This is a genomic window from Paraglaciecola sp. L3A3, assembly GCF_009796765.1.
Classification (GTDB): Bacteria; Pseudomonadota; Gammaproteobacteria; order Enterobacterales; family Alteromonadaceae; genus Paraglaciecola.
The window spans coordinates 4,821,760-5,283,132 of record NZ_CP047023.1 but is presented as its reverse complement, the minus strand read 5'-3'; the positions used below and the strand labels follow the sequence as shown (position 1 = coordinate 5,283,132).

Annotated in this window: 388 protein-coding genes, 2 tRNA genes and 5 pseudogenes (2 of these 395 cut by a window edge); 191 read left to right on the top strand and 204 right to left on the bottom strand. The window is 38.8% G+C overall.

Annotation, left to right across the window (positions count from 1 at the left end; all coding sequences use genetic code 11):
* The 3 genes in view from GQR87_RS21975 to GQR87_RS21965 are tightly spaced (at most 54 nt apart) and all read left to right on the top strand, a layout consistent with a single transcriptional unit that may run on beyond the window.
* On the top strand, window positions 1–406 hold the 3' portion of the coding sequence (locus GQR87_RS21975) for a tyrosine-type recombinase/integrase (RefSeq protein ID WP_158972803.1). It extends 1,568 nt beyond the left edge of the window; the window shows 406 of its 1,974 coding nt (coding positions 1,569–1,974); its start codon lies off the left edge, out of view; the stop codon is at window positions 404–406.
* Between the two features lies 1 nt (window position 407).
* Complete coding sequence (locus GQR87_RS21970) at window positions 408–752, top strand: MGMT family protein (RefSeq protein ID WP_158972802.1); 345 nt, start codon at window positions 408–410, stop codon at window positions 750–752.
* Between the two features lie 54 nt (window positions 753–806).
* The gene (locus GQR87_RS21965; protein ID WP_158972801.1) at window positions 807–1,982 is read left to right on the top strand and encodes an HD-GYP domain-containing protein; all 1,176 of its coding nucleotides are present in this window, start codon (window positions 807–809) and stop codon (window positions 1,980–1,982) included.
* Window position 1,983: 1 nt separating this feature from the next.
* Here the strand turns inward: GQR87_RS21965 and GQR87_RS21960 are convergent, their stop codons facing one another.
* Together GQR87_RS21960 and GQR87_RS21955 are read right to left on the bottom strand one after the other, a co-directional pair.
* Window positions 1,984–2,166, bottom strand: a complete 183-nt coding sequence (locus tag GQR87_RS21960) for a hypothetical protein (RefSeq protein ID WP_158972800.1) — start codon at window positions 2,164–2,166, stop codon at window positions 1,984–1,986.
* Between the two features lie 215 nt (window positions 2,167–2,381).
* On the bottom strand, window positions 2,382–5,051 hold the full coding sequence (locus GQR87_RS21955) for a response regulator (protein WP_158972799.1): 2,670 nt from the start codon (window positions 5,049–5,051) through the stop codon (window positions 2,382–2,384).
* Window positions 5,052–5,691: 640 nt separating this feature from the next.
* Between GQR87_RS21955 and GQR87_RS21950 the strand changes: the two genes are divergently transcribed.
* From GQR87_RS21950 to GQR87_RS21935, 4 genes are all read left to right on the top strand, one after another.
* Window positions 5,692–6,477 (top strand): hypothetical protein, encoded by a 786-nt coding sequence (locus tag GQR87_RS21950; protein WP_158972798.1) that lies wholly within the window; start codon window positions 5,692–5,694, stop codon window positions 6,475–6,477.
* A gap of 110 nt (window positions 6,478–6,587) precedes the next feature.
* Window positions 6,588–6,818 carry an AlpA family transcriptional regulator gene (locus GQR87_RS21945; RefSeq protein ID WP_158972797.1) on the top strand — a complete coding sequence of 77 codons (231 nt, stop codon included), beginning with the start codon at window positions 6,588–6,590 and terminating at the stop codon, window positions 6,816–6,818.
* 104 nt (window positions 6,819–6,922) lie between these two features.
* Window positions 6,923–7,915: a hypothetical protein gene (locus GQR87_RS21940; protein WP_158972796.1), complete on the top strand. Its 993-nt coding sequence runs from the start codon at window positions 6,923–6,925 to the stop codon at window positions 7,913–7,915.
* A 187-nt stretch (window positions 7,916–8,102) separates the two neighbouring features.
* Window positions 8,103–9,584: a GIY-YIG nuclease family protein gene (locus tag GQR87_RS21935; RefSeq protein ID WP_158972795.1), complete on the top strand. Its 1,482-nt coding sequence runs from the start codon at window positions 8,103–8,105 to the stop codon at window positions 9,582–9,584.
* Between the two features lie 63 nt (window positions 9,585–9,647).
* On the opposite strand, the gene GQR87_RS21930 is transcribed toward GQR87_RS21935, so the two are convergent.
* From GQR87_RS21930 to GQR87_RS21900, 7 genes are all read right to left on the bottom strand, one after another.
* A complete protein-coding gene (locus tag GQR87_RS21930; RefSeq protein WP_158972794.1) occupies window positions 9,648–9,809 on the bottom strand; it encodes a hypothetical protein in 162 nt (53 codons plus the stop codon).
* On the bottom strand, window positions 9,810–11,339 hold the full coding sequence (locus GQR87_RS21925) for an anti-phage dCTP deaminase (RefSeq protein ID WP_158972793.1): 1,530 nt from the start codon (window positions 11,337–11,339) through the stop codon (window positions 9,810–9,812).
* Between the two features lie 164 nt (window positions 11,340–11,503).
* Window positions 11,504–12,211 carry a M48 family metallopeptidase gene (locus tag GQR87_RS21920; protein WP_158972792.1) on the bottom strand — a complete coding sequence of 236 codons (708 nt, stop codon included), beginning with the start codon at window positions 12,209–12,211 and terminating at the stop codon, window positions 11,504–11,506.
* Window positions 12,212–12,213: 2 nt separating this feature from the next.
* Window positions 12,214–15,231: a type I restriction endonuclease subunit R gene (locus GQR87_RS21915; RefSeq protein WP_158972791.1), complete on the bottom strand. Its 3,018-nt coding sequence runs from the start codon at window positions 15,229–15,231 to the stop codon at window positions 12,214–12,216.
* A gap of 22 nt (window positions 15,232–15,253) precedes the next feature.
* Window positions 15,254–16,543 (bottom strand): restriction endonuclease subunit S, encoded by a 1,290-nt coding sequence (locus GQR87_RS21910; RefSeq protein WP_158972790.1) that lies wholly within the window; start codon window positions 16,541–16,543, stop codon window positions 15,254–15,256.
* Entirely contained in the window at window positions 16,536–18,278 is a 1,743-nt protein-coding gene (locus GQR87_RS21905; protein ID WP_158972789.1) for a type I restriction-modification system subunit M, read from the bottom strand. The genes GQR87_RS21910 and GQR87_RS21905 overlap by 8 nt, the downstream gene beginning before the upstream one ends.
* A gap of 287 nt (window positions 18,279–18,565) precedes the next feature.
* The gene (locus tag GQR87_RS21900; RefSeq protein ID WP_158972788.1) at window positions 18,566–18,754 is read right to left on the bottom strand and encodes a hypothetical protein; all 189 of its coding nucleotides are present in this window, start codon (window positions 18,752–18,754) and stop codon (window positions 18,566–18,568) included.
* A 259-nt stretch (window positions 18,755–19,013) separates the two neighbouring features.
* On the opposite strand from GQR87_RS21900, the gene GQR87_RS21895 reads away from it, so the two are divergent.
* Window positions 19,014–19,580 carry a hypothetical protein gene (locus tag GQR87_RS21895; protein ID WP_158972787.1) on the top strand — a complete coding sequence of 189 codons (567 nt, stop codon included), beginning with the start codon at window positions 19,014–19,016 and terminating at the stop codon, window positions 19,578–19,580.
* 10 nt (window positions 19,581–19,590) lie between these two features.
* Entirely contained in the window at window positions 19,591–19,821 is a 231-nt protein-coding gene (locus GQR87_RS21890) for a hypothetical protein (RefSeq protein WP_158972786.1), read from the top strand.
* 272 nt (window positions 19,822–20,093) lie between these two features.
* On the opposite strand, the gene GQR87_RS21885 is transcribed toward GQR87_RS21890, so the two are convergent.
* Window positions 20,094–20,768, bottom strand: coding sequence for a recombinase family protein (locus GQR87_RS21885; protein WP_158972785.1), 675 nt, complete (start codon window positions 20,766–20,768; stop codon window positions 20,094–20,096).
* Between the two features lie 1,291 nt (window positions 20,769–22,059).
* Between GQR87_RS21885 and GQR87_RS22680 the strand changes: the two are divergent.
* Window positions 22,060–22,173 (top strand): annotated as a pseudogene (locus GQR87_RS22680) (transposase); the annotation flags it as partial.
* Between the two features lie 128 nt (window positions 22,174–22,301).
* On the opposite strand, the gene GQR87_RS21875 reads toward GQR87_RS22680, so the two are convergent.
* Both GQR87_RS21875 and GQR87_RS21870 read right to left on the bottom strand, forming a co-directional pair.
* Window positions 22,302–23,489, bottom strand: coding sequence for a site-specific integrase (locus GQR87_RS21875; RefSeq protein WP_158972784.1), 1,188 nt, complete (start codon window positions 23,487–23,489; stop codon window positions 22,302–22,304).
* Window positions 23,490–23,674: 185 nt separating this feature from the next.
* Window positions 23,675–24,538: a YicC/YloC family endoribonuclease gene (locus GQR87_RS21870; RefSeq protein WP_158973162.1), complete on the bottom strand. Its 864-nt coding sequence runs from the start codon at window positions 24,536–24,538 to the stop codon at window positions 23,675–23,677.
* Between the two features lie 178 nt (window positions 24,539–24,716).
* On the opposite strand from GQR87_RS21870, the gene rph reads away from it, so the two are divergent.
* Genes rph through tusA form a run of 3 tightly spaced genes read left to right on the top strand, consistent with a single transcriptional unit; the run spans window position 24,717 to window position 26,350 of the window.
* Window positions 24,717–25,430 (top strand): ribonuclease PH, encoded by a 714-nt coding sequence (gene rph, locus GQR87_RS21865; RefSeq protein WP_158972783.1) that lies wholly within the window; start codon window positions 24,717–24,719, stop codon window positions 25,428–25,430.
* 22 nt (window positions 25,431–25,452) lie between these two features.
* Window positions 25,453–26,094, top strand: coding sequence for an orotate phosphoribosyltransferase (gene pyrE / locus GQR87_RS21860; RefSeq protein WP_158972782.1), 642 nt, complete (start codon window positions 25,453–25,455; stop codon window positions 26,092–26,094).
* Between the two features lie 4 nt (window positions 26,095–26,098).
* Entirely contained in the window at window positions 26,099–26,350 is a 252-nt protein-coding gene (tusA, locus tag GQR87_RS21855; RefSeq protein ID WP_158972781.1) for a sulfurtransferase TusA, read from the top strand.
* A gap of 4 nt (window positions 26,351–26,354) precedes the next feature.
* Here tusA and GQR87_RS21850 read toward each other — a convergent pair whose 3' ends face one another.
* The 4 genes from GQR87_RS21850 to GQR87_RS21835 form a co-directional block, all read right to left on the bottom strand.
* Window positions 26,355–26,924, bottom strand: coding sequence for a hypothetical protein (locus GQR87_RS21850; RefSeq protein ID WP_158972780.1), 570 nt, complete (start codon window positions 26,922–26,924; stop codon window positions 26,355–26,357).
* Window positions 26,925–26,927: 3 nt separating this feature from the next.
* On the bottom strand, window positions 26,928–27,623 hold the full coding sequence (locus GQR87_RS21845; protein ID WP_158972779.1) for an amidase: 696 nt from the start codon (window positions 27,621–27,623) through the stop codon (window positions 26,928–26,930).
* A 54-nt stretch (window positions 27,624–27,677) separates the two neighbouring features.
* A complete protein-coding gene (locus GQR87_RS21840) occupies window positions 27,678–28,256 on the bottom strand; it encodes a DUF2589 domain-containing protein (protein ID WP_158972778.1) in 579 nt (192 codons plus the stop codon).
* Between the two features lie 580 nt (window positions 28,257–28,836).
* Window positions 28,837–29,667 (bottom strand): DUF3014 domain-containing protein, encoded by an 831-nt coding sequence (locus GQR87_RS21835; RefSeq protein ID WP_158972777.1) that lies wholly within the window; start codon window positions 29,665–29,667, stop codon window positions 28,837–28,839.
* 202 nt (window positions 29,668–29,869) lie between these two features.
* Between GQR87_RS21835 and GQR87_RS21830 the strand changes: the two genes are divergently transcribed.
* Window positions 29,870–30,457 carry an HAD family phosphatase gene (locus GQR87_RS21830; protein WP_158972776.1) on the top strand — a complete coding sequence of 196 codons (588 nt, stop codon included), beginning with the start codon at window positions 29,870–29,872 and terminating at the stop codon, window positions 30,455–30,457.
* A 77-nt stretch (window positions 30,458–30,534) separates the two neighbouring features.
* Here GQR87_RS21830 and GQR87_RS21825 read toward each other — a convergent pair whose 3' ends face one another.
* Window positions 30,535–33,273 (bottom strand): TonB-dependent receptor, encoded by a 2,739-nt coding sequence (locus tag GQR87_RS21825; RefSeq protein WP_158972775.1) that lies wholly within the window; start codon window positions 33,271–33,273, stop codon window positions 30,535–30,537.
* A gap of 336 nt (window positions 33,274–33,609) precedes the next feature.
* Window positions 33,610–34,950 carry a S9 family peptidase gene (locus tag GQR87_RS21820; RefSeq protein ID WP_158972774.1) on the bottom strand — a complete coding sequence of 447 codons (1,341 nt, stop codon included), beginning with the start codon at window positions 34,948–34,950 and terminating at the stop codon, window positions 33,610–33,612.
* A gap of 292 nt (window positions 34,951–35,242) precedes the next feature.
* Between GQR87_RS21820 and GQR87_RS21815 the strand changes: the two genes are divergently transcribed.
* Complete coding sequence (locus GQR87_RS21815; RefSeq protein WP_158972773.1) at window positions 35,243–36,019, top strand: IclR family transcriptional regulator; 777 nt, start codon at window positions 35,243–35,245, stop codon at window positions 36,017–36,019.
* A 52-nt stretch (window positions 36,020–36,071) separates the two neighbouring features.
* Here the strand turns inward: GQR87_RS21815 and GQR87_RS21810 are convergent, their stop codons facing one another.
* The 4 genes from GQR87_RS21810 to GQR87_RS21795 form a co-directional block, all read right to left on the bottom strand.
* Window positions 36,072–37,943 carry an alpha-L-fucosidase gene (locus tag GQR87_RS21810; RefSeq protein WP_158972772.1) on the bottom strand — a complete coding sequence of 624 codons (1,872 nt, stop codon included), beginning with the start codon at window positions 37,941–37,943 and terminating at the stop codon, window positions 36,072–36,074.
* A 73-nt stretch (window positions 37,944–38,016) separates the two neighbouring features.
* Window positions 38,017–39,537, bottom strand: a complete 1,521-nt coding sequence (locus GQR87_RS21805) for a sulfatase-like hydrolase/transferase (protein ID WP_199271662.1) — start codon at window positions 39,535–39,537, stop codon at window positions 38,017–38,019.
* Window positions 39,538–39,541: 4 nt separating this feature from the next.
* Window positions 39,542–42,004, bottom strand: a complete 2,463-nt coding sequence (locus tag GQR87_RS21800) for a hypothetical protein (protein ID WP_158972770.1) — start codon at window positions 42,002–42,004, stop codon at window positions 39,542–39,544.
* Window positions 42,005–42,525: 521 nt separating this feature from the next.
* The gene (locus GQR87_RS21795) at window positions 42,526–44,964 is read right to left on the bottom strand and encodes a hypothetical protein (RefSeq protein WP_158972769.1); all 2,439 of its coding nucleotides are present in this window, start codon (window positions 44,962–44,964) and stop codon (window positions 42,526–42,528) included.
* A gap of 452 nt (window positions 44,965–45,416) precedes the next feature.
* Between GQR87_RS21795 and GQR87_RS21790 the strand changes: the two genes are divergently transcribed.
* The 4 genes from GQR87_RS21790 to GQR87_RS21775 all read left to right on the top strand — a co-directional run bounded on the left by GQR87_RS21790 (window position 45,417) and on the right by GQR87_RS21775 (window position 56,510).
* Window positions 45,417–48,611 (top strand): TonB-dependent receptor, encoded by a 3,195-nt coding sequence (locus tag GQR87_RS21790; protein WP_158972768.1) that lies wholly within the window; start codon window positions 45,417–45,419, stop codon window positions 48,609–48,611.
* A 97-nt stretch (window positions 48,612–48,708) separates the two neighbouring features.
* Window positions 48,709–51,912 (top strand): hypothetical protein, encoded by a 3,204-nt coding sequence (locus tag GQR87_RS21785; RefSeq protein WP_158972767.1) that lies wholly within the window; start codon window positions 48,709–48,711, stop codon window positions 51,910–51,912.
* Window positions 51,912–52,568, top strand: coding sequence for an outer membrane beta-barrel protein (locus GQR87_RS21780; protein ID WP_158972766.1), 657 nt, complete (start codon window positions 51,912–51,914; stop codon window positions 52,566–52,568). The genes GQR87_RS21785 and GQR87_RS21780 overlap by 1 nt, the downstream gene beginning before the upstream one ends.
* A gap of 105 nt (window positions 52,569–52,673) precedes the next feature.
* Window positions 52,674–56,510, top strand: a complete 3,837-nt coding sequence (locus tag GQR87_RS21775) for a hypothetical protein (RefSeq protein ID WP_158972765.1) — start codon at window positions 52,674–52,676, stop codon at window positions 56,508–56,510.
* A 659-nt stretch (window positions 56,511–57,169) separates the two neighbouring features.
* Here GQR87_RS21775 and GQR87_RS21770 read toward each other — a convergent pair.
* The 15 genes from GQR87_RS21770 to GQR87_RS21700 all read right to left on the bottom strand — a co-directional run bounded on the left by GQR87_RS21770 (window position 57,170) and on the right by GQR87_RS21700 (window position 80,791).
* The gene (locus GQR87_RS21770) at window positions 57,170–57,448 is read right to left on the bottom strand and encodes an RICIN domain-containing protein (RefSeq protein WP_233267359.1); all 279 of its coding nucleotides are present in this window, start codon (window positions 57,446–57,448) and stop codon (window positions 57,170–57,172) included.
* A gap of 44 nt (window positions 57,449–57,492) precedes the next feature.
* Window positions 57,493–59,937, bottom strand: coding sequence for an RICIN domain-containing protein (locus tag GQR87_RS21765; RefSeq protein ID WP_158972764.1), 2,445 nt, complete (start codon window positions 59,935–59,937; stop codon window positions 57,493–57,495).
* A gap of 220 nt (window positions 59,938–60,157) precedes the next feature.
* A complete protein-coding gene (locus tag GQR87_RS21760; protein ID WP_158972763.1) occupies window positions 60,158–61,204 on the bottom strand; it encodes a TolC family protein in 1,047 nt (348 codons plus the stop codon).
* A gap of 214 nt (window positions 61,205–61,418) precedes the next feature.
* On the bottom strand, window positions 61,419–62,270 hold the full coding sequence (locus tag GQR87_RS21755) for a DUF1080 domain-containing protein (RefSeq protein WP_158972762.1): 852 nt from the start codon (window positions 62,268–62,270) through the stop codon (window positions 61,419–61,421).
* A gap of 319 nt (window positions 62,271–62,589) precedes the next feature.
* The gene (locus GQR87_RS21750) at window positions 62,590–64,518 is read right to left on the bottom strand and encodes a sulfatase (protein ID WP_199271661.1); all 1,929 of its coding nucleotides are present in this window, start codon (window positions 64,516–64,518) and stop codon (window positions 62,590–62,592) included.
* Window positions 64,519–64,715: 197 nt separating this feature from the next.
* Window positions 64,716–66,212 carry a sulfatase-like hydrolase/transferase gene (locus GQR87_RS21745; protein ID WP_158972761.1) on the bottom strand — a complete coding sequence of 499 codons (1,497 nt, stop codon included), beginning with the start codon at window positions 66,210–66,212 and terminating at the stop codon, window positions 64,716–64,718.
* Between the two features lie 38 nt (window positions 66,213–66,250).
* Window positions 66,251–68,065, bottom strand: a complete 1,815-nt coding sequence (locus GQR87_RS21740) for a sulfatase (protein ID WP_199271660.1) — start codon at window positions 68,063–68,065, stop codon at window positions 66,251–66,253.
* Between the two features lie 130 nt (window positions 68,066–68,195).
* On the bottom strand, window positions 68,196–69,749 hold the full coding sequence (locus GQR87_RS21735) for an arylsulfatase (RefSeq protein ID WP_158972760.1): 1,554 nt from the start codon (window positions 69,747–69,749) through the stop codon (window positions 68,196–68,198).
* Between the two features lie 7 nt (window positions 69,750–69,756).
* Window positions 69,757–71,658, bottom strand: a complete 1,902-nt coding sequence (locus GQR87_RS21730) for an alpha-L-fucosidase (RefSeq protein WP_158972759.1) — start codon at window positions 71,656–71,658, stop codon at window positions 69,757–69,759.
* Window positions 71,659–71,781: 123 nt separating this feature from the next.
* Window positions 71,782–73,191 (bottom strand): sulfatase-like hydrolase/transferase, encoded by a 1,410-nt coding sequence (locus tag GQR87_RS21725; RefSeq protein ID WP_158972758.1) that lies wholly within the window; start codon window positions 73,189–73,191, stop codon window positions 71,782–71,784.
* A gap of 84 nt (window positions 73,192–73,275) precedes the next feature.
* Complete coding sequence (locus tag GQR87_RS21720) at window positions 73,276–74,847, bottom strand: alpha-L-fucosidase (protein ID WP_158972757.1); 1,572 nt, start codon at window positions 74,845–74,847, stop codon at window positions 73,276–73,278.
* Between the two features lie 16 nt (window positions 74,848–74,863).
* Window positions 74,864–76,780, bottom strand: a complete 1,917-nt coding sequence (locus GQR87_RS21715; protein ID WP_158972756.1) for an arylsulfatase — start codon at window positions 76,778–76,780, stop codon at window positions 74,864–74,866.
* A 387-nt stretch (window positions 76,781–77,167) separates the two neighbouring features.
* Window positions 77,168–78,445, bottom strand: a complete 1,278-nt coding sequence (locus tag GQR87_RS21710; protein ID WP_158972755.1) for an ectonucleotide pyrophosphatase/phosphodiesterase — start codon at window positions 78,443–78,445, stop codon at window positions 77,168–77,170.
* A 31-nt stretch (window positions 78,446–78,476) separates the two neighbouring features.
* On the bottom strand, window positions 78,477–79,685 hold the full coding sequence (locus tag GQR87_RS21705; protein WP_158972754.1) for a putative glycoside hydrolase: 1,209 nt from the start codon (window positions 79,683–79,685) through the stop codon (window positions 78,477–78,479).
* 74 nt (window positions 79,686–79,759) lie between these two features.
* Window positions 79,760–80,791: a glycoside hydrolase family protein gene (locus GQR87_RS21700; protein WP_158972753.1), complete on the bottom strand. Its 1,032-nt coding sequence runs from the start codon at window positions 80,789–80,791 to the stop codon at window positions 79,760–79,762.
* Window positions 80,792–81,172: 381 nt separating this feature from the next.
* Between GQR87_RS21700 and GQR87_RS21695 the strand changes: the two genes are divergently transcribed.
* The 3 genes from GQR87_RS21695 to GQR87_RS21685 all read left to right on the top strand — a co-directional run bounded on the left by GQR87_RS21695 (window position 81,173) and on the right by GQR87_RS21685 (window position 86,783).
* Entirely contained in the window at window positions 81,173–82,720 is a 1,548-nt protein-coding gene (locus GQR87_RS21695; protein ID WP_199271659.1) for a sialate O-acetylesterase, read from the top strand.
* A 54-nt stretch (window positions 82,721–82,774) separates the two neighbouring features.
* Entirely contained in the window at window positions 82,775–85,036 is a 2,262-nt protein-coding gene (locus tag GQR87_RS21690; protein WP_158972752.1) for a right-handed parallel beta-helix repeat-containing protein, read from the top strand.
* Between the two features lie 88 nt (window positions 85,037–85,124).
* Window positions 85,125–86,783 (top strand): arylsulfatase, encoded by a 1,659-nt coding sequence (locus GQR87_RS21685; protein WP_158972751.1) that lies wholly within the window; start codon window positions 85,125–85,127, stop codon window positions 86,781–86,783.
* Between the two features lie 148 nt (window positions 86,784–86,931).
* Here GQR87_RS21685 and GQR87_RS21680 read toward each other — a convergent pair whose 3' ends face one another.
* The 6 genes and pseudogenes from GQR87_RS21680 to GQR87_RS21650 all read right to left on the bottom strand — a co-directional run bounded on the left by GQR87_RS21680 (window position 86,932) and on the right by GQR87_RS21650 (window position 97,538).
* On the bottom strand, window positions 86,932–88,425 hold the full coding sequence (locus GQR87_RS21680) for an arylsulfatase (RefSeq protein WP_158972750.1): 1,494 nt from the start codon (window positions 88,423–88,425) through the stop codon (window positions 86,932–86,934).
* A 56-nt stretch (window positions 88,426–88,481) separates the two neighbouring features.
* Window positions 88,482–90,542 (bottom strand): Sip1-related alpha-galactosidase, encoded by a 2,061-nt coding sequence (locus GQR87_RS21675; protein WP_158972749.1) that lies wholly within the window; start codon window positions 90,540–90,542, stop codon window positions 88,482–88,484.
* A gap of 47 nt (window positions 90,543–90,589) precedes the next feature.
* Entirely contained in the window at window positions 90,590–91,981 is a 1,392-nt protein-coding gene (locus GQR87_RS21670) for a sulfatase (RefSeq protein WP_158972748.1), read from the bottom strand.
* Window positions 91,982–92,172: 191 nt separating this feature from the next.
* On the bottom strand, window positions 92,173–94,185 hold the full coding sequence (locus tag GQR87_RS21665) for a glycoside hydrolase family 97 protein (protein WP_233267358.1): 2,013 nt from the start codon (window positions 94,183–94,185) through the stop codon (window positions 92,173–92,175).
* A 384-nt stretch (window positions 94,186–94,569) separates the two neighbouring features.
* A pseudogene (locus GQR87_RS22675) lies at window positions 94,570–96,072 on the bottom strand (arylsulfatase).
* Window positions 96,073–96,164: 92 nt separating this feature from the next.
* Entirely contained in the window at window positions 96,165–97,538 is a 1,374-nt protein-coding gene (locus tag GQR87_RS21650) for a sulfatase (RefSeq protein WP_199271658.1), read from the bottom strand.
* A 378-nt stretch (window positions 97,539–97,916) separates the two neighbouring features.
* Between GQR87_RS21650 and GQR87_RS21645 the strand changes: the two genes are divergently transcribed.
* Window positions 97,917–99,632 carry a PQQ-binding-like beta-propeller repeat protein gene (locus GQR87_RS21645; protein ID WP_158972744.1) on the top strand — a complete coding sequence of 572 codons (1,716 nt, stop codon included), beginning with the start codon at window positions 97,917–97,919 and terminating at the stop codon, window positions 99,630–99,632.
* An 87-nt stretch (window positions 99,633–99,719) separates the two neighbouring features.
* Here GQR87_RS21645 and GQR87_RS21640 read toward each other — a convergent pair whose 3' ends face one another.
* The 4 genes from GQR87_RS21640 to hslR all read right to left on the bottom strand — a co-directional run bounded on the left by GQR87_RS21640 (window position 99,720) and on the right by hslR (window position 105,998).
* Window positions 99,720–103,235, bottom strand: coding sequence for an ATP-binding protein (locus GQR87_RS21640; protein WP_158972743.1), 3,516 nt, complete (start codon window positions 103,233–103,235; stop codon window positions 99,720–99,722).
* 75 nt (window positions 103,236–103,310) lie between these two features.
* Window positions 103,311–104,240: a diguanylate cyclase gene (locus tag GQR87_RS21635; protein WP_158972742.1), complete on the bottom strand. Its 930-nt coding sequence runs from the start codon at window positions 104,238–104,240 to the stop codon at window positions 103,311–103,313.
* Window positions 104,241–104,691: 451 nt separating this feature from the next.
* Window positions 104,692–105,582 carry an Hsp33 family molecular chaperone HslO gene (hslO, locus tag GQR87_RS21630; protein ID WP_158972741.1) on the bottom strand — a complete coding sequence of 297 codons (891 nt, stop codon included), beginning with the start codon at window positions 105,580–105,582 and terminating at the stop codon, window positions 104,692–104,694.
* A 17-nt stretch (window positions 105,583–105,599) separates the two neighbouring features.
* Window positions 105,600–105,998 (bottom strand): ribosome-associated heat shock protein Hsp15, encoded by a 399-nt coding sequence (gene hslR / locus GQR87_RS21625; protein ID WP_158972740.1) that lies wholly within the window; start codon window positions 105,996–105,998, stop codon window positions 105,600–105,602.
* 131 nt (window positions 105,999–106,129) lie between these two features.
* On the opposite strand from hslR, the gene gspC reads away from it, so the two are divergent.
* From gspC to GQR87_RS21565, 12 genes are read left to right on the top strand one after another with little or no spacing between them, the layout of a single operon-like run.
* A complete protein-coding gene (gene gspC, locus GQR87_RS21620; protein ID WP_158972739.1) occupies window positions 106,130–107,062 on the top strand; it encodes a type II secretion system protein GspC in 933 nt (310 codons plus the stop codon).
* A gap of 2 nt (window positions 107,063–107,064) precedes the next feature.
* Window positions 107,065–109,128, top strand: a complete 2,064-nt coding sequence (gspD, locus tag GQR87_RS21615; RefSeq protein WP_158972738.1) for a type II secretion system secretin GspD — start codon at window positions 107,065–107,067, stop codon at window positions 109,126–109,128.
* A 3-nt stretch (window positions 109,129–109,131) separates the two neighbouring features.
* On the top strand, window positions 109,132–110,694 hold the full coding sequence (gspE, locus tag GQR87_RS21610) for a type II secretion system ATPase GspE (RefSeq protein WP_158972737.1): 1,563 nt from the start codon (window positions 109,132–109,134) through the stop codon (window positions 110,692–110,694).
* On the top strand, window positions 110,694–111,914 hold the full coding sequence (gene gspF / locus GQR87_RS21605) for a type II secretion system inner membrane protein GspF (protein ID WP_158972736.1): 1,221 nt from the start codon (window positions 110,694–110,696) through the stop codon (window positions 111,912–111,914). Before gspE ends, gspF begins: the two co-directional genes overlap by 1 nt.
* A complete protein-coding gene (gene gspG, locus GQR87_RS21600) occupies window positions 111,914–112,369 on the top strand; it encodes a type II secretion system major pseudopilin GspG (RefSeq protein WP_199271657.1) in 456 nt (151 codons plus the stop codon). Before gspF ends, gspG begins: the two co-directional genes overlap by 1 nt.
* A 21-nt stretch (window positions 112,370–112,390) precedes the next feature.
* Window positions 112,391–113,017 (top strand): type II secretion system minor pseudopilin GspH, encoded by a 627-nt coding sequence (gene gspH / locus GQR87_RS21595; protein WP_255456456.1) that lies wholly within the window; start codon window positions 112,391–112,393, stop codon window positions 113,015–113,017.
* Window positions 113,007–113,405, top strand: a complete 399-nt coding sequence (gspI, locus tag GQR87_RS21590; protein WP_158972735.1) for a type II secretion system minor pseudopilin GspI — start codon at window positions 113,007–113,009, stop codon at window positions 113,403–113,405. The genes gspH and gspI overlap by 11 nt, the downstream gene beginning before the upstream one ends.
* A gap of 2 nt (window positions 113,406–113,407) precedes the next feature.
* The gene (gene gspJ / locus GQR87_RS21585; protein WP_158972734.1) at window positions 113,408–114,037 is read left to right on the top strand and encodes a type II secretion system minor pseudopilin GspJ; all 630 of its coding nucleotides are present in this window, start codon (window positions 113,408–113,410) and stop codon (window positions 114,035–114,037) included.
* Complete coding sequence (gspK, locus tag GQR87_RS21580) at window positions 114,034–115,074, top strand: type II secretion system minor pseudopilin GspK (protein WP_158972733.1); 1,041 nt, start codon at window positions 114,034–114,036, stop codon at window positions 115,072–115,074. Before gspJ ends, gspK begins: the two co-directional genes overlap by 4 nt.
* 49 nt (window positions 115,075–115,123) lie before the next feature.
* Window positions 115,124–116,329 carry a type II secretion system protein GspL gene (gspL, locus tag GQR87_RS21575; RefSeq protein ID WP_158972732.1) on the top strand — a complete coding sequence of 402 codons (1,206 nt, stop codon included), beginning with the start codon at window positions 115,124–115,126 and terminating at the stop codon, window positions 116,327–116,329.
* 1 nt (window position 116,330) lies between these two features.
* The gene (gene gspM, locus GQR87_RS21570; RefSeq protein ID WP_158972731.1) at window positions 116,331–116,810 is read left to right on the top strand and encodes a type II secretion system protein GspM; all 480 of its coding nucleotides are present in this window, start codon (window positions 116,331–116,333) and stop codon (window positions 116,808–116,810) included.
* A complete protein-coding gene (locus tag GQR87_RS21565; RefSeq protein ID WP_158972730.1) occupies window positions 116,807–117,556 on the top strand; it encodes a type II secretion system protein N in 750 nt (249 codons plus the stop codon). The genes gspM and GQR87_RS21565 overlap by 4 nt, the downstream gene beginning before the upstream one ends.
* Before the next feature lie 19 nt (window positions 117,557–117,575).
* Here GQR87_RS21565 and yrfG read toward each other — a convergent pair whose 3' ends face one another.
* Window positions 117,576–118,259 carry a GMP/IMP nucleotidase gene (gene yrfG / locus GQR87_RS21560; RefSeq protein WP_158972729.1) on the bottom strand — a complete coding sequence of 228 codons (684 nt, stop codon included), beginning with the start codon at window positions 118,257–118,259 and terminating at the stop codon, window positions 117,576–117,578.
* A 169-nt stretch (window positions 118,260–118,428) separates the two neighbouring features.
* Here yrfG and nudE point away from each other — a divergent pair, with 169 nt between their 5' ends.
* Genes nudE through GQR87_RS21545 form a run of 3 tightly spaced genes read left to right on the top strand, consistent with a single transcriptional unit; the run spans window position 118,429 to window position 120,413 of the window.
* A complete protein-coding gene (nudE, locus tag GQR87_RS21555; protein WP_158972728.1) occupies window positions 118,429–119,001 on the top strand; it encodes an ADP compounds hydrolase NudE in 573 nt (190 codons plus the stop codon).
* The gene (gene cysQ, locus GQR87_RS21550; RefSeq protein WP_158972727.1) at window positions 118,991–119,824 is read left to right on the top strand and encodes a 3'(2'),5'-bisphosphate nucleotidase CysQ; all 834 of its coding nucleotides are present in this window, start codon (window positions 118,991–118,993) and stop codon (window positions 119,822–119,824) included. Before nudE ends, cysQ begins: the two co-directional genes overlap by 11 nt.
* A 1-nt stretch (window position 119,825) precedes the next feature.
* The gene (locus tag GQR87_RS21545; protein WP_233267357.1) at window positions 119,826–120,413 is read left to right on the top strand and encodes a YceI family protein; all 588 of its coding nucleotides are present in this window, start codon (window positions 119,826–119,828) and stop codon (window positions 120,411–120,413) included.
* Here GQR87_RS21545 and GQR87_RS21540 read toward each other — a convergent pair.
* The 4 genes from GQR87_RS21540 to GQR87_RS21525 all read right to left on the bottom strand — a co-directional run bounded on the left by GQR87_RS21540 (window position 120,410) and on the right by GQR87_RS21525 (window position 124,118).
* Window positions 120,410–120,643 carry a YheU family protein gene (locus GQR87_RS21540; protein ID WP_158972726.1) on the bottom strand — a complete coding sequence of 78 codons (234 nt, stop codon included), beginning with the start codon at window positions 120,641–120,643 and terminating at the stop codon, window positions 120,410–120,412. The two genes, GQR87_RS21545 and GQR87_RS21540, sit on opposite strands and share 4 nt — an antisense overlap.
* Window positions 120,640–121,695, bottom strand: a complete 1,056-nt coding sequence (locus tag GQR87_RS21535) for a hydrolase (RefSeq protein ID WP_158972725.1) — start codon at window positions 121,693–121,695, stop codon at window positions 120,640–120,642. Before GQR87_RS21535 ends, GQR87_RS21540 begins: the two co-directional genes overlap by 4 nt.
* Before the next feature lie 77 nt (window positions 121,696–121,772).
* Entirely contained in the window at window positions 121,773–121,976 is a 204-nt protein-coding gene (locus GQR87_RS21530) for a DUF3565 domain-containing protein (protein ID WP_158972724.1), read from the bottom strand.
* Between the two features lie 237 nt (window positions 121,977–122,213).
* Window positions 122,214–124,118 (bottom strand): ATP-binding cassette domain-containing protein, encoded by a 1,905-nt coding sequence (locus GQR87_RS21525; protein WP_158972723.1) that lies wholly within the window; start codon window positions 124,116–124,118, stop codon window positions 122,214–122,216.
* 149 nt (window positions 124,119–124,267) lie between these two features.
* Between GQR87_RS21525 and GQR87_RS21520 the strand changes: the two genes are divergently transcribed.
* A complete protein-coding gene (locus tag GQR87_RS21520) occupies window positions 124,268–124,474 on the top strand; it encodes a YheV family putative zinc ribbon protein (RefSeq protein WP_158972722.1) in 207 nt (68 codons plus the stop codon).
* Window positions 124,475–124,522: 48 nt separating this feature from the next.
* Here the strand turns inward: GQR87_RS21520 and GQR87_RS21515 are convergent, their stop codons facing one another.
* The 8 genes from GQR87_RS21515 to GQR87_RS21480 all read right to left on the bottom strand — a co-directional run bounded on the left by GQR87_RS21515 (window position 124,523) and on the right by GQR87_RS21480 (window position 134,419).
* On the bottom strand, window positions 124,523–126,169 hold the full coding sequence (locus GQR87_RS21515; RefSeq protein ID WP_158972721.1) for a DUF3466 family protein: 1,647 nt from the start codon (window positions 126,167–126,169) through the stop codon (window positions 124,523–124,525).
* 141 nt (window positions 126,170–126,310) lie between these two features.
* Window positions 126,311–127,816 (bottom strand): DUF4397 domain-containing protein, encoded by a 1,506-nt coding sequence (locus GQR87_RS21510; protein ID WP_158972720.1) that lies wholly within the window; start codon window positions 127,814–127,816, stop codon window positions 126,311–126,313.
* Between the two features lie 294 nt (window positions 127,817–128,110).
* A complete protein-coding gene (locus GQR87_RS21505) occupies window positions 128,111–128,323 on the bottom strand; it encodes a SlyX family protein (RefSeq protein ID WP_158972719.1) in 213 nt (70 codons plus the stop codon).
* Window positions 128,320–129,303 carry a WD40 repeat domain-containing protein gene (locus tag GQR87_RS21500; protein ID WP_233267511.1) on the bottom strand — a complete coding sequence of 328 codons (984 nt, stop codon included), beginning with the start codon at window positions 129,301–129,303 and terminating at the stop codon, window positions 128,320–128,322. Before GQR87_RS21500 ends, GQR87_RS21505 begins: the two co-directional genes overlap by 4 nt.
* Before the next feature lie 644 nt (window positions 129,304–129,947).
* Complete coding sequence (locus GQR87_RS21495) at window positions 129,948–131,078, bottom strand: DUF4238 domain-containing protein (RefSeq protein WP_158972717.1); 1,131 nt, start codon at window positions 131,076–131,078, stop codon at window positions 129,948–129,950.
* Between the two features lie 91 nt (window positions 131,079–131,169).
* Window positions 131,170–131,532 carry a DUF2513 domain-containing protein gene (locus GQR87_RS21490; protein WP_158972716.1) on the bottom strand — a complete coding sequence of 121 codons (363 nt, stop codon included), beginning with the start codon at window positions 131,530–131,532 and terminating at the stop codon, window positions 131,170–131,172.
* A gap of 446 nt (window positions 131,533–131,978) precedes the next feature.
* Window positions 131,979–133,157, bottom strand: coding sequence for a Fic family protein (locus GQR87_RS21485; RefSeq protein WP_158972715.1), 1,179 nt, complete (start codon window positions 133,155–133,157; stop codon window positions 131,979–131,981).
* A gap of 578 nt (window positions 133,158–133,735) precedes the next feature.
* A complete protein-coding gene (locus GQR87_RS21480; protein WP_158972714.1) occupies window positions 133,736–134,419 on the bottom strand; it encodes a YafY family protein in 684 nt (227 codons plus the stop codon).
* A gap of 123 nt (window positions 134,420–134,542) precedes the next feature.
* Here GQR87_RS21480 and GQR87_RS21475 point away from each other — a divergent pair, with 123 nt between their 5' ends.
* Together GQR87_RS21475 and GQR87_RS21470 are read left to right on the top strand one after the other, a co-directional pair.
* Window positions 134,543–134,941: a VOC family protein gene (locus GQR87_RS21475; protein WP_158972713.1), complete on the top strand. Its 399-nt coding sequence runs from the start codon at window positions 134,543–134,545 to the stop codon at window positions 134,939–134,941.
* A gap of 65 nt (window positions 134,942–135,006) precedes the next feature.
* Complete coding sequence (locus GQR87_RS21470) at window positions 135,007–135,417, top strand: GFA family protein (RefSeq protein ID WP_158972712.1); 411 nt, start codon at window positions 135,007–135,009, stop codon at window positions 135,415–135,417.
* Between the two features lie 472 nt (window positions 135,418–135,889).
* Here GQR87_RS21470 and GQR87_RS21465 read toward each other — a convergent pair whose 3' ends face one another.
* The 7 genes from GQR87_RS21465 to GQR87_RS21435 all read right to left on the bottom strand — a co-directional run bounded on the left by GQR87_RS21465 (window position 135,890) and on the right by GQR87_RS21435 (window position 143,900).
* Window positions 135,890–136,555 carry a hypothetical protein gene (locus GQR87_RS21465; protein ID WP_158972711.1) on the bottom strand — a complete coding sequence of 222 codons (666 nt, stop codon included), beginning with the start codon at window positions 136,553–136,555 and terminating at the stop codon, window positions 135,890–135,892.
* Window positions 136,556–136,646: 91 nt separating this feature from the next.
* The gene (locus GQR87_RS21460; protein WP_158972710.1) at window positions 136,647–137,462 is read right to left on the bottom strand and encodes a hypothetical protein; all 816 of its coding nucleotides are present in this window, start codon (window positions 137,460–137,462) and stop codon (window positions 136,647–136,649) included.
* A gap of 354 nt (window positions 137,463–137,816) precedes the next feature.
* On the bottom strand, window positions 137,817–137,996 hold the full coding sequence (locus tag GQR87_RS21455; RefSeq protein ID WP_158972709.1) for an SEC-C metal-binding domain-containing protein: 180 nt from the start codon (window positions 137,994–137,996) through the stop codon (window positions 137,817–137,819).
* A gap of 266 nt (window positions 137,997–138,262) precedes the next feature.
* The gene (locus tag GQR87_RS21450) at window positions 138,263–140,383 is read right to left on the bottom strand and encodes a TonB-dependent siderophore receptor (protein WP_158972708.1); all 2,121 of its coding nucleotides are present in this window, start codon (window positions 140,381–140,383) and stop codon (window positions 138,263–138,265) included.
* Window positions 140,384–140,410: 27 nt separating this feature from the next.
* Window positions 140,411–141,703 carry a DUF3526 domain-containing protein gene (locus tag GQR87_RS21445; RefSeq protein ID WP_158972707.1) on the bottom strand — a complete coding sequence of 431 codons (1,293 nt, stop codon included), beginning with the start codon at window positions 141,701–141,703 and terminating at the stop codon, window positions 140,411–140,413.
* Entirely contained in the window at window positions 141,700–143,148 is a 1,449-nt protein-coding gene (locus GQR87_RS21440) for a DUF3526 domain-containing protein (RefSeq protein ID WP_158972706.1), read from the bottom strand. Before GQR87_RS21440 ends, GQR87_RS21445 begins: the two co-directional genes overlap by 4 nt.
* Window positions 143,145–143,900, bottom strand: a complete 756-nt coding sequence (locus GQR87_RS21435) for an ABC transporter ATP-binding protein (RefSeq protein ID WP_370459649.1) — start codon at window positions 143,898–143,900, stop codon at window positions 143,145–143,147. Before GQR87_RS21435 ends, GQR87_RS21440 begins: the two co-directional genes overlap by 4 nt.
* Before the next feature lie 937 nt (window positions 143,901–144,837).
* Here GQR87_RS21435 and GQR87_RS21430 point away from each other — a divergent pair.
* The 3 genes from GQR87_RS21430 (at window position 144,838) to GQR87_RS21420 (ending at window position 151,453) form a co-directional block, all read left to right on the top strand.
* A complete protein-coding gene (locus tag GQR87_RS21430) occupies window positions 144,838–145,497 on the top strand; it encodes an ABC transporter ATP-binding protein (protein ID WP_158973149.1) in 660 nt (219 codons plus the stop codon).
* Window positions 145,498–145,579: 82 nt separating this feature from the next.
* Window positions 145,580–148,015, top strand: coding sequence for an ABC transporter permease (locus tag GQR87_RS21425; RefSeq protein WP_233267355.1), 2,436 nt, complete (start codon window positions 145,580–145,582; stop codon window positions 148,013–148,015).
* Between the two features lie 633 nt (window positions 148,016–148,648).
* Entirely contained in the window at window positions 148,649–151,453 is a 2,805-nt protein-coding gene (locus GQR87_RS21420; protein ID WP_158972703.1) for a TonB-dependent receptor, read from the top strand.
* Window positions 151,454–151,981: 528 nt separating this feature from the next.
* Here the strand turns inward: GQR87_RS21420 and GQR87_RS21415 are convergent.
* Window positions 151,982–153,496 carry a YifB family Mg chelatase-like AAA ATPase gene (locus GQR87_RS21415; RefSeq protein ID WP_158972702.1) on the bottom strand — a complete coding sequence of 505 codons (1,515 nt, stop codon included), beginning with the start codon at window positions 153,494–153,496 and terminating at the stop codon, window positions 151,982–151,984.
* A gap of 152 nt (window positions 153,497–153,648) precedes the next feature.
* Window positions 153,649–154,278, bottom strand: a complete 630-nt coding sequence (locus GQR87_RS21410; protein ID WP_158972701.1) for a trimeric intracellular cation channel family protein — start codon at window positions 154,276–154,278, stop codon at window positions 153,649–153,651.
* A 399-nt stretch (window positions 154,279–154,677) separates the two neighbouring features.
* Between GQR87_RS21410 and ilvD the strand changes: the two genes are divergently transcribed.
* The gene (gene ilvD / locus GQR87_RS21405) at window positions 154,678–156,525 is read left to right on the top strand and encodes a dihydroxy-acid dehydratase (protein ID WP_158972700.1); all 1,848 of its coding nucleotides are present in this window, start codon (window positions 154,678–154,680) and stop codon (window positions 156,523–156,525) included.
* Entirely contained in the window at window positions 156,526–158,079 is a 1,554-nt protein-coding gene (gene ilvA, locus GQR87_RS21400) for a threonine ammonia-lyase, biosynthetic (RefSeq protein WP_158972699.1), read from the top strand. It begins immediately after the preceding gene.
* Between the two features lie 380 nt (window positions 158,080–158,459).
* Here ilvA and GQR87_RS21395 read toward each other — a convergent pair whose 3' ends face one another.
* From GQR87_RS21395 to GQR87_RS21365, 7 genes are all read right to left on the bottom strand, one after another.
* Window positions 158,460–159,755 (bottom strand): MSMEG_0569 family flavin-dependent oxidoreductase, encoded by a 1,296-nt coding sequence (locus tag GQR87_RS21395; RefSeq protein ID WP_158972698.1) that lies wholly within the window; start codon window positions 159,753–159,755, stop codon window positions 158,460–158,462.
* A gap of 11 nt (window positions 159,756–159,766) precedes the next feature.
* Window positions 159,767–160,057 (bottom strand): MSMEG_0570 family nitrogen starvation response protein, encoded by a 291-nt coding sequence (locus GQR87_RS21390; RefSeq protein WP_158972697.1) that lies wholly within the window; start codon window positions 160,055–160,057, stop codon window positions 159,767–159,769.
* Window positions 160,045–161,148, bottom strand: coding sequence for a sll0787 family AIR synthase-like protein (locus GQR87_RS21385; RefSeq protein ID WP_158972696.1), 1,104 nt, complete (start codon window positions 161,146–161,148; stop codon window positions 160,045–160,047). The genes GQR87_RS21390 and GQR87_RS21385 overlap by 13 nt, the downstream gene beginning before the upstream one ends.
* Window positions 161,145–161,693 (bottom strand): MSMEG_0567/Sll0786 family nitrogen starvation N-acetyltransferase, encoded by a 549-nt coding sequence (locus GQR87_RS21380; protein WP_158972695.1) that lies wholly within the window; start codon window positions 161,691–161,693, stop codon window positions 161,145–161,147. Before GQR87_RS21380 ends, GQR87_RS21385 begins: the two co-directional genes overlap by 4 nt.
* Before the next feature lie 24 nt (window positions 161,694–161,717).
* Window positions 161,718–162,806, bottom strand: a complete 1,089-nt coding sequence (locus GQR87_RS21375; RefSeq protein ID WP_158972694.1) for an MSMEG_0568 family radical SAM protein — start codon at window positions 162,804–162,806, stop codon at window positions 161,718–161,720.
* Window positions 162,807–162,808: 2 nt separating this feature from the next.
* Complete coding sequence (locus GQR87_RS21370; RefSeq protein WP_158972693.1) at window positions 162,809–163,810, bottom strand: Nit6803 family nitrilase; 1,002 nt, start codon at window positions 163,808–163,810, stop codon at window positions 162,809–162,811.
* Window positions 163,811–163,891: 81 nt separating this feature from the next.
* Entirely contained in the window at window positions 163,892–164,374 is a 483-nt protein-coding gene (locus GQR87_RS21365) for an MSMEG_0572/Sll0783 family nitrogen starvation response protein (RefSeq protein ID WP_158972692.1), read from the bottom strand.
* Between the two features lie 427 nt (window positions 164,375–164,801).
* Between GQR87_RS21365 and GQR87_RS21360 the strand changes: the two genes are divergently transcribed.
* On the top strand, window positions 164,802–166,709 hold the full coding sequence (locus tag GQR87_RS21360) for a sigma 54-interacting transcriptional regulator (RefSeq protein ID WP_158972691.1): 1,908 nt from the start codon (window positions 164,802–164,804) through the stop codon (window positions 166,707–166,709).
* Between the two features lie 111 nt (window positions 166,710–166,820).
* Window positions 166,821–167,262: pseudogene (locus GQR87_RS22500) on the top strand (2OG-Fe(II) oxygenase); the annotation flags it as partial.
* A gap of 143 nt (window positions 167,263–167,405) precedes the next feature.
* Here the strand turns inward: GQR87_RS22500 and GQR87_RS21350 are convergent.
* Genes GQR87_RS21350 through GQR87_RS21335 form a run of 4 tightly spaced genes read right to left on the bottom strand, consistent with a single transcriptional unit; the run spans window position 167,406 to window position 172,359 of the window.
* The gene (locus GQR87_RS21350; RefSeq protein ID WP_158972690.1) at window positions 167,406–168,368 is read right to left on the bottom strand and encodes a nucleoside hydrolase; all 963 of its coding nucleotides are present in this window, start codon (window positions 168,366–168,368) and stop codon (window positions 167,406–167,408) included.
* A 15-nt stretch (window positions 168,369–168,383) separates the two neighbouring features.
* A complete protein-coding gene (tsgA, locus tag GQR87_RS21345) occupies window positions 168,384–169,589 on the bottom strand; it encodes an MFS transporter TsgA (protein WP_158972689.1) in 1,206 nt (401 codons plus the stop codon).
* A 32-nt stretch (window positions 169,590–169,621) separates the two neighbouring features.
* Window positions 169,622–170,995: an amidohydrolase family protein gene (locus GQR87_RS21340; RefSeq protein ID WP_158972688.1), complete on the bottom strand. Its 1,374-nt coding sequence runs from the start codon at window positions 170,993–170,995 to the stop codon at window positions 169,622–169,624.
* On the bottom strand, window positions 170,992–172,359 hold the full coding sequence (locus GQR87_RS21335; RefSeq protein ID WP_158972687.1) for a nucleobase:cation symporter-2 family protein: 1,368 nt from the start codon (window positions 172,357–172,359) through the stop codon (window positions 170,992–170,994). Before GQR87_RS21335 ends, GQR87_RS21340 begins: the two co-directional genes overlap by 4 nt.
* A gap of 99 nt (window positions 172,360–172,458) precedes the next feature.
* Between GQR87_RS21335 and GQR87_RS21330 the strand changes: the two genes are divergently transcribed.
* From GQR87_RS21330 to GQR87_RS21320, 3 genes are all read left to right on the top strand, one after another.
* Window positions 172,459–173,343 (top strand): LysR family transcriptional regulator, encoded by an 885-nt coding sequence (locus GQR87_RS21330; RefSeq protein ID WP_158972686.1) that lies wholly within the window; start codon window positions 172,459–172,461, stop codon window positions 173,341–173,343.
* A gap of 209 nt (window positions 173,344–173,552) precedes the next feature.
* On the top strand, window positions 173,553–175,241 hold the full coding sequence (locus GQR87_RS21325) for a cation:proton antiporter (protein WP_158972685.1): 1,689 nt from the start codon (window positions 173,553–173,555) through the stop codon (window positions 175,239–175,241).
* Window positions 175,242–175,260: 19 nt separating this feature from the next.
* On the top strand, window positions 175,261–176,223 hold the full coding sequence (locus GQR87_RS21320) for a universal stress protein (RefSeq protein WP_158972684.1): 963 nt from the start codon (window positions 175,261–175,263) through the stop codon (window positions 176,221–176,223).
* Between the two features lie 120 nt (window positions 176,224–176,343).
* On the opposite strand, the gene GQR87_RS21315 is transcribed toward GQR87_RS21320, so the two are convergent.
* Window positions 176,344–177,363, bottom strand: coding sequence for a patatin-like phospholipase family protein (locus GQR87_RS21315; protein ID WP_158972683.1), 1,020 nt, complete (start codon window positions 177,361–177,363; stop codon window positions 176,344–176,346).
* Between the two features lie 200 nt (window positions 177,364–177,563).
* A complete protein-coding gene (gene plsB, locus GQR87_RS21310; RefSeq protein ID WP_158972682.1) occupies window positions 177,564–179,999 on the bottom strand; it encodes a glycerol-3-phosphate 1-O-acyltransferase PlsB in 2,436 nt (811 codons plus the stop codon).
* A 322-nt stretch (window positions 180,000–180,321) separates the two neighbouring features.
* Here plsB and GQR87_RS21305 point away from each other — a divergent pair, with 322 nt between their 5' ends.
* The 6 genes from GQR87_RS21305 to GQR87_RS21280 all read left to right on the top strand — a co-directional run bounded on the left by GQR87_RS21305 (window position 180,322) and on the right by GQR87_RS21280 (window position 186,869).
* Window positions 180,322–181,422 (top strand): sorbosone dehydrogenase family protein, encoded by a 1,101-nt coding sequence (locus tag GQR87_RS21305; protein ID WP_158972681.1) that lies wholly within the window; start codon window positions 180,322–180,324, stop codon window positions 181,420–181,422.
* A 203-nt stretch (window positions 181,423–181,625) separates the two neighbouring features.
* Window positions 181,626–182,249, top strand: coding sequence for a transcriptional repressor LexA (gene lexA, locus GQR87_RS21300; RefSeq protein WP_158972680.1), 624 nt, complete (start codon window positions 181,626–181,628; stop codon window positions 182,247–182,249).
* A 400-nt stretch (window positions 182,250–182,649) separates the two neighbouring features.
* A complete protein-coding gene (gene coxB, locus GQR87_RS21295; RefSeq protein WP_158973147.1) occupies window positions 182,650–183,774 on the top strand; it encodes a cytochrome c oxidase subunit II in 1,125 nt (374 codons plus the stop codon).
* Between the two features lie 12 nt (window positions 183,775–183,786).
* Window positions 183,787–185,394 (top strand): cytochrome c oxidase subunit I, encoded by a 1,608-nt coding sequence (ctaD, locus tag GQR87_RS21290; RefSeq protein ID WP_158972679.1) that lies wholly within the window; start codon window positions 183,787–183,789, stop codon window positions 185,392–185,394.
* 18 nt (window positions 185,395–185,412) lie between these two features.
* Window positions 185,413–185,976, top strand: coding sequence for a cytochrome c oxidase assembly protein (locus GQR87_RS21285; RefSeq protein ID WP_158972678.1), 564 nt, complete (start codon window positions 185,413–185,415; stop codon window positions 185,974–185,976).
* Between the two features lie 11 nt (window positions 185,977–185,987).
* Window positions 185,988–186,869, top strand: a complete 882-nt coding sequence (locus GQR87_RS21280) for a cytochrome c oxidase subunit 3 (protein WP_158972677.1) — start codon at window positions 185,988–185,990, stop codon at window positions 186,867–186,869.
* 85 nt (window positions 186,870–186,954) lie between these two features.
* On the opposite strand, the gene GQR87_RS21275 is transcribed toward GQR87_RS21280, so the two are convergent.
* The gene (locus GQR87_RS21275) at window positions 186,955–187,164 is read right to left on the bottom strand and encodes a DUF2909 domain-containing protein (protein WP_158972676.1); all 210 of its coding nucleotides are present in this window, start codon (window positions 187,162–187,164) and stop codon (window positions 186,955–186,957) included.
* A 41-nt stretch (window positions 187,165–187,205) separates the two neighbouring features.
* Between GQR87_RS21275 and GQR87_RS21270 the strand changes: the two genes are divergently transcribed.
* From GQR87_RS21270 to GQR87_RS21245, 6 genes are read left to right on the top strand one after another with little or no spacing between them, the layout of a single operon-like run.
* Window positions 187,206–187,922, top strand: coding sequence for an SURF1 family protein (locus GQR87_RS21270; protein ID WP_233267354.1), 717 nt, complete (start codon window positions 187,206–187,208; stop codon window positions 187,920–187,922).
* Window positions 187,923–187,941: 19 nt separating this feature from the next.
* Window positions 187,942–188,478: a hypothetical protein gene (locus tag GQR87_RS21265; protein ID WP_199271770.1), complete on the top strand. Its 537-nt coding sequence runs from the start codon at window positions 187,942–187,944 to the stop codon at window positions 188,476–188,478.
* Between the two features lie 11 nt (window positions 188,479–188,489).
* A complete protein-coding gene (locus GQR87_RS21260) occupies window positions 188,490–189,467 on the top strand; it encodes a heme A synthase (RefSeq protein ID WP_158972674.1) in 978 nt (325 codons plus the stop codon).
* A 21-nt stretch (window positions 189,468–189,488) separates the two neighbouring features.
* Window positions 189,489–190,385 carry a heme o synthase gene (gene cyoE / locus GQR87_RS21255; RefSeq protein ID WP_158973144.1) on the top strand — a complete coding sequence of 299 codons (897 nt, stop codon included), beginning with the start codon at window positions 189,489–189,491 and terminating at the stop codon, window positions 190,383–190,385.
* Window positions 190,386–190,406: 21 nt separating this feature from the next.
* Window positions 190,407–191,042 (top strand): SCO family protein, encoded by a 636-nt coding sequence (locus tag GQR87_RS21250; RefSeq protein ID WP_158972673.1) that lies wholly within the window; start codon window positions 190,407–190,409, stop codon window positions 191,040–191,042.
* An 8-nt stretch (window positions 191,043–191,050) separates the two neighbouring features.
* The gene (locus GQR87_RS21245; RefSeq protein WP_158972672.1) at window positions 191,051–191,668 is read left to right on the top strand and encodes a GNAT family N-acetyltransferase; all 618 of its coding nucleotides are present in this window, start codon (window positions 191,051–191,053) and stop codon (window positions 191,666–191,668) included.
* On the opposite strand, the gene GQR87_RS21240 is transcribed toward GQR87_RS21245, so the two are convergent.
* Window positions 191,665–192,696: a polysaccharide deacetylase family protein gene (locus GQR87_RS21240; protein ID WP_233267353.1), complete on the bottom strand. Its 1,032-nt coding sequence runs from the start codon at window positions 192,694–192,696 to the stop codon at window positions 191,665–191,667. The genes GQR87_RS21245 and GQR87_RS21240 overlap by 4 nt on opposite strands.
* A 49-nt stretch (window positions 192,697–192,745) precedes the next feature.
* Here GQR87_RS21240 and GQR87_RS21235 point away from each other — a divergent pair, with 49 nt between their 5' ends.
* Complete coding sequence (locus GQR87_RS21235; protein ID WP_158972670.1) at window positions 192,746–194,083, top strand: MATE family efflux transporter; 1,338 nt, start codon at window positions 192,746–192,748, stop codon at window positions 194,081–194,083.
* Here GQR87_RS21235 and GQR87_RS21230 read toward each other — a convergent pair.
* From GQR87_RS21230 to GQR87_RS21220, 3 genes are all read right to left on the bottom strand, one after another.
* A complete protein-coding gene (locus tag GQR87_RS21230; RefSeq protein ID WP_158972669.1) occupies window positions 194,046–194,309 on the bottom strand; it encodes a hypothetical protein in 264 nt (87 codons plus the stop codon). The genes GQR87_RS21235 and GQR87_RS21230 overlap by 38 nt on opposite strands.
* Before the next feature lie 23 nt (window positions 194,310–194,332).
* Window positions 194,333–194,911 carry a Fe-S biogenesis protein NfuA gene (gene nfuA / locus GQR87_RS21225; protein ID WP_158972668.1) on the bottom strand — a complete coding sequence of 193 codons (579 nt, stop codon included), beginning with the start codon at window positions 194,909–194,911 and terminating at the stop codon, window positions 194,333–194,335.
* 117 nt (window positions 194,912–195,028) lie between these two features.
* Entirely contained in the window at window positions 195,029–195,553 is a 525-nt protein-coding gene (locus tag GQR87_RS21220; protein WP_233267352.1) for a ComF family protein, read from the bottom strand.
* A gap of 228 nt (window positions 195,554–195,781) precedes the next feature.
* Here GQR87_RS21220 and bioH point away from each other — a divergent pair, with 228 nt between their 5' ends.
* From bioH to GQR87_RS21205, 3 genes are all read left to right on the top strand, one after another.
* Entirely contained in the window at window positions 195,782–196,558 is a 777-nt protein-coding gene (bioH, locus tag GQR87_RS21215; protein WP_158972666.1) for a pimeloyl-ACP methyl ester esterase BioH, read from the top strand.
* Between the two features lie 111 nt (window positions 196,559–196,669).
* Window positions 196,670–196,993 carry a hypothetical protein gene (locus tag GQR87_RS21210; RefSeq protein WP_158972665.1) on the top strand — a complete coding sequence of 108 codons (324 nt, stop codon included), beginning with the start codon at window positions 196,670–196,672 and terminating at the stop codon, window positions 196,991–196,993.
* A 5-nt stretch (window positions 196,994–196,998) separates the two neighbouring features.
* Window positions 196,999–197,961: a putative metalloprotease CJM1_0395 family protein gene (locus tag GQR87_RS21205; RefSeq protein ID WP_158972664.1), complete on the top strand. Its 963-nt coding sequence runs from the start codon at window positions 196,999–197,001 to the stop codon at window positions 197,959–197,961.
* Window positions 197,962–198,085: 124 nt separating this feature from the next.
* On the opposite strand, the gene GQR87_RS21200 is transcribed toward GQR87_RS21205, so the two are convergent.
* From GQR87_RS21200 to ilvY, 3 genes are all read right to left on the bottom strand, one after another.
* Complete coding sequence (locus GQR87_RS21200; protein ID WP_158972663.1) at window positions 198,086–200,407, bottom strand: Tex family protein; 2,322 nt, start codon at window positions 200,405–200,407, stop codon at window positions 198,086–198,088.
* A gap of 127 nt (window positions 200,408–200,534) precedes the next feature.
* Window positions 200,535–201,023 carry a transcription elongation factor GreB gene (gene greB / locus GQR87_RS21195; RefSeq protein WP_158972662.1) on the bottom strand — a complete coding sequence of 163 codons (489 nt, stop codon included), beginning with the start codon at window positions 201,021–201,023 and terminating at the stop codon, window positions 200,535–200,537.
* Between the two features lie 653 nt (window positions 201,024–201,676).
* Window positions 201,677–202,531, bottom strand: coding sequence for an HTH-type transcriptional activator IlvY (gene ilvY / locus GQR87_RS21190; protein WP_158972661.1), 855 nt, complete (start codon window positions 202,529–202,531; stop codon window positions 201,677–201,679).
* 144 nt (window positions 202,532–202,675) lie between these two features.
* Between ilvY and ilvC the strand changes: the two genes are divergently transcribed.
* Together ilvC and GQR87_RS21180 are read left to right on the top strand one after the other, a co-directional pair.
* Entirely contained in the window at window positions 202,676–204,160 is a 1,485-nt protein-coding gene (ilvC, locus tag GQR87_RS21185) for a ketol-acid reductoisomerase (RefSeq protein ID WP_158972660.1), read from the top strand.
* A 320-nt stretch (window positions 204,161–204,480) separates the two neighbouring features.
* Window positions 204,481–204,804, top strand: a complete 324-nt coding sequence (locus GQR87_RS21180; RefSeq protein ID WP_158972659.1) for a hypothetical protein — start codon at window positions 204,481–204,483, stop codon at window positions 204,802–204,804.
* Between the two features lie 112 nt (window positions 204,805–204,916).
* Here the strand turns inward: GQR87_RS21180 and GQR87_RS21175 are convergent, their stop codons facing one another.
* Together GQR87_RS21175 and can are read right to left on the bottom strand one after the other, a co-directional pair.
* Complete coding sequence (locus tag GQR87_RS21175) at window positions 204,917–206,134, bottom strand: multidrug effflux MFS transporter (protein ID WP_158972658.1); 1,218 nt, start codon at window positions 206,132–206,134, stop codon at window positions 204,917–204,919.
* 212 nt (window positions 206,135–206,346) lie between these two features.
* On the bottom strand, window positions 206,347–206,952 hold the full coding sequence (gene can, locus GQR87_RS21170; RefSeq protein ID WP_158972657.1) for a carbonate dehydratase: 606 nt from the start codon (window positions 206,950–206,952) through the stop codon (window positions 206,347–206,349).
* 295 nt (window positions 206,953–207,247) lie between these two features.
* Between can and GQR87_RS21165 the strand changes: the two genes are divergently transcribed.
* Window positions 207,248–208,717 (top strand): M20 family peptidase, encoded by a 1,470-nt coding sequence (locus tag GQR87_RS21165; protein WP_158972656.1) that lies wholly within the window; start codon window positions 207,248–207,250, stop codon window positions 208,715–208,717.
* A 4-nt stretch (window positions 208,718–208,721) separates the two neighbouring features.
* On the opposite strand, the gene GQR87_RS21160 is transcribed toward GQR87_RS21165, so the two are convergent.
* Complete coding sequence (locus GQR87_RS21160; RefSeq protein ID WP_158972655.1) at window positions 208,722–209,093, bottom strand: hypothetical protein; 372 nt, start codon at window positions 209,091–209,093, stop codon at window positions 208,722–208,724.
* Between the two features lie 284 nt (window positions 209,094–209,377).
* Entirely contained in the window at window positions 209,378–210,097 is a 720-nt protein-coding gene (locus GQR87_RS21155; protein ID WP_158972654.1) for a glycoside hydrolase family protein, read from the bottom strand.
* 273 nt (window positions 210,098–210,370) lie between these two features.
* On the opposite strand from GQR87_RS21155, the gene GQR87_RS21150 reads away from it, so the two are divergent.
* Window positions 210,371–210,817 carry a hypothetical protein gene (locus tag GQR87_RS21150; protein WP_158972653.1) on the top strand — a complete coding sequence of 149 codons (447 nt, stop codon included), beginning with the start codon at window positions 210,371–210,373 and terminating at the stop codon, window positions 210,815–210,817.
* A gap of 148 nt (window positions 210,818–210,965) precedes the next feature.
* Here the strand turns inward: GQR87_RS21150 and GQR87_RS21145 are convergent, their stop codons facing one another.
* Both GQR87_RS21145 and proB read right to left on the bottom strand, forming a co-directional pair.
* Window positions 210,966–212,216 (bottom strand): glutamate-5-semialdehyde dehydrogenase, encoded by a 1,251-nt coding sequence (locus GQR87_RS21145; protein ID WP_158972652.1) that lies wholly within the window; start codon window positions 212,214–212,216, stop codon window positions 210,966–210,968.
* A 57-nt stretch (window positions 212,217–212,273) separates the two neighbouring features.
* Window positions 212,274–213,371, bottom strand: a complete 1,098-nt coding sequence (proB, locus tag GQR87_RS21140; protein WP_158972651.1) for a glutamate 5-kinase — start codon at window positions 213,369–213,371, stop codon at window positions 212,274–212,276.
* Window positions 213,372–214,054: 683 nt separating this feature from the next.
* Here proB and GQR87_RS21135 point away from each other — a divergent pair.
* The 8 genes from GQR87_RS21135 (at window position 214,055) to GQR87_RS21100 (ending at window position 223,025) form a co-directional block, all read left to right on the top strand.
* A complete protein-coding gene (locus GQR87_RS21135; RefSeq protein ID WP_158972650.1) occupies window positions 214,055–215,302 on the top strand; it encodes an HlyD family efflux transporter periplasmic adaptor subunit in 1,248 nt (415 codons plus the stop codon).
* The gene (locus GQR87_RS21130; protein WP_158972649.1) at window positions 215,302–217,467 is read left to right on the top strand and encodes a peptidase domain-containing ABC transporter; all 2,166 of its coding nucleotides are present in this window, start codon (window positions 215,302–215,304) and stop codon (window positions 217,465–217,467) included. The genes GQR87_RS21135 and GQR87_RS21130 overlap by 1 nt, the downstream gene beginning before the upstream one ends.
* A 197-nt stretch (window positions 217,468–217,664) precedes the next feature.
* A complete protein-coding gene (locus tag GQR87_RS21125) occupies window positions 217,665–217,943 on the top strand; it encodes a hypothetical protein (protein ID WP_158972648.1) in 279 nt (92 codons plus the stop codon).
* 59 nt (window positions 217,944–218,002) lie between these two features.
* Window positions 218,003–219,112, top strand: coding sequence for a rhomboid family intramembrane serine protease (locus GQR87_RS21120; protein ID WP_158972647.1), 1,110 nt, complete (start codon window positions 218,003–218,005; stop codon window positions 219,110–219,112).
* Window positions 219,113–219,248: 136 nt separating this feature from the next.
* The gene (locus tag GQR87_RS21115) at window positions 219,249–220,484 is read left to right on the top strand and encodes a hypothetical protein (protein ID WP_158972646.1); all 1,236 of its coding nucleotides are present in this window, start codon (window positions 219,249–219,251) and stop codon (window positions 220,482–220,484) included.
* Window positions 220,485–220,492: 8 nt separating this feature from the next.
* The gene (locus tag GQR87_RS21110) at window positions 220,493–222,217 is read left to right on the top strand and encodes a hypothetical protein (RefSeq protein ID WP_158972645.1); all 1,725 of its coding nucleotides are present in this window, start codon (window positions 220,493–220,495) and stop codon (window positions 222,215–222,217) included.
* Window positions 222,204–222,638, top strand: a complete 435-nt coding sequence (locus tag GQR87_RS21105) for a hypothetical protein (RefSeq protein ID WP_158972644.1) — start codon at window positions 222,204–222,206, stop codon at window positions 222,636–222,638. Before GQR87_RS21110 ends, GQR87_RS21105 begins: the two co-directional genes overlap by 14 nt.
* A gap of 78 nt (window positions 222,639–222,716) precedes the next feature.
* Window positions 222,717–223,025 (top strand): hypothetical protein, encoded by a 309-nt coding sequence (locus GQR87_RS21100; protein WP_158972643.1) that lies wholly within the window; start codon window positions 222,717–222,719, stop codon window positions 223,023–223,025.
* Window positions 223,026–223,526: 501 nt separating this feature from the next.
* On the opposite strand, the gene GQR87_RS21095 is transcribed toward GQR87_RS21100, so the two are convergent.
* The 6 genes from GQR87_RS21095 to GQR87_RS21070 all read right to left on the bottom strand — a co-directional run bounded on the left by GQR87_RS21095 (window position 223,527) and on the right by GQR87_RS21070 (window position 228,673).
* A complete protein-coding gene (locus GQR87_RS21095; RefSeq protein WP_158972642.1) occupies window positions 223,527–224,441 on the bottom strand; it encodes a hypothetical protein in 915 nt (304 codons plus the stop codon).
* 9 nt (window positions 224,442–224,450) lie between these two features.
* Window positions 224,451–225,098: a hypothetical protein gene (locus GQR87_RS21090; RefSeq protein ID WP_158972641.1), complete on the bottom strand. Its 648-nt coding sequence runs from the start codon at window positions 225,096–225,098 to the stop codon at window positions 224,451–224,453.
* Between the two features lie 27 nt (window positions 225,099–225,125).
* Window positions 225,126–225,590, bottom strand: a complete 465-nt coding sequence (locus GQR87_RS21085; protein WP_158972640.1) for a hypothetical protein — start codon at window positions 225,588–225,590, stop codon at window positions 225,126–225,128.
* A gap of 11 nt (window positions 225,591–225,601) precedes the next feature.
* Window positions 225,602–225,862, bottom strand: coding sequence for a DnaJ domain-containing protein (locus GQR87_RS21080; RefSeq protein ID WP_158972639.1), 261 nt, complete (start codon window positions 225,860–225,862; stop codon window positions 225,602–225,604).
* Window positions 225,863–226,067: 205 nt separating this feature from the next.
* The gene (locus tag GQR87_RS21075; RefSeq protein ID WP_158972638.1) at window positions 226,068–227,534 is read right to left on the bottom strand and encodes a phosphoesterase; all 1,467 of its coding nucleotides are present in this window, start codon (window positions 227,532–227,534) and stop codon (window positions 226,068–226,070) included.
* A 65-nt stretch (window positions 227,535–227,599) separates the two neighbouring features.
* Window positions 227,600–228,673: a ThuA domain-containing protein gene (locus tag GQR87_RS21070; protein WP_158972637.1), complete on the bottom strand. Its 1,074-nt coding sequence runs from the start codon at window positions 228,671–228,673 to the stop codon at window positions 227,600–227,602.
* A gap of 1,145 nt (window positions 228,674–229,818) precedes the next feature.
* Here GQR87_RS21070 and GQR87_RS21065 point away from each other — a divergent pair.
* Window positions 229,819–231,054 carry a tyrosine-type recombinase/integrase gene (locus tag GQR87_RS21065; protein WP_158972636.1) on the top strand — a complete coding sequence of 412 codons (1,236 nt, stop codon included), beginning with the start codon at window positions 229,819–229,821 and terminating at the stop codon, window positions 231,052–231,054.
* Window positions 231,055–231,066: 12 nt separating this feature from the next.
* On the opposite strand, the gene GQR87_RS21060 is transcribed toward GQR87_RS21065, so the two are convergent.
* From GQR87_RS21060 to GQR87_RS21050, 3 genes are all read right to left on the bottom strand, one after another.
* Complete coding sequence (locus tag GQR87_RS21060) at window positions 231,067–231,708, bottom strand: hypothetical protein (protein ID WP_158972635.1); 642 nt, start codon at window positions 231,706–231,708, stop codon at window positions 231,067–231,069.
* 45 nt (window positions 231,709–231,753) lie between these two features.
* A complete protein-coding gene (locus GQR87_RS21055; protein WP_158972634.1) occupies window positions 231,754–232,332 on the bottom strand; it encodes a hypothetical protein in 579 nt (192 codons plus the stop codon).
* Between the two features lie 282 nt (window positions 232,333–232,614).
* Window positions 232,615–233,190, bottom strand: a complete 576-nt coding sequence (locus GQR87_RS21050; protein WP_158972633.1) for a hypothetical protein — start codon at window positions 233,188–233,190, stop codon at window positions 232,615–232,617.
* A 520-nt stretch (window positions 233,191–233,710) separates the two neighbouring features.
* On the opposite strand from GQR87_RS21050, the gene GQR87_RS21045 reads away from it, so the two are divergent.
* The 6 genes from GQR87_RS21045 to GQR87_RS21020 all read left to right on the top strand — a co-directional run bounded on the left by GQR87_RS21045 (window position 233,711) and on the right by GQR87_RS21020 (window position 238,242).
* The gene (locus tag GQR87_RS21045; RefSeq protein WP_158972632.1) at window positions 233,711–234,610 is read left to right on the top strand and encodes a hypothetical protein; all 900 of its coding nucleotides are present in this window, start codon (window positions 233,711–233,713) and stop codon (window positions 234,608–234,610) included.
* Window positions 234,611–234,700: 90 nt separating this feature from the next.
* Window positions 234,701–234,937 carry an AlpA family transcriptional regulator gene (locus GQR87_RS21040; RefSeq protein WP_158972631.1) on the top strand — a complete coding sequence of 79 codons (237 nt, stop codon included), beginning with the start codon at window positions 234,701–234,703 and terminating at the stop codon, window positions 234,935–234,937.
* Complete coding sequence (locus GQR87_RS21035; protein WP_158972630.1) at window positions 234,937–235,218, top strand: hypothetical protein; 282 nt, start codon at window positions 234,937–234,939, stop codon at window positions 235,216–235,218. The genes GQR87_RS21040 and GQR87_RS21035 overlap by 1 nt, the downstream gene beginning before the upstream one ends.
* Window positions 235,205–236,866: a replication endonuclease gene (locus tag GQR87_RS21030; protein ID WP_158972629.1), complete on the top strand. Its 1,662-nt coding sequence runs from the start codon at window positions 235,205–235,207 to the stop codon at window positions 236,864–236,866. The genes GQR87_RS21035 and GQR87_RS21030 overlap by 14 nt, the downstream gene beginning before the upstream one ends.
* An 87-nt stretch (window positions 236,867–236,953) precedes the next feature.
* Window positions 236,954–237,913, top strand: a complete 960-nt coding sequence (locus tag GQR87_RS21025) for a hypothetical protein (RefSeq protein WP_158972628.1) — start codon at window positions 236,954–236,956, stop codon at window positions 237,911–237,913.
* Window positions 237,910–238,242 (top strand): STAS-like domain-containing protein, encoded by a 333-nt coding sequence (locus GQR87_RS21020; RefSeq protein ID WP_158972627.1) that lies wholly within the window; start codon window positions 237,910–237,912, stop codon window positions 238,240–238,242. The genes GQR87_RS21025 and GQR87_RS21020 overlap by 4 nt, the downstream gene beginning before the upstream one ends.
* Window positions 238,243–238,503: 261 nt before the next feature.
* Here the strand turns inward: GQR87_RS21020 and GQR87_RS21015 are convergent.
* Window positions 238,504–238,580: transfer RNA gene (locus tag GQR87_RS21015), tRNA-Arg, on the bottom strand.
* A 389-nt stretch (window positions 238,581–238,969) separates the two neighbouring features.
* Here GQR87_RS21015 and GQR87_RS21010 point away from each other — a divergent pair.
* The gene (locus GQR87_RS21010; protein ID WP_158973143.1) at window positions 238,970–240,337 is read left to right on the top strand and encodes an alkaline phosphatase PhoX; all 1,368 of its coding nucleotides are present in this window, start codon (window positions 238,970–238,972) and stop codon (window positions 240,335–240,337) included.
* Window positions 240,338–240,385: 48 nt separating this feature from the next.
* On the opposite strand, the gene GQR87_RS21005 is transcribed toward GQR87_RS21010, so the two are convergent.
* The 6 genes from GQR87_RS21005 to prmA form a co-directional block, all read right to left on the bottom strand.
* On the bottom strand, window positions 240,386–241,384 hold the full coding sequence (locus tag GQR87_RS21005) for a 3',5'-cyclic-nucleotide phosphodiesterase (protein ID WP_158972626.1): 999 nt from the start codon (window positions 241,382–241,384) through the stop codon (window positions 240,386–240,388).
* Window positions 241,385–241,392: 8 nt separating this feature from the next.
* On the bottom strand, window positions 241,393–242,559 hold the full coding sequence (locus GQR87_RS21000) for a heme biosynthesis HemY N-terminal domain-containing protein (RefSeq protein WP_158972625.1): 1,167 nt from the start codon (window positions 242,557–242,559) through the stop codon (window positions 241,393–241,395).
* Window positions 242,556–243,845, bottom strand: a complete 1,290-nt coding sequence (locus GQR87_RS20995; protein ID WP_158972624.1) for a uroporphyrinogen-III C-methyltransferase — start codon at window positions 243,843–243,845, stop codon at window positions 242,556–242,558. The genes GQR87_RS21000 and GQR87_RS20995 overlap by 4 nt, the downstream gene beginning before the upstream one ends.
* A gap of 19 nt (window positions 243,846–243,864) precedes the next feature.
* Complete coding sequence (locus tag GQR87_RS20990; protein WP_158972623.1) at window positions 243,865–244,596, bottom strand: uroporphyrinogen-III synthase; 732 nt, start codon at window positions 244,594–244,596, stop codon at window positions 243,865–243,867.
* Window positions 244,597–244,632: 36 nt separating this feature from the next.
* Entirely contained in the window at window positions 244,633–245,571 is a 939-nt protein-coding gene (gene hemC, locus GQR87_RS20985; RefSeq protein ID WP_158972622.1) for a hydroxymethylbilane synthase, read from the bottom strand.
* Window positions 245,572–245,693: 122 nt separating this feature from the next.
* On the bottom strand, window positions 245,694–246,572 hold the full coding sequence (gene prmA / locus GQR87_RS20980; RefSeq protein WP_158972621.1) for a 50S ribosomal protein L11 methyltransferase: 879 nt from the start codon (window positions 246,570–246,572) through the stop codon (window positions 245,694–245,696).
* Between the two features lie 125 nt (window positions 246,573–246,697).
* Here prmA and GQR87_RS22600 point away from each other — a divergent pair, with 125 nt between their 5' ends.
* On the top strand, window positions 246,698–248,098 hold the full coding sequence (locus GQR87_RS22600; protein WP_158972620.1) for a PAS domain-containing methyl-accepting chemotaxis protein: 1,401 nt from the start codon (window positions 246,698–246,700) through the stop codon (window positions 248,096–248,098).
* 54 nt (window positions 248,099–248,152) lie between these two features.
* On the opposite strand, the gene accC is transcribed toward GQR87_RS22600, so the two are convergent.
* Genes accC through aroQ form a run of 3 tightly spaced genes read right to left on the bottom strand, consistent with a single transcriptional unit; the run spans window position 248,153 to window position 250,448 of the window.
* Complete coding sequence (accC, locus tag GQR87_RS20970; RefSeq protein WP_158972619.1) at window positions 248,153–249,502, bottom strand: acetyl-CoA carboxylase biotin carboxylase subunit; 1,350 nt, start codon at window positions 249,500–249,502, stop codon at window positions 248,153–248,155.
* Between the two features lie 13 nt (window positions 249,503–249,515).
* Window positions 249,516–249,968 (bottom strand): acetyl-CoA carboxylase biotin carboxyl carrier protein, encoded by a 453-nt coding sequence (accB, locus tag GQR87_RS20965; RefSeq protein ID WP_158972618.1) that lies wholly within the window; start codon window positions 249,966–249,968, stop codon window positions 249,516–249,518.
* Window positions 249,969–250,013: 45 nt separating this feature from the next.
* The gene (gene aroQ / locus GQR87_RS20960) at window positions 250,014–250,448 is read right to left on the bottom strand and encodes a type II 3-dehydroquinate dehydratase (protein WP_158972617.1); all 435 of its coding nucleotides are present in this window, start codon (window positions 250,446–250,448) and stop codon (window positions 250,014–250,016) included.
* A 292-nt stretch (window positions 250,449–250,740) separates the two neighbouring features.
* Between aroQ and upp the strand changes: the two genes are divergently transcribed.
* On the top strand, window positions 250,741–251,370 hold the full coding sequence (gene upp / locus GQR87_RS20955) for a uracil phosphoribosyltransferase (protein ID WP_158972616.1): 630 nt from the start codon (window positions 250,741–250,743) through the stop codon (window positions 251,368–251,370).
* Between the two features lie 67 nt (window positions 251,371–251,437).
* Here upp and GQR87_RS20950 read toward each other — a convergent pair whose 3' ends face one another.
* Window positions 251,438–253,240 (bottom strand): protein-disulfide reductase DsbD, encoded by a 1,803-nt coding sequence (locus GQR87_RS20950; protein WP_158972615.1) that lies wholly within the window; start codon window positions 253,238–253,240, stop codon window positions 251,438–251,440.
* A 313-nt stretch (window positions 253,241–253,553) separates the two neighbouring features.
* On the opposite strand from GQR87_RS20950, the gene GQR87_RS20945 reads away from it, so the two are divergent.
* The 7 genes from GQR87_RS20945 to GQR87_RS20915 are packed head-to-tail and all read left to right on the top strand — an operon-like array spanning window position 253,554 to window position 258,228.
* Window positions 253,554–254,075 carry an FxsA family protein gene (locus GQR87_RS20945; RefSeq protein ID WP_158972614.1) on the top strand — a complete coding sequence of 174 codons (522 nt, stop codon included), beginning with the start codon at window positions 253,554–253,556 and terminating at the stop codon, window positions 254,073–254,075.
* A 44-nt stretch (window positions 254,076–254,119) separates the two neighbouring features.
* Window positions 254,120–254,782 carry a response regulator gene (locus GQR87_RS20940; RefSeq protein WP_158972613.1) on the top strand — a complete coding sequence of 221 codons (663 nt, stop codon included), beginning with the start codon at window positions 254,120–254,122 and terminating at the stop codon, window positions 254,780–254,782.
* A gap of 3 nt (window positions 254,783–254,785) precedes the next feature.
* Window positions 254,786–256,126 carry an ATP-binding protein gene (locus GQR87_RS20935; RefSeq protein ID WP_158972612.1) on the top strand — a complete coding sequence of 447 codons (1,341 nt, stop codon included), beginning with the start codon at window positions 254,786–254,788 and terminating at the stop codon, window positions 256,124–256,126.
* Window positions 256,119–256,478 (top strand): cupredoxin domain-containing protein, encoded by a 360-nt coding sequence (locus tag GQR87_RS20930; protein WP_158972611.1) that lies wholly within the window; start codon window positions 256,119–256,121, stop codon window positions 256,476–256,478. The genes GQR87_RS20935 and GQR87_RS20930 overlap by 8 nt, the downstream gene beginning before the upstream one ends.
* Window positions 256,468–257,229 carry a hypothetical protein gene (locus GQR87_RS20925; RefSeq protein ID WP_158972610.1) on the top strand — a complete coding sequence of 254 codons (762 nt, stop codon included), beginning with the start codon at window positions 256,468–256,470 and terminating at the stop codon, window positions 257,227–257,229. The genes GQR87_RS20930 and GQR87_RS20925 overlap by 11 nt, the downstream gene beginning before the upstream one ends.
* Window positions 257,226–257,933 carry a hypothetical protein gene (locus tag GQR87_RS20920; RefSeq protein ID WP_158972609.1) on the top strand — a complete coding sequence of 236 codons (708 nt, stop codon included), beginning with the start codon at window positions 257,226–257,228 and terminating at the stop codon, window positions 257,931–257,933. The genes GQR87_RS20925 and GQR87_RS20920 overlap by 4 nt, the downstream gene beginning before the upstream one ends.
* Before the next feature lie 19 nt (window positions 257,934–257,952).
* The gene (locus tag GQR87_RS20915) at window positions 257,953–258,228 is read left to right on the top strand and encodes a peptidylprolyl isomerase (protein ID WP_158972608.1); all 276 of its coding nucleotides are present in this window, start codon (window positions 257,953–257,955) and stop codon (window positions 258,226–258,228) included.
* A gap of 239 nt (window positions 258,229–258,467) precedes the next feature.
* On the opposite strand, the gene GQR87_RS20910 is transcribed toward GQR87_RS20915, so the two are convergent.
* The 11 genes from GQR87_RS20910 to GQR87_RS20860 all read right to left on the bottom strand — a co-directional run bounded on the left by GQR87_RS20910 (window position 258,468) and on the right by GQR87_RS20860 (window position 268,463).
* Window positions 258,468–259,301 carry an FAD:protein FMN transferase gene (locus tag GQR87_RS20910; RefSeq protein WP_158972607.1) on the bottom strand — a complete coding sequence of 278 codons (834 nt, stop codon included), beginning with the start codon at window positions 259,299–259,301 and terminating at the stop codon, window positions 258,468–258,470.
* A gap of 123 nt (window positions 259,302–259,424) precedes the next feature.
* Window positions 259,425–260,717, bottom strand: coding sequence for a DUF3570 domain-containing protein (locus GQR87_RS20905; RefSeq protein ID WP_158972606.1), 1,293 nt, complete (start codon window positions 260,715–260,717; stop codon window positions 259,425–259,427).
* A complete protein-coding gene (locus GQR87_RS20900) occupies window positions 260,708–260,932 on the bottom strand; it encodes a DUF4266 domain-containing protein (RefSeq protein ID WP_158972605.1) in 225 nt (74 codons plus the stop codon). The genes GQR87_RS20905 and GQR87_RS20900 overlap by 10 nt, the downstream gene beginning before the upstream one ends.
* Window positions 260,933–260,938: 6 nt before the next feature.
* On the bottom strand, window positions 260,939–261,436 hold the full coding sequence (locus tag GQR87_RS20895) for a TlpA disulfide reductase family protein (RefSeq protein ID WP_370459615.1): 498 nt from the start codon (window positions 261,434–261,436) through the stop codon (window positions 260,939–260,941).
* 129 nt (window positions 261,437–261,565) lie between these two features.
* Complete coding sequence (gene arcA / locus GQR87_RS20890) at window positions 261,566–262,273, bottom strand: two-component system response regulator ArcA (protein ID WP_158972604.1); 708 nt, start codon at window positions 262,271–262,273, stop codon at window positions 261,566–261,568.
* A gap of 135 nt (window positions 262,274–262,408) precedes the next feature.
* Window positions 262,409–264,058 carry a sensor histidine kinase gene (locus tag GQR87_RS20885; RefSeq protein ID WP_158972603.1) on the bottom strand — a complete coding sequence of 550 codons (1,650 nt, stop codon included), beginning with the start codon at window positions 264,056–264,058 and terminating at the stop codon, window positions 262,409–262,411.
* Between the two features lie 54 nt (window positions 264,059–264,112).
* On the bottom strand, window positions 264,113–264,403 hold the full coding sequence (locus GQR87_RS20880; RefSeq protein WP_233267350.1) for a hypothetical protein: 291 nt from the start codon (window positions 264,401–264,403) through the stop codon (window positions 264,113–264,115).
* 38 nt (window positions 264,404–264,441) lie between these two features.
* Window positions 264,442–265,866, bottom strand: a complete 1,425-nt coding sequence (gene glgA, locus GQR87_RS20875) for a glycogen synthase GlgA (RefSeq protein ID WP_158972602.1) — start codon at window positions 265,864–265,866, stop codon at window positions 264,442–264,444.
* Between the two features lie 8 nt (window positions 265,867–265,874).
* Window positions 265,875–266,900, bottom strand: a complete 1,026-nt coding sequence (locus GQR87_RS20870; RefSeq protein ID WP_158972601.1) for a class I SAM-dependent methyltransferase — start codon at window positions 266,898–266,900, stop codon at window positions 265,875–265,877.
* Window positions 266,900–267,619, bottom strand: a complete 720-nt coding sequence (gene trmB / locus GQR87_RS20865) for a tRNA (guanosine(46)-N7)-methyltransferase TrmB (protein ID WP_158972600.1) — start codon at window positions 267,617–267,619, stop codon at window positions 266,900–266,902. The genes GQR87_RS20870 and trmB overlap by 1 nt, the downstream gene beginning before the upstream one ends.
* A 103-nt stretch (window positions 267,620–267,722) precedes the next feature.
* Complete coding sequence (locus GQR87_RS20860) at window positions 267,723–268,463, bottom strand: alpha/beta fold hydrolase (protein WP_233267349.1); 741 nt, start codon at window positions 268,461–268,463, stop codon at window positions 267,723–267,725.
* Between the two features lie 138 nt (window positions 268,464–268,601).
* Between GQR87_RS20860 and mutY the strand changes: the two genes are divergently transcribed.
* The 3 genes from mutY to GQR87_RS20845 all read left to right on the top strand — a co-directional run bounded on the left by mutY (window position 268,602) and on the right by GQR87_RS20845 (window position 270,195).
* Window positions 268,602–269,663, top strand: a complete 1,062-nt coding sequence (mutY, locus tag GQR87_RS20855) for an A/G-specific adenine glycosylase (RefSeq protein ID WP_158973137.1) — start codon at window positions 268,602–268,604, stop codon at window positions 269,661–269,663.
* 22 nt (window positions 269,664–269,685) lie between these two features.
* Window positions 269,686–269,958, top strand: a complete 273-nt coding sequence (locus GQR87_RS20850) for an oxidative damage protection protein (protein ID WP_158972599.1) — start codon at window positions 269,686–269,688, stop codon at window positions 269,956–269,958.
* A gap of 161 nt (window positions 269,959–270,119) precedes the next feature.
* Window positions 270,120–270,195 (top strand) — tRNA-Phe (locus GQR87_RS20845).
* A 197-nt stretch (window positions 270,196–270,392) separates the two neighbouring features.
* Here the strand turns inward: GQR87_RS20845 and GQR87_RS22670 are convergent.
* From GQR87_RS22670 to GQR87_RS20830, 3 genes and pseudogenes are all read right to left on the bottom strand, one after another.
* Window positions 270,393–271,016, bottom strand: a pseudogene (locus GQR87_RS22670) (site-specific integrase); the annotation flags it as partial.
* A 397-nt stretch (window positions 271,017–271,413) separates the two neighbouring features.
* Window positions 271,414–273,036 (bottom strand): tyrosine-type recombinase/integrase, encoded by a 1,623-nt coding sequence (locus GQR87_RS20835; protein ID WP_158972598.1) that lies wholly within the window; start codon window positions 273,034–273,036, stop codon window positions 271,414–271,416.
* A gap of 288 nt (window positions 273,037–273,324) precedes the next feature.
* The gene (locus GQR87_RS20830) at window positions 273,325–273,666 is read right to left on the bottom strand and encodes a hypothetical protein (protein WP_158972597.1); all 342 of its coding nucleotides are present in this window, start codon (window positions 273,664–273,666) and stop codon (window positions 273,325–273,327) included.
* A 132-nt stretch (window positions 273,667–273,798) separates the two neighbouring features.
* Between GQR87_RS20830 and GQR87_RS20825 the strand changes: the two genes are divergently transcribed.
* Window positions 273,799–274,053, top strand: a complete 255-nt coding sequence (locus tag GQR87_RS20825; protein ID WP_158972596.1) for a hypothetical protein — start codon at window positions 273,799–273,801, stop codon at window positions 274,051–274,053.
* 33 nt (window positions 274,054–274,086) lie between these two features.
* Window positions 274,087–274,488, top strand: a complete 402-nt coding sequence (locus tag GQR87_RS20820) for a hypothetical protein (RefSeq protein WP_158972595.1) — start codon at window positions 274,087–274,089, stop codon at window positions 274,486–274,488.
* A gap of 311 nt (window positions 274,489–274,799) precedes the next feature.
* On the opposite strand, the gene GQR87_RS20815 is transcribed toward GQR87_RS20820, so the two are convergent.
* From GQR87_RS20815 to GQR87_RS20795, 5 genes are all read right to left on the bottom strand, one after another.
* The gene (locus tag GQR87_RS20815; protein ID WP_158972594.1) at window positions 274,800–276,557 is read right to left on the bottom strand and encodes a hypothetical protein; all 1,758 of its coding nucleotides are present in this window, start codon (window positions 276,555–276,557) and stop codon (window positions 274,800–274,802) included.
* Between the two features lie 327 nt (window positions 276,558–276,884).
* Window positions 276,885–277,508, bottom strand: a complete 624-nt coding sequence (locus tag GQR87_RS20810; RefSeq protein ID WP_158972593.1) for a tyrosine-type recombinase/integrase — start codon at window positions 277,506–277,508, stop codon at window positions 276,885–276,887.
* A gap of 154 nt (window positions 277,509–277,662) precedes the next feature.
* Complete coding sequence (locus GQR87_RS20805) at window positions 277,663–277,863, bottom strand: hypothetical protein (protein ID WP_158972592.1); 201 nt, start codon at window positions 277,861–277,863, stop codon at window positions 277,663–277,665.
* A gap of 214 nt (window positions 277,864–278,077) precedes the next feature.
* Entirely contained in the window at window positions 278,078–279,343 is a 1,266-nt protein-coding gene (locus tag GQR87_RS20800) for a Y-family DNA polymerase (RefSeq protein WP_158972591.1), read from the bottom strand.
* On the bottom strand, window positions 279,343–279,747 hold the full coding sequence (locus tag GQR87_RS20795; RefSeq protein WP_158972590.1) for a LexA family transcriptional regulator: 405 nt from the start codon (window positions 279,745–279,747) through the stop codon (window positions 279,343–279,345). The genes GQR87_RS20800 and GQR87_RS20795 overlap by 1 nt, the downstream gene beginning before the upstream one ends.
* Window positions 279,748–279,922: 175 nt before the next feature.
* Here GQR87_RS20795 and GQR87_RS20790 point away from each other — a divergent pair, with 175 nt between their 5' ends.
* The 7 genes from GQR87_RS20790 (at window position 279,923) to GQR87_RS20760 (ending at window position 287,144) form a co-directional block, all read left to right on the top strand.
* Window positions 279,923–280,105 (top strand): hypothetical protein, encoded by a 183-nt coding sequence (locus GQR87_RS20790; RefSeq protein WP_158972589.1) that lies wholly within the window; start codon window positions 279,923–279,925, stop codon window positions 280,103–280,105.
* 411 nt (window positions 280,106–280,516) lie between these two features.
* Window positions 280,517–281,302, top strand: a complete 786-nt coding sequence (locus GQR87_RS20785; protein ID WP_158972588.1) for an endonuclease — start codon at window positions 280,517–280,519, stop codon at window positions 281,300–281,302.
* A 180-nt stretch (window positions 281,303–281,482) separates the two neighbouring features.
* Window positions 281,483–282,406, top strand: coding sequence for a hypothetical protein (locus GQR87_RS20780; RefSeq protein WP_158972587.1), 924 nt, complete (start codon window positions 281,483–281,485; stop codon window positions 282,404–282,406).
* Between the two features lie 318 nt (window positions 282,407–282,724).
* Window positions 282,725–282,889: a hypothetical protein gene (locus tag GQR87_RS20775; RefSeq protein ID WP_158972586.1), complete on the top strand. Its 165-nt coding sequence runs from the start codon at window positions 282,725–282,727 to the stop codon at window positions 282,887–282,889.
* Window positions 282,890–283,460: 571 nt separating this feature from the next.
* Window positions 283,461–284,942 carry a hypothetical protein gene (locus GQR87_RS20770; protein WP_158972585.1) on the top strand — a complete coding sequence of 494 codons (1,482 nt, stop codon included), beginning with the start codon at window positions 283,461–283,463 and terminating at the stop codon, window positions 284,940–284,942.
* Between the two features lie 559 nt (window positions 284,943–285,501).
* Window positions 285,502–286,593 (top strand): hypothetical protein, encoded by a 1,092-nt coding sequence (locus GQR87_RS20765; RefSeq protein WP_158972584.1) that lies wholly within the window; start codon window positions 285,502–285,504, stop codon window positions 286,591–286,593.
* A complete protein-coding gene (locus GQR87_RS20760) occupies window positions 286,590–287,144 on the top strand; it encodes a hypothetical protein (protein ID WP_158972583.1) in 555 nt (184 codons plus the stop codon). Before GQR87_RS20765 ends, GQR87_RS20760 begins: the two co-directional genes overlap by 4 nt.
* 91 nt (window positions 287,145–287,235) lie before the next feature.
* On the opposite strand, the gene GQR87_RS20755 is transcribed toward GQR87_RS20760, so the two are convergent.
* From GQR87_RS20755 to GQR87_RS20745, 3 genes are all read right to left on the bottom strand, one after another.
* Complete coding sequence (locus tag GQR87_RS20755) at window positions 287,236–287,859, bottom strand: tyrosine-type recombinase/integrase (protein WP_158972582.1); 624 nt, start codon at window positions 287,857–287,859, stop codon at window positions 287,236–287,238.
* Window positions 287,860–287,996: 137 nt separating this feature from the next.
* Complete coding sequence (locus tag GQR87_RS20750; protein ID WP_233267347.1) at window positions 287,997–289,100, bottom strand: hypothetical protein; 1,104 nt, start codon at window positions 289,098–289,100, stop codon at window positions 287,997–287,999.
* The gene (locus GQR87_RS20745; RefSeq protein ID WP_158972581.1) at window positions 289,093–290,046 is read right to left on the bottom strand and encodes a hypothetical protein; all 954 of its coding nucleotides are present in this window, start codon (window positions 290,044–290,046) and stop codon (window positions 289,093–289,095) included. Before GQR87_RS20745 ends, GQR87_RS20750 begins: the two co-directional genes overlap by 8 nt.
* A 776-nt stretch (window positions 290,047–290,822) precedes the next feature.
* On the opposite strand from GQR87_RS20745, the gene GQR87_RS20740 reads away from it, so the two are divergent.
* Both GQR87_RS20740 and GQR87_RS20735 read left to right on the top strand, forming a co-directional pair.
* Window positions 290,823–292,010, top strand: coding sequence for a hypothetical protein (locus tag GQR87_RS20740; RefSeq protein WP_158972580.1), 1,188 nt, complete (start codon window positions 290,823–290,825; stop codon window positions 292,008–292,010).
* 613 nt (window positions 292,011–292,623) lie between these two features.
* The gene (locus GQR87_RS20735; protein WP_158972579.1) at window positions 292,624–292,845 is read left to right on the top strand and encodes a hypothetical protein; all 222 of its coding nucleotides are present in this window, start codon (window positions 292,624–292,626) and stop codon (window positions 292,843–292,845) included.
* Between the two features lie 39 nt (window positions 292,846–292,884).
* Here the strand turns inward: GQR87_RS20735 and GQR87_RS20730 are convergent, their stop codons facing one another.
* Window positions 292,885–293,754 carry a hypothetical protein gene (locus GQR87_RS20730; RefSeq protein ID WP_158972578.1) on the bottom strand — a complete coding sequence of 290 codons (870 nt, stop codon included), beginning with the start codon at window positions 293,752–293,754 and terminating at the stop codon, window positions 292,885–292,887.
* 693 nt (window positions 293,755–294,447) lie between these two features.
* Here GQR87_RS20730 and GQR87_RS20725 point away from each other — a divergent pair.
* From GQR87_RS20725 to GQR87_RS20715, 3 genes are all read left to right on the top strand, one after another.
* Complete coding sequence (locus GQR87_RS20725) at window positions 294,448–294,819, top strand: hypothetical protein (protein WP_158972577.1); 372 nt, start codon at window positions 294,448–294,450, stop codon at window positions 294,817–294,819.
* Complete coding sequence (locus GQR87_RS20720; protein WP_158972576.1) at window positions 294,816–295,037, top strand: hypothetical protein; 222 nt, start codon at window positions 294,816–294,818, stop codon at window positions 295,035–295,037. The genes GQR87_RS20725 and GQR87_RS20720 overlap by 4 nt, the downstream gene beginning before the upstream one ends.
* 1,756 nt (window positions 295,038–296,793) lie before the next feature.
* Window positions 296,794–297,375 carry an MltR family transcriptional regulator gene (locus GQR87_RS20715; protein ID WP_158972575.1) on the top strand — a complete coding sequence of 194 codons (582 nt, stop codon included), beginning with the start codon at window positions 296,794–296,796 and terminating at the stop codon, window positions 297,373–297,375.
* A gap of 233 nt (window positions 297,376–297,608) precedes the next feature.
* Here the strand turns inward: GQR87_RS20715 and GQR87_RS20710 are convergent, their stop codons facing one another.
* Window positions 297,609–299,177 (bottom strand): Fic family protein, encoded by a 1,569-nt coding sequence (locus tag GQR87_RS20710; RefSeq protein ID WP_158972574.1) that lies wholly within the window; start codon window positions 299,175–299,177, stop codon window positions 297,609–297,611.
* Between the two features lie 757 nt (window positions 299,178–299,934).
* Window positions 299,935–301,338 carry a PLP-dependent aminotransferase family protein gene (locus GQR87_RS20705; RefSeq protein WP_233267346.1) on the bottom strand — a complete coding sequence of 468 codons (1,404 nt, stop codon included), beginning with the start codon at window positions 301,336–301,338 and terminating at the stop codon, window positions 299,935–299,937.
* A gap of 164 nt (window positions 301,339–301,502) precedes the next feature.
* On the opposite strand from GQR87_RS20705, the gene cysI reads away from it, so the two are divergent.
* Window positions 301,503–303,221: an assimilatory sulfite reductase (NADPH) hemoprotein subunit gene (gene cysI, locus GQR87_RS20700; protein ID WP_158972573.1), complete on the top strand. Its 1,719-nt coding sequence runs from the start codon at window positions 301,503–301,505 to the stop codon at window positions 303,219–303,221.
* A 121-nt stretch (window positions 303,222–303,342) separates the two neighbouring features.
* Window positions 303,343–304,782, top strand: a complete 1,440-nt coding sequence (gene ccoG / locus GQR87_RS20695; protein WP_233267345.1) for a cytochrome c oxidase accessory protein CcoG — start codon at window positions 303,343–303,345, stop codon at window positions 304,780–304,782.
* Window positions 304,783–305,104: 322 nt separating this feature from the next.
* On the opposite strand, the gene GQR87_RS20690 is transcribed toward ccoG, so the two are convergent.
* The 4 genes from GQR87_RS20690 to GQR87_RS20675 are packed head-to-tail and all read right to left on the bottom strand — an operon-like array spanning window position 305,105 to window position 309,238.
* Entirely contained in the window at window positions 305,105–305,407 is a 303-nt protein-coding gene (locus GQR87_RS20690) for a hypothetical protein (RefSeq protein ID WP_158972572.1), read from the bottom strand.
* Between the two features lie 2 nt (window positions 305,408–305,409).
* Window positions 305,410–305,595, bottom strand: coding sequence for a hypothetical protein (locus GQR87_RS20685; protein ID WP_158972571.1), 186 nt, complete (start codon window positions 305,593–305,595; stop codon window positions 305,410–305,412).
* Window positions 305,592–308,153: a hypothetical protein gene (locus GQR87_RS20680; RefSeq protein ID WP_158972570.1), complete on the bottom strand. Its 2,562-nt coding sequence runs from the start codon at window positions 308,151–308,153 to the stop codon at window positions 305,592–305,594. The genes GQR87_RS20685 and GQR87_RS20680 overlap by 4 nt, the downstream gene beginning before the upstream one ends.
* On the bottom strand, window positions 308,153–309,238 hold the full coding sequence (locus tag GQR87_RS20675) for a hypothetical protein (protein WP_233267344.1): 1,086 nt from the start codon (window positions 309,236–309,238) through the stop codon (window positions 308,153–308,155). Before GQR87_RS20675 ends, GQR87_RS20680 begins: the two co-directional genes overlap by 1 nt.
* A gap of 246 nt (window positions 309,239–309,484) precedes the next feature.
* Here GQR87_RS20675 and GQR87_RS20670 point away from each other — a divergent pair, with 246 nt between their 5' ends.
* Both GQR87_RS20670 and grxB read left to right on the top strand, forming a co-directional pair.
* On the top strand, window positions 309,485–309,823 hold the full coding sequence (locus GQR87_RS20670) for an FKBP-type peptidyl-prolyl cis-trans isomerase (RefSeq protein ID WP_158972569.1): 339 nt from the start codon (window positions 309,485–309,487) through the stop codon (window positions 309,821–309,823).
* Between the two features lie 20 nt (window positions 309,824–309,843).
* Complete coding sequence (gene grxB, locus GQR87_RS20665) at window positions 309,844–310,485, top strand: glutaredoxin 2 (protein WP_158972568.1); 642 nt, start codon at window positions 309,844–309,846, stop codon at window positions 310,483–310,485.
* Window positions 310,486–310,549: 64 nt separating this feature from the next.
* Here grxB and GQR87_RS20660 read toward each other — a convergent pair whose 3' ends face one another.
* Window positions 310,550–313,591 carry an efflux RND transporter permease subunit gene (locus GQR87_RS20660; RefSeq protein WP_158972567.1) on the bottom strand — a complete coding sequence of 1,014 codons (3,042 nt, stop codon included), beginning with the start codon at window positions 313,589–313,591 and terminating at the stop codon, window positions 310,550–310,552.
* On the bottom strand, window positions 313,591–314,637 hold the full coding sequence (locus tag GQR87_RS20655) for an efflux RND transporter periplasmic adaptor subunit (RefSeq protein ID WP_158972566.1): 1,047 nt from the start codon (window positions 314,635–314,637) through the stop codon (window positions 313,591–313,593). Before GQR87_RS20655 ends, GQR87_RS20660 begins: the two co-directional genes overlap by 1 nt.
* A 141-nt stretch (window positions 314,638–314,778) precedes the next feature.
* On the opposite strand from GQR87_RS20655, the gene GQR87_RS20650 reads away from it, so the two are divergent.
* The 3 genes from GQR87_RS20650 to GQR87_RS20640 all read left to right on the top strand — a co-directional run bounded on the left by GQR87_RS20650 (window position 314,779) and on the right by GQR87_RS20640 (window position 318,024).
* Window positions 314,779–315,351 (top strand): TetR/AcrR family transcriptional regulator, encoded by a 573-nt coding sequence (locus GQR87_RS20650; protein ID WP_158972565.1) that lies wholly within the window; start codon window positions 314,779–314,781, stop codon window positions 315,349–315,351.
* A 109-nt stretch (window positions 315,352–315,460) separates the two neighbouring features.
* Entirely contained in the window at window positions 315,461–316,951 is a 1,491-nt protein-coding gene (locus GQR87_RS20645) for a sulfatase-like hydrolase/transferase (protein ID WP_158972564.1), read from the top strand.
* The gene (locus tag GQR87_RS20640) at window positions 316,948–318,024 is read left to right on the top strand and encodes a glycoside hydrolase family protein (protein WP_158972563.1); all 1,077 of its coding nucleotides are present in this window, start codon (window positions 316,948–316,950) and stop codon (window positions 318,022–318,024) included. Before GQR87_RS20645 ends, GQR87_RS20640 begins: the two co-directional genes overlap by 4 nt.
* Before the next feature lie 101 nt (window positions 318,025–318,125).
* Here the strand turns inward: GQR87_RS20640 and GQR87_RS20635 are convergent, their stop codons facing one another.
* From GQR87_RS20635 to GQR87_RS20625, 3 genes are all read right to left on the bottom strand, one after another.
* Window positions 318,126–318,683 carry a GNAT family N-acetyltransferase gene (locus GQR87_RS20635; RefSeq protein WP_158972562.1) on the bottom strand — a complete coding sequence of 186 codons (558 nt, stop codon included), beginning with the start codon at window positions 318,681–318,683 and terminating at the stop codon, window positions 318,126–318,128.
* Window positions 318,684–318,807: 124 nt separating this feature from the next.
* Complete coding sequence (locus GQR87_RS20630) at window positions 318,808–320,199, bottom strand: aldehyde dehydrogenase family protein (RefSeq protein ID WP_233267343.1); 1,392 nt, start codon at window positions 320,197–320,199, stop codon at window positions 318,808–318,810.
* Between the two features lie 77 nt (window positions 320,200–320,276).
* Window positions 320,277–320,951, bottom strand: coding sequence for a helix-turn-helix domain-containing protein (locus GQR87_RS20625; RefSeq protein WP_370459648.1), 675 nt, complete (start codon window positions 320,949–320,951; stop codon window positions 320,277–320,279).
* A 360-nt stretch (window positions 320,952–321,311) separates the two neighbouring features.
* Between GQR87_RS20625 and GQR87_RS20620 the strand changes: the two genes are divergently transcribed.
* From GQR87_RS20620 to GQR87_RS20605, 4 genes are all read left to right on the top strand, one after another.
* Window positions 321,312–322,175 carry a sugar phosphate isomerase/epimerase gene (locus tag GQR87_RS20620; RefSeq protein WP_158972560.1) on the top strand — a complete coding sequence of 288 codons (864 nt, stop codon included), beginning with the start codon at window positions 321,312–321,314 and terminating at the stop codon, window positions 322,173–322,175.
* A 207-nt stretch (window positions 322,176–322,382) separates the two neighbouring features.
* Window positions 322,383–322,919 (top strand): inorganic diphosphatase, encoded by a 537-nt coding sequence (ppa, locus tag GQR87_RS20615; protein ID WP_158972559.1) that lies wholly within the window; start codon window positions 322,383–322,385, stop codon window positions 322,917–322,919.
* Between the two features lie 147 nt (window positions 322,920–323,066).
* Window positions 323,067–324,272, top strand: a complete 1,206-nt coding sequence (locus GQR87_RS20610; protein WP_158973127.1) for an MFS transporter — start codon at window positions 323,067–323,069, stop codon at window positions 324,270–324,272.
* Window positions 324,253–324,738: a DUF3299 domain-containing protein gene (locus GQR87_RS20605; RefSeq protein ID WP_158972558.1), complete on the top strand. Its 486-nt coding sequence runs from the start codon at window positions 324,253–324,255 to the stop codon at window positions 324,736–324,738. Before GQR87_RS20610 ends, GQR87_RS20605 begins: the two co-directional genes overlap by 20 nt.
* 151 nt (window positions 324,739–324,889) lie before the next feature.
* On the opposite strand, the gene uvrA is transcribed toward GQR87_RS20605, so the two are convergent.
* A complete protein-coding gene (gene uvrA, locus GQR87_RS20600) occupies window positions 324,890–327,730 on the bottom strand; it encodes an excinuclease ABC subunit UvrA (protein WP_158972557.1) in 2,841 nt (946 codons plus the stop codon).
* Between the two features lie 200 nt (window positions 327,731–327,930).
* On the opposite strand from uvrA, the gene GQR87_RS20595 reads away from it, so the two are divergent.
* The 7 genes from GQR87_RS20595 to GQR87_RS20565 all read left to right on the top strand — a co-directional run bounded on the left by GQR87_RS20595 (window position 327,931) and on the right by GQR87_RS20565 (window position 338,378).
* A complete protein-coding gene (locus GQR87_RS20595) occupies window positions 327,931–329,271 on the top strand; it encodes an MFS transporter (RefSeq protein WP_158972556.1) in 1,341 nt (446 codons plus the stop codon).
* Window positions 329,272–329,283: 12 nt separating this feature from the next.
* On the top strand, window positions 329,284–329,904 hold the full coding sequence (gene ssb / locus GQR87_RS20590; RefSeq protein WP_158972555.1) for a single-stranded DNA-binding protein: 621 nt from the start codon (window positions 329,284–329,286) through the stop codon (window positions 329,902–329,904).
* A gap of 380 nt (window positions 329,905–330,284) precedes the next feature.
* On the top strand, window positions 330,285–332,396 hold the full coding sequence (locus GQR87_RS20585; RefSeq protein WP_158972554.1) for a TonB-dependent receptor domain-containing protein: 2,112 nt from the start codon (window positions 330,285–330,287) through the stop codon (window positions 332,394–332,396).
* 55 nt (window positions 332,397–332,451) lie between these two features.
* Complete coding sequence (locus GQR87_RS20580) at window positions 332,452–333,846, top strand: PepSY domain-containing protein (protein WP_158972553.1); 1,395 nt, start codon at window positions 332,452–332,454, stop codon at window positions 333,844–333,846.
* 320 nt (window positions 333,847–334,166) lie between these two features.
* A complete protein-coding gene (locus GQR87_RS20575) occupies window positions 334,167–335,708 on the top strand; it encodes a glucan biosynthesis protein G (protein ID WP_158972552.1) in 1,542 nt (513 codons plus the stop codon).
* Entirely contained in the window at window positions 335,696–337,786 is a 2,091-nt protein-coding gene (gene mdoH / locus GQR87_RS20570; RefSeq protein ID WP_158972551.1) for a glucans biosynthesis glucosyltransferase MdoH, read from the top strand. Before GQR87_RS20575 ends, mdoH begins: the two co-directional genes overlap by 13 nt.
* Window positions 337,787–337,910: 124 nt before the next feature.
* Window positions 337,911–338,378 (top strand): EVE domain-containing protein, encoded by a 468-nt coding sequence (locus GQR87_RS20565; RefSeq protein ID WP_158972550.1) that lies wholly within the window; start codon window positions 337,911–337,913, stop codon window positions 338,376–338,378.
* Window positions 338,379–338,661: 283 nt separating this feature from the next.
* On the opposite strand, the gene GQR87_RS20560 is transcribed toward GQR87_RS20565, so the two are convergent.
* Together GQR87_RS20560 and GQR87_RS20555 are read right to left on the bottom strand one after the other, a co-directional pair.
* A complete protein-coding gene (locus GQR87_RS20560) occupies window positions 338,662–338,982 on the bottom strand; it encodes a DUF1820 family protein (protein WP_158972549.1) in 321 nt (106 codons plus the stop codon).
* A gap of 136 nt (window positions 338,983–339,118) precedes the next feature.
* Window positions 339,119–339,694, bottom strand: a complete 576-nt coding sequence (locus GQR87_RS20555; RefSeq protein ID WP_158972548.1) for a TetR/AcrR family transcriptional regulator — start codon at window positions 339,692–339,694, stop codon at window positions 339,119–339,121.
* A gap of 142 nt (window positions 339,695–339,836) precedes the next feature.
* Here GQR87_RS20555 and GQR87_RS20550 point away from each other — a divergent pair, with 142 nt between their 5' ends.
* Window positions 339,837–341,459 (top strand): M28 family metallopeptidase, encoded by a 1,623-nt coding sequence (locus tag GQR87_RS20550; RefSeq protein ID WP_158973126.1) that lies wholly within the window; start codon window positions 339,837–339,839, stop codon window positions 341,457–341,459.
* 59 nt (window positions 341,460–341,518) lie between these two features.
* Here GQR87_RS20550 and slmA read toward each other — a convergent pair whose 3' ends face one another.
* Complete coding sequence (slmA, locus tag GQR87_RS20545; RefSeq protein ID WP_158972547.1) at window positions 341,519–342,109, bottom strand: nucleoid occlusion factor SlmA; 591 nt, start codon at window positions 342,107–342,109, stop codon at window positions 341,519–341,521.
* Between the two features lie 29 nt (window positions 342,110–342,138).
* A complete protein-coding gene (coaBC, locus tag GQR87_RS20540; protein WP_158972546.1) occupies window positions 342,139–343,338 on the bottom strand; it encodes a bifunctional phosphopantothenoylcysteine decarboxylase/phosphopantothenate--cysteine ligase CoaBC in 1,200 nt (399 codons plus the stop codon).
* A gap of 132 nt (window positions 343,339–343,470) precedes the next feature.
* Between coaBC and radC the strand changes: the two genes are divergently transcribed.
* From radC to mutM, 5 genes are all read left to right on the top strand, one after another.
* Window positions 343,471–344,145, top strand: coding sequence for a DNA repair protein RadC (gene radC / locus GQR87_RS20535; protein ID WP_158972545.1), 675 nt, complete (start codon window positions 343,471–343,473; stop codon window positions 344,143–344,145).
* Window positions 344,146–344,344: 199 nt separating this feature from the next.
* On the top strand, window positions 344,345–344,581 hold the full coding sequence (rpmB, locus tag GQR87_RS20530; RefSeq protein ID WP_158972544.1) for a 50S ribosomal protein L28: 237 nt from the start codon (window positions 344,345–344,347) through the stop codon (window positions 344,579–344,581).
* A gap of 11 nt (window positions 344,582–344,592) precedes the next feature.
* Window positions 344,593–344,748, top strand: a complete 156-nt coding sequence (gene rpmG, locus GQR87_RS20525) for a 50S ribosomal protein L33 (protein ID WP_158972543.1) — start codon at window positions 344,593–344,595, stop codon at window positions 344,746–344,748.
* A gap of 103 nt (window positions 344,749–344,851) precedes the next feature.
* Window positions 344,852–345,313 carry a hypothetical protein gene (locus tag GQR87_RS20520; RefSeq protein ID WP_158972542.1) on the top strand — a complete coding sequence of 154 codons (462 nt, stop codon included), beginning with the start codon at window positions 344,852–344,854 and terminating at the stop codon, window positions 345,311–345,313.
* Between the two features lie 3 nt (window positions 345,314–345,316).
* Window positions 345,317–346,129: a bifunctional DNA-formamidopyrimidine glycosylase/DNA-(apurinic or apyrimidinic site) lyase gene (gene mutM, locus GQR87_RS20515; RefSeq protein WP_158972541.1), complete on the top strand. Its 813-nt coding sequence runs from the start codon at window positions 345,317–345,319 to the stop codon at window positions 346,127–346,129.
* Between the two features lie 12 nt (window positions 346,130–346,141).
* Here the strand turns inward: mutM and coaD are convergent, their stop codons facing one another.
* The 3 genes from coaD to glf form a co-directional block, all read right to left on the bottom strand.
* On the bottom strand, window positions 346,142–346,630 hold the full coding sequence (gene coaD / locus GQR87_RS20510; RefSeq protein WP_158972540.1) for a pantetheine-phosphate adenylyltransferase: 489 nt from the start codon (window positions 346,628–346,630) through the stop codon (window positions 346,142–346,144).
* A gap of 101 nt (window positions 346,631–346,731) precedes the next feature.
* Entirely contained in the window at window positions 346,732–347,802 is a 1,071-nt protein-coding gene (locus tag GQR87_RS20505) for a beta-1,6-galactofuranosyltransferase (RefSeq protein WP_158972539.1), read from the bottom strand.
* Between the two features lies 1 nt (window position 347,803).
* Window positions 347,804–348,928 carry a UDP-galactopyranose mutase gene (glf, locus tag GQR87_RS20500; protein ID WP_158972538.1) on the bottom strand — a complete coding sequence of 375 codons (1,125 nt, stop codon included), beginning with the start codon at window positions 348,926–348,928 and terminating at the stop codon, window positions 347,804–347,806.
* Between the two features lie 378 nt (window positions 348,929–349,306).
* Here glf and GQR87_RS20495 point away from each other — a divergent pair, with 378 nt between their 5' ends.
* Window positions 349,307–350,635 carry a capsule assembly Wzi family protein gene (locus GQR87_RS20495; RefSeq protein ID WP_233267342.1) on the top strand — a complete coding sequence of 443 codons (1,329 nt, stop codon included), beginning with the start codon at window positions 349,307–349,309 and terminating at the stop codon, window positions 350,633–350,635.
* A gap of 65 nt (window positions 350,636–350,700) precedes the next feature.
* Here GQR87_RS20495 and GQR87_RS20490 read toward each other — a convergent pair whose 3' ends face one another.
* Window positions 350,701–351,414: a 3-deoxy-D-manno-octulosonic acid kinase gene (locus GQR87_RS20490; RefSeq protein ID WP_158972537.1), complete on the bottom strand. Its 714-nt coding sequence runs from the start codon at window positions 351,412–351,414 to the stop codon at window positions 350,701–350,703.
* A gap of 119 nt (window positions 351,415–351,533) precedes the next feature.
* Here GQR87_RS20490 and GQR87_RS20485 point away from each other — a divergent pair, with 119 nt between their 5' ends.
* Window positions 351,534–352,610 (top strand): glycosyltransferase family 4 protein, encoded by a 1,077-nt coding sequence (locus GQR87_RS20485; protein WP_158972536.1) that lies wholly within the window; start codon window positions 351,534–351,536, stop codon window positions 352,608–352,610.
* Window positions 352,611–352,718: 108 nt separating this feature from the next.
* Here GQR87_RS20485 and GQR87_RS20480 read toward each other — a convergent pair whose 3' ends face one another.
* Entirely contained in the window at window positions 352,719–354,035 is a 1,317-nt protein-coding gene (locus GQR87_RS20480) for a 3-deoxy-D-manno-octulosonic acid transferase (RefSeq protein ID WP_158972535.1), read from the bottom strand.
* 280 nt (window positions 354,036–354,315) lie between these two features.
* On the opposite strand from GQR87_RS20480, the gene GQR87_RS20475 reads away from it, so the two are divergent.
* The 5 genes from GQR87_RS20475 (at window position 354,316) to glpG (ending at window position 359,665) form a co-directional block, all read left to right on the top strand.
* A complete protein-coding gene (locus GQR87_RS20475; protein ID WP_233267341.1) occupies window positions 354,316–354,723 on the top strand; it encodes a hypothetical protein in 408 nt (135 codons plus the stop codon).
* A 6-nt stretch (window positions 354,724–354,729) separates the two neighbouring features.
* A complete protein-coding gene (locus GQR87_RS20470; RefSeq protein WP_158972534.1) occupies window positions 354,730–355,911 on the top strand; it encodes a TonB-dependent receptor in 1,182 nt (393 codons plus the stop codon).
* Between the two features lie 3 nt (window positions 355,912–355,914).
* Entirely contained in the window at window positions 355,915–358,389 is a 2,475-nt protein-coding gene (locus GQR87_RS20465) for a bifunctional diguanylate cyclase/phosphodiesterase (RefSeq protein ID WP_233267340.1), read from the top strand.
* A 98-nt stretch (window positions 358,390–358,487) separates the two neighbouring features.
* Complete coding sequence (glpE, locus tag GQR87_RS20460) at window positions 358,488–358,817, top strand: thiosulfate sulfurtransferase GlpE (RefSeq protein WP_158972533.1); 330 nt, start codon at window positions 358,488–358,490, stop codon at window positions 358,815–358,817.
* A 2-nt stretch (window positions 358,818–358,819) separates the two neighbouring features.
* On the top strand, window positions 358,820–359,665 hold the full coding sequence (gene glpG / locus GQR87_RS20455; protein ID WP_158972532.1) for a rhomboid family intramembrane serine protease GlpG: 846 nt from the start codon (window positions 358,820–358,822) through the stop codon (window positions 359,663–359,665).
* Between the two features lie 189 nt (window positions 359,666–359,854).
* Here the strand turns inward: glpG and GQR87_RS20450 are convergent, their stop codons facing one another.
* Window positions 359,855–360,283: a flagellar basal body-associated protein FliL gene (locus tag GQR87_RS20450; protein ID WP_158972531.1), complete on the bottom strand. Its 429-nt coding sequence runs from the start codon at window positions 360,281–360,283 to the stop codon at window positions 359,855–359,857.
* Window positions 360,284–360,408: 125 nt separating this feature from the next.
* Here GQR87_RS20450 and GQR87_RS20445 point away from each other — a divergent pair, with 125 nt between their 5' ends.
* Both GQR87_RS20445 and ubiA read left to right on the top strand, forming a co-directional pair.
* Entirely contained in the window at window positions 360,409–360,993 is a 585-nt protein-coding gene (locus GQR87_RS20445; protein WP_233267339.1) for a chorismate lyase, read from the top strand.
* The gene (ubiA, locus tag GQR87_RS20440; RefSeq protein WP_158972530.1) at window positions 360,983–361,858 is read left to right on the top strand and encodes a 4-hydroxybenzoate octaprenyltransferase; all 876 of its coding nucleotides are present in this window, start codon (window positions 360,983–360,985) and stop codon (window positions 361,856–361,858) included. The genes GQR87_RS20445 and ubiA overlap by 11 nt, the downstream gene beginning before the upstream one ends.
* A gap of 41 nt (window positions 361,859–361,899) precedes the next feature.
* Here ubiA and GQR87_RS20435 read toward each other — a convergent pair whose 3' ends face one another.
* Entirely contained in the window at window positions 361,900–362,142 is a 243-nt protein-coding gene (locus GQR87_RS20435; protein WP_158972529.1) for an accessory factor UbiK family protein, read from the bottom strand.
* Between the two features lie 86 nt (window positions 362,143–362,228).
* Here GQR87_RS20435 and rep point away from each other — a divergent pair, with 86 nt between their 5' ends.
* Window positions 362,229–364,244, top strand: coding sequence for a DNA helicase Rep (gene rep, locus GQR87_RS20430; RefSeq protein WP_158972528.1), 2,016 nt, complete (start codon window positions 362,229–362,231; stop codon window positions 364,242–364,244).
* Between the two features lie 71 nt (window positions 364,245–364,315).
* Here rep and GQR87_RS20425 read toward each other — a convergent pair whose 3' ends face one another.
* The 8 genes from GQR87_RS20425 to GQR87_RS20390 all read right to left on the bottom strand — a co-directional run bounded on the left by GQR87_RS20425 (window position 364,316) and on the right by GQR87_RS20390 (window position 374,157).
* Window positions 364,316–366,937 (bottom strand): EAL domain-containing protein, encoded by a 2,622-nt coding sequence (locus GQR87_RS20425; protein WP_158972527.1) that lies wholly within the window; start codon window positions 366,935–366,937, stop codon window positions 364,316–364,318.
* 120 nt (window positions 366,938–367,057) lie between these two features.
* Entirely contained in the window at window positions 367,058–367,453 is a 396-nt protein-coding gene (locus tag GQR87_RS20420) for a cytochrome c5 family protein (RefSeq protein WP_304611198.1), read from the bottom strand.
* Between the two features lie 143 nt (window positions 367,454–367,596).
* On the bottom strand, window positions 367,597–368,475 hold the full coding sequence (locus GQR87_RS20415) for a BadF/BadG/BcrA/BcrD ATPase family protein (RefSeq protein WP_158972526.1): 879 nt from the start codon (window positions 368,473–368,475) through the stop codon (window positions 367,597–367,599).
* A 93-nt stretch (window positions 368,476–368,568) separates the two neighbouring features.
* Window positions 368,569–369,426 (bottom strand): hypothetical protein, encoded by an 858-nt coding sequence (locus GQR87_RS20410; protein ID WP_158972525.1) that lies wholly within the window; start codon window positions 369,424–369,426, stop codon window positions 368,569–368,571.
* Between the two features lie 114 nt (window positions 369,427–369,540).
* Complete coding sequence (locus tag GQR87_RS20405; RefSeq protein WP_158972524.1) at window positions 369,541–370,254, bottom strand: class I SAM-dependent methyltransferase; 714 nt, start codon at window positions 370,252–370,254, stop codon at window positions 369,541–369,543.
* A 210-nt stretch (window positions 370,255–370,464) separates the two neighbouring features.
* Window positions 370,465–371,817, bottom strand: a complete 1,353-nt coding sequence (gene gdhA / locus GQR87_RS20400; RefSeq protein WP_158972523.1) for an NADP-specific glutamate dehydrogenase — start codon at window positions 371,815–371,817, stop codon at window positions 370,465–370,467.
* Between the two features lie 111 nt (window positions 371,818–371,928).
* Entirely contained in the window at window positions 371,929–372,315 is a 387-nt protein-coding gene (locus GQR87_RS20395) for a GreA/GreB family elongation factor (protein ID WP_158972522.1), read from the bottom strand.
* Window positions 372,316–372,915: 600 nt separating this feature from the next.
* Entirely contained in the window at window positions 372,916–374,157 is a 1,242-nt protein-coding gene (locus GQR87_RS20390; protein WP_158972521.1) for a malic enzyme-like NAD(P)-binding protein, read from the bottom strand.
* Window positions 374,158–374,432: 275 nt separating this feature from the next.
* Between GQR87_RS20390 and GQR87_RS20385 the strand changes: the two genes are divergently transcribed.
* The 7 genes from GQR87_RS20385 to GQR87_RS20355 all read left to right on the top strand — a co-directional run bounded on the left by GQR87_RS20385 (window position 374,433) and on the right by GQR87_RS20355 (window position 380,786).
* Window positions 374,433–375,599, top strand: coding sequence for a porin (locus GQR87_RS20385; RefSeq protein ID WP_370459647.1), 1,167 nt, complete (start codon window positions 374,433–374,435; stop codon window positions 375,597–375,599).
* Window positions 375,599–376,018: a hypothetical protein gene (locus tag GQR87_RS20380; protein ID WP_158972519.1), complete on the top strand. Its 420-nt coding sequence runs from the start codon at window positions 375,599–375,601 to the stop codon at window positions 376,016–376,018. Before GQR87_RS20385 ends, GQR87_RS20380 begins: the two co-directional genes overlap by 1 nt.
* A gap of 48 nt (window positions 376,019–376,066) precedes the next feature.
* On the top strand, window positions 376,067–377,302 hold the full coding sequence (locus GQR87_RS20375) for a hypothetical protein (protein WP_233267338.1): 1,236 nt from the start codon (window positions 376,067–376,069) through the stop codon (window positions 377,300–377,302).
* An 81-nt stretch (window positions 377,303–377,383) separates the two neighbouring features.
* Window positions 377,384–378,586 carry a hypothetical protein gene (locus tag GQR87_RS20370; RefSeq protein ID WP_158972518.1) on the top strand — a complete coding sequence of 401 codons (1,203 nt, stop codon included), beginning with the start codon at window positions 377,384–377,386 and terminating at the stop codon, window positions 378,584–378,586.
* Window positions 378,586–379,002 carry a hypothetical protein gene (locus GQR87_RS20365; RefSeq protein WP_158972517.1) on the top strand — a complete coding sequence of 139 codons (417 nt, stop codon included), beginning with the start codon at window positions 378,586–378,588 and terminating at the stop codon, window positions 379,000–379,002. The genes GQR87_RS20370 and GQR87_RS20365 overlap by 1 nt, the downstream gene beginning before the upstream one ends.
* A 171-nt stretch (window positions 379,003–379,173) precedes the next feature.
* Window positions 379,174–380,376: a hypothetical protein gene (locus GQR87_RS20360; RefSeq protein WP_233267337.1), complete on the top strand. Its 1,203-nt coding sequence runs from the start codon at window positions 379,174–379,176 to the stop codon at window positions 380,374–380,376.
* Window positions 380,376–380,786, top strand: coding sequence for a hypothetical protein (locus tag GQR87_RS20355; RefSeq protein ID WP_158972516.1), 411 nt, complete (start codon window positions 380,376–380,378; stop codon window positions 380,784–380,786). Before GQR87_RS20360 ends, GQR87_RS20355 begins: the two co-directional genes overlap by 1 nt.
* A gap of 5 nt (window positions 380,787–380,791) precedes the next feature.
* Here the strand turns inward: GQR87_RS20355 and GQR87_RS20350 are convergent, their stop codons facing one another.
* Entirely contained in the window at window positions 380,792–382,849 is a 2,058-nt protein-coding gene (locus GQR87_RS20350; protein ID WP_158972515.1) for an EAL domain-containing protein, read from the bottom strand.
* Window positions 382,850–383,096: 247 nt separating this feature from the next.
* The gene (gene rpmE / locus GQR87_RS20345) at window positions 383,097–383,309 is read right to left on the bottom strand and encodes a 50S ribosomal protein L31 (RefSeq protein ID WP_158972514.1); all 213 of its coding nucleotides are present in this window, start codon (window positions 383,307–383,309) and stop codon (window positions 383,097–383,099) included.
* Between the two features lie 198 nt (window positions 383,310–383,507).
* On the opposite strand from rpmE, the gene priA reads away from it, so the two are divergent.
* Together priA and GQR87_RS20335 are read left to right on the top strand one after the other, a co-directional pair.
* The gene (priA, locus tag GQR87_RS20340; protein WP_158972513.1) at window positions 383,508–385,688 is read left to right on the top strand and encodes a primosomal protein N'; all 2,181 of its coding nucleotides are present in this window, start codon (window positions 383,508–383,510) and stop codon (window positions 385,686–385,688) included.
* 87 nt (window positions 385,689–385,775) lie between these two features.
* Complete coding sequence (locus GQR87_RS20335) at window positions 385,776–386,312, top strand: SPOR domain-containing protein (protein WP_158972512.1); 537 nt, start codon at window positions 385,776–385,778, stop codon at window positions 386,310–386,312.
* Between the two features lie 252 nt (window positions 386,313–386,564).
* On the opposite strand, the gene GQR87_RS20330 is transcribed toward GQR87_RS20335, so the two are convergent.
* The 7 genes from GQR87_RS20330 to rutA all read right to left on the bottom strand — a co-directional run bounded on the left by GQR87_RS20330 (window position 386,565) and on the right by rutA (window position 392,487).
* Window positions 386,565–388,058, bottom strand: coding sequence for a CoA-acylating methylmalonate-semialdehyde dehydrogenase (locus GQR87_RS20330; protein ID WP_158972511.1), 1,494 nt, complete (start codon window positions 388,056–388,058; stop codon window positions 386,565–386,567).
* A gap of 148 nt (window positions 388,059–388,206) precedes the next feature.
* Entirely contained in the window at window positions 388,207–388,743 is a 537-nt protein-coding gene (locus tag GQR87_RS20325; protein ID WP_158972510.1) for a flavin reductase, read from the bottom strand.
* A gap of 38 nt (window positions 388,744–388,781) precedes the next feature.
* Complete coding sequence (locus GQR87_RS20320) at window positions 388,782–389,372, bottom strand: malonic semialdehyde reductase (RefSeq protein ID WP_158972509.1); 591 nt, start codon at window positions 389,370–389,372, stop codon at window positions 388,782–388,784.
* A 45-nt stretch (window positions 389,373–389,417) separates the two neighbouring features.
* The gene (gene rutD, locus GQR87_RS20315) at window positions 389,418–390,191 is read right to left on the bottom strand and encodes a pyrimidine utilization protein D (RefSeq protein WP_158972508.1); all 774 of its coding nucleotides are present in this window, start codon (window positions 390,189–390,191) and stop codon (window positions 389,418–389,420) included.
* A gap of 47 nt (window positions 390,192–390,238) precedes the next feature.
* Window positions 390,239–390,622, bottom strand: coding sequence for a pyrimidine utilization protein C (gene rutC, locus GQR87_RS20310; protein ID WP_158972507.1), 384 nt, complete (start codon window positions 390,620–390,622; stop codon window positions 390,239–390,241).
* Window positions 390,623–390,676: 54 nt separating this feature from the next.
* Window positions 390,677–391,402, bottom strand: coding sequence for a pyrimidine utilization protein B (gene rutB / locus GQR87_RS20305; protein WP_158972506.1), 726 nt, complete (start codon window positions 391,400–391,402; stop codon window positions 390,677–390,679).
* Window positions 391,402–392,487 (bottom strand): pyrimidine utilization protein A, encoded by a 1,086-nt coding sequence (rutA, locus tag GQR87_RS20300; RefSeq protein ID WP_158972505.1) that lies wholly within the window; start codon window positions 392,485–392,487, stop codon window positions 391,402–391,404. Before rutA ends, rutB begins: the two co-directional genes overlap by 1 nt.
* 507 nt (window positions 392,488–392,994) lie before the next feature.
* Between rutA and rutR the strand changes: the two genes are divergently transcribed.
* The 4 genes from rutR (at window position 392,995) to GQR87_RS20280 (ending at window position 397,100) form a co-directional block, all read left to right on the top strand.
* A complete protein-coding gene (gene rutR, locus GQR87_RS20295) occupies window positions 392,995–393,663 on the top strand; it encodes an HTH-type transcriptional regulator RutR (RefSeq protein WP_233267336.1) in 669 nt (222 codons plus the stop codon).
* Between the two features lie 266 nt (window positions 393,664–393,929).
* On the top strand, window positions 393,930–394,454 hold the full coding sequence (hslV, locus tag GQR87_RS20290; RefSeq protein ID WP_158972503.1) for an ATP-dependent protease subunit HslV: 525 nt from the start codon (window positions 393,930–393,932) through the stop codon (window positions 394,452–394,454).
* Between the two features lie 70 nt (window positions 394,455–394,524).
* A complete protein-coding gene (gene hslU, locus GQR87_RS20285; protein WP_158972502.1) occupies window positions 394,525–395,856 on the top strand; it encodes an HslU--HslV peptidase ATPase subunit in 1,332 nt (443 codons plus the stop codon).
* 272 nt (window positions 395,857–396,128) lie between these two features.
* Window positions 396,129–397,100, top strand: a complete 972-nt coding sequence (locus GQR87_RS20280; protein ID WP_233267508.1) for an NAD-dependent epimerase/dehydratase family protein — start codon at window positions 396,129–396,131, stop codon at window positions 397,098–397,100.
* Between the two features lie 21 nt (window positions 397,101–397,121).
* Here GQR87_RS20280 and GQR87_RS20275 read toward each other — a convergent pair whose 3' ends face one another.
* Window positions 397,122–398,030, bottom strand: coding sequence for a LysR family transcriptional regulator (locus GQR87_RS20275; RefSeq protein WP_158972500.1), 909 nt, complete (start codon window positions 398,028–398,030; stop codon window positions 397,122–397,124).
* Between the two features lie 146 nt (window positions 398,031–398,176).
* Between GQR87_RS20275 and GQR87_RS20270 the strand changes: the two genes are divergently transcribed.
* From GQR87_RS20270 to GQR87_RS20225, 10 genes are read left to right on the top strand one after another with little or no spacing between them, the layout of a single operon-like run.
* Window positions 398,177–398,644 carry a Rap1a/Tai family immunity protein gene (locus GQR87_RS20270; RefSeq protein WP_158972499.1) on the top strand — a complete coding sequence of 156 codons (468 nt, stop codon included), beginning with the start codon at window positions 398,177–398,179 and terminating at the stop codon, window positions 398,642–398,644.
* Entirely contained in the window at window positions 398,641–399,162 is a 522-nt protein-coding gene (locus GQR87_RS20265) for a Na+/H+ antiporter subunit E (protein ID WP_233267335.1), read from the top strand. The genes GQR87_RS20270 and GQR87_RS20265 overlap by 4 nt, the downstream gene beginning before the upstream one ends.
* Before the next feature lie 2 nt (window positions 399,163–399,164).
* Window positions 399,165–399,440, top strand: coding sequence for a monovalent cation/H+ antiporter complex subunit F (locus tag GQR87_RS20260; RefSeq protein ID WP_233267334.1), 276 nt, complete (start codon window positions 399,165–399,167; stop codon window positions 399,438–399,440).
* On the top strand, window positions 399,433–399,774 hold the full coding sequence (gene mnhG / locus GQR87_RS20255) for a monovalent cation/H(+) antiporter subunit G (protein WP_158972498.1): 342 nt from the start codon (window positions 399,433–399,435) through the stop codon (window positions 399,772–399,774). Before GQR87_RS20260 ends, mnhG begins: the two co-directional genes overlap by 8 nt.
* On the top strand, window positions 399,771–400,751 hold the full coding sequence (locus GQR87_RS20250) for a DUF4040 domain-containing protein (RefSeq protein ID WP_158972497.1): 981 nt from the start codon (window positions 399,771–399,773) through the stop codon (window positions 400,749–400,751). The genes mnhG and GQR87_RS20250 overlap by 4 nt, the downstream gene beginning before the upstream one ends.
* Window positions 400,748–401,107, top strand: coding sequence for a cation:proton antiporter subunit C (locus GQR87_RS20245; RefSeq protein WP_158972496.1), 360 nt, complete (start codon window positions 400,748–400,750; stop codon window positions 401,105–401,107). Before GQR87_RS20250 ends, GQR87_RS20245 begins: the two co-directional genes overlap by 4 nt.
* A 5-nt stretch (window positions 401,108–401,112) precedes the next feature.
* Window positions 401,113–402,603: a monovalent cation/H+ antiporter subunit D family protein gene (locus GQR87_RS20240; RefSeq protein WP_158972495.1), complete on the top strand. Its 1,491-nt coding sequence runs from the start codon at window positions 401,113–401,115 to the stop codon at window positions 402,601–402,603.
* Window positions 402,600–404,066 (top strand): monovalent cation/H+ antiporter subunit D family protein, encoded by a 1,467-nt coding sequence (locus tag GQR87_RS20235; protein WP_158972494.1) that lies wholly within the window; start codon window positions 402,600–402,602, stop codon window positions 404,064–404,066. Before GQR87_RS20240 ends, GQR87_RS20235 begins: the two co-directional genes overlap by 4 nt.
* Window positions 404,067–404,068: 2 nt before the next feature.
* The gene (locus tag GQR87_RS20230; RefSeq protein ID WP_199271655.1) at window positions 404,069–404,413 is read left to right on the top strand and encodes a hypothetical protein; all 345 of its coding nucleotides are present in this window, start codon (window positions 404,069–404,071) and stop codon (window positions 404,411–404,413) included.
* Complete coding sequence (locus GQR87_RS20225) at window positions 404,403–406,112, top strand: Na(+)/H(+) antiporter subunit D (protein WP_158972493.1); 1,710 nt, start codon at window positions 404,403–404,405, stop codon at window positions 406,110–406,112. The genes GQR87_RS20230 and GQR87_RS20225 overlap by 11 nt, the downstream gene beginning before the upstream one ends.
* Window positions 406,113–406,258: 146 nt before the next feature.
* Here GQR87_RS20225 and GQR87_RS20220 read toward each other — a convergent pair whose 3' ends face one another.
* Window positions 406,259–407,044, bottom strand: coding sequence for an ABC transporter substrate-binding protein (locus GQR87_RS20220; RefSeq protein ID WP_158972492.1), 786 nt, complete (start codon window positions 407,042–407,044; stop codon window positions 406,259–406,261).
* A gap of 82 nt (window positions 407,045–407,126) precedes the next feature.
* Window positions 407,127–409,307 (bottom strand): penicillin acylase family protein, encoded by a 2,181-nt coding sequence (locus GQR87_RS20215; protein WP_158972491.1) that lies wholly within the window; start codon window positions 409,305–409,307, stop codon window positions 407,127–407,129.
* Window positions 409,308–409,530: 223 nt separating this feature from the next.
* Between GQR87_RS20215 and GQR87_RS20210 the strand changes: the two genes are divergently transcribed.
* From GQR87_RS20210 to GQR87_RS20170, 9 genes are all read left to right on the top strand, one after another.
* Window positions 409,531–411,135 (top strand): ABC-F family ATPase, encoded by a 1,605-nt coding sequence (locus GQR87_RS20210; protein ID WP_158973111.1) that lies wholly within the window; start codon window positions 409,531–409,533, stop codon window positions 411,133–411,135.
* 68 nt (window positions 411,136–411,203) lie between these two features.
* On the top strand, window positions 411,204–411,878 hold the full coding sequence (locus tag GQR87_RS20205) for a nitroreductase family protein (RefSeq protein ID WP_158972490.1): 675 nt from the start codon (window positions 411,204–411,206) through the stop codon (window positions 411,876–411,878).
* Window positions 411,879–412,021: 143 nt separating this feature from the next.
* Window positions 412,022–412,720 carry a heparin lyase I family protein gene (locus tag GQR87_RS20200; RefSeq protein WP_158972489.1) on the top strand — a complete coding sequence of 233 codons (699 nt, stop codon included), beginning with the start codon at window positions 412,022–412,024 and terminating at the stop codon, window positions 412,718–412,720.
* 94 nt (window positions 412,721–412,814) lie between these two features.
* Window positions 412,815–414,134 carry a sigma-54 dependent transcriptional regulator gene (locus GQR87_RS20195; protein ID WP_158972488.1) on the top strand — a complete coding sequence of 440 codons (1,320 nt, stop codon included), beginning with the start codon at window positions 412,815–412,817 and terminating at the stop codon, window positions 414,132–414,134.
* Window positions 414,135–414,155: 21 nt separating this feature from the next.
* Window positions 414,156–414,371: a histidine kinase gene (locus tag GQR87_RS20190; protein WP_158972487.1), complete on the top strand. Its 216-nt coding sequence runs from the start codon at window positions 414,156–414,158 to the stop codon at window positions 414,369–414,371.
* Window positions 414,361–415,875: an ATP-binding protein gene (locus GQR87_RS20185; RefSeq protein ID WP_158973110.1), complete on the top strand. Its 1,515-nt coding sequence runs from the start codon at window positions 414,361–414,363 to the stop codon at window positions 415,873–415,875. Before GQR87_RS20190 ends, GQR87_RS20185 begins: the two co-directional genes overlap by 11 nt.
* Window positions 415,868–416,323, top strand: coding sequence for a response regulator (locus GQR87_RS20180; RefSeq protein WP_158972486.1), 456 nt, complete (start codon window positions 415,868–415,870; stop codon window positions 416,321–416,323). The genes GQR87_RS20185 and GQR87_RS20180 overlap by 8 nt, the downstream gene beginning before the upstream one ends.
* A gap of 15 nt (window positions 416,324–416,338) precedes the next feature.
* The gene (locus GQR87_RS20175) at window positions 416,339–418,339 is read left to right on the top strand and encodes a response regulator (protein WP_158972485.1); all 2,001 of its coding nucleotides are present in this window, start codon (window positions 416,339–416,341) and stop codon (window positions 418,337–418,339) included.
* A 1,101-nt stretch (window positions 418,340–419,440) separates the two neighbouring features.
* Window positions 419,441–419,866, top strand: a complete 426-nt coding sequence (locus tag GQR87_RS20170; RefSeq protein ID WP_158972484.1) for a hypothetical protein — start codon at window positions 419,441–419,443, stop codon at window positions 419,864–419,866.
* A gap of 103 nt (window positions 419,867–419,969) precedes the next feature.
* On the opposite strand, the gene GQR87_RS20165 is transcribed toward GQR87_RS20170, so the two are convergent.
* From GQR87_RS20165 to GQR87_RS20155, 3 genes are read right to left on the bottom strand one after another with little or no spacing between them, the layout of a single operon-like run.
* The gene (locus GQR87_RS20165) at window positions 419,970–420,731 is read right to left on the bottom strand and encodes an ABC transporter ATP-binding protein (RefSeq protein WP_158972483.1); all 762 of its coding nucleotides are present in this window, start codon (window positions 420,729–420,731) and stop codon (window positions 419,970–419,972) included.
* Complete coding sequence (locus GQR87_RS20160) at window positions 420,724–421,965, bottom strand: ABC transporter permease (protein ID WP_158972482.1); 1,242 nt, start codon at window positions 421,963–421,965, stop codon at window positions 420,724–420,726. The genes GQR87_RS20165 and GQR87_RS20160 overlap by 8 nt, the downstream gene beginning before the upstream one ends.
* Complete coding sequence (locus GQR87_RS20155) at window positions 421,952–423,160, bottom strand: efflux RND transporter periplasmic adaptor subunit (protein WP_158972481.1); 1,209 nt, start codon at window positions 423,158–423,160, stop codon at window positions 421,952–421,954. The genes GQR87_RS20160 and GQR87_RS20155 overlap by 14 nt, the downstream gene beginning before the upstream one ends.
* 300 nt (window positions 423,161–423,460) lie before the next feature.
* On the opposite strand from GQR87_RS20155, the gene GQR87_RS20150 reads away from it, so the two are divergent.
* The gene (locus GQR87_RS20150; protein WP_158972480.1) at window positions 423,461–423,772 is read left to right on the top strand and encodes a DUF1840 domain-containing protein; all 312 of its coding nucleotides are present in this window, start codon (window positions 423,461–423,463) and stop codon (window positions 423,770–423,772) included.
* 167 nt (window positions 423,773–423,939) lie between these two features.
* Here the strand turns inward: GQR87_RS20150 and GQR87_RS20145 are convergent, their stop codons facing one another.
* Window positions 423,940–424,491, bottom strand: a complete 552-nt coding sequence (locus tag GQR87_RS20145) for a BON domain-containing protein (protein WP_158972479.1) — start codon at window positions 424,489–424,491, stop codon at window positions 423,940–423,942.
* A 384-nt stretch (window positions 424,492–424,875) separates the two neighbouring features.
* Here GQR87_RS20145 and GQR87_RS20140 point away from each other — a divergent pair, with 384 nt between their 5' ends.
* From GQR87_RS20140 to GQR87_RS20130, 3 genes are all read left to right on the top strand, one after another.
* Complete coding sequence (locus tag GQR87_RS20140; protein ID WP_158972478.1) at window positions 424,876–425,307, top strand: hemerythrin domain-containing protein; 432 nt, start codon at window positions 424,876–424,878, stop codon at window positions 425,305–425,307.
* 104 nt (window positions 425,308–425,411) lie between these two features.
* On the top strand, window positions 425,412–426,341 hold the full coding sequence (locus GQR87_RS20135; protein ID WP_158972477.1) for a mechanosensitive ion channel family protein: 930 nt from the start codon (window positions 425,412–425,414) through the stop codon (window positions 426,339–426,341).
* A gap of 161 nt (window positions 426,342–426,502) precedes the next feature.
* On the top strand, window positions 426,503–427,384 hold the full coding sequence (locus GQR87_RS20130; protein WP_158972476.1) for a hypothetical protein: 882 nt from the start codon (window positions 426,503–426,505) through the stop codon (window positions 427,382–427,384).
* Here the strand turns inward: GQR87_RS20130 and GQR87_RS20125 are convergent.
* From GQR87_RS20125 to GQR87_RS20100, 6 genes are all read right to left on the bottom strand, one after another.
* Window positions 427,381–428,346, bottom strand: a complete 966-nt coding sequence (locus GQR87_RS20125) for a diguanylate cyclase (protein ID WP_158972475.1) — start codon at window positions 428,344–428,346, stop codon at window positions 427,381–427,383. The genes GQR87_RS20130 and GQR87_RS20125 overlap by 4 nt on opposite strands.
* A 35-nt stretch (window positions 428,347–428,381) precedes the next feature.
* Window positions 428,382–428,549, bottom strand: coding sequence for a hypothetical protein (locus tag GQR87_RS20120; RefSeq protein ID WP_158972474.1), 168 nt, complete (start codon window positions 428,547–428,549; stop codon window positions 428,382–428,384).
* Window positions 428,550–428,957: 408 nt separating this feature from the next.
* A complete protein-coding gene (locus tag GQR87_RS20115) occupies window positions 428,958–429,326 on the bottom strand; it encodes a hypothetical protein (protein ID WP_158972473.1) in 369 nt (122 codons plus the stop codon).
* A 36-nt stretch (window positions 429,327–429,362) separates the two neighbouring features.
* On the bottom strand, window positions 429,363–429,602 hold the full coding sequence (locus tag GQR87_RS20110; protein ID WP_158972472.1) for a hypothetical protein: 240 nt from the start codon (window positions 429,600–429,602) through the stop codon (window positions 429,363–429,365).
* A gap of 10 nt (window positions 429,603–429,612) precedes the next feature.
* Window positions 429,613–430,029, bottom strand: a complete 417-nt coding sequence (locus GQR87_RS20105; RefSeq protein ID WP_158972471.1) for a hypothetical protein — start codon at window positions 430,027–430,029, stop codon at window positions 429,613–429,615.
* An 8-nt stretch (window positions 430,030–430,037) separates the two neighbouring features.
* On the bottom strand, window positions 430,038–430,352 hold the full coding sequence (locus tag GQR87_RS20100; protein ID WP_158972470.1) for a DUF883 domain-containing protein: 315 nt from the start codon (window positions 430,350–430,352) through the stop codon (window positions 430,038–430,040).
* Window positions 430,353–430,624: 272 nt separating this feature from the next.
* Here GQR87_RS20100 and GQR87_RS20095 point away from each other — a divergent pair, with 272 nt between their 5' ends.
* On the top strand, window positions 430,625–431,587 hold the full coding sequence (locus tag GQR87_RS20095) for an endonuclease/exonuclease/phosphatase family protein (RefSeq protein WP_233267333.1): 963 nt from the start codon (window positions 430,625–430,627) through the stop codon (window positions 431,585–431,587).
* A 38-nt stretch (window positions 431,588–431,625) separates the two neighbouring features.
* Here the strand turns inward: GQR87_RS20095 and GQR87_RS20090 are convergent, their stop codons facing one another.
* The 4 genes from GQR87_RS20090 to GQR87_RS20075 form a co-directional block, all read right to left on the bottom strand.
* Window positions 431,626–432,987, bottom strand: a complete 1,362-nt coding sequence (locus GQR87_RS20090) for a DUF2254 domain-containing protein (RefSeq protein WP_158972468.1) — start codon at window positions 432,985–432,987, stop codon at window positions 431,626–431,628.
* Window positions 432,988–433,034: 47 nt separating this feature from the next.
* Entirely contained in the window at window positions 433,035–434,645 is a 1,611-nt protein-coding gene (locus GQR87_RS20085; RefSeq protein WP_158972467.1) for a diacylglycerol kinase family protein, read from the bottom strand.
* 173 nt (window positions 434,646–434,818) lie between these two features.
* The gene (locus GQR87_RS20080) at window positions 434,819–435,031 is read right to left on the bottom strand and encodes a hypothetical protein (RefSeq protein WP_158972466.1); all 213 of its coding nucleotides are present in this window, start codon (window positions 435,029–435,031) and stop codon (window positions 434,819–434,821) included.
* Window positions 435,032–435,077: 46 nt separating this feature from the next.
* Window positions 435,078–435,254: a DUF1328 family protein gene (locus GQR87_RS20075; protein WP_158972465.1), complete on the bottom strand. Its 177-nt coding sequence runs from the start codon at window positions 435,252–435,254 to the stop codon at window positions 435,078–435,080.
* A gap of 440 nt (window positions 435,255–435,694) precedes the next feature.
* Between GQR87_RS20075 and GQR87_RS20070 the strand changes: the two genes are divergently transcribed.
* Window positions 435,695–437,911 carry an alpha-N-acetylglucosaminidase gene (locus GQR87_RS20070; RefSeq protein WP_158972464.1) on the top strand — a complete coding sequence of 739 codons (2,217 nt, stop codon included), beginning with the start codon at window positions 435,695–435,697 and terminating at the stop codon, window positions 437,909–437,911.
* A gap of 75 nt (window positions 437,912–437,986) precedes the next feature.
* Here the strand turns inward: GQR87_RS20070 and GQR87_RS20065 are convergent, their stop codons facing one another.
* Together GQR87_RS20065 and GQR87_RS20060 are read right to left on the bottom strand one after the other, a co-directional pair.
* Window positions 437,987–438,643 (bottom strand): DUF1080 domain-containing protein, encoded by a 657-nt coding sequence (locus GQR87_RS20065; protein ID WP_199271654.1) that lies wholly within the window; start codon window positions 438,641–438,643, stop codon window positions 437,987–437,989.
* Between the two features lie 18 nt (window positions 438,644–438,661).
* Window positions 438,662–441,790 (bottom strand): PVC-type heme-binding CxxCH protein, encoded by a 3,129-nt coding sequence (locus GQR87_RS20060; protein WP_158972463.1) that lies wholly within the window; start codon window positions 441,788–441,790, stop codon window positions 438,662–438,664.
* Between the two features lie 185 nt (window positions 441,791–441,975).
* Here GQR87_RS20060 and GQR87_RS20055 point away from each other — a divergent pair, with 185 nt between their 5' ends.
* A complete protein-coding gene (locus GQR87_RS20055; RefSeq protein ID WP_158972462.1) occupies window positions 441,976–442,713 on the top strand; it encodes a helix-turn-helix domain-containing protein in 738 nt (245 codons plus the stop codon).
* 117 nt (window positions 442,714–442,830) lie between these two features.
* Here the strand turns inward: GQR87_RS20055 and gorA are convergent, their stop codons facing one another.
* Window positions 442,831–444,177 carry a glutathione-disulfide reductase gene (gene gorA / locus GQR87_RS20050; RefSeq protein WP_158972461.1) on the bottom strand — a complete coding sequence of 449 codons (1,347 nt, stop codon included), beginning with the start codon at window positions 444,175–444,177 and terminating at the stop codon, window positions 442,831–442,833.
* 250 nt (window positions 444,178–444,427) lie between these two features.
* Between gorA and prlC the strand changes: the two genes are divergently transcribed.
* Both prlC and GQR87_RS20040 read left to right on the top strand, forming a co-directional pair.
* Complete coding sequence (prlC, locus tag GQR87_RS20045; protein WP_158972460.1) at window positions 444,428–446,464, top strand: oligopeptidase A; 2,037 nt, start codon at window positions 444,428–444,430, stop codon at window positions 446,462–446,464.
* 78 nt (window positions 446,465–446,542) lie between these two features.
* Window positions 446,543–447,232 (top strand): DNA-3-methyladenine glycosylase I, encoded by a 690-nt coding sequence (locus tag GQR87_RS20040; RefSeq protein ID WP_158972459.1) that lies wholly within the window; start codon window positions 446,543–446,545, stop codon window positions 447,230–447,232.
* A 44-nt stretch (window positions 447,233–447,276) separates the two neighbouring features.
* Here the strand turns inward: GQR87_RS20040 and GQR87_RS20035 are convergent, their stop codons facing one another.
* Window positions 447,277–447,585: a hypothetical protein gene (locus GQR87_RS20035; protein ID WP_158972458.1), complete on the bottom strand. Its 309-nt coding sequence runs from the start codon at window positions 447,583–447,585 to the stop codon at window positions 447,277–447,279.
* 331 nt (window positions 447,586–447,916) lie between these two features.
* Here GQR87_RS20035 and GQR87_RS22485 point away from each other — a divergent pair, with 331 nt between their 5' ends.
* Window positions 447,917–451,291: a HEAT repeat domain-containing protein gene (locus tag GQR87_RS22485; RefSeq protein ID WP_158972457.1), complete on the top strand. Its 3,375-nt coding sequence runs from the start codon at window positions 447,917–447,919 to the stop codon at window positions 451,289–451,291.
* Window positions 451,292–451,345: 54 nt separating this feature from the next.
* Window positions 451,346–452,227, top strand: coding sequence for a sugar phosphate isomerase/epimerase (locus GQR87_RS20025; RefSeq protein WP_158972456.1), 882 nt, complete (start codon window positions 451,346–451,348; stop codon window positions 452,225–452,227).
* Window positions 452,228–453,061: 834 nt separating this feature from the next.
* Here the strand turns inward: GQR87_RS20025 and GQR87_RS20020 are convergent.
* The 4 genes and pseudogenes from GQR87_RS20020 to GQR87_RS20005 all read right to left on the bottom strand — a co-directional run bounded on the left by GQR87_RS20020 (window position 453,062) and on the right by GQR87_RS20005 (window position 460,539).
* On the bottom strand, window positions 453,062–453,772 hold the full coding sequence (locus tag GQR87_RS20020) for an imm11 family protein (RefSeq protein ID WP_158972455.1): 711 nt from the start codon (window positions 453,770–453,772) through the stop codon (window positions 453,062–453,064).
* 206 nt (window positions 453,773–453,978) lie between these two features.
* Window positions 453,979–454,374: pseudogene (locus tag GQR87_RS20015) on the bottom strand (transposase); the annotation flags it as partial.
* Window positions 454,375–454,519: 145 nt separating this feature from the next.
* A complete protein-coding gene (locus GQR87_RS20010; protein WP_158972454.1) occupies window positions 454,520–454,768 on the bottom strand; it encodes a hypothetical protein in 249 nt (82 codons plus the stop codon).
* Between the two features lie 14 nt (window positions 454,769–454,782).
* Window positions 454,783–460,539, bottom strand: coding sequence for an RHS repeat domain-containing protein (locus GQR87_RS20005; RefSeq protein WP_158972453.1), 5,757 nt, complete (start codon window positions 460,537–460,539; stop codon window positions 454,783–454,785).
* Between the two features lie 191 nt (window positions 460,540–460,730).
* On the opposite strand from GQR87_RS20005, the gene ubiE reads away from it, so the two are divergent.
* Window positions 460,731–461,373, top strand: partial view of a bifunctional demethylmenaquinone methyltransferase/2-methoxy-6-polyprenyl-1,4-benzoquinol methylase UbiE gene (gene ubiE, locus GQR87_RS20000; RefSeq protein ID WP_158972452.1) — the 5' portion only. 134 nt of this gene lie beyond the right edge of the window; 643 of the gene's 777 nt are visible here — the first part of the coding sequence; the start codon lies at window positions 460,731–460,733; its stop codon lies beyond the right edge, outside the window.

Genomic DNA, 461,373 nt, shown 5'->3' with positions numbered 1-461,373 from the left:
TAAAACTAACTTTACAGACAACTTTTCGAAAATTTTAGTTTCAGGAGAATATGCACGAACTCTAACATTAAGTAAAAGTTATATATCAGCAATAAAAGATTTGTGTGAACTTAAAAGTGACGCAGATTCAATTTGGTCAAATATTAATAGTGAAAATGACCTTTTACAGATTCTTGCTAATTCCGCCCATGACGCAGAGATTAATAATCCTGAACAGGTTGATGTTCGAATGTTAAGGCATTGTTTTATTACTTACTTAGTTGCACAAGGTGCCAAACTGAATGATCTTGAACAAATTGTCGGCTATGTCTCGCTTAGTGATTTAGCGCAATATCGGACAGTTCAACGGCAAGGTAAGTTGTTAGATTTAGCTGATATTGACTTAAATTATCCTTTAAGAGTTTAATGTGACCACTGCAACTCATTACCAACATATTTGGCGTACTGTGCAGCTTATCCCCTCAGGGAAAGTAGCAAGTTACGGGCAATTAGCTGATTTAGCTGGTTTACCTGGGCGTGCTAGGTTAGCGGGAAAGTCCTTAGCCCTTGCTCCAAAAAGTTTGCAATTACCTTGGTATAGAGTACTTCGTTCAAACGGACAATTAGCATTTCCTTTAGGCTCTGAACAAGCTAATTTACAAAAAGGTTTGTTACAGAAAGAAGATGTAGTGGTATTAAATAATCGTGTCAATATGAGATTATTTCAGTGGTCGCCAAATTTAATCGATATTTTATGTAAATTAGAGTATTGAATTACCCTATGGTTAATGTTTAATTTAATCATTTAGATTTAGTTGGATTCGCTAGTGTTAAAAACTTTTGATATAGACAAATTAGAAGTAGGCATGTTTGTTGATTCTATTGGCAAACAAACAGGCCATTTAAAAATTAAAAGTCGTGGTCGAATAACTAGCTCCAAAGCTATTGAACATTTAAAAAATCAAGGAATTGAGCAAGTCATTGTGGATTTAAGTAAACAACTTAAATCAGAGGAACCCGAACAAGAAGAACCCTGCAGTACTAAAAAAGATAAAAACGTATCATTTGCAGATGAAATTGTTACTGCCGCTAGATTGTTTGAGCAAGGTAAATGTTTACAAAAAAAACTACTGAACAGAATAGCCAGAAATCTACCTATTGATCTAGCTGTGCATGAAGAGTTCACAACTGATTTAGTTTCATCTATAGATCGCAACCCAGATGCACTTATGTGTATGTCTAAAATTCGTGAAAAAGATTCTTATTTGTTAGAACACTCTCTTAATGTTGCAATTTTATTGGCCAATTTTGCAAAAAAAATGGGATTGGATGACGATCAAGTTCAAGAGATTGCCTTATCTGGGTTTTTACATGACATAGGGAAAATAAATATTCCCGATGAAATATTGCATAAGCCTGGTCGTTTAACTGACGATGAAATGGATATTATGCGAAAACATGTGCAGTTGGGTACTGATGTTTTATTAGACATGGATATTCCGGCATCAATTATTCGTACTATTGGAGAACATCACGAAAGGTTAGATGGTTTAGGTTACCCTAAACAATTAAAGGCACAGGATATAAGCATGTTTGGCCGAATGATTGCTATAGCTGATACCTACGATGCTATTACTGCAAATCGTTGTTATAAAGCGGGCATGTCTTCTAAGAAAGCCTTGCAAATAATTGTCAAAGACACACCTGAAAAGTATGACAAAAAATTGCTGCTGCAATTTGTTAAAAGTGTCGGTATTTATCCTGTCGGTACATTGGTGAAACTAAATAATGAAAAAATAGCGATGGTGCTACAGCAGCATATTAGTGAAACGACTAAACCTAAAGTAAAAGTGTTTTATTCAGTTAAAGGTAATCACTATATACCAGCAACTGATATTGATCTTTCAACCTCAACTAATAGCATTAAGATTGTGGAGTCGGTGGTAGCAAGTGACTACAAAATTGACTTTAATAAATATTTTAAAGAATCTATAGTGGTATAAATTAAGCTATTTCAGCTTCTTTCATGATCAAAATTAATTGATCGGTTGTCACATCAGATGGGCAAATCCCTTTGTTGACTAATTCTTCGCGAATTAATTCGGGATCCTGTGAATTAAAAGAGTCACTATTACGTTGAACGTAACGAGCTAATTTTTGTTGCAGTTTGCGGGTTAAACAAGACATCTGTACTTCTCAATCAGAGTTATATTACCCAATAAGTGGGCATGAAAATATTATGTGCTTAGTATATTGAATAATGGTAATAAACAACTTATTAACCAAGTTTTTTATTATAATCAATAAACAGGCCAATAATTAAATTTCTTAAAATTCAATGATATAGAGTTTCTTGTTTTTAGTGGTGTAAAGAAAGTTGACAGTTTTATTAAAACTTATGTTTATTTTAATAAGGGCAAGATAGTTATTAATAAACTCTTAATATTGACTGGTTTAGCTTCATGGGCATTCATTCCGGAAGCCATATAACTATCCACTTCTTTTTCAAGAACATTAGCCGATAATGCAACGATGGGAACTTCAGATATTATAGGGTCCGAGTGCGCGCGAATAATTTTTGTTGCTTGAATACCATCCATTTCAGGCATCTGTATATCCATTAAAACCAGTTTAAAATCATTCTTTTGATTAATAATATCAATTGCGTGTTTACCATTGTTGGCCATAGTGACCAGAGCGCCTTGTTCCACTAATAAATGTTCGATCACGACTTGATTTATTTCATTGTCTTCAACCACTAATATGGGGACGTTTAATAATCTGTTTTTAAATTGATCTTCTTTGTTTAATGAGTTTGAGTTATTTAAACAATGATCTATAGCGTTAAATAATAGGTCGGTGTGACAGGGTTTACTTAAAACTGATTCAATCGGTAAAAGCACTTTTGCATTTTCTATTATTTCTGCTTCGTAAGCAGAAATAATAATAATTTTAGGCGTAGTGATGAGTTCTAGTTTGGTTACTTCTTCAATAAAACTTGCACCATCCATTATAGGCATTGCCCAATCAGATATAATGATTTTTATATCACATTCGTTACTTTGCAGTATTTCTAAGCCTTCTTTAGCGGTTTGTACTGCTATGGGTCTAACTCCCATATTCGTTAGAAAACTTGTCAGTATTTTTAAGGCAATTGGGTTGTCGTCAACTACCAGAATATCAATATTATCTTTAATGATATTATGTTTATTATTATCAATTAGTATGTCTTTATTTAGCTCTAACAGCATGCTAGCGATAAATACACTACCCTTGTCTTTAATGCTTTCAACTTGAATGTCACCATTCATTGTATGACAAAGTTTTTGACTAATGGCTAGCCCTAGACCAGTACCCCCAAATTTTCGAGTAGTAGAAGTATCGGCTTGGCTGAATTTTTTGAACAAGTTTTTGGCCTCATTCTCATCCATTCCCACCCCGGTATCAGATATTTTAAAGTTCACAATTGAGTGTTGCTCTGAGTGGTGATTTTTTACCATTGAGATAGTAACATCCACACTCCCCTTTTCTGTGAACTTGATCGCATTACCGCATAGGTTAATTAATATTTGATTGATCCTAAATACATCGCCTATTAAGTCAGGATAAAAATTATCTTGTAAGGCAACAGTAAAATTTATATTTTTTTGTCTTGCTTGTTCATCGAAGGATACTTTGAGGTTTTCGATCACACTATAAATAGAAAATACCTTGCTTTCTAAGATGATATTGCCAGATTCAATTTTTGAGAAATCTAAAATATCATTAATGACTGATAATAGATGTTTGCCAGAAAATGTCAGTTTGTTTAAATATTCTTGTTGTAACTGATCAAGTTTGGTTTGTTTTAATAACCCTGTTAAGCCAATAATTCCATTTAATGGGGTTCTTATTTCATGACTCATATTCGCCAAAAAATCGGTTTTTGCATTTTCTGAAACTTTTGCATTCTCTACTGCTTTTGCTAGTTCTTGGTTATTAATATTTAACTTGTTTTTTTGTTTAACAAGTTCAGATGTTTGACGGGAAACCTCCTCAGTTAAATTATTATGAATTGATAATAGTGAATGAATAATGAATGAAATGGCGAAAGATAATAATATTCCAGCAATAAATAGTTCAAATAGTAAACTATTTGTGTTTTCTAATTTTTGATCAATAGGTGTAATTATCAAATCGAAATGGTTATTAACTAAATTAATTGGGAAAGTGAATTTTATTTTTTCTTGAGTGATGTCTGCTTGTTTTTCTGGATATTGAAACACATTGTTATTCTTGTCTTTAAGCAGGTAATGAAAATTATGTTCCCTTTGTGTCTGTGTAAGACTAACAAAAAAACTAGAAATATATTGGCTAGAAACTATTAAACTAGTGACTTCATTATTTTGTAAGTTTTGGCTGTTTTTTTCTAGAACGGGGAAAATATAAAGAATAAATAGTTCGTTTTGTATACTTTCTATAGGCATTATAAAGTCTGAAATTGTTGGTTTTTTATGATCAATCACAGGATATATTAAAGGTCCAACGGGTGAAGAGTAAGTGATATTTCTTCCGATAAAAGTATTTAGCGGGATATTTGGGTAGGTGTACGTTACAACGGAAAAATAATCGTTTATTGGTGTCGCAGGAGATATTATATTTTGAGGAGAAGCATTAAATATACTAAAGTTTTCGAATTGGGCTTCTGGGTTTTGTTTTATTTGTTCAATAAATGTTTTGCGCTTGTTTATTGGAGCTCTTTGAATTGATGTGATTCGCCTAGTGTCTGGAAAATGTCCAAATACACTTTTTACGAACTCTTCGAATTCTTTGTAACTTACCCAACTAGAAGATGCAAAAAGATTGGCTACAGACGATACCTGAAAAAATGAACGTTTGAATTCTGCTTCAATATCTTTAGCGTGTATCTGTGCTCGTTGTTGGTATTTATTATATGTATTACTTTGCTCTTGAGTTAAAGCCGTTTGATATAAATATCCTGATGATAAAACCCCCACCACTAAGATTATTAATGAATAATATTGAGGATTTTTAAACAATATGCATTTTATTTTTTGTTTGATTTGCATCATTAAGAATGTATTTTTTGCTGACAGAGACTATGGTAATAATTCCACACCTGCAATCATCCTAAAGTCTAATAGACGGTACCGGTTTTTAATGATTTTGCTATTTAACCTGAGTTCTGGATAAGAAGTATCGTCTAATCTTAATTTATCATTACAATTCAATAGCTTAATACCATTCACCCAAATCACCTCACCTGAATACTTATTCGGTGACGAAATTTTTGTGTATAGCAAGGCAGATTGTCGTACGTAATAACGTGTTATTGCTAGACAATCCATCGCCGCTAGGCACAAAAGATCGTTATCGAGAGATTCGGCTTATCCAGTATTCAGGTTATTTATTTGAGTTATTAGGCAAGCTAGTGATGTTGCCAATCCGAGTCAAAGCAGTTGATCTGAGAATAGTCGATATGGTCTATCTTAACAAAACCGCCTAGCTGGCGGTTTTGTTAGGATAGATAAAAGTCTACTCAATATTCGCGATCTGTTTGTTGGTAAATAAATATATATGTCTATATATCAATGGTTTAATATTTTAATTGTAAGGTTTATTAGGTTTATGTCAACAAATCTGTCAACAGTTGATGTTTTCCATGCTTCAAATATACTCCCCTTCTTTTTCTAAAATCATACATGTATGTTAATGAATAAACTTACTCGCTTTACAAAATCAGAGCAAGAGATGATACGTGAAGCGCATCAAGAGAATATTAATCCTCTAGTATATGCTTATCTCAATTGCGGCAGGCATTATCAGCTGAGGGCTTTCATAGGGGATAATGAAACTGAAGATGAATTCAAAACAATAGAAGACTTTGACAGGTTAGAGTATTTTCTTGCCGGATCAATTGAAACTGAGTTAAGCGGCACTGGATTATTTGAATTCGTAAAAACTGAGCAGTCAGGTAAACATAGCCTAACTAAGAATAAGCCCTATCCAATTTCATCTGAAGCGTTGACTGAATTACTAGGAGCGCAAGCTACCTTTGAAACTAAGCGGTTTCCATTAGACAGAATAGAAAATGTAGAGTTTTATATAGAGACAAAGAAGCTGGTTAAGTTAGAGCGGAAGGGTCTATTCGTATATGAGAATCAGTTCATCTCTTTGGTCAGGCAAACACTCAAAAATCTTATATCCTTATTAACAAGTAAAGTAGCGGTCATAGAAATTGGAGTTAAGATCTGTGATGGAATAGATGACATGCCTCATCCAGTTATTTACGCCGTACTGACCTACTTGATGAAAAATCGAACATTACCTATACAAAATCCAGAAAATATTGAAATTCTTTGGGCCTATATTGAAGGCGAATATGGCAAAGGCAATGAAAAAAACTCGGTTGCTTTTGTTGATTCTATTATCAAAAAAACTCAGCTGTGGACCTTATATACAGACACTTACTCACAAAAAATACTAAATTATAATTAGAACTTTTTAAAAATCTCCGAGACGTTTTACGAGCGCTTTTCTGGATTTTTCTACATCCTGTTTTCTTCAATTAGTGTGTATCTCAAATACAACCAAACAAGGTCAAAGAGATGCACGACAATTCACAAATTCAATCAACACTCATTTCAAACTACAGACTTCTAAGACGCCAAGTCGTTCAAGACTTAACTGGGCTTAGTAAAGCTACGCTGTGGCGTTTAGAAAGAGATGGCAAGTTCCCTAAAGCTGTTCAGCTTACATCCCGAACCGTCGGTTACAGAGAGTCTGAAATATTGGCTTGGCTAACCGCACCTACCGAATTTCAACTGAAGGTTGCTTAGGGGCTTTACTGCGGTCGCGATAGCGGCCGTTTTCCCATTTCTTCCCACCAAAACACTCATGTTTCTTCCAATTCTTAAAATCTTATACTTAGGACTTTGTAACAATGCCATGTTCAAAAAACCAAAAAGAACTACTATCTAACCTATGCAAGCTACAGGCTCAAGCGCAAAACACGTTAAATGGAAACACTCGTCGGCGAGTAATAGGTAAGATAACTAAGAGTAATGGTTTAGAGGTATATGGTACTGCTAATGATAATAAACTTTATAACACTTACTTAGATAATAGACAGAAGCGCTATCTAGAGTCTATTGGTCCTGTTTTGCCTTATTACACTCCTAGTATTGTCTCTTCTTTTAAGAATGATAATGGTTTTAAGCATAACCCTAACCTTACTTATTCATTTGAAGTTTTAAAGAAAATTGCTGAGGTCGAAAAGAAAGACCTAATACTCATTACTACACAGCTAAGTGATAAGGAGAGTTTATATCTACATGAACAAGACTCACCGGCAAGCAACATTAGTAAGAAGGTTTTAAGAAAGCTAAAAACGATCTTAAATAGCCCTTTACTAGGTTTTATTGTATTAGAGCGCTCTTACGCAAGAAAGATTGAGAGGGCGTCCCAGAATGTCACTGAGGGCCCCTCACAAGATAAATGCTATGGTCTTCACTTTCATATGTTAATAGTCGAAGATAAATCTAATTTCGAAGGTAAAAACAAAGCCAAAATTGTAAAAGCTTTAAAAGGACTAGCAACCGGATCTAATAACGCTACAAAGATTCAGTTTAATTATGTAGTTGGGCGTTTAGACGAAACTATTGGCGGGCTTCGAAAAGATTCTATCATAAAAATCGTTATGCATCTTGATGGTTCAAGTTCAGACTACTTATCAAAGGAATTAGATAAACCAATTTCTAGATGTGGAAATAAAAACTTTGCTTTGATGGGAATTAGAAAAGAAGTGAGGCGGTTATGGACTGATTGCCATTATAAGCAAGTAGCATTGAACCAGTTGGTAGATAAGATTAAGAAAGAAATCAAAGTCGAAATTGACCCAGGTGACATGCAAGCACGGATAAACGAAGTCCTATAAGAGTGAAGCTCTATAGGCAGCTACCCCTTCTAAAAAAAAGCTTGTAACTTATTCAAACCTTATAGTTGTATATTATGTCAAGGTTTACATAATATACTTATATATCAAATGCTTATGTGAAACTGATGTTTGCAGTTCGGTGTTTGTCTTCTACATTTTAATCTCTACAAACCGACAAGAGATTAAAATGAAATCAAGTATCAGCGACCTAACTAAATATTATCACTCGATAGAGACATTCAAAGTTGATCAAACACTTTTTAAGCAGCGGTGCAAAAGGCTTATTAAAAGACAGCCTCTGACACCGGCGCTGTTGAAAGAGGTAGCAACGCTTAAACCAGACGCTTATTTTGCGAAATATGCCGGCAGGCGTACACGGATGAATATCAATAGTGAGGCAATCGATGTAAGGGATGAATATGATAAGCTAGAGAGCCCTGTGGTGCCCTATCCCGTCTTTCGAGATAGATTGGCTACACTTGCTAGAAAACAGCGGGATGTGCCGTTAAAAACGCATACAGGCGTTTCTCACAAAGCTGGCTCATTATCCGAAGAACATTGGAAATACTTCATAGGTAGTGGACGTGCCAAACCTTTTATCTATGACGGCACCCAGTACCCTGCCATCAAGGGACAACAGTTCTTAAGTGTACCTAGCTTGTTGATGGAGATAGGTAAGCTTGATATTAAATCACTGGTACTAAGTAGGCTTAAGCAGGGTTTTACGATCGATAGAGCTATTTCGGAAGAAAAATACACACCTAAAGACGGCAACGGCTGGATTTACAAGTTGTCTTCTTCAGAGTGTGAACAAGAATATATCGGTTTAACAACATCGGAGCCTGAATGTCGGTTTAATCAACACAAAACTAGTGCGCGTAATGGGTCAGGACTTCTAATCCATAAAGAAATAAGACGTTATGGGGATAAAACTTTCTTCATAGGGATAGTAGACAGTCAGGTGCCTGTCTCTGAGCTGGCAGAACGCGAGAGACACTATATTAAATTTTTAAACACCCTTGCACCTAATGGCCTCAACAACAGCGCTGGTGGACAGTTAGGTGGCTCTAGGGGGAAGCCGATAGAAATTGACGGAGTAAGTTATAAAAGCATAACAGAAGCGGGTAAATCGATAGAGAAAGAGACAAATGGTGCAGTGCGTTGGTACAGCGCGGAGAGTCGTATTCGAAATGGTGAAGAGATGCCCGAACGTGCCAGAAAACATAGCTTTCATGCGGATGCAGGTACCAACCTTTTTAGAAGGCACCTTGGTTTAGCAAAGAGAAAACAGCTTTGCCATAGATGGCTAGACTACGACGAGTTTAAACGAGACGTACTTAAAGAGTTTACTATGTCGCAAATCATCAATCAAAAACTACGTTTGAGTAAGATCAATGGCTCAAAGCTATATGGCCCAAAGAACTTTGTATGGCTCACGTCAAAGGAAGCGATTGAAGCAAGATGTGGGAAGCCAATTAATGCATTTGGTCAATCATTTCGTTCGATGACGGCTTTTGCCAAACACTATGGTATACCAGTTTCGACTGTTAAATATCGTATGAGAGTTTTGTGTTTAACTCCCGAACAAGCGGTACATATTCAACACATTCCTATTGAGCTAAAGCAAAATCGGTATGATTGTTTATCAAATAGGCATTGGAAAAACTAAACAAGCAGTAATAGGCAATAATCTTCGTTTTTGAAAAATGCTTACTGCTTGTATTTTGAATTGTTAAATTATAACAAGTTTTTGATTGCTACTTTCCAGTAGCATACGTTTTTGAGAGTTTGATTCACGTGTTTCTAACACCTGTTTCTTCCACTCTGGCCATGCTTCAACCTCAGTCTTGGCATATTCGAGATGTTGCTTTAAAGAATTATTTTGATTTTTCACTTATTCAACCTTGATTGTGTTTTTATTTTCATAATTCTGAGCTTCACGATGAGCTAAAGCCGAAGCAAGTAGTTCAGCTTGTAAGTAATCAAGAACTCGCGGTGATAATCTTAATGTAGCTGAATGTGGATGCCATTTCACTACTTCTCCCGATTTATTTTTTCTTATTAGTGGTTCACTCGACCCTAAATTATTAGAAAACAGATTTAAAAATATTCTTGGTCCAACGCCAACGAAGGGTTCAAAAGTTACCTTTCCTTCCACTTCCCCACTATCAGAAATAGAATCACTGTGGAATTCTATCGCTCTACTTTTAGGGTATGGTTCAACATAAATGACTCTACTAATACCAGCCGCAATAATATGTTTAGCGCAGTTATGACATGGAAAAGTGGTACAAAATAAACTTGTTTCTAGCGTACTATTGTTGGTTCGAGCACAAGCTAGTATCGCTTCCATTTCAGCGTGAACAACCCTTCCATATTCAGTTAAGTCATCTATTCGACTTTTTTTAATAGCTTCTGTAATTTTACGTTTTAGAACTGGGTCATCAAAGCTTTTGAGTATCTGGTTTGTTATTTCAATCTTTGATTTCTTATTTGAATCTTCACCTCGCATATAATCACGTCCAAGCTCGACATCTTTTATTGAGTGGTCAGCGTTGTCGTAATAAGGCCAATATAGCCCTCCTCCATATGCTGGAACATCATTTGCTCCTGTAGATATAATACTTTTATTTTTTGATAATACAGCACCTACCTGCCTAGAAAGATCAGCTGATCTTGTTGATGCTGAAAAAGCCATGAACATAGCGTATTCATCAAATGTTGGCGTAAGGTATGGATTTGAAAAGATTAGATTTAGCATTCGACCGATTTGATTTTTAAGTTTATCGTTGCTTTGCCCTAGTTCAATAAAAAAGTCAGATAGATGAAAAGTATCCCTTGTATGTTGTCCATGCCCACTGATAGAGCCTTCATCTGCATCCCTTGCAATTAGACTTTCAACAGCTTCCTCTAGATCAGATTCTCTTTTTTTCGTACTTAAATATTCTTCTCTGCGTTCTTTTGAGGAATACACGCCCACTACAAATAACCCATCTCCGTATATTTTTCTCAATGTTTCAAGCTCTTCTGGATGCTTTAAAGAGCGAATTATCCATGCTGTCTTATCTAACGGAACTTGCTTACCTTTTTCCTTTAAACGACGATTTGAAATTTCTGCTGCTGTAGCGTTTGCAAGCGCAGCATTACTGCCAGACAGTTGCCTATATTTGTTACCCGCAGACATATAAGTATTAATTTCCTCCAATGGAGTGTTGGATTCAGGTAGTTCTACTAAATTTTTAATAATATCAGTGGAAATTCTTATTAGCTCAGTGCGGTAATCAAAAGTAGCAAGTTCTCTCTTAATAGTATCCGTAACTAGTTCTAATTCAGTGCCGACGGCACCAACTAAAGCAAATATTATTTCAGTACCTTCATCCTTTATTGCGTTGTTTTCAGGTAAGTCTGGTTTATTAGGCGGCATTACAAATTCCTTTAGTACTATTTTAAAAATTAATGTGTTCCTGACCTTATAGATAAATCTAATAAGAGTTTGGGTACTAATAGTGATCATTGTTAAAAATTATTTTACATTTCCTCAATTGGTTAAAGCTCTCTATGTCTTCTGTCATTAGTTAGATCAGAGTTTTAAACGACAAGTCTCGCCCCATTCACCCTAAGCCACTCTTTGCATTCTGCATAATCGGGCATAATGCCTTCCACCAGCTTCCAAAACTGTGGTGAGTGGTCGTGTTGTTTAAGGTGGCATAGCTCGTGTACCACTACGTAGTCGACTACGCGGTTGGGTGCCATTATAATTTTCCAGTTGAAATCGACTCGTCCTCGCGGGGTACAGCTTCCCCAGCGAGATTGGAATTCTTTCACTTTGTAGCCGTTTGTCTCTACGCCCACGATTGGCGAGTAACGTATTAGCTTTTCTCGTAATTTAAGCTCAGCACGACGCCTAAACCAGCTTGTAAGCGCATATTTAATTAATTTAGACTCTGACGCACCTTTGGGTGCTGATATCGTTAGGCGACCTTGTACGAGCTTGATAGGGGTAAGTTCACCCTCAGTTATTTTGAGTCGATAATTCCGTCCCAAGTAACTAAACGCTTCGCCCGACACATATTGCTTCTCAGTTGTCACCTTCGCCTGAGGATGTAAAGCGATCTTCTGTTGTATCCAAAGTTTTTTGTCATCAAGTAACTTCTTTATCCGTTCTTCGGTCAAAGTACGAGGCACAACTACAGCGACTACACCAGCCTCCACTTTGATAGTGGCGGTCTTACATCGGTCAGTGCGGTTTACTTGGGCAACAAAACCGTTACCTTGAACATACTCAGTTTGTTTCACCGTTAGTGACCTGCGCCTTTACTGCTTCCACTGAACTTGGTCTTACCCAATTCCATAAAACGTTCTTGCACCACTTTCACGAGGCTCGTTTCACCAAATGATTGGTCGAGAATGGTGCGTTTGATTTCTTTCTTCATGCGTTTTACTTCATCAAGTTTACTGAAAAAATCGACTATCTGCGTAGCTTCGTTAAAGGTATCCACTAACGTTTGTGTGGTAGATTTTATCTCGTCAAAAGTGGCTGCATCAACCACATCACTCCCTTGGATTGCGGTCACTTCAGCCATCAATATGTTGTAAAACGCGTATTCGGTTTCTGATAAGCCAATATCGTCAGCGGCTTTCTTATGGTTTACCTCGATGTTATCAACCATCTCCAGAAGAAGTTCGAGCTGCTGTTCCCATTTGCCAGCGTTCTTTAAAATGATGTCTTTTAACTTAAGACTTAACGCCTTGTAATACTCAGGATCTTCTTCAAGTTTAACGGTTATATGATGCTTGATGGCACTCTCAATTTCAGAGGCTTTTGATTCGTCAGATTTAACCTCGTTAAGCTTCTCTTTGAAGTTAGCTGCAAGTAAATCGACAGGCGGTATTTTGGGGACTACTCCGGTACTCAGAATATGCTCATCAACTAGTTGCCGTACTTTTTCACCCACACCTGACAAGTCCAAACCTTCATCACGATAGCGGTTACGTGCTGCGTTATTTACTTTACCTAAAAACTTCAAATCGGGAACAAAGGGCGAAGCGCCAACATCAGGTAATACAATGTTCATCTGTTTCGCAAAACGCTTAAATGCGATTTCAAATTGTGCTCGTACCACATCATCTTTGAGGGCAAGAACACATAAATCTATATCTCGACCATTAGCTTTTATTGCATCTTTGAAGAACCCCATTGCAACAGTATGCGTGGCTTTAAGCTTAGGAATTTCATCTTTGAGTGATTGAATTGTACCGTCAACGTCTTCGCTGCTAAAAAGCTCTAACGCTTCAATCAAGTAGTCAGACAGACCATGGTAGTCAACAACAAACCCACACGACTTGCCAGCATAAGTCCGGTTAACACGGGCTATGGCTTGCATCAAAGTGTGGTCTTGTAGTTTGCGGTCGATGTACATCACTTGCGCGATTGGCGCATCGAACCCCGTTAACAGCATGTCCTTAACTATTAAAAATGCCGTTGGGTTTTCTTTCAGTGGCTTGGTGAAATCTGCTATGACTTTCTTTTGATGCGCCTTGTCCGTGTATTGGGCAAGCTCAGCCGGGTCGTTATGGTCGCCTGAAATAATGACCTCTGATGGGGGAGCGTCCAATTCATCCAAAGTTTTCTTATACAAAGCAGCGGCATGACGGCTACCAGTTACTATCATTGCCTTGAAGCCATCGGGTTGGATGTGTTCTCGGTAATGCTTAAGTAAGTCGATACAAACCCAGCGTATGCGTGCTGGGGCTTCTCGAACCGCACGCTCTACGCCGTATTTTTTCTTAATCTCTTGCTGCTGCTCTTTAGTGTATTCAGAGAAATACTCGTCGAATAATTTGTCTAATGACTCACCAGACACATCGGTTATTACTTCACGCCCTTCATACAGCAATCTAACCGTTGCGCCATCATCAACCGCTTCATTGATTTTGTATTGGTCAATGTATCCACCAAACGCAGTACCCATCTTTTGGGTTTTAAGTAGCGGTGTGCCAGTGAAGCCAATCTTGGGTGCATTTGGTAATGCGGCATTGATTACCATTGCAAGGCCGCCGAATTGAGTTCGATGGGCTTCATCAGCTAACACGATGATTTTATCGCTGGGGTTTAGGTCAGTGAATCCGCCTTCTTTTTCTGCGTCCTGAAACTTCTGCACCATCGCTGTTACCAAGTCCGAGGAATCTTTCTTGAGCAAGGTTTTTAACGAGGCAACAGAATCTGCATTATATACCGTTTCGCCTTGTGCATCACGGAAGGTACTGGATAGCTGTTCGTCAAGTTGCGTCCGGTCGGTGATGAATACGAGTTTGTATTGTTGTAGCACAGGGTCACGGCGCATTTTCACCGCCAGCATTACCATGGTTAACGACTTACCTGAGCCTTGGGTGTGCCAAACAATGCCTGATTTATCTTTACGGGTAGCACCTGTCTTAAGGCGCTCTATTACCTTGTTCACAGCTCTAAACTGCTGATAGCGCGCCACCTTCTTAATCAACTTGCCTTCAACCGGCTCATAGATAATAAAGTTCTGCAAAATATCAAGAAAACTGGCCTTGTTGAATAGTCCAGCCAATAGTCTCTGCTGTGCTGTGGTATTAGTCCCACTCAACTCATCATCAGTAAAGGGATAAGCATCCTTCCAATCGCCATAGTGTTGCCCACCTGAGCTGATGGTGCCCACTTTGGCTTGGTCACGACAGCTTGAAACCATCAATTGGTTGTACCAAAACAGTCTGTCAGCGCCTTCACACTTCGACAAATCAGCATTCGGATAACGCAAGTTAGCATAACGACGTAACTGGTTAATGCCTTCGGCGATGGGGTTGGTGACATAGGGTGATTTGCATTCAATAACCGCCAGCGGTATGCCATTCACAAAACAGACTATATCGGGGATGATGTTTTGATTAACGCCCTCAACCTTGAACTGGCTAGTGCAGATGAATTCATTGTTATCAATATTATCAAAATCGATGATTTTAACGGTTTGCCCTTTGCGACCTTTACCTAAGTCTTGTTCAACCGATTGGTAGTTAACCAATGTGGTGTAAAACGCATGGTTGTACTCCATCAACCCGGCGCAAATAGGGTGTGTAATCTCCCGTGAAACTTTGCGTAAGTTCTCGTCGCTTATCCATGGGTTGATGCGTTTGATGGCGGCTTCAAGATGATGAATGAGCACCACGTCGCGCTGGTAGGGTCTTGCTCCCGCTTCTGGAGTTAGTTGTGCGCCATTCACATAAGTCCAGCCTAGTTGCTGTAACTGAGAAATGGCGGGTTGTTCAACCTTGTCTAATTCATCTTGATCCATACTATTCCTTGTATACCTGCATCTAGCTTGCCGAGAGCGATGAGTTGAATTGGTCAGTGTTAACGCGTACTTTGCCCGTGAGCAAGTCTTGCATTAGGCCTTTTTTTAATGAAAGAATGCTGCTCAACTTGTTGTTGCAAGAATTTATTTTTGTCTTCGTGCAAGTGATGATGCGTGCGATTTCTTTTTGTTCATTTTGGTTCGGCAATGAAATTTGAAAGTTTTTAAGAACACCTAATTGCAAATCGGGAATGCTTAAAGTAGAAATTCCCAACCGAATTTGTTCTTTAATCTTTTGAGAGGTTAACAATAACTCCAAAAATTCAGGAACTATTTGTGATTTATTCGGAGTGAGTAACGCAACATTTTGTGATATTGCAAAAGCCGGATATTCTTTACGAACCAGTGCCACCCTGCCTACGGTTCCAGTTTTTGTCATTATAACATCATCAACTTTAGGTAAGCTTCGAGGTCTTAATGCACCAAAATCACTAACTGATATTTTGTTTGAAATGGAAAAGTCTAACCAACCATCTTTGCATTCCTTCCCAGATACCAGAGGAACACCTACATTTATATATTTAGGACGAACAGTGAGTCCATAAGTAACGTCAGTCGTAACCTCTTCTATCGTCTTGACCTCCCACCCAACCGGAATCTTCCCCACGGGCGAGTCTTTGAATTCAAGATGCCCGATCCCTTTGGTCAGTAACTCTTGCATCATGGCGGTTTTCAAGTCTTTTAATTTGTCAATTTGCGCCTGTGTTTTTTCAATCACCTCGTCAACGGAGGTGAGTATTTGGGTGATTTTTTGTTGTTCTGGGAGGGGGGGTAAAAGCAATTCAAGGGATAATAAATCTTCTTGTCCAATACTAGCTTGAGCGGTGATTTTCGCACGTATAAAAATTGCTTTGCGTAAAACTTCTGAATTAAGTAAATATGAGGTATATAGCGGGTTGGTATGTTCTAAATTTAAAGTGGATTTAATAATATTCGACTCGAACACAAGATCGAAGTCGTGTTCCTCTACTAGCACGCAAAGACCTACACCTTCTGGCTTAACGGATACTCTGTTAAAAAGAATATCTCCGAATTGAAGTTTATATTTAGCTCTTTCAGTCTCAGTAAGCTCTATCTGGGAACAACCCTCTAACGATGTTTTATCTTTATTAAACAAATAACCAATATCTAAAATTTTGGCGTTACCCTTTCCGTAGAAATCAGCATGTTTATACAGACCATTAGTAAGTTTGCCTTTTAGAAGACTTTCGTACTTACATTTGATCCACCCCTCTGGAGCCTCACTACTCATACCCCAACTCCGCCAGATATCCCTTCATCACCGACTCAGCGGTGGCTAACTGCTCATCAAGCTGATGCAAAGAAACGTGGTACTTATCCCACCAACGCTCAAGTTGGCTGATAACGCTAGCACTGGCGTCACCTACCTTAGTGCGCAATTCTTCTTTGGCTGTAATCTCAGGTTTGAAGTCGTAATACCCTTGTTCCGTTGAGGACTCTCCATCACGCCTATCGAACACAACGCTCACATCAAACCCTTCAAGGATTTCTTCTTGAATGTAGTCATTGTGCACTTCACGCACTGGCACGCCACCGTGCAAGATGGCACGTACATCAAAGATTTCAGGTGGTGGTGAAGTATCAGCATAACGGCGAATGTTGAGGTTGAAGTCGTTATCAGCAATCTCACTAACATCAACTACTTTGGCGTAGCGTTTGATGTCTTGGTAATCATCAAAGGTTTGCACAATTTTGTCTATGTCGCACTGGCGTAAGGTGTTCTGGTTTTTGCCTTCCTGAAACTCTAACTCGCCGTTGATGAACAGCACTTTGTTTTTACGTGCTGCAGGTTTGTTTTTGTTGATGATAAGCAAGCAGGCTGGTATACCGGTGCCGTAGAATAGCCCAGACGGTAAACCAACCACGGCTTCTAATAAATCATCTTGTAGTATGCCTTGGCGTATAGCTTTTTCGCTTGAGCCGCGAAACAGTACCCCATGGGGCATCACTATGCCTGCCATGCCATCGCTGTTTACGCTGGCAATCATATGTTGCACAAAGGCTAAGTCACCGGCGTCTTTTGGCGGCGTGCCATAAGGGAATCGTCCATAGCCGTCATTGTCACACTCTTCTTTACCCCAGCCTTTGAGAGAGAACGGAGGATTGGCGATTACCCTGTCAAAGGTCATCAACTGGCCTTGGTCTTTATGCTGCGGATCACGCAAGGTATCGCCTTTACGAATGTCGGCACTGAACACACCGTGCAAGAACATATTCATCTTACAAATTGCCCACGTATTCAGGTTCATCTCTTGCCCTGCCAACGACAAGTTAGCGGGGTTTTCACCGTGTAAGGCAAGGTAGTTGCGCATTTGAATCAACATGCCGCCTGACCCAACTGTAGGGTCGTAGGTGCGCATACCCGCATGAGGTTTGAGCAACGACACCAGTAATTGCACCACTTCACTGGGAGTATAAAACTCGCCTCCTTTTTTACCGGCACTGTCGGCAAACATCTTAATGAGGTATTCATAAGCGGTACCCAGCAAGTCTGGCCGCTCAAAATCAGCAGTACGCAGGCGGTGCAAGCTAAAGTGTGAAAGTAAGTCGCGGAGCTTTTTGTCTGACAGCTTGTTTTTAATATTAAAGTCGATGCTCACCAGCACCCCTTCAAGCGAGCTGTTGTGCTCTTCAATGGCTTCGGTGGCTTTATTAAGCTCGGCACCTATATCGTGCTTTAAGTCCTTTAGGTGATCCCAGCGTGCGGTTTGCGGGATAAAGAAGGTGCTGTCGTATTCATCCTCGTCTTCTGCCAGTGCAGTCGCCTCGGCAGCGGTTTTACCTTTGCCAATATAATAGTCGATAATTTTTTCACGCTCTTCATCAAAAGAGTCTGATAAGCGTTTGAGGAACATCATGCCGAAGATGTAATCTTTAAACTCAGAGGCATCCATGTTGCCGCGCAGAATGTCTGCTGTTTTCCAAAGAAATGATTCAAGTTGTTGTAAGGAGAGCTTGTGCTGCATTAACGATATCCGTGTTAGATGAGAGTTTTTTATTAATTATTACAAAGAGTAATAAACTTCGATATATACCAATTTTTACCATAGTAGCGATTTAAATAGGAAATGGAAATTCTGAATTTGTGGTGGAGTTCGTTAACGGAGTACTTGTTATGGGTGCGAGATGGGTTAGATGGCTTGCGGTGCCGTGAACAGAAAATATAGTCGTTTTCATATTCAGCTTGAAAACTTGCTAGCTGTTTCCTCCAGATCAAACCCTTGCCTTCGCTATTAGTTAACGTTTAATAACGTTAGGTTAATTGAATGGTAGAGGACTTTAACTTCATTAGTTCATGCCCATGCTTGGGGTAATAATGCTCTCTACTACGGCCCATATCAATATGACTGATTGCGGTAATAACAGTTTGATTAGGAGATATAGCAAAACAGAGTGATGTCTTGAAAATATTCCTGTCATTCATTTGACGAATTAATTGCATTAGACTAACTTTAGATCTCAATATCAGTTTCAAGGAAGAACTTCGTGCCGCAATCTACCCCACCTATCGTACTCGTGAAAACATGGCTGCAATTATTAAGCTTAAGTTCAGAGAAAGAAGTCCTGACTCATACAAAGCGAATGCTTGTAAGATCTTTTGGTAGTGTCGATTTAGCTTTTGAATATATCGAGCTGACTGGTCATAAGTTACGCGCTTAGCTATCGCTAAGAACGGTTAGAAATAAACAAGGAGTTTTAGCTTGATATTACATGTGGGGTTTATCCTATTTTCAGTTTTTATTGGATTTACAATTGGAGCATCGAACTCTCCAGTTGTCGGACATTTTTTGACAGCTATATTTGGCCTGGCTGGAGCCATTGTTGGTACGGAGTATCTGTCAAACGATGGTGAAAAATTCACTCTAAGTAAAAGTTCTGTAGGCGCTTGCTTGATATTTACTTCAGTATCTTTATTTCTTGGCTTAATATCAGGTGATTTTTATCGTAATAGTGGAAAAAAAATAGCAATTTCAGTTCCATGGGAAGGGCAAATAAAACCTTCTACAACAAAAGAAGCATTGGATTGGTTAGCTGTTAGAACATCACTAATTAGCTTGGGTTATTCCGATAGCGATATATCAAATGTATACAAAATTAGGGTCAAAGAAATTGAACGATTGAACGCTATTATAGAGAAAGAAAAGTCTTCAGGTGTCGAAGATTATGAACGAACGAAATTGTATGATTACTCAAGCCCATTTCACTCTATGCTTCCAAAGGCAAAAGCAGCTAACGTGGGCACGCGTGGACCAGCCTCAATAAACTAGGATGAAAATTATGAAATTTTATAAATATTTAGTTTTGTTATTTACCCTGTCGTTTAGCTTTTCTGTTCTCTCTGAAGAGCCCAAACATGATGACAAAGAGCATAAAAAAGCCGAGTCGAATCTCGACCATAAGCACTGGGAAAAAGCGCATGGAAGTGCTACTCCTGAAAAGAAAGAGGGACGTAAACCAAGTGTGAAACCCTCTAAAAAGTCCGATAGTGCACGTGTTATTAGAGAGTGATTAGTTTATGAACTTTACATTGTAATTAATAAAGAGTAGGTCGCGCTTCGCGCGCCTTTCCTTAGATCTATGGACACCTAAATACTTCATCTTGGTGGGTGCATGCAGGTTTGAGAATAAGCGGTGGTCCAGAAAATAGAAGAGCTATAATTAAAGTACTTAAATAGTCCGAACTGCCACTAATATGATATATAACTACCTTCCATATTTGGTAATAATACTAAATAAAAATTTCGGTTTTTACCGCGAAATTTCGCTATATATGCTATATTTCATTTTCTTATAGTTGGTACTTCATTCATTCTTTTCACTATATTACTTACTGTGCTTGCCCAGAACATGCCTCCGTTGGCACTTTGAACATTCATTTGGTTTAATCGCTTTGCAATATCAGAGTAAGCAACCGAAGTTAAAGTCATCGGCTCAATTATAGGCCATAAGCTTTTAGCAAATTGGTCAGCTTGTTTACGCTTGGCTACATTACGTTCATTAGTTGTTGTTCTTAAGCCTCCTAAACGTGCGCCACGGGCTTTTGCTTCGGCAAGTGCGGCCTTAGTACGTTTACTGATGAACTCTCTTTCTTGTTCCGCTAAGGCCGCGTAAATGTGTAATTGGAAAGGATCTGCATGTGGCATTGTCGCTACTTTGAAATTTAGCTTCCTATCTTCCATTAACGAAGCGATGAACGATACCTTTCTGCTTAGACGGTCAAGCTTAGCCACTAATAGTGTAGCGTCATGTTTTTTAGCCAAATTGATTGCTTCGTTTAAAGTAGCTCTTGCTGAATTAGCGCCTGAGTCGATTTCTAAGAATTCTTCGATAACTTTGTATGGAGTTGGGCTGTAGTTGTCGAGATAAAGTCTTATGTCGCGTTTCTGGGCTTCTAAGCCCAGCCCCGATTTTCCCTGCTCTTTGGTACTAACCCGGAGATAAGTGACGTATTTCATATTTACAGTCTTCCTTACAAGATAGCAACGCTGGTTGTGCTTTGTATAGCTTGTATTCAACTATAAATATAGGTAGCTGTGGCGTCAATGGATTAACCATAAGAATTCGCAGTAATTAAACATGAAATCGAAGGTGAAACATTAAATCGATCAGGGATTTGCTAACTACCTTTGTAAGTCAAAAGCTGACAGCCTTTCTACGGTGGCAAAAAGTACGTGATGAGCGAATCTCTTCAAAGCAATTATGAAACCATTCATCGAAAAAGTGATTGAAGAGGGTAAGCTAAGATCAAAGTCCTAGGTGTAAGAACCGACCATGGTAGCTATGCTTTCTTAAAAAAAGCTGCTCATATATTTCATATCTTATAGTTGCGTCAGCATGACGATTAATCAAATGCGAAGTTCGGTTTCGAGCGATCAGCAGACATTGATCAAAGCATTGCCCCCACAAAGTAGAACACCGCCTCAGGTAAGTCTGTTTGAATAAAAGCAATATTTAAACTGGTTTGCACAACAGTGGGAGGCGCTTGTTTTGAATTCTGAATTATGTGAAAAAGTTGAGTAATAGACGAAAAACAACCGACTTCACTCCCTCAAGGATATAAGGGAGATGTCAATATGGAAAATATGAGGAATAATATATTTTCATTTTATGAAAAAGACGTTTTATTTTACTTATAATCCAAATACTTGTTAATTTGAATTTGAGGATCTAAGATAGTTGCAAGTTTCATTGGATGTTCTATCTATTGACGGTGATAATTTATTAAAAGGATGTGTTAATGAACAAATATTTAGCCGCATTATTTTTCTTTATAACGTTAACTGCTTGTGACGGAAATCCAACGTCCGAGGGACTAAATTATGGCAACATTCGATCGGTCGGAGGATATATAACTACAACGATATCTAATACTTCAGAAAAATCGGCTGATGTAATTATTAACGCTCGTAGGGATGGAAGAAACGTCTGCACTTTTGTAACGTATATCAAAGCCAACTCTAAAAATAATATCGGTGCCACTTGCAAAGCGCTCGGGTCGGGAGGTTCTTTTAAGTTGCACATTGGCTGGGCATCATATTTCCAAGATGAAGCATCGATAGCAGTCCGTTTAAAGTAGTCTACATAAACAACTAACAGCGCTTTAGGCTCGGGTTCTTTGTATATGTCGTTAAAAAACCAAAGATGACACCCATCTTTAAAAGAAGCAAACTAATGGTTATGTCCTAAACTTTAAGGTATTCAAACAACCACGGATGGTCTGTTATGCCTTAGCCACGAAAAAGCCAAATCAGTCTAATTGATACTCCCTACTACAATTGTGTTTCCCGCCGTGTTTGTGGTTCTTTTTTTTGAGCGGTACGGATAAATTTACGGGGGCAGAGTTACGAACATCCCCGTGGTTGAAATTGATGGGGTCTGTGACGTTTATTTATTATAAGTTGAATGGCTCCTTATGGCACATAGCTACAATTCCGCATTGTTCTGTGAGTTCAAATAGTCATCGCATTGCTATACTTAAATAAATGTTGTCATTCCACCAACAATGCTAATTCTTTACTAATTTTTTCAAGCGCCTCTTTTCGTTCGTCAAAATAGTCATATCGATCATATACGCCCTCAACACCTCTGATTCTGTGGTTCAAGCATCTTTCACCAATATGAGAAGGTACCTTTAGCTCTGCCAATAGGCTTCTGAAGCTCCTACGAAGGTCGTGTACAGTAAACCTTTCAAACTTGCCTACTGATAGGTCAAAAAGTCTATCTAATGCCCTGTTAAGCGTGTCACCACTTATATGGCTAGAGCGCTTACTAACACGACGATTTGGAAAAACGTTATCAGAACCTCTTGCAAATACCTTTAACTCCATAAACACTGAATATACGTTATCAGAAAGGGGAATCTCAAATGCAGTGTTAGTCTTAGTTCGTTCTGCCGGTATACTCCAAATTCGCTTATCGAAGTCAAATTCAGACCAAGTTGACTCAATTAATTCTCCCTTTCGAACACCTAAACTAAGCAATAAGAAAAAGGCTAACTTATTTTCATAACAGATGGTTTCGATATGAATATTAATTTGCTTAAATACTTCTTTTATCTCTTTTTGAGAAAGATATCGAGTTCGGGATACTTCACTACCTCCAGCATCTTCTGGGCCAAAGACTAACGCAGGATTGTTGATAATAAAGTCTAACTTAATGCCGTGTCTAAATAATTGCTTCATGTATCCAAGAGCATCATTTGCAATGCAAGGCCTTTCGCTTTCATTTATATTTTCAATCACCCGACGGACGTCGAGAGGGCTCACATCGGTTAGTGCCATTTTGCCAATCAAAGGCGCGATATCTTTTGTATATACACGAATGGGAATTTGAGGGTTTTTGACCTTCTTAGCTTTAGTCACTAGCCAATCTTGAGCCAAATCATCAACAGTTCTAAAGGTGTTTTGTGACTCTCTTTTTTTTTCTATCTGAGGGTCTTTATGGCTAGCAACCAAATTGCGAAGCTCAAGGATTCTTTTATTTGCATCTGCAAACGACATCTCAGGGTAGCGACCGATAGTCATATCTTTACGAACTTTGTTAAATGAGTATTTGTAAAGCCAAAAGCCAGTTACTTCTTTACTGACTCTGAAGTAAAGGCCATTACCACAAGCTTTCTTAACTGGCTTACCCACTTTCAATAGCGCTTTGATTTGTTTATCTGTTTTGATTGACACTTTACTAGCTACTTATATGTTGACAGGTAAAGTTCAACTATAAGAGTTAAAGCAATCTCTGTCTACAATTCTGTCAACATAAGATGTGAGCTTTTATAAGAGTTTTTGAAATGTGGTGAATCGAGTATTTTTATAAAGTACTTATATTTCAATTGTATAAGTACTTTACGGGTCGTTATGAAATTTTATTCTATATTCGCGATCTGTTCTCTCATTTGTTCAATCAATACTTTTAATTCTACCGCTGATTGGGTCGTGTCGGTATTAATTGATTTTGAACCTAGGGTGTTAGACTCGCGGTTAAATTCTTGCATCATAAAATCAAGTCTGCGGCCGATAGCTCCGCCTTTGTTGAGGATTTTACGGGTTTCACTTATGTGTGATACTAAACGATCTAGTTCTTCGGCCACGTCGACTTTTTGCGCTAACATTACCATTTCTTGTTCAACACGGGTGGCGTCTAATTCAATTTTGGCTTCTGCAAAACGAGCTTGAATTTTTTCACGTTGCCATTGAATTATTTCTGGCATAAAGCCAGTTACTTTATCCACTTCAACCTGAATACCGTCTAAGCGTTGTTCGATCATCACTTTTAAGTTAGCGCCTTCGGTGGCACGGGCGGCAATAAAGTCTTTTAGGGTTAAATCGAATTCTTTTAGAATGTCGCCTTGAATACTGTCCATATCAGCTTCTTCGGCAGCTATCACTCCAGGCCAACGTAAAATATCCACCGGGTTTACACCAGTTGTAGAACCTTGGCTTTGCACCCAATCCGCTGCTTGCATTAACTGTTTAGCGAGATTTTCGTTTAAGCTTAATTGTCCAACGGCCGCATCGTTAGCAACAAATCTTAAGGCGCATTCGACTTTTCCTCGTTGTAAACTTTTACGAAAACGTTCGCGTAGCACTGGCTCCATGCTTTTGAATTGTTCAGGTAAACGAAAATAAGTTTCTAAAAACCTTTGATTAACTGAGCGAATCTCCCATACAGCTGTGCCCCACTCGGCTTTAAGTTCTCGGCGGGCAAAGGCGGTCATACTGTAAATCATCAAAATCACTCCAAAAGTTTAAGTGTGGCTATTATACCTCTGAATGGCTTATCTGCGAGTGTCATTCACTTTTAATTCTATGTCAGATTAGAGTGGAACAAATAATTGGGTTAATTATTCAGGACGCTTAAAGACTTTGTGGTTATAATTCGCCGCAAATTTATTGATGGAGTACACCATGCGTCCGAGTGGAAGAACTGCAAGCCAAATCCGCCCTGTAACTATTACTAGAAACTTTACCTGTCACGCTGAAGGTTCAGTATTAATTGAATTTGGCAATACCAAGGTATTATGTAATGCCTCTGTGACTGAAGGTGTGCCTCGTTTTATGAAAGGTAAAGGTAAAGGTTGGGTAACAGCAGAATACAGCATGTTACCAAGAGCGACTCATACTCGTTCTGATCGTGAAGCTGCTCGTGGTAAACAAGGTGGTCGTACTCTTGAGATCCAACGTTTAATCGCTCGTTCTTTGCGTGCTGCGGTTGATTTGAAATTATTAGGCGAAAACACCATAGTAGTTGATTGTGATGTTATTCAAGCTGACGGCGGTACTCGAACTGCTTCTATTACAGGAGCATGTGTAGCTTTAGCTGATGCCTTAAGTTGGATGCGCGCCAAAGGGATTTTAAAAACCAATCCTATTAAACATATGATTGCAGCTTTGTCTGTCGGCGTTTACAAAGGTGTGGCTATTGCTGACTTAGAATACCTTGAAGATTCTGATGCTGAAACAGATATGAATGTTGTGATGACAGACACAGGAAAATTGATTGAAGTACAAGGTACTGCCGAGGGCGAACCTTTTGACTTTGATGAATTAAACGAAATGTTAGAGTTAGCTAAACACGGTATTCGTGAATTATTTGACGAACAAAAATCAGCCTTAAATTAAACCACCAGAATTAGAGTTAACTATGCAGGATTATCAAAAAGAATTTATTGAATTTGCCCTTGCTCGAAATGTTTTAAAATTTGGGCAATTTACCCTTAAGTCAGGGCGTACTAGCCCGTACTTTTTTAACGCTGGTTTATTTAATACCGGTGGTGATTTAGCTAAGCTTGGCCAGTTTTATGCGCAAGCTTTGCAATCAGCTAATATTGATTACGATGTGTTGTTTGGCCCTGCGTATAAAGGTATTCCCATTGCTACCACTACAGCCGTTGCTCTAGCCGATAAACACGGCGTAGATAAGCCTTATTGTTTTAATCGTAAAGAAGCTAAAACCCATGGTGAAGGCGGCAGTTTGGTAGGTAGCCCATTAGCGGGGAAGATTATGCTGGTGGATGATGTCATTACTGCGGGTACTGCTATTCGTGAATCTATGTTGTTGATCCAACAGAATAATGCTGAGTTAGCTGGGGTGTTGATTGCTTTAGACAGACAAGAAAAAGGTCAAGGTGAGTTGTCGGCCATTCAAGAAGTCGAGCGTGATTTTAATACTCAAGTAGTGTCTATTGTTAGTTTAGCTGACCTAGTTGAATATTTAGCGGATAAGACAGATATGGCTGAACATCTGGCTAATATTCAACAGTATAGAGTCGATTACGGGATTTAGTTTTTTGAGTGAATTAAACTTCTTCGATAACGCTGATTTTGAACTTGATGCTTTAGGTCTGCGTTGCCCAGAACCGGTAATGATGGTGCGGTTAAAAATTCGCGAAATGCAAGTGGGTCAAACCTTATGTGTGACCGCGGATGATCATTCTACCACTCGTGATATTCCTAGCTTTTGCCGTTTTATGGAACATGAGTTGGTGGCAACTGATATTGACAAAAGCCCATATAGATATGTAGTGAAGAAAGGTCGTTAATTAGTTATTCGTTATTATGAGATAACATGTTGTCTAATAGTGTTTGTAATAAATATCGACGATCAGTTTCTCCAACTCTCGCTTCTATATATCTATACATGCTTTTGGTTTCTTGGTTGTCGCCTAGTAATCGCCAGATATTGTCTACGTATCCCATAGTCACTTGTGGGGTTGTTGGTAGCTCTTGTTGAGCAAATCTAATGGCTAATAACTGAGATAACTTGTCTATTAATTCACTAAAACCGTGATCAATAATGTCAACCTCTTCTCTAAGAGCTTGTTCCGCTTGGCTGATAATTTGCGCAGTTAAAGCTCTCTTAGCCTTACGTTTGCTGCGTGATGATTGGGATATATTTGGATCTTGGTATCCGTCGTCACAGGCTACCAACATACCTCTTAAGGTTGCGAGCCTTGATACAACAGGCAGACGAAGCGGTTCTAAGTGCTTTTCAGTCTCAACTAACCAAGTTAAAGATTTTTGTGGATAACTAGGATCTAATAACATGTATTGGTCAGTGATATTCGTTAACTGTAACAGCTGCTGGATAATTTTTTCTTTAGCAATAGAGCGCATAATTTACTCAGGTTGTAAGCGATTTTTGATTTTGCCATCCTGACTACTCGTTGCCCATTCTAATCCTTCTTCACGTAAGGTTATTTGTAACCTTACGCTATTGGCTGGATTAGTTGACTCTTTGATTGAGCTAGTCGTTGCGTTAGCGACTAAAGACAAAGGATAAGAATTAGATTTTAATGCCACTTGAGATAGCTTATGCCTAATTGATTTGTTTACTACTTGGGTTTTTTCAAATGGAATTTCTTTATTGGCTGTATTCTTTTTCAGTGACTTGGCAAAAGCATCATCAATACTTCTCAATAATGCTTCACGGGTAACGCGAGTATTTCCTGAACGCTGCATTTCAGATATTTTGTCTAAAGCCAGTTTTGACTCTTTATCAAAAGAAGCCTGAAAACTTTTGGTTTTACTCAGAATATCTTCATCATCTAGACTCTGTTTAAATTGTTCCATCAGTGCTTTATGAATATTACTTGGTGTATCTAGTTCGGCATCTTTGGCTGGGATATGCTGTTCAAATGTAATAGGCATATCTATGGTTAATTCTGGCACACGTACTCTGGGTAAGCTCATGCCCTCTAATAAAGGGTTATCTTTATAATACTCAGCTACAGCTGCTGTTTCTTCATCTGCTAAACGCCTAGCATGAACTAAACTGATCATCACAGCACCTAACACTTCACTTAATTCTGACATATCCAACCTCTGTAGTTTTACTCAAAATAGAAAGGGGCAAAATGCCCCTTAAAATTAAGCTGCCGATTCCACTTCCGTTATAGAGTTTTCTAAAATACCTAATAGTTTTTCAGTTCCTGCGGGCAATTCATCTTGAACTGCTCTTACATTTACCGACAAACTATATGTTCGTTCAATTTTGGATGAACTGGATTTTGCGCTTTTGCTGGAATAACTCGCGCTAACTTTGACTGAGACCGGTCCCCATCCACCTTTGGCAGATAAACTTGCGTTAAGGCTTTTGGATGATGATGTTGTAGACTCCTGTACTGAGTTTATTTTTGCGTTAAAGCTAATAGTTGTTTCTTCTACCCGAATAAAGGGGATAGGTAACATAGTGAGTATTGGGACTGTTAAATCAAACTTTTTCGGTTCTACTGAAGTTACATTTCCGTCGGCATCTTTTATTTCTACCGCTTTCATGTAACTAAATGTCACCATAGTTGGTTCGTTGGTATCTTCATCAAACCCGACTGCTTTGATAAAGTCCACCGAGGTTTGAGCTGACTGGGCTTGGGCTCGTACAACAGCATCTAAAGGCCCACCAATCATAGATTTAAAGTCAATACTGGAAAGTTCTTCTCCTATTGCCATGACAATTTCCTTGGTTATACCTGGATATAAGTTCAGGTGACTGCATTATTAAAACCTAATTTGTTTAAAGCAAATCAGGTGGTGGCGTGAATGTATATGTTTTAATACACCACTTTGTACCGAATAATTCAGAATTTCATTCAACTAGAATGGGTACTGCAACCTATCAGTACATTCAATATATATAGCATTGGTAATATTATTTGCCAGTTTAATTGCTGGTTTTTGTATTGCTTATGTTAGAAAGGATTAGCAACACGAAAAGTGTTGCCGAATTAGTTAACCTGAATACTGGATAAGCCGAGCATCTCAATAACGTTTTTTTGCGCTTAACTGCGTTAGATTTTCTAACAATAGCCAGCTATTGTTAGAAAATCCGCCTTGTTATCCACAAAAATATCGCCATCGAGTAAGTGTTGATGTAAATCAAAATGAATGTGTATCTGTAAACCGTGAAATCTTTGGTAAAAATTAAATTGACACGACAATTCTTCATCCGAGTTCAGGGTATTTAAAAAGTGAAATTGTGTGCTAATCCAAGTTGGAGAAGCACAGAAAATTTCTACCTATGTGATAAAGACTATTGTTCAAAAGCTTGTTTAATTTCGCGTAATTTAGCTTTAATTCGGCGCATGTTTTCTGGGCCGGTGCGTAATAGTTGTTTTTGTGGCGCTGAAAGCTTTTCTAATCTTTCATCGGCAAATTTAAACATCACACTGTCGGTATAAACTTCGACAGGTGCTGGTACTTCAGGGGTATCAAGTAAAATATCTAAGGCTTCAACCAGCTTTTCTTCGAAGTCGTCACTAGGGCTGCTGATTTCTGCAAAAATGTCATCGATAGCAGGTTTGTACTCTTGATATAACTCGAGTAAAGAGGCTGTTTCGATTGAATCAAATATATCAATATAGGGGGTGTAACGCTTGTAACTAGCGGGGTCAATCCAGTCTTTATCTGCTTGTCTGTATGTACGAAAAGCCTTTTCTGGACGAGCTAATACACTATGACTTGCTGAGATATTTTCATCTGCCAAGGTATTAGTCATCACTACAAATCTTTGTAATAGCGACTCGTCAATTAATAAACGGGCAAAAGCATCATAATCAGTTAAGGTGAGTAACTTAGTTTTTACTGTACCATCACTTGTGTCTAAAGGTTCAGGCTCTGGTATTGGCTCTTCGATAACAGGCTCTTCGATTGGCTCTGGTTCGGGTATATAAGGTTCGGGCTCAGTTATTTCAGGTTCGACAATTGGCTCAGGCGCTTTTGGTTGTAAAACGGGCTCAATTATTTTCGGAGCAGGTTCTACTTCAGGCTCGCTCGGCCAAAAGAAAACTGCCAGTATAATTGCAATAACTACCGCAGCTATAGTGAAGTGCGGGACTAATGACTTGTTAGACTCTTCGCTCATGAACTTTCCTGTATATTGTTTTGTGTACTCATAACATAGACAGTTTAGCCTACTGAAAATTCAAACTAAATGATATGAGTAGATTGTAAAATAGTGTAATCAGTTTTAATCAATATCATTATAGCTTAACTCATTACTTGCAAATAAATAGCGGAAACGCCAATCTGTAGCAGAATTATAAACTACAAGGTAACTGTGATTAATGTTGGATTTGACTCGTTATAAAGCTATCGTTTTTGATATGGACGGCACCTTAATCGACTCTATGGGCGCTCATGTAAAAGCGTGGCAGAATACTTGTGAACATTTTGGCTACGATTTTGATCCTGAGTATATGCATGGGTTAGGCGGTGTTCCCACCAGACAGATTGCTGTTTTGTTAAATAATAAATTTAGTTTGAACTGTGATCCAGATGAAGTCGCGGCAAAAAAGCGTGAATATTGGACTGCCATCGCAGATACACCCAGCATAATTGAGCAAACCTGTGCTGTGGTCGATCATTATCAAGGCAAGCTAAAAATGGGTATAGGTACAGGTTCAGAACGTCAGCATGCTCTAGATGTGTTGGCCAAAACTGGTTTAGATAAAAAAATTCCTGTTTTGGTGACGGCTTCAGACGTGACCAATGGTAAACCTCATCCTGACACTTTTCTTCGAGTGGCGGAGTTACTTGGCGTCGAGCCGACTGAATGTGTAGTGTTTGAAGATACAGAAATAGGCAGGCAAGCCGCTGAAGCTGCTAATATGGATTGTATTTTGGTTAAAAATGGTATTATCCAAGTGCTTTAATTAAACAAAAAACGCCTTAAGTCATTTAACAGCTATAAGGCGTTTTGTTTACTATTTTTGTGTTGGTACGAGTTATATTAGAAGTTATATCTTGCTGTTAAAGAATAAGCTCTACCAGTATAAAAATAATCTAAATACTTAGACTCTATACCAATGTGGTCTCGACGTACGTCATCTAATAAGTTTGTGCCATTGAACATAACCAAGAAGTTTTTATTAAATGCGTATCTAATATTGATGCTCATATCTTTAGAGTAACGGGTAAAACGGGCATCTGACGTTTGTGACCCTTGTCCTGCTAAACTACGGAAAAAGTCATCCCGATATACATAAGCTAGACGTACTCCAAAGCCATTTTTTTCATAAAAGCCGACAAAGTTATAGTTATTCTCAGATGAACCTGGGAAACCAAAACCTGAATCACCTACATCTTCATCGAATGAACTTTTAACTTTTGTATAATTACCTGATACACCAAAGCCTTTTAAGGCTGGAATTAACTTATCAAAGGGTTGATAAAAACCTAATTCAAATCCTTTTGCTTCACCATCTGAGAAGTTTACCGGCTGAGTTACATTAAATAATATATCTTGAGGCTGACCCACTAATGTTTGATCAAAAGTTAAGTCATCAATAATAAAATCAGATACATCTTTATAAAACACACTGGCTATAGCGGCGCCATCATATTCATTATAATACTCATAAGTAATATCATAATTTAACGATGTCATTGGATCTAAGGTTGGATTACCTGATACCGCATTTCCTCGACAATCATCTTCAAGCTCAGTATCACATTCTGTAGGCAAGTTACCACTGATAATAGGCGCCATTTCAGCGTATTCTGGGCGAGATAATGTTTTAGAAAAACCAAACCTTAATGCGGAATCATCTGTTAAGCCAAGATTAAAATTCACACTCGGCAAATATTCCCAGTAATCATTACTGGTTGTATTAGTAATAGCTTCATCCGAGGTACCGACAGTTAATGCGGTCGCTTCATTTTTAGTATTAACTGCCCTTACCCCTACATTTCCGGTTAAAGACATACCAGCTAATTGCGAATCAATATTTGCTTGAGCATACAAGGAGAATATTTCTTCAATACTTTCATGGGATGCGCCTGCATCAATACCAATGTTATCTATGCCTGTTATATAAATCGTAGGATCTATAGCACCGACTGCATCGAAATCAGCTTTTAACCATGTAGCAGGTCCGTAACCTGTACCAGATAAATAGTTGTCATCCACAATTTCACCACTTATTGCGGCCGCAGCAATTTCAGCAGCTTGTTCGGGATTAGTATAACCAGGGGCTAAAGAACGATAAGACTGGATATCCGTTTTTTCATAATGTACTCCGAAATCAACCGTATCTATCCAGTTGTTTTCTAGAATATAATTGAACTTAACTGTTGCACCATGATTTTTACCATCAAGTTCAATTTCGCGAATAACAGACTGCAGGTAGGTATAACCGGTTGGATCAAGTCTATCTGCCCCAGTTGTTATCTTAGGTGTCACCCCAAAATTATCATATGTGGCAAGGGTCTTATCTAAGTTCTTATTAAAAATAGGAAAACGTAAGTCTTGTGAATATTTCACATCAGAATAGTAAATATCCACATTAGTTGTTAAATCACCTTTAACCCAATCTACATTTAAACCAGTGATAAAGTTATCGGTGAAATTTGAATAGCGCATATCCTGAACCCTGCTCAGAATAGCTCCTCCGCCTGTGGTTTGACTAAAATCAGCTGAGCGAAGTACGTTATCTTCATCCACATTAATTGCGTCTGCATCAAACACAGTTGCGCCCCAAACAGGATTGAAAATTAATTGACCATTATCTCTTTGTGATTCATTGTTAAACCGAGCAAAAGTAGCATCGTAGACAATATTAATATCTTCATTTGGCTGCCATTGAACGCCTCCACTAAATGCTTTACGCGTTATAACTTGCTTGGATGTTCTAGCTGTATGTGCATTCGGAACACTGACACCAGTAAGTGTTTCATCTGAAAGCCCATCGCCATCATTATCTACTAAAAGATTTCGTACTACTTTTGTTTCACTGGCTTGTTGTGTCCATCTATCAGACTCACCAGCAACACCACCAAAATAGAAACCAATATCTTTTGCTTCATTTCTCCAAGCAAAAACACCATCAATTAAGCCGCCGTCTGTATCGCCTAGTTTACCTTGTTCATGTTTATAAGAAATGGTGCCTGTTTGTTGTTTCTTATCAAGCTTTGCAAGATCCAATGGACGCAATGTTTGCAAATCAACTTGCCCCGCCAAACCACTTTCAGGATCTCTAGCGGTTTGCCCTTTGGCAACACGAACTCCACTGAGAATGGTCGATGGAAAAACATTAAAATTCATTTTTCTTAATCCACCAGCTTCATTACCTGAGGATAAAAGTGTTCGACCATTAATAGATGAGTTTACAAATTGTGGACCTAAGCCGCGTATAGAGACACGATCACCGTCAGTACCTGCGTTATCTTCTTCAATTTGAATACCGGGCATACGTTGTAAAGCACCAGCAATACTGTCATCCACAAATTGACCAATATCTTCTGAGGTCAATACTTCAACAACTGTATTCGCTATACGTTTTTCACCAATTGCACCTTCATAACTTGCACGCATGCTACCCGTTACTTCGATGACTTCAAGGCCATCATTTTCTGCGGTTTGGTTGGATTCTTGGGCTGAAACAAGATTTACACTTAACGCCCCAATTGAAAATATTGCCATTGATATAGCACTGGTTAGCTTATTCTTTTTGTGAATGGTTAAAGACATTTTGCCGCTCCGATGTGAATTTTTTGTTTGTTTTATGTGTTCTTTTTGAATGTTTCTGTATAATAAACGTTGTTTCACATTTGAAACAAGAGGTATTTGATATATTTTTATAAGAAGTTTTGAATTTAATAAAAAAGACTTAATTTATAATGAGTTAGGAGCGGGTGTAAAATACACATGTTTATTGAGTAATAGACTAAATACATGCAAAATAACGTATTTAAGTAATCTTTTGACTATGAGAATGAGAATGGGCCTCAGCATCTGTCATTAGATAAACCAGAAAAAAGTGTCCCCGCAGGTTAGTAATACTGCGGAGAATGGCTTTCGAGCCGATTAGGTATTGGCTGAATATACCGCGCTACTAACTGTCAATGCTTCATCAATTTTTTGGCTATCGCTCTTTATATCAACCTCTATGTTGATAAACCAATGGGTTACGTCTTTAGGCATATTTTCAAACTCGACAGTGATCGTACCGTTTGACTTTACACGCCAACTAGCGGACATTTCTTGCCAACTTGCTGGTCCTGTATGTCCTTGCCCTGCAGTGAAATTTACCTTGGCGCTTTGCACCGTATACATTTGTGGGCTAAGTTTAATTTGAAAGGTAGCTGATGCTGTATTATCTTCAGTCAAGATTAGATCACGGCTCTCTACCCAACTTGCATTATTATTAATAACCTGATGAGCAAAAAAGTAGGACTCAGGTTGTTTCCACCCAGCTATATGTCCGTGCCTAATACCCAACTTGATAGAATTAGCAACATTATTACTTAATAATCCATATGTTTTTGCTTGAGCATCTAATGCAAAATGTACGTCATTTCGCCATGTCAGCCACAATGAAGGGTTTTTATATTGTTCAATATTTAGTCCTGGCTCCCAAACATTTTTATAGGATAAGTTTTCAGCCAAGCTGCGACCATATTGGTTGTCCATCTGATCGAGAAAGCCATTACCATAAACTGGGATAGCAAATTTAAATGAAGGATCAAAGCCAATTACAGTAGAAGTGATAACCCCTCCCCATGAAATACCAGACAGGCCAATATCGCTTTTACTAATATTGGGCTGAGATGCTAAAAATTTACGGGCTGTAATAGTTGCGCTTACCGCATGGTACATCCATTGTTCAGAAATAGGTTTATCAGCGTCGCCGTATATTGCAGCTCTTGCAGGGCCAGAAAACGCATGCTTCTGCCACTTGTTGTTTGCATCCTTCTGATCAGTCTGTCCTTCAACTGCAATACTAATAGCCGCAAAGCCTGCATCATTCCATTTGGTCACCCATTGTTCGAATGCGCTACCACCACCACCATGTACTAATACTACCGCAGGAATTTCACCACTTTTAGTAACATAAGGTGTCTGAGGCGCCGAATATAATGCAAAGATCCTAGTAGGCTTACCTTGATAGTGTTGCCCTTCAAGATACAGTTCAGTAATACCATTATCTCTTTTTACCGCATCATAAACTTTAGGTGTAGTGGTAGCATTGGCTAAGGCAGTCATATCTGCACGTACACCATCTAAAACTGGTGTGACACTAGGCAGTGACTGAGAAATAGCTGTGTTTCCCCTTTCTTTTTCTACATCCCCTATTTCTGCAACTTGTGATGTTACACAACTCACTAAAAAAAGTGTCGGCCATAAACAACTTAATAGAATTTTCATTTTATCCCTACTGATATTGAGTATTTTAAATTCAATCTATCATTTCACATATAAAACATCAATGAGCAGATTTAAGAATTCAACTAACAAAACGAACCTTTAATATTTAGGCTTTTTTAAAAAAGTGACGGGAAGTAAATAACAAGCTTATTGTCATTAATGTAGAGTATTTATCTAAAAAGTAGCGTAATAGCTATGTGGTAAATTAAATATTTTAAAAACATGAATTTACTTATAAAATGCTCGGAACAGTTTCTGAACACGAAAATAAAAAAACGAGGTCATTCTTTAAATGGAAGATAAAAAGAAACGAAGTTATTCTGCCCCAGCATTAGAGAAAGGTTTTGAAATATTAGAATTGTTAGCGGATGTTCAAGTGCCTATGTCTCTTGCTAAAATATCAACGACTTTAGAACGCTCTAAAAGCGAAATCTATAGAATGATTGCGGCACTAGAGCATAGAGGTTACCTGGCAAGAAACGAAGGCGGAGATTCATTCCATATCACCAATAAGTTATTTGACTTAGGTATGAAAGTGCCACCTGTTGGCACATTAGTAGAAGCCGCATTTCCCATTATGCAAAAACTTTCTTCTGACATCATGCAATCATGCCACATTGCTGTTGCCAACCAGCAGCATATGGTTGTTATTGCCAGAGTCCAAAGCCCTGCTATAGTTGGTCTCTCGGTAAGAGTTGGGCATCACCTTGACCTTTATAAAACAGGCTCTGGTAGAGTACTTTTATCTTATATGAATGAAGAAGTCAGAGAAGAATCACTTGATTGGTTTGAAAAAACAGCTGATGATTTTGACCGAGCAGAATGTGAAGCTTTAATTCAAAGAATACTAGGAAAAGGCCACGCTAGGTCAAAAAGCCCTATTGTTTCAGGCTTAACCGATTTATCTTTCCCCATATTTTTAGGGAAAACTAAAGAAGTCATCGCCTGTATTACAGTTCCTTTTATAGTAGAAAAAGGCATTTCATTAAGTCTAGCCAAAACTGAAGCTTTTGTCCGTAAAGCAGCCACCGAATTATCTGATTTAGCTAACACTTATAACGGTTTTTAGTGATTTATGTCAGTCAGGTTTAACCGACTGACATAATCCTAATTTAAACGTTTTATTTTAATACAACTTCAACCCCATAACCATTTTCAGCGGTTTCAACATTGCTAAAATCAATTTCTAATGAATTGGCATTTTGCTGCCAATTTAAACTCTGCTCACTGCCAAGCAACCGCACAGATTGAATATCACCAGCACTTGAATTAAGAGATTTAATACTCACTTTTCCTACAGCTGGCACAAGTGACATAGCATATACTTTATTTTCTCGCGCCGTAAACCAAAAATCATTTTGAGTAAACTTACGAACAAAACCTTTTGCAGCTCTGTGTCCGGTGCCTTTTAAAAGTGTTTCATCCTGCCCTTCACGTTGCACTGTCCAAGGTGTGGTGCCAAAAATAGCGTCCCTATTGGTTTTTACCCACTGCCCCATTTCTCGTAATCCTTTAGCACTTTCTGCTGGCACATGGCCTTTTCCATCTGGTCCAATATTTAACAGGTAATTTCCGCCTTTAGAGGTAATGTCGATAAAATAATAGAGCAGTTCCTTGGTTGATTTCCAATCAAAATCTTGATCGTTATATCCCCAAGAATTATTAGTTGTGCCGGCTGTCTCCCAATGTTTTTCAAGGTTGTCATCAGCTGAGGGGATCACATTATCGCCGGCGTCAAGGTAGTCGCCAAAGTCATAACCCACTCTACGATTCACTAAAATATTAGGATTCATATCGTAAGCAAGTTTATAAAAATCAAAGGCTTGCTTCTCGGTAATTAAGCCGTCACCGTCAAACCATATGACTCGTAGTTTAGGCAGTAAATTAATTAACTCAGCAACTTGGGGGTAAGCTTTACTTTGTAAATATTCGCTATGACTATTAGGGCTAGGATCCCATAGGTTTTTACCTTTATATGATGTAAATACACCTAACTTGTCATTTGTCTTTTTAACTTCGGCATAGTTACCATCAGTACCATCTGTCCAATCATTACCATGAGAATAATACACGCCAAATTCTAGGCCTTCGGCGAGTACTGCATCGTAAAGCTCTTTAATTAAATCTGCTTTGTAGGGCGTCGCATCTACCATGTCGAATTCTGAAACTTTTGAATCAAACAAAGCAAAACCATCATGATGTTTACTGGTAATCACTACATACTTCATGCCAGCATCTTTAGCTAAGCGCGCAATATTCTGAGCAAAAGATTTATCAGGGTTAAAGGCTTTTGCTAACTCAGCATACTCTTCACGAGATATTTGAAATTTGAACATTAACCATTCAGCTACACCAGGCCCTGGGATCGGCGACTTTTTTATACGTGTACCTTTCCATTCACCGGCTGCTCCAGAGTAGAGTCCCCAGTGTATAAACATACCGAAACGAGCATCCTTAAACCACTTTAAAGCGGCTTGTTTTTCTGGAGACTCATGCATGGTTAACCATTCTTTATGAAAATCACCGCTACCCAGTGGGTTTTTATAGTTAGGTACTAAACGAACCTGTTTAACATTTTTATCAAGAGTAACTGAAAGAGAATGTTCACCGTCTTTTTTAAACTCATGGGCTGTTTGAAACTCAAATACATTAAGCGGTTTGTTGTCGGACATAATTCTAAAACTATGCTTAAGCTCAGCTGCTATCTCAATACCATCTATCGCAACATTCACATCAGGCACTGCTGAATTCGTCGACTCTTGCTCTAATATTTCACTAATAATTTGAACATCGTATTTAGCTGGTATATTTAATTCAAACTGCCAAGTTGTTTGTTTTTGTTGTGATGCGGACTGGTTTATATCAAAAACTATCCAGTTATCATCCCCCTGTTGAATTTTGTTCTGCTGTTTTTCTGAGCACCCACTAATAATTAGTGCAGCGCCAATCGCAAGCATCTTAACAACAAATAAACCTCTTATTGTTTTCTTCACTTTCTATTCCTGTAAATTATTAATTAAATTTAGTTGCTGATAATTAAGTCACATATTTACTATGACTTTACTCTCATAAAAGCTGCTTCAATACTTGACTAGTTTTAACTCTAAATTGTTTCAGCACAGCTTGGTATTTTGGATCAAGGGCTAAATTGTGCTGTTCACTTGGATCTTTAACTAGGTGATATAACTCTTCATATATAGGTAATTCTCCTGTCTCAGCGGTTTGTCCTGGTAAATATTTACTTCTATCATTTTGTTTACTAAATGAACGAATATATTTATATTCTTTGGTCCGCAAAGCTTCTTGTCTTGGGTAGCCTTGGTCAGTAAATAGGTTTTCAAGAAATACCTCCTGACGCCAAGCGGCATTATCACCTTTAATAAGAGGAGTGAAACTTTTACCTTGGTAACTCTCAGGTACTTTAATACCTGCAAAGTCTAGAATAGAAGCAGGAATATCTTGACCTACAACCAGCTCATTTATTTTTTTTCCTGTGAGCTGTTTATCAAAAAATGGTGAATATACAATCATTGGTACATGTACGTTTTCATCATAAAGAATGCTTTTTCCTCCTAAACCGTGCTCCCCTAACAGCAAGCCATTATCGGAACAAAATATAATAATAGTATTATCTTGTTCACCAATACTGGTTAGGTAAACACGTAAGTCACCCATAAATTTATCAATTGAAAAAACCGCTCGGCTCATGCTCAGTTTTTTATTCTTTAATTGATTAGGATTAGAAACATCGTAATATTTCATCAGATCTGCCGCGGAAAAAACTTCTTTGGGCAAGGTTTCCGGTACAGGGTAACCTTCGGGTAAAGACATTTGATTTTGAGTATATAACGTACGGTAATGAGCCGGATCGCTCTCGCGGCTTCCCATTCCGCCAATACTTGCAGCGTGAGGTAAATTAAAATTAATCCAAGCCGCAAACGGCTTCTTAGGATCTCTTTTCGCAATACTGTTTTTAATCGACGAGTGAGCATTTTTATAAAAATAATCATACTCATTACTCTGGGTCAAATACGCTTTAGTGGCTTCAAAAAAACCTTCTATTTGAGTTTTATTATGTAAGTTACTAAATTCAGGTTTTTTAGGGTCATCTAAATAGAAGCCTATATGCCCCTGTCTAAAATAGGCAAAATCAATATTATCTCGAAGAATAGTATCTCTTCTATCTCCGATTTTTGTATGGGCTTTGCCTATAAATGCGGTTGAATATCCAGCGTTTTTCAATTGCATTAACCAACTTTTTCGAAAGCTTCCTTCTGAAATAATATTTTTAGAAAGGTAATTAAAACCTATTTTATTTTTTCTTTCCCATTGGGCAGTAAAGATATTGGCTCGACTAGGTCCACAGATTGGACTGGTTATAAATGTTTGATTAAAAAACACCCCTTCTTTAGCCAACTGATCAAGGTTAGGGGTTTGAGTGACAGGATCACCTGTCATGCTCATAGAGTTAAATCTCTGATCATCAGAAAAAACAAAGATAATATTAGGTTGCTTAGCTTCAGATGCAAATACATGTACACCTGAAACTACAAGCAATGTGGCAATAATTCCTTTAATAACTTTCATATTGTTACTCATCATAATAAAAAGCGTGTGAAGGTAAACGAGTGGTTTTATCGTTTAAACCAAATAAGTTTTGTTGTGATTCTTGGATACTTTGAGGCTTAATTACTAAATCAGCTGCGGTTATTTCTGGTGACATCAATAACACCCGCTGACCTTTAGCTAGATCAATGGCGTAAAAACCATTTTCATCTTGCTTAACTAGGGATTTATCCGCTAATTTTCCATCTATATAAATAATCGGATTGCTAATATTTGGACTTATCACTAGTGGGGTTCCCACTAGACTTTCTAATTCAACAAACTGAGTCTCCCCCTTTGCTTTTTTTGCTGTTACCAAAAAAGCCCCTTGGGTTCTTAATTGATGAAAAGCTAAATCTTGCCAATGTTTTGGCGTTGCCGGGAACACTCTGATTTTGCCACCCCAACTTTGCAATAACATGTCGTGTACTGACGTGGCATAAGACAAAGGGCTTTCAATAACTGGATGACTCTTAACTTCAGCATACATAGTAGTTGGAGAAACATTTTTATGATTAATAAAAAAGTCTAGATATTTATAGGCCATTTCACCGTCGCCTAAAGTTGCATAAATAGAACTTGCTCCTGTTGCCGTGTAGCCAGTCACTTTCATAGCATCAGCTTTTTTATTGCTATACATAGTGACATCTAACCAGTGATCCACAGAGGTACGTGCTAATTTGGCTTGCTCTTTGTTTTCAACAGTTATTTGTGCCAAAGGATATATCGGCAATAAATGAGAATAATGACGATGTGGTTTATCAAAAGGAATGTCTTTACCGATCCTTAAACCATTTTCATCAACTTGAAATGGAACAATATTATCTAATATTCTTTGCCATTCAGTAGCCAATGGGTCATTCATAGCGTAGCTGTCATTAAGGTTAATGAGTGTTTCAAATGTCCAACGAAGTAGCCCAATAGTAAAGTTGATATCTTGACCATGACCTGGTTTATATTCAGGTGACCAGCTATTGGCAATGTGGATAATGCCATCCTCAGACATCATCTGATTCTCTTGCAAATAATTAAGGTAGCTATTGCCGGTTTTACGCAAAATTGGAAATAACCCGTCTTGTAAGCGCTGTTTATCGCCTGAATATAGACATTGCAGCCAATAATCATGTAATAACCAAGCCAACATATCAGGTACTTTAGCGCCATTAGTTGATACCATATCTTGTGGGAACAATGCCCCAACCGCAGCACTATCTTTCCAGCGTTCTGGTACATTACCGGTTAAGTTGTCATGGTACTTATCAATATTATTAACCAGTGATTCACCCAGTTCCATTCTATTAGCGGTTAGGTGTGTCCAATAAATTAGCTGTACATTTAAATCCCCCCACACCATTGGCCAAAAAGTATCGTTGTACCATGGCCCCATCAAATCAAGAATGGGTCCATCACCACGACTAGCTGAGGCGAGTTTATACATTTGGATCCAATAAAATGCTTCTTTTTCAGGCTCACCAATAGACAAATAGCTTTGTGGATAATAGTCATGCCACCATTTTTGATGAGTTTTAAATAAATCATTATTAGCCAATAATTCGCGGGATTTTAACAGTGTTGCTTTAACCGTTTCATGACTATTTTTTTCAGGAAAACTATGGTGCACACTGGCAGATAGGTATTGTTTTCCAGCTGCTTTGCCTACCACTTCCCAACCAACTGTGGTTTCACCTCTGTGTTGATATAAAGGTTGCAGACTGAAATGCATGTTGTCCTCTTGGCTAAAAGAAGGCCCTTCTGGCATAGGTAATGGTGCGTTCCTCATGCGGTCCCAATTGGGAGCTTTAGGGCCATGGCCTTTATCAAAGGCAGATTTTACCGGAGGATAAGGCGCATCAGGATGCCAGCTAATATTAACTTCTTCGCCCGCTTTCGCATCTGTCTCAAAATAAATAATGTCATTTTCGCTATGGGTTATTCCTTTGACCTTATAGGAGCCAACACTGGTGATAATTTCACCGGTCAATTCTGCGTCATATAAACTTAGTCTAAGATTAACTTTCTCTATATCGCCTTTAGAGGTTAAATTAAAATGCCCTAGGGGTAATCGCCCTCTATAGATCCATAACATCTCCTCCCCTTCATAGGGTAATCGATGGTCATAATAATCATGTCTACCGGTATGAATGGAGATAACATTTTTAGCTTCATTTTCTGATTGATAGAATAAAAAACCGACATTACCATTGCCGGTATAAGGCGCAACAGTCCACTTGTTTGGAATACGATCCCAAATCATATCTTGCTGCGATAAAAAGGACGCATAATCTATATTTACCGCGACTTTAGGGTTAGCTACATTAGTTGTTTGTTTTACTTCGTTATTATTGATGCAAGATGCTAAAACAATACAAGTTAGCGATAAGGCCATACATTTAATAGCAACCTTTTGAAAAGTGGTTGTTCGATGTTTTATATATTGGTAACTAAGCATAAAGAGGTTCTCTTACTTGTTTTGTTTTTAAAGGCAATCCAACACGGTAATCTAAATAAATTGTTAATAACTGGATCTGTATATAAATGCCGAGATTACCATACCAAACATTGTTTTGTATATAAAACTAAGATAGGCAGTTCGGGCTGGAGACTTTGCTTTAAATGTAAGCCTTTAATAATAATGATTAAAGGCTTACATCTGTAAATAATTTGAAATATTTACTAACAAAAAAATTATAATAACGGAGTAACTTTGATACTGTGCTTTTGATCCATCATCAACCCGCTAGCGCCAGCTAGCCCATTAAACCACTCCGCTTAAGCCAAAACCTAGCGCCAAATATAAAGGTTAGGAGTTTGAGTGACGGGATCTGTCGTCATACTCATAGACTTGTATCTCTGATCGTCAGAAAAAACAAAAGTAATATTAGGTTGCTTAACTTCAGAGGCGAAAGCAGTAGCACCGCCACCGCCCCATAAAATTAATGTTAAACAATAGCTTTATAAACTTTCATCTTGCTACTCATGGTAATAAAAAGCGTGTGAAGGCAAACGAGTAGTTTTATCGTTTAAACCAAATAAGTTTTGTTGCGATTTTTTAATATTTTGAGGCTTGATCACCAAATCAGCTGCGGTTATCTCTGGGGACATAAACAACACCCGCTGACCTTTAGCTACATCAATGGCGTAAAAACCACTTTCATCTTGCTTAACTAGGGCTTTATCCGCTAATTTTCCATCTATATAAATAATCGGATTACTAATATTTGGACTTATAACTAGTGGGGTTCCCACTAAACTTTCTAATTCAACAAATTGAGTTATCCCCTTTGCTTTTTTGGCCGTTACCAAAAAAGCGCCTTGGGTTCTAAATTGATGAAAAGCAACATCAGGCCATTGCTTGGGTGATGCTGGAAAAATACGCACTTTCCCACCCCAACTTTGCAATAACATATCGTGTACCGAGGTCGCATATGAAAGCGGACTTTCTATTACGGGGTTACCTTCTGCATACATAGTTGTTGGTGACACATTTTTATGTTGTATGAAAAAATTTAAATAGTGATAAGCCTTTTCAGCATCACCTAAGGTCGAATAGATAGAACTAGCACCAGTGGCCGTATAGCCAGTAACAGGCATAGCTTTATCTTTTTGCTGCTGGTTAAATGTCACATCCAGCCAATGGTCAACTGACGTTCTTGCCATTTTAGCTTGTTTTGGATATTCAATATCAATCTGTGCTAGCGGATAAATAGGCAATAAATGTGAATAGTGACGATGGGGTTTATCAAATGGGATATCTTTACCGATCCTTAATCCATTTTCGTCAATTTGAAAATCCGGCAGACGCGCTAGGGTATCCTGCCATTTAGTAACCAATGGGTCATTTAAGTTATGTTCATCGTTAATGGTTAATAAAGTCTCTAAACTCCATTTAAATAAGGCAATAGTAAAGTTTATATCTTGGCCCCAACCACCTGGGTACTCTGGTGACCACGTATTTTTGAAATGGAATTTACCGTCGTTATCTCCTTCAACCGGATTATCTTTTAGGTAATTAAAATAAGAATTAACCACTTTCGTTAATATTGGATATAAGCCATCCCGTAACCTTGCTTGGTCTCCCGCGTACACACAATGTAACCAGTAATCATGTAATACCCAAGCTAACATATCAGGAACGACACCTCCTGCGTGACCACTCATATCCTGTGGAAATAAGGTCGAAACACTAGCACTATCTTTCCAATGTTTAGGTACATTATTCGTTAAATTATCATGATATTTATCAACATTATTGACTAATGACTCTCCGAGCTGCATGCGGTTTGCAGTCAAATGTGTCCAATAAATTAATTGCACATTTAAGTCTCCCCACACCATAGGCCAAAAAGTTTTGTGGTACCAAGGCCCCATTAAATCAAGAATAGGACCATCGCCACGACTGGCTGAGGCAAGTTTATACATTTGGATCCAGTAGAAAGCTTCTTTTTCTGGCTCTCCAAGGCTTAAAAAACTTTGTGGATAGTAGTCATGCCACCATTTTTGGTGTGAACTAAAAAAGCTTTGGTCGGCCAGCATTTTACGACCTTGATGTAAATTTTGGGTCACAATATTTTTACTGTTTTTTTCTGGAAAGCTATGATGAACGCTTGTAGATAAATATTGTTTACCACTTGCTTCACCAGTAACCTCCCAGCCGACAGTGGTTTCTCCACGGTGTTGATACAGTGGCTGAAAGCTATATTCTATATTGTCAGATTTACTACGAGTCGCCTTAGGCGGCAATGGATAAGGTGCCGTACGTTGTTTAGTCCACTGCTTTGGTCCACCGCCATTGTCTAGGGTTTTACGTGACGATGAATATGGAACATCAGCATGCCAACTGAAAGTTATTTCCTCATCTTTAGCATCCGTTTCAAAATAAATAACATCTGAATGACTATGAGTTAAACTACGAACTTGATATGAGCCTTTAGTTGTTGTGATTGTGCCGGTAACTTCAGAATTCCAAAGACTTAACCTTAAATCCACGTCTTGTATATTGCCTTTTGATTGCACTTCAAAATGACCTAAAGGTAAACGACCTCGATAAATCCATAACAATTGGTCGCCTTCATAAGGTAACCTATGGTCATAATAATCGTGGCGACCGACATAAATGGATATAACGTTCCTAGGGCTACTTTTATCCTGATAGAATAAAAAACCTATATTGCCATTTCCCGTGTATGGGGCCAATTCCCAACGGTTAGGTATGCGATCCCAGAGCAGATCTTTTTTGGCCAAAAAATCACCAAAATTTACATCCAACACAACTTCATTCACGATATCTATGTTAGAGATTTCACTTAATCCATGTTTTCCAGCTATAGACACACAAGCACTCAGCAACAAAATAACTGAGAGGAGTCCCCAGCATTTCAGTTGTTTTATTGGCTCAATTCGTTGTTGCATTTATTACTCCTTAATTTAAACAATGAGGATATTAAACATCGTTTAATATTAAAAAAAAACATAAAGATGTGTTTATTTATAATTAATATACATTCTTTCTATATGTGAAATTAATACTTTCTATATATTAAATACAAATGCAGCATTATAGATACAGCTGTGTGTTTTATAGAAAAAAATCATATTTACTGGCAACTCAAACAAGATGTACTGCTGTAGTCTCACGCCAGGAAAGGATTCGCATGTTTCAATAATTTTATTTTTATTAAATCATTCCAAAAAATTAATGCTAATTTTTATTTAAATACACTTTACACACATGTTAACTTTAAGTAAGTTAGATGTTATAAAATATAAAAATACACCATGCGTACATATTAACCTTAAGTAAGTTGGGTATTATAAGTTATAAAAATACACTGCACGCAAACAATTCACTCATGGAGGACACAATGAAACACCTACCTCGTAAAAAGCAACTCGCCGTTGCTTGTGTACATGCAATGGCTCTGATGTTTACGCATTATTCATTTTCTGCAGAAACTGACATCACGGAAGTTGAAGTAACAGAACAAACTAAAAAAATTGACAAAAAAGAACTAGCTAAAAAACAAAAAGCTGAGACAGAGCACATTGAAGTTGTTGGTTATGCAGGCTCTATTGAAAAAGCAATAAATACCAAACGATATGCAAACGGTGTAGTAGATGCCATTATTGCTGAAGACATTGGAAAAATGGCTGATTCAAATATTGCAGAAGCAATGCAGAGAATGCCTGGGGTTTCGATCAATCGCGATGGAGGTGAAGGCACCACCGTTAGTGTGCGTGGTATGGCCCCTAGCATGAACCAAATATCAATGAATGGCCAAGTAATACAAGCCAGTAGTGACGAAGGCGGTGTAAGTTTTAACACCATGTCGGCTGATATGTTAAGTCGAATAGAGGTAATCAAAACACCTAGCGCAAGTACTGTTGAAGGTAGCTTAGGGGGGCGAGTCAATTTGACTACTGCTCGTCCATTAGATAGAAAATGGACTTATTTCATCATGAATCAAAAGTTTAGTTACAATGAACTTTCTGAAGAGCTTGACCCATCATTTTCAGTTAACTATATAGGTCACTTTTTAGATAAAAAACTTGGTATCGCTTTTGGCTCCACTATAGAAAGACGCCGTAGTAGACAAGATTATCTACAAACCTACGGCTGGCAGAATAATTACTACTCTCACGATACTAGCGGCCTTACCTATGCTGAAGACGCTAGCGGTACATTATTTCGTTTAGATGAAACTACCAGTAAAATTTACGATGCTTCTGGAGACATAGACGTAAGTGAGCAAGTCAGTCTGGATGATATAACCGCTACAGATCAACTTGGTTTTTTACCTAACTTTTATCTTTCACAATATACAGACCGTGATGACACCAGAAAAAGTATTAACCTTACAGTACAAATAAAACCGCAAGAAAACTTGAGTGCTTATGCTGATTATATGTATACGGAACTTGATTCACGATCAGTTTCTTCCATGTTACGACATGGCTATAAGCCATTTGATGAAGCGTTTATTAACAATCAAGCTACTGGGGTCGTTACAGGCGCTGAAATAGATGAATGGAATACCGTAACAAGAGCTACCAACGTCAACGGAAATCGTAGTTTAATCATCACCGACAATAGTGTTGTAACTGGAACAACAGTCGCTAATGTTGGCTTTGAGTATGACAATGATTTTTTAATTATTGAAGGTCGTTTAGGCTACTCCTTAACAGATGAGGATTACCCTGATTCACGACAATTAATCACCACAAGTGCTGGTATTGCTCATGGTTTTTCTATTGAAAATGATTTCAAACTGCCGGAATACATCTGGGCGAAAGCAAATTATCAAGGAGAGTTATTAGAGCCTCATCAAAGTGGTGAAACTTCACACGATAGCAATCAAGATATTTACGGTAATGTTACTGACGGCACCTATTGGTATTACAGCCCTGAATCAGCTCACAATTTAGCAACCAACATATATCATCATGATCGTAGTAAAAAAGATCAAACATACAGCGCACAATTAGATGTTGAATACCTTCTATCTTCTGAGCATTTTACATCATTAATGTTTGGTGCAATGTATACTAATCAAGCAACTGAAAGATATTCAGAAAATAATGGATTATCCTTTTATACCAACCTTGTTGAACTTCAGAATAAAATATGGCTAGATGATGGCAGCCTCGCTGGCTCCTCGCCTATTGATAACTTCATGAGTAATGCCCAAGGTAGTAATACACCATATCAATCACTCGTCACTAATTGGGTGTTTGGTGATTTTGAGCAAATCAACACCAAAATGCTCGAAATCTATAATGAATCAGAGCAAGCAAGAATTGCCGATTTGAATATCGGTAAAAGCGAAGCCGAAAAAATAGAATATATTTCCACTGTAGATATAAATAATCTACCCTGGTTAATCGATCTTCGTCAAAGCTATACAGTCGATCAAGAATTTGCAGCGATATACGCACAGGCCAATTTAGACACGTTAGATGGTCGTTTATTAGGCGATTTTGGATTGCGTCTAGTGCAAACAAAAATTGATGCCACAGGTTATGGAGGTGGTGCAGTTCTAGACTTCAGATGTGTTTCAGATAATAACTATATCCCTTCAGATTGCGCCAATTTATTTGATAACCGTGAAGGAAGTAATGAATATACAACTTTATTGCCGACACTTAATCTAAAATACCTCCTTGGCGAGGATACCGTCACAAGAATAGCTATTGGCCGGGCAATGTCACGACCTTATCTTCATCAGCTTGCACCTTATCGACGTGAAAGTACAAATCAAAATCAACCACAACAAGCTACAGTCTATGAAGGTAACCCTGAATTAGATGCTCAAACCGCTTGGCAAGCTGATATCGCCTATGAATGGTATTTTGATAAAGCAGCCTTACTATCTGTTGGTGTATTTTATAAGAATATTGATACCTTTATTTATACCCGCACAGATGTCATTAATGAACCGTTGTCAGATGCAAGTAACACTCCATACGACTACCTAGACAACGATGGCGTTACCCAATATTACAATCCGTACTTTTTAGTGCAACCGGTCAATGGTTCTGGTGCTGAAATACTCGGTGTAGAGGCAGCCTACAGCCACCCCCTTACATTCCTACCTGGCGACCTTTCTGGCTTGGGTATAACATTTAATTATACATACGCTGATTCAAAAGCTAAATATCAAGGTGCAAATACGGCCGGGGAAACTATCACCATTGATACATCATTTATTAGCCAATCAAAACACACAACTAATGCTGCAGTTTATTGGGAGAAATACGGACATTCAATACGCCTAAGCTATAACCATCGTTCTGATTCATTATCAAACCCTCTTACCTCAACAAAGGATATGTTGTGGAACGATGCCTATGGCCAATTCGACTTTGCCGCTCGCTATAGAATAAATAAAGCGTTAACAGTGGGAATACAAGGAACGAATTTAACCGATGAAAGTACCTATCGATACCATACCAGCGTTGAAGATGGCAGCCCCGTTGATAACGATGTCTACGAAAACCGATTAGCTATAAATATGATAACGGGACGTACGATACGCTTCACAATGTCGGGCACATTTTAAACACGATATTGTAAATGTTTTCAAATCGAACATCGAATAATGAGAAGGCTGAAGCACTGATGACTTCAGCTACAAACAAATAATAATGGAGCCAGAAATGACTGCTCGTTTATCTTTTAATAAACTAAAAATGGTTTGTGTTTTATTAGGCTTTTTTTACCTAAATCCAACCAGTGCCGTTGAACCTATATTTTTGAATAACGCAATAAAATCCAATGAACTCGTACCTTATGGTTTGCACGAAACTGTAGATGACTTAGCCTTTTTAGGCGAAGCCTCTGCTGGTGATGCTATTCAACAAAGTATCGCAATCGACAGCAACAATACTGTTTATGTCGCCCATATGAACTTAGAAGACAATAAAGCCTATGTCTTAAAATTACAGAATAACAAATGGGTTTCTGCTGCCGATGGTGATGGCGCTGATGGTCAAGCTCCTACTATTGGTGACGTTTCTACAAATGAATTACGTGCTAAAGTCCAATTGTCAGAGGACTATTCCGATACTTGGGAAAAGCCTCATATCGACAATAACATTTCATTGGTACTAACCATTGGCCCTGACGATCTACCCTATCTTGCCTACATTGATTTCGACACGACCTTAGTAGTACATCGTTTAAACACAGTCGATGATGTTAGCACATGGGAAAAAGTGGCTGAAAAACCACTGACTAAAGCCCATAGTTTACGTTTTGACATTGATACAAATGGCATAATCTACGCTTTATTGTCAGATTACTTCTCAGCAACAAATGCCTATTTGTCATTAATCTCTTTTGATCCATCATCAGCTTCATCTGTTAATGACTGGCAATCTGTTGGCGGTTTTACTGATGTAATTGCCGCTACAGAGAACTCTTGGGATGGCTATAAAACCACTATCGATTTCCAGCTATCGACTGATGGCACACCTTATGTTTTATACGAAAAAGCCGCTGATTTTGGTACCGCTACTAATGGAACATTACTCCTTAAAAAGTATGCACAAGACGCATGGCAAGATGTAGGTATAGCTGACGTTAATAGCTCTGAATTAAATTCACTAATTGGTGCTAACGCTCGTATGGCTGCATTATCTATTGACCAAGAAGGTGCGCCTTGGGTGATTGCAGAAAGCTTTTGGAACGTTCGCCTATCCGCAAATAAATTTGATCAGACTGCGAATGAAGGAACTGGCGCATGGGTAAGAGTAGGTGTTAATCCATTAACAACTGTCACTCATAGCCAAAATGGCAGTGAAAATGTTGCCTATGGTGACGGTACGCAGATCAATACGATATTTCAAACAGGTGCTTACAACAACCATAACCAAGCGCCAAATCAAACTAGAGTCGCTCATGATAGTCAAGGCACACCTTATATTATTTACCAAGATTATAACTCCCGTAATACACAAACTAAAATCCGTGTTGCACGTTTAGAAAAAGAAATAATTGACGATGTAGAGCGAGATGTTTGGCGAGAAATGACTATATCTTCTTTTGCTTTGTCAGCAGACAATGTGGGGCATTTATATTCTAAATATTTAGATATTGATTTTGATAGATATGACAGACCTTATGTGATTTTTCAAGATAGTAGTCGAACTAAGAATTCACGCGTATTGCGGGCAAAAATAACCAATTCAGTGACAACCCCCATTAATTTATCGGTCCTAGAAGGGGAAAATAATGCAGGCAGTTTTGATGTGGAAATTGAAACATTTACTCCTATATTAGATAACGTCACCTTTACCTTAACCGGCACAGACGCAAGTAAATTTAATGCGGCTGATTGGGCAATGGGTCGTCTAGTATTAACTGATGATTTCGCCCCCGACGGAGCTCGTTTTACTTATCCAAGTTACTCTATCAAGATAAGTGCTTCTAATGGCATTGATACGACACCAGAGATACCTGTAATTGTTTCCTTTGAAGCAAGTACCGATCCCGATCAAGTTGCCGCTAGAGGATATTCATTTCAAACATTTAATTGCGAAGAACCTTGCAGTATAGAAATTGATGAAAATCAAACACCATTATTTGAAAGCATTAGAAGTAAAATTTCATATTTTGAAATAACCGGTGACTTACCAGATGGTATTTCGTTTGACACCACAGATGCCAACGCTAGATTTGAAGGTAAAGCCGCATACACGGCTGTCAGAGGTGCGCCAACGAACACACAAGATACCTACCCTATCCAATTAAAAGCATACCCTATTGATGGCGCGAAAAATGACGGAACTAATGAAATCGCAACTCCCGTTAGCATCGATTTAAATATTGTTATTAATAATGTACCTATGCAACTGTTAGCCGCTGATTATGAACAAACGTTAAATGAAAATGAAAGTTACACTTACACGCCAACGTTTACGGCTGTGAAAAACTTCACTTTTCAACTAGATGAAACAAATAACATTGGTGATACATTAAATTGGGGATGGTTAACCCAACAACATGCCACTAGAGGTACTTTAGCAGGTGCACCAGGTTTTGATGCTGCCGATAGTTATACAGGTACTGTTACGGCCACGGGATATGATGGTGAAGAAGATATTTCAACTTTTACTATCACCATCAATCAAGTTGATCTAGCGTGGAATTTAAGTACAACATTCACTCCAACACAAATTATTTCAGAAGATGTTGATACCCGTATCTCTGGCACTTCAACTATTGGATATGTCGCGACTAAAAACATACGGACAGAAGGATTACAAAGTTTTGCAACCTTTGAACCAGAAACTGGCGATGTTGTTTTACGTCCTAGCTTTAAAGATGAGGGAGATTATAGTTTTGTGCTTTATGCAGAAGGTTATGACAATGAACCAACATTAGTCAGTGTGGTTAATTACACGGTCAAGCATACCAATGCCCCACCTGTGGCGTTATTACCCAAATTGGTTACAGAAGGAGGTTTAGCCATTTCTTTAAATGTACTTGATTATGCAACTGATGAAGATGGTGATTTTATTCGATTTATTGATGGTATTGACCCTAACAGTTCAGGAGAAAACTATTTACGCCATACGGGATATGGCGAACTTATCAAACTAGAGAATGGGTTTAAGTATATACCTGCTTTAAACGACCCAGAAAAGATCACGGTTTATTATGCACTTGAAGATAACGCCAGTGATAACCACGAAGATGTCACTGAAAATGCCATTAGTACAGGGGCGGTCGATATTGAAATTAATCAAGTAGAACGTAAAAGGTTCACTCAAAATGTCAGTGGCGGTTCACTGGGGCAAATTGCAATGTTTCTGTTAGCCTTTGTTTATGGTATTCGTTTTTATAAGAGGAAAGCATAATGAAAGTATTTTTAAGCGCAATATCATTAGCGATGGTTATTTCCACCTCCGCTCTAGCCGCCTCAACGTCGCCTTGGTTTGTACACATAGGCACGAGTACCATGGTTGACTCAGAGTCAGAACAACAAGCACTTATTAATTTAGAATCGTTAGGTCATCAACCTGAAGACTACACATTTGATTTACCCAGTGGCGGTATTCAACTCGACCTTGGATATACAGTGAGTGAAAATTGGGCACTAACATTTGGCTATATGGAATTTGGTAAAAGTACATTCATAGTCGATGTAGACACAGCTTACGCCGATGAAGCGATTGGTGAAATAAATAAGGCCTTACCACGCTATGGTAATGGCCTAACAAGCTCAGTTATCTATTCGTACCCTATCACCCCTGAATTTAATATCTCGGCAGAGGCTGGCGCCTTGTTACTAGAAAGCCAATATGAAATTAATTATGAAATTGGAGTAAATGAACAAACAAATGAACCCATTATGTACAGCGTTACAACATCCGACACATCTCTGCAATGGTTTGCAGGAGCGGGCGTTAATTACGTATACAAAAGTACCTCATTAGGTTTGTATTATCGCCACTATGAAATCGATCGTTTAGGGTCACAATCGGTTGGTGTGCGATTAGGCTACCACTTTTGATCACGAGCATATGGTATTAAACAATTCTAAAAGCGATGTTTAACACGGTAGACAGTCTCTTATGTGGTTTCAATAAACCACATTCTGATAGAACAATGAGAAACAATGATGAAAACAAGAAATTCATATATATTTAGTACATTAGGTGCCTTATTAATAACACTCCCATTCAGCGTTACCCATGCTAGCGCTCCATTTTTTCTAGAAAATAGTAGTATTAACAATCACTTTGATCTAATTTCTACACCTTCAACAACAGTAGGTATTAACCATTTATCCTTAGCGATTGATGCAAATAATAAAATAGTCACAAGTTACCAAACAGGTACAAAAGTTGATCTTGCTATATCTGATGATCAAGCTACATCATTGACGCAAGATATTAGTGCGCCCACAAATATTGCCAGTAACAGCTTTCAGCAGGTTGTTGTTAACCCTATGGATAACAGCCTAATATTAGCCTATGTTCAAAGTGACGGTGTGGCACTCAAACGTAGTTTTGATAACGGAGAAACATGGTCAGATATCCCGTCTTTACTTACCTCTGGAGAATCACCTGCCTTAACACTCGCTGATGGTGTAACAGTAAAACATTTCAAAATGGCCATAAACAATGACGGAGTGGCCTATTTGTATTACGGGGCATCAACCAGTGCATATAATACAACCTCAGGTGACTTATACTCATACGATTTTTCCGCAAGCGAACCCGCAACCAGTTGGACCAAAGAAACACCCTCTCAATTTATTACTGGTATGTTTGGTAACGATGGCCGTTACAAGGTCCCTTTTTATGATCTTGCGATTAACCCTGAAGGCTTACCCACTTTTACTTTTCGTAGTTTCGCTGGCGCTTACGAAGATCCTAATTACGGCAGCATGCCCGCCCACCGTATTTTTCACTACAGTAAGGTGTTCAATAATGAGTCACAGAGTTATGAATGGCAGCTTAGTTTAACTGGTACGGTCACCTATCCAAGTTATTTAAGTACGGCATTTGATGCTGACGGTACCCTTTATATGTTCACAGTATTGCAACATGCAAATCAAAAAGGTGGCCATGTATATAAATCTAATGATCAGTTCAACAACTGGACTTTAGTAGGACAGGCCAACCTTGTGCATACTCTAAATGATACCGGCAGTGCACAACGAGCTACCGCCTATGCTACGGATGCTCTGGATATCGCATTTGATAGCCAGAACACGCCCTACATAGCTTATCAACAGCGCGATAATTCATCAGCCCTCAATGCGCCAATACAAATAGCGACATTAAGCGCAAGTGGAGAACAATGGGTTAAAATATCTTATGAACTAAGTGATATTACTGGTGGTTCTGCAGCTACAGCTGATCATGATTATGTAAACCTACAAGTCGATAACTTAAATCGTCCCGTTGTTTACACCAATACAGCCGGTGATGGCCATGACACCCTTGGTAAAGTACTGCGTATGAATTACAGTAAAAATCAAGGTGATATTCCTGTTGATGTTAACGAAGGTGAATTAGCCGTAACTACGCTGACTGCCATTGATGAAGATGGAGACGATATTGCTTTAAGTTTATCGGGGGAAGATGCTGACTTATTTACTATCACCCAAGAAACAGCCGCTATTACCTTTAAAAAACAGCAGATCGCAGAATTCTCTGATGAAACCTATCAGGTGACAGTTAATGCGGCAGCTAGTGATGACGTGACCAGTGTCAACCTTATCATTACATTAAAAAATACCACCGATGATTTTGATAATGACTTAAGCCCTGATGGGATAGATTTTAATCCTTTAGACCCAAACACTTGGGAGGATGTTGATGCAGATGGTTGGGGGAATGATGCAAACGGCTTAGGCTCTGGCTATGATGTAGATGATAATGACCCGCTAAGGTTTGCAGAGGATTTTGACCAAGATGGACTCATTGATGCAACAGAAGATGATGATGATGATAATGATGGTGTTTTAGACATTAATGATCAGCATCCGTATAACTCGAATGATGAATCAACACCTATTTTTTATCTTAATGGTACAAGCTTATTAACCAATGACTATTCCTTTGATGCATTAGCAGCATTAACAATTGAAGCCACTGGTATTTTAACCAATATTCAGTCTTTTATTGAAGCCCATATAGCCAATACTGGTTTAACAACAGTGGACTTACATGATGCCTATAATCAACAGCCAATACCCGAAATCATTGTCGCTGAACCTCAGTTAAACAAAAAATCTGGGCAGTATACTATTTCGCTCACAGCTACAGACTCAAACAACAATACAGCGTCAATCGAATTGCCTATATTTATTAACCCTATTATAGAAATGCCGACAACTCAGCTATTAGACGCAGGCAGTTACACCTTAACAGTACCATTTAAGTTGTTAGGTAACGCACCAGCCTACCCTGTTGTGATCCATTACTCGGTTAGCATAAATGGCACATTAACTGATCATAATATTGAATTAACCAATGGGGATAGCCCAAAAGTTATTACAATTGACTTAAGTGCAGAGCCAGTTCTGGTAGCGGGTGATAATATCGTTATTACATTGACTGAAGCGAGCCATGCTGACGTGCAAGAAAATACAGCAACGACTGTAACAATTGTTGACGAACCATTTGCCCCAGTTGTAACTTATAATGTGACACAACTTGATGCCGATGACGTTGAACAACCCATATCGGTCATTGGTGGTAGTAGCGGCGATGTGAGTGTTAAACTTAATATCAGTGATTTAAATACGGCTGACACCCATTGTGTTACCTTTGACGACCTTAGTGGATACCTAACCGAATTACCGAGTTCACAAACTGACAATTGTGAAACTAAAGAATATTACACCTTTAACCCTAGTAGCTTATCTCTTGCCAGTGGAAACTATCAACTAAATGCGACTGTTAACGATAGCGACAATTTATCAACCACTATCACTATTACCCTAGCCGTCGATACTGAATTAACGAGCTTACTTATTGATAGCGATCAAGATGGAATTCCTGATGATTTTGATAACGCTCCAACAGACGCTACTCGGCTGCAAGTTTCCACGGATCAACGTTTAGACTTAGCGGTAACACCAGGATTACAGTTATCTATTGGTGACATAGCTTTAAAACATGGTAAAACAACGGCTGTGGTTTCAAAGCTTGAATTAGACATTGATGATTACGACGTCCATTATCAAGCTCTCTCTAACATCAATAACTTCAAAGTGACAGGTTTACAAAAAATAGGAGAATCTGTAGCCGTTATTGTGCCATTAGAAACCATCATTCCAGAGCATGCTATTTACCGAAAACATACACAGTTAGATGGCTGGTTTGACTTTTATATAGATGATCAAAACACACTTTCATCTGCAACTAAAACGGCTGACGGCAATTGTCCTGCGCCTTTCAATAGTAACTATGAATTAGGTTTAAATGAAGGTTATCAATGTATTCAATTAGTGATACAAGATGGTGGTAAAAATGATGCCGACGCAACTATCAATGGTATGGTGTCTGACCCTGGCTTACTCGTGACTGAGCTGGACAATATCTTACCTGTTATAGAGACAATTGGTGACCACGTAGCTACGAGCGGTCAAGCATTTAACTTATCAGCGATTGTATCAGATGCTGAAAATGACGATCTGACCTATACATGGAATCAATTAAATGCAGATGCCGAAGTAACAGCAACGATAGTTAGTGATACAACGGAATTTGGAAAATTTATCGCCCCTGACGTATCTCAAGAGACTGAACTTACGTTTACACTTACTGTTAGTGATGGCCGAGATAGTATTGTAAGCAATGAATTCAAAGTTATCGTAACGGCAATAAACGTTAAACCTGTTGCCGATATTTATCGTAACTCGGGTTCATTTAATTGGATAATGACATTGTTACTGTTGGCAGGGCTTAGTGCCAGAAACAGGAAAAGTAAGGCTTAATAATATCATTTCAACCTTGAATGGATGACCATTCGAATAAATAAACAACCGTTGGCTATAATAGGCCAACGGTTGTTTTTATTATTCAAAGGGGAATGATAAATCAATCACCCTCGCAGAAGACAGCCTCTAAGGCTTCCCCCAAAAAAAGTACCACTTCTTGATATCAGGTTATAATTTTTCAGAACCCCTAGTAGAAATGCTCTTAATCACTTGTATAAACTGACTTGTGAAAGCTTTAGCTCTACAAATACTTATTGCCGATACTTGGGTATGCATACAGAGTGAGACATCAGCGATATAGGTTATGCCTATTCATCTGAATTTCCATGTGATAAATAATATAGACAGGAAAAATCCCCAGTTATGCTATTCAGCACGGGATAAACCTACTCGATAGTTACGCTGCGCTGTTACAACCACGAAACTAACCAAGAAAACCTAGCTGATTAGAGCAATAACTATATTCTCAGCCTTCAGCTACTAATATTACGGCGTCTGTGAAGAAAAATGTAATATTAAGTAAGTAATGCTTCACGCAATGTTTAATATGCAGGTCTTGAATCGCATTGAGTGTTTGAGTGAAAATGGACACGGTCTTTGTAACAAAAACCGTGGAGATAATAGATATTTTATAGGATGATGTCGCCATTTTGAAATTATGGCAAGTAATTTAATTGCCAATGTTGACTACTATTATTTTCATCGGTCCACAGAATTAGGCTTGCTTCTGATGCGCTAGAATGAACGCTAGGTGTGGCCACTAAACCGCTGACATGATTTTTCAGTCTGTATGAGCCGTTTGTATTAGCAAGTAACTCCCATAGTTGTGCTGGATTATTTGAATCCAGCCAAATAATTAATGATGTACCAGGATTACTTGAAAATTGAGTTGGCGTTAATAAACCTCCACTGCTTTTATGGATTATTTTATACAAGTTACTACCTACATCGATGAGTTGCCATTCTTGTAAATTTGTAGCTAAAACAGTTTGTTGTACAACGCCACTCCCATAGCTGCGACTGAACTAGAAGGTGTAAACATCATTTGACTGCTGCTACCAACAATTTGATGAAAATCGCTTGTAACGGAACTCTGTGGGGCTTGCTGTCCTATCATCCAAACTTGAGCGCTGTTATTTGAGTTAGTATATTGAATAAGTGTTGTATCAGTAGCCGCCGCATAGTTACTTGGGGTTACTACAAAGTTGCTAGCTCTGTTTTTTAAAACGGTGACACCACTTGAATTAGTTGTCTCAGAGAAATACAACTCCCAATGTTGACTATGGTGATTTGTATAAGAAGCTAAAATTAAAGGCGCTCCTGCAACTGTAGACTGATTTTGTGGCACAACAACAAGTCCACTTTCGATATTTTTTAGTAAATAATAACGTTCATCGACGGGGATAAGTTCCCATTTTTGCTCGTCAGTGTTTGTATTTGTCATTTGTACTAGAGGTGTTCCAGCGGTATTTGAGTGATTTTGAGGAGCAAACACCATTTGACTGGTCTTGCCATATATTTGGAAAACATTGGCTTGGGGGGTAGTGACGGCATCCATATTTACCCCAGCATTATTAATGATATCTACGGCTCTATCAGGCCAATTATTATTTTCTACAGCAATATTGAGCCCACAGACGTTGCTGTAATAACATCTAAAAATATTAAGTTCTCTAGAGTAGTAATTATTTCGAATAAGATTAAAATTACTCGCATAATAAGCAACTTCGTTGACGTCATTGGTTGCCATTAACCACTCACCAATAGATCCACCCTCACTGCTTATAACGTTATCTTCAACGCTGATGTATTCTGAACCATTATCAAGATATATATAGGTATAAACATTTTTCTGCCCGTTAATATAATTAAACTTTATGGATGAATTATCTTGGCGTCCAAGCGTGTATATACCCCCTCCATCTAAATTCACGTTCATATAGTTGTAAATTCGATTTGAGGTAATGGAATTACTGCCAACTGCATCGGGATTGTAAGTGTTAGTTTCTTCTGGGCCTCCCCAACCCCACCCCACTGAAATAGGAGTATACGGGAGATCAAAAAGTGTATTGTGAGCAACTATCAAATTGTTTACATATCCACCAAAAATTCCAACAGAATCAGTCATTTCTTGGCCTACAAGAGAAATCACATTGTCTGAAATAGTGTTGTGGGTGACACGATCTTCAGGATTTACAGGATTGTAATTTGTTGCCAAATTAATATTGCCAATGCTAATACCATTAGATGAGATATCTGCAAAGGTGTTGCCTGTAACTAAATTATGTTGGCTTCCAATATCAAAGGCCAAGCCTGAGGTACCTAATTTATTGAATGTACAATTTTGAAATGTAATATGTCGTGCATATTTAAAATGAACAGCTGAGGCAGATAAATCTTCATATTCTGCAAGACTTGAATTTTTGTAAAACAAAACTCCAGCTTGGTGTCCTACTCTACCTGCATCTTCAAGAGGCTGTAGGGAGGTTGTATAAGAAAAGGTGAGTCCCTCGAACTTAATATTTTCTATCAGTTTAGTAGCGCTTCCTGCTAAATTTCCTTCAATCAACTTTTCTAAACTGGGTAGTGTAAAAGTAAGATTGTTTAAATTCGTTTGGCTAGCCAAAGGTTTATAGTAAAGATAACCAGAGCTTCTATCGAGATACCATTCTCCTTCTTCATCAAGCAGCTCATATGCATTTTCTATGGCGTCTATACTATCCATGCCAATACCCCATTGGGCATAATGTCTAGTTGCCCGCCAAAAATCATCTTTAAGTGTTATTACGTTACCAGTCACAGATTCAACAGCCCCCCATTGCATGGTCCAAACTTTGCGTTGACGTATTTCTATATCAGTAATGTTGCCCCAGCTAGACATAGAGGAAAAAGTACCTGTTGAGGGTGCATTAAAACCTTCTGCGGCATTTAATGTAAAACCACTAATTTGTGAGCTTGAGCTTTGTGCTCTTTTTGCTCTAACGCCATTTACAAAAAGATGCCTAGAGTAGAAGTTGGTACCCACATAAGCTTTGTAAATCCCTTTACTGGAATCATGAAGTTGCCAAGAAGAAACAGCTATTCCACTACTAATAATAGGGATTTCACCTGGGTAATTCTTATAAATAATATTGTATCCATTACTACCAGAGTCTTGTTCATAAAAAGTTAACGTATTATCTAGAGTATGGGTTCCTTCTCTCAATACTATAGTGATATCTGCTGTCATATTTTGATTTATGGTGCGTACTGTATCGCGAGCTTTTACAATGGTTGCAAATGGATGAGACTCGTCTCCGCTTGCAGTATCAGAACCTGTTGGAGAAACATAGTAGGATGTCGCGTATAGAGGAATAGACAACAAGCTTAGTAGCAAGAAACAAAAAATAGCACAGCTTTTCATATACATTTTAGTATTAAGCATTTAATTACCTTTTTATTATTGAAATGACGCCAATAATTAATAATGGTTTTATCGTTATGATGAACCTTCAATATATCAACAATAGTATTGTTAACTTTTCTGTGCGCTGCGCTAACGCTAGTTGCTGCTGGATATTTTCAGCAATATTTAACAATTGCTCTTCGTTGATTAGCACTTGGTTTACGGTAGCAATTGCCTCTAACCAAACTTGTTGATAATCCTAAATAAGTGCTTCTAACTGCAATTTTCTTTGTTTAACAACAGACTTTCTTTCACCACTATCAAATAACGGCATAGCAAGCGACGCAATTAGATTTCCGGACCAGTCATCAAACAAGTCGCTTACTGAATTTTTTGATGTGGAATAATTAGATCGTAAAGAAATACGTGGGTATTGATTAGTTATGGCAATAGCGAGGTTCTCATTCGCCGCTTTTATTTTAGCGAAGGCTTGTTCTATATCTGGCCGGTACTTCAATACCTCAGCCGGCACACCAATTACTGGTAAGGCTGGAAGTGCAGGTAATACCTGGTTAACCTTGATATTTAATTCATTGGTAGGTATCGACAACCATAAGGCTAAAGTTTGTTGATACAAAGATAAGTCTGCTTGATTTCTTGATTGTTGGACTTCAATAGACTTAAGTAATTTTTGTTGCTGCCATATATTAGTGACTGAATTTTTGCCCATTTTAAAACGACGCATAATGACTGCTAACGCGTCTTTGGTGCGTTGGTTCTGCTCAGCTAAAACCAACTTCTTTTCTTGCGCAGAAATCACTCCTAACCAAGCATTGGTAATATTACCAGCCACTAAATTAGCACTGCCTCGATATAATGATACTTGTTCTTGATCACTCCAGTTAGATCTATTGACAGTGGCGTCAAGTCTGCCCCACAAATCTATTTCCCAACTGGAACTAATTCCCAACGAAGCACTACTTACATCGCCCAAGTTATCAAAGTTAGATGTAGCACTGGAGCTTAAATTTAGGTCAGGGTAAAGGGCAGCACCAGCAATTCGAGCATCAATTGCAGTACTTTTTAATCTAAGATCTCTGGCCTGTAAAGAATGGTTATCATTGAGACCTTGCCTAACCACTGCAGATAAATTGCTATTATCAAAACTGTCCCACCAATTTATATTCGCATCGGCATCACCTTGTACAATAAACGCCACAGGTGTGTTGAGGGAGGCAATACTGACTTCATTATGTTGGGCACAAGATGATAAAAGTAGAAAAATAGAAAGTTTTATATATTGCATAATAATTATAAAGTGGTGCCTAGCAAGTATTGTATGTATTTACGCAGATTTAACTGCATTGTGTATAAATCAGTGAACTTGCTCCTAGCTAATTAGCATTCAGGGATTTATGTAAAAACACACTTGCTTAGTTGTGATTGTTTAGGTATTTGTGACTTTATAACCAAGTGATAAAGTCACAAATTATTAAATTAGCGATATTCAAACTAGGGTTTTATTTCAAAAAATCTTCCATCGGAGCACTTTCACTGAGCTCTTTGATTTCTATATTGCGATAAAAAATCTCAGCAGTTTCGGCTTGAAAGCCTATAATGCCGGCACTAGGTTTGAGTTGAGTGGCTATATTAACCACATCACCATTTAACTTATGGATTGCGTATTCACCACCCATGACAATAATTTCAACTAGATTCCACTTATCATTTAAAGCATTAAAGTTATCGGTCTCATTAGCCAAATGTAGCCAGCCCTTCACTTTGGTCTCTGTGCCACCTTTGTTTGGATGTAAAAATGACTGGCCATGGGCAGAACCTACAAATTTGGGATTTTTTAAGGTGCTTTTACCATCAGGGAACCATAAATAGTCAGCACCATTAGGGCGGATCAAATCTCCAGAATGATTACGTTTGCTTAGGTGGTTGTATCGAATTTGATATTCGATCCCCTCAGGCCAAACATCATCTTTAACGACATGATAATAAACACCTGCATCGTACTGCCATTGCTTAAAGTTATTGGCAATCTTTGTGCCCCATTTATATTCAAACCTTAAAATATATTTACTGTATTTTTTCTTGGTATAAAACAAACCATGGGTGTCATTTTCGCCCGTATTGAGTTTATATTCTTCAGGAAATTCATCATTAAATACATGAACAGCTCTATCCTCAATGGCGAATACTTTATTCGCCATAGCTTCATCGCCACTACGTAGTTTTAAGTAAAAGCCATCAAAGTTCTGTCCATTAAATAAAGGTTTGAAGCCATTATTTTCTGCAGATGCCTGCATATTTAGTGCGAATAAACTCAAGGCGATAACAATGATTTTATAAAACTGATGCTTCATAGATATATATTCCTTTAACTGCCACAAAATAATTTATTTAGACTGTAGTCGGTATGTTTTTATATTTGAAATAATATACTGTATAAAAAAACATAAAACACAAGGCTATCCTGTTTATTTTTGCAACATTAAATTTAACTTTGGCGATATTATTTTTTACAAAAATAAGACAAGACTTTTTATTTATACAATGAACGACAAGTACTCCTTAGGCAGCAGAATTAATTCAAGATAAACATAAAGTTGTTAGGAGATAACCAACAAAGAAAGTAGATAGAAGCACTACAAAATTTCACTATAGTGCTTCTTTACATATAAGTTATTTTACCGGAATAGCTTTGCTTGCAAACACTTTAGTGTATTTTTGATATCCAGCTTCTGGGTAACTAATTAAAAAATTATTTTCATCAATTAGATTAAAAACGTAATGACTGGTTCCTTCCGGTAAGGTTCCAGATACTTTTCCATCCTTGTGTTGCATAGTAATTGGCAACCAAACTTCACCACGCACACCTCCATTGGTTGTATAGATAAGCTCTGCTTTTACCACTTTGGCACCATTATTTTTATAGGTTAACCAAACATTTTCACCTGCTATGCCATGGTTAATTACAGTCGGTATTTTACTTTTATTAGGTAAAGGCGTCTTAGCAAGTGGGTTTAAATATGGATACCTCGCATTTAATTTATCTAACCTTTGTTGTAAGAGCTGATCCATCTCTTTGGCTTTTTGTGGCATTTTCTCAGCCAAGTTTACAGACTCCTCAATATCAACGCGTTTAGAACCGTTTTTATATAGTTGATATAATTCTAAGGTGGCTTTTTCTTCAGAAGCCTCATATTGGCGAATTAATTTATAACCATCAATACGGATCGTAGACTGCATAGAACTATTGGGAAAATGCCACATCATGGTATCTCTAACCTTTCCAGTCCAAGGGTCTATCACTAAATTTTGATCGGTTGGATCTTGTTTCAGTAAAGTTGATAAATCAGCGCCATCTAAAATTTGTTTGGCTTGTTTTTGCGTGCCAGTCCAACTTAGTATTGTCGGATAAAAATCAACACCATTAACCATCACATTTGATTGTTGATTTGCTGAAATATTTGGACCAGTAATTATCAGAGGTACTCTCACCCCCCCTTCTTTGGCATTTATTTTGCCTTTATCTAAAGGATAATTATCAGTAATAATTTCTTTTGTATGTTGTTCCATACCACCATTATCTGAGGTGAAAATCACATAGGTATTTTCAATTAACTTATGTCCTGGCCATCTTGGATCATCTGTTTGTTGTAAGTACTTAATCAATAAACCGGTGTAGTGATCTATCATTTCAACCATAGCGGCATAATAAGCATTCTGTTGACCCTGTTCGTCCCACACATCTTGTTTTTTCGGATACTCTACGCCCAATTTTGCATAGTATTTACGTAATAATACTTCGCTTCTTGTTTGGATAGGGGTGTGTACTAAGCGAGAAGAATAAAACAGAAAAAACGGGCTGTTTTTAGCTTGTTCCATAAAATCAAGGCCATCTTGGGTGATGTCATCAAATGGGAAGCCTTTATCATCTAAGTAAAATGGCTCAGAAGTATCTGTGGTTGAAAATTCTTTGGTTCTATCCTGCATGCGCTTATGCGCCCCAAAACCATGTTTTGAGAACTCAAATCCTTGCTCTGTAGGCAAAGGTATATCCGTTCCAGCAACTCCAACATGCCATTTGCCTGAATGGCCTGTTTTGTAACCATTTTTCTGCAACAATTCCGCAATTGTTATTTCAGAGGAATCTAACGCCCCTTTCATCCAAGGGCTAATTAAAGGAGACGATTGATTATATGGTAAAGGGGGATGCCCACCTCTTACGCTAGTTCTTTGGATACGTACAGGATGTTTACCAGATAAAATAGCTCCCCTAGAAGGTGAACAAGTGGTAGCCGGAGAATAAGCCTGCCAAAAAAGAACGCCTTCATCAGCTAGTTTATCGATATTAGGAGTTTCGAATGGTGAAGGTTTATCAATATCGTAACGTTTTACGTCTTGCCAGCCTAAATCATCGGTTAGGATTAACATTACATTGGGCTTCTCTGGTCTTTCGTTAGCCAATGCTTGGGGTAAATTAAGACAAAATAGCATTGAAAAAATGATCATTTTAGAGACTGTTTTTAATTGGAAAAATCTAAGCTGGGCAATGCTTAATCTCCAATAATTTAGTAATTTAAAATGCAATAATTTAATTTTTTTCATAACGTTTCCTGTTACTAATCTAAGTACTGGTATTCAGTGAATGAAACAAATAACAATTGATATTTTCAAGCACCAGAAAGTTTAGTTCTGGTTGGCCAAACACATCATTGTCATGCTACGTAAGCGACTATAAGTCAAACTACTAATCATCATTTTTACTAGTAGGTTGTTTTCGAGTGTTGTTGTAATCAGTAAGTCTATTCGTGTTTTGCATTGCCTTTAGATAAAGGTAATGCAGGTACTCCATTTAGAAAATTAGCTAATACCTGACTCACATCTAAAGGATCATCAATTGCTTTTTGCAGTTCGAGAAATTCACTAAATAATTGTCCCATCAACTTAACGGGTTTATTTTTAGCTTCGGCCAAATCATGCATTTCAAAGGGATCATTTGCCATATCGTACAAACGCACCACATTGGCATTGGGATAAATAATTAATTTATATTTTTCAGTGCGGTACATACGTTGTAAATGGGTGTAAGCACCATAAATTGCAGGATAAGCACTACTATCGGTTTTCCCTGTTGCAAGAGGCAGCAATGAATGAAAGGCTACATTTTCAGGTACCTTAGCGCCGGCAAGTTCTATCGAAGTAGGCATAACATCTTGCAGATATACAGGCGCGGTTACTTGCTTGCCGTGGGCTAAACCTGGGCCGACGATAAATAAGGGAACACGTATACTACGGTCATACATATTTTGTTTACCCATAAAACCATGATCACCTACAGCTAAACCATGGTCGGCGGTAAATATGATGTAAGTGTTTTCTTCTTTCCCTGTTGCTTCGAGTGCTTTAAGTATACGACCTACCTGTTCATCTAAATGGCTAATCGAAGCATAATATTCTTGTAAGTTCGTTTGTACTGCGAATTTAGTGCGTGGGTGTGGAGCCAAGCGTTCATCTCTTAAGGTTTCAGGCGCACCGGCATGTTCATTATAGGGGTAACTTGTTAAGAAATTTTCAGGTACTGTGATATTTTTAACTGGGTACATATCCACAAATTTCTTTGGCGCTTGGCGTGGATCATGGGGGGCATTAAATGCCAAATACATGAAGAAGGGTTTGTCACTGTTTTTAGTTTGTTCTAAAAAGTTTTGACCGTCATCAGCAAGTACTTTACTCCAATGTTTACCACCTTGCCAAAAACCGCCTTTTGACTTGTCATAGGGAGACCATGTGTCAGCTTCTCCTTCGATAAATTTTCGGCGATAACGAATCGGTGTTTGTTTAGGCATACCAGCACGAATATGAGTGCTGTGATCAAAAAGTGCTTTTGCCGAAACAGGTACATGCCACTTACCTGACATATAGGTTTCGTAACCTGCATCTTTTATATATTGGCTCCAATAGGCACTGTTGGAATTAGTACTGTTAGCAGCAATTTTATTACGAGAGGGATATTTAGCCGCTTGCCAAAGAAAAGCTCCAGAATTTAACATCATTCTACTCGCCATACATACAGCTGGTGAGTATGAACCTGGATTATAAGCATGGGTAAAACTGACTCCCCGTGCCGCTAAACTATCAAGATTGGGAGTTTTAATATCCTTATTGTTAGTTCCCAATGATTTATACATTTGGTCATCAGCAAAAATGAACAATATATTCGGTTTCTCGGCGGCTGAGGCATACCCTGAAAATAAGGCTACGGCATAAAAAGCTATCACCAAGATTAATTTTTTATACATACCAATCCTTAAAAATTGACGACTAACGGCAATAAAAATTAAAGGGATTTGTACTTATCGCTTTTTACTAAGAAATTATTTTCATCAATTAACACAAAAAGGTAAGCATCATGACCTTCTGGAACATGGCCTGAAACTGTCATTTTGTTAGAGTCAATTTCAACTGGCAACTTTTTATACGTCACTACCAACTTGCCACGTTTTTCCCGTTTATCACTGCCTTTAGTTTTAGCTATTTCAACCAATATATAGGCTTCTTTTAACGGCGTTTTTCCTTTTGTTAAGGTGATTTCAGCCATACGTCTAGTTTTGTTAAAGGTACTTGAAACAACGACAGGAACAGCTTTTCTCGTAGCTATATTATCCTCATGTTCAGGGTTTAAGTTAGGATAAATGGCATTATTTTCTGCTAATAATTGCTCCAAATTAGTTGCCAATTCTTTTACCACTTGGGCATATTCAGGCAGTGCCGCTAGGTCATTTTTTTCTTCAATATCAAAGCGCTTACCATCTTTATATAATCGGTATAAAGAATAATGATTATCTAGGTAATACTTATGAAGTTTATAGTCACCCTGACGAATAGCCCCACGCATTGAATCGTCTAGATTATGTGGAAAGTGCCAGAATAAGTTCTTTCGCACTTCGCCATTTTGATCAGTGACTTGTTTATTTTTATCTTTAAGCACCGCAGATAAATTAAGTCCGCTAAGTTTATCGCTGTCTTGTTGAGAAATTTTAGTGTCAGTTAATTCTAAAATTGTTGGGTAGTAATCAAGCTGATTCACCATACCATCATATGTTACATCTTGAGTAACTGTAGGTCCTGTCACCACCATAGGTACTCTAACACCACCCTCTTCAGTATGTTTTTTGCCTTTATCTAACGGCAAGTTATCTGTGATGATTTCAGTGGCATGTCTTTCTGCGCCGCCATTGTCTGATGAGAAGAAAATATAAGTGGTTTCAATTAGTTTTTTTCCTGGATTACGTGGATCATCAGTTGTTTCAAGTAATGACATTAAACGACCTAAACTCCAATCAACTGTTGTTACCATGGCACCATAATAAGGATTAGTTTGACCTTCTGTAGTGATAGGATCAGCATTTTGAGGAAAAGGAATACCTAACTTGTCTGTATAATATTCAAGTAAAGCTTTGTTTTTAGTCACTATAGGTACATGTACCATCCAGTGGGCTAAATAAAGAAAAAATGGTTGTTGTTTATTCTCGGTTACAAAGTTAAGTGCATTCTCTGTTACTAAATCAAGTGGATATGAAATACCTTGTGGGTGTTTCTTACTAAATGGCGGATACTTTTCTTTGCTTAAAGGAAATTGTTTATTGTCAAAGTCTTTATGACGCGCTTTACTTCCTGTATGTGCCCCTCTTTTTTCAAATGAAAAATCAAAGCCATAGGCCGCTGGAGAATTACTCGCGTAACTACCCATGTGCCATTTACCAACATGGCCGGTTTTATAACCATTGGCTTTTAATGCTTCAGCTAATGTCAAGGTTTTAGGGCTAAGATGATCATTAAAATATGGAGCAATTAATTGGCTGCGTTTATTAATTGCTTTAGGAATACCCGCACCACTTACATGAGTAAAATTTGTTTTAGCAGGATGCTGCCCAGATATCAAACCACCTCTTGATGGTGCACAAGTAGGTGCAGACGAATAAGCTTGAGAAAAGTTCATTCCACGCTTTGCTAACGCTACCATATTAGGCGTTTCCCAAGGCGTAGGTTCATCCACATCGTTTAATTCAGAATCTTGCCAACCTAAATCGTCAACATAAAAAATGATGATATTAGGCTTATTAATTGTGTTGTTTGATTGGATTGCCTGCACGCTGCAGCTCACCATTATAATGGAGATGAATCCTAAAAACTTGTTCATAAAGCACCTTGATTACTGTGTTTTTGTCATTTGAAAATCCTAGCTGTCTAATCAGCTAGGATAAGTTAACTTAAAAGAATAATTACTTCTTGGCATGCGGGGCTGACCAGCCTTGGCTTTGAATTGTCGTCAGCTGTTGCTGTAATTCACTGACTTTTTCAGGATGTTTTTCAATTAGGTTATGGCGTTGCCCACTGTCACTAGCCATATCAAATAATTGACCTTTAACATTATCGTCACTCACATAACCATGCCTTTTTTGCCAATCAGAATAATTAAATCTTTCTAAACGACTATTCTCATTACCTGTCTTGGTAGCGATTAGGGTCCAATCATTACTACGAATGGCATATTTCTCGGCGAAAGTATTATGTACCAGAGAGTCACGACTACTGACTGGGGATTTACCCGTCCATAGTGGCAGTTGGTTAAACGAGTCTTCTGCGGCATCATTAGGTAAGTCAAAACCCACCAGATTAGCGAGTGTTGCCATGATATCAATTTGTGAAACTAACTCATCAGTTTTGCTGTTAGCTGGCACATTGTTAGGCCAGCGCACTATCATAGGTACTCTATGTCCACCTTCGTAAATATCACGCTTTAAGCCTCGATAAGGATACGATGACCAGTGCTCAAATTTTTCATCTCGTAAATAAGCATAATGTTCAGGCCCATTATCCGAACTGAAAATCACTAAGGTATTATCTTCAATCCCAGCACTTTTTATGGCTTGTAATAACTGGCCAATAGAATCATCTGTTTCTACCATTAAATCGCCATATGGGCCGGCTTTAGAAGTATTATCAAATCTGTCATTTGGAATAATAGGTGCGTGGGGTGACGGATAAGCAAAGTATAAAAAGAAAGGTTTGTCATTCTTTGCATGCTGCTTAATATAGTTAACACCTTTTTGTGTTGTGGTAGGAATATTTTCATAAGGATTCCAACCAGTGATCATTGGCCCTTTGCGAAACTCCATATTACCTTCTTTGACTATCCAAAGATCTTTATCAACCATAGTGTCTGGCGTTTGAGTCACTTTATCATTCTCAATCCAAACATAAGGCGGGAAGTTAATTACAGTATCACCGAAGTAATAATCAAAACCGTTATCTAATGGTCCACCAGGTATAGATTTATCCCAATCAAAATCATCTGGCGTCACACCTTTTTTAGGCCGTCCTTCTTTACGAACCGCATCCCAGTCCCAACCTAAATGCCACTTACCAATAGCGGCTGTGTCATAACCTTTTTGTTGTAACATTTCAGGTAGCGTCAATCTTTCTGGAGAAAATGCCGATGGTCCAAAAGCCTGCACTATGCCGTGAAATTTACGCCAATGATAACGCCCAGTTAGTAAGGCATAACGTGACGGCGTACAAATGCCTGATGAAGAGTGAGCATCTGTAAAACGCATGCCTTGCGCTGCTAATTGATCTAAATTGGGGGTTGGGATTTTTGAGTCTTTATTAAAACTTCCTAAATCCCCCATCCCCATATCGTCAGCATACAAGATGACGATATTAGGCTGTTTAGCTAGAGGTTGTTCTTCATTAGCCAGCTCTGTTAACGAGCAAGAAGACAAACCCACTAACATTAATACCTTAACTACTGAAGATAACATAATTTTTTTCATGAAAATCTCACTCAACAATCGGAGTTAAATGGATAGCTTTAAGGTTGATGCCGCCTGAAACGACCTTACCTTTTGGTGTTACTGTTATCGCTTGTTTACCTGCTTTAAGATTCACAACGCCTACTTCATCAGTGCGGTAACGGTATAGAGTTTTATGTCCGCCTTGACGCTTAGAGTTTCTGCGCTCTCCAGTATCTAGTGCTTGTAACATTAATTCTTCACCATTAAATGAGAATATCCACTCGCTAAAATCAACTAGTTCATCGGCTGAATATTCTACTTCAAAGAAATAATCACCGGCCTTAGCTACATCAACTTGCCATTCACCTTTGCCATTATCTTTCCAAGTCCGCAGATTATTAGCATAATTCCAATCCCCGAATTTTTGCATCCAACGAATTTCTTCATTAGTACAACCATTACAACTAGCAAAAGCTGAATTTAGCGTTGTTTCAATACTTGGATCAATACCAATAGTTTTATCTACTTTTGGCTCGCCTTTAAGCTCGACAACAATTACCGGTACTAAAGATTCAGGTTTATTTGCTGGTAAAGTAAAGCTGGTCCAACCATTGGTTTGCTTAGCAAAGTTCACTTCACCTTGGTCTTTATTAAATAAACCGCTTAACAATCCAGGCTCTTCTGTGTTAATTACACGTGCAGAAACAATGTCATTACTCAAGCCTGATAAATTAATTTTTCCATCTTCAGGCCAATCAAACACATGTAAATAAAGTTCATTCCCCTTAGTGGTAATATCGCCCCATGATTGAGCTCGTCCCCAAGGAGATCCTTTAGCACCATAGATTGTTTCGCCATTTTGGGCTAACCATTTACCTGCACGGCGTAATCCTTTAGCTGCCATTTCCGGTACTTCACCATTACCTCTTGGGCCGATATTAAGCATATAGTTACCGCCACGACCTACAGTCGCAATTAAACGGTGTAATATTTCTGTGCCTGATTTCCAATTTTTGTCATACCAAGCATCACCCCAGCTATTATTAGTAGTATCAATGGTTTCCCAAAGGCCAGGGTGGTTAACTTGTGAAAGGCTATGGTCACCTAAGGTAGAGAAATCCCCCACCCCATTACCTATTCGACTATTTATCATGGCTTTAGGTTGTAAACTTCTCACTAGATCAACTAGTTTTTGAGATTGAGCTTTAGTCATGTCTCCAGGCGTATCAAACCAAACGGTGCGAATTGGACCATACTGAGTGAGTAATTCAGTAACTTGTGGAACCACCTTTCGCTCAAAATACTCGGTAAAGTCCCCTTCTTGCTTTTCAGATGACCAAGGAATACTGGCGCTACCTTGTTCATACCAATCTTGCATTTGAGAATAATAAAAGCCCAAGCCAATACCCGCTTCTTCACAGGCATCAGCCAGCTCTTTTAATGGGTCGCGTTTAAAGGGAGAGGCATCGGCAATATCATAGGTACTGCTTTTAGAATCATACATAGCAAAACCTTCATGGTGTTTTGCGGTAATAACAATATTTTTCATGCCGGCATCGACTGCCAATTGCACGATAGCTTTAGCATCAAATTTTGTTGGATTAAACTGTTTGGCTAATTCTTTATATTCTTCTTTTGGAATACCAGCCACGCGACCAGACATTAACCATTCAGAAATACCGTAATAGGTTTTGCCTTTCCATTCACCAGCGGGAATTGAAAAAAGCCCCCAGTGAATAAACATAGAATATTTATCTTCAGAAAACCACGCACCACGTTCAGCGTTAGCATGTTTAGCTTTATCTAAACTGCTGTCACCCCACATTTCATCCATAGACTGTGTTTTTTCAACCTCACTGTCTTGAGAATATACAGGTGCAGATAAGACAGTTGATACAAGTATCACTCTTGCTAATGTTGCTGCAATTTTATTTTTAGTTAACATCATTGGTGTTCCTATTACTATTTTATATTTGTTTCTTATTCGACAGGTGAACTCATTTTTTGCTTGAGCTGTATGCAAAAACTCACGCTGGTTTATTTGCAACAACATACTGCGCTTCAATATTGCCTAATTTACTTTTCTTTGCTGCGAAAGTGCCGACTTAGGTGGTGCTGTAGGCAAGGTTTTATCCCACTCCAGCGCTAAGTTTTTTAATTTATTTACAATCCGTGGGTATTGGTCAGCAACGTTCATAGATTCAGCACGATCTGTCATCAAGTTATATAATTCAATTTGGTTTTTATCTTGATAGAAAAACAGTTTCCAAGGACCTTCGCGTACAGCAAGCATTGGCTTTTTGCCTGACGCTTTACCGTATTGCCATTGCCAGAACATAGGTTTTTCACGTTCTAAAGTACCACCTAGCAATAAAGGTAGAATACTTTGACCGTCAGATTGATAACCTTCTGGTAACTTTGCCCCTGCTACATCAGCAAAAGTTGGTAATAAATCAACTGCAGTAACCACCGACTGAGTATCAACCCGTCCCACAGGCACATGTCCAGGCCAACGCACTAAAAAAGGCACACGTAAACCACCTTCATAAGTGTCGCGTTTTTGACCACGTAGACCTGCGGTTTTTCCGACACTAAAATAGGTACCTAAAGGTTCGATACCTTCAACTTTTCCATCTGGATCGTTAGGGTGAAAATATTTACTTTTAGGACCTGTGACTTCCGGGCCATTATCACTAGAAAAGACCACTAAGGTGTTCTCTGTTAGGGCCAATTCATCTAATAAATTCAAAATTTTACCGATACGTTGATCCGCACCATCAACCACAGCCGCGTAAACTTGGTCCTGTTCATTTAAGTGAGTATATTTAGCCATGGAATCTTTTGGCGGGTAATGAGGTGTATGGGTTTCATGGATCCATAAATTGATGAAAAAAGGCTTGTCTTTATTACGCTTGATAAAATCTAACGCATCATCATAGAGTTTAAAGGTATCTGTTTGTGGACCTGGGCCGTTGAAAACAGCTGCTTCGTCATACCCATACTCAGAAGGCAATGGTGCATCTTTTACATTTCTGTTGGTTAAATGCCATTTACCGAAATGGGCCGTTCTGTAACCTGTTTGTCGCAACACTTTTGGCATAGTTACAACTGTATTGTCTAACCAATCAGGCATAGCGAAGTTTTGATGATGCTCTAGGGTTGCAAAGTGGCGATGAACACTATTTCTTGACGGATACTGTCCAGTTAATACTGCAGCTCGGCTAGGAGAACATACTGGATTAGAAACGCTAAACTGATAAAACTCAGAACCTTCTTCAGCTAATCTGTCTATATTGGGGGTACGTATATCTGGATGACCGTGTTTACTAATATCTCCCCAACCTAAATCATCAGCAAAAATGAAGATAATATTCGGTTTTTCCACTGCTTTTTCAGTTTGTTTGGCATAAGTGGCAGAGGTGGTTAGTACTAAAAAGAGGCCCGTAATAACACTGGTTAACCTTAATTTACTGAATGTCATAATTTTTCCTATCGTTTATTGCTAGGCAGCTGAGCTAAATTAGCTAATTAATTAAGTATCTTCAGCTACCTTAATTTTTATTGCCTACAAGCTTATTTCCAAGGCATAACCAATGCTGTCGTTATGTATTTTAGGTAATTGAATATTGATAGCATCAGGGCCTTGCTGCCAATTAACCCTGTCATCTTGTCCTAATACCCGGATACTTTTGATCTCTTGGCCACTCAGTGATTTAATCGAGACTTTATTCGTATTGGGATTAGCTAAAGAAATCACATAAATTTTATTAGCCTTGCTGGTAAACCAAAAATCATTGTCTTTAAAGTCGAAAGCGACTTTATTGTTTTCTCTATGTTTGGTGCCTTTCATACTAAGATTAGTCGGACCTTCATGATCAACTTGCCAAGGCTGAGAGTCGTAAATCGCCTCACCATTCATACTTAACCATTGGCCAACTTCTTTTAAGATATTAGCTGATTCAACAGGAATGACTCCTTCGCCATCCGGGCCTACATTTAATAAGAAGTTTCCACCTTTGCTGACATTCGCCACCAACCAGTACAATAATTCAATTGGCTGCTTCCAATCAGTATCATAGGATTTAAAACCCCAAGTATTATTAGTGGTGGCAATACCTTCCCAAGTATTACTACTTGCTTCATCGGGTATGACATTATCACCAGGGGTACCAATATCGCCAAAACCATTACCAATACGGGCATTTACCAATATTTCAGGGTTTGCGTTATACACAGTTTTATAAAATTCCATACTGTATTGGGCTGGAATATAAATAGGTGTATCAAACCAAATTTGGCTTAACTCATACTTTTCCAACAATTCTTTTACTTGTGGAATTGATTTTTTTTGAATGAAATCGTCAAATGTAATCGAGCTAGGATCCCAAGTATTGGGCATCGCACTGCGTCTAGCTTTAATACCAGGCGCAGGACCATAGTCTTGCATGCCACCATCACCACCCGAGCGCCAATCAAGAGAATTTGAGTAGTACACACCAAAATCGATATCGGCTTTTTTCGCCGCTATCTCCATTTCTTTTATTGCATCGCGACCAAATGGTGTGGCATCAACTAGGTTGAAGTCATCAACATCTGAATCAAACATTGCAAAACCTTCATGGTGCTTTGCTCCCATGACGATATATTTCATGCCTGCGGCTTTAGCTATGGCCACCCATTCTTCGGCGTTAAATTTTTGTGGATTGAAGTCTTTTGCTAACTCAGCATATTCAGCCCGAGGAATTTCTTTACGACGCATGATCCATTCACCAATAGATGGGCCAGTACCGCGTCCCTCTTCGGTTTTTTCACCTTTGTAAATGCCGCCTAATGATGAATATAATCCCCAGTGAATGAACATGCCGTATTTGTTTTCATTAAAACGTTCACGTCCCTTCTGCTTAGCTGCAGAGCGGTTCATTGCTTGCCACTCTTTCGTTAGCGCTTTCATTTGGGTAGAACAAGGGATACCCGAACCTTCGAAGCCATAAACCTTGGCTTTTTCTGCTTCGCTTAATGCTCTATGTGCAGCGAGTTCTTCACTGCTGCAACCAACAGCTGAATATGCTGCCATAGAGAGTAAGGACAAACTTAATAAAGCAGCATAAATACATGTTTTTTTATAGTTAATATTCATTTTTTCTGTTGCTGACTTATAGTCTTTCAACGTACATATAAAATGCCGGTAAGCCTTTATCTAAGTCGCTATCATCGGTTTTATCATCGAACCAAGCACGCACATCTAGATCACCAGCCTCTAAGGTCGTTTCAAAACGAACTGATGTGGCATCTTCAACAATTGGTTGAGTGATGACTTTGCCATTCAGTTGCAAGTGAGCAAAACTCTTGCCTATCACTTTGTTTGCTGGAATATCATGCAGATATAAAGTCATGGAATAAGTGCCATTTTGATCGACTTTTAATGCCCAAGGTGAAACCATGAATTTATCTTCATTACCCACCCAACCATGACCTTTGCCCCATTTATCGGTGCCAAAACCAGGCCACCAAGGTACTTGTCCAGTATTAGGAGATAACCAATCCATACCTGTCAATCTAGAGGGATTCTCATGGTCTGAACCGACAATCGGACGAGTAGTAGGTGTGCCTTTACCTGTAGTATGCTGCCACCATTTTTCATACGCTTTTGTCATAGCCGCAACACGTTCTGGATGTTGCTCGCTGATATCATTTTGTTGTCCAGGATCATTGCTTAAATCAAACAATTCAACCCCGCCAGTTTCTACCCCATGCACATAACGCCAGTTACCTTGCATCACAGAATAAGGACGTTGTGGGCTTGGGTTTAATACACGCTGATTAGTCACTACCATAGTTCTATCAGGTAAGGCAGTTCCGTCTTTTAATAAAGACGCCAGAGAAATACCGTCGGTGTCTATACTTTGATCTTCAATGCCGACTAAATCGAGTAAAGTAGGCAATAAATCAACGTGAGCAGATAAGTCAGAAAATTCACCTGGTTTTCCTAAATTTCCATTTGGCCAGCGAATAAAAAACGGTACACGGTGTCCGCCCTCATAGGTAGAAGCTTTTCCCTCACGCATATAGCTATTTAAGGTAGTTAGTTTTTTGCCTGTCTTAGCTTCAATGGCTAACTTAACTTCGGCAGAAAGCCTAGTAAGTGGCTCACCATCGCTTTTAGTGGCCATTGATGAACCATTGTCAGTCATGAAAATAAAGATAGTATTATCTTCAATTTTATCATCACGCATAGCTTGGCGAAGGCGTGCCACATTGTCATCGATATTAGTGATCATGCCGTAGAATTTAGCTAGATCATCATCTAGGCCTAAAGCTTTGTATGGTTCAATATATTGTTCTGGTGCGCGCCAAGGAGTATGCGGAGCGTTAGTCGATAAATATAAAAAGAATGGATCGTCTTGTTTTGCTTGTTTATGAATATAATCAATGGCTTCATCAAACCACACATCGGTAGCAAAACCATAATATTGCTTTTCTTTGCCGTTCAAAAAGTAAGTATCGTCGAACTGGTCGTTTTCCCAATAATCAGGTGCTTGACCAACACCGCCACCACCATGACTTAACACATGGTCAAACCCTTGGTCTTGTGGTCTAAAGGGATAATTATCACCTAAATGCCATTTACCGATTATTGCCGTTTTATAACCTGCATCACCTAATATCTCAGGTAAAATATGATGTTGATCTGACAGCATATGTCGACCCATTACAGTGTGCCAAACTCCCGCACGTAATGAATATTTACCACTCAATAAAGCCGAACGAGTAGGTGAACAGGTAGGATCAACATGAAAGTTAGTAAAACGCTGACTTTCAGCCGCTAACTCCGCAATATTTGGAGTTTGCACAATAGGGTTATCATTCATGCTGAAGTCGCCGTAACCCTGATCATCTGTCATCAACAAAATGATGTTAGGTTTTTTAGCGGTAGTGACGGTTTCGCTAGCTTGTTCAACTACTTCTGAACTGCTCTTTTCACCACATCCTGCTAAACTTATGGCTCCAGCGATGACCAACATAAAAACATTCAGCTTTCTAAGTTGAGTTGAATAAACTCTTAATTTCATAACCTTTCCTTTAACTAACTTTCTCATGGACAAATAATCTTTACTTTATCCACCTGTATAAATATGGGCCCAGTTCATACTGAATAACGCTTCAGTAAGTGACATTTATCTATCGATATTGACTGAATATAAAATTGATTATTACTTTTAAAACACAAATAATAAAAAATGTTTTATTATATATAAAAAGATACAGAGAGTTGTTTAACAAGTCAACTGTTAGAAATGTAAATTTTTGTAAGTTATTAAGTTAACGAACTGGCTTTACGTTTGTTATCGGCAAGGTACCAAATAGAACTACAAATAAATCAGGTAACATACTGATTTTTATGTTAAATATACTTGCTAAACAGATACGCTAAAATGACTATATCGACTTTTATTCTGTTAATTCAGCAGTGCTTGCATATTCTCAAGCTTGCCATCAATTTCATGTTCAATTTTCAGACCTAGAATATTGGCAATGAGAGGATAAATATTGACATTTTCTTGGGTCTCTATTTGCAAATTTTCTTTAAAGTTAGGCCCCAAAGCATAAAAAATTCCATGCATATCCATGCCATCATATTGAGACCAGCCATGGCTACCTTTAGAAACTCTTGGCACCTTGGCAGAAATTGACCAACCTCTATCAGCCAAACAGACAATGTCACCAATACTAGGATTATTTCTATAATGTAATTCTTTTGGTGTGGTTGAAGGTGTATAACATTTGAAATGGGATGCGGCGCTATTAAGTAAAGCTACAGAAGCCGTTGCATCAATATCTTTTCTCTTACGGAAACTTACTAGGTAACCATTGCCTTGAATCATAAAATCAGCAAACAATTTTTCTTGTTCAGTCGTTTTTAAAATAGTTTCGATTTTTTCAGGCTTGAGCTCAGCCATTCCATGATCAGAGGTGATAATTATATTTATAGGTAGCTTTAGTTTTTCAAGATTATTGACAAGCTTTTCAATTGAATGGTCAACTTTTTCAATAGCCTTTTGCACTTTATCTGAATTTGGGCCATGTCCATGACCCGCACCATCAACATCATGAAAATAGAGCGTTACCAAATGAGGTCTTACTTCCTCAGGCAATTTAAACCAGTCTTCAACGGTTTTTATTCTGGTTTCGTGAGAAGCTTTATGCTCATATTCAATATTGTAGCTCGGTTTTACTCCTTGGATATGGCTGGCACTACCAGGCCAAAAATATGGTGCTGTTTTTACACCCTGTTTTTCAGCCAGCCCCCAAATTGGCAGTGAATGATAAAATTCACTATCTGCAACTGACTCAGCATCCCTTATGGAATAAGAACGTTTTAACTCAGGGTTATAAAATTTGTTGCTAACTATGCCATGATTCATTGGATATCTTCCCGTGGCAATAGAAAGATGATTAGGAAAAGTAGTGGTGGGAAAAGATGGACGAAGTGACTTCAGGGAAGCCCCTTGCTTCTTAAATTTTGCAATAAAAGAGGGAGAATATTTCTCAGTATAATCCCATCTATAACCATCAATAGAAATTAACAGAACATAAGGAATGTCCTTCGAACTTAATGAATTTTTAGTCGATAACTCTGTCGAGCTAGCTTGAGAGTTACCGCTGCTAAATATTAGGCTAATGACTACCAGCCACAAAGGCTTGTTTAAGTTTAAGGCTTGTAGGCAAATTTTCATATTGAAACCCTGCCTATTAACAAGCCCTTGATTATTTCCATTTTAATGTAGCTTCTTCTGTTTCTACATTAAGGTAAACCGAACAATATTCAAATTCTCGAGTAAAGACATAACCGTTTCTTTTAGCTGGGCCTTTAGGTGCACCTAATCTGTTATTAAAAGCTGGAAAAGTATGCATCCAAGTTCTATTTCTTTGATTGCCCTTTCTATCAGTTGTGACGCCATAACCATCGGTCGGGAAAAAATAACTATACTTTTCAGCCATAGTTAAAAAGATAGCCATTAGGTAATCTAAGCGTTTTTGAACATGCTCAAGACTAGCCAATTTACCCCGTGCTTCATCTAGCCCTATACCTGAACTATCTTTTGCCAATGCCTTACCTAGACCTGCAGTAAAAGCTAAGATTTTTCCATCTTGAGCGGCTTTTTGCCCTGCTTCTATACCCTTTACTACGTAGTCAGGTTTAGAAACACCACCTACATTATGCTCAAACGCTTCAAAATATGAGCCATCGAAGTATTCCATATACTCAAGCCCCGCATTTTCAAAACGAGCTCTGAGTATATTGGCGAGTATTATGTTGTCGTCACGAAACTCATTATTAATACCCGTTAACAGTTTATGGTAACCGTCAATCAGTGCATCAGCTTTTTCATCGCCTAACTTTTTACCTTTACCGAAATAAGAGCCAATAAGTACTTTAATGTTAGCGTCAATGAATACACCGTCTATTGAAGGATCCGTTAACATTGACTTGGCGTCTTTGATCCACCACCGACGAACCTCCTCTTTGGATATATCAAAAAACTTGGCTTTGCTATTTGGATTGACAACTGGATATGAGCCATCAGGAGCTTGCAAGTATCCGCCTGATATAGATTCTAGTTGTTTACTGACCCCGCTTTTCCAGTCTATGACTATGTTTTTGTAGTATAAGATTTTACTTTTAGGATTGAGCTCTTTAATCGCGCGTGCTGCTTTTAAGGTACCTTGTTGCACCGTCCCTTCTTTTTGGCCTTGTGCTTTTTCTAAGGTAATAAGCGGAAATTTTGCAAGGAATTCAATTTCTGCAGCTGTGTATGAAGTTTGTTTCCAAACATGCATATAAAGAGGCATTGTGTCCCAAGAGAACTCTGGAAATTTATCCGCATTTTTTGCAAATACCTGACTCGAAATTAATAAACTAACCAAACAAAGTGTACTTTTAATCTTCATGAGTTTAATCATTCTGTTTTTCATAATGTTTCCTAGGGAATAACACCTTTAAAAGGGCTCGCTAGCTGTTGGCATAACAGCCTTATTTAGTTGCAACCTTATTTAATCATCTCGCCATTCCAACCGTTTATTTTCAGAATGTACCCTGCGCTAGGATCATCATCGTGACAAGCAAGGTATAAATAATCAGGCTTGCCGTCTTTCCATAGGATGCTAGGGCGCTCACTTCGGGCTAGTTTATGTCCAAAATAAATTTCGTTAGTTTGATAGGCTATGCTTGGCGTACCCCAATCAAACCCGTCTTTCGATTTATAGAGTAGTCCTGGTCTAAATCCACCTTTGCGAACTTTGCCTGTATGTTTGCCTGCTAATAAAGCACTGACATCTTGGCGATCTTCAACAATCATGTAATACATGCCGTTGTAATAAAAAGCGTAAGGATCTTCTATATCTACCTTTTGCGCTGCGTAACTGAGCACTGGGTTTTTATCAGAAACAATATAAGGGCCTGCAATGTTATTGCTTGTTGCAAGAGAGATCTCACGAAATACTTCTCCATCAACCGTGGTCATTGTTTTATGATAAATTCTAAACTCGCCATCTGGAGCAACAACAAAGGTAGGGTTAGAAGCGTGCTGACCATTTTCAGCTGTGGCTTTAATAATTGGATTATGTGGGCTCTCAAGCCAAGGGCCCATTAGAGATTTAGCCGTTGCAATACCAACTTCTTGTTTTGAACCGTTTTCATCTTTGTAATGATTTAATAAAAATACTAATACAAAAGTGTCACCAACTTTTGAAATTTGTGGATTATGATAAGCGGCACTATCACTAGCAAACACATCGCCCAACAAGGTATATGGACCTTCTGGCTGGTCAGCTACCCAATGTGCAATTTTACTATGTTTGCTCCAAGTTCCGCTTTTAGGAATAATAGAATTGAATATATGTACTTTTCCTTGGTCGTCATAAATCGGTGCCATACCCCAAGTCCAAGTACCTTCTGGTGAAGGTAAAAGAAAAGGTCCTGGAACCATAGATTTGACTAGGGCAGATTCTTCAAGTGCAGCAGCTGATTGGGACAATAAACCCAGTACCAAAGCGACAATAGAGATATATCTAGCGCTCATTCATTCACCCCTTAAATTCTGAAAAACATAAATAGCGAACCCTGCAGTTCTTGATAAACGGCTTCATAAAGTTCACAAATTGGATAACAACCTCATGCTTTATATCATATATGGATTGTTATTGTACATATAAAACATCGTGTGGTGAGCATGTTGGCTATAAATATATTTGCTAATATAAATTGAACGCGTCAAACCAAATACAAAACAATATTGTAAATACAAAACACTCATGTCAAACTGACTTTTAACCTATAGCTGGGACGTTTTTACTTTGTCTTTGTACTCCTACTAGATGTGAAAGAAGGGGAGAAGTTGAAGTACAGCCTGTGCAGAACCTATGTTACTGCTGTAATTCCCAAAGAATAAAAGATCAAAATTATGCAAAACAAGATCATTCAACTTTTAACAATATTTGTGTTCAGCTTCAGCTTTTCAGGCGCAGTAAATAGCGCTGAAAGTAGCACTGATAAAAGCTTACAAGTTGCCTCAATTTTTACAGATCACATGGTGCTACAAAGAGATTTACCTATATCGGTTTGGGGAAAATCACCAGCTGGTAGCAAAGTTTCGGTGGCTTTCTCTAATCAAAAACAAATGACGATTAGTGATAATAATGGCGATTGGAAATTACAGTTATCGCCGTTAAAAGGGAGTTTTACTCCTGAAAGCATGACCATTTCATCTAGTCATAACCAAATAATAATACTTGATGATATTGTGGTAGGTGAAGTATGGATTGCTTCTGGTCAATCCAATATGCAGATGATGATTAACAGCATAAAAGAGATTAAGGAACTAAGGAAAACAGCTAAACACATTCGTAGTTTTACTGTTGAACGCACTGTTTCTTTTAAAGAAGAAACAAGTATGCAAGGTAGCTGGCAAGCAGATATTCCCGATAGTGCCATAGCTTTTTCTTTTGCTTATTTTTTACAGCAACGGGCCGAAGTTCCTGTAGGTATTATTTTAACAGCTTGGGGCAGTTCGTCATTAGAAGCTTGGATGCCTAGAGATCTCACCAGCGAACTCCCCTATTTTGCTACCATAATGAAAGAATTTGATAGCAACCCCCATCGTATCGGCTATATAGATAGTATCTTGTCTCAACCTAACCCATGGTCGAAAAAAGATGATGTATATTTGCGCCGCCAACCAAATATATTATTTAACGCCATGATGAAACCTATCGCTCCTTATACGGTAAGAGGATTAGTTTGGTATCAAGGCGAACGTAATACTCAAAGTATGGATGGTTTAGTCAGCACTCCTTGGTTCAAAAATAATTCAGGCATGTTGAAGTATAAAGAAGCATTGCAAGCATGGATAAAACGTTACCGCCAAGAATGGAACAACCAAGACATGAATTTCTTAGTTGTAATGTTACCCCGTTACCAAAAATTACTGGCCTCTAGTCCAACAACAGATGTTGAACACCCTAATGCACATTCATGGGCTTGGATGCGCGAGTCACAATTAGCCGCTGAAAGTTTAAAAAATGTGTCTGTGGTGAATACTATCGACCTTGGCAACCCAACCAATGTACATCCTAAAGACAAATTACCTATTGGCCAACGCCTTGCCAAATTAGCAGCTAGGGATACTTTACAACAAGATATTGAAGCTCAAGGCCCTGTATTAAAGAACACGCGTGTGTCTGCTGGCAAGATAACCGTTAATTTTACTCATAGCCATGGTTTAACGACTACCAATGGCGAAGATCCTAGTGAATTTTGGCTTGCCAACGACGATCAAAATTGGCTTAGAGCAAAAGCAAAAATTATCGGTAATGCTGTGGAGCTGAGCAGTGACGAAATTAGCAAACCACTTTACGTGCGTTATGCATTTTCTGGTGCTCCTAATGTAAATCTAATTAACAGTGCCGGTTTACCTGCTCAGCCATTTCGTACTGACAGCTTTAAACCCTAAGCGAATTTTTATATTTACGATGAACAATAGTTAAAACATGGACCCATATAAATTATGAACCTTATATTTAAATATCTATTATGTATTTTTGTAAGCACTATATTATTCGCATGTTCCGAACAGCCAGCTGAACCAACAACAGAAGAACTGATTCTGTATGTTTCTCCTAATGGCTCAGATTCTGCCAAAGGAGCTATAGATTCTCCTTTTGCCACACTTCCTCAAGCTGTTGCACAAAGTAGAAAATTTCGACAGTCTGGTTATTCAAAACCCATCACTATTTACCTTAGAGCAGGCACTCACCAGCTTACTGAAACCTTAGTCCTAGGTTTACAAGATGGTAGAGAAACAGCATTAATACAGCAATCAAATACACAGTATGGGGCAGGAACCACTGCTAACACTGCACATTTGACTATCGCCGCTTACCCTGGCGAGACACCTGTTGTGAGTGGAGCGGCCTCCATCAAAGGTTGGAAATTAGCTGCAGCGGATTTAACTGACTTACCCGACAACGCCAAAGGTAAGGTATGGGTAGCAGATATACCAGCAGGTGTTGACAGCTTTAATACCTTATACAACTCCAAAGGCATGTTAAAACGTGCTCGTGGTCAAGGTTTTTTACCCAGTAAACCGGGTGATAAAAAAACACTTCATTTTCCCAAAGGAGCTTTAAAAAATTGGTCAAACGTCAAGGATGTCGAAATTAATATCAGACCGTCCAAAGCGTGGATGATCAATATGTTGCCCCTTGAAAGTGTTGATGAAGAGTCTGGTATCGCCAAAACCAGTGTATCCGCTACCTATAACATGAGCAAATTACCGCCCTGGGTGCATGGTACTGAATTCGCCACAGTGTGGCTTGAAAATGCCCTTGAAAAGTTAGATGAGCCGGGAGAATGGGTAGTTAATACCCTGACGGGTAAAATTTACCTTTGGCCAAGTGATCCAGACCAAAGTGGCCAACCACAACAAATTGTAGCACCAACTACCAGCGAACTTATTCGGGTTGAAGGTCAAATTAATTACGATCAACAAACAGATAAACCTGTACGGGGAATTGCGATTTCAGGTCTAACCTTTAGTCATGCTGATCGTTGGGCATGGAAAGATGAAGAGCAGCGCCTTGGCTGGGGATTACAGCATGATTGGGATATGTTTGACCGACCAACTGCCATGTTACGTTTTCGTGGCGCTGAAGACTGTGAAGTCAGTAACAATACCTTTATCCATTCTGGTGGCAGCGGTATTCGCTTTGACTTACACGCACAACGTAATAAAGTCATCAATAATGACTTATCATATTTAGGCGAGGCAGGAATCTTGTTAGCGGGTTACGGGGCCGGTACTAAAGATGTGAATCATCATAATGAAATTATCGATAACCATATTCATCACTTTAGCCAAATCACTTGGCATTCACCTGGCATTTGGGCTTGGCAGAGTGGCCATAATCGTATCGCTCATAATTATGTACATCACAGTGGTTATGCCGCTATTTTGGTGACAAACCGTATAGAACCCGATCGTTCAATTGATGGTGAAGGCGGTAGAACCCTTCGTCGCAATGAAATCCCACAAAGTATTGTGGACTCTACTAAAGAAACCTATGAAAGTTGGAAAGTCAGAGAACAATTTAATCACTCAAGACACAATCTACTTGAATACAATGAGATTACTCACTCTGTACAGAAACTTTCAGATGGCAATGCCATTTATATCTCTGGAGCCGGAACAGGCAACATTATTAGATACAACTATATCCATGACAACCTAGAGCATAGTTTTCCTGCAGCGATCCGTTGTGACGATGACCAGCACGAAACAACCATTCACGGCAATATTTTAGCTAACAATTATGGCTTCTCTGCCGGAATTGCCTCTAAAGGTGTCAACGACATCACAAACAACTTTATTGTCGGTTCGTTAACTGCTCCTAAATGGGGTTACATCAGCTTTGAATGGGTAAACGTCGCAAACTCTAAGGTTCATCATAATATTATTGTTGCTCATCCTGATGGCGGCAATGCCCATGGAGAAAGACCAATCGCACGTTCTGAAGACGGCGAACCATTATTAGTAGAAACTGATATGGAAGCTAACCTTTATTACCACGCCAGCAATCCTAATTGGGTAGACCAACATCTACTCAAATTAAGAGCGGTTGGTAAAGAGCAAAGTAGTGTTTTTGCCGACCCCATGTTTATTGATGCTGCCAATGGTGACTTTGGTTTTAAAGAAGGTAGCCCAGCCATTACTTTAGGTATAGAAGCCTTAGATGTATCTAAAATGGGGCGTTTAACCAGGGCACTATAAGCTAAATATTGAGAAAATTGACCATGAATGATTAAGTATATGCTTTGCCCTTCAGTATTAAATTTTTAGTTAAATATATGGAATAAGAATGAAAATATCCGCAAGAAAACTATTGTTAAACAACTTACCTCTTCTTTGCTCATTAGTTGCATTATCGACTTCAGTCTTGGCAGAAACTAATAAGCCTAATATTGTGTATATTTTAGCAGATGACATGGGGCATGGAGATATTCAAGCCATAGCTCCCAAGGGAAAAATACCAAGCCCAAATCTAGATCGTATTGCAGCAGAAGGCATGGCATTTACTCAAGCCTATTCTGGCTCTTCTATTTGTACCCCGACACGATACGGAATTATGACCGGTCGATATCCTTGGCGAGAAAAAGTAGGACTAGCAGCTAATTACGGCTCTCGGATCATGCCTGAAGGTCAAGAAACCGTTGCCACATTTTTGCGTAGTCAAGGTTACAAGACTCTAATGGTAGGTAAATGGCACCTTGGAACTAGTTGGACCATGAAAGATGGCTCAGTTATGGAGTCCAGAAAAAGCCTAGACCAGTCACCATCACTTACAGAAGATCAAAATATCGATTTTAGCGCCCCCTTTTATGGTGGCCCCACAGACCATGGCTTTGATTCTTGGTTTGGTATTTCAGGTAGCTTAGACTTTGCCCCTTATATTTATCTTGTAAATAATAAAGCAACAAAAATACCTTCAGAACACCTTAAAGGTAAAAATCGTTTTGGAAATCGCTCAGGTTTTGCGGATCCAGATCTTGATCCCTCTGAACTACTGGGAGAATTCACCCAACGCTCAGTCGCATTAATAGAAAAACAAAAGAAAGATGAACCTTTCTTTTTATATATGCCACTTACCGCCCCCCATACTCCAATAGTGCCTTCTAAAGCATTTAAAGGACTAAGTAAATTAGGTCCTAATGCCGATTTTCGGATGGAAGTTGACTGGACTGTTGGGCAAGTATTAGACGCATTAGACAGAACCGGACTATCAGACAATACTCTGGTGATTTTTACTGCAGATAACGGTTCTTATCCAGGTGCAACAACCGAACTTAAAGAAGTGGGGCACGACACACACGACGGGCGACGTGGTGAAAAAGCCACGCTGTTTGAAGGTGGGCATAGAGTGCCATTTTTAGTCAAATGGCCAGCAGGGATTAAAGGTAAATTAAATCGTAGAGCAGACGAGAATATTACCCTAGAAGATTTTATTGCTACAACAGCTGATATTTTAGACCAACCTACCCCAACTTATGCGGTAGATAGCGTGAGTTTTCTACCTCAGTTACAAGACCAAAAAGCAACGGTTGAGCAACGAGATGTTATTATCAGTAGTTTGAGTAATACTTTAATTGCTCGACATGGTGAGTGGAAGCTTACCTATAAATCGTTAGCTGAAATAGCAGAAATTCGCCAGCGCAACCCGAATATGAAAAAACTAAGAGCTGGGTTTTACACCCCTAAGAAAAACGAACCTTGGTATAAACATGTGGCGCTTTTCAATTTGTTAGAAGATCAAGGCGAGACAGTTAATGTGGCACAACAACACCCTGAGGTAGTTGCCAAAATACATGCAGCTGTTCGCAAAGCTATAGCTGAGCAACGCACTAACAAAGGCGTAGCAAACCCTAAAGTAAACTGGAGCGTAAATCATGGTATTACGGCAGATCAGCAACGTCGCTTAAAAATATTAGATAGTTTGCTAACGAAAACTCATAAGATTTAAACCTGTAGCATAAATCTCTAAAACAAAGCCCAGCTTATATTAGTTAGCATAAGCTGGGCCTTTATATTTTATAAAATTACGCTATAAATAAAACTCCATTTATAATAATCATGCCCTATTTATAATAAAAAAATACCCTTTCGTTTCTCTACTCACTAGGCGGATTCCAAGACGATTCAGGTGAAATTGCTCGGTCTAACATCGCAAGTTCAATTTTTTTGACTATCTCAGGGTATTGCTTAGCAACATTATGTTTCTCAAAAGGATCGTTACTCAGATTATAAAGTTCAATTGGGTTGTTTGGATTTGTATTAACATTCAAACGAATTCCTTTCCACTGCCCCATTCGCACAGCCTGTAGACCTTGTTGTTTCCAAAACTCCCAATATAAATGGTGATGCTTTGGCTGGGGTTGCTGTAATAATGTCGGCAAAAATGAAATGCCATTAGTGTCGGCGTTAGGTTTTGCATCAATGATATCGCCGAAAGTAGCCATTAAATCCCATTGTGCTGAAATATGCTCAGTTGTGGAATTAGCTTTAATTTTGTTGGGCCATTTTACAAGTAAAGGGGCTCGAATAGCGCCTTCATATAAATCTCGTTTATAACCTCTTAAACCGCCATTGGATCCAAAGAAATTGTTATATGCTTTGTTTTGCTCAGCGCCATTGTCACTGGAAAACATCACTATAGTATTTTGGTCTAGGTTTAACCTTTCAAGTTCCGCAAGTATCATCCCAACATGTTTATCAATATGGGTCACCATAGCTGCATAAGCCGCTTTTGGGTATTGATGAGGCGTAGGCTTTCCCTTCAAGTTTCCATCCTCTTCAAATAGACCTTTATATTGTTGCAAGCTTTCTTCTATAGGTTGTAAAGCTGTATGGGGAAGAGTTAATGGATAATATAAGAAGAATTTATCGTTTTTATGCTGCTTCATAAACTGCATTGCATCTTCTAGCATGAGGTCAGGAACATAATCATTCCCAAGATAACTCTTATAATCCAGTGAGGGATTTTTTCCTAACCCGTGCACTTTAACCTTGTTGTTAAGCTCGACTTCATTGCCAAAACGATAGATATAATCAGGAAAATAGTTATGGGCATGCCTATGATCTAGATAGCCTGAAAACGCATCAAAGCCTTGTTTAGCAGGATGACCAGTTGAGTTTATTCCACCCAGTCCCCATTTTCCGAAAATACCGGTTTTGTAGCCTTGTTCTTGAAACATATGAGCAATGGTACGCGAGCCCGTTGGCAAGGGATAATTGCCTCGCTGACGATTTTCCCCCAGGGTTTTATTTCCGCGAACTGTGCTGTATCCAGTATGTTTTCCTTCCATTATGGTGGAACGAGTCGGTGCGCAAACTGTAGAGCCTGAATAGTGTTGCGTAAATTTAAGACCTTGTTTAGCGAGTTTATCAAGATTAGGTGTATGGATTTTTGTTTGGCCATAGGCACCGATTTCACCATAGCCTAAGTCATCCGCTAAAATATAAATAATATTAGGCTTACTGGTGTTGTCATGTCGAACATGTTTACTAAGTATGCTTTTATTATCGAGGTTATTGGTTTGACACCCCGTCAGTAAAATCAACAAACTTATATAAAAAACACCGGATTTGCATAAATTTTGAAACATTATTATTACCTACTACCTATTAAGTTTTAAGTTAAAAAACAGCAACTGCTGCATATTTAACGATTAATATTAATGACTCGGCTTCCTGTGATAACGGGTAATTCAGCTAGATACAAATTATTCCCTATGGATTTAAATATCGCTCCTTGCATTTTGGGTGCTCCTTTTTCACTCCATATCATCAACGGACCCGACTCTTCTAAGGTAAAGCTAATATTGTTAGCTGCAACTGATTGTATTGTAACTGCTGCCGCAGGAAGGTATTTGTCAGTACGACCGATAACCGCCCACCCTTCTTTTTTGGGATAAAGTAAGAATAACTTAGCGTCAAAATTAGCGATTTGGGTCGAAAATTCTTTATCTAAATCCACCACAGTTTTGGTTTGATGATCATAAACTAACACCCCTTCTTTGGGAGCTGACCATGGTCCATTATTAGGCTGAAGTAGTTCACCAGCATGACCGTAGTCTTTCATAGTAAATCCACTGCTGAGGCTTTTGCCACTTTGTGTAAAATTAAACAAAGCAATGGCAGCTACACCATCTTGCATGGGCGCAACTACGCGAAACACTTGCTCATCACGAAAGGGGTGAATGAAGAAACTTTCAGGTAACAGGGTGGCAGGTGCAGCGGTTCGTAATAGTTTTCCATCTTCATAAGCAAAAGGGTAAAGTACTTCAGGTATAACCTTTGATGGTTCATCTGAAATATACACAGGCCCACCAGAAATCGCTCGAGCAATAGCCATTGAATTAACATCACGTTTGTCATGGGTGTGGAACATATCTAGATCCCCCCAAACGGTTTGCCCCATCCATAAATGATTAGCGAAACTTTGATAGGTATTGGACTTATTCTTATTCTTGTCAGTTTGATTGTAATCTGGACTTGAACGAGTAAGTGCACTGTGTTTTGTTTGCAGTGAATTAATATTCGGCTGTGCGATACAGTTTAAAAGAGGAATACCCATATTGTGAGTAGCATTTTCAAGGGCTTCGCTGTTGTAACGCATTGTAGCAACAGGATCTGGAGTGCCTTTATAATTGTCGAAAGTACGGGTGTGAAAATCAACTTTTACAAAATCAAAACCATTATTTTTAGTATTTGAGATCATCTTATCATAAAAAGCTTTTGCACCTTGTGGCGTGCCATTGGGTAACACAGTACCTTTGCGCTTGGTATTTTCCAAGAATGGTTTTATATCACTCATGGTATGTTCCTCAGAAACGCCAGTCATATAGCCGCCAAAATTTCTCCAAATACCCACCCATTTTATTTTCTTATCCTTCTTCAAATCCATAATGGGTTGCCAACCATGGGGGAATTTCTTTTTATCCACATCGAAACTCAACAGTTTGCCACCTTTGGCGTCCAAGTAGCCGTCGTCGACCATCACCCAGCGTATTGGAGCATCACTTTTTTCCAAAGTATGAAATGCATCAGAGATGACTTTTTCAGAAATGTTTTTCTTATAATGTTCCCAAGAGCACCAACCCAGATAACCATATGGTTCTTCCGGAAACCTTTTGTTGGCACGGGGCTGAGCAGCCACAAAGCCAGAATCAAACACTTGTTGCCAAACTGTTTCAGTTGCCTCGTATGGCGAGTTAGCAACCGCCCAAATCACTAGCGGTATTTTTCCTGAAACAGGATTGGTCCCAAAATTACCTGTTTTCAACCATAATTTTTCATTCTCAACAAAAAACTGGCCATAGACTTTTTCTGATGCCATAGGCAATAAGGCAAGATAACGGCCATTCTGTAATTCAAACAGTATGAATTGCCCTTGTTGTACATTGTTATGGTCTTTTCGTGTTACGGGTGGTTGATAGGCTTGTAATTCAGCAATGGATGTAAAGGCAACGGCTTCAACTCTATTACCTCGGGCAATACTACCTCTGGCCCCAATTTCCGAAAAAGGGCGATAATAAGCCCCCTGTTTAAACGCAGGCAGTTGCACCTCACGCACAAGTAACATTCCGGACTTATCGGGTTTGACCATTTCTAGATTTTCGACGATAAAACCTTTACTTTGATCAGTTATAACAATTGGCTTAGCCATTAAAACAGCACTATAAAAGGCCGCGATAAAGATAAATATTGTAATTAATTTCATGTGTTTACTTTCCAACTTCTATGTGAATTGTCTGTGAAAACACCTAACTAGTGCGTTTTATTGAGCCATTGATCCAATTGTGCTTCCAACTCTTTAACTTTATTGGGGTACAGCTTGGCGACATTAGTTTGTTCACCAATATCGGATAAAAGATTATACAGCTCAGTGGGCTCATCACTTTGGAAACGGATTAGTTTCCATTCTTTACTCAAAATGGCATCTGAAGGTTGATGACCACTGCCATGTACATGTGGATAAGTCCAAGCTAAAACACGATCCTCGTCAGAGTGAATTTTTCCCTCTAGAAGGGGTTTTAATGACTTTCCGTCAAGATGCTGCTTAGGTTTTAGTGGTAATCCAGCCAGGTCTAACAATGTTGGATACATGTCCATAGTGATTATTGGGTTGTTACTGGTAAAAGGTTGGATCTTGTCTTGCCAAGCGATAATTGTAGGAATGCGGATGCCACCTTCATAAGTCCAAGCTTTGCCAGAGCGCAATGGCGCATTACTAGTGGGTGTGTCCATACGTTTACGATGGGCAAGCCCACCATTGTCTGAGGTAAACACAATAATAGTATTTTTATATAGCCCTTTATTTTTCAGATGTGTAATAACTCGCCCGACATTAGTATCTAAGTTTTCCATCATGCCAGCATAGGCAGGATCTGACTGTTGGGTTTGTGCCAATGTATGGTATTTTTCTTCTATTAAAGCAGGTTTTTTGTCGCCATAGATTGCCCGTTTTTTGGCGGTGTATTTTTCGATTAAAGATTGAGGCGCTTGTATAGGCGTATGAACAGCGTAGTGCGCAAGCGTAAGAAAGAAAGGACGCTCACTTTGATTATCAATAAATTCTATCGCTTTGTCGGTAAGCGCATCAGTGAGGTAATCTCCATTTTTATAATTTTCCAAATCAGGCACATTGGAAGGGCGATTATCTTTGCCAAATGGATAGAAAAACGATGCCGGTTGTCCTGCACGGTTAACAGCTTTGGTGTATTCAAAACCTTGATATTGTGGTTGCACATTATCTGTTTTTCCTAAGTGCCACTTCCCTATGTAACCAGTGTAATAACCCGCATTTTGAAAAGCCTCACCAATAGTTTCTTCTGATAAAGGTAAGTGGGTAGTTTCTTTTGGTGAAATCCATTGAGTGATACCCACGCGTTGTGGGGCTTTACCTGTCATCAATGCTGCGCGGGTAGGTGAACACACCGGATTAGCAGAATAGGAATGTTTGAAATTAACCCCACTTACTGCCAACGCATCAATATTTGGTGTTTCATGAAAAGAAGAACCGTTGATACCAATATCAGTCCACCCTAAATCATCAATAAAGAAGATAAGCACATTAGGAGGCGTTTGTTGCGCCGCCATTAAACTTGTGTTCAAGGTAAATGCAGCTAATAACAGGCAATAGCAAAATAGTTTTTTCATAAGAATTCTCTTAATTTAGTTCTGAATAAAATGTATAAGAATATTTTCAACTGTCTTTATCACAGTTTATGAATATCTCGGCTGCAACAGGCTGAGTTTTCATAAGTTAACGAAGATTTTCATATAGGAAACATACGTCCCTAGCGAAACTAAAAAGACAAAAAAACTTATTATTGTCTTTTTTTTTTTTACTACATGATTGGGGTAAGCCAGATCGCTTGGCCGCCACCAGGGGCAAGCTTCATCTTAAGAGAATCCCCTTTTTTTACCTGAATAGTAGCAACGTCATAGGCTTCACGATTCGTTATATAATGACTATCTGTTGCGTCTGCGTATATTTTGGCTTGGTAAGTTTTATCTGGAGTAAGAAAGTCCAACTCAAGTGGTAACGTGCCACCGGCTTCATTAATTGCAGCGCCAATAAACCAATCTTCACCACTTCTTCTTGCTGTGATTATATGTTGGCTAATATCACTAGAAATGACTTTAGATTCATCCCAAGTAGCCGGCATTTTATTCAAGAACTCGAACAAATCTTTTTTACGTAAATACTCTTCTGGCGCGTCTGGAAAAATAATTAAACCTGAGAAAATAATCAACGAACGTGCAACTTCACTGGCTACAGTTGAATTAACATCAGCTCTGACATAATTTCGGCTTTGTTTTAAACCATTCAATTTAAAGAAACCGTTAGACATATCTAAAGGTCCTGCTAATGCATTCACATGTGCCATTTCCACAAAACCACTTGGTGTATAGGTTTCTTTTCCATCGGCTTGGGCATGAACCGCTTCACGGGTTACCCAATTTGGCCAGGTTCTTCGCATGCCGCTAGGCACAATGGGTTTATCATGAAAATTAATTAGTAGTTGGTGCTTAGCAGCTAACTCAACAATATTCAGGGTTTTTAAAACTTTTTCTTTACCGTTTAATTTCATAAAACCATATTTAACACCGGCAGCTCCCCAACTCGCCCAGGTTTCAAAAAGCTTATCTAAATCATTATTTTTACTGGCTTTATCATTGAGGTATAAAATAAAACCGATACCTTTTTCATTTGCTTGTTTGATTAAGGCTTTGATATTTAAACCATCAATTTCAGTAAATGGATCAGATTCAACGTCATGCTCAGGACCGTACCAGTTTGCATCTATCATTACATATTGCATATTATGTTCAGCGGCAAAATTTATCATACGACTAAGGGATTCATTATCTAACCCATAAGTATGCTCACCGTACTGTTCACCTCGTACGCGCCAATCCCAGAACGATTTTCCGGTATTAATCCAAGAAGTATCTTTGATTTGAGATTCAGGTGACAAATTGAGCAAAACTTGAGATGTGATGAGTTCGCCAGCAGTATCTGCAATTTGAATCACACGCCACGCAGTAGATGAAGGAGGGTTACTCATTACAATAGGTTCACTGACTACCGCCAATTGTGCGCTTCCCGCTACAGTTTCAAGTTGCATCATAGCCGTTTCAAAGCGACTCGCTTCTTGAATGGCTAATGCCGGTAAGTTTCCACTGGTTAAAGTCGTGGGTATTGCTAGTATTTCAGTGTTACTTTTTAAAATACTTTTTATTTTTTTTGTTGGCTTCATGCCGTTATAGCTCCACGAAGAGGCATCTTCTGCAAGCTTAAATTGGGTATCTTCTAGTAAAACTCTATTAGTAGACTTTTTAGGGCTGTCAAAAACATGCCTTAGGGCAACAGCATCATTAAAGATACGAAACTCTAGAGTACTAATAACCTCCTGAGTTTCTTTATTAATAAGCTTAAAACTTGCGGCATTATACTGGTTACGAGACTCCTTAAATTGCCCCCAAGGTAAAGACCAAGTTTCGTCAATTTTTTGTTCTGATATTAAAACCAAATCATGCTCTGCTTGCTGTTCTCCTTGCTGTATTTTTTGTGGCAGCATATTGACATTGGATGGTAAAAGTATCGCTTGACCATAAAAACTAACCGTATATTGCGGAGATGCACCTGTATCCCAAGAAACGACAAGGTTAATCCTCTTGTCTGGAGATGTAGCAAAGTAGCTTTCTTCCCTTGATTGCGTGCTTGATCTTGATTGTTTACTGAACCCTGAATCATCTGCAGAAATGGCATGAACAACATTTACTTGGCTATACGCTACTTGTGCAATGAAACAAGTAAATACGCTAACTGAAATACATTTTTTTATAATATTCAAAGTATCATCTCTACTTAAATTTCCATTTATTGTGTGTGTTAGCTAGCTAAAGCAACGTAAGGTAAACGTTTACCCTAAATAATTAAAAGATTTAACACTCCGTCATTACATAACGATTTAAACGATATCGAACTCAAGTAACTAACTTAACGAATATATACATATATTTACGCTTCATTAGTTGCAATATTTAGAGTTAAATTATTTGGTGCAAATCGCATATACTAACTAATAGATTATATATAAAACATCGTGATTAATGTAAAGTTTTTGTAAACATACGATCCATAGCCAAGTGGCGGCAAAATTTTACAACAGAAAATTAATGCCTATTTAACGACTAAGAGGTTGCGTTAATCAATCTCTATCATTGCCTGAATAAGCCTACTTTTTCACCACCACTTTACTGGGTTTATAGATAGTGACAGCCACATCATTTTTGCCAGTTTTACCGGGGGCTGTGTAACCATTATTCACAGCTTGTTCTAATTGCTTTTTAAGTTGCGCCACTATTTGTGGTTTTTGATTGTACAAATTAGTAGTTTCAGCGCGGTCTGTTTTCATGTTGTACAACTGCATTTCAGGCTTGTTGTCACCTCCAACACTCCAGCCACATGAACCTTTACAAGTTGCTAATTTCCAATCTCCCACTCGGACAGCTAAGTGACCTGATATTGAGGAAAAAATAGCAACGGGCTGAGTTTCTTCGTTAGAACCTTGTAGCGCAGGCAAAATTGAAAAGCTGTCGACTGCAGCATTTTTTGGCAAGGTGACATTTAATATATCTGCACTAGTGGCCAGTAAACTATTATGCACTACCGTCTTATCATAAGTGGTTCCAGCTTTAACCTGACCAGGCCAACGCACAATATAAGGTACTCTATGCCCTCCTTCCCATATATCGGCTTTATGCCCTCGTAAGTCGGCACTGGGATTATGACCAACAGCCAGTAACTGCTCTATTCTCGCTCCAGGCGATGTACCATTGTCTGTGGTAAATATAACCAGCGTATTGTCTGTCAGTTTGGCTTTATCTAAAGCATTTAAAATTCGCTGAACAGAATTGTCCGTTTCCATCACAAAGTCGCCATGTAAATTGATACCACTTTTACCAATCCAATTTTTACTGGGTACTACTGGACTATGGGGCGCGCTTAATGGCACGTATAAGAAAAACGGAGTGGTTTTTCGTGCCGGATCAGACACATAATTAACCGCTTTTTCGGTAATACGGTTTAACATTTCATCGGTATTTTCTAAGTTATAAGTCACGCGGTCTTGTTCGATCCAAGTGCCCATTTGCCTTGCGTGATGAAACCCTCAGTACTTATCAAAGCCACGTTCAATGGGACCACCTATTATTTGGGTGCCAACAGGCACTGCATCGTTATGCTTACCGCGACTTTTATCTATTTCAGTGCCTTTAGGTAATATATATTTAAAGCCAAGATGCCATTTCCCTGTCATGGCAGTGTCGTAACCTTGAGACTTTAGAAATTGTGCCACTGTTAAGGTTGCTGCGTCGATTAAAGGCTCATCTCCGACACTTATGCTGCCATCTGGTAATTTGCTAGATTTAGAACCCAAAACCCCCTTTTGTAAACGAGTTCGCCACGGATAACGCCCAGTCATTACCCCATATCGTGTTGGGGTGCATACAGCCGAAGCACTATGAGCGTCGGTAAACATCATGCCTTCTTGTGCCAAACGATCAATGGCCGGTGTATTAATTTTACTGTTCGGATTAAATGCAGATACGTCACCATATCCCTGATCGTCACTCATTATGAATATAATATTTGGCTTGTTTTCATCTGCATGAACTGCAGTAGGAGATAATATAAAACTAGATAAGAGTATGAAATTGGAAATACTTTTTAAAAACATTATTCGATTCCATTAATTTCGTATTTTAAAGTAATGATAATTGCCCTATAAACGGTCAGTAGTAGAAAGTTATAGGGCAGGTTTAAGGGATATTAATAATTAAGTGTCGCACCTTTCATGGGGGGATTTTTTTCGTTTTCCCACCATTCATTTGGTCCTTCTTTTTTGATGTTTTCCCAAGTGGCAATTAGTTTGGCTTTCATGACTTCGAATTTTTCAGGCATAGCCTTAGCAAGGTCATTCTTTTCTTGCCAATCTTTTTGAACATCAAACAACATAAATTTTGTCAAGGTATCGTTAGCCACAATTTTCCAATCTCCAACTCGCACCGCAACTCGATCTTCGGCAGAAGATACATGTGTTCGCCAAAATAATGGAGTGGTACGCTTAAGCTCTTTACCCTCCAATGCAGGTAAAAAGTTAACACCATCAATGGTGCGATCTTTGGGTGTGTTAATACTTGCTGCAGCCAATACCGTTGTAAAAATGTCAGAGCCTATAATAGGTGTATCACTTTCTGTACCCGCTTTAATATGACCAGGCCAGCGAACAATAAATGGCACTCTGATACCGCCTTCAAAGTCTGCGCGTTTACCACCTCTCAATCCCCCTGTGGTGCCGCCTTCACTTTTTACTGGGCCATTATCAGAAGTAAATATAATCAAGGTATTATCCCTAAGCCCTTCTTTATCGAGTGTTTTCATCAACTCGCCTAAGGCAAAATCCATTTGACTTATGTTGCCAAAATATTTCTTATTTTTAGCACTTTCATTTGGATAAAGTTCTGAAAATTTAATATCAGTCGCAATTGGCTTATGTGGTTCATGAAACCAAACCGACATAATAAATCGCTTAGATTTATCTCGGCCTTGTTCTATCCATTTAATTGCCTCATCAGCAACTAATGGTGCCGAGTATCCTTTAAGTTCGCCCACGGCTTTATTATTACGTATAAAATTATCAGGATTTTTGTGACTTGGACTGGCATTATTTTGCGTGGCAAACCAGTAATCAAAACCATGATCATTTGGCTGAGGGTATTCCGCATTATGAAATTGCTGTCTAGATAATAAATGCCATTTCCCAAAATGACCGGTTGTATAACCTGCTGCTTTGAATAATTTTGGATAGGCTATTTCACTGCTGCGTAAATGGGCTGAATGATTACCCGAAAGATGACGCCAAACTCCGTTACGATAGGGTGTTCTACCTGTGAGAATGGCTGAGCGAGAGGGTGAACAAACCCCAGCTGCTGAGTATCCTTGGGTAAACTTCACTCCTTGAGAGGCAAGTTTATCTAAGTTGGGGCTTTTAATGGTTTTATGCCCATAAGTCGCTGAATCTCCCCAGCCCATGTCATCTGCCATCACCACTATGATATTTGGCTGTGATGTGGCGGGTTGCGCAGCCGAACTAATGAAGTGGCATGCGCACAACACAATACCTGCTAGAGTCATTTTTTTCATATTCATTTACCTAATATTATTGTAGAGCTACATATAAAATAAGGGTCACCCTTAATCCAGCCAGCTACTGTTATTTCTATCTTCAGACTAAATACCAACGTCACCATTTAAAATTAAATCAACGAGGTTATAAGAATGATTTAAGTCACATGTAAAATAAATAATAATTTATATTTAAAACATCATTCTATATTGAAAACAAAAAAGATGACATAAAAAGCGATAATTTAAATATTATTTAACAAAGGACTTATTGACGACTGTAATAAGCGGTTGAACAGGTTTAAATAATTTTTAATTTCATTACATGTCGAAATTTTATATATTACACTTTCAATCATATATAAAACAATTAAAGCCTAGGGGACGTCGAAGTCAATGATGAAAAAATTTTACGCAAGATCCTTATTCGTGCTAACTATGGGCGCTTTGATTTGTGGTTGTGCCACAACCGCTAATATAGCAATTGATAATATAGATACTTGGCCTCAGGCAGCAGGGCCCAATCATTCATGGACAGCAGAAGGACCGCCTGCCGCTACCAAGTGGAGTGTTAGCCGTGATCAAAATATTTTATGGCGTACTTCACTGCCAAACGGCGGACAAAGTGGTATTACAGTATGGAAAGATCGACTGTTTTTGACCACATTTACCAAGGATGCTGGTGATGAAAAACTAATGAGTGCTGAAATAGAAGGCCACTGCGTGGATGCTAAAACAGGTAAAATCCTCTGGTCGGTACCTCTTCCGGGCTCAGTTAAAAGCCCGATGCTTTATGCTTATTCTGACTCAACTACCCCTACGCCTGTCACCGATGGTAACCTAGTTGTTTTCACTAATGCCAGTGGTGCCATGGCCGCTTTTGATTTTGAAGGCAAAGAAATTTGGAGTCGTCAATGGACTCCATGGGATCGCCCCGCTTATCCATTCAATAAACAGCATGAGCCTATTTTGTATAATGGTGTAGTGGTAAATGTTGAGCCTAGAGATGGCAACCCTGAAGAAGTATTTGGCTGGAACTATCTCCGTGGCATTGATATAAAAACAGGTAAAACTTTATGGCAAGCCGAAGACGGCACGACCACCTATACCACGTCAGTATTCGGTTTTGCACCAGACGGGCGCCCCGCTATTTTAACTGGACGGGGTGGGCATCATGGCGTACCAGAAAGGCCAATTGGCTTAAGTTTAGTTAGTCTTGCAGCAGGGGAAGAAGGCAAAACCATTTGGCGCTTTGAACCCAGAACAGGCGAGGATGGTAAACAATTACCCGAGGGCAAAGAGTTAGCTAATACCCATGCTTGGCAAGTACTTTGGGTGTTACATTGGAACAAACAACATGCCTATATGTTCAACCTAAACCCCACTGAGTCACATGTAGTTATCGACGCTACAAACGGAGAGATGTTGGCGAAAACATCTATGATTAACAATGTCGACTATCGCCCTTGGGACCCAATTACCAAGTCCCATAAGCTCTACAAAAACGTTAATATCCGCGATATAAAAGATTGGTCACCTCGGGTGAATGCAGGGCCAGACAATTTTATTAATGTTTATCCTGCTTGGCACAGCAACATAGTAGCAGCTGGTTATCATTATTTTCTTACCACCACGGCACATATGCGTAATCGCCGTGCACAGCCAAATGGCAAAGCGGGACCATCCCACTCCATGGCTCGTGTACATATCGAATCTGGTAAAACAGAATATTTAGAGTTGCCTGTCACTGTGATCCGCAAGCCAGATCAAGCAGATGAGTTTGTTTATGGAGTTGAAGTTAAAACCAGTACGCTTAACAGCCATGGACGAGATGTGGCTGGTAATGCTAGGTCTAAATCTGATGGTGCAAACTTTCCGGTTTTTTGGGGGAGTCCTACCAACATTAACGGCGTGTTGTATTTTCATACCATGCTTGGTATTACCTATGCAATTGACGCCGATGCGCCTGTATTAGATACATCAGCCTTATTAAGTGTGAATGATCTAGGACCTTCAGGTGAAACATGGAGTTTAAATTCTATTAGTTACGCTGATGGCAAAATTTATCATCGCAGTTTAAAAGAGCTAGTTGCTATTGGAGCAACGCCGTAATGCTTCAACAGGTTTGCTAATTCTTATTAATAACGAAACGTCGCCTCTTTCATTGACGGTTGCGTTTCGTTTTCCCAGCTAATTCTACTATCTTAAGTATTCATCAACTTTGGCAATAAAATTTTCATAACTCTTTTGGGTTTTTTCCATCAATGAGCTGATTTCCACTGCGTTTTCTTGTTTAGCCTGTTTTTCTACTTCAGTCAGAAGTTTATGTAACTCTGTAGCGCCAATATCTCCAGCAGAGCCCTTCAATGCATGGCTTTTTTTGCCTATTTTATCGAAATCCATATTTGTAACATACTTACTAAGTGATTCCATTTGAGCTGAAGATTTCTCATGAAATATAAGACAAATTTGTTTAAATAAATCTACATTATTCATTAGACGAACTAATGCGCTTTTTATGTCCCATACCTTAGGATCATACGCACTATCTTTGTTTATTTGCTCAACTTCCACAATCTTGTCTTCGCTGTTTTGGGAGACAGCAGCTGCTTGATAAATGGATAAGGTCCATTTAATAACTATGGTAATTAATGTCTCCATATGAATAGGTTTAGTTATATAATCGCTCATACCTGCATTCATACATTTTTTTCTTTCACCTAACATAGCGTTTGCCGTCATCGCAATTATGGGTATCTTTTTATATCTCGTTCCTGCCAAACCAGCCCTAATTTTTTCGCTAGTTTGATAACCATCTAAAATTGGCATTTGGCAGTCCATCAAAATACAATGAAATTCTATCCCCTCATTGCTTTTATTAAACAAAACTTCTAAAGCTTGTTTACCATTTCTTGCCCTAAATATATTGACAGGTAACTCTGATAATATACCACTTGCTACTTCTATATTAATTTCGTTGTCGTCGACTATTAATATGTTGGCACCTGTAATTTTATTTTTGTCGCCAGCAGTGTAAATAAGCGCAGATTCTACTTTGCTATTTACTAAGGGAAGAGTGGCACTCGTTTGCTCTTTGTGGACTACACATTTTTTAACAAATTCAGAGACTAAAATTGGTTTATTTAAAGGGACTACTTTGAAATGTTGCATCAAGGGAATAGGTTCGCCACTATTGAGTAAAACAGCAACTAAAGGTGCTTTTTTATTAACCTCAACCATCTTATGCCAGTTAGTGTCCAAAATAGTCAAGTAAGGAGAGTGTAAATCAATTAGCAGTAAATCTATTTGCTCACTTGGCGTACTTTTTTTATCTAAAAGCCAAGCTTCAATCCCTCTAGTTTTTATACAGTTAGCGGCAAAACTTTCGAGCATTCTATAAAGACAAGGACTCAACTCTGTAGAAGGTGTTATTACTTCGCAAAATTTATCCTCGAGTAATTTTTCTGGTGACGATAATTTACTATCAATACTTGGAATTTCTATATAAAAATTAAAGCTACTGCCCTGATCTTTTATTGAATCAAAAGTAATATCACCATTTAATAAATTGGTTAACTGCCGACAAATTGATAAGCCTAAACCTGTGCCCCCATATTTTGCGGCCACTTCAGTATCTTCTTGGGAGAATGCTTGAAAAAGTTTGTTCTTATTCGATTCAGCAATACCAACACCTGTATCACACACAGAACAACATAAACGCAGATTATTATCATCCGTTAATTCGCTGTAAGCTTTAACTTTAATATAGCCCGTATCAGTAAACTTAATTGCATTATTGATAAGGTTAGTTAAAACTTGTGAAAACCTATGGGGATCACTAACTATAGAATGACAGCGAAGATCTGTGATATCTACAATAAATTCCAGACCTTTTTCTTGAGCCTTGACCGCTAAGCTACAGCTTAAGCTTTCAATTAACTTAATTGGGTTGAAGGCCTTAAAATCTAAATCTAATTTACCAGCTTCAATTTTAGATAAATCCAGTATATCGTTAATTAACACGGCTAATGAGTTAACACTTACTCCTGTCATTTCTAAATAACGCTTTTGATCTTCAGTCAGAGGATCTTTTTGAATCAAACTAAGCGTCCCCATAATACCATTTAGTGGGGTTCGCATTTCATGACTGATATTTGAAATGAAAGCATTTTTTACTGTACTTGCTTTTTGTAATTCTGCCGTGCGCTGAGCTACTTTTTTCTCTAATTCAGAGTTCGCGAGTTTAACTTTCTCTTCTGCTTGGCGTTCAATAGTTTGATCTCTGACGATAATAGCCACACCAGTAAAACCTTGGTTATCTCCTACAATTGCCGATAATGATAAACTTAAATATGTGTTGTGCTTATTCCCATCAAACTTTACCGAACTGACTTCCTGACGAGTATTATTTTCCGACAAATTTTGTATATATTCTTGAATATTAATGTCTTCAAATAAGGATAGGGTCATAAGTGATTTATCTAAGGCATAATGCTCTTGATATTTGAAAATAGCCTCTGCACCTTTATTCCAACTGGTAATGATGCAATCGGAAGTGACACTAATAATAGCATTTTTTGAGCCCTGAATAATGGCGGCTGACAATGCTCTAGCTTCAGCTAATTGATTATTACGACGCATACTACGAGACAAGATAACCAGTACAACTAGCAAAATAATAGTGATCGCTAGTAAGAATGCATAAACAATTTTTCGGCGTTCCATTGCCAAATCGGATATCACTTGGCTAGGAGCTAGGATTCGAATACGAACAAATCCTTCTTCAGTATTTCCAGCCACTCTGACTGTTTTTTGATAGGCATAAAACGATATATTTTGATTGTCACTCCTAACCATTTTTGTAAAATCTTCACTGATAATTTCTTTAGTCTGGTATGTGGTTTGCCATTTTAATTCTGGAGCAAGATCTCGGCTAAATTTCTCTTTTTCATTGGGAGTCACCAAATAGTATCCTTGGTTATCAGTCAGTACTAATTGGAATTGTTTATCTATCATTGTGGTCAAAGATTGTAGAACTAGCTGAGCATTAATATTTAATATTAAAAAACCAAAACGTTCGGCTGTTTCTGAAAAAACGGGTAGTGAAATACGCAAAGTCGGGCGATAAGGAAACTGAATTTTGCCAAATTCTCGATTCAGGGAAAACTGCGACATATACAGCTCTCCATCAGCAAGTTTGGTACTTTGAGTAAAGTAATCTCTATCTTTTTTACTTTGTAAGTTTACTAAGTCAACTGCACTAATTTGTCCACTAATACGGTCCACTCTAATCAGCTCATCACCTTGATTACCCGCGCTAATTATTCGAGCTTGATCATATTCTTGATTATTCTTAATAAAAGCAATAAAAATGGTTTCTAAGCGATGGGCCCATTGTTGATAAGTTGTACTATCTTTTGCATCAAGTCCATTATTCTGCGCTGCACGCACTAAACCTGAGACAGGGGGGGTTGAATGTAAAAAATGAATATCCTGACGGTATTCAGTTAAACGCTCTTGCATTTGAGCATTAATTTGTTCAGCTTGATCACTTAACTGTTTTTTAACTTGTTCTCTGATAGATATATTTAGGTTTGCTTCAAAAATTATTATAATTAGTAAAACTACAATTATTATCGGTATAACCGCATACGCAAGCATATACCGCTTTAACTTTGATGTTGAAAAGGATGAATTTAATAACGTTGTAAACATTAACCTACCCAAGCATAAGTTTAGTAAAAGAACTAAAACAAACTATTAAAATGCTTCTTATGTTATTTGTATATCCTAAGATTCATAATAATATCGATTTCTACCAAATTGTTTAGCTTTGTATAAAGCTTGATCGGCATAATCTAAAATATCTCTTTGAGTCAAATTTGAGTTAGGCAGTAATGTATATATTCCTACACTAATTGTGACTTTATTAAACGAAGATTCTTGATGGGGAATCCCTAACTTGGCTATGGATTCTAACAAAACTTTGGCCAGATATTTTGCGCCAGTTAGATCGGTTTCAGGTAAGAAGCACAAAAACTCTTCTCCGCCGAATCTTATAGCGATATCTGTTGGGCGTTTCACTATCTGCTTAATTGTTTTTGCCACTAATTTTAAACAATCGTCGCCTTGCAAGTGCCCATAAGTATCATTAAACCGCTTGAACCAATCAACATCGATCATTAATACACTCAAAGGGTTACCTGTTCGATTAGAGTATAAGATGCCTTTTTCCATGACATCATCTAATATATTTCGATTATTTAGACCTGTTAATCCATCGATGTACGACATATTGCGCAATAAATCGGCTTGTAGTTTGCTTGTTAAATGAGCTTTTACTCGATTTAATAAGGTGACACCATTAACTGGCTTGGAGACAAAATCCACACAACCAGCATTCCAACAGCTGATTTCTCCTTCTATGTCTAAAATAGAGGTGATAAAGACAACTGGAATGTGCTGGGTACCTGCATTGGCTTTTAATTGCCGGCAAGTTTCTAATCCTGAAATACCATCCATGACTACGTCGAGTAAAATTAAATCCGGCGGCGTTTTATTACAAAACTCTAACGCTTCTTCTCCAGAATGTGTGATGTGTGTCTGGTATTGGTCAGATAAAATATTATCGACCACCATAGAATTAATTGGATCATCATCAACAATTAAAATAACCGAAGAGGCTAATGATTCTGGTGATATAGACAAAAACTGATTCAAGTTAATCTGTCTTAAACAAAAGTTGCACTAAATGAGAAAGAGAAATAATGGAGCTCCAATAAAGTAAGTCATATTTTCACACATTTCTTATAGTTAGAATACACGTATTTAATAGCGGCAAAAAGATAATTCTAAAAAAATATCCCCTACAATTGGGAAAATTTCATCTCAAAAACAACCTTAAATGAATTTATACCAATAGGCCTTCAGGTTATTTACTTATGCATTGCTAAAACACCTTGTTTAAACCCATTATCATAGCTCTCTATCTGGTCGTTTGTTAAAACAAAAAACAACTAAGCTTTCGATTATATTTAGGAGATAATAATGAAGAAAAACACTGCAATTTACTTTTCAGTGTTGCTGATGAATATGTAATGTAAATGGCAAAAAGGGCTTGATTTTAGCCCCAAAATTGATATTTATAACGATATAGTGAACTATATCAACACTAACTTGTACCGCTCGATAGACCATACGTGCCAGCATGGATACTTTCTACATCTATAGCATCAAAAGTATATTCAGTATGGCAGTATTGGCAATTCATTTTAATATCACCTTCTTGCTCAACTATTTCTAACAACTCTTCTTTAGATACACTGGCGAGAGCCCCTGCACTGCGCTCTTTGCTGCAACTACATTTAAATACCACATCATTGGCTGGGTATAGTTCCACTTCTTCTTGGTGATATAGACGATATAAAATTTCTTCAGCAGGTAGTTCAAATAACTCTTGGTTTTTGATGGTATCTGTCAACTGACTTAGATGATCGAAATCAGTCTCGTGTTTTTCTGTGGTTTGGCTACTAGTGGGCATGATTTGTAAAAATAGACCACACACTTTTTCATCATTTGGATTCAACTGAGTACGCAAAATGACTTTAGTGGCTAGTTGCTCTGATTGCAAAAAATAACTTTCAATACATTCTGCTAAGGTTGGTTTGTCTAATGCCACCATGCCTTGATAACGTTCACCATCTTTGGGTGTAATAGTAATCACTAACACCCCCTTTTGAATTAATTGCTGAAAAGTATCAGGTAATTCAGTTAATTCTTCGTCCCATCTGGCTACACCACGTAACTCTTGTTTATGGGTCCCATTAATCACCGCATAATTCAAAGCGCCTTCACTTTGCAATTGAATTGCAATATCACCTTCAAATTTTAACGTGGCGGTTAATAAACTCGTGGCGGCCATTAATTCACCCAATATTTTTTGAATAATAGGTGGATACTTATAAGAATTTAAAATTTGTTGATAACTAGATTCTAAGCGAACTAACTCGCCCCTGACGTTACCTTTGTTAAATAAAAAGCGATGAAGCTGGTCAAATGCCATATTGATTACCTTGGGAATTACTGTTGTTTGAATTGAATTATTTGCCGACGTTGCTTTTTGTCTGGCCTGTGTTCGGGTTTAGGACTATGAAAAATGCTAAGTTTACGCGCTTCTGCATTACTTGCACGCAGCTTTTCACTAGATTCAGTTTCTTGATACATCAATTGGGCTAAGGGGGCTCCTTGTCTTTGTTCCTTTACCTGTAAAACTATAATATCCTTTATATCAAACCCTTGGGGAACTTTAATGGCAGCTCCTAACTCTACTATTTTACCGGGTTTACTACGTTGGCCATTGTAATGGACTTTGCCAGACTGTATTGCATCCCTGGCTAATGAACGAGTTTTGAAAAATCGTGCAGCCCATAACCACTTGTCTAGCCGGACTTTAACTTCTGGGATTAAGTTTTTGCGCATGATCTGAATAACCTTTCATATTTTTAGGATTTTGTTATTATTTTGTAACCTTAAACGATTAGAGTTGTAGGTATACTTACGACTCGCTATCATTAGCATGTTACGCTTTTTTATTATCCCACCGAGAAACAATGACTTTCGCAAATTATAACGCTAATCAATTATGGCTCCAACTAGTTAAGAACCAACAAAAACTGAATGCTTTGGTGGTCGCTCTATTGGTGATTTTTTTGCTAGCTTACGCAGCGGAGCTCACATGGCGACTTTTACCTCAACCTACGATCAGCGGTCAAACTCAAACTGGCAAGCAACAAACATCTAATGTTACTCGTAATAATTCAACAAATTTAGCTGATATAAAAAAACTCAACCTTTTTGGTGACCTAGCGGCCAAACCTGTAACGCAACAAGTGGTAACCGATGCCCCCGTTACTCGTTTAAATTTAACCCTAACAGGTGTTGTCGCAAGCTCAGTTGAAGATGATGGCGCAGCGATAATAGAAAATCGAGGCCAGCAACAAACCTATGGTATAGGTGATAAAATTGACGGCACCAATGCATCATTAAAAGAAGTCTATGCAGACCGAGTGATCATTAAAAATGGCCCACAACACGAAACTTTAATGTTAGATGGGGTTGATTACACCAAAGCCAATGAACAAAATGAGATAAACTCAAAGCCTCAGCCTATTACTATTAGCGGCCCTCAAAATGTTGACCGCAGACGCACTCTATCTGATGAGGCCATCGAAGCCACTCGACAGTTACAACAACAACCTGCCAATTTTACCGACTATATTGCTGTTTCACCCCATCGTATTGACGGAGAGCTTGTAGGCTATCGTGTTATGCCTGGCAAAAAACCATCATTATTTAAAGCTGCGGGGCTGGTTGGCGGCGATATCATTACAGAATTAAACGGCTTAGATTTGACTGATATACAGCAATCTTTAGAAGCTATGAATATGTTAAAAGAATTACAGTCTTTGCAAATGACAGTATTACGTGAAGAAGAACTTATTACCATTTATCTTGATCTACCCGAAGGGGAAGAGGAATTTTAAGCATGACGTGTTGTAGCGGCAAACGCCGAAATATTTTTAAAGGATTAATCATCGCCTTAGGAAGTGCCTTTTTTGCGGTTTCTAGTTTAGTTGCTGCAGCTGATTATTCGCCTAATTTCAAAAATACTGAAATCAGTGAATTCATTAATATTGTGGGTAAAAACTTAAAAAGAACCATAATAGTTGATCCCAATGTAAGGGGGAAAATCACTGTTCGTAGTTATGATTTATTAAGCGAAGAACAGTATTACCAGTTTTTCCTTAACGTTTTACAAGTCTATGGTTATTCGGTTGTAGAAATGTCTAGCGGTGTGATTAAAGTCATTCGTTCTAAAGATGCGAAATCTTCTAATTTACCCGTAGTGGAAGGCAGTCCATTTGATGGTGACGAAATGATTACCCGCGTTATGCCTGTGTATAACGTACCAGTTCGTGAATTAGCTCCATTACTACGTCAATTGAATGACACGACTGGCGGTGGCAACGTTGTCAGTCATGATGCTTCCAATGTAATGATGCTGACAGGTCGTGCTGCTGTAGTGAATCGCTTAGTTGAAATTATTGAGCGTGTAGACCAAGCCGGGGACGAAGAAGTTGAAATAGTCAAACTAAAATATGCTTCGGCCTCAGAAATGGTGCGTATTATAGACAGTATTAATAAATCTCAAGGCAAAGCCCCTACGGCCAATAGTAAGTCAGAGCCGAGAGTAGTGGCCGATGATAGAACTAACAGCATTATTGTTAGTGGTGACATAAAAGCACGCCAGCGTTTAGTTAATCTAATTGAACGTATGGATCAAGAATTAGAAACCAACGGCAATACCCGTGTTATCTTCCTAAATTACGCGAAAGCCGATGAATTAGTAAAAGTATTACAAGGCGTCAGTGCCAGTATTCAAGCTGAAACAAGTGGTAATGGTAGCTCTAAAACTAACTCTCGTGCTGCAAGCAGCAATAACCGCTCAGTCAGTATCGATTCTCACGAAGACTCTAACGCATTAGTGATCACTGCCGAGCCCGATATGATGCGTTCTTTAGAAGAAGTGATCAGACAATTAGACATCCGCCGCGCCCAAGTACAAGTAGAAGCCATTATTGTGGAAGTATTTGAAGGTGACGGTGTGACCTTAGGGGTACAACTAGGCAGCGAAGAAGGTGGTGGTACTCAATTTACTAATGGGGTAACCGGCATAGGTTCATTAGCTGTAGCCGCCGAGCAAGCGCGAGACAAAACTACCACTACCACAGGATTTGACGACGATGGAAATCCTTACTCATATGACTCTACTGTAGAAGGTGATTTTGCTACTTTGGCATCAGTATTAGGTGGCGTCAACGGTATGATAGCTGGCTTTGTGAAAAATGGCTGGGGAGCCGTAGTACAGGCTGTGAGTACAGATACTAACTCAAACATTTTGGCCACACCTCATTTAACCACCATGGATAACGAAGAAGCCTATTTTATTGTGGGTCAAGAAGTGCCGATTATTACTGGCTCTACCGCGAGTTCAACTAACTCTAATCCTTTCCAGCAAGTAGAGCGTAAAGAAGTCGGGATTAAACTTAAAGTCACCCCACAAATTAACGAAGGTGATGCCATTCAATTATCAATCGAACAAGAAGTATCCAGTGTGAACGGCGCTACCTCGGTTGATATAGCTATCAGTAAACGTGAAATTAAAACCTCAGTGATTGTTGATGATGGTGGCACTATAGTGCTGGGCGGATTAATTGACGAAGATGTACAAGAGAGTGTATCTAAAGTGCCATTACTAGGTGATATTCCCTTTATTGGCAACTTGTTCAAATCCACCACTACTAGTAAACGTAAACGTAACTTAATGGTATTTATTCGCCCCACAATTATACGTGATGGGGTGACGATGAATAAAATTAGTCAACGTAAATATCAATATATTCGTGGTGAACAACTAAAACGTCAATCTCAAGGTATTCCGTTAATGCCATTAACCGAAGGTCCAGCGTTACCGGAGTGGGATGAACAACTTAGTTTACCGCCGTCATTTAATGAATATTTAGAAAACAAAGATAAGGCCGAGGACTAAGTTATGTCTGCCGCGCAGATTAATATAGCTGATGCAGAAGAACAGGCTCTAGTAGAGTCTGGTGCAGACTTAGATACACCTATTGATGAAGCAGAACATAAACAATTAGCTTTTAGTTTTGCCAAACGTCATCAGGTTTTATTAGACACGGGCGAATCTCCTGCAATTTTGTATCACACACAAGATACTGAATTTCAAATTTTTGCCGAAGTCAGACGTTTCTTAGGTGCGGAATTTCGTTTACGTGAAATCGAATTAGAAAAATTTGAATCACTATTAACCAATGCTTTCCAACGTGACTCATCAGCAGCCAAACAATTAATGGAAGACATAGGTAACGAAAGTGACCTATTTAGTTTGGCCGAAGATTTACCTGATACCGAAGACTTATTAGAAAGTGAAGATGATGCGCCTATCATCAAACTCATCAACGCCATGTTAGGTGAGGCCATTAAAGAAGGCGCTTCAGACATTCATATTGAAACCTTCGAGACCCAACTTTTGGTACGCTTTCGAGTCGATGGCGTATTGCGAGAAATTCTCAAACCGAATAGAAAAATGGCTTCAATGTTGGTTTCCCGTATTAAGGTTATGTCTAAAATGGACATAGCTGAAAAACGTGTACCGCAAGACGGTCGTATCACTTTACGTATTGCAGGGCGTGCAGTGGATGTGCGGGTCTCAACTATGCCTTCAAGTCATGGTGAACGGGTAGTGTTACGTTTATTAGATAAAAATAACGTGCGTCTTAATCTAGAAGATTTAGGCATGACCCAAACGAACAGAGGTTATTTCTCAAGTTTGGTACGCAAACCACACGGTATCATTTTGGTAACAGGTCCTACGGGGTCTGGTAAATCAACCACCTTGTACGCTGGTTTAAGTGAAATCAATTCAAAAGACAGAAACATTCTAACAGTAGAAGATCCTATTGAATTTGATTTACAAGGTATTGGCCAAACTCAAGTTAATGCTAAAGTTGATATGACTTTTGCCCGTGGTTTACGGGCCATTTTGCGTCAAGATCCTGATGTGGTGATGGTAGGTGAAATTCGAGATCTAGAAACGGCACAAATTAGTGTACAAGCTAGTTTGACCGGTCACTTGGTGATGTCGACCTTGCATACTAATACCGCGGCAGGCGCCATTACCCGATTAGAAGACATGGGCATCGAACCCTTCTTATTATCTTCAAGTTTATTGGCTGTTTTATCGCAACGCTTAGTCAGAACCTTATGCCCTGATTGTAAAACCTCACATCAACCGACCGAACAAGAATGCAAGGTTTTAGCGATTAATCCTAGTGATGCGGCAAATAATCTAATTTGTTCACCTAAAGGTTGTGCGGCATGTAATCAAACAGGTTACCGAGGCAGAACCGGTATTCATGAATTATTAGTGGTAGATGAAGGCATACGTGAATTGATCCACAATGGTCATGGCGAACAAGCAATTGAAAGACATATTCGTCAAACAACACCTAGCATTCGTGACGATGGCTGCAGCAAAGTTTTGTTAGGTTATACCTCACTTGAAGAAGTGTTGCGTGTTACTAGGGAAGACTAATGGCTGCTTATGCATACCAAGCCATGGAGAAAAATGGCAAGACTAAAAATGGCGTATTAGAAGGCGATAATCCTAGACAAATACGCCAGCAACTTCGTGAATTAGGTTTGATCCCCATGCAAGTGGATCAAGTGGCCGACAAAGAACGCAAGTCACAACAAAGTTTCACCTTATTTAAAGCCACTATTTCTGCTTCCGATCTGTCTTTGTTAACTCGGCAGTTGGCTACCTTAGTTGAATCATCGCTACCTATTGAAGAAGCATTACTGGCGGTAGCGGAACAGTGTGAAAAACCTCGTCAGAAAAATATGATGATGGCGGTGCGTAGTAAAGTGGTAGAAGGTCATACATTAGCCGATGCCTTGGGCGAATTCCCTCATGTGTTTGATAACTTATTTTGTGCAATGGTAGCGGCAGGTGAAAAATCGGGGCATTTAGATACAGTATTAAATCGTTTAGCTGACTACACTGAAAACCGCCAAAAAACTCGTAGCCAAATTACTCAAGCCTTGGTTTATCCAATGATTATGATGTTTTTTGCCTGCGCTATTGTCATCTTATTATTAACAGTTGTGGTGCCTAAAATTGTTGGCCAGTTTGAACATATGGGCCAAGACTTACCCACTATCACCCAAATATTAATTGATGTAAGTGAATTTTTACGTAATTACGGTTTGTTTTTAGGCGCTTTCATCGTGCTGGTTTTGGTCGTTATTGCCAGAGTGTTAAAACAACCGGTAATGAAAAAACGTTATCACAAATTCATATTGACCCTGCCACTTATTGGCAAGGTATCTAAAGGCTTAAATACCGCTCGTTTTGCTCGTACTTTGAGTATTTTGACCTCAAGTGCCGTGCCCTTGTTAGAAAGCATGAACATTGCCGGCAATGTCCTAGAAAACTTGCATATTAAAGCTGCCATCAAAGACGCTGCAGTTTTTGTTAAAGAAGGCTCTAGTTTACGGGCATCTCTAGAACAAACCAAAATGTTCCCACCTATGATGATGCATATGATTGCCTCAGGCGAACGCAGCGGCGAATTACAACAAATGCTCGGCAGGGCAGCAGACAATCAAGACAGACAGTTTGAATCTTTAGTGGGTGTATCCCTAAAAATATTCGAACCTATCTTAATCGTAACTATGGCTACAGTCGTATTATTTATTGTACTGGCTATTTTACAACCAATTATGGCTTTAAACTCTATGGTGAACCTCTAATGAAACTACAATTTATCAAATCAAATCGCGCCAATCTTAAGGGTTTTACCCTAATCGAAGTAATGGTGGTATTACTTATCATAGGCATAATGGCGGGTATTATTGCGCCGCAAATTTTAGGTAGCCAAGAAGGTGCACAACTGAAAAAAGCTGCGGTAGATATTCAGCAGCTAGAAAGTGCCTTAGAAATGTACAAGTTAAGAAACAATGTTTTCCCAACAACTGAACAAACATTAGATGCCTTAGTCAATGCACCTACCATAGATCCTGTACCACGTAACTTTCCAGATGGCGGTTTTATCAAACGTTTACCTCAAGATCCTTGGGGCAATGACTACCAATTATTAAATCCAGGCGAATTAGGGGTAATTGATATCTTCTCTAATGGCCCAGATTTAGAACCTGGTACAGAAGATGACATTGGTAATTGGAACCTAAACGAATACTTAAATTAACCATTAATATATTGAGTTATTGTGTCTCACTTTCGTACCAATACAGCTGTACAGAAGGGTTTTACCCTTATTGAGGTAATGTTAGTGCTGGTAATCATGGGATTAGCAGCCAGTGCAGTTGTGTTTAATTTTAATGGCCAGAGTAATGACGAGCTATTAAAACAACAAGTACAAAGGTTAGAAGTGATCTTTAATATGGCATCTGACTATGCCGTATTAAATCAAAGACAATTAGGTTTACGAGTAGAACAAAAAACTAACAGCTATTATTTTATGTTGTTAGATGAAAATCAAAAATGGACCAAATTTGCTGGCGATCCAACCTTTGAAGAACATGAATTACCAGAACTATTTAATCTTGAACTTACTCTCACCGATTTACCTTGGGAAACCGAGCAAAATTTGTTTAGTACTGAAGTGTTTGATGAAGAATCCTCTTTTGATCAAGACATAGTGCAAATTGGTGAAGAGGAAGAAAAACCGCTTTTGCCACCGCAAATATTTATCTTTTCTAGCGGCGAAATTACTCCGTTTTCTCTGTCTCTAGCTTTTGAACCTGAATTTAGTAACGAATTGCCTGTATATTTTCGGCTAAATGGCCAAGACAGCATACCGCTACAAAGAGAAGGCCCATTAGATGCGCCATAAACTTAATTCACGTCAAGCAATCAAAAAACAATTTGGCCTAACCTTAATTGAGGTAATGGTTGCTTTGGCTATTTTTGCATTAACAGCTTCGGCAATAGTAAAGGCCTCAGGCGATCACTTAAGTAGCGTCGGGCAAATAGAACAAATAACCTTTGCCACTTGGGTCGCCAATAATCGTTTAACCCACTTACATATTTCATCAACATGGCCAGTTGAAAATAATAAATCTGGTGATGAAGAAATGGCAGGCAACACTTGGTACTGGCAACAAAAAGTCGAAAAAACCAGTGACAAAGACATGGTGAAAGTTGAAGTCTCTGTAGCCACAGACAAAAAATTTGAAAATGCCGTCACATCAATTACCGCTTTTATAACAAAGCGTACTTAAAGATGAAAAACTCAATTCGTACTTCTCGCGGCTTTACACTATTAGAAATTCTAGTGGCTATGTCAATTTTCACCCTAATTGGATTAGCCAGTGCCGGCGTAATTACCTCGGTGATTGAAAGTGACAAACTATCTAGCCAAAGATTTGAACAGTTAGAAATATTGCAACGCAGCATGCTAACTATCGAACGAGACATAATGCAAGCTATGCCTCGCAGCACTCGGATAGATGGTGAATTAGCTAAAACAGTATTGATTGGCGGAGAAGGTGTATTCGACAGCGACGCAGATGGTATTGGTTTTGTTCGTGGTGGTTGGCATAACCCGCAACTAATATTACCTCGTAGTACATTACAGGCAGTGGGTTATCGTATGCAAGATAATCAATTACAAAGAGTTTATGGTAATTATGTAGATAATGTCATTGGCTATGAACCTAAAGTAAAAGTGTTATTGTCAGATATTGAAGACTTTCAAATCAGCTATTTAACCGACAGTAAAAATGTCGATGAAGCCAACCTTTGGCAAGAAGAATATTCAGCCGAAACCTTACCCATAGCAATATCAATCATAATCGTTAGCAAAACCTTTGGCGAGATTCATCGGGACTTTTTATTGGCCGCAGGTTCATGAACCGACCGCAAAAAAAGCAAACAGGTGTTGCGCTGATCATAGTACTCTTAATAGTTGCCATTGTTAGTGTGCTCGCGACCGAAATGGGCACTCGCTTACAATTACAAATAAAACGGGCATCTAACATAAAAGAAAACAATCAAGCTTATTGGTATGCCATGGGCGCAGAACAGTTTGCGCAAAAGTCTCTGCTGGAATTATATAAAACGAATAGCGATGTCATCCATTCAGAACAACCTTGGAATCAAGAGTTTACCTTTCCTATAGAAGGGGGAGGAATTCAAGCACAACTGATTGATTTACAATCATGTTTTAATCTTAATGCGTTAGGAGGGGTCACCACTAAGAGTACTGGCTCCCCAACACCACCAGCAAGTCCAGCGCCCGCTTCACCAAGTGGAGTAGTCGTTAAGGATGAGTTAACTCAGCGTATAGCTGCATTTGAGAATCTTTTGACCATAATCGATGCTGATATCCCCAGTTATAACATTGAAATACTGAAAGACTCCTTAGCCGACTGGTTAGACAAAGATAGCCAAGCAAGAGCATTAGGCGCCGAAGACAATGAATATGAAAGTCGCCAGTTTCCGTATATGGCTGCGAATAATTTTATGGTGCACAAATCAGAAATACGCTTAGTGAATGGTATTGAGGTAAAGTGGTTAGACAAATTATTAGATCTAGTCTGTGTTATACCCAATAATCCATTATTTAAAATCAATGTAAATACCGTTTCTGAAGAAAATGCTAGTATAATCGCCGCTATGACAGGTTTAAGCTTAGACCAGGCCCAGTCAGTTATTTCCAGCAAAGGTAAGGATGGATTTGAAAAAGTAGCTGATTTTTTAAATACCACAGAAATTAAAGCCTTAACATTAACTGATGAACAAAAGGCTTGGTTTGATGTAACCACATCCCATTTTATTCTGCATACTAAGGCTAAATTTAATAATGCCACCTTTGCTATGCAGACTGTATTTGAGATTGATAGTGGCAAGAATGTCAAAGTAATTAGACGAGAATTTAGCGGCTTCTAATGAAGTTTTACTTATTAACCCACAACCAATTGCAGGGCAAATAAACGTTATGGAACAGTTAGTAGTGCGCTTGGGGGCCAATCCAAATGACGCCATTCATTGGATTGTATGGTCTAGCCAACAAGACGAAATTATCGCCTCGGGCGAGCTGCCAGATGCTAGTCATTTAGACACCTTAAGTGACAGAGCAGGCGGTCGGCCTATATCCACCTTAGTGCCCACCAGCGACATATTACTTAAATGGGTGAGTTTGCCGGCTAAAGCTGGGCGTAAAGCCATTGCTGCGATTCCATTTATGTTGGAAGAAGAAATCAGTGGTGATATCTCACAACAATTTTTTGCCTTAGGTCCCAAAGTGGGCCTGCAACAAGCTGTGGCTATCGTTAACAAAGAAAAGCTTAAAACTTGGCTTGATATCATTAATGGAGCCGGCCTAGCTTGCCATCAAATGTTACCTGATGTTCTGGCTTTACCTTATGATCAAGAAGCTTGGAGTATACTAGAATTAGGTGAACAATTATTAGTGCGCCAAGATAGCTGGTCTGGCTTACAAGGTGAAGCAGAGTGGCTTACTCAAGCGATTCAACACCAAGCCCGTCAACTGGCAAAAAAATCAGCCGAAACACTGAATATTAAAAATTACTCAGGCTTAGATTTAACTGAATTTGAAAACATAACCAATATCAGCGCTCCTCTTGAAATGCCCATGAAAGTATTAGCAGAAGGCGCCAGTCATTCGCAATTTAACTTGTTACAGGGTGAGTTCAAAGTTAAAAACCAAAGCAATGGCAATTGGAAAAAATGGCGTTTAGCCGCAGCGTTAGCCGTCATCGCTCTTTTCACCAGTTTGATTGATAAAACTCTTGAGTTAAACAAAATTGAAAGCCAGGTTGCTAGCTTAAAAACACAAATAGACAGCGAATATAAACGTGCATTTCCTAATGCTGGTGCTTATCGAAATCTAAAAACCACCATGCAACAGAAAATGAAAGCTTTAGAACAAGGTGGTGGCGGTAGTTCTATTTTGGTTATGCTCAGTGAGTTACGTCCTGCTTTTGCGGCTTCAAACGTGAAACCACAAACCATGCGCTTTGACAGTAAACGGGCAGAATTACGCTTACAAGCAGTCGCTAATAATTTTGAATCCTTAGACAAGTTCAAACGCCAAGCCGAAGCTCAAGGCTTTGTTGTAGAGCAAGGTTCTATTAACCAAAAAGATAATCAAGTAATCGGCACTTTGTCGATTAGGAGTTAATATGGACAAGTTAAAAACCCTATATAAACAATTAAACGCACGAGAACGCTTACTCGTTTCTGTTTCAGCTGTGTTGTTAATTATTGCACTTTTTTATTGGTTAGTTTGGTCTCCATTAAATACCTCTATCGAAAGAGGTAAAAACAACCTTACAAGCCAGCAATCACTCTTAGCTTGGGTAAAAAAGAATAGCGCGAGAGCCATTCAATTGCGGAACTCCGCAGGCACATCGAGCCAGTTTTCTGGTTCATTACCCCAAGCTGTCAATCAAGCAGCCAGTAGAATGAAAATTCAAATATCCCGCATGCAGCCTCAGGGTGATGAGTTACAAGTATGGGTTGACCAAGCCCCTTTTAACGATGTGCTTAGCTGGTTACAATCATTAGAAAAACTCGGGATCAATATTTTGGATATTGACGTCGCCGAAGCAGACGCGCCTGGTCTAGTTAAGATCCGTCGCCTAAAATTAGGAAAGTCATGAAGTCCACTTTAAAATGGGGCGCAGCTTGCCTCGTTATATATTTTGTTTTTTTAGTCGTAAAACTTCCAGCAGTACAGGTATTACCTAAACTTCAGCTTCCTCCTGAGGTACAGGTAAGTGGTGTATCAGGTACAATATGGAATGGTAAAGCTCAGCGCATTAGTTACCTGGGTTTTCCTGTGGAAGATGTCGAGTGGTCCCTGTCTTTTATGTCTTTGTTAATCAAGGATATAAATCTAGAGGTCAAAGCTGGCAGTGTTCGCCAACCTGAACAGATTGCCATTAGCGGTCAAATTCAATTTTCGGGTAATCATATACAGGCTGATACATTGCAAACTTATGTGCCAGCAGACTTGGTCATGATGTCGCTGCCTTTACCCATTCCTTTGATGGCTGAAGGGCGATTTAAAGTTGAGTTAGATACCTTAGATTATGATTTTCAAACAGGTTGTCAGGCGCTTACCGGTAAAGGTCAGTGGTTAAATGCCAAAGTTGCAGGAGTAGGTAAAACCATAGATTTAGGTAACTTTAACGCTACTTTAGGATGTGAAAACCAGCAAGTATTATTGAATGTGAAAGAACCCAATAGTTTTGGTTTAAATGCACAAGTTAATATAGCTGCAGATATGAAATACAAAGTAGATGGCCGCTTTAAACCGAGTGCCGATTTACCTAAAGAAGTACACCAAGGAGCTGCGTTTTTTGGACAACCGGGTAAAGACGGGTATTACCCAATTAAATTTTAATTGGGTAATACATTATAGCTCACGCCTGAAATGGCTGGGCCAGAATATCGTCAATTAAATACCGATAATCTTGAATCGATGGGAAATCGTTAATTTCCCTGCTTGGCTGTTTGCTATCAGGATTACTCACAGCCAACAAATGTTTTATGCCATAATCTTCAGCCGCTTTTAAAATACCTAAACTGTCATCCACAAATAGTGTGTGGGCTGAATTAAACCCTACTTTTTGTTGTAATTTTTGCCACAACAATTGAGATTCTTTGGTCACCCCAAATTCATGGGTAGAAATCAGCAAATCTATATGTTGGTCTAACTGAGTATGCTCCACTTTTAAAGACAAACTGTCAGGATGCGCATTGGTCACTAAAATCACTTCACGTCCAGACTCTCTTAATGCGTCTAAAAAAGGCAAAGTATCTTCACGCATGCTAATTAAATGTTCCACCTCTCTTTTCGCTTGCATAATATCCATCTTGAGTTTGTCTGCCCAAAAATCCAAACAATACCAATCTATAGTCCCCATCACTTTTTCGTATTCTTTGAGCATATGATCTTTGGCCGCTGCAACAGAAATGTTTTTTTGTTGTGCTAATTTTATAGGTACATGTTGCAACCAAAAGTGATTATCAAAATGTAGATCTAATAAAGTACCGTCCATATCTAATAAAACTGTATCTATTTTATTCCAAGAAAGCTTTGACAAGTGGCGTGTCCTCTATTTAACAGGTATATTTAAATACATTGATTTTAAAGCAATTTATTGTTGGCTGCTGAGACATATTTATTTTTCAATATCATTCCCAGCTTGAGTCTAATTTTTGTCTGACAATAGTAAATAACCAAGCCAGACCTTATAGTAACGTGAATTACAAATGAGCAATAGAAACAAAAATAAAACGCTGCCTCAAATACATAAACGTAGCATTGTGGCAAAAAGCGGTTTATTTAAAATTGAACAATTAGACTTAGAGTTCTCTAATGGAGAACAAAGAGTATTCGAACGTATGGTCGGCAGTGGCAGAGGGGCTGTTATGATTGTGCCTTTTATTAACGAGCATGAGTTTTTACTGATTAGAGAATATTCTGCTGGTACCCACACTTATGAAATTGGCTTCCCTAAAGGTTTAATTGACCCAGGAGAGTCAGCTGAAATAGCAGCAAATCGAGAGTTAAAAGAAGAAGTGGGTTATGGCGCAACAACATTGCACCCGTTACACAAGATGAGTATGGCTCCTGCTTTTTTTAATTCACCCATGGCGGTATTTATCGCTGAAAATCTTTACCCAGAAGTATTGCCTGGGGATGAGCCAGAACCATTAGAGGTGATCCGCTGGTCAATGGATAATTTAGATGAGTTATTAGCTAGGGAAGACTTTAACGAAGCCAGATGTATCGCCGCATTACTCTTAGCCGAAAAGTGGAAAAGGGGCAAAAATGCCAACTGAAGATTTACAAGCATTACTTGAAATAGCCAAACGAGCTGCCATTAAAGCAGGTAAGGTTGTATTAGATATTTATAATAGCGGTGATTTTACCAGTTACCAAAAAGATGATGATTCGCCTGTTACTACAGCAGACTATAAAGCTAATGAAATCATCATGGATATCTTATTAAAAGAGACTCCGCATATCCCAATTATGTCAGAAGAAACCGAATCAGGTCCTTTATCTGAACGTAAACATTGGCAACGTTACTGGTTATTAGATCCAATCGATGGCACCCAAGAGTTTATTGCTCGCAGTGGCGATTTTGCTGTCAACATTGCATTAATTGAAAATAATGTCCCTGTGTTGGGCATTATTTATTGGCCGGCAGGCGACACTCTCTACTATGCGCAGAAAGACTATGGCGCATTTAAAGAGAGTCCTGCTGAGAGTAAACAAATCAATGTTAGAGCATTTGATGACGCTGAAAAAGACGTAATCATGATTGCCATTAGTCGTAGGCAAGCCCGAGAAAAAGTAATGAATTGTATGAGTGCAGAAAGAACCTACCAATCTGTGCCTCTGGGCAGTTGCTCACTTAAAGCCTGTTTTATTGCCGAAGGTAAAGCAGATGTGTTTTTACGTTTTGGTGTCACAGGAGAATGGGATACTGGCGCCAGCCAATGTATTGTCACCGAAGCAGGAGGTTCTATATTGGCCCATGACTTTTCACCATTAAGTTACAATAAGCGCGAAGAATTAACTAACCCCGATTTTATTGTAATGGGTGACCAACACGTAGACTGGACCTCAATTGTCAAATATCGCACAGGAAATAGTTAACATGAAAAAAATGTCTCCTTGGTTATATGTAGCCGCCCTAACCACATCTTTAATCTCGACTTCAAGTATGGCTGATTGGTCAGTACAAAATGAACAATCCAGTGTGCATTTTATTTCTACCAAAAAGCAGCATATAGCTGAGATACACCATTTTAAAAAGGTATCAGGTAAGCTTAGTGATAGCGGTAAATTTGCCCTAGCTATTGATTTAGCGTCGGTAGAAACGGGCATAGATATTCGTAATAGCCGTATGCGTGATGATTTATTTAAAGTAGGGACTTTTCCCGCTGCGAATTTAACCGCCCAGTTACCTCAAGAAGTAATGCAACTAAAAGCTGGACAATCAATACAAGTAGAAGTTGCCGCTGATCTGAGTCTAATGCAGACATCAACCCCACTTATTTTACATATTCAAGTTAGCAGAACGAATAACAACAGTTATGTGGCGACCAGCATTCAACCTGTATTAATTTCTGCAACAAAAGTAGGTTTACAGCAAGGGGTAGAAACCTTACAAAAACTAGCTGGCTTACCCAGTATTGGCTTAACAGTACCTGTGTCGTTTAATTTATTATTAAACGCAGATTAATATTCGTTTTCTGTAGGATTAAATTGCTCTTTAGGCACAATATTGACTGACTCGTGAAGTTCTGAATATACCAACAGAACTTCACCGTTTTTCAACTGCTGTACCACTTGTTTGACTTTATCCTCTAACGAACAGTCAAATTCACCGTATTCAGTTCCTTCTCGTAATACAAAACCTTCTACAAGATTTAGCAGGGTGCTTTGCTCTAATTCGTTAATGGGAATAATCATATTGCTGTATCCGCTTTACTATAATTTGTCTTTAGCTGAAAGAATGGAGTCATAAAGTCATTAGTTCTTTGGTGCATCCATATTTTGGGACGCCAAGGAGAGCCTTGTAAAAAACCCACATGACCACCTCTTTCGCTCACCTCTAAACCAACATTAGCAGATATGTCCTGTTTATTAGGCAGAATAGATTCGTGCATAAAAGGGTCATCTAGAGCGTGCAAAATTAAAGTCGGGGTGGCTATGTGAGCTAAAAAATTTATCGAGCTAGATTGTTGATAATAGTCTTTTGCCCCTAAAAAACCGTGTAACGGAGCCGTGACGTTTTGGTCAAATTCGCGGAAACTTTTAAACTGTTTAATCTGTTCCGGTGACACTTTAAGTAGGTTTTTGTAATCAATTTTTCGCATTTTCATCAGCAGGTTGTTAATCATACTTTTCAATAAATAAGCTTGGTATAAGCGTGAAAAACCTTGATTGATACTGTCGGAACATAAGTCTAAATTGAATGGTACTGAAATCGCCATGGCCGCTTTTAGTATCTTTTGTTTAGGTTGCTCACTTAATAATTTAAGTAACATGTTAGCGCCAAGAGAAAAGCCCATGGCCGCTTTTCGGGTTTCTGGAAATTTTTGTTCTAACCAATTAAGAAAAAACCACGCATCTTCGGTTTCTCCTGAATGATAAGCCCTTGGTCTAAGGTTCATCTCTCCGCCACAGCCTCTAAAATGCATCAAAACAACGGCATAGCCCTGACTAACTAAGTTAGCCGCCATATCATTGGTGTAATGTGATCGAATCGAACCTTCCAAACCATGAAACAAAGCAATTAACCCCAATGATTTTTGTACATCCCCAGCCCAGACCAAATTAACAAAATCACCATCGGGTAATGTGAGTTTTTCTTTGCGGTAATTAAGGCTGGCGCGTTTTTGCAAAAAGCGGGGGAAAATAGTTTGTACATGTCTGTTTTTTGCCCACCAAGGTGGTACAAATTTGCTTGTTACAATTTCACCATAACGTACATTTTGAAGGGCTTGTTTTTCAGACTGCATTGAAAGGATAACGGCAATGAATACGTTCAGGTATATTACAGTAAATTGACAATTTTATGAATAGACAAACCGCAAACTCACCAGTCTTTGGGCTCACCCGTTTCACACTTCTTACAGTAAAGTTTATGACCTAACATAGATTCTCGCCCTTGTGCACTGATAACCCAGGGGCGACTCGTCCAAGGCGGATTATGCCTGACATGTTGATTATGACCACAAACCAACTCAGCCACCCAGTCGTCTAATTCGTCCTTGTGATAACCCACAATTGCATTGAGCATGTTTTCAACCTAAATTGCTGGATAAGCTGAGCTACTCGATAACGCTCTTTTTGCAGCCTAGCTGCGTTGGATTTTCTAGCAATAGCCCGCTATTACGTACGAAAAACCGCCTTGCTATACACAAAAATTTCGTCACCGAGTAAGTATTAACGTTAAATTAACCGAGTTAATTTTGGTAAGAATCTGAATTATAGACAAAATTTCTATAAAAATGACACTTCTTATCCAGAACTCAGGTTAACTATTTTGCTCAAACTCTTGCTGTTTTACTTCTAGCTGCTCTTGCGTATCTAACCATTCCATTTCAGCATCTTCTAATAACGACTTTTGTTCAGCCTGTTCTGCTAATACTTGTTTCAGTTTTATTTTGTTTTCTGGGTTGTATAACTCAGTGTCGCTAAGCTGGCTTTCTAACTTAGTTAACTTCTGTTGTGCACTTTCCATAACTTTTTCGAATTTAGTAATGGCTTTTCTTAGTGGTTGGGTCGCTTGTCTAAACTCAGCCGCCAGTCGTTTAGTATTTTTACGATCGGGTTTAATTTCCGTTTTATCGCCTTCTACATTTTCAGTTTTGTCACCTTTAAGGATCCAGTTTTTATAATCATCTAGATCTCCATCAAATGCTTGAACTTGGCCACTATCCACTAGATAAAAATCGTCACACACAGAGGTTAATAAAAACCTATCATGGGATACCAGCACCATTGCCCCTTCAAAACCTTGCAAGGCCATATTCAAGGCATGACGCATATCCAAATCTAAGTGGTTGGTCGGTTCATCCAGTAATAATAGATTAGGCTTTTGATATACAGTTATGGCTAAAACCAATCGCGCTTTTTCACCACCGGACATAGGCGCCACTTTACTGAGGGCGTTATCGCCTCTAAAACCAAAACCTCCAAGATAATCTCGTAAGCTTTGTTCTGTGGCTTTTTGATCTAACCTTTGCATGTGAGCTAAGGCCGAATCGTCTCCCCGTAAAAACTCCAGTTGATGCTGAGCAAAATAACCAATGCGCAAGCCTGCTGAGGTTTCGTAAATCCCTTCCATAGGTGTCTTTTCGCCAGCTAACAACTTAATCAGTGTCGACTTACCCGCCCCGTTTTTACCTAATAAACCAATCCGGCTACCGGGTACTAAATTAAGATGAAGTTTTTCTAAAATGATGGTGCTGTCGTAACCTACTTTAACTTGTTCGATTTTTACCAAAGGGTTAGGCAACTTGGGTGGAGTAAAAAACTCAAAAGAAAATTCAGATGCGGCCATGACTGGCAATAAGGTTTCCATTCTTTCTAATTGTTTAACTCGACTTTGTGCTTGTTTCGCCTTACTCGCTTTGGCACCAAAACGTCGAATAAAAGATTCTAAGTGAGCAATTTGATCTTGTTGTTTGGAATATTGCAGGCTTTGCAGACGTAAACGTTCTGCTCGTTGTTTTTCATATGAGTCGTAATTACCCGTATAACAAATCAACTCTTGTTGTTCTACGCTGATAATTTCATTCACAGTGCTATCGAGAAAAGACTTGTCGTGAGAAATTAACAACAAAGTACCAGTGTACCTTTGCAGCCATTTTTCTAACCAAATCACGGCGTCTAAATCTAAGTGATTTGTGGGTTCATCTAATAACAATAAGTCTGAATGGCATAATAAGGCTTGTGCTAAGTTTAAGCGCATACGCCAACCACCCGAAAAAGCGGTCACAGGATTACGCACTACATCATTCGCAAAACCTAAACCGGCTAAAATAGAGGCTGCTCGCGATTCAATATCATATGCACCAGCCTGTTCTAACAAACTGTGCAGATGGGCAATCTTTTCGCCATTATGAGACTCTTCAGCAAGTACTAACTCAGCTTGTAATTGACGAAAGTTTTTATCACCATCAATCACATAATCTATGGCAGAACGATCCACTGCCGGTGTTTCTTGGGCCACCGACACGATTTGCCAATTTTTAGGAATTTTGAAGTCACCTGCTTCAGTTTGTAATTCTCCCTTAATTAAGGCAAACAATGTGGATTTACCACAACCATTTGCTCCAATTAACCCAGCTTTATGCCCAGGGTAAACAACAGCATTGGCATCTTGTAGCAATATTTTACTACCACGCATTAAAGTAACATCAGAAAATTGGATCATGAAAACCTGTTTAAAAACTAAATTTGCATCACTTACTTAAACGCCTAAAAAGACAATTTACAGAAGAAGAGATAACACTAAAAATCTATTGGGGGTATCATACCAAGATGAACAGCCGAAAAAATCACTAATCGATAGTTAATAAAATAATGGTTAATAAAATTAAAAAACGTTTTGTCGCTGGCGCAACCTGTCCTCAATGCAAATCAATGGACACTATAATGCTGTATTTTGAAAATAACGTCGAAAAATTACAGTGTGTGCAATGTGATTACCACGAATCACAAGCTGATAAACAAGTGACTAAAGCCACTCGTTCCAGCGAAAGTGTAATTGGTGTATTTAAGCCTGAATAAATCACAGGCTTAAATACTGACAATTAATAAATGGCTATTTCTAATGTGTTAACGTAAACGAATAAAACCTTTAAATCCTAAACCGAAGAAACCCAATATTAACAACCAACTTATACTGGCTCCTTGCCTTTCTTGCACTCCACTAGAAACATTACAATTATCTACTGAGCCACCTTCTATAGGGATTAATTTAACCGCAACAACTTGATTTACTTCTGTAGTGGCCCCTAATTCATCATAAATAATTTCACCCTGAATATTTTTTACAGGGGCATTTACCAGTGCTGTAGCGGCAATTTCATTACTATCATTGATGGCATTTGCCTGCACGATTGAATAAGAAGAATTACATTCAATTAAACTGTTTAAACCTAAAAATAAGTCGTTCCTGTAATCATAAATAAAACCTTCTGTGCGCCTTGTAGTAGAGACCGATGCTTCATACTCTGCATAACCCACAACCATATTTTCGTTGTTGATTGATAATGCTGTACTGGATGAACCAGGGAAAAAATCATCAGGATATAAAGTGATGTTTGCATCAACGTCGTGTACAAAAAACTTTTGTCGAGTTATGCCAGCGACTCTTTTGGTGATGGTTCCCACCATTAAGTTATTGTTGTTGATATCTGTTGCAGTACTGGCAAACACTTCTTCATCTTGATTGATGGTAGTAACCTGATCATCGATATAAATAGCTGCAGCCGTAGTTAACGATGTAGTATTAAGATAAAAGGCAGGTGACTCTCCCACTGCTATACCATTGTCATTAATGGCCACAGCTTTACTGTTATATATATTAGTGTCTGTAGAGCTGGGCGTAATTAACATGCCTAAAGGGAAGGTGTCTGTTAGGTTACCGTTATCATCTAGTTGCCAAATAATACCCCTCTTTTGGGCGATAGAACCAACATTTGCATTAAGTTGCTGACTATATGAACGCAAACATGTTTTTTCACCTAAACAATTATCAACACTGGTTTTAAATGCATCTGTCATCAGTTCTGTAGTGCCAAACCCCACTACTTGATTATTGATATTAATATCAAAAGCTTCACTCAAGCCTCCGGCCGTCGTTTCTGGGGGAGCTAATTCTGTAGTTTTACCATCAACTTCAGCAAAAGCTCTCGAATAAAAATCATTCACTATATAAGTTGTACTTAAACCATCATCAGAAAAATATGTCAGGTCATAAAAACCATCTTGGCTGACTCCAGCTAAACTACCTGAATTGTTAATACTTCTAACCGTAACTGCAGCACTGTTATTGTATTCTTTAGTGAAATTATCAAATGTATCAAAACCATGTACAGGTTCACTACTTGAGCCATTATCGATATAACTATTTATGTTAGCTATTTGCTGAAACAGCAGGCTCTCGGCATTTCCGGTAATATAACTATACAGCCAAAGGTAGTCTGTGCCTTCTAAATCGCCACCTCTGACACCATCAATATTAATTAAGTTACTCATCACAATAGCTGAATTAAAGTCAATTAAGCTAGTATCAATATAAGGGTTATATTGGAGTTGCAGGTTTACTGCTATGTCACCCGTATTATTAATTGCAGTTGGAAAGGTACTATTTCCTAATTCAGCAACGGGAAGTTCTACTATTCTGTACTGGGCGCTATATGCTTGTGGACTAATTAGAAAAGTAAATAACGACCAAAGGGCCAATCTTGTTTGTTTCATTTAAGATCCTGCTTAAGACTTGCCTTTAATGGCAATATTAAAGATGTTTCTTGAGGCTCGTTTACTGAATAACGAAACTAGAGAATAAGTACTGATGCCGTTTAATATTATTTACGGCTTCAGTACTTATGTTTTTAGACGTTAATCAGAAGCTTTTTGATTAACTAGCGTTATTTTAAAGCCTGAAGAGGTTGACTCATCTTCTTCAAATAATAAAAATTGATCTTGGCTTTCAGTGTTTAATATCAATTCCATACTATTCAGCTTTCTTTCAATACCATCAATAGTTGCGATAGCATGCAGCTGATAAGTATTGTTCAGTAATGAAATATTGCCGCTACTTTCTTGTAATACTGATAGTTTATTATCTGCTGTTGAAATGATCTCGTCATTCAATACAAAATAGAAAGTCACACGGCTAAAATCATCTGAATCAGTGAAATTAATAATACGCACATTATGGCTATAGATACTAGTACTGTCACTTTTAGTGATTGATAACGATTTGATTTTAGTTTCATAACCGTCAATGATACCGTCATCATCTTCGTCATAATTACCATCATTATCGTCATCAATTGGCTCTTTTGTACCGTAAATAAAGATCGCACTAGATGCATTCTCTTGTAAACTTAACAAGGCGTTTTTAATATAGACTTCACCAGTGTTTGAATTAGAGACACTAAAGTCATAATCACCATTTTCCCCTGTAATCAGTTCACTAAATTGACCTAACTGTAAATTTTTAATACTAGTGATATCGTTTAATAAACCAACATCAATATCAACTTCACTTTGGTAATCAGGTAAATACTCAGACTCAGTTAGGGCATTATAAAAACTAAATTCAGCTTCTGAGTCCACATCATTTAGTGCGGTTGTACCATTAATACCTATGTTATCTATAGAGAATGGTGAACTCCCTACACCTATGTTTTCACGTATAGCGATAACGTATTGGCTAACAACCGAATATGATTGGGCTACAGAAGTGTAAAGTACGTCTGTACTGCCAGCTTCGGTAATATAAAAAATGTATTGGTCTTGCTCAACTTTTATATTGTCGGTTAATGCTTTATAACTAGCCGTTTCTATTAACACTGCTTCATTAAAAGTTTCATCATTTTCAGACATATAAAGATCAACATCTTGATAATCAGGATGAAGGTTTAGTAATCTCACATTAAACAAATCGTCATCGTCATCGTCATCGTCATCGACCACTGGAATATCAAAATAAAGTACATCAGGATTTTGAACATCTCCTGTCAGTGCATAAAAACTAATATTATCCGATTTAATATCGACACTATCTTCAAAAATCAATTCTAAATCACTTCTTTCGCTACTTTCTTCATCTTGCCACGCTAACTCGGTGTAATAAGTACCTGTTGATAAGGCATTGCTGGCACTCACTTTAGAATAGGCAACTGGGCTATAGGTAATTTCTATTTCATCATCATCATCTTCATCTAAATTTTCATCTACTGTCAGATATATTTGAGGAGCATTTAACGATGCATTATATAACCTGATATAACCATTCTCATCATCATCACTACTCGACCCACAGGCTGAAATAGCAACAGCAATTATACCAAGCAAGGAAAACTGAATTCCTCGCAAACCAGCTTTATTACACTTCATTTTTTCTCCATTAATTTTCAAATTATGTTACTGCTATATTACTATTATAAAAGCATTGCTGCTATATTACTGTGATAAAAGCTGAAAGTGTTAGTTTTTATGTGTAAATACTAACAGGACTTGCTTTATTGTTGGTGAAGTTCAGACTTAAAGGACAAAACAGAGTTCACTTTTTTAAATATCTTTACACTTCTTTACAATAGAATGTTTATTGAACAACAATTAAAGCCTCGCGAAATTTTCATATAATACTTTTTATGATTCTGCCGTCGTTGTTATTGCAAATTGTTCTGATTAGTAGTGTGGGGGGGGCATTTCTTCTTTTTCAGAAGCCATATTACTAGGCTCAATGGCACTTATTTTTGTAATCAATTGTTTGATTTTAAACTGCAGATCATCTATTTGTTTTTGCTGTCCAATTAGCGCTTGGTTAAGGCTCTCAATGGTGTCTTCTTGAAAAGCAACTTTCATTTCTAATTGTTCAATACTATTGTCTATTGAATTCATTTTTTATCTATTTTCCATTTTTCTAATAAACCACTGCTACTTTCTGTCAATATTTCATTTTCGTTGGCAAAAGCAACAGAATAAACCACAGCGGTTGGAGGTTGACTGGCAACTCGAGGAGAAACACGCCATTCATTAAGCTCTTCTCCTGAACCAACATTCCACAAGTTTACTCTTTTTGCAGGTGATCCTGTTAGTAGGTATTGACCATCTTCTGAAAAAGCAGCTGTGGTAAAGATTCGCTGGCGAGATAAATATTGTAAGTTACTGACTTCTTTGCCGGTGACTAAATCCCAAATTTTAGCATCTCGTTTACTGTCAGCAGTAAAGGCATAACGACCTTGATCATCTAATACCACTTTAGTCACTCGGCTAGAGTGGTTGAATTTGTGTATGACCTGCCCCGTGCGGGTGTCCCAAAGGTAAGCTAAATAATCATTACCGCCCGTTAATGCGTAAAATCCATTAGGTGATATATCAACACTATTTACTTTTTCTTGATGCCCTAGAAACTCTAAACGTCGACCAGTTTTAGGCTCAAAAAACATGACTTTGCCGTTACTTCTAGCGACCAAAATTCCACGCCCCGAATTCGACACAGCCACATCGCGAATACTCGCTTCATCTATGCGCCAAAACCCTTCTGGTTCGCCGTCTGTTAGATTCCATAAAGTAAAGGTTTCGCGATCCGATGTAACAACATAACTATTATCAAAAGCAATATGAATATTAGTGACTAAATTAATGCCATCGCCTTGCAAACCCCAAGCATATTTTTGTTTATTCGTGTTGAGATCCCAAACCACAATGCCAGAACTAATATTCGACACTACACTCAAGCCCGCATCAGCAGAAATATTAGCAGCATCAGCCACATCATCAGCATGACGAACTGACTCAGCAGGTGTATCACTTGAACCACCACACCCCACCAGCAGCAAGCTCGACAGCAATAACACTAGACTAAATTTACTAACCATTATTTTCAACTTCATCCCCATTAAAATGACTACCGCTAGTATATGCCCTAATCATAACCAGCACCTAGTACTAGGCAAATTATTTGAATAACTGACTTTTACAATGACTGTCCATGTGATTAATTCACTTCGTTCACAAAGCATTCGCGTTGCTTACTGCCATCTATGGCTTTTTTCAAACGAAATCCATTTCGTCTGACCTACTTTTGTTATGAAATATATCCCTATATTTCACCTACGGGCCGCACTAAAGTACGTTCCAAATTTATCCAGTCAATGTGGTCAACAGCTAAGAAAAGTAGGCAAAAGAAGCCGCTCTCCAACAAAGCGCTTACCCTATTTTTTATAAACTCAAAAGGCCGTGCACTCTTTATTAAAACAAGAGGTCCCCGACAAAACACCACTCAATTGGCTATCCTTGCCAATTGTCCTATTGAGTTTGTAATAAAAAATAGCGAGCTTTGAGTCGCGACAAAATCAAAAGCATGTGCTTCGCACACTAAAAAACTAGGTAAGGCCTTAGGTATGCATTTTTTGCTTTTTCTCGTCATTCCGGCGGTTTTTAAGCCGGAATCTATTTTTTAAAAAGCACTAAATTGTATATCCTACGATGGCTGTCCAAATAAGATTCGTTCGGCTACCGACTAGCTCCGGTCATGTCTTGAATCCATAAACTCGAAGAACTCGCTTGGCTCAAACTTCCCTTCGCGCACCAAATTCAGAAATTCCTTGTGATCCTCGCAAAGCTCTTGGTTGCGCACAACAGCAGAAGGCCAATGTTTCTGCTTCTTGAAAGTTGTTGCCCATTTCCTAGCGGCCCCTCTCACACGGACAAATGTAAGGTGAAGATTGGTGTTGACGTCCTCCCGAGAAGCGGCGATTAATTCACTTTTTCGGCAAGGATCTTCGATAGTAGGAAAACCAGAGACCGTGGATTTCTTCTTACGCCGGAATGGTTCGCCACGCTTCGCCAAAGCTTCAATGTTGAATTCGTCGTTCTTGAAGTAGACGTTCTTAGAAGCATTACAAATTTGCAGTGTATTCAATTCATATATATCCCGGGGCTTTGTGAGGTCCACCGTAAGCTTTGCTCCGCCACCTACGCTATAAACTTCCGGGTCAAAGAAAAAAATCGCTTTGTCAGGGCCTACCGGGAGAAAAATCTGCAATCCCTTGCAAGCGAGCCCGGTATTGCTTCCGAACTTCATAAACTTCAGGAACTGGTTGTAAAGGACAACGGGGTTATCAGACGCAACCAATTCGCAGTCCGTCTTGTTGAGCAGGATCTTGTAATCAAGATCTAGCATTAGTGGATAATTTTGGACAACCAAGCCAACTGAATAGCGGCCGGCTTCCTTAAGCTCTATCTTGAACTTGCTGAGATCGTAATCCTTGGCCTCAGGCATGTGGCCCAGTAAACGCTTCATCATCTGATCGTTCATGTCTTGGAGCGCATCGATCGAATAGGCACTCCTACCGTACTGGGCTAAAACGTAGATCATCAACATCAAATGGATTGGCGACCCTGGTGGTGGCGGAGAATTGTTGTCGATTAATCGGAATATTTCAGCGGCTTGGCCCTCACTTTCACCAAGGGCATGCTCCACCGTTTGATCTTTGCCGTAGAAATAATCGCGATAGCATTGGCTCTTGAGGTTCGCAGACAAAATTTTTCGCTGACGCGGTATATTCCACAAATTAATGCTTTTACCGTTGCGGGAGAACCGCCTCAGGTAAAATTTCGGAACAAAGTGGTGCTTCTTGTTTTCAGGCATTCTCGAAAGGCCTAACGCTTAACACATGAGGATTCTAGAGGCGTTTTTTCAGCGAAAAAAATTCTCACCATGATGTTTTTGTTAAGCATACTTACTCACCAATAGCTGATTTTACTAAACTCGCAGCAACAGTTTTGATTACCTCAAATGTCATTACACCACCTTTACTGCTAATTAGTGTCTTAGTTTTTGACCAAGTCGATTGCTCTCGAACAGAATCAAGGAATTCATGACCGTGCCATGTTAATTCCTTAACATTGAAACCGTTTGCACCTTTACTTATTGTTCGAGAAATAGAAGCTCGAATTAACCCAATTTCTTCAAGCATTTGAACATGGTAAGAAATTTCATAATCTCTATCCTTTTCAAATTCACTAAGACTTAACATTTGAGTTGGCTCTAAAGCCTCAACTTTAAGCATAATTTCACGAACTGTATCCCAATTTCTCTGCATAAATGTCCTTGTATGCCTAACGCTTATTATCGAGTATGTCGTATTTATAATTTCTAGATTTAATTTTCATTTTTATCAATTATAGCTCTTACCCTTTGATTTTATTCGTATTTATACCGTCATGCCATCAAAACAGCAAGGAGTTGCAAAAGCAAAAGGAGACCTGACTTTAATGCGACTTTTTATGTTTCCTATTAAATACTATGAGCAAAATATTTTCCATCGTTAAATTAGTCACATAGTATTTTTAAGTAAAACAAAATGAGCCCAGACAAATTTACACAATAAAATTTATCATGAAATCTATCGCCATAAAAATATAGAAAATATAATAAAAATCAATGCCATATGTTTTAATTGGTTGATTTTTTGCGGTTGTCGCCTTTTACTTTTGGCTCGTATCTCGTATCTCGTATCTCGTAACTAGAACCTGCTTTTAAACTGCTTTAGTCTGCTTCTCGCTGCTTTTTCACTACGTAGCGTGTTGATCTGCCGCCACCAGCTAGTGGTTTAAGGCATTGTTTATTTACTAAGTCAGCCAGATCACGGGTGGCGGTGGCTTTACTGACTGCGGCTATGCTTTGGTATTTACGGGCATTGATGCCTAGCTCAAACTCTTCGCCTTGAGAGTCTAATAAACGATTGAGCACTTTAACCTGACGTTCCGATAGTACGGTTTGGCTATGTTGCTGCCAAAATCTGCTTTTATCCACCACTCGTTCAATACGCTGCAGGCCTTGTTCAATAGCCTGATTAAATATAGTTAAAAACCACACCAACCAATCGGTCACATCATTGATTTGATTGTTTGCTTGCTGACTGTTTGTTTTAACTCTTTGGGTGGCTTCAAGTATTTGGTAGTAGCGTTTACGGTTTTGCTCGATAGCGCTACTCAGTGAATAAAAACGGATACTGGTGTTTTCCCATTGTGCCAAAGCCCGATCGGTTAAAGCTCTTGCGGTGCGGCCATTACCATCTTCAAAAGGGTGTAGAGTGATAAACCATAAATGGGCAAAAGCCGCGCGAATTATTCCTGCACCATCAGTAGCCTTATTGGGTTGTTGGGGTGTATTAAACCAAGCCGTAAAATGGGTGAGCTGTTTTTCTAAATCTGCTTTGGGAGGGGCTTCAAAATGTACTGTTTCTTGGCCTCTACTTTGGGATACGACTTGCATAGGTGCGTCATCACGCAATTCGCCTATTTTAATTTTGCGTAAAAGTGGCGCCTGAGGAAATAAGGCACTCTGCCATTGACATAGTTGGTCTATCGTCAATGATTCATCTAAGTTTGCTGTAACCTGTGTTAATAGTTTGACCAAACTATCGGTTTGCTCAGTAGGCTGGGATATTTGACCAGTAGTAAAGCCTGCCTGTTCTAGCCCTAAGTGGCGAGCTACGGAAGAACGCACAGACCCTAGGTTAAGGTGTTCGCCTTCTATCTCGGAAGTGTTGATGGCGTTTTGGATCAAAGCGTCCATTTGGGCCTGTACATCAAGGTCTTTAGGTAAGTCAGTCGATTTAACGAGCAAACGCTGGTGATTGGTTAATACCTCTTGTAGTAGAGGTTTAACTAGGTGATCTTCATAAGTAAAGTCTGTCCAATTTGGATATTGCCAGATGTACATAAAAGCGCCTTAAAGTATTAAGTTTAATTGCAGTGAGCCGAATACCGGTCCTTATTCGGCTCATATTATGAGCCGAATAGTATAGCTTAATCGGCTCAATTACTAATCAATACTTTTATTGTTCACTTTAACTTACCATGACACCCATCGCAAACTTACCATGACACCCATCGGAAGGGATAATATAAAATTTAATAAAATCAATGTTATATGTTTATAGATGGGGGCTTCTGCTGTTGTCGGCTTTTACTTTTTGCTCGAATCTTGTAACTAGAACCTGCTTTTAAACTGCTTCACTCAGCCCCATTCTGCTTAGTCTGCATCACGCTGCTTTTTCCTCTGCGCTACTCTTTGACACGCTTTTGGTCTTTTGTTTTAAAATGGATTCCTGCTAACAACATGCAGGAATGACAAACTTTAAGGTTGTTCGAATCTCGTAATTAGAACCTGCTTTTAAGCTGCTTCATGCTGTTCCACTCTGTTTCAATCTGCCGAATATCGTTTTTTCTATCCCCTAGCCGCTATCTCCTATCTACTGCTTTTTCTGTCCCATTCTGTTTATTCTGTATCACGCTGCTTTATTCATGTTTAATCTGTGCCAAATAGGCTTGCAGGTTTTTGTCTTTTTCATTGGGGTAGCGGTTATCTGAGACGGTGAATTCGGTTATCCGGTCTAGGCGGAAGTTGCGGAATGATTGGCGTAATTCGCACCAGCCGGCTAATAACCATACAGGGCTAAATGAAATCAGGGCTAGGGGCCAAATAGTGCGTTGGCTGGTTTGGTCTTGTAAGTCTAGGTAATTGAACTGAATTTTTTGTTTTCTGCGAATACATTCTCTGACTTGGGTAAAGCTGACTTCCCAAGGTATTTTATAATGGCTCGGAGCCGAAAAGGTACTGATTTGATGTAATTCGTGAAGTAATGGTGCCGGCAAGGTCGCTTGAATTTTTTTATAGGCATTTTGTGCTTTGACTGCGAAGAGTTCGTCTGTCCAGTTGCTTACCATGCCAATACCTAAGGCTATGGCTTCTAATTCATCTGCATCAAACATGATAGGCGGTAAGTGGTAACTTTTATCTATCACATACCCTACCCCAGCCTCGCCATTAATGGGTACACCTGAGTCTAGTAGATTTTGGATATCACGATAAATGGTGCGCGTAGATACTTCAAAAGCTTCGGCTAAGGTGTCTGCCGTTACTGCTCGGTGCATTCTGCGTAAATAATGTACTATGTCGTTTAACCGCTCAGCTCTATGCATGGCATAAACCCTAAAGTGACGTTTTTATTAAATTTAAGTCTATTGAAACACTACTGACAGAAGCTGTCAGTAGTTAACCACTAAGATTTAGCTGCGTTAAACAACAACTCACTGGAGAATATTATGATTGGTTATGTAACCTTAGGTACCGCAGACTTAGAAAAATCGAGCGCATTTTATGATGCATTACTTGGCACTATAGGTGCGAAACGGTTTATGGAAGAGGCGGGTTATTTTATTGCTTGGGCAAAATCACCTGAGGAACCTTCTATTGCTGTGTCTATTCCTTTTAATAAAGAGCCAGCCACTGTAGGCAATGGCACTATGGTCGCTGTTTATTTAGAAACCCCTGAGCAAGTCAAAGATTTTTATAATAAGGCCTTAGAGCTAGGCGGTACCTGTGAAGGTAAACCTGGATTTAGACCTGAAGGAGCAGAGTTTGGTTTTTATGGCGCATATTTTAGAGACTTAGACGGCAATAAGCTTAATGGGTTTTGTATGGTACAAGGTGCTAATAAGTAGCAGCCTGAATTAGCGGGAACGAGTTTGTTTCCGTGCTCAATTTATTTATTCGAGGACGAAATTAAATGATAAGTGCTAAAGCTAGCTGCCTATGTGGTGCAGTTAAAATTACAGCTAAAGATGTTAACCCTAAATTTACTGTATGCCACTGTGTTACTTGTCGAGAATGGGGTGGCTCGGCATTTTTTGCTGTTGAATGCGGCACAAGTATCGAGATAGAGGGAGAAGATAAAGTAAAAATGTATGCTTCTTCGTCTTGGGCTACCCGCGGATTTTGCAGTGACTGTGGCACCCACTTATTTTTTAAATTTAGTGAAAGTGGCGATTACAATATGTCTGTAGGTATATTTAAAAACTTATCAGATTTGGAAATGGATCTGCAATATTATAGCGACCAACGTCCTGATTATTATTGTTTTTCGAATAAAACTAAAGAGTTAAGTAAGGCAGAAATTATGGATTCTTTGGGTCTGTAGTCTAATTTCGGTATATGGGCAGACTTATACCAATTCCATTAAATTCTCGCTGAGTGTACATTTATTTATTGGGGTTGGTATTACCATGATAGATATGGATAACTAATTTTTTGCCCAGAATGAGTCGAATCTCACTGTTTAATCGGCTCATGTCCTCATTTCCCGTAGGGGTAAGTAAGAACTAATGGAATGCCGGATGGGGAGTACCGATGGTATTTTGATTTTAAGGTTTATTTGCTGCTCTATGTGTCACTCTGTGACGAAATTTTTCGTAAATAGCAAGGAGGATTGTCGTACGTAATAACGTGTTATTGCTAGACAATCCATCGCCGCTAGGCACAAAAAGAGCGTTACCGAGCGGTTCGGCTTATTCAGTATTCAGGTTATTTACTATTCACTGCCTTTAAAGAATGGATTCCTGCTAACAAAATGTAGGAATGACGAAGTTTACAGTCAGACATTTATCTAGAGCCTACTTTTGAACTGCATCAGTGCCTCCCATTTTGCTCTCAATGACTTCTACATTTACTATTTCAGATTGATATTTTCCAATATTAACTTGGACTTGGTAGCGTGCTTCACTTGCGGGCAGGTCAACATATTTAACTAAATTGCGAGTAAAATAAGCCGCTAATACTTGCCCTTGTAGTGCTACTTGAGATAACTCAGGCTGTGAAAAAGCAGGTTCTGCTTCAAGGCCAGGATCTTTATCCACTATTTCACCTTTATAGCTTTGCCCCGTATCTATATTCAGCACCGATATGATAATGCTGGCGTCTGCAATCAAGTCGGTCATTTCTATCTGATAAAATCCGCAGATTGGAAAACGCACAAACGTCCCATCTTCTATATGCTGCCCGGTTTCAAATACGATTTCACTGGGTAAGTTGATGGCAATACCTGCGAAATCTGCAAAGACACTGATATGGGGGGAGCATTTGTTTTGCACATCCGAATACAATTCAATGTGATTAAAATCAGCATTATTGATCATCATTTGTTCCCTCTTTTGTAAATCACTTGTTTGGCATGACAGCAGACTCAAGACTAAAATTATTATCGCACTTACCGTACATGCCGCATTTGGATTGACCCCAGTTTGGTATCGTTGCAGGTAACTCATTAATACCCAATACATCAATCAAACGTATCCTTTTGCGAGCAGACCAATGGAGCTGAAAATTGACGGTTATACCTTTGCAGAATGTTAGAGCAACACATGCTCAAGGTTAATCTACTAATAGCTGAGAAATATCTAAAGACCAGTTTTTAACAACTGGGTTTTTAGGATTTCTATTATCAAGGGTATGTAAAAACAGTGTGTTATCCAATACGCGCCACTTGGTAATATTTCCATTGTCGATACCCAGCTTGAGTAATTCTAGGCCATCTGGGTATTGCTCATTAAACAATAATATATGGTTATAATTGTTGTGGTATATCTCGGCTGACTGTCTTTGGGTTGTGCTGTAATAGAGCACTAAAGACTGACCTGGCTGTAACATCCGTTGCTCAAAGTATTTGTCTAAATCGTGAGAATTTGCTTCGGCTTCAGTCAATAATTTAAATTCCCCCGTGCTAATGCTATAAACATATAGCCCGAGTTTGGGCCTTGGGGCTAAGTAACTCACCGCAACTAGCAGTTGCTCTGATGTCAAACAAGCAAGATCAACAACACTATAATTTAGCCAGTTTTCAGCACTGGCGTTAAGGCCGTGGGTGGTTAATGGTGTTTTAGCGGTTATTAGCTTGCCTTTGTTGACTGGCCAAAGGTCAAAGCGAAATTCAGATGGGTGATTAATGAATGCTTGCGTACCTTCGGTGGTGTCGAAGATAAAACCTGTTTGCTTGGTGTCAATGATAGAGTTTGCAGTTACTAAACGTCCCGTAGAACCGCCTTCAACTTTTACCTTCCGACATAATGTTTGACTGCTCTGAGGGGATGGTGAATTTGGGTAATTTGATATGGCTACTAGCTCTGCACCAACCAATGGATGCACCGTAGTGGGCACAGGTTTGGGGTGTTTATCGAAAAATGAAAACATATCAAACTTCCTTGAGTAAACAATGCTGGTGATAATCGTCATCAGTAAAAGCAAGACGAACAAGGTGCACTTATTCATTGTATATCCCACTATCGAGATGCTTCAAAGCATGTCGCCAAGATAAATACTGTCACTTTGAAGTCTCGAATCCGTTATTAAAAACCATGAGTTTATAGAGAGCAATAGTGAATAGATAGAAGCAAGTTGCCGAGTTATTTGTATTTATACACCCCAAATACGCGTTAGAACCATGTTTATATAATCATTCCTGCATGCTGTTATTTTTTGCTCAAATACTAGGTGTTAATTGTGCTGGGAGCACTGCGACATTCATTTCGTTTACCACAGGTTTTACTATACATTTATCCCGCAACATTTTTTAAATTTTAGACCACTATTGCAAGGACACAGATCATTACGCCCAACCTTGGCCAATTTACGCCTTACGGGCGTTTGAGGTGCAAAGCAATTTGATTTGCTGCAACAGCTACCTTCTGATTTTTCACTGGATGGGGTATTACTCAATTCGTTCATGGTTGTTCCCTAAGACCTAAGTTATTTCACATTTACGTCAGCCAAAAATCGGCTAACCATGCAAGGTGCGTTGTACTCTTTTAACTGGCACATTATCGCCATAAATAAAACATCCTTTAATCACATAAAAATTAAATTATTTTTTCATGACCAAGAAAGTAATGGAGTCAATTATTGACTCCATTCTGACGTTTGTGTGTTTCAATTAACGAAAAGCACAGATACACAAAGTTTGTAGTTTCATATACCTAAACTATTATGCATTTTTAAAAACTATAAGTTGCTGATATACGGAAACTACGAGGCGTACCCGGTTGTACCCAAGTGTCTGAGTAAGAGTTAGTGTAATGCTCTTCGTCAAACAGGTTATTAACTTCTGCTCGCAAAGTAAGAGAATTTGTTATTTCGTAGCTAGATGCGATCCGTACCGTCGTATACTCAGGCAATTTGAAACTTGGGTCACCAAAGCCGCCACTTCTTTCTCCTACATAAACTAACCCAGCTATTAAATCTAGCTCTCTACCAGCAAACTCAGCTTGCTGAACCATTTGTAGACTCAATTGATTTTTAGCAACATTAAGTAGGTCTGAGCCAGCTGGAATAAAGTTATAAGAAATAGCATCGGTATAGTCATTTTTGGTTTCAGCATCAACATAAGAATATGAAATCCGTAGACTGAATGTATCTGTAAGCTCTCCGGTTAAATCAAGCTCGACGCCTTTACTTGCAGCTTCGCCTATGGCCGTAGCGTTAAAGTCGGCATCGAAGGTCGCGATGTTAGACTGTTTAACATCAAAGATTGCAATTGTTCCCGATAGTGCTCCGTCATTTAGGGCAAACTTTACGCCTATTTCTGCTGATTCTGATTGATTAGGCGCTAAGTCGTTCTCATCTGTGGCGCCAGAAAGAGGGCGGAAGTTTTCGCCGTATGCAACATAAAAAGATAACGCGTCTGAGGCTTTATAGACAACACCTAATTGTGGGCTGATTTTTGATTTAGCGTATTCAGAAACACTTTCTGAGCCTCGGTTAACTAGCTTTTGCTGATAATCATCAAAACGCGCGCCGATACGAATATCCAGCTTTTCGGTTAAGCTAATCTGATCTTGAATATACAAGCCCGCACTCTTTTGTGTTTCTATTCGGTCAATATTACTCGCCAAATCTAAAGAAGACTCTGGATACTGTCCGTATACCGGAGCAAAAATGTTAATACTCTGGTCAGTTGACCTATCTCTAAGCGCAAATTGATCATTCTCGAATTTATCTGCGTCGATCCCTACAATGAGTTTGTGACTTAATGCACCGGTTTCAAAATTTCCGCTTAATTCTGCACGAAATACTTGATAGATAGCATTATAGTCGCGATAACGGCTAAAACGTCCAAAGTTCCCGTCTTCGTCAGGTGCTGAAAAACCATTTTCGGACGCAAGCCCTTCTAGTGAGGTATCACGGTAGTTAAAACCAACAAGTGCACTCCAGTTGTCGTTTATATCTTGTTGAAATTCAATTTGGTGGCCAAGTACATCGGTTTCTATCGGCCCATAACCTGGCTCACCGAGAAAACGACTTTCTGGTATTACCCCGAGCTCTTTATCAATCGCAATAACACCACGATCAAATGGGATCTCCTGATGACTGTATTCGAGTTCGTAAGTTAACTGACTTTCATCACTAATATTCCATAAAATAGATGGACTCAAGCCTTGTTTCGTTGTTTCAACTGTGTCGCGAAAACTTTCTGCATCTTCATAAAAACCAACCAATCTGATAGCGACGTCATCGGAAATGGCGGTATTGATATCTAAATCGGCTCGCGCTGTGTTGAAACTACCGACTGACAAACTGACTTCGGCTTTCTCATTAAAGTTGGCCCGTTTGGTCACTAGATTGATCGTACCACCTGGCTCTCCACGGCCAAACAATGCAGCACGCGGGCCTTTTAATACCTCAACTGACTCTATGCCAGACAAGTCACGAGTACCGCCAAAACCACGGCCAGCATTAAAACCGTTAACGAGGTAGTTGCTAGGTAGATTTTCGTCCCCTACAAAGCCACGTACCGCAAAGCTATTCCATAAGCCTCCAAAGTTATTCTGACGAGCAACGGAAGCTGAAAGGTCTAGCGCTTGGGTCAGGTCGACAGCCCCTGCATTTTGAAGGGCTTCACTGTCTATATTTAACTCTGATTGTGGGGTTTCTAAAGGACTAAAGTTTCCTTGGTATGCTTGGCGAGAGCCAATGACTTCAACACGTTCTAATTTACCTGACGCTTCTGAATCAACGTCTTGAACTTGCTCGCTGACATTAGCATGTACAGGTAGCACAAGCGCACCTGCAACACACATCGCCAAATGCGCTAGCTTAAGTTCTTTTATATTTTTCATTTGGTGGACCTTGTAATAGATATAAATTTATAGCTTTGGGTTGTTCTGTTGCGTGTGTTCAAAACGCGGCAAACGATTCAAGTAGGTTTTATCGAATGCGTCAGGGTTAAATAGCCAGGGATAATAAAAAACGCGAAGAGAGTGGTGAAAATCTCGAATTTTCTGCTCGTACTTATACGCAGCCAAAGCGTCAGTTTCGGCAAGGCTTGTGATCAATTTTAATATGAGCATGGGCGGCGAAAGCATGGCAATGTAACCCGCTAATTGATGTTTTTTGAACGTTGCGTCTCTGTACTCAATGGATAGTGGCGCTGCAACTTGATCCCCCACTTGCTGAAAGGCGTAATACCAGGCCCAATCGAATCCTTCTTCATTTTTTTGATAATCACTGTAGTCAGGGTGTGTCACGCTGAAGGCATCCATAGTGGTTTTAACTGGCAAGTCCCATGCGTCGTTTACCGCTTCTCGTTGAGTCAGTAAAATATCACTGCCTTTGGGTGAGTGAACGTTTTGATTGATAGCTAGGTTACCTAGAATAGGTATCACAAATGCAAACAATGCCCATAGGCCAATCAAACCAGACGCAATGCGCGGTGCACTGCTGGCTTTTTTGCCGAGATAAAGACTCAATGCGGTCCAAAAAGCAAAATATATTGCGCACCAGAGTGAAACTAACAGTACATTCGTTATTGTGGTGCCGCTGACTAACGCGCCTATATAAAAAGGCAACAACAAGCAGGAAAAAATTGCCATAAAGCGCACTGCTGCTCTGGCTCCCCATAGCGCATATGAAGATTTAGCCGTGGTGACAAGGAAATCATGCCTGCCATTAGTCCGTTCATTAGCGATTAGGTCATGGAACAATAGAATCAAAAATAGCGGAGAAAGCGCACTGATGACAAAGGCAAAATCCATTTTACCTGTTTGCGCCAGCTCAGGGTTTTGTGCGTCGCTTTCATAAATTTGCCCTTCTAAGGCAAGCATTTTAATACGGTGTTTCCACGGATAAATATCCCGCTCCCCCAGTGCTGCAAAGGCGAGGTTTGACGGCTCTGAATAAGTTAGATGAAAGCTATAGTATGCAAGGTAACCTGGATCATCATACTTAGCTTGTGCCTCTATGCGGTCAACGTTATCTGCTTGCTTCAAGCGTTCAATGGTTTGTCGTTGCGCGCTCACTTCGCTTAAACCTGTAATTACTGCAAAAGCTGATATCAAAAAACTGCACAATAAAAGCACCACAACATAGCGTTGTCGCAGCATAAAACGCCACTCCCGGCGTATTGGACTAATTGTTAGGTTGGTTTTTTTACCGTTCATATTGCGCGCCTCCCTGCAAACTTAATCAATACTAATAAAATGGCTATCCATAGGAATAATTGGAAAAACGAGTGAGTACTTCGGGATAAACGTGTGCTGGCATCGTCTATGATAAAATTAAAACCTTTTATCATCTGCCAATTTGTGGCGCTAACACGGGCCTTTTTCCAAGCTTCTTCGCCATTATTTCTATTGAGATCATCAAGGTAGCTTAGTTGCTCCGTTTGGATTTGATTGAGGGATTGCACAAAGCTAAATCTGAGCTCTTCGGTTTCTCTAATAAAACGATGATGAGTTTCTATACTCGTGCCAGCAGTTATCATCGATAGCGCCTGAATGGCCACTTTGGGCGATAACCATCCAAAGTTTCGAGATATTTGAGTTTGTTGCAATTCTTGCTGCATACGCACTTCAGAAAATTGTTTAAGCACCTCAGTTAGTTTTGCTTCAGAAATAGTGGCAACCAAACCTCTAAAGTTGATAGGAAGGGCTTCAACAGAGTCGACATTATATTGCTGCAACAAAGACTGTTTAAGCTTGGCAAATGCTGGGTCATTACTATTGTGACCATCACCCAATTTACGTAGTTCTGCTATCACCGCAAAATCAGTCTCAAGCTTACCAGCTGAAGGTAAAGAAATGGCCGCAGTGGTGCTGGCTATGCGTGGCATGGCGATACATAGTAATATCCAAACAAAGGTCAAAGCAGTAAAACTTGCGCTGTTTTTCGATAAGGCTGTTGAAAACAACAAAACAAGGAGTGCCCAGGCCGATAAATAGAGGGTGTAAGCACCTAAAAAACTAACAACAACTAATAGACTTTCGCCTTGAAAAACAGCAAATCCTCCAGACAAGCCCAAAGGAAAAATGATAAGAAACACAACAGAAAGTAACGCCAAACCTTTCCCCATAATAATGGTAGAAATCGATGTACCTTGAGCCAATAAAAACGAAAGGGTTTGCGATTCTCGTTCGCGACTTATTGCACTGTAACCAATTAAAATTAATAGTAAGGGAGCAAGTATCTGCACAACAAAGGCAGGAGATAAGTTACCCAATTTAGTCAGGCCAGTGCCCTGTTTTTGTTCAGCAAACATCGCACTGTTTTGGCGATGTCCTTCTAAAAATATTGAATTACCAGTATACGCATCTACCCCAGGGTCAAGCATACTTAAGGGGGACGGAGTTCTAAACGCATAGTGTCCATAATGCACCATACGATGTGGATGTTTGTCGGGCTGCTGCATGAAGGTTTCTTCTGAACTATGTTGCATGGCTTGCCTGTCGTGGCTTAGTTCATGCATTTTGAAAGCTGTCACAACCACCGACGAAAAGGTCAGTAGCACTCCAATAATAAGGACCGAAATCGCCAGCTTAGAGCGAAACCAATAACGCCACTCATCTTTCGCTACACACCAAATCTGGGCTTTTGGGATACGGCTCATTGTGTCTGCCTTTGGGCAAAAGCTGCGTGCACCTGTTCTGTATCAATTCGTTGATTATCAGCGGCTTCAAATTCACCCACTAGTTCGCCTTTGCGAAGTAAGCCAATACGATTGGCGACTTGACATGCTCCGTATACATCATGGGTAACCATTAAAATAGTTGAGCCAGCTGCGGCTAGCTCTGTTACCAATCGATTGAATTCGTCAATAGCAACAGGATCCAGCCCAGAGGTAGGTTCATCGAGTAAGAATATTGGAGCTTCGCGTAAAATAGCTAAGGCAATAGCCGTTTTTTGGCGCATGCCCTTCGAATAAGTGTGCATCTGCCTATCCCAAGCATCATTTTGCAAAGCCACTTTTTCAAAAGCATGATCAATATCGCTATTTGATTTATTGATATCTGCAAGAGATAAAAAGTATTCAACGTTCTCTCTTGCAGTCAAGTGTGGATAAAGTGTTGCATTTTCAGGAAGATAAGCTGTTTTTCTTCTAGTGGTATCAAGTGTGGAGTTGACATTTTCACCATCAATAATAGCTTGGCCACTGGTAGGAATATTAAAGCCAAGAAACGTTTTAAGAGTCGTTGATTTACCGGCACCATTACCGCCAAGTAAAGCATATATTTCGCCCTTAGCGACTCTAAAGTTTAAGTCTTTTAAAATGGTCGAGTGGTTAATCTCGACACACAAAGACTTGGCCTCTATTAAAATATTTCTGTCCTTACTTTTAGTCACACCGCACTCTTTTGTTATGTTATAACACCATGTTGGTTATGTTATAATATAACGAAGCCTGTTATCAAATATTAATTTTTACAACGCTATGCTATTTTTGATGTTTGTTCGTCAATTGTTCTATTGAATTATTCATAAAAATAGAAACTGAGCTTTGAGTCGGAGAAAATCAAAAGCATTTGTTTCTATTTTGCTGCGACTACAAATTCCCTATCAAAATATTGGCAGGGTGAAACTGGTTTATTTAGAAACAAAGTTTCGCCCAGTTGAGCGGCTTGCTATGGATAGCAAGCCTGAGTGCATTTCATAAACGAAGTAAATCTGGCGGCAGCTTGAAAAAAGCAAAGAAGCGAAGCTTATCGGTGGCACGGCACATCCTTTTATCTTTATAAAGGAAAAATCAGTTATGTGTTAACTGCGCTAATATTCGATCAAAAGCTCGATAATGTAACGCTTCGGCTAAGTGTTGATTTTGAATTTTTGTCATATAAGCCAGGCTGTCAAAATTAAAGTTTCCATTTGCAGTAAATCGTTTTGGTCTTTATGTTTTGCTTTAAAAAGCAATCCGGCTTTTATCGTACTATTAACAATTGCTGACTTATGGGTGACCTCGCAGATATTTTAACATCGGACAAATCATCAAAATAGGCTGTTCAAACAGCAGGCAGGTTTTTGCGCATACTCCTAAAAATGAGTTCAAGTACAATAAAGGTAAGTTTAGAGGCACATGAGAATGTTGCAGATTTACATAAAATACATAAGGAAAAAGACAATGTTTCCCAAGTAATGCCTGTGTTAATACTACTTATGCGATTTTTTAGTTTAGGCATAAACTAAGCTCTTGTTAAATAAAGCACACCGGTAAAAGTGAGTCTTTAGATCCGTGTGAGTGAATATATAAACTAAAACATAACGCCAGCAGGAGAGTCAGTTGATTCAGGTTTCTAATTTAACTATGGAGTACGTGCAAGAAGATGCACCGCTTCGTGTGCTTGATAATTTGAACTTTAGTATGGAGTCCGGCGACACAGTTGCCATTGTGGGGCCATCTGGCTCGGGTAAAACTACCTTACTGCAGCTCCTAGCAGCATTAGAACACCCATCACAAGGCCAAATTAGTATCGACAATCAAGCATTGTCACAGCTCACGCCCGACAAACTTGCCGACTTTAGGCGGGACAACATGGGCATTGTGTTTCAGTCTTTTCATTTGATTGATAGTTTAACCGCACTTGCCAATGCCGCGCTTCCTCTCGATATCGCTGGTAAATCAGACGCCACCAAACAGGCACATTGCATGCTCGAGCGCGTTGGCCTTGGGCATAGAATTAAACACTATCCTCAACAATTGTCGGGCGGCGAGCAGCAGCGTGTGGCAATTGCCCGTGCGCTAGTGCATGAACCTAGGTTGATTTTAGCCGACGAACCCACCGGCAACCTAGACGAAAAAACCGGAAAAACAGTTGCCGACCTATTATTTGGCCTGCACGCACAATCAAACTCAACCCTAGTGTTAGTCACCCACGACATGCGGCTAGCGCAGCGCTGTAAAAGACTATTTTGGCTAGAATCAGGTAAACTTAGGATAGAGGAAAATCGTGAACTTTCAGCTTAAATTTGCCTGGAGAGACTTGGTACAAAGCTTAAAACGCCTTTGGCTCTTTTGTGCTTGCCTGATGTTTGGTGTGTGTTTGGTCATGGCGGCAGCAAGCCTTTATCAAATGCTCGATCGGGTATTGTTATCTGATACTCGCGCTCTTATGGGAGGGGATGTTGAAGTTGAATTAACTGAGGCCCTTGATACAGACGTACTTAAGTGGATTGCAGACACTGGAGACATTTCACTTACCCGCGAACTTGACACTATGATGAGTACCGAGAACGACGATTTTGCCCTAGTGCAATTGCTGAGTATTGACAGTGCTTACCCGCTTTATGGTGAACTTAAGTTATCCCCTGAACAAACACTCGCAACAGCCTTACAAAACACTAATGGCCAATGGGGAGTGGCAATCGATCCAATTTTGGCCGAGCGCTCACAGCTTAGCATTGGCGATACAGTGTACATTGGTGAGCTAGCACTTACCGTTCGTGCAATTGTAATAGAACAGCCTGACCGAAGGCTCAGCGCCAATTGGCGAGGTGCGCCAGTTTTGATGTCAGAAGAGGCCATGGATGCGACAGATTTAATTAGCACTGGCAGTCGCGTTGAGTACGAATATCGAATACGTACCCCACAAGACGTACAAACATGGGAAACTAATTTCATCGCCCAATTTCCTAATACCGATTGGGAAATACAAACCTTTGAAGACCGCAGCCAACAAATAGCTGAGCGTTTATCACAAATCGCATCTGGTTTACTTATTGTTGCCTTTAGCACCTTATTTATTGGAGGCTTAGGAGTATTTAACAGCATTTCGGTTTATCTACAGAGTAAACGTGAAACCATCGCCACGTTAAAAGCCTGTGGCTTACGAGACGGCCGTATTGGCCAAGTATTTGTAGTGCAAATAGCGATTTTGGCGGCGGTATCTGGTTTTGTTGGGCTCATATTAGGCGCCGTACTTGCGTTAGTAGGTAGTCAAATATTAGCGCAAGACTTACCACTGGTTTTGCAAATAAGTGACATATTGCTAGCTGGCTTAGTCGCATGGAGCTTTGGTATTGTCACTGCATTCACTTTCGCGCTTCCCGCCTTAGGTAGAGCCTTGCAGGTAGATGTCGCGCATTTATTTAGAGCAAGTAACTTACGTGGTGATGTTATTTCGCCAAGCTGGCGCGTTGCGAGTTACCTATTTGTAGGCTTGCTTGGGACACTTGTACTGCTTGCTATTCCAAACGTTTTATTTGGTTTGGCTTTTCTTGTCACGGTAATAGTATGTTTGATGTTTTTCGAAGGTGTAGTGCATGGGCTACGTTGGCTGTCTCGCAACATGGAACAGCGCGTATGGTTAGCTAAACATGCTGCCACTCGCCTAGCCTTAGCCAACATGCATCGCCCAGGTACGCCCCTGCGTATTACTCTGCTTTCTTTAGGTACAGCGCTTACCTTGTTGGTAGCATGCACGGTAATTGTGGTGTCACTGCTTAGATTAGTGCAAACCACCATTCCAGAAGAATCACCTGCACTGGTGCTTTACGACGTACTGTCAAATCAAAAAGAAGCCGTCTCGCAAGCGACACAAAACTTTGACTCAGTCAGCAAACTCTCACTGTCGCCAATAGTACGTGGCAGAGTTTCAGCGATTAACAACACTCCTATTCGCGATCTCGTCAACCTTGATGTGAACTGGCAAGACATGGCTCGGGATGAACATAAACTAAGTTACCTGTCAGGCAATATCGACAGTATAAAAATAATCGACGGCGCCATTTGGGGCGAAAATTTTGTGCCTAGCGATGAGGGTGTCGACTTTGCCTTCATCATGGAAGACCGTGAAGCTGAGCAGATGCAGCTTAAACCCGGCGACCGCGTAAAGTTCACCCTAGTGGGTGTAGAGCGTAGCGGCCTGCTCACAGGCATTTATAGCCAACAAGGAATACAAACCCGCTTTTGGTTTGAGGCGATTTTTTCAGATGGCGCTTTAGACGACTTTATTAGCGCACACGTGGGCACCGTGTACATGAATGATCAAGAGGCACTAGCCTTGCAAACAGCCCTTGCTCGTAATTATCCGAATATTATCACTGTACGCACCAAAGACTTGATAGCATCGGCCAGTGACCTGCTCAACAAGGGCACAAGCGTGCTTAGCATGATATCGGCAATTAGCTTACTGATCAGCTTAATGGTGCTTGCTAGCGTCATGGCGGCAGGTAGAAGCAAACAAAGCTACCATGCGATTATTTTATACTGCATTGGCGCTCGAATATCCTATATCCGCAAAGCTATTACTATTGAATACACCCTTTTAGCGCTGGTGGTGAGTGCATTTTCGATTGCCTTAGGACTCACAATAGCGGCGCTTGTGCTGCAGTTTAGGCTAAAAGTGTTTATGTTTGATGTGTATTGGCTAGGCGCTGCGGTAGCAATAATTTCGTCGGTCATTGTTTTTGGATTGGGGGCATTATATTTGTTTCAAAAGTTGAAGATACAGCCTGCTCAGTTGTTAAAGGAGGGGGCGTCCTGATCACGAATTCAACCACGAACTTAATCATACATTACAAGGGGTATTCGTGCTTAACCGTTGCCGATCATAAACTTCATGACGCCGATTGTAACTAATTAGGCTTCTGATAAATTACAATGCTCAGAAATTACATTAAATACTACTTATTTTCCCTCTGTGTAGCGTGAGCGTGGCCCCTTTTTTTCATTCTACTCAGTGTGTTTCCCACTGTACTTATCTTTTTTTAACATCTCTCAACTATTTACTAGTCACTGTTTTGCTTGATTTTCACTCTGTAGTGAACACTTTTTAGTCTTTCGGTGTCGTCGCCTTATTATACTTTAGTATAACACCTAGAAAATTTATTTTGATTTGATTAATTTATTAGGTGGATATAAGTTACCGAGTTGTTATTTGAGGTGTGTTTTACAAACATTATTAAATTCAATGTCTTGCGTGTATTCTAGGTTGTTTAATTTATGATTTTGTTTTGTATATGAAGTGTGTTCTATATATAGAATAAGCCTAAGTTTGTTGAATAGGTGTTTTATTATATATAAAATAAAATTGTAGGTGTTAAACGTTTGTGTGACTATGTTTGTGAATTGTTAATAATAATTCTGGCTAAATAAGCACTTCCACGAGGCACACAACATGACTAAACACATAAACAATAATAACTTTTCTAAAACAAAACTTTCTCTTTTAGTGGCGAGAAGCATGAAAGGGGCGGCATTGTCTTTATTGATCGGTTCTTCTCATTTCTCTGCATTGGCTCAGCAAGGAGGCGACTCTAGTGTCGACGCTGAAGAAGCGGATGGTACGGAAGTCATTCAGGTGCGTGGTCTACGATCGAGTTTAGACAGAGCAAAATTACTTAAGCGTGATGCTGGAACCGTTATCGAAGCAATCACTTCAGAAGATATTGGGCAATTTTCCGACGACAGTATAGCGGGGGCGTTACAGCGGGTACCTGGCATTCAAATTGAACGCGACGATGCAGGAACCGATGGTGATAGAGTCTCAATTCGAGGTTTAGGACCTGAGTTTGTAAATTCTACAGTTAATGGCCGTACTGTTCTTTCTGCAGGTAACGAGGGTAAAGCCCTACGTAAAATGAACTTTAATGTGTTTCCACCTAATATTTTAAGTGGTGTGAGGGTAGCTAAAGGCCAAACGGCTGCTAGCCCTGAAAGTGGATTAGCTGGACAAGTTGATTTATTAACATTACGTCCATTAGACATGCCGCAACTCAGAGGTAAAAATAACTTAGGCATGGTTTCTGTTAAAGGCACAAGCCATGATCGTTTTGATGATAATGGTTTCACAGTAAACGGTTTATATGCCCATAAAAATAAAAGTGAAGACTTTGGGTTTTACATTGCTGCCGTGGTGTCTGAAGACGTAACGTCGAGAGATCAAGTATTCCAAAATTATACAACAAGAGATGTTTTAATAGAAAATAATGGTATTCCAGGTTACCAAGATGGCTCTGTCGATGGAGAATCAGCTGATACTAAAGTAACGGGGGTTACGGTACCTAATTCCACTAACTATAGACCTATTCGCAGCACTGCAGAACGAACTTCCCTTTCAGCTGGGGCACAGTGGTATATAAACGACGAATTTTCAGCAATTTGGGATTTTACTTATTCTAAATTTGCTAACCATTCGCACCGTAATAATTTGCAAATAAACCAAGGTGGTATTTGGGCGGGTACTGTTTTTGCTGCCGATTCTGTAGAAATCGATGAAAACAATATACTGCAATATGCGGATTTTTCAGATGCAGATATAGTTGGCTCTATTGGAAATCGCATTCAAACAATGGAGTTTGACAACACCACAGACAATCTCATCACTGGCTTAAATTTAAAGTGGCAAAAAGATGATTGGACAATATCGTTAGATGGCTCTCTATCTACCTTAGAATATAATCAGCTATTACAATTTCCAATTTTTGACCTAAATGATCTAGATGAAACAACTTACTCAATTGACCTGCGCGGAGAGTACCCTACAGTTAGTAATGTTTCCTCTTTCAGTGATCCTACAAATGTTAGTTATGTTACCGCTACTTCTCGTGATATTGATGTTTCGGGCGATAATGCCGGCTTAAAATTAGACTTCAAGTATGATTTGGATGGTGAGTTCATTACTACGATTGAATTCGGTGCTAGCTACAATCAAACCTCATTAGATGTAGAGCGTCGCCAGACGGCAGCACAGTTTATTGCTGCTAATCTTGGCACAGAAACCACCGCAGCTATTAATGCCACAATTAATGGTACTCAAACACCAGAGGTATTTTTCGCTGGTGAAGGTGTCTATCCTTCAACTTGGTTAATGGCTGATTTTGATGAAGTTACTGCAATTATTCCTGACCTTGCTGGCCGTGTAGAAGCGGTTAGAGATCAAGACAGTTATGATTCAGAAGAAACTGTCTTAGCTTTTTACGCTCAGGCTAATATAGATACTGAAATTGCTGGCTTACCTGTAACCGGTAATATTGGCGCTCGGTACATTAATACAGAGAATACGTCTAATGCTTTAACTCAAGTAGCTGGTGCTACCAGTGTCTTTACTGAAGTTGGTAATGATTACTGGACATTCCTACCCAGTGTTAATGTGAATTTTGAGTTAGATGAAGGATTAAAACTGAGACTTGCAGCTTCAAAAACTTTATCACGTCCAGACTTTCAAGATATGTCTCCTATAGGTAATATTACCCTACCTGATGACACTAATCCTGACGCATCTGATATTGGTACCGCCACCTATGGTAATCCTGATTTAAATCCTATGACATCGCTTAATTTTGATATCACCCTAGAAAAATATATGGAAAATGATGGAGCTTTAGTTGCCAGTATTTTTTATAAGGATGTGTCAGACTTTATTATCCGATCGCTGGAGTCTGAAGTACCTTTACAAGGGCAAGATCCTTTGATTTTGTTTAATGTTACCCGACCTATCAATTTTTCAGACGGTTCGGTTGAAGGCTTCGAAATTGGTATTTTCCAACCTATGGATAAGTTAATTCCAGAGCTAGAAGGTTTTGGCTTTTCGGCTAATTACACCTACGTTGATAGTAAGTTTGAAAAAGACGTGGGTAACGCTGGATTTGGTTTCCCTGGTACCTCTAAAAATAATCTTAACCTAATGGCTTATTATGAAAACGATGTAATCACTACACGAGTTTCATATATCTGGCGAGATGCTTTTTTCAGAAGCTTAGCGGGTACAGGTTCACAAACCACAACTGCTAGATTTACTGGCGAAACTGAAAGTCTGAATATCAATGTAGCATGGCATGCAACCAAAGACTTAACCTTGAGTCTCAATGGTTCAAACCTTACTGACAGTATTCGTCGTGATTATATAGGTTTTGAAACTACCTATCTTGACGCATTTGCCGCAGGACGTAGCTTTGCAGTTACAGCTGCTTATAAGTTTTAATTCAAAAAGTTAACTAAGTGATACTCCATTTATATGGAGTATCATTATTTATTATCGTAATCAACAGCCCATTCAAATACACTTTACCTTATTATGTGTTCTTGTTTTCTTCTCAACTTACCTTGATGTTCTCGTAATTATTCTATTCCCTAGATACTGTTTTTCTTACTTTATTCCAGGTTAATCTGGGCCAAGTGAGGTTGTCTTGATTAGAGCCTAACAAATTACCACCAAGCTATTCAGAAGTTGTGATAAAGCTTGTTCCCCAGATATTACATATTTCTTGAAGTTCGGTGATGGGCATTTTTGCTTTGGAACCAGTTAAGGTTAAATAGTATTTAACCTCGTTGACATGTAATTTACTAAAGTTGGGCAATTCCCTTAAACGAGACAAAAATATGTTTTTGTCTTCTATACATTTAAAAATGGGGCTATTAATTTCGATTAACATATTTAAATTGTCCCTGCTTTATTCGTATTCTTCTCGGTAGCGCAGCCATGCCTTGTGCACGCAGCACATAGTTAACGTCAATTATTGGTTAACTGCGCTAACATTCTGTCGAACGCTCGATAGTTAAGGGCTTCGCCTAAGTGTTGTCTTTGTATATTACTTTGGTTTGCTAAATCTGCTATGGTGCGAGCGACTTTGAGTACTCTGTGATAAGTGCGTAAGGATAAACCTAGGCTTTCTACTGCCTGTTGTAAAAACTGTTGATCTTGTTGAGTTAATTCACAATATTTTTGTACTTCTTTACTGCCTAATTGGGCGTTGGTTTTACCACATCGAGTTAATTGTAATTGGTATGCTTTGATTACTCTTTTTCGCACTACTTGGCTGGTTTCGCCACGGTTTTTTACTTGTTCTGAAAATTCATTGTTGGCTAATTTAGGTACGTCGACTTGTAGATCGATGCGGTCTAAAAAAGGACCTGAAATACGGTTTAAGTATCGTAATATTTGTTCTGAAGAACATCTGCCATCGTTTAAACTACCCGTTGGGCTTGGGTTCATGGCGGCAACTAATTGAAACTGAGCGGGAAATTGGGCTTGGCGAGCGGCTCTGGAAATACTCACAGTGCCTGACTCTAAAGGTTCTCGCAAAACGTCTAATACTTTTTTATCGAATTCAGGAAGCTCGTCCAAGAATAATACACCATTGTGGGCTAGACTGATCTCTCCTGGTCTGGGAATACTGCCTCCACCTACTAATGCGACTGCTGAACTTGTGTGGTGAGGGTGACGAAATGCTCTGTGTTTCCATGTGGCTGGGTCGACAGCTTTGCCCACAATAGAATGTACCGCTGCTGTGGCAAGGGCTTCTTCGTCTGTCATGGGAGGTAAAATAGTAATGAGTCGGCTGGCTAACATGGTTTTGCCAGTACCTGGAGGCCCAGTAAAAAGTAAATTATGGCCTCCGGCTGCGGCTATTTCTAAAGCACGTTTACCTGCAACTTGGCCAACTACATCTTGTAAGTCATTTTCATACTCGGCAAGTGTAGCTAAGGTTTTAATTTGGTAAAAAGGTAAACTTTGTTGGCCACTGATATGGTTAAACACTTCTAATAATTGGGTCGCTGGGACTATTTGTGCTTGCTTAATAAGTGAGGCTTCGGCGGCATTTTCAAAAGGTAATATGGCTGTACGTTTGGCTTGGGTACAGGCATAGGTGAAAGGCAAAGCCCCTTTAACTGGGCGAATTTCACCGGATAAAGCTAACTCGCCAGCCAGCTCAATATTATTTAATTGTTCTTTTGGTAGTTGTAAAGTCGCGGCAATAATACCTATCGCTATGGCTAAGTCAAAACGTCCCCCTTCTTTGGGCAAATCTGCCGGCGCTAAATTGACTGTGATTCTTTTTGCGGGGAACTCAAAACCTGAATTGATTAAGGCGCTGCGCACTCTGTCTTTGGCTTCCCGTACCGAAGCTTCTGGTAAACCCACTAAATTAAAACATGGCAGGCCATTGGCTAAGTGGACTTCGACTGTAATCAGTGGAGCATCTATGCCTACACTGGCACGAGAATAAACAATGGCTAATGACAAACTGCAACTCCATCTGCATTGAACTGGATACTTTTAAATCTAGTTAAAAGTTTTTATTTTGCTAGGGGGCTTTTGATTATTGTGGAATTTCTATTGTATCAATACCCTACAACTTACGGTAAAAACATACTCCAAAGAGCGATAGCCTTGCTCTATTCGTCTTTTACCGGATCATGAGGGTTAAAGACTGGCAGGTTCCAATTCCATTTCATGGCACTTAAACGAACGGTTAAGGTGACAACAAATCCGGCGATCATACATATTTGGGTATTCAACTCAAAGTAAATAGATAACATATATGCTATACCACCTAAAATACAGGTTGTAGCGTATAGTTCACCTCTTAAAACTAAAGGAATTTCACGACATATCACATCGCGAATTAAGCCTCCAAACACGCCAGTCATAGTGCCTAACACAATGGCTATAAGGGGCGATGCACCATAAGTTAAGGCTTTGTGGCAACCCATTACATTAAAAAATGCGATGCCAACTGCATCGGCAAACAGTAAATATTTGATGGGAAAAGTATTGCGAGTACGTAACCAAATTATGGTGACGAAAGCGGCAATAATAATGACATAGAAAAAACTAGGATCTTGTACCCAAAACACGGGCAAATCTAAAATCATATCTCTAAATGTGCCACCGCCTACAGCGGTAACAGCTGCCAGCACCACAACGCCAAAACCATCCATATGTTTTTTGTACGCCATTAATGTGCCGGCGATAGCAAATACTGCAACACCCGCTAGATCAATCCAATGTAACCAAGTAAACATATGCGCCTTCAAACATCTTTTGTGAGTTAAAAATAATAAGTCTTGATCAGCATATTCTCTTCATGTTACCAATACTGATCTAGATAATTCTAACAAGCTTAATGATATAGATACTCAATTCTTTTCTAAAGCTGATTAATATTTATCAAACCATAGTGTTGATTATTATACTGTGGATTTAGCTTTGATTTTCAATCAAATGACTAAAACCCCCTGTACTTAGTTCGGGGGTTTTTCGTTTATAAAAGAAAAATTAGCAAAGTTTACATATTGTATAACAATCTCGAATTCTTAGATCCTATGAATTCCTGTATGATTCATTATATATAGTTAACCGTTTTAAATGGTAATGGTTGGTTATACCGTTACAGAAACCACCAAATTGAAGAGTAAAAAACAATGCCAAAGTTAAGATCAGCTACCACAACACAAGGGCGTAATATGGCGGGTGCCAGAGCTTTATGGCGCGCCACAGGTATGAAAGACGGCGATTTCCATAAGCCGATCATAGCCGTCTCTAACTCATTTACCCAGTTTGTGCCGGGCCACGTACATTTAAAAGATATGGGCCAATTGGTAGCCCGTAGCATTGAAGAAGCTGGCGGTGTAGCCAAAGAATTTAACACTATTGCTGTAGACGACGGAATCGCTATGGGCCATAGCGGTATGTTATACAGCTTACCTTCACGTGAAATCATTGCTGATGCAGTGGAATATATGGTTAATGCTCACTGTGCAGACGCAATCGTGTGTATCTCAAACTGCGACAAAATAACTCCAGGCATGTTAATGGCGTCGATGCGCTTAAATGTGCCAGTTATTTTTGTTTCTGGTGGACCAATGGAAGCCGGAAAAACCAAGCTTTCAGACCAAATCATCAAACTAGATTTGGTTGACGCTATGGTTGCTGGTGTTGATGATAATGTAACTGACGCAGACAGTGAGCAAGTTGAACGTTCGGCGTGTCCTACTTGTGGTTCATGTTCTGGTATGTTTACGGCAAACTCAATGAACTGCTTAACCGAAGCCCTTGGTTTATCTTTGCCTGGTAATGGTTCTATGTTGGCGACTCACGCCGACCGTGAAGGTTTATTTAAACAAGCAGGTTCACAAATTGTTGAGCTATGTCGTCGTTATTACGAAGAAGACGACGAGTCTGTTTTGCCGCGTAACATTGCGAACTTTAAAGCTTTCGAAAATGCTATGACCTTGGATATCGCCATGGGCGGGTCAACTAATACGATTCTTCATTTATTGGCCGCAGCCGTTGAAGGTGAAGTGCCCTTTACCTTAGAAGATATAGATAGGCTGTCTCGTAAGGTGCCACATTTGTGTAAAGTTGCTCCATCCACTCCACAATACCATATGGAAGATGTGCATCGTGCTGGTGGTGTATTAGGGATTTTAGCTGAATTAAACCGTGCTGGATTGTTACACCCTGATACTCCCCACGTATTAGGTAAAACGCTAGGTGAAGTGATAGGTGAGTGGGATATTACTAATCCAGCTAACGAAAAAGCACTTGAGTTTTATAAAGCTGGCCCTGCTGGTATTCGTACTACCAAAGCTTTTAGCCAAAATTGTCGCTGGCCAACTGCTGATACCGACCGTGAGAATGGTTGTATCCGTAACCGTGCCAATTCATTTAGCGAAGAAGGTGGCTTAGCTGTCTTATTTGGCAATATTGCTGAAAATGGCTGTATTGTTAAAACGGCTGGCGTAGATGAATCTATTCACAAGTTTACTGGCCGTGCGCGTATTTTTGAAAGCCAAGACACAGCTTGTGAAGCTATTTTGTCTGATAAAATCGTTGCAGGTGATGTAGTGATTATTCGTTACGAAGGCCCTAAAGGCGGTCCTGGTATGCAAGAAATGTTATACCCAACCACCTACTTAAAAGCTAAAGGTTTAGGCAAAGAATGTGCATTAATCACTGATGGTCGATTCTCAGGTGGAACTTCAGGTTTGTCTATTGGTCACTGTGCGCCAGAAGCGGCTAGCCAAGGTGGTATTGGTTTAGTTGAAGAAGGTGACACTATCTTAATCGATATCCCAAATCGTAAGATTGGCATTGATATTAGTGACGCTGATTTACAAACTAGACGTGACGATATGAATAACAGTGCTAGACCTTGGAAACCTGCAACTCGCGTGCGTAAAGTTTCCTTAGCCCTTAAAGCTTATGCTTTATTGGCTACTAGTGCAGATAAAGGCGCAGTACGTGACGCCTCTATGTTGGAAGATTAAATGACACTTTCAGCCAATGATTATTTAAAGCGTATTTTATTGTCGCCCGTTTATGATGTGGCGGTGAACTCTGATTTGCAAAAATTAGATAAGCTGTCTGCTTCTTTAGGTAATGAGATTTGGCTGAAGCGTGAAGACCAACAACCTGTTAAGTCTTTTAAATTACGTGGCGCCTATAACAAACTCAGTCAATTAACCGATGAGCAGTTAAAAGCGGGCGTAGTGGCGTCTTCTGCTGGCAATCATGCCCAAGGTGTGGCTTATTCTGCAAAACGTAAAAAAATTATGGCGACTATCGTCATGCCTGAAACCGCACCCGACATTAAAGTTGAAGCGGTTCGTGAGCTGGGCGGCGAATATGCCAAGGTAGTTTTACACGGCACCAGTTTTGACCAAGCCAAAGATGAAGCTTTACGCCTGTCGCAAGAATTTGGTTATACCATGGTTGCGCCCTTTGATGACCCTGATGTCATTGCTGGTCAAGGTACAATTGGCCGTGAACTACTAGAACAAAACCCTGATCTCGATACCTTATTCATCGCAGTGGGCGGCGGCGGCTTAATTTCGGGTATCGCGGTATTTTTAAAACAGCTTAAGCCTGATTTAAAAATTATTGCCGTTGAGTCTGAAGAGTCAGCTTGTTTACAAGCGGCTATGCAAGCAGGCAAACCTGTACCTTTGAATCATGTGGGAATTTTTGCTGACGGTGTAGCCGTGAAAATTATCGGCGAAGAACCCTTTCGTTTATGCCAGCAATATGTCGATGAAGTGATCACAGTTAGCACTGACGAAATTTGTGCTGCAATCAAAGATATTTTTGATGATACCCGGGTAATTGCTGAGCCTGCCGGTGCTTTGTCTGTAGCCGGTATTCGTAAATACTTAAAAACGCATCCAATGACAGGCAAAAAGTTTGGCGGTATTTTATGTGGTGCCAATATCAACTTTCATACCCTTAGGTATGTGTCGGAACGTTGTGAATTAGGTGAGCAAAAAGAAGCCGTTCTAGCTGTGAAAATTCCAGAGCGTAAAGGAGCATTTAAAGCATTTTGTGATGTATTAGGCGGTCGTGCTATTACCGAGTTTAATTATCGATATTCAACAGATCGTGAAGCGCACATTTTTGTTGGCATTAAATTACGTGAAGGCAAAAAAGAATACGTAGAGCTAAGTGACAAGCTAAATCAACAAGGCTATCAGTGCTTTGATTTGTCTGATAATGAAATGGCTAAGTTACATGTGCGTTATATGGTAGGCGGTCGCCCCCCTAGTTTGTTGACCGAAAAGCTATTTTCTTTTGAATTTCCAGAACACCCAGGTGCGTTAATGAAGTTCTTAAATACCCTTGGCGAAACTTGGAACATCACCCTATTCCACTACCGTAATCACGGTGCTGCCGAAGGGTTAGTTTTAGCTGGTTTTGATATTGCTGACGAGCAACGAGCTGAGTTTGATCAGCACTTGGCTAAATTGGGTTATCAATACCAAGAACAAACCAATAACCCAGCCTACAAGTTTTTCTTATCTGATTTGAATGGCGTGTTTGCAGAGTAGATGACCTATGTGCAGCGCCACTTATGCGCTGCGTTTATGGGGAATGTTCTGCGCAAATAGTGCATCGCTTCGCGACATGGTATGTGCTTAGCTTGCAAGACCATTCACTTGGTTCACAGCTATCTCGGTAACTGCTTTCTGCGTTATTTTACCTTTCTCTATTCTTGGCGGTCGCATACGGGGTTTATAAGGTATACTTGCGGCACTCGTTACTTTTAATAAGACTCAAAAATAACAATCTTAGATTAACATAATAAGTGCAATTTCTTAGATCGAAGTGACCAGTTGCTATGGTTCATATTATTTTTAAATAGTATGAACCATAGGTAGTGTAGATGACTAAGTTTGAAGCCTTTCAATTATCTAAGAGTGAAATGAGTTTATGCAGATAGTAACTCTTCTTGAATTTTTTGATTCTGCAAAATTTGCTCCTTTAGAAATTCAGCATCTCGGCCTACATGGAAAAACCGGCCCGATCCCCATGTATTCATCCAATTTAAGCCCAAGAAATATAAGCCATCGACAGGACTAACCCCACGTTTTTCCAAAGGTAAGCCTCGCTCATCAAAAGCTGGTAATTTAACCCAGTTGAAGTTCATTCTAAAACCAGTGGCCCAAATGACAGTGCTGATATTACTGGTATTCATATCAAGTACTGCAGGTGAGTCGGGTAGGTAGTTTGAGTGCACATTATCATCAGCGGGTGCTTCAATATGATTAAGCTGAATATACTCTTCAATTTTGTCAGTAATACGTTTAGCTGAATCATCAGCTGCATCTAAATGTTTCGCTAGATCATCTACAAAGGTGGCTACGCCATTTTGAACAGGACCCAGTTGTCCATAAAGTTGCATGCCTTGTTCAGCAAAAATACGCAAATTCAAATCTCTGCCACCATCTCTTCCGGTTACATAATGATTAGTTGAATGAGGGGCATTCGCACCGTCAGGGTGTTTGTCGATAGTTGTGTTGTAGTAGTTCATATCTTCAAGCCACTGCACAACATCTTTGCCGCGGTAACGTCTATTGACTCGTGGAGCACTGCCCACGCATAGGTGTACCTTTCGCCCTTGCAAATGAAGATCTTCGGCTATTTGTGCGCCGCTTTGACCTGTGCCCACTACCATCACGTCACCTTCGGGTAATGACGCGGCATTTTTATAATCACGTGAATGAACATGCTTTATCTTGGCTGGCATGTTTTTGGCTGCGGGTAGAAAAAATGCTTGATGATAACTGCCAGAAGCAAGTACCACTTGTTCAGCGGTATAATGATTTTTAACACCCTTGTTGTCAGTTTCTACATGAAAAAGCCCGTCAACTTTGGTAATAGAGCTAACCACGCTATTAAACACAACAGGTGGTTTAAATGAATCGAAATAAGACTGTAAATAGTCAACTATTTGCTCTTTAACCATAAAGCCATCTGGATCATCACCTTGATAGTGGTGACCGGGCAGTTGGCATTGCCAATTAGGTGTGACTAAACAAAATTCATCCCAACGTTCGTTTTTCCAGTTGTAAGCAATTTCATTGTTTTTTTCAATCACTAAGTGAGAAACGTTTTCTTGCTTTAAGTGATAGCTCATAGACATACCTGCTTGCCCTGAACCCACAACAATAACAGTGTAATGTGTAGAGTTAGGTGAAACGGAATGTGCGGTTGAAAGTGTCATGGTGTTACTCCTTATTGCTTGAAAGAGGTAACAGAAACTTTACCGTCTTTGTGAGTGTTTATGAGTTGAGTGTATTTGTTCTGAATTTTTGATTGTTCACCACTTGCCGCTGAACAATAAAAACCAAAACTGGCTTTAACCCGTTCAGATGCAGCAGTGAGGGCTTTGTCGACCTCTTGCTTAAATATATCAAGATCGTATTCAATGCCTTTTTCTAAAAAGTTATGAATGATGGTTGATGGCGAGTAATACTCAACGATTTCGCCATCGGGCCAATTAACTGTGAAGTTTACTGCTGGCATAAGTTGCTCCTTAAAGATGGGGCATTACCCATATTAGTCAGTTGTTCTTGTTTGATATCCCAAAATTCAGCTGTAGCGTTTGGGGTTTGAATATTGATTTTTCCACTGTTGTTAAACGTGCCGACTTCAGCGCAAGTGAGGTGGCTGTCGGAAAAATACTGATTAAGTTCAGATACCTTATTTGCAGGCACAGCAAGTAAAAAACCAAAACTTTGAAAGGCTCTGAGCCAGCGAATATTTTGCTGCTTGTCTGGGGCAGGAATGTCCTCTAAATTGATAGTGACGCCACACTTGGTAAGTTCGATCATCATAATTAATGTACCCAAAATACCCCCGTTACTAATATCTTTAGCTGCCACTGCGAGATCTTTTTCGGCTAAGTCGGCTGGTATGCGCCACTGTGTTTGTAGCTGTTCGTTGGTTTTACCTTGTACACATCCCCAGTAGGGTAAATCGCCATGCCAACTGCCAGTCAGGTCGGTTAGCATAAAAAGTTTGTGTTCTGGTTTTATGTGGTAACACGACAGTAATTTTTTGGCATAGCCAGTTATAGCCACAGCTAAATTAGGCTGCATGGATGGATTGATACTGCTATGCCCGCCAGAAAATTTCACCCCAAAAGCTTTGCATGCACGTTTTATATGAAAGATTAATTCTTCACTTTGTGTCGTGTCGTTATGCCAAAAGGCATTGGCAATAGCTGTGGGTCTGCCGCCCATCGCTGCAATATCGCTGACATTGGCCATAACAGATGACCAACCTGCTGCTCTGGGATCTTGTTGCACAAAATTAGGTAACATGCCTTCCATTGCTAATAGCTGATAACCATCGCCGGTGCTAAACGCGGCACAATCATCGCCGGGTAGGCCATACAGCTCTTCAAGGTTTGCCAGCGCATTCTCATTACTTACTGAGTCTGCGTTTGAATCAAGTTGACTTGCTTGATTGGTTTTGTCATAAGCATGGGCTGCGGCTATTTTTATCGACCTTTTGGCCTCGATTTCAGGTAGCTGCCTTAAGTTGTCGCACAAGGATTCAAGCTCTTGTTGAAATGCTAGTTCGGCGTTATAAGTCGCTTGGCAATGATTCATTGTGGATCCCTTGGCATAAATGGGTACTTGTCTAAATTCGCTTGCATATGCACATGAGGTTTTCCGGCAACGTCTATGTGACCCAAGGTTTTCCAATGTACTGATTTAAAGTAGGTTTCGTTTTGCGGTTGTACTGTCGCCAAAAAGGTTTTACAGCCTAAGTCTTTGGCGCGAGATACCGCTTCGTTAATTAGAGCTTTACCAATACTTTGGTATCCGCGATAACTGCGAGCCACGCAAAGTCGGCCGCCATACCAAATATTGTTGTTATCACCTTGGTCTGGGGCTTTATAAATACGCACTGCGCCTGCAATTTCTTCACCGATAGACCAATTAGCCGCGACGGCAATAATAGGAATGGCTTGGAAATCTTGAATGTCTTTTTCTTTGCCCGCCAAGATTGTTTGTTCTTGGGTAAATGTTTTACTACGTAGCTGAAAGTACTCTTGTTTTTCCCATTGAGACATCGCTACTTTTACTTGAATATGTTGCGATCGAAAACTTGGAAATATATCGTTAAGTACGGCAAATTTAGCTTTGGCCATGGTGTTGCTCCTATTCGTAACTTTCTATTCGTAACTTTTCATTGATGAGCAAGCTCCGCATTTAGCGCAGCCTGCTTTTAAAGAGTCAGATGTCATCATTTTTTCTTTTAGTAACGGGCCTAAAGTCGAAAAAATACGCTTTAACATATTCGGATCTGGCATCGGATAGTTTTCAAGTGGTGTACCAGCGACTGGGGTAAATGGCACAACAAAAGGGTAAACCCCTAAATCGATCAACATTTCACTGACTGATAAAATTTCTTCTTCTGTATCGCCTAGTCCAGCGAGTATGTAAGTACTGACGTTTCCCCGTCCAAATACCTTAACGGCTGCTTTATAAGCAGAGATATAACGAGACATAGGTACGCTGGCTTTACCAGGCATGATTGCTTCGCGCACTCGCTGACTGACCGCTTCTAAGTGCATACCAATTGCATCTACCCCTACATCTTTTAAGGCCTGAAACCAAAAGTCTTCTTCGGGGGGTTCACATTGCACTTGTAGTGGAATATCTACCACAGCCTTAACGGCTTTGGCACTGTCTAGCAACATTTTGGCTCCGCGGTCTTTTAAGTTTGGCGTACCGGTTGTCATGATCATTTGGCTAATACCATCGAGCTCAACTGCGGCTTTGACGACTTCAGCCAGTTGCTCAGGCTTTTTGTGGGCTATGGTCGTACCATTTTTTAAGGACTCTTCAATGGCACAAAACTGACAAGATGTGTCTCTATTGCCATACCGTACACATTTTTGAAATACAGTTGTGGCCAGTACATTTTTACTATGTAAGGTGGCTATTTTTGAATAAGGAATACCGTCAGCGGTAGATAATTTATAAAAGTTGGGTTGGCTAGGTATGGTGGCCTTGTCGACTAATTCGTCGTTTTGGTAAATTAAAACCTGTTCTTTGTTATCGCTATAGGTCGCTGAATAGTTTGACTGTTTAACTTGTTCGTTAAAAATCGGCACCATAGTGGTTTGATTTGAAAAGTTAAAGGCTTTGTGATCAGTTGGACCCGCCCCGCCTTTTCGATTTAAGTCGTATTCGTCCATATCAAACCAGCGTATACCTAAGGTTTGAATGTCAGTTAGTTGTTGTTTATTCAGCCCCATGATTAGCTCTCTTCTGAAAGTGTATTGGCGATGTTTGTTTGATTTTCTGCACTGGGCATACTCGAAAATGTATTCATATCATGGGTGTGTGCAGTAGGTGTTTTGTTTATGAGCAGACTTAATAATTCTGGGCGACTGTAGTGGCCAACTGAATCCATCATGCGTTTACGTTTACTGATTAAACTTAAATCTAACTCGGCTACACAGGCGCCTTCACCCGAATCACTGCGTAATGTTTCGCCTAATAAACGACCTTCTGGAGAAACAATTGCGGTAAAGCTACCGCCACTAATGGCTTCTATAGGGCAACCTGTGTCATCAATTATCTGTTGTTGTTGTTCGGGGCTTAACCAACTGGTGGCATTCACCACAAAACAGCCGCTTTCTAAAGCGTGGTGGCGAATGGTTACTTCAATTTGTTCGGCAAATATTTCGCCTACCAGCGAGCCAGGAAACATACTGACATGAATTTGTTCATGGTCAGCCATTAACGCATAACGTGCTAATGGGTTGTAATGTTCCCAACAAGCAAGCGAACCTACTCGGCCTACTTTTGTGTCCACGGCTGCTAAACCTGAGCCATCACCTTGTCCCCAAACCATACGTTCATGATAGGTAGGCGTGATTTTTCGCCTATGTTGTACAAGAGTGCCATCGGCATCAAATAGCAGTTGGGCGTTGTATAGGGTTTTGTTATCAAGCTCGTTAATTCCCACTGATACCACCATATTTGCCGCTTTAGCTGCATCAGAAATTTGCTGGGTATAAATTGACGGAACTTGCACACTTTCTTGCATTAACAAAAGGTGCTGCTTGCCCATTTGATAAGGGGCTTGAACAAACGAAAAATAAGGATAATAAGGCACTAGTGTTTCTGCAAAAACAACAAATTCAACGCCGTCCTTACCCAGTTTTTCGATCCAGTCACATATTTTGTTTACAGTACCTGCGCAAGAGTAAAGTACCGGGCTGCACTGAACTGCAGCTGCCATTATTTTTGTCATTGGTTGTGCCTTATTAACTTATTTTATCGAACGATTTGCAGTGATCTAAATCTAGATAACCTGAATTCAGGTTAGATAGGTTTAGCTAGTCCAGGTGTGAACCACAAATGCGTTTTCTTTTGCCATTAGCAGTTGTAAGTCCATTACGTCTAAAGGGTTAATTGGACGAATACCTTCCATCAATGCTTTTTCTGTTTGCCCGTACAATGCTTGTAGCGCAAAACGACATGCGTAAACCTCACCACCTTCATCCATAAATTGTTGAATTTGAGTGTTGTATGCCAAATTACCTGGGAACGCTTCAGACCCTAATTTTGGGAATCCACGTTGTACACCTAACAGCACGCCTGGGCCGTATAATAAAATTTTTGTTTCAAAGCCTTTACGTTGTAAGCGTTTAGCTTGTAATAAGTTGACCAAACCAATCGATCCTTCAAATGCAACGGTATGAAATGTGATTAACGCTTTAGCACCTGGCTCTGCTTGTACGTCTTCAAATACTTTTTCTTCGTAATCAACAAGAAAATCTCCAGTTTTATGCTGTTCTAGTTCAACTTTTGGCATGTTTCATTCCTCTAGGGTTATTTTGTCTATCGTGATAACAAAATTGTTAGTTCACTGATTTACCTATTGCTACAACTGTGCCAACAGTGAAATAAAATATTATTTCTTTATAATTCAATGGCTAAGGTGTTTTTCTTGTTTTTAAGATAAAAACATAAGTTACTCAATATAGTATTAATTACGAAATTGCGTATTAAAATACGTATTTGAGTTGTTTTTTTTCAGGGCAAATAAATCACATTGATATTTTGTTGGGGAATAAATTTTTTCTAGTTTTTGGAATTATAAATCTATATTTAATAGGCTCTGTAATAGCTATGAAGTAAGTTGAGTTTTCTACGATATTGAGTAGGATAATAATCTGCAAAACGTTATGATTCATTTCATTCGATAAATTACATAGAACACAATAGGCGCAGATAGGGTTATGGAACATCAATTAGATACAACTGATGACTGGAACAAGTTGGTATATTGGATGCGAAATGCAGCGTTTGAACATTGCCCAGAAGCGTTGATGCTGTTAGACCCAATAGAAAACAAATACATTGATTGTAATGTCGCGGCTTCTTCTTTATTAGGTTATCCGCGGCAAAAAATATTAATGATGCCTATTTCTGATATTCATCATAAAGATTTAGGTGAGTTGATTGTTTTTACAGAAGAAGTGCTAATTTACGGCAAAGGATCGAGTTCAAAAATCCGCTGTAAAAATGCTGATGGCAGTTATATTGCGGTTGAATTACAAGCAGCCAGAACCGTTATTAATCAACGAGAATTAGTCATTTTAAGCTTAAAAGACAGTGACGTTGAAAAACAAAAATATGAAACTAAAGAAATAAATCGTATTTCTAGCACTAGTTTATTGGAGCTTAAACACTTAGAGAATTTATACCATCAGCATAAGTTCGATAATGCTTTGATGTTATCTTCGGTTGGAGATGGCCTTTATTGTGTTGATACCGAAGGCTTGTGTACTTTTATGAACCCTGCCGCTAAAAAATTGCTGGGACGAACCAATGAAGAAGTGCTTGGGCAAAATGTTCATTATATTCACCATCATACTCGAGATGACGGCACGCATTATCCTGTAGAAGATTGTCCAATTTATGCCGCTGTGCGAGATGGCGTTATCTATGAAGGTAAGCAAGAATTATTTTGGAAACACGATGGCCCGCCTTTTCCAGTTGAGTTTACCAGTACGCCAATTATATCCGACGGCAAAATTATTGGTGCGGTAGTAGTGTTTAGAGATATCAGTGATCGTTTGAAAACAGAGCAACATTTAAACGATACATTAACTGAGTTAAACGAACTCAAAGCGCGTCTCGAAGATGAAAATGCCTATTTACAGCAAGACTTTTTAATCGAAAAGAATTTTCATGGCATAGTGGGCGAAAGTACTGCCATTAAACATATTATGCAGCAGATAGACTTGGTCGCTAAAACCGAGGCCAATGTATTAGTTACCGGGGAATCGGGCACGGGTAAAGAGTTGGTTGCCATGGCGATACATGAAGCCAGTAACCGCAAAGATAAATCTCTAATACGCGTGAATTGTGCGGCTATTCCTCACGAATTATTCGAAAGTGAATTTTTTGGCCATATCAAAGGTGCTTATACTGGGGCTATACGAGACCGAATTGGTCGTTTTGAATTGGCTGATGGGGGTACTATATTTTTAGATGAAGTGGGTGAAATCCCGTTAAATTTGCAAAGTAAATTACTAAGAGTCATTCAAGAAGGTCAATTCGAACGAGTAGGTGAAGAGAAAACGCGAACAGTTGATGTGCGGATAATAGCGGCAACGAATAGAGATTTAAAACAAGAATCGCTAAATAATAGCTTTAGAGAAGATTTATATTTCCGCTTAAATGTTTTCCCAATTCATTCTCCAGCATTACGTGAACGGGCTGGTGATATTGCTTTGTTGGCGGTACATTTTTTAAATAGAGAATCTCAAAAAAATGGTATCGCCCCTCTTAAACTAAAAAAATCGACTTTAAAGCAAATAGAGCAGTATGCCTGGCCGGGTAATATTCGCGAATTGCAAAATGTAATGGAAAGGGCCGTCATTACAGCGGTAAATGGCGTGGTTCAGCTAGATTTACCTAACCACTCTGAAACTATGGCTGAACCTGCAGGACAAGAAAGTATCATGCCTTTATCAATCATTTCAGATGAAAAAATGCAAAAAATAGTCGAGAAAAATATGCTCGCGGCATTAGAGCAATGCCATTGGAAAATATTTGGTGACAATGGCGCTGCAAAGTTATTGGGTATGAAACCCACTACATTAACTTCGAGGATCAAACGGTTGGGTCTTTCAAGGTAATATTTTATTTAAAGATATTTCTAAATAAAATCACTACAAGTAAATTGTTAATTTGTATTCTTTGAGGTTTTCCACAAAGTTCCGTTTCTTAACATTGAATTTATATTAACCATGCCACTTCAACCTTCACGAGAAGCTATGATTAATCGTACTCCGTCGGTACAGCAGTTTTGGAACGACAATGATTAATTACTCAGCCAAGCATGGAAAGAGTGAATTCTTTGATCCTGAACGGTTGGTCGACTTGCGTTGCTATTTGGAAAGAGGCTAGGAATACACAAACCCACCCTATGGTATAGTGTTAAATCGTCGTGGCGCTATTTTAGATAAGTGTTCAGAAGGTTACATAGTTACACCGAGCTTTCAGGCTTTTTATCGTGATCTTTTAGATACCTCAATCCGTCCACATACCGATGCATCTGCAGTGACTTTGAATGTTAATTTAAACTTACCCGATGAGCAGTTTATCGATTCTATTTACGGCAAAGTTGTCGGTTTAGGTTTTACGCTAGGCTGTGCAATGCTCCACCGTGGCGATCTTGTTCATGCTGCCATAAGGTTTTGAGCCTATAGCGATTGACGCCCATGACCGCTAAAGAGTGTCTACTTCAGTTAAATATGAATTTTTGCCTTTTAGCATGATAGAAGTAGGTGACAAACTTAATACAACATAAGCACGCATGCGCTAAGCTAGCTTTAATTTGGTTTTACTAGGGTTTTAAAATATAAATCCAATAAGCCTTGGTTATCTACATCAATACAAACTTGTTGCTTAGGTTTCTCTTGCCAGTCGTCTACAGGAAAGGCTTTTTCGGCGGTTTTACATAATGTCATGCCAATCGCTGGCCCTGCACATATCACTCTTATTGGCCCTTGTTGTACTGTAAATAATTCGGGCGCTAGTACATAGGCCACCGCTGATGAGTCATGTACATAAAAGCCATCTAAACCTGCGCTTTGTTTGTGAAAATCACTATAAAAACGGCTAATTTGATAAATGAACTCACCGTAATTCGCTGACTGTTCACGCAACTCTTGGATATAAGTATTGGTCATGATGCTTTGTTGAGTAACATCTAAGCCAACTACTGTCACTGGCCACTCTTGAGTGAAGACTATATCTGCAGCATGGGGGTCGCCAATAATATTAGCTTCGGCATAGGGGCTAACATTTCCGGTGTGGCCGTTATGTCCAAAGGCCCCGCCCATCACCACGACTTCTTTTACTAAGGCAGCAATATCTGGCGCTTTTTGTATGGCTAGGGCTAAATTGGTTAAACGTCCTACTGCCACAAGGGTAATTTCGTTAGGATGAGCACGCACAGTGTCGATGATAAAGTCACAAGCACTCCGTGGATCGGCTACTATGGGTAGGTTATCAGGAAGGTCAATATCTCCTAACCCATTCTGCCCATGTACAAAGGTAGTGGGTTCGCCAGCAGGTACCACTAAAGGATCGCTCGCCCCAGTACAAACGGCTGCAGAAATAACAAACTTATGTTTTAAGTACAAAGCGTTACGGGTGGCATTTTCGATAGTGGCATTGCCAAACACTGTGGTGATACCTAGCAAGTCTATTTTGCCGCTAGCTTGGGCAAACAGTATGGCCATCGCATCATCTATGCCCGGATCGGTATCAAAAATTACTTTCTTTTTCATGCTGAATTGCCTTATTTAAATTTCTGCTTTTGTTAGGGATATTGTGCTTGCTCTTTTTTCTAGCAGCAAACAGGTGGCCACTAACAAACCGACTAATACAAAACCAATAACGGTCATTAACATGGCGCTACTTACACCAAATATTGATACTACTAAAGCAGATAACGCTGGAGCTATGGTGCTACCGACAGTCGCAGAACAAAGTAAAAAGGTGACTAAAATGGGTGGTGCATTTTGGATTTGTTGCGAGCCTACTGAAATCCCTAGTTTGAAGATACAAGACGTCATAAAGCCTAATGCCAGAGTCACTGTTAAGAACCATTGTGGATCTTGGGAGGTGTACAGCAAAATAGACAGAATGACGGCGATAATGATGACTGTCACTAGTAAAGGCCTAGTGGGTATTTTCATCACTAATAATGTCACTGTTAATAGGCCGAATACTGAAGGTCCCCAATAGTTACCTACGGCTGCTGCAGCTTGACTGGCATCTAAATCTAACGCTTGTTGCAAGTAGTTAGGTGCCCAAGTTAGAAAGGTGGTTTGGGTTGTCAGGTAACAACATAAAGCTAAGGCAATAATGAAGACTCGGGGTGTCCATATTTTAGTCGTGCTTGCACTTGCGATTCCTGCTAACTCTTTAGGTTTTGCCACTTCGCGGTTTTCTGGAAAGGCTAAAGTAAAAGTTGCTAACAATATTAATAGGGCTAATCCCCCTACTGCACCATAACCGATAGTCCACTGGTGATTGGCCGCTAATAATGCAATTGCCAGTGATGGAAACATAAATCCCGCTAAACTAAATGAGCAATCTGTGGCTAAAAAAGCCGAAGCCCGTTTTTGCTCGTCATACAATTTTGCAATTAATACTGCCCCCCCAGCTAGCCCTACTCCACAACATATTCCAAGGGTAAATAGATAAACCGACACCACCCATTGCACTCGGATATCTAGCATTACGAGAAAAATTAGTAACAGTAAAAATGTTAGGTAATTACATTGAAAAATGTGCTTAATAGGAAAACGGCTATAAACCCACATAGCGACGAAAGTGCCAGCAAAAGTCCCGCCCGTAAGTAGTGAAAACATAGATGCCGCAGTGGTAACAGGGATATCAAGATAAGTTGCCATAGGCGATATCAACACACCTATTTGGGTCATCAGTCCCGACATCACCATATAAGTCATAAATGCGACTATGGTTAAAAATACTTTATTCATTCTGGTCTATTCCCATTGTGTTAACTCACCGCTTAAGGTTGATAGAGTGCGTTGACTCCACCCTTTGACTGTTCCAACCATTGCTGGCGCCGTGCAAATAAAGCGGGAGCCGCGAGATTTACTTGGTCGATTAAGTTTTGCATATCGTGCTCGAGTAACTTGCCCTTTTCGACTAAAATCTTACCGGCCACCATAGTCATATCGACATCTTGGCCCTGTACGGCGTGCACCAAATTATAATGAATGTTCATCAGCGGCCCTTGATCAATCATGGGTGTCATACGGGGTGTATCATGGCGAATGGCAATCATGTCAGCTGATTTTCCTACTTCTAATGAGCCAGTTATTTGCTCTAAACCTAGGGCTTGTGCACCACCTATTGTTGCCATGCGGCATATATCCCAAGCGTCAAGAGCGGCGGCATCTAAACTGGAAAATTTAGCTAATAAAGATGAGACTTTCATTTCTTCAAACATATCTAAATTATTGTTTTCTTTTTCGCCATCTGTACCTAAACCAACTGCCACACCTGCTTTTAACATCTTGACTATGGGCGCTGCCCCAGAGGCTAATTTCATATTGCTAATGGGATTATGGGCAACCCCAATATTGCGCTGGGCCATTAGGGCTATTTCACTGTTGTCGGCCCATACACAGTGGGCTAATAGGGTTTTAGGTGCATTCAGTAAACCAAATTTTTCTAAGGCTTGGATTGGCCTGATTTGATATCGCTCTAGGGTTTGTTCAACATCGAAACGGCTTTCGTTGCTATGGGTATGAAAACCCACTTGATAATCACGGCATAAATCGCCAATGCGAGTTAAGGCTTTAGGTACTGCATAAAATAAGTGTTCAAGGCCCACCCATACTTGAATTCGGCCATCGGCTTGTTGATGCCAGCTATTAATTAAGGCTTCATTACTGTCTAGGGTTTCAAAATAATTGTGCTCTGGGTGTTCAGCTACGTAAGGTACTAAACAAGCTCTAATGCCGAGTTGCTTGGCCGCTTCAGCGCTGCCTTCCATATGACGCCACATATCAACAATACAAGTGGTGCCAGACAGCAGGGCTTCTGCATAACATAACCATGAAGACAAACTGGCGTCTTCTGGGGTTAATACTCGATGCATTGGATCAATATATTGCTGTAACCAATCCCACACAGGTAGGCCTTCGGCTGTGCCACGTAACATACCTGAGTGGCAGTGAGTATTGATAAGTCCAGGCATGAGGATACTTTTTACCAAGGTTTTGACTGGCAGATGGGCATGCTCAGCAAGTAACTCACTGGCTTTGCCTATTTGTTGTATTTTGCCATGCTCAACTAACACAGCCCCCTCTTTGATGATGGTGTTATTACTGTCCATAGTGACAATATAATCTGCTTGATAAAGGGTTGCTGTCATGATTGATGAACCTTTGTTTGTTCAGGGGCGTTATTAAAAATGGCATTAAGTAAAATGGCGGTGCAAACACTTAAGATGATGCCACTGTCAGTAAAGATATGGCTCCACTGTGGTAAGTGTTGAAAATAAGTGGGGGCTATCATGGGGATCAGACCAATTCCTAAACTGGCAGATACCACCAATAAATTTGAGCGAGAATGAGTAAAATCTACATCACTTAAAATACGTACCCCCATTAATGCTACTGTGCCAAACATCACCATAGCGGCTGCACCTAATGCGTATTGAGGAATCGAGGCGATAATAAATGCCATCTTAGGAAAACAACCAAGGGCAATTAAAATAAAGGCTCCGGCGGCGGCGACATAACGACTTTTCACCCCGCTGATAGTGACCAAACCAATATTTTGCGAAAAGGATGTATAAGGGAATGCATTAAACAAGCCGCCTAATAAGGTGCCCAGTCCGTCTGAACGTAAGCCCCTCACTAGTTGTTTTTGATCGACTTCTTTGTCGACCAGTTTACCTAGTGCCAAAAACATACCCGTTGACTCAACCATAGTCACTAACATCACTAATGACATGGAACATATCGCAAAAAAGTCAAAGGTAGGCATGCCCAGACTTAAAGGTTTGATTACCGCAAACCAAGACTCTTGCTGAATGCCATCAACAGATACGTCTCCTAATAACCAGGCGGCAACAAAGCCGGCGAGCATGGCAATCAGTACAGATACATTACTTAAAAAGCCTTTGGCAAAACGGTTGATAAGTAGGATTAAGCTGAGCTGGAGTAAACTAACCAATAAGTAAATAGGTTTACCAAAATCGGGATTTGGTGAACCATCCGCTAAAGTAGCACTGCCACCAGCCGACCATTCAATGGCGACTTTCATTAGACTAATGCCAATCACTAATAACACTGAGCCTGTCACTACAGGTGGAAAAAACCTAAGTAACCTGCCCATAAGTGGTGCAAATAGAATACCCAAAATGCCCGAAACTATGATCGCACCGTAAATACCCGGCAGGCCAAGTTCTGGGTTCATGCCGATAGCAATCATAGGGGCGATAGAGGTAAAAGTGACGCCCATCATTATAGGCAAACGAATACCAAAGTACCGATTACCAAAACATTGCACTAAGGTGGCTAAACCTGCGGCAAATAAATCGGCGTTAATAATTAACGACAAGGTTTCTTTAGGTAGGTTAAGAGCAGCCCCCAAGATTAAGGGCACAATAATACAGGCTGAGTACATCACTAAAACATGTTGCAAGCCAAGTAACATGGTAGGCGCAAGAGGCAAACGTTGGTCAACAGGATGAATGCCCATGCTTTTTGTTGTTACGTCAACATCAGACATAAAATTCACTTTATAAGCTAGGCAATAAGACTAATTTACTCCGATGCAAATAGTGTGCAAAATGGGAAGTATTAAAAATTTTAATAGTTCTGAATCGTAATGCGTCTATCTCTGGAACAATTAGCTGCTTTTTGTGCGGTAGCCAATGAAAAATCCTTTTCTGCTGCGGCTCGTAAATTGGGTAAATCTCAATCTGCTTTAAGTATTGCTGTGGCTAATTTAGAGATTGACTTGGCTGTGAGTTTATTTGATCGCAGTGGCCGCTATCCAGTGCTGACTGCTCATGGAGAATCTTTGCTTCGAGATGCCGAGGCTATTTTGCATCAATGTTCGTCCATGGAGAACCGAGCCAATAGCTTAGCGGCTGAACTGGAAAGCCAGCTAACCATCGCTATCGATGACACTATTCCTTTTCAATTGTTGAATCATAATTTAGCAGGGTTTGCTGATACATTTCCTTTTGTTGACTTAAACATTCTGCATCCCTCGTCGCAGTATATTCAACAACTTATCGAAAAAGGCGATGCTTCACTGGGTATTATGTGTGCAGGTACTCACTATCCTAAAAATATCCAATTTAAAAGACTAGGTAATATAGTTTTTACTAATGTAGTGCAACGAAATCACCCTTTAGCACAATTAGAACAAGTGAATTTTGATCAGCTTAGTCAGCATAGACAATTAGTATATTTACCTTTGCAAGATAAGCTGCCCACCAGTGAATATCTGAACGGGACGAATCAATGGAGAATGGAAAGTTATTTGGCGTTGATGAATATGCTATGTGCAGGTATGGGTTGGGCCACAGTGCCTAAACAATTGATTGTTGATTTACAGTTACAAGAGCAAGTCACAGAATTGCAGCTGTCTTCATACCCGCATACCGAATGGACAGTGGGCGTAGATTTAGTCTGGTCCTCAAGTGAACGCCTTGGACAGGCAGGCAACTGGTTACGTGATGCCCTAAGCTTAACTTCAATATAAACAGAAGCTTGTCAGTAAAATAAAGTTCAATTCTGAATTTCATCTTGTTATTTATATATATTGAGCTTGTTTTCATTGTATTCGAGTGTGTTTTTATTACCCTGTAATTCCTCAATTGTATGGTTGTATGGTTGAATGGTCACTGAGTAAAGTGATTGGCATAGTGAAGTATTAACCGCATTGTCTGTTCAAAGGATAGGAGTGACACAATGAATTTAATTGAGCTAATAACAGAGTCTTCATTTACAGAAATAGCCGCACTTTTAGTGTTAGCTGCACTAATGGGCTTTATTGGCTTATTATTAAGGCAACCCCTTATTGTTAGTTTTATCGCCGTTGGACTCCTTGCAGGGCCTTCGGTGCTTGATATTGTGCAATCCAAAGATCAAATTAAACTTCTTTCTGAATTAGGTATAGCAGTACTTTTATTTCTTGTAGGTATCAAATTAGATGTAAAATTAATTAAATCTATTGGTACCGTGTCTGTTCTGACTGGTCTTGGTCAAGTTGCCTTTACTTCTTTGTTTGGTTATTTCATTGGTGTGGCTATTGGCTTAGAACATATTACTAGTCTTTACGTTTCAGTCGCCCTTACTTTTTCGTCTACCATCATTATTGTTAAGCTGCTATCTGATAAACGTGAAATTGAATCTTTGCACGGGCAAATTGCCCTAGGATTTTTGATTGTGCAAGATCTTGTAGTGGTGCTAGCTATGATTGTACTGGCAACTATCGGCATAGGAGCTGAACATGGAACGAAAAACTCGTCAATTTGGCAGGTTGTTATTTCTGGCGTGGCCTTATTAGGTTTTGTCATTGTATTTGTGCGTTACATTGCCAACCCGCTTACTGAAAAACTAGCCAAAGCACCTGAGTTGTTGGTGATTTATGCCATTGCTCAAGCAGCACTATTTGCAGCCATAGGAGACATAGTCGGCTTAGGTATGGAAGTAGGTGGTTTGTTAGCTGGTGTTTCTTTAGCTTCCACCCCTTATCGAGAAAGTATTGCTGCTAGGCTCGCCCCCTTACGTGATTTTTTATTGCTGTTTTTCTTTATCGCTTTGGGGGCCACATTAGACTTATCTTTACTCGGAGCACATTTATCAGGGGCAATGATATTCTCGCTATTTGTGCTTATTGGTAACCCACTTATTGTGATGTTAATTATGGGGCTAATGGGTTATGGAAAAAGAACAGGGTTTCTTGCTGGTTTGACGGTTGCTCAAATAAGTGAGTTTTCGTTAATATTTATCGCTATGGGCATCAGTTTAGGTCACGTACCCCAAGATATACTGGGCTTAGTGACTTTGGTGGGTATTATCACCATTGCTGCTTCAACCTATATGATTACCTATTCACATCAACTCTATTCTATATTTGCGCCCGTTCTTGGTTTATTTGAGCGTACAGGTGCGCCTCGAGAAAAAGCCTCTGATGAACATAGTGATGATCATTATCCAGTGATTATATTTGGTTTGGGACGCCTTGGTACAGCGATTGCGATGCAACTCAAAGAAAAAGGCATCAAGGTGTTGGGCATTGATTTTAATCCGTCGGCGATAAAACATTGGAATTATTTAGGTTTAGATTGTGAATACGGCGATGCAACCGACGCTGAATTTATCCTTGAGTTACCTTTAGGTCATGCTCACTGGGCTGTGTCGACTATTCCTCACTTACATACTGGTTTGTCGTCTGAGGATACCCGAAGAACCGTGGTTCAGTTAACCCGTTCGGCTGGCTATAAAGGTAAACTTGCTGCGGTTTCACAAAGTACTGTTGACACTGAAGAGTTAACCTTGCTTGGAGTTGAGCTTATTTTAGAGCCCTTTCAGGATACTGCAGATCGAGCGGCGAATATGCTTTTAGAAGGTCTTGATGTGCAATCAAGTATATAGGTCATAAGGAGATCACAAAATGAAAAGGTTTAAGAACGTACTTTACGTAATGAACAATCATATTGATAAACCGTCGCCCTCTTTGTTGCGTACAGTTTCTTTAGCTAAAAATAACCAGGCAGATCTAACATTACTGCTGGTGCTGCCAAAACTTTCATTACCATCTTCTGCCATTAAAATTGGTGTTTCTAAAGGTGAAATTGAAAAATTTGCTTTAGCACGAGAACAAGAGAATTTGCAGCAGCTTATTAGCGAATTAGATAAAGAGGTTAACGTTAAAGCAGAGATTAAAATCGGTAAACGATATCTCGAAAGTATCCGCGTAGTGTTGGCTGAAAAATTTGATATGTTGGTTAAAGAAGTCGACAAAGTGAGTTGGTTAGATCGTTTGATTACCAGTGATGATATGCATCTTTTACGTAATTGCCCGTGCCCTGTTTGGTTAATGAAAAAAGATGAAAAGCTCAATTATAAGCAGGTATTGGCGGCTGTAGATTTTGATTCAGGAGAAGATGAGAGCTGTAACGATGAGCTGAATAATATGATAATCGATCTCGGTTGTGCAGTTTCGTTAGCTGAATTTTCGACTATGCATGTGGTCAATGCCTATAATGCGCCTGACGCTGGGTTTATTAGTCTGTGGGTTGATGAGCCTGATAAAGTCGAGAAAGAACTATATGAATCTGAGTATCGTAATAGTCAATATAAAATGGACAAACTGCTTAATGGTTTAAAACAAACTTTGGGGGATGAGTCCTTTAATTTTTTGTCCCTTCGCTCCCATATAGTGAAAGGAGTTGCGGGTGAAGAATTACCCAAAATTGCGCAAAAAATTGAAGCAGACTTAGTTGTGATGGGCACGATTGCTCGCACAGGAATTGCCGGCCTTGTTATTGGCAATACTGCTGAAACTATTTTAAATCAATTAAATAGCTCTGTTTTAGCAATCAAACCTAAAGGTTTTGTTTCACCCATAGGATAGTGACAGACTTTGCAAAAGACATTGGAAGTATAGTCAGTGGATAAATATTACGATTGGTTGGCATAACAAGTAAGGTAGTACAGCTAGACAAATGTATATTTGTCTAGCTGTACTGATTATTTATGGAGTATAAATAAACGGCGTACCTGTTGCAGGATCAATTCTATCTAGTGATGGGCCTTCATAGCTATTGTTCAATAGCTCCACCACCGCATCTCCATATTGTTTAAACCAAAAATCGCCGAGCATCTTTAAGTGTTTTATATTGGTTTTACTGATATCGTCCATGGCATCATCTGGCGCTTGAAGTAAACCTGGTTGGGTACGCATTTCGGCGTTTACTCTAATATATTTACCCGGTTGTGTGATGGTAATGGCTTGATAAGCAACTACTTTTTCATCGGATAATAAATCGATTAATTGTCCTTTTAACATCCATTGTACCGCCCCCCATTTTTGTGAATCTGGTCCATTAATTTTACGAGTATGGGATCCTGTACCTATAGATAATACTCTTTTCTCGCTGGTGGGCCATAGGCGACAAGCTTCCGCGTAAGCACACATTGTAGGGTTGTTGGCAATTACGCCGCCGTCTATTAACCAGTGTTCGTCTTTTTCTGGTGGTAGCTGTAATTCCTTAGTAGGAAAATAAGTTGGAGCCGCGCTAGAAGCATCGGCAATTTGGTAAGAGAATAAATTTTGATATTCTGCTTTGGTGGATTTAAACACATAAGGCCGACGTTTTTCTACCCCGTAAGCCACTGCTAATATATGTTTACCTTCAGCTACATCACCGAGCTTAGCAGTGCCCAAGCTATCTTTTAGTATTGAGGTTTTACCTTTTGCTTCGTATTTTGGAGCATTGATGCCGTCTACTTCAAACCAACCTTTATTGTCGGCGAATATTTTTTTAGCATTGCTGTAATTGTACAAATTATTGATATCGCCCATGGCCATATCTGTAGTGGCCAAAGCTAATGCTATAATGCCACCTGTACTTGTGCCTGCATAAAAATCAGTACAGTCTCGTAACGATTTCTGGTGTTTTGTTGATAGCTGTTTTTCTACATGAGTTAAGAATTGGCTGATAGCGGCACCACGAATTCCGCCTCCATCAAGAGATAAAATGAGCTTAGACATATCACTTCCTTATTTTATTTTGCATTAATTAAATCAATCGAGGGTGGATACTGCTGCCCTGTGTGAAATATAAGCATAGCCAAATTCTTAAGGTGTTTGCTTGTTTTTGGAAAATATTTATAGTGAGAGTCTGGCAACTGGATTGCAGGAAGAAGTTTTATAGAAGCCTCTGTTAAGCAGAGGCTTAAGTTTGGATATGGTTAAATTTGTTTTAAACGTTGGATTATTTCAGGTTCTATTAATTTAATAACATCAGAGCGAAGGGATTCACTGAGTTCTGCATGCTGTAGTTGTCCTTTCTCATCAATATCTACCAGTTGCTGTTCTTTTAGCGCTGTAATAAAACACCCCAATACATTTTTATCAAAAAATTCTGGTGAGCTGAGGCCATGCAAACTAGATAGCCGTTCAGCAAAGTGTCGACTATTTTGTTCTAACTCACTGCGGCTGATACTGCCTTGCTTCGATAACAGAGTCAGTACTACCGCATATCTGTGTAATGTTTCACGTATTCCGCGGCTTAACAACCAAGCGCTATAAAATTCTTCACTAGATGGTGAAGGTGGCTGAATTTTATTTCTTTCAGCAACCAATAAGCCCATGTTTAACATGTTATCTAATAAAAATTCTGCATACGAAGACCCTTGCTCTGAACTCATATATAAAAATAATTCACGTTTTAACAAAGGATAAAGTTTAGCTACTAATAATAATATTTGTTTTTTAGCTAAGCCATTATGGGAAAATACAATGGCTGCTATCAGGCTTGGTAAAACAAAAAGATGCTGAATATTGTTGCGGTAGTAGGTTAACGCCACTGCATTTTGATTTTTTAGTGAGATTATTTTTCCATAGCTATCTTCGGTTACGGTAAATTTATTGAGTTTTAGAGTATTGGATAAAAGCTCTTTACCACTCATTTGTGGAATAGTCGCTCTATTGCTATAAGGGGCGTCTTTTAACAAGGTTAGATAATGCTCTATTGCTTGTTCTAGCTCAGATTGAGCCATGGCGTGTTTTTTGGCTGACAACAAACAAGTTGCACAAATTGCCATACCACTAATCGCTGCTGCTTGATTAATTTTACTCATTACATCAGTGGCTAATTCGTTCACTACAGGTGTTAACCACTGTGGTCGGCTATCTGAGTTTTGTTCGCGGTATTCTCGCCAATTAGGTTCATGTTGATCTAGGTAATTTGCAAGGTTGATTGGTTCCCCAAAATTAAGATGGCCAATACCATAATTTTTTAGTTTTTTGATAGCCGAGAATATTTGCAGAAATGATTCTTTTTTCTTGCTGGTACCTTTGAGTTCTTTTAAATAACTAGATACTTCCATGACATGATCGTAACCGATATAAACAGGCACAATGCTGACGGGTCGATTTATTCCTTTAATTAGACCTTGTAGGGTCATGGCAAGCATACCTGTTTTTGGCGGAAGTAAGCGTCCAGTTCGGCTACGGCCACCTTCGGGGAAATATTTCACCGAGTAACCTTTATTAAAAAGTAGCTCTAAGTACTCTCTAAATACTGCGGTATATAGCTTATTACCAGCAAAACTTCGACGTATATAAAATGCTCCTGCTTTGCGAAGCAAACCACCAACAGGAGGAAAGTTGAGGTTTATGCCTGCCGCAATATGGGGGGTGACTAAACCTTCGTGGTAGATAACGTAAGTCAGTAATAAATAGTCCATATGACTTCTGTGGCAAGGCACATAGATGATCTCGTGGCCATTTTGAGCAAGTTCTCGAACGGTCGCTGCATGACCTATTTCGATGCCATTATATATTTTGTTCCAGACCTTAGTTAAAACGCTTGAACCCCATCTTACTATGCCTTCTCGATAGTCTGCGGCGATTTCAGTTAAATATTCTTTAGCTTGTGCTTTTGCTCTTTGTTGGGTGATCTTTTTATGGCTAGCTTCTTCTGCTATGGCCAACGAAACGGATTCAGAGCCTAATACAGCATTATATAGTTGATAGCGTTCTAGTCGATTGGGCCCAGCTATAGCTTGTTGGCGACGATGAAAATGTGTACCTGCCACTCGAATTAATTTGCGGGCAATTTCATCATCTGCCCCTTCAAGGTTACTCATAGCCCTAGATGAAACCGGCTTGCTATAACAAACAAAGTTGTCACGACCTAAAAGTAAAACGATAAAAAACTTTCGCAACCAGTTAGGTGAAACTTGGTTGGCTATAACGTCTGACCAGCCAGACATGTTTTTACCCGGTGCCCGGCCCCAGTGAATTGAAACAGGCACTATTTGAATATCTAAATCAGAATTTTCTCTGTGTAATTTAAATAACCAAGAAGCATTTTCTTCAATATTGGTATTTTTAATTTTTCTATTTAACAGCGAACTTGGATTACGTAAAAAAAGACAAGGTGGAAATTCAGTATCAGCTATATCGACTTGAGCTGTAGGTTTAGGTAAACCAAGGCTTGCCGCGGATATTTTTAGTGCTAGCTGGTCAGTCACTGAGTGGGTTCTAAGTAAATAAACGATTGGTTTAGATTTATCTATGCCTAGTTCAGTTTCTAAATCTGCTGGGATACTTTTGACCTTTACTAGCCATTTGATGGGAATGGTTACCATTGCAAATAGCAATCTATTCACCCTTTTCATACTACCGACCTTACTGTTCTTGATTACTTGCGAAGGATAACATAGGGAACGACATCTATAACCTGAACTCTGGATAAATTGTGTTCATCTGTAGCATTTTTGAACGTTTGACAGCCTTGCTTTTGGCCAAGGTACAAAAATGCTTAAAGTATTTCTTAAAGCCACACTACTCTTTTATTTTCTAGTTAGCTTATCACTTTCGAAACTTATGGGGTCACACTGAACCCAGCTAATTAATTATTTCTAAAATCAATAATGGTTATTAATTTTTATTTTACTTTGTAGTATGTTGAATGTTGACAATAAAAGTGAATGGATAACCATGAAATTGATAATATTTTTTACACTGTGTGCTTTAAATTGCTTAATCACAGTGCAAGCAGTAAAACTAAAAACTATTTACCAAGGCTTTAAACAGCCTGTAGAAATTAAATTTTTGCCTGGATCTAGTACTGAGTTATTACTGGGCGAAAAAGAAGGCCAATTGAACTTTGTTGATCTACAACACAAGACTAAATATCAAGTTCATATGTTTGATGTGGAGTCTGCTGTAGAAATGGGGTTATTAGGTGTGACATTTGCTCCTCAGTTTAACCAAAACCAATATATTTTTGTTAATTATAACCCAGAGCAAGGTGAAGACAGAACACGTGTATCTCGTTTTGTTATGGTCAAAAATAAAGATAAGCAATATCGGTTAGAAAATGAAAAAGTACTGATTGAAATTGACCAACCTCGTCAGAATCATAACGGAGGTCAAGTAGCTTTTGGCCCTGATGGTTATTTGTATATAGGTATGGGAGATGGTGGCGGTGCTGGCGATCCAGATGGCCATGGCCAGAATACAAACACCTTATTAGGTAACATGTTACGCCTCGATATTAATACAAAAGATGACGTGCCTTATGTTGTTCCAAGTGATAACCCTTTTGTGGATAAAGACGGTTTTAAGCCAGAAATTTGGGCTTATGGTATAAGAAACCCTTGGCGTTTCTCGTTTGCTGACGATGTGTTAATTGTGGCTGATGTAGGGCAAAGTAAAGTAGAAGAAGTATCTGTGGTCAAAAAAGGCCAAAATATGGGCTGGAATATCATGGAAGGCGACTTGTGCTTTAAACCTGAAAAAGGCTGTAATCAAAAGGGATTAACTTTGCCTAAGATTACTTATCCACGAACAGAAGGTATGTCCATAACCGGTGGTTTTGTATACACAGGTAAATTAATGACTGAGTTATACAATCATTACATCTATGCCGATTTTATTCTGGGTGGTGTGTGGGCCAGCAAATTTCCTGAACTTTCCGCACCAATCAAATTATTTGATGCTAAAGGTATAAACCTATCCACTTTTGCGTTAGATGCTGATGGTGAAATCTACTCTGCCGACTTTGCCAGCGGTGATTTGTACCAGTTGGTACCCTAGTGGTTAATTTTGAAATAGCGTGCTTACTTTGGTAAGCACTGTTAATTAATCGTTCTCATTTTTTCAAGCTGCTTATTTTTTATTAAAAAAAATAGCTAGAACACTTTTAATTTCAATTTAAATAAGGCCTTCAAAAAACAAAGTTTGAGATCTAGCAATAACTGTTTATACTAACAATAACTGTATAGAAAAACAGGCTGTTTATGCGTCCACTAACTGCGAGACAAGAAGAAGTACTTCAACTAATCAAAACGACTATGTTGGATACTGGAATGCCCCCCACACGTGCAGAAATTGCCCGTGAATTAGGCTTTAAATCGGCTAATGCTGCTGAGGAACATTTAAAGGCTTTAGCTCGTAAAGGGGTAATTGAAATATTGCCCGGTACCTCTAGAGGTATTAAGTTAAATACACCTTTAGAAGATCAACTAGAAGATTTAGGTTTACCGTTAATTGGTCAAGTGGCTGCTGGTGAACCTATTTTGGCTCAAGAACATGTTGAAGGTCATTACAAAGTTGATCCTAGTTTGTTCAAACCTAGTGCCGATTTTTTACTTCGTGTAAACGGCATGAGTATGAAAGATATTGGTATTTTAGATGGTGATCTATTAGCCGTTCATCGCACCACAGATGTACACAATGGCCAAGTAGTAGTTGCACGGGTAGACGAAGATGTGACAGTTAAGCGCTTAGAAAGAAAAGGCCGCGAAGTGTTATTACATGCAGAGAATGCAGACTTTTCGCCTATCAAAGTCGATCTTGCTACCCAACCTTTTAATATTGAAGGTATTGCAGTGGGAGTGATCCGCAACGCAGACTGGATGTAATTCTATTCCTTGGTAATTCATTTTTTTGAGCGCAGCAATTTTTGCTGCGTTTTTGTTTTTTATCTAGTTTTCATTTCTCTTATTTAGTTTTTATCTCAACTGTTTCTGTACTTTTAGTAAAACAAATATTCATAAATTATAAATTTTTATACAAAAGTGTTTAAAAAACCATCAATTGATTGTAATTTAAACAAAAAGGCTAGACGTACCCCCCTTAAATAAGTAATCCTTAGTAATTAGTGTAACAAATTGATAACAATGAATTTTCCCTTGGTTAACTTTTTGTTGCTTGCTTTGAGTGTTAAGAAGTCGTAATTGGTCTTTTTTTACTAAAAAATAATAGAATGTATTTGCCACATAGAGGTGCCGAGTGAAAAAAACTTTGTCTAAAACTGGAGCCATGCTGTCTGTTTTATTAGCTAGCCCAGTGTTTGCTGAAAGCAAAAATCATATCGAACAATACAAGTTGAACATGACACAAGGTGCGACTGAGATCAGTGCTGAAGTATATGATATGCATATGCTGATGTTTATTATATGTGTTGTGATTGGTGCTGGCGTGTTCATCGCCATGTTCATATCTATATATTTCCATAGAAAATCTAGAGGGGCCAAGCCAGCCCACTTCCACGAAAATGTAAAAGTGGAAATTGCTTGGACAGTTATCCCTTTCATTATTTTGGTTGGAATGGCCGTGCCAGCTCGAAATTTATTAATCGATATGGAAGATGCTAGTGAGCCTGATGTAACTGTGTTGGTCACAGGTTCCCAGTGGAAATGGCATTATAAGTATATGGACAGCGAAGTTGAATTTTATTCAAAGTTGGCCACACAACAAGAGCAAATTCAAGGCAAGTTTGACAAAGGGGTTAATTATCTTTTAGAAGTTGACCGAGCTTTAGTTATTCCTACTGGCAAAAGAGTTCGTTTTCTAATTACTTCAGATGATGTGATACATGCTTGGTGGGTGCCAGATTTTGCCATTAAACAAGATGCTAACCCTGGGTTTATTAATGATGCTTGGACTAACGTAGATCACCCAGGTGTATATCGTGGTCAATGTGCGGAACTATGTGGTAAAGATCACGGTTTTATGCCGATTGTGGTAATAGCTAAAGAACCTGCAGAATATGAAAAATGGATTGCTGAACAACAAGCTATTCAGCTTAAAGCAAAACAAGAAGAGCAACGATTATTGGCGATGAACATGTCTTTACCTGAAGCTATGGCGTTAGGTGAAAAAGTGTATAACGCTAATTGTGCCGCATGTCATATGCCAAATGGTGAAGGATTGCCTGGAGTATTCCCTGCACTTAAAGGCAGTCAAATAGCGACAGCCGACCAACCTAAACATATTGCTATATTATTGGACGGGGTGACAGGTACAGCAATGCAATCTTATGCTAAACAATTGAGTATGTCTGAATTGGCAGCTGTGGTGACTTACGAGCGTAATGCTTGGGGTAATAACACCGGTGATTTGGTTCAGGCCAAAGACATTAACGCAGCGATAAACGGAAAATAGGAGTAGGTGACCATGACTACAGTAACTGACGATATTCATCATGATGGCCTACCTGGCGATGGGCATCACGAACATCATATTCCCAGCGGCATAAAACGCTGGTTATTTACTACTAACCATAAAGATATAGGCACCATGTATTTGTGGTTCGCCTTTATTATGTTTCTAACTGGTGGCGCCATGGCGATGGTAATTCGCGCTGAGTTATTTCAGCCAGGATTACAAATATTAGAGCCTAATTTCTTTAATCAAATGACCACAGTGCATGGTTTGATTATGGTGTTTGGTGCAGTAATGCCTGCCTTTACCGGTTTAGCTAACTGGCTGATACCTATGATGATAGGTGCGCCAGATATGGCTTTACCTAGAATGAATAACTGGAGTTTTTGGATACTTCCATTTGCATTTTTGATTTTGCTTGCATCATTATTTATGGAAGGTGGCGGTCCTGCTTTTGGTTGGACTTTTTATGCTCCGCTTTCTACTACTTACAGTAGTGACAGTACGGCCCTCTTTGTTTTCTCAGTACATATCATGGGTGCCTCATCCATAATGGGGGCTATTAACGTCATAGTCACCATCATAAACATGCGTGCTCCTGGTATGACTTATATGAAAATGCCCTTGTTTGTGTGGACTTGGCTAATTACCGCATTCTTACTTATAGCGGTAATGCCGGTCTTAGCCGGTGCGGTGACTATGGTATTGACCGATAAGTTCTTCGGTACTAGTTTCTTTGATGCCGCTGGTGGTGGTGACCCCGTTATGTTCCAGCATATATTCTGGTTCTTTGGTCATCCTGAAGTGTACATCATGATTTTGCCTGCTTTTGGTATTATCTCGGCGATTGTTCCTACCTTTGCCCGTAAACGACTGTTTGGTTATGCCTCTATGGTTTATGCCACGGCATCTATTGCGCTGCTGTCGTTTATTGTCTGGGCGCACCATATGTTTACCACTGGTATGCCTGTGTTTGCTGAGTTGTTCTTTATGTTTGCCACTATGTTGATATCTGTGCCTACAGGGGTAAAAATATTTAACTGGGTGGCAACTATGTGGCGGGGTTCAATGACGTTTGAAGTGCCCATGTTATTTGCATTAGCCTTTATTGTTTTGTTCACTATTGGCGGCTTGTCTGGCTTAATGTTGGCGATTACTCCAGTGGACTTCCAGTATCACGATACCTATTTTGTGGTGGCACATTTCCATTATGTGTTGGTGACAGGAGCGATATTCTCGATTATGGCGGCTGTGTATTATTGGCTACCTAAATGGACAGGGAAAATGTTCCATATTGGGTTAGCTAAATGGCATTTTTGGTGTTCACTTATCTCAGTTAATGTGTTGTTCTTCCCTATGCATTTTGTTGGTTTAGCAGGTATGCCACGTCGTATCCCAGACTATGCTTTACAGTTTGCTGATTTTAATAAATGGATCAGTATCGGCGGTTTTGCATTTGGTTTATCTCAATTTATCTTCTTAGTTTTACTGATTAAAGCTTGTAAGAAACAAGGTGAGCCGGTGTCGGCCCAAGTTTGGGAAGGGGCTGAAGGCCTAGAGTGGGAAATTCCATCTCCAGCGCCTTATCATAGCTTTGAAACACCACCTGTAATTAAATAAACAATGAGTGCCGTTTAAATGAACACACAGCAGAATCAAACCAATAACAACAAAATGGTTGTTAAATTACTTGCCATAGTGGTGGGCATGTTTGGTTTTGGTTTTGCTTTAGTGCCTCTTTACGATGTGTTATGTGATGCTCTAGGTATTAACGGCAAAACTTCAAATGTGGCTGCAGTTTACGAGTCTGTCGAAATAGATGAAAGTAGACTGATTACAGTGGATTTTATTACTCGTGTGAATACTGGTATGCCTTGGGAGTTTAAGGCTGAAACTCGTGTAGTTAAAGTGCATCCTGGAGAAATGAGCCAGGTAAACTTTTATGTGAAAAACCCAACAGGGGCAGATGTAATAGGCCAAGCCGTACCATCAGTATCACCTGGCCCTGCGGCTATATTTATGAATAAAACCGAGTGTTTTTGTTTTGAGCAACAAACATTAAAAGCAGGCGAAGAAGTTCTGATGCCGATGAAGTTTTATATCGACCCTCAACTTCCAAAAGATATCACTTATTTTACTGTGCAATATACCCTCTACAACGTGACAGCTTCGAGTGAAGTTGTAGCGCAAAATCGCGGGTAAAGGAGAACATCATGTCAGAAAAAGAATATGAAAAGTATTATGTGCCCGCAGAAAGTCCTTGGCCATTTGTTGGGGCTGTGGCTTTATTTTTAATTGCTGTCGGGGCGGGAAATTTTGTTATTGAAACTACCCGAGATAAAGAAGGATTTGGCGGATATATATTAATAGCAGGCCTCGCAACTTTATTTATTATGCTAGTGGGTTGGTTTAAAAATCAAATTGATGAATCTATGAGTGGTATGTATAGCGCTCAATTAGGCCGCTCTTATAGACAAGGAATGGCTTGGTTCATCTTCTCCGAAGTGATGTTTTTTATGGCGTTCTTTGGTGCCTTGTTTTACGCCCGTGTAATATCTGTTCCTTGGTTGGGTGGCGCGTCTAATAACTTAGCCACTTATGAAGTTTTATGGCCAACCTTTGAAGCTATTTGGCCATTAGTTGAAACCCCAAATGGTACAAAAACTGAAGCTATGGGCTGGTTTGGTTTGCCGCTTATCAATACTGTTATTCTAGTATTGTCTTCGGTTACCTGTCATATTGCACATGTTGCATTAGAAGAAAATAAACGCGCAAAACTTAAATTATGGCTAAGTATTACCGTGATTTTAGGTTGTATATTCTTGGTGCTGCAGGTTGAAGAATATATCCATGCATATACAGAAATGGGATTAACATTAGAGTCAGGAATATACGGCAACACTTTCTTTATGTTGACCGGTTTTCATGGTTTCCACGTAACCCTAGGTACAGTAATTTTATTTATAATGTTATTAAGAGTATTTAAAGGTCACTTTACTCCAGAAAATCATTTCGCATTTCAAGCGGGAAGTTGGTATTGGCACTTTGTTGATGTAGTTTGGGTGATGCTGTTTTTCGTTGTATATATTTTGTAATTATTTATTGCTAATACAAAATTAAACGATTAAAAAGCCACGGTCGACGTGGCTTTTTAATTATTAACCTGAACTCGGTTTATGATTAATAAGGTGTTGGGTTAGGTGTGATTAATCCGGTAGCTACAGCTAAGAGTATGAGTATTATTATTGCTACTGAAGCCATTAATCTTCGCCCAATGAATTTACTCATGGGGGGACTGTCTGGGTCATTTTTAAGCATAATCATCATGGCTTTAAACAGGTTGAAAATCATAAATAGAATTAAACTGCCAATTAAAATTTTTATTAACATTGATAAACTCCTTGAGCTATTTATTGGACATGTAGATTAGTATGCCTCGATTACCCATCATCCCTACATTAATCACTTTTACCGCTGTTGTCATTATGTTTGCTTTAGGCCTTTGGCAGTTACAGAGAGCAGAACAAAAAAATGAAAGGTTAGCTTCAATAGCTGAACTAAAAGGCTCGTCACAAATGGCTTTATCTGCTGTATTAAGTAATATTCATGATATGCAAGATGTGCCAATTAGTTTTACAGCCAGTGCTGATCCAACACAATATTTTTTATTAGATAATAAAATTCATCAGGGGCGAGTGGGATATCAGCTATTGGTACCTCTACAAACTAACTCTGGCATATTAATGGCAAATTTTGGTTGGTTGTCTGCCACTCACAGTCGTAAAGTTCTACCTGAAGTCAATATTGATGATAACTTGATGTCTTATTCAGGATTAGTTTCATTCCCAAGTAAAAATATATTGGTAACAGAAACGGCAAAAGTAGATGGACAATGGCCAAAAGTGATACAAGAAGTTGATCTAAATGTATTGGAACAGCATTATAGAAAACCTTTATTGCCATTTGTGGTCAAATTGGCTGAAGAACCTAATTCAAGTTTTGTTAGGCAATGGCAAGCTGTTGTCATGCCGCCAGAAAAACATATTGCATACGCAGTGCAGTGGTTTTTATTAGCCTTGGCTGCTGTGATAGTTTTTATCATTGCCCAAAGAAAAAGAATAAAAAGGAGCAAGCGTGAGTACAACTAATAAACCTAATAATAAAAAGATGATGTTAATTTTTGTTGCGGTATTTTTACTGCCAGTAATTCTTGCCAAATTGGCCCTAGAAAACGGTTGGTTTAATAAGGCTGCTACAAATAAGGGGATATTGATTCAACCTCCTATAGACATGAGCCTGATAAAAACTGAGAAACATGATCCTAAGTGGAAGTTAGTTTATGTGTTACCCGAAACCTGTGATTTAAGTTGCGAAAATGCACTATACAGCATTGGCCAAGTTTGGAGTGCTTTAGGTAAAGAAAGTGATAGGGCTGAAGTCGTGGTGATTAGTCATGAAAAAAGTAGCCCCTTACAGTTACAAAAACTAAAAGAAAAACAAAAATTCAGATTGTTAAATACTGATCTAAATAATATCCAGCGTATATTTAATACGACTGATACTGCTGGAATATTTATTGCTGATACCTTAGATAACGTGATTCTACGTTATCCTCTGCAATCCAATGCGGAACAAGCTGTTTTGCATAGTCGAGATATTTTGTCTGATATGCGTAAAGTACTTAAACTGTCCAAAATTGGCTAAAGGAAATAGAGATGAGAAAGCTTGTTCTTTTCAGCATTTTTTTGGCTATGGTAGTGATAGTGTTAGGTGCCTATACCAGATTAACTGATGCTGGTTTAGGCTGTCCCGATTGGCCTGGTTGTTATGGTCATTTGAGTTTTTCAGATACCACTAAACATATAGAAACGGCTCAACAAGCTTTTCCTGATCGACCATTTGAAGAGCATAAAGCCTGGAACGAAATGATTCATCGTTATTTTGCTAGCGGTTTAGGTTTCGTCATTTTAATTATTTTCCTAAATAGTTTGTTTAAAAAATCTTTTAACAAACCGGTCAAATTGCCCTTTTTTCTTGTTTGCCTTGTGTGTTTTCAAGGAGCTTTGGGCATGTGGACAGTCACCTTAAATCTATTGCCTATAGTCGTGATGGGGCACTTGTTAGGTGGTTTTACTGTTTTGTCTTGCTTGTTTTTATTGTACTTAAGATTAACCCCCTACCGAATACCGGGTGGTGATCACCGTATGCGGCGATTTGGCCGATATTCCACTATTGGCATTCTTATTCTAACGGCACAAATTGCATTAGGTGGATGGACGTCAGCAAACTATGCCGCTTTAGCTTGTACCGAGTTGCCTGTTTGTGAAGGTGCTTGGTATGAAAATTTAGATATTGCAGGCGCTTTTAGTATCCCTCATGCTGAAAATTATGAATTTGGGGCTCATCCTTATCATGAACGAATGACTATGCATATAATGCACAGAGTTGGCGCCCTTATAACTTTCTTGTACCTTTGTTGGTTGGGGGCTCGTTTGTATGCAGCAGCTTCTTCTCGTTTGATCAAAAATTTATCAGTTTTACTGATATTAGTATTAGGTCTTCAAGTGATTTTAGGTGTGAGTAATGTGGTATTTAGTTTGCCAGTATTGGTTGCGGTTCTACATAACGCAGTAGCAGCCTGTTTAATGCTGGTATTAATAAGTATTAACTATACCCTGTATCGTAAGACTTAGGAGAATTGAGTGAGTAAAACCATGACAGCGCAACAAAATATGAATTCGAGTTTTCTGTCTACTTGCCAAGATTATTATGAAATGACTAAACCGAAAGTGGTTTTATTATTATTGTTAACTGCTTTGGTGGGTATGTGTTTAGCCAGTGATGAGTGGATAAGCTGGCGAGTATTAATTGCTGGTTTGACGGGCATAGGCTTTTTGTCATCGGCGGCGGCAGTAATCAATCATGTGGTTGATCGTCGAATTGATAGTCAGATGGCTCGTACATTTAATCGACCAGTGCCAAAAGGTAAAATCACCCCTAAAAAAGCTGTCATTTTTGCAGCTGTTTTAACGATAGCGGGTTACATTATACTTGAGTTGTGGGTAAATCGTTTAACTGCAGTTTTAACCTTTGCTGGATTGCTTGGATATGCTGTCATTTATACCATGTATTTAAAACGCGCCACCCCGCAAAATATTGTGATTGGTGGTTTAGCGGGGGCGATTCCGCCTCTTTTAGGTTGGACTGCAGTAACGGGGGAAGTTCATGCTCATGCTTTGTTGTTGGTACTGATTATTTTTACTTGGACTCCTCCGCATTTTTGGGCCTTAGCTATTCATAGAGAAAAAGATTACGCTCGCGCAAAGGTACCAATGTTACCCGTTACTCATGGCATTGATTTCACTAAAACATCGATATTTTTGTACACTATACTGTTATGTGTAGTGTGTTTATTGCCTTATTTGATTGGAATGACGGGGCTTATTTATTTGATTGGTTCCACTTTACTGAATATTGGTTTTTTATTTTATGCTTGGAAATTAAAGTTTGTGGCCGATGAAGATACCGCTATGCAAACATTTAAGTTTTCTATTATTCATTTGATGGTGTTATTTGTGGTGTTACTTGTCGACCATTACATTCATTTTTAATTTTTATCATTCAGGCTGTTCATGAATAAATTACAAGCTGGTTTAGTCGCTCTGGTTGCATTAGTCATTGGTGTTTTTGTGTCTATTAATATTGCACCTCCTACTGTGGATGAGACTCAACATATTCGTATGTATCCAGAACCAAGAGCCCTACCCGATTTTCAATTAATTGATCAAAATTCACAGGCATTTACTTCATCAGCGTTATTAAACCATTGGAGTTTATTATTTGTTGGGTATACCTCTTGTCCGGATATTTGCCCAACTACCTTAGCGGAATTAAAAGCTATTTATCCACAGCTACAACAAATTCCTGCTGAGTTTCCTGTGCAGGTAATCTTGTTATCAATCGATCCTAAGCGTGATACACCACAACGTTTACATGATTATATTAACTTTTTTAATCCTGAGTTTAAGGCGGTAAGTGGTGAACATGCGCAGCTATTTCCACTAGTCCGTGCATTGGGTATGATGTATTCCATGTCTGAAAGCACAGACAAACCTGATTATCTTGTTGATCATAGTTCGTCTGTGGTGTTAATTAATCCTAAGGCCCAAGTGATTGGTCGTTTTAAGCCTGATTTTGAGGTGGGTAAATTACCAATTAGCGAAGGACAAAAAATATTGGCTGACATGCCTACCCTCATTGGTAAGTAATAGCTGTTATGCGGATAAGGCGTGCAACAGAACAAGATGCTGATGAATTAGCTAAACTTGTTTTTGATTCTGCCCCTCAGTTATTAACCGCAGCTTTTAATCTTACCCCTGAATTTTCGGTGAAACACTTTTTAGTAAAAAATTTGTCTAACCGAGACGGACAATATGGTTATTACAATCATTGGCTGGTAGAGCAAAATAACAAAGTGATAGCCTGTGTTAGTGCTTGGCATACTGAATTGAGTGATGAATTTCATAGGGCAACACTATCAGGCATAACCGATTTTTATGGTTTGCAAAATGCTTTGTCGTTATTACATCGTAATCAAGCATTACAAGATTGTATGCCCCAATTAAAGGTTAATGAATGGTGTATAGGGCACTTGTCTGTTTCTAAATCAAAACAAAGGCAAGGAGTAGCCTCTGCTTTATTAGCTTATATGCAGCAATTAGCACTAGAAAATAACAAGTCAGTGCTTTGTCTAGACGTAGAAGCCAGTAATACTCAGGCTATTAGTTTTTATACTAGCCTAGGTTTTTTAATTGTGTCCGAAACAGTGGTGACTGCTCGTATGGCTAATTGGGGCCTAGGCAGCCATCTACATCTCAGCAAGGTATTGAATTAGTCTAACCATTCACCAGCGGCTGTAGGCACAAAAAATGGCTTAGAGTACCAATAGTATCTATTGCCGTAACTTTTACTAGGAGCGGTACAATTTACTCTGTGCCTGCCTGCTTTTCGCATATTGTTAAGATGCATAGATATTTTTCCATCATGATTATTATGCTCAAGTTTATTACCACTTTTAAAGCAGTTAATTTGGGCTGGATTAATGTCTTTGTCATTCACTTGAAAGCTAAAATTTAGCTTATCGGTAGATAAATCTAACTCAGCAATAGTTGGGCTGATATTGGATACAGGCATAGCTAAACTATTTAGCTTAACTTTTAGGGGATCCAGCCTGCTATAAATTCCTGCTGCCGGATATCTAGGTAAGGCTGAAAAATCGCTGTAGGATGCTATTGCGCCACTTTGCTGGCCAAAGCCAACATAACCTAAACTAGTTAGTTTTTGTTGAATAAGATGATTAAATTCTCCATAGGGGTAAGCAAAATATTTAAGACTATAGCCTAGCTTTTGTTTTAGTAATTTTTCTGCAGACGTTACATTGTCGGTGACACGTGTTAACCAAGCTTGCTGTGATTCGTTGGCTAGCTTAGCTAATGAATGTATGTGGGCATTACCATGATTGGCAAAAGTCACTCCCTCTTTACCCATTTCAGTTATTTGTTGCCAATCTAATTGATAATCGGCTCCGCCTATTAACGCCGGATTAATAAAAATGGTATACGGAAAGTTGAATTTCTTTAGAATCGGATGAGCATTTTGATAAATATTGGTGTAGCCATCATCAAAGGTAATCACTACAGTCTTGTCTGGTAGCGGTTGTTTGTTTTGTAATTTTTCTACCACAGTTTTAAGATCTAACACTTGATGGTTGTCTGCTAAATATTGCATATGTTGAGCAAACACTTCAGGCGTCACTGAGGTAGAATTAGGTGTGTCATTGCTTACATGATGATATAGCAAGATTACAGCATTGTCTTGCGCCCAAGAGTTTGTCGGTAGTGCCACGCATGTTAAGGTCAACAACAAAAATTTCCACATTGTATTTATTTAATCCTTTTAAAATGAAAGTCGAATGAGCAGTCACCGTATTTTATCAAACTTTTTGCAAATCAGCTTACATCAAAAAATCCTGCTTATTGCTGGACCTATGATCCTAAGTAATATCACTACACCTTTAATGGGGCTAGTGGATACAGCCGTGTTAGGTCATATGGATGGTGCCCATTTTTTAGCTGGAGCATCCATTGCCACACTTATTATTACTCAAGTATATTGGGTCTGTGGCTTTTTACGTATGACATCAACAGGCTTAAGTGCGCAAGCTAAAGGTAAAAATGATAATGACTTGTGTAGTAAAAGTTTGTTTCAAGGTTTGTTTATTAGCCTTTTGCTGGCAGGGCTGTTACTACTGTTGCAACAACCAATATTGCAGTGGGGTATATATTTAGCGAATACCACGGCTGAAATTGAAACTAGCTTAACTGAATATTTTAATGTGCGAATTTGGGGAGCGCCGGCAGCTATGGCTAATTTGGCTTTAGTGGGTTGGTTAATAGGTCAACAAAAAGCAAAAAGAGTACTGCTGATCCAAGTTGCTGCTAATTTATTAAATGTTGGGTTGAATTTTTGGTTTGTATTAGGTCTAGAGCTCGAAGTGTTTGGTGTGGCTTTAGCAACGGTTTTCGCTGAGTATTTCATTTGTATTGTCAGTCTGTTGATGGCATTGAATGTGTTAGCTAGGCCGACATTCAAGCCTAAATGGTTTTCAGTTGAAAATTTAAAACCTTTATTGCGCTTAAATGGTAATACCTTTTTGCGAAATTTAATGTTGCAAGCCTGTATTGCATTTTTAATCTTTAAAGGAGTGGGGTACGGCACCAGTGAGGCTGCGATAAATGCTATTATCATGCAGTTTTTCACTTTAATTGCCTTGGGTTTAGATGGTGTGGCTTTTGCAGCTGAGGCTCTAGTTGGTGAGAAAAAAGGTCAGCAGGATCAACTAGGTATTGTACAAGTCACGTTACATGGTTTGTTATGGTCTATGCTCTTGGCTGTTGCTTATAGTTGTGTCTTTGGCTTTTGGGGAACAGAAATCACGGCATTATTGACTGATCAAATACTCCTTAGACAAAACATGCAGGATTACATGATTTTTGTTGTGTTATTGCCACTTATCGCCCATTGGTGTTTCTTTTTTGATGGTATTTTTGTTGGTCTAACTCGTGCGACTGCCATGCGAAACTCAATGATCTTGAGCGGGTTCTTTGTATATTTCCCTACTTTTTTATTATTTTCTACCTATCAGAACCAGGCTTTATGGATCGCTATGTTGTTTTTTATGTGTTCTAGAGGTGTGACCTTGGCAGGATATTTTACTTATCTTTGTCGAAAGAAGTTGGTGGCTTTTTAAAGCCTGCTGTCATTCTGTGGGCCAAGATGCCTAAGTAGCCTATTATCGCAGGTACAAGACCTATAGTTATTAATATCAGTCCAGGCACTTGTAGCCAAAACCAATATTTGGCACCTAACAATATAAGCAATGCGCCTAAACAAAATATTCCTAAGCCTAATTTAAATCTAGACCAGCTTTTATTTGGATTATTTGCTAGACGCTGTAACCAGTTTTCAGATGCCATCTTTACACTTTATTGGCTCACTCTTAATAGTAAGAATGATCGCCAGCTTGATGTTCAGTGGCATCTTTGACTGCGGTTAATTCACCAGCAAACTTTTCTAACATTTGTTTTTCAATACCATCTTTTAATGTTAAATCAACTTGTGAACAACCGTTACAACCGCCACCAAATTCTAAGATGGCGGCTTTATCTTTAGTGATTTCAACTAACATCACTTTACCACCATGACTGGCAAGTTGTGGGTTGATTTCAGCTTCAATCATGTAACTAACACGCTCTGCTAAAGGTGCGTCATCATCAACTTTACGGGCTTTGGCATTGGGTGCTTTTAGGGTTAACTGTGAACCCATTTGATCAGTGACGAAGTCTATTTCAGCTTCTTCTAAGAAAGGCGCACTTTCTAGATCAATAACAGCATCAAAACCGTTAAACTTTAATACAGTGTCGCTTTCTTCTACAGCATCTGCTGGACAATAGGATACGCCGCACTCTGCACTGGGAGTGCCTGGGTTGACCACAAACACACGAATACAGGTGTCTGGACCTTGTTTTTCTAGTAGTTTACCGAAATGTGCTTCTGCGGTTTCTGAAATTGAAATCATGGGATACTCACTTAAAAACGTTACTTGTTCTAGTATACCAAGATTACTTGACTAAAACACTCAAGTAATAAAATTTAGCTTCGATTATTTGTTCAAAATTTTTTATAGGGCAATTCATCAGTGAGATGTGAGGGTAATACAAATACTCCATACATCTATTCTTAGCTTGGGGTGAAGTTTATGTAATAACTCATAGGCATGATTCATAGTGCTACCTGTTGTCACCACATCATCGAATAACGCCAGATGTTGATATTGCTGTAATCGTATCATTGCCTGCTGGTCTAACGTAAAAGCGTTACGTAAGTTTTTGCGTCTTTGTATAGCAGTTAAATTAGTTTGTGGCTGGGTCGCTTTACTGCGTTTAATTATGCTTGTGTCTACAGGGATTGCAGTTAACTTACTAATTTGTTTGGCTATTTCAATACTTTGATTAAATTTACGAGTGAAGTACCTTTGACTATGTAAAGGCATAGGTAAAATGGCTTGTGGTATCTCAGGTAAAGAGGCTAAACACTTTTGCTGAAACAAGGTGGCTAAGGCTAAAGCATTAGGTATTTTGGCGGAAAATTTAAGGCCAGTAAGTAACTTTGAAATAGGCCATTGATAATCAGCTAAGGCAAGAATTTGTGGAAAAGCCACTTTAGCTAAATCTCTTTTTACTTTTGGCCTTAACAGCAAGTTATGGTTAACGCTTGCACAATCAAATAATTCGAGGTCCTGTTTGCAATAAGTGCAAAGTAAGTTTGTACTTGATTGTTTGCATATTAAACAGTTTTGTTTAAATTGGCGGTTCATTGTTGTTACGTCCTTGTGCCCAGCAATATTACAATTAGAATGTTGTTTTTGATGAAGGTAAGTGTAGGTCTAATGTCTGTTAAGTTAAATTTTTCTTCAGTTGGACAAGGAAAAAATCTAGTACTTCTACATGGTTGGGGTGTTAATAGCGGGGTTTGGCAAGCACTTATTCCTTATTTACAAAACGAATATCGAGTGACAACCATAGATATCCCTGGCTTTGGACTTAATCATAACGTGCTACCAGAGCCTTATGATTTAGATACTTTGGCTCAGTGTATTGCTCAACAATTACCTACTGATTGTCTATTATTAGGTTGGTCTTTAGGTGGTTTGATTGCCCAACAAATCGCCTTGTCTTATCCAGAAAAAGTACAACAATTACTGTTAGTTTGTTCCTCTCCTAAATTTTCGAGGAGTGATGATTGGCCGGGTATCGACCCTAAAGTTTTAACCTTGTTTGCTAAACAGCTTGAACATGATTTTTCTAAAACGCTGGAGCGATTTTTAGCGATACAGGCAATGGGCAGTGAAAGTGCCAGACAAGATGTTAAAAAAATTAAAACGGCAATACAGCAATACCCTAATCCTTCTGCTAAGGCCTTAGTTGAAGGCCTGAATTTACTTAATCAATGTGACTTACGAGAGCAGTTAAAGGGGTTGTCTGTACCTTGTCACATATTTTTAGGGCGCCTTGATACTTTGGTTCCGGTCAAAATAGCGCCTTTATTGTCTGGTTTATCTAAGCGAATTCAGACTACTATTTTAGTTAAATCGTCGCATGCCCCATTTATTTCTGCCACCGAACATTTTGCCCAATCGCTAAAGCAAATATTGAAAATAGGTTAAAAAAAATACCAAACAAGGTGATTAGATCAATAATAGATGTAGTAAACCTTTATATAATCCACTTTTTGGTTAATAATTGTACATGAGAGGTTTAGTGGTAGTAGAGGTTTTATGAACATAAATAACGATGTAAATTCGGCGATTATTAGTGGTACTTTTGGTATCCAAAAAGCCTCTAGTAATATGGCGCAGCACGCTGATAACTTAGCGCGCTTGTCAATTCATACTCCTGTTTCTAGTGATCCCCAAAATGTGCTTGTTAATGCTTCTCGCACTCAATTAGGGGCAGTGAAACAGTTACTTCCTCAGTCTAGTTCAAATATCACTTCTGATTTAGTGGGTTTGTCGTTAAGCGGCATAAACGCTCAAGCATCAGCAAAAGTGGTGGGTGTTGCTGGTGATACAGTTGGCACTATATTGGATATCTTGGCTTAACCCAGATGAATATCATAGCCCCTATCCCAACGCCTGTTGTCTTTAGTACAGGCACAGTCAATACCGAATCGGTAAAACGGGATAATACTCAGCGTGAAACCATTCCGGCTCTGTCTGGTACAGAAAACTCGGCAGCTGAAACGGGTATTGGTTCTGAGTCAGATAAAGTCAAAAAACCTGGACAAAATTTCCAAGCAGTTACCTATGAAAAACCTTCAGCTGCAAATGCACAACAAGTGGCTGGTCAAGGAGATCAAACTAAAGACAACGCTGAAGATGAAAGCGCGGGTAAAGAAAATGCCGAACAGCGTCAACAAGACCAGCAAGCTCAACAAGAACATTCAGAACAACAGCAAATTAGAGAGTTAAAACAGCGAGACTTAGAAGTACGAGCTCATGAACAAGCTCATGCCGCCGCCGGTGGACAATACGCGGGCGCACCTCAATTTGAGTATGAAAAAGGCCCCGATGGTCGTAATTATGCTGTCGAAGGAGAGGTTTCGATTGATGTATCTAAGGAGTTGTCTCCTGAAGATACAATTCGTAAGGCTCAACAAGTAAAAGCAGCTGCTTTATCTCCAGCAGAACCTTCGGCTCAAGACTTGCGAGTAGCGAATGAAGCTACACAAATGGCTTTGCAAGCGCGCACTGAAATTGCAGAAGAAAAAGCTGAACAGGCAGAATTAGCGTTTAAGCAAGCAACAGCTAAACCTGAAGAGGTCGAAAAAAATAATGAACCTAATCAGTTAAGTTTTGATCTAGAAGATATTGTTGATGAAATTGATATTACAGCTGGAACTAGAAAGCTAGACGTTGATGGCAGTACTATTGCAGCAGAAGAAAGTGCCGCAGTGAGTCAAGCTGCACAAACCAGAGATTTAGAAATTAGCCGGAGAGTGTCAGTGATAGAAGGTTATTATCACAAGGTCGGCCAACCCCATGAAGATAACTTAAAGTTATCGGCTTAGTTATCAGATATTAGTACACATATTAAAACCTCCAACTTTAGTTAAAGTTGGAGGTTTTTTTTATAGGCTTATACCAATTCCATTAAATTCTCGCTGAGTGTACATTTGTTTATTGGAGTTGGTATTATTTCTTCGCTTTGGCAAAAGCGTCAGCGAAAGCATTACCCATCATTTGATTTGATTGTTTAGCCGCAGAATCACGATTATGTGATTTTGTGGATTTAGCCTGCGGTGCTTTTTTATGCTCAACTCTTGCTTTAGTCGCATTGCTTGAACCTTGATTAGGTGTGTCACCCATACGCATAGTAAATGAAACTCGTTTTCGGGCTACATCGACTTCCATCACTTTTACTTTAACAATATCACCCGTTTTGACTATTTCTCGAGGATCTGAAATAAATTTGTCTGTCATGGCACTAATATGCACTAAACCATCTTGATGCACACCCACATCGATAAATGCACCGAAGTTAGCAACATTACTCACTACTCCTTCTAATATCATACCGACTTTTAAATCACTTAAAGACTGAACGTCATCTTTAAAGCTGGCGGTTTTAAACTCTGGGCGAGGATCTCGGCCGGGTTTATCTAGTTCACTTATGATATCGGTAATAGTAGGCAAACCAAATTGTTCAGTCACAAAGTCTTCAGGCTTAAGTTTTTTAAGTACTTCTGTATTGCCGACAATGTCGTTTACTGCCACAGATGCTTGTTGAATGATAGAGTTAACTACCGGATAAGCTTCTGGGTGAACAGCTGAAGCATCCAATGGATCGTCGCCGTTCATAATGCGTAAAAAGCCCGCTGCTTGTTCGAAGGCTTTTGGCCCTAACCTTTCTACATTCAACAATGTTTTACGGCTAGTAAAAGCGCCATTTCTATCTCTAAAGTTAACAATATTATGAGCTAGGGTTTTGTTTAATCCTGATACGTGGCTAAGCAATGCACTAGAAGCGGTATTGATATCGACACCCACGGCATTTACACAATCTTCTATCACAGTACTCAGTGATTTGCCTAAGTTGCTTTGGCTAACATCGTGTTGATATTGCCCTACCCCTATAGCTTTGGGTTCAATTTTCACTAGCTCTGCTAATGGATCTTGCAAACGCCTAGCTATTGATACCGCGCCTCTTAATGACACATCCATATCTGGAAGTTCATTAGAAGCTAATTCTGAAGCAGAATAAACAGAAGCACCTGCTTCACTGACCACTATTTTTTTCACCGCTAACTCAGGGTTAGCTTTTATCACTTCGGCCACTAATTTGTCGGTTTCTCGTGACCCTGTGCCATTGCCAATACTGATAAGTTGCACTTTATGCTGTTTACACAAAGTGGCAATGGTACGTAGTGATTTTTCCCATAGATTTTGTGGAACATGTGGAAAAATTGTACTGGTGGTTAAAACTTTTCCAGTGGCATCAACAATCGCTACTTTTACACCTGTTCTTAAACCTGGATCTAAACCCATTGTGACTTTAGGACCGGCAGGGGCAGCCATTAATAAGTCATTTAAGTTTTTAGCAAAAACATTAATAGCGTCTTGTTCTGCTTGCTCACGAATAGTGCCAAATAACTCATTTTCCATGTGTAGTTGGATTTTTACTCGCCATGTCCATTGCACAACCGAAGCTAACCATTTATCCGCAGCTTTGTTTGCAAAAGATAAGTTAAAGTGCTCTGAGATAATGTGTTCGCAATATGAACTTTTGTCACTTTCGTCCTTTTCAGGATCAGCATCTAGGCTTACTTGTAATATGTTTTCATTTCTGCCACGAAACATGGCTAAGGCACGGTGAGATGGGACTTTTGTCAACAATTCAGAATGGGAAAAATAATCTTTAAATTTTTCACCTTCTTTCTCTTTACCAGCTACAACTTGGCTCTTGATATGGGCATTTTGATTTAGATATTGTCTAACTTTTTGTAATAACTGGGCGTCCTCTGCAAAGCGCTCCATCAAAATATATTTGGCACCATCTAATGCCGCTTTGGTGTCAGGTATAGCGTCAGTGATGTAAGTTATAGCTTGTTGTTCGGGATCTAATTCAGGGTTATTAAATAGAGCATCAGCTAAAGGTTCTAAACCAGCTTCAATCGCGATTTGCCCTTTGGTGCGGCGTTTAGGTTTAAACGGCAGATAGATATCTTCTAGTTCTGTTTTGTTATCTGCAGCTAATAAACTGGCTTGCAGTGCTGGTGTCATTTTTTCTTGTTCTTGAATGGACTTTATGATGACTTTTCTTCGATCTTCTAAATCGCGAAGATAACTAAGGCGTTGCTCAAGTTTCCTTAAGGCAATATCGTCTAAGCCGTCTGTGGCTTCTTTACGATAACGTGCGATAAAAGGGACAGTTGAGCCCTCGTCTAATAAGGTCACTGCCGCTTTTACTTGGTGCGCTTTAACTTGTAGTTCTTGCGCAATTTTTTCTATAATCATCGAGAAGCCTGTAATTATTCATTTCTATCTTGGCACTATATATGGGTGAAATAATCAAATTACCAGTACTTCACGAATAAAATTTACTGAGCCAAATGTTTAATCTTGTAGATTCCAGCTTTAGATTTTAAAAACGAAATTCTTTTGAGTATTTTATGTCGGTGATAAACCAGCTTTTAATGCCACTAGGAGTCACTACGTCAAAGTCTTCATCGACACTTTTTTTCAGCAGAGCTCGCGCCATTGGTGAGTCAATAGATATGTAGTCTTTAGCATCATTATATATTTCTTCAGGACCGACAATTCGAAAACTTTTAATTTCACCTTGCTCATTTTCTATGGTGACAAAAGCGCCAAAAAACACTTTGCCTTCTTGTTGTGGAGAATAATTCACCACTTTTAATTCAGGAAGTAATTTTCTTAGGAAACGAACTCGTCTATCAATTTCTCTTAATTTTCTTTTGTTGTATTGATAATCAGCGTTTTCACTTCTATCACCTAAACTAGCGGCCCAAGTGACCACTTTGGTAATTGCGGGTCTTTCCGTGTACCAAAGAAGATCATGTTCATCGTGAAGTTTTTTGTAACCTTCAGGGGTAATAAGTTTGGTTTTCAAGCATTTACCTTTAGCGATAAAAATTAAGTTTATTATGCCAAGATGTTACCAGTAAAAGAGTTCAATGATTAATTTTAAAATATGCATTTATCCACTAAGAAATTACATCAAATAACCTGAACTCGGGTTATCCCAAGTTTAAGTTAAAAAGTAATAAAAACTGATTTTATTAGTGCAATTTGTTGTTAAAGATATGCCATATTTAGCATACAAAATAATATTCATGTACTAGGATTAGAAGTAATCAAAGTGAAGTGGCTTGTTAAATTACTGACTACTTCGGGCTTCGATTTTAGAGGTACTTTGAGTGGTTGGCACAAATGAAAGTTGCCCATTTAGTGTCGGTGTAAAGTCAAATTAATAGGTTTTATTATTCTTATTTTAAAATGGCAACTGTAAATTTTTGAGGTACAAAACGATATCCAAAATTCTGTAATCAAAAATACGTTAACTATAGTTTCAATTACCCGATTATTTCGGGATTAATAGCCCTTTCTAAGGGCCATAGTATTAAAGGAAAAAGGTGCAGCACGGAGATTAGCTGATTATCATAATGATAGACTCGAGCCGAACATGGCAACATGTTCGGCTTTTTATTTTGATATTTAAAGCATGCGCTTTGCTTAGTGTGTGAAGCACATAATCTATACTTCTTAACAACTAAACAAAGCTTGAATCGCCCTTTCATTGCCCCTCGCTTGCAAACAACACAAACCTAACTGATATGGCTCAATGTCATCTAACACTATACGACTAACTCTTTGCCCAACAGTGGAGTGATCTAGCACTATACTTGGCACTATGCCTAAACCACACCCCAAAGCGACCATGCTGACGATGGCCTCGTTTCCCGCTACTGTGGCGTAAACTCTAGGGCGAATTCCTCGTTCGGCAAACCAGTGATGCACTATACGCTTTGATGGGCCTGATTCAGGCAAAATGAATGAATGATTGCGCCAATCTACTTGGTTAAGGCGAGACAATTGTAAGTCTTTGGCGGCAATCAGCACTAAAGGTATTTCATCTAAAGGTAAAAATTTGAGTTCTTTAGGAAAATCTGGGGTATGGATGGCAATTGAAGCATCCACTTCTTGTTTCATCACCTTACTGGCAGACCAAGCCGGATCACCTGTGCTTAATTTTATTTCGATCTGAGGATACTTATGTCTAAAATTATCTAACAAACTGGGTAAATGGCTTTGGCTCGCGGTGACCGAACAAAACAAACTGAGTTCACCTTGTAGTTGCTGATGATCTTGTTTTAATTCAAGTTTGACTTTTTTCCACTCATTCAAGGTTTGTTGACTAAAACCCAATAACTTTGAACCTGCTGCTGTGAGTTTTACTTTGCGGTTATCTCGCACAAATAAAGGTGTACCACACTCTTCTTCAAGGCGTTGAATAGTGCGGCTCAAAGTCGAGGGGCTAACAAATAATGCTTCTGCAGTTTTACCAAAATGTAAACTATTCGCTAAATGTTGAAATAGCTCTAAGCTACGAATATCCATCAAACCGACCTTTGTTGCATTTTGTGAAACATTATATTGCAAATATATCATTTTATACAATATAGCTTATTGACTATTATTCAGCCATCGCAATTTCATCTCGAATTTGCACGCGTTCAAAGTTAAAAAACTTAAGGATTTAACATGGCTAATTATTTCAATACATTATCGCTACGTCAGCAACTTGACCAAATCGGTCGCTGTCGTTTTATGGACCGTTCAGAATTTTCTTCTGGTTGTGATTTCGTTAAAGGCAAAAAAATTGTCATCGTTGGTTGTGGTGCACAAGGTTTAAATCAAGGTTTGAACATGCGCGATTCTGGCTTAGATATTTCTTATGCTTTACGCCAAGCAGCTATCGACGAAAAACGTGAGTCTTTCCAACGTGCTAGCGACAATGGTTTTACTGTAGGTACTTACCAAGATCTTATCCCAACTGCTGACATCGTTTATAACCTAACACCTGATAAGCAACACTCAAGTGTTGTTGAAGCAGTTATGCCGTTAATGCAACAGGGCGCTACTTTAGGTTATTCACACGGTTTCAACATTGTTGAAGAAGGCCAACAAATTCGTTCAGACATCACAGTCGTAATGTGTGCTCCTAAATGTCCAGGTACTGAAGTACGTGAAGAGTACAAGCGTGGTTTTGGTGTACCAACCCTAATCGCTGTTCACCCAGAAAATGATCCTAAAGGTCAAGGTTGGGATATCGCTAAAGCACTAGCTTCTGCTACAGGTGGCGATCGCGCTGGTGTATTAGAATCTTCATTTGTTGCTGAAGTTAAGTCTGACTTAATGGGTGAGCAAACTATCTTATGTGGTATGCAACAAGTTGCTGCTATCTTAGGTTACGAAAAAATGGTTGCTGAAGGTATCGACCCAGGTTATGCAGGCAAACTAATCCAAGACGGTTTAGAAACCATCACCGAAGCCCTTAAAATCGGTGGCGTGACTAACATGATGGACAGATTGTCTAACCCAGCTAAAGTAAAAGCGTTTGAATTAGCTGAAGAATTAAAAGTTCTTTTAGGTGATTTATTCGGTAAACATCAAGATGACATCATTAGCGGTGAGTTTTCTCGCACTATGATGGAAGATTGGGCCAATGGCGATGCTAACTTGCTTAAATGGCGTGAAGAAACGGGCGAAACTGGTTTTGAAAATGCACCTGAGTTTAACGGTGCTATCGATGAGCAAGAATACTTCGACAATGCTGTATTCTTAGTCGCTATGATCAAAGCCGGTGTAGAAATGGCCTTTGATACTATGGTTGAAGCGGGCATTTTACCAGAGTCTGCATACTACGAATCACTTCACGAAACGCCATTAATTTCTAACACAATCGCTCGTAAACGTTTGTACGAAATGAACGTGGTTATTTCTGACACAGCTGAATACGGTAACTACTTATTCGCTAATGTAGCTGTACCAATTTTACGTGAAAAATTAATGCCAAACATAGGTACTGATTTAATCGGTAAAGCATACACAACTGCAACTAACAGCGTAGACAACAAAAAATTAGTTGATATCAATAAAGAAATCCGTGAAAGCGGCGTTGAAACAATCGGCGCAACTTTACGTGGTTATATGACTGATATGAAAACTATCGTAGAATCTGCTTAAGTTTATCTTTCGCTAATAAAAACCCAGCCTATATGGCTGGGATTTTAGTATCTAGGATACTTAAAACGACAAGTGTATGCGATAAGATACATAGTAGGATCTCATTAAATAGGGTTTACAGCTGATTTATTGAATAAATTATTGGTAATACAGCAATTAATTGAATACTATTTGTACAGTTTGTGAATATGTCTGAGATTAGATACGGTGCAAGTCAAAACTCAGACCTCATAGCCTATTAAACGTGACCTAAGAACTGGCCTTAATATTGCTTAGGCTCAATACTACAACTTTACATATAATTTATTTCTAGGGTCAACATGAACGAAACTATTGCCAAAACTACCCAAGTAGACGAATGGATCTTTGAAATTAAAATGGTTAAGGCAATAAAAGTCAAAAAACATGGCGAACCTTATTCAGCAGTCGCTAGCCTCACAGCCAATGGTGAGCAAATGTATATTGACTCTCACTTGTCAACCGGTGACGAAGAACTAAACAAAGATGACTTTATGGCTATCTATAAATTTTGCCAATCTATCGGTATGAAAAATATTAATTACGATAGAATCAAAAATGGTTTTAGAACTAGCAAAAGTATAGAAATAGTTGAAAACCAAACACCAAAGCTTAGAGCTATTTAAGTAATAGCATAAGTGAGAAGTTTTAAACTTCTGTGCTCAAACCTTATTCAGATTTTTTAATTTGAATCTAGGCGCTATTTTAGGTGCCTAGAGGTTTGGTATAACTGTTCTATTACTTGTCTGCATACCAATATAAAATAAAAGAAATGCAGCCAAAGGCCACAAAACCAAGTGCCACAGGGGTGATGGTTGTGTGAATAAAGCTACCAATAAACACAGCTGTGGGCACTGAGAACACACTACTCAGTGAACCAATAATTGCAGCACCTAAACCAGCCATTTTGCCCAATGGTTGCATAGCCATAGAATTAATATTGCCAAACAAAATACCAATACAGAAAAAATCACAAAACAACACACTGACAAACTGCCATAGAGGTGGAATGCCATCATTGGCAAAACACAGAGCTGCCAGTAAAGTAGAAAAGATCATCCAGCCTAACATTGCCCAAGTACACAGCTTACGCATACCTAATCGCATGACTAAGGTGCCATTGATAAAAGAAGCTAGGCCAATTGAGAAAGACAATAAAGCAAAATACATAGGGAACATCTCCCCAGTATCATAAATCTGCTGAAACAATGTCTGTGAAGAGCTAATGTAAGCTAGAAATGCCCCAAAAATGACTCCAGAAGATATGGTGTAAAACATCACCACTTTATGGGTCAGAATAAACTTACTCGATTGCCAAAGTTTTGCCCAACTAAAAGGTTCGCGCATTTCTTTGGGTAAGGTTTCGGCTTGGCGCACAAAAAACCACACACCTATAATTAAACCAATTAACAAAAACGAAGCAAAAATATAGCGCCAAGATAACCAAAGCAGAATGGCTTGACCAAAACTAGGGGCTAACATTGGCACCAAAATAAACACCATCATAATGAACGACATGACCCTAGCCATGGCTTCACCTTCAAACTTATCTCGGATCACTGCCAAAGTCGCAATTCTCGGTCCAGAGACGCCAAATGCTTGGATCACTCGACCAATCAGGAGCACAGTAAGAGATTCAGCAAACATACAGACTAATGTGCCTAGGGCAAAAATAAGTAAGCCATGCAGAATGGCATAACGCCGACCTTTATCGTCAGACAATGGCCCATAAAACAACTGACCAAAAGCCATACCTAAAAAGAATAATGAAACAATCAAATGTGTTTGTTGTGGATCTTGGATGCCTAAATCAACACCTATTTGATGTAAGGCTGGCAACATAGCGTCTATACTTAATGCCACTATCGAGGTCATCAATGCCATAAGTGCCACAAACTCTACCAAACCTATATCTGGCTTAGTTTCTTGCGGCGAGGTTTGATGTTTGACAGACATGATTTAGACCAATAGGTTAAGAGCGTTGAATTTTATCAATAGCTAAAAATAGTGCTTTTATCTTTTATATCAGATAGTAAGTGAATTTAATCAATTTTCACAAAAATGAAGTCGGTTAAATTTTTGCAAAGGTTCGATAACAATAAAAGAACATCAGCCTAAACAAATCCACTATTTGCTTAGGCTATATGGTTCGTTAACTCGAGCCTAGGTTATTGAGTTATTTCTGGCTCATCAGAATTTGCCAAAACTTTTACTCGGCCATTACGTAAACTATAAATCCAGCTATGTACATTCACCGATTGTCCTCGAGCAATAGCATCTTTTACAATATTACTGCGGCGAACATTGTCAGCCTGTTCCATCACATTTAATTCACACATTCTGGCTGACTTTTCATCTGCATTTAACACAGATAATTCTTCTCTATGTTTATAGGCAATATCTTTAATGTGCCCTAACCAGTTATCAATCAAACCAAATTGTTGATCGCCTAAAGCCGCATCGACTCCACCACAGCCATAATGACCACAAACAATCACATGTTTAACTTTTAAAACGTCCACAGCATATTGCAATACAGATAAACAATTAAAGTCAGTGTGCACCACTAAATTGGCTACGTTTCTATGTACAAAAATATCACCAGGGATCAAACCTACAATCTGATTGGCAGGCACTCGGCTATCAGAGCAACCTATCCACAAATATTCAGGCTTTTGTCTTTCTGATAGGCGATTAAAAAATTCAGGATCTGCTTCTTTAGTAGATTCAGACCAATTTTTATTATTTTCAAGTAGTTGAGAAATTTTTTTCATATTACCTCTTTGTAAGACGCAGAGTATAAAGACAATTGCTGGGATAAATCCAACGATATATAAATAAATATTATTTCGACAATTCGATGATAGAACTTACCGATTATATCTGTTGCTGGCACATTCGATAAAACAAAACTGTGCATAGAATAAGGTCTTAAACCTAACTTTCAACCCCAAATTTGTTGTGGCTATTTAAACTCCGGCCAAATATCCATTTCTATTATTTTAAACACCAGAAAATATTTTTTATATTATACTGAGGCAAAAGTATTCTCAGAACCAAGTGCATCAAATGAAAAAAATATTGATATCAGTTAGCATTGTACTAGCTATCTTAGTTGCGATTGTTTTCTATCGGACTATGACAGTCTTTGAGAATACTCAATATCAGGTAACAAGCCCTATACAAGTAATCTCACTCGATCAAGCAAGTGTCATTCAACGTTTTAGTCAAGCGATTCAGATACCCACCATATCTTACGACGATAGCAGTCAAATCGATCACCAAGCCTTCGCAGATTTCCATCAATTTTTGGCTAAGTCGTTTCCTCTAGTGCACCAACAAACTCAACTGAAAATATTTGCAGGTTATAGTTTGCTCTATCATCTAAAAGGAACTAATACACAACTAAAGCCGGCCTTGTTTATGGGTCATATTGATGTGGTGCCGGTAGATCAAGCATCTCGAGATAAGTGGCAACATGAACCGTTTTCAGGTGCTGTAATTGATGACACAATTTGGGGACGTGGCACTATCGACGACAAAATAAGTGTGGTGGCGTTAATGGAGGCCATGGAACATTATTTAGCCAGAGGTATACAACCAGAGCGCAGTATCTATTTTGCTTTCGGCCATGATGAAGAAGTAGGGGGAAAAGGTGCCATAGCTATAGCCGAATACTTTAAAACTCAAAACACTGAGTTTGAATTTATTTTAGACGAAGGGGGGATTATTTCTGAAGGCATAGTGCCAGGTATCTCCCAAGCAGTAGCATTAGTGGGCATTGCCGAAAAAGGCTTTGTTAATTTTCGCTTAACTGTAAAAGGTGAGGGTGGTCATTCATCTCAACCCCCCGCCCATACCGCCTCTGGCATTTTGGCTCAAGCCATAGTCAAAGTCGAAAATAATCCATTTCCTGCCACCTTTGAATTTTTCGAAATAATGTTTGAACGTATCGGTTATGCCACCGACTTATCACTGCGCTTACCCTTGTCTAATTTATGGTTGTTAGAACCTGTAGTGATGCAAGCTCTGACGGCTAAGCCGAGCACAGCAGCCAGCTCCCGCACCACAACAGCTGTCACTATGTTGCAAGGTAGTAGCAAATCAAATGTACTGCCAACAGAAGCCAGTGCAGTGGTGAATTTTAGGATATTACCTGGAGACACAATCGATAGTATTCGTGCTCATTTGGCTAAAGTTATAGATGATCCACAAGTTGAGATAACAGCAGAGCTCGCCAATGAAGCATCAAGTATCTCACCGGCAAATAGTTATGGTTTTAATTTGATTGAATCCACCATTAGGCGCATTGACGACACTGTTTTAGTTGCCCCTTTCTTAATGATTGGCGCAACCGATGCTAGGCATTTTGATGATTTATCAAACAATATTTATCGTTTTATGATGGTCAGACTCAATTCAGAAACGCTCAAACAATTCCACGGTATCAACGAACAAATTAGCGTCAAAGACTACCTAGGCTCTATTCAATTTTATCATGCCATGTTAGAACAAGCGGCCAGTGGTGAGTCCCTATAAGATTCTAACTCTGCTTGAATAGTTGATTTTTACTGGCGTATAACCAAGTTAACGCTAACAGCAACAAGGTAATAACGATGGCGGTGGGTTCAAATGCATCGCCTAATATTTCGCGATATTTTTTGGCCCAAAACAAAGCAAAAAAGCAATGACTGGTGAGAATAACTGCTAGCCAAAAGTTAACTAATTTTGCCCATTTCTGTTGTTGAAATCCGTACCAAGCTAAATTGCCAAATAACACAGCAATAACCAAAATCATGGTGGGTATAATGAAGTGTTTACCAATAATAAATGTTTGCAATACCCCTAGGCTACTAACAAAGGCAACTGTGGCCATTAACCAATCAAGTCCATAACTAAAGTTCAATTTTTTCACAACGCCAACCTATTATTAAAACTTAAGACAAGACGAATCCAAGTAACGTGCCAGAGTTATAGCCAAAATTTATCGAGATACATAATTGGCCACACCGGCCATATTTAAAGCACTACAAACAAAAATAGACAATAGTAGGAGATTAATGAGTATAGAAAATCTAAGGATTTAGCGAATCAACTTGCCCAAATATGATGCAGAAAGCCCGAAAAAAACGCCATAAAAGTCAATTAAGACGCCCCCTAAATAGAGGGTATAACGGAATTGCCGACTTTTAGCTTAAGCTATACTTTTCGTAGATAGGTTTTGTAAACCCAGCCATCAATGACGCCATCAGACTCTAGATCAACTTCCACCCAATTACCTATTTCTTGGCCAATTGATAAAATCTGATTTAAAGGTAAGTTATCCAAAATATCAAAATCTTGACCCGCACCTGCGCGCATTCTTAAACCAGAGCGAGCATTAACCGCATATTGATCAACGACCATCTCAGGCTCAGGTTCTATTTTTTGCGGCATCAATTCTGGCAGAGTGCTCGCTTCATCATCCACGGGCTTTAAAAACAACTCGCCTTCAGCTGCTCGTCTTTTTACTAATCCAGCTAAAGAGCGTTTTTTACCTGTACTTGGGTCGGTTGCTTTTACCCAACGACTTAACTCACTAGGCACACAATCATAATCTTTCCCATTTAATTTTCGGCGCAAAGTACTCGCATTTAAATTACCCGCGCCACAATTAAAAGCAAAACTAACCAGTGCAGCAAATTGATTGTCATTTAGCTCAACACTGATTGCCTTTTCTACCGCTATAGCAAAAGCCTGCATGTCATCTTGTAGAATATTTTCTGCTTCTTGCTCGGTAATAGACTGGCCCATTTGTACATTTTGCGTATGCCCATACCCTATAGTCGGCACACCTGCGGGACATATATAGGCATCGGTATAAAGCCCTTCAAACTGCTTTACTAGGTTTAAGCCATTTTGATTAATTAATCTGCTCATTTTTATTCCTTTAAATTATTGTGACCTTGCTCAAAATATAACAACAACTTTCACTTTTCTCTATTTAATCTAACTAAAATTTAAACGAACTTCTATGACATAACTTCTTTGATCATTTTTATTTGAGTTACGCTATATCAAATACATATTTAGCGATAATATCCTATGGATATCATTATTAATTTTCACGGTAATTAACCTAATCTCAGGTTAATTAGATTCACTAAGCCCTCATCATATAAGCTTACTCAACCAATAGGATTATCTGTATTTGTGATAAATACCATTAAAATCAAACTACCAGACCCAAGGGAACAAAATTATTGGGAATGTATTATTGAAGTAGATGGCGATACAAGTCTGGAAGATTTACATTTTATCATCCAAGGAGCAGTAGAATTTGATAACGATCATATGTATGAATTTTTTATTGCTAAAACGGAACGTGCTTATGAGCGGAATAGCTTTGTATGTAATGAACAGCAAATAGTAAATACTAGTATTGAATCTTTTACCCAAGCTGCCAAAGGGAAGAAGATGTTTTACTTGTTTGATTACGGTGATAGCTGGTTATTTCAGATCAATAAAACCCGCAAGCAACCTTTTGCTCCCGTTGAGAATATTGAATATCCGCATATTGTGTCTAGAAGTGATTTTTTTCCTGAACAATATTCAGATTGGGACGAAGAAGATTATGAGGACGATTTTGATGATGATTAAAATAATCAAGCCGATTACCTAATAATTGATATTAAAAATAGGCTTTGCTATTCCAGAAATGGGTTTAGCAAAAGCTCAGTAGCATCGCTACCAAGCTTTTATTAAATCTCCTGAGCCAGGGGGAACCCGGTTCTCAGGCTAAGTAATTTTATTGACGAACTTCACCATCACCCATCACAATAAACTTCTCGGTAGTAAGCGACTCTGCGCCCATAGGGCCGTAGGCATGTAATTTACTAGTAGAAATACCAATTTCAGCACCTAAGCCCAACTGACCACCGTCAGAGAAGCGAGATGAAGCATTGGCCATGACTACTGCAGAGTTAATGCGGCGAATGAATTCTTGGGTTTTTGAGTAATCTTGAGAAACGATTACCTCGGTATGACCAGAACTATATTCTTCAATATGCTCAATTGCTTGCTCAAAATCGTCAACTACTCTTACTGCGATTTCCATAGCTAAATATTCAGCATGCCAATCATCTACTGTAGCGGCGGTTGCACCAGCAAAATAACCTATGCTGTTTTCACAAGCATGTATCACAGTGTTGTGCTCGGCTAACATAGCGGCAGCTTTAGGCAAAAATGACGCGGCTACATCTTTATGTACCACTAATGTTTCGAGTGAATTACATACGCCGGTGCGTTGCGTTTTACCATTTTTAAGAATATTCAAACCTTTAGCTTGGTCGGCATCGCTGTCTATATATAAATGACAAACACCTTTAAAGTGCTGGATAACCGGGATACGGCTATTTTCAGAAACAAAACGAATTAGGCCTTCACCACCACGAGGAATAATCAAATCAATAGACTCGTTTAATGTCATCAATTCATTCATAACGGCGCGGTCAGTATCAGGTATGACTACCACTGCAGCAGGATCGATTTGATGTTTGGCCAAAGCTGATTTAATACATTCGGCTAACGCCAAGTTTGAGTGAATGGCTTCTTTACCACCACGTAAAACCACAGCATTACCGGCTTTAAGGCATAAAGCTGCTGCGTCTATTGTTACGTTAGGGCGAGATTCATAAATCATCGCAATTACACCTAATGGAATGCGCATTTTACCCACTTGAATACCACTTGGCATACGTTGAATGCTAGAGATATTTCCTACAGGATCTGCCTGTCCGGCAATTTCGAGTACGGCATCTGCGATAGCTTGGATACGAGTAGAGTCAAGGGCTAGACGATCTAACATTGCTGCATCTAAACCATTTTCTTTTCCTGCGGCCAAGTCTTTCTCATTTGCAGCTAAAATGCTCGGTGTGTTGGCAGATAAGGATTCAGCGATATCTGTTAATAACTGATTTTTCTGTTCAGCATTTAAATTAGCAACTTGGCGTGCAGCTTTTTTGGCTTGCTGCGCCGCTTCGGCAATAGAGAAACTCATGTGTATACCTCGATAATTAATTATTCGGTGTCATGTTATGACATTGATTTTTGATCGTTACAGCAGAACTAGATCGTCTCTATGTACTGCAGCTTCGCTCAAAGAGTAGCCTAGTTTGGCTTCAATTTGATTGCTTTTTAGCCCTTGTATTGCGCATAAATCTGCAGCGTTATACATGACTAGCCCTTTAGCTATGGCTTTATTTTCAAAACTAATATTCACTGCATCACCAGATGCAAACTGTCCATCAACCTTTATGATACCAGATGGCAACAAAGAAGCGCCCTTATCTAAAAGTGCATCTTTCGCTCCTATATCAATATGCACGTTCCCCTTCACTTTCAAGGTGTGTCTAAGCCAAGTGTTTCTGGCACTAGTTTGCGTTTTTGTAGTTTTAAACAAAGTGCCAGGTACAGTGCCTGTTGCTAATAACTTAAATACGTTGGCATCTCGACCGTTAACTATCAAGGTCTGAATGCCAGAATTTACACATTTATCAGCAGCTTGAATCTTAGTTTGCATACCGCCTGTACCCACATCACTGCCCGCACCGCCAGCCAAATCATAAATAGCTTGATCTATATGTGAGACTTCAGAAATCAGTTTAGCATTTTCATTTTTTCGTGGATCGGCATCATACAAACCGTTGATATCAGAACAAATAATTAAGGTATCTGCTTCTGCGACTAATGCGGTATAGGCCGCCAAGTTATCATTGTCGCCCACTTTTAACTCATTAACGGCCACAGTGTCATTTTCGTTTACTATGGGTAAGGCGTTGTTTTTTAATAATTCTCTGAGCGTATTTTTAATATTGACGTAACGAGTACGATTATGTAAATCATCTGCTGTGAGTAAGATTTGTGCACAATCAAAATCGAATAACCCCGCCCAATTAGCCATCATTTGCATTTGGCCAATAGCGGCCATGGCTTGTTTTTCAGCTATTGAAGGTTTGTGTTTATAGGCGATTTTACCCTTTCCTGCGGCAACACTGCCCGAAGAGACTAAAATCACCTCTTTTCCTTGTTTACGACTTTCGCTGATAAATTGCGCAATGGCCGCTAAATACTGGGTGCTACATTGATTATTACTAGGCGCAATTAAACTGCTACCTACTTTAATCACTGCACGTTTCCAGCTAAATGTACTCATACTAATCCTCACAAATCAATTCACATAGGTTACGATAAACAGCAGTAATAACAAGCCATTGTAGTTATAAGCTAGGCGTGATTAAACCAATGCCATATATAACTCACTTGACGAGTGTTTAAGACGAATCTTCGAATTTCTACAACGACATATTTGGGATAATTATTTCAATAAATAGCGCTTAACGGCTATTTTTGTAAAAAGTTCGTAAAACAGTCTTAAAATGAATAATTCAAATAAAAAACTAACCTTCAGTGACTCCGTTGAAATGCTCAAAATTACCTTTGGCACCCATCATTAGGTACTGCAAACTTTGGATATTATACTAAGGTACTAGAAACATTGAGTTGAAAAAGTACTTACATTTCGACTAATTGTCATTCATCGCCCTGATTAAATAAATTCACACCTAGAAACCAATAGTGAATTGACAAAAATATCCTCACCCAAAACACCTTAACGATGTACTAATAAAATAAAAAGGAGACAAATTTAAAACTATTTTTGATAAAAAAATTACCCAAGATAACGCTTTGAAATATAAAATATTTTACTTTTTTAAGCTACAAAATTGTAGAGCAGGTCAACCCCTTAGCTTGACAAACGATTAATTATCGACCTAAATAATTACCTTAACTGAAGATTATTCTCAACTATTCGATCAGCTAAATGGATTTAGTCATATGTCAGAACTTTTTCGTCAACAAGCCTTAGACGCACAAAAACAAAGGTTATATGGTAATATATGCCTTGCCCAACCGCTGTCTCTCACTGTGCTTACCTTAACACTCACTACTGTGGTGATAGCTATAATGCTGTTTCTGTGTTTTACCAATTACGCACGTAAAGAAACAGTACATGGTTACCTTAAACCGGAAGAAGGTCTAATACAAAGTTATACCGAACGTGGCGGGGTGGTGGACCAACTGTTTGTTCAAGAAGGCAGCAAAGTCGTCGCTGGTCAACCTCTAGCGTTAATTGTCACGGCACAAATTCTTGACTCAGGCGAAGAGCTGAGTGACAAACTCGCTCTTGAGCTAAGCAATCAAAGCCGCTTGCTTGATGAGCAATGGCAGCAACAAGAAAGACTACAGGAGGAGGAGTCTTTGCGCCTAAGTCAACGCCTTAGTGTGCTAAATGACTCTCTCGCAGGATTGGTTCGCCAACAAAAATTGCAGAGGGAAAAAATTGCCTTGCTAGAGGCTCAACAGAGCCAATACTACAAGTTGCAACAGCAGGGTTATATTTCTGAACTGGAATTACAGCAACAACTGGAAAAGCATCTGATAGGCAGACAAGATCTCGAGTCTTTACTGCGCAGCACACTACAGCAAAAAAATGAAATTCAGCAATTAGAACATGAGCTTGTCACTCTGGCTGACAGATACGGCGTAAAAAGAACCGAAATTGCTCAGCAACAATCTGAACTTAGTCGCCAATCATCCCATTTACAAAACAGCCATAAACTGGTGATTAATGCCACACATAGTGGCACGATTACGGCCATCCAGGTGGATAAAGGTCAGGGAGTGCAACATAATACCTTGCTGATGAGTCTGCTTCCTGAAGGCGCAGAGCTTGTGGCGGAGCTGATGCTACCAACTCGCTCTGCTGGTTTTATCAAAATCGGCGATGTAGCCAGATTACGTTTCGAAGCATTTCCTCATCAACGTTTTGGTTTAATGCAAAGTCACATAGTCAGGGTCGATCAAGCATTGATCACTCAAGCAACAAACAGTCTTCCAGTGCCCCTTACTGAACCTGTCTATCGTGCCCGCAGCAAGCTAAGTGAGCAATCCATTCGGGGTTATGGACAAGAATTCACCCTCAAAAGTGGTATGTTATTAGAAGCGGATATAGTTTTAGACACTCGTTCTTTACTCGATTGGATGCTCGATCCAATTTATAGTTTACAAGGTAGGATAGGCTGATGGCGTTAGCAAGCCAGCATGCCAATCCCTTGGAACTGCTCGAGTTTTCGTCAGCCAAACGGGTACCTCTTATTTTGCAGGCTGAAGTTGCCGAATGCGGTTTGGCGTCGATGGCAATGGTTGCCTCGTACTATGGTCACAAGCTTGATATGTCAGCTATGCGCAAGCGTTTTTCAGCCAATTTAAAGGGCATGAATCTGCAACAGTTGATTGATGTGGGTGACAGTTTGGGTTTGGTCAGTCGCGCTGTGAAATGCTCCATTGACGATGTGGATAAACTTAACCTGCCCTGTATTCTGCACTGGGACATGAATCACTTTGTAGTACTGACAAAAATATCTAAAAAAAGTGCCACTACAAATGATCCAGCCTTGGGTAAGCGCTGCCTCAGTTTGAGTGATTTCGCCGATCACTATACCGGTATCGCTCTGGAGCTGCATCCCACCAGTAAGTTTGTTAAACAACGTGAACAACAGTCCATGGGCTTATCACAGCTGTGGAGCAAAATGACAGGGTTAAAGTCCGCATTATTAAAATTATTTGCCCTATCGATTTTATTGCAACTATTCTCACTGGCCACTCCTTACTATATGCAATGGGTGGTGGACGAAGTGCTGATAAGTCAAGATCAGCCTTTGCTGTCGGTGCTGGCCATGGGTTTTGCCTTGCTGGTTATCATCTCAGTGGTGACCAGTAGTGCCAGAAGCTGGTTAGTACTGCGCTTGTCTAGTTTGCTCAATATGCAAATGGGGGTAAATCTGCTCCATCATTTATTACGTCTACCCATGCAGTATTTTGAGAGACGACATATTGGCGATGTGGTTTCACGTTTTGGTTCACTGGGTCATATTCGTGAGCGTTTAACCACAGGGGTAGTTGAGACCCTGGTGGATGGGGTGATGGCCCTCACGGTATTAAGTATGATGTTTATTTACAGCGCCAAGTTAACCTTGGTGGTGCTACTGGCTATAGCCTTGTATAGCCTGTTGAGGCTGGGCCTTTATCGGCCACTTCATCAAGCATCTGAAGAAGCTATCCAGAGTGGTGCGAAAGAGCAAAGTAGTTTTTTAGAAAATATCCGTGGAATGCAAAGCATAAAGTTGTTCGGTAATGAATCTCAGCGCCAAGGGATCTGGCAGAATCGCTACGCCGAAGTGATCAATGCCGATATTCGCTTGGGTAAACTCAACATCAGTTTCTCGGCCGCTAACCAGCTATTGTTTGGTTTGGAAAATGTTGCTGTTATCTATATGGCAGCCATGCTAGTGATGCAAAATACCTTGTCGGTAGGCATGGTACTTGCCTTTATTGCTTACAAAGGTCAGTTGACTAGCCGTTTTACTAATCTAATCGAGCAGCTTATTCAGTTCAAAATGATGCGACTGCACCTAGATCGCATAGCCGATATTGCCCTGCATGAGCAGGAAAAACACCGTGAAGGTAACACAATGGTGAAAGCGCCCAAAGGTCAACTGATACTGGAAAATCTGAGTTTTAGTTACGCTGATGACCAGCCTGATATTATTGACAAGATCAACTTGAGCATAGAAGCCGGAGATTGTATTGCTATTATCGGCGCCTCTGGCTGCGGCAAAAGCACGCTGATGAAGTTGATGTTGGGCCTTTTGACGCCTACGTCAGGAAGAATATTACTCGATGGTCAGGATATCACTCACCTTGGCCTTAAAAATTACCGCCATCTCATCAGCGGTGTGATGCAAAACGACACTTTATTGGCAGGATCCATTGCCGATAATATTAGCTTCTTTGACCCAGAGCCTAATTACCTGAAAGTAGAGCGCTGCGCACAGCTTGCAGCTATGCATCAAGACGTAAGCCTTATGACTATGGGGTATAACGCCTTAGTGGGGGATATGGGGTCTAACTTATCGGGCGGTCAACTGCAACGCTTATTATTGGCCAGAGCCTTATATAAAGAGCCGGTTATACTATTTTTGGATGAAGCCACTAGTCATTTAGATGCCAGCAACGAAGCCAGGATCAGCGAGCAGATACAGCAGCTAAACATGACCCGGATTATGGTAGCCCACCGGCAGGAAACCATTACCAGGGCCAATAAGATTTATCGCTTAGAGAATGGGCAATTATTCCTCGAAAGTAATAATCAAGCAGCAACGGCTAAGCACCCAAGAAAAGGCAGTTAGGGTATCTTTTGATAATAAAGAATTTTCTGCTTGGTTGACTATGTTCAATATTCAACCAAACGGAAATAAAGCGGCCGACCGGAATTAACTTTGAATGAATAGTTCAGGCCAGCCTAACTAACCGTTTGTCCCAGTAATGGTACAGACAATTAATCAATCCTATTTTAGTGGAAGATTAATAATCAGGAGAATATTTTATGAAAAATATTTTTGGTTTAGATAAAAACTATGAACAATTTGATTTTGAAGAGATTTCTGTTGAAGAGCTTCAAATGATATCCGGGGGCAGTGGTGGATATGTTGCCGCAGGTCTCGCATCAGGTGCGGCTTTTGGTATTGGCATGGCTTCATTTGGAACAGGCTGGGGGTCAGTTGCTGTTGGAGTGGCTTTTGCAGTTTCTCCCATAGCAGTTACCGCAATGGCTGGTTTAGCTTTGTTCGCCGGTTACCAAGCCGCCAGTGCTGCCTTCGGCTAGCACTATCAAGGGTGTCTTCTGCAGACACCCTTTTTTCAGGGCTTTACGAGTTTCTTTAAATGAAATTTTTTATAAAAAATAAAAACATCATTAGGTCTCTGTTTGCCATCTTGGCAGCTGGAAATATCGTTATTTTTTTTATTATCTCTTATGGTTTTTGGCGAATAAGTCCACAAGCAACATTTGTATTCTACAATTTGATTTGTGCACTGATATTGTTTGAAATATCAAAGAGACAGCAATCGATTGAGATAATGAGTGACAGCATGTTAATTACAGGGCTGTTCTCAACTAAAAAAATTAGCAATGCAGATATAAAGTCAATCGAAGTTCAAACTTTTGGGACAAAGAAGTCTATGAGTCTTTGTAGAATGGCGGTTAATGGGCGTTTTCCCCTCACATTTATGCCAGAAATGTTTGAGGATAAAGATGACTATCATACATTAGTGAAGTGCTTAAGCAGAATCGAAAAAAAATACTCACAACATAGTGAGCTTGGTTTGAAGGGAGTTGTGTCTGGTTATTGTGAGCAGCTAGTAACCTACAGTGCCGTGCTTATAATGGTCACACTGAACACTGCATTGTTCTTTATGAGCCAAGATGATTATTTATTAGCGATGGATAATTTTGCGTTTTCAAAAAATGTAATTGAGTCACGTGAATATTATAGGTTTGTAACTGCGTTTTTTCTACATGTTGACCCTGTGCACTTATTCATTAATCTTATTTCCCTTGGCGTTCTTGGCGGCATGCTTGAGCGATTTTTTGGCAGAGCTAGATACTTTAATATTTTGATCTTATCAACTTTGTCTGGTTGGTTTTTTTCTCTAATTTTCTCTCAATACAATCTTGTGGTAGGTGCGTCTGGTGGAGTATTTGGTTTGTTTGGCGCATATCTAGTTCTAAAAGTAGTAAGTAAGGGCTCATTGCAGCCGTCGGTTGATCCAATGCCTTATTGGTGGATAGCCCTTTTATTGATTTTTCAAGTTGTGTCAGATTTGTATATCAATGACACAGATTTTGCGGCTCATATTGGGGGGATGATTGGGGGGGCAATATGTTTAGTTTTGTCGATATTTACATTTAAAAAGTCTGTATCCCTAGAGAAATTGGTTTCGTTAGTTTTACTTTTATCATGTTTTTTCGCTTTTTCTAATTTCATGCGTTGAAGATTGATGAGCTCTCTTATCAGTAAAACGCCCGTTGTGTGCTCTACTTTATTCAACTTGTTCAATTATGGCGTAAGTACAGATTTCATAAATGAAAAAATAGCTATTAATATATAAATCAATTGGGAGTAGAAAAATGGATTATTTACTTTACTCACTTGGCACAACGGGCGATGCGCTGCCGTTTATCAAATTGGCAGCCTCTATAAATGAAACTGGTGCGAAAGCCATTTTTTTAGGTAACGAAAAGTTTTTACCTCTGGCGAATTCTATGGGGGTTGAGTGTTTTTCAGTTTCGACTCGGGCAGCTTATGAAAGTACCTATAATAACCCGTTAACCTGGTCGCGTGATCACGCACAAAACCATTACAATGAGTTTCATTTTCCAGCAATCAAACCAACGTTTAAGGCCATTCAACAGGTTGTTCAGCAAGGGCATCAACCACTGGTTATTTATCAGGATGCCTTATCGGGGGCCAGAATGGCTGCAGAGGAATTTGGCCTTAAGTCCTGTCAAGTGGTGCTTGCTCCCCAATGTATCAGCTCCATATTAAGCCCTGCCTACCCCATGCGCAGGCAGGTAGAGGAACGATTGTGGAGTGAAATAATCACCCAAATAAAAAAGAAGGCGAAGAAAGATACTTTTGACCGGCTAGTTAGACCCCTAATAAATCCAGCCCGTAAAGAGTTGGGTTTAGCGGAATGGGCACTACCGGATTTACCTGACATGGAGTCCAGTCCTTCAGTGTTGGCTTTGTTTCCCGAGTGGTTTAAGCCTAATCCTGGCGACTGGCCTAAACAGTTGTTTAATACCGGTTTTATTTTAGGGGACACTCAGAATCATTATAACAATACGCAACTGGATGAATTTATTAATCGGTACGGTTCTCCTTTGACATTTACCTTTGGTACGGGAATTCCGGTTACGCGTTTGTTAATTGACAAAATCCGACATCTTTGTCGTTTGGTCGGTAAGCCGGGCGTATTTGTTGCACACTCGCAAAATAACTCGTTTATAGACAATGGGGACTTTCCTGTTTTGACGCTGACATCGGCTCCCTTTAGCTATTTGTTTGCTCATTCGGCACTGATTATACATCATGGAGGTATAGGTACTTGTGCACAAGCTCTGGCCTCTGGCACTTTACAAATTATTTCACCTTATACTTTTGATCAACCGGATAATGCTTTTTTACTCTGGCAATTGGGTGTTAGCAATGCGATTGATTTTCTAAATGATTCGGTGGATCAGATAGTGAGCATAGTGATTGATGTGATGTCATCTAAGAGCATCGCAGCAAAGGCGGAAGAATATCAAACCCTCACTATTGACGAGACGGAATCCTCGGTAAGGTTTATCTTGTCGCTATAGGAATAACGATGACAAAAATATTAATTGAATTGGCGAAATCTTTTAATCAACTCCCCGTTGAAGTGAATAAAATTACTGGTACGCATTTATTGTGGCGAGATCAATCTGCCACTAGTAATAGTTATATGTCAGATAATGAATTTGTTGATAATTATTCTTGGGTTGTAAAAAACAGTTTTTTTACCGACGGTTCCAGAAAGCAATCAGATATTACACAAACAGTGTTTGCGGAGCGCTATGGCGGGTTTGGCATAGGTATAAATGGTGGCGGTGCTAGGGTCGTTAATATTAACGACGCGCAAGTAAAAGGTGTTGGTGCCAATGCACTGGCCGGCGAGGGCGCACTGCGGTCACACTCATATGGCGGGCTGGACATTCAGGGGGCAGTTAAGGAGATTATTTATTCGCGCTTGTTGAGTAAAATATCGCCCGTTGGAGTGCAAGCTATCAGTGGTTTAATCTTTTTGGATCATACCTCAGCACTGCATAATGATAATGCAGCGCCCAGTGTACTTATGGTGAGGGAACCAATCACAAGACCGGGCCACTTTTTGCCTTGTATCAACTTCCGGCTTAAGCCAGAGTATCAAACACTTGTGCGTTCAGATTATTCTAGGGTACTCGGCATTTATAAGGGGATTGGCAAGCAAGCTTTACTTTCTGATTTTTATGCGCTCATACAAAATTTTTTAGATAAGTGTGCCGATCAGTTGTCCTTTTTCCGGATAGCACGCTTATCCCATAATGCATTATCTCCGTCTAATATCAGTTTGGATGGACGTGTACTGGATACTGCGCTATGCAGTTTTGTGGTATCTGGTAGCAATTATGGTCAAGTAACTAGTTACTTTGAAGAAGTGTCAACACCTGCGTTAATTACAAAAGAATGGTTCTATTTAGTTAGTAAATTTTTAGGGGATGAGCCTGTTGAAGAGCACTTTTTAAAACTTTACGAAGAGAAATTTTACCAATATGCCAGTGTTAATATGGGATTTATATTCGGACTAGACCGGGAAATGTCAACCAAACTTTCCTCTACATTAGAGTGGCAAAAAGTAGCATCTCGTACACTTTCCTTGTTGTCGATGGGCTCACCTACAAAAACCAGTACATTGCCTACCGTCGATGCGGTTGATTTTTTCAATGATATATTGTCCGCCAGTCTCTATGCCCTATTAAATAATAGTGGCATTAATCAAAAGAATAAATTTCTGACTGAATTTACCCAAGATCTCCGTTCACTTATCACACTTATGGCACCTGCGTTGGGTTGGCATGGGCAAAATGAGAGGAGCTTTTACATAACGTTTGCCATTCAGATTATAAAAAGGGCTTTTCTTAGCAGTTATTTTTTTATTACTTACATTGGCCGCACAGTGGATGATTATTATGCAACCGGCAGTGTTGATAAAACAGCTGAAATCATTAACGAAAACGAACGTGTTATCAATTGGGTATATGAAAATTTATTGAATGAAAGCTGCACAATCTATTCAGGTAATGGGGTGGAAATCAAATACAGTAACGCAACTGATGAGTATATCTATAATGATAAGAACAAAATAGAAAAACGATTTACTGATATTTGTGCTTTGAGTGCCATGATAAAGACCAATCAGAGTGCATATATCGTGCAGAATTATGATTTTTATCCGTATCTAAAACGTCTTTTTGCCCTTATAGATAATGACCCAATGAACAGCTTTAACGGAGTGAAAAATGTATTTTGTTGAGCATCAAGGTGCAGATTTATTAAATGAGGCAATAGCACTACGCGCTACAAACGAATCTGGAGTTGATGCCTATCAGCTCCATTGTTTGTGGGAAGCTAGCAAGCACAGACAAATTATTATGGTCAAAACAGAAAACTGCGAACCATTAGCCAGCATTAGTTTTGCCAAAATATCCAAATATACGCTTAAACAGCTTGCCTCTAACGCGGAGTATAAATTGCGCCCATATGAATATAGTGAGGGAAAAATTTTGTATGTACTCGATGGTTTTTTTAGAAAAAATAATTTTAGAAAATCGCTAGCATTATTGATACCTCAACTTAAAAAATACCGGTTAATTGCCTATGTAAAAAAAGGGAGATTGAGGGTTTTTTACAATAGCGTTGATTTTATTAAGATCGTCAAACTGAATGAATCATAATAATAGGGTCAATGTTATCGATGATAGCTGTGGCATGAAAACACCTAACTTAGTGCACTTACTAAAAAGACAGCAAAGATGCTGGCTTACAAGACATCAACTTATTCTAGGGCGGGACATATAAATACGCTAAATCATAAGGTACTGAGTCTTAAAAATCAGGCTGGTATTTTTGATGTGAATGAAGCACTTGAAATAACAAAAGTTGCTGACAATAGCGATATTTTTAAAGGTACAGAACAGCTACAAAATATTATCAAAATTGAAGATGCAACAGCAATTATTGTCGAAGATGGTGAACATTACCGCTTGCCTAAAAACGATGCTTATAAAAACGTTAAAGGCCGTATTTGCCGAGAAGTCAACCTATTGCTACTCATAACTTAACCATTGATGATTATGCGCTTTTAAATTCTCGCTGAGCGTACATTTATTTATTGGAGTTGGTATGAGCCTTGTGGTCAAGGTAGACCATGGAAAAATACTACAGTGAAAGCCAATGTACCCTCAGATGTTTATATAATGACAGCTTAAGATAAAAAATCGGTTGAATTAATAGCAGGCGGATACCAAACATCACCCTTGAAGTGGACATTGATGGCACAGGCCTGTGGGTTGATTACCAAACGTTTTCACTTAAAGCAGGTGAGTCTTTATCACATACTTTTCCAGAAGGATTTTCTGCTTATTGAATGCGTGAAACGAGTAGCAGAGATGCAAAAACTAAAGCATGGTTTACCTATAAGTAACTCAGCGCGATAAATTTTTTTATTGTTTATATAAAATACTTGTTTTGTGCGACTAATCAACAAATTAGTCCTGTAAAACAATGGTTTATATGGGCTCAATGGTTAATTAAAGGCACCTTTAACGGCTAAAACAATAAACTTAATCAGGCTTTAAATAAGCGATATCATCTTGATCATCTAGACCAAAGTCATAACCACCTTCAAAATCATCATTTAATTCATTCGTGACATTGACCGACAACTCTAAGATTTCTGGAACATACACTGCCACGGTTTTTTGTGAGCTAATGATGGATTTAAACTCAGTAAAATCTAATAAAGAAGACTCTTCGAGGTAGTTTTTAGTGCTAGCGGGCTGTTTTTCGGTAAAGTTAGTCACACACTGAGCGAATTTTTCCAATATCAGTTTTACCTCTGTACTAGTTAAATAGGTAATCAGTTGGTTATAACGCTCATTATTAAAGACCTTCTCTTGAGAGTCTATTAACATAAGGGCTACGGCTGAATTGAGCAATTTTTGTAGCTCAAACTTTAGGTAGTCTTCATCCGTTTCAGGAATAACCACGTTAGCAGCATATTGTGAAGATATGTTTCGGTACAAGTTTAATAGTTTTAAGCTATCTTGGCCTTGTTTGACCAACTCGGCATGCAGTAATCTTATGTCAGAAGTATCGTCGGCTGCTAATGCGTAAGTGCTCAGTTTGATTTGTTTAAAATAGTCGGCAGAAATTTGTTTTAAGCCCGAATATTTTGCCCAACCCGCTCTGAAACAATACACTATGCCTTCGGTTTTGATTATATCTTTGGCTTTTTCAGTGCTATTTTCGCAATGGGTTAACAAGCCTAGATTAATAATACCTAGAACTATTTCACAGGCTTTTTTAATGTGATCCGCATAAATAATCGATAAATTATCTGAAGCAATACGTAACGACATATCAGACAGTTGTTGTTTGGTTTTGTCTACAAACTCCTGTGAAAAATATCCATCAGCCAAACCATCTTTTAGAACCAAAAGTACAAAGGGTTTGTTCCTTAACTCTGCTATTTTCATGACATTATCCTAAAGAGGCGCAAACATATCGTCGGTGTCCATTTCAACCGCTGTCACTCTTTGTTTGTTAGCATTATTTTTTAAGGCGGCTTCTATATTGTCTAAGGTGCCGTTAGTGCTTACTGCTAAGACTTCGTTGTAGGCTTCTTCATCAAGGTGTTTGATTTTTAGTAATAACTCTTCAATGCTGCCGGAAACTTGTTCTTCATCATATTCTAGTTCAGTAAAATCATGACCCACAAAAGGCAGTGACAAATACAACAGACCAAAGTCATCTTGCACAATAGTTTTCAGTACATCTTTTTGTTTTTCATCATCGTCATAAGACAAGAATATTTGAGAGAGCAAACTATGGGCTTCGGTTTGTGCGCAAAATAGCGATTCTTCATCTAAATTTTGCCAGTATGAAGGTTCAACATTTAATAATTTTTTAACCGACTCGGCATCCATCAACCAAGTGGCAATCGACGGTATAGTGGCATCATGCTCACGCACAATTTTAGCTACGGTTAAAATATCCATCTCGGCAAATACCGCTAACATGGCTTTATCACCCTGCTCAGAGGCTATTTGTTCTAATGAGGTACCCGCTTGTCTACCACTGTGTTGGGCTTGCTCGGTAATATCGGTAGCGAGAATTAGTGCTTTACTAGTCAATGGGTGTTCCTCAAAAATAGTTTAATTTTATTCATCATAGCCGTAGGTTTCATAGGGGTCTTCAGAGTGATCTCTGTCGTCAATTTCAACCTCTGCAGGTAAAGGTGTAGCATCATAAGTATTATAAAGATGCACCAATAACACAGCCATTTTTAACTCGTCTTCTGAGTGCTCCATTAACTGAGTAATGGTCGCTCTAGCATCGGTATGCACACCAACAAAAGGTTTCACGTCAGCCCATAATGGCGGCTGAGTGATATCTAGTTTAGCCAGCTTTTCTGAATTAATTCGTACACTGCGAGTAATGGCCATAGCCAATTGATCCACTAGCCCAGTAAAAACTGAACTGTTGGTGGCTAATTGAGCTTGTAAAACTTTAAGGTAATTAGTCAATAATTCTGGATTTTCAGGATCAGTTAACGACTCCATGTTCTCTAAATACATTGAAAACTCATCAGCCAAATAAGCAGGTATTGCGGTTTGAAATTTCATTTAAGTGATCCCTACAACAAGGCATTGTGCCAAAAAGAATCAGCTACTTCTCTTGGGTCTGTGATAATTGTGTAATTACTTTTAATATATAAAGCGCGCTTCTTCGGATCGGCAATGACTTCATAGGCTTTTTGAATAAGCTGAAATTTGTCTTTTGCTTCTGCCGCACTGTTTCTATCAGGGTGGTATTGATTAGCTAGCTTACGATACGCTTTTTTAATTTCGGTAGTGGAAGAGGTTCTAGTAACCCCTAATAGCTCAAAATGATCCATAAAATTTAACGTAATTGTTGTGCATATTATTTAATTAAAAAGTGCCAGTATTTTTCTGTCTCTCATTTTACCTTTACCACTGTTGTTTAACAATGGCGGCGTGTTCTAAAAGTAGTACTTAAAAAATAATTTTCTTTAGTTTGAGTATAGCCAAAACCTGCCTAGTCCTCTTTGTTGCATTAAAGAGGAGATGATATTTTTAGGGTTAATTAACCTTAATAAAAATAGGATTACTGTAAAACCAAAGATCAGACCAAGGGTCTTCTCCATATTCATCGGGCTGAGGCTCGAGTTGTTCAGTATTAGTGCCCCGAACTCGCAGGTAGCTATCTTGAGCTATGTTTTTGATAGTGTAATTGATTACTTGATATTGATTATCTTGTTGCCAATTATCTTGATAAAAACGACCTATAACTTGTGTTGTTGGATTGGTATCCACAGATTTGTCTATTAATAACCCCATTACTTTGCCAGTAATGATATCGACATGATTCACTTGAGGGTTTTCACCACGGGCGTTGTTACTCTCAGGATCAAGAAACTTGATTTGCACCATGACAGTGTCACCAGCATTAACCATTAAAGTGTCACCTATGTTGGCGCTTTGTGCTGTATGATTGACGCTTACGGTGACATAAAGCTCGGATAACAAATCGCCAGTGGTAACAAATACATGTCCTTTTCTAAAATTCTCTAAGATGTCATCATAATTTTTTGCAGCATGGATATAAGTTTTTGAAAATTCGCCGGGCCAAAAATCTTGGCCTCCGTCAGTATAATGTTTATGGCTGTCAGACGCAGCCGTTACCCACCAATGACGCCCTTCGCCTAGCATGCTGTCCCAAAACCCACTCAAACGTGCGGTCATTTGGTCAAAGCCTCCCATAGTGGGAAAACCTCTATATCTGCCCCTTTGTACATCTTGTTTGATCTCACCATTAGGTTTTAATGTTACAGCCTGATGCCCTGGAGATCCTGCCATACCAATAGCAACCGTTGGTGCGGCATTGTTCCAATTGCGTAATTCGGTTGGGGTGACCTTAGTGTAAACCCCTAAATCTTTTGCGGTGCGACCAGGGTGATTAACAATTACAATCGGCTGCTTTGTTTGGCTTTCCATATCTGCAAGGGCAACTAACATTTGCTCCTCGGTGTTTCTTTGGGGATCAACTGGATGAGCCTCTTTTATATCATAGCTTTTTTCAAGATTGTGAAGTTGCTCTGCTTCATCATGGCTGTGGGGAATAATTAAACTGCTGTGCTCTGCGCCAGGGGTATTTAATTCCATGCCATAAAATTGGATTATGTCGGGTACCGCTTTACGTGACGCCAATAAATCTGGATAGGCTTGGGTTAAATTAAGTTTACTATGATTAGGTCCGCCATGATCTGTAGTGACCATCCAACTTAAGCCGTGTTTATGGGCCATTTGTGCATTCATTTGTGTTGTATAAATGGCATCACCACCAATTATTGGGGCTGGTGGCGTAACACTATTGTCCCACTTAGCGCTGTAGGTACCATGAATATGATGATCACCCGCTAACCACTGCTTGGTATTTTTGTCATGGCTATGGCTAGAGTGGTCATGGTCATGCTGCTGTACCTTAGTGCAGCTAACACTTAAAAGGGTTAGACCGACACAGAATAACTTTAATCGCATTGTTTTCATTCATAACTCCAAAGGCTGTTATTAAGGTGGTCCTCAATAAGCTACATTATTTTTATTGCGTCGTGTTATTTATGCTTATTAGGCAACGAATGATTAAGCATCATCTGGTCTTCTGTTAAGTCCAATGCGTCAAACCCTTCCTCAGGGATATCCATCCCAGAAATCCAAGCGACACTATTAACCAGCTGTTTGCGAATACTCTTTGTCATCCAGAAATTTGAGTGAGTATGGCCCATAGTTGTACCAATGCTTTTGCCGCCCCCTTTTCTGTCAAAACTCCAAAAAATAGTCCTCTCTAATTCGCTTAGAAAACTTGCGACTTGATTGCGATCTCTCTCATACTTAGATTTTCCAGTATTTGAGTAAAAGGTAGGAACCTGGTTAAATGTCTCCGCTACGACTATGGGTTTAATACTATCTACGTATTCCATCCTGTAATAGATTTCATCAAAAATAGTGTAGGGCTCTACCCCTTTATTAACCGGGTGTTCAGAGAGTTTACTTTGAATGTGCGTCCACCTTGTCAAGGTTCTGTTTTTACTGTTTCCGGCATAAAAGCCTCCTATCCAGTTATTGAAATAGGTGCCTTTGAAGTCAGGTGATTTTCTTCCTTCGGGAACAGTGGCGTAGTGGATAAATAACAGCCCTAGGTCGCTATTTTTTTCTAATAACGAGTCAAATTCTGCCATTTTATCTTTGAGTAAGTGATTTTGGTCACCATCAGACATAATCACAATGGCATCTGCATTATCTAGTTCAGATTGAGTCGGCCAAGCCGCGTCTAAAAATATCTTTGTCACAAAATTGGCTTTAGTTTGTCTCTGCAGTAAGTTTTCAAGTACAGAAATACCTGAATTATTTTCATGTTGTCCGTGGCCATGGGTCTTTTTACCCGAAAGTAAAAGAATATGCTTAGTCTCTTTTTCGCTATGAATTGTGGATTGAGGACCTGTATAAGAGCATCCTACAAGTAAAGCGAAAATAGATGTGAATAGCACTTGTTGAAAGCGCAATATTGCATTAATTGTGGTACTCGCTCCAGTCCCAACGCTTGCTTCTCGGATGTGGTCTTGTTTGATGACAAAGTTAGCTGTACGTGTTTTAAATTGTGCCAAATAAGTTCTATTAGATTTTATCATGTTTACCCCATTCTATATTAAACGAAGCTTATCTTACATTGGGGTGGAGATTCATTAATATATAATAATACACTATTTTGTCGAGCGTACGAGTTCTCTTCGGCAGGGGGCCACAGTGGTGATATATTTACAGGCGTAATAGGTTGGTAAGGTAAGTGATATCTTAGAATATAGCGATGGTGCACCCGCGGATTGCTCAGCACATCCATGTGCTTCGTCGCTTCGCGACCATGCTGCGCATGTCCAAAATTGTTCCAGACAATTTTGTCGAACGGACGCGTTCGCCTCGGCAGGGTGCACATTAGTGATAAATTTACAGGTGTAATGAGTTTGTGAGGTAAGTGATATCTTAGAATATAGAGATGGTGCACCCGCGGATTGCTCAGCACATCCATGTGCTTCGTCGCTTCGCGACCATGCTGCGCATGTCCAAAATTGTTCCAGACAATTTTGTCGAACGGACGCATTCGCCTCGGCAGGGTGCACATCAGTGATAAATTTACAGGTGTAATGGGATTATAAGGCAAGTGGTATTTTTGAAGGTATAAATGGTGCACCCGCGGATTGCTCAGCACATCCATGTGCTTCGTCGCTTCGCGACCATGCTGCGCATGTCCAAAATTGCTCCAGACAATTTTGTCGAACGGACGCGTTCGCCTCGGCAGGGTGCACATTAGTGATAAATTTACAGGTGTAATGGGATTATAAGGCAAGTGGTATTTTTGAAGGTATAAATGGTGCACCCGCGGATTGCTCAGCACATCCATGTGCTTCGTCGCTTCGCGACCATGCTGCGCATGTCCAAAATTGTTCCAGACAATTTTGTCGAACGGACGCGTTCGCCTCGGCAGGGTGCACATTAGTGATAAATTTACAGGTGTAATGGGTTTGTGAGGTAAGTGATATCTTAGAATATAGAGATGGTGCACCCGGCGCGATTCGAACGCGCGACCTCTGCCTCCGGAGTGTGATTTTATATTGTTTTTCTATGAACAAGTGTGAACATTAAAAATCCACAATAAACTTAAAATAATAATAAAAACAATGGTTTGTTTGGTATTTTTGGTTTTTTGTTGTTTCTTCCTGTTCATTGTTGCACAATTCAACTGCTACATATTTGCTACACAGGAATTGTTTAAAAGCTTATGGCAGTTAAAGCGAAGATCTCTAATTCGACTATTCGAAACTTAAAACCTAGTGATAAAAGGTTAAATGATACCGACATTTCAGGATTTCATGCTCGTATCACTGAGAACGGTAAAATTAAGTATTACTTGTTTTATCGTCTTAATGGAAAACAAGTTAATTATCTATTGGGGGCGGATGGTCAAATTACGCCTGCACAAGCACGTGATTTAGCAAAAGATAAATCTGCCGAGATAATAAAAGGTATTGATGTTCAGGCTGTAAGGAAGCAAGCCAAAGAGCAAGTAAGGCTTTCAAAGTTATCAACTCTCAGGGCGTTTGTTGAACAAAAGTATAAACCTTGGCTAGAAACACGAAATGCCAAAACTTCAACGGCCGCTATTAAAAATTTAAAAGCGTCATTTCCTCAGTTCTTAGATTTTCAGCTTTCAGATATAACCGCTTGGCATTTGGAAAAATGGCGTAATGAGAAAAAGAGTGGCGGGCTGAAACCTGCCACAATTAACCGTCGAATAAACACGCTAAAGGGTTGCCTTAGCCGTGCAGTAGAATGGGAAATAATTGAAAGTCATGACCTGCACAAAGTTAAAGCTTTAAAAGTAGATAATTCAAAGGTTAGGTATTTAGATAAAGACGAAGAAAAACGGCTAAGAGATGCCTTAAAGAGTAGAGATGGCAAAATTAAAAGTCAGCGTACTAGCGCGAACAAATTTAGAGTAGAAAGAGGTTATGAATTACTCCCTGACTTAACACAAAACACATTCGCTGATTATCTCTCTCCTATCGTTTTACTAGCAATGAATACAGGCATGAGACGGGGGGAAATCTTAAGTATTGAATGGCAAAATGTAGACTTATCTAATAGAAACCTAACCGTGATATCTGAAAATGCCAAATCGGGAAAAACCAGACACATTCCTTTAAACAATGAAGCTTATGAAACCCTAAAAAATTGGAAAATTGATTCAGGCTTTCATGGTTTAGTGTTTAAAGGTCAAGATGGTAAACAACTGTTAGAAATTCGCAAAAGTTGGGCAACTGTTTTAGATATGGCAAAAATTGAAGATTTCCGTTTTCATGATTTGCGCCACCACTTTGCAAGTAAATTAGTTATGGCTTCAGTCGATCTTAATACGGTGAGAGAATTACTCGGACATAGTGACTTAACTATGACACTTAGATATGCTCATTTAGCACCTGAACATAAGGCAGCTGCGGTTAATTTGATTGGTTAATTTGGCTTGTGGTTATATGTTTGGAAGCTTTTCCCATTCCACGATTCTTTCTCGAACCAAGTTGATAGATATATTAGATTTTTCGGCAATCTCTTTTTGATTTTTCTCTGCTTCTTCCCAATATGTATCGAATTCATTTCCATAAGAAGGTGAGTGGTATTGGTACTTCACAGATTCTGAATGTGCAAGCGTATCAATATCACATAGAGAATTATAAATGTTCTTTGGATAGAAAGGTCGTTTCTTCTCTCTTATCTCATAAAGAGATAATCTTGCATTATGCAATGCTTGAAGACGCTCTTTTTTTATTTCTTCTTCTGTTTTGTCTTTAGTAACTATGTCAACAACAGGTCTCAATCTATTTGCGCAGTTCCTGACATCGACTAGAGACTCCGTAAGTGACTCTAGAATAGAATATTCTTTTTCGTATCTATAACTATTGTTTTGAAGCTGAGAAGTTAGCTCAGCCCTCGTTGCTTCCAGTTGATGAGCATAATCCTTTTTAACTGATTCTATCTTATCTGTGATTTCTGTAATATCTTCTTTAGTCGCAAGGTTTTCCCCTTTTTTACCAAAATACTTTGGTAGATAATTATTTACGAGTAGTCCTACTATAAGACCAAGAAATAACAGTGTAATTTCATTAAAAAACATTTTTGACTCGCACATTAATTTAGTGAGTATGAACTCTATGTATGGCTAATTTTTACGCGGAAACCATCTTTTTTTCATTGCATTAAGATTTAAACCAATGCCATAAAAATTAGGCTTGAAATCTATAATATCTTCAACATTCGTAGTTTCTGGTATTATTTCACTCGTTTTGACATTTAAAGTATTAACTTTACTAATAAGCTCACACTTTATAGCTGCTAGTAATTTCTGAACCTGAGATGAAGAGACATGAAATGAAGTCACTTTAACATTTAAATATTCAAAAATTGTATTACAAAGTTGAGGATCTTTTAATATAAGGCCTTTTTCTTGATATGCCTCGAGTTCAATGACACTAGCTCGGAGGTTTGTAGAATTGATGAATTGTAAATCAACTTCTTCAATCATAAGTTTATGATGAAAATCATCCGTATGATATCCGTTTACAGTTCTGTATTCAGGTACCAAATCTCCCTCCTCCATTAAAGGACTTTGATAACCTGTCAATTCAAGTTTTGCCCATTTAATTAACTGATTATCTTGAGCTTCAGTTGCAGCAATTAAAAGTTTCTGTAGTAATTCAGACAAAGGTTTCTGATTTAAATGGTCAAGAATATTACTCATAGATTACCTTATTAGCCTATCGAGGCTTTAGAAAAGTCCCAGCCTTAAATTTATTATCAAAGTTACTTAAAAACACACACCAAATGGCACTGCTACGTGAAACTTGGATAGGTTTTACCATTGCACTTCAAAAAAATCAGCCTAAAACACGGTATGTTTTTTGACTCGACCTTTTTCTACAGCCTCAACGCCCAAATAACAGGCTAAAAATAGTGGGCTAAAATTGAGCGGAGTGAACAGCCCGCTGTTTTAGCCCTTTTTGATTCTCTTGTTATGAGTATCTTACTCTGATGAGATTTTACATACACCAACCCTTTGCAGGAAGTCGGCTCCCAATAAATAAGGACGATGATAGCCAGATTTATCATTTTCTTCACTATCAATATCCACAATCATTATACAATTTTCAATTGGGTTTTCGCCTCGTTGAAATAGCAGGTCAGCATGGGCTTCAGCTGTAAAATCTATTATTGTTCCATCGGATAAGGTTAACCAGACATGAGCTTTAATTGGTTTATTTAAATCAGGACTTTTTAGTTCACGTTCAATCTTTTCATATGACATTTCACAGTAAACATAATCATCCCAATACCTATCTCCAATAGTAATAAAACTATCGATATTAAATTCTGTTTTAAGGAGGTGCTGCGTCATTAAGTGAACTGGGGTACAGTTATTTGCTAGATCAGATGAACTCTTAAACCCCTTGGAATAAAGAAGATCTACACATAGCCGAAGAGCTTTGAGTTTTTCTTCATGGCTTAATGCAGCTTTAAAAGGGTAAGGATTAACAGTTAATTCGAGACCGAGTGATTTTGTTTTTTCAATTGCAGAAATTATTCTTTCTTCGTAATTCAATTAATTAATCCTTATACATGAATCTAGTATCTAAATTCGACAATACTCATAACGCTTATTATCGAGCATGTCGTATATGTCACTTCTCGATTTAATTTTTATTTCTGCCATTTTCAGTACTTACCTTTAGACTTTATTAAGTGTTTTTTACTACCACACCATCAAAACTGCAATGAATTACAAAAGCAAAAGGAGACCTGACTTTAACGCGACTTTTATGCATCCTATTAAAAACTATGTGAAGAATATTTTCCATACTTAAATTGGCTAAGATGCGTCGATTTGAAAAATACTAAAGTGCTTTTTTATTTTGAAAATGCCAGTTAACTTATGGCATTACAAAGTAATGGCATCATAGAAGAAAAAAAAGCGATAATAGCAAGTCAATATTCTGGAATGTTTTAAGTAAGCTAAAGCTATATTTGGGCTATAGCTAATTAGATAAGCTATAGCTGTACGAATAAAATTTAATCACGCAAATTTTAAGCTTTAGGTTGTTTGCTATTAAAGGAGGATTTAATTGTTCCATCAAGAATACTATCGATTAGATGAGTTAGGACTGCCATTAAGTAAAGTTCGTTACTTAGTTGAGCAGTCGAAGTTAGACTTACATGTTTATGTTGATAACTTAAAAATTGTTTATGGAGGCTATTTTAAAGGCAAGGGCTTCGTCGGTTTTGGATATGGATATTATAGGGGGTTAATTAAACTCTACCGTAACGACCAATTGGAGGTGTTGAAGAAATCTAAAATAAGTTTAATTCATTTCTCAATTGTAGATGCAGCAAATATTATCAAACATTCTACAAAGTATAATTTTACAATTAAATACCCCAATAAGTACCTATATGACTGGCAGCCTAAAGATTTATCGTTTTTAATTGGCAACGAATTAGCGGGAAAAATTTATCCAATAGAAGGTTTGGATTCATTGCGAATGATGTCAGACTCGATTAAGAATTATAGAAATCAACAAATTAGTGATAATACTTTATCTGGTGAGAAGGATTTCAATAGAACCAAAGTTACTTTTCCTAAGACGTTAACAGTAATAGGCCACAGAATTAAAATTGAAGATATTGTTATATTGCATGATGAATTTGAAAGAGTTCGATTGCCAAATGATATACCTCACGTTCACCCTATTGCAGCTAAGCCTGATAATGTCGATTCCTTACGCACTGAGAGTGCTTTTAAAAGGTTAGTTAAAAACCTTATTCAACTTCATCCACAAAAAGGTGGAACTGCCTTGTGGGATCACCTTTATGAGCATCATGAGTCTGATGAGTCATTAGATCCAGAATCGATACTTGATGAAGTTGGCAGAGATGAGCTGACTTGGATAGATGTTAAAAATATCCAGCGTACAATTACTAAAAAGACATTTAGAAACATGGTGTCTGAAGAAAAAAATAAATAATTTGTCCCATTAGTCCTAAATAACGTCCTAGGACTTTTGGGACGTTTAACTTTGCCTCCGAGATCAATTAATGAACTTAGGAGAACAAAGATGCAACAGCCAATTAAATCTCGCGTTTTATCAGAAATAGAAACATCACAATATATCGGTATGAGCCGTTCTTTTTTGCGACAGGCAAGAATGGAAGGAAATCGTGATAACCGCACACCTGCACCACCTTTTATCAAAATTGGACGTTCTGTCCGTTATATCAAAGAAGATTTAGATAAATGGTTGGAAAGCTTTGTGCGCCAGTCTCATCTTTATCAAGATGGGAGATCAGCGTAATGGCTAAGTTAACCAATCACCAACAAGCGCTGTTAGCTTTTTTTGCTACTGGTGCAACTGTAGAAATATGTACCTCAATAGGTCGCTGTTTAGGGTGTTGCGCTTTCCCCAGTGGCAAACCCGACGGATTTTCTAAAACAATATTAAATGCATTATTAATTAGGTCTTTGTTGTCAGAACATGAACACACTGTATATGGCCTAAGATGGAGCGTTCTTGCTATTAATGAACGTGGTATTGAGCTTAATAAGCTAAGTGAGGTTGATCATGAGGCCTCGTAGTGAATCAGTTACTTCGATTTTATTGGATTCAATAGATAATGATTTTGGAGCGTTTTATCAAGGGCTTGCTTTAGATGATCGTATTTTTGTAAAAAAACAAATTTCACACTTTCCAAATGAAATTCAAAAATTACTCATTGAAAGATACCGAGCATTTAAAACCCTTTTTGATGCTAATACTTTTTTACGTAAGCAAACCGAAATACTAAATAATTTGTTACCGCAAAAAATCATTCCGCACTTTAACGCTGGTGAGGAAGAATTAAGAAATCTTGCTGAAGCTAATGCAAAGCGTTGTAGTCATATTCAAATTAGAGCCCAACTAAGCAAGCAACCCTGTAACGTAACGGAAATTGATTCCGTTAAGGGGCTTAATGATATTTATGCACTTATTGTTGAGTTCGTTAATGGTTATGGAATAGCTGCCCAAAAAATATCAAAAACCGTAACCTTAACGGGGGTGATAAAGCGAACACAAGATAAGTATTGGTGGTTACGTAAACTTAGAAAAGTGCTAGTTAGAAAAAAAGAAGAAGCTTTAATTCGTCTCGGGCAAGTGAATAGTAAAAAAGGAAAATACTGTAGCGACTTAAATGTTAAGCACCGTAAAGCTCAAAAAGAACGGCAACTTAAAGCAATGGAAGAGTTGTTTATTACTAACGAGGATAAAGAGAGTTTTTCATTGCGAGAAATATATGAAAAAAATGTTTCTAATCCTATTAACAGGCGACATGAACTAATGACTCGCTTAGCCGGTTGTGAAGAGCTAGCTAAGTCGCTTGATTGTGATGGGGTGTTTGTTACGCTGACTTGCCCTTCAAAATACCATAATACTTACGCTAGGTCGGGTGATAGAAACCCAAATTGGCAAGGCTTAACACCTTACGATGGTCAACAATATTTAAATACAGTATGGCAACGAATTCGGGCAGAATTAGCACGTCAAAATATTAATATATTTGGATTTCGTATTGCAGAGCCTCAGCACGATGGAACACCTCATTGGCATATGATCATCTTTATTCATTCAGAACAAAAATCAGAATTCAAAGATGTAATAAACCACTATGCCTTGCAAGAAGATGGTGATGAAGAAGGTGCGAAAGAAAATCGAGTCGATTTTGTAGATATCGATCCGAGTAAAGGTTCTGCCACTGGCTATGTGGCAAAGTATATAAGTAAAAATATTGATGGTGGTAACTTAGATAGTGATATCGATGGCGGTAACGCCCCTGAAGCGGCTAATCGGGTTGAGGCATGGGCAAGTTGCTGGGGAGTTCGCCAATTTCAGCAAATAGGTGGTGTGTCGGTTACTGTATGGCGCGAATTAAGGAAAGCCCAGAAAATTGAAAAAATAGATGATGATTTAGTTGATATTCACTCTGCTGCAGATTCAGGAAATTGGGCAAAGTTTACAGAACTAATGGGCGGTGTATTCTGTAAACGTAATTCTCAAGCTATTCGCCCGTTCTACGACATAGAAATGAATAAAGAAACAGGACTAATCAAAACGAGTTGGTTTGACGGTTTATTCACTTTTAAACTCAAAGGCATAAAGTACAAAGGCAATGAAATCATTACCCGAATCCATACATGGATCTTGGGGAAAGCCGGAACGGCTTTTATGCCTTCACTTGGAGTTCTGTAAATAACTGTACTGCATGATATTTTTATTACAATCAGAACGATGTATATTAAAATATTGGGAAATTATTTCACACGGAAATTTGTTTAGATGGGTAAAAGCTTGAAGGATGCGGTAGTAGAACTCCATGAATTCTACGATTCTGAATATGGCGAACTTCATTTACCGGAAAACTTTTACACTCCCGGTTACGTCGTTACGTTGTGTGCGTATTTAAATCATAATCAAGTAGAACAAAGAAATTTTTACTGTGATTGTAGTAATAATCAAAGCTATTTCGATACGATGCATTTTAATTGTGCCATTTGGGGAGGGTCCCTTCCAAATAATATTAATGCAGGCAAAAATTACAGTCCTATTATCCCTCTACATTCTGATTTGGAAGTGGATAATGCTACCGGTTTGATTAACAGTTGTATAAGGCAACTTACACAAGGTAGTGATATTAAAGGTATTCATAACTTGAACTTTGTAGTTGGTGAGCTTCACGATAATGTATGGTCACACGGGAAGAAATCTGGATTTTCTATGGCACAGAAATCTAAAGTCCCTTATGAAGAAGATCATTATTTTGAATTTGCCCTTGCCGATAGTGGGTTGGGTTTTTTGGCAGAAATGAAACGTATCGGCAAGCCAGTAGAAAGTCATAGAGAGGCAATTGAATGGTGTATACAGAAAGGACATTCAACTAAACATAGCGATGATATTGATGATTGGGCACAGCAATTACCTATCGATAATGTGGGTGGGAGCCCTCTTGGAAGTGTCGTACAAACTCGCACTGATGAAAATCACCATCAAGGGTTAGGACTTGCTCACTTGGTTGAGCTGATTAGGGACTATAGTGGCGAATTATGTATTGTTAGTGGAAACTCAATTTTACATATCAACACACAAGGTCAAAAAACATACGAAGAAATACAAAGTGAATGGCAGGGCGTTGGAATATCATGTAAGCTTAAAGAATCAGAGCTAATAAAATTTGCTCAAGATGACGATATAGATGATGAATTAAAGTTAATAATGCGGCAATTAGGAGGCAATTTATGAAACCAATATTTATTAGTCTGCCTACCAGTGATCTAGCTTCCCGTAAGCTAGCAATTATTGAGCGCAATAAAATAGAACAATATATATCTAAAAATTCGATAAAGGTGCATTTAGACTTGACTAACGTTTCTTCAATATCTGAATCTTATTCAGATGAACTGTTTGGGGTACTTGTTTTAAAACATGGTGCCACCAAAGTTCTTGAAAGTATTCAGTTGGAAGGCGCTAAAAGGCATGTATTATTTAGCATTGCAAAAGTGATTAATAGAAGAAGAGCTGAATTAGAGTCTTCTGCACCTGTAAAAGCAGAAATGGCTGCTTTGGCCTAACTCGAATTCGTTTAAAAAAGCTCCTCAAAGGAGCTTTTTTTATGTTTCACGATCAGTCTAAATAATGTTAATACTATTCAATATAAAGTACTTAAATCTGGCGATAAATTATGTCGTAAAACATATATACGCTTTGTCAATCAGCGTACTATTTTTAACTAAGTAAAACTAAACATCAAAATGAGATATGCTACATATTTGCTACATGAAATTGCAATTTAGAATATTCAGAGTTTGAAATAAGCCTAAGGCCTTTATAAATGGTGCACCCGGCGCGATTCGAACGCGCGACCTCTGCCTCCGGAGGGCAGCGCTCTATCCAGCTGAGCTACGGGTGCAATCAGTTTCTTTCGCTGCATGCAGCGTCTGATTGTAAAACTCGACCTAGATATAAATATAGGTGTCGAGTTTGGGTGCCAATCATCATGGACATGTATGTGATTCACTTAAGCTAAATAACATAAGCCTCGTAAATAACCCACTTGTTCAAGCGAGCGGTGATTCTAATGAAATATAGGTTTTTTTCCACTGTTATTTAATCAATTTCTGAGGCCATCTTGATTTTATAGGTGCAGTATACATTTGAGTGCAATATATCGGTCACTTTTGGCTGATAGAATTAATGACTTGAATAGCTGGTGCTAATATTGTTATGTTATAACAAATTGTTGTGTATTTTGTTTTTTGATACAGGCCGGCGGTAAATTAACAGAGATTTGGATGAATGATGGTTACAAGAAGACAGTTTACTATTGGTGTGGGAGCGTTGGCATTTGGCGGTTTATCGGCCAGCTTTTTAGGTAAGGTTCAGGCAAATGTGAATGTTAAAACGGTAACTGGTTATGGGCCGTTAATTTCCGATCCTAATAAAATTTTAGATTTACCTGCTGGTTTTAGTTACCAAGTTATTTCGCAGTTAGACAATAAAATGAGCGACGGTTTTACTGTACCTGATAAAGCTGATGGCATGGGCTGTTTGCCTCTTGATGATGACAGAGTGGTGTTGGTGCGAAATCACGAATTAAAACCTAGTGATTTAGCTAAGGCAGCGAAGGCGTTAAAAAATCATAAAACAGCTTTGGCTTATGATCATGACTCTGCTGGTGTGGCTTTACCCGGTGGTACTAGCAACTTGGTCTATAACCTTAAAACCAAAAAATTAGAACAAGAGTTTTTGTCGTTAGTGGGGACTATTCGTAATTGTGCTGGTGGCATTACCCCTTGGAATACATGGTTAACTTGTGAAGAGTCTGTGTCTAGGGTGCAAGATGGTTTTACTCGAGATCATGGTTATATTTTTGAAGTACCAGCGGCGGCTACCGGTTTAATTAATCCTGTACCGTTAAAAGAGATGGGCCGTTTTAATCATGAAGCGGCTGCAGTCGACCCAAACACGGGTATTGTTTACTTAACCGAAGACAGGGGCGACAGTTTGTTTTATCGCTTTATTCCTAAGGTCAAAGGTGAGTTACATCAAGGCGGGCAGTTACAAGCCTTAGTGGTGCAGAATAAACCTAGTTATGACAGCCGCAACTGGTCTGCTAACACTATGCAAGTTCAACAATGGCATAATGCCCTGTGGATCAACTTAAGTAATCCTGAAAGCCCTGAAGATGATTTACGTAAACAGGGTTATACAAATGGCGCGGCCGTATTTGCCCGTGGCGAAGGAATTCATTGGGGCGAAAATGAATTATATTTTTGTTGTACTAACGGCGGAGCAAAAAAACTAGGGCAAGTCATGCGTTATCAACCTTCTAAATACGAAGGGCAAGATGGCGAAATCCATACTCCGGGTCGTTTACAGTTATTTTTAGAAAGTGCAGATAAGTCTTTGTATAACTTTGGCGATAACTTAACGGTTACACCTGCTGGCCATCTTATTGTCTGTGAAGATCAATATACAGCTATTGTAGATAATTACCTTAGAGGCGTGACACCAGAGGGGGAGTTATATAACTTTGCCCGTTTAACTATGCAAACAGAATTGGCTGGCGCCTGTTTTTCACCTGACGGCTCAACCATGTTTGTTAATGTGTACTCACCGACTAAAACATTGGCAATAACAGGGCCTTGGAACAAGTTCAGCGGCTAGTTGGATACTAAACAGTAAAACGCTTACTCAGAGTTCAGGTTACTGAGTTTAAAATAGTAAGCGTTGCCCTTGTTTAGCCAAAATAAATTCTATGCCTAAGTTGTTACCTTGGGCTAATTCTTGTTTGATTGTGACTCGTGGATCTGGGCCTTTGGCTAGGCTGTATTTAATATGGCTAATCACTATTTTAGCACCTTGTAATGATGCACCAGAGTTTAATAATGAGCTGAATTGTTTGAGTTCGGTTATTAACCATTTAGGAGTTAAGTGACCAAACAATAAATTGTCGGGGCGGTTATTCTGAAAAGAGACTTCTATCACTATACCTCTGAGCTGTTTAGTTTGCATTTGTTTGGCTAAATATTGCCAAACGGCTTTAAGCTTGCCTTGTTTTTCTACAGCATCTGGCCCTGTATCACCAAAATAAACAAATAGGTCGTTGCCTTGTTCAATCACAAAAACAGTGGACTCTAATGGGTGACTCAAACTTAATGCTGTGACTTTTAATGAGGTATCTTTGACGGCAATGGTTTGTGAAGGGACTAGGTCAATGAGTTGGTATTTTTTTAATTGCGGCTGTATACCTTTGTCAGTAAAGTTAGCCCATGCTTGCCAATTAAAATAGGTGTCTAACATGGTTTGATTGACTGAAGGTAAGGCATAAATAGGTTTATTACTGTCTTGTGGCGACGAAATCAACATGCCAGCGGTATGATCTAAATGGCCATGACTAATCAAATAACCTTTTACATGTTGGCGTAAAATAACACCTGTTGTGTTCCACTCAGGATCGTTAGCAATTGGTAGTTGTGCAAAGGCTTGGTTTTGAAGTGCAACATCAATACCATTAACAATTGAGCCAGCATCTAAAGCTACATAGTTATTTTCTGTTAGTGACCTAAGCAAAAAGGCACTCAGGTTACCGTCTTGTATACCACCGCTGTCACCTAACGTGATGAGTTCGAATACTGCTTTGGGGTTGCTGTCGGTCGACTTTGCTTGCGCTAAGCTTGTAAAAACAAGCAACAAAATACAAAAATATTTCACTGGGCTGTTTACCTTGGTTGTTGTGCCAAACTTTGTTTATATAACTGTAGAGCTTGGCTATCGTCATGTTGCGATTCTTTAATTTCTGCCATCAATAATAAATCTTGTTGACGGTTGGCTAATTTAATCGCTTTACCTAAGGCTTTTTCAGCTAAGACTTTGTCACCTGAAGCATTCGCCACATGGGCTAAAGCCGATAACAAGTCGACGTTGAGTTCGTCTCGTTTAATCCAACTTTCTAATAACCGAATAGAGGCGGTTGGGTTAGGTAATTTAATTTGTTTAAACAAGGGAACTAACAAAGAATTAGGTCCAGATTTTTGTTGTTCAACTAATACTTGTTCGGCGTCGGCATACATACCTTGGTCAATTAATTGTTGAATATAAGCTGCTTGTTGTGCTGGATCTTTACGTGTCGCTCTAGGCTGATCTAGCCAGTTTTGTTTAAGTTCGACTGCTCCTTGTTTGCTGGCTATTTCGGCAAAACTACCTTTTGAAGCTTGTTGCATTAATGCCGGATAGTCTTCACCTAGGGCTTTTTTCCAAGTTTTGAGTTTGCCTTTTAATACTTGCCACTTACCAGCTTGAGCTAATGCTTGAGCCCACAGTTTTATCACAGTTGCTTGTTCTTTTTGTTTAGCGTTCAAGGTTTCGATAAGTTGCAGGGCTTCATCATTTTGTTGTTGGTTTAAGGCAAAACGAATTAAACAAAGATTGGCTGCTAATGCTGATTTTTCATAGGTACTGGCCATACGCCAATAAGTTTGTGCTTGCTGTGATTGACCTAGTTGCATTTCTATTTCGGCAGCAGCCAATAGATTAATACCGTCAAAATCTTCATTTTCGATTTTGCTTAAATGATTTTTAGCGGTTAAATAATTGGTTTCTGCTAAAGCAATTAAACCACTGGTAAAGGCTTTTTGTTTTTTACGAGCTCCCCAATTACCAAACCAATTACGAGAGCCAGAAGCGGCTCTTAAGGCATTTTTGACTAACCAGTTGATCAATAAAAATCCGACAAAAATAAAGATCAGCGAAATAGCCAATGAAAACACGTTCATTTCTACTACCCAGCCACTAAATTCGACAAACACATAACCGCGGTCATCAAACACCATTGCGCCTACCATGAGTGCGATGAGCAGTAATACCAGTACAACAAATATTCTAATCATGGTTGTACCGCCTCTGTTTCCTCAGCGGCCTGTGTCACTGGCGTTGTAAAGCGACTATCTAAGCGGCGCTCTAATACGTCAAGCAACAAAGGAGCGGCAGTAAATTGTTCTGGATAAACTCGCTTAATATCTGTGGCTTGTAATTCTTTTATGCTCGTAACAAATTGTTTAACCATTGTTTTTTGGGTATCAAAATATTCAGCAGTTAGGTCTTGGGCGGTTTGTAACGACTGTTGATATAAACCTGCATTTTCACGCAATACAGCTGCTTGCCCTTGTAACAGCGCAAATCTTAATTGCTCTTTAGACAACCATTGTTCTTGGTCTGACATAAAAGGTTTTATCTCGGCTGTTTTACGTTTTACACTGAAAAAGTCTTGTGTGACTTGTTGCCAGTTACGAGCCAAGTTACTACGCCAATCGTTAGCTTCACTTGCTGCGTCAGTTTGATTGGGTTCAACTGGTTTTTTAAAAAAGGCTAGCGGTAAGCTATCAACTTGCTGCGCTAATGCTCCAATCGACAAGGCAATAGAATCAATAGAGACTTGATTGACTTGCTGTAGGCTTTGCATGTCTGCGACTAACTTTTCACGTATAGGTAATAAACTTGGATCGTCTAAATCTTGTAAGCGAGTATCGGCAGATTGCAGCATCATGAGTGCAGTTTTTACATCGTTCTCTAACCATAGCTTACGTCCAGCCATACGTACTAAATAGTCAGCTTCGGCTAACAACCAATCAGAAGGACGACGACCGGATACATCAGCCAAGTTTTGTTGATTGACTCTCACTTGTTCGCTGGTCATTTGTAGTTGGTCAATCACACTTTGCATGCTCGTTTGCAGAGCTTTGTTTTGCGCAGATAGTGAGTTCTCGGTGGCACGTGCGGCAGATAAAGATTGATTGATCTCAGTTTGTTGGCTCTGGACGCGAGTTTGTTGCTTGGTCAACAAATCGGTTTGTTGTTGTTTTTGAGTTTGCCATTGCATCCAGCCCCAATAACCTGCAGCAATAATGGCAATCAGTATAAGTAAATTTAAAACCGTGAAAAACCATAAAGCACCAGTTTTATTTTGTTTAGCCGTTGCTGGAGAGCGAGCTGTGCTGCTTGATTTAGCTGTTTGAGTTTCTTTGGGCGGCGTACTGATAGTTTCTTTTTTTACTGCCACAGTTTCTTTTTGGCTGGTTTTGACCTTTTCTGTTGATTTATCTTTAGCCACTTGTAGCTCCAACTCCGCTAATTTTTTTTGCTCTTCTGGGGTTAATTTGTCCTGACTATCTGCCATTTAAAGCTCCAAAGAATGTCTAGCGCAACATCATGTTTTGTGCGCATTGGATAAGAGCCTGATCACTAGCATCACGGCTGATTTCTATTTGTTTTACACCAAGTGTAGATGCAATTTGGGCGATACGCTCACTCACGACAATCCACTTCACTTGGCTAAGCCAAGTTGACTCAAATCGAGCAAACGCAGCTTGAATAACTTCACCACTGGTAGCAATAATGCAACTAATTTGACTCTCTTGCCAGTCTTGTGTGGACAAAGGTTTAGCAACTTGTTGTCTTTTATATACTTCCCACTCTTGCACCAGTGCTGCACGGTTGAGTAATGTGTCGCGCAACAGCTCCCGCCCGCCGTACCCCTTCATAATAATAACACTTTTGTTTTCTATGTTATTTAGCTCAGGTAAGCCAAGTAAACCTTCAGTTCGCGCTTCTTTGGGAACAATATTATTGATGCCGCCTTGGGTTAATAACTTGCCAGTGCTCTCGCCTACTGCAAAAAATAGGCAATTGTTTGGCCATTGCTGCTTGAATAAAACACATTGCTCGGCAGCCACTGTACTAGTAACTAAAATTAAATGTTCGTTATAAGTAGCACGACCTAAAGATTGAATTTTTTCCGGTAACTGCGCCACGGCTTGTTGATCTAATACAGTATCAATTAAACCGCAGGCCACAGCAGTTAAACCTGCCTGCTGGAAAGCCGCAGCACTTGTTTGGCATTTTGCTTGCGGCCTAAGGAGTAAAAACATTGCTTATTATCCTAAATTACTCATCCTAAATTAATCTTAGTCATGTAAGGCTGCAAGAATGTCTCCTGCGCCTTGGGCAAGTAACTTATCTGCGACTTGCTCACCTATTTGTTCGGCTTGTTCGATACTGCCAGTTTGTTCTGCATACAAAAGAGTTTGACCATCTACCGAACCCACTAAGCCTTTAAGGGTAACTTGTTCACTGTTGGCATTTTTATTGATTACCGCAAAACTGCCAATAGGCACTTGGCAGCCGCCATTTAACTTAGCGTTCATGGCGCGCTCGGCGCGAACTCGAATTGAGGTTTCGGTATGATTCAATGGTGCAAGTAATGCAATTAGCTCTTGATCGTCGTTACGGCATTCAATGCCCACAGCCCCTTGGCCAACAGCAGGCAAAGACACATCAAAAGGAATTTCGTGAGTAATACGCCCAAGCATACCTAAACGAATTAACCCTGCAGCTGCTAGAACAATAGCGTCGTACTCACCGGCATCTAGCTTTGCTAAACGGGTATTCACATTGCCGCGCAAATCTTTGATCACTAAATCTGGTCTACGCTTACGTAATTGGCATTGACGTCTAAGGCTTGACGTACCTACTACGGCGTTTTGAGGTAGCGCATCTAAACTAGCAAAGTTATTCGAGACAAATGCATCAAAAGGGTTTTCGCGCTCGCAGATAGCATGTAAACCAAACCCCTCAGGAAATTCAACCGGCACGTCTTTCATCGAATGCACGGCTATGTCGGCACGACCTTCTGTCATGGCCACTTCTAATTCTTTAATAAATAGACCTTTACCACCAATTTTAGCCAGTGGCGTATCTAGAATGATATCCCCTTGAGTACTCATGGGTACAAGCTCTACTTGTAAATCTGCATGAGCATTGAGCAAGGCGGCTTTTACATAATCTGCTTGCCACAGAGCGAGTGCACTCTTACGGGTAGCAATACGTATTGTTCGTTTTGACATCTAAATTCCAAAATTACAGGGACAACATTTGTTGTTGATATTAACAGAAAATTCAAGAGTCCGGTGAAGCCCTGAACTCAAATAAATGTAAGCAAGAGTTTTGTTATTAGGCTTTTAAGTGCTTAACGTTTAACCCCTGACACTCTGGCCCATTCTCCGTCAATTTCTATCGGTTCCATGTCGAAGTCTTGGCTATACAATTGGTTAATTTCTTCGGCTTGGTTATCTAGAATACCCGACAACACTAATTTACCGCCGGGTTTACAATAAGCGGTAATGACTTCTCTTAACTCTCTGAGAGGGGCAGCTAAAATATTGGCTAGTACTACATCGGCTTCTAATACGGGTTGATCTTGGGGTAAATAAAGCTCAATCATATGGCCTATATTATTACGATTAGCGTTGTCTTGGCTAGCCAATAGGGCTTGAGGGTCAATATCGATACCTACCACTCGTTTAGCTCCTAATTTTAAAGCCGCTATGCCCAAAATACCTGAGCCACAGCCAAAGTCGACTACTAAAGATTGGCTTAATTCTAAGTTGTCTAACCATCTTAAACATAAACTAGTGGTTGGGTGAGTACCTGTACCAAAGGCAAGACCAGGGTCGAGCATAACGTTTACTGCATTTGGATCAGGTACGTCGCGCCAACTAGGGCAAATCCACAAACGCTTACCAAATTGCATTGGATGAAAGTTTTCCATCCACTCTCTTTCCCAATCTTTGTCTTCTAATTGATCGAGTTTGTGGTTGAAGTTTTTACCTAATATTTTTGACTTTTCTAATTGAGAAATCACTCGCTGCATATCGTGATTGGCGTCGTATAAACCCACCACTTGAGTGTCTGGCCACAACATTACTTCACCTGGTTTGGGTTCGTACATGGGAGTGTCTTTTGCATCGACAAAAGTAACAGCTTGTGCACCATTTGCCGATAACATATCACCGATTTGTTCGGCATATTCAGCTTGATGATTAATTTTAAGTTGGATCCAAGGCATCTTTATATTCGAGCTAATAATTTGTCAGTTAGTATATCACTAGTTAAATGAATAATAATCTGTAGAGCAGATCATTCTTTTTTAACCGTTAATTTTAAATAGATGTAAAATCGTTAAGTGGATTAATGCCTAGAAAATATACAAATAGTACTACTTTGGTTTTATATCCAATACAAATCCGACCTGTTAAGGTGGATGCTTTTTTATGTGAGAAAAACTTAATGTGGTTTCAGAAGAAAAACAAAGAACTAGAAAACCAACTTTTTAAAAAAGAAAGTGAACTGACTGCTAAAAATTTGATGATAAATGCCTTGTCTACTTCTATGGCAATAATAGAGTTTTCTCCCAGTGGTCATATTCTTAAGGCAAATGAAAATTTTGCAAAAACTATGGAGTATAGCTCTGAGCAAATCGTAGGTAATCACCACAAAATGTTTTGCTCACCTGAATTAATCAATAGCATTGATTACAGGGATTTTTGGCTAAGCCTTGGCAGTGGTAAAGCGATGAAGGGAGAGTTCGAACGTATTACTAGATCGGGCAAAAAAATATGGTTAGCTGCGAGTTATTGCCCAGTTTTTGATAGTACTGGACAAGTCGAAAAAGTCATAAAAATTGCTTCTGACGTTACCGATACTGTGACTCATATGAAAGAGTTAAAAAGTATGGTTAACTCAGTGCGAAGATCAATGGCTGTAATAGAATTTGATTTAAATGGTACTATATTAAAATGTAACGATAATTTTTTAACTACTACAGGTTACACCGAATCAGAACTTGTTGGACATCATCATAAAATGTTTTGCACCCCTGAATATGTTAACTCTGGCCAATACAGAGAAATGTGGCAGAACCTAAACCAAGGGCAGTTTTTATCTGGTAAGTTCAAAAGATTAGATAAAACGGGGCAGCCAATTTGGCTAGAAGCAACTTACAATCCAATTTTTAATGCTGATGGGCAAATAACTACAGTGGTTAAGTTTGCCACCGATATCACAGATACTGTTATAACTTCACAAAAAGCTAGCCAAATTGCATTTGAGTCCTTAATGAATACCGACCAAATATCGCAAAAAGGTTTAGGTATAGTAAATGAGGCAATTATTGCCATGTCTCAAGTTTCTAATGGTTTAGCTACAACGGCCACTAGTATTAATTCTCTTAGCAATCAATCAGAACAAATTAGTAATATTGTAAATACGATTTCAGCAATAGCAGATCAAACTAATTTATTGGCTTTAAATGCGGCAATAGAAGCAGCTAGAGCTGGTGAGCAAGGTAGAGGTTTTGCTGTAGTGGCCGATGAAGTTCGTCAGTTAGCAGCGAGAACCAGTAAATCTACCGCTGAAATAGATAACGTGGTGAAAGAAAATAATAATCTTGCGTCTGAAGCTGTGAAATTAATGGAAATAGTTGTAGAAAGCTCAAAAGCTGGAATGGGGTTAGTTGAACAAACAGGTAACGCAATTAATGAAATTAGTACAGGCACAAAAGAAGTGGTTGAAGTAATAAAACGACAACTATAAAAAAGGGGCGTTTAAGCCCCTGTTTTAAATAACCTTAATTAGTTAACAAAGTAACTAATGGCCATCCATGCCTAATTTTTTCTCTAGGTAATGAATATTAGCGCCACCAGCAGCAAAAGCCTCATCGGCCATAATGCTCTTTTGCAAATCAACATTAGTTTTGATGCCACCAATCACTAACTCATCTAAGGCATGGCGCATTCTGGCAATGGCAACATCGCGAGTTTCACCATAAGTGATTAATTTGCCTATCATAGAGTCATAATATGGAGGTACAGTATAACCAGCATAGATATGCGAATCCCATCTCACACCTAAACCGCCAGGAGCGTGAAATTTAGTGATCTGTCCAGGACTTGGGATAAAGGTTTTTGAATCCTCTGCGTTAATACGACATTCGATTGCAAAACCTTTTACCACTATATCGTCTTGACTGATAGTCAGTTTTTGACCCGAAGCAATACGTAGTTGTTCTTTGATTAAATCTACACCTGTAATCATTTCTGATACTGGATGTTCAACCTGAATACGGGTATTCATTTCAATGAAATAGAACTCATCATTTTCGAATAAGAACTCAAAGGTACCTGCGCCGCGATAACCAATTTCAACACATGCTTGGCAACATCTTGCGCCAATTTTTGCACGCATTTCAGGAGTGATACCTGGTGCTGGGGCTTCTTCAACTACTTTTTGATGACGTCTTTGCATTGAACAATCACGCTCACCTAAATGAATCGCGTTACCTTGACCATCCGCTAAAATTTGAATTTCGACATGACGTGGGTTTTCTAGGAATTTCTCCATGTAAACTACGTCATTGTTAAAGGCTGCGCCGGCTTCACTTTTAGTCATAGCGATGGACGAAATTAATTCTTCTTCACTACGGACCACACGCATACCACGACCACCACCACCACCAGCAGCTTTCACTATGATGGGATAACCAATGCCTCGAGCTAATTCTTTATTACGCTCTTCATCAGGGCCTAATGGGCCGTCAGAACCAGGCACACATGGCACACCAGCAGCTTTCATCGATCTAATCGCTGAAACTTTGTCACCCATTAAATTAATGGTTTCGGCTGTAGGGCCAATAAACACAAACCCGCTTTTTTCTATGGCGTCAGCAAAGTCTGCGTTTTCTGCCAAAAAGCCATAACCTGGGTGAATACCGTCGGCATCTGTTACTTCTGCAGCAGCAATTATTCGTGGAATATTAAGATAACTTTCAGTGGCGGAAGCTTTACCAATACAAATTGTTTCATCAGCTAACAATACATGTTTAAGCGTTTCATCTGCAGTTGAGTGCACAGCTACAGTTTTAATGCCTAATTCTTTACATGCACGTAATATGCGTAAAGCAATTTCACCACGGTTTGCGATAAGGACTTTTTTAAGCATAGTCATACGCCTTTTATTCAATCACAAACATAGGTTGATCAAATTCTACTGGCTCTTGGTTGTCCACTAAAATTTGTGTCACAACACCTGATTTATCAGCTTCAATTTGATTCATCATTTTCATTGCTTCGATAATACACAAGGTATCACCCACATTAACTTTTTGTCCCACTTCAACAAAAGGTTTTGCTTCAGGAGAAGATGAACGATAAAAAGTACCAACCATAGGAGAATTCATAACATGGCCAGTGATTGCCGGGGCAGCAGCTGGGGCTTCAACCGCAGCAACAGGTGCTGGTGCCGCAACTTGTTGTTGTGGAGCTGCATATTGCATAGGAGCCATCATTTGACTGGCAGCGCCACCGCGATGGATGCGAACCGATTCTTCACCTTCGGTAATTTCTAATTCAGATATGCCAGACTCTTCCACCAGCTCAATCAGTTTTTTTATTTTACGTATATCCATTATTCTCTCTCTAATCTAGTCATCAACTACTGAGTGTTGTTGATTTTATTTCTTTAAAAAATTTTTCGCGGCAGCGATAGCAAATTTGTAACCTTGTGAACCTAAGCCACAAATCACACCTTGCGCCACATCCGATAAATATGAATGTTGTCTAAAAGGTTCTCTTGCATGTACGTTCGATAAATGCACCTCAATAAAGGGAATCGAAACACTTAACAGGGCATCTCGCAAAGCAACACTGGTATGAGTGAATGCTCCAGGATTAATTACAATAAAGTCGATCTTTTGAAACGCACTATGGATAGTATCAATTAATACATGTTCAGCATTTGACTGCACATGAGTAACTGAGATGCCGAGAGTTTCGGCATATAGGTTTATCTCATCATTAATTTGTTCGAGACTCTGTGAACCATAAGTTTCAGGTTCACGTTTACCTAACATATTGAGATTCGGACCATTTATCAGTAATAAATTCACAAGATTGCCATGTTAATAAAAAAGCCCCAACTTGCCTTCAGCAAGTAACTATTTAGTGATTACGCTGTAATTTGTACAGTAAATGTACAAAAAATACAATAATTAAACCATTATAGTGAGTAAACAGAATTTAACAGCAAAATACTGGTCGAATCAGCGAAGATTACCGCAAAGTTTATAAATATTGTGATTTTGAGTAAAGTAAAATAGTAATTTTATTATCTGATATCTACCTGACAACAAATTTCGATTACACTTGTTAACACTGCAACTAGTTATAATGAGTATTTAGATGACAATTCACGCAATAGAACATCCATTAATTCAGCATAAATTAGCCTTAATGCGCGAGAAAGGGATCAGCAGTAAAGACTTCCGAGAACTTGCCAGCGAAGTGGGCAACTTACTGACTTATGAAGCAACCCGAGATCTTCCTACTGAAACTGTGAAGATTGAAAGTTGGAACGGAAAAATGCTTAACACACAAAAAATAAAGGGCAAAAAGATTACTGTTGTGCCTATTTTGCGTGCTGGCTTGGGTATGTTAGATGGTGTACTCAGATTGATCCCAAACGCAAAAATCAGTGTGGTTGGCTTATATCGAGACGAAGAAACACTGCAACCCGTGGCCTATTTCGATAAAGTAGTAAAAGATACCAAACAGCGTACCGCTTTGATTGTTGACCCTATGTTAGCCACTGGTGGTACGTTGATCGCCACTATAGATTTACTCAAAGAAAAAGGCTGTAAAAAAATTATGGGCTTGTTTTTAGTCGCTGCACCTGAAGGATTAGCCGCTGTGCAAGCCGCGCACCCTGATGTAGATATTTATACCGCAGCTATTGATGAAAAGTTAAATGACAAAGGTTATATCTTGCCTGGTTTAGGCGATGCGGGTGATAAAATATTCGGTACTAAATGATCGCAGCATTTACTAGCGGTAGTGAATAATTAGTACTACCGCTAGTAAAAATCTAAATTTGGGTTATTTAATTTAGAAAGTTATTTACATGCTGGGCAAAAGGTTTTGCTTGCATGTATCCCGTCACCCTTGATGATTGGATTTCTTGGCCATTTAAATCAAAAAACAAAATAGTAGGTAATCCCAAAACAGAAAAGCGCTCTTGGAAGGCCAAATTACTATCGGTATTATCAGTTAAATCAATTTGTAACAGCACTGTATTTTGTAGTGCTTTTACCACTGCAGGATCAGGAAAAGTATATTTTTCAAACTCCTTACAAGCTACACACCAATCAGCATATAAATCGATCATCACAGTTTTACCCTCGGCATTGGCCTCGGCTACTTTTTTCTCGAAGTCTGCTAAGTTGGTCACTTCAACAAAACTGACATGAGTCGAGTCGGCTTTAGATGTTTGGCCATGTTCATTAGTAGCACTAACACTGCTGATAGTTTGATAACCATAACCAGCTGAAGCAAATAAACCTACAAAAATTAATAGTGCTCGTACACCTTTATAAAAAGATGTTTGGCTGCCTTGATTCATTACATAAAAATAACTAAAGGTAGCTAAACCTAAAAGGCTCCAAGCTATATCTGTGGCCATATGGGAAACCAAACGTTCAACAAACATAATGGCCACGGCTAACATCATAAAACCAAAGGTCACTTTAACTATGTTCATCCAATTACCTGCTTTAGGTAATAACTTACCTCCCGTTATACCAAACAGAATGAGCGGGATCCCCATACCTAAACTCAAAGCATACAAAGCAGTGAAGCCTAAAACTAAATCGCCGCTTTGTGCGATAAAAAGTAAAATTCCGGTGAGCGGTGCAGTAGTGCAAGGCGAAGCAACTAAGCCCGAAATCGCCCCCATCACTAATACTCCCAAATAACTACCGCTAGTTTGTTTGTTACTCATAGCGTTTAATTTTTCTTGCCATGAGCTCGGTAATTGTAATTCATAGGCACCAAACATCACTATCGCCAACAAAACAAAAATCACAATTAAACCAATCAAAATAGCCGGGTGTTGCAAACTGGCCTGAAATTGCACGCCTGCCGAAGCCACTATTAGCCCTAGCAGTGAATAAGTTATGGCCATGCCTTGTACGTACACAAAAGACAAAGTAAATGCTCTTGAGGTACTAATCGACTTACCTTGACCAATAACAATGCCCGATAAAATAGGGTACATAGGGAATACACAAGGAGTAAAAGCTAAACCTATGCCTAAGCCTAAAAATAACAATAATGTCCATGGTAAACTTTGTTCACTAGACAGTAGGCTGGCTAACTCAAATTGCTGGGCTTGGGGTGGCTTATCAGTGGGGGCTGTTTCATACGAGTTAGCTGTTTGTCTGGAAGCTGTTGTGGTAACTGGATTGAGAAACACTTCTTTAATGATAGGTTGATAACAAAGACCTGCGTCAGCACAACCTTGGAAACGGATTTTAACTAAACCATTGTCTTGCGCTGAAATAATAGAATATTCAATATCTACTCGCTTACGAAAAATATCTGACAAGCCAAAATATTCATCCTCGATTTGTTCTGCTTTGGGGTATGTCGGCTCAGACAAGTCAGCATTTTTGACCACAGCTTTAAATTGCTTTTTATATAAATAGTAACCATCAGCAATATCCCAACTTAAGGTTAACTTGTCGCCTTCTTGTTTAAAATCAAACTCGAATGCTTGTTCAACTTTTAAAAATTCTGGCTCATCAGAAAATAAATCAGCTAAGGGCTCGTTTGTTTGAGCCAAACTGAAAAATGGCAACAAACAAAAAGCAATAAAGAGGGTAAAAAAATGGCGACTAAATTTCATCTACTGTATTTCTCATATTAGTGTTAGGGACTGTTGGCCTTTGTGTTATAAATTTTGTTCGATCTAAAACGCTATATAAAGCGCAGTATTGATTAACAGACCTAGCTTGTGGCTAAACTTGATTACCCATTTTAAACAGGTAAGCTTAACAAAATATTAAGACCCGTAAACTTCATTCTAACTTTCAACAAGCAGTATGCCATAAGCTTGATTAAATTAGACAAGCCAAGCAACACTCTGTAACAATGCTAACCTTGGTTATTAAAGATTAACGACCAATATCATTACAATACATATTTTATTCGAGGTTTCAGTGGCAAAGTTATTTGTTTTATTCGTGATATTACCCATTCTGGAAATAGCCCTGCTAATCAATGTGAGTGATCAAATTGGTGGTTGGTATACAGTGGCAATTGTCGTGCTTACTGCATTTTTTGGCGCACGCTTAGTCCGCCAGGAAGGTTTAGCTACACTGGCTCAAGCTCAACAAAAAATGCAAGTTGGACAGATGCCAGGACAAGAAATGGCTGAGGGTTTACTGTTGGTTATTGCTGGTGTGTTGTTAGTCACTCCCGGTTTTATAACAGACGGTCTTGGCTTTTTGTTAAGTCTTCCGATGACACGTCCACTGATTGCAAAAAATATACTTAAACACATGTCGGTAAGCATGGTTAATCAATCATTTCAAGGTGAGTTTACTCAACAAAGCCACTCTCAATATGATTTTCAACAAAAAAAAGAAGAACAGTCTGGTGAAATAATCGAAGGTGAATTTGTCGATAAAGATGAAGATAAAGACGAAAAAATTAAGCCTACTTTAAGAAAACCAGATTAAACTGTTGTTATCAATCATGTCTCCAATTAGGTTTAAACTGTCAAATGCGCATTTTATTAGTAGAAGATGATGCTCAATTAGCTAAAGGTTTACATCAATCTCTTAGGAAAGAAGGTTTTACAGCCAATCATGTGAGCACTGCAAAATCTGCTTTGTTAAGTGTGCAAACTAATCAATGCAACATGTTAATTTTAGATTTAGGTCTACCAGACATGGACGGTTTAGATTTACTAAAAAGAATTCGAAAAGTATCACCATCTTTACCTGTACTTATCTTGACTGCAAGGGATACGGTAGATGATAAAATCAAAGGTTTAGACCAAGGAGCTGATGACTACTTGTGTAAACCTTTTGATGTGAACGAACTGATTGCGAGGTTACGAGTAATAGAAAGGCGTCTCGGAACAGCGACTACTTCTATGGTCACAATTAGCAATGTATCCCTTGATTTAGCTGCACACGAACTAACTGTCGACAAGAACAAAATAGATTTATCTCGTAAAGAATTCATGTTGCTAAGAATACTTATGGAGCAAGCAGGCAGAATCCAATCTAGAGAACAGTTAGAGTCTAAACTTTATGAGTGGGGTGAAGAAGTTGCGAGTAATGCGGTTGAGGTGCATATTCACCATTTACGAAAAAAATTACCTGCAGACTTTATCAAAACAATTAGAGGCGTAGGTTACAGTGTCTCCAAAGGCGTTTAAGACTTGTCAATTCGTCGTTATCTCACCTTAATTTTATTATCTGTAATCACTTTGGTTACATTTTTTGCTGCCTTACAAGGTTATCGCAGCAGTATGGTAAAAGCTGGGGTTATTTTTGATAATGAACTGACTTCATTGGCTCGTGTTTTCTCAACCCAAAGCTCTGTCATTCAAGATCTTTCGAATGAATATTCCGACCCAACATTGATTTATCAAATTTGGCAAAATGATCAATTAATAGTGAGCTCAAATCTGGTTTTAACCGCAACCATTGCAGAACGTGAAAATGGTTACTCCGAAAATAACTTCTTATCCCAACGTTGGCGCACCTATACGCAATATTTCCCCCAATCCGAACGATGGGTGATAGTTGCGCAACCATTAAATAGACGTTTTGAATTAGCCGAAGAGATGATTTTAGCGGCTGTCACCCCATTAATTTTATCTATACCTCTATTGGCCATCGCTATCTATTTCATTATTCATTCAGGGTTAAGTCCACTTAGACACCTTTCGAAAGACTTGCAATCAAAAAAAGTAAATGATTTAACTGCAGTTGAACTTAGTCAAGACGTTAAAGAATTAAAGCCTGTATTGCATACTCTTAATCAGCTATTCAAAAGGCTAGATGCTGCTTTTATCAGAGAAAAAAGGTTTGCTTCTGATGCGGCCCACGAACTTAGAACCCCCTTAAGCGTACTGAAAATTAATATCCACAACTTAAAACATGAACTTGCTACAGAGGACTTTGCTTCTACAAATTTAGTCGACCTAGAAAATGGTATTGAACGTATGGGCCATGTGGTGGAGCAAATTCTGCTACTCAATCGTACTAATCCAGACCAGTATCGAGTTAGTTTTACTGAACTCAATTTGAAAACCTTATGTCAAAATACTATTGCGAGGATCTATCCTCAAATTGCAGAGAAACAGCAAGATATTGAATTTAAAGGCAAAGACATTTCGATATTGGGCGATGAATTCTCTTTGGGGGTTTTATTACAAAACCTTATTGCCAATGCCAGTAAATATTCTCCTGTCGCAGCAAAAATATCAGTCAATTTGTTGCAAATGTCAGAGCAAATAATCTTAACTGTAGAGGACTCTGGGCCTGGAATAGCAGAACAAGAATATGAGCGAATATTTGAACGCTTTTATCGTGTGGGTGGCGATCGACATACTAGTACTGAACCTGGCTGTGGCTTGGGGTTAGCGATATCGAAACATATTGCTCACCTGCACAATGCTAAATTTAAGCTAACCAAATCTACCGCATTAGGTGGCTTATCAATTTCACTGTTTTTTCAGAGCAGCCTGTCGAACAAGAGTATTAGCCATGCTTAGACTATTAGTGTTAATTTTACTGGTTAATTCGGTTGCGTGTGATGAGCTCTTCGCTGCCACCGCTGAATACAAAATTCAGTTAAAAGGCCATTTGTTTTATCCGTCTAAAATTGAAATCCCCGCAGGGCAAAAAGTAAAATTAATTATTCAAAACATGGATGACACCCCCGAGGAATTTGATAGTTTTTCTTTAAACCGCGAAAAAGTTTTGTTCCCCAATAAGCAGTCATTTATTTATATAGGTCCTTTAAAACCCGGTATTTATGACTTTTTTGGTGAGTACAACCCCAATTCAGCGCAAGGTAAAGTAATAGTAGTGAAGCAGAAGCAAGGAGAGCCGAATGTTAATTAACACGGTAATCTTATTGTTGCGAGACGCATTGCCAATTTTTGTTTTAATCAGCTTGTTGTGGACCCAACTAGCATTTAATCGTGTTTGGTTGCCTAGCTCCATTTTGCTTGGCTTAATAACAACAGTACTACTAGTGGGGCAACTTAATTTTATTGGTAATTGGTTTGATGGTAGTGGCACTGAGTTGTTAATGGTATTTATGCATTTTACCAACTACTGTTTAGCCTTGTATTTGGGCTACCAATTAGTTAAAAAACAAAGAAATAAACGATTTTTGTTGTTAACTGCAACTTGTATGTTGGTACTGACACTGGCTAGCAAGGGGGCAAATTTCACTGTATATTTTTCTGGTTATTTTAGGCAGATAGATGCTCTACAACCTATGTTGTTAGGGCTTTTCTTGGGATTGGGGATCTGCCTTAGTTTAATGATTTTAATTTATTTTGTGACTAGCTGGCTAGACAGTAAATTTAACCAAAGAGTCAGCCTTTTGTTTATTTTGATATACACAATAGGTCAATTTACAAACTCTTTACCACTTTTGGTACAGGTCGATGTGATTGACGGTTCTGCCGTAGTTTGGAATAGCCAAAATATACTTTCTAATCAATCAGAATTTGGGCAGCTTTTTAACGCGCTGTTTGGTTATCAAGCGACACCTTCATTCAATCAACTCGTAGTGTATATCTTCACTTTATGCATAGCCTTATCTATGTATTTTTTCTCAACCAAGCAAGGTAGAAAACGATGAAAACTGTTTACCACTTGGCAACTCTCTTGGTCTTAATTTATATCAATATGTCAGTAAGTTGGGCGGACGGGACCCCTGTCGATAAAGTTTATCACCCTTATGTATTGGCAAATGAGCGTGAATTGGAATGGCGTTTCACCTCTAGGCAAAATGATGATGGCAATGTATTAATGCAGAAGTTTGCTTACGGCCATGCCTTGTCAGAATATCTAACAATTGAAGGTTATATTGTGGGTGAGCGGGATGAAGTAGGTGATTTTGGCTTACATGGTTATGAGATAGAAGCCCGCTGGATGTTGACCGATCAAGGAGAGTTATGGGCTGATTGGGGGACTTTATTGGAAATTGCCAAAGAGCAAGGTAGTGATAATTTTGAATTAACGACTGGAGTCTTATTCGAAAAAGAATTTACTCGTACCAGCTTAACTCTCAATGCCTTACTTGTTTATGAGTGGGGTAAAAATATTCAAGATGAATTTGAAACTGAGTTTAGATTAAAATATCGCTATCGATACACTCCTGCTTTTCAGCCCGCCATAGAGGTTTATACAGGTGAAGATTTTGTCGGTATTGGCCCCGCTTTTATGGGTATTCAAAGATACCAAGGGCAAAAACAATTAAAATGGGAAATGGCATTTATTGCTGGATTAAATGGTGATGCAAAAGATCATACTTTGAGATTTGCGTTAGAATATGAGTTTTAAACACAGAGCAAAAATAATCATGAAAGCATGCGCTTGCCACATTTTAGTCAAATCTAAAGAAGAAGCTGAAAAAATAAAAGCCCAACTAGATAAAGGTGGAAATTTTCAGCAATTAGCCAAAAAATATTCTATTTGTCCGTCAGGCAAAAAAGGCGGAGACTTAGGTGAATTTGGCCCAGGAAAAATGGTAAAAGCGTTTGATAACGTGGTGTTTAAGAAAGAAATTCTGAAGGTACATGGGCCAATCAAAACTCAGTTCGGCTTTCATTTAATCAAAACGTTGTATCGTAGTTAAGAGCAGGATGCGGCAGCAGTAAAAAGCCACGGAATTCGAGCTTAAAGCATAAGAATTTGTCACAGAGTTACACAGAGAAGAGCCTTAACATTATTAAAATCAAAAGCCGATCACAGAGGCTGCACTACACAGAGAAAAGCAATAAAAGCAGAATACGGCAGCGTGTTGCAGAATAAAGCAGTTAAAAGATAAGATTAAATTCAACGATTATCGTTAACGGCAAAGAACAATTACAGTACTTATCTATAACACCAGTGTTTTACTGCTTGTTGTTGTAAAAACTGTTCGGCATTCGGGCCTTGCAACAAGGCTAAGGTGGCTAATAACCCAGCTTGAATACAATGTGTTGTTGCTACTGTGACCGAGCGAGCGGCATGTTCGATGGGATAACCAGTTTTGGGGTTGAGTATATGCCCGTAGCGGAGCCCATCTTTTAATAAGTATCGTTTTGCATCGCCGCTGGTGGCTAAACCTCCCTGATATATACTTAGTACTTTTTGGGCTTTTTGTTCTGATGCAAAACTTTCAATGCCAATTAACCAAGCTTGTTGGTTTTGTCTTGGTTGAGTGATCTGAATATCGCCACCAAAATTTACCAGAACAGAAACTGCTGGGGCATATTGAGTACAAAGTTTTGCCACGTTATCTACAGCATACTCTTTGCCTATACCACCAAAATCTAGCTGCATACCTTGGATAAGGGTGATTGACGACTGATCATATTTTACTTTTTGCCAGCCTATATAGGGCAATAACTCTTGTACCCCTGCAGCTGTTGCTAGTTTATCTGAACCATCAAATTTCCATGCTTTGCGTAAAACTCCTGAGCTAATATCAAACAAACCTTCACTGATCACATAACAAGTATTGGCAAACTCTAATAATCTATATGTTTCGTCATCGATTTTTACGGCTTGGCCGTGACTGTTATTGATTTGATCCATTAAGTTACCGCTACGGTAGCGACTATACTTTTGTTCGATTCTTTGACATTCGGTATAAGCAATAGAGGTTAAATCGGTCGCTAATTGAAGATTTGTTGATTCAATTAAGATTTCGCATGGACTGGCCATAGCAGAAAAACGACCAATAAAATGGTCGTTTTTCTGCTCGATGGCGAATTTCTGATTGCTGTTAATTATTGTTCCTTTGACAGTTATACCAATCCGAATTATTACGGATTGGTATAAGAATCCTTAAAAACTATAACTAACCTGAGCAATGATTGCACTTAAGCTAGGGTATAAATCTTGTTGTTCCAATCCTGTTGGTATATCAAAACCAGAGTTTTCAGGATTTTGTTGATAATACTCTAGACGAAACGCAAGCTCATTGCCGTCAGACATAGCCAGGCCATATTTGAAGCCTAGGGTGTACGCTGTCATTTCTCCTAGTCGATAATCAGCACTGGCATAGGTAGGCAACTCATTACCTTCCATTAAGAATGGACGATATAGATCTGCAGCACTTTGCTGATAATATCTAAAATGAGGCTGGATATAGGTATTGTTGCTCAAGTTGATACGAAAACGTGTATCTATAGTATGTGAATTAATATCCCAATCGTCAGTAGCGTAACGATAAGATACGTCTGAAACACCTATGCTTGTAGCGTATTTTGTTTGCCAATAAACACTATGTCTGGTTCGTTTATCTGGACGGTTCTCGTGCAATAAACCTTGGGTGTTGCCCATCAAGTCGACCAAACTTAATACCTTAAATGGGTCTGTGTGATAACCATCTGATACTGAGAAACCATAATTAAATTGCATCAACATTTTACGATTAATGACTTGAGTCACACCAAATAACAAATCAATGGTGGTTTTGTTGTCGCTATCATTTTGGCGAGTCGCATCAAAGGCAGCTCTGTAGGCATCTTCATTGACAAATTGACCTTGGTCTATGACCATCTCTGAAAATGCAATAGGGCGCCCACCTTCAGGATCAATTGAATCAAATGCCAAAGACAAGCCTGCGGAGATAGTGGTATTTTTCTGATTAAAGTCTCTAGCTAATGAGCCGTTTGCAGCAAGAGACAAATAATCATATTCTTTAGAAAGGTGTACACCAGAACTAACTCTATATTCTTGCCAGATTGGCTGTGTCCATTGAGCTTCAACCTGCACACGAGTATCTTTGAACGTATCGTCTAATGGTGTTTCACCAGCCGCAATTTGATATTGGCCATTACCTGAAGGTCGAGTAAAAGTTTGCACGTCAGATTGTGGCACTGCACCAGTAGCTGAGGCACCTGTTAAGGTATCTAAAACTAACTTACCGGAAAATATATGTTCATCACCAAAATCTTTTTTGGCCGAAAATACGCCCTCAACGGCAGTCACACGGTCTGTTTCACCGTAATATAGCAATGCAGTGTCCATTTCCCAAACAGGCTCTTCAGCTTGTGCTGTAGGCGCTATACCCAACAATGCACAGGTTGCCGTTGCTAAAGTAGCGGTGATGTTTTTTTGTTTAGTTAGTTGCATCCACAACCTCCCCCAGCAAATGCTCTGCCGCCGCTGGTAGCTTCTTTACTAAAATAGATATGATCATCCAGCCCTAAGTCTACGCCTTCTGAATCTAAGGCCATTTCTTTTTTGGCTAATATATCTTTCTCCCAAGGTTTAACCCCTAAGTTGCTACAAGCTGCTAGCTGCAGAGTAAACAGCAAACCTACAATTTTAATGAATTTATTGTGCATTTTGGATTACTCTTTTTCTTGAATAAGTGAAACAATTTCTTGTTCATACTTAGTTTCTTTTTTCGTAAAGAACCCGGTATGAGTGAAACGTATGTTGCCCGCTTTATCGATTAAATAACTACTTGGCATACCAACGAGTTGGTAGGCAGAAGCAATTTTACCTTCTGGATCAAATACGACAGGTAACGTGGTTGGCGTATTTTGTAAAAACTCATCAGCTAGGTTTTGCTCGCTATCGAGATTGACTGTGATTATTTGTAAACCTTGTTTGGCGTATTTTTGTTGTATTGCGTTCATCCAAGGGAATGACTTTCTGCAGGGTTTACACCAACTCGCCCAAAAGTCTACATATACTACTTGCCCTTTTAAGTCAGATAATTGCGCAGGCATGTTTTCTAGCTTAAGTGCAAAGTCTTTTGCAGGCTGCTCAGCACTGACTAGCCAAGATGTGGTCAGAGCGGTAAGCATTAGTACTATAAGCGTTTTGATCTTCAATTTATTCAACAAGATGTTCTCACCAAGTTTAATTTCAATAAAATCATTGTAGAGTAGCAATCTTAAATAAAACTTAAGAAAGGCCAAACAAAAAAGCCCCCGAAGGAGCTTTTACAATTTATTTTAGAAATTTGTGACTTATGCGTCGACAGAACCACAGAAACGGTAACCTTCACCGTGTATGGTGACAATTAGGTCGTCGGCACTGACTTCTGACTCAAAATGTTTACGAATACGACGGATAGTAACGTCTACTGTTCTATCGTTAGGACGTAATTCGCGACCTGTCATTTCCATAATCAATTGTTCACGAGTTAGGATTTTACCGGGGTTATTCAAGAATAAGTGTAGTGCTCTGAATTCGCTGCGAGGTAAGCGGAATTCTTTAGCGCTAGGAGAAATTAAACTTCTGCTGTCGCCGTCTAATATCCAACCATTAAAGCTTACACGACTAGGTAAATCATCATCTTCACTAGTATTCGAAGTACGAGTTAACAAGTTACGCGCACGTATAGTTAGTTCTCTTGGATTAAATGGTTTAGTCAGATAATCATCTGCACCGATTTCTAATCCTAAAATACGATCAACATCGTTATCTCTTCCAGTAAGGAATATCAAACCAATGTTCTTACGGCCACGCACTTCGCGAGCCAAAATAAGACCATTCTTACCGGGCAAGTTTATGTCCATGATTACCAAGTTAATCGTATTGTTCTCAAAGATATTATGCATCTGTTCGCCGTTTTCAGCTTCGAATACATTATACCCTTCAGCTTCAAATAAACTTTTTAGGGTTGTACGAGTAACAACTTCATCTTCAACAATTAATACATTTGGGGTCTGCATGTTTCAGGCCTGATTTGGAATTTAGTTAAAAGTTTACCAGAAAATATCTAATATTCAGGGTTTTATCTAGCAATATTTGCAATTTGAAATATTTTTTTGCAATTTTTTAACAATTTAAAGCATAAATCGCTAATTTCACACACTTGCATTGTTAGGTATGTTTTCTTTTTCAACCACAGTTACCGGAAATAAAATGTTAAATTTAACGCCTTTTTCAGCTTCTGTAGTGAGAGATATTGAACCATTCAATGCTTGAGTAACCAAATTATACACTAAATGCATACCTAAACCGCTACCTCCTTGCCCACGTTTGGTGGTGACAAAAGGATCAAAAATTCTTTTACGGATTTGTTCAGGTATACCTCGACCATTATCCGAAAATTCTATATTGAGTTTATTGTGGTTTACCGTTTTGATGATAATTATTATTTCGCCGCGATCAATAAATTCAAAACCGTGAATAATTGAATTCATTATTAAGTTAATAAAAATTTGGTTGATAGGACCGGCTTTTGTTTCTACATATAAATCATTCGGACAAATCACATTAATTTTATGATTCACTTTTTTCAGCTTGGGTCGCATCGACATCAAAATTTCATCCATCAATTTAGCAACCGAAAAAATGCGATTATTTTCAGATGATTGGTCGACAGCCACTTGTTTGAAACTTGAAATCAGTTCAGCTGCTCGGTTTAAATTACGATAAATAATATTAAGGTTTTCTTCACCTTCCATCATAAATTTAGATAAGGCACTGGCCTTCAGGGTTTTATCCTCGAAAGATTTACGTATGTCTGACAACCTATCTAACATCATAGTAGAAGCAGTAACCCCTAACCCTATAGGGGTGTTTACTTCATGAGCCACACCGGCAACCATATCACCAAGCGAGGCCATTTTTTCATTCTGCACAATTTGCCGCTGGAACTGATGTAACTTTTCTAATGTTTGAATGAGTTCTGTGTTGGCTTCTTTTAGGGCTAAAGTTCTTTGGTTAACTTTTTCTTCTAAGCTGGCATTTAACCGTACTTGTTCTGCTTCAGCTTGGGTTTGTTTATCCATATGCACTTGAGTACGCTGTAACATGCCATTGAATGCATCACTTAACATGTCTAACTCTTTGATACCGGTTAATTCTGCACGAGTAGAATAGTCACGCTGTCTTGAAATTCTCTGTACTAATTTAACTAATGAATGGATTGGCTCTGTGATAGCTCTTTGCAATTTATATGTGAAAATGAAACAAAACAATAAACACAACAAAAAGATACCTATGGTGATAAAAATGGAGGAAGAAATTCGTTGCTGTAAGCGTTCAGTAGAAGCCCTTAAATAGGTGTAACCGATAATAATGTCTTGATCTATGATGGGTTGAATCATTTCAACTACTTCGCCAGAGATCCTCGGGCTAGCAAAGTCTTTAACTTGTTCAAATTTTGCTTTAACTGGGGCAATGCCTTCTTTGTTGTAACTTGCAAAAAATTCGATTGAACCATCTTCAAGTACTTTATAAATATGTATATTTTCAATGACTTCAGATGCTTCTAACGCTTTAAGGTTTTGTTGTTCTGTGTGTACATTGTCTTCTTTAACGTATTTTACTGCATTACGGCTAACTAAATCCGAAAAAACCATAACGTCACTTTTGATAGACTGATGATAGTTATTGATTTTCGTATATAGATTTACGCCAGAAGCGATAATTAGGGAGGCCGAAGTGATACCCACTACCCCCCATATAATTAGGCTTTTTATTGATAAAAATTTTACGTCAAATGACATAGTTTATTTGGCCATGGCTAGGAATTTTAATCTTGGTCGAAAAATTTAAAAAATCTAATGTTGTAGTAATATTCTTATTTCATCTTGGCTAACATTATACTTTTTAGCTGTTCTCTCAAGTGTAACTTGTTGATCAATTTCTTCTAGTTTAGTTTTACTATTGTTTCGTAACGCTTGCAAATCACTTAAACAAAGACAAATTACTTGTCCTTTTTTTACTTGTAAGTCAGGCACTGCAACTGCGGCTTTTTTATATAAAATATGAGGGCAGGGGGTTGATCGTTCAGGTGCTTGCAAACATTGTGCAGGCACAGCTGCTATCACTTCACATGTGATAGCAGTCAAGATTACAAAGCCTAACCTACAAGTTATCAACTTCATGTTTATCTAGTGCTTTGGTACAGTGATAAGTAATTCTCAGCGGCATCTTGCCAAGTAAAATGTGTTGTCATGGCACGTTTTACTACCTGTTCAAAACCTGCTGGATCTTCATGATAAAACAATAATGCTCTTTGTATACAAGACAATAAAGCGGCTCCAGTTGGCTCTACAAAAACGAGCCCTGTTGCCTTATCAGGTTGTTCAGCTATATCAATAACTGTATCTCTCAGTCCTCCTACTGCTCTAACGATTGGTAAGGTGCCATAAGCTAAACTATACATTTGATTTAGACCACAAGGTTCAAATAAAGAAGGCATTAAAAAGAAATCGCTACCCGCTTCAATCATATGCGCTTTACGTACGCTGAAGTCTTCTACAAAAGCACATTTGTCGGGATATTTACTTTCGATTTCACGCAATACTTGGCTAATTTCTGGATCACCTGTGCCAATAATCGCTAGTTGCACCTTATGTTGCATAAGCTGATCTAAAATTGGCAATATAAAACTAAATCCTTTTTGTTCAGTTAAACGGCATACCATACCAATTAATGGCACATCAGGGAGCTGTGGTAATCCAACTTCTTTTTGAATATCGCTTTTACAAACGTATTTCCCAGCTAAATTATCGAGTTGGTAATTCTGTGCAATATAAGGGTCGGTATTTGGATCCCACTGACTATAATCGCAACCGTTTAAAATGCCGCTGACGTCAGAATATCGTCGTTGAAACTCTTCAAATAAATAATGCGAGCCCAAAGGACTTAATAACTCTTGGGCGTAGTTAGGACTTACTGCATTAATTTTATTGGCATAACGAATCCCCATACGTACATAATTTAATGCATCTCCATCTAATTGACCGTGCAACTGATAATGGGGTTGTAAATAAGGTATGTCGCTGAACTTATGAGTGCCTTGATATGCCCCATTATGAATAGTGAAAACGGTACGTGAATTATCATAAAAACCGGTATCATCAATGCTAACAAAATAAGGCGTTAATGCGGTATGCCAATCATTACAATGAACTATGTCAGGTTGGAAATTGATCTTTTGAGAGGCTTTAAGGGCTGCGTGAGCAAAAAATGCAAAACGCTCAGCATTATCTGCATAGGCATGATAACTATCTGCATATAAACCTTTGCGATTAAAAAATTCGGGGTGATCAACTGCCAATACTTTTAAACCATGCAGATTTAATTCTTTAATGCCAAATTCATAAGCGGTATGCCCAGAAAAAAGAGTTTGTTTTTCGCAAATATCGTCGGCATTAAATTTTTCAGCCAATTGACGATAGTAAGGCATAACTATAACTACTTCGTGGCCAAGCTCCGCTAAGGCTAACGGTAATGCTTTACCTACATCAGCTAAACCACCGGTTTTAACTAGATCTTCAACTTCTGATACAACAAATAGTATTTTCATGAACACCCTTATTTAATACGATTACAATGATAAAGACTAAACTTGCTAGTTTGTTCTACTAAGCTTACTGAACTAAATCGTTTTTCAAGTAATTCAGAATAACGCAAAAATTTATTAGCAACTAAAACTAAACTACCAGCTTTTGCTAGGTAATTATTCAACTGACTAATAAAATTTTCTGTGACTGAGTAATCGGTTTGGATTCCTGTATGAAAAGGAGGATTGGTATAAACCGCAGAAAACTTGCCATTAACATCAGCTAAACCGTTCGAAGGGACTACTTGTACATCAAGATTATTTAATTTGGCACTTTGTTTAGAGCAATAAATAGCCAAAGCGCTGACATCACTCATCACTATTTCACTTTTGGGGCTTTTGAGGGCTAAATAACAACCAATCACACCTGCACCACAGCCAAAGTCTAACAAACGGCCGGCTTTCACTTCAGGTAAATTTTCAAGTAATAGCTGAGTTCCTAAATCTAAAATCCCGTGATTAAAGACCCCTGGTAAAGAACAAACTTTATAATCTTGCCCTGCCACTGAAAGTGCGACTTCTGTTTGCCATTTGTTGATATCAAAAGCTTTAATTGTTTTATCAACTTGGCCACCAAATAAAGCACAATGGCGTGCAGAGTCTATTTTATTGGTTTGTGAACAAATAGAATCAAGCAATTTGACCGCACTTTTTATGCCGCCTTTGTTTTCGCCTACCAGTAATAAACTCGCATTTGGGGTTAAACAAGCGGCTACGTTGGCGATCAACATTTTTAGTTGTTCTTTGGATTTAGGTACATATATCACAGCACCGTCAAACTTTTTATCAGTAGGATAAGCCGCTGCAAAAGTATGCTTGTCTGCTTTGCCTTGGTCTTTACTTTGCTGATAAATATCGAAATATTGATGAAAAACTGAGATGTCAGCATCACTTAACGTTGCGGCAATATGACTATCTGTAGGGTTAACTAATAACCACTTTCCAGTCGCAAAAAATTCTTCATTTCTAACTAGTACCTGACTAGCGGCTGATAACATTAGGACACTCTCTCAAACATCAGATCCCAAACACCATGGCCCAATCTATGACCACGTTGTTCAAACTTGGTAAGTGGACGTTGTTCGGGGCGAGGCACAAAATCATTGGTATCTGATTGGTTTTCAAAGCCAGTTGCAGCTGTCATTACTTCTAACATATGTTCAGCATAGTTTTCCCAATCTGTAGCCATGTGAAATACACCACCAATGGCTAATTTGGCCCTAAGTTTTTGGACAAACTCAGGCTGCACTATCCGTCTTTTATGATGGCGGGTTTTGTGCCAAGGATCAGGGAAAAATAATTGTACACGAGCTAGGCTGTTATCCGGCACACAGTCGGCCAATATTTCTACTGCGTCATGTTCGTATACTTTTAGGTTTGTCACACCCTTTTCTGCCGCTTCGCCTAAACAGGCTCCAACACCAGGTCTGTGAACTTCAATGCCGATAAAATCTTTGTCTGCTTCGTTTTGTGCCATTTCTACTAATGACTTACCCATACCAAAGCCAATCTCTAAAACAATTGGGGCTTGGCGACCAAATGTTTCGGCAAAATTTTGTAAACCACTGGCATGTTCTAAGCCCATAGTCGGCCAATTTAGCTCAAGTGACTTAGCTTGACCTGTGGTTAAGCGCCCTTCTCTTTTTACAAAACTTTGAATTTTACGAATATAAACGCCTGCTGCGGCTGCTTCTTGTTCGTTTTTAAACTGACTCATGTTGCGATCTCATTATAAATTTGTACTGATATTTCATCATTCATTATTGCGCATTATCCTTTGCCTTCAGCTGATTGCAAGATTAACACACCTAATAATGAGCTTAAGCAATAGTAAGCTGGTTAATATTTGCTGCTAGATGTTTCGCTAGTTCTGCGGGTTGTTCAATTGGTAACATGTGCCCAGTATTTTGAATGATAAGACTATTGGCTTTAGGTAGTGCGTTTTGCATTAAGGTAAATACTTGTTGCGAGACAAAATTGTCTTGTTCGCCAGCAATTAAATTAATAGCAAAATTAGCTTTAGCTAACTTAGGCATTAAGTTTTTTCGATTTGCTGTGGCTTGATACTGAGCAGCTAAAACTCCCGGTCCCAAATCTTGTTCCATTGCCTTAACTAAGGCTTGTTGTTGCTTATCTTGATTAGATAAATGAAAAAATTGAGCTAAATGCTTTTTGGTTAAACCTTTGTATTGTCTGCTTTTTATTAGTTTTAGTGTTTGTTGGCGAGCCTTTTGAGCGGCTTCTGGCAAGGCATCACAAGTACTGGCAATTAAAGTTAAAGAGGCGATTCTATTAGGGTTTTCTAAAGCGGTTAATGCTGCAATATAAGCGCCCATCGAATAACCCACTAAATGCACCTTTTGTGAAAAATATGCCAACCTGTCGCTGGTTAACATTTTCATTTGAGTGAGATCTTCCGCCCATTGTAGCGGTACAAATGCACGCATAGGAATATCTAGATATTGCCAACAGGCATTAAAAATTCTTTCATCACACAGGGTGCCAGGTAAAAAAATCACTGGTTGTTCGATCTGGTAACTTGGGGCATTCAAATTAGACAATTTCTTCTCCGCTGCGAGCTCCTCATAAATAATTTTTTTGGTTATATGGGCAATTATTTTTATGAGTATCGATATTAATATTTAATCAGGTATTATCCGGTTAATTATCATAAGCGCAAAGTAATCAATTCTGTGCCAATCAATAAAAATACAATTAATAGCGATTTCAGCCTAAATGTTTTAAATTGGTTTGATATTTATGGTCGCAAAAACTTGCCTTGGCAATCTAATAAAACCCCATATTCAGTTTGGGTGTCTGAAATTATGTTGCAACAAACACAAGTTAAAACTGTGATCCCTTATTATCAACGTTTTATGCAAACTTTCCCCAGCGTACTAGATTTAGCTAATGCGCCACAAGATGAAGTGCTACATCACTGGACTGGTTTAGGTTATTACGCTCGGGCACGAAATTTACAAAAAGCGGCACAAGTGATCAGAGACCAGTACCAAGGGCAATTTCCTGAGCAAATCGAACAACTGATCGCCCTGCCAGGTATTGGCCGTTCAACTGCTGGTGCGATACTTTCGTTAGCCTGCAATCAACACCACAGCATTTTAGACGGTAATGTGAAACGAGTATTGGCTCGTTATTTTGCTATAGAAGGCTGGCCGGGGAATAAAAAAGTTGAAACAGAATTATGGCAATACGCCGATCAACTTACCCCTGCTAGTCGAACCGGTGACTATACCCAAGCTATGATGGATATGGGCGCAACCCTGTGTAGCCGTTCTAAACCAGACTGTGACCACTGCCCACTTGCTCAAACATGTTTAGCATTTGTGCAGGGCAGACAAGCTGAGTTACCCCATAAAAAGCCTAAAAAAGACATTCCAGTTAAAGCCACTATAATGCTTATTCCAATGTGGCAACAACAGGTGTTTATTTATAAACGTCCTCCAAGTGGGTTGTGGGGCGGATTATGGGGTTTTCATGAAGTTGATGAACAACAACAAATAATTTCTCAAGCAGAAAAACTTGGCTTTGATGATGTGCAACAAACCGAATTAGCTGATTTTCGTCATACCTTTAGTCATTTCCATTTAGACATTACCCCTGTTGTTTTACATCTAAAACAAGCTCCTCAAACACAAGTAATGGAAGACACTCAAATGTGGTTTGATTTATTAGCACCACAAAATGTTGGATTAGCCGCGCCAACTAAGAAACTATTTAGTACAATCAGTAAGAATTTTTAACAACCAAAGTTAGATAAACATCATGAGCAGAACTGTATTTTGCCAACGCTTACAAAAAGAAGCCGATGGCTTAGATTTTCAACTTTACCCTGGTGAACTGGGTAAAAAGATTTTTGATAACATTTGTAAAGAAGCATGGGCCGAGTGGCAAGCTAAACAAACCATGTTAATTAACGAAAATAAATTAAATATGATGGAACCCAATGCAAGAAAGTTCTTAGAAGAGCAAATGCAGGGCTATTTATTTGAAAATAAAGAGCCAGATATTGAAGGATATGTGCCTCCAAAAAGCTAATATTCTTTAAATTTGTCAATTTTTAGGCTGTTTTTGCTCAATCTATAAGCAAACAGTAAAAATAGCTAAAAAAGGTGTTGACTTGAATGGCCTAAATCCGTTTAATACGCACCCACAACGAAGCAAGAATAAGTCTTTAAGACAAAAACTTGTAAGTTGAAGCCCAGATAGCTCAGTTGGTAGAGCAGAGGATTGAAAATCCTCGTGTCCTTGGTTCGATCCCGAGTCTGGGCACCACATTTTAAACCTGATAAGTTATTGAAACTTATCAGGTTTTTCCATTTCTGGGCCTTGTCTTTTACTATAGAAATCTTATCTAAAACCACCAGGTGTGACGATTTTTCGTCACAAACAGTAATTTCTTCATCATTTGGCACAGCGTCTTGCTTAATTATATTATTTGATTGTACGCTCAAATATTCCATAGATGGGTGCGTGTAGCGCTGAACCATTTCTAATGTTTTCCATCCACCCAACTCTTTGATTGCCAATACATCAGTCCCGCTCTCTGCATGCCTAGAGGCCCAATTGTGTCTTAAATCATGAAACCTTAATCCTTTCAATCCAGATTTATCGCATACTTTGCCCCACAATCTTCGGTTTAAATCCTTGATGGGGCTTTGGTTTGCATTTAAGAATACATATTGATTCGATTTTGATTCATGTAACTTAAGCAATAATAACTCTACTACTCTGTTAAATGGCTGTCTGATAGAAGCACCACTTTTATGCTGTGTTCCATGAATTGAAAGCGTCCTAGTGCTTAAATCAACCATATCCCATCTCAGCTGTGTGATATTCGATGCACGTAGCCCAGTATTTAACGCAAATATAATTATGGGCTTTAAAAAGAGAGGAGAGTGTTTAATGAGGCTATCTACATCATTGTCAGATAACTTGTAAAAAGATCGCTCATATTCCTTATAAATCTTTATATGAGGTGTTTTTTCGATCCAACCAAGCTCTTTATGAACAAATGAAAGAAACGATTTTATCTCAGCTAAATATCGATTTTTTGTGGCTAAACCAATATCTGTGCGCTTAGCAATTGTTAGCATGATCGATTGAGCATCGATAGAAGAAAGAATTATTGAAGGTAGGCACTTTTCCCACCAATCCAACTTATTTTGCTTACTGGCAATTGTCTTATTAGATTGTCTCGAATCTAAATATAAAAAGGCAGCTTCTTTCCAAGAGCCAATGTTTTTCTCTTCGAGGGTCAGTTTATCCCATATTTCGATTCTAAGATTTTGTTCAAAGGCGAGCGCCTTAATTTTTGAGGTTTCTCTTGTGCTACGGTTTACTTTATTTAATTTCCCACCAAATGAAAGTTCAAATTTGGTATACCAGTATTTGGAGTTATCTTTTTTGTAGAGCATTGATCCACCGACTCAATCATTTTATCGTATATATCTTCTTACTCTAATGATAGAAACAACTTTAGCCAGCTATTTTTTACTCAACACTATTTACCATATTGGTGCTACCAGAAGTCACTTTGACGTGTAAATATTTTTTCAGTGCTCTTGTGGTTTTAAAGCCGCCAGCGATCTTAGCATCACTTATTGAACCACCATTTCTTATTATCATTGTCAAAAAGTAATGTCTAAAATAATGAGGTGAGAGTCTTTCTGATAACTTAGCCTTTTGAACTGCCAGTTTCCAACACCGCCTGTCAATTAGATATGAATTTCTACCAGACTGTGTAGCAAATAAATAATCACTTTTGATTCCTACTCGCTTACGCTCACCAAGTAAAGTTTGTATAGCTTCCATGGCTCTATCTGAAAGAGGGATATCTATATCGATATTACTTTTAGATTCGGCGCTGTGTATTCGATAAATTTTGTATGTAAAGTCAATATTTGAAATTTTCATTTCGAATAAGTTAGCTTTTCGCATCCCACTATATCTGAATAATTTTAAACAAGTATTGTGGTAATGATAACTAAATAATTTATCAGTGCTTTTTTCAGAGCATAATTGAGAATATGTATCTGTGAACACCGCAAACTTCTCTTTATTAATATCAATGAATTGACGACCGCCAGATTGAAAACTGGGTATATTCGGAACTTTTTCTATCCAGCTTCGCTCGTAGCATAGTTGAAGTGTCTTTCTTAATTCACAGCAGAACTTATTTATAGTTGAAGAGGATAGGTTTGAGCTAGCTTCTTTGAAGCATAGAATGATATCTAAAACAAAGTCGTCATTAAATAATTTTAATGGTACGAAGCCGGCTATAAATTGTAAAAGAGCAACATCTCTATTCATTTCATCTACAGTCTTGCTTGTAGATATTTTATTTGTTTTGAACCCCGTAATCAGACCATCCAAAAGTGTTTTTCCTTCTACATAATCCAACAGATTAATATTCATCAAATTTGACTTTTCACCTATCAATTTATTGGCTGCAATCTTGGCTTCTTTCTCTGTTTTTCCTTCGATCCTGATTCTGCTCTGGTTATTGAATATGCGCTTTAGTCTAATATTTATTGGTGTCTGTTTTCTAAGATCCAGTCTAAAGCCCTGTGATGGGGCTCCTTTTTTGACTTCAGTTACATTCAGATTGAAAGTCTCTACGTAGGTCACAGTTTTGCGCTGATTTCCGCCTTGTATTTGCGATAATCCACTATTAATAAGTTTAGTTTTTTTCGTTTTATTAGCAGCGTCATATTCACTTATTTTTGCAGTAACTATATCGAGATATTCCTTACGGCATAACTCCTCAGCTTCTAGAGTCTTAATATTTGTTTCATTACTTTGATTGGAAACAGGTATATTTTCTATTGGCTTTTGTAATGTTTGTGGAAATACATTAGAGTCTTTTTTAGAAGTATCAATTTGAGTGGCGACTTCACACCCTGCATCACTTTTATTGAAGAACGCCTGAATCGCCTTAGGAAAAAAATACCATTCATTTTTTAATTTTGAGTATGTTCCTGCCAACATACCTTCTTCAGCCCACTCAACGACTACTACAGGCTCAATTTCAAAGATATTCGCAACATGATTCGAGTCCCACAATTTATATTTACTGGGGATATTGTTCGATAGCTCTTGTTTAACAGGTTCCAAATTTACCATTTAAGTAAATTCGCTAAATATTCACCTGCTTTCCTGTGCTTATTAATAAGTTCTTTTAAGAAGATTATAGCTGTCATGTCGAGGTTCTTTTTTACAATTGAAGTCGACGTGATATTTTCCACATATATTTTTTTTCAAGAAAAATGGATTATGCTTGGTTTTTGCTGTTAATCATAAAAAATAAAATATAAGTCATTGTTTTATATAGACAAATTAAAAATCAAAAACACGCAAAAAAAAATTAAAAAAAAAGCCGGCTAGTGCCGGCTTAATAATGGTTTAACATTTCCCTTCAAATTGAGATAAAAACGCGTTTAACTCAATACCAACTATCATGTTAAATAACTGCTTTGTGTCCTGAAGTTTGATATATCGCTCTATTTGAGCTTTATATCGACTGAGTAAGCGATATTGATTCATAAATAAAATATTGCTGCCCAGTGGATTACAGTATTCACAATGCGTCACCATATTTTTCGATAACATTACATATTCACACTGCCCTTCCAAACTTTTGTGTAGCACTATTTTGTCTAGTTTGTCTTCTGACTTGTATAGCACCAACATTTCTGGCTCACACCTTTGTGTGCACCTATTACCACTATTAATAGAATTCAACATTTTTCTTACTCCTAATTGATTGTACTCAATTTGAAGTAACACCAAACGATGCGAACTATTTATGAGGTAGATTCAAAAAATTCGTATTAAACGTATGTATTTAGTTTTTTAAACAATAATACGGAAAACAGCATGCTTCATTATTCGAAAAAAATGGAAAAGAGAGTTACGATTATCTGCAAACTACTCTTAGACCGAGTAACACAAAAACAAAATACACTAGAAACCCCATTTCCCCTTGATTTGACGAGTATCATAGAGACTGATTCAACACATCTCATTATCCGTTTATTACTACTCGAAAATGATGAAGAGCAAAGGTTAAAACTGATTGATAAGTTGATTGAATATCACTACTCGCCTGAATTCTCCCCACTACCGTTCTAGTTAATGTTGAAGACATCAACTAGGAAATTAAAAATGAGCGACAAAACAACTTCACAATTTATACGCGAATACAAAAGAGCATCAAAAAGCCCTTGGAATGACAGCAGTACCATTCTTTTATTAGCTAACGTAAAAACTTCAGATAATGATGAAATGGAACTGAGTTTTGAGCAGTACATCTATTTACATAGAGACTCTGCTGGCCGAAGCTTAGGCGTGAGTATCAGTCAATCTTTGTTGAATAGTCATACTGAGTTTGACTCAAAATACTTAGCAGACATAGACATGATAGCTTTACTATTGATACATATTGACGACATACGTTCGTTTTGTGAATTATTCGCAGATGAATTTGAAGACGTATTTCTAATCGAACCATCAAGCTATTTTGAAGTTGCTGAATCGCAATGGCTTAATAAATTAGAAAACATCTAAGCTTGAAAAAGCTATAACTTATTAGCGAGCCAATTGGCTCGCTTTTTTGTCTAAAACTAAAGCATAGAAACTTATTTAATCTCTTAAGTGCCAATATTGATCATCCATAGCTTATTGATAGTAACTTCGGCTTCACGCCCAAAGCGGACTAAATAACTTAACAGGTTGAATGGCAAAATATGGTTTTTCAAACTGCCTGAGCGAATTAAAGTCAGCGTTCCTTTCATAATTGATGTCTATCCAATTCCTAACTTCAGTGAATGCCGCGCTCTTAGTGTTGTAGGAATACAGTTAAAAAGTTGATTGACAGCTCACTCTTGAGGTTTTTCAAACAGCAACTTGCCAACTAACCATATTGATCGGCCAAAATTGGAAATCAGTTGCTCTCCTTGCCTTAAAAATGATTTATTTTCGTCAATTCCTGCAAGTTTCAAAGCATCTCCAATATTCGAGCTAGTAGGGTGAGCATCACCTACTCGCATATCATAGGCACCTACAAGCGGTCCAAATACTTCACGAGCTTTATCAATGCCAACTTTCTGAGCTAGCACATCTTGTAGGAGCTTATTTGACGCCAGTTTTTCCTTATTTCGGTGTGTTGATAGTTTGCGAAGTTCACGAACATCAAGCCGATCTGAAAAAACACGAACGAGCTCTTTTGCCAATCTCAGCAGTGATACTTGATCCGTGCTTGCGAAGCGAGATATTTGCTTCATAGCTTCTAAGCGATCTAGGTCGTGCAAGTAAAGAACAACGTTGAACTCTTGTTGAAACCCGTCCTCAAGCATACCCATGACCTTGAAAAGAAGCTCCTCGACAGCATGTGTAGATGCTGGCTGAGCTTTCACTTGTGAGGCTAAGAGTTCGTTTGAAACCTTTCCATCAGGGACTACATTTTGAGCTGCCCATAAATACTGTTCCCATGCAGGAAGACGAGCAACGTCATAAGCATAAACAGTGACTAGATCAGAAGAATTTATTCCGAAGTGAATTGAATATCCAGATGTGGATTGAATTTTCCCTGTTTCTGCCGTACACCACTTAAGGGAAAAGCCACGAAGGCCGAGAAGTTCATTTATAATACCTGAGCGAAACCACAGCCATCTACCAACATCTTCATTGTTTAATTCAGTAGAGGGCATACGCGTACTATCGGTTTCAACTATATATTGAGGTAGATTTTTGTCTGCATCTCCTCTAACCCGCTTACTTATTCCTTGATGCTCAATCCACTCATCCCTCCAAAACTCACCTTCCACCCGCACACCCTCATAGTCACCACTATTTCCCTCGGAGCTTTCATGATCAATATTGTCGTTTGTTTCTGGCCCCATTACAGGCGCGTCGTCATCTTCATCAACATCAGTGCGCCAGGTACGAAACATAGCCCAACGCCCCCCAAAAACATCATTTACACCACGAATTAATAATTCAAATCGACCGTTGTCTCGCTCTTCTTGATAGTTTTCCAAGCTAGCATATTCACTAGAGTCAAGAGAGGCTATATTTTCCACTCTTTGACGGTAGTAAGAGAGCCTTAGTGACATATTTCTAGCAGCTAAATAGTCGAGAAGGTACTCTCTCTTAATCTCAATTAGCTTCTGCTTACCTTCTGCGTCTAGCGTTTCTCGTGCTACCACAACGAAATTCTCTTCTGGTCTTACCCAGTTATTTCCCTCTTTTATAAGGCGAAGCGCAACAACTAAGTCAGGATTCAATAGCCATAGATTTCCGCCAATTACTGGTTGAGGATGTTCAAAGACAAGGTGAATTCCGATCGGCTCTTTATCATTCAATTGATACTGTTCAATAGAAGAATAATAACCATCGTCGTAAGCATAGGGTTGAGCACTACAACCAATTCCAATATCACTCCAACTTAATTTTTCAGCGGCTTCACGATGCTCCGGTGTAAATGCAACAGAACCGCACCCGAAAAACTCGTTAATATAACCTATATTTTTAACGTTACCTTTTTCGTTATCGCAAGAGGCTCTCAAAGGAACCCAAGTTGAATTAGAAAAGGTCCGTCGGGTCTCTTTTTTTTGGAGAAGCCAATCTTGATTCATAAGTGGTTACCTTCCTTAGCATCATTGCTATTTAATATTGTTGGATATTTATTATTAAATAAATATCCAGACTAGCGCCTTATCCTCTAATTGCAATGGATATCTCTGATTCGAATATATACTTGATTCATACTAAGTAGGCTTACATATGTTACTTTCACCCAATATTTCTTCGTCGCTCTGAAAAGCTGCTTTACAGTAATTTTAGATTATTAGTAAGCCTGTGGCTAATGTCTACCACTACACAACCAAGCCCAAGTGATTACAACTCGACTTCCTGTTTACGATAGAACTTGCCAAAGGATATACAGTCCTTTGGCTATCTAGCTACGCATCAATACTTTCAGACACTTCAAGTGCATCATCAACTTCTATACCCAAATATCTAACGGTACTTTCAAGTTTTCGATGCCCAAGCAATAACTGACAAGCTCTTAAGTTCTTCGTCTTCTTATAAATGAGTGATGGCTTTGTTCGTCGCATCGAATGCGTGCCATATTGAGTTTTGTCCAAACCAATTGAATCAACCCAATTACCAACAATTCTGCCATATTGCCTCGTAGAAATATGGTCTGAGGGCTTGGCTCTCGATTTGAACAAGTAATCGTTTGGACTTAGGTTTTGTGTGGCAATCAATTCTGAAATAGATTTTCTGGTATTTTCAGTTATCTCAAACTGAACGGGTTGCTGTGTTTTCTTCTGAACAACAATTGCTCGAGATTGGATAATATTGCCACGACAAACATCTCTGACCAGCAATGCGACGAGATCGCAACCACGCAACTTGCTGTCTATTGCCAGATTAAAAAGTGCTAGGTCTCTTGTCTTGTTGGATAGTTCTAACCGTATTCGAATAGACCAAATTTGTTGAAGTTTGAGCGGTAGCTTCTGTCCAATAAGTTTATTTTTGTTCCAAGGTTCTTTGGGAACATAAATGGTTAAGGCATACATGAAAGTTCTCCTATTTAACGGAGATATAAGTATGGTACCTAAATATTAGTTTGGCAGATTAAGCCGTGCTTCGGTTCTAAGCGGTCATTAATATATCTAAATAAAGCGAGTTGCGAATCAAGTCAATCTGCCCCCGTTGATTTTAAACTTCTAATTATTCTCTATAATAATTACCGAAAGCTTTTCTAACTTTATCTTCAATATCCATCGCACTTTCAACTGTAATAGATATTAAACTTTCACCTTGAGTTATTATTTTGGTAGCGCTCTTTTCTTCTGAGGTAAGCAATCTAATTAACCGAAGTTTAGCCTCTTCCATTTCCTCAATTGATTCAAAATATTCAGATTTTGACATTTCATCCTCTTTTTCTTAGCTATAAAAGTGGGAACCATATTCTAGTATTTAATTTTAATATCAACGGTCAGAGTTATTGATTTTTAAAACGTCCGCTTTGGGTCGAAAAACCGACCGTAATCCAGACTATCAGACAATTTCCAATATGTCTGCAGTTAGGCTCGAAATCGACGGTCAGCATTGATACAGCAATGGAAACATTTATGCTCAGTTGCTAACAGATTATCTTTGGTATATCGCTCCACTTTGTTGTGTATTGCGGTGATAAGAACGCTCGGCGCATCGCAAATTTTTGCTCAAATCCTTTTGCGGCGATATGCACTGTTGAGCGGCCATATCGAGCATTGATTGTATCCATGCAAGCCATGAGTTTAGGGTTGTCATTCGAAGGCGTGAACAAATCGTACTGAAATAGCTCTTCATTGTGTAACCCCATCAAACCCACCCCGCACCTATAATACCGAATATTAGGCTTATATAGACGTGACATCGCATGCTCAATAACCTTAACAATATTCATCGTGTCATTAGTGGGTACAGCAAAATGATGAAAGTACGACTTCCTGAAATAGCCTTCAGTATCATGAGGTGAACTGGTTGCAAATAGGGTCATGCTGCTCGTTAGGCTCTTTTGCTTCCGCAACTTTATAGCCACTATTTCGGCATGACTAGCTAAGGCGCTACTTAGTCCTTCGAAATTGGTAATTCGCTCCCCAAAACTACGAGTACTATAAATTTCTTTTTTAGCGGCACGCACTGTGTCCCAACTGTGTCGCACTTCTCCGTTAAGCTCTCGAACGGTATTTTCGACTAAAATTGAGAACTCTTTTCTAATTTGAGTGGGGTTTCTGTTAGCCAATTCCCAGGCGTTACTAACGCCCAACATATTCAAACGTCTACCGAGGCGATTACCAATACCCCATACGTCAGTCACGGCCATCTTTGATAGCACTTTTTTTCGTATTTCTTTGGTATCAAGAACGGCTACGCCTTTAAAACCCTCGACCTTCTTTGCTGCGTGATTGGCTACTTTGGCTAGGGTGGGGGTTGGGCCTATGCCTACACAGATGGGTAATCGCACTTCTCGCCAAACAGCCTTTCTTATTTGCATCCCCAACGCTTCCCAGCCTTCTAGAGGTGCTGAGGATGGTTTGCCGTAATACAAAAAGCACTCATCGATTGAGTAAACGTTAATATTCGGGGCAAAACGTGCACAGGTATCCATCATACGTTGGCTCAAGTCCGCATATAACTCATAGTTGCTCGAACGTATAACAGCACCAGCCGCTTCCAGCTCTTTTTTAACTTGAAAGTAAGGTACAAACTTCTTTCCAATGCCCATTCGCTTGGCAATGCCACAGGCGGCGCAAATACAGCCATCGTTGTTCGTTAACACCACGACAGGTTTGTTGCGGATTGATGGTTCGAATACCTTCTCGCAACTGGCATACATACTGTTCACGTCACACAATGCGTACATTAGAGGTGCTTTGTAAAAGGTCGATGCAATCTGATTGAGCGTGTAACCACACCTTCAATCTGAAACTCATCCCCCTCTCTTAAGAAGTAAGGCTCTAAGTTCTGACCTGAAGACAATAAGCAGCGCTGTACCTTGTCGATTTTTTTGCACACAAAAACCCCGTTGAGGTTTGCTACCACAACGTCTTGGTCTTTAATATTTTGCGCACGGTCAACAATCAGTAAATCCCCAGAGAATATACCGTCCCCCATCATAGACTTACCTTCTGCAATACCAATGTAAGTCGCGGATGGGTGGTCGATGAGTAATTGGTCTAAATCGAGATTAAGCTGAGTGTATTCTGCCGCAGGAGATTCAAAACCGATGATTCCTGCGGAGGCTTTAATTGGGATAAACTTTAACATAACTGTGATTATATACAGTATTTTTTATTTTGACATAATCTTCATTATTATTTATTTCGAAATACACATTAACTTTCATTTTTTAGAAGAAATGCATCAAATTAAAGTATGCAATTTGACGATTTTTATTCTGTGTCCTAGCTTAATAATTACAATTAACTTAAGGATGAGAAATATGGAACACACCGACTTACCACCTAAAATACTAGTTGAAACTTGGCTTTTTATACTTACTTCGGGAGATGAGCAAGAGGCAAGGCGTCATGTCAGAAGAATGTTAAACCGCTCTTTTGGTGGCGTTGAATTTGCTGCCATGTACTTAGAAGACGATAAAAAAAAGATGAGTACCATTTCTTGATTAAGTATCTCTTTCTACTCAAGCGTGGGCCTTTGGATATTAATTTTCATCTATGAAGAGTCGGTAATATTTTTGCCTTTTCAATTATCCTCAACTAACTTAAAAAATAAGGGTTTATAAACAAGGATGTCTTTCATGCCAGAGAGAAACAATCACTTACTTTCCCTAACGAAAGAGGTAGACAGGGCCTTTCAAATTTGGCGTCACCACCCCGATGATGACGTCTGCCAAAAAAGATATGAAATGGCGAAAACTCAATTAGATAAAAAAATAAAAGAGTACAAAAACAACTTGGATTTAAAATACCACCATTGATATATTGCTCCATAGATACTCAATATTTAAGGTCGCGTTATAGTGGTAAACCCAATGTTCGCATTTAATGGAGTTTTTATTTTTTTGGCGGGAAATATGTTCAAAATCCTTTGTTTAGCCTTTATTGCACTCACCTTTTCTGCTCATGCTGATTTTCCCACCTCTTTTAGCAATGCGAAAATTAAAGCCGAAAAAGAAGTCTACTTTGACCAGAATAAGACATTCTATTGTGGATGTGATTTTGTATTTGATGACTCATTGGATGTTGATGGAGATGGTGATATAAAAGAAACGTTTGTATCGCCCACGTCATGTGGCTATATCCCTCGCATTCCCATTTCTGGCTCAGGTAAGCCTAATGTCAGAGCAACACGAATCGAATGGGAGCATGTTATGCCTGCTCAGATAATTGGAGGGCATCTAACTGAGTGGCAAAACCCTGAACAGTATCCAGCATGTCAAAAATCAAATGGTAAATATTTATCTGGCCGAGACTGTGCTTATAAGGTCAATAAACAATTCAAGAAAGCACATAATGATATGAATAATCTCGTTCCTGCTGTAGGTGAGTTAAATGGCGACCGTTCTAACTTTCAATACGCCACCATAGCAGGAGAACTCAGAGCATATGGAGCATGTGACTTTGAGGTGGATTTTAAGACGGATACCGCAGAGCCTGCCGATGCCATCAAAGGTAATGTTGCAAGGATATATCTATACATGATGCACACCCATGATATTAAATTGAGCAATGATGTTGTCACGTTAATGTTGCTCTGGGATAGGCTAGATCCAGTAGATGAATATGAGTGTATTCGAGACGAACGCATTAGGAAATCACAACACATTGGAAACGTATTTGTACAAGCAATGTGTGACTAAATTTTGATGTTAACTACTCTACAAATTGTATTAATTGATAAATAAAATATGCAAAGGTAGTTTTTTTTCTATTTTCTCCTACTATTAATTTGTCACAGGATGGATTTACATATCGGAAGTATGTAGTCGAAACGTTTAATTCATTATAGGTAAATAATTAAATCGATTAAGGATATCCATATGAATAAGTTTCTACTACCCATTTTTAGCACCCTCGCTTTTTCAACCTATTGTTTCTCAAATTGCACAATTGAAGATATCACAAATGAACCTGTCAAACTTACCACGAGTGGCCTTTGCCATGATTCAAACTCTAGTTATTACAAACAGATAAAAAACGGATATAAAACCTCATTTAATACCGTCGAAGAATGTGTTGAAAGTGGATTCGCACTTCCCAAATCCTATTATGAAAAAAATGAGTCAGAATTATATTTAAAGGGATTAAGCAATAAGACTGCATTGTTACTACAGCAACCTATGAGTACTGCAATAGCAACTAAACTTGGAAATTGTGGTGCAGTAAACTCAACTGCCATCGCTTCTCAAAGTAATGTAGCTGACCCTAGTGAAGTAGTTGAAAATGTAAAAGCACAACAAGCACAAGAAGAAGACATTAAGAAATCCTATGATTTTGGAGGATTTAACTGGAATCCTGCAATTGTCCTTTTAGCATATAGTGATAAGCCTTATATCGAAGATATTACAATTGAAAGGCAAAATGAAACTGATGCGGAGGGAGTGGTTCGGATTGGCAAGGAAGTTGACTACCAAATGGCATTAATGATAGAGACTCACTGGTACTTTGGTATTAAGAAAAATCAAATAGAGCAATTCGGTTATGGCCCATTTCTAGCAGTAAGCTTAGCTAAGCAAGAAGGTGACGGTCTTGGGACTACTATTGGATTCGGCCCAATGATTGGTTGGTATAAAGGAGAAGGCAAATCAATGAATATCGGATTAGGTTACTTTATTGACACTGACTTCACCACCATACGTGGCGACTTGCAAGACGGGGATATGACCACTGAAAAGGACAGCACTAAATTACTCAGAAAACGGGATTCTGATGGAGTTATGTTACTGTTTACAGCAACGTTTTGAATTTGATTTTGTTCATAGCAATGTAGAGAAGTTTAATTTTTAAGCGTATTTCGAAACGGTCATTAATGTTGGCTGTTTTGTCATCTTGGATGAGCTATCTCTTTATTAAATCAATCTCATTCAAGCAAAGTAGCGCAGATGTCTTTATTTGTAACAAACTAACGTGTAGTAACTAGGATTAAACCTGACATTTTTTATATTAGACTTCGATCAAATCTGACGGGCAGCAAAGAGCGAGAAGCAGAATCTCAAACTACCTTAGCCGAACGGCTGCTTTGCCCAAGACAGACAGTCGAAAAGCGAGTGCCTAAAGCTAGAATGAGCGAAAAAGAGACGTCCATTGGTTTTGGTTTAGCCGTCCGATACAAGTTCCTTAGGATACCTTTCATCGACTCTGCCCCCTCAGATGCATTAAAACGGAAAGCCACTATGACAGCAATGGTGGCAACACTGTCATTTGCGTATTTACAACAAGTTACCTAGTTGATGATCTGCCGATGAATTAAATATTTAGAGAAATTACTAATGAGCTGTTCAGTATTTAATTCAAATAGTACGAAAATCAACCAATAAAATTCATTCAACTGAGTTTTTAGAAAAGCATCGTAACAAACCTCCCGATTTCACTCGAAATAGAACCCTTACTTTGCTCAGTTTAAATTTTAGACACTCAGAAAGTCATCCGGACAAACGACTTGACTCTTTAAGAAAGGCTATAGTAAATTTCTAATCAAATACAAGTTTGTGCTATGCCACTAATTTTAAAGCTCTTATTTACATTCAGCAGTTTTCTAGAGTAATTCGAGTTAGTAGTAAGTTCTTATGAGCCGATGGAATGATTCAAGTGAAAGGCTAAATTAATAATAGATTTATTTTTATGGCTCATTTACCAACCTTTATATTATCCATTAATTCTTTTAAATCGATTTCTTTTCGATATCGCATTTTACTGTGTGAATTTTAAAGAATCGAAAGGCGCTGGACGGACATAGCAATTAACTTTTACACCAAAGCACGCTAAATATAAAAAATAAAATGATACTAAGGATATATAATGAAATGGATTACTACTCTAATCTTAGGTGGATTATTCCTCACAGCTTGTTCAAGCACTGAGCGTAGTTCTACCAACTTAGATTCAACTAGAGTGAATAATAAAAGTCTCAGTGATATTGAAAATAAATACACATTTATTGGTTCTGTTAAACCATCCAATGATTATTTTTATGGTGTGAAATATGAAAATGATGGGTTTAGTTTGGCGGAGTCTGGCGACTTTGTCGAAGCTATATATTTAAATCCAGAGAATAAAACTATAGGGGTTTGGTTTAAAAACCTTAAGGGTTCATACGCAAGCGATGAATCATTTTCTTGCAGGAAAGGCGCGGCAAATACTGAAGATGATACTCTTTACTATATGTGTGAAAGTGAGTTCACACAGGTAGAGGCAAGCAAAACAGTATTAATGAATGGGCTTTTAGCGGTAACTGGAATTGGTCTACTTAGCGCGGCGACAGGAACTGCTGGATACTTTGCTCGTTTCGATGAATCTGAAGTCTTCGAAACAATAGAACACTTAGGTATCGATGCCTTAGCAAAGGGAGACTTAGGCATCAAAGTCTTTACTGCCAAAAAACAAAAAACTCAAAGAATTTTACGTAATAAAATTAATAACAGCGTTGAGAGCCTAGCGACCAAGGTAGAAATGTTAAATGAGAAAAATAGGCAACAGCAATATCTACCAACAAATTTCTCTATAAGTTCTAAAGATCAAACTAGTATATTTTCTGGCGATTATGCAACTGTGGCTAAACAATCGGCTACTATTACTGTGCATCCGTTAACATTTTCCTTTTCGATACCAAACCCTAATGATCTTTATGAATCAGTCTTTAAATTAAGCCAATTTTTGCAAGCAGAAAACGAAACACAGCTAGCAGATTTAGAGCAAAAATTTGAACTGCAACATACTTCGTATTTCGCCGAATATGATAAGTATATTAACGAAAAATCAAGCGATCTAAGTCGCGAATTCTATGTGGCTTGCAGCAGTGTTGAGGTAGAACGATTTACGTTTGACGTTTCATGTAAAAAAGGCAATTTAATCAACGGAATAATTCATATCCAAGCAAATATAACTACACAGAGTTTTAATCTAGGAAGAGTTTATCCTAAATTTTCAAAAGGTAATGATGTTGTCGCTATATCTGTTAGTGGTGGAACTGTTAAGCTGCAAAATATGACTAACACCTTCATTAAAATAAACACAATTTCATCGTATGTTAACAAAGATATATATAGCGCAAAGCAGAAAAGTAAGATTAGCTTGTCACCCGCTTCATTTATAGAGGTGCCTGTTGATAACTTTTTGTCAAAAAAACAAAGAACTCAACTCGTTTTCAATAGCCTCAACGCTCATGATATCAAAAATAACACGTTAGATTTTGGATGGGCAATTGAGTATCAACTTTCTAGTTCTTCTACAGCACAAACGCTATACGCATTAGATACAATTAGGGTAAGAGACCTACTTTAGGAGCCTGCTCACTTCAATCACATTGAGCTAGTTACCTACGGCGACCCCTCGCTCAGGCAATAGTCTCTCATGTTTGGTAATTGAGTTTTGGAAAAGAGAGTTGTTTGGGGCGAGGACAACCTCTTAATACAATCCTCACCGCTACAACCATATATTTGAAGGTATATATTAAGATGTTTAAAAAGATTGAAAACAAATAAGTTCCCAATAAATTAAAAAAAGTATTTGTTAAATTTTTAAGTTAATGACGTTGATGGTGGCAAAGGAGAACGTCAAAACCAGTTTTTACGAGCCTCAGCTAAGACTGCAATTGGCACAAAGTTTAACGCCCGACCGACCGCTTTTAGGCTCAAAGCAGCCCGTCAGATAACTTCTACCCAACGGCTGCAATTGGCACATGGCCGATATTCGGCTTCGAGCGAAAAGCAGACATAGTCTTGTATCTTCAATGAATCAAGAGTTAGACTAAAGCTAATCAAAGTGAGGTTAAGGTGAGTTCCTCACTTGTAATTGCAGTTTCACAGATGTCTTAATCAAAATAGCCTAATTGGAGCGACATATGGCCGATGGATTGGTAACGTTTTTTGAGTTTAAAGATTTAGGGTTTTTTAAAAGAAACACTGATGGACAGGAGTATAAGGAAGATCTAAATCTAAATGAACTTCTTTCCGATATCAAAAGTTGGTACGAAGATAGAGTTGATATTAGTGATACTTTAATGTGGGATTCTGACACTTTAGGCTATAGTGCGCGTAAGCGAATATACATAAAGAGCTTCGAAAGGAATGATGACACTGGTGACTTTATACTTGTCTTATGGAGAGCCGTTGGAAATGGTGATGGTGTATTTGGTATACCAGCTAACACGTCATTAAATGACTCTGCACTCTATAACGCTGATGACTCAACTGGTGATGTAAATGTTATTTGGGGCGAGCCAGTTTATTTATGGCTTATTCCTAATAAGCGAGCATTTGCGACAATTAAGTTTGCGAAATCAGTCAGCGACACAGACGCTCTGACTAGGCTTTTATCTGATTTTGTTAAACTCCAGAGTTCACTAAGAGAAAGACAGGTTGTGGAAAAGGAGAGAGCTGATGGAAGTAAATTCTTAAGTATCTCTTTTCTTGCTTCTGATGGCTCGACGAACCTTTGGTTCAGATGTAGTAGCAAAATGTTTACCAAGGCTACTGAGCAGGCCGATTTGTCCGCGATGGCTAGAGATATCACTCACTTTGTTAAAAGAGAAAAAGTTTCTGCGAGAGTTGGGCATAATAACTCGTGGGAAAGGCTGTTTGAAGGTCTACCATTCGTATCAGCTACCCTGACGAAAGAAACTCGCAATGTTGAAGTAGTTATTGAAGCTAAACCTACTGGCGAGGAACTTCGCACATTGTTTGAAACATATAACGACCATTACGCCGGAGGTTTAGATAAATGGGTAAACTTGGGGTTTAGGAAAGAAGGAGCGGGAAAAACAGTTTGGCTAAACGAGTTTGTAATCAAAAACTTTTTGAATGTTCCCGGCGATTACGATCAAAGTTACTATGATCCAAGTACACTTTTCGCTGCTTTGCACTTGGTAAGAGACAACCTCATTGCTCCCCTATCGAATGATGGTACTTCGGATATTAGAGCTGAAGTCGCATGAAAAGAAAAGTATTAACAAGGAAGATAATATATATTTTACTTGCTTTGGCACTTTTCAATCTATTGATAACATATTTCTTTGCACAAACAGTTGAGGTTGAATCCTTAAAATCTTTGGTCTCTGTATTACAAAACACCTCAGCGATGATATTTGCAATTTCTGGAATTTGGGTAGCCTATCTGTATCCGAGTGCAATAAGTGGGTTACTTACAAAAGAATTTGACCAAAGTCTGAAAGATAAAAGTAACAATTCATTGAGCAGGCTAAGACTCATGGTGGGAGTAATAGTCCTATCAGGTTTTGTAATGGCGGGAATTATTTTACTAATGATATTCGCATCTCTTATAGAAAACACAAATTTATATATTGAAAACCAGAGTTTTTTTAATGGAATTGGATTGTTTACCATTTTATTTTTTTCGGAAATTCAACTATTTAGTCTTTATTCTGTTTTGGCCTCAAGCGTAAGCTTTATTATAGAACTTGGAAATGTAATCAATGGTAAGCAGGCTGCAAAGAAGTTTCATGTTACTTCTCACTTGGATGATTAGAACCTCTATACTATTCTTCTTGAATACAGATCAGTAAAGTCGGCTCTTGGCACGAACAAGCCAGACTTTGCAATAAAGTCTGGCTTACTAACTAAGAATCTATGCTCTCAGAAACCTCTAGAGCGTCATCAACCTCGATACCCAGATATCTGACCGTACTTTCAAGCTTACGGTGACCTAGTAACAACTGACACGCTCTCAGATTCTTTGTCTTTTTGTAGATCAAAGAAGGTTTTGTTCTTCGCATAGTGTGAGTACCGTACTGAGTATGATCTAGTCCAATGGTCGAAACCCAATTGTCTACAATTCGCCCATATTGTCGAGTTGATATATGGTCAGATGATTGTATTCTTGATTTGAACAAATAGTCAGATGAAGATAGTTTGGATTGTTCGATAAGAGCGTAAAGAGACAATCGTGTATTTTCTGTTATTTCAAATTGAACGGGTGTGCCAGTCTTTTTTTGAACAAGAATAGCTCGTGACTGAATACTCTTACCGTGTGCGATATCATTAACTTTTAAAGCGACTAAATCGCAGCCACGAAGTTTACTATCAATGGCTAAATTGAAAAGTGCCAAATCTCTGATCTTATTGAAAAGTTCCAACCTTATTCGGATTGCCCAAATTTGTTGAAGTTTTAGAGGTAACTTTTGCCCTACCAGTTTGTTTTTATTCCAAGGTTCCTTGGGTTGATATATTGCTATGGGGTACATTTTGAATCTCCTGTGTTTGTGGAGATTTAAGTTTAGTTGGCTAAACATAGTTTTTAGAGTGGGAAGTCAATGGGGTCTTTGAGCGAAAAGCGGACATTAAAGCCCACTTAAATCGCGAAAGTTATGTTTCTAACTTACTAATTGATTGAGTAATTTTCATATAACTTTAATTTTTTAATTTCTAAAAATTTTAATATTTGTAACTTTATATCAGACTTTAATTCCACTGGTAATTTTTTTTGAATATTTAAGTTTTCAACTTCCATCAATAACTCACTTTCATCCTCAAACTCAGGGAAATATATCCTGACTAAGCAACTTCCTTGATGTTGATCATCATTAAGTTCATACCTTGAAGTAACACTGCACAATTTCATGTGCTTTTTAAGCTCCTTCTTCTTAAGGAAAACACTAGAATCTAAGCTTTTTCCTTTAAACATAAGATCATTAATCTTTTTCTCGAAAAGTGCTATTTCGGAAGGTATTTCTCCTTGCACGTTTTCATCTGGTGACATGTGTACTTTTTTCATGTCCTGATAATATAGATACATTGCACTAGACTTTGCCATCTCTATCAGAAAGTCTATACGGCTCTCATTAGTAAAGTTTCCAAATAAGATTTTTTCTATTGGCTTATCGGTAACATGATTATTGTCTTTCAAATGCTTGTGTATGCGCCTTGAAATTTTATTTACTAAATTCAAAGTTTCTTTTGATGAGTGTTTTGTCAAAATATTTAAATCCATGTTTTTATCATCATCAAGTTTAAGTTCTACGGAGCACTCGTGATAACTAACATCATCACCAAAGTTCTTAGTTTTATCATTTCTTTTAATCGTTATCTCCGCAATTAGGTGATTAGTATCTTTTCCATCACCAGCAACAGTAAACACTGGAGCATTATCAATAGAAATGGTTCCGAAAGGGTCATCGATTAAGTCAGAAAAATTAAAATCATATGGGATCGCGTCTAATAGACTTTCATCACTTTGCCACTTTAATTGTCGGCTTTGAATCTTTGGGTTTTCTTCTTTAGTTTGAATAGATTCTTTCAGCGTCTCAAATTCGAGAGGAGATATTCCACTTTTTACTAATATTGGTCCCAATATTTTTTTATCGTTAGATGAAGAAAAAACACCTCTTTTCTTTAAAATCTCTTTAATATCAGCTGGCTTTATCATTGTATTACCAATAAATTGCCTTAAATAATCACCTGTAGGAATAAAAAACAAATCACTCATTAGCTAAACTCCTAAAATTAGGATTATAATTTGATACTTTAACATCCAGCTCAATTTCATGAGCATTTAGAACTTTACTTACAACTCCACTGCTATCATCCGTAAAGTATTCAGCCATTGATATCTCAATATCACTGATATTATCATTTGTATTTTCTCTACAATAGGTAACAAATTTTGCAAAGTTATCTTCAGAAAAAGAATCAACAGTCGCTAATAAAAATTTACATGTTTCATGTGTACCAATTTTCTTCTTAAGAATAAATGGAATATATGGGCTTGTTAGAAATTCAATTTGCATAGTTTTGCTATGTTTAAGAATATTGGTATCGCTAATATTCATTCCTGTGACAGGGTGATAAAAGTACCATTCATAATCTGTATACTCCCTTTCTATATAATCTAAGACACTCAAAACAAAAGAAACTTTCTTATTATCTACAATATATAGTTCTTTAACGTCGTAGTCGTTTATAAATCTAGATGTTTGTAAACAACTTATAAAATCATGGCTTTCATGGTCTTTACTAGATATAAAAAACAAGACAGGAATCTCGTTGATTGCTTTACATCCTACATGTCCTGATGCAATTTCGCGACGCTGTGGCGTTCTTTTAAAGCACTCAGTGGAGTGAACTAGATCGCTTATATATCCTTTAAACTTCTTAGTTGCAGATTGTGGATACTTACTATCTTTAATATGCTTCACTGAAACTATTAAATTATTTAATGTTTCTGATTCCAAAGCAGATTTATACGATATTTGAAAGTCTATTCCATGTTGATTTTTTTCACCACCCTTCGCATCTTCAAGTGCATGATGCTTTGGCTTGTAGCATGGGTGGTATATTCCCTTTTGTGGTAACCCCCATCCAATTTTATCAAAGAATTTTTCAGCAATTTTTTCTCCTACTTCTCCGATATTTTTAGAACGTTCACCTGCCATTTCAAACTCCTTAAAAACGATTTAATTAGTAATTTAGTAATCGCCAATTAAATTGCTCTATGAACACCACATTGACGCATAACGCTTATTATCGAACAAGTGAATTATTGATACGATATTTAATTTTTACCTTTTGATTTTATTGCATATTTTATGCTTTAAATCGGCCCATATTGATACATTTACAAAAACAAAAGGTGCCTGACTTTAACGAGACTTTTTTCGCTTCCTATTAAAAACCATGTGTAGAATATTTTCCATAATTAAATTAAGAACTTAGCTTTTTTCTGAAAAACAAAATGAGACCTAGGAAATTTATTTAATAGGAAGCGATATTGGTATTATTCACTAATCTTCATTACACCTGATTTTTTATACAGCATATTGAAGTGAGAAATATTTAACCAATCCGTTAATCTATAGTCCGCTATGGTCTGAACATTTGATCCATACCAAGGCGAGGGCGAAGGGCGGCTTTTGGCACAAAGCTCTTATTCGGCTTAGAGCGAAAAGCAGACCTTTTTTCCGTTGTACTTATGACAAAAATCCGACATATGAGACATTAGCGAAATTATAATTTACAGCTTAAAAGCCGCATATTTAAGGGCAATCACTGACTGATTTAAAACGTAACTCACTTAAGTTGACTCTGCCCCTTTCATACTTACTCGATACCCCTTTGCTACTTTTAAAGGTAAACTAATATTTCATGAGATATTAGAAACTGATAATCTCTGTACACTAGATATTATGAAAGTTTGAATCAAGAAGAACATATGAAATACAAATTATTAAATAAAATAGACGGTCCATTTGTAGCCGTAGCTTTATGTATTATCGGTTTTGGCATATACATTTGCATTGGTGCTTTTTTTTATGGGAGTAAAGGAAACCTACAAAGCTATTTTTATAAAAACTTTACCGAATATTCTACGGAAGAATCTGTTGAGCTGGTCTCGGAATCATTTGTTTCTCAAGAATCTTTATTAGACGAACTATTAACTCATTGGGACTATAAAGTTCGGCTTGCTACGGTAGAAAGACTCACTTCAACATCAAATACGGATACCCCTCTGCTGACCGATAAGTTGAAAAATATCTTAGAATCTTCACTTGAGGTTCGAAGTGTTCGATTAGCTGCTTTATGTTCATTAATAGGCGGTGAAGGGAAATATTTGAACTCTTATTATAAAGACTTTCTATTATTAGGTTACTTCCCAAACAGTAGCAAAAAACGGGGTGTTGACTTCAGTTGTTTTTCTGATGAGCAACTGCCTGAAATTTCAAATCATGTGATAGAGCACTTTCGTTTAAACAAGTATGGGTCTGATAAAGCTATGAAAAGGCTAATCATATTAGACAATGAAGTTCGTAAATACGTAATCGAAGGCATTAAACAAACGAGCGGTTCGTGGTTTACAAGCTTTCTCGGTGATTTCGAATTATTTTTGAGTGAGAAAGAAATAACTAGTCTTATAGATACAATCCCTATCAAAGCGATACAAAAAGATGAAAGGTTGCTCCTTGCTTTATTTGAGCTTTTAGATGGGAGCAACTTAAGAATATACGAAGCTGCTGGAGATAAATTAACAAATACATATAATTGGAATGTTGAATTAGAAAGTAAATTAATAAGAGATTTAGATAACCCCCAAAAGACAACCTATGCAATCAGGCTGCTCTCAAATCTGAAACGATATCAGCATTCCAACATTCCAATTATAACTAATAAATTTGGACTTTCTGATCGGTACGATAAACTGAACCTATTATCTATACTCTCAAATTACATCAATTTTATGAAGAGCAACCATTTTTCAAACCTAGGAGATGAAGTTATCAATGAGATAGTATTGGCAAGTCAAAGTAGTATTAAAATGTTAGAAAAAGGATGTAATGATTTAGATAATAACGTAGTAGAAAAATCTACCAAGTTATTATCTATTATCGATAGAGGTTGTTAACAAATTAGTGTTGAGGCTACCAAGGCTATGTTAATTGGATTGCCAGTGTCGGGAATTGGGCTAGAAAAAATCTGTTGCGTTTTGATAAACCTTAAGCAGCCTCATTATGAAGACCTGCTGGGTCCGAGCCGCTGAAATTTGCGGATAGCAGAGAATTCATGTGTGTCCGCTTCTGGCACTTTGCTGGCTATCAGATTAAGTCAATAAATTACGCCATTAAATATCGGATACTACAGTTTAGACTGTTAACACCAAGCGATTTGTCGTATCTGAATTACCAAAGATTGTATTGAGTAACATAAAAAATCCCATCATCAGTTACTTTTCGCCTGTCAGGCTTCTATTTATTACTGAGGGCAGTAATTAAACACTTTAGGCCAATAACTCACTACTCTAAAAACCCCACAGTCGTTTTTCCCGACGACATTTTAAGAGAAAGCATTTTGGGACAATGTTTTGATTGAGTGACATCTAAAGTTGATGATACTGAATTACGGTGACGCTATTCGATATTCAGTGGGCAAAAACAGACGCACTTCCGCGTCTGTTTTTGTATTTATAATTTCCATACTAGGTACTTATGTCTTTATGCAGACCAACATAGGAGACCTGCATGAAGACAAAAAACACATTTATTCAGAACATATTACTACCCAATATACCTCCCTTTCTTCGCATGATGCGCAACACTTTAACTATTGTATTTTTGCTGGACGTAGTAATGGGGGTTGAGATGTCTCCCCATTTTCCGCTACGCGGAATGGAAGTGATCGCAGTCGCTGCGGGAATTTGGCTTATTGAAATATGGGTTAGATGTAAATGGTTATCTAATTAGACAACCTGTCTTTGTTAAGCGCTCATTTGAGCGCTTTTTTTATGGGTAGAACAACTTCTGTAATTCATCACAAAATTTGCTGCGATATATAATACGCTGTTGCAGTAAATCCGCATCATGTGTGGTGATAAAAGGCTGTTTGGTCTTTTTATTGTAAGCTGTGGTGAGCTCATCAAACAACTGAGTATGAAAACGCCTAATATCTTTTAGAATATCGTGAGATTGCGAGACTAAAAATACCTTTTCATAGTGGCCTTGTTTCAAGCTGTATAAGTATCGCAACAGTATGGTGTTTCTAGTCGCTTTGGTTTTAAATGAATTTTCCATTTCAACCCCACAAATAGTTTTATTGTGACCACTCTCTCTCACCAGTCCATCGACATTTCTGATACTGTTACTTGCATATATTCGACAAAATTCTGGCTCAGATACCAACCCATCCCACATGGGAGCATGCCGCCCTTCTGCATCATAGTGATGAATACCTCTCATTAAAATATAGGCATTTTGCAAATTATGGATGACAGCATTTTGGTTAATTTGAAGCGAAGGCTTGGCTGTTTTTCTGAAAATAACAGGAATGCTCAATAACTGCCGTGCATAGTTAGCCCCTTGATAACTTAATGTGTACACGCGGCCTGTGGGTGCCCGTATTGTGTGAACACAAATGAGTAGGCCTTCTTTGTTCGCTAGATTGTTTAAGTGCTCTAGCGCCCGCCTGTGGGACACGCCATACAGCCAAGCAATCAGTATTGGGTCAACTATATTAAATCTCGCGCATAACTTAACCGTCATCTCTCGTCGGTTTTTACCTGTTTGATTATTATTTTTACCTGGTTGGTAATGCATATTAATATCTAAATATCGTTCAATCGTCATCATGTCATCCTTGTTCCAATGTGATGACATTAACTAACACCGCTAGCTACGAACTATTGCAAAGCACCGGTTTTCATCCGGACATGCTGTGTATAACTACCCACTATGTTTATCGGGACCCAAAACTGCACGCTTTGCTTATTATGACCACTCTTCGAGTGGTCACTTTTATGCTGTAAATGCACGTCTGTCCTGATGTTGCGTCCCGCAACGGCCAGACTTAACGCACTTCGTGCTAGCATTGACAACACTCAAGACTGGCACACGTCCACTGCGTGTACTACCCCCATTTCTGCCACGCTCACGTATGCTTTTAGCATTGACGTTACTGCTGTCGCAGCGCGTTATTTTTTCTACCGAAAAAACAGAAGGCTCACAGTTTTGTTGTGCCAACCAACTGTGAGTTTTTGCAGAGCAAAAACAAAATTGGGGGTAGTCTACGCTGTAGACGTGTGCCTGCTTCGCTGGGCTCCCATTTCATGTCCACCCAGCTACGCTGTGTATTAACGTTTTATCAAACGTGCTTTTTTTGGGGCGTATCTCATGCTGAGATAGACCGTTTTGCGCTGTTAGCGAAAAGAAAAAGGAAGAATATTTTTGATGAATTGAATCGCTTTAAGAGGCAAATTTTTTCTGCTGACATTGCAGTAAAAGAATTTGAAAGTTATCACAAAATCATTAAATTTTCTAGTCTCAACAGGCACTTAATAAAGAGAAAATCAGATGAAACATGAAATGACGCTAGCCGGATTTTTAGGTATACCGCCTTTGAATCATAATAATGAAACTGACATTAGCGTGACACCCCTAAGTGGTATCCCGTCGATACCGATGGTTAACCCATCTTCTGGGCTACCAATGACTGACAATCACTCGATGATTGATGTTGGAGGTAACGTGTTTGGCTCCAGTGAAGGTCAAGTAGGCTGCAATATGTTTGAAGATGACAGTTTGTTTCAACCATTAGAAATTGATACCCCTACTATAATTGATGACTCCACCTCTTCGATGTCATGCAGCGAGGATAGTTTTGATAACTCAATGTCAGATTCTTTTATGAATGACGATTGTAATAATAGTTGGGATGACTTGTGAGTGAACTTGAGGCTCATCAAACTATTGGCATTTTTCTAGGTATGTTAAGTGGTGTTTGTCTCGTCATGTTTATAACGACCTTAAATGTTGGTTTCGCAATGCTGAATATGATTGGTATTCACAAGGTATTATCAGGTATGACTCGTTATGCAGCCCTGACGAAAGAAAAGCGCAATGGTTACACACTACTTTCATTCGCCATATGGCGATTTTTCTAGTTATCTAGAAAACACTAAAAACAGTTATGTCCTCGCCATGGATGGCACCCTTGAATATAAGTCGTAAACCTTGCTCTGAGAATCTAACACGAGTGATTTTTGTTACTACTGCAACTGTGTAGTAGCTTAGACTTGAACTGACTTTTTAAGGCAAGTGCTCTTAACATAATCTAACAGTCAGCGTTGTGCATTGCGGACATTCAGTTAATACACTGGAAAGTTTGAAAGAACAAAGTAAAGCACACATTCAACTTTAAATTACCATTCAAAGTGCTGTTTCGTGCGATTTAAATCCATCAAACATATCGAGGATATTACTGAAACTTCTCAGTAATATCCTATTTGAAAGGTAAGTTTAGTGATCAAAATGCTTTCTAACTTATTGATTATTGGTAAACTTAAGATTATTGATTCACGTAGGTGTCTGGAATTTACTGAGACGTCTACATAATAAGCTGTTATGCATAAAAAGTTACTTTTATATTTTTCGATAGCTTTAATAGCGTTTGTCGCTCTCCATTATATTTTGCTGTGGAGAAGCTCTATAAGTCTGATGCTTTATGAGGGTGCTTGTGTCGAAATGGAACCGACCTTCTATAAAGTTGCCAGTGAACTAACTTTGGTTGAGCTGGAGTCTAGGCTTTCTTCTGACGGATATCTATCCGATCGCTATTCTACATTTAGACAAAGCCTATCAGACTTAAAAAGTCACTACACCGAAGGAGATGAAATATTCGAATTAGAAACAAGTAGATCTTCTTGGAATGGCCTTTATGGTTCTTGGGGTTACGGACTTATTCGAAATAACTGCCTTATTTACCACATAGAGATAATTGTGAGTTAGGAATGCATAACAAAATCATCATTTCGCTCGCAAGCTCGCTGGGACAATTACTCACTGGCTGGCGCTTCGCGCAGTATAGCCAGCAAGTAATTGCCCCATATGTTAAGCGTTAGTGCGTCAAGCGAAGCTTGATGCATCTTGCAGGGTGTAAGTCCCTGTCAGGTAAGGCTTAGCCAGCCACCTGTATCGAGTGTTGCACCTATGGCGGAGTCTGGGATTGGTGAGATACTTATCAGCGATGTATTCGCAACCAGATGAACAATATAGGTGAAGCGTACACAGAGAATTATATAGGCCATAGGGAATGCGTGTTCCTGAAGTGCTGTTATCGCTCCGATAATAAATTAAGTTCTGACTGACGAGGCTTGTAACGCCGTCGAAGTCCAAGCAAAGCAACCGTTATTCAGCGTGTCTGAAATGGCAAGGTTGTGGCGAGTCAGCGGAGTTCTAAAGCCGTGGCATGTATAAAGAGATGTATTGAGAACTTGAGAGAGCCAAAGGTGTTCCATAAGGAAAATGGTAGGGTAGTTAAGCCACAAGCGAGACGAACGATGACCCTTTGGCAGTCAGACTTGCTCATAGTAGTTTGAGGTTGGGAAAGCCAACCACATGGCGAAGGGGCAAGCAGTTATATCAGAATTGCAATAGATACATGCACCGGACACGTAGGGCTGGATAATGCATGACAACTGAATTGCAATTCGTTACATTCAGACGAAGCTGTGCTGGTAATTAAATGTCGCTGGACAGAGGAACGAAAGATGATGTTTTATTATTTAACACGTGAAGGTAATGTCTGCACGATTATATATATAACTGAAGAGCCGGATGCGGTAGTTCCGCACGTCCGGATCTGTGTGGGGTCGGCTCAGTAATGGGCCGCTCTACCACGATTGGTGCAAAGGAGATACGATGTTAGTCGAATATGCCGAAGATCTAGCTAGCTTTGTTCAAGAGCTACAAGCTGAAACTGATAGAGGGTTACCTTTAGTTGGTGCCGCTCTAATCGATGAAAAACTTCATAAAACTTTAGAGTTTTTCTTTATTGAAGGTAAATCTACTAACAGATTGTTAAATGACCCAAATGCACCATTAGGTACGTTTTCTGCAAAAATAGAGGCTTGCTATTCGTTAGGATTAATAGATAAATTTGAGTACCAAGAAATTGGATTAATCCGAAAAATAAGAAATGAATTTGCCCATGCTAGGCATGGTTTGTCATTTGAAAATGACAAAATCAAGGGCATGTGTTCTAGCCTTCAATCACCACTGCCTGACGAGACACCTAAAGAAAATTTAACGACTCGATTTCGATTGGTAAATGCAATTGTTTGCATAGTTCTTCGATTATTTTACCGACCTGAATGGGTTCAAAAAGAAAAAAGAGAAGCTAAAAGCTGGGTTCCTGATTCTCGTTGGTATAACACCAATGATAAAGCCCCACCTAAAGGTGCGGGCTTTATGGGATTGGTAGCTGAGAAAGCTGATGAATAGCACCATAATCGGGTAGCCGGAGGTCTCTAACCTCCAGCCCCCACAACACCCTGCATGCGGCTCCGCACAGGGCGTTTCACTTAGGATAGTGAATCGCAATCCAACCATCACGCAATGAATAAAGTCCTTCGGATTTTAAATAATCAAGTGATAAAGCTGTGTCAATCCAAATTGTCATGTTGAATGATGACTAATTCAGCTAATGATACTGAATTGGTATATGTTCAACGGCGCTAATCTGTCTTGGTCTTAATTACTAAGTTTTGAATGTTAATTCCAAATTTCTCTTGGGTTTCAGAAATGATTTTAATAGATTTTTGTTCGATATCGATGAGTTGTTCTTCATCTAAATACTGAAGAAACATCGCTCTTTTTCTTTTTGAGACGGTTCCGCCACCACTAACAATTATTGACACTAGTGTGTCTAATTTCATGTTGGGAATATCTTCAATTTGATCCATTGATTTTTTGATGATGTCGAAAACTAATAACAAGCATATTTCTTCAATGAGATCGTTTGAGATTGCGGAGTTCATCATCTCGTAGACAAATTTCACATGTTCTGTGTAATCAGGAAAACGATACATGTAGTCGATATCATTATTAATGATAATGCTATTGCCATTTTCTGCGTCTAATTCCCAGTCCAGCATCGCCATTATTGGTTTTGAAATCGATTCAAGAACCTCGTCGTACCTTTCTGTATTCTTTAAAATTGCGGCTGAAATAGGAATAATGAATTTATGAGCAGGCTCTCTCTGCTTCATAACATCATGGATGAGATAACGATGTATTCTGCCATTACCATCATCGAATGGGTGTATGTAAACTTCTGCAAAAGATATAACTGCGGCATGAATTAACGAAGGAATTTTACCATCAAGCATAAGATTGTCGTGTGTTCTGAGCAAGCCGCTCATCATGCTTTCTAGCTGTTCAGCTTTAGCGCCTACATAATGAACGTCTTCATCTACAATTCCGTATTTTTGAATGGTAGTACCAACATAAATCTCTATTGTTCTGTAGTCTGAGGCACGCACCTTTTCAGCAACAATTTGGTTTTGTATATCAATCAGTTTATCTTTTGATAACTCAAATAACCCTGCATTTTTAATGGCATTGAGGAACCGTTGCATTCTTTTTTTGTCAGGCTTTTCATTTTCAATTTCCGTAGAAGAACGGGTTTCTTTTGTATATAAATAGTTTATAGAACGGCCGATAACATCTGCCGAAATAGTCTTACCTAACCTTTGTACTTCTTCATAGGCTGTTTGATATACGTCCGTTTCGGCAAGCTTAACGATTTCTGGTGTTTTACGAACGGTTGGGCAAAAATCTTTTGTTCCGATAGCGTTATTTACAACTCTAGTTCGTTTGTCTCGGACGCCTTCGGTAAGTGTAAAATAGAATCTATCATCGAACAGTTGAACATAATTACCAGATGTAAGCGCTGGCAAGTCTAGGCGTTTATTTGTGAGCCATTCATACAAATACCAAATAACACGGTTTAACTGCGCCATGGGCTTGTCAGCGATAAATGCGGTGAGTTCTTTTTCGTCTACAACTTTAAATATTGCTGCAAAAAAATGTAAGCGAATACCTTGATACTTTATTGCAGCCACCATATTTTCGTATGGCGTTGATAAATTTTTTCGGGATTTAGGTAAGACGAGTCGATTAGAGGCACCATATGTAACGGTCTTCTCTACATCAGAGTGCATATCTTGATATACTTCTAAACCTAACTTAGGTAGAAGTAAGTTGTAGTGTTGATTGAGAAATGTATAGCCGACTGGATTCATTTTTATATTTTATTTGAGTAAGGAGCTTTATTTTTAAAGTGAGATGATGCATATTGAGTTTTATAGGGAGATGCTCATTTCCCAGCTGCAAATATTTTCACTTACATTTCCAGATTCCACTTACAACTTACGAAATCCACTTACAAATCAAAATATCACTTATAAATTCCAATTTCTAGTTATTATTCTAATAACTACTTATATACCTTGTTTGTGTTAAATCGAGCAAGACGCTAAGTATTTTAGATGTAGTATCGCTTTACTTTTGATCACTAAAATTAAGCATCACTCATTTCATAATCCTGTAAAATATTGATACAAAATGTGGGATTAAACTTGCTACATCTCTGTGTTTCATGTGTGACGATTATTTGCTTTTGTCACACTTTTGTCACAATAAAAATCGCCTTCAGCCCTTTATTTATAGGCATCACTATCATTCGAGACCCTCTGCCAAGGATTGAAAATCCTCGTGTCCTTGGTTCGATCCCGAGTCTGGGCACCATATTCGATAAGCCTCGCAAGTAATTGCGAGGCTTTTTTGATCTATGGTAGGGTGAACTGTTTACTTTCCTCAAAAAATATCCAATTTATTAAGGCTTATGGTGATAGTCATGAGCTGTCTATTAATTTATTTATACTGCTTACTGCTTGGTTGATACTAGAACGGTAAAGTATAAAAGCCTCTCCAATTTATTTTATAAATAATACTAATACCAATCCGTAATAATAAGTGCCCACTCATCAATAATTCAGATTAGGTCCATAACATCCGACCTAATTTGCGGATGGCGGCTTCTCTGTTATCAATTGTCGGGTGGGCAAAACTCAATCTGAGGTAATTTTTGTAATAACCTGAAGCTGAAAAAAGTGCTCCAGGGGTTAATACAATTCCCTGGTTCAAAGCAATTTGATAAAACTGTGCGATATCCATTTGTTGATCTATCTGTACCCAAATAGCTAGACCACCTTGAGGAATATTAAAACGTATGGATTCAGGCCAATGTTTTTGTATGCACATAATTAATTGCTCTCGCTGTCGTTTAAGTACTTGGCGATAAAAATACAGATGGCGACGATAAAATCCTTCAGCCATAAAAGTATGTAAACCTTGTTGAATAGACTGATTACAGGCTAATTGTGTGACTAATTTTAAACGACTGATTTTTTTATGCCAACGGCCTCCTGCAACCCAGCCTAGCCTAAGATCTCGAGAAAGTGATTTTGAAAAAGAACTACACAATATGACTCTTTCTTCGCTATCAAAAGCTTTCAGAGGAACGGGGCGTTCAGCAAAATAAAGATCACCATAAATATCATCTTCAATTATTGTCATATCATAATGATTAGCTAGCTCAACTAGCTGTCTTTTGCTTTCTTCTGTCATATTTGCCCCACTGGGAGTAGCAAAACTTGGAGTGACAACACAGGCGCTTATTTGCCATTTTTCTAGGGCTTTTTCCAATTTTTGTGTGTTAAAGCCTTCTGCGCTTGATGAGGTAATTTCTATCACGTTAAGCTGTAGTTGTTCTAAAAGTTGTAGAACCCCATAAAATGCTGGACTTTCGACGGCTACGTTATCACCCGGCTGACAACTTGCCATCAAAGCTAAAAATAAAGCATTTTGACAACCAGCAGTAATACAATAATCCTCTGCAGCTAAATTTAAACCAACCGAGCGATAATGTTCTTTGATTTGAAAGCGTAAATCTTTTGAGCCTAAAGGGGAGTCATAATGCATCACTTTTCTTTGTATATGACTGCGCTGCGCTTTATTCAGGTGCCTATTGAGTGTCACTATATGGTTAGAGGGCGATGTATTTAGGCTGTTAGGCAATATGTCAAAAGCGGCGCCGCGCTGCATAATATCGTTAAATAGATTAGGTAAACTAACCGCCATAGGTGCCAGTGTTGGCGGACTTAACTTTGTTGGTTTTTTGGGCTCAAACAGATTTGTCACAAAATAACCCGTTTTAGGCCGAGCTTCGATTCGCCCTGAAGCTTCAAGATCATGTAATGCATGGATCACTGTATTCTTCGATATTTGATACTGCTCTGATAGCTTTTGAATCGATGGCAATTTTTCGCCAGCAATCCATATTTTTTCGATAATTTTTCTTTCTAAACGCTCAGTGATGATTTCGTAATGATATTTTTTCAATTTGCTGTCCACTTCAAATCTATACCCATTATTTTTTATTATTTTATACCTGTAATCATCATTCTGACACAGTTAAAATTTCTACACTCTGTTATGTATCCTTTGGCTAAGTGATACCGAATAACAATTAGTCTTTAACGCCGTACCCAACTGAAGGCAAAAAAATGACAACAAACAAAGATCCATTAGTAGTAAAAGGCACACTGTCAGATAACGAACGATTGAAAGCTCAAAGTCAGCATTTACGTGGCACTATTAAAGAAGACTTAGACGACATGATGACCGGGGGCTTCAACGGTGATAATTTTCAGCTCATTCGTTTTCATGGCATGTATCAACAAGATGATCGTGATCTTAGAGCTGAGCGCGCTAAACAAAAATTAGAGCCTCTACAAAACCTGATGTTAAGAGCCCGTTTACCGGGAGGGATTATTACGCCAAAGCAGTGGCTTGCAATTGATAGCTTTGCAGGTGAAAACACCATATATGGCAGTATTCGTCTTACTACTCGGCAAACTTTTCAATATCATGGAGTGCTTAAACCTAAGTTAAAAGCCATGCACCAATTATTGAGCAAGGCAGGCATTGATTCGATTGCAACAGCTGGCGATGTTAATCGTAATGTTCTGTGCACCTCAAACCCAGTAGAGTCTGAGGTACATCATCAGGCCTATGAATGGGCTAAAAAGATTAGTGAACACTTGCTTCCTAAAACTCGTGCTTATGCCGAAATCTGGTTAGATGGTGATAAAATTGAGTCAGTTAAATTAGAAGAAGAGCCAATTTTAGGTGGTAATTATTTACCAAGAAAATTTAAGACCGCAGTCGTTATTCCTCCCCAAAATGATGTCGATGTTCATGCTAACGACTTAAGCTTTGTGGCTATTTCTGAAAACAACAAATTAACTGGTTTTAACGTATTAGTGGGTGGTGGTTTAGCCATGACTCACGGTGATAAAAATACCTATCCACGCAAAGCTAGTGACTTTGGTTTTATATCATTAGATAAGGTATTAGCCGTAGCTGAAGCGGTAGTGACAACGCAACGTGATTGGGGTAACCGCACGGAACGTAAAAACGCCAAAACTAAATACACACTTGAACGTGTAGGTATAGACACGTTTAAACATGAAGTAGAACGACGTGCCAACACCGAATTTTCTGCATCAGAGCCTTATGAATTCACTGCTCGTGGTGACAGGATTGGTTGGGTTGAAGGTATCGATCAAAAATTCCACCTTACTCTATTTATTAATAGCGGCAGAATTTTAGATTTTCCTGATAAAGCACTAAAAACCGGTTGTGTTGAAATTGCTAAAATACACCCTGGCGACTTTCGTTTAACGGCCAATCAAAACTTAATTGTGGCAGGTGTCCCTGCTGATTTAAAAGACCAAATAGAAACGATTGCACGGCAACATGGTTTGATTTCAGAGCAGTTGAGTGTTCAACGACAAGATTCAATGGCGTGTGTTTCATTACCCACTTGTCCACTAGCTATGGCAGAGGCAGAACGTTATTTACCCGAAGCAGTCACCTTAGTTGAAAACATGCTTGAACAAAATGGTTTATCAGACGAGAGCATTATTTTTCGAATTTCTGGCTGTCCTAATGGTTGCTCTCGTGCCTTGTTGGCAGAAGTGGGGCTAGTTGGAAAAGGCCCTAAAAGATACAACGTATATCTAGGTGGCAATCGTCAAGGTACACGTATTCCAAAACTATACTTAGAGAACGCATCAGAACAGTTAATTATGTCGACTCTGGATGAGTTAATAAATAAATGGGCGATAGAAAGAATAGATAAAGAAGGTTTTGGCGACTTTGTTGTGCGCAGAAAAATTGTGCCTGAAGTCATTAATTCAGCCAAAGATTTTCATCTCTGATTTAATAAAACAAGTAATAACCTCAAATAGTAGATGCAATTAAGCAATTGATATTAAAGGTATTGATGGTGTTAAACCTAATTCAATCAATTCCAGCGCCGATAAAATAGAGACAGTTAACGTGGCAAACACACAAAAAATCATTCCTATTAAAATAATTGATGTCCCCCAAGCTACGGCTAGTCAAACAAGAGTACATATAGCCAAACCGGAACAGAACAAAATCTATGTACGCTCCGTCAAAGGCACTATTGAAACTTTTAGGCGTTTTTTTGGTGCGCTTTCCTTATTCATTTTTAGTGCTATACCCTGGTTAACTTATCAGGGGCAGCAGGCTATTTTATTAGATTTTAGCGAACAACGTTTTCGATTATTCAATATAACTTTATGGCCACAAGATCTGGTTCTAGTGTCTTGGATTTTTGTCATTGCCGCCTTTTTACTATTTTTCATAACAACTGTGGTAGGTAGAGTTTGGTGTGGTTTTATGTGTCCTCAAACCGTTTATACCTTCGTGTTTATCTGGTTAGAAGAAAAAATTGAAGGAACTCGAAATAAACGCATTCACTTAGACAAACAACATTGGAGTCTAAGTAAAGTGACAAAAAAAGTACTTAAACACAGCGCTTGGTTAGCTGTAGCGCTTTTCACTGCGATGACATTTGTCGGTTATTTTGTGTCAATTAAGCCTTTATTTATTAATTTCTTTACTTTCCAGAGCACTTTTTGGCCTGTGTTTTGGGTTCTGCTCTTTACCTTTTGCACCTATGCGAATGCCGGTTGGATGCGTGAAATAATGTGTACACATATGTGCCCTTATTCTAGATTTCAGTCAGCTATGTTTGACAGAGATACAAAAACTGTCACTTATGATCGTCAACGGGGTGAAAGTAGAGGTCCTCGTTCAAGAAAACTGTCCACAGATCAAGTCGCCGAAAAAGGTTTGGGTGATTGCATTGACTGTAACTTGTGTGTGCAGGTTTGCCCTACCGGTATTGATATTAGAAACGGTTTACAATACGAATGTATTAATTGTGGTGCCTGTGTGGATGCATGCAATAACGTTATGGATAATATGAATTATCCTAAAAATTTAATTAGCTTTACCTCTGAATCTCAATTAGCAGGCCAAAAAGCCAAGTTATTTAGGCCTAAAGTAATCGGCTACTTATTTGTGACTATGGTAATTCTTGCAGTCATGGCTTTGCAATTTAACGCTAGAACAGTGCTTGAACTTAATGTACTAAGAGATAGAACATCACTCTATCGAGAAAGTAATCAGGGGATGATTGAAAACATTTATACTTTGATCTTAATGAATAAATCACAGTCAAACATGACTGTTAGTATTGAGAAAAATGGATTAGCTTACGATAAATTAATTGGCGCTAAACATGTTGAATTGGCTGCAGGTGAATTACTACGACATCCTATTTCACTGACTGTTGAACCTAATATGTTAGATCAAGCCATAACCCCTTTTGAATTTGTGTTAAAAACCGATAGTGCTTCGGGGCAAGCTATAGAGGCTCGACAACAAACGACTTTTATTTATCAATAATAAAGGGATTAGTGTTGGATAATGATGGCTATCACCGCGAGGTGATAAGTCAGAAAAGTAAAAGGTGATTCATAAACTGTATGATAGGGACACTCAAGTTAATTTAAACAAACTTTGTGTAAGGCTTTCTGATTCACATTTCATTTCTTCGCTTGTTGTAGTTTTAGGCTTAGAATCTACCTAGCAAGGCGTTCATAGCCAGAGCTGTAACAAAGAAGAGAAAAGGTACTTTGCAGGGTTTCTAGCAGTTTACTTAGCTAGTACTTAGCTAGACACCCAGTTTACTTCGCCAGGGAAGGCGCACGTCTTCTACTTGGTATAACTACTCTGCTTTACCTTGTTTCTCGACCTTTAGTAGAGCCAACATCAACTCACGCTCTTTAGGCGATAGAGACTCTAGGGTTTTTGCAATGTTTGTTCTGTAACGCTTTAGGGTGTCTTTATCGCCAGCTATAGCCGCATCTAAGGTCTGTTCATATTTGCTCAGCAAGGCACTTAGTTTTTCGGTGTTTTCCATATTCGCAGTATGAGCTGAATAGGCTAAATACATCGCGCCACACAGGGCTAGAAATGTCATTGCATCAAATTTGAATGAGATAAATGATTGTTTCTTTGGTTCAGTCATATTTACGGTTCCATGGTTAGTGATATTTTTAATTTGAGTACTTCAACCTGCTGTGCGGCTGCGCCTAAGGCCTGACTTTCTTGATAAAATAAATACTGCATACCAGCAAACATCAGCACCATCAGCAGTACAAAAATCAGATTGTCTGCTATCCATTCTTTTACCCAATCAATTATCTTTGTTTTCATAACTTAGCCTTACAATTTGGCAGTTCTTCATAGGGAATAGTATTGGTTTCAATCGACTCGCTGATCATTTGTGCGCTCACAGTGCCAAGTACAAAACAGCGATATTTTTTGCTGCGTTCAAGTTCAAGCAGCACCAAGTTACTTTGGCCATTGTCACTTAGATTATTCAGTAAAGCTAATGTGGCTGGCCTGTCATTTAAGTAAATCACCATATTCCGCTCAAGGCGCTGCATAAGGGTTTCTTTGGCGATATCGCCTTGGGCCAGTTGTAACCAATAAGAGGGATCATCTACATTAGAAATATATTCCAGAGCTAGCGATTTCCAATCAGGCTTATAAAATAATCGTTGTTCGGCTATCAGTCCTATGTCGGTGTCTTGCATAAAGTTTGGCATGCTTACCTCAGCCACTTTTTTGTCCTCTAAGCGCACACCAAGATAGGCGCCTACATTCATATCTTGTTTAAGCAGAGTAATGTTGCTGTTAAATGGCTCACTTATTTCGCCGATATCAAGTAAGCCAGGTAAAAAGTCTAGGGTCGAATAAGCAAGGTTGTCGTAAGCCCGTAATGACAATGTTTGCGGTTTAGGCACTGCAATTAATTGGCCTTTTTCATTACGTGGTAAGGGTTGCTGTACAACTTGAGCTACTGCACGCACTAAATCTAAATCACGATAGGTTTTGAAAATACCATTTTCTAGATCCAGTACGTAACCGAAGCCGACGGTAAATGTTTTATCAAAGGTATCGACATCACTGAATTCTTCAGCAAAGGCCACCATCATGCCGTGATAGGAGTTTTTATCCAGCACCGATTTGGCCACGGGTATGCCAAAGGTCAGCACGCCAAATAACATGGCGATGACTAAGTAGACCTTGCTACGTGTCCAAAGGTACATGCCTAATTTAATGAACAACAATAAAATGGCTAATAAGCTTGCAGCAATGCTCACAGGGGGAATAACCGCAAGTTTGACTGCATCTTTACCTAGTTGGAACATACTGCCACCAGTCGAGAAGGCCGCTGTTGCAGCGGTGGATGTGACCATTTTAATAAAGGAGATATTATCTTGGCTGGCAAGCCACATTTTTTTGTAGCGACTTTCTGCAATAGTGGGAGTAAAACTATCCATGTAATAAGGCCCAAGTGCTGCTTTTGCTAAATACTGAATTTCAGTTAAACGGGCGAAATCAACTCGGTCAATGCCAGTTTCTAAGACACCACCAAAACTTGAACCATCTTGATATTTAACCCACAACTTCTCTGCTCGACCTTGATATTTATGGATGATGGCTTGGCGCAACGCCCGCATTTCATTCATGTTCCAGTCTTTTCCGAGGTGTACGTCGTTTTCTTTAAACAAGTTGATCGCCAAGTTGGTTGCTACCTGAGACTGGCTGTATTCTTGGTATTCCATCTCTTCTGAAACCCCATAAGCGCGATACAAATATGCCTCGCGCCCACGGTTAAACATACCCATTAACTGGTATTTAGACTTCAACATCTTGGTTAAATTAACTTTTTCTGGAGTTAAGTAAACCCCAAAGCGCTCACCATCTTCAAAGGTTAAGTTATTTATATATTTAGCGAATTCAGCTTTGTAAAAATCTTTACACTCGCGGTCACATTTTGAGCTTTGATATTTGTCACGAATATCGCGATACACTTTCACTACAGTTTCATTTTCGGCGTAGTCTTTGCGATAGTCACTGGCATTTAATAACGCTTCAGAGAAGGTTTTCCATTGCTGATTAATACGTTCATTTGCTTGGTTTAAAAGTGCAGTGCGCTCTTGTTCAATCAAGGCAAAGTTATTCTCTCGTCTAGAGGCTTCTATATAGACCTTGCTAGCGTCTTTATAACTGGCCCATTCTTTTTTATAAAGGCTGTCAAATTTGCGAATGCGCGGTAATGCTTCTTTAGTAAAGATTTCTTCTTGACGATTTTGTAAGAATACATCCGCCATATTTTGCAAATTCGATTCAATCAGGTGATTAAACCCAGCGGAAAAATAAGCCAATGAAGGAATTAGCGCCACCATTAAATCTTTACGCTGGGGATCATTAACAATCTCGTCAAATTCAGGAAAACCCTCTATGGTCACTGCCTCAGCTAAGTAAGCTTCTTTATAAACGATAGCTCTGACTGCACTGAGCTTTTTATCGTTTGAGGTACCCTCTACCATTCCGTCAATACCAAGGCGTAATGCTGGAATGATCAAAGCCCACAATAAAATAAAGGCGATAGGCCGATACAACCATTTAGCTGCATTACTAATACCCGGTTGTTCTTGGCCTGCAGCAGAGCCACTAAAAAAGTTAAACATATGCCCAGGTACAAAAGAAATAATACCCAGCGCTAAACCAAAACCCGATAAAGTACGGCCAAATAATTCCAAACGCTCTGCTGTTAATTGATGCTCTCCAAACACGTCTTGCAATGGTTTGGCGTACATATCAATCAGCAATAAGTTAAGAGACAGCTCAAGGCATACATAAATGACGAATAGCCCAAGGAGTGCCAGTATTTTTCCTTGGCCAGAAAGTTTATTTAACATTAGTTACCTTGTTTGCGCATTGTGGCTTTTTTACGTTTGAATTCGCTTGCAGCGTCTTGCTTGCGATCTTCGCAATACTTAAACAAGGGGTCTGATGATTCAAGGCGACTGCATCGACTCCCTGACTTCATTTTGTAATAAGTCGAATACTTAAGTTCATCGCCATTTATGGTGAGATATTGGCCAGATTTGAATAGCTTTTGTTGTTTATTTAATTGAGTGAAATCAGCATTTGACGGCAGAATATTGACCACAGAGGCTAAATCGGATTTTTTAGAATTAGTACTAAATACATTATTGGGTGGTGGTACAAAATTATGCACCTGCATGCAGGCCATCAAAGGCTTGTCGTGTACCACAATAGCAGACACTTGAGCATTAGCAGTTAAGTCAAGAGTGAAAAAAGTTCTGTCTTGAGCTGTAGAAGTTGCCAAGGGGCTGGCTAAATATAAGTGACTTACAGACGCGTAATTATGTACAGCGCGATAACCAGCCTGCTCAACCTGATTTGAATACACATTAGGTACCACAATATAGGTACGCTTTGCTGTGAATAATGACTTAACGCTTTCCAGCAAATCCGCTAGTTCGGCGGTGCTAACACTCGGTGGCGGCCTGACAAAAAATGAATCATTTGGCGTAGCAAGTGGATTTAATACGGTTGCAATAAAGCTAAGATCAAATTCATCGCTAAACTGTGCAAAGTCATAGTCGGTACTGACTACTTTCCACATACCGTTTACCAAAGCGACATCCACATAAAAGCCTGAATACAAATCTTGATGTTGTCCAATGTAAGGTGGCAATTTAGTGTTAGTCACCCGATACAGGATGTCGGCTTGACACATATCTTTCATCACGGGCAATACATCACCATTATCAGCTATCATCAAATTACGACTTAATAAGGCATTTTGAAGCAATTTATACTTGGCTTGCGAACTACCATGAGCAGGAAATGTATGATTGATCGTAATCGCGTTCGAATACGCATCTGGACGTTTATCAACTGCACAACCAGAAATAACAAACATCGAAAATAGATAAAGTGTAAAAAGTAGCAGGGGGGGACGGGAAATCACCATAAATTCCATTATTTTCAATATTTGCGCACAACATAAAGCAGCTAAATTTGTATTGCAAATCAAAGTGTTAATTAGATCTGCAGGGGGGATTATATGTGATTAAAAATTGCTCGAAATAATAGGGTATTGTTTAATAAAACAACTTTATTGCTTGGACATTATTATTTTTATCCGCTTATCCTCTGCCGATTTTTGTCGAAAAATGCTATTTTACTTGCCTGATTGGCAGTAAACGAAAAACTCACTATGCAAGAACAAATTAAAATAGAAGACCTAGTTGAAGGGACAGGTAAAGCTGCCGAGCGTGGTGCGCTCATCACTGCGCATTATCGAGGCTTTTTAGCTGATGGCACTGAATTTGATTCGTCCCATAAAAAACAACAAGCCTTTCAAGTTGTGTTAAGTAACAAACGAGTAATACAAGGTTGGATTTTAGGCTTAAACGGCATGAAAGTAGGTGGCAAGCGTCGAATTTGGGTGCCGGCAACCTTAGCTTATGGCGAAAGAAAAATAGGCAATATGATCCCAGCTAATTCAGACCTCACATTTGAAATTGAGCTACTAGAAGTGCTCACCAGAGATTAATCTATTATAGGTAACCCAAGATGAAATTATTCCAATACCACCATTGCCCTTACTGTGTCAGAGCTGACATGGTGGCTAATTATAAAAACGTTAGCCATGAAAAAGTCTATTTATTAAATGATGATGAACAAAGCTGTTATGACTTAATAGATGCCAAAGTGGTGCCTATTTTACAGTTTGATGATGGTTCAGTGATGAAAGAGAGTTTAGACATAGTGCTTAAACTTAATGAACTGGGTGATAAAAGTAAGGTGATTACAGCTAAAAACAAATGGCATGAATACGAACAACTGTTTGCCGATGTAAAACCTTCAACCCGGATTTTGACTTATCCTCGTACTATTTTGATTGGTTTACCTGAATTTGCAACACAATCTGCTAAAGATTATTTTCAAGCTAAAAAAGAAGCCATGATAGATATGCCTTTTGAACAAGCAATAATCGAATCGGCACAACATATAGAATTGGTTAATGGGCTATTAGCCAAGCTTCCAGAGTTAGCTATCAATGAAACTTTAGCTATGGACGACGTGTTATTGTTTCCCATGTTACGCAATTTGAGCATGGTTAAAGGTTTACGTTTCCAACAGCAAACTCTGCTTTATATGCAACATATTGCTACTTTGACTCAGAGTGAATTGTATTTTAGTAAAGCCCTTTAAGCCCATCCCCGTAAAATTTACTCACCCCAAATAAACAACTGGGGTGAGTAACAACATCTGCTGTTTAATATGCTTTGTAAGGGATACGGAAGAACAAACTATAAAATACTGGCACTGCCACTAAGGTTAATAAAGTCGCAAAAGCCAAACCGCCCATAATGGTCACCGACATATCGGCAAAGAATGGGTCAAATAACAAAGGCATCACCCCTAATATAGTGGTGATCGCAGCCAAAGCTACGGGCCGTAAACGGCTAACACTGGCCTCAATTAAGCCTTGTAACGGCGGTTTACCTTCAGCAATTTGTAAGTCAATCTCTTCCAGCAACACTATGGCATTCTTGATTAACATGCCAAATAGACTCAAAAACCCCAGCAAGGACATAAAGCCGAATGGCATATCTGCGGTTAGTAGGCCTGCAACTACTCCGACAATGGCCATAGGCACTATCAACCAAATAATTAACGGCTGACGTACCCGACCAAACAACAACACACTAATTAAAAACATCACTAAGAAACCTAGGGGTAAACCTGCACCTAAGGCTTTCTGTGCGTCATTAGCGGTTTCAAATTCACCACCAAACTCTAAAGAATATCCAGCAGGTAACGGGATTGCTTCAATTTTTTGTTTCACTCGAGTAAAGGCCGCTCCGGCTGTTTCATCTAATCCTGGCTCTGCTGATACGGTGATAGTGCGTACTCTATCTCGACGTTGTATAAGTAACTCTTCGCTTTCATATTGAATGCCGCTAGAGACCTGTTGAAACGGAATATAACGTCTTTGGCTACTGCTCCAGACCAAACTATTTTTTAAGTCGCTTAAGTCAGGTTCAGTGTCTAATCTATTTTTCGCTATGATGGGATACAAATAATCACCAAACTGCAGTTGGCCAATACGTAATCCATTACTAGCAAACTGGATAGCTTCAGAAAAATCGAGTCTAGACACGCCAGCTAAACCGGCTGTTATTTCGTCATATTGTGGAGTGACAATAAAACCTTTTTCCCGCCAGTCATCTCGAATATTTTGAATCGAGGGATCAGCAAAATATATATCTTTTGCTTGTTGCGCTAATTCTCTGAGTATTTGAGGATCTGAGCCAGAAAACCTAGCCTGTAATTTGGCTGGCGCCGAGGGGCCAAATTGCATCACTTTTACATAAAAATGGCCATCCTTATCAACAGAGGCTAATTGCTCAGTTAGCTGTTTGGCTATGTTAGGAATATCTTCTGCGTTGTTGACCCGGATCAAAAATAAACCATAACTTTCATTGGGCATTTCTGGGCCGTATAACAAGGTAAATCGCTCAGCACCACGACCGACAAAACTGGCGACAGATTTTACATGCTCATTGCCTAAAATAATTTGTTCGCCTAACTTCATGTTGGCTTCAGTGGCACGTATATCTCTGTCTTGAGGGCTCCAATAATTAACAAAAAAGATAGGAGCGTTAGAAGGTGGGAAAAATCCTTGTTTGATAAAACCAAAACTGGCGTAGGCACTAACGGTGATAACAATCAGTACCATTAAACTTATCCAGCGAAAGCGCAGAGCCTGCTTTAAAAATGCTAAATAACCTAAAGAAAAACCAGAAAGTTTAGGTTCTGCTTTTTGATCGGCCCCTACTTTATAAAAATATTTGCCTAATAATGGGGTTAAAGTCACTGCAAATATCCAACTGAGCATTAATGAAATCAATACTACCGCGTACAGAGAAAACAAAAACTCCCCAGTGGCATCATTTGAGAGGCCAATTCCTGAAAATGCCATTATGCCAATTACAGTGGCGCCTAGCAGAGGCCATTGTGTTCGTTTGACTATAAAGCTGGCCGCTTCTAATGCTGATTTTCCTTTAGCCATTCGCATCATCATACCTTCGGCGACCACTATGGCATTATCCACTAACATACCCATAGCTATCACCATGGCACCTAATGAAATACGCTGTAAGCGCAAATCATATAACCACATCACTAATACTGTTCCTAATACGGTAATTAACAAAGTGACGCCAACCACTACGCCAGAACGCCAGCCCATGAATATACAGAGGGCTAACGCCACCACCATTACCGACACTTCTAAGTTAAGAACAAAACCATCAACCGCTTCTTCTACTATGCCTGCTTGGTCATACAACAAGTCAACTTCTATGCCTGCCGGTAAGCTAGCCAATATTTCATCTACTTTGTCATTAACCTTGTGACCGACTTCTACAATATTGACGTCGACTTTAGCTGATACGGCAAAAGTAATGGCATCTTGACCGTTATAACGCATGACACTCTGTGGTATTTCTACTGGTTGAATACTGATTTCAGCTATGTCTTTTAATTTAATAGAAGCGTTGTTGCCCGGTAACACTATAGATAAGTTACCAATCTCTTGAATTTGATCTGAAGAATCAGCCAGTGAAATCCTCACTTGTTTGCCTTCAATTAATAAGCGACCGCCATCAAATGGGCGTAAATTATTGTTTAACAAAGCGGTTATATCAGGAAAAGATAAGCCTAAACCTGCAATTTGGTAGGTATCAAAGGTGGCAACAATTTCTTCTTGCAGAATACCATTTACGTCGACCTTGGCAACACCATCAATTGTCAGTAGTTCACGTCTAATAATTCGTGAAAACTCTCGCACTTGATAAGGGCTAAAATCAGGGGCAGTTAATGCATAATAAAGTCCATACACATCACCAAAATCATCTATAACTGTTGGGGTCGACGTACCTAAAGGTAAAGATGTACTTAAGTCAGATAAACGTTTTCTTAATTCATCCCATATCTGTGGCAGTTGATCTGTATTGTAATGAGATAATACCTCCACTCGAATTTGAGACACACCTGGTTTGCTGGTCGATTTTAAGCGTTTTAATTGCGGCATTTTTTGCAGGGCAATTTCAATTTGTTCGGTTAACTCTTTTTCAACTTTTTCAGCACTGGCACCAGGATAATAAGTCATTATCATGGATTCTTTGATGGTAAAGGCAGGATCTTCTAAGCGGCCAATATTTTGTAACGCAATTAGACCACCAATCACACAGACTAAAGCCACTAGCCAAATATTGACAGATCTAGTTAGAGAATAACGTGCAATATCCATTAATTTTCTGCCTTATATTCTCTAACTGCTAATCCTTCTCGCATATAACTAACACCGGCAGAAATAACTTTTTCACCCTCGGTTAAGCCGCTATTTAGCAAAGCATATTTATTTGCGATGCCGGAAATTTTAATATCTCGTTTATTAACTAAGTTAGTATTGGTATTCAGTATCCATACCGCAAAACCAGACTTTTTATCACCAAACACAGCAGTTACAGGTATGCCTATCACTTGTTTGTTTTTTGAATTTGATTGAATATTTACCATAGCTCTAGAGCCGGGTATTAATAAGGATTCTTGAGCATTGTCAATGGCAAAGATGACGTTATAAGTTTGAGTAATAGGATCAGGCACAGCTTCATGTTCTACATAGTGGATTTTATAGATTTCATTTTCCAAGCCAACAATTCTAGCGGTGGCTTGCAGATCCCTATTACCATGATTTAAGGTCATCAAACGTTCGGGTACATCAAAAGAGAAATATAAAGTAGAGCGATCTTGAATAGTGGCGACAGAATTTCCCATTTGCACATAACTATTGTTTTCAATATATCTGTCTGAAACAAAACCATCAAATGGAGCCGTTATCTTGGTATAACTTAAGTCCTGCTTAGCATTGTTTAAATCTAGCAAAGTAGTTTCGAACAAAGATTGCGCATTGTCATAAGCACTATGGGATACCCCGCCTGTTTTATATAAGGCTTCAATCCGTTTTAGATCATTGGTTGCCACTTGATGACGTACTTGTTTATCTTTTACTTTACGTTCGTATGGGGCGGGATCAATTTGAGCGAGTACTTGCCCCTTAGCCACTTTTTTACCTTTGACTAAATTAGTTTCAATTAAGCGGCCTGCCACTTCGAATCTGAGCTCAACATTCTTTACTGCAGACACAACTGCGGGGAATTCATGATTTGCATTGTTTTGTTGTTTCATAGCAGTAAAGGTTTGTACTACTAATGGCGCCTCTTCTTGACTAACAACAGCCTCTTCAGAACAGCCTAACAAAGCCATCACTAGGCTTATTAAAATCCACTGTTTCATTTTGAACCCTCAAATAATATGTCATAAGCCAATAGGCTGAATTAAGAAACCTGATGTTAACACATTAACATTAAGTGTAAAGGTTGTTGTAAAGTTAATTAATTCAAGTAAACTGCACTTTGATTTAATAGGTAATGATAAATGTTAAAAAGTACCAAAAAAATATTCGAAACTGCACAGCAATGCTTCATTCAGTATGGTTATACTGCTGCAAGCATAGCTATGATTAGTCGTTATTCAAATGTATCTAGAGTGACAATTCATAAGCAGTTTTCTTCGAAAGAAGCACTATTTAGAGCATTTATCGAAAATTACTTATTAGAAAAAGATAGTCAAATTCAAGCGTATATTCATAGTACTGGTATGTTCTGGGATGACACCAATGATTTTTTGACCCAAAGATGCACAGAAGTGTTTGATAATATTCCTAATGCCATGATCAAATCTGACTTGATCCATGCCGGACAAACACTGTGTGCTGATTTAATCGAGCAAAACCGGGTTAAAACGAAACAAGCAATTCAATCAAAATTAAACCAAGCGATTGAAAAAAAACAAGTTAGTCTTAACAGAATAGGCCTCACTATTGAAGAGTTTGCGACTAATGTTGAGTCTGTCGCTGAAGTGATTATGTTATCTAACTCAGTGCATCAGCCACGAGAGTCTATGCTTAAAACCATGCAAATTTATAAAGTGGCAACGTCTATTAATTGATCTTTCGAGCAGCCTGATAAATTTGAGAACTTTAATCGAATTACATTTGTTTAACTTTTCAGCTAAATAGGGTAGATTACCCGTATGGTAAATCAAATATAAAAAGATAATGTTATATACAATTTCAAAGAGGTTTTTATTATTATCAACTGTTATTGCAGTTTCTGCATGTACACAGATACAAAATAATAATATTGAGCAGACATCTAAGACCTTAGAAGCTCCGAACATATTATTTATTTACACTGATGATCAAGCCCCTTGGGCTATCGGTAGTTCAGGTAACCATCAAGCTATTACACCTAATTTAGACAAACTCGCCTCTGAAGGAATGAGTTTTCCTAATGCTTACACCACTACTCCAGTATGTAGCCCTTCTCGTGCGGGTTTAATGACTTCTCAGTATGGTTATGAACTAGGTATAGATGACTGGATTAATACATCAGGTAAATCTATTAGTCGGTTAGAGCCAGAACTTGGTTTAGCCCCTGCTCTTGAAACTTGGCCAGAAATTTTACAACAAGCCGGATACCATACTGGCTTAATTGGCAAATGGCATTTAGGTGAGTTAGATAAATACCACCCTACTAAGCAAGGATACGATGAATTTGTTGGTTTTCGATCCGGCGGTAATTCACCTATTAATCCTAAAATAGAAAAAGATGGTGTGGTCACTAAGCGTCAAGGGTTAACCCCTGATGTATTAACCCATGAAGCGATTAATTTTATTCAAAATAACAAAGACAAAAAATTCGCTTTATCGGTACATTTCCGTGCACCACATGCACGTTGGTTACCTGTCGCCGAAGAAGACCAAGCACCTTATTTAGATATGGATATGATTCTGCCTCATCCTGATTATCCTAATTTGGATGTGACAAAAACTAAAAGAATGATGGCCGAATATTTATCTAGCGTGCGCAGTGTCGATAGAAACGTAGGTAATTTATTAGCTGAGTTGGATAAATTAAGTTTAAGTGATAACACTTTAGTGGTTTTCACTTCTGACCATGGATATAACATGGGCCACAATGGTATTTGGCATAAAGGTAATGGCCATTGGTTATTGAAAAATGATACCCAAGCCACTAAAAATATCCCAACTAATCAAAGACCTAATATGTACGACAACAGCATTAAAGTGCCTAGTATTGTGCGCTGGCCAAGTGTCATCAAAGCAAATAGTACTAATGTCTCGTCTATGTCTAACTTAGATTGGTTCCCCACTTTAGTCAGTTTGGCAAAAGGAAAAGTAAACGAAAATACTGTAGTTAGGGGCCAAGATTTCACTGCTGCTTTGTTAGACGAAAACACTGTGTTATCGACAGATTATTACGCTGCTTATTCTACTTTGCATCAATCTATATCAGCCATGCGTATGTATAGCGACGGTAAGTATAAGTTAATTAAAGATTATAAAAATCGTGGTAGAGATGAGTTTTATGACTTAAAGCGTGATCCCGAAGAAAGAAACAATTTAATCGCTACGACTAAACCTGAGCTACAACAAATCATTAATGCTTTTGATGATATGATTTTTGCAAAAATGATAGCCACTAATGATCCTGAATTAGAGCAATTTTTTGGAGATAAAAAATGAATCCAGTGATTAAAATAACGGTACTGACTTGTACCGCGTTATTTAGCCTGAGTACTTTTGCTGCAAAAGAAAAAGCGCATTCTTTTCCTGAAGATTTGGCTGAATTGAACTTACCTTACTCTGTCACTGAATCTGAATTTAGTAAAAAGTTAACTACGGGTCAGCGCATTTTAGAAGAAGAAAACTGGAATGTTTGGGGGGCATCACCGATTGAGGGAGAAGATGGTAAAATTCATCTGTTTTATTCTCGTTGGCGTGGCACCCATGGTCGTTGGTTAAGCCATAGTGAAATTGCCCATGCAGTGGCAGACAAACCCGAAGGACCTTACACAGTTTTAGGTACAGTGTTGAGTGGGCGAGGTGAAAATCATTGGGATGCTGATACGATTCATAATCCTACTATTCAAAAAGTAGGCGATAAATATGCATTATTTTTTATCGGTAACAACTTAGCGAATGCTAGTAAATATGATGGCCATCATGCTTCCACTCAGCGTATAGGCCTAGCTCTGTCTGATAGTTTATATGGTCCATTTAAACGTGTTGGTGAAGAGCCCATCTTAGAAGTTAGCCCAAACAAAAAAGATTGGGACAGTTATCTAACAACCAATCCGGCTTTGTTACAACACCCTAATGGTGAGTTTTGGTTATATTACAAAGCATGGGATAAATATAATGATGACATGCGTAAAATGGGTGTGGCTATAGCAAAAGATATTAAAGGGCCCTACATTAAGCACCCTAAAAACCCTTTGGTTAATTTTGCCCAATATAAAAAACAAGTAGAAGATGCTTATGTATTTGTCGAAGACAACAAGTTCTATATGATAATGCGCGATATGGGGGTGATTCATCCTCATGTGGGTTTAATGTTAGATTCTGACGATGGCATTAACTGGTCAGCCCCACAACTGGGCTATCGGACTAATGTAGATTTTACTAATGAAAGTAAAATTCAGCGTATGGAAAGACCACAAGTCTTAATGCAAGACGGTAAAGCCAGTTATTTATTTTTAGCCTTGATGGGCGGAAAATATGATACTTCTTCGGCTTTTGTGTTGAAGTTAAAATAGGTTTTTTGTATTTACTGGGGCTAAGGAGTGTTGCTTTTAGCCCCATTTTTAACCCGCAACTATTCCCGATTAGCCCTAATCGTCTATCAATGTATAAAAGGCTAAGTCCAATCTCTGCGCAACAAGGCAAAGATATTCATATCGTGGAAAGTCTCACCCCAATAACTTTTTTCTCGCAAGGTACCTTCTAGCTGAAAACCGTGTTTTTGGATGAGTTTTTCTGAAGCTTGGTTGGTGGGCAGAATATAAGCTTCAATTCTATGTACATAAAAATGAAAATTCTCACTTAAAACAAAATTTATCATGGCGGTCACTGCCTCTGTGGCATAACCCTTACCCCAATGCTGCTTAGCTAATTCGTAGCTGATAACTGCGGTATGATCAAAAGGATTCCAATTACTAAAACCACAAGATCCGATAAATTCTTTAGTCTGCTTATCTCTAATCGCCCAACGAATACCGGAGTTATTTTCAAATAAACTCTCAAAATGTTTAATCAGCCTAATGGCATCTAACTGAGTTTTGAAAATATCCACATCATAATGCTCAACCACAGCAGGATCTGAGAATATCTGAAAAATATCATCGCTGTCTTGATGCTTTAGTTGATCTAATAACAGATTTTTGCAAGTTAATATTGGAAATACAGTATTTGTCATTCGCCCTACTATTTTTGTCGATCAATTTAAATAAGCATAATCCAAAGGGTTACTTATCACTATGGTTAAGTACGTTAGCGTTATTTAATGCCAAATTGTATTAACCTAAACTCGGATTATCTAGCTAAAGTAATTTTTTTAATAGCGTTAATTTGATTTCTGTAAAAGGCGGATAACGTAATGCTGGATCCAGCAAGGTGCTTCGTTTCATTACCGTTTTTAAATGACTAAAAGTATCGAAGCCAGCTTGTCCATGATATTGGCCCATGCCACTGCTACCCACACCACCAAAAGGTAAATTAGGATTAGCCATAAACATCATGCCGTCGTTAATACATACGTTGCCCGAACTTGTGAAGTTTAAAACGTAGTTTTCAAATTCTGTGTTTTTGGTATACACATACAAAGCCAAAGGTTTGGCTCTATGGTTAATCAGGCTAATGGCATCTGCTATCTTTTCGACTGTTATGATAGGCAAAATAGGACCAAAAATTTCATCTAACATCAGCTGACTATCTAAATCGGGATCTAATACAACTGTTGGTTCTAGATACTTTTTTTGCGTGTCATGTTCACCACCAATCACTATGTTTTGCCCTGCAAGGTAACTGACTAACCTAGTTAGGTGCCTAGTGTTGATGATCCTGCCATAGTCTTGATTGTGTTTTATATCGTTACCGTAGAATTGAGTTATTTTACTTTTTAAAATATCAATAAAAGCCTGACTTTGAGACTCCTCGATAATAACGTAATCAGGTGCAACACAGGTTTGTCCTGCATTCATCCATTTATTCCAGACAATACGTGCGGCTGTCATGTCTAAATTGCAGTCATTGTCTATGATACAAGGGCTTTTACCGCCAAGTTCAAGTGTCACTGGGGTAAGATGTTCAGCGGCAGCTCGCATGACTATTTTCGCCACCCCTTCACCACCTGTATACATAATATGATCGAACTTTTGTTTTAGTACTTCTGTGGTTTCGGCTACTGCTCCTTCTAACACCCAAAACGAATCGTTACATAAATACTTAGGTAATAATTTGGCTAATAGCTCTGAGCAGGCTGGAGCTAATTCTGATGGTTTCATTACCGCGCAGTTACCAGCAGAAATCGCTGCCACTAAAGGTGCCAATACTAATTGAATGGGATAATTCCATGCGCCAATAATCAAAACTGTGCCTAGAGGTTCGGGTAATTGATAACTTTTGGCGGGGTGCGCAATTAAAGGTGTACTGACCTTTCTGGGTTTCATCCACTTTTCTAAGTGTTTTAGTGTATGGTCAATATCACTAATGGTGAAGCCAATTTCTGTGGTCCAGGCTTCATATTCGGATTTTGCTAAATCTGAGGCTAAGGCTTGTAGAAAACTTTGTTCTTGTTCAACTAACATCTTTTTCAGTTGACTCAGTTGTGTAACTCGCCATTCATAAGAGCGAGTTTGCGCTGAATTAAAATGCGCTCTTAAGTGGTTTACCCGCTCACTTATATAATGCAAGTCTTCAGTTAATGTATTCAAGATTCGATGTCCTCACATTTTTATTAAGCAAAATATATTGTACAAAGATCATATTGACTCTGACATAACGTTTATAACTAATCTTTCATACTCTCACGTAACTGTGAAGGTAAAATACCGAACTGCAATTTAAACTGCCGACTGAAATAACTGTGTTCTGAAAAACCGCATCGATATGCTATCTCAGCTATGGGTAAGCGGGTTTCTATTAACATCCGCCGCGCATTTTCCAAGCGTACTTCATTAATAAATTGTTTTGGTGTTTTAGACAGGTATTTTTTAAAGCGTCTTTCCAGCGCACTTACCGAAATAAATGCCAATTTGGCTAATTCTTCAATGCTAATTTCTTTGTGGAAATTTTCTCGTACGTATTCAATGGGTTCTTTTATGGCATCAATACTAGATAACACTTTAGAAGCTTTGGATAACAGTTGGGTAAAGCCAAAAGAGCCAATAATTATATTTTCTTTGTTGAATAAGGGCCGTTTAGAAGTAGAAAACCATGCAAATTCGCCTGAGTTCAACATGTTTAGTTCTAACCTGTCGGTAATCACTTGGCCATTCATGACACTTTTGTCGTCTGTGATAAATTGTTTGGCAATATGTGGTGGGAAAAAAGCAATGTCTGATTTACCAATCACTTGATGTAAGGAGTGACAACCTAAGTGTTCTACAAATTTTTTGTTGGCATAAATTATCTGGCTATCCGTATCTTTTATCCAAAAAATAACGTCCGTTAACAAATCAAACATACTGAGTATTTGTTCAAATCCGACTATGCTTTGCAGAAATTCAGTTTCTTGGTTCACTTTAGTATCGGTCACCGTAAGGCCTTTAGTTATAAGTTATCTAGTACGAAGTTTAAAAAGAATGACGCTGAAAATATTGCATTCAAAAATTTAATATTGCAAATAGAAATGGAATTTTAGCCTTGTTAGCAAAGAGATCCACGGAATGTTTGTAACAAGAGATAATTCAGGAATATAAAAAACGCCGAAAAGGTCTGATCCTTAGCCGATATTTAATTAACCTCATGGGAGTAAATGGTGTTAATTTATTGTTAACGTAATTATTGCGAATTTAATCGATTACTTTTTAGGAGATGTGAATATATGTTCAAGTTTATAAGTAAAAAAGCAGTATGGTTTAAAACAGGTTGTTGTTTGGCTCTTTCTCTAAGTTTAACGCTACCCGCGGTAGCACATGAGCTGGGATTACAACTTTATAGTGTCAGAAATCAAATGGAAAAAGATGTACCAAGCACTTTTTCTGAAATTAATAAGTGGGGTTTGAACCTAGTTGAAGGTGGCGGTAAACTTTACGGTTTGTCGGTTGAAGAATATCGTAATGAATTAATCAAACATAATTTAGAAGTAGCAAGTGTAGACACCTCTTATGATGAAATACGCGATAACCCAATCGCTGTGGTTTACAAAGCAAGATATTTTGGCAGTCGTTTTGCAACCTTTTATTGGATCCCTCATAACGGTAAAAAAGGTTTTACTATAGATGAAGCCAAAGCGGCCGTTGCTGTAATGAATAAAGCCGGTAAGTTACTAAAACAAAACGGTATTACCTTGCAATATCATGCCCATGGTTATGAATTTTTACCTCATGAAAACGGCACCATACTTGACTATATGCTAGAAAATGTAACGGACGCTGCTTTTCAAATGGATGTATTTTGGATGAAGCAAGGCGGTATGGATCCAACGGCTTTACTTAAAAAATATCCAGGCAAATTTTTATCGCTACATTTAAAAGATCGTAAAAAAGGTTCAAAAAATTCTTTAAATGGTCAAGCCGATGTTGAAACCAACGTTGTCTTAGGTACAGGCGATGTAGGTATTGCCAGTGTAGTTACTGAAGCTAAAAAGCAGGGGATTCGTTATTTCTTTTTAGAAGATGAGTCGTCACGTGTTATGCGCCAAGTGCCTGAAAGTATTAAATATCTTAAGCAGCTAGAAGCTCATTAATTTGTAATCTAGTGATAAGTCTTCTCCTGTATCATCAATATGGGAGAAGGACGTTTGTCCGCAAATTCCCTTTCCTATCCTTAAAAAGGCTAGCTAAAACTAACTAATAATTAAAAGGTTAGTGTATTTAATCATCAATGCCTTTGAATCGGCGGCTGGGACTCTATATAATCCGCCGCAGTCAAATCAACTAATATAGGTAAAAGTATGAGCCTTAACTCAGTACCAGCTGGTAAAAATTTACCAGAAGAAATTAACGTTATCATTGAAATCCCAGCTCACGCTGATCCAATTAAATACGAAGTAGATAAAGATACGGGCGCAATTTTTGTTGACCGTTTTATGGCAACTTGTATGCACTATCCAGCTAACTATGGTTATGTAAACCAAACTTTATCTGAAGATGGTGATCCAGCTGACGTATTAGTGATGAGCCCTTTTCCATTGTTAGCGGGTTGTGTTATTAAATGTCGTCCAGTTGGCGTATTAAAAATGACTGATGAGTCAGGTATAGATGCAAAAATCTTGGCCGTGCCAGTTGATAAATTGTCTACTATGTATCGTGACATTCACGATATTGACCAAGTACCAGAATTACTTAAACATCAAATTCAACATTTCTTTGAGCATTATAAAGATTTAGAAGCCAATAAATGGGTGAAAATTGACGGTTGGGAAGATGCTGCTGCTGCTAAAGCTGAACTAGTAAACAGCGTTAAGTTATATAACGAATCTATTGCTTAACTTTTACAGTTAATCACTGAAGATTAAACAAAAAGCCGAGACAATTTATTGTCTCGGCTTTTTTGTTTCTCGCTAGATTGTAATTTCTCATTCGTGGCATAATCCTATTTCAATCACTAAGGCTCATGTATGCGCAAATTACCTGCTATGTCATCTATCCGCCAAACCCCTCAATTATTATTGTTAATGATGGCTTTTGTGATGCCGCTGGTTTTTTCTATCTGGAATGCATTGTTAAATAACTTTGTGGTAGAAAAGGCGGCATTTACTGGTGCTGAAATTGGCATGTTGCAAAGTTTGCGAGAGGTGCCAGGTTTTTTAGCTTTTACTGCTGTTTTTGTGTTGTTGGTAATAAAAGAACAGCTGTTTGCGCTTATTTCACTGGCAGTTATGTGTGTCGGTGTGGCATTGACTGGTTGGCTGCCTTTCGAGTTTGGTCTGTATTGCACCACAGTTTTAATGTCTATTGGTTTTCATGACTTTGAAACCATCAATCAATCTTTAACTTTGCAATGGATTGAAAAAGATAAAGCCGCTCATTTTATGGGCCAGCAATTGGCAGTAAAAAGTTTTGCCTCCCTACTGGCTTATGGCGCAGTTTGGGTCTTTATGGAGTGGTTAGGTTATTCATATTTAGCTATGTACATGTTGGCTGGTGGTGTGGGCTTAATTATAGTTTTTGTTATGTGGACCAGTTTTGATACTTTTACTCACGGGCCTATCCAACACAAACAATTATTCTTACGTAAACGATATTGGTTGTACTACGGCTTAGTGTTTTTTAGTGGTGCCAGAAGACAAATATTTATGGTATTTGCTTCGTTCATGATGGTGGAAAAATTTGGTTTTTCAGTGGGTGATATTAGTCTATTGTTTATGATTAATTATGTATTTAATTTATTTTTTGCACCCAAAATTGGTCGTTGGATCAGCCGTATTGGTGAACGTAAAGCACTGACAATTGAATATATAGGCTTAATTTTTGTCTTCTCAAGTTATGCCATGGTTGATCAAGCCTATCTTGCTGCGGGTCTTTATGTAATTGATCATTTATTTTTTGCTATGGCTATTGCAGTGAGAACCTATTTTCAAAAAATTGCAGATCCCAAAGACATTGCCTCTACTGCAGCGGTTAGTTTTACCATTAATCACATTGCGGCTGTGGTTATCCCTGCTTTGCTTGGTATAGTTTGGTTAACCTCTCCTATTCTAGTATTTTATATTGGTAGCGGGTTTGCCATATGTTCGCTAGCTTTGGCTTTGAATATGCCAAATAATCCTTCACTTGGCCGAGAGGTCATTATTAATCCACTAGTATGGACCAATAAAAATAATGCACAAAATAACGATTAACATACCGCTACTTTTTTCTTTGCTGTTTATATTTTGCAGTTTTCATTCATTGGCTGAACAGCCGTTAGAATTATTCTGGGAAGATATGATACCGAAAAACTACCAAGCTCCAGATGTAGAATTAAGTCATGACGGCTCTATGATGCAATTAGGGGTTAATGCGCCTGTGGTTGAAAGCCTGAATGGTAAGTTAGTAAAAATTCCGGGATTTATTGTACCTTTAGAGGGTGATAACTCTGCCACAACTGAGTTTTTATTAGTGCCATATTTTGGTGCCTGTATCCATGTGCCGCCACCTCCGGCCAATCAAATTGTTTATGTAAAGTTTGCTAAAGGTGTACCCATAGATACGATACAAGATGCTGTCTGGATAACAGGTACTTTGACAACCCATGGCTGGCAAGGTGATGTAGCCACGGTTGGTTATTCCTTAGCGGGCATACAAATGAATCCATATGATGGTTAAAATTATATTGTCGGATTTCTGGTCGCCGAACGGTGAACAAATAAGAGTTTTTTGACTGTCTGTGCAACTTGTTCTAGTAGCTTTAACAATTTCAGCATAAAAAACGCAGCGGTAAGCTGCGTTTTTTGTTTATGAATAATTTTAGTGGGTATTATTCACTTCTGTTTTTTTCTAACAAAGGTTTAAGAAAACGCGCCGTATGCGAACCTTCTACTTCAGCAACGTCTTCAGGTGTGCCTTGTGCAATAATTTTTCCACCGCCAGAACCGCCTTCTGGCCCTAAATCTACTATCCAATCTGCAGTTTTAATCACATCTAAATTATGTTCAATCACCACTACCGTATTACCGTGATCTCTAAGCCTGTGTAGGACTTCCAGTAATTGTTTTATATCGTGGAAATGTAACCCTGTGGTAGGTTCGTCAAGTATGTACAGTGTTTGTCCTGTATCTCGCTTTGACAGCTCTTTAGCCAGCTTCACCCGTTGTGCTTCACCACCAGATAAAGTGGTGGCAGCTTGGCCTAAACGTATATAAGACAAACCAACATCAATGAGAGTTTGCAACTTGCGGGCAATGGCTGGAATCACATCAAAGAAGGGACGGGCTTCTTCTACTGTCATGTCTAATACTTGATGTATATTAAATCCTTTGTATTGGATCTCTAAGGTTTCACGATTGTAGCGTTTGCCTTTACACACATCACAAGGTACATAAACGTCAGGTAAAAAGTGCATTTCTACTTTTATTACGCCGTCACCTTGGCAAGCTTCACAACGTCCACCTTTGACGTTAAAACTGAAACGGCCAGGTTTATAGCCACGAGATCGAGCTTCTTGAGTACCTGCGAATAATTCACGTACTGGAGTAAATATCCCCGCATAAGTGGCTGGATTAGAACGAGGTGTACGACCAATTGGACTTTGGTCAATATCAACTACCTTATCCATAAACTCTAAACCAGTAATCTGTTTATAAGGCGCAGCTTCGCCTGTGGTAGCACCATTTAGCGCATGATGTGCTAAACGATAAAAGGTGTCATTGATTAAGGTTGACTTACCTGAGCCAGAAACACCGGTAACACAGGTCATTAATCCAATCGGTGCTCGGAAAGTAACGTCTTGTAAGTTATTGCCAGAGGCACCAGTGATTTCAATCCATTTATCTTGATCAATCTCAGTACGCTTGGCAGGAATTTCTATTCTTTCACGTCCTGAAAGATACTTACCAGTCAGTGAATGTTCACTGTTTTTAATGTCATCGATAGTGCCTTGGGCGACAATTTCACCACCATGTACACCGGCTCCTGGGCCTATATCGAGTACAAAGTCAGCCGCGCGAATGGCATCTTCATCATGCTCTACAACCAAAACGGTATTACCTAAATCACGTAAATGGATCAGGGTTTCAAGTAATCTTTCATTGTCTCTTTGATGTAAACCAATAGAAGGTTCGTCCAACACATACATCACGCCTACTAAACCTGCGCCTATTTGACTGGCTAAGCGGATACGTTGAGCTTCGCCACCAGATAACGTATCGGCACTACGGGAAAGCGATAAATAATTGAGTCCAACGTTAACTAAGAAGGTAAGTCGGTCGTTAATTTCTTTAAATATTTTTTCAGCTATTTTTTCCCGTTTACCGGTTAATTTCACGGTAGAGAAAAACTCTAATGCTTCAGCAATCGATAAATCAGTAATCACATGCAGTGGCGTTTCGCCGATAAATACATTTCTGGCTTCTAAACGTAAACGCGTACCTGAACAGCTAGAACAATGTTGTTGGCTTAAATACTTAGCTAATTCATCGCGTACCGCATTTGATTCGGTTTCTTTGTAACGACGTTCCATATTAGGAATTATCCCTTCGAAGGGATGCTTACGTTCCATTATATCGCCGCGATCATTGATATATTTGAATTTTAACGATGTACCTTTACTACCATGTAGCACTATATCTTTAGCTTTATCGTCTAATTCTGCAAAAGGTTTGGTCAAATCAAAGTCATAATGATCGGCTACGGCTTGTAACATTTGGAAGTAGTAATAACTACGTTTATCCCAACCACGAATAGCACCACCTGATAAGCTCAACTCATCGTTAGCAATAATGCGGTGTGGGTCGAAAAATTGTCTAGTACCTAAACCATCACAGCTTTGACATGCCCCTGCTGGGTTATTAAAAGAGAACAATCTTGGCTCAAGCTCGGCCATGCTGTATCCACAGTGTGGGCAAGCAAAGTTAGAAGAAAATACCAGAGCTTCTTTGTCGGGCTCATCCATATAGGCCACTTTAGCTGTGCCGCCAGATAGATTAAGTGCTGTCTCGAAAGATTCAGCTAAGCGGAGTTTTAAGTCTTCACGCACTTTAAAACGATCCACTACTACTTCTATAGTGTGTTTTTTGTGTAGATCTAGCTCTGGTGGATCAGATAAATCACAGACATTACCGTCGATTCTAGCGCGAATAAAACCTTGGGCCGATAGGTTTTCTAAGGTTTTTAAATGTTCACCTTTACGATCTTGCACCACAGGGGCTAACAACATTAATTTATTGTCAGCAGGCATAGTCATGACTCTGTCAACCATTTGACTGATAGTCTGTGCATCTAGCGGTACGTTGTGATCAGGACAACGAGGTTCACCTACTCGCGCATATAACAAACGCAAATAATCATAAATTTCGGTGATAGTGCCCACAGTAGAGCGTGGGTTATGGGATGTTGATTTTTGTTCAATAGAAATGGCCGGAGAAAGACCGCCAATGTGATCCACATCTGGCTTTTCCATCATAGACAAAAACTGCCTAGCGTAGGCTGAAAGAGACTCAACATAACGTCTTTGCCCTTCTGCATACAAGGTATCGAAGGCGAGAGAGGATTTGCCTGAGCCAGATAGCCCAGTAATAACGGTGAGCTTATCTCTAGGAATGTCTAGACTGATGTTCTTAAGATTGTGGGTGCGGGCCCCGCGTACTTCAATATTTGCCATTATTAGATCTGTATCAGCGCAAAAGAAGAAGTATTACATACTCTTAAAATTAGCACTACGGTAAGCGGCATTATCTTTTGAATTCTTAACTAAAAGTTAATTCTTTGCTGATTAATATTCCTGAAAAATGCAAAATATGCTAAGGTTCTCGGCCATTTTTAGTATTGTTATTTAACGACCTTTAAAAAACTGACCTAACCTTGAATTCTACCGAACTCCGCACAGCCTTTTCACTGGCGTTTATCTACGTATTACGCATGCTTGGCTTGTTTATGATCATGCCTGTATTAGCTATTAGTGCACAGCATTATCCTGATTATTCCGCATTTTTGGTGGGCTTAGCTATTGGTGGTTATGGTTTAACTCAAGCTGTTTTGCAAATCCCTATGGGGGTGCTGTCAGACAAAATAGGTCGTAAGCCAGTTATTGCTGGTGGTTTATTAATATTTGCCGTGGGAAGTTTAGTGGCAGCCAATGCTGAAAGTATGCAATGGGTAGTGATTGGCCGATTCTTACAAGGGGCGGGTGCTATTGCCGGAGCCATTATGGCCTTAGCCGGTGACCTAACCCGAGAAGAACAAAGACCTAAAGTTATGGCTATTATCGGTATTTCTATCGGTTTTTCTTTTTACTTAGCTTTATTACTGGGCCCGCTAGTAGTGGGTAAATATGGCTTAAGTGGTATTTTCTTCGCTACTGGTACCTTAGCGCTATTATGTATTCTGCTGGTGGTATTTGTTGTGCCCAACGGCAAAAACATCGCCCCTAGAGGTGACACCTTACCTATCGTGCGAGACTTAAAGATTTTATTTTCTCATCCGCAATTATTACGACTAAATATCAGCGTGATGTTATTACACATGTTGATTACTTTATTATTTGTACAAATTCCCGTATTTTTAATTGATTTAGCCTGGCCTCTGTCTACTCATTGGAAAGCTTATTCAATTGTACTATTTGCCTCAATTATTGGTTTAGTGGCCTTGATGTCACTGGCTAAAAAACAACAAAAAGTGGTGATGTTATTGAGTGTGGCGGGGTTGGCGTTAGTGTTTGCAGTAATGGCAATCGACCACTCATCCATTGTTTATTTATTAATTATTATCAGCCTGTTTTTTACCTGTTTTAATTATTTAGAAGCCAATTTCCCGGCTATGGTGTCAAGTATCGCGCCAGCGGGTAAAAAAGGCTCTGCTATGGGCATTTATGCTAGTTTTCAATTCTTTGGTGCATTCATAGGAGGACTGCTTTCAGGTAGCATTTCACAATATGTAGGCAACCAATGGGTGTTTGTATTGGCCTCTGGGTTATGCATCATTTGGTTGTTATTGATCCAAGGAATTTCTGCGACGAATCGTTTAAAAAGATATACACTTAAGACAATTAATCAGACACCAGATTTGGCACTGCAGCAACTTTCAGAATTGGAAGGTGTAGTGGATGTAACCGTTGTTTCAGATGAGCAGGTTATTTATCTAAAAGCAGATGGCAAACACTTCGATATGCAACAAGCACGACGTGTACTGGGTTTACAAGAATAGTGAGGAAATAAAATGGCGAGTAAAGGTGTTAATAAAGTAATTTTGGTCGGTAACTTAGGTAAAGATCCTGAGGTACGTTATACGCCAAATGGTAAAGCGGTGGCCAATCTAACCTTGGCCACATCTGAAAGCTGGAAAGATCAAAGCGGTCAAATTCAAGAAAAAACTGAATGGCATCGCGTATCTATGTTTGGCAAGTTAGCTGAAATTGCTGGCGAATATTTACGTAAAGGCAGCCAAGTGTATGTCGAAGGCAAGTTGCAAACGCGGAAATGGCAGAACAAAGAAGGCCAAGATCAGTACACCACAGAAATCGTTTTAGACCCCTTTAATGGTGTTATGCAAATGTTGGGTGGCAAAGGTGGAAACAATCAATCTGAAGGTGGGTTCCAAGGACAACAACGTCCAGCGCAAGCTCCGCAACAGAATCAAGGTTACCAACAAGCACCACAACAGAACCAAGGTTATCAGCAGGCTCCGCCGCCGCAACAGCAATATCAGCAGCCTCCTGCTCAACAAGCTCCGCAACAAAATCAAGGTTACCAACAAGCACCACAAGGTCAACAGCAGGGCAAACCAGCCGCACCTATGGCCGAACCTGATTTTGATTTTGATGACGATATTCCGTTTTAATTCAAGACAAAAATAGAAATGTTATTAAAAGCCGCTATTAAGCGGCTTTTTTATTTGGTGGCATGGTATCTACTTTTTGTCATAAATATGTAGGGTTTAAAGGAAAGTGTTTTTTGCCAACTTAAAGTAACTTTGGCCTCTGTTGTGATGGCCGCCTTTATAATAATAAAAACCAATAAGTGGCTGCTTTAAAATAATTTTTTTCGGTTGTTGAAAATATATTTTTAGTCCTTACCCAAAAATTATTATCACATTTAAAAACTCAGTATCAATCATTCTCACCAGTCTACTGCGACAATTTGCCACATTCCCCCTTTGTTAATTCTAGGTTAAAGTTTTCCCAGTTTTCTGTTTCATATCATAATAAGAAAGGACACTTTATGCTTCCATTCAAGCGCAGTCGGCTTGCTATTTGTTTTACTCTTCCCTTTATTACCTTCGCAAATGCACAAACTACTCAAGAGCCAGTTGAAACCGTTGAAACCATAGTAGTTCAAGGTGAACAAACTAAATTAGATATTGAGACCGAAAGGTTATTAACCCCAGGCGGGGTGACTATTGTTGATAGTGCTGAGCTGTATGCAAGAAATATCGCGAATTTAGCCGATATGTTGCGTTATGTGCCGGGAGTGTGGGCCACTAGTACCAATGGCTCTGATGGGATGTTTTTTTCCAGTCGTGGCTCTAATTTAGATGCTACTAATTATGATATGAATGGTATCAAGTTGTTGCAAGATGGCCTGCCAGTGACCGCTGCCGATGGCAATAATCACAATCGTATGATTGATCCTTTGAGTGCCAGTTTTGCCACCATCGCCAGAGGGGCTAATGCGCTTACGTATGGTGCCAGTACTCTAGGTGGAGCGATTGATTTTGTTACCCCCACCGCGCGCGATTTAGAAAATGTGGAGTTATTTGTGAATGGCGGTAGTCATGGTCAACTGCAAGGTCGATTAAGTGCCGGAGTGGTAGCGGGCGATTTTGATGGTTTGCTGACTCTCGAAAGCAAGCAGTGGCACGGTTATCGTCAGCATAATAAGCAAGATCGCCAAGGTGTATATGCAAATGCAGGATTACAGCTAAGTGATAATGTACAAACTCGCCTTTACCTAACCTATATTAATAACGATCAAGAACTGCCGGGGGCTTTAAGTGCCGAGCAGTTTGCTGAAGACCCTTATCAGGCAGATCCTAAAGCGATAACAGGGCATTTTCAGGTGAATGTAGAAACCGCCCGATTGGCCAGTAAAACCAGTTGGAAAATTGATGATAAAAGTAGTTTAACTTTTGGTTTGTCGTATGAAGATCAAACCCTTTATCACCCAATAGTTGACAAGGTATTGGTGGATTTTGATGGCCCAGGCCCAGAAGCGCCAACAGAAGTATTTAGCTTGCTAATCAATACCGACCAAACCTCTTTGGGTAGCTCTTTGCGATATAATTTACAGGCTGGTGATCACAACTTATTGCTAGGTATGAATTACGCTCAGACGGCGGTCAAAGGCGGTAATTATCGTAACGATGGCGGGCAACGTAATGGCCTAACAACGTTAGTGGATAATGACGCTGATAGTTTGGAATTATTTGTGTTTGATCGCTGGCAAGTTGCAGACAAATGGCAACTTATGTATGGCCTGCAATCTGTGTCTGCTGGGCGTGATGTGCGCAGTACTGAGGTCGCTGATGATAGTTTACGTAACCCAAGTGCTGATTACGATAGTATCAATCCAAGAGCGGGAGTGATTTACCAACAAAGCGCAGATAGCCAATTGTTTGCCAATATCAGCCGCTTGTACGAAGCGCCGACTAATTTTGAGTTAGAAGACGATGTTAGAGCCGATAATTCTACCCTTGATGCTATGTCTGGCACAGTGTTAGAAGTTGGCACCAGAGGGCAACAACAACTACAAGGCGATAACTTGTGGCGTTGGGATCTGGCTTTTTATTATGCCAAGTTGAGTGATGAAATTCTGTCTATGGACGATCCTACTGCCCCTGGAACTAGCCTGTCTACCAATGTAGATAGCACTATTCATGCAGGTATCGAAGCTTTAGTCGGTGCTAGCTTTACTTTAGGCGAAGGCGCAGTACACACCTTAGAGCCGTTAGTCAGTGTCACGGTGAATGAGTTTTCATTTGATGGCGATGTGACATACGGCAATAACGACCTACCCGCCGCTCCTGCTTATGTGGTTAAGGGCGAAATTATTTATTGCAACAGTAATGGTTTTTATCTAGGGCCCACTTTTGACCTAGTGGATGAACGTTACGCCGATTTTAGTAATAGCTACACAATAGACTCATATGCCTTGTTAGGTTTACGAACTGGCTTGTCTGGAGAGGGCTGGGAAGCTTATGCAGAGATACGCAACCTAACTGATAAAAAGTATGTGTCTAGCCATAGTGTGCGCGACATTGCTGCTGCCGATGCCGCAATTTTAAATGCGGGTGAGCCACGATCTGTCTATCTAGGTTTAAAAATAAGCTTGTAAAAATGACCATAAAAACCAAGCAAACAAAAGTGAGAAAATGTAGGTGAAAACTAAAATGTCGTTTAAAAGTGAAAAATTCCATCATGCCGTACATAGGTGGCATTTTTTTGCTGGTTTGTTTGTTCTACCCTTTTTATTCTTGTTGTCTGTCAGTGGTTTATTGATGCTTATTACTAAACCAATTGAACCATGGTTAGATAGGGATTTATTCGAGGTCTCATCACCAATCACGCAACAAATAACGCAGCAAGGCCAAACAGTTTCTCCCTCAAAAATGTTAGCTAAAGTGCAAACCTTAAACCCTGATGGCAAGGTGAAGTTATACATTGCCCCCAAAAAGGTTACAGAGTCGGCTAGGTTTTCGGTAGTGGCAGGCTCCCATAGCGCTCATGGTGGTCACGGCCAGCCGAGCACTACTGTGTTTGTCAATCCTAACAATGGTGAAGTATTAGGCAGTGTCGATCCCGCTCAATCTTTATATGCTCAAATTAAAACTTTCCATGGCTCGCTATTTTTAGGTGATTTGGGCGATGCTTTAATTGAGATTGCTGCGGGTTTAGCGGTATTAATGATCATCAGCGGGTTTTATATGGCTTGGCCTAAGGCCAGATGGCGAGTGTTAAAGGCACGGCAAGAGTCTTGGCGTCGTCTGCATAGAATGATGGGCTTAGTGGTAGGGTTACCCTTGTTGCTCTTTTTACTGTCGGGTTTAGCTTGGACCAACTTTTGGGGCGGACAGTTAGTACAACCTTGGGGCTCATTACCCGGTACCAGCTTTACTGCGCCAAAGGCTGAAGATACCCATCAAACTATGAATCAAACTGGAGAGCATCAAGTGCCTTGGGCGATGGAACATACCCATATGCCAATGTCGGCAGAAAAACATCACCAACATACTGCTGTAAAAGAGACAGGCGAATTAGATCTAAATTCAACCATAGCAAAAGCCAAACAACTGGGGTTTGATAATTTTAGAGTACATTTACCCCAATCCGAAACCGCGGTGTGGACCATATCAGCTACCACTATTGCCGGTGATATTACTAATCCATTGGCTGAACGCACAGTTCACCTAGATCGCTTCAGCGGTGAAGTATTAGCTGACTTACCCTTTGCCGATTACCCTAAACTAGGTCAAGCCATGGCGACTTTTGTCCCATTTCATCAAGGGGATCTTGGCTGGTGGAATTGGTGGTTAAATATTGTATTAGTGCTGATGGTGATTGGTATTTTATTTAGTGGAATTTTTAGCTGGTGGAAACGCCGCCCTAAAAAGTCAAAGAGACTGGCAGCCCCTGCTGCTCAACCTAGCGCCAGTAAACTGGTAATTGCCTTGATGTTATTGATGGCTTTGTGTTTTCCTTTATCTGCATTGGTATTAGCGGCCATGATCTTAGTAGATTGGTTAGTGCTTTCACGTATCAATTCTTGGCAAAAATGGCTTAAATAGCCTTAGTGCAAATTGCTATTTTCTATCTTATTCAAAGACGTTAATAAAGGTTTACTGAATAAAAAAGCCACGTTCAATGCGCGGCTTAACTTATCTAACTGGATAACTCATAGTTAGTTTTTTGCACTAAAAAAGCCACAAAAATTTGTTATGTCATGAGCCTTAAATTTAAAGTTATTTCTACATGGCCTAATACCTGCATTTAGCTGTTTGTAAGCAAACGCCTCCTGAACTCAAACTGTCTGTCTAAACAATTTTGCTTTAGCTTTATGCCTATTAAACAGGGGGATGAATATAAATAATTATCAAGGAGTCTCATTTTGTACAAGTATTACATCTTTGCATTAGTGTTGGGTGTTAGTGTCATACCGTTTCAACCCTCTTCCAAGGCACAGCAACGCGTAACAGTGGATAACAAAACAAACAGCAAAGACAGATTAACCCATGCATTCAGTAGAGAATGGTTGGAGTCTAAGGCGAAAGAATTAGCTACTCGCGAATATAAGATCAAACAAATACCTGCAGATAACCCGCTGAGTCAAATGGGCTACGATGACTATAAAAAGATACAGCTTGAGCGAGGGGCGACTATTTGGTCAAAAGAAGACAGAAACTTTCGCGTTAACCCATTACATCCAGGCTTTTTATTTAAAACTCCGGTGAAGTTAAACCTAGTGGTAGGGGGTGTTTCTAGACAGATATTTTATACCACTAAAATTTTCAATTACGATTCAGAACAAGAAGCATTAAAAAACACTGATGCGCAAGGCTATTCGGGCTTTAGTGTTACTCACCCGATTAATAACGCTGAAAAGTGGGATGAGTTTATGGTGTTTCAAGGAGGTTCGTATTTTAGGGCGGTAGGCCAGAGCAATTGGTACGGGTTATCAGCTCGTGGTTTGGCCATTAATACAGCCAAACCTTCGGGCGAAGAGTTTCCGGTATTTACTGAATTCTGGCTAGAACGCCCAAAGGAAAAAAGTGAAAATTTGGTGATACATGCCTTGATGGAAAGTGAATCTTTAACAGGGGCTTTCACCTTTACTGTTAAGCCGCAAAAGAACACAGAAGTACTAGTGAAAAGTACACTGTATCCTAGAAGAGACATCAGCTCATTTGGTATTGCTCCTTTAACTTCGATGTTTTTATTTAATGGTATGAACCGTTCTCGCTTCGACGATTTTCGCCCAGCTGTGCATGATTCAGATGGTTTACTAATGGTTAAAGGTAATAATGAGAAAATTTGGCGATCTCTTGCTAACCCTCGAAGGCTTCAGGTTTCGGCATTTGAAGATGAAGCAATAAAAGGTTTCGGATTAATGCAGCGTAGTAGAGAGTTTAATGACTTTGAGGATATGGAAGCCCATTATCACAACAGGCCTTCAGCTTGGGTTACGCCAATCAATAATTGGGGGCCTGGTCATGTGGAGTTAATAGAAATACCCACTAAGGCGGAAATTCACGACAATATTGTCGCTTTTTGGCAACCAAATCAGATACTAAAAGCAGGTCAACCAAGAGAATTTAGTTATAAAATTTCTTGGGGCAGTGATGCGCCTATTAAAAACATTGATGGCAAAATTATTTCTACTGCCGCAGGTAAGTCCTTAGGCTCAGAGACCATGCGTGAATTTGTTATCGATTACAAAGGCCAGCATCTTCCACAAGATTTATTGATTAACGCTATCAGTAGCTCAGGCCACATAGCTGGCGTTACCAGTAAAATCATTCCAGAAACAAACAATCTTCGCGTAGTGGTGAAATTTGAACCGGCTGATGAGGATCTTTCTGAACTTCGAGTGTCACTTGCAAAAGGGGATAAACAATGGGGCGAAACATGGTTATACCGATGGACCAGATAAAAATAGATAGCCAAGGAGCACCAATCGAGTCTCCTTTGCATATGCCTGCTCAGGATTTTTCCAGTAAACCTAAAGTGAAGCACGCTAAGCAGGGGTGGACACAACTGTTTGCAAGATTGATTACATTTGGGGGTGCAACGGCATTAACTGCCTATGCCACTCACCAAATGATATTAATTGTGACTCAGGACAATGCCACAGTCTTACAGTGGGTTATGGTTGGCTTGTTTCTACTAACCTTTGTCTGGATAGCATTAGCGGCGAGTGCATCTGTGGCGGGCTTTATTTTTGCAGGCCGAGCTGGTGATTCATCATCGGTCGATATTAGCTCGAAAAAAACAGTCTTGCTGATGCCTGTTTATAATGAAGAGCCCAGTGAAACGTGCGCCGCGCTTTATAGTATGGGTAAAGAACTGGCGGCAAATAATTTGTCAGAACAATTTGAAATTTTCATTATTTCAGACTCTAACGATCCTGATGTTTGGGTGCAAGAAACCGCTGCGGTAAGTAAGCTAAAAGAAGCGCTATCTGGAGAGATTAAGGTGTGGTACCGCCGTAGACATAATAATAAAGCTAAAAAAGCGGGCAATGTGCATGATTTTGTTTCTCGATGGGGCGGTCGATATGACTACATGATATTACTTGATGCCGATAGTTTACTTTCGGCGGCAACCCTAAAAACATTGGCGCAAGAAATGGCCAGTGATGAGCAAGCAGGTATTATTCAAACGCTACCTACTTTATATCGTGGTGATACCTTATTTGCTCGATTGCAGCAATTTGCCGGTACTGTGTATGGTCCAATCGTGGCTCGGGGTATTACAGCATGGCAAGGCAATGATGGAAATTATTGGGGACATAATGCCATCATTCGTGTCAGTGCTTTTGCTGAATCTGCTGGGTTACCTGCAATCGGGGGGGTGAAACCTTTTAAAGGTGACATTTTATCTCACGACTTTGTTGAAGCAGCATTAATGCGCAGGGCGGGTTGGTCGGTACGGATGTTACCTGCTCTAAAGGGGTCATGGGAGGAAAGTCCACCTAGTTTATCTGATGTGGCCACTCGTGATAGACGCTGGGCTCAAGGAAATATTCAGCATCTTGCTGTTTTGAAAGCCAAAGGTTTACGCTGGCCCAACAGATTTCATATGTTGACCGGTGTTATGGGATATATGGCATCGCCAATTTGGTTTGCGTTGATCTTGATTGGAATCGTTATGGCCATTCAAATTCATTATGTCAATATTGAATATTTTTCAGATCAGCCTTCACTGTTTCCCCAATGGCCAGTATTTGATTCTGAACGAATGATCGCATTATTTATATTTACTATGGGGATCTTGTTGGTACCTAAAGTGTTAGGTTTGATAAAAGCTTTCTTTCACCCATCTTTAAGGCAGCCGTTAGGCATTATTAGAATGACCTTAGGCACTTTAGTTGAAATGTTTTTTTCAATCTTATATGCACCGATTTTTATGCTGATCCATAGTCAGCATATTTTTGATATTTTTAGAGGCCGAGATTCTGGTTGGGCAACACAACAAAGGCAACATAATGGCACGCCTTGGTTGCAGCTAGTTAGGCAACACTATTGGCATACTTTGATCGGTGTGGGCATGTCACTGCTTCTGTATCAATACTCACCCACTTTACTGATATGGTTATCTCCTACTTTAATAGGTTTAGTTTTATCTATTCCCTTATCAGCTATCAGTGGTAGTAAAAGTGTAGCTAAATGGCTGAAATTTTTAGGTATTTTAAATATTCCAGAAGAAGTCTATGCGTTTAGTATTATTAGCCAAAGAGATAGGTTCGCTGCCCAACTCCGAGAGCATTTGCAGACCGTGTCGATTCGGTCTTTGCTTGAAACTGATAGATATCGTAGCAGTCATTTTAATTTGGTCGCTGAGGCTCCATTGCCTACACCGGGTAATCCGAAGGTAAACAGCATCATTGCAGAACATAAAATCAATGATGCATCTAATCCGCAGGAGGCCTTAAGCTGGATGAATAAACAAGAAATACTGGCGATGCTCAGTGAACCGCTGCTATTTAACAAGCTGACTAAAATGACCTAATTAAAAGTGCTTTAATCGATTGGCCATATTCGCTGATATGGCCATTGATATAAACCGGCTAAGCTTGAAAGAGGGATAATTAAAAGCTATTGTTTTTCGCTGAAAATCGGCATAGAGGAAAGGTATGCAATATTGGTTATTCAAAACAGAGCCTGATGCTTTTAGCATTGATGATTTAGCGGCTAGACCTTTACAAACCGAACATTGGGACGGGATCCGCAATTACCAAGCACGAAATTTTCTTCGTGATCAGGTGCAGTTAGGTGACCAAGTGTTTATTTATCACTCGAGTTGTAAACATGTGGGCATTGCTGGTTTAGCAGAAGTGGTGAAAGAGCAATACCCTGATCATTCTCAGTTTGATCCTGAGTCTAAGTATTACGATATAAAATCAGAGCCAGAAAAGCCGCGCTGGTATATGGTTGATGTTAAATTTAAAGAAAAGTTTCCGCAAATATTAAGTTTAAAAGCGATTAAACAATTGCCTGAAATTAGCCAAATAGGCTTAGTTAAAAAAGGACATAGACTGTCTATCATGCCTATACCACAAAATGAATTTGATTTGTTATTGACTCATTGCAGAGCCGGATAAGCTCTGCAACTAGTTGTGCGTGTGATCTATTTAACCTGAGTTCTGGATAAGAAGTATCGTCCAATCTTAATTTATCACTACAATTCAATAACTTAATACCATTCACCCAATTCACCGCGCATGAATGCTTACTCGGTGACGAAATTTTTCATGTATAGCAAGGCGGATTGTCGTACGTAATAACGTGTTATTGCTAGACTCTCCTCCAACGCGGCTAGGCAGCCCAACGCCGCTAGGTACAAAAAGAGCGTTATCGAGAGGTTCGGCTTATCCAGTATTCAGGTTATTTAGGTGTATAGACTGGCTTTGGAAAAGCCGTTACTTTGTCTGATAACTCAGTAATTTTAGAAGTGCCTTGTTTTTTAACCTCGTCAATACGTAATACATTGTGCATAGGTACATATGTGCGAGTGACATCAGCAAATTCGGTTTTTAATTTTTCGTGACTAGGGTCAAGTACTAAGCTGGTATGTGTGTCCCAAACAAAGTCGCCAATTTCGACAAATCCAAACATACTGCCCTGGCATACTTCTCGTACGTATAACTCATAACGTTCGCCGTTGCTGATAAATTGAATTCGAAATAGATGTTTTTGGTTAGACATATCATACTCGTTTAGATTGAGGACAGTTTATTGAGTGCAGTTGCAACTGTATAAACTCAATAGTGGCTGAAGTTTTCTGTGTAGCCATAATGGAGGCTGTTTATTTAATAGCAAGAGGTGCTATTGGTCTATCTCGTTAGTTTTTTACTGTTAATGGACCTAACAGTGCTTGAGTGGCGAGTTGTAATTCATCCGTGTCGCCAGCTAACAGAGCATTGACTGCAAAACCTTGTACATAACTTGTTAGCTGTAAAGCTGTGGATTCAATATTAATATGATTATGCACTTGTCCCAGAATAAGAGCTTTTTCTAAACAGCCAATAAAATCGATTTGTAATCGGTCTAAATAGTGACGACCTATGGCACGTATTTTTTCATCATCAAAGCCTAATTCGGTAATACAATTAATTAATAGGCAGCCTTTTCCTGTGACATGTTCAACATAGGCGTTGAAAAAGTTTTCTATGGAGCCTAAACCTTGATTGGATTCTAAATGTTGCATTATTTTACTTAATTTAATGCTTTGATAGTGTTTTAGCACCATATAAAGAAAGGTTTGTTTACTGCCAAATTCTAAATAAAAACCTCGTCGATTAAATTCAGTGCGAGCAATAATTTCTTCCATGATTGCGCCGTGATAACCATGTTCTAAAAATACATCAACTGCTTGGCTAAGAATGATATCCAAATTGTATTGAGGTTTTCGAGACATGAAAAAACTTAAGTTAGAATAAGTATTCTTAACAAGTTAGTTGAGTAAAACATTCTGTCAAGCTTGCACTCTAGCTGCATCTCGAATAATGTGCCAAAACACTATCTGAGAGGAGAACCTTGTTTTGCGACTATATGAAATAATGATTTTGGGCTTGTTTTTAACTGCATGTCAGGGTGAAAAAACAGTAACAACCAGTGACTCAAATGGCATTTCTGCTGAGGCTTCACGGCTCAAATCCCACGTCAGGTTTTTATCAGATGATTTATTAGAAGGACGAGATACAGGTGAAAGAGGCCATGAAATAGCATCTTTGTATATAGCTGCCGAATTTGAAAAATATGGTTTAAAACCAGCTGGTGACAATGACACTTATATGCAAAGAGTAGATTTTAGACAGGCATATCTTGAACAAAGCTCAGTCAAGCTAGTATTAACTAAAAAAACGGAAAAAATAGCCTTAACTTATCCTAAGCAATTTATTACTTCAGCCAATCCTGCAGAGCTAAATGCTATTACGCAAGGAGAAATAGTCTTTGTGGGTTACGGTATTGTAGCGCCTGAACTGCAACATGATGACTATCAAGGTTTAGATGTAAAGGGCAAGGTAGTTGTAGTTTTGTCGGGTAAACCCAAATCATTTCCAAGTGAAGAAGGGGCCCACTTTGGTTCTACCTTTGAGAAAAAACGTCATGCAAAGGAGCATGGTGCAGTGGGCTATATCAGTATTAGTACTCCTACTTACGAAACTGTTAGGCCTTATCAAAGTATTTTAAATTTTTTACATGTGCCTGCGGTTCGTTGGTTAAACACAGACGGAACACCTGCCAAAATTTTTCCTGAATTAAAAAATACAGCCTATTTCAGTAAAGAAGCGGCAGAAATATTATTCGCTGATACTGAATTAAACTTACAACAAATCTACGCTATGTTAGAAAAAGATGAGTCTCCTAAAGGCTTTGATTTGCATACCAGTGTGATGCTTGAATCAACGAGTACTCATAAACAAATTTCTAGCCCTAACGTTGCAGCTATTTTAGAGGGTTCAGATGCAGAATTGAAAAATGAGTACGTGCTTTATTCTGCTCACTCTGACCATATTGGTTTAGCTAAAACCGTTAAGAAAGATAAGATTAATAATGGAGCTATGGATAATGCAACTGGCACTGCTGTGTTGTTAGAAACAGCAAGAATGTTTAGTTTGTTAGCGCAAAGACCCAAACGTTCAATCATATTTGTGGCAGTGACGGCAGAAGAAAAAGGTTTATTAGGCTCTGATTATTTTGCACAAAATCCTACTGTGCCCGCTAGTTCTATCGTAGCTAATGTGAATCTAGATATGCCAATTTTGACCTATGAATTTGCTGATGTGATTGCCTTTGGGGCAGATCATAGTGATTTAAAAGTCTCGGTCTCTCAAGCGGCTGAAAAAATAGGTTTAACCTTAAGCCCTGACCCATGGCCTCATATGGCTTTATTTACTCGCTCAGACCATTACAGCTTTGTTAAACAAGGTATCCCATCGGTGTTTTTAGTTCCAGGTTTACAATCAGCAGACCCAGCCATTGATGGTGGCCAGCAGTTTAATCAATTTATCAAAACAAATTATCACAATACTGGGGACGATTTTAGCCAAGATTTTAATTGGCAAGCGGCCACTAAGTTTGCAGAAGTGAACTATCATATTGGGCTAACGTTAGCTGAGCAGACAAAACGTTCTAGCTGGAATAAAGGGGATTTCTTTGGTGAGAGATTCTCGAAATAATAACAAAAAACGGACATTTTTAATGTCCGTTTTGTAAGGGTAAGAGCAAAAACGTGTTTTTATTGAAAAAACTGTTTATTAATAAATTGCCATTGCTCGGCAAAGTTTTCAGTCGGCTTTTTAGTAAATTCACTACGTATGTATTGATTTATACGCCCATCGGCATAACAAATTAACATATTTGCAATTAAGCCTTCGTCTGCAGGTAAGGTTTTACCTTCACGTAATTTTCGCTCTCTAAGCACTTGTTTCATTTGGGTTTCAAGACGCTCGAATAATTGGGCTATACGCTCTCTGAGTCTGTCTTGTTCACCCATAAGTGCATCACCATTTAATATTCGGGTAATCCCTGGGTTTTTTTCAGCAAAGCCTAAAATAAGGTGCAAAATTAACTGGCAACGTGAGGCTGTGTCTTTTTCTTCGTTAATGATTTTATTGATCCGAGAAAACAAGGTTTCCTCAATAAATTCAATTAATCCTTCAAACATGCGTGCTTTACTAGGGAAATGTCGGTAAAGAGCGGCTTCTGAAACCCCGACATGAGCGGCTAATTTGGCTGTGGTAATCCGTTGTCCTGGATTGGTTTGTAACATACTCGCGAGAGCTTGCAGTATTTGTGCTTTGCGGTTTGGGCGTTTTGTTGCTGGCATTAATTTTATCCTAAACGAAAGTGGCGTCTTTAGTCTGTGTTTTTGGTGTATCTTTCAGCCACAAGTTGCATAAGCTGTGCGGCTAATAAACTCTTATCGGCAATGTTTAATTGTTTTTCACCCTCAGGCCAAAAAACAGTGACAGCATTTTGTTCGCTGTTAAAACCAATGTTTGTATTTGATACATCATTTGCAGCAATCATATTGAGCTTTTTGCGTGTTAATTTACCTAAGGCGTATTCCCTTAAGTTCTGCGTTTCAGCAGCAAAACCAACTGTAAATGGTGGCTTTGTTAAATGAGCTACATCACTAAGGATATCAGGGTTTTTAACAAAAGTAAGCGTTAACTCTTGCTCTGATTTTTTAATTTTTTGTGAGGTTTTTTGTTGAGGCCTATAATCTGCTACTGCGGCACAACCAATAAAGATGTCACAATCCCCCATTTGCTGCATAACGGCTTTGTGCATATCTTCTGCGCTTGAGACATTTATGGTATGCACCTGAGTTGGTGCCGTAAGGTTTACCGGCCCACTTATTAGCGTGACATTAGCGCCAAGGACTTGCGCGGCTTTTGCTAAGGCGTACCCCATTTTCCCTGAACTGTGGTTGGTTATGTAGCGAACAGGATCAATGTCTTCCCGCGTAGGACCCGCGGTAATAATAATGTGTTTATCTGCTAATACTTGAGATACAGCCGGTAAAATTAGCTGAACTATTTCTTCAGGCTCTAGCATGCGTCCTGGGCCTACGTCACCACAAGCTTGCTCACCTTGAGCAGGACCTAAAAATTGAATGTCTCGGCCCTGCAGCAACTTAATATTAGACTGGGTGGCTTTAGCTAACCACATCTGTTGATTCATAGCAGGTGCGACATAAATGGGGGCCGCTGTGGCTAAACATAGGGTAGACAATAAATCATCTGCTAAGCCATAAGTTAGTTTAGCTAAGAAATTAGCGGTTGCCGGAGCGATTAATAATTTGTCTGCCCATCTTGCTAATTCAATGTGACCCATTGCGGCTTCAGCATCTTTATCTAATAAACTATCAGACACTGTATTGCCAGATACAGCTTGCAATGACAGCGGGCTAACAAATTCTTTAGCCGATTCGGTTAACACGACTCGAACATTTGCCCCTTGGGCGACTAATTTACGTACTAAATCAGGTGTTTTATAAGCAGCAATACCACCGGTAATGCCCAAAAGTATATTGGTATCTTTAAATTGCATAGGTAATTTGTTACGACATTAACTAAGTCAGATAAGTGACATTATTGGCTGGATCGTGTTCCTTTTGCTAGGCTTATTTTCTACTTAGTTAAAAACTAATCACTTTATTTTTTAATATTAAGGCAGGGACGCATGAAAATTACCGATTGGCCTAAACAAGATCGGCCCAGAGAAAAGTTGCTTTCTCATGGGGCTGGCTCTTTATCTGATTCAGAATTACTGGCTATCTTTTTACGCACAGGCATTGCTGGCTGTAGCGTATTGGAGCTTGCTCAACATATGCTGAATGAGTTTGGTAGTTTACGCTCATTATTTAAGGCAACTGAACAAGAGTTCTGTCAGGTAAAAGGTCTGGGGCAAGCCAAATATGTGCAGCTACAGGCGTGTTTAGAAATGAGTCAGCGTTTTATGGCTGAGAAATTATCGAGAGAAAACTCCTTCAATTCTGTAGAGCAAACCCAAGCGTATTTAATTGCTAAATTACGTGATCAACCTCATGAAGTGTTTGCTATGTTGTTACTCGATAGCCAGCACAGACTCATTACTTTTCGTCCTATGTTCTACGGCACTATAGACAGTGCGTCTGTTTACCCTAGGGTATTAGTACAGCAAGCGTTAAAAGATAATGCTGCAGCGGTGATACTGGCCCATAATCACCCATCTGGTGTGGCTGAACCTAGTCAAGCAGATAAGAGCATTACTAAACGTATAGTGGATGCTTTTAGTTTATTAGACATTAAAGTGTTAGACCATTTTGTGATAGGTGACGGAGTGGCAGTGTCATTTGCACAAAGGGGACTAATCTAGTCGTAATATTTACATATTTGCCAGTATTTCTGCCAGAAACAACAAAATAGCGGTTTTTATACACATTATTCTTGAACTGATTTTGAATTTGCTGTATAAAATGCGCCCTCTTGTAATAGCGTTAACTGAGCTGAATTTAATAGTGTTTAATTAAATCGGAGTCAGAGCTAAAATTTTTTAGATTGTTTGGAGACAGGCCATGGCCAAAGTATGTCAAGTTACTGGCAAGCGTCCAGCGGTAGGTAACAACCGTTCACACGCAAAAAATTCGACTCGTCGTCGTTTTTTGCCAAATCTTCAATCTCACCGTTTTTGGGTTGAGAGTGAAAACCGTTTCGTGAAATTGCGTTTATCTGTTAAAGGTATGCGTATTATTGATAAAAAAGGTATCGATACAGTATTAGCTGATATGCGTGCCGACGGTGTTAAAATTTAAGGAACCAGATTATGCGTGATAAAATTAAATTAGTATCTAGTGCTGGTACCGGTTTTTACTACACTACAGATAAAAACAAACGTAATATGCCTGGCAAAATGGAGATCAAAAAGTTTGATCCTAAAATTCGTCAGCACGTTTTGTTTAAAGAAGCCAAAATCAAGTAATTTATTGGTTTTGTCTCCTGAAGAACCCGGCTTTTAGTCGGGTTTTTTGCGTTCAAAGCATATGTCATACTTATTTATAAATTGATTACTTGTTATTATCTCTATGATTAGACTTTCTCAGCGAGGCTGGAACAACGTTATTATTTTCACTACCTTGATTTTGATCTTGTTATTCAATTTCAGTAGTGATTTTTTGAATCGAGGCTTAGATGATACAATTACTCGTACTAGCTTGATCCCTTCGGACTGGGTTGTTACCACCATAGAGTTTGAGCAAGATACAGTAGAACGTATTGGTCAAGGTTGGCGTTCTAAATCCGGCTCTTTAAACCTTGATGATTTAAACCTGTTAGTCAGTCATTGGCAAAATGCTCAAGTGCAGTTATTTGATTCAGAGCTTAATTGGCAAGCAGACAGCCAAGTTGTTAAGTTGTGGTTTGTAGGCCAAGCCGAGCCCATCGAATATTCTTTTTTATCTTTTGCCGATAAAACGCTGGTTAAATTTGAACAGCAAACTTATATGTTAATCAGTCCTGACTTCACATCTTTACTTGTAGATAACTAAAACATGCCAGAATTACCAGAAGTCGAAGTGAGCCGTTTAGGTATCACTCCCCACTTAGAAAAACAAATAATAGAACAAATCATAGTACGCCAGCCCAAGTTACGTTGGCCTGTACCAGATAATGTTTATTTGGCCGAAGGATTGATGATTGATTCGATTCGTCGTCGGGCTAAGTATTTATTACTGGATACCAGTAAAGGCAGTATTGTTTTGCATTTAGGCATGTCGGGTAAGCTCTGTGTGGTGGATAGTGATACAGAAATTAAAAAGCATGATCACATTGACATTGTTATGCAGAACGGTGTGTGTTTGCGTTTTAATGACGCTCGTAGGTTTGGTTCTTGCTTATGGCAGGGGATTAATGAGCCGCAACTAAGTTTATTGGCTTCTCTTGGCCCTGAGCCGTTGACGGATGACTTTGATGGTACAAGATTGTATGAGTTATCACGGAATAAATCTGTGGCAGTGAAAAACTTTATTATGGACAATAAAGTAGTAGTGGGTGTGGGCAATATCTACGCTAATGAGTCTTTATTTATTGCTGGGATTGACCCACGAAAACCAGCGAATAAAATCACTAAAAAACGATATTTAGCCTTAGCCGAAATTATTAAAAAAGTATTGGCTAGTGCCATAGCACAAGGCGGCACTACCTTAAAAGACTTTATGCAAGCTGATGGCAAACCAGGCTATTTTGCTCAGCAGTTATTAGTGTATGGCAGAGCGGGTGAAAATTGTGATGCTTGTCTAACGCCAATTCAATCCTTGATGATTGGACAGCGAAATACTTTTTACTGCCCATCTTGCCAGAATTAGCGTCAAACTTAGTTATGTGTGTGGGTGGAGTTTATTTTTTAAAGCTGCAATCACTGCAGGGTGACAAAATTCAGTTACCTCGCCTCTGTGTAAGGCAACTTCTTTAACCAAGGTTGATGAAATAAATGAGTTTTCTTCGGCGGGAGTCATAAAGACACTTTCTAAATCCGGATTTAACCTTCTATTCATATTGGCTAATTGAAATTCGTATTCAAAATCTGATACCGCTCTTAAGCCCCGTACTAGAATTGCTGCTTTTTGTTGCTTAGCAAAGTCAGCTAACAGTCCGGTAAAACCAATTACTTCTACATTGTCTAAATGTTGAGTGACTTGTTTAATTAACTCTACTCGTTCATCGAGAGTGAATAAGGGTTTTTTGCTAGGATTTGATGCAATACCAATAATGACATGATCGAACATCTTCGCGGCTCTTTCTATCAGATCTGCATGACCATTAGTCACCGGATCAAATGTACCTGGGTAAATTGCTTTTCTATGCATAATTGATGTTCAGCTCATTTAAGTGGCTAGTTTTACAGTGTTAAATTAATAGGTGATTGGATATCTAGAAAGCATAACCATATCACCTGTTTAATTTGAACTTATTTTTTTTCGGTGGTCCAATTTTTATCAGCTAAAGCCTGTTCAGCCTTTTCTAAGGATTGCCGTAAAAATTCCCCAGCTTCTAAATTTTGCTTTATTTTAGCGGCATTGGTTTTGAAGCGTGCATAGTCTTCAGGCTGTAACGACTTCATCTTAGCAGGCAATTCATTAAGTGATGATATAGTGAAACCTATACCGTTACTAACAACAAAATCAGCCATGGCTGCTTTATCCCAGATAATGATAGGCATTCCACATAAAACATAAAGTGATAGTTTATGAGGGTTGTTGTATTTCAAATATTTTCCCGGTAATCCATCACATGAATCAAGTGATTCACCGTACCATACCAAGCCAAAATCACCATCTATACGATCGATAACTTCATCAGCAGGAAAAACACCTTTGTAATTTAAGATTGAGTTTTTGTTATCTTTAACACTATTGGGATAGAAATTTGTGCCGTAAAGATCAATGCAGTAGTTAGCGCTTTCTAAGGTATCCAATTCATAAACAAAACTTTGTTTTGAGCCTATGTTGCCAGCAAATACAATACGCAATTTTTCGAAGTTAAAAGGTTTTTTCTCAATGGTTACTTTAGCTGTGTGTAAATAATCAAAGGCACCAATTTCGAATAGTTGTGATTGTATGGATTGCTCTTCAAACCAGCGGCGCATCGCTGGATTATGAATGATGAGTTGGTCACATCTATTGAGTAAGTCCATTTCCTTTTGAGAAAATTCGTATTTACCCTTAAGGCTTCTTACATCGTGAACTATGGTAACAATTTTACATTTTTTTATTTCAGCGCCCCAAACACAGTAGCGGAAAAATTTATTAAAAGGGTACTGTAAACACACATAGGAGTGACGTTTTAGTCTTATCAACCCCCAAGTTACGCCTAAAGCACTGATCAGCGTGCCGAGTAATGAATTGGTTACCCAAGTTTGTTTAAAACCTAGGTTTCTCCAGCCTTGATTTGTCAGTATGGTTTCACAATCTATTTTAGCCTTACCAGCTGCTCCAAACATGCCGCGGTAGTTGCGGGAAATAAATACCTTGTCTGTCATTTTATTGATTGTCCAATTCGGTTTTAGTTAATGATAATGCGGCTTCAATGGTGTCATCCATGTCATAGTATCTGTAATCAGCTAAACGCCCTCCAAATAAATATTTATCGCAATAATCTGCTGAAGCAGCCATTTCTTTATAACTAGCTATCAGAGCGTTATTGTCAGTGTCGTTTATTGGATAATAGGGTTCGTTATCTTTACTAAATTCATGAGGGTACTCATGCGTTACTATTGTTTTTTCTTGAGTGCCAAATTCAAAGTGTTTGTGTTCGATAATCCGCGTAAATGGGATATCTTTTTCAGTGTAATTAACTACTGCATTTCCTTGATAATTCTCTTGGTCAAGGACTTGCGTTTCAAAATGCAAACTACGATATTCCAATTTACCTAATTGATACTCAAAAAATTCATCTATTTTGCCTGTGTATAAAACTTTACGGGCGAGTTGGTCGTATTTTTCTTTGTTGTCAAAATAGTTAACGCCAGTATGAATTTCAACGCCTTCAAACAATGCATTTGTTAGCGTGTTGTAGCCACCAATAGGCACGCCTTGGTATAAATCATTGAAGTAATTGTTGTCGAAAGTAAATCTAAAAGGTAAACGTTTGATGATGAATGATGGGATCTCAGTAGCAGGACGGCCCCATTGTTTTTCCGTATAACCTTTTATTAAAGTTTCATATAAATCTTTACCGCCAAGAAAAAGAGCCTGTTCTTCTAGATTACTAGGTTCAATATCGCGATAAGGTTGACGTTGCTCTTCAATTTTTGCCCTTGCTTCTGCTGGTGTTTTAACGCCCCATAACTGATAAAAGGTATTCATATTAAAAGGCAGGTTGTAGAGCTTTTCGCGGTAATTTGCGATGGGAGAATTAACGTAATGATTAAATTCAACAAACTGATTTACGTAGTTCCACACTTCTTTATTGCTGGTATGGAAAATATGCGCACCATATTTGTGCACATTAATACCTTCAATGTTTTCACAGTATATATTCCCCCCCGAGTGATGGCGTTTATCAATCACTAACACTTTGAGGCCTTTTTGTAGTGCTTCCCGAGCAAAAACAGCCCCAAATAACCCTGCACCTACTATCACATAATCGTATTGAAAATTGCTCATTTGTCCTGCGTCTTTTAAGATTTATATATTTATCTGCGAACAATAAACGCTGAAGAGGGCCGTTGCAACTGGCATAGGTAACTCAGTTATGAGCTTGTGTTATAAAAATTGTTAAAAATATTATTATTTTTAATAAATAAATCAAAAAAACAATGTCAAAGGGGATGAAAAATTGTTTACTGTAGCGGTAATAAGGTAATATTTTTTTGTTATCTTACTTGTCATTTTTTTAGGGAATCACTATTAGTGAATCAATTCGTACGAGTTTTAGTCGTATTTTTTTTATTTAGTATTACTCCACGAGTATTTTGTTCTCCTTGGATTGGTACATTAGAGCCACAATTGCACAAAGATCTGCAAACCTTGAGTGAATGAGGGGTGTTAGATGCGGCGGTGACGAGTTTTCCGGTACCTTGGAAAGGCATAGCTCAACAATTAGAGAAAATTCAAACAGCAGAATTACCCTCTATCCCGTCAATTGCTGCAAAGCGCTTAAAACATTATTTACAAGTGCATAAATCTCAAACAGGCCAGTCGATAATCAGCTTGTATGGTGCTAGCGATGATAGTCGCTTTACAGACTTTTCTGGTTTGCAGGCACAAAAAGTACAACTAAATATAACCAAAGAGTTTTATGTTGGACGCTGGGCCGGACAAGTGTCAGCCAATTATGAGCGTGGTGGTAAAAAACATTTTGATGAAAGCTTTATCGCTTATCAGTTCGGAGACTGGAATTTACGTTTAGGTAGTATAAGTCAATGGTGGGGGCCAGCGCAGTCTAGTAGTTTAATTTTAAGTAACAATGCCCGTCCTATTCCGGCATTAGCCTTGTCTCGTTCAGAAACTACTCGATCTAAACATCACTTGTTAAGTTACCTAGGGCCATGGTTTTTCACAATGCAGTTAGGGCAATTAGAAACTGAACGGAGTGTACCCGATACCAAAATTTGGAGTAGTCGTTTTAATTTCAAGCCCGTCTCAGGCCTTGAAATAGGTTTGTCTTGGAACGCTATGTGGGGGGGAGAAGGAAAAGGCAATTCATTTTCAGATTTTATTGATTTGGTTACTTTTGAGAGAGACTGTATTAATGGCGCCATTAGTTGTAACAATGACTTAAAATCGCCTATTGGAAATCACCTTGCGGGCATAGACTTTAGCTATAGTTTAATTATTTTTGAACGACCCTTTAGTCTATACGGACAAAGGATTGGTGAAGATAAAGGAGATTATTTGAATGTTAGAGATAATGCTAATCTAGTTGGTTTATCGAGTTATTTCTGGGGCAGTAAAATTTATTTAGAAACAAGTGATACAAATGTGGCCTGCTCAAATCAAGGTCTACCAGGAAATAATTGTTACTACGAACATTCTACTTATACTGGTGGTTATCGTTTTTACAATAGAGCCATTGGTAGTACTTTTGATAGTGATGCTGATATGTTGACCTTGGGGATAAATAAGCAATTTAGTGACGGTGATCTGTTTGAAATAATGTTTAACCGTTTAAAACTGAACCAAGATAAGCAACAGCCTTCGCCGGTTGTATCAGGCAACAGCGAAGATATACATAGACTGTCTGGTTTTTATCAAACTCAATTTGGAGATTGGCTAGTTAAACTAGGGGCAAATTTTGAATATACAGATCTTAACCTTGAATCTAAAACGGAAAGTTTGATTTATGCAAATTTCAAATATAAATTAAACTAAAGTTAATACTTATTAATGACTTTTTAGCAGGTTTTTTCTGCTTGGCTGAGTGAGCATTAGTCTCTTTAAAACTCTAAGTAACCAGTTTGTAATGCCAGCCAATCGTTTTCTGACCAATAAATATTTTTTAATCTTTGCTCTTTTTCAAAAGAACGATGTAAACGAGACAAATTAGCACTTTTCCATTTTTCTCCTTGTTTTACTGAACATTTATCAAAATCGATTAACCAAGCTTTATTATTATGATCCAGCATAATATTGTGAATATTTAAGTCGTGGTGGTAAATTTGCTGTTGATGAAACTTAGCTATGGTTTGGCCAATTTTTTGCCATATATCTGGGCTAATACTTTTTTCGAGTAAAATATTAAACACATCTTTAGCTTGAGGTATTTTGCACAAAATAATATCTGCTTGATAATACAGTCCCACTCGCTTAATTTGCGCGGCAATAGGGGTTGGACAAGGTAAACCTAAGTTTGCCATGTGATGTAGTAAATTAAATTCTTTCCAAGCCCTGGTGCGATGTAGACCGGTAAAAACATATTGGCCATCTAATATTTTTCCTACCAAGCCACCTCTAAGGTAATGCCGTAAAACGTATTCGCCATTTTGGTGTTTAAAAAAATAAGTGGTACCTCGACCAGTAGCTTGGCCGATTATTTTATTTTGATTTGACCAGAACTGATCTGTAAAAATTTCAGCTTCGGGTGTATCAAAATAAGTTGAATCAAATAAAATGACGTGTGCGCCATTTGTTTTTTCCTGGATGTTTGGCATGTTACAATTTGTTTATACGTTGAATGTGGGTATTGTAAAACATTCTTTGCCTCTTGCGGAAAGTTACTTTCTGTACTTATTAACTTCATATTCACCACTTAAATCAGGCGCTAGATAATATGACAGAACTCTCTAAGAGTGATGCAAAACCTAATGAAATAGAATTAATTATTGGTAACTCTAATTCAAATTTTTCCGGTGTAACATCTACCATGTTACAAGTGATGTCCCATCAAAAAAAATTGATCAATTTGCGTATTATGGGTCAACATTTTGTTGATGAGCCAGAATTGGTGATTAGTTTTTGGCAGACAGCTAGAATGTGTCGTAAACCTTTAAGTAATGGAAAGTGGCGTATATTTCATGCTCGTCGAGTAGATGAAATGATCCAAGGTGTTTTATTAAAATATCTGTTCGGAGCCAAAATTAAATTAGTATTTAGTTCTGCAGCACAACGTAAACGTTCAGGTTTAACCCTGTGGTTGACTCGGAAAATGGATGCTGTGATAGCTGTCAGTAATCGCTCGGCTAGCTATTTAGCTGACAAACCAGCCATGGTAAATCCCCATGGAGTACAAATTGATAATTATGTTCCCGCTGCAGATAAACAAGTTGCATGGCAAGATTTAAATTATGGCGGCAAATATGGCATAGGTATCTTAGGCAGGGTGCGCAAACAAAAAGGCGTGCATTTGTTTGTTGAATCCTGCATACAAGTATTACCTAAACATCCTGAGATTAACGCTGTTGTTGTGGGGGCCATCTCATCGAGTAGCCAAGAGTTTGTCGATAAGTTGAAGGGTGATATTGCTAAAGCTGGGTTAACTGACAGAATTATTTTCACTGGAGAGCTGCCATTCAGTCAGTTGCCGAAAATTTTTAGTGCTTTGTCTTTAGTCAGCGCTTTAAGTGACAACGAAGGGTTTGGTTTAACCGTGCTTGAAGCTATGAGTAGTGGCGCAGCTGTATTAGCAACAGAAGCGGGTGCTTGGGAAGAAATTATTCGTCCTGGAGTTGACGGATATGTAGTGCCTGTGAATGATCAACAGGCAGTAACCCAGAAGATGGAATTATTACTATCAGATCCCGCTAAGCTTGTTGATATGGGCAAAGCTGGGCGTACCAGGGTTGAAGAAAAATACAGAGTAGAGGATGAAGCCAAAAGTTTAGTGGATTACTTTAGGACTCTACAATAACTTGAACTCATGTTAAGAAATATCGTGTTGATTTCTATATAAAATTCAAAAAGGTGACAATAGTTATTGATACCAATTAGTCATGATAAGCGCTGAATGAGCGATAATTTACTGCTGATTGGTATTAGCTAGACCAATAGCTAGCAGGGTTTTGTTTATTGCCCCTTTATTTTGTTGGATAACTAGGCCTCCTGCTTGCCCGTCCTGATTTCTTAGCTCTGTATTATCTAACCAATGTTGACAGGCTGTTTTGATGTCTTCGGCATTGTGGACTGTTTTAAGAGCGCCTGCGTCTTTCAAAGTTTGCTGGATAGCGGGGTTATTATATACAGATGGCCCCATTAGAATTGGTACATCAAAAATAGCCGGTTCTAGAGCATTGTGTCCGCCTCTTTCAGCTATACTACCTCCCACAAACGCTATTTCTGCAAGATTATATAAAGCGCGTAACTTTCCCATTTGATCACAAAGCAATACTTGAGTGTTACTGTCACAACTTTGTTGCTGGCTCATTAAGCTAATTTTTATTGATTGTTTTATTAGTAATTGTTGAACTTTTTCAAACCTCTGAGGGTGTCTTGGCACTATAACTAAAAGTAAATTTTTGTATGTTTTGCTTAAGGCCAAATACGCTTCTAGTAATATTTTTTCTTCAGGATCATGGGTACTGCCGGCTAACAATATTCGGCGCTCTTTGAGCCCATAAGTTTGTATTATGTTTTGGCTCGTTGATAACTCGGTTGGATCAATATTGAGTTCAAATTTAATATTATTGGTTAAGGTTATTCGCTGTTTTTCTACGCCTAAGCTTAGGTAGTTTTTATAATCTCTTTGACTTTGGGCGCAAATATGTTCGAAGGAATCGAACATAGGTTGAAATAAAGCGGGAAATTTTAGATATGTTTTAGTGGATTTTTCACTCATTCTGCCATTTACAAGATACAAAGGTATGTTCATTTTTTTGCTTGAGCGGCATAAGTTAGGCCATAACTCCATTTCATTAATTAGAATTTTTTGGGGTTCTATAATTTTAAAAAATAACCAAACAAATAAGGGAAAATCATAAGGCAGATAATAATGGCTGATTTTATCTGCAAATAAAGTCTTAACTCTATCGGCTCCGGTAGTGGTATTGGTGGTAATAATAATAGATATTTGAGGTTGGTAAGTGAGTAATTTTTCTACCAGATTTTGAATGGTCACCACTTCGCCCACAGACGCACAGTGAATTAAAATATTATGATTAGATTTGTTGGTTTTACATAAGCCAAATCGAGAAAGTCTAGCTAGAGTGTAACCTTGTTTGCGAATTAATAAGCAGAACAATAAGTTAAGCAATAAAAGAGGAGTCAATAAGAGCCACAGCAACGAATACATTAAGTAAGCAATTTTGTGTTTAAAACCAATAATAAGAGATGCTGTCATTTGATGCTGTGTTTAATCTTCGTTTAATAAAAGTCTGTTAGATTTTAACAGAATTTAGAGCCAGCGTAAGGGGGACTCATTTTGGTGGGAAATTTTGCCGTGTAGACTATAATAAATGTCAACAATTAAATATTCTTTTGATACTTTGTAACAGTTTGAATCTTAATTATTTTTTAAATAAATGTAGATTTTTTCTGCAACTAATTTAGTATAAAAATACACTCATTCTGGAGTTTTTTTCTTGTTGCTTATTAAGCGTTATTTTTTATCGATTTTGTGCATGGGAATATTGTCTTGTCACGTAAGTGCACAGGGTGAAATTACTCAAGTTCAAGTGATCGTTAACGCTTCTGTTGAAACCGAAGAAATAGATGTTGAGCAAGCCCGTCGAATTTTCTCAATGCGACAAACTGCATGGCGTGATAATCAAAAGATCACTGTTTTTGTTTTGGCCAGCAAACATAAAACCCACCAAATTTTTACCACCCAAGTATTAGGCGTATTTCCATATCAACTGGAAAGGATATGGAATAAGTTAGTGTATTCAGGATTAGGAGAGGAACCTATCCAAGTTAACAGCGAACAAGAGATGATAGAACGCGTGAGTAAGCAGTCAGGCTCAATCGGTTATGTTTTACAGCATGTGGAAAATGTAAATATTAAAACTGTTAACCTGGTAAAGGAATAAATGATAATGAAACATTTGACGCTAGTTAGTTGCATTAACCTTTACTTAATGGTGCTGTCCCATAGCGCTTTTGCTGAGTCGATTAATTTACATGGCTTTGTCTCGCAAGGCATTATTCAGGCTGAAGGTTCAAATTTTGTTGAGGACGATGGAAACGTTTCTCTTAAATTAACTGAAGTGGGGGGGAATGTATCTTATCGATTAAATTCTACCCTTAGAGTTGCCGGGCAGGGAGTGTATTTGAATGGCGGTAATAGGTATTCCGAAGGTCCACGTATTGATTATTTGTTTTTAGATTGGCAAGTGGTTAATCATTTAAATTGGAATGTTAAGGCCCAAATTGGCAGGAATAAAAACTATCATTGGTTGTATTCTTCTACTCGTGACGTACCCCACACCCGCCCATCTATTATTTTGCCACAATCTTTATACTTTGATGCGTTTCGTGATGTTGCTTTAGGAGTGGATGGGCTTGCATTACTTGCACAAACAAATAATGATTTTGGAGAGTGGGATATGAATTTCACTTACGGAAAATCAAAAATTAGTGAGCAAGAAAAAAGAAACTTACTAGGCGCAGAAGTGGCTGGCAAGCTAGAGCATACTTCTGATACTCAATTTAGCCTATATTGGCGACCAAAATTAACAAACTTACAATTTGGCATGAGTATTTTAGATGCAGATTTCAGGTATACCAAGGCGCAACAAGATGTACTTATTAATGGTGATGAAACTTCTCAACGTTTGATGTTTAATTTTTTGTATCAAAGTGAAAAATGGGAACTCGCTTCAGAAATTATTAAAGAAAGAGTGATAGTTGAGAATTTAGTTTCTCTTGGGCATAAAAGTGATGTCACTGCTGAAGGGGGATATATTCAAACTCGGTATTTTGCTACTCCTGACGTAACTATGCTTGCTAGGTTAGATTTATATGACAAAGATAATAAAGACCGTGATGGCAGTGATATAGAGTTGCTCAGTAATGGTGTAATTCCTGGTTATTTTGGTTACATGGATCAAGCTACTTTAGGGCTGACTTGGAAGTTGCCTAAAAATATGCAGTTACAAGCTGAGGTGCATCGTGTTAAAGGCACCAGCCGATTAGCCCCCTTTTTAATTCCTGACCTGATTGCAAACGATAATAAATATTGGAATATCTGGGCGTTACAAATGATGTATTGGTTTTAACTGATGCGTAAATTTGTCAGTTTACCTTATAAAATAATGGGGCCGTTCATGGCCACTCTTTTTGTTACCACTATCCTTATCACGTTTTTGTGGGTGGATAAAAGTAATCAAGATTTTGAAATTCAGCAGCAAACCTTACGTGAGCAGGATCAAAAACAATTCTGGCTCATTAGGGATATGATACGTAATCGTATGGAATCTTGGTTTGAATCTTTTATCCATTTTCAGGCCCAAAAATCAGCTGATGCTTCGAATATTACTGCGAATTTTAAGCATGAATTTGATTATATGCAGTTAAATTGGCAGATTAATAACTTATGGCTTTTTGATGATAAACAAGAGTTATTATTACAAACGTCTGAGGGGGCGATACCGCCAAAAGTTAAAGCTGATGTAAAAGAAGTATTAGAAATTCATTCTTCTTTGTCACACATTAGCTGCGCTGATGTGTGTCAGCAGCAGATTAGTATGCCCATATTAACTGATTCTGGAAATGTGGTGGTCCTATCTATTAGTAGTTCTTTAATGGAAACCTTAGCCTCATTACATCGTTCTACCTCAGCTTTATTGGCAATAGTAAGCATTCAAAGTTCAACAGATAGCAAGTCTGTCGCCAATCACAAAATGAATAACCTTTTAATTCAGTCCCCAATCAGTACCAATAACAGAAAGGTGATTGAAGGGTATTTAGAGCAATTACCTAATGAATTAAGCCTTAGTGATGTGCTGGATTCTGGCTATAAATTGGAAAGTAACAATCAAAGTTTTTTATTGAACCTTTTACCAATAGAACAAAAGTTTGAAAATAATACTTATCTTTTATTTATTCATGATATTAGTCAGGTGACGACTGCTCACCAAAATTACACCAGACGGATTATTTCTATTGCTTTGATTGTTGTTTTTATATTAGGTATCGCCCTATTTTTAATGACCACACAATTTCGTAAACGTTTAGTACTTGTCACCGCTCAATTACCTTTATTAGCAGAAAAAAATTACGCCGCATTTTGGCAAAATCAGTTTTCGAAAAATCGCTTTTTTGTTGATGAAATAGAACAATTGCAAGATTCAGCCAGCTTATTAGGTAAAGAGTTAGAGTCTTTGGATAAAACCATTGAACTGAATACCCGAGATCTTGAAAAAATAGCGATGAATGACTGGTTAACAGGTTTGCCGAATCGGAACATGTTGAATTTCCAGTTAAAAAAATTATTGGCGACCTTAAATGATGAATCAAAGCAACTGACAGTGATGTTTCTCGATTTTGATAAATTTCGAAAGATCAATGATACCCACGGACATAAGGTGGGTGATGCCTTTTTGATACATGCTGGACAAAGGATCGCAAGCTGTTTGAGTGGTACCGATTTATTATTTAGATTTGGTGGTGATGAATTTGTTATTGTGTTTTTAGAAAAAATTAACAGCGGTCACTCACCTGTTTTAGCCAGTAAATTAATCGAAAGTTATCGAGATCCAATTGCCGTTGATGAACTGCTGTTTTACACCTCAATCAGTGTAGGCATTACTAGCACAGTTCATCATACCGATGTATTTGAAGATCTTATTCGCCAATCTGATTTGGCTATGTACGCTTCTAAAGATGCCGGTGGTGGCCAATACAGTATTTTCAATGAAGCTATGCAAGCTAATGTCGTGCGTAAAGTTGAACTAGAAAATGAAGTTCGTGATGCTTTAGAAAAAAATGAATTTAGTTTTGCTTTGCAACCTCAAGTGGATATCTCTACCGGCAATCTATTAGGCTTTGAGGCATTGATCCGCTGGTTCCATCCAGTTAGAGGGTTTGTTTCACCTGATGAATTTATTCCTTTAATCGAAAACTCTGGGCAAATGATCCATATTGGCTATTGGGGAATAAAAAGAGCGTTTGAAATATTGGAAAATCTAGATGAGTTAGGTTATAAAAATCTTAAAATAGCGGTCAATCTAAGTGCCAGTCAATTTATGGATCCTGATTTAGTGCCCTTTTTAGAAGGGCAACTTAAGTTGTTTTCTAGAGATCCGTCGCAAATTGAATTTGAGTTAACAGAAAGAACCTTAGTGGCTGATATCGAGCAAACGTTAGAGACTATGAATCAGTTGAAAGTAATGGGCTTTATTTTTTCTATTGACGACTTTGGTACCGGTTACTCTTCTTTAGCCTATTTAAAACAAATGCCTGTAGATATTATAAAAATTGACAGAAGTTTTGTTTCCGCTATGGAAGATAGTAGCGCTGATATGCAGATAGTATCGTCAATTATTGCTATGGTACAAAGATTAGGTATGACAGTGGTTGCTGAGGGCGTGGAGACTTTGATTCAAATGAGAATGTTGAAAAATTTACAATGTAATATTGGTCAGGGTTATTTTATTTGTCGTCCTCTAATGGAAAAAGACCTTTACCCTGCATTAAAAGAAAAATATATAAATGGTACTTGGGATAATTTAGATAATTTAGATTTGGTCGAATAAGTCAAAAATAAATGTATTCTCCCCCGCAGTGCGATGTAATAGAATCTACAAGTAGTACATTGCATGTAAAGTGATAATTTATTTTTGGAGTACATTTAATGGAGCAATTTGCTCATATTTCGATACTAGAAACGCAACAAAAACTATTAACAACAGAAGCAAAAATTGTCGATATTCGTGACGAAGCTTCTTTTCAAAATGGTCATATTTCGGGTTCAACACATTTAACCAATGGCACATTAAATAATTTTGTGGCTGGAGTCGAGTTTGATACTCCTGTCATTGTCGTTTGTTATCATGGCCATAGTAGCCAACAAGCCGCTCAGTTTCTGATTCATCAAGGGTTCGAAGAAGTTTATAGTATGGATGGTGGGTTTGAAGCTTGGCGTAAAGAACTTCCATTTGAAACCTTGAAGGAAGAGCCATAACTTTGTCAAATTCAGTTAAGTTAGTTGCTTTTTCTAAGGAACAACCAGCCAGATTATTAGCTCATTATCTTTTAAAAAACGATATTGCTGCAGAATACAGTTACCTTGATTCCGAGTATGCGCATGCCGTTATTTTATTAAGGAGTGAGCAAGAAGAGCAGGCTAAAACTATTGCTGAAGAATTTATACTGAATCCAAATGATGGTAAATATCAAAGTGCAGCTTGGGATTCGGCCAGTTCGGTAGAATTAGTTCCTGAAAAATCTTTTTCTATTGCTAAAGTGATAGGCACACTCAAAACATCCCCTTTTACCGCATCTATTTTACTATGTTGTGTCTTGTTATTTATATTAGGCAATATTGGGATTATCGCGCCGTATCAGTGGTTGCGTATTCAACCCATTGGAGAACTGGTAGAAAGCCATCAATGGTGGCGGATCATCGGCCCTGCTTTCTTTCATGGTTCGTTCTTACATATTTCTTTCAATTTGGTCATGTGGTGGGTTTTAGGTAAGCAAATTGAAAGATTTTTTGGTATTAGTTCTTTGTTTGTGCTGTTGGTTTTATCTGCTTCAATATCCAATATTTCTCAATTATTAGTAGTTGGTCCAAATTTTGTAGGGTTGTCAGGAGTAGTCTACGCCTTAGTAGGCTGTGTTTGGTGGTTAGGATGGCTAAAACCTGATTGGGGTATTTGGTTACCAAAGCCTATCATTGGCTTTTTGTTAGTTTGGTTAGTGGTGGGGTATATAGATATTTTGCCTATACACATGGCCAATACCGCCCATACTGTAGGCTTAATCTGCGGTTGCGCTTTTGCTTGGTGGTTGGTGAAAAGGGCGAAATAGAGCTCAGGGCTTGTTGATTTTTGACTTAGCCCTCATGTTTTTTGCAGAGAGAGCCAGCACAAAAACATCGGCATGTTATTGAACAGCTTTGCTAGCTTTAGCGTCAGGCAGAATGTCTAGAGTAAACCCGAGGCGTGATTAAAAAGCGTTTAGTTTAAACAAAATTCATACACCAAGGAGCAATAGTTGCTAACCTTGATGGTAGAGATATTTAGTAAAAATAACGTCTTTTATCATCTCCGAACCCGTTTCTCGGCGCATAAGTTCTTTTAATCGAGCTAAACAATTTCGGCGTATATCTTCTCGGCCAGTAAGAGATTTTATTTTTTCAGCGGTTTGTCGACCAAATACTTCAATAATAGCTGATCTTATTAGAGGGGAGTGGTGATCAGCTGCTTCAAGGTACTGAGCATCCTCTAACATAAGCTCGATAGAAACTCGAACAAAGCCTAGTTTTCGTGCAGAAGTGCCAAGAAAATTGGTGACAATCTCAGGTTCTAGACTGTAATAAGCATAATTTTTCTGAGTTACGTCTTGACCGTAAACTAAGTTTTGATAACTAAAAAAGAAAAGTAAACTGGCAATTATCAATTTGGCTTTAGGCATAATCAGTTTCATATGGTTTGACTCTTATAGATTTAGTGTATCAATTTTTTAGCATATGCATAATGCCAATTCACCGCTTTAGTCTTATTAAGCTACTTGGTACTATTCTGTTTTGAATTATTAAATAGTGCATAATTTTGAATTCTCCAACTATTTTTCCAGTAAGCATACCTTCATCTTGGTTGGATTTAACTGCTTGCAGCCATACCACTGCTCATTTACAAAATTGGTTATTGGATAGTGGGTCGTTAACCGAAAAATTAATAGCAAGTTGTACTCATTTTCACCTTACTGTAATCGGTGAAGACAGATCGAGTATCACTATTGATGAGTTTCAGCAGGTATCTCATTTAGGAACTCAACTGGTTGAACAAGATTGGTTAGTTAGAGAAGTGATTTTATGGGGAGATGGTAAACCTTGGGTGTTTGCTCGTTCTATTATTCCTGTTGAGCTTTGGCAGCGAGATTTTGTGGGTCTGAATGATAAACCTTTAGGGCAGTTGATTTTTAATGATGCTAGATTTAAACGTATGCCGTTTCAATTAACACAAATTGATGACTCTGAAGCTTTTCTTAAACAATTAAATATGTCAGGTTCTGAAGTGTTGTGGGGGCGACGTTCTACCTTTAAGTTCGAACATTTAAAAATGATGGTGTGTGAAGTTTTTTTGCCGGACTCTCCTGCATATCAAACTATGAGGCAAATTAATCATGCTACATAATGGCCTTATCAGTATTAATTGGCAGGCATACTGGCGACTGATGCGCGCAGACAAACCCATTGGCACTTTTTTGTTGTTGTGGCCCTGTCTTTGGGCGCTGTGGATTGCATCTGCAGGTTGGCCTGATTTACACATCTTGATTGTATTTACTCTAGGTGTTTTTGTGATGCGTTCAGCTGGTTGTGTGATAAATGATTACGCAGACCGTAAAGTAGATGGTGCAGTTAAGCGGACATCGACTCGCCCTTTAGTGACTGGCGAGTTGTCTGCTAAACAAGCTATTGGCTTATTTGTTATTTTATTACTCGTCGCTTTTATGTTGGTATTAACCCTCAGTTGGCAAACGGTTGCGATGTCATTAGGTGGTTTAGTCTTAGCCACTATTTATCCTTTTATGAAACGTTATACTCATTTACCCCAAGTGGTCTTGGGGGCCGCATTTGGTTGGTCTATTCCAATGGCCTTTGTGGCTATTGGCGAACCTTTGAGTTGGCTGGTATGGGTATTGTATTTCGCAAATCTTTTTTGGACTGTAGCCTATGACACTCAATACGCTATGGTTGATAAAGACGATGACCTTTTGGTTGGAGTAAAATCAACAGCCATCTTATTTGGCCAATACGATAAGCAGATTGTTTTTTTATTGCAGCTGGCTGCGTTAGTGTTACTGTTAATTGTGGCGAATGAGTTGAATTTTGGTTTGGTTTTTTATATCTCAATTGCACTGTGTGTTGGTTTGTTTATTTATCAGCAGTGGTTAATTAAAGATAGGGACAGAACTTTATGTTTTAAAGCGTTTTTACATAATAATTATGTAGGAATGGTGTTAGCTATGGGAATTGTGGGCCATTATTTGATAAATTAATATTTAGGTCACAAGAGAACTCATGACCCAAATCTTTTTTATTAATTCTGCTTCTCTAGCTCGTCTAGCCTTTTTTCTAGGGCTGCTAACTTTTCTCGTGTGCGGATCAATATTTGGCTTTGAATATCGAACTCTTCTCTACTGACAAAGTCTAATCGGCTAAGTTGGGATTGTAATACCTGCTTAACTTTTGTTTCTGCACCTTCTGCGAAGTTTTTTACTTCTGGTGGAACTGAGTCGGTGATTTGTTTAGCTATCTCTTCCAGTTTTTTAGGGTTTAACATAGTGAATACTCAAGTTAATTATGTTGGATTAAAAGGCATAATTTCATACAATCGTCGGCCTTTAACTTTAGGCTGTCAAATTTACCATGAAACTTAACCCAGGTCAGAACGAAGCTGTAAATTTTATTTCTGGTCCTTGTCTAGTGTTAGCAGGCGCCGGTAGTGGTAAAACCCGTGTAATTACCAATAAAATTGCTCACTTAGTGCGTCAGTGTGACATGCCTGCCCGTTATATTGCGGCTGTGACATTCACCAATAAAGCCGCTCGTGAAATGAAGGAACGGGTTGGACAAACCTTAGGTAAAAAAGAGGCTAGAGGCCTCAAAGTGTCTACTTTCCATACCTTAGGTTTAAATATTATTAAGTCGGAGGTAAAGGCGTTAGGTATTAAGCCTGGTTTTTCTTTGTTTGATGATAAAGACAGTATGGCTTTGTTGAAAGATTTAACAGAAGTTGAGTTTGACGGCGATAAAGAATTACTTGCTGCATTACAAAGCCAAATATCTAATTGGAAAAACGATCTCATTTTGCCTGAGCATTTAACAGGACAAACCTTATCTGCATCTGATGGTGAATTTGCTGAATTTTACCAGCGATATCATAATCACTTACGAGCTTATAATGCTTTAGACTTTGATGATTTAATTTGTTTGCCCACTTTATTATTAAAGTCCAACGAGACAGTTAGATTAAAATGGCAAACTAAAATTCGTTACTTGCTGGTGGATGAATATCAAGATACCAATACCAGTCAATATGAATTGGTTCGATTATTAGTCGGAGAGCGTGCTCGTTTTACTGTGGTGGGAGATGACGATCAATCTATCTATTCTTGGCGAGGCGCTAGGCCGCAAAACTTAGTTCTACTGCAAACAGACTTTCCACGGTTAAAGGTCATTAAACTTGAACAAAATTACCGTTCTTCTGAACGTATTTTGCATTGTGCTAACATCCTGATCCAAAATAATCCTCACGTATTTGAGAAAAAACTGTTTTCTGAGTTGGGATATGGCGACCCGTTGCAAGTCATAGTGGCTAAAAATGAAGAGCATGAAGCTGAACGTGTAGTCGCAGAATTAATGGCACACAAGTTTATGAATGCAACCAGCTTTAAAGATTATGCCATTTTGTATCGCGGAAATTTTCAGTCACGGGTTTTTGAAAAAGTACTGATGAGTAACCGAATCCCTTATAAGATAAGTGGCGGTATGTCATTTTTTGGTCGCTCCGAAGTCAAAGATATCATGGCCTATTTGCGCTTGTTAGTGAATCAAGACGACGATAATGCCTTGCTCAGGGTGATCAATACCCCTACCCGAGGCATTGGTCGGGTCAGTTTAGAAAAGTTGGGTAACTTGGCTAACAAGAATCAAACGTCTATGTTTGAAGCTGCGTTTGATCCCCGATTACAAGAAGTATTAACAGGCAAAGCTTTAGTTTCTGTTGAGCAATTTAGTCGTTGGATTGTCGAACTATCAGATCGAGCCGTAAGAGGTGATGGCATTGCCACTATTCGAGAAATGATCAAAGCTATGGGCTATGAAGAATGGTTGTACGAATCAAGTACTAGCCCTAAAGCCGCTGAAATGGCTATGGCTAATATCAGTACCTTATTTGGTTGGATTAGTGACATGTTAGAAGGCAGTGAGCTTGATCCACCTATGACACTGCAGGAAGTGGTTAATCGTTTAATTCTCCGTGACATGATGGAACGAGGTGAAGACGAAGACGATGCTGATCAAGTGCAACTGATGACCTTACATGCCTCAAAAGGCTTAGAATTTCCTTATGTGTTTATGGTCGGAATGGAAGAAGGCCTGTTACCCCATCAAAGTAGTATTGACGAAGACAATATAGACGAAGAACGACGTCTGGCCTATGTTGGGATTACTCGGGCACAAAAAACTTTATTTATGACATTGGTTAAAGAAAGACGTCAGTATGGTGAAGTGATCAACCCAGAGCCCAGCCGATTCTTATACGAATTACCTCAAGATGATTTAATTTGGGAACATAAAAAAGTGAAAGCTTCAGCAGAAGAACGTAAAAAGAAATCAGAAATTGGTATCGCTAATTTACGTAATATGATGAATAAAAGTTAATTATACCAATTCCATTAAATTCTCGCTGAGTGTAGATTTATTTATTGGGGTTGATATTAATCATTGTTTGATTAGGCGCTAATCGTATTGTTAGTGCCATCATTTATTTCTACTTTTTCTGCTTTTTGTAAAAATTTTCCTTGACCAAATTGACAGCCAGCTTTTGCGAGAAGGGTATATTGCGCTTCTGTAGTAATACCTTCGGCAATCAATTTAAACTTTAGATGGCTAGAAATAGATAATACCGATTGGATCAGCTTTAAGTTACGTTCTGAACGAGGCAAAGTTTTCACAAAGTGGTGGTCAACTTTGACGTAATCAAATGGATAAGAATATAAGTAACTTAATGACGCTAATCCGCTACCAAAATTATCCAAGACTAAAGTAATCCCCGCTCTTTTTAAGATTTTAATTGCTGGTAATAAAAACTGTGAACGACTGTTTAAGGTGTTTTCGTTAAATTCTAAGACTAATTTTTTCGGATCCGCACCAGAGTTGACACAGTATTCAACAAGTTGTTTAGCCAAAGATGTTTGGGTTAATTGATGGATTGATAAGTTAATGGCGACCAGTCTATTTTTGTCAGCAGCACTACCATTTTTCCACGCCACTAACATTTCACAGGCGTTAGATAAGATATATTTGTCCATTTCCACAGTTAAACCACACTGCTCTGCCACATGCCAATACTGCTCTCGTTTAATTTTCCCTAAACTTAGGTATTGCCAGCGAATGTAGCACTCTTCGTATAATACTTGTTTTGTGTTTAGATCGACCACAGGTTGTATGTAATGTTCAAAAGCTCTAGCTTGTAAAATTTTTCTGAACTCTTCTTCCATTTCTAATTCTACAAGCAGCTTTTCACGCATGGTTTTATCAAAAATAACATATCGAGCGCGGCCCAAAGATTTTGCATGATACATAGCAGCATCTGCATCTCGCAACACTTCATCAGCTTTATGATAACTGCTGTCCAAGTAGGTAATACCTATACTGGCACCAGAGTACATATCTTTATTTTCGATCTTAAAGGGTTTAGCAATGGATTCTATAATCCGCCCAGATATTTCTTCTATATCTGTAGGGGCATCAAAATTATCAAATAACACGACAAACTCATCGCCTCCTAAGCGGGCAAGTAAGTCATGAGCTCTAATACAAGAGTTGATCCTATTGGCAACTTCTTTTAAAAATGCATCTCCAGCCAAATGACCTAATGAGTCATTAATTTGTTTGAATCGGTCCAAATCAATAAATATCACTGCAAAGTGATTAGCTGAATATCGTTGTTTACTTGCTATCGCTAGTTCAAGCCGACTATTGAATAAAACTCTATTGGCGAGTCCAGTTAATGCATCATGCTGCGTGTCGTATTCTAGTTGTAGTTGTGCTAGCTTTCTTTCTTCGATTTGTTTTTGCAAAAATGTATTAGCTGAGTTTAATTCTTGGGTACGTTGTTTTACCTCTTCAGCTAAGCGTTGGTTGTAGGCTTGCATTGCCTCCGTTGCTTGTTTGCGGGTAAAAGCTACGGCAATATGATGCGATACAAATCGTAAAAACTCCAAATCTTTTAAAGTATATTGTTTTGAATCTGTATAACTTTGTACCGCTATGACACCAGATATATTGCCATCGATAACTAAAGGTGCCCCCAGCCATGAATGACCTTTTTCACACATATTGCTGCAAATTTTTTCAGATAACTCGCCTGCCTCATATAATTGGGTGACATTTGATGAGTCTATTAATTGCGCAGTGCCGTGACGAATAATATATTCGGTTAGCCCTAAGCCCATTTTCCTTGGTTCAATATAGGTTGCCAATTCATTTTTATAATAGGGAAACTCTAAGGTTTGACTTTCTTCATTTATGTTTGATATGTAACAACTCGGAGCACCAATTAACCGAGCGAGAATATCGTGAATAATGCTATAAAAATTATGCGTATTATGGTTTGTCGAGGCTGATAATTCTGAAATTTCAAATAACGCTTGTTGTAATGATTCTACTTTTTGCCTTTCACTAATTTCCTCTTGTAGCTCTTCATTCATTAACCTGAGTTGTTTGGTTCGTTGACGAAAGCTCTTTTCAGTTAACTCCCTGCTTTTTACCCGATCGACACAATTGACTATGTGTTGTGATACAAATAACAACGCTTCCAAATCTTCTTGGGTAAAACGTATCGATTCATTATAACTTTGTACGGCTATAGCACCTATTACTTGAGAACCTCTTTTTAAAGGAACGCCAATCCAATCTACTGGTTTTGCAGCAATACTTTTGATAGACATTTGTGCAAGTTGTTCGTTATAGGTTTCTTGTTTTAAGAATAAATATTTACCTGTACGTAATATATATCCAGTAATTGTTTCTTTTAATTCGTTTAAAGAATTTTTTGAGATGATTTCTTCAGCGGGTTTTTGGTCAGCATAAACGAATTCTATACAATCGCTGCCTTCTTCATAAAAAGCCACAGAGAAGTTTTGGGCAGGAATAAAGGTGCCAATGATTTTTTGGATGGCCGGATACAAACTAGATAATTCATTGATAGTGCTAGCTAATTCTGAAATTTCAAACAGAGATTTTTGAATTACTTCGGAGTGCTTATATTTTTTAGTGATCTCTTGCAATTGAGGAACTAATTCTTGTAGTTCTTCAAGAGACAGGTTATCGGCAATATTATCTGAAGTCATTAGTGCTCGGGCTTCGCTTTATTATTTTATGACGAAATATTAAGCTCTCAAAAGTAAACCATTCAAACAAAAAAGGCCACTATTAGGTGGCCTTTTTATGGGATTTTCTGATAATTTAAATCAAATACCCTCAATCATATGCTCTATAGCCGCTTTTAATTCGTCGTCTGAGCAATCTCCACATGTGCCTTTAGGGGGCATGCCACCAATACCATTAATTGCATTTTTCCATACAGTATCAAAACCTTTTTCAAGACGCGGAGACCAATCTCCTGCATTTTGAAATTTAGGTGCATTTAATACACCTACAGAGTGACATGCTACACAGGTTTTATTGTATATATCCACACCAGAGCGAGGGCCGCTAGATGCAGATTCAGCGACTGCCCCAGCAACATATACCTGACCTATAGGTTGAATACGTGACTTGATTTCATCATCTGTCATATCTTGTGCAGATGCACTGAAAGCACACAATATACCAAAGCACGCATATAGAAAGGCTTTAAATTTCACAACATTCTCCAAATCAGTTCGCAGTTACCTTTAAATTCTAGGACAGATTATAACTACAAATGTTTTGTGAACAACTATTTATGCTATTTTCGTGTAACAATTAGTTGGTTAGGCAATTGGCTTACGCCAGTTTACTGTTAATTTTACATCTTCTGTTTAGCGAATATCATAGCACCATATTCAGGGGATTCATGGCAAGGCACTATGTACTGTTTGTTTTTATTATCTAAACATTCCACTATGTGTGGTGCTACGCCACCAACAAATGAAATGGCTTCAATTTCTTCGGATATGAACTTTTCAATGACTTTATTAATGGTCGAGGTGCCTAGCTTTATTATATTTTGAGCCAGTACATCACCATTTTTAGCATGTTTAAATACAAGAGGGGCGTACTTAGCAAACTCAAATGCTTTGCCGTTGTTTAAACGAGTGGCTAATTCAATGGGTGATTCGTCTGCAATCACAGCCTTTGTCATTGATGTTTCTGGGCCAATTTGATCGAAATCCAATAAAACCGCTTTAATTATTTCTAAGCCGAACCATGAGCCGCTACAGACAGCGTTAATGGGAAAACCATAACCGCCTATAGAAACTTGTTTTTCATCTTTAATGCCTACTGCACTAAAACCTGTACCTAAAATTATTATCGCGCCGTTGTTGCCATTATGAGCCCCTAAAACTGCAATATGCGCATCATCAGTTATAGCTAAATATTTAAAAGGATGTGACCAACTAGACATAGCCTTGTGCAGGCTAGGTAAATGTAAGCCTGCTAAACCTGCTCCAACAATTAAGTGCGAGTATGAACACTTAATTCCAGAGTGAGTGATGGCTTGATCTATTGATTGCATTATAGAGCGTTGAGCAATTTCAAGCCCATTTACTGGATTGGCTGGTCCGCCATGCCCTCTGCCGATGAGATTTAAATTATTATCATAAATACTTGCACGACAATGAGTGCCGCCGCCGTCAACCCCTACATAATATAAGGGCGAGGGTGTTGAATTGATTGCCGACATAAATTCTTATTGATCCTTATAATTGTTGTTTTTAGCTCAGGTTTGAATTTTATAGCATAAGGTATTGTACTCAATTATTAACAGCCATTGGTATTAGTATTTTTCTAATAATTGCTTTTCTCTGGCTGGGTTAATGGGCGGTAAAAAGGAATTTTGTAAATAAAATACTTGGCGTTTTTCACTGCGGACTTTGTCTAGAGCTGAGCCAAAATATTGCTGGAATATATTATCAAAAGTACCATTGGCGATAATTTTATCGAATCCATTTAACAGTAATTCAAATAATTTATCATTTTGTTTATTCGCGTAAAAATGAAAAGCAGTAGGGTAGATTAATATAATGTGAGGGTCGGCTAACAAGTTTTTGAGTGGCCCTATTTTTAAGCCAGGGTTGTTGAGTTCTAGGTCTATTTCGCCAAAAAAACGCGGGTAATAATCGATTCGTTTTTTATCTAACAATGCATACAGACCTAAAAACTCAGAACTAGTGGCGGGAATTAAACCATTTTCAGCTAATATTTTTGCATCTGTCCAAGCATGAAATTGACCGGGGATAAATTTTTTAAGTGCTTTTAAACTTTTTACTTCTTTGAATATATCCACATTGTCCTTGTGCACGAAGGACACTCGCCAACCATTGATGCCTTTCATTAGCGGGATGGGCAAGGCTAAATATTTTTCGTGCCGTTCTGTTGTAGCGTAAGCAATAACCAAATCTATATCTTGGTTTTTTTCTAGAAAGTAGAATGATCTATGGTGGGGAAGGTCATGTATGTAGCGTGCAACTTTATGAGGGCCACCTTCAGCATGCTTTAATGCTGCAGTTAAAAGATCGGTAAAATATTGATCTCTTCCGGCACCTAAACCCATATAGGTAATATTGAGCGCTTGGCAATCATGGGTTATGAGCAAACCAATAACTAACAGCAAAGCGCATAACATTCGATTCATACATTAATCCGTGATCCACATTAACCTTATATTTAATAAGGTTAATAGTAGTCGAAAATTATCTAATGATTCATAAGCTGCAAAAAAGCACTGATTCTTATTAGAAAAATTAATCTAAGGTTTATAGAAAACAGCGTTGATAAGTGTTTCTTCACGGGTTTTTGGATCTTCGACTTTGCCTGTGATGGTTTCCCATATTCCCAAGTCTTCTCTTGACCACCATAAAAAAGGTGTAGATACACTACTTTCATTCACTAAAAAATTTGCATTTTTAATCAGAGTTAAATACTCAAGGTCGGTTTTTTGCACACTCATAGGATGGCGAAAAAGTAACTTGATAATAAATGAATGAATGTAACGGCGACAAGACTCTGCAAACAACACACAGCCACCAGGTTTTAATACCCGATAAAACTCTTTGATTGCCGACTCTTGGTCAACAATGTGATGGAAGGTTTGGTGGCAAAAAATCATATCTATTGAATTATCGGCTAAATCTATCTCTGCCGCATTGCAGACTAAAAATTTAATATCGCTTGAGCATTGTTCGGCATTATTTTTTGCTTTATTGACAACATCAGGGTCAACATCTAATGCCACAATTGAAGAGGGAGAAAATCGAGAATCTAGTTCCAGCAGAGAATGGCCAAATCCAGTGCCTATATCTAAAATCACATCAAAATTTTGCGGTTTATCAATCGGGATTAATTGTTGTAAATCATTTAGTGCCCTTTTAAGTACATGCACGACCCAAGTATTCGTATCAAGAAACCAATCTCCAAATTTACTTTCTTTAACCCAAGCTTGTTTTTTATTTTTATTAGTCAAAATTTACTTTCCATATAATTATTGCTCATCTCTGGCTTATTATTGTTACGTGAATAAAAAGCGGTTACCAATCTTTTCGAATTTTAAATAATCAGAACTCTAGGTAATAGTAACGTTATACCCATTCCATTAAATTCTCGATAAGAGTTCATTTTTTTATTGGTGTTGTTATTAAATAACCGATACCCACGAAGAGGTACCGGATAAAACTTATACCACTCCTTGCTCTATCATGGCATCGGCTACGCGACGAAATCCTGCGATATTAGCACCTAATACCAGATTACCGTCTTGGCCAAATTCCTTGGCTGTATCGCTAGCGCTAATGAATATGTTTTTCATGATTTGTTTAAGTTGTTGATCAACATGTATAAATGTCCACTTTTGCATACTGGCATTTTGTGCCATCTCTAATTGGCTCGTGGCGACACCGCCGGCATTTGCCGCTTTACTTGGACCATAGGAAATACCTGCTTCGAGGAAGGCTTCAACAGCTTGATTTGTGGAGGGCATATTTGCCCCTTCACTGACTAATTTACAGCCATTTGTTAATAAGGCTTGGGCGTCATCTAATGTTAACTCGTTTTGTGTTGCACAAGGAAAAGCCGCATCTGCGGCGTAACGCCATATTGCATGACCGTTTTCTGGATAATCGGCAACCTGGGTATGTATCGCTTCTGGATAGCTGGTTAAGTACTCAACAAGATCACTTCGACGACCTTCTTTTAACCGCTTAATGAGTTTTAGATCAATGCCAGTGTGATGATACAAAGTCCCTGACGAATCACTGCAACTAATAGGTGTGGCGCCTAGCTGATAGAGCTTTTCCATTGCATAAATTGCCACGTTACCTGCACCAGATACTAAACAGCGTTTACCTTTTAAGTCATCTCCTAATTCATCTAGCATGTATTCTGCAAAATAGACTGTGCCATAACCTGTAGCTTCTTTTCGTGCTAATGAGCCTCCCCATAGTAAACTTTTACCTGTTAATATGCCTTCATAACGGCCAGTAAGACGTTTATATTGGCCAAACATATAGCCAATTTCTCGTGCGCCTACTCCAATATCACCTGCAGGCACATCGGTTGTCGGCCCTATATGTCGGTATAATTCGTTCATAAATGATTGGCAAAAACGCATGATTTCAGCATCTGAACGGCCTTTGGGATTAAAATTAGCTCCGCCTTTACCGCCGCCAATTGATAGACCCGTTAGTGCATTTTTAAAAATCTGTTCGAAGCCTAAAAATTTAATGATTCCGGCATTAACTGAAGGATGGAATCTGAGGCCTCCTTTATAAGGACCTAGAGCCGAATTAAATTCAATTCTATATCCTTTGTTCACTTGAATATCACCATTATCGTCTACCCAAGGAATACGAAACATAATTTGTCGTTCAGGTTCGACAATGCGCTGTATAATGGCTTGTTTTTGATAAATGTCATTGCTTTCTAAGAGTGGCCCAAGAGAATTTAATACTTCCTCAACCGCTTGATAAAACTCAGTTTGTGCAGGACTAGTGTGTTTTAAATCAGAAATTGTTTGTTGAATATATGTCATAAATGACAACCTTTTTATGTTGCGAAATCAGAGCAAAACGCTCAGATAAACTGTTTTAATCTCTTTTTTTCAAGGGATTAAAGCAAAAGATTTAATCCCTTTATGTTTTAGCTAATATATAGGGTTATTAACTTGAATTATTTCTACCGATTGTTTTCCTCGTTGGGTTTGCCAAGAAATACATTGGCCTGTTCGTAATCCAATCAATGCTGAACCTATAGGGGCAAATACAGAAATACTATCTTCGAATTTAATCGTGTTATCAGGTAAACATAGAGTTTTAGTAAAAGTACGCTGGGTATCTAAAATCTTAAAGGTTACTTGGCTTCCAATAACCACTACGTCTTCCGGCATATCTTTACAAGGCAAAATGGTTGCTCGGTCTAATTCATTCTCAATCGCTCGAACAAAATCTTCAGGCAGCTTAGAGCGTTCTAATTGATATTCTAATTCTGCTAAATCAGCAGTTGAAATAATGATGTCAGGTTGTTTTTGCATAGTCTTTTTTCTTTATTGATTGGGTAGGCAATGGGGTACATTTAAGTCCCTTGATACATTGACTACTTTTGTTTCTTTTAAGCCGATTAGAGAGTGCTTTTTCTAACAGTTATTAAATAAACATTCTAAGTTGTTGAGTCATTAATTTTTGCAAAAAGGAGCTTAATCCCAGCTACAGTTTAGTACTCATGTACATAGATGTTGTTGGTCAAATTAATGTTTAGTAAAACCGTTAAAGCACGGCTAAATCTCAAATCGGACTGAATATTAAAAATGAACAAATAGGGGATATTGGCCGAACGTAAGGATACGTTCGGCTTAATTTGGTAAGGTGAGTAAGTTACTCTTTAAAATTTCGATATTGTGAATTTGTAGCATAATTTCCTCAGAACAACATTTTGATAATAACTCGACTTACAATAAATACAAGAGCCAAATTCTGTCTATTTTTAATACGATGATAGATGTTCAAAGAAGTGATGGTTTTTAGCGTGAGGAGATTAAATGAATGAAAACGGGTAATAAAACCCCTCTAAAAATATTAATTTAACCTTAACTAGGCTTATCTAGAGCTAAGTTAATTTTTAGAGGGGGCGTTGTTTAATTGTAGCTAGAAGGCAATTCTTTAATCGCAGCTACACCTGAGTCAATAGCCGCTTGGGCCACAGCCTTAGCAACTTTTTGTAATAAACGTGGATCCATGGGTTTAGGAATAATATAATCCTTGCCGAAGTTCAGTTCAGCAACATTACTAGCCTCAAGCACTTCTTTAGGCACCTCTTCTTTCGTTATCTGACGAATTGCGTCTACAGCAGCTATTTTCATCTCGTCATTAATTTGTGATGCCCTAACATCTAATGCACCTCTGAAAATAAAGGGGAAACACAAGACATTGTTAACTTGATTGGGATAATCAGAACGACCTGTTGCCATAATTAGATCGGCTCGTATTGAGTGCGCTAGTTCTGGTTTTATTTCTGGATCTGGGTTAGAGCATGCAAAAACGATAGGTTTAGCAGCCATCAGTTTTAACGCTTCGGCAGGGAGTAAATTAGGGCCTGATACACCGACAAAAACATCAGCTGCATCTAAGGCATCCTCTAAAGTACGTTTATCAGTATTGTTGGCAAATAACTTTTTGTGAGGGGTTAAATCGTCTCTTCGTGTATGAATGACCCCTTTGCGATCAAGCATATAAATACGTTCTCTTTTTGCCCCACATTTGACCAATAATTCCATACAGGCTGTAGCAGCTGCACCAGCACCCAAACATACTATTGTTGCTTGGCAGATAGTTTTACCTTGGATTTCTAATGCGTTGAGCATAGCGGCGGCTGTAACAATAGCTGTACCGTGTTGATCATCATGAAAAACGGGCACCTTACAGCGTTTGATTAACTCTTGCTCAATTTCAAAACACTCAGGAGCCTTGATATCTTCAAGGTTGATTCCGCCAAAGGTATCTGCAATGTTAGCTACTGTGTTGATAAAATCTTCAGTACTTTTATTGTCCACTTCGATATCAATTGAGTCGATGCCAGCAAAACGTTTAAACAGTAATGCTTTACCCTCCATAACTGGTTTTGAAGCTAAAGGGCCTAAATTACCTAAACCTAAAATGGCTGTGCCGTTAGAAATTACTGCAACTAAATTGCCTTTACCTGTGTATTGGTATGCGGCGTCTGGATTGTTTGCAATTTCTCTAACAGGTTCAGCGACACCAGGACTATAAGCTAAGGCTAAATCGTCAACAGTTTCTGCTGGCTTGGTGAGTTCTATACAAATTTTTCCAGCTACTGGAAACGTGTGGTAATCGAGTGCTTTTTGGCGAAAATCAGACATGTCTGCATTTCATCCTTATAGTCAGGTTGGTTTTAGTGCTAATTACATTGAGAACTTAGTGTCTTTTAGGTAATTCGCTATTATTAACTGAATGTAACATAGGTGTTAAAGGGCAGCCTATTGAATTTTCTAGCCTAATTGCTACTATTTTATTGCATCATAATTATGATAATTGTTGACTCTATATTGTCTCGTAGTATGTTTGTTGGTAATTAATTACTCTAAATAGAATCTCCTATATTTTGAATATTAGATTTATCTTAAGTACTGCTGGTTTGATACTTATTTTGCTTGGCATCAGCCCTGTGGCCTCTGCTGCAGATGACAAATTGCAGTTTTCTGGATTTGCCCGATTGGTGTTAGGCCACTTAGATGATAAAAACGCCGAATATGTCGGTTATGACAATAGTATTAGCTTAGATCAACAATCACTGCTTGGTTTGCAAGCTGATTATCATTTAAGTGATAGTTTCTCACTTACTAGCCAATTTGTAGGATATACAGAGGACCAGCGTAATTCTGGGCTGCAATGGTTATATCTTACCTACCATCCTAATAATGCATTGCAAGTTAAACTCGGCAGGCAGCGTATCCCCTTTTTTAACTATAGTGATAGTTTGGATGTTGGTTTTGCTTATCCTTGGCTGACGTTGCCACAACAATTTTATGATACTGCTTTCTTTTCAACTTTTGATGGTATTTTGGCTAACTACCAGTTTGCGATCAACGATTGGTTGATTAATTATGAAGGTTACTGGGGACGGTTCGACGACAAAATTTACTTGAGTACTCAAGAGATAAATACAAAAGTCATAGGCCTAGTTGGTATCAATGCCACTGTAGCATATAAAAATTTCAGCTTGCGAGCCTCTTATAATCAGGGCGATGTTAATATTGAACAAGATGAAGCGGAACTGTTTAGTCAGCTATTACGGCAAGTCGGCTTTACCCAAAGCGCTGATTGGCTGAATGCTAACGGGCTTATTGAGTTTTACCAATTTAGTGCAAACTATGAAAATTTAAATTATTTTGTGCGTAGTGAAATTGCCAAAATGGTCGGTGAAGGTGGTTTAGTCGCAGACATTGATAGTTTTTATATTTCTGCTGGCTATAACTTTTATCCTTACACTCTATATATCTCTTACGGAAAAAAAGATCTTCATTTTGATCACCTTGCAAACGAAATTCCATTTGGTGTCTCTCCGGAACTAGACGTACTGGCGGCTACTTATCTTGGGGCATTAGCTCAGTTTCCTGATGATAAATCTGCAGGAACCAAAATTGGTCTTCGCTGGGATGTTTTGTCAAACTTGGCTCTCAAAACAGAAGTGACCTATGTTGAAGCTAATGACGAAATTAGTAATGATTATGCGGTGAAAGACTTAGGTGGATTTGATGGTGAAGCTATCTTGTATCAGCTTGCTATTGAGTGGGTGTTTTAATGAAAAAAACCTGCGCTTTTTTAATCTTATTCTTACTGAGCTTTATTTCTGCAGCTATTGCGTCGGATGCAATTATAGTAGTGGCTAATACTGACGATAAATCTATTCAGCTCAGTCGACAACAAGTCCGCAATTTATTTATGGGCGGTGTTATTCCTTATGATTTAAAAGCTGTTGCCTTACCGCCTGAAAATCAAACTCGAGTGTTGTTTAATACTAAAGTGGTGGGATTAACCGAATCACGTATTCAGTCGTATTGGGCACAAATGCGCTTTACTGGTCGTAAAACCGCACCTAAAGAAGTGAAAAGTGAAGATTTGGTATTAAAGTACCTAGAGAACAATGATGGAGCTGTAGGATATTTGCCTGCTGGTATTGCCCTCCCTAATGATTTAACTATAATTTATACCATTCAATAATGTGCAATTGTTTGTTTTATCTCAGGGCAATTTTTATGGAGAATACCTTTGCTTAATTACAATGAAAATAGCCCTGTTGATGACTTTAAGTGTGGTAATAATTATTTTTTGTTGTTCACTTGTTTGGTTTTTTTTAGTGGTATTTCGAGCTCCTATGCTGATACTGAAGATAATCTGAAGGTTTCTGGTTTCGCTCGTGTGGTAATGGGCTATCTGGATGATAAAAATGCTGAATACCTAGGTTATGATAATTCAATTAGTCTTGATCAAGAAAGCTTAATTGGCTTGCAACTCGACTATCAGGTTGTCGATACGCTCGCTGTAACTGGGCAAGTTATCGGACATACAGGGGCGCAGCGTGATTCAGGTATTGAATGGTTATATTTAACTTATCATCCCACTAAGGCGTTAAAATTTAAACTGGGCAGGCAACGAACACCATTTCTTAATTATAGTGATGTAATCGATGTGGGGTACGCCTACCCATGGGCAACATTACCGCAACAAACTTATCCCCGCCACTTCTTTTCCACATTTGATGGTTTAATGGCAAACTATGAAATATCTAATAATGAATTTGTGTTGAATATTGAAGGCTATTGGGGGGGATTTAAAGATAAAGTGGTAGTGGCCGAGCGTATTATGGAGGCTGAAACGACAGACTTTCGTGGATTAATTAGTAACCTGGCCTACCAAAATTGGACTTTTAGAGCTTCATACCATCAAGGTAGAACAAGTGTTGACCTCGATGATGTAGTACAATTTAGTGGCTTGTTGGGCCAGCTTGGTTTTACTCAGAGTGCTGAATCTTTAGCTACGGTGGGATCAACCGAAGTTTATCAATTGAGTGTTAATTTTGAAAATATAGATTACTTCGTACGAACCGAATTTAATCGAATACAGGCTGATTTTGTTTTTGTTCCAGACAGCGATAATTATTTCGTTTCTGCGGGATATAACTATCTTCCCTTTTCTACCTATATTTCATATTCACAAAATAAAACTCAATATGAACCAGCTGCTACCGATATTCCTATAGGTATAAACTCACAACTAGATATCATTGCTTTTAGTTATCAAGAGATATTTAATCAATTGCCCATTGATAGTTCAGAGGCATTTACCATAGGTACTAGATGGGATTTAAAGGCTGGTTTGGCTCTAAAAGGCGAAATAAGCCAATTAAACGGTGCTAATTCTGATCGAGCTTTTTTTACTGTAAATGATCCAAGCTTTGATAGAAAAGCTATTTTATATTTAGTGGCTTTAGAATGGGTCTTTTAAACGAGAGCCTTCTTCATTTCAACAAGTAGTGTTTTATATAGTTAAAAATAAATACCGTGAGACAGGAAAATTAAAAACGTAATGTTACGAATTCACCAATTTATATCCGTTAGCTGTTTAGTTTTGCTTAGTAGCTGGACGCCATTACTACAGGCGGAAACTACTGATAAATTACAGTTTTCAGGTTTTGCTCGTGTAGTTTTAGGTTATCTTGATGAAAAAAATGCAACCTACTTAGGATATGATGATAATTTAAGTTTAAGTCAACAAAGCTTGATTGGTTTGCAGGCAGATTATCAAATACTCGATAACCTGTCTGCTACAGGACAATTTATTGGTCATAGCGGAAATGAACGAGAATCAGGAGTTGAATGGTTATACTTAACCTATAAGCCTTCTGACTCAACTCAAATTAGAGTGGGTAAACAACGCACCCCACTTTTTTATTATAGTGATTCTATTGATGTAGGTTTCGCTTATCCATGGGTAACTATTCCACAACAAGTATACAAATCGGTATTTTTTTCAACCTTTGAAGGGGTACTAGCTAACTATAATTGGTCTGGGAAAAAAATTGGAGTCGAGGTTGAAGCTTATTGGGGTAGTGTTGATGACACCATTTACAACGCTGGTGTCGAAGTTGAGGCGAATGTTAACGATCTCCGCGGCCTGATTGCTAAGATAAACTATGATAACTGGGCATTTCGCTCCGCGTACCATACGGCAGAGACTTTTATTGGCCTGACAGAACTCCTAGATTTTGCCGGTATACTTGAGCAATTTGGTTTTTACCAAAATGCAGAATTTTTAAACCCAAACGGTAAAATTGATTTTTATCAACTGGCAGCTAGTTATGACAACTTAGACTATTTCTTTCGAGCTGAAGCTACCAGAACGTTAGGTGAGAGTGCTGTTATACCTGACGTAGACAGTTATTTTGTAGTCGTAGGTTATAACTATTATCCGTTTTTAAGTTATTTGTCTTTTGGAAAAAGTAGCAGTTCCTACGAAGAGCCAGTCAATGAAATACCTGTAGGTATTGACCCGCAACTTGATGGGTTGGCATTGGGCTATCAAACAATTTTTAACTCCTTACCTGCCCTTAGCTCCGAAAGTATTACCCTAGGCACAAGATGGGATTGGAAAACGAACCTTGCATTCAAAGCTGAAGTAACCTGGGTTAAAGGAGCTCTAGGCACAAGCTCTCAATTCATAGTGCTAGATGAAGGTAAGTTTGATGGCAAAGCTCCACTCTATCAACTGGCATTAGAGTGGGTGTTTTGATGAAATACCTACTTTATTTTATCGCATTATTGGGTTTTAGCAGTTGGCACGCTTCAGGTGCTAACGGCATAGTTGTAGTCGCTAATACACAAGACACTTCTATTACCCTAAGTCGACAAGAAGTGCGTAATTTATTTATGGGTAGCTCGTTATCTTATGGCCTTAAAGCTGTGGCATTGCCACCAGATAATCAAACCAGAGTAATGTTCAATACTAAAGTGGTAGGTTTAACAGAATCTAGGATTCAATCATATTGGGCACAAATGCGTTTTACTGGACGTAAAACCCCTCCTAAGCAAGTTGCAAATGAAAAATCAGTATTAACTTACCTGAAAAACAATCAGGGAGCAGTAGGGTACTTACCCGCTAATACGGTTATTCCTAAGAGTTTAACAGTAATATATACCAGTCAATGAGGTTAGCTTAGAGAGTCCAATAATTTATATTTAGTGGCCCTAGAGTGGTTATTTTAAATCCCATCCTCTCTTTATCACGTTTATTAGCCAGTTATATTTAGAAAATAGAGGAAGTGATAATAGTTGCTTCGTAAAAATATAGAACCGGTAGACGAAAAGGTTAAAAACCGAATGTTACGAATTCATCGCTTTATTCCAGCTAGCAGCTTAGTTTTGTTCAGCTGCTGGATGTCATCGCTACAAGCAGAAACTAATGATAAATTACAGTTTTCAGGTTTTGCTCGCGTGATTGCAGGGTATCTGAACGAAGAACATGGGACATTTTTAGGCTACGATGACAGTATTAGTTTTACTGAACAGACCCTGCTAGGGTTGCAACTCGACTATCAAGTTATGGATAACTTGTCCGTCACAGGACAAGCTGTTGCACGTACTGCCGACGATAGTGATTCAGGTATCGAGTGGTTGTACTTAACTTATACTCCAAGCAATGCATGGAAATTCAAAATCGGTAGGCAACGTACTCCAATATTTAATTACAGTGATATTATTGATGTCGGCTTTGCTTATCCTTGGATATCTTTGCCCCAGCAAGTTTATCGAGGATTTTTGTTTCCTACTTACGAGGGGCTTCAGAGTCAGTATGAGTATGTAGGTAAAAACATATCACTTGGCTTAGAGGCTTATATAGGTGGTATAGAGAGAGAATTTGTTGCTAATGGCCAAGTTCTTGACACAGATATTGATAACTTACGAGGAATTGTTGGAACGGTTGGCTATCAAGGATGGAATTTTAGAGCATCTTATCACCGGGGGCATGCGGATATTAATCAACCCGAGTTAAATGCCTTTAGCAACCAGTTACGACAATTTGGTTTCATGCAAAGTGCAGACTCTATAAAGACTGATGGGGTGGGACGTTTTTATCAAATTAGTGCCTTTTATGAAGATGTAGATTATTTCTTTCGAACAGAATTAATGCAAATAAAAGCAGATCTATCTCTGTCGCCTAAAACGAAGGGTTATTTTATTTCTGGAGGTTTAAATTTTTACCCAGTTTCTGTTTACCTATCTATATCGAAAGATACCAACAGGTATCTTCAGCCTGTTGCTGAAATACCAACTGGGATCAATGCACAGTTAGATGCACTAGCATTCGGCTATCAACAAACTTTTAGTCAATCACAAGACAATAGTACGCTTAGCTATACGGCTGGTATTCGTTGGGATTGGCAGGAAAACCTAGCATTAAAAGCTGAAGCGACCCTGCTAAAGGAAAATGAAGGAACTCAAGGTTTGTTTACTACTCGAGATGTGAATAACTTTGATGGCCAAGCAATTCTGTATCAAGTAGCCATGGAGTGGGTGTTTTGATGAAAGCATTGATTATAGCTTTACTATTATATTCTGGTTATTCTGCGAGTGCTAATAATTCAATCTTAGTTGTTGCTAACACTGCCATTACAAATATTGAATTGAACCGGCAAGAAGTGCGTAATTTATTTATGGGTAGCTCATTATCTTATGGACTTTCTGCTATCGCTTTACCCCCAAATAATCATACTCGTATACTGTTTAACACTAAAATTGTTGGTTTAACTGAATCACGTATTCAAGCCTATTGGGCGCAAATGAAGTTTACTGGGCGGAAAAAAGCTCCTAAAGAATTGGCCGATGAACAGCTTGTTTTAGATTATTTAGAGAACAATCAGGGCGCTGTGGGTTATTTACCCTCCTACATTAAAATTCCAAATGGGCTAACCATACTCTATGAAATTGATTAGCTCTTTTAGCTTTTACCTGTGGTTGTAAGCATTTGTTCTAAACTGATTGGTTTGGAAAAAAGATAACCTTGCAGTTGATGACAGCCATTTTCCACCAAAAAATCAAATTGTTCTCTGGTTTCTACACCTTCAGCACAAATTTTTAGATTTAGCTGTTTGGCCATTTCGATAATTGTTTTGGTGATTAACGTACTGCGCTTAGAAATTAATAAATTATCTACGAATTGTTTATCAATTTTTAGAGTGTTTAGGTGTAATTGTGTGAGGTAGCCAAGTGATGAATATCCTGTGCCAAAGTCATCCAGGGCGATTGATATACCCAACTCTTTCATCTCTTTAAAAAAGTCGTTGGCCATATCAAAGTTTTCTAAATAGGCTGATTCCGTTACTTCAAACTCAATAGTTTTAGGGTTGACATTGTATTGTGTAAATAGTTTTTTTACATAGGCTATGAGGGATTTACTTTTTATATCTTGGGCTGATAAATTAACTGAAATGACAACATCTGGATTTATATGTTTTTGTATTGTTGTCATATCCTTACAAAGTCTTTCTAACACCCATTGAGTGATGATTAGTATTTTTCCACTTTGTTCTGCAATTGGAATAAACTCGGCAGGAGATACTACGCCTAAAGAGTCACTGGTCCAGCGTAGTAGGGCTTCATAGCCTACAATTCGTTCTGTTGGAGATACTTTGGGTTGGTAAAACAGTATGAATTCGTCATTTTTTATGGCATGAGAAATCGAATTGGCGATTAATAATTTTCGTTTGTTGTCTTCCATCATTTCAGGAATAAAAATAGTGTGTGTATTACGACCTGCAAGTTTAGAGCGATACATAGCAATATCTGCATTGCTGACAAATTCACTTAAATTAAAATTAGAATCAAAGGCTTTGGCTATACCTACACTAACGCTAACCTGTACTTCCCATGAATTTATATCAAAGGGTTCAGAAAGACCTGTTACTAAGCGTTCTGATATTTGATATAGAAATAAATCGTTTGGTTCATTGTGTAGCAAAATGAGAAACTCATCGCCTCCGAGTCGGGACAATATGTCACCATCTCTTAGAAAACCTTTAGTTCGCTTACTGACCTCAATTAATAGCTGGTCCCCAGTTTCATGGCCCAATGAGTCATTGACTCCTTTAAAACCATCTAAATCGAAATATAGTAGGACTAGATTACTATTGGTACGCTCAGCTTTAGCTAATTCAACACGCAAGGTTTCCATAAAGGATTGTCGGTTGGGTAGGCCAGTGAGCGCGTCAAAATTGGCTAACCTTTCCATGGCTTTTTGTTGAATCATTAACTTTTCGGTATATTCTTTATTCTTTTGAGTTTCTTGGTTGATGGTTTCCATCATCAGATTAAGGTCTTGGCTCAAAGAGGAAACTTCTTGCTTACCTTTGATCTCAATTTTTAAAGAATAATCGTTAGTTTCTTGGATTTTTTGTGCCAGTGCAGACAAGCGACTCAAAGGTAAAAATAATCTTGCCTGAATCACAAACAAAATGATTATAACTATTACTAGTACCAATAAGGTTAGGGGTAAAACTTGTTTTAGCAGATTAAGTTTACTTTTGCTCAGAGGGCCCTTTGAGTCATGAACAATGAGTAAATAACCTAAAGGTAATTGTTTATCGCCAATTAATTTGAATGCGACTAATTCACCATTTTCAACATATACGCCAGAGGTTTTTTGTTTTAATTTCTCAAGTTGATCATCCATTAAAGTGGATTGATCAGCAAATGATTTACCATGATAACTTTGTAGTCGTAGCCAGTCTTTATCATAAATTTCAGCAAATTTAACATTGTCATATCTATCTAAGCGTAAAAGCATAGTAGTGAGTTCAAAATCATCTGGTTGAAAGGCTAGAAGCGGTACTAAATCACTAGCCATATTTTCAGACAAAGCCTCTAGATCACCTTTTACTGATTCAAAATATAACTTTTCATGTTCTTGTAGTGAAAACGCCAAAATGGTTAAGCTGACAATACAGATTGCTAGAGCAGCAATAGAAGATGTGGTATTTTTAATGGTTTTAAAAAGCATTACGTATCCTTGTACAGGAATTATATTGTACGTCTAAAAAACATATCAATATTTAGTACTTTAGTCTCAACTACTTACTACAAAAATAGGTTCAGATTGATTCTACTCTAAATCTAAAATTAACTCTGCGTTTTTGTGCCTGATTTTGAATCATATAAATATGAAATACCTAGCCAATTTTATTAAAGACACAAAAAAAGGCGCTGAATAAGCGCCTTTTGGATGTCTTTTCAGACTACAAATCGAATTACTTCTTAGAAAGACCAGCAAAACGTTTGTTAAATTTATCAACTCGACCACCAGTATCAACGTTACGTTGCTTACCAGTATAAAAAGGGTGGCAAGACGAACATACGTCTAAGTTGATGTCTTTTTTCAAAGTAGAACGCACTACAATTACGTTTCCGCAAGAACAGTTTGCTGTCATATTTTGATAATCAGGATGGATATCTTGTTTCATGGGTTACCTTATCTCGTCAGGCCGCATCGCTATCCAACCCGAAGTTGAACACCATACGAAAATTAAATTAAAAAGCTTTGTGGCTTGCCGCAAAGTGGCGCGCATATTAATGTAAGGGGCTGATGCGATCAAGGATTTTGTTGTTTTTATCGCCATTTACCTTTGTTTTACTTATTTTAACAGGCTTATTAGTACTTAATGTCAATACTCCGAATCGCACTTCCTATCCCTAAACGTCAACTGTTTGATTATCTAGCCTTAGATGTTATTCCTAAAGTTGGCTGTCGAGTCAGAGTCTCTTTTGGCCCTCGTAAATTAATTGGTGTGGTTTGGGAGGTCGGTGAAGATTCAACTTGGGAAGTCAGTAAACTTAAAGCCATCCAAGAGGTTATTGATGATAAACCTATTTTTGATGCTACCCAGCGTAAGCTCTGTTCTTGGTTAGCACAATATTATAAACACCCCATTGGCGATGTGGTACAAAGTGCCATGCCGGTAGCATTGCGCAAGGGTGAATCGAGTTTGCCTAAAGCAATTGAGTATTGGACTGTGAGTGAGACAGGCAAAACTGTAGAGCTAAGTAGTTTATCCCGAGCACCTAAACAACAAGCCTTGTTATCTGCATTACAAACTGAAGATATACTTAAATCAAAAGCCAAAGAGCAGTTTGGCGCAGCCGCAACAAAAGCCCTATTCGATAAAGAATTCATTACAGTGATTGCCAAACAATCTACCAATGAAACTAATTGGCGACAAAACCTGATTGTCCAAGATAAACCTGTGGCAAATGTTGAACAGGCTTTAGCAATTAGTAGTATTGAAGCTAAGTTAGCTGAATTTGCCTGCTTTTTACTGGATGGTATTACCGGTAGTGGTAAAACTGAAGTGTACCTGCAAGCCATTGAACCTGTATTGAAACAGGGTAAGCAAGTGTTGATTTTGGTGCCAGAAATTGGCCTCACCCCACAGACAGTGAATAGGTTTAAATATAGATTTGGAATAGATGTTGGGGTTTTGCACTCGGGGTTAACCAATAATGAAAGATTACAAGTTTGGCAAAAAAGTGCCAAGGGCCAACTGGGAATAATAATAGGCACACGTTCGGCCATATTTACCCCTATGTTAGCACCGGGGCTGTTGATAGTTGATGAGGAACATGATGCTTCCTATAAACAGCAAGATGGCCTGCGTTATCACGCCAGAGATTTAGCCGTAGTGCGGGCACACGCCGAAAAGATACCTCTAGTATTGGGTACTGCTACTCCGGCACTAGAAACCTTAAATAATGCTCTAACGGGTAAATATCTATATTTGAAGCTCCATGAACGAGCTGGTAATGCATCAGTGGCGACTCAACATGTATTTGATATCCGACAGCAACCACTTAAGTTTGGTATCGCTCAGGGCATGTTAGATCGAATTAAACTACACCTAGAGCAAGGCTCTCAGGTGATGTTGTTTATCAATCGCCGTGGTTATGCTCCTGCTCTGGTGTGCCATCAATGTGGCTTTGTTGAGCAATGTCTTCGTTGCGATAAACCTTTTACTTTGCATAATCAGTTATACAAGTTGCAGTGTCATCATTGTGGTAATGCTAAAGGTATCCCTAAAAGCTGTCAGCAGTGTCAGTCAACAGAGTTAACGGCCATGGGCGTGGGCACTGAGCAGCTAGAACAAGGACTAAGCCAGTACTTTCCTGAGTACAGTAATATTCGTATTGATAGTGATAGTGCAAGGGGTAAAAGTAAGTTAGATAGGATGCTCAGTAGTATTAATAATAATGAACATCAAATATTGATAGGCACGCAGATATTATCGAAGGGACACCATTTCCCCAATGTGACGCTAGTGCTAATTCTAGATGTGGATGGCGCTTTATTTAGTGCAGATTATCGAGCCGCAGAAAATTTAGCTCAACTTATTACTCAATTGGCAGGTAGGGCAGGCCGAGCTGAGAAACCGGGAGAGATGTGGTTACAAACCCATGATCCTGGCCATCCTCTACTTCAAGATTTGATCAATAACGGTTATGCTCATTTTGCTAAATATGCTTTGCTGGAAAGGCAACACGCTAATTTGCCGCCTTTTACTTATCAAGCCTTGTTTAAAGCTCAGGCATTGAGTGCACAAGACGCGCATATGTTTTTACAGAATGTGTCACAGTTGTTTAGCCATGCTGCTGGGGTTTCTTGTATTGGACCTATACCGGCATTAATGGAAAAAAGACAAGGTCAGTATCGTATGCAGTTATTATTACAGAGCAGCCAACGAAGTAGCTTGCAGCGCGCTTTAGGGCATTATATTAATCAAGTAGAAACGCTGTTTTTAGCTAATAAAGTTCGTTGGTCTTTGGATATCGACCCGCAAGATTTCAGCTGATTGTTTAAAAATCTGTTTACTCATCATCTAGTCAAGGTAAGATTAGCGGCCTTAACTGTTTAGCAATCAAAGTGGAATGCGTTATTAATGGCTCCAAAAGATTATGTGGCCCGTGGGCAGAATAAAAAACAACAAGCTGCGCCACCTAAATCAAAATTTCCTGCGTTACGTTTGCTTATCACCTTAGGCTTGGTTGCCGGGTTTGCATATTTTTTATGGAGCCTGAAAAAAAATGCTCCAGAGCAGCCTGAAGAAGTTGTTGCAGAAAAAATTGAGAACAAAGCAAAGTCGGAAGACGTGTTGCCTGAAATTCCAGAAGAAGAGTGGGAATTTATTACTAGCCTGCCAGAATACTCTGTGGAAATAGAAAACAAACAGCAAGATCAACCCATCATACTGAGATTGATGCAATGTGGTTCGTTCCGAAAACAATCTCAAGCAGAAGAGCTTAGAGCGAGAATCGCTTTTCAAGGTCTTGAAGCGCAAGTTAAAACTCAATCGGGTAGATGGTATCGGGTTATTCTAGGGCCATACGAAAGTAAACGTTTAGCTGAAAAAGATCGCCATAAATTACAACGGGCGAAAATAATTGGTTGTAAAATTTGGAACTGGAATTTAAATTAGAACCACTCGCATGTGAAATGTTAAGTAATCTGAGTTCTGGATAAGAAGTATCGTTTGAGATAAGTTTATCCTTATAATTCAATGGGTTAATTTTTTTAAATGGCCTCAGCTAAATACTCACTCGGTGACGAAATTTTTCGTGGATAGCAAGGCGGATTGTCGTGCGTAATAACGTGTTATTGCTAGACAATCCAACGCTGCTAGGCACAAAAAGAGCGTTATCGAGAGGTTCGGCTTAGTTAACTACCCCTCTTAACTAGGAAATGCAAAAGTAGCGCCCTCACGCACACCGCTTGATGGCCATCTTTGAGTTATGGTTTTACGTTTAGTGTAAAACCTCACACCATCGGGGCCATAAGCGTGTAAATCGCCAAATAATGACCGTTTCCAGCCACCAAAGCTGTGGTAAGCAACAGGCACTGGTAGTGGTACATTTATGCCCACCATGCCTACTTGGATATGGTCTGAGAAATAACGTGCAGCTTCTCCGTCTCGGGTGAAAATACAAGTACCGTTGCCGTATTCATGGCCATCAATTAACTGCATGGCTTGCTGCATAGTGTCTACTCGCATAACTTGCAATACTGGACCGAAAATTTCAGCTTTATAGCTATCCATATCGGCCGTTACACCATCAATTAAGGTTGCACCGATAAAGAAACCATTATCATACCCCTTAACTTTGGTACCTCGGCCATCAACAACAATTTTAGCACCTTGCTGCTCGGCGCTACTCAAATAACCACTCACTTTGTCTCTATGTTGGCAGCTAATCAGAGGCCCAAAATCATTAGTCGCATCTGAGTAGGCACCGACTTTTAAATCCGACATCGCCTGTTGCATTTTTTCAACCAGTGCGTCTCCAGCTTTTTCTCCTACTGCAACCACTACCGACAAGGCCATACAACGCTCCCCAGATGAACCAAAGGCTGCACCAAGTAATTGATTAACCGCGTTATCCATATCAGCATCAGGCATCACAATAGCGTGATTTTTAGCGCCGCCTAATGCTTGGCAACGTTTGCCAGCGGCATTAGCGGTGGTATAAATATATTCTGCAATAGCTGTTGAGCCCACAAAACTCACGGCTTTTACTGTCGGATTGGTTAGCAATTCATCTACGGCTTCTTTGTCACCATTGACCACATTCATTACACCATCTGGCAAGCCAGCTTGTTTTAATAATTGGGCGATAAATAACGTCGAACTTGGAGCTCTTTCTGAAGGTTTGAGTACAAAAGTATTGCCACAGACAATTGCCAAAGGAAACATCCATAAAGGCACCATAGCAGGGAAGTTAAAAGGTGTAATACCTGTTACAACACCCAAAGGTTGAAATTCACTCCATGAATCAATATTAGGACCTACATTTTTACTGTGTTCACCTTTCAGAAGCTGGGGCGCGCCGCAAGCAAACTCAACATTTTCAATACCTCGTTGAATTTCACCAGCTGCGTCATGGCTAATTTTTCCGTGCTCCTGACCTATCAGTTGGCCAATATACTCTGCGTTTTCTTCGAGTAATTGTTTAAATTTAAACATTACTCTAGCTCGTTTAAGTACAGGAGTATTCCGCCATGCTGGAAAAGCAGCTTGAGCCGAATCAATGGCTTGTTGAACAGTTTGTTTAGAAGCTAGCAACACCGATCTTTCGGATTCCCCAGTAGCCGGATTATGAACGTCCTGCATTCTCCCAGTTGTTGTTACAAGTTGACCATTAATAAAGTGACCGATAGTTGCTGTCATGTTTTTTCCTCAAATGCACACCCACCGACGTAGGCAAGCAAATGCTATATATTGAATTAGTAAAAATTGAATCTGCTAAATATGTTCAGGTGTGGCTGGCCAACATTACGAGTCTTCTGTGGTAAAGCACACTACTGAGCACAATGTTTTAAACAGGAGCCCTGCTATTATCTAAATGATGATAGTTCCGCTGAAAATAAAGGAGTGCGCCGGCCTGTTGTTTTTGTTTTATACCTACTACCTTGCAAAAAATCACATCATGAGTAGCCACGCTTTTTATGTCAGTTACTATACAATCAAAAGACACTGCGGCATTACTCAATATAGGCGATCCGGTAATTAAAGTTTCCCAAGCGTTACTAGTAAAACGCTCAGCCATTGGGGTTTTTCCTCCAAACAAATTAGACAAATCATCTTGCCCCGCGTCTAATGTATTAACCACTAGGCTTTTAGTCTCAGCAAAAGCTTGGTGAACCGACGCCCCTCGATTCAAACATACTAACAACGTCGGAGGGTTATCACTCACACTACAAACAGCTGTGGCAGTGAAACCTGCTTTATTTTCTGCTGAACCAGTAGTAACAATGTTAACTGTTCCCGATAAAGCAGACATACCCTGTCTAAACTCTTCCTCTGTAACACATGTAGTACTCGTTTCTGGGGGTAATTCTTTTGCTTCACTCATTGCTTATCTCACTCCTAGCTAAAATTTGTTGGTATAAGTTAAACGATTTGGCAAGCTTGATCGAAGCTTAGACGAGGAAGGCGTTTATAGTCTTTCTTGCCATCTCCGTAACCTAAGTTAATTAGAAAATTAACTTTCCACGTGCTTTCAGCAAAAAAGGTATTGTTTAGTAATTTAGGGTCAAACCCCGACATGGCACCCGCATCTAAGCCTAGTGCACGAGCTGCACTGATTAAATAAGCACCCTGTAGTGAACTATTGCGCATAGCTGTTTCATAAGCCGCATCAGGGCTGCTAGTAAACCAGCTTTTCGCATCTGCATAAGGAAACAAAGTAGGTAACTGCTCATAAAATTCTTCATCGTATGCAACAATTACGGTGCAAGCAGCGGTCATGGTTTTCTCAAGATTACCGCTTGATAAGGATGGTTTTAACTTTTCTTTGCCTTCAGCAGTGCTAACAAATACAAATCTTGCTGGACTGCAATTTGCAGAGGTAGATCCCAGTTTTACTAAGTCGTAAAGCTGTGTTAGAAGTGCTTCAGGTATGGGTTTGTCTTGCCAACTGACGTGGGTATGCGCTTCTGTAAAAAGTTGTGCTATGGCTTGCTCGTCTAGTGGCTTAGTCATATAAATTTTTCCATATTGATTTCATTAAATTTTCAAAAGTAATAGTTAGCTAGCTAAATATGTAAGCAACCTATCATTAATGACACTCGGGGTGGTCACCGTACAAGCATGAGCACCATAGTCGAATACCGCTAATTCTGAATTAACTAGATAACGTGCAAGCACTTCAGATCGCTGCCAAGGTACCAACATATCGTCTTTGTTTGCGATGATTAAAGTAGCTGTAGTAATTTTGGCTAAATCAGCTTCTATGTCGAATTGGCTTAACGCCTGGATCCTAGCCAATAAGTTATGTTTATCGGGAAAGGCTTGAAGCATGTGTCGCTCTTCTTGCTCCAGTCTTTCAACATTGTCCATAATCCAGTCCGGTGGATACAAAAATAAAGCTTGAGCCTGTAGGTACATTTCTGGAGGGCTGTTATCAAGTAAAGATTTGCGAACCCTAAAACAACGTAAAGTATGGGGATTAGGGCTGCTCCAGGCATTAATCAGTACTAGACGTTGCAGTAGTCTTGGCCTTTGTAGTGCTATTTGCAATCCAACCAAACCACCTAGTGCATGTCCTACAAAGTGGCATGCAGTTATCTGCAGGTAATCCAATAAATCTAAAAGTTCATCGGCCATAGATTCAATTGAATAATCTTCGGGTAAAGTTGCTGGACTGCGACCGGTTCCGTTTTGATCGTACACTATTACTCGATAATCACTTTCTAAAGCAGGTAACTGTGGCTGCCAAAAATGCGCAGAGCCTCCTAATCCTGAACTTAAGACAAGTGTTGGTGCATCAGCTTTTTGAGAACCGAGTACTTCAAAATGCATACTTAACCCTTTCAACGGATTGTCGCGTGGTTATAAAAAAGTAAGTGCTAACCAATGTGAGCAATACTGGCAATTTCTACAAGTGCATCGGGTTTGACTAAACCACATTGAATACAATAACGAGCCGGTTTTTCACCAGGGAAATACTCTGCATACACTTTATTGAGCGCTGGATAATCATCCCAATTTGTAATCATTATGGTATTAAAGGTGACATCGTCCATCGTGCCTCCCGCAGCTTCAACCACACTTTTAATGGATTCTAATACATGGCGAGTTTGTGCTTCTGCATCTCCTACATGCACAACATTATTATCTTTATCAAAGGCTAATGTGCCAGATACATACAAGATATTATTCGCCATTGAGCCAGGTACATATGGTGCAAGTGGCTTACCAGTGCCCGGTGGTATAATTGATGTTTTACTCATAATGAATCACCTTATTTATTAAGTTTTCAATTGTTTTAGTTTAGAGTTTCGGCATTAAGCCAACACACCACAAAATTCGTCTACACTCGACACCCAGCCAAAAAATGTGGCTATGTTAAACAAAGCAGATTCTTGGATCATGTCCGATCCCGCTTGGTAAGTCGCATCAGCTAGCACTACACCAAAATATTCTAAAAAGAACCCGTCTCGCAAGGTTGACTCCACACACACATTGGTAGCTATGCCAGTAAACACTAAGTTACGAATCCCCCGACTACGCAACATACTGTCTAGGTTGGTGTTATAAAATCCGCTGTATCGAGTTTTAGGTATTACTATGTCCCCTTCTTGAGGTGATAGTTGATCCACCAACTCATAATCCCATGTACCTTTTGCTAGCAGTGTCCCCATTAGTTCAGGTTTTTTTCGCATGGTTTTCAGAGCGTTGGATTTATACCAATTAGGCGAGCCTGGACCGCCTGCCTCAGCATATTTGTTATCCCAGCCATTTTGAAAAAACACTATGGGTATATTTGCTTTTCTAGCAGCAGCTATGGCTTTAGCCGTTTGTGTGATGACCGGGCCTGTATTTGAAATGTCAAACCCCGCTTTATCTAGATAACCATTTTTGCTGGCGTAAGCGTTTTGCATATCAACCACAATTAGTGCGGTCTCGGTAATATTGAGTGCGAGCGGCTCAGGTTTGGCTGGCAAAATAACTTCATTAAGCTGATCGCCTTTACAATAGCCAGCAACTGTCAATTCTTTGTTCGTAGTCATTAGGCAACTGCCGCAGAAGCAATGTGTTGGCGCGACTTCATCAAGGGTTGAATTTTCTGTCCAAAATCATCCATACCTTGGATAAAATCATCAAAGGTTAATAACACGCCCTCACAGCCTGGTACGGTATCAATTTCATCTAACATGGCAGCAACTGAGGCGTATGATCTAACCAAGGTTCCCATATTTAGATTTACTGCTGATGTGGGGTCGGTCATATCTCTTACATTGGTATCTTTACCTGACTTCTTATCTACCGATCCTTGCTCAGCCATCCAATCTAAAGCAGATTGATCTTTACCCTCTTTATACATTTGCCATTTAGCCATAGCTTTTTCGTCTGTTTCATCAGAAATCACCATCATCAGCACCACAGATCCAACTTGCCGGCCAGCTTTTTCTGCTACGGCTTGTAAACGTTCTGCAGTAGATGAAAATGCGGTCGGTGTATTTAATCCCTTGCCAAAACAAAAGTTATAATCTGCATGCTCGGCTGAAAATTGCATACCAGAGGCACTTTGGCCTGCACAAATAATGGGAATACTTTTTTCTGGCATAGGTTTCATGCGGCAATCGTCCATTTGGAAGTGCTCGCCTTTAAAATCGCTTTGTCCGGTTTCCCATAACTCTTTACATACTTTGATGTACTCACTCAGATACTCGTATCGGTTTGAGAAAAATTCGTCACCCGGCCACATTCCCATCTGGGAATATTCTGGACGCTGCCAGCCAGTAATTAAATTCACCCCGAAACGCCCGTGAGAAATTGAATCTATTGTCGTTGCCATGCGAGCAACAATTGCAGGTGGCATCACTAAGGTAGCTGCAGTTGCGTAAAGTTTTATTTTAGATGTGACTGCAGCCAATCCTGCCATTAAAGTGAATGATTCGAGGTTATAATCCCAAAACTCTGTGTCACCACCAAAACCCCGCAGCTTGATCATAGAAAGAGCAAAATCCATGTCGTATTGCTCTGCCTTTTGGACCACTACTTTGTTCAAGTCAAAGCTCGGTTTGTACTGAGGTGATGTTTTTGAAATCAACCAGCCATTATTACCAATTGGGATAAATACGCCTATGTCCATAATTACCTCTCTTTACTAATTTTAGTTTTAAAGGGTTAACATAATCTGAGTTTTGCAGATGCTTAGGCCACTCTCAATAAGGGCTTTGAGGCGTCTGGCAGCCTATAACTACTCGCAAAATTACTCGTTATTACATATGAAAGCCGGCCCTGCTATACACGGAATACTTCGTCATCGAGTAATTAATATTGCAAACTAACCTGTATCTGTTGGTAAGCAATTACCATTCAGGCTACATAATTAATTCATTAAATAATAGGCTCAGTTATAGGGCTACAATGATATTCTGCACAAATCAGACCAAATGGTATAATTTGTTTTTTTACAATGGGTTAGGTTGTTTTTGGAAGTGTTGATAGACCAAAAGGTCCAGTTTTGGCGCAATGTTTGTGCAATCATGTACAGAAACAATGCAATTACTTGACTGATAGAGATTGCGCACGAAAGCTTTAGGTTATGACTACTCATTTACGTGAATTGGTATTAGAATCTTTGAATCGAGTAATAGTGAAAGAACTGACTTACCCATTGACTAGTACAATAAACACTTCAGAAATTAATATTAATACAAAGCGTGGTCGAGCAAAGCTGGATAAGCGTAAAGTTATAATGCGAGCAGCCCTAGAGTTGTTCTCTCGCAATGGCGTAAATGGTACAAGAGTTGATCAAATTGCAGCCTTGGCAAAAATATCAAAGACTAATTTATTGTACTATTTCAGCAGTAAAGAACGGCTTTATTTAGAGGTGATGCAGCAACTTTTAGAGGTCTGGCTTGAGCCTTTAGCTCGTTTTAACGAAGAACAAGATCCGATTCAAGCTATTGGCGACTACATTAGGATTAAATTGGAGTTGTCGAGAGACCATCCAGCCGAATCACGCCTGTTTTGTATGGAAATGTTGCAGGGCGCACCGTTACTTGTAGATACCTTAAAATCTCCTTTAAAGGTTCTCATGGATTCAAAAGTGGCTGTAATTAATGCCTGGATCGCAACAAACAAACTGGCTCCTGTTGATCCCTATCATTTGATTTTTTCTATCTGGGCTACAACTCAACACTATGCTGATTTTAGAGTGCAGATAGAAGCAGTAACTGGCAAAAATTTAAATGATCCAGCATTTTTCGCTAGTACCCTTAAAAACGTGCAAAACATAATATTACAAGGCGTAAAGCCCTAAATAAACTGATGAGTTATAGATAAGTTTAGACTCTCGACAGCGTTTTTATTGCTTTTAGCAACATGCATTTTCTGACAATAGCCAATTATTTGCTATAAAAACTCGCCTTGCTATATATAAGTTAGCGACTTGAAAAAAAAATAAGGCTCCCCACATCTAGTTCATCTTGCAGCGTTTTTAATAAATTGGACGCTGTAGACCATTCTTAGCCTTAACAACCAATATTTTATAAGCACTGGTTGTTATGCAAAATCAAAGGAATTTTTGTGACTACAATTGTATCTGTACGCCGTAACAACCAAGTCGTTATTGCTGGTGATGGCCAAGTGTCTCTTGGCAATACTGTAATGAAGGGTAATGCTAAAAAAGTGCGCCGTTTATATAATAATAAAGTATTAGCTGGCTTTGCTGGTGGTACAGCTGACGCCTTTACTTTATTTGAACGTTTTGAATCAAAATTAGAAATTCACCAAGGAAACTTAACTCGAGCTGCGGTAGAGATGGCTAAAGATTGGCGTAGCGACCGAGCGCTACGTAAGCTAGAGGCTTTACTCGCGGTAGCCGATGAAACCGCTTCTTTTATCATCACAGGTAACGGTGATGTGGTGCAGCCAGAGAATGATTTAATTGCAATTGGTTCTGGTGGTAATTTTGCTCAATCAGCGGCTATGGCTTTGTTAAACAATACTGACTTATCAGCAAAAGAAATAGCTGAAAAAAGTTTGACCATTGCAGGCGATATTTGTGTCTTTACTAATCATACTCAAACGATTGAGACTATTGATTATTAATCCCCAATTACTAAGTCAGTAGCGTAATTACACAATTCGCTGCTGTACTACAAAATAATAAGGTTTATTTATGTCAGAAATGACCCCCAGAGAAATTGTCCACGAGTTAGACGGCCACATTATTGGTCAACAAGATGCAAAACGTGCTGTCTCAATTGCCTTGCGTAATCGCTGGCGTCGAATGCAACTTGAACCCGATCTTCGTCAAGAAGTGACACCTAAAAACATCTTAATGATAGGTCCTACAGGTGTAGGGAAAACTGAAATTGCCCGGCGTTTGGCAAAATTAGCCAATGCCCCTTTTATTAAAGTAGAAGCCACTAAATTCACCGAAGTAGGTTATGTGGGTAAAGAAGTTGAAACTATTATTCGTGATTTGGCCGATATCGCGGTCAAAATGACTAAAGAGCAAGCTACAGGTAAAGTGAAATTTAGGGCCGAAGAAGCGGCAGAAGAGCGTATTTTAGATGCGTTACTGCCCCCACCTGAGAACTCTTTTGGTGAAAAAGAAGTGGCTCAAGACAGTGGTACTAGACAGATTTTTCGTAAAAAGTTACGTGAAGGTCAACTAGACGATAAAGAAATTGAACTGGATGTGGCCGCTCCACAGGTTGGCGTAGAAATAATGGCGCCTCCTGGTATGGAAGAAATGACCAATCAGTTACAAGGCATGTTTCAAAACTTATCTGGCTCACAAAAGAAAAGTAAAAAGCTAAAAGTTAAGGATGCCCTTAAATTATTGATTGAAGAAGAAGCTGCCAAGCTGGTTAATCAAGAAGACTTAAAAGCCACCGCAATTGAGTCTTTGGAACAAAACGGCATAGTGTTTATCGATGAAATTGACAAAATTTGTAAACGTGAAGGTAACACAAGTGGTGGCGATGTTTCCCGTGAAGGTGTGCAAAGAGATTTATTGCCTTTAGTCGAAGGCTCTACTGTGTCTACTAAACATGGCATGGTGAAAACGGACCACATTCTGTTTATTGCTTCTGGCGCATTCCAGATGAGTAAACCTTCGGATTTGATCCCAGAGTTACAAGGTCGTCTACCTATTAGAGTTGAACTGTCGGCATTAACGGCTCATGATTTTATACGGATATTAACAGAGCCCAATGCATCATTGACTGAGCAACAAGTCGCTTTACTTAAAACCGAAGGGGTCGACGTGAAGTTTACTGAAGATGGTATTGAGCGTATTGCTAATGCTGCATGGCAGGTAAATGAGCGAACTGAGAACATTGGCGCTAGACGTCTGCACACCGTCATGGAAAAATTGATGGAAGAGATCTCTTACGATGCTTCTGAAAAGAGTGGTGAGTCAATTTTAATCGACGCTAATTATGTGGATAAACATTTAGAAGCATTGGTTGAAGACGAAGATTTAAGTCGCTTTATTCTTTAATAAAATAATAGAAGTAGTAGTGGAACCATACTAGATATAGGAACCACTACATTTACTGAATGTCACAATGCTCTCATTTTCATTAATATTCCTAGAGCAAGATGCAAAGCCTTCTCAGGGCTAAATACGATAAACCAACGCTTTTAACAGATGATGCTTTGCAGCTTATTTATATCAATTCTATTAAACTCTCTTTTAAAGCGCAGTTGCCACTGATAATTAATTACGAAACTGCTATTCTCATGCTTTTGTTAGGGGAAATTATAGTGAAAATGCTGTTTATTGGCGGCTCAGGAAATATCAGCTTATCCAGCAGTCTACGACTACTCCAGCAAGGCCACGAATTATGGTTACTTAACCGCAGCGGGCATTGTTCAGAACTAGTTGGCGCTCATTATATTCAAGCTGATATTAACGATGAAGCACAAGTTAAATCAAAATTGCAGGGGCACGAATGGGACGTTGTCGTCAATTGGATAGCTTTTACCGAATCTGACGTTGCTCGAGATGTGGCTCTATTTACTGCTAAGACTAAACAATATGTTTTTATCAGTTCGGCATCTTGTTATGAGAATCCAGGTCCAACCCCGATCATTACAGAAAAAACGCCTCTGGCGAATCCATTATGGCAATATTCAAGGGATAAAATTGCCGCCGAAGAATACTTATTGGCAACTTACAAGCAAGCTGAGTTCCCTGTGACTATTGTACGTCCATCTCATACTTATTCTCGCGTTGTCCCTCTGACTATTGGAGGTTGGACCGAGTACACAGCAATTGCGCGTATGAAAGCCGGCAAGCCCATTGTGGTGCAAGGTGATGGTTATTCTTTGTGGACTCTGACACACGCCGATGATTTTGCAGTGGGTTTTTGCGGATTATTAGGTAACCCCATAACAATCGGTGAAGATTATCATATCACTTCAGATCAATTTTTAAGCTGGAATGAGATTTATCAACAAACCGCTGCTGCTCTTGGTGTAGATGCGAAAATTGTACATGTAACTTCAGAAAAAATATGCGCCCTAAACAGTGACTATATTGGCACCCTTTTAGGGGATAAATCAGTGAGTGCTATTTTTGACAACACTAAAATAAGAACAGCCGTGCCTGAATTTAATCCTAAAATCACCTACGCAGAAGGCATTCAGCGGGTAATTAACTGGTTTGAAGCTGACAAAGCTCGGCAGATCATCAATTCAAAAACAGACAACTTTATCGATTTATTAATCGCCAATGCTTAGCTTAGACAAGCGTTCAAAGTATTAAACTATAGGTTGATTAAATAATTTTTTCCCTTCAGCTAATAAATGCTGAACCGCGGGGTGTTTGACCTTTCTTTCAGGTGATATTAAATAATAATGCTCACTAATTTCAGTCGTTTTGCCAATAATTTCCACGTCAAATTGTTCTGTTACATAATTTTCTATAATGGTGGGTGCACAAAAAACGCCATACCCTGCTTCACCGAAAGACATAGTTAACATTGAGTCGTCAATTTCACCTATTATTTTGGGGGATATATTGAGTTCATTAAACCAAGAAACCACACTTAGGTGCTGATTAGAGCCTTCTCCAGCGGTAAAAAATGGATTACCGTCAAGTGAGTATGGAAAGTTATCGGTTAAAGATTTAGCGAGATTTTTATGTGCAAAAAAACTAATACCGCACTTACCTACTAGGTGACTGTATGCTTTTAAAGGTGACCCTGTTGGCAAGGATGTATCACTTAACACTGCGTCTAGTTTATTCACAGCCAAATCGCCAAACAGTACATCCAAATTTGTTTCTTTACAAACGAGCTTAATAGAGTCGTCCATGGTATAGATCGTTTTTAATAAATTAAATGAAAACACTTTTGCGATGACATCGGTGACACCAATTGAAAAACGAAAAGAAAAGTCAGTTGAATGGTTTTTTAGAGAATGAATTAATTCGTCACCTAAACTGAATATTTCCTGAGCATAACTTAGTGTTATGTGACCCATCTCATTTAACACCAAACGTTTACCCTTGCGAACAAATAAACTATAACCTAGTTGACCTTCTAATAAATTTAACTGAGCACTGAGTGTTTGTGGTGTGATATGCATGACTTTTGAGGCTTGAGCAATACTGCCATGTGTCGCTATCGCATAAAAATATTGTAAGTGATGATAATTAAGCTTAGACATGTAATACCTTAATTTTTTTGATGTTATAATTTTTAGCATTACTTGCTTAATTGTCAATTTTTTATTGATAAGAACTCAACTAAAATCGACTTTTATTGCTATGATTAATTAGCTATAAATGTAAAAATTGCCAGAAAGGAGTTAAAATGCGAGCTAAAATTTTTCACCTAATGTTTGTCGTTTTCTTGGCCGTTCAATTGTTGTTAGTACCCTCGGCTAAGGCTCTGGAAGTATTAACAACTAAAGAACTTGCATCACATTGCGCATTTCTTCGCACTGAGCCGCAAGGTGCTGATGCTCAATACTGTGTGCGTTATATTCAAGGCTTTATTGATGGAGCCATCGCTACTGATGCCCGAGTGATGCTAAATGCTGAAAATGCCGTATCAGGCAAAGAAACATTTGCTGAGCGTGCTATGCGCACTCGTATGCCTGGCAATGTAGATCGTTCTCGAGCTGCAAAACTGGCTGGTTTTTGTCTTGGTGAGCCTTTACCAATAAGCTCTGTAGTTGAGCTTGTTGTCGCTGACTTGGCTGCCGCAAAAACTAATAATGAGCCGGCAATGGAAATTGTTTATAAATCACTAATGAAGAACTATCCTTGTAAACAATGAAATTAAATCAAAATAGTTATTTAAAACAGGGCGGTAAAGCAAAACTCTCGTCAATTTTGCTTTTGTTGCTGGTGCTCTCAGCCTCTTGGTTACTCTGGTCAGGATTGTATAAACCTCTGCTTATAGGTTTGGGCGCTTTTTCTTGTCTGCTAAGTACATACTTAGCCCATCGTATGGGATTTTTCCGCCATCACAAGGCTTTGCTTAGACTCATACCTCGTCTACCAAGATATTGGTGGTGGCTGTTACGAGAAATCGTAATTTCAACCATTGATGTGGCGAAAATTATCCTCAGTCCCTCTTTGCCCATTAGCCCGACTGTGGTGGAGTTAGAGGCAGAAACCAAAACTGATGTGGGGCATGTGATTTTAGGTAATTCAATAACACTTTCTCCAGGCACAGTCACTTTGGACTTACACAAGGGAAAAATTCTGATTCATTGCCTCACAGTTGAAAGTGCAAGGGAGTTACAAAAAGGTGAAGCCAATCGCCGAGCTGCTGCTCTGGAGCGTAAATAAACATGTATATAGCCGTTTCTATCGCCATCTTAATAACCATGGTTTTAGCCTTAGTGCGAGCGTTAATGGGGCCAAGTGTTTATGACCGTGTATTAGCGGTTAATGTGTTTGGTACTAAAACCGTATTATTATTATCAGTCATTGCATTTCTGTATGGTCGTCTCGATTTCCTTGATCTTGCCCTAGCTTACGCCTTAGTTAATATGGTGGGTGTGCTTGCTGTACTAGAGTATTTTCAAAATCGTGTTAGAACAAAATCAAGGGCTAAAGATGATTGATCTCATACTAGATATTGTAAGCTGGATCCTACTTATCCTAGGTGGTGCTTGTGTATTAATTGGAGGTATTGGCGGACTACGCCTACCTAATTTTTATGCCAGAATCCATGCTGCTAGTTTAACTGATACTATGGGAACCATATTAATTTTTGTTGGCATGATGCTGCAAGCTGGATTGACATTGGCCACTTTAAAGTTGTTCGCTATCATGTTATTTCTGCTGTTAACTGGCCCCACTGCTACTTATGCATTAGCGAATACAGCATTGCTATCTGGACTCAAGCCTGATGCAGGTTCCGCAAGTGATGAACCTAAGGAGAATAGTCCAAAATGATATTTATCTTTGCCCTTTTTCTACTCACCTTACTGGTTATTACTGCTATTGCCATTGTGCGTGCCAAAGACTTATTCGTTGCGGTGATGCTCACATCTATATTTAGTTTATTAATGGCCGCAAACTTTTTCATTTTAGACGCAGCAGATGTTGCGTTGACAGAAGCTGCGGTGGGTGCTGGAGTAACAACAGTAATCTTTCTTTGTGCCTTGTCTTTGACCGATGATCGAGAGAAGCCTAGAGAAGGAGGGCGTTGGGTTACTTATTGCACTGTGGGCATTTTGGCGTTGTTGATCATCTATGCAACCTTTGATAAACCACGACTCGGCGACCCTGAAGCGCCTGTACATCAACATGTCGCGCCTTGGTATTTAGAAAAAACCCCTGAATATATTGATATTCCTAATGTTGTGACCGCAATCCTTGGCAGCTTTCGAGGCTACGATACTCTTGGCGAGGTGTTTGTTGTTTTTGCAGCTTGTATTGGCGTTTTATTTATTTTAGGTGTTGGCCCAGCAAGAAAAACTAAGCAAGTCACTGAAAAAGATAGCGGTTTACGCCATCATTTAATCCCCCAAGTAGTTGGCCGGTTGTTGATCCCATTCATTGTGCTATTTGGCCTTTATGTGCAATTCCATGGTGAGTACGGGCCAGGTGGAGGATTCCAAGCAGGAGCAATTATTGCCACAGGTGTGATTCTTTATGCACTACTTGAAGGTGAAGCCTCTGCATTGCGTGCCATACCGCGCTCAGTGTTATTGGGTATGGTTGTGGGTGGAGCATTATTGTATGGCGGTGTTGGAGTAGTTTGTATGTTGTTGGGCGGAGCTTTTCTAGATTATTCTGTTTTGGCTGCCGATCCAGTGGCTGGACAGCAGTTAGGTATTTTAATTATTGAGGCTGGGGTTGGCATGGCGGTTTGTGGAGCTTTACTGTCTATTTACCATGCGTTTGCCGCTCGAGAGCGTTTATTATGAAACTTTTAGAATTACTCGGCTATTTCAATTATTGGGTGTTCGCTATCATTTTGATAGTGGGGTTATACGCAGTAATAAGCAAAAGCAACTTGATCAAAAAATTGATTGGTTTATCTATCTTCCAATCGGCAGTTTTCCTTATGTATATCACAATGGATAAAGTGGAAGGCGGCACTGCCCCTATCATACAAGCCGGAGTAGAAGATCAAATATTTTCTAATCCGCTACCTCAAGTATTGATCCTAACGGCCATAGTTGTAGGGGTATCTACCTTAGCATTGGGCTTAGCCCTAGTGGTACGTATCAATGAATGTTATGGCACGATAGAAGAAAACGAAATTTTGGACGCTGACTGACTATTATGGATTTATTAGCACACCTTCCCGCACTGCAAGTTGTGGTACCGATGTTATCGGCACCAATAATAGTTATGTTACAACCAAGAGGTCTAGCATGGGCTGGGGCAACTGCGACAGCACTACTAAGTTTTGCTATCGCTGTGGCTCTTACTTTATCCGTTCTAGACGGTCAAACGATTGAATATGCCATGGGGGGATGGCCTGCTCCTTTTGGGATCACTCTAGCTGTTGATGCCTTTAGCGCCTTAATGCTTTTAATCGTGACAGGAGCTAGTGTTGCTGCTTTACTTGCGGGAAAACCAAGTATTGATCAGCAAATTGAATCAGCACGCCAACCTCTATTCTACTCAGCCTGGCTATTAGTACTGTCTGGATTAGTAGGCATAGTCGTCGCAGCAGACGCCTTCAATATCTTTGTTTTTATGGAAATTTCTTCACTGGCAAGTTACATATTAATTGCCGGTGGACCAGACCGTCGCGCACTGCCTTCTGTCTTTAAATATTTGATGATGGGTACAATAGGTGCAACTTTCTATCTTATTGGCGTTGGCTTGATCTATATGATGACAGGCACACTCAATTTAGCTGATATGCAAGCGCGCATCGGTGATGTTAGTGATGTAAATCCAATCTTTGTTGCGGCTGGGTTTATCACTATTGGACTAGCTCTTAAAGCTGCTGTATTTCCACTGCATGTGTGGGTACCAAATGCTTATACACATGCACCACACATGGTGACTGCGTTCCTTGCAGCATGCGCTACCAAAGTTTCACTATACGTACTAATCCGCTTCGATTACATGGTATTTCAAGGCAACCTAGCTGATCACCTTATGCAATTTTCTTTGTTTGCTATGCCACTAGCAATCCTAGGTATATTGGTCGCCTCAGCTGTTGCCATATTCGAAGGACATATTAAAAGGTTGCTGGCTACTTCCTCCATTGCTCAAATTGGTTATATTTTACTCGGCGCCAGTTTTTTGAGCACTGTAGGTCTTAGTGCTAGCACTATGCATTTGTTCAATCATGCCTTAGCCAAAGGTGGTTTATTCCTTGGTGTAGCCTGTCTAGCCTATCATTATCGTGACTTACGTTTAAGTCAGCTTGGTGGGGCTTCTACTCGTATGCCTTGGACCTGTGCAGCTATTGTTGTTTGTGGTTTAAGCTTGATCGGTGTACCCGGTACGGCGGGTTTCATTAGTAAGTGGTTACTTATTAATGCGGCTCTACAGAGTGGAGCTTGGGGTTGGGCGTTAGTCGCTATAATTCTTGTTAGCTCTTTGATGGCGGTGATTTACATTTGGCGTATTGTTGAAGCTTTGTACTTTTTGGAACCTGTAGAAGATGAAGCCCAGATTACAGAAGCTCCAATCCAGCTGTTGGTCATTACATGTCTTGTCGCTATTCTTAATATTTACTTCGGGATATTCCCACAGGTTCCATTAGAACTGGCAAATAGTGCCGCAGCCTTACTTATGGAGGGCTCACAATGATACCTGAAACCGCTATCTTGATAGCTATTGGTCTTCCCTTAATTGGTGCATTGGCAATAGCACTGGCTGGACGTGTAGGGCCCAATATACGTGAAACTGCCACAGCTATCACATCAGTTTCTTTGATATTTGTGGTGTGGGGGCTGTTGCCTACGATTATGGACGGTGGACGTCCATCAATTGAGATCAGCCAAGTGATGCCAGGCTTAAGCATAGCTTTTACAGTTGAACCATTGGGCATGTTGTTTGCGGCATTAGCATCTGGACTTTGGCTAATCAATTCAATTTATTCCATAGGTTATATGCGTGGTAACAATGAGAAAAATCAAACCCGATTTTTTGCCTGTTTTGCCCTAGCCCTCTCGGCCACTATGGGTATCGCCTTTGCTGGTAACTTGTTTACCCTATTTTTATTCTACGAATTATTAACACTCTCGACTTATCCTTTGGTTTCCCACAAAGGCGATGCTGCTACTGTTCGCTCTGCAAGGATTTATCTAGGTGTTTTGATCAGCACCTCTATTGCTTTATTCTTACCTGCAATCATTTGGACCTACAACGTTGCTGGCACTGGTGACTTTACTACTGGCGGCATCCTCGCAGGAAAATTGAATGACCCAGAAATAGGATTGTTGCTCGCGCTATTTGCTTTTGGTATAGGTAAAGCAGCAATAATGCCTATGCACAAATGGTTACCCGCAGCTATGGTTGCTCCCACACCTGTCAGTGCTTTATTACATGCTGTTGCAGTAGTAAAAGCCGGTGTGTTTGCCATCACCAAAATTATTATATATATATTTGGTATTGAATTTTTGTCTGAGGCAAGCAGCTCAGAATGGCTGCTGTATGCGGCCGCATTTACTATCATTGCAGCAAGTGTGGTGGCATTAAAACAAACTAATATTAAACGCCTGTTGGCATACTCCACAATAGCCCAGCTGTCATATGTTGTTATAGCGGCAGCAATTTTTAAACCCTTGGCAGAACTAGGCGCTTCGTTACATATGGTCGCTCACGCCTTTGGCAAAATAACCTTATTTTTTGCTGCTGGTGCTATTTATGTAGCATCGAAAAAAACCGAGATTGCTCAACTACGTGGTATAGGGCGACGTATGCCATGGACTATGGCAGCCTTCACAATTGGCGCACTGAGTATGATAGGTGTGCCACCAACCGCTGGATTTGTTTCCAAATGGTATATTTTAGCCGGTGCGTTTGAAGCTAATAATTTAGTCGTAGTTTTCACCATTATTGGTAGTACGGTGCTTAACGCGGCTTACTTTTTACCTATTTTGTATATAGTTTGGTTTGAGCGGGAAACAGCAGGGGGTAAAGAACATGGTGAAGCACCACTCTTAGCCGTAATTGCACTATGTTTAACCGCACTACTGACTTTAGGATTTTTCTTGTTCAACGGTCCGGTATTAGAACTGGCAAGCCAAGTAGTTAAGGGGCTAGAATAACAATGACTGATGAATCAAAATTACACTGGTTAGTGCGTCCTTCAACGATTCGTAAATTATGGATTGGTACCAGTGTGGTACTGGCCTTAGTGGTATTGGCTCAAACTGTAATTTACGTGAAAGGTTATTTTGGCTTTGATGCTTGGTTTGGTTTTGGCGCAGTTTATGGTTTTGTCAGCTGTTTAGTAATGGTATTAGTAGCCAAGTTATTGGGCTTTGTGTTAAAACGCCCCGAAAATTATTACGATGAAGCAGAGCCGTCAACAGAAGCATCATCGCACCGCCCCAAACAAGAAGTCACTTCTAAACATAAAATAACAATACAGGAGCGCAATAATGGGGTTTGAATTATTCCCACCGGCGTTTATCTTGTTATTCGCTGCTGTACTGATTGGCTTAGTAAAAGGCCATATACGCACATTTGTTTTATTGATAGCACCGGTATTAACCTTATGGGCCATATGGCAAGTTCCTGATGGCGTACAAAGTACCATTAAGTTTCTTTCCTACACTATCGAGCCAATCGAAGGAAGTCCACTAAGGCGTCTATTTGCCACTGTGTTTGCCATCATGGTGTTTGTGGGAGGCCTGTACTCTTTTCGTATCGCACGCTGGTATGAACTAGCGGCGGCATATGCTTATGCAGCTGGGGCAATTGGAGTCTGTTTTGCCGGTGATCTTATTACCATGTTCGTCTATTGGGAATTGATGGCAATATTTTCTACGATAGTAGTATTTTGTGGTGGCACCGCAGGCGCAAGAGCCGCAGGAATACGTTATGCCATCATGCATCTTCTAGGTGGTGTAATACTACAAATTGGTATTGTTGGAGTGGTCATTAATACTGGCTCTGTACAAATACAACCTATGCTGGCAACTGATTTTAGTACTTGGATGATATTGATTGGCGTGTTAATCAATGCTGCCGCACCACCTGTATCAGCTTGGTTGGCAGATGCTTACCCAGAAGCTACGCCAACGGGTTCTGTGTTTCTATCAGCATTTACCACCAAGACGGCTGTTTTAGCACTTATATTATTATTCCCTGGCGAACCTGTATTGATAGGCCTAGGTCTGTTTATGGTGATGTATGGAATTATCTTTGCTTTACTAGAAAATGATGTACGACGAATTCTTGCATATTCTGTGGTTAACCAAGTGGGTTTCATGGTGGTTGCTGTGGGTATTGGCACCGAAATGGCACTCAACGGTGCAACGGCACATGCCTTTGCGCACATTGTTTACAAAGCCTTGTTGTTTATGAGTGCAGGTGTTGTTATTTATCGCACCGGAAAAAATAAATGTATTGAACTAGGCGGCTTATTTAGAACCATGCCGTTAACCTGTGCTTGCGGTATTATTGGCGCTCTGGCTATTTCTAGTTTTCCTCTGACCTCTGGTTTCACGACAAAAAGCATGATTTCTCAAGCCGCTGTCGACATGAACTTAGTCTGGGTATACATGGCATTAACTGCCGCTTCTGCCGGTGTATTTCTTCATGCTGGTATTAAATTCCCATGGTTTGTGTTTTTTCAAAAAGACTCAGGTTTACGGCCCAAAGATGCGCCATGGAATATGGGCTTAGCAATGGTTATATTTGCCGGTTTATGTATTTTACTTGGGGTTTTTCCTGAACTAATTTATAACTTGTTGCCTTACCCAGTAGATTATGTGCCTTATTCTATGGGCAAAGTCTTGTTCTATTTACAATTATTATTATTTTCAGGCCTAGCCTTCTTTGTACTCTTACCTCTAATGAAACGGACCATGACTATCAGTTTGGATACTGATTGGTTGTGGCGACGTGCTGGTTATTCTTTACTCAAAGTTATCGAGCGATTGTTCAGCTCTATTGCTGCAGTGATTGCCAAACAAAGAGTGCGTTTACAGCAATTTATGCATAGCATAGCTGTTAAGTATTTAGGGCAACCCCATACTGCTGACAGTAAAGAACGGGGTATGTTTGCTCGTTCTTGGCCTGTGGGCACCACTGCTTTGTGGATAGCGGGATTGCTATCGGCTTATGTGCTGCTGTATTACTTATAGCAGCATGTTGTAGTGAATTTGCATTTATTTTTTCCTTAGGAAAAATCTAATAAGGTAAAGCCCATCCTGCAGAGAGTAAAAATGATGGATTGCCAAAGGCTGATTTTTAAACCATCAAATCTCTCTAAGTTAACAATTTAATGGCGTTAGTTTGTAGCAGAAAACAAAGGGGATATTTGCTTAATTTTATATTTTTCTTTAAGCGTTTGATATTGAGATGAAGCTAAGTACTTTTGTAGCTCTTGATTAAATTTTTGCTTTAGTAACTTGTCGGTAAATCCTGCACGATAAGGATTCAATGGGAATAATGGGTGAATGTCTACATTGTTAAGCTGATTACTTCCTCGTAGTTCAGAGCTTAAATAATCGAAAATATTGATGTCCAATATTATAGCGTCGACTTGTCCTTGTAAAAACAGTTCCACTTGTTTTCTTTGATCGGCCATTTCAATATATAAACTGTTGGAATTAACCATGTCAGTGAAGTCTTTACCCAGTGCTTTATTTGCGCTTTGAAAGCCAATTATGGATAGTTGAGATAAGTCTTGTATTTGTTTAATCTTAATGTTTTTTCTTTTTAAAGTAAGCCCTACGTTTTGATAAGTAATATATACATCACTCAAAAATTCAGGAACCACTGAACTATGGTTATTGAGAGTTAAAGCTAAGTCTGCTTGTCCATGCTTTACCATATGAATGGCATCTTCATAGGGAGAATATGAATATTTAGTTTGATAACCGAGTTTATTAAATACTTCATTAATGATCTCTAATTCAAATCCAGAATTATCGTCAGAGTTAATATAAGGTAATTTCGACCAGCGAACGGCTACCTTAATCGTTTCTGCTTGAGCAAAGGTAGAGTTTAATAAGAAGGTCAATAAAATAATGAATACAGTATTAAAACGATAAGTTAGAAAATTAACCTGCATTGAAAAGCCTTAGATTATAAAATTATTTTAACCATTAAATGTAAACTGCTTAGCCAGAGTTCAGATTTGCGGAATTGGCCGCTTAGTTTTGCCCTGGATAATATATTTTTTCGGCAACCTTGAGTACATCTTCTTTATAAAATGCGACATCTTTAAATTGCCGTTCAGCATAAGGTTTCGCTTGATCATCAAAGTGTTTCGAAACAGGATCACCACTTTGACCACCCACTAAGAGTGACTTAGCTGTTACCTTATCAGTAAATTCGACTGCAGCAACAAAACTATTCCCACGGTAGCCATATAATTTTTTATTGCCATTTTCGCTACGTGAGCCAAAAGCCGCTAGGGCTCCCCATTGACCCGATGCCATCCCAATAGCGATGCTAGGTTTTGCATCATCTACAGTTATTTTAATATCACCAGTTAAACGTTGCAGTCGGTTAATTTCGCCCCAAGGCATTTGCCATGTAGCAAAATCTAAAGTGAGCTTTTCTACGGCTTTAGCAAACATACCTAAACGTTCGGCTCTAGTGGTTTCAAAGGCATAATATTCGATTTTTTGCATAAAACTAAAGTCATCCAGTCTTTTCCCTGATTTTACAAATTCAGTACCATAATAATGAGCTAAAGACATAGCAATAGAGTCCACCGTCACTTTGTAATCCCAGTTTCGTAACTGCTCAATGGCGGGCTCTAATTCAATCGGTTTACGACGAGACTGATCGTATGCCTCTATTAAACTCGGAATTAACACAGCAAATGCAGGAAGGTAGGGATCATAGGCTAGGTCTATGAGTTTATTTAGAGTGAAGTCTGTTTGTCCCGTTAATACTTGTACAGCATGTACTCCTCGAAAGTTTTCAGGATCGGGGGCCATATAGCTAGGGTAATTTTCTTTTTTCGGACTATATTCGCCAGCAGCGGTGAAGGGCGTAGAATTTGCATTTTGGATCCAGCCATTCTCAGGATTGAGAATGGTAATAGTTTCATCAACCGAATGAATGCCTTGCCAATCTGTCATAACACTTGAACCATTTACTGGTTTTGAATAGTCAAACAGAGGGTTGCGTTTGGGTACAAAGTTACCGTGGTAATAAGCTATGTTGCCCTTCTTATCGGCATACACAGTATTATTAGACGAATTGGTACGCATATTCATCATATTTCTAAATTCAGCATGATTTTTGGTTTTAGTTCGGGCAAAAGATTGTTGCAACGCATTTACCGGATCCCAATTAATTCTTGTTGTTATCCATTGTTTATTTTGCATATGTGTTACCGGCCCGTGATGGGTGCTATAGGTCTTAAACGTTGCGCTTTTTATTGATTCGCCTTCGCGGTATTTTAGAGTGATTGGCAATACGTTAATTGGCTTTTCTTCGCCCTCAAAAACGTAAAAAATTTGTTCACCTCGTTCGACAATTTTTTCTATATATTGATCCATAAAATCTACATAGGTAGAGGTATGCATCCAGCCATTATGTTGATTAAATCCCTGATAGACAAAAAACTGTCCCCAAGTGACCGCGCCATAGGCATTCAGCCCTTCTTCGCTGACTACATGGACTTCAGGACGAAAATAAAAGGATGTATGTGGATTAATCAGTAGCATAGGTTTGCCTGATTGAGTTAGCTTACCGGCAATGGCAAAACCATTTGAGCCACTGGGTTCGTCTATGTCATTGATTTGGGGTTTTGGGCTGTCGCTATGTTTTCCATAAAAATCAGTTATACCCTGTAAGGAAATTTGTTCGATATCACCACCGATAGAACCTTCAGAAAAAAACATCGGCATCCAAGGCTCAAAACGATTAAGTAACACTGGCTTAACCTCAGGATGAGTGACTAGATAATAATTTAAGCCATCAGCAAAGGCATCACATAAGTCTTTTAATGGTTGTGGCGCTTGTGTATAGAACTGCTTAGCTTGCTCGATTGACATATAAAGACGAGCTCGTAAATCGCTGTAGATTGCTGTCTCGCCTTCTACTTCAGCCAAGCGTCCAATGGCCTTAATATAGTTGTGTTCTATGCGCTTAAAGTCGTCTTCTGCTTGAGCATATAACAGGCCAAATACACTATTTGCATCAGAATTACTATAAATGTGGGGAATACCAAAATTATCACGAATAATCTGCACCTTTTTCGCTCTAGTTTCTAGTCTTTGTAATTCTGTCAGAGGTCGCTGCTCAGTGGCACAGCCAGCTAATAAAATTGTAAGCAGTATCAATTTTGGGAATGTTAAGTAGCGTGAGAAAGCCATCTATAGTCTCTAAAAGCTTACAAGTGAAATTATGCTATCAAGGGCAATAGCATATGTATACTTTGTATTTAACGCTATGTTTCCAGTTAACGATAGCCTACAACTTTACAGTTCAAAAAAACAGCAAACAGACTCGACATTTGAGGGGGATTTCCGTATGATGCGCGGCCTTTTGTCTAGATGGCATATTGCTGACAAACCTACTTTTTTGGGAAGACCCACTTTGATTTCTACCGCAAACATCACCATGCAGTTTGGTGCAGAACCTTTATTCGAAAACATTTCAGCAAAATTTGGCCATGGCAATCGCTATGGTTTAATTGGCGCCAATGGTTGCGGAAAATCTACCTTCATGAAAATTCTCAGTGGCGACCTAGTACCAAGCGCTGGTAATGTTTCCATTACTCCTGGCGATAAAGTTGGCACATTAAGTCAAGACCAGTTTGCTTTTGAGAAATTTTCTGTTGTTGATACTGTGATCATGGGTGATGTTAATCTTTGGAAAGTTAAACAAGAAAGAGATGAAATATATTCTAAGGCAGAAATGAGCGAAGAAGATGGTATGCATGTAGCCGAGTTAGAAACTATTTTTGCTGAAATGGATGGTTACACTGCTGAAGCTCGCGCTGAAGAGTTGTTATTAGAAGCAGGGATCGAAGCTGAATATCATTATGGTTTGATGTCACAAATTGCACCAGGACGAAAATTACGAGTATTACTTGCGCAATCACTCTATGCGAATCCTGAAATTCTGTTGTTAGATGAGCCAACCAATAACTTGGATATTTATACCATTAATTGGTTAGCTGAGGTGCTGAATCAACGTAAATGCACCATGATTATTATTTCACACGATCGTCATTTCTTAAATTCTGTATGTACTCATATGGCTGATATCGATTATGGTGAATTACGTATTTATCCAGGTAACTACGAAGCTTATCAAGCAGCTTCGTCATTGATTCAAGAACAGTTACTCACCGAAAACGCCAAGAAAAGTGCTGAGATAAATGAACTACAAGCTTTTGTTGATCGTTTCTCAGCGAATGCATCGAAAGCCAAGCAAGCTTCTTCTCGTGCGAAGAAAATGGAAAAAATCACTTTAGATGAAGTGAAATCCTCCAGTCGTCGCACCCCTAAAATCATTCTGAAGCAACATAAAAAATTACATCGCCAAGCTTTGATCCTAGAAGAACTAGGCCATGGTTTTGATGGCAATACCTTGTTTGAAAATGGCGAACTAATTTTAGAAGCAGGCGCCAGACTGGCTGTTATTGGTGAAAATGGCGCCGGTAAAACTACCTTTTTACGCTGTTTAATGAATGAACTACAAGCCAATGAAGGTGTAGTGAAATGGTCCGAAAACGCCACTATTGGTTACTGCCCGCAAGACAGTAGTAAAGATTTTGACAACGACATGTCATTATTCGACTGGATGTCGCAATGGCGTACACCTAAACATGATGATTTAGCCGTGCGAGCTTTGTTAGGTAGTTTGTTATTTACTGCCGATGATTTTAATAAAAAAGCCAAAGTCTGTTCAGGTGGTGAAAAAAACCGTTTGTTGTTTGGTAAGTTAATGATGTCTGACATCAACGTATTAATTATGGATGAACCTACTAACCATATGGATATGGAAGCAATAGAAGCGTTAAACAACGGTTTAAAAAAATTCGATGGTACATTGATTTTTGTTAGCCATGACAGACAATTTGTATCTTCACTAGCCACTCGTGTAATTGAAATTAAAAATCAACAAGTGATCAATTTCCAAGGCACTTACAACGAATATTTAGCCAGTCGTAAGGAAGCTTTAAAGGTCGCTTAATTATCTGTTGGCGCTGGCAAATTCTTGATTGATAAAATACAGTGGGTAAAATATCAAAGAGACACGCCATGCAAGAGCATAACAGTTTACCCCTAAGTGACTTTATCGAATATTCGCCAGCAGAAATGCTGGCGCGTTCTGAACAGTTTTTTGTTGATATTAAACGCCGCCATAGTATTCGTCAATTTAGTGACAAGCCCGTTGCCCAAGAAATCATTGAAAATTGTATCAAAGCCGCAGGCACTGCGCCTAACGGTGCCAATCATCAGCCTTGGCACTTTTGTGTGATTCATTCTGCTGACATTAAAGCTCAGGTACGACAGCAAGCAGAAGCCCACGAACAAGGATTTTATCAAGGACGTGCAGGTGATGAATGGTTAGGTGCGTTAAAACCCTTAGGCACAGATGCCAATAAACCCTACTTAGAACATGCCCCATGGTTAATTGCTATTTTTAGCCAAAAGAACAAAGAGCTAGAAGACGGTCATAAACAAAATAATTACTACGTGCATGAATCAGTAGGGATTGCCACTGGCTTCTTAATTAATGCCTTACACAACTGTGGTTTAGTAACCTTAACCCATACGCCTAAACCCATGAGATTTTTGTCGAAGATATGTAATCGTCCTGACAATGAACGTCCATATATGTTGCTAGTTGTTGGATATCCGGCATCTGATGCAACGGTTCCCGAACATGCCATTAAAAAAAAATCTCTAGTAGAAATAGCTAGTTTTTTATAAAAAACTAGCTATTAGTTATACGGGATTTAACCTGTATTTAGGTTATTTAGTAACTGAAAACTAAAAGAAAACAGCTGTTTTCATCATTAACGGCTTAGTGTAACCTAAACGGTAATAATTCTTATTTGCGATGAATGTTAACCATGTTGAAATCCACTATTCTACTGTTATTGTTTTGCAATTCAGCTTTTGCCTGTCCTATATGGCAAGCTAAAGTTGTAGAGAATTCGCCACAGGGTTGGGATTATTTACTCAACCCCAAAAATATTCAAGTTGTGGCTAACCCATCTAATTTTAAGCAGCAGGTACTTAAGCTTAGTATTAGTCCAGACACAAGTTGGCCAAATGGACATAGCCGGGTCGAAGTGAAGCATAATGGTTGTGCAACGGATGAAGGTGATTCAACCTATATTTCATGGGGATTTTATTTAAACAGGCCCGTGCAAACTATAAATGATATTGCATATTGGGAAACTGATAAGTCTCATCTGCAAAGCATGGGCATGTATTTAGCGCCAGTTAATGGGAGCGAAAAAATCGCTAACAAGTTGCTTTTTTTTACCAGTCTACCTAAACGTAAAATTCAATGGCAGCAGAATATATCAATTAAAAAATGGCATAAGATCGCATTAGCAATCGATTGGTCTGCATCTAAATCCAAGGGACAAATTAGTGTTTGGTTTAATAACCAACTAGTAGTGAAACAATTAACAGTAAAAACTAAACCCGATGATAATAAGTTATTCATCCAATTAGGCTTGCATCGCGAGCAAACTGAAGCCTTCATAGACAGTATTTATCTACGTAATGTAAGAGAAGATGACAATATACAAAACTTATAGAGATAACCGTCAAATTGACTAAAGACCTGTGCCGTATATTAGGTACTATAGAAATAGTGCTGATATTTTAGTGTTAAGAAAAGAGGAAAATCCATTGTTAGATGTATTACTAGTAGATGATGACCAAGAGTTCACTGATATTGCTTCTAATATTATAGAATTTTTGGGACATAACATTCAGGTCGCTGCCGATATTGCAGAGGCCAAAGAGTGGCTTGGCAGTCAGTCATTCGATCATATTTTGTTGGATTTTATGTTACCTGACGGCAGCGGATTACATTTACTTGATCATTTAAAAACCATTGACTCCAAAGCCTATGTGACTTTTATCACTGGCCATCCTTCAGTCAAAGGCATGTTGTCAGAAGTGTGTGGGCCAAAGATAGATTATCTAGTAAAACCCTTGCAAAGAGAAGATATCGAGTCCGCATTAAACAGAAAGAGTCAACCTAAAAAAGCCATTACTAGCTCTAGCAAATTACATTTTGATTGTTTGATTGGTGAATCGCCGGCCATGCAAGAACTGTATCTGATGATAGAACGTGTAGCTAATACCCAAGCCAACGTGATGTTAATGGGCGAAAGCGGCGTTGGAAAAGAAGTGGTAGCCAGTGCTATCCATAATGTTAGCAAAGCAGAAGGACAATTAGTGGCTACCAACTGTGGTGCGTTGTCGAATGAATTAATCGGCAGCGAACTTTTTGGTCATGAAAAAGGGGCTTTCACTGGCGCTGTGGCACAAAAAACTGGGGTGTTTGAAAGAGCTGAAAACGGTACCTTATTTTTAGATGAAGTAACCGAAATGCCTATCGAGATGCAGCCTAATTTATTAAGAGTACTTGAAAGCAAAAAAGTAGTTCGGGTTGGCGGTACTAAAGAGTTGCCTGTTAACTGCCGAGTAGTATCGGCCACTAACCGAACTATGGAGTCTATCGCTCGCGACAATGTGTTGCGTGAAGATATTTATTTTAGGTTAGCGGTTTTCCCTATCACGATCCCTGCACTTCGACAAAGAACAGAAGATATTCCGTTACTAGCGAATGCTTTTTTGGATGAACTTAACCAAGAAAATAATAAAAATTATAGCTGGGATAAGAATCAGCTCGAACGGCTTATCAGTTATGACTGGCCGGGAAATGTGCGGGAATTAAGGCACTGCGTACACCGAACTTTTATTATGAGTGATCCAAAATCAGATGAATTACGTTTACCTAGTTCGTTTGAGTCGCCTTTTTCTATGGTGACAAAAACTGACAATAACGTCAGTGCTGGACAAACCATAGAAGACGTTGAAAAAAACCTAATTAGAATTACTTTAGAAAAAGTACAAGGTAATAAAACCGCAGCAGCCGAAATGTTAGGTATTAGCACCAAAACTCTCTACAACCGCCTACATGCCTACGGTGAACTGTAAAAACATATAGCAGGAGCGAACATGTCAGAAAATGAATCTACCTCCCTAAGTCAGTTAATACATGATGCAAGAGGGCCGCTTAACCGTATATCTATGAATGCGGAATTAATAAAGTTGATTCTGGAAAATGATATGCCGAAAGAAAAGGGAATTGAAGCGCTGAATAAAATTCTTATTGCATGCCAAGACTGCAGCCAGTCGTTGCAGAACATCAGTGAATTCAATCATGGAAAATGAAGTGATAACCGCCGATAAAAAACGTTTATTAGGCAACTCTATATCCACTTGGCTATTAATTGCCTTTATTGTGTTGTCGGTCATTGGCGGTAATTCGTATTTAGCTATCAACACCATTAAAGACTTAACGTCTGTGCAACGAGAACTCTACAAAACCTCAGAAACTATGATCGCCCTGAATAATTTGCACGTGTCTGTGTTGTCTGCAGAAACCGGGCAAAGGGGATATTTGTTAACCGAAAACGAGGATTATCTCAAGCCATACCAACGTGGTTTGAGTTCGGTAATTGAACAGATGAAAGTTGTGGCAAACCTTGAACTACACGGTAAAGAACATGTTGAAAATATTCAGTTGTTAATTGATTTAACTAATCAAAAAATGGATGAACTGCAAAATACCGTAGAACTTGGCCTGAAAGATAAAGAAAAAAGTGCCATAAAAATTATCATGACTGGCCGTGGCAAAGACTTATACAGAGCAATGTTTGAGGTGATAAATCAAATAGTCAAAACTGAGGTGTTGTACCGAGACAAACTTTACAGCGAGTTAGTCAAAATCCAGAAAGAGGCGGTGATTACATTTTTAATTTCGGGTATTACCAGCGCTTTGTTGTTGATTGGTATGGTGGTATTAGCCAGATTAAATTTAAACAATGAAAACAAATTACGCCAGATATTACAGCAACAAAATGAATCCTTAGCAGAACAAGTAGCCATTAGAACCCAAGAATTAACCATATATTCAGAAGAATTATCCCGTAGTAACAGAGAATTAGAAGATTTTGCTTTTGTTGCATCCCATGATTTACAAGAACCACTCAGAAAAATCCGTGCCTTTGGCGATAGGTTAATGTCGTCTTACGGTGACGAGCTTGAAGGCAAAGGTGCTGATTATATTAGCCGTATGAAATCAGCAGCAGAACGCATGTCAAATCTGATTAATGACTTGCTTGAATTCTCTAGGGTTACCACTAAAGGTAAAGATTTTGTTGATGTGGACTTGAATCAATTAATAAACGAAGTGTTAACAGATTTAGAAATTGCTATCGAAGAAAGTCAGGCAAAAATAACAGTTGAACCGATACCCCAATCTAAAGGGGATGAAGGCCAGATGTATCAATTATTTCTTAACTTATTATCCAACGCCATTAAGTTTAGAAAAGCCGATATTCCTCCGAAAATAAGTTTAGCCTATAAAAGTGATGAGGTTGTGGATCCCTTAACTGGGCAAAGTGTTAGCTGGCATGTATTAACATTAAGCGATAACGGTATTGGTTTCGAACAAGAGTTTGCAGATAAAATCTTTGTTCCATTTCAACGGTTACACGGGCGTAAAGACTATAAAGGAACTGGCATAGGTTTAGCAGTATGCAGGCGAATTGTAGAGCGACATGGCGGAACAATAGAGGCCGAAAGTGTATTAAATCAAGGTACTGTTTTCACCATAAAAATACCGGCAAATGCCACCCTATTTAACAATCAAGGAATAACAACAAATGCCTGAACTTAATAAAAGGCCCATCACTATTTTGATGGCGGATGATGACGAAGATGACAGGTTATTGACCAGAGAAGCGCTGGAAGAAAGTCGTGTATTGAACGAATTACATTGTGTAGAAGATGGCGTTGAATTAGTCAGTTATTTAAAGCGTGAAGGAAAATATGCAGATGAAGAAGCTTACCCTCGGCCAAGTTTAATTTTGCTCGATCTAAACATGCCGAGAAAAGACGGCAGAGAAGCATTACAAGAAATTAAAGCTGATCCATCGTTACGAACTATTCCTGTGGTGATTTTAACTACCTCAAAACAGGAAGAAGATATGGTTAAAGGATATGATTTAGGCGCCGCTTCTTTTATAACCAAACCAGTCAATTTTGAAGGTTTAGTGAATTTAATGAGAACCTTGGGCAAATATTGGATAGAGTTTGTTGAACTGCCTAGTCATCGTTAAAAATTAGGTTTTAGCATGATACAAAAACAAGCGCGTTTATTGATTGTTGAAGATGATGAAGATGACTTTATCATCGCTAGTGATTGTTTAGGAGATCTTACTGATTACGCATTTGAGATTGATTGGGTTAGCACACCTGATGAAGCTTTGGCTTTACTCGAAGAAAACCGTCACGATATTTGCTTGCTCGATTATCAGTTAGGCGCATTAACTGGCCTTACGGTATTAGAAAAAGCCACTAAAATGCAATGCCGCATCCCAATCATAATGTTAACTGGGCAATCTGATGACTTGTTAGACAAAGCCGCTCTTGATGCAGGGGCAGTAGACTTTGTGGTGAAAAGTGAATTTGATAGCCCACGTTTTGCCCGAGCTATTCGTTATGCTTTATCTAGGCAAGAAATCGAAAAAGCCCGCTTAGAGCGGATTAATTTAGAAACCCAAAGCCGCTCCAAAGACCGTTTTTTAGCTCATCTTAGTCACGAGTTACGTACCCCATTGACGTCTATTCTTGGCTATACTGAATTACTGCTCGAAAGTGATAAAGCACCAGCCGCCAATCCAGAGCTACATATCATTTTAAATAACGGCAAACACCTGTTAAGCCTGTTAAATGATGTATTAGATCTGTCAAAAATAGCGGCTAAAAAATTGGAATTAAATCCGGGTCCTATCAATTTTGAAGAATTCTTAATTGATCTACATACACTGCTAAGCGTAGCTGCCGCAGACAAAGGCATTAAATTAGTACTGACTTGCAGTGGTCCAGTCCCTATAGAAATATTCCAAGACCGCACCCGATTAAGACAAATACTGATTAATCTAATCCATAATGCCATTAAATTTACCAGCCAAGGGTATGTCAAAATTGACGTAAATGCAGAGTTGGTAGATAGTCAGTGCCAACTTACATTTGATATAAGCGACACTGGCACTGGTATACCTGCAGAAAAGTTAGATAATATATTTCAACCATTCGAACAGGTTGAAGATATGGTGTCTAGAAAAGAAATAGGCGCAGGCTTAGGCTTGGCCATATCTTCTGAGTTAGCGAAAAAAATGGGCGGCACTATTACTGTTACCTCAGAAGAGGGCAAAGGTAGCTGTTTCACCCTAGAAATAATCGAAGCAAATAGTCATGCTGAAACGTTTTCCGTATTCAAATTTGAGCCCTCAGCCATAGCCAACAATATTAATGACTTAGCAAAATTAACCGGAAAAATCTTAGTAGTAGATGATCTCCCTGATATTCGTCAACTGGTTGGGCATATAGTTCGCTCCTTTGGTTTGTCAGTTGTGTTTGCCGAAAATGGCCAGCAGGCACTAGATACCATCATTGCTGAAGATAAAAATGGTGAACCTTTTGCTGCCATAGTGATGGATATTCACATGCCATTAATGGATGGCCGCGAAGCAGTGGTGAATATGCGTAAAGCAGGTTATTTAATGCCAATCATTGCCCTCACGGCCGCCACCATGAAAGGCGAAAAAGAAAAGCTACAAACTTTAGGTTTTAATGCGGTGGTGTCTAAGCCTGTAAACAAGGCTCTGCTACATAGAGAGTTGTCTAAGCTGTTAGATAAAGCTAATTCAGCAAAAACATTCTTAAGCCCAAAAATAGCCTTAAGCCCCAAAATTGAGCTAAGTCAGCCACAGCAGACTAGTAGCACAAAATCAGCGTGCCATATTATGCTAGTAGAAGATGATATAGACGCGGCTGAATTAACCAAGTTATTACTCGAATCTTTAGGCTGTGTGGTAGAAGTGGCGCACACAGGTAAAGCCAGCCTTGAGTTGTTGGCTGACAATAACTATTGGCATGCCGTGTTATTAGATCAAAATTTACCAGACGCCAGTGGTTTAGAACTCGCCCCGCAGATATTGGCTTTAGCTAATGTTGGCGAAATTATTTTGGTAAGCGGCGAGTCTATCGAACAAAGTATATTAGATGCTAAAGGAATTAGTCGTAGTATGCTCAAGCCTATTAATAAACAAATGCTTGAATCTATTGTTTAAAGCTGAATGAAGCAGACTTAATCAGCATGAAACTGAGTGGAGTAGACTTAGCAGAAAGTCCGAAATTACTATATGTAATTAGCAAAAATTCATTTTTAAGGCAGATAAAATATGGGACTAGGTTCAGTTGTTATACTGACTTACAGCGACAGCCAGAATTATTTGACTATCTGTTCGAATACTTCACTATTCTCGTATTTCACAGGCGTCATTCCGGTAGTCTTTTGAGCCGGAATCCATTTCTTTAATCATTGAATAAGCTCACGTTAACTATTCATACTTGTCGTGTTTAACCTAAATTGCCGTTAACTAAATTGTTAGTACTCTACTATTGGAATCTAGTCGTTGTGAAGAAATCTTGTTTATTTTCAATATTGTTTTTTTGTTATTCAGTCAAGGCAGAAGATTTAGTTGCTTTTGATCTTATTTAGTATGGTGCTGGTGTCTATGGAAGTATCTATATCCATGAGATGGGGCATGCGATAACGGCAAAATATTACGGTGCAAATGATATCAATATTGATGTTCCTAAAAAAAATGGTGGTTGGTTAAGTGGCGTGACTACATATAAATGACCTAAGCATACATACGAAAGTGAGCGTGTTATTGCTGTTTCAGGCCTAGTTGCCACTAGTTTGGTTAGTGAAATAATTATTCAGAATAAAGGATTATATAAAAGCCCTTTTGCACAAAGTGTACTGGCTACTTCGCACATCTCTAATATGAGATATGTATATAAATATTATTTGCACGACTCCAATCCTGGGGGGGAGCTTGAAAAATATGCTAGGGCTGGTGGGCATATACACGCATTCAATGCACTATTAGTTGGTTATACTATTTGCAGCATTAAAAGAATGGGTGATAAATCGATTCCTATATTTGGTGTAGGGTTTAAGTTTTAGTGCTAACTAATTGCCAATTACTCATATAGCCATGATTATTCTTGAAAATCAAAAAAATAGTTGAATCGCTCTAATGCGAGTAATTCAATATAAAGTAGAGCATCACACTAACAAGGCCAGTTAATCTGACCTCCACAGGTTAGCGGCGTTATATACTAAAAGTTAATTGCTAGTTTTTACCTTCAAAAGGATTTTCATGAAAATATGTATTATCGCTCTATCGTTTGTTTCTTTCTTTAGCTCTGCAGGTGAATATGAGACTGCCGTTGGTCTTGGGCATCAATATGGAGGTGTTTTAGGTGCACAATTTTCGTATAAAACAGAGTCGAGTAAATATTATGGTTCTGTAGGGTTAATTGGAGTTGCCGCAGGTGTTCAAAAAACGTTTAATGAAAATTCAAAACATGCATATGGTTTTGTCATTGGCAGAGAAGAAATTCAGAGTGAAGATGGTTTTCTTTTTGCAACATATGACTATCACTTTAATGGCTTTGCTAATAATGGACTTGTAATTGGTACTGGTTTTGGTATTACACGTCAAGATGCGGGAGGCTTATTTGCTGATATAGGTAAGACAGAAACATCTACTTCTGTAACATTAAATATCGGCTATAAATTCTAATACGCATATAATAAATAAGGTTAGGTCGCGGTGTTTTTCAAATTAATCCTGTGTGCCACTCTATGACCAATTCTTTTACTTTTAAGCTTGGTCTCGTGGCTATTTATAATGCCGTGGTAAAGGTGCTGGGTAGGTCTGCTGAGGGGCCATCATAAACAATACGGCCGTCGGTTAGTCTAATTGTGCGCGGGCAGCGCACGCTTAAACGTGGGTCATGAGTCACAATGACAATGGCACATTTATGCTCCACATTAAAACGTTCGAATAGATCGAATACTTCATCTGCGGTTTGTGTGTCTAGATTGCCGGTTGGTTCATCAGCTAAAATTAAAGCAGGGCGAGAAACCAAGGCACGAGCAATGGCTACTCTTTGCTGCTGTCCGCCAGATAAACGGTTGGTTGGCTGGTGTAGGTATTTAGCCAGCCCCACTTCATTGAGTAAATACTGGCCGTAAGCAATTTGTTCTGCAGAGGGTTTTCCGTTACGCAACATCAATGGCATTAACACATTATCTAACGCGGTAAATGCGCTAATAAGGTGATGAAATTGAAATACAAAACCAATTGATTCGCTACGTAACTGGGTTCGCTGTTGCTCACTCATACCTTGGGTTAAGTGCCCTTGAATATGTAATTCGCCTGATGAGGATACATCTAATAAGCCCATCACATTCAACAAGGTACTTTTGCCCGAGCCTGAAGTGCCGACTAAGGCGACTAATTCACCGCGGCGACACTGTAATGAAATATCATGTAATACATGATTCTCTATGGGGGTACCGGCATTAAAAATTTTATTCAATTTATCTAGCTGCAATACAATTTGCTGCTCTTCCGGCTGTGTTATCACTTGAGATTTAGACATAACGAATGGCCACCGCAGGATCATATTTAGCTGCTCGGCGAGCTGGTACCATTGCGGCAATCACCCCAGCTGTAGTGGCTATTAGTATTGCCGACAATATCATTGAGGGTTCTAACACTATAGTGAATAAGCGTTGATCGATAGTATTAAATAACTGCACCAAGCTGAAGCCAAGGGCAACACCTAATAAAGAGCCGGTTAATCCAAGTAAGCCACCTTGCAATAAAAAGACCCGTAATATTTGCTGCTGTGAACTGCCCATCGCCCGTAATATGCCAATTTCGCGAGTACGCTGCACTACGCTTACGGCTAACACACTTGCAATACCAAAGATCACCGACATAGCAACAAATACACGAATGATTTGCGTGGTCATAGTTTGTGAATTTAAGGCACTAAGTAATTGTGCATTACTCTCCATCCAACTTTGCACATATAAGCCAGTTAATTTTTGAATGCGCTGGGCCCAATCTTCAGCGGCAAATACATCTGAAATTTTTAATTCGATTATGGTGATACCGCCCGGTAAATTGAGTAAGGTCTGTGCTTGTTTTAAACCTGTATAGACATAGCGGCTATCGAGTTCTCGAACACCTAATTCAAATATGCCCGCCACATTCATTACCGATTGGCGATTGTCACCAGCGTCTAGGCGTAATTTATCACCAGTGCGTAGGCCTAAATCTAGAGCCAATTGACTGCCAATTAAAATATCATTGGCGCTAATATTAGCATTACCTTCAAGTAGATAGCTGCTTAAATCAATAATCCCGCGATAGCGTTGTGGATCAATACCCATAATTGCGACAGACGATCGAGCCGTGCCTTTTTGTGCAAAGGCAGGCCCTGAGATTAACGGAGATACAGCAGTGAATACTGCATATTGATCAAGTGTATTGCGTATCTCTTGCCAGTTATTAATGGTTTGTAGGTCTTGTGCGCGGGGGCTTTCTAATGCCCAGATATATTTATCTGTAGGGATTTTAGAAAAGTTATTGTGCTGTTTTTTTGCTTTGATACTAATGTGTGCTTGGGTGCCTAGGGTTTTATCGATCATGTTATTTTGTAGCCCAAGCATCAGGGCTGTGATAAACACAATAACAGCAGCCCCTACTGAAATGGCGACACTGATTAAAAGCGTTTGCAGTGGGTTGTCTGCCAAAAAACGTAGCGCAATACGCCATTCAATCCATAGGGACTGCCGTAAGTGAGTTATGCCATTAACGAATGACATACTGAACCGGCTCAAAGCTGACACGTGCCCGTTGACCATTAGTTAAACTGTTGCCTTGCACTACAACATCGCCTTCGGCCAAGCCAGAGATGATTTCACTGTGGCTGGTGTTGCGTAAACCCAGTGTTACCTCAACAGTGCTCACTTCTCCATTTTGCCAACGCATCACTTGGGCGTTGTCAGCCGAGACAGATAACAAATAATCGTTGGGTAACACCAAAGTAGATTCACGTTGCGCGGCAATAATATTGGCAGATACCGTCATACCTTGAAGAAATTCAGGACCAACGCCCGCATTATTTTTCTGAATTTTAATATGTACATCGATGGTGCCACGACCGCTATCTACAGCAGGGGCAATAAAATGCACTATGCCTGGCACTGTGATATCTGGCCACGCATCGGCGATTAATTGCACCTGTTGATTTAAACGCACTGGGGCAAAGTTTTTCTCATCAAGTGCGATCACAACTTCTAAGCTGTCGTTAGTTTGGCTATTACAATCTGAGCAATCACTGCGAGCAATTTCGAGTAAGGTTTTTCCAGGTTGTACAAGATCGCCAGGTTCAACATTACGGGTTTGTACCCGACCGTTAAATGGGGCATAAAGCTGTGTTTTTGCAAGCTCGGCTTCGGCACTGGCAATACGTTGCTGTAATAAACGTTCTTCGCTGTTGCCCGCCGCTAAGGCTTGAGTAGCTAGTTTTGCACGGGTCAAGGCGTTTTGAGCACTCTGCTCCAACCTCTGAGCCTGTTCAACTTGTTCAATAGGCACTAAACCTTGGTCGGCTAGTGATTTTCTACGCTTGGCTTCGCGACTAGCCTGCTGTAAATTATCGCGGGCCTCAACTAAAGCTGCCTCAGCTTGCGGGCGACTATTATTTTGTAATTGTTGCAGTAAGGTTTGTGCTTGCGCTAGGCGTGATTGTAGTTCTTTGGGGTTAAGCTCAATGAGTAAATCCCCTTTGTTGACCTGATCACCTTCTCGTACATGGCGAGCTAATACGGTACCGGTAATTTCACTACCAATACGGGCTAATGATTGATAACGCACTTCGCCACTGGCAACAATACGTAGTTCAAGAGGTAACATTTCAACGTTAATAGCCGGCAAAATAGGGCCTCGCCATTTTTGTATACCGATGAAGGAGGCAATACAAATCGAGACTATGACTATTCCATAAATTATGCGCATGTAACCTCGTTTTACTTTGCTTCGTCCATTTGATTTTATCGCTTGGATCCGCTGGTTATTTATATTTGCAGTGGCTTGTTACATTAACGTTGTTAACAGTCACTAACTTTGCCAGATAGAGATATGGTATGGGTTGTTGTGTTAGGGCACAAGGCCAGAGCGAATGTTTTCGATCAAATTACCCATAAAAAATACCTAGGGCCTTCATTAAAGAGGACTTAATGTTGTTGCAGTAAAGTATGTTGTATAGGCGTACACTTACCTTACATTTATTGAGCAACCCTTAAGAGCTAAATCATTATGTTAGTTATTTTTTCTAGTCCGGCCAGTGCCAACATTACTATGTTTGGTGATGTAGCAGTACAATTGCTGAAAATGCTGGGCCATAGCGGTACTGTTCCTAGTGCGATAAGGGCTGAAGATATTCCAGCTGCATTGGCGAGCCTAGAAGCAGCGCTCGGTGTAGCTCAGCAACAACCCGAAGCAGATGAGTCTACAGATGATAACGAAGACGCTCCTTTGGTGAGTCTACATAAACGTGCTTTACCTTTAATCGATATGCTTAAAGCTGCAGCAAAAGACGAAAATAGCGTGCAGTGGGCTAACCAATAGCAATTTTGCATCACGCTGTTGTATTCTGCTTCTAGGTTTACTCTGTGACCAATTCTTTTGCTTTTAAGCTCGAATCTCGTGGTTATATAATGCTCCATGCAGCTTTAATAATGGCAAAAAAAAAGCCCCTTTGGAGAGGGGCTGGGATAAATCTAGATAAATAAATATTAACTTTCTAGCGTTAATTCATCGATGACTCTTTCTACATCGTCTGTGTTTTTAGCTATGGCAATAGCAAGTTGACGTTCTGAGTCGTTGGTTACATAGCCTGCTAGGGTCACTACACCATCATTTACTTCTACTTCAATATCTAAACCACTGACTTCTGATTCAAACAGTAATCTAGTTTTTACTACTGTTTCTACTTTTGAGTCTTTCAGATCTTGCATCATTTCGCTGTCTTGGTTATCTGTTTGCTCAGAGACGATTGTCAGCTTGTTATCTACATCTGTTACTCCGTCTAACGAAGAAACTAATTCTTCGGCAAGAGCTTTGTCGACTGAGGTGTCAACTTTACCGGTTAGAATAACTGTGCCATTTTGTACATCAGTATTGATATCAAACGAATTTAAGTTGCCATTAAATAACAAAGTTGATTCGGCTTTGCCGTCAATCCATGCGTCTTTGGCGCCTTCTTTCCAAGTGTTCTCAGCATTAGCTGTAAAAGATGCTGTACTAATAACAGTGGCGATTAATAGTGAAAGGGTTGTACGTTTCATATTGTTTCTCCTGTTTAAAGTTCACAGAACCTAATGCCAGTTGAATGCCAGTTTTTAAGTTGTTGATATTTATCGGTTTTATTTTTTTTCTGGGGTTGGGGAACTGCTATCCATGTAATCATTACTTATATTATTGTAAAAATTTCATCTTAAGTTGCGACGTTATTACAGTCGGTATAAAAAGCAGTCAGTCGAGGTCTTAATTGTACTGGGCAAAGAATACAATTTGCTCTGTAATTATTTCATGCAAGCAATGAATGAGCTTTTTCTAATAATCATCTAATTTCATTTTTAAGCTTTAAAACAATTACTTACATGGTTTTTATCAATCTGGTACATAACTGGCTTTAAGTCTATGGAATTCATTTACTAAAGAGGTTAAGTATGGATATTTTCACTGCTCTTCGTAGCGACCATGACAAACAAAGATTTTTAATGAAGATTTTAGTGGATACATCGGGTGATTCAGCTAGCCGTCGAGATTTTTTCGCTGAGTTAAAAATACAACTTGCTGATCATGCCACGGCTGAAGAAAGATATTTTTATGCACCATTACTCAAGTCAGACAATACTGTTCAACTGACCCGACATGGTATAGCTGAACATCATGAAATAGACGAATTAGTAGAAGATTTAGAACAAACGGCAATGACCGCACCAGAATGGTTAAAAACCATGAAGGCTTTACAACATAAAGTGCTACATCACATAGATGAAGAAGAGCGAGAGTTTTTCCAACAAGCCGGTAAGGTGTTAAGTCCAACGCAAAAAATTGAGTTGGCTGCTGAATATCAAAAAGAGATGAAAGCTGAATAGTAGGAATACCAGCCAAGTGTTCACAGCACTTGGCTGGTGTGCTGTTAATAGAGAATGCAAGTAGACGCTTACTTTAGATAGAAGTGATTGTATAAGGATCTGGCATGGAGATAATTAAATTAGACAAATTCTTAAGTTTAATTGATGAGAAGTTACAAACTTGGTTAGAGGCCAGTATTAAACATTTGCCAAATTTTGTGGTGGCAATTGTCATTATTATAGTGTTTTCAATTATCGCTAGGTTTGTTGCTAAAACTGCCGGTCAAATTTTCCGTAAAACCTTAGATTCAAAACAAATTGCTTCACTTTTGGCATCTATTGTTAGGGTTTGTATCTTAGCTGCAGGTCTTTTTGTTGCATTAGATTTTTTAGGTTTGTCTGGCACAGTTACATCGTTATTGGCGGGTGCTGGTATTGTTGGCTTAGCCATAGGTTTTGCGTTTCAAGATATGACCGAAAACTTCATTGCAGGTATTGCAATGGGGATCAGGAAGCCATTTCAGATAGGTGATGTGATTAAAACCGACAAGGTGTTTGGTACCGTTAAAACCATTAATCTCCGTAACACTTTGGTTGAAACATTTTTTGGTCAGCTAGAAATAGTGCCGAACAAAATTTTATTTAGAAACATTTTGACTAACTTCACCACTACTCATATTAGACGTGTAGAGGTTCCCGTAGGTATTTCTTATGCCGACGACCCTCAAAAGGCCGCTGATGTGATCGTTGAGGCAATTAACCAATGTGATTTTGTGATTAAAAAAGAAGAAACCGCAGTTTTTGCTGAAAGTTTTGCTGATAGTAGTATCAATTTATTAGTCTGGTTTTGGATTGATTACCCAGGCGAACCGGGCTTTATGCAAGCTAGGCATGATGCAGTGATTACTGTTAAACAAGCTTTAGCTGAAGCAGATATACTGATCCCGTTCCCAATACGTACCTTAGACTTTGCCGCCAAAGGTGGCGAAAAACTAAACGCTATGTTACAACCTGTAGATAAAACGAATAGTGAGTCCCAAGTAAAAGAAACTTAATATATTTTAAATTTGGAGGTTCTATGAGTTCAATAATAAACATTTTGATAATGGCTGGGCTAGTGATTTTTGTTATCTTCGTGGCTGGAATAATAATGGCTAAGAAGCATAATTCAAAAGATGACTAAGCACTAAAGCTGGTTACTTTTTCAGGGACGACAATGAAAACTAAAATTGTTCAGCAGTATAAATTGCCAATTGGTATGCTTAACATACTTGCTCTATCTGGCGATAAATGTGTCGGCGTTGGTGTTAATCATAACTTTGAAAATAAGCTAGTGGTAATGCAGAATGGGCAGTATCAAATCCTAGACTATGAAATTCCTAAATTAAAAGGCTCTGATATTTATCACAGAACGGCATTATTTAAGACTGACAAGGGTTTTGGCTGTGTTTTCGATAATGTAGTGGTTAAATACTCTTTTGATAATAGCGAATTTGTAGAGTATGTAATTAAAAACATGCCTCCATTAGATAAACAAGGACGACAAACTGGGCCGTTAAAAGCTGTAGTGGTGAATGATGAAAATGACCTATTAGTTTTGCTTGAAGATTATTTTTACAAGTCCAGGGGTAAGATACTCGCTAGATTAAAAATAGGTCCAAAAGTCGCAAGTTATGAACCTTTCTTTTTTGTAATACCGGCTAAAAATCAGAGTATAAATTTTGAATGTTGTGATATTGGATACCAAGACAAAATCCTCTTTCATGTTAATCAATACAACTGGAAATTTAGACCATTTCACAATGACTGTTCGCAACTTTTTGAATTAACAAAAGGTGAAGTTATAGTCATTAATGATTTGAATAAAGGGGCGGGATCTTTTTCATCAGATGGCACACATTTATTGGTAAAAACTTATGTGAAGCCCTTTCGAATTGAATTTTTTAATTTGTCGGGCGTAAAGGATTTTGAAATTAAATTGACACTTAAAAAAGTATTAGGAGATGTAGATAAAGTGTATCTTTCAAATCTTGATAAATTTGGTAATACACTATGGCTTTGCCACGAATCGGATGTTACCGAAGTTGAGCTCTTTTAGGCGTAAAATCTATTTCGTCCAGCTTGTTTGGCTGCATATAAATTTGTGTCAGCTTGTTCCAGTAAACTATTAGGACTCATGTCTTGTTGCTCTTCGCTGAGAGGCTCAAAACTGCTGATACCAACACTTACGGTTAGATGTCGGGAGTTATGATTAGCACTAGGGATTTGTAAAGCTAGCACTTCTTTAATTACATCTTTGGCTACCTTTTCAGCGCCTTTAGCATCGGTACTGGGTAATAGGATAACAAATTCTTCACCCCCAAAACGAGCAGCAAAATCTGAGTTTCGTGTTGCTACTTTTTTGATCACATCTGCTACTGCTTTTAGTGCTTCATCTCCCTGCAAATGACCATATTTATCGTTGTAAGGTTTAAAATAATCAACATCTATCATTAACGCTGATAAAGGGTTCTGGCTTCTTTTCATACGGTACCATTCACTGGTTAACATAGTGTCTAGTTGCATTTTGTTCGATAAGCCAGTTAAGCCGTCTGTGGATGAAACCAATTCAAGCTCTTTGACGCTTTTCATCAGTTTCATGTAGTTCACTACTTTAGCGTGTAAAATAAATGGATTGGCGGGTTTAGCCATACAATCTAAAGCCCCCAATTCTAAGGCAACAAGTTGTTCATTAACTGAATTTTTTTCTGTTAAAACGATAATCGGAATAATATTTAAAATGGAATGAGAACGAATTTTTCGTAGCTCTTCTATCCATACACTTTTAACGCCTGAAGCACTAAAAATAATGAGGTCAATATCTTGTGTGCTGGCGGCTTTAAACAAGCTAGAGGTATCAGAGTTAGTTAACACATTAAAACTTTGGGCCAATGAAACAGATAAACTTTCAGCTGTTCGGCATTTACCTACAACCGCTAGAGTTTGCTCCATATCGGTAAATACACTGCCTAAATAAGCTGATTCTGCGGGCTGTAATAATCTAGTACTATTGGCAATCATTTAGAACTTCCTATCTTCGTACAGTTTTATAAAAGTTAGTGATTCGTTTGTTCAACTGATAATTTAATATCGGTTAACGGATTGCCAATATCGTAACGGGCAAACCAGTTAAAATGACTAATGGATCTAGCCACTTGGACATTAAGTTTTCTGGAAGGTTTCGAACTAAAAAATATTGATAATTTTGAACTGAATTTTTGCATACTACTTACATCCTATTGCAAACTACAAACTGCGCCGTTGGGCGCGATATAACAATTTTGAACAACCTCGAGTTTTGTAATTCAAGCTTATCTATGACTTGTGTTACGTGCTGGGTATATTCGGCTATGGCTAAAGCAAGTTCACGTTGATCATCTGAATTTACTGGCGCAAAAGAGTGACGATCCCTTCGTCAGCTTCTATTAACTAAAGCTAATAAAGCCAATTTAGTGCCAGTTTTTAACTGTATGATTTTAATAGGTATTTATGTTTATAAGAGGTGGTTATTACATCCCTGCTGTAATTGTTTCCCATGCCCTGTAAAAATTACACACTACTTTTTCCGCTATTTCCGCCACTATTTCCGCCGCTATTTCCGCCACTGCTTTCTAAGCTTGTTTGAGTTGTTACTAACGATCATTAGTTTGAGTTAAACTAGCTTGTTGTGCTGCGGCTGCTTGTGGGCGATAAAACTTGTTTGGAGTACTTGTTCTCTGATGAAGTTCAACTAATAAAATCCCCCGTTGTATATAGTCTTTGGCTTTAACGTCCCAGCCAGCACGATAATATTCTTGGGCTTGTTGATAATAAAAATTAGCGCGCTCTAGCCTGAGTTTACTGTTGCGATCTTGTTTACTTTGATCGGCATTGGCTAATGCTTGTTGTAACTTATTGAGATTAAGTGGCATAGCTTTATCTGAACTTGATTGCTCTGTTTGAGCAATAACTAAAGCGGAAGTGGTTAATAATAAAAAAGTTAAAATAATCAGAGTTTTCACGATATTGCTCCTATATTGGCAATGAAATTCTTAGGCTTAAAATAATCTGAGTAGTATTGGCAGTAGGCTGGATATTGGCGATTTAGCCTGACTGTTAGTTGCACCTTGAAATGCCCCAGCACTAAAGGCTGTGGCAATGCCCGCGGGAGATGAAGCGAAGCTTTTGGTCTTTTCTTGGGCACTAGTCATGCAGCGTTGTGAATATTTTCGCGCCACTTCTGCATGGGTTTTTGCTTGCGCTAATTGTGCTTTTTCTACTTGCATAAAGTCATACATAAAAATCCCCTTATTCTTTCTTGGTTTGGTCTAATAAGCTTGCACAAGATGCCTTCATTTCAATTGCAGCTAGGGCTTTGCTTAGTACATTTTTAATAAACACTATGCCTAAACCATTGCATAGCAGCACCACAAGCACACACCAGCCCCAATGTATGCCTAATTGAGTTAAGCCTAAGCATAGAGCGACTAATGCTGTACACCAGGTCAAAAGTGCAAGTCCCACTAAACTAAGAATACAAATTAGGCTGACAACTAAAGCGCGTATTGTTAAACGAAAATCAGCAGCGATTAGGTCGGCATTGATGCGCATTTTTAGTCTAATACTTTGATAGACCTTCTCCCAAGCTGTTAATACATCACTGAAAGAGGCATCAGTATTTTCTGATGCCTGCTCATTGCGAGATTGATGTGCAGAAGTATTCACTTGAGTTACTATTTACGTTTTAATAACGTGGTTAATAACACACCAGCTGCAAATGCAATTCCAGCAGTGGCAACTGGATTTTCTTTACTGAATTTACCGACACTGGATTGATCCCAATACTGTTTTGCTTGTTGTTGTTTTTGCTCAAATGTTTGGGCCGAAGATGTGGCGCTTTCACGAATTTTTTCTTCAGCAACATGGGCGTGTTCTGACAGAGTATCAACCGATTGATGAAGTGTGTCTGTCATTTTATCTGCGATGGGTGTGTCAGATGGATTATTGGTCACTTTAGGTTTGTTGGTTGTTTTTGCTGTGGTTGGCATAATAATCTCCTATTACTAATGTGGTTCATTCCTCATTAGTAATTAGTTAAGAGCAACCTCTATGCCATCTTATGGTTAAATATTTAAACCTTAAATATCAATGGCTTATTCTTTTGTTATCTTGGTCGTCAGTATTGATGTAGTATCTTGCTGTAAATACTTCTTAGCCATTTGCAATAATTACACAACTAATAAGCTGAGTTTGCTGGTTGGCAGGTTTTAACCACAACTTATGTTTAAAATTGAATTAAAACAGGAATGAAATATTGGAAATGTCATTGTTAATTATGACCATATTATTAGTGGTTATTACCCTTTTACCTTTTGTTCCATCAAATCATTGGCTTTGCAGAGTATGGGAGTTTCCTAGGGTACAAATTACTTGCTTGGCAATACTATCGGCTTTGGGCTGTATGTTTGGGGCGAGTGGGTTTTTATCACTAGTGTTAGTTGTGCTTAACCTTGCGGTGGCAATCTATCAGATTATTTGGATTGTGCCATATACCCCATTTGTCGCCAAACAAGTACGCACTGTGAATGTTTTTGATTCTGACTGTGCTATCAAAATTATGAATACAAATGTACTTATGACTAATCATTCAGCCGACAAGTTAATAGCCTTAATTAAGCAAAATCAGCCTGATATTATAGTCACTTTGGAAACCGATTTATGGTGGCAAAATGCCCTTGAAGTGATTCATAGTGATTACCCATACAGAGTCAGTCGGCCATTAGATAACTTGTATGGTATACACTTATATAGCAAATATGTTTTAGAAGATGTTCAAGTGAAAGATTTGGTTGAACAAGGTGTCCCTTCAATTCATTGTTATTTAAAGCTTAAAAATCAGTTGAAAGTAAAGTGTCATTTTTTGCACCCAGCTCCTCCCAGTCCAACTGAAAATACTTTCTCGACACCGAGAGATCGTGAGTTACTGTTAATCGCCCGAGAGTTAAAAAACACAACTGAACCGACAATAGTCACTGGTGACTTAAATGATGTGGCTTGGTCACCAACTACTCGCGCTTTTAGAAAAATTAGTGGTTTGCAAGATCCCAGAATAGGGCGAGGTATGTTCAATACTTTTCATGCTGAATATACCTTTTTACGTTGGCCTTTAGACCATATTTTTCATAGCCAACATTTTCAGTTAGCAAAAATACAGAGACTAACATCGATTGATTCGGATCATTTTCCTTTATTAAGTGAATTGGTTTTTGTAGAAAAAAAGTAGATTACTCACGCAAACGTAAGCCAATTTTTGTGTGTTGATTAGTGGCCAGAATTATCAATCTTATGATTGTTATCTCCACTAAACTCAGCAACTGTTTGGCGGATTAATGCCACCCGAGCATTGATTTCTGCTAAATCATCTTTGGCTATGGATAATTTATTTTGTTGTTGTTCAATTATGTCTGTTTGATTTAATACAAATTCTGTTTGCTGTTGATTTTGCACACAGCAGGCTAATCTAGCTAAAGCTTCAAGTACCCTGATAGTGACTGCAATATTATGGTTAGCCTGTTGTCTAATTTGTTCAAAAGCCGCTTTGGCTATATTAGTAAAAGTTAATTCTTTAGATATAACACGGATAATTCCATCTTCATCAAAGCGGACTTTTTGAGGAAAGGTTTTAGTGGTGAGATCGCACAATACCGCGCTTAACTTATCAACACAGGTAATGGCAGTATAAGGGTCGTTGATACCGGGGGATAATGCCCGCAATGCAATTTCGACTAGCTGGTGGATTGCAAATTCGGGATCCTGTACAGGGGTTCTATATGCACCTAAGGAAATTTGTTTAAGGATTTGCTCGTCAAGTGTTGATGGTGGCTGTTTTTCAGTATGAACTTGTGCAATCACTGTGCCTTTAACAACAAAGTTTCCTGGGCTGTAAAAACATTTAATTCGGCCTTCATGCTCGTTAGCTAAGCAAACTAATTGTTCGATATCTAGAGTTTGTACATAGCCGTCTTCATTAGCCAATATATTCATTTGATGTTTTGCAGTAGCTAAGACATCGCTGCTGGTGGTTACTTCAGACTCTGTTTTAACAGAGGGAAATAAGCTTTTAATATTGTCTTGTAGTTCTCGGTATACTTGGTCTATTACTACATCTGCCTGAATGGCTTTAGCCACATGATGAATAAAATAGATTAAAATTCCGACACTAATAAAAGTCATTAATATTGCGGTGGCAACACTTAATCCGGGCTTAAAGTAATAAGGTTTTTCAAAGCTGATAGCGCAAAAAATTAAGATGCAAAATAAAAAATTTGAGATAAAAGATCCTAGTACAATTTGTGTCCCTCGATCTTTCATAAAATTCCTAAGTAACCTAGGGCCAAATTGCGACGAGGCTAGAGTTAGCGCTACAATGGTAATGGAAAAAGCAATACTAGTGACTGTAATCATGGCCGCAGCTATGGTTCCTAATAAAGAACGCATGGCTGCAACATCGGCCCCATAGATTAATGGCCAAGATAGCTGGTGTTCCGCTATAAAAACAGCATCAAAATATACAGTGGTGATAGTAAGTAACACGGTGAGCAAAATCATGATACTAGGCACGAACCAAAAACTGGCGCGAGCACTTTCAATAATGGGAGCAAGTTTAGTAATATTAAGTTGCATGTGGTTCCCTTCTGTTAAATTCGATTCGTCTCACTGTATAGTCTAGTTTAAGCTAGTACCTGCAACGATTGTGGCTGAACATGAATAATAATTTCAGCACTTTGGCGGTTTTCGCCGTCAATCATATATTTGATTACTTGGCTTGCAGTAATCCGTACCTTTTTGGCCTGGCTGACTAAAGCCGTTTCATTTATTTTGTCTTGTGTTAAGCCTGATATCGCCAGTTCTGTCAGGTGTATATATTGCTCCCCTGGCTTATTACTTTTTGGTAGACAGGTTATGTCTAACAAGCCATCTTCTATGTCTGGATTACCATTACCTTGGGCCAGTATGCTAGAAAAAGGCGCGGCATTAGCTACTACTATACTAGTGCATTCTAGGTTAGACGTTTGATTGTTATCGATTGATAAATTGATATCGATCGATTCATCCAGTTCAACGGCTTGCCATAGGCCTTTTATGTAAGCTAATTGACCATTGTTGTTTTTTTCTTGTCTATCTGCAGACTCAATCATTTTTTGTCCAAAGCCAAGGCTCATCATCAACAGCATAGGTTCGTCATTACAAAGTGCGGTATCTATGGTTCTGCTATGTCCTGAAAGAATGGCATCACAACAAGATTTAATCGGCGTAAGCTTACTCGCAGAGCCATGTAATACGTGGCTAAGGGCATTGGTGGTACCTAGAGGAATGATCCCTAAGGTATAATCAGTATGGATTAATTCACTGGCTACTTCATTGATAGTGCCATCACCACCACACCCAACTATGGTTTGGTTGCCATCTTTTATCGCTTGCTTGGTAAGAGTTTTAGCAGACTTAGTTTTACTGGTTTGGTAGATAGAAATATCAAAACTTTTTGATAATAACTGTAATATTTCTTGTTTGTTTTTAGACCATTTTCCGCCGCCAGAAACAGGGTTGGCAATTAACGCTAATGGTATTTTTTGTCTAAGCAATCCAGCCTGATGAGTTTTGTTGAGTACTTTTAGCTGCTGTTTATTTAAGCCTGCAGTACTGCGTATACCCTGAATTTTCTGTAGTGCATCACTCACAGTCCAATCTTGCTGTTTACTAAGTAGATAAGCAGCCATAACTAACACCGAACGGCCCCTACCTAAAGCACAATGTACTATCACTGCCGTGTCATTTTTTAACTGGTTGTCGATCCAATTAACGCATTCTATCAATTTTGCCTGAGAGGGACTTTGATGATCTAAAACTGGCACATTTAGATATTCAAGATTTTCGTTTGTAGCAGACCAATCTAAGCCATCAAACTCAGCGGTAACATCTAAGATAGCGCTGATATTGTTGTCATGAAGCGTCTGCATATCAGAGGGAAATAGTCTAGATGACAGATATAAATTGTCATCTATTTTTTGAATTGCGGGCACCTTGTCATTTTTGCGCGCCCAAGTGTTATAAAGCTGTACAACAAACAGAAACGGAATGAATACCCAGCGAATATATAGAGGGATTGAACCATCACTCTTTTTACGAAAAATACTCGGCGCTTTTAACATGTAAGCAATAAACACAGCCAGAAAGGATAGACCTACCCAATAAAAAATAACTGAAAAATAGCTGAATGAAGAGGTGTAGCCAAAAATAAAAGCTAACATTGCTGCTAAAAAATACAAATAGGCGATATTCATAATAGACCTTCCTAATCTTTGTTTTCTATTTAATCTGCAATCGGTTTAAACCGAGTGTAGGTCATACCAATTCAATTAAACTCTCGCTGAGTCTACATTTAGTTATCGGAGTTGGTATTAAATAGAAAAAGGGGCCGTCGGGCCCCTTTATCATTGAACAGAATGTATAAAAATTAACAGTCTGTGTCTTTGGCATTTACGCCTTCTTTAGCATCTTCACACAAGTCTTCAATTGCGTTACCTGTATCTTTAGCTGCATCTTTAACTGATTCAATCGCTTCATCAGCTTTTTCGCCAGCATTTTCGGCTTTGCCGTCACAGGCCGATAATGCAAATAAAGCAGTAAAAGCAATTAATGTAGTGGTAATAAATTTAAAGTTTTTCATAATGATTTCCTTTTATAATTAAAGTAATAAAGTAAATTTCAAAAAATTAAGCTTTAGGTGGTTTGCCTCGTAATGCATTGGCAACTAGAGATAAAACAAGTAAAGCGATAAATATAAAGAATATGATTTTGGCAATACCTGCAGCCGCACCAGCTATGCCACCAAATCCAAAAATCGCGGCGATGATGGCGATGATTAAAAATGTTACTGCCCAGCCCAACATAATGATTTCCTCTTGGTTAATTAAATTGCGTATTCACAATAGTTAATGCGCGAAACATGCCAATAAAAAACAAAACTTTAACTTATTGAAATATATAGGTAATTTGTTTTTTCTGTTGAGTGGTGATTATGTAGGAGATAAAATCTTTGCAAGAATTACACACTCAGTGAGAATTAGTTTCACAGTGGTGTGAGCTTGGTTGTGTAAGCAGGATGAAAATTAATAATAATTGAGCAATGTTAATAATTAGGTTTGGGTGACTGCGTTATAAGTACAGTTGGATTTAGGGGGCATTATTCTTCACTTTAGTAATGTCGTATATCACATGTCATATCTCTTTAGGCTTGGGCAGTTAATGTGTTATGTTGATTCGCATATTAAAAGCGATTGTGATAGATAAATTCATTGCTGGGTTGTCTAACACTTAACAGAAAATAAATATGACACGAATTATCATAAAAAGCCTATTAAAAACATTGAGTATGACTTTCGTTTTACTCTTCTTTATTTCTCCGTTAAAAGCTAGTAGCCCAAATGAAACCTCTGTCGCTGAGGTTAAAGCTGTATTTAAAAGACTAGCAGGATCAGAATTGCCTCAATTAAATTTTGATTTAGTGGCAGGTAATAATGTATCTGATTGGTATCAGGTTACCGTTGCAAGCAACGTTATTAATGTCAGTGCAAGTTCATCTATTGCTTTAACTTACGGGGCATACCATTACTTAAAAAGTACCGGTGCTATGTCTGTTAGTTGGGAAGGGAACAGAATAAAAATTCCTAGTCAATTTTCTCCTTATATTGGTGAAAAGGTCTCCGCTTCTTTTGATTTAAGAACCTATTTAAACGTTTGTGCCTATGGTTACTCTACGCCATGGTGGGATTGGTCTCGTTGGCAACAAGAAATTGATTGGATGGCAGTTCATGGCATTAATAATGTGATTGCCATGGAAGGACAAGAGTTTGTTTGGCAAAAATTATGGAATGAGTTTGGCCTCAGCAACCAAGAATTAAATGATTATTTTTCTGGCCCAGCATTCACTCCGTGGCAAAGAATGGGCAATATTGAAAATCACCAAGGTGTTTTGCCACAAAGCTGGATCAATAAGAAACATGATTTACAAATAAAAATACTAGATCGTATGCGTGGTTTAGGCATAAAACCTGTTTTACCCGCATTTTCTGGCTATATTCCCAAACAGTTTATGACTAAATACCCGAATGCTAAGGTCATTGAAATGAAAGGCTGGTCAGGGTTTAAAAACAAAACCTATTGGCTTGATCCGGCAGACCCTCTTTTTGCCAAATTAGCAAAACGCTTTCTAGAAATATATAACGGTGAGTATGGTAAAGGGGAGTATTATTTATCGGATTCATTTAATGAAATGCATCCACCTGTGTCAGATGATAACAAATATCAAGATCTGGCAAATTATGGCGACGCCATTTATCAATCGATTAAACAAGTTGTGCCAGATGCCACCTGGGTCATGCAAGGTTGGATGTTTGGTGCGGATAAAAAGTTCTGGGATAACCAAGCCATTTCTGCATTTTTAAGCAAAGTACCGAATGACAAAGCAATGGTGCATGATATTGGCAATGATCGATACCATGTGTGGCAAAACGCCGAGTCATTTCATGACAAAAAGTGGGTTTTTGGTTTTATTCATAATTACGGTGCCAGCAATCCTATTTATGGTGATTTTAATTATTATCAACAACAAGTTAAGGGTTTACTGGAAGATAAAAATAAAGGGAATTTGTCGGGATTTGGTGTGTTTCCTGAAGGCATCAATAACAATTCAGTGGTATATGAATATTTATTTGATCTGGCCTGGGATCATAAAGAGCACACTTTTTCCCAGTGGATAGATCAATATACTGCAGCTCGTTATGGACATAACTCGCCACAATTAATGCAAGCTTGGCCGTTATTAGAGCAGTCGGTTTATAGCACTCAGTATTGGGATTCTAGGTGGTGGAACGGCGCTGGGGCTTATTTGTTTTTTAAACGGCCACAACTAGGATTTGTTAAATTTGAAAAACATCCTGGAGACATGGTTAAGCTTCGTGAAGCTCTTGATATTTTAATTTCTGTAGCCAGTGAGTACCAAGATTCCCCTTTATTTATGCATGACTTAATTGATTTTTATCGACATTATCTCACCATAGAAATTGATAAACGTTTATTAGAGACAACTAATTTATATGTAGCTGGCAAGATTGCAACAGCAGATACTTCTTTTGAAAAAGTAAAAAAACTGGTGGATGGCATGGATTTATTGTCTGGTAATCAAGCCGATACTTTATCTCAATGGATTGATGATGCCAGCAAGTACAGCAATTCAGCGGCAGAATCAAATTACTATGCAAAAAATGCCAAAATGCAAGTTTCCTTATGGGGCGGTAATTCTTTGCGAGATTATGCTTCAAAAGCATGGCAAGGTATGTACAAACATTTTTATCTACCTCGCTGGACATTGTTTTTCGAAACACTTAAAAATGCTGCAATTGAAGGTACAGAAGTGGACAATGGCGAACTAGCATGGGCTTTAATTCAATGGGAACAAACTTGGGTGGAACAACCATTAAATCTTAAGCACGAACAGCCTGAGGAGCCAATTAAATTGATCTATTCTTTAGAGAAATTGATTAAATAATCATTTAATAACAACAAAAAAGCGAGGTAAATAATTTTACGCTCGCTTTTCAATGTTGTTTGTTTAACCGTTTAGTTATAACTCAGTGATGGTCAGATCTTTAAATTCGACTTTTGCTTTGCCACCAGAGTGAAGTTGTACCGCTATGTATCCTTTTTGCGGAACGTCTGCTTGTTCAATGTAGTCTGCAGTCAAAATATCATTAATATAAAGTCTATGCCTGTTGCCTTCAACGTGTATGGTGTAAGAGTTCCAAGCATCAGATACTAATGTTTTACTTAAAATTGATAGGTCAGCCTTAACCAAGAGGCCACGCCTATGCTCATCGTAAATGTCGCCCCAGTACCCGTCGCCAATGTCAGCTTGATAACCTACAACGCGAGGTTCGCCGTTTGAACGATATTGAATGCCACTGTTAATCAGGCCGGTACTTGGGTCGCCACTCAAACGGAAAAGGCATTTGAACTCAAAATCAGCAAATTCTTTTTCTGTCCGTAAATAGGTATTACCACGAGCTTTAGTCCGATAATTTCCTGTGGTAATTACCCCATCTTCTATCGACCAAAGATGCATTTTTGCTGGGTCAGCTGTTTTCCAACCATTAAAGGTTTTTCCGTCAAACAAAGAGACTGTTTTTGCCGTCGCTAGTGATGCAACACCTGAGTATTCATTTGATTGGCAACCGGCTAATAAGGTCGTTGCACAAACGATAAAAAACATTTTATATTTCATTCTGAGTACCTGTTCGCTCTAATTAAGTGTTTTTATGAAAGCAATAAGATTTGCAAATTGCTGTTTTGAAAGACCATCCACAAGGTTGTTTGGCATCACAGAACGATTGGTAAAGAAGGCCTTTTGTACTTCAGCCTGTGGAATGGTGTACGACCCGCCTCCCATAAAGCGAAGGGTTACACCTGTTTCATCATGCATTTCACGAAAGCCTTCTATGACACTACCGTCAGTTTTAATAACTCTATAGGTATAATAGCTGCCTTCTACTGCAGCGTTAGGATCTAAAATCGCTGTTAACAGACCTTCATTTGAGCGGTGCGCAGACCCATCTAAGGCGGGAGCAAAACCAGCGCCTTCAGAGCCTACTAAGTGACAAGATAGGCAAAAACTTTTGAAGAGGCTTTCACCCTTACTTGCTTGTCCTATATCCTGCATAACAATTTCTTGGTATTTTTCAAACTTATGATCTAAAGCTTTTTTGTCTGCCGCGGCTTTATTTTTGACTAACTTTTCTAACGCCATAATTTGTGCATCATTTTTCACAAAAGCAGCAACTGCATTAACTGTATGTATGTCAATTGAATCAGCAGTAATAAGCTTTTGCTCATAAGCATCTAAAACAACCTTTGCGCCTTGTTTAGACGAAGACAAGCTCGAAAGTAGATCGTGCTTTTGTGCGACAGACAACTCAGTAAACAAAGATTTGATTTGTTGTTTAGCAAGGGGGAATTCAGCTAAAACTAAGATTTTGAATGCTTGGGCTTTAATATCGGCGTCTTTGGTTTGACTAAATAATTTAACTACCGCGTCTACATGGGCTGCTGGTTTTTTAGCAATAAGTGTTAAAGCACTGAGTAATAGCACTTTGTCTGAAGATTCATCTAGCGCACTTACCGCTTCTGGTATTGCTGGTAGGTAATTAAAAATAGCAGCCGCCTGTATCGCTTTCATTTTATTTTCAGTCTGCAATAAACTAGCTATGGCAGGGACTAAAGCTTGATTCATTTCTTTTGATTTTATGGCTTCCCTGTAGGTTAAAGCGGCTGCTACAGTTTCTTCAGCATTAGCTTGATTTGAAAAAGCAGAAGCCAGTGTTGTGAATACTTGTTTATCTTTTAGTAGTTGACTAATTTGGAAAATATTATCTTTAGTGATTTTTTTTATTGGATTATCTTGCCAAGCAGCCAGAAAACTTTTAGCTGTTAAGTTGCCAGTTAACGCTTTTTTGGCCCAAGCTATATTTGACCTTGGTTGTTTTTTAGCTAAATCAGATTTTAAATATAAACCTAGTTCAACCACATATTGTTCCAGAGCTTTACGGGCAAGATAACGTTCAAATTTACGTTCATAACCACTGCCCATTTTATTGTCAGCGCTATCTTCTAAACAAAAACTAACCACAAGGTCGATAGTATCGGCATTGGCTTTGCCAAAATGTTCAACTGAGCGAAGCACTTGAGAACGAACCATTACATTCTTGTCTTGAATAAAAGGCTTAAGTAAATGTGTAAATTCTACAGTTGAAATTGGCATGCTTGCCAAGGCTCGAACAGCTTCACGGCGCAGGTCTGGCTCGGCAGATTTTAGTAACGAAACCATTAAATTACGATCATAGTGGGCTAAGCTTTCTAGAGCCCAAAGTGCCACGATACGAGTTTGTTCATGCAAGCTTGCATCTGCAATAACAGTGATAAGTTCAGGTGCGAGCTGTGTGGCTTGTCGATCGGCAATTTGATGCCAAGCAGCACGTTTTGCCCAAGTTGTTCCTGAGGACTTAAGGTGTTCTACTAAATATTTAGAGTCTAAGGTTTTAAAGTTTGTGAATGTTTGCTGAGTTTGACTGCGATGCCGCACTCGCCAAATTCTACCGTGACTTTTGTCACGATCAGGGTGCTCTCTGGACACTTCATTGTGGGATACGACTTTGTTATACCAATCTACAATATAAAGGCTACCATCTGGGCCAAACTCTAAATTAACTGGGCGAAACCATTCGTCTTTAGAGGTAAGAAAATCTTCAAGGTGTTCCGCTGCTACGCTACCGTCGGCATTTCGAACTATTTTCACTGCATTAATTTTATTGGTGATGGGGTTGGCCAATAACCCAACATCTTTCCATTCCTCCGGAAAGCCACCTTTAATGTCGTCAGAAAACGCGAGCCCAGATATACCGGTACCACCCACCCTGAATTCGTGTAGAGGTGTAACCCAAGGTTGATAAGGACGAAGTCTATCGCTCCCTATACCCTTGAAACCTGTACCATTTTCCATTGGCGTTATAGAGAACCCAAAGTCATTTGCTTCGGTTCCATACCATTGGCCATTACCTCGTAAAGCATGTCCCCATACATTATTCAAACCCGAACTCACCAGCTCAATTTTTTTACCATCAACAGAGAATCTAGCGATTTTTTGATAATCTACTCTTTGTTCAACACCGCTTCTCAATGCTGTGACTAGGCCTTTATTCAAAGCACCGTGAGAGAAGTAAATCCAACCACCTGGCCCACGAGTTAAAGAGTGCGCCATTGTATGGGTATCAAGAAAACCAAAGCCATCTAAAATAGTTTCTCTGCTGTCAGCTTTATCGTCATTATTATCATCGCTTAGGTAGAATAACTGTGCGCCCTGAACCACAAAAATCCCGTTTTTATAAGGTATTACGCTTTGTGGAATGGCTAAACCATCGGCAAAAACTTTAGCTGGCTGTGGTTTGTATAGGTCTTCTAGGATAAGGATTTTATCTAACCCTTTGATTTTACCAGTGTAATAATCATGGAGTCGCCTATATTCGGGATTAGTAAGTTGCTGCTCCTTATTGCTCATTAATTTAAGTAAATCTTTCCAACTGCCATTATCATTGGCTAAATCCATTGGATACATGGAAGCCGTTTGAACCCACAAACGCCCCGCATCATCAAAAGAAATATCAATGGGATTAACAATGCCATGCTCTTCACTTGCAACGAGCTCAACCACAAATCCTTCTGGTACGGTGAATCCTTGTAGCTCATCTTCAGGTGTAAACTTATTGGGTTGAGAAGCTTGTGTTTTTTTTGCTACTGCTACGTTATTTATACACATCGAAGATGTTAGTAACATTAGGGCTAGGGATACAAACTTAAAACCATGTGTTTTATAAGGCATATTGTGCGACTTTAGTTGTTAATGAAATGTGTATATTGAATATATAATGACACAGCTGTAATAGTAAAAAAAGTACCTTTTAAAATATTTGCATTCGTATGAAAACCAATGTTGACGATGTTTTTAAAGGTATGTAGTCTTAAAGTTCAATTCTGAATAAACATTAAGAATGGTAAAAAAACTACATGAAAAAAATAATCAACAACTTTTCTTTACCTGAAAATATCATGCAACTCTTTGATGCAACTGCAGGAATGTTGTTCTTTATTAAAGGCATAGACTGCCGGCTAATTACGGGAAACAAGTTGTTATTATTACACCTTGGATTTGAGCGCAAAGAAGATATATTGGGAAAATCTGATTTTGATATTTTTCCAATAGTCTATGCAGAACGTTATTATGAAGATGATTTAGAAATTATTAGCAAACAGCAGAGTAAGAGTAATATCGTCGAGCTATTTCCTAATCACTTAGGTGAACTGGATTGGTTTGTGACCACAAAAATTCCTCTTTTCGATCATGCTGGAAATATCGCCGGCCTATGTGGTGTGCTGCAATCTTATAACAATTCAAATCACTACTCGATTGCCTTAAAAGAAATAGCCAAAGCCTTAGATTATATTAAGGATAACTACACCCAAAAATTATCAAATAGTCATCTAGCCGAACTCTGTGGGTTATCCGTACGTCAATTCGAGAATAGATTTAAAGACATATTTCAAAGTACTCCCCACCAATACATAATCAAGATGAAGATATTAAAAGCTTGTGAGCTCATAGTTAATGGTGAAATGGCCATTAATGAAATTGGTTTGTTTTTAGGCTTTTACGATCAAAGTGCCTTCACTGCCCAGTTCAAGAAGAATGTGGGCCACACTCCATCTCAATATATTAAACAGCGTAATTTACAAAATCATCAGTAGTATAGGCCAATAGAGTAAGTGGTAATTCACTGACAATAAAAAAACGAGGTAAATGACTTTACGCTCGCTTAAGAATTAATCATGTAACCTAGGGACTTTGAAGCCCTTACGAAGTCCTTACATAGTGACGTATTCTTCACCACTGGTTGGGTGAATGGCCACACAGGCGTCGAAATCTGCTTTGGTTGCGCCCATTTTCATGGCTACACCAAAACCTTGTAAAATTTCGTCCATGCCGGCGCCTATACCATGCAGACCAACGACTTTTTGTTCTGCTCCAGCACAAACTATTTTCATGCGAGTCATTTGTCTGTGTTTAGTGACTGCTGTATACATAGCGGCAAAACCAGATTTGTATACTGTGATATTGTCTTCGCCGTATTCTTTTTTCGCTTCTTCTTCACTTAAACCAATAGTGCCAATAGGCGGGTGACTAAATACCACTGTAGGTATTAGGGTGTAATCCATGTGAGCATCGGTTTGACCGTTAAATAAACGTTCAGACAATAATCGTCCTGACTTAACCGCCACTGGAGTGAGTTCAACATAACCAATGTTGTCACCCACAGCATAAATGCCTTCTACATTAGTATTTTGGAATTTATCTACTTTGACATAACCACGTTCGTTGAGCTCAACGCCCACTTTTTCGAGGCCAATTTTATCATTCGATGGTTCACGCCCAATAGCCCAAATAACACAGTCAGTTTCAATTGTCTGACCATCGGCAAATTCGATGGTTAAAGAACCATCGGCATTTTTTACTACTTGAGTTGGGGTTGCATGAGTATGCAAAGTTGGGCCGTCTTGGGCCATAAGTTCAACTAACGTTTCCGATAACATAGTATCGAAATTACGTAAGGGTGAATGTTTACGAACCACTAAGTGAGTTTCGCTGCCTAATGCATGTAAAACACCAGCTAGCTCAACTGCAATGTAACCTGCGCCAACCACTACTGTACGTTTAGGTTGTTCGTTTAATTCAAAGAAACCATTAGAATCAATACCTAACTCAGCACCTGGAATATTAGGACGAACTGGGCGACCACCAGTGGCAATCAGAATGTGATCGGCTGTGTAATGTTTGCCGTTTACTTCTACTGTGTTTTTATCGACAAAGGTGGCAAAACCTTCTATTAGGGTGACGCCATTGTTTTTAAACATATTGCCGTAACTACCGTGAATACGTTTGATATAGGCTTCGCGGCTGTCGACCAAAGTTTGCCAATTGAATTTATTAACTGTGACATCAAAACCGTAATCAGGGGCATACAAATTTATTGCTTCGGCTACATGAGCGCCAAACCACATCACTTTTTTCGGTACACAACCTACATTTACACAAGTGCCACCAATGGCTGTTGCTTCTATTACCGCTACTTTTTTACCGTGTTTTGCTGCTCGGTTAGCTGATGCTATGCCACCACTTCCGCCGCCAATACAAATATAATCAAAATCTGCCATTTTACCGCCTAGTTAATAAATGCTTATGGTTAAGATAATGCCTTATGCCAAAAAATGACACTGCATTTTTCCTATTGTGTTAATCGATTAATTACATACAACTGAATATCTTATTAAAAGAACTTGTCAGATTCATTTTAATTACAAAATAAAATAATAATCACAACTTAGTTTAGTTTGCACAATTGCTCTTGAGATTTCCCCCTTTCACCCTTATTTCTGTATGCATATTATTTAAAAAGAGTGTTTTATGACTAACCCAATTCGTGAATTAACTGGCTTGCCGCAATTTTCCGCTATTCAACCTGAGCATATTCAGCCTGCTATTACCGAAGCAATTGAGGCATGTAAAAGTAAAATCACTGAATTATTAAGCCAAGATTCTTATTCTTGGGACAATCTAGTTGCTCCTATTGAAGAAATTGATGATCTACTGAGTCGTAAATGGTCGCCTATCTCTCATATGAATTCGGTAGTGAGTAATGATGAGTTACGTGAAGCTCACGATGCTTGTTTGCCTGCTCTTTCTGAATATGGCACTTGGGTTGGGCAAAATACTAAGTTGTTTGAAGCTTACAGCCAGATCCTCGAAAGTAGTGAATTTGTGTATTTGTCACAAGCACAGCAAAAAGTGATTACTCATGCTATTCGTGATTTTAAACTATCAGGTGTAGCATTAGACGATACTAAAAAAGCTCGTTATGCTGAAATTCAAAGCCGCTTGTCAGACCTAAGCTCTACCTTTAGTAATAATGTGATGGACGCTACCTTAGGTTGGCAAAAACATATTACTGATGAAAGTGAGTTGGCCGGTTTACCTGAATCAGCGTTAGGTGCCGCCAAACAATTAGCTGAAAGTAAAAATCTTAAAGGCTGGTTATTTACCTTAGATATTCCTAGTTATTTACCCGTGATGATTCATGCAGACAGCGCTGTATTGCGCGAAGAAATGTATCGTGCTTATACCTCTCGAGCTTCTGAACAAGGGCCAAATGCAGGTAAATGGGACAACACTGAGATAATCGACGAAACCTTGGGCTTACGTCAAGAGATCGCACAACTACTGGGCTTCAAACACTATTCTGACTATTCATTAGCCAGTAAAATGGCCAATTCAAGTGAGCAAGTTAATGGCTTCTTACAAGACTTAGCTAAGCGTTCTAAACCTCAAGCCCAGCAAGATATTCAAACCTTGGCTGCTTATGCCAAAGAACATTACCAAGCAACTGAATTACAAGCTTGGGATTATGCTTATTACAGTGAAAAGTTGAAAGAACAGACCTACGCCATTTCTGACGAACAATTACGTCCTTATTTTCCAGAAGGTACAGTAGTTAAAGGTTTGTTTGAGGTGATCTCACGTCTATACAACTTAACAATTACCGCTCGTGACGATATTGATACTTGGCATAAAGATGTTCGTTTTTATGATATTCATGATGATTCTGGCGCGTTACGTGGCAGTTTCTATTTTGATTTATATGCCCGTGAGAAAAAACGTGGCGGAGCATGGATGGATGAATGCCAAGTACGTCGTAAAAATTTAGACGGTTCACAGCAGTATCCGGTAGCTTATTTAACCTGTAACTTTAATGGCCCAGTTGGCGATAAACCGGCATTATTTACTCACGATGAAGTAGTGACATTGTTCCACGAATTTGGCCATGGTCTGCATCACATGTTGACTAAAATCAATGTCGGTGGAGTATCTGGTATTAATGGTGTGCCTTGGGATGCCGTGGAATTGCCTAGTCAATTTTTAGAAAACTGGTGCTGGCAGCCTGAAGCATTAAGCTTTATTTCTGGACACTTTGAAACAGGCGAATCTCTGCCTAAAGTATTACTCGACAATATGTTAGCCGCACGAAACTTCCAATCAGCTATGCAAATGCTTAGGCAATTAGAATTCAGCTTGTTTGATTTTAGTTTGCATGAGCATTTTGTTGCTGGCGAAACTAATGTGCAGGAATGGTTAGACCAAGTACGTAAAGACGTAGCAGTTGTTATGCCTCCTAGTTTTAATCGTTTTCAAAATAGCTTTGGCCACATATTTGCTGGTGGCTATGCTGCGGGATATTACAGCTATAAATGGGCCGAAGTGCTGTCATCTGATGCCTTCAGTCGCTTTGAAGAAGAAGGTATTTTTAACCGCCAAACAGGCCATGACTTTTTAAGTAATATTTTAGAAATGGGCGGCAGTAAAGATCCAATGCAATTATTTATAGCCTTTAGAGGCCGAGAGCCAGAAGTAGATGCTCTACTTCGTCATTCTGGAATTACAGCTTAATTAGCCAGTCTTGAACTTAGCAGTTAAACCTCCGGTCATCGAAGGTTTAACTGCAATAGCAAATATGCAGAGTGACATATGCAAAATTTAGAAAAATTTAGTGCTATCTATCAAAGGGCTTGTGAGCGAAAAGGTGGCAAGGAGGTTTTAGAATCTCTTATAGATAAACCGCTAACACCTAGTGAAATTGGCCAGATAGGTGACGATAGATTTTTGGCTGAGTTCACTCAAAAAGTATTCCAGTCTGGTTTTGTATGGCGTGTAGTACGCAATAAATGGCCTGATTTTGAACGAGTATTTTTTGATTTTAATATTCAGAAAGTATTGTTAATGCCAGATGAAATGCTGGAAAAAAAGGCCACGGATCCTAGTATTATTCGTAACTACAATAAAGTGAAAACCATCCGCGAAAATGCTCTTATGATAGATGCCGTTAGCCAAGTGCACGGTAGTTTTGCACAGTTTGTGGCTAATTGGCCTACAGATGACATTATTGGCTTATGGGCCTATTTGAAAAAACACGGTGCAAGACTAGGCGGTAATACAGGGCCGTATGGTTTGCGGGCTATTGGAAAAGATACCTTTTTACTGAGTAATGATATAGTGGGATATTTTAGCCAAAGGGATATTATTTCTGGCTCGCACCAATCAAAACGAAGCCTGACGGCGATTCAAAGTAGCTTTAATGAATTACAGCAACAAAGTGGTCGTTCATTACAAGAAATCAGTATGATTTTATCTAGAAGTGTTGGTGATAATTTTATCTAATTCACCACCCTTTTTAATAAGGTGGTGAATACTAAGCTTCAATGCTATAGGGCTGCTAATAATTTCGTTTTCTTGGCTAATTGTTTTTGCGCAATCACTTTGATTAACATTTTTTCTGGATGAAATTGCACGGTTGCCATGACATTAGGGTTCTGTTGTTCCATTTTCACGGAAAGTTCTTGTTGTAATGTGACCAAGTTTTTATTTTCAGCGATCAATGCTGATGAACAACTCGCATCTACCGAATAATTTTCTAAATCTAAACAAGTAAATAAACTTTTAGGCGCTTGTTTCGCAAACACAACACTCGAAAAAAAACAAAGAATAACAACCGCAAATATTTTCTTATACATACTAAATGACCTCTTTAACTACATTTCATTTACACAGTAGCATAAAACACAAAGCAAAAAAATCACACTTTTGTTACATATTTATGACAGTTGGGTATTATTTTAAAATCTTACGATATTTCTATTGGTTATAAATAATAGTGACGGATAGCAAATCACTAAATTAGCCTATTGGGTAATTAAGTCCTCATAGGAAGGTATAACTTATCTCGTTGGCCTTTCATTAAATTGTAAAACGCCGAATTTGTTGCATAGTCGACTGAATATTAACTATGAAATATTGGGCTTTTTAGCTACCATTCCATTAAAGTTATATTTACAGATCGTTAACATGAATATCTTAAAAACTCTCGCCCTAATCAGTTTTTTAGTAAGCCCTATATCTTCTTTTGCTGAAGACCAAAAAGTCGACTTAGACGTCAGAATGAAAAGTTTTACTATCCCCGATGATTTAACAGTGGGTGTGTGGGCGGATAACTCACTGACTAATAACCCTGGTTATTTTTATTTTGATTCTAAAGGTCGGTTATTGATGACTGAAATATATAGAATCGATAACGGGGTGGAAGATGTTAGACGTTTTTCTAAAGAAGCAACCATTGCTGATATTCAGATAGAAACCTTAGATGATCGTTTAGCCTTATATAAAAATTTTCCAGCAGAGTTTCCCCATAACCAAGGGCCCAGTGTATCTGATCAAATCGTGTTAATTGAAGATACAGATAATGATGGAAAAGCGGATAAATCTAAGTTGTTTGCCGGTGGTTTTGATCAACCTTTAGATGGTTTAGGTGCAGGGGTCATTGAGCGTGATGGTAAAGTTTATTACACCAACATACCTGACTTGTGGCTGTTAGAAGATCTCGATAACGATGGTGTGTCAGATAAAAGAGTGTCATTACAGACGGGTTTTGGTACCCGTGTGAGTTTTCTAGGCCATGACATGCATGGTTTGGTTTGGGGACCTGATGGTCGTTTGTATTGGTCTTTAGGTGATCGTGGCTACGATGTCACCACCAAAGAAGGTAATACTTACTTTGAGCCAAATTATGGCGCAGTTTTCAGAGCGGATCCCGATGGTTCTAATATTGAAGTGTTTTATACTGGTTTGCGTAATCCACAAGAATTAGCTTTTGATGAGTTTGGTAACCTGTTTACCGCCGACAATGATGGTGATAGAAGCGACACTGAAAGAGTGAATCACTTAATTGAAGGTGGGGATTCTGGTTGGCATGCAGGTCATCAAACCATTATGAGTTTCACTCAAAAATTGGCATTGCGTTCATCTAAATATACTGGAGATAAAGACATTCCGGTGGCATGGCTGACGAATGATATGTCGGTACCTCGTAATGATAATCAACCTGCCTATATGTTACCTGGAATTTTAAAGTTATTAAGAGGGCCTTCAGGCTTTACTTATAACCCAAGTAACTATTTAGGCGAAAAATGGCGTAAAACGTTTTTTATTGCACACTACGGTGGCTCACCTTCTGGTTCATACGTTTCAACTTTTAAAACCGAAGAGCAGGGCGCATCCTTTTTACCTAAAGAAAAAACTATCTTTTTAAGAGGCATTAACGTCAGTGATATTGATTTTGGTCCTGATGGTCGTTTTTATGTTTCTGAATTTAATTTCGGTGGCTGGAAATCTGAAGGTCAAGGTGCGGTTTATGCCTTAGATTTAAAAGAAAGACCTGACGCTCTGGTTAAACAGAACAAACAATTTAATGAGATTTTAACTGCTAATTATGCTGATAAGTCTGTGCAAGAATTGGCTGATTTGTTAGCGATTGACCACTTACGTATTCGTCAACAAGCTCAATTTGAACTGGCAAAACGTGGCCAGCAAGCTTTCACCCTGTTCGATAGCTTGGCTCATGATAAGAGCAAGGATGTATTTTCTCGTATTCATAGTATCTGGGGATTCAGTCAACTAGTGCTTAATCATACAATTAATAAAGAAAAACTGGCTTCTTTAATTCCTCTACTTAAAGATTCTAACCAACAAGTTCGAATCCAAACGGCTAGAGTGTTGGGCGATCACAAAGCTAAGTTTGCAGAAAATGAGTTGATTAAGGCGCTAGCTGATAATAACGACCAAGTGGCCATGTATGCGGCTATCGGATTAGGTAAAATGGGCTCAGCCAGTGCGGTTAATACTGTTATTAAAAAATTGCTAAGCGTTGGTGTTCAAGATTTATGGCTACGTCATGCATTAGTGATGGCTTTAAAAGGCGTAGATAAAAAGGTTTGGATTGAACATAAGGATCATAAATCTGCAGATGTACGTTTAGCTGTTTTATTAGCATTACGAGCATTAAAAGATAATCAAGTTGCAGATTTCTTAGCTGACAAGTCACAGGCTATAGTAGATGAAGCTATTGTGGCAATTGATGATAAGTCATTAACTCAAGTACGTGCTCAAGTGGCTGAGTTACTGGACACTGAAATGGTGGCAGATACTGCAGTACAAGAGTTTGTGCATCATAGAATTATCAATGCCAACTTTAATGAAGGTAGGGCACAAGATGCCAAACGCTTGTTAGCCTATGCTGCTCACAAAGGATTGAAGGAACGTTTAGCTTCAGAAGCTCTCGCAGCAATTGAAGGTTGGAATGATCTGAACCCAATCGATACTATTACCGGTTTACCGAGTTTGGCTAATAAAAACAGAGCTGATATAACTGATTTGGTTTTACAGTTTTTGCCTGAAATCTTAGCCAATACCAAAGGTAAAGCTTTAGTACAAGCTATGCGTATTGCTAAACAATTTAATTATGAATTATCAGAAGCTGTTTTAGCCAAAATTGCCCAAGATAATGTTGCTGAGGCAAACATTCGAGTACAAGCCTTAGCACTATTAACTGAAAGATTCCCACATGCAGGGCTTAAAGTGAGTAAAGACTTGTTAGCTAGCGATTCTGTGGAAATTCAGTCAGCGGCGTTGGCTACTGTTTTGGAGAAAGATTATCAGGCCGGTATGCAATCATTATTTGAGTTTTTAAGTAATGGTTCAGTGTCATTACAAAAAATGGCGCTATCGGGAATGACAGCTCAGAGCAATGCCAAAATAGATGCATGGCTGACAAATAAACTTGAGGGGCTGATCGAAAATAAAGGTAACAATGCCATCACTCTAGAACTATTAGCGGCAGCGGAAAAGAGCACCAATCCACAAGTTAAAGCTATGCTTGCTCAGTACCAGCAAAAAATGCAGACAAGTGATTTATTAACACAATTTGCCAGCACCTTAGATGGTGGTGATATACAGACTGGTCGTGACATTTTTTATACTAGCGGTGCGGCTCAATGTATGAGATGTCATATCGTCAATGGTAAAGGTTCAGACGTAGGGCCAGATCTAAGTGCTATTGGTAAAAAACGCTCTGCTGAATATTTATTACAAGCGCTAGTTGATCCTAGTGGCGCTATCGCACCTGGTTATGGTTCGTTTAACTTAACCTTGAATGATGGCAATGTAGTAAGTGGATTGTTTAATGCCGAAACAGAGGAAACGATCACCTTAGGTAAAGAAGGTGAAGAGCTACAAGTTTTCAACAAGTCTGATGTTAAAGATATTCAACGTCCTGCATCTGGCATGCCTCCTATGAATTATATGCTGACTAAGGCACAAATTCGGGATGTATTGGCATTTTTGGGTACCCTCAAAGGTAAAAATAAAAAAGTTAAAATCTCGCATTAATTTCAAAAACGAATTGTTGTTAGTAATTAATTAGATTAATCAAAGGTGCATAACATGAAGAAAATTTTATTATCTTGCTTTTTAGCTCTGACTTTAGTTGGGCTAACAGCTTGTTCTAGTTCACAAGGAAGTGCTGAAGAAGAATTCAAAGTACCACCAATTAGTGTGCAATTATGGTCGGTAAAAGATGCATTAAGTGCAGATTTTAAAGGCACCTTAGAACAAATCGCTGATATGGGCTTTCAAGGCGTTGAGTTTGCAGGGAATTATGGTCCTTATGCGGATGATCCTATTGGCCTAAAAAATTATCTAGCCTCAATTGGGCTCAAACCTAGTGGTGCTCACGTCGGCTTTAAACTGTTACGTGGCGAAAAATTAGATAAAAACTTAGATTATTTAAAAGCTTTGGGGGTGGATATGGTAATTATTCCTGCCGACTCTAGAGCTTGGAATGCTAATGGTGTTGATGCTCTAAGCAAAGATTTAGTGCAATTGTCTAAAAAGGCCGCGGCTAAAAATATGCTTATTGGTTATCACAATCATGATAAAGAGTTTAATGAGCATCTAGATGCCACTTTTTGGGATTACATTGCCACTCACACTCCGAACAAAGTTGTGCTTCAGTTAGACGTGGGTTGGGTTAATTTCGCTGGAAAAAATCCTGTTGAATACGTAAAACGTTATCCTGGTCGTACTCTTACTACTCACCTTAAAGTGCGTAACTATCATGGACCAAATAGAACACCTCAAGGTGATGCAAGCCCTATTCTAGGAGAAGATAACTTTGACTGGGCTGAGTTAATTAAAAACGAAATAAAATATGGCGGTACTCGCTGGTTAGTTATCGAGCAAGAAGAATACCCAGACGGAATGTCTTCTATGCAATCGGTTAAAAAATCAAAAGCAGGTTTAGATAAAATTATTCAATCGCTATAGCTAGTCCAAGACAGCTAACAAATCTTTGCTAGCTGTCTTCCCTCCTTTCAGTATAGGTGCCGTTAATAGCTGTTTTTGTGGTGGCTACCACTTGGTTACCAAACAGCATGTCATGGCTAATATTATGCTGGCTATCCACCGTCTGCCTGCCAAATACGTGAAGGCCATGTACGAAATCAACGTCTCTGACCCTATCGATTCTTAGTTTGTCGGCCTAATTCATCGTATTCAAATTGCATCATCTTTTGATGGGCATTGCCCTTAGACCAGATTTGTTTTTTCAGCTCACCAAACCCTGAATACTCAAAGTTTAACCTGCCTGCACTGGTATTTAATTCGGCTCTGACCCCTTTTATTCGTTTCGAATTTTCACGACATCAATATATTCCTGAATATCAAGCCCGTACTCTGAACCGCAGCAAGCGCAAATTTCATTTGAGTTAAATGGAAAAGCTGGGTTGTGTTCCAAGCCTTTCCACCCACAAACTAAACAAGTGTATGCCGTCGTCATACTAATATCCTATATTTTTCATTCTATCGTTTAAGAAATAATCTAAACCATTACCGCCTCTTTTGGAGGTTGTAGGCCTAAATAAAGTGTTTATAGTTCCATTTGCACTGACAATTCCATACTCGCCGGTGCGGTTACTATATCGAACTATCTGGCCGTTAGATCAATCAAATAGGGTCAGAGCCGTTTTATTCAACAATCAAATAGGGTCAGAGCCGTTTTATTCAACACATTCCAGAACTATTTAATTCGGCTCTGACCCCTTTTATTCCAGGTAAAATCAAATAGGGTCATAAAATCAAATAGGGTCAGAGCCGTTTTATTCAACACATTCCAGAACTATTTAATTCGGCTCTGACCCCTTTTATTCCAGGTAATATATTCAAACCTAATAGTTCTTGGTTAGTTATTTCTTGTTGCAATTTTTCAGAAATAACTAGCTCTCCGGAACCTAAACAAAATATATCCAGGTTAGTCAGTTTGTTTTTTTCAAGATAAATTGAACCATAATCAGTTCCTACATTTTCATAAAAAAAGTCTTTCATTTCTGTCACATTCTTAAACGTTTTTATGCCTTTGCCGTGCAGTTCGTTTTCAAAATAAAAGGTTGACTTTTTGAAGTCAATAATACCGTCGTCTAAACGCTTTATATGCATTAAGTAATACTTGAAATATTCAACATTTCCATTAAAAACCATCGTTTTAAAGAATGATATATTTTCGGTATTAAACTGATCTAATATATTCTTAAATTTTTCAGATATTAAAAAAGGACAATTGATTAACTTTGGAGAGAATTCTAAGCCGTCAGTTTGAGTAGCACCCTCTAATAATTCCACACGTTCTAGATTAATTGGAAAATCACTATTAATTTCACTTTGAATTTGCCAATACCTGTTACTACCTAACGCCTCCATTAATAATTTAAAATTGTTTTTATCTTTAAATTTGTTCTCGGATATTTCTGCTTGGCTAGAACCAAATGCTGAAAACTTTTCTTCTGAAGACAATCTCAACAAATAATATTTTTTCATGACTAATATCCAATATCCTTAAAGTAATCATTCATTCTTTCCCAGACTCCACTCTGTTGAATTTCATCAATTTTATTACTTAGGTTTCTTTGTAAACTTGTCATCTGATTAAATCAAATAGGGTCAGAGCCGTTTTATTCAACACATTCCAGAACTATTTAATTCGGCTCTGACCCCTTTTATTCTTTCGGCTCTGACCCCTTTTATTCTTTTATTCCGGCTCTGACCCCTTTTATTCCAATATAGCGATAGACTTGTAAAAGATAGGTTTCTTCTTGCACTAAGCAAGACCTATAGCGGCCTTCCCACAATGTACCTGAGCGAAGATAGGTTTTATTGAAATACATCACATACATACGCCCCAATGACTGCATCATTTGAGAAATACCTGTTGCTGTCATTGGGGTGCATAATAAATGCACATGATTCGTCATTAGCACCCAGGCATGAATGTTCACTTCATACTTTTTCGCATATTCCTTCAACCATGTGACATAAGCCTTCATATCTTCTTCACTGGTAAAAGTAACCTGACGATTGTTACCTCGTTGAATAATATGCTCTGGCACACCTGCCGCTGAAGCCCTAGGTTTTCTTGGCATCAATGCCTCCTAAAACAAAAAAAGTCTATACCTCAACAATATAGACTATTTAATTCGGCTCTGACCCCTTTTATTTATAATTCGGCTCTGACCCCTTTTATTTGTATTTAACGTTGTTCTGACCCCGATATTATTCTACAAGAATCTATTTGGCTTTTTTAATTTTTACCAACGACCAAGATAGTGCAAGTAAAACAGCCAAACTAATTATCGCTTGCACCCCATTAAAAATTAAAAAGTTAGTTTCTGAAGAATACTTCCATCCGCCAACCTCTGTTCCAAAAACGTATTGGCTAGATGATGAAAAAGCCTCTAGTACATCCGTTACAGCAAACAACAAGGCAAGAACGAAAACCAAAATAAAAAATATATGAACACCTATTTTTAACTTCATTTTTATTCACCCACCTAATATTTAACTGTTAACACCATGTCTTGCCCATAACTTTGAAACCTTTGTGCAAAGCTTGGCATCATTCCGCATAGATCAATGCATCCAGCAGACCCCGGTATTACTCCACCATGAATACTAAACCCAGACCGCCCATAAGTATTAGTATTTCCGAGGGGTTCAAGCCACACGCGATAATCGCCCCAAGAATCATGCCCTCCTGGCCAAGCACTTCCCCCAAGCGCACCCTTAAATTCTTGCCAGCCAGATTGATTGCGAGCTTGGAAACGCTCGACTCTAACAGCCCAAGTACCTTCAGGAATTGGGCCTTTGTCTTCTAATGATTGTGAGCCTGCGCCGGTGTAATCCTTTGTTTTACTTCTACCACCACCTCGACTCGGACGACCAGAAATAGCCCCCCACTCATCGACAACATTTCCTTCTCCATCAATCCATCGAAGCGCTTTACCATCAAAACTTAAACTATGCGCCTTTTGCCCATCAGGATTATCAATAATATCAACTGAACCATTAACAAGCCCTTGGCTAAAATTATAGCGGTTCTTTAATAATTGTGAATATGAAATGTTGTCTTCCCGTGCAGAATACAGACCAGCTAGGTGTTGCTCATTAAATGCTTCAGTATATGTAGAGCCACCTAGATCTTCTGAGTGTTGATACACCCATGAACAATCCATAGGGGCACCATTATAAGTACAGCCCCCTTCTCCTTGATACCCAGTCGGGTCCACATAACTCAACGGATTATTCAGCACATAACTATAGCGGTTATAACTTTGGGTATTGGTGGGCGCTTGGATTAGTATATCCGCACTTAAGAATCTACCTGCGCTTGGGTCGTATACCCGGCCATTCATATGAATTAAGCCACTGTCGTCTAGCATCTCGTGGCCGGTAAAGCCGCGGGTACTAGTCAGGCCGTTTAGGCTAACGCTATTGGAGCTCCAATTACTGGCTCGGCGTTCACCCCAAGTATTAAAGCTTAAACGCTCTTCAATTAAGCCTGATTCATTGGTAATGACCGAGGTGGAGCCTAAATGGTCTTGCAGTAAATAACGGCGTTTGGTATTGCCCATGTAGCCATAAGAGACGGTTTCTTGGAGTAAATACACCCCATCCACATAGCTGTTATAGGTAACAGTGGCGCCTTCGACAATTTCTTCATACATGCCGCCCATTAAGTAATAGGTTTTAGTGCCATCTGCATCGACTTTTCTATAGCGCTTATGGTCGGCGCCATAGTAAAACTGTTGGCCATCGATATTGCTGGGTTTGTTAAAGATGTTGTAGCTAATGTGGCTACTGCCTTTTTGGATGACATTGCCATATTCATCATATTTGTAGGTTAGGCCATTGGCTGACGTCACCCCATGCACACTGGCACCGTTGGTTCGATTGTAATAAAAGGTACCGCCTTTATCTGAGCGATAGTCTAGGTTACCTAAATCATCGTAATCATAATTGGCACTGTTGATTAACTGCTCACTTGCCCCAGCATTTTTGCGGTAAACATGACTGGATTTAACCCGGTTAAGGGGGTCGTATGTAAATCTTTCTTTTAAGTCAAACCCGCCGCTTAAGTCACTTTGGGTTTCTTCTCGTGTTTTTAACGCACCCGAGGTATTAAACAAATAACGAGCCGATTGTAATTCGCTGTTAAGGTTGCCGTTTTGATATTTGCCTGCGGTTTTTTGTATATAGTAACCATTGCCAGAGGTGTGAGTGGTGGCTACCACTTGATTACCAAACAACATGCCATGACTCATATTATGCTGGCTATCCACCGTCTGCTTGCCTGCCTGCCAAATACGTGAAGGCCCGTTGCTCCACCAAGATGCGCCATTTTGCGTATTGACTTCTTTGGCACGCAACAAGAAACCCTCATCATGATAGTCATACGCTACCTCATGCCAGGTGGGGTAAGTGACTTTGGCTTGCCGACCTAGTTCATCATAATTGTAGTAAAAGGATTTGCTCCAATTATCTTGGGGTACACTTGCCGTGTACTTATCTAATTGGCCTTGAGTATTGTATCGATACTGCTCAATAAACTCGCCACTGCCACTGCCATTGCCATTACTGGCGGTAATGATCTTGTCTAGCATACCGTAGTATTGCGCGTCATAGCTCCAGAGGTGAGTCTTGGTTGCTTGACCGGGCATGCTGTCAAGTCGCTTAGTTTGTCGGCCTAATTCATCGTATTCAAATTGCATCATTTTTTGATGGGCATTATTTTTTGACCAGATTTGTTTTTTCAGCTCACCAAACCCTGAATACTCAAAGTTTAACCTGCCTGCACTGGGGTCGGCCATGTACACACGCTCGCCCAAGTGATTATATTCAATTTTCACATCGGTATGGCTGTTGCCATTGACCCGGGTTTTAACTAAGTTACCATGCCCATCATACTCGTAGGTAATGGCAGTACCTTGTGCATCCACCACCTTAATAAGTTGACCTAGCATATTGTAGTAGCTTGATTTGCTCACCGTCTCACCAGGAAAGAACTCGGGTATCGACGAAGGTGACGACACATGCAAAGTATTCACCGTTTTTGTTTCAGTGACTTTGTTAACATAAGCGCCGGATTCGCTCACCGTGCTGTAAGAAAAATTCGTTTCGCCACCACTGGTGACCATTAAGTCATTGTCATTATGCAGAATTTTTGATAACCGCATTAAATCATCATAAATATAGGTTTTCCATGTTCCCCCATTACTGGACGGAGGATGATTAACTTCAAAAGGAAGTGACTCTCGCCAAGTTTTGCCATTCTCGTAATACAAAAATAACTGCCGTAATACGTCACCGCCTAACAAATGTTTATCTTGCCCAACCAGTTGATGGACACCATTGTAGTAGTTAATGACTTTTGTTAGCCCCTGTTGATGCGTGTTTGTATGGGTGAGTGTTTGAGTTTCCCCATAAGAGGCGTAAACACTAAACTCCATATCCCCTTCAGTGTAAGTGCCTGTAGGACACGACACTAAGGCCTGCGAACAATAAAAACGCACAGTCGATTGGGTTACCCCATTATTATCTATAGACTGAATAGCCCGCCCAAGGGGGTTGTATACAGTGGAATGGCTTATATCATCAATATCGTTGGTCGTTTTCGGTACCTGAAAGCGGGTATCATAAGTCAAGGTGGTAGGTGTATTATTCGCATCACTGACAGTTTGTGGTGAACCCACCCCATTAAAACTAGTAAAAGATGTGGTACGTGTTTCCCATTGCGATTGGGCATTATTTGCGGCCACAGATTCAGAGGTAACACGCCCCATACTATCTCGCACTGTGGTTACTACTCGAACAGGTGTATTGTTATTACCATTGTACAAAGTAGAGGTGCGAATATCCGTTGAACCCGACTGCGGAGTGAATTTGGTTTTAACGTATTTAGTGCCTGCGCCTTGCCCCGCATAAACGGTATTCGTTTCAGTCAGAGTGTTCACAAAGCCCAGCAACCAAGCTTGGGGGTTGTTAGTCACAGAAGAATTAATAACTTCTCTTTTTAGCAATGAAGTATTATTACTTGAAGTGTAATGAGAGGTGGTTTGTTTTGTTAGGTTTTTATAACTATCGAACTCATACTGCACTACCACGTTACCCAACAATTGACGGGTAACACTCGAACCTGCAAGATTAGCTTGGTATGTTAACGTTTTTGCATGCTCAAGATATTTAAAGTCGCCAGAACCATGTTGCTGATAATGATAGGTAGTTTCATGGGTGGCTGTTTTATTAGAGTAACCATCAATCACCCCACGCTCTGTGTAGTCTAATTGAGGGCTTGTATCGGTTTCTGTATAGGAATATTCATTTTCTGAGTATTGTTTTGCTTCTAAGTTCTTTGTATGAATATAGGTATAACCTAAAAAATCATTGGGCTTGCCATTTTCTGTAAGTACAGGCACAAACCTGTCTTCTTCGAGTATTACACCATTGTTACGTTTATACACCGCATCACCATATCGGAATTCTTTAAACGCCCCAGATGTGGTATAAGTATCGTTAATTGGCGTGCTTCTTTGTAAATTATCTTTATAACGCTGTGTATATCCATACTCTTTGACCGTCCAATCTTCATAGCGATACAAACCAATCACCGGTCGATATTTGCTTGAGTCATATGTCACATAAATAGGCTTACGGGAACCTGTGACACTTTTAATTAATTTAGTCGAATTCCATTCGAAATTAATGGGTTTTGCACATTTTGCGTCTTGCCAGTCGGTGGTGTTTTCGTTAAACCCACACACTTTAGCACTAGATATCATATCAAAATCGGCCAGATAGTGACCCTGCACTCCAGATTGGCTTTCAAACATAAATCGATACTGCTTAATTGGCTGATTACCCGAAAAAACCGTTAACCATAATTGATCATCTGGCGTAGCTAACATATTTGAGTCGTCAAATGCGAAACCAGAAAGCGTAATTTTATAACCGTTTGAATAATTTATCTGATAATTAAGTGCATGAGTATATAAATAATCTATCCAGTTTCCGTATGTATCAGAGTGCCGATGTAACTTAAAGTTGGCAGTGGCGTCACCAGATAGTGATACATAAGGCTTATAAAGCTTAGTATGCCCGTTAGGTAATAAGAGCGTTATTTCTCTATGAATATTGTAGTCTCGTACGGTGTTAGTATAAGAGCCTGATGCTACAAAGCGTATGCTTGGCGCATTTTCAACATAATATTCTGCGCCAGTTTGCCAATACTCGGCCTCATATACCGCCTTATTCGACTCATTTGCAACCATCCCACCAACTTTGATTAACACTTTATCGTTGTAACACAAGCGGTCTGTTAATCCTGTACTTGTCGAATCGACTTCACCTGCCGTTGCAGATTCATCTAACTGCTCGTCAATAGATTTAACGGCATTACTGCGCGCACAGTATTTCAACTCTGTTATTTTATCATTGAACCCTCTAATGTAGGGGTAACCTAAACGGACATTGGCATGAGAAATGTTTGCCTTTAATCCAGACGGAAAAGCAGGCACATCAATGGGGATGTTATAACTAAAATTACCTTGAGAAACAGAGTACGAGCCGGGTGTGAATTCTACAAGTTCGTTATCAATACTACTGTGTGTTGAATCATAATTTTTGAAATCGTCAGGCACATCGGGATTAAAGGATATTTGATTCGAAGTAGCCCAACCTGAACAATTCGACTCGTAATCCGCATCACATGCTTTCACGCGAAAACGGTATAAGCCAACTTCAGCGGTATTATAGTCAAAAAATGAATGATACTGACTGCGCTTTGCAATTTCATTCCACTGGCCACTGCCTTTTTGTATTTCTACAACGGCAGCCTTATTGGAAGTCCAATCTAAATTTAACCCCAAATCACCCCATGTAATATCTAAATTAGTGGGAGAGCCATCTACTACCATTATGCTGGGATAAACCGTATCTATGCCACAAACGAAATTATAGTTATTAGCGGTGTCATAATAACACCCCTCAATCTTATACTCTAAAAGCCCAGTACTGTCGCCAGATTGCAAAGTGTAACCAGACATATCTTTAGGAAAATGATTAACCAGCTGAAATGCATTATTCACTTTTTTATAGAATTTCACCTCTGCATATGATTGGTTAGTAGTAAAGTTAAAATCAATAGTGAAGGAAGTGTTTTTTTCGACTGTAGGAATGGAAAAACTATAAGTAATTTGGGCAAATGCTTTGAAACTGAGCAAGAAGAAAAAAGCAAGAGCGAGTATATTTTTCATGGAGGCATTAATTCCTTTTAATGTGATTTGGGGGTATAAAAACACACCAAATGAAGAATGTAAACAACATTGCAAAAAACAATTAACATTCAACAGGGCTTAAAATCCCCCTTTTAAACAGTGCTAAATATCTGCTGAACTATTGGTTAGTATAGATTAAACTAGCAAAATATTAGCGCTAAGGAATTTTCATGACCACTTCTAACACCACTGAATCTAACCAACAGCAAGACACGACTCACTTTGGCTTTAAGCAGGTAAACAAAAACCAAAAAGTAAACATGGTAAAAGACGTGTTTCAATCGGTTGCGGCAAAATACGACATCATGAATGACTTGATGTCGTTAGGTATACATCGCCTATGGAAGCGTTACACCATAGATTGTAGTGGGGTTAGAGCCGGGCATAAGGTATTAGATTTAGCTGGCGGCACTGGTGATTTAACGGCTAAATTCTCACGAATCGTGGGTGAATCTGGGCAGGTGATTTTAGCTGATATTAATGATGCCATGTTAAAAGTGGGCCGAGATAAGCTGAGAGATAAAGGCATAGTCGGTAACGTTGAATACGCACAGGCTAATGCTGAAGAATTACCTTTCCCTGATAATACCTTTGACATTATTACCATTGCTTTTGGTCTGCGTAATGTCACGGATAAAGATAAAGCCTTAGCTTCTATGTACAGAGTGTTAAAACCGGGTGGAAGGTTATTAGTATTAGAATTTTCTAAGCCAAGTAATGAAATGTTGAATAAAGCCTACGATATGTATTCATTCCATTTATTACCAAAGATAGGTAAGTTAGTGGCTAATGACGCTGATAGTTATCAATACT

Bases quoted from the DNA above. Each gene is read 5' to 3' on its own strand.
- GQR87_RS21370 (WP_158972693.1), bottom strand. From the start codon at position 163,810: ATGACAAAAATAATGGCAGCTGCAGTTCAGTGCAGCCCGGTACTTTAC.
- GQR87_RS20750 (WP_233267347.1), bottom strand. From the start codon at position 289,100: ATGAGTGATTTGTTTTTTATTCCTACAGGTGATTATTTAAGGCAATTT.
- GQR87_RS20800 (WP_158972591.1), bottom strand. From the start codon at position 279,343: ATGTACGCATTGTGTGACGTGAACAGTATGTATGCCAGTTGCGAGAAG.
- cysI (WP_158972573.1), top strand. From the start codon at position 301,503: ATGACAACAAACAAAGATCCATTAGTAGTAAAAGGCACACTGTCAGAT.
- GQR87_RS21730 (WP_158972759.1), bottom strand. From the start codon at position 71,658: ATGATGTTAACTAAAAATAAAATTGCAGCAACATTAGCAAGAGTGATA.
- GQR87_RS21945 (WP_158972797.1), top strand. From the start codon at position 6,588: ATGCACGACAATTCACAAATTCAATCAACACTCATTTCAAACTACAGA.
- GQR87_RS21010 (WP_158973143.1), top strand. From the start codon at position 238,970: ATGGTTACAAGAAGACAGTTTACTATTGGTGTGGGAGCGTTGGCATTT.
- radC (WP_158972545.1), top strand. From the start codon at position 343,471: ATGAAAATTACCGATTGGCCTAAACAAGATCGGCCCAGAGAAAAGTTG.
- GQR87_RS21765 (WP_158972764.1), bottom strand. From the start codon at position 59,937: ATGCTTAATACTAAAATGTATATGAAAAGCTGTGCTATTTTTTGTTTC.
- GQR87_RS21950 (WP_158972798.1), top strand. From the start codon at position 5,692: ATGAATAAACTTACTCGCTTTACAAAATCAGAGCAAGAGATGATACGT.
- GQR87_RS20180 (WP_158972486.1), top strand. From the start codon at position 415,868: ATGCCTGAACTTAATAAAAGGCCCATCACTATTTTGATGGCGGATGAT.
- GQR87_RS21420 (WP_158972703.1), top strand. From the start codon at position 148,649: ATGACTAAACACATAAACAATAATAACTTTTCTAAAACAAAACTTTCT.
- GQR87_RS21165 (WP_158972656.1), top strand. From the start codon at position 207,248: ATGAAAAAAATATTGATATCAGTTAGCATTGTACTAGCTATCTTAGTT.
- GQR87_RS21465 (WP_158972711.1), bottom strand. From the start codon at position 136,555: ATGTATTGGGTATTAATGAGTTACCTGCAACGATACCAAACTGGGGTC.
- GQR87_RS20370 (WP_158972518.1), top strand. From the start codon at position 377,384: ATGTTACGAATTCACCAATTTATATCCGTTAGCTGTTTAGTTTTGCTT.
- GQR87_RS21205 (WP_158972664.1), top strand. From the start codon at position 196,999: ATGAATATCATAGCCCCTATCCCAACGCCTGTTGTCTTTAGTACAGGC.
- rpmB (WP_158972544.1), top strand. From the start codon at position 344,345: ATGGCCAAAGTATGTCAAGTTACTGGCAAGCGTCCAGCGGTAGGTAAC.
- proB (WP_158972651.1), bottom strand. From the start codon at position 213,371: ATGAGTACATTTAGCTGGAAACGTGCAGTGATTAAAGTAGGTAGCAGT.
- GQR87_RS21795 (WP_158972769.1), bottom strand. From the start codon at position 44,964: ATGCAACAACGAATTGAGCCAATAAAACAACTGAAATGCTGGGGACTC.
- GQR87_RS21680 (WP_158972750.1), bottom strand. From the start codon at position 88,425: ATGTTTCAAAATTTATGCAAATCCGGTGTTTTTTATATAAGTTTGTTG.
- GQR87_RS20520 (WP_158972542.1), top strand. From the start codon at position 344,852: ATGATTAGACTTTCTCAGCGAGGCTGGAACAACGTTATTATTTTCACT.
- GQR87_RS20275 (WP_158972500.1), bottom strand. From the start codon at position 398,030: ATGTCTAAGCTTAATTATCATCACTTACAATATTTTTATGCGATAGCG.
- GQR87_RS21105 (WP_158972644.1), top strand. From the start codon at position 222,204: ATGTATTTTGTTGAGCATCAAGGTGCAGATTTATTAAATGAGGCAATA.
- GQR87_RS21375 (WP_158972694.1), bottom strand. From the start codon at position 162,806: ATGGGGCTGAATAAACAACAACTAACTGACATTCAAACCTTAGGTATA.
- uvrA (WP_158972557.1), bottom strand. From the start codon at position 327,730: ATGGCAAATATTGAAGTACGCGGGGCCCGCACCCACAATCTTAAGAAC.
- can (WP_158972657.1), bottom strand. From the start codon at position 206,952: ATGAAAAAAATTTCTCAACTACTTGAAAATAATAAAAATTGGTCTGAA.
- GQR87_RS21565 (WP_158972730.1), top strand. From the start codon at position 116,807: ATGAAGTCCACTTTAAAATGGGGCGCAGCTTGCCTCGTTATATATTTT.
- GQR87_RS20780 (WP_158972587.1), top strand. From the start codon at position 281,483: ATGAATAAGTTTCTACTACCCATTTTTAGCACCCTCGCTTTTTCAACC.
- GQR87_RS21840 (WP_158972778.1), bottom strand. From the start codon at position 28,256: ATGGCAATAGGAGAAGAACTTTCCAGTATTGACTTTAAATCTATGATT.
- GQR87_RS20640 (WP_158972563.1), top strand. From the start codon at position 316,948: ATGAATCCAGTGATTAAAATAACGGTACTGACTTGTACCGCGTTATTT.
- GQR87_RS21070 (WP_158972637.1), bottom strand. From the start codon at position 228,673: ATGATAAAATCTAATAGAACTTATTTGGCACAATTTAAAACACGTACA.
- GQR87_RS20010 (WP_158972454.1), bottom strand. From the start codon at position 454,768: ATGAAGTTAAAAATAGGTGTTCATATATTTTTTATTTTGGTTTTCGTT.
- upp (WP_158972616.1), top strand. From the start codon at position 250,741: ATGACAATTCACGCAATAGAACATCCATTAATTCAGCATAAATTAGCC.
- GQR87_RS21280 (WP_158972677.1), top strand. From the start codon at position 185,988: ATGTCAGAAAAAGAATATGAAAAGTATTATGTGCCCGCAGAAAGTCCT.
- GQR87_RS21305 (WP_158972681.1), top strand. From the start codon at position 180,322: ATGAAATTGATAATATTTTTTACACTGTGTGCTTTAAATTGCTTAATC.
- GQR87_RS20930 (WP_158972611.1), top strand. From the start codon at position 256,119: ATGCTTAGACTATTAGTGTTAATTTTACTGGTTAATTCGGTTGCGTGT.
- hslO (WP_158972741.1), bottom strand. From the start codon at position 105,582: ATGGCATTTGACCAGCTTCATCGCTTTTTATTTAACAAAGGTAACGTC.
- GQR87_RS20270 (WP_158972499.1), top strand. From the start codon at position 398,177: ATGCGAGCTAAAATTTTTCACCTAATGTTTGTCGTTTTCTTGGCCGTT.
- GQR87_RS21315 (WP_158972683.1), bottom strand. From the start codon at position 177,363: ATGTCTAAGCTCATTTTATCTCTTGATGGAGGCGGAATTCGTGGTGCC.
- coaD (WP_158972540.1), bottom strand. From the start codon at position 346,630: ATGCATAGAAAAGCAATTTACCCAGGTACATTTGATCCGGTGACTAAT.
- GQR87_RS20060 (WP_158972463.1), bottom strand. From the start codon at position 441,790: ATGCCTTATAAAACACATGGTTTTAAGTTTGTATCCCTAGCCCTAATG.
- GQR87_RS20905 (WP_158972606.1), bottom strand. From the start codon at position 260,717: ATGCAACTAACTAAACAAAAAAACATCACCGCTACTTTAGCAACGGCA.
- GQR87_RS20080 (WP_158972466.1), bottom strand. From the start codon at position 435,031: ATGAAAAACTTTAAATTTATTACCACTACATTAATTGCTTTTACTGCT.
- GQR87_RS20215 (WP_158972491.1), bottom strand. From the start codon at position 409,307: ATGGCTTTCTCACGCTACTTAACATTCCCAAAATTGATACTGCTTACA.
- nudE (WP_158972728.1), top strand. From the start codon at position 118,429: ATGAGCAATAGAAACAAAAATAAAACGCTGCCTCAAATACATAAACGT.
- GQR87_RS20450 (WP_158972531.1), bottom strand. From the start codon at position 360,283: ATGAAACTGATTATGCCTAAAGCCAAATTGATAATTGCCAGTTTACTT.
- GQR87_RS20380 (WP_158972519.1), top strand. From the start codon at position 375,599: ATGAAAAAAACCTGCGCTTTTTTAATCTTATTCTTACTGAGCTTTATT.
- GQR87_RS22485 (WP_158972457.1), top strand. From the start codon at position 447,917: ATGAATATCTTAAAAACTCTCGCCCTAATCAGTTTTTTAGTAAGCCCT.
- GQR87_RS20065 (WP_199271654.1), bottom strand. From the start codon at position 438,643: ATGAAATATAAAATGTTTTTTATCGTTTGTGCAACGACCTTATTAGCC.
- GQR87_RS20655 (WP_158972566.1), bottom strand. From the start codon at position 314,637: ATGAAACAGTGGATTTTAATAAGCCTAGTGATGGCTTTGTTAGGCTGT.
- GQR87_RS20605 (WP_158972558.1), top strand. From the start codon at position 324,253: ATGCACAAAATAACGATTAACATACCGCTACTTTTTTCTTTGCTGTTT.
- GQR87_RS21335 (WP_158972687.1), bottom strand. From the start codon at position 172,359: ATGTCTGATGTTGACGTAACAACAAAAAGCATGGGCATTCATCCTGTT.
- GQR87_RS20925 (WP_158972610.1), top strand. From the start codon at position 256,468: ATGTTAATTAACACGGTAATCTTATTGTTGCGAGACGCATTGCCAATT.
- GQR87_RS20910 (WP_158972607.1), bottom strand. From the start codon at position 259,301: ATGGCCAGTCCATGCGAAATCTTAATTGAATCAACAAATCTTCAATTA.
- GQR87_RS21830 (WP_158972776.1), top strand. From the start codon at position 29,870: ATGTTGGATTTGACTCGTTATAAAGCTATCGTTTTTGATATGGACGGC.
- GQR87_RS20850 (WP_158972599.1), top strand. From the start codon at position 269,686: ATGAGCAGAACTGTATTTTGCCAACGCTTACAAAAAGAAGCCGATGGC.
- GQR87_RS20610 (WP_158973127.1), top strand. From the start codon at position 323,067: ATGTCATCTATCCGCCAAACCCCTCAATTATTATTGTTAATGATGGCT.
- GQR87_RS21390 (WP_158972697.1), bottom strand. From the start codon at position 160,057: ATGCCAGCAGTAAACTTCACAGTTAATTGGCCCGATGGCGAAATCGTT.
- gspD (WP_158972738.1), top strand. From the start codon at position 107,065: ATGACGTGTTGTAGCGGCAAACGCCGAAATATTTTTAAAGGATTAATC.
- GQR87_RS21870 (WP_158973162.1), bottom strand. From the start codon at position 24,538: ATGATTTACAGTATGACCGCCTTTGCCCGCCGAGAACTTAAAGCCGAG.
- GQR87_RS21060 (WP_158972635.1), bottom strand. From the start codon at position 231,708: ATGTTTTTTAATGAAATTACACTGTTATTTCTTGGTCTTATAGTAGGA.
- cysQ (WP_158972727.1), top strand. From the start codon at position 118,991: ATGCCAACTGAAGATTTACAAGCATTACTTGAAATAGCCAAACGAGCT.
- GQR87_RS20820 (WP_158972595.1), top strand. From the start codon at position 274,087: ATGAGCGACAAAACAACTTCACAATTTATACGCGAATACAAAAGAGCA.
- GQR87_RS20125 (WP_158972475.1), bottom strand. From the start codon at position 428,346: ATGATTGCCAATAGTACTAGATTATTACAGCCCGCAGAATCAGCTTAT.
- GQR87_RS21075 (WP_158972638.1), bottom strand. From the start codon at position 227,534: ATGAAAACAATGCGATTAAAGTTATTCTGTGTCGGTCTAACCCTTTTA.
- GQR87_RS20680 (WP_158972570.1), bottom strand. From the start codon at position 308,153: ATGTTAAATAAACTTTCTGGCCAAGGAAAAATACTGGCACTCCTTGGG.
- GQR87_RS21790 (WP_158972768.1), top strand. From the start codon at position 45,417: ATGAAACACCTACCTCGTAAAAAGCAACTCGCCGTTGCTTGTGTACAT.
- GQR87_RS20725 (WP_158972577.1), top strand. From the start codon at position 294,448: ATGAAACATGAAATGACGCTAGCCGGATTTTTAGGTATACCGCCTTTG.
- GQR87_RS20550 (WP_158973126.1), top strand. From the start codon at position 339,837: ATGATTTTGGGCTTGTTTTTAACTGCATGTCAGGGTGAAAAAACAGTA.
- GQR87_RS21365 (WP_158972692.1), bottom strand. From the start codon at position 164,374: ATGCCAAAAGTTGAACTAGAACAGCATAAAACTGGAGATTTTCTTGTT.
- GQR87_RS20155 (WP_158972481.1), bottom strand. From the start codon at position 423,160: ATGCGCATAATTTATGGAATAGTCATAGTCTCGATTTGTATTGCCTCC.
- GQR87_RS21915 (WP_158972791.1), bottom strand. From the start codon at position 15,231: ATGGATCAAGATGAATTAGACAAGGTTGAACAACCCGCCATTTCTCAG.
- GQR87_RS21490 (WP_158972716.1), bottom strand. From the start codon at position 131,532: ATGCAGAGAAATTGGGATACAGTTCGTGAAATTATGCTTAAAGTTGAG.
- GQR87_RS21430 (WP_158973149.1), top strand. From the start codon at position 144,838: ATGGAGTACGTGCAAGAAGATGCACCGCTTCGTGTGCTTGATAATTTG.
- GQR87_RS21155 (WP_158972654.1), bottom strand. From the start codon at position 210,097: ATGAGCAGATTAATTAATCAAAATGGCTTAAACCTAGTAAAGCAGTTT.
- GQR87_RS20670 (WP_158972569.1), top strand. From the start codon at position 309,485: ATGCAAGAACAAATTAAAATAGAAGACCTAGTTGAAGGGACAGGTAAA.
- ilvA (WP_158972699.1), top strand. From the start codon at position 156,526: ATGACACTTTCAGCCAATGATTATTTAAAGCGTATTTTATTGTCGCCC.
- GQR87_RS21440 (WP_158972706.1), bottom strand. From the start codon at position 143,148: ATGAGCCGTATCCCAAAAGCCCAGATTTGGTGTGTAGCGAAAGATGAG.
- GQR87_RS20085 (WP_158972467.1), bottom strand. From the start codon at position 434,645: ATGAATATCGCCTATTTGTATTTTTTAGCAGCAATGTTAGCTTTTATT.
- GQR87_RS21270 (WP_233267354.1), top strand. From the start codon at position 187,206: ATGCCTCGATTACCCATCATCCCTACATTAATCACTTTTACCGCTGTT.
- GQR87_RS20485 (WP_158972536.1), top strand. From the start codon at position 351,534: ATGACAGAACTCTCTAAGAGTGATGCAAAACCTAATGAAATAGAATTA.
- prmA (WP_158972621.1), bottom strand. From the start codon at position 246,572: ATGCCTTGGATCCAACTTAAAATTAATCATCAAGCTGAATATGCCGAA.
- GQR87_RS21685 (WP_158972751.1), top strand. From the start codon at position 85,125: ATGAAAATATCCGCAAGAAAACTATTGTTAAACAACTTACCTCTTCTT.
- rutB (WP_158972506.1), bottom strand. From the start codon at position 391,402: ATGACTACGAACAAAGAATTGACAGTTGCTGGCTATTGTAAAGGCGAT.
- GQR87_RS21385 (WP_158972696.1), bottom strand. From the start codon at position 161,148: ATGAATCATTGCCAAGCGACTTATAACGCCGAACTAGCATTTCAACAA.
- GQR87_RS21955 (WP_158972799.1), bottom strand. From the start codon at position 5,051: ATGATGCAAATCAAACAAAAAATAAAATGCATATTGTTTAAAAATCCT.
- GQR87_RS21275 (WP_158972676.1), bottom strand. From the start codon at position 187,164: ATGTTAATAAAAATTTTAATTGGCAGTTTAATTCTATTTATGATTTTC.
- GQR87_RS20250 (WP_158972497.1), top strand. From the start codon at position 399,771: ATGATATTTATCTTTGCCCTTTTTCTACTCACCTTACTGGTTATTACT.
- gspK (WP_158972733.1), top strand. From the start codon at position 114,034: ATGAACCGACCGCAAAAAAAGCAAACAGGTGTTGCGCTGATCATAGTA.
- GQR87_RS21320 (WP_158972684.1), top strand. From the start codon at position 175,261: ATGAAAAGGTTTAAGAACGTACTTTACGTAATGAACAATCATATTGAT.
- GQR87_RS21905 (WP_158972789.1), bottom strand. From the start codon at position 18,278: ATGCAGCACAAGCTCTCCTTACAACAACTTGAATCATTTCTTTGGAAA.
- GQR87_RS21115 (WP_158972646.1), top strand. From the start codon at position 219,249: ATGGATTATTTACTTTACTCACTTGGCACAACGGGCGATGCGCTGCCG.
- GQR87_RS21480 (WP_158972714.1), bottom strand. From the start codon at position 134,419: ATGCATAGAGCTGAGCGGTTAAACGACATAGTACATTATTTACGCAGA.
- GQR87_RS21805 (WP_199271662.1), bottom strand. From the start codon at position 39,537: ATGAAAGTTATTAAAGGAATTATTGCCACATTGCTTGTAGTTTCAGGT.
- GQR87_RS20055 (WP_158972462.1), top strand. From the start codon at position 441,976: ATGAAAAAAATAATCAACAACTTTTCTTTACCTGAAAATATCATGCAA.
- rep (WP_158972528.1), top strand. From the start codon at position 362,229: ATGAAACTTAACCCAGGTCAGAACGAAGCTGTAAATTTTATTTCTGGT.
- GQR87_RS21245 (WP_158972672.1), top strand. From the start codon at position 191,051: ATGCGGATAAGGCGTGCAACAGAACAAGATGCTGATGAATTAGCTAAA.
- rutA (WP_158972505.1), bottom strand. From the start codon at position 392,487: ATGGACATAGGCGTATTTATCCCAATTGGTAATAATGGCTGGTTGATT.
- GQR87_RS20260 (WP_233267334.1), top strand. From the start codon at position 399,165: ATGTATATAGCCGTTTCTATCGCCATCTTAATAACCATGGTTTTAGCC.
- GQR87_RS21650 (WP_199271658.1), bottom strand. From the start codon at position 97,538: ATGAAAAAAATGACTCTAGCAGGTATTGTGTTGTGCGCATGCCACTTC.
- GQR87_RS20435 (WP_158972529.1), bottom strand. From the start codon at position 362,142: ATGTTAAACCCTAAAAAACTGGAAGAGATAGCTAAACAAATCACCGAC.
- hslR (WP_158972740.1), bottom strand. From the start codon at position 105,998: ATGCGCAAAAACTTAATCCCAGAAGTTAAAGTCCGGCTAGACAAGTGG.
- GQR87_RS21540 (WP_158972726.1), bottom strand. From the start codon at position 120,643: ATGATTATTCCCATTAACGAATTAGAGCAAAGCACCCTGCTAAATCTT.
- GQR87_RS21470 (WP_158972712.1), top strand. From the start codon at position 135,007: ATGATAAGTGCTAAAGCTAGCTGCCTATGTGGTGCAGTTAAAATTACA.
- GQR87_RS20120 (WP_158972474.1), bottom strand. From the start codon at position 428,549: ATGCAAAAATTCAGTTCAAAATTATCAATATTTTTTAGTTCGAAACCT.
- GQR87_RS21815 (WP_158972773.1), top strand. From the start codon at position 35,243: ATGGAAGATAAAAAGAAACGAAGTTATTCTGCCCCAGCATTAGAGAAA.
- GQR87_RS20325 (WP_158972510.1), bottom strand. From the start codon at position 388,743: ATGAGTGAAGCAAAAGAATTACCCCCAGAAACGAGTACTACATGTGTT.
- GQR87_RS21725 (WP_158972758.1), bottom strand. From the start codon at position 73,191: ATGACATTCAGTAAATTAAGGTTAACCAGTGTTATTACGGGCCTCTTT.
- GQR87_RS21885 (WP_158972785.1), bottom strand. From the start codon at position 20,768: ATGAAATACGTCACTTATCTCCGGGTTAGTACCAAAGAGCAGGGAAAA.
- GQR87_RS20810 (WP_158972593.1), bottom strand. From the start codon at position 277,508: ATGTATGCCTTAACCATTTATGTTCCCAAAGAACCTTGGAACAAAAAT.
- gspM (WP_158972731.1), top strand. From the start codon at position 116,331: ATGGACAAGTTAAAAACCCTATATAAACAATTAAACGCACGAGAACGC.
- GQR87_RS21925 (WP_158972793.1), bottom strand. From the start codon at position 11,339: ATGCCGCCTAATAAACCAGACTTACCTGAAAACAACGCAATAAAGGAT.
- GQR87_RS21910 (WP_158972790.1), bottom strand. From the start codon at position 16,543: ATGAGTAGTGAGGCTCCAGAGGGGTGGATCAAATGTAAGTACGAAAGT.
- ilvY (WP_158972661.1), bottom strand. From the start codon at position 202,531: ATGGATATTCGTAGCTTAGAGCTATTTCAACATTTAGCGAATAGTTTA.
- GQR87_RS21495 (WP_158972717.1), bottom strand. From the start codon at position 131,078: ATGCCTGAAAACAAGAAGCACCACTTTGTTCCGAAATTTTACCTGAGG.
- GQR87_RS21845 (WP_158972779.1), bottom strand. From the start codon at position 27,623: ATGTCAGAATTAAGTGAAGTGTTAGGTGCTGTGATGATCAGTTTAGTT.
- GQR87_RS20225 (WP_158972493.1), top strand. From the start codon at position 404,403: ATGGGGTTTGAATTATTCCCACCGGCGTTTATCTTGTTATTCGCTGCT.
- GQR87_RS20645 (WP_158972564.1), top strand. From the start codon at position 315,461: ATGTTATATACAATTTCAAAGAGGTTTTTATTATTATCAACTGTTATT.
- GQR87_RS20465 (WP_233267340.1), top strand. From the start codon at position 355,915: ATGCGTAAATTTGTCAGTTTACCTTATAAAATAATGGGGCCGTTCATG.
- GQR87_RS20200 (WP_158972489.1), top strand. From the start codon at position 412,022: ATGTTGAAATCCACTATTCTACTGTTATTGTTTTGCAATTCAGCTTTT.
- GQR87_RS21935 (WP_158972795.1), top strand. From the start codon at position 8,103: ATGAAATCAAGTATCAGCGACCTAACTAAATATTATCACTCGATAGAG.
- GQR87_RS20940 (WP_158972613.1), top strand. From the start codon at position 254,120: ATGCGCATTTTATTAGTAGAAGATGATGCTCAATTAGCTAAAGGTTTA.
- GQR87_RS21755 (WP_158972762.1), bottom strand. From the start codon at position 62,270: ATGAAGCATCAGTTTTATAAAATCATTGTTATCGCCTTGAGTTTATTC.
- GQR87_RS21675 (WP_158972749.1), bottom strand. From the start codon at position 90,542: ATGAAATTAATTACAATATTTATCTTTATCGCGGCCTTTTATAGTGCT.
- GQR87_RS21775 (WP_158972765.1), top strand. From the start codon at position 52,674: ATGATGAAAACAAGAAATTCATATATATTTAGTACATTAGGTGCCTTA.
- GQR87_RS21450 (WP_158972708.1), bottom strand. From the start codon at position 140,383: ATGAAAAATATAAAAGAACTTAAGCTAGCGCATTTGGCGATGTGTGTT.
- GQR87_RS21670 (WP_158972748.1), bottom strand. From the start codon at position 91,981: ATGAAAAAACTATTTTGCTATTGCCTGTTATTAGCTGCATTTACCTTG.
- GQR87_RS21410 (WP_158972701.1), bottom strand. From the start codon at position 154,278: ATGTTTACTTGGTTACATTGGATTGATCTAGCGGGTGTTGCAGTATTT.
- GQR87_RS20025 (WP_158972456.1), top strand. From the start codon at position 451,346: ATGAAGAAAATTTTATTATCTTGCTTTTTAGCTCTGACTTTAGTTGGG.
- GQR87_RS21850 (WP_158972780.1), bottom strand. From the start codon at position 26,924: ATGCGCTCTATTGCTAAAGAAAAAATTATCCAGCAGCTGTTACAGTTA.
- GQR87_RS20675 (WP_233267344.1), bottom strand. From the start codon at position 309,238: ATGGTGATTTCCCGTCCCCCCCTGCTACTTTTTACACTTTATCTATTT.
- GQR87_RS20885 (WP_158972603.1), bottom strand. From the start codon at position 264,058: ATGTCATTTGACGTAAAATTTTTATCAATAAAAAGCCTAATTATATGG.
- GQR87_RS20075 (WP_158972465.1), bottom strand. From the start codon at position 435,254: ATGTTGGGCTGGGCAGTAACATTTTTAATCATCGCCATCATCGCCGCG.
- GQR87_RS20745 (WP_158972581.1), bottom strand. From the start codon at position 290,046: ATGGCAGGTGAACGTTCTAAAAATATCGGAGAAGTAGGAGAAAAAATT.
- GQR87_RS21330 (WP_158972686.1), top strand. From the start codon at position 172,459: ATGCGTCTATCTCTGGAACAATTAGCTGCTTTTTGTGCGGTAGCCAAT.
- GQR87_RS21800 (WP_158972770.1), bottom strand. From the start codon at position 42,004: ATGCTTAGTTACCAATATATAAAACATCGAACAACCACTTTTCAAAAG.
- GQR87_RS21940 (WP_158972796.1), top strand. From the start codon at position 6,923: ATGCCATGTTCAAAAAACCAAAAAGAACTACTATCTAACCTATGCAAG.
- GQR87_RS20110 (WP_158972472.1), bottom strand. From the start codon at position 429,602: ATGTATGACTTTATGCAAGTAGAAAAAGCACAATTAGCGCAAGCAAAA.
- GQR87_RS21525 (WP_158972723.1), bottom strand. From the start codon at position 124,118: ATGATCCAATTTTCTGATGTTACTTTAATGCGTGGTAGTAAAATATTG.
- priA (WP_158972513.1), top strand. From the start codon at position 383,508: ATGTCAATACTCCGAATCGCACTTCCTATCCCTAAACGTCAACTGTTT.
- rpmE (WP_158972514.1), bottom strand. From the start codon at position 383,309: ATGAAACAAGATATCCATCCTGATTATCAAAATATGACAGCAAACTGT.
- accB (WP_158972618.1), bottom strand. From the start codon at position 249,968: ATGGATATACGTAAAATAAAAAAACTGATTGAGCTGGTGGAAGAGTCT.
- GQR87_RS20770 (WP_158972585.1), top strand. From the start codon at position 283,461: ATGAAATGGATTACTACTCTAATCTTAGGTGGATTATTCCTCACAGCT.
- GQR87_RS20900 (WP_158972605.1), bottom strand. From the start codon at position 260,932: ATGCACAATAAATTCATTAAAATTGTAGGTTTGCTGTTTACTCTGCAG.
- ilvC (WP_158972660.1), top strand. From the start codon at position 202,676: ATGGCTAATTATTTCAATACATTATCGCTACGTCAGCAACTTGACCAA.
- GQR87_RS20620 (WP_158972560.1), top strand. From the start codon at position 321,312: ATGTTCAAGTTTATAAGTAAAAAAGCAGTATGGTTTAAAACAGGTTGT.
- gspE (WP_158972737.1), top strand. From the start codon at position 109,132: ATGTCTGCCGCGCAGATTAATATAGCTGATGCAGAAGAACAGGCTCTA.
- GQR87_RS21825 (WP_158972775.1), bottom strand. From the start codon at position 33,273: ATGTCTTTAACCATTCACAAAAAGAATAAGCTAACCAGTGCTATATCA.
- GQR87_RS21455 (WP_158972709.1), bottom strand. From the start codon at position 137,996: ATGAACGAATTGAGTAATACCCCATCCAGTGAAAAATCAGAAGGTAGC.
- GQR87_RS20240 (WP_158972495.1), top strand. From the start codon at position 401,113: ATGGATTTATTAGCACACCTTCCCGCACTGCAAGTTGTGGTACCGATG.
- prlC (WP_158972460.1), top strand. From the start codon at position 444,428: ATGACTAACCCAATTCGTGAATTAACTGGCTTGCCGCAATTTTCCGCT.
- pyrE (WP_158972782.1), top strand. From the start codon at position 25,453: ATGCAGGATTATCAAAAAGAATTTATTGAATTTGCCCTTGCTCGAAAT.
- glf (WP_158972538.1), bottom strand. From the start codon at position 348,928: ATGAGCAATTTTCAATACGATTATGTGATAGTAGGTGCAGGGTTATTT.
- GQR87_RS20815 (WP_158972594.1), bottom strand. From the start codon at position 276,557: ATGAATCAAGATTGGCTTCTCCAAAAAAAAGAGACCCGACGGACCTTT.
- GQR87_RS21065 (WP_158972636.1), top strand. From the start codon at position 229,819: ATGGCAGTTAAAGCGAAGATCTCTAATTCGACTATTCGAAACTTAAAA.
- GQR87_RS20765 (WP_158972584.1), top strand. From the start codon at position 285,502: ATGGCCGATGGATTGGTAACGTTTTTTGAGTTTAAAGATTTAGGGTTT.
- hslU (WP_158972502.1), top strand. From the start codon at position 394,525: ATGTCAGAAATGACCCCCAGAGAAATTGTCCACGAGTTAGACGGCCAC.
- GQR87_RS21135 (WP_158972650.1), top strand. From the start codon at position 214,055: ATGTCAGAACTTTTTCGTCAACAAGCCTTAGACGCACAAAAACAAAGG.
- GQR87_RS20360 (WP_233267337.1), top strand. From the start codon at position 379,174: ATGTTACGAATTCATCGCTTTATTCCAGCTAGCAGCTTAGTTTTGTTC.
- GQR87_RS21515 (WP_158972721.1), bottom strand. From the start codon at position 126,169: ATGAAACAAACAAGATTGGCCCTTTGGTCGTTATTTACTTTTCTAATT.
- GQR87_RS21645 (WP_158972744.1), top strand. From the start codon at position 97,917: ATGATGAAAAAATTTTACGCAAGATCCTTATTCGTGCTAACTATGGGC.
- tsgA (WP_158972689.1), bottom strand. From the start codon at position 169,589: ATGAATAAAGTATTTTTAACCATAGTCGCATTTATGACTTATATGGTG.
- GQR87_RS21890 (WP_158972786.1), top strand. From the start codon at position 19,591: ATGAAATTTTATAAATATTTAGTTTTGTTATTTACCCTGTCGTTTAGC.
- nfuA (WP_158972668.1), bottom strand. From the start codon at position 194,911: ATGATTTCAATTTCAGAAACCGCAGAAGCACATTTCGGTAAACTACTA.
- GQR87_RS21285 (WP_158972678.1), top strand. From the start codon at position 185,413: ATGAACACACAGCAGAATCAAACCAATAACAACAAAATGGTTGTTAAA.
- GQR87_RS20145 (WP_158972479.1), bottom strand. From the start codon at position 424,491: ATGAAACGTACAACCCTTTCACTATTAATCGCCACTGTTATTAGTACA.
- GQR87_RS20185 (WP_158973110.1), top strand. From the start codon at position 414,361: ATGGAAAATGAAGTGATAACCGCCGATAAAAAACGTTTATTAGGCAAC.
- GQR87_RS21180 (WP_158972659.1), top strand. From the start codon at position 204,481: ATGAACGAAACTATTGCCAAAACTACCCAAGTAGACGAATGGATCTTT.
- GQR87_RS20395 (WP_158972522.1), bottom strand. From the start codon at position 372,315: ATGCAAAAACAACCTGACATCATTATTTCAACTGCTGATTTAGCAGAA.
- GQR87_RS20915 (WP_158972608.1), top strand. From the start codon at position 257,953: ATGAAAGCATGCGCTTGCCACATTTTAGTCAAATCTAAAGAAGAAGCT.
- GQR87_RS20830 (WP_158972597.1), bottom strand. From the start codon at position 273,666: ATGTTGAATTCTATTAATAGTGGTAATAGGTGCACACAAAGGTGTGAG.
- GQR87_RS21040 (WP_158972631.1), top strand. From the start codon at position 234,701: ATGCAACAGCCAATTAAATCTCGCGTTTTATCAGAAATAGAAACATCA.
- GQR87_RS21145 (WP_158972652.1), bottom strand. From the start codon at position 212,216: ATGAGTTTCTCTATTGCCGAAGCGGCGCAGCAAGCCAAAAAAGCTGCA.
- GQR87_RS21745 (WP_158972761.1), bottom strand. From the start codon at position 66,212: ATGTATAAAAAATTAATCTTGGTGATAGCTTTTTATGCCGTAGCCTTA.
- GQR87_RS20730 (WP_158972578.1), bottom strand. From the start codon at position 293,754: ATGTCATCACATTGGAACAAGGATGACATGATGACGATTGAACGATAT.
- GQR87_RS20735 (WP_158972579.1), top strand. From the start codon at position 292,624: ATGAAGACAAAAAACACATTTATTCAGAACATATTACTACCCAATATA.
- GQR87_RS20205 (WP_158972490.1), top strand. From the start codon at position 411,204: ATGCAAGAGCATAACAGTTTACCCCTAAGTGACTTTATCGAATATTCG.
- hemC (WP_158972622.1), bottom strand. From the start codon at position 245,571: ATGTCAAAACGAACAATACGTATTGCTACCCGTAAGAGTGCACTCGCT.
- GQR87_RS20230 (WP_199271655.1), top strand. From the start codon at position 404,069: ATGACTGATGAATCAAAATTACACTGGTTAGTGCGTCCTTCAACGATT.
- GQR87_RS20625 (WP_370459648.1), bottom strand. From the start codon at position 320,951: ATGTTTGATTTGTTAACGGACGTTATTTTTTGGATAAAAGATACGGAT.
- GQR87_RS21460 (WP_158972710.1), bottom strand. From the start codon at position 137,462: ATGTTTTCATTTTTCGATAAACACCCCAAACCTGTGCCCACTACGGTG.
- GQR87_RS21125 (WP_158972648.1), top strand. From the start codon at position 217,665: ATGAAAAATATTTTTGGTTTAGATAAAAACTATGAACAATTTGATTTT.
- GQR87_RS20365 (WP_158972517.1), top strand. From the start codon at position 378,586: ATGAAATACCTACTTTATTTTATCGCATTATTGGGTTTTAGCAGTTGG.
- GQR87_RS20775 (WP_158972586.1), top strand. From the start codon at position 282,725: ATGAGCGAAAAAGAGACGTCCATTGGTTTTGGTTTAGCCGTCCGATAC.
- GQR87_RS21035 (WP_158972630.1), top strand. From the start codon at position 234,937: ATGGCTAAGTTAACCAATCACCAACAAGCGCTGTTAGCTTTTTTTGCT.
- rutC (WP_158972507.1), bottom strand. From the start codon at position 390,622: ATGAGTAAAACATCAATTATACCACCGGGCACTGGTAAGCCACTTGCA.
- GQR87_RS20090 (WP_158972468.1), bottom strand. From the start codon at position 432,987: ATGCAACTTAATATTACTAAACTTGCTCCCATTATTGAAAGTGCTCGC.
- mnhG (WP_158972498.1), top strand. From the start codon at position 399,433: ATGATTGATCTCATACTAGATATTGTAAGCTGGATCCTACTTATCCTA.
- GQR87_RS21510 (WP_158972720.1), bottom strand. From the start codon at position 127,816: ATGAAGTGTAATAAAGCTGGTTTGCGAGGAATTCAGTTTTCCTTGCTT.
- GQR87_RS21110 (WP_158972645.1), top strand. From the start codon at position 220,493: ATGACAAAAATATTAATTGAATTGGCGAAATCTTTTAATCAACTCCCC.
- gspF (WP_158972736.1), top strand. From the start codon at position 110,694: ATGGCTGCTTATGCATACCAAGCCATGGAGAAAAATGGCAAGACTAAA.
- GQR87_RS20710 (WP_158972574.1), bottom strand. From the start codon at position 299,177: ATGAATCCAGTCGGCTATACATTTCTCAATCAACACTACAACTTACTT.
- GQR87_RS21095 (WP_158972642.1), bottom strand. From the start codon at position 224,441: ATGAAAATAGCAGAGTTAAGGAACAAACCCTTTGTACTTTTGGTTCTA.
- GQR87_RS20475 (WP_233267341.1), top strand. From the start codon at position 354,316: ATGGGAATATTGTCTTGTCACGTAAGTGCACAGGGTGAAATTACTCAA.
- gspG (WP_199271657.1), top strand. From the start codon at position 111,914: ATGAAACTACAATTTATCAAATCAAATCGCGCCAATCTTAAGGGTTTT.
- GQR87_RS21260 (WP_158972674.1), top strand. From the start codon at position 188,490: ATGAGAAAGCTTGTTCTTTTCAGCATTTTTTTGGCTATGGTAGTGATA.
- trmB (WP_158972600.1), bottom strand. From the start codon at position 267,619: ATGAGTCAGTTTAAAAACGAACAAGAAGCAGCCGCAGCAGGCGTTTAT.
- GQR87_RS21395 (WP_158972698.1), bottom strand. From the start codon at position 159,755: ATGACACTTTCAACCGCACATTCCGTTTCACCTAACTCTACACATTAC.
- ppa (WP_158972559.1), top strand. From the start codon at position 322,383: ATGAGCCTTAACTCAGTACCAGCTGGTAAAAATTTACCAGAAGAAATT.
- grxB (WP_158972568.1), top strand. From the start codon at position 309,844: ATGAAATTATTCCAATACCACCATTGCCCTTACTGTGTCAGAGCTGAC.
- GQR87_RS20690 (WP_158972572.1), bottom strand. From the start codon at position 305,407: ATGACTGAACCAAAGAAACAATCATTTATCTCATTCAAATTTGATGCA.
- GQR87_RS21030 (WP_158972629.1), top strand. From the start codon at position 235,205: ATGAGGCCTCGTAGTGAATCAGTTACTTCGATTTTATTGGATTCAATA.
- GQR87_RS21485 (WP_158972715.1), bottom strand. From the start codon at position 133,157: ATGTACATCTGGCAATATCCAAATTGGACAGACTTTACTTATGAAGAT.
- GQR87_RS20335 (WP_158972512.1), top strand. From the start codon at position 385,776: ATGGCTCCAAAAGATTATGTGGCCCGTGGGCAGAATAAAAAACAACAA.
- GQR87_RS20190 (WP_158972487.1), top strand. From the start codon at position 414,156: ATGTCAGAAAATGAATCTACCTCCCTAAGTCAGTTAATACATGATGCA.
- GQR87_RS20235 (WP_158972494.1), top strand. From the start codon at position 402,600: ATGATACCTGAAACCGCTATCTTGATAGCTATTGGTCTTCCCTTAATT.
- GQR87_RS21750 (WP_199271661.1), bottom strand. From the start codon at position 64,518: ATGAAAAAAATTAAATTATTGCATTTTAAATTACTAAATTATTGGAGA.
- GQR87_RS20265 (WP_233267335.1), top strand. From the start codon at position 398,641: ATGAAATTAAATCAAAATAGTTATTTAAAACAGGGCGGTAAAGCAAAA.
- GQR87_RS22600 (WP_158972620.1), top strand. From the start codon at position 246,698: ATGCCTAGAAAATATACAAATAGTACTACTTTGGTTTTATATCCAATA.
- GQR87_RS21760 (WP_158972763.1), bottom strand. From the start codon at position 61,204: ATGCAATATATAAAACTTTCTATTTTTCTACTTTTATCATCTTGTGCC.
- GQR87_RS21265 (WP_199271770.1), top strand. From the start codon at position 187,942: ATGATGTTAATTTTTGTTGCGGTATTTTTACTGCCAGTAATTCTTGCC.
- GQR87_RS20020 (WP_158972455.1), bottom strand. From the start codon at position 453,772: ATGAAAAAATATTATTTGTTGAGATTGTCTTCAGAAGAAAAGTTTTCA.
- cyoE (WP_158973144.1), top strand. From the start codon at position 189,489: ATGACAGCGCAACAAAATATGAATTCGAGTTTTCTGTCTACTTGCCAA.
- ctaD (WP_158972679.1), top strand. From the start codon at position 183,787: ATGACTACAGTAACTGACGATATTCATCATGATGGCCTACCTGGCGAT.
- GQR87_RS21780 (WP_158972766.1), top strand. From the start codon at position 51,912: ATGAAAGTATTTTTAAGCGCAATATCATTAGCGATGGTTATTTCCACC.
- GQR87_RS20390 (WP_158972521.1), bottom strand. From the start codon at position 374,157: ATGTCTGATTTTCGCCAAAAAGCACTCGATTACCACACGTTTCCAGTA.
- gspI (WP_158972735.1), top strand. From the start codon at position 113,007: ATGCGCCATAAACTTAATTCACGTCAAGCAATCAAAAAACAATTTGGC.
- slmA (WP_158972547.1), bottom strand. From the start codon at position 342,109: ATGCCAGCAACAAAACGCCCAAACCGCAAAGCACAAATACTGCAAGCT.
- accC (WP_158972619.1), bottom strand. From the start codon at position 249,502: ATGCTTAAAAAAGTCCTTATCGCAAACCGTGGTGAAATTGCTTTACGC.
- GQR87_RS20070 (WP_158972464.1), top strand. From the start codon at position 435,695: ATGACACGAATTATCATAAAAAGCCTATTAAAAACATTGAGTATGACT.
- GQR87_RS20470 (WP_158972534.1), top strand. From the start codon at position 354,730: ATGAAACATTTGACGCTAGTTAGTTGCATTAACCTTTACTTAATGGTG.
- GQR87_RS21130 (WP_158972649.1), top strand. From the start codon at position 215,302: ATGGCGTTAGCAAGCCAGCATGCCAATCCCTTGGAACTGCTCGAGTTT.
- GQR87_RS20795 (WP_158972590.1), bottom strand. From the start codon at position 279,747: ATGTTAAAGTTTATCCCAATTAAAGCCTCCGCAGGAATCATCGGTTTT.
- GQR87_RS20635 (WP_158972562.1), bottom strand. From the start codon at position 318,683: ATGACAAATACTGTATTTCCAATATTAACTTGCAAAAATCTGTTATTA.
- GQR87_RS21055 (WP_158972634.1), bottom strand. From the start codon at position 232,332: ATGAGTAATATTCTTGACCATTTAAATCAGAAACCTTTGTCTGAATTA.
- GQR87_RS20785 (WP_158972588.1), top strand. From the start codon at position 280,517: ATGTTCAAAATCCTTTGTTTAGCCTTTATTGCACTCACCTTTTCTGCT.
- GQR87_RS20565 (WP_158972550.1), top strand. From the start codon at position 337,911: ATGCAATATTGGTTATTCAAAACAGAGCCTGATGCTTTTAGCATTGAT.
- GQR87_RS20220 (WP_158972492.1), bottom strand. From the start codon at position 407,044: ATGCAGGTTAATTTTCTAACTTATCGTTTTAATACTGTATTCATTATT.
- GQR87_RS21690 (WP_158972752.1), top strand. From the start codon at position 82,775: ATGAACCTTATATTTAAATATCTATTATGTATTTTTGTAAGCACTATA.
- GQR87_RS20560 (WP_158972549.1), bottom strand. From the start codon at position 338,982: ATGTCTAACCAAAAACATCTATTTCGAATTCAATTTATCAGCAACGGC.
- GQR87_RS20005 (WP_158972453.1), bottom strand. From the start codon at position 460,539: ATGAAAAATATACTCGCTCTTGCTTTTTTCTTCTTGCTCAGTTTCAAA.
- mutM (WP_158972541.1), top strand. From the start codon at position 345,317: ATGCCAGAATTACCAGAAGTCGAAGTGAGCCGTTTAGGTATCACTCCC.
- GQR87_RS21735 (WP_158972760.1), bottom strand. From the start codon at position 69,749: ATGAAAAAAATTATGTTATCTTCAGTAGTTAAGGTATTAATGTTAGTG.
- GQR87_RS21085 (WP_158972640.1), bottom strand. From the start codon at position 225,590: ATGAAATTTCAAACCGCAATACCTGCTTATTTGGCTGATGAGTTTTCA.
- GQR87_RS20580 (WP_158972553.1), top strand. From the start codon at position 332,452: ATGTCGTTTAAAAGTGAAAAATTCCATCATGCCGTACATAGGTGGCAT.
- GQR87_RS20330 (WP_158972511.1), bottom strand. From the start codon at position 388,058: ATGACAGCAACTATCGGTCACTTTATTAATGGTCAACTTGTAACAACA.
- GQR87_RS21200 (WP_158972663.1), bottom strand. From the start codon at position 200,407: ATGATTATAGAAAAAATTGCGCAAGAACTACAAGTTAAAGCGCACCAA.
- GQR87_RS21100 (WP_158972643.1), top strand. From the start codon at position 222,717: ATGCTGGCTTACAAGACATCAACTTATTCTAGGGCGGGACATATAAAT.
- GQR87_RS20425 (WP_158972527.1), bottom strand. From the start codon at position 366,937: ATGACTTCAGATAATATTGCCGATAACCTGTCTCTTGAAGAACTACAA.
- glgA (WP_158972602.1), bottom strand. From the start codon at position 265,866: ATGAAAATACTATTTGTTGTATCAGAAGTTGAAGATCTAGTTAAAACC.
- GQR87_RS20320 (WP_158972509.1), bottom strand. From the start codon at position 389,372: ATGACTAAGCCACTAGACGAGCAAGCCATAGCACAACTTTTTACAGAA.
- GQR87_RS20035 (WP_158972458.1), bottom strand. From the start codon at position 447,585: ATGTATAAGAAAATATTTGCGGTTGTTATTCTTTGTTTTTTTTCGAGT.
- GQR87_RS21900 (WP_158972788.1), bottom strand. From the start codon at position 18,754: ATGCAATTAATTCGTCAAATGAATGACAGGAATATTTTCAAGACATCA.
- GQR87_RS20355 (WP_158972516.1), top strand. From the start codon at position 380,376: ATGAAAGCATTGATTATAGCTTTACTATTATATTCTGGTTATTCTGCG.
- GQR87_RS21475 (WP_158972713.1), top strand. From the start codon at position 134,543: ATGATTGGTTATGTAACCTTAGGTACCGCAGACTTAGAAAAATCGAGC.
- GQR87_RS21530 (WP_158972724.1), bottom strand. From the start codon at position 121,976: ATGCTCAATGCAATTGTGGGTTATCACAAGGACGAATTAGACGACTGG.
- coxB (WP_158973147.1), top strand. From the start codon at position 182,650: ATGCTGTCTGTTTTATTAGCTAGCCCAGTGTTTGCTGAAAGCAAAAAT.
- GQR87_RS20100 (WP_158972470.1), bottom strand. From the start codon at position 430,352: ATGCCAACCACAGCAAAAACAACCAACAAACCTAAAGTGACCAATAAT.
- GQR87_RS21710 (WP_158972755.1), bottom strand. From the start codon at position 78,445: ATGAAAATTTGCCTACAAGCCTTAAACTTAAACAAGCCTTTGTGGCTG.
- GQR87_RS20160 (WP_158972482.1), bottom strand. From the start codon at position 421,965: ATGTCATTCGTTAATGGCATAACTCACTTACGGCAGTCCCTATGGATT.
- GQR87_RS21520 (WP_158972722.1), top strand. From the start codon at position 124,268: ATGGTTAATAAAATTAAAAAACGTTTTGTCGCTGGCGCAACCTGTCCT.
- lexA (WP_158972680.1), top strand. From the start codon at position 181,626: ATGCGTCCACTAACTGCGAGACAAGAAGAAGTACTTCAACTAATCAAA.
- gorA (WP_158972461.1), bottom strand. From the start codon at position 444,177: ATGGCAGATTTTGATTATATTTGTATTGGCGGCGGAAGTGGTGGCATA.
- GQR87_RS20165 (WP_158972483.1), bottom strand. From the start codon at position 420,731: ATGTCTAAATCTCAAGTGATAACACAGCCGGAAGAGCAGCAAATTGTA.
- GQR87_RS21820 (WP_158972774.1), bottom strand. From the start codon at position 34,950: ATGAAAATTCTATTAAGTTGTTTATGGCCGACACTTTTTTTAGTGAGT.
- GQR87_RS21535 (WP_158972725.1), bottom strand. From the start codon at position 121,695: ATGCAGTCTGAAAAACAAGCCCTTCAAAATGTACGTTATGGTGAAATT.
- GQR87_RS20825 (WP_158972596.1), top strand. From the start codon at position 273,799: ATGCTTCATTATTCGAAAAAAATGGAAAAGAGAGTTACGATTATCTGC.
- GQR87_RS20920 (WP_158972609.1), top strand. From the start codon at position 257,226: ATGAAAACTGTTTACCACTTGGCAACTCTCTTGGTCTTAATTTATATC.
- rph (WP_158972783.1), top strand. From the start codon at position 24,717: ATGCGTCCGAGTGGAAGAACTGCAAGCCAAATCCGCCCTGTAACTATT.
- GQR87_RS21080 (WP_158972639.1), bottom strand. From the start codon at position 225,862: ATGGATCATTTTGAGCTATTAGGGGTTACTAGAACCTCTTCCACTACC.
- gspJ (WP_158972734.1), top strand. From the start codon at position 113,408: ATGAAAAACTCAATTCGTACTTCTCGCGGCTTTACACTATTAGAAATT.
- GQR87_RS20715 (WP_158972575.1), top strand. From the start codon at position 296,794: ATGTTAGTCGAATATGCCGAAGATCTAGCTAGCTTTGTTCAAGAGCTA.
- gspC (WP_158972739.1), top strand. From the start codon at position 106,130: ATGACTTTCGCAAATTATAACGCTAATCAATTATGGCTCCAACTAGTT.
- GQR87_RS20140 (WP_158972478.1), top strand. From the start codon at position 424,876: ATGGATATTTTCACTGCTCTTCGTAGCGACCATGACAAACAAAGATTT.
- GQR87_RS21500 (WP_233267511.1), bottom strand. From the start codon at position 129,303: ATGGTTAGTAAATTTAGTCTAGTGTTATTGCTGTCGAGCTTGCTGCTG.
- GQR87_RS21835 (WP_158972777.1), bottom strand. From the start codon at position 29,667: ATGAGCGAAGAGTCTAACAAGTCATTAGTCCCGCACTTCACTATAGCT.
- GQR87_RS20245 (WP_158972496.1), top strand. From the start codon at position 400,748: ATGAAACTTTTAGAATTACTCGGCTATTTCAATTATTGGGTGTTCGCT.
- rpmG (WP_158972543.1), top strand. From the start codon at position 344,593: ATGCGTGATAAAATTAAATTAGTATCTAGTGCTGGTACCGGTTTTTAC.
- rutD (WP_158972508.1), bottom strand. From the start codon at position 390,191: ATGCATTTTGAAGTACTCGGTTCTCAAAAAGCTGATGCACCAACACTT.
- ssb (WP_158972555.1), top strand. From the start codon at position 329,284: ATGGCGAGTAAAGGTGTTAATAAAGTAATTTTGGTCGGTAACTTAGGT.
- GQR87_RS21545 (WP_233267357.1), top strand. From the start codon at position 119,826: ATGAAAAAAATGTCTCCTTGGTTATATGTAGCCGCCCTAACCACATCT.
- GQR87_RS20490 (WP_158972537.1), bottom strand. From the start codon at position 351,414: ATGCCAAACATCCAGGAAAAAACAAATGGCGCACACGTCATTTTATTT.
- gdhA (WP_158972523.1), bottom strand. From the start codon at position 371,817: ATGACATATATTCAACAAACAATTTCTGATTTAAAACACACTAGTCCT.
- GQR87_RS20505 (WP_158972539.1), bottom strand. From the start codon at position 347,802: ATGACAGACAAGGTATTTATTTCCCGCAACTACCGCGGCATGTTTGGA.
- GQR87_RS20585 (WP_158972554.1), top strand. From the start codon at position 330,285: ATGCTTCCATTCAAGCGCAGTCGGCTTGCTATTTGTTTTACTCTTCCC.
- GQR87_RS20170 (WP_158972484.1), top strand. From the start codon at position 419,441: ATGAAAATATGTATTATCGCTCTATCGTTTGTTTCTTTCTTTAGCTCT.
- ubiA (WP_158972530.1), top strand. From the start codon at position 360,983: ATGCTACATAATGGCCTTATCAGTATTAATTGGCAGGCATACTGGCGA.
- GQR87_RS21025 (WP_158972628.1), top strand. From the start codon at position 236,954: ATGGGTAAAAGCTTGAAGGATGCGGTAGTAGAACTCCATGAATTCTAC.
- GQR87_RS20480 (WP_158972535.1), bottom strand. From the start codon at position 354,035: ATGACAGCATCTCTTATTATTGGTTTTAAACACAAAATTGCTTACTTA.
- GQR87_RS20755 (WP_158972582.1), bottom strand. From the start codon at position 287,859: ATGTACCCCATAGCAATATATCAACCCAAGGAACCTTGGAATAAAAAC.
- GQR87_RS21000 (WP_158972625.1), bottom strand. From the start codon at position 242,559: ATGATTAGAATATTTGTTGTACTGGTATTACTGCTCATCGCACTCATG.
- glpE (WP_158972533.1), top strand. From the start codon at position 358,488: ATGGAGCAATTTGCTCATATTTCGATACTAGAAACGCAACAAAAACTA.
- GQR87_RS20805 (WP_158972592.1), bottom strand. From the start codon at position 277,863: ATGTCAAAATCTGAATATTTTGAATCAATTGAGGAAATGGAAGAGGCT.
- GQR87_RS21235 (WP_158972670.1), top strand. From the start codon at position 192,746: ATGAGCAGTCACCGTATTTTATCAAACTTTTTGCAAATCAGCTTACAT.
- GQR87_RS21380 (WP_158972695.1), bottom strand. From the start codon at position 161,693: ATGGCCAAAGCTAAATTTGCCGTACTTAACGATATATTTCCAAGTTTT.
- coaBC (WP_158972546.1), bottom strand. From the start codon at position 343,338: ATGCAATTTAAAGATACCAATATACTTTTGGGCATTACCGGTGGTATT.
- GQR87_RS21175 (WP_158972658.1), bottom strand. From the start codon at position 206,134: ATGTCTGTCAAACATCAAACCTCGCCGCAAGAAACTAAGCCAGATATA.
- GQR87_RS20685 (WP_158972571.1), bottom strand. From the start codon at position 305,595: ATGAAAACAAAGATAATTGATTGGGTAAAAGAATGGATAGCAGACAAT.
- GQR87_RS20040 (WP_158972459.1), top strand. From the start codon at position 446,543: ATGCAAAATTTAGAAAAATTTAGTGCTATCTATCAAAGGGCTTGTGAG.
- GQR87_RS20995 (WP_158972624.1), bottom strand. From the start codon at position 243,845: ATGGCAGATAGTCAGGACAAATTAACCCCAGAAGAGCAAAAAAAATTA.
- GQR87_RS21425 (WP_233267355.1), top strand. From the start codon at position 145,580: ATGGCGGCAGCAAGCCTTTATCAAATGCTCGATCGGGTATTGTTATCT.
- GQR87_RS20135 (WP_158972477.1), top strand. From the start codon at position 425,412: ATGGAGATAATTAAATTAGACAAATTCTTAAGTTTAATTGATGAGAAG.
- GQR87_RS20790 (WP_158972589.1), top strand. From the start codon at position 279,923: ATGGAACACACCGACTTACCACCTAAAATACTAGTTGAAACTTGGCTT.
- GQR87_RS21340 (WP_158972688.1), bottom strand. From the start codon at position 170,995: ATGACAGCAACCCTTTATCAAGCAGATTATATTGTCACTATGGACAGT.
- GQR87_RS20950 (WP_158972615.1), bottom strand. From the start codon at position 253,240: ATGAAATTTAGTCGCCATTTTTTTACCCTCTTTATTGCTTTTTGTTTG.
- GQR87_RS20650 (WP_158972565.1), top strand. From the start codon at position 314,779: ATGTTAAAAAGTACCAAAAAAATATTCGAAACTGCACAGCAATGCTTC.
- bioH (WP_158972666.1), top strand. From the start codon at position 195,782: ATGTCTGTTAAGTTAAATTTTTCTTCAGTTGGACAAGGAAAAAATCTA.
- GQR87_RS21325 (WP_158972685.1), top strand. From the start codon at position 173,553: ATGAATTTAATTGAGCTAATAACAGAGTCTTCATTTACAGAAATAGCC.
- GQR87_RS21360 (WP_158972691.1), top strand. From the start codon at position 164,802: ATGGAACATCAATTAGATACAACTGATGACTGGAACAAGTTGGTATAT.
- GQR87_RS20760 (WP_158972583.1), top strand. From the start codon at position 286,590: ATGAAAAGAAAAGTATTAACAAGGAAGATAATATATATTTTACTTGCT.
- gspL (WP_158972732.1), top strand. From the start codon at position 115,124: ATGGAACAGTTAGTAGTGCGCTTGGGGGCCAATCCAAATGACGCCATT.
- GQR87_RS21230 (WP_158972669.1), bottom strand. From the start codon at position 194,309: ATGGCATCTGAAAACTGGTTACAGCGTCTAGCAAATAATCCAAATAAA.
- GQR87_RS20130 (WP_158972476.1), top strand. From the start codon at position 426,503: ATGAAAACTAAAATTGTTCAGCAGTATAAATTGCCAATTGGTATGCTT.
- GQR87_RS20175 (WP_158972485.1), top strand. From the start codon at position 416,339: ATGATACAAAAACAAGCGCGTTTATTGATTGTTGAAGATGATGAAGAT.
- GQR87_RS21505 (WP_158972719.1), bottom strand. From the start codon at position 128,323: ATGAATTCAATAGACAATAGTATTGAACAATTAGAAATGAAAGTTGCT.
- ilvD (WP_158972700.1), top strand. From the start codon at position 154,678: ATGCCAAAGTTAAGATCAGCTACCACAACACAAGGGCGTAATATGGCG.
- arcA (WP_158972604.1), bottom strand. From the start codon at position 262,273: ATGCAGACCCCAAATGTATTAATTGTTGAAGATGAAGTTGTTACTCGT.
- GQR87_RS21120 (WP_158972647.1), top strand. From the start codon at position 218,003: ATGAAATTTTTTATAAAAAATAAAAACATCATTAGGTCTCTGTTTGCC.
- GQR87_RS21720 (WP_158972757.1), bottom strand. From the start codon at position 74,847: ATGAATATTAACTATAAAAAAACATGTATTTATGCTGCTTTATTAAGT.
- GQR87_RS20410 (WP_158972525.1), bottom strand. From the start codon at position 369,426: ATGAATCGAATGTTATGCGCTTTGCTGTTAGTTATTGGTTTGCTCATA.
- GQR87_RS20280 (WP_233267508.1), top strand. From the start codon at position 396,129: ATGCTGTTTATTGGCGGCTCAGGAAATATCAGCTTATCCAGCAGTCTA.
- GQR87_RS21250 (WP_158972673.1), top strand. From the start codon at position 190,407: ATGAATAAATTACAAGCTGGTTTAGTCGCTCTGGTTGCATTAGTCATT.
- GQR87_RS21715 (WP_158972756.1), bottom strand. From the start codon at position 76,780: ATGAAATTAAGAGTTTATTCAACTCAACTTAGAAAGCTGAATGTTTTT.
- GQR87_RS21445 (WP_158972707.1), bottom strand. From the start codon at position 141,703: ATGAACGGTAAAAAAACCAACCTAACAATTAGTCCAATACGCCGGGAG.
- mdoH (WP_158972551.1), top strand. From the start codon at position 335,696: ATGGACCAGATAAAAATAGATAGCCAAGGAGCACCAATCGAGTCTCCT.
- GQR87_RS21695 (WP_199271659.1), top strand. From the start codon at position 81,173: ATGCAAAACAAGATCATTCAACTTTTAACAATATTTGTGTTCAGCTTC.
- GQR87_RS20415 (WP_158972526.1), bottom strand. From the start codon at position 368,475: ATGTCGGCAATCAATTCAACACCCTCGCCCTTATATTATGTAGGGGTT.
- GQR87_RS20555 (WP_158972548.1), bottom strand. From the start codon at position 339,694: ATGTCTCGAAAACCTCAATACAATTTGGATATCATTCTTAGCCAAGCA.
- plsB (WP_158972682.1), bottom strand. From the start codon at position 179,999: ATGAAAAGGGTGAATAGATTGCTATTTGCAATGGTAACCATTCCCATC.
- GQR87_RS20660 (WP_158972567.1), bottom strand. From the start codon at position 313,591: ATGGATATTGCACGTTATTCTCTAACTAGATCTGTCAATATTTGGCTA.
- GQR87_RS20990 (WP_158972623.1), bottom strand. From the start codon at position 244,596: ATGTTTTTACTCCTTAGGCCGCAAGCAAAATGCCAAACAAGTGCTGCG.
- GQR87_RS21960 (WP_158972800.1), bottom strand. From the start codon at position 2,166: ATGTCTTGTTTAACCCGCAAACTGCAACAAAAATTAGCTCGTTACGTT.
- GQR87_RS20150 (WP_158972480.1), top strand. From the start codon at position 423,461: ATGTTAGTTATTTTTTCTAGTCCGGCCAGTGCCAACATTACTATGTTT.
- GQR87_RS20095 (WP_233267333.1), top strand. From the start codon at position 430,625: ATGTCATTGTTAATTATGACCATATTATTAGTGGTTATTACCCTTTTA.
- GQR87_RS21700 (WP_158972753.1), bottom strand. From the start codon at position 80,791: ATGAGCGCTAGATATATCTCTATTGTCGCTTTGGTACTGGGTTTATTG.
- GQR87_RS20740 (WP_158972580.1), top strand. From the start codon at position 290,823: ATGAAATACAAATTATTAAATAAAATAGACGGTCCATTTGTAGCCGTA.
- GQR87_RS21705 (WP_158972754.1), bottom strand. From the start codon at position 79,685: ATGAAAAACAGAATGATTAAACTCATGAAGATTAAAAGTACACTTTGT.
- GQR87_RS20870 (WP_158972601.1), bottom strand. From the start codon at position 266,900: ATGTTATCAGCCGCTAGTCAGGTACTAGTTAGAAATGAAGAATTTTTT.
- GQR87_RS21785 (WP_158972767.1), top strand. From the start codon at position 48,709: ATGACTGCTCGTTTATCTTTTAATAAACTAAAAATGGTTTGTGTTTTA.
- GQR87_RS20350 (WP_158972515.1), bottom strand. From the start codon at position 382,849: ATGCTTTTTAAAACCATTAAAAATACCACATCTTCTATTGCTGCTCTA.
- GQR87_RS21020 (WP_158972627.1), top strand. From the start codon at position 237,910: ATGAAACCAATATTTATTAGTCTGCCTACCAGTGATCTAGCTTCCCGT.
- GQR87_RS21210 (WP_158972665.1), top strand. From the start codon at position 196,670: ATGAACATAAATAACGATGTAAATTCGGCGATTATTAGTGGTACTTTT.
- GQR87_RS21640 (WP_158972743.1), bottom strand. From the start codon at position 103,235: ATGTTTACAACGTTATTAAATTCATCCTTTTCAACATCAAAGTTAAAG.
- GQR87_RS21350 (WP_158972690.1), bottom strand. From the start codon at position 168,368: ATGAAAAAGAAAGTAATTTTTGATACCGATCCGGGCATAGATGATGCG.